The following is a 451335-nucleotide window of genomic DNA, read 5'->3' on the forward strand; positions in this document are numbered from 1 at the left end:
ATCGGCTTCATGGAAGATCGCAAAGGTACTCTCGCGTCCTCTTGGCCGAAATAGACCGCGGCGGGATGGCTGGGGTTCCTGGAAGCTTTTCGAACTTTTTGTCTCGCGCCTCCAGCCGAATTGCGAGCGCTTGTGAAAGAGATCGGGGTATCTGAACACGCTCTGGGACGGATATTATCCCGTTAGATCCTTCAGCGGTTCACGACAGCGAGGTTCACTTGGGTGCTGCGTTTGCTGGCTGTCGGGGTTCGATTCGGAAAAGCGCTGCCGTCTTTTCCCACACTTAGAGAATTGGCAATTTCGACTTCGTCGCTACAACTGAGTGTGCCTATCCACGTTACGGACCCGGTCGGAGTACCTTACCTTCGAAGGCAGAGCAGGTCCGAATCCGGCGATGCGCACCGAATCCAGTATCATCATACCATTACATCTATCAAAAATCGCTCTTCAACCATCGTCCAAGAAGGATCAAATTATGCGTTCCGTTCCCGCTGCACCAACCATGGGGTGTCTGCATCACCTTCTTCCCGGCGATGTGTTATGGGCGGAGAGAAATAGCAAGCCCGCCTCTGCTTGACCGAGGCGGGCCTCCTCAATCTGTGTGCTGGAATTGGCATCGGAAACTGTTCCGGCATCAATTCCCGCCGCCACCGGCGCGCTATTTGTTGGCGCCGCCGAGCGCCTTGAGCTTTTCGCAGAATACAGCGTAAGGCTTGCTCATCGCCGCGTCCTGGCATTCCCTCATCATGTTGTCCTGGTTGGTCTTGGGCATGCCGTCCCAAATAGCCTTCATCTCAGCATCGGACTTCATGGTCTTCAGGCTTGAGTCGGTATAGAAGGGCGCATCATAGCCGGCTCGTCGAGAGCGCCGGCAAGGGCCGCGCCTGCGAGCACGGTTGCGGCCACAGCGCCGAAGCATGCGGTCTTGAAGTTCATGGAAGTTACCTCTCCTTTTAGGCTTCCCGGCCGTCGAATGCAGTCGGGTAGAAAAATCGCGAAGCACAGGCTTCAATGTTCGGTCATGCCTTACGAAAGCGGATGTCGCGGTTTTGGGTCCTCCGGTTTGACAGGCTGGAATTTGCGGTTGAGCCGGCGTGGCAGTGCCACGCCGCGAAGTCGGCGATCCCGGCCGTGACTCGGATTCTTCAGGAATGACAATTTCCTCGAAAAACTCACTGTCGTTTGACCGTGAGCCGCGAGCCAGGGATTGCACCGGTTGGGAGTTCAGTTGGGCGCCGCGCCGACTGTAGACGACGATTTGCTAGCCAAAATCTCATCCTTTTATCTGGTTGGATTGGCCAATCGTACGTTCCCGCGGCTGGCGGTTCTTGTACATTCACATTGCTTTTTGAACGATGCATGGAACCGCTGCGGGATAAGGCGCAAGTCGCGCGCCAAAGGCTACTCTCTCGCGGGGGATGTTCACTGCACATTGCAGCGATGGCGATTTCTCAATGGTCTCGGTGGTTTAGTGTAATGTGCGGTGGCTCGGATCACGACCCCGCAAAGGGGTGAAGCGGGAGGGAGGCGCCGGTGCCTGGCTCGAGAAAGCAACCAACTTTGCCGGGGGAAGCAGCTCGCTGGGGTAGCCTTCACGCGGAGGTCCTCAAGTTTATGGATCGACAACGTTAGGCCTTATAGACACGGTCACTGTGACTGTTCGACTGCCACGGTCCGATGCTGCCCGCGTGAATTCCTCCAGCGACTTGATGAGGGCTGAGATTGCCTACGCTCGGCCGTAGGATGGCGGCCGAGCGTAGGCCGGCTGCAGCGCGCAGCGGTACTCGAACTTCACCGACCCCTGCAAAAGCACCGTTCGCGGTAAGCTGCAAAAAAATCCAAGCTTTTGCCACCGGATTGGTCGAGGGCGGTAACTTTACTCGTGACGCGGGTGCTCCGCATCACCTCAGTCACGCTGGGTGCTGGGGCGCCGTGAGGCCCATCCATCCTGACATGTATGCGCGAGCCATCGTGTTACGGTGCCGGTGATGCCCACGACCCGAAATGAAGAGGAGAGGCCACCACGTCCAGGATCAACCGCCGCGCCTTACTTTTGCACTCCGGCGGCGCTGTCTTCGCGTCGACGGTTACGGCGACGGCTGTTGCCACACAGCCACCGCGTCGAGATCGAGTGCCGGCCAACAAACTGCGAGCATTGATTGAGGCGCACATGACGGCATACGCCGCGTTCGGGAAGGTAGCCCATGAAATGGGCAGCAGCAGCCGCGACTACGACAAGGCCAGCCGAGAAGAGGAAAGGGTGCTGCTGGCTGTCTGCGCCTAATACCGAGCAACTTGACGGAATGCGGCATGGTTGAAGACGTTGGCGAAGAAGAAAAAGAAGCCGCTTCTCTCAGGGGCACTCGTCGGAGTGCGGGAGGATGGCCACGAAGCCGACCTATCGTCCAGTGCGGTCCGCATTAGCGGCAAGAACGTAGGTTTGCAATACAAGGAACTACCCGCGGTCAGTTCGACGCGAGAGCCTTACACCTGGGCCGCCCCCATTTTCAGGTATGAACTCAATGCCCGCTGCTTCTAATGCGCCGCGGATCGCCCTTCGATTCGCGGACGTGGTCGACGGAATACCGTCGTCGGATTCGGCGCGTCTAACAGTCGCCACGCCCACGCTAGCGGCGTCGGCCAACTCCTTTGCGCTCCAACGTACCAACGCGCGCGCGGCCCGCATCTGAGCTCCGGTGATATCTTTCATATCATGTGATTGCAAAATGATCTCGGATAGGTTATGTTACTGGCAGACTGTTCGTGTGAGCCGCCCGCAAAGACGGAAGACCTGCATGGCTCTGTGCAAACCTGACCGGGCGATGTGCATCTACACATAGCCCACCCAACCACAGCCAAGCTGCTGGGAGCTCGGATCATGGCTGATTCCGACAATAGCACGCCTTTGTCTTTCGTCACTGGTAGGGAGCTACCTGGCTCAACAGCCGCTTCGGCCTCGGGATCGCAGTCCGAAGCGGTTGCTACCGGTAAGTCATTTGAGCGAGACCAATCGATCGACCCAGCGATGGCGGTGTGGCGCAGATGGCAAGCTGCTCACGAAGAGACTGAACGGCTGAGCCGTGAGCAGCAGCGTTTGGAGCGAAAGCTGATCGAAACAGTCGGCTTTCCTAGTGCGATGATCCAGTTGTCCGATGGCAGGACAGCTACGCTCCACTCACTTCAGGCACTTCACGATGTCCTCGGCGTCGGTTCTGTCGACTTGGCAGTTGGTGCAAAGGCCGAGGCCGATTTAGCGGCTCATCAGGCGCGCTGGGATGCCACCGACCGGGCGATTGGCTATTCCGCCACGTTGCGCGCTGAAAGTGAGGCAGCCGATCGGGCAGAGAGGTTGCTTGAAGAATTGTCGAAAACGCCGGCTATCTCCCTTGCCGGTGTGGCAGCGAAGCTTGATGCCATACTCAGGGAAGGACAGCCGTCGAAAGGCGATGCCGAGTTTCCCTGGCCACAAATCCGTTCTGTTCTGGAAGATATTGGTCGGATCAGCGGGCAGCCAGGGCCGAGCTGACCGCACGAGGCCATTTCCAGTCAGTGTCGCCGACATCAAAATTGCCCTCAGCGACGCGAAGGAAGCGTGCCCGTTGTGTTCTGGCGGCACGTCTCTGGCCTTCTCTTACATCAGGAAATTGAATGTCCCGTAAGCTGCTGATTTCAATAGATAAAGAGACAATGGCTGGGGCGCCAGGATTCGAACCTGGGAATGTCGGTACCAAAAACCGATGCCTTACCACTTGGCGACGCCCCAATTGCCGTCAGAGTCGCTTGTGCGGCGCGTTATTAGCAGAGCAGCCGAAAAGCACAATCCTTATGAGCAATGGTCAGAACGTCCAATCGGGCAGCCAACGCAGCTGCCGCCAGAGGGCATGCGAGCGGGCTATTCGGACCACACCGCCATCTCGTTGCCGGCCGGATCGACGAAGTGGAAGCGCCGGCCGCCGGGGAACGCGAAGATCGGCTTGACGATCGTGCCGCCGGCACTTTCGACAGCGCGCAGCGTTTCCTCAGTTCCCTGCTGTAGAGCACGGGCAGTGGCTTTGATGGCGCTTCGGCGGCGTCGGCCTGAAAACCCCCGTCCAGACCTTCGGCAAAGGCCGAATAGGTCGGCCCATAATCGGTGAACGACCAGGCAAAAGCAGCGCTGTAGAAAGCCTTGAGCCGGTCCAACGTTCCACCGGTTGCCGGCATTTCCAGATAGTCGAGCTTCCGGCCAGTTTCATGGAGCACCTATTTGTTCCCTTTATGTTCTGCAGCAAATGCTCCTGCATGGCAAGTCTTTTTGACGCATCTTTGGACGTAGCTTTTTGCTTAATCGATTGTAGGGGCCGCACGGCTTTGCCGACGCCTTGCCTTTCGCACTGCAGCATCATATCGCTCGACAGTCGGACGCGGCGGAACTTTCCGTTTCGCCAATCTTTCCAATCTCCTGCAACCGGAGAGCAAAGCATGACCAAATGGGTTTTCACCTTTGGCGATGGTGCGGCGGAAGGCCGTGCCGGCGACAAGAATCTGCTGGGCGGCAAGGGCGCCAACCTGGCCGAGATGTGCAGCCTGGGCCTGCCGGTGCCGCCGGGCTTCACCATCACCACCGAGGTCTGCAACGCCTATTATGCCAATGGCCGTACCTATCCGGACGGGTTGGAAGCCGATGTCGCGGTTGCCCTCGATCATATCGGACACCTGAGCGGGCGTCGGTTCGGCGACCCGTCGAAACTGCTGCTGGTGTCGGTGCGTTCGGGCGCGCGCGCCTCGATGCCCGGCATGATGGACACCGTGCTCAATCTCGGGCTGAACGACGAGACGGTCGAGGCGCTGGCCGCCGATTCCGGCGATGCGCGCTTTGCCTATGACAGCTACCGCCGCTTCATCCAGATGTATTCCGATGTCGTCATGGGCCTCGACCATGAGGTGTTCGAGGAAATCCTGGAAGACCAGAAGGGCGGGCTTGGGTATGAGCTCGACACCGAACTGACGGCGCTCGAATGGCAGGGTGTCATCGCGCTCTACAAGGCCAAGGTCGAGGAAGAACTCGGCAAGCCGTTTCCACAGGATCCGCACGAGCAGCTGTGGGGTGCGATCGGCGCCGTGTTCTCGAGCTGGATGAACAATCGCGCCATTACCTACCGGCGCCTGCACGATATTCCCGAAAGCTGGGGCACGGCGGTCAATGTCCAGGCCATGGTGTTCGGCAATATGGGCGAAACCTCGGCCACCGGCGTTGCCTTCACCCGCAACCCGTCGACCGGCGAAAAGATGCTCTATGGCGAGTTCCTGGTGAACGCGCAGGGCGAAGACGTCGTTGCCGGTATCCGTACGCCGCAGAACATCACCGAGGCGGCGCGTGTTGCTGCGGGCTCGGACAAACCATCGCTGCAGAAGCTGATGCCGGACGCGTTCCAGTCCTTCGTCACCATCTCCGACAGCCTGGAAAAGCACTACCGCGACATGCAGGATCTCGAATTCACCATCGAGCGCGGCAAATTATGGATGCTGCAGACCCGCTCCGGCAAGCGCACCGCCAAGGCGGCGCTGAAGATTGCCGTCGAGATGGCGCGGGACGGACTGATCACGAAAGAGGAAGCCGTCGCCCGCATCGATCCGGCCTCGCTCGACCAGCTGCTGCATCCGACCATCGACCCCAAGGCCGCGCGCGATGTCATCGGCATCGGCCTGCCGGCGTCGCCCGGTGCTGCCACCGGCGAGATCGTCTTTTCCTCTGGCGATGCCGAGGAATTGAAGACGCAAGGCCGCAAGGCGATCCTGGTGCGCATCGAGACCAGCCCCGAGGATATTCACGGTATGCATGCGGCCGAAGGCATCCTGACCACGCGCGGCGGCATGACCAGCCACGCCGCGGTGGTGGCGCGCGGCATGGGCAAGCCTTGCGTGTCGGGCGCCGGCTCGCTGCGTGTAGACTACAAGGCCGGCACGCTGATGGCCATGGGATCGACTTTCCGCAAGGGCGACATCGTCACCATCGATGGCAGCAACGGTCAGATCTTGAAAGGCGCCGTATCGATGCTGCAGCCGGAACTTTCTGGCGATTTCGCCGCCATCATGGAATGGGCCGACGCGGTGCGCCGCATGAAAGTGCGAACCAATGCGGAAACGCCTCTCGACGCGCGCATGGCGCGCTCCTTCGGCGCTGAAGGCATCGGCCTTTGCCGCACCGAGCACATGTTCTTCGACGGCGAGCGCATCGTCGCCATGCGCGAGATGATCCTGGCCGACACCGAAAAGGACCGGCGTACAGCACTCGCCAAGCTTTTGCCGATGCAGCGCTCGGACTTCCTTGAACTGTTCGAGATCATGGCCGGCCTGCCAGTGACGATCCGCCTGCTCGACCCGCCGCTGCACGAATTCCTGCCCAAGACTGAAGGTGAAGTGGCAGAAGTCGCCGCCGCCATGAATGTCTCGCCCGATAAGCTCAGGCAGCGCACCGAGGCCCTGCACGAGTTCAACCCGATGCTCGGCCATCGCGGTTGCCGGTTGGCCGTCTCCTATCCCGAAATCGCCGAGATGCAGGCGCGCGCCATTTTCGAGGCGGCCGTCGAGGCCGGCAGGAAGGCCGGCGCGCTGGTGGTTCCCGAGATCATGGTGCCGCTGGTCGGCCTGGTGAAGGAACTCGACTACGTCAAGGCGCGCATCGATGCGGTTGCCAAGAGCGTCATGGAGGAATCCGGCGTCAAGATCGACTATCTGACCGGCACCATGATCGAATTGCCGCGCGCGGCGATCCGCGCCCATGTCATCGCCGAATCGGCAGAGTTCTTCTCCTTCGGCACCAACGACCTGACCCAGACGACCTTCGGCATTTCGCGCGACGATGCGGCCTCGTTCCTAGAGACCTATCGCCAGAAAGGCATTATCGATCAGGATCCGTTCGTCTCGCTCGATATCGACGGCGTCGGCGAGCTGGTGCGCATGGCTGCCGAAAAGGGCAGGGCGACGCGGCCCGACATCAAGCTCGGCATTTGTGGCGAACATGGCGGCGACCCGGCCTCGATCCGCTTTTGCGAAGAGGTTGGCCTCGACTACGTGTCCTGCTCGCCCTATCGCGTGCCGATTGCCAGGCTGGCGGCCGCGCAGGCAGCGGTGCTGGTCGCGAAGGCCGGCCGCGGCGGCTGAGCTTACCGTTTTGTAAAACAAGTCACGCGAACGTGCTGGCGGGTTTGCATAATCTCGACAATTTTTCCGCCCAATTTGCGGACACCCCGCCAATTGCTCCTGGAAACAGATGTTGCAGAGTTCACCCGCACCGTTCCACTCGATCCTGGTCATTCAAACGAAGTTCATAGGAGATCTCGTCCTCGCCTCGGCGCTTGCACAAAATTTGCGGCTCGAATTCCCCGGCGCCAGGCTGGTGTTTCTGTGCGAGGCCCGCTTCGAGAGCTTCGTGATCGCCCATGGCATTGCTTCCGAGGTGGTCACGTTCAGGCGCGCCCGCATGCGCGGCACCAACCTCGAGCGCGGGAAAGAGCTTTACGCCATGATACGGGCGTTGCGCCGCTACCGCTTTGACCTGACGATCGACATCACCGATTCAAAGACGTCGCGCATCGTCAGCGGGCTCGTCAACGCAAAGACCCGCGTCGGCTACAAACCTTCCGAACGACCCTTGCGTATGCTGGAGCGGCAGCCCGCCAACGTCTTTGCCAGGCCCTATGGCTTTGATGGCCAGCATTTTCTGTACCGCTACCTCTCGCCGCTCGAAGCGCTCGGCATCGAACTCCGCACGGTGATTCCAAGCCTTCAGCCGCTGCCGTTGGAAACGGCGAAAGCATTGGCGCTGCTGGGCAAGCACCATCTGCGGCCAAATGCCTTCATCGCCATGCATGCGGGTGCAAGCTTCGAGGGGCGACGTTGGCAGCCGGAGCGGTTTGCCGCGGCGATCGACGAAATTGCAGGCGAAACCGGATTGGACATCGTCCTGGTGGGCGGCCCGGACGAGCGGGAGATTGCCGAACATATCATTGCCAGCACAGTCGCGCCGGTCGTCAATCTCGTTGGAACGCTTTCGCTCGAAAGTCTGCTGGCGGTGCTGGAACAGGCCCGGCTGTTTCTCGGCAACGAGAGCGGCCCGATGCACATGGCCGCAGCCACTGGGACCCCGGTTGTCGGGCTGTTCGGTCTGACGCATCCATCGCGCTGGGGTCCCATCGGCGTGCCCAGCATCTCGCTCCAGCCGCCGATGCCTTGCGCCTGCGTGGCCAAGGACCTCTGCCGCGCGCCGGATCCCAGCAAGGCTTGCTGCGTCTGGGGCCTTGAGGTCAAGCCTGTCGTCGACGCGGTGCGCGAGCTTCTTTCGCGTACCGAAATGAAGCGGGAACGCGCCGTCTGAGATCATGCGCCGCTCGGGTAAGCGCTGTCGCCGTCGTGGAATGGCCTGTTCAACACGCGAACGGTCAAATTGTCACGCTGGGCGCTTTTCTGCTATGCACCATCCCGATTTCCGCCTTCATGCGGGTCTTGTGATGCCTGCTTGAAATGACCGGTCAGGAATTCGGTTTGATGCGCTTGCTGCAAAAAAATCTCTGCATGGCTGCCATGTCGTTGGCGATGATATCCGCCGGCCATGCCGCGCCGCTTGTCGAGCCGACGCTGCACATCAGGCCGGAGGCGAGCGGAGCCGGCCGCGTTGCGCTTACGCTCGATGCCTGCGGCGGACAGACCGACAACCGGATCCTTTCGGCGCTGGTGGACAACAAGATCCCCGCCACCATTTTCGTGACCGGCATCTGGCTGAAGCGAAACGCCGCCGCCGTCGAGATCATGCGGGCGCATCCCGATCTGTTCGAACTGGAAAATCACGGCGGCCGTCATATCCCGGCGGTCGATACGCCGCAGAAAATCTACGGCATCCGCAGCGCCGGCAGCCCGGACGCGGTGCTGGCCGAGGTCGAGTCGGGTGCCGCCGCTCTTGCCAGGACCGGCGAGCCGGCACCGAAATGGTTTCGTGGCGCGACCGCCGAATACAGCCCGTCGGCAATCGCCATGATCCGCAAGCTTGGCTTCAAGATCGCGGGATTCTCGATAAACGGCGACGGTGGCTCATTGCTTGGCGCCAAGGAAACCGCGCGGCGCATTGCAGCGGCCAAGGACGGTGATGTGATTATTTCGCACATCAACCAGCCGACCCATGCGGCCGGCGAAGGCGTGGTGCAGGGGCTGCTGGCGCTCAAGGCCAAGGGCTTGACCTTTGTGCGGCTCGACGATGCCGACGGGGTCGGCAATCACGGCACCACCGACTAAGGTATATCGATATTCAGGCGATGCCGGCCTGCGAATGGCGGCTTCCTGCGCTTCCGGTACTCACGGACCCAAAAGTCCGCTCCGTTCCGGTTCTCGGAACCCACCATTCTCGCCGCGGCCTGACCTGAATCTCGACATACCTCACGCCGAGTTCGCTTGGGTTCGAAAATCGCTCAGCCCGGGTTGGCTTCTATCGTGACCTTGCTGGCGTAGAATGCGCCGTGGTTGCGGATTTCAGTCATTTCATCGAAAGGCCGTTCATAGGCCCACATGGCGTTCTGGCCGGTCTCGCCGGCAGGCAGCACGCTCCAGTAGCTCGCATCGCCCTTGTAGGGGCAATGGGTCGAGTGGTCAGTGCTGCCGAGCTTGCCGAAATCGATGTCGGCGAACGGAATGTAGAAGGCCGCGGGATAGGGGGCCTCGTTCAGCACTTTGGCCTTCGCTGATGAAGCGATGACCACGTCTCCGGCGCGCACGGTGACGGTGCCGGCATAGGGCTCGATGGTGATGACCTTGTCGGGATTGCGTTGAAAACCGGGGGCGGGATTGGCGATCTGATCCATGGGGGTCTCCTTGCGTCGACTTTAGGTGTGTCGCGCAAGCGCATTGCGCAAGGCCCGCTGTGGCCGTGCAACTGACGGATCGCGCCTCCGAAGATCCTTGAACTACTTTCCGCAAGCGATCAGGCGGCGGCCTTGAACACGTCCATGAGACCGGCATAGGCAGCAGCGATACCGGCGACCGGATTGCTGCTTCTCGACACGGTCTCGACTTTCAAGGAACCACCGCCGGTCGGCAAGGTGAGCAGCAGGAACTGGCGGCTGCCGCCATTGCCGACGGATGCGGCCGCGACGTGCTGGCCTTCACCATGGTTCTGGACGCACATCTTGAACAGCAGCGTGCCGCCGACCGCTTCGAGCGCGCCGCCGACAACTTCAACAAATTCATCTTCGGAAACAGTCTTGGTATCCGGCACAAGATCGGCCAGACTTTCGGCAAGCGTACTCTCGAGAGCCTTGTCGTCGAGCTGCGCGTCCATGCGAACCTCTTTCAGTCGCCAATCGCACCCCCTTTGCCCGTTAACGAAACTTAACGCCGACGATGGCCGGATTGTGGCGGCTGCCGCTGTCATGTCGATCAATGCAGCACTCGACGGTGCTGGCGGCTGGACAATCCGCCGGTTCGCTCCACAATGGGACAAAAAGCACAACGCAAAAGCGTGAGGGAGGACCGAATGCTCGGACTGATGCAGGAATGGCCGCTGCTTTGCCACAAGCTCATCGACAATGCCGAGCGGCAGCATGGCGTGCGCGAGATCGTGTCGCGCTCGATCGAGGGGCCGATCGTGCGCACCACCTATGCGGACATCCATCGCCGCGCCCTGAAGGTCGCCCAACGGCTGGAACGTGACGGCTATGGCTTGGGCGACGGCATCGCCACGCTGGCCTGGAACACCGCGCGCCACATCGAGGCCTGGTACGGCATCATGGGCATCGGCGCCATCTACCATACGCTCAATCCGCGGCTGTTTCCCGAGCAGATCGTCTGGATCATGAACCATGCCGAGGACAAGGCCGTCTTCGTCGACCTGACCTTTCTGCCGCTGCTCGAGAAGATAGCCGGTGCCGTCAAGTCGCTGAAACAGGTCATCGTGCTGACCGACAAGGCACACATGCCGCAGACGACATTGCCCAATGTGGTCGCCTATGAAGACTGGCTTGATGAGGCGGATGGCGACTTCGCCTGGAAGACCTTCGACGAAGGGACCGCCGCCGGTATGTGCTACACGTCGGGGACCACGGGCGATCCAAAGGGCGTCGTCTACAGCCACCGTTCGAACGTGCTGCACGCCATGATCGCCGCCATGCCCGACGCCATGGGCTTGTCGTCGCGCGATACGATCTTGCCGGTCGTGCCGATGTTCCACGCCAATGCCTGGGGCCTTGGCCAGAGCGGGCCGATGATCGGCGCCAAGCTGGTCATGCCCGGCTGCAAGATGGACGGCGCTTCGATCTACGAACTGCTCGATACCGAGAAGGTGACCTTCAGCGCCGCCGTGCCGACCGTCTGGATGATGCTGCTGCAGCATCTGGAGGAGACCGGCAAGAAGCTTCCCTATCTCAACAAGGTGGTCATCGGCGGCTCGTCCTGCCCGCGCGCGATCATGACCAAGTTCCAGCAGAACTACGATGTCCAGGTCATCCATGCCTGGGGCATGACCGAAATGTCGCCGCTCGGCACGCTGTGCACCTTGAAGCCGGACTATGCCGGTCTTGAGGGGGAAGCCCGGCTCGATGTGCAGCAGAAACAGGGCTACCCGCCCTTCGGCGTCGAAATGAAGGTCACCGACGACGACAACAACGCGCAGCCCTGGGATGGCAAGACATTTGGCCGCCTGAAAGTGCGCGGACCGGCGGTTGCCCGCGCCTACTATGGCGGTGCTGGCTCGGAGCAGTTCGATGACGACGGTTGGTTCGACACCGGCGACGTCGCTCACATCGACGCCGGCGGCTATATGCAGATCACCGATCGCGCCAAGGACGTCATCAAGTCCGGCGGCGAATGGATTTCGACCATCGACCTCGAGAACCTGGCTGTCGGCCACCCCGATGTCGCCGAGGCGGCCGCCATCGGCGTCCATCATTCGAAATGGGGCGAGCGGCCGTTGCTGGTCGTCGTCCGCAAGCCGGGCAAGGAGCCAACCAAGGCTGATATTCTCGACTTCATGGATGGCAAGGTGGCCAAATGGTGGATGCCGGACGATGTCGCCTTCGTCGGCGAAATTCCGCACACCGCCACCGGCAAGATCCAGAAGATCACCTTGCGCCAGCAGTTCAGGGACTATCGCTTGCCGACGGATTGACGGGATGGTGCATGTTTCGGCTTCATGCCATCGCAAAAAGGCACTAAGTGTCCGTTCGGGTTGGGGCAGCGCAGAAAACGATGGTTAGCATTCCCGAACGGCAAACGTCGAAGGCGGCCGGATGGTCGCGGCGCACGGCCGCTTTTTCGTTGGTGTTGCTGCTGACGGTCTTCGTCGGCCACCGCTTCGATCTCGTCGAAACACCGGTCTTCCTGTGGGTGCTGGGCATTGTCGCGCTGCTGGCGGCCCTGGCGTTGTTGTTTGCCGGGTTTGCCTTTTCGCGGCTGTGGAACTTCGGCGACCGCGGCGGTCGCGACCTGACGGTCGGCGCGCTGCTGGCGCTGCTGGTGCTCGCACCCTATGGCGTCGCCGCCTACTGGGCGACCATCTATCCGCCGCTCAGGGATATCTCGACGGATTTCGACGAACCGCCGGCGCTCGACGTGAGCGACCGGACGAAGGATATGAACGTGCTTGCGCCGTCGACGCCTGGCGAACAGCGGTTGCAGACCGACAGCTATCCGCTGGTCAGCGCACGCAGCTACGACCTGCCGTTCGAGACTGTCGTCAATGCCGTCGAAACCGTACTCGACCGGCGCAACTGGGATCTGTCAGAACCCTATCCCGACCTCGCCGGGCAAAGCGACGTGACCATTACCGCCGTCGCCAAGGGCTTTGTGCTCGGCCTTCCCGCCGATGTGGCGATCCGCGTGACGGACGATGGCGATACGGTCATCGTCGATATGCGATCAGCTTCGCGATACGGCCGCTACGACCTCGGCGACAACGCCGCGCGCATCACCGATTTCCTGGCGGAGTTGGACCAGGAAGTCGCCGGTCAGGTTGGCGCGGCTCCGGCCGAGTAGGGCACTGGAACCTGGCAGTCTATTCGGGCGGCCTATCTGGCCGGCGTGAAAACGCCGTCAATGGCCGGTGCGGCGTCGGTCACAACCAGATCGCGTGCCACCAGGTCCTCGAGATGGGCAAGCACCGACAATCCGGCGGCGCCATGCAGCCGCGGGTCGGTATCCCTGTAGATCGCCTTGACCATGTCGGGAATCGTCCGGTCGCCCTCTCTGACCCGCTGCAGGATGGCGCGCTCGCGCATCTTGCGGTGCGTCTTCAACCCGCGCATGAAAGCGCGCGGTGCCGTCACCGGCCCGCCATGTCCGGGCAGCAGCAAGCGATCCCCGCGTTCGATCAACCGGTCCAGCGAGGCCATATAGTCGGCCATCGCCCCATCCGGCGGGGCGACGATGGAGGTTGCCCAGGCCATGACATGATCGGCCGGAAACAGGATGCCGGTTCCCTCCAGCGCAAATGCCGCGTGATTGGCGGTGTGACCCGGGGTTAGAACCGTCCTGATCGACCAGCCGTCGCCGTCGACCACCTCGCCGTCGGAAAGCGCAATATCGGGGACGAAAGCCATGTCGGCGCTGGCGTCGAGCGCATTGGTCTCGCCGATATGCAAAGGCCTTGCCGGCCGGTGCGGCCCCTCTGCCAGCACGGGGGCACCGGTGCGCTCTTTCAGCCGGGCCGCCAGCGGGGAGTGGTCGCGGTGCGTGTGGCTGACGAAGATATGGCTGACCGGCCGACCCGCGATCACGTCGAGCAGGGTCTGCAGATGCGCCTCGTCATCCGGCCCCGGATCGATCACCGCCAGCGTATCGCGGCCAACGATGTAGCTGTTGGTGCCGTGAAAGGTGAAGGGGCTCGGATTGCGGGCCGTGATGCGCTGGATATCGGGCGCGACGCTTACCCCCCGGCCATAAAGGGGGTCGAAGCCGGTATCGAATTTGAGTGCCATGGCGAATGCATCGGTGCCTTGTTTCAGGAAACGGCAAAACCGATTGCCGCATAACACGCAAGCCAATATAGGAGAACGTGAGGCCGCGAACATCGGATAGCGGCAATCGGATTGGGGAAATACCATGGCAATTGCAACTACGATGCGTCCGCTTGTTTCTCTGGCCCTGCCGCAAAGTGGCGCGGCGCGGCTGGCAACGCAGCTTTTCCTGGCGATCGCCGGAACACTGGTGCTGACCCTGTCGGCCAAGACCAAGGTGATGCTTGGGCCGGTCGACATTTCGATGCAGACGCTGGCCGTGCTGCTGATCGCCGCCGCCTTCGGCATGCGTCTCGGCGTCGCCACCCTGCTGCTTTACATGGCGGAGGGCGCCATGGGCTTCCCCGTCTTCCAGAGCACCCCGGAAAAGGGGCTCGGCGTTGCCTACATGCTCGGCTCGACGGGCGGTTATCTCGCGGGCTTCGTGGTCATGGCGGCAATCGTCGGCTGGGCCGCCGATCGCGGCTGGGACCGCCATCCGATCAAGCTTTTCAACGCCATGCTGGTTGCCGAAATCGTCATGATGGCGATGGGCTTTGCCTGGCTGGCGCTGCTGATCGGCCCGGAAAAGTCGTGGCAGTTCGGTGTCGTGCCGTTCATCGTCGGTGACCTGATCAAGGTTGCCCTGGCGGCAAGCCTGGTGCCGGCTGTGTGGACGTTGCTGAAGCGCGGCTGAGGCGCGAGTAGCAGCCAGCGGCTTGAGCAATCAAATGCTGGCTGGAACGGCGTGACTGGCGGATTTCGGCGTGGTGTCCGCCAAAAGCCAAATAATAAAGATGTATTTTGAATTTGCCGCAATATTTGGCCGATCTTCTGGCCGATCATCGGTCCCCTGCCGGCTTCCGCCGGCCATATGCCTCTGTCAACGCTGCCGATTTTGGCCACTAGCGATGTCGCCGATGCCGATGATGATGGCCGATGTTCGGCATGCCTAGCCCGCTGATAACCATGCACAAAGCCGCGTAGCCGGAAACATTTAGCCGAACTCCGGCGATCGGCGGGGCAACTGAACCGGTTTGCGGTAGTGCTCATGCTTCCCACTGCAACGAGGCGCTTTGCAAGAACCCAGGTGTGGTCTACGACATAAAGGGTTTGTCGTCATGGGCGCTTCGATGAAGGTTCTGGTCACCGGCGCTGCCGGCTTCATAGGCTATCACGTATCGAAGCGGCTGCTGGAGCGTGGCGACGAAGTTGTCGGCATCGACAACGTCAACGACTACTATGATCCGCAGATCAAGGAGGCGAGGCTGCGGCTGCTGGAGGAGGCGAGCCGCAAGACCAATGCCGGCTATCATTTCATCCGCGGCAATCTCGCCGACAAAAGCGTGGTCGATGGCTGCTTTGCCGACCACTCATTCGACAGGGTGATCCATCTCGCCGCCCAGGCCGGGGTTCGCTATAGCCTGGAAAACCCGCATGCCTATGTCGAAAGCAACCTCATCGCCTACGCCAATATGCTCGAGGCCTGCCGGAACAGCGCTGTTGCGCACCTGACCTATGCCAGTACCTCGAGCGTCTACGGCGCCAACACCGACATGCCGTTTTCCGAGCATCGGCCGGCCGACCACCCGCTGCAGTTCTACGCCGCGACCAAGCGCGCAAACGAGCTGATGGCGCACAGCTACAGTCATTTGTTCCGGTTGCCGACGACCGGGCTTCGTTTCTTCACCGTGTATGGCCCCTGGGGGCGCCCAGACATGGCGCTATTCCTGTTCACCAAAAACATCCTTGCCGGCGAGCCGATCAAGCTGTTCAACAACGGCAACCATACCCGCGACTTCACCTATGTCGAGGACATCGCCGAAGGCGTCGTCCGGGCCAGCGACAACCCGGCCACAAGCAATGCCGCCTGGGACTCCAGCCGTCCGGATCCGGCGACAAGCAGCGCCCCATGGCGCATCTTCAACATCGGCAACAACAACCCGGTGAAGCTGACCGCCTATGTCGAGGCGCTGGAAAACGCGCTTGGCAGGAAAGCCATCGTCGAATTGCTGCCGCTGCAGCCCGGCGACGTGCCCGATACCTTTGCCGACACGTCGGCGCTGGAGCAGGCCGTCGGCTATCGCCCGACGACGACGGTCACCGAGGGCGTTGGGCGGTTTGTGGAGTGGTATCAGGCGTATTTTGGGCGGCGGGGATAGGCAAGTCTTGGCGATTCCCCCGGTGATCCTCCATGCCGACGCGATCTTAAGAGCTCCCGTGCATTTGGGTATTTATGGGTATATTTACGGATACGATTGTTCCCGCCATGCCCTCGGACCCGGTAAGATAAACGCAGACAGGCGGAACGGTCTATGGACACGGTGCCGGACGTGGTCCGGCCGTTTGTCGACCACCGAGATTGACAAGCCATTGCATGGAACCTAAGCACGGACTGCTCGGGCCGGGGGGCTTAGGCATGTCAAGGAGAGCTTCTTGAAAGGAATTATCCTTGCTGGAGGCAGCGGAACACGTCTTTATCCGCTCACATTAGCAATCTCTAAGCAGATTCTGCCGATATACGACAAGCCGATGATCTATTATCCGCTGAGCGTTTTGATGCTCGCGGGTATCCGCGAGATTCTGGTCATTTCAACGCCGCGTGATCTGCCGGTTTTTCGCGATCTGCTTGGTGATGGATCGGAGTTCGGGCTTGACCTGTCCTATGCCGAGCAACCGCAACCCAACGGGCTTGCGGAAGCCTTCATCATCGGCCGGGATTTCATCGGCAGGGACAGTGTGTCGATGATCCTCGGCGACAACATCTATTTCGGCGATGGGCTGTCGCAGCTTTGCCGCGAGGCGGCCTCGCGCGAAAAGGGCGCTTCGGTGTTTGCCTATCATGTCGAGGATCCCCAGCGTTATGGTGTCGTATCCTTCGACAAGGCCACCGGAACGGCGCTGACGATCGAAGAAAAGCCGCAGAATCCGAAATCCAACTGGGCTGTCACTGGTCTCTATTTCTATGACAACGACGTCGTCGACATCGCCCCCTCCATCCGGCCCTCGGCGCGCGGCGAGCTCGAGATTACGGCGGTCAACAACGTCTACCTCGAGCGTGGCCAGTTGCACGTGCACCGGTTGGGGCGCGGCTATGCCTGGCTCGACACCGGCACGCATGACAGCTTGCATGAAGCCTCCTCATTCGTGCGCACCATCGAGCATCGCCAGGGCATCAAGGTAGCCTGTCCCGAAGAGATCGCCTTTGAACAGGGTTGGCTGACGGTGGACCAGGTTCTGCGTCGTGCCGACCGCCTGGGCAAGAATGAGTATGCCGCCTATCTGCGCCGGCGTGTTGTCGATCTGTCGGAGGGCTAGGTGCTGGAAGTCAGGTCCCTTGGCATCGATGGCGTGCTGGAAATCGTTCCGAAGCGACATGGCGACGCGCGCGGTTTTTTCGTGGAAACCTACAATGCCGAGCGCTTTTCGCAGGCCGGCATAGACTTGCTTTTCGTGCAGGACAATCATTCCTACTCCGCGTCGGCAGGTGTGTTGCGAGGGCTTCACTACCAGCTTGCGCCGCGAGCCCAGGACAAGCTGCTGCGCGTCATTCGTGGCAGCATTCTCGACGTTGCGGTCGATATTCGCCGCAGCTCGAAGACTTTCGGAAAATGGGTCGCTCTCGAAGTGTCGGCCGAAAAGGGCAACCAGATTCTGGTGCCGAAAGGCTTCGCGCACGGCTTCGTGACGCTCGTGCCCGACACCGAGGTCCTGTATAAGGTCACCGACACCTATTCACAGGCGCATGACCGGTCGATCCGCTTCGACGATCCCGCCATCGGTATCGAATGGCCGTCATTGGCCGGCGGGTTCCAGCTTTCCGACAAGGACCTGAAGGCGCCGCTGCTGGCCGCCGCCGAGGTGTTTGCTTGATGAGGACAGCGGCATGAATTTTCTGGTGACAGGCGGTGCTGGCTTCATCGGTTCGGCGGTGTGCCGGCATTTGTGTGCCAACCCGGCCTATCGGGTGACCAATCTCGACAAGCTCACCTATGCGGGCAATCTGGCCTCGCTGCGGCCGATCGAGAATGCGCACAATTACAGCTTTGCTCATGCCGATATCTGCGACGAGAGGGCGGTGCTCGACATCCTCCACCGGGACGATATCGACATCGTCATGAACCTTGCCGCCGAGAGCCATGTCGACCGCTCGATCGACGGTCCAGGCACGTTTATCGAGACCAACATCGTCGGCACCTACAAGATCCTCAATTCCGCGCTGGAATACTGGCGCGGCCTGCCCGAGGACAGGAAGAGCCGCTTCCGCTTCCATCATGTCTCGACCGATGAGGTGTTCGGCGATCTTCCTTTCGATGGCGGCGTGTTCGTCGAGGAAACGCCCTACGCGCCGTCTTCGCCCTATTCCGCCTCGAAAGCGGCCTCGGACCATCTGGTGCGGGCCTGGCACGAAACCTATGGCCTGCCGGTCGTGCTTTCCAACTGCTCGAACAATTACGGCCCCTATCACTTTCCCGAAAAGCTGATCCCGCTGGTCATCCTCAATGCGCTCGATGAAAAGCCGTTGCCGGTCTATGGCGCCGGCGCCAATGTGCGCGACTGGCTGTTCGTCGAGGATCACGCACGCGCGCTGGAACTTGTCGCAACCAGGGGGCAGCCGGGCGAAAGCTACAATGTCGGCGGCAATTCGGAGCGGACAAACCTGGGCGTCGTCGAGACGATCTGCGATCTGCTCGACATCAGGCGGCCGCGGGCAGGCGGGAAGAGCCATCGCGACCTGATTTCCTTCGTCACCGACCGCCCGGGTCATGATCGCCGCTATGCCATCGACGCCTCGAAGATCAGCCGTGACCTCGGCTGGGCGCCGAAGGAGAATTTCGATAGCGGTCTGGCAAGAACGGTGGACTGGTTCCTGGACAACAAATGGTGGTGGGGCCCCATCCGCGAACAGCGCTACACCGGCGAGCGGCTGGGCGAAGCCGTGGCCAAATAGAGGATCGGAACAGCAATGCGGATATTGGTGACAGGTCAGGAAGGGCAGGTTGCTCGTTCACTAGCCGCCCTAGCCAACGAAGAACTGAGCGTGACGACGCTCGGTCGTCCCGATCTCGACATTACCGAGGCCGAATCGATCGCCCGCGCCATCGAGTTGGTGCGGCCCGACATCGTCGTCAACCCAGCCGCCTATACTGCCGTGGACAAGGCCGAGAGCGAGGCGCAGGCCGCCTTTGCAGTCAATCGTGACGGCGCTCGCAACGTGGCTGCGGCTGCGGCAGCGGCCGGACTGCCGGTCATCCATGTTTCAACCGACTACGTCTTCGCCGGCAACAAGGCCGCCCCCTATATCGAAACCGACGCCACCGGCCCGACTGGCATTTACGGAAGCTCCAAACTGGAGGGAGAACAGGCAATCGCTGCCGCCAACGAGGCACATGTCATCTTGCGAACAGCCTGGGTCTACAGCCCTTATGGTCACAACTTCCTGAAAACCATGCTGCGTCTTGCGGCTGATCGAGACGTGCTGCGCGTCGTCGCCGACCAGCACGGCACGCCGACCTACGCGCCAGACATTGCTGAAGGCATTGTCGCTGCCGCGCGAAAGGTGCTGTCCGCACCAGAAAGTGAGGACTGGCGCGGCATATTCCATATGGTGGCGCAAGGCGAAACGAACTGGGCAAGCTTCGCCGAGGAGATTTTCGCGCAGTCGGCGCGCCGTGGCGGCCCGAGCGCCCGCGTCGAGCCGATCACGACAGCGGACTACCCGACGCCGGCAAGGCGCCCCGCCCATTCCCGCCTCGACACGACGAAATTCCGCGCCACTTTCGGCCACGCCCTGCCCGACTGGGAGAATGGCGTGGCACGCTGCCTTACCAAACTGACGACTGGTTGAGAAGCAAAGGCGCTCAACCCTGCAGCCCGGCGTCCCTCTCCCTCCAGGCGTCTGCGCTCAAGCGGGCCGCTACCTGCCTCAGATCACGACAGGAAGTCAACGATCTTCTTCATGGCACTCGGCTCGAAGGCATCGTCCCAGGTGGTCGGCCAGTTGATCTTCGAGCCCTTCAAGCGCCGATCGTACTGATCCACGCGCGATATGGCATCCTTGAGCCCCTGGACCACGCCTTCGAGCGTCGGTTCCACAGCGATAAGGTTGGTCGAAATGGCCTCCAGGCTTTCCGCCGTCTTGTTCTCGAACGTATTTGTCACCGTCCACATGCCTGCCGAGGCCATTTCGAGCGGCACCAAGCTCGGATGCGGCGTAAGCATCAGCGAAAGCCCGACGTCGTGGCTCGGCAGACGCTCGGCATAGGTTTGCAGGTCGGTCTTGGGCATCATTTCCATGATCACGCCGGGTGCCAGCCTGACCTTGCTGGCGCCACCGATCGAGCCCATGCCGTAGAATTTCCACTTGTCTGACTCGAAGCCCGGAGAGCGGGCCAGTTCGGCAAGCGCCATCATGCCGAGTTCAAAAAGGTTGCGCGCAGCATGCGCTTCTGGGCGGCCATAAAAAAGAATGCGTCGCTCGCGATGACGCATGTCGTCGAGCACGGGCGTGAACTTCTGGATGGCGTTGCGGAAGATCGCGTGGTTCTTCTCCGCGTGCGGCTGCGAGAACACGCCGATCTTGTTTAGCTTGAAGAAATCGCGAAGCAAGGGCGTGGAGAAAAGCTGAAATTGCGGGAAGCGGTAGGATTGCTGGAACAGCGCGGCGATCGTGTTCATGGGCAGGAAATAGGGCTCGTATTCCTGAACCATGAACATGAAACGGTCCTGCCCCAGTTCGCGGCTGGCGTGGTGCGCGACATGCGCGCCCCAGCCGTTTGTAGCAATGAAGCGATCGTCCGGACTGACGAGCAATTCCTCCGCGCGGTCGTGCCGATGCGCGATTTCAATCTCGTCAAACAATGGCTCGATGCCAGGATATCCTTTGATGCGCTCGCGAGCGAGCGTCATGTCCAACTCTGTATATTCCAACGTCACGATCCGAACGAGAAAACCTTCGCGACGCAGGCGAAGCGCCAAGCTGAACATGCCAATATAGCCGCCGAAGATGTATTTGAAATCTATCGTGGCCAGAAGGACGTTTACACGCTTTGGCTCCCGGTGCGACACCCGAAGCTTAAACGGCTGGATATTATGAAAAATCCAGTTAGCCCCCAAATCCTCGAAGCGCGGTGTTGCCTCGGAGAGCGCGGCTTTCGGCAGAGCTGCAGATTCCGTAGTGATTCTACGGATATGCTGCAGGTACCGGCTTTTTTGAGAACGATAGGCAAGGTTTCTTACTTTGACACCGAGGGCGGCGTTCATCAAGAACCCTTCGACGTTTAATGTCGAACGCCGCCGCAGCATGCCTGAAAATTTCAGAAGGACCGGTTCGATCACACTGGTAGTCAAACGCGACATTCGCTTGGTTATGTTCTCTAGCTTTCTCGGCATCCCCGGATTGCGCAGCCGAAGTGTCTCTGCGAATATCGCTTTTTCGAGCGCGCCCGAAAAATCCTCGCGTGCCTTGTGCAGCAGAGCTCGACCTGCCTCCACCAAGGCGCGTTTGTTTCTTGCGCCTTTCAGAAGAATGCCTATTGAACGGGAAACACCAGTGTAAGGCTTGACCACCTGCCCCACCACGTTTGTCCCATGCTGATGGTAGTCATATAAAGGTTCGTCGGTATAGGAAATCCCGCCTGTCACCTCGGCTGTAAGCGCGATCCACTGATCATGATAGGCGTCGACGAGCCGTTGCGGAAACGGCAGTATGTGGTCGAGAATGTCGCTGCGAAACAGGCTCGCGGCGCCGGTTACACAATTGGCCAGGAACAGCGAAAGAAAGTCGGCGTATTCATTCCTGCGATGATTCCAGTATGTCTCTGAGACAACCGCGTCGCCGGCAACGATGCGGCAGTCGCTGAAGGCAAGTTTTTTGTTTTCCGGCAAAGCCTGAATGAGCTTCGTGAGTTTGTCGGCACGCCAATGATCATCCTGATCTGCCAGCGCGACGAACTCGGCGTCGACAGGTACCAGCGAAAGGCATTCTTCGAAATTCTTGTAGAAACCCTTCCGCGCTTCGTTGCTCACATAAATAAATCGGCTGTCGTGTTCGACCAAATCGAGGATATCGTGGCGGGAGAGAGCATTGGAACTGTCATCGGAGATAATGCAAATCCAGTTCTTGTGATCCTGCTCAAGAATCGACGCGATCTGCTGCTGCAGAAGTTTCAGCGGCGGATTGTACGTTGCCATGCAAATGGCAACCTTGGGACCGTTGGCCGGCCACTCCACCTCCACGGGGCGCCGATTGTTCCCGGGCTGGAATTCGAAGGCAGCAAGGGACTGTTCGATGGTCCTTCCCGATTTCAACTCGGCACGAAGTCGCAGTTCGCGTGTCTCAAGCTTTGTAATCTCATGGATCAGCAATATCGTATTGAACTCGGAAAACAGGCTACCTCCATTCGGATCCTGCACAGGATAAAAATGCTGTAAAACGTCCTGCCTAGCCCAGGAGTGGTTCCGGATTTCATGCTGTCTGGTTCCATCCAGGATACAGAGTCGCCTGATCGAATTGCCGGGACAAAAAGCCCAGCCCTGCAAATACAGCGCAAGCCCCTTGCCAACGTGAAACGAGCGGCCGGACGGAACATCGAGCGAGCATAGAAGCTCGGGATGGTTTGCTTTTTTCACTGAATTTAGCATCTAACCCTTTAACTGCTGCCAATTTCGGCAACAGAGTGCCCTTATCTCAATTGCCGATCGAACGTCCTGAGGCGAAAACAAGTCAGGGAATTTGGATGATCCATTCGTCCTGCAAGCTCCACCATCCAGCCGGCTTGAAAGATACGATGCGCGCCTTGGTGGCACCATAGATTGCCTTGATGACATAGGGCGGCAACACGATTGTGGAACCATAGATCGAGGGATCGAGATCCTTTTGATCCGATCCATCCAGATAGCCGTATTGCTGGCCATCCTTGATGACTTCAGCGAGTTGGGGAACGACAGTCGCGGCTAATGCCCCATGCGTGGAAAACATCAGATAGCCGCCGGGGTTAAGCGCGGCGCAGACCGAAGATAGCCAGCGCTGGAACAAGCCGTCCGGCAGGTGGGACCACAGCGAAATGGCGAATATGAAATCAAATCTCTCTTCCGGCTTCCAGTCCTCGGGTACACTGGCGGAGGCAATCGACTTGACACCCAACACATCCGCACAGAAGCTAACCGCTTCAGGATGAATATCGCATGCAACGAAATTCAAATCCTTCAAATGGCGCGTAACGCGCCCGTAGCCGTTGGCGAATTCCAGCACACGCGCATCACTTGCCAGTCCCAGCGACGTCATCAGATCGCGCACCTGTTGTGCGTTGGCGGCGCCGTTCTCAAAATAATGTTTTAGCGCTTCGAAAATCTTCATTTCGTCATCGGTCGAAAGGCGGGCGACGAGATGTCCAAAAATGTGGTCATACTCATGGATCTCGGGACTGACCGAATATCTTTTCGCCCATACCTCAGCGAGCGCTCGCAGAAAATCGCTTGTCTTAAACGCCTGTGACGACCGGATCGGTGCGGCCTTGGTCAAAGTCATTATTGAATCCTTCCTTCTGCCCTCGGTCGCTCTGCGAAACGCAGAGACGTGAATCCCCTCAAGCCGGCTTTTGCACGATGTATTGATCCTGGTATTTCCACCATGGGCCGGCCTCATAGGATACCAAACGCGCACCCGGCATCCTGCCGATCTGGAAGCCGACATAGTGAGGATGTACCGTTGTATTACCGTAGTCCTGAGTATCCAGATCGATCTGTTCCGATATGGCCTCGAAGGCAACGCCGTCGGATCCGGGTACCGGTATTTGGGGGTTGATAGCCCGGGCGGATTCGCCGATTGTCGTGAAGATGAGATAGCCCCCCGGCGCCACAAGCGCATACAATGCCGACAGCCATTTTCCGAAGGTCCGATCGGGGAGATGCGAAAAAAGCGAGATGACCGCGACGATATTAAACTGTTCTGAAATTCTCAATTGCTCGGCATCCTTCGACGATACATAGGCCCGGCACCCGAAGTTTTTGCTCACGAACTCAACTGCCTCGGGGTGGATATCGCTAACAGTCAGCTCACACAATTTATGCAGATGCCGGGTAAGCCGTCCGTATCCGGCGGCAAATTCCAGTATTTTGAGGTTGTCCATATCGACATTAAGTTTTTCGATTGCTTGCATCAGTTGCTCCGCATCGGCAAAGCCACTTTTGAAATAATGGCGCAAGCCTCCATCAGGGCTCATCTTCAGGAAATGGCCCAACATATGGTCTTCCGAATGGAGCGCGGGACTTACCCGATATATTGCCGCATATCGCTTCGCCAAACAGTCAAATTCGTCAACTGAGATGGTACCCATGCCCCGCCTATATTGCTTTTGGCCGTCCAACCCGACGAGCAGGACGCCGCTTCGGTGGCATGGCCGCAGCCACCCCTATCCGCAGACAAAATCCTCGTATCGTCGTCGGATCGACCTGCTGATAATCGACACCGCTCGGGACCGGTCATTGCCACAAGTTTGCCATGCTTGTCTAGCGAGCGCGAGCCGCGCAGATTTGGAAAAAGCGTTGCTATCTGGAGGAATTTTCCCGCACTTGCGGGGCATGCGCCCGTTTTTCTTCTCCATTCATCGGCGCTTTCGGCAGGCGGCCCTCGCTGCGTCCGTAACGCACATAGTGGACAAACGGGTCGAGTTTGGAGGTCGCGACGTCCGGATTGCTGCGAAGATAATAGTCAGGATCGAAGCATGGTGATCGCTCGGGCTTTGTCCACAGACGACGCTTCATATAGGAACCGGCGAGGTTCAAGAAGCCGCCGAGCGACTGATTCTCATCGGATAACTGGTCCTTTTCCGTCATCAGTTGTTCGGTCTTGGCCTCGAGCCTGTCCTTTTCGGCCATCACCTGCCCGCACTCGGCAACAAGACGGTTCTTTTCGGCCATCACCTGGCCATTCTCCGCGGCGAGCCTGTCCTTTTCGGCCATCACCTGCCCGTACTCGGCAACAAGACGGTTCTTTTCGGCCATCACCTGGCCATTCTCCGCGGCGAGCCTGTCCTTTTCAGCCATCACCTGCCCGTACTCGGCGACCAGACGGTTCTTTTCAGCCATCACCTGGCCATTCTCCGCGGCGAGCCTGTCCTTTTCGGCCATCACCTGCCCGTACTCGGCAACAAGACGGTTCTTTTCAGCCATCACCTGGCCATTCTCCGCGGCGAGCCTGTCCTTTTCGGCCATCACCTGCCCGTACTCGGCAACAAGACGGTTGGCCCGGTCTTCCATCTGTTGATAAACGCCGCGCATTCGCCAATAGACATCATAACTCGCGCTGACCAGGAAAGAAGCAGCCATCGGCGGGAGGCAGTCCTCACGGGAGGCGGCCAGCGCCAGATAGTACATGGTCTCAGGAATTTCGCGGGCGCTCTGCTCGATGTTGCCTTCGTCGCGGAACACGCTGGCCGTCCCGCCCGCATCGCCATCGCAGGACAATATCGATGAGGCAACGGACAACCGCTGGCCGAACAGGCGCAGAGCCGGAAACCTCCCTTCGAGGAGGCCAACGAATTCTCCACGGGTCAATTCCCTAGTGTGAAACTCGTTTTTATGGTCCTGCTTGACCGAATAGACTTCAGTGTTGGGCGAAGACATGACCAGAAACCCGGTGGGCTTTAGGATGCGGCTGATTTCCGACAGCATTCCGGCCTGATCGGCAAGGTGCTCGATTGTCTCGAAGGAGACGACCACGTCGGCGCAATGATCCTCTAGGGGAAGTTCCGTCGCGTCGGCGCAGATGAAAGACAGGTTCGCGGCAGTATAGCGGGAAGCGGCATGTTGGACGGCTGCATCGGATACGTCGACGCCAATCACGGAGCGGGCGCGTTCGGCGAGAATCCGCGAGCCGAAGCCCTCACCGCAGGCGAGGTCGACCACATCTAGTCCATCGGTCATGCCCAGCGTCCAGACATAGCGGTGCATATGCTCTTGCCGGATCTCGTCGAGCAATTCCGGATGGTAACGTTCCCCCGTATAGGTCAGGCTCACTGTCTGTTCGTCCTCCAAGTTCCGAACGATCTCCGCTCGCGGATGTTCTGTCCGGCATCGTTAATATCTGCGGGCCGCCATCGCAAGCGCGGCGGGATAAGCTACCTGGAATATCGTGACCTCAGAGTAGCCTGCTTCCATCAGAAAGCACCATGCGTCCGCACCGAACTCCGTATGCACAACGTAGTCGTCGCCTGCCTCTTCAGGGCTACCGTGATGGCTTTTCGGAAGGCCCGTTCGCCCCCTGCTCATCCGCCCTACGATGATCGGGACGGTCAAGCAAAGCGCACCCCGAGGTTTGAGAACTCGGCGGCACTCCACCAGCGCGTGGATCGGGCTTGCGACGTGCTCCAGTGTATCGGAATGGACAACTATGTCGAACGTCTCATCGGGCCAAGGCAAGGCATGTAAATCGACCTGCGGATAGGCACCGAAAACATGCCCCGGCATTTTAGACAGAACCGGGTTGAGCGTGCCGGCGGCGTTCAATTCCAGAATGCGAATATGCCCAGCTTCGGCAGAGCCGACAAAATCCCGCAGCATATGCGTCGTTCCGGACACAGCGCGCAGCGCATTGGCAAGTGCTATCGATCTCAGATTTGAACCGCAGCTTACGCAACATTCGCCTTGCTGACGGTCGACATAGGCTACTTCCGCCGGCGAGAGTTGCCATTGATCGATCAGTTGTGCCCACAGGACTGGATGTGCCGTGAACTCGGTTCCGCCGCATACCGTGCACAACATGCAACATTAGTCCCTTTTTTGCTTTGCCGCCCTTCGCGTTCTACCCTCAAGCAGGCTTGCCCAATTCTCCGCCGCCGGTGATCACTATGTCATGCATCGGCAGGCCGACTAGGCCATGCGTCACATGGCTGCCATCGCAGTGAAAGATCAGAGCTTCGTCGAGCCAGTGGTGCTGGACATGTTCTGCTTGCGTGCCTTGCGCCAATGCGGTGGCAACGGCGTAGTCGCCGGCGGGGAGGTAAGGCATCTGGAAAGTGAAAGAAGCGACGAACCTTTCCCCTTCGCCGACGGAAAGCGGCGCATGCGAATAGGTCAGATAGGTGTTGTCGCCGAACAGGGTCTGGCCCAACCGGTCGCGGATGACGAAGCCGACAATCGGCGCGTCGAGCGCGCCCTTGGCCAGACAGGATATCTCGAGCGCTACATCTTCGCCGCCCTCGATCACAGTCAGCTCGTCACCGTCACTGTCTAGGAAACGAGCGGATTCGATCTTTGCGCCACCCGCACCAAACGACGGAGCGTCGGGGTCGAACTCAAAGACCTCCATGAGGTTGCGCTTGTCGGAAGCTTGGATGGCCTCGTGGCGGAAGTCGCGTTTGGCAGAGGTGGGCGTTTCCCGGCGTCGGCCGGAGATCGAGAAAGCCTCGCCGTCTGCCTCTTCGCTCAGTGACGCCCGATAGGCCAGGCTGATATCCTTGGCAGGCCCCTGTTGGCGAATCCGGCCCTTATCCATCCATATCGCCCGGTCGCAAAGCGAGGTCACGGCGCCAGCGTCGTGCGAGACGAACAGGAGAGTTCCGTTCTCCTTGAACTTCCTGATGTAGCGCATGCACTTTTGGGTAAAGGCGGCATCGCCTACCGAAAGGGTTTCGTCCACGATCAGAATATCGGCATCGACATGCGCGGCCACGGCAAAGGCGAGTCGGGCAAACATGCCGGAGGAATAGCTTTTGACAGGCTGCTTCACGAACTCGCCGATGCCAGAAAACGCCACGATGCTGTCATAGCGCTCCTCGATCTCGTGTGAATTCAGGCCGAGCACCATCGCGGAGAGCTTCACATTTTCGCGCCCGGTGAATTCCGGATTGAAGCCGGCGCCGAGTTCGAGCAACGGTGCCACCCGGCCGCTGACAGACAGGCTGCCCGCATTGGGTTGCAGGGTGCCTGCGATCATCTGCAACAGCGTCGACTTTCCTGACCCGTTGCGGCCGATGATGCCGACGGTCTCGCCCTTGCGGATCGTCAGATCGACACCCTGCACAGCCCAATATTCCTGGTAATAACGGCGCCAGCGCAGCACCATCTGCTTCAGGCGATCCTGTGGCTTGGCGTAGATCAGATAGGCCTTGCCGATGCCCGAAGCCTGAATTGCAACCTCAGACGACATCTGCAAACGCCTTCTTAGTACGGATAAACCAGAAGCCTCCCGCCGTTGCGAACAGAAAGGAGGCGAAGAAATAGGCGACCCATTCGCTCAAGGGCGGTAGCCGGCCCCAGAAAATGACGTCACGCGCCTGGATAAGGGCTGTCGTAAGCGGGTTGACATAGAGCCAAGGCCGATACTGTTCTGGCAAGGTTTCCAGCGGATAAAGCAGCGGCGACAGGAACATGATCGCCGTTGTCAGCGGTGCCGTCACGTGCACGAGGTCGCGCAGGAAGACGCCAAGCGAGGCAAGGAAATAAACGATGCCGAGCGTCATCAGCACCAGCGGCAGCAAAGTGATCGGCAGCGCCAGGATGGTGACAGGAGGAGGACCATAGACGACGATGAAGACCGCCAGGAAAACCACAAACGAAATCGCGGCCGTGATGAGAGCGTTGATCAATGCCACAAAGGGAAGAATTTCAAGAGGGAAGACGACTTTCTTGACATACGAAACATTTTCCAGGACCAGGCTGGGAGCGCGACTGATCGGTTCCGACATGATTCCGAAAATGATCAAGCCCGAGAATAGGATCATCGGGTAGCTATATTCCCCGATCTCTGTGTGGGCTCCAGGCCGCCCCCAGCGGGACCCGAAGATCGAGCCGAAAACCAGCGAGAAGACGCCCAGCATCACCAAAGGCAGGATGACGGCCCAGAACACGCCGAGGAAAGAGCCGCGAAAACGTGCTTCTACTTCACGCCGGCTCATGCGCCAGATCAGAACACGATGCGCCCAGGAATTGCGAAAAAACGAAAACATTTTTGTCCAGTGCCAGAGAATCGCAAGGCATCCTTCTGCATCCAATTTGGGGAAAAAGAAAGACGAGTGACCGCCAACGTCCTTTGTCGTACCTAGCTCCCAATTCGTCCCCCGCGACAGAACCGCATGCGCTACCCGGGCGAATCCACTTATCAGTTTTTCTTATCTCCTAGCCACCGTAGCTTACGTTTCGTGGGCAAAGGTTGACTGAGAATCGGTATTTTGATTCAAGGCTCCAATTTGGAGGTAGACTGTCGGTGTAGCCGACGCTCTCCGTCCCGTTTTTTATGGCTTCAGATTGTACACGAGCTCGAAGTCCACCAACCGCGTCTCCAAAAAAACATCTAGCTATGCCTCTCGCCCCGCAGTATGCGATACAGGACGGCGGGGGCCGGGGATGGCACTTGAGAAAGTTGATCGGCCGCGAAGTATCTTCGTGTTCGGACTTTGCTTATAGTCGCCCCCGTGAGCCTGGAGTCTAGTGCCGTCCAATGAATTCTTACCTCGAATCAGTATTCGGGCTCCGGCCACAGATGCGGCGTGCCTTCATCATGGTCCAGGACGTGGTCATGGTCCTGGTCGCCGTAGCGCTCAGCCTCGTCCTTTCGCGGTCGGATCTTTCGTTCGATGCGCTCTCCGAAGAGGGCTTGGTCACCTGGGCGAGCATCATTCTCATCAGCCATTTGCTGTTCAGATATTGTGGCCTCTACACCACGGTCTGGCGCTTTGCTTCGACGCCGGACTTTTTCAACATCCTGAAGAGCTGTGCGATTTTGACGCTCACTCTTTACCTGGCTTCGCTGCTGGTTCGTTCTTTCCAGCCTGTGGCTGGGCTCAACGAGCGTCAGTTCATCGTCTTCTTCCTCGTCTCCTTCACCGTCATATCGGCGCCGCGGCTGTTCTACCGCTTCCTGCGCGACGGCGCGAGCTGGGGCATTCTAGGCGGCAAGACCGACAAGACGCAGGCCAAGCGAGCATTGTTCGTTGGCCGGCTCGGCGAGGCCGACCTGATCATTCGCTTCACACGCACGGCGCAGCCGGCGGACTATTCCATCGCGGGCATCATGGCGACCGAGCGCGGCGCGCCGTTGGGGACGCGGATTCAAGGTGTTCCCGTGGTGGCGACCCGGCCGCGTCTGATCGATGTCCTGGAAGACTACGCTACCGGCACCAAAAGCCTGGACTTGCTGATTTTCGGCAGCGGCGCCGAACACGAGATCGAGGAGTATTCGGAACTCGTCCGCGTTGCCCGGCACGGCGACATAAATGTGGTGCAATTCTCAGGTCTTTCGGAGCTGGAACAGCACGGAAAGCTGGTTCTCGACACCGTCGAGATGGAAACGATCCTGCGGCGTCCGACAGTCGCGTCCGATATCGAGCGCATCAGCGCCTTTGTGGGCGGCAAACGCGTTCTGGTGACGGGCGGCGCGGGCTCGATCGGCCAAACCCTGGTCAAACGGTCGCTGCAGCTGGGAGCGGAAGCGGTGCTGGTCGCCGACAACTCCGAATTCGGCATTTTCCAGCTGAGCCAGTATATTGGCGAGAAGGACCACGACCGTCTCAAGGTCCGTATCGTCGATGTCGCGGACCGGCGCCAGATAACGCGTGTCGTCACGGAATTCCGGCCGGACATCATCTTTCATGCCGCCGCGCTCAAGCACGTTCCGCTGCTCGAGGAAAACTGGGATTCGGCCATCCAGACCAATATTTTCGGAACACTCGTCTGTGCCGAGGTCGCCGCCAAATGCGGGGTTGCGCAATTTGTCCTGATATCGAGCGACAAGGCGGTGGATCCGACATCGGTGCTTGGCATGACGAAGCGGGCCGCCGAACAGATCGTCAGCGCCTTGCATGGGACGCCATCAGGCGAGCCGGGCGGGCGGCGCTGCGCCACCAAATTCATAGCTGTGCGGTTCGGCAATGTTTTTGGCAGCAATGGGTCGGTGGCGACCATATTCCAGGCGCAGATCGAGGCTGGGGGACCGGTCACCATCACCGACCGGCGCATGACACGCTATTTCATGACCGTGGCCGAAGCCGTCGATCTTGTCATCATGTCGGCGACCGATGCCGCGTCCAGGCACAACGGAGACGACTATGCCGTCTATATGCTCGACATGGGCAAGCCGGTGCCGATTCTTGAAGTGGCCGAAACGATGATCCGCATGTCAGGAAAGAGCCCATACAAGGACATCGCAATCCGGTTCACCGGCATAAGGCCGGGCGAAAAACTCCACGAAACGCTGCATGGCGAAGACGAGGAACTCGTCGAACTCGGCATTTCGAAGATTTTTGGCCTTAGCACGGACGTCGTGGAATGGTCGGATGTCCAGATCGCGCTCACGGCCCTGCAGCAATCGGCGAAGAACCAGGACAAGGCTGCCGCGCTCGCCGTGTTGGCAGGTCTTGACCGCGCCAAGAAGGCCAGGGGGAGTGCACGCGCGATCCCGAAAACGGCCGGGCAGGCGAGCTAGGCCCGATTCAGAATTCAGAAAGCGATCTTGGTCGTGAGCAAAGCAGATCTGCGCGTCGCGGTCCTGATGGGCACCAAGGATGGCGCGGCCTTCATCGATGAACAGCTGCAGTCCCTGCTCGCGCAGTCGCACCCTCTGGTCGATCTGTGGATATCCGACGATGGCTCCATCGATGGCACGACGGCCATCATCGAGACATGGAAATCGCGCTGGCCCAAGGGTCGAGTGACCCTCGTGGAGGGGCCGCGGCAAGGCTTCGCCGCCAATTTCCGATCGATGATCCTCGATCGACGCATCGATGCGGACTGCTATGCCTTCTGCGACCAGGATGATATCTGGGAGTCCGACAGGCTGGAAAGCGCCATCCGCTGGATGCAGGCCCATGACGCAAAAGCCCCGCTGATGTTTTGCTCGCGAACCGCGACCATGACGGAAACGGGAAACCTCGTCGGCCATTCGCCGCTGTTTGCCCGGCCGCCATCCTTTCGCAACGCGCTTGTGCAAAGCATCGCCGGCGGCAACACCATCCTGCTCAACGCCGCGGCACGCGACCTGCTGGCCAGGGCCTCCGCGCGGACCGGGTTCGTCAGCCACGACTGGTGGGCCTATCTCATCGTGACCGCCGCCGGCGGCATCGTCCGCTACGATCCACGGCCGCTGGTGCGCTACCGGCAGCACGCGGCAAACCTCGTCGGCGCCAACGTGTCGTGGCGAGCAAGGGTTTCCCGGCTTGGCCGCCTGTTCAAGGGTGAGTTCGCCGGCTGGACGGATCTCAACCTTGACGGTCTTGCCGTCAATCGCGACCTCCTGACCGAGGACGCGGCGGCATGCCTCGAGCTGTTCACCAGCGGGCGGCAGGGCGGTCTCTTCCGCCGCTTGGCAGCCTTGCGCAAAAGCGGTGTCTATCGGCAGACTCTTTCCGGGACCCTGGGGCTCTATCTCGCTTTCATCCTGGGGCGCATTTGAGCATCGGACAGCTGCGTGGCGCGCTTGGTCAGGAGATGAGCTCATGCTACGTCGACGGGCTTGGCCTGCGGCGTTGCCTCGGGACTTTGGCAGGGAGCATTATCGGCCGTTCATGAAGGCAGCCAAGCACATCTTCGATCTTGCCGGTGCGGTTCTGCTGCTGGTGGCCACATCTCCTGTTTTGATGCTGGCCGTCCTTGCCATCAGGGCATCGTCGCCCGGTCCGGCTATTTTTTCGCAGACGCGGGTCGGCCGTGACGGCCTGCTTTTTCGCTGTCACAAGTTGCGCACGATGTATGTCGGCACGCCATCATTGCCCTCGCATGAAGCGCCGGCGAATTCCGTGACATCGGTTGGAAGGGTCTTGCGGAAGTTCAAGCTCGATGAGCTGCCGCAGTTCTGGAACGTCCTGAAGGGCGAGATGAGCCTTGTTGGGCCGCGCCCCTGCCTGCCGACCCAAACGCAATTGATCGAGTATCGCAGGCGGCTGGGCGTGTTGGCCGCACTTCCGGGCATAACCGGCCTGGCCCAGATCAAGGGCATCGACATGTCGAACCCGGAGCTTCTGGCCCAAACGGATGCCGTCTATCTCCGCACGGCGTCGTTCTGGCTCGACCTTCGGATCCTGCTTGGAACGCTCTATCGAAGCTGAACAGACCATGATCCCCAAAAGTGGAAGCCGGTTTTTGGGAAAGATCATGGTCAGACAAAAAGCCATGATTCCCAAAAAGTGGAAGCCGGTTCTGGGAACGATCAAGGTCAAACAAGACGTCAGGATTTACTGAGCCGCGCTAGCTCGGCCAACCGCTCCAGCATGGCGGTTTCAGGCGCCCAGCCTTGCGATACCAGCAGGGCAGGGTCGCATATCTGAATAGCGGTCAGGCTGTCCCAAAACGCTCGCTTGCCCAGCCCGCTTGCTGCCGGCCGTATCAGGCCGGCCGGCACAGTCATCAGGCGCCTCGGCCGCCCGAAACCTTTGCGAAAGGCGGCGATGATAGCCTCGACGGCGACCGGTGGCACATCGGCGCCAACATAGATGGGGCGAAGTGGCCCCGAATGGCTCAGCAGGTGCGACACCGCTCGCGCTGTGGCTTCGCTGGACATCAGCGAGCGGATTCCCGTCAAGGCGCCCGTTGGCAGCGGCAGCGCCGTATCGGCCAGGCGCATTAGCGTCGCGAGGTTTCCCTTCATGCCGCTTCCATAGACCGGAGGCAGGCGCAACACGGCGGCGTCGGGGCGGCCATGCGACGCATAGGCGTCCAAAACCTTAATCTCGCCCTCGCGCTTCGAGCGTCCATAGACGCATTGCGGGGCAGGGGGCGTGTTCTCGTCGATCGTCGCGCTGACGCGAGCGCCGATCACGGCCCTAATCGAAGAGAGATGGATGAAGCGTCCGCTTGCCTGTGCGGCCGCTGCATGTGCCAGCCGCGCGCTCAATTCCACATTGGCCGCCCGATAGTCGTCTTCGCTGACATCGCCCTGATCATTGTTGAGGCCGGCACAATGGACAACATGGGTCACATCCCTGGTGAGCGCCAGGAAGGCCGCGGCCGGCGCATCGAAATTGGGCATCGGCACCGCGCCATCCCCCAGCCCAAGTCTTTCCGGATGGCGGGAGGCAAGGCGAAGCTCGACACCGGCTTCGCGAAGGTGGCGCACGACAAGACGCCCGATGAAACCTGTCGCGCCCGTGACCAGAACCTTCATGGCCTTGCCCGGAACAGCTCTTGCGTGGCTGACGGAAGTGCTCGCTCTTCCATCTCTGGTGCAAGTGCCTGCTCTTCCAACAAGGGAACCTGGCGTCCGGAGGCGAGATATGTTCCGCTCACCAGGAAGACCATCAGCACCGAGTCCAGAATGTCATGGCCGACCAGGATGCCTGTCATTCCGGCCGTCAGATAGGTGATCACCACGACGACAATCATCGTCGCGCCGAAGCGCTCGATCGGATCGCTGCTGTTTCGCAAGACCCGGGCGGCATTTCCAGCCGCAACGGCAAAGATAGCGGCCAGCGTCACGGCGCCCAGAATTCCAGCTTGCACCAAGGCGGTCAGGAAGCCGTTGTGGAAATGGTTGAAGCCGGCGTCCATCGCGAACTGGTCATGAAAGCCTTGCTTTATCAGTAGCTGAGTCGCACCCACACCATGTCCGAACACTGGCATGTCATGGAATGCCTTGAGGCCGATCTGCCAAAGCGCAACACGTATTCCCACCGAGGTGTCGTAATTGCTGCTGGCTCCAAGCGCGTTCAAATCGGAGCGCAGAAAGTCCACGCGCCCGGATATCGCTTGGAAGCCGAAAGCGGCAATCACGACGCCGACCGCCGCCAGCAGCAGCAGCAGGCGAACGGCATTCCTGCCTCTGAGCCTCTGACGGTTGATCAGCAAAACAGCGATGCCGGCTATCGGCAGCGCCAGCCAGGCGATACGCGAGCCGGAATAGATGACGGCGATCGTCCCGGCCAATGTCGCGTAGAAGAGGGGGTTCCGGGCTCGCTCGATGCCGGACAAGGCGCCGGCTACACAGATCACCACGGCAAGGCAGACGACGGTTGCGAAGACGATCGGATTTCCGGCCCCACCCTCGGCCCTGACCCCAATCCAATATTGCTGGATGACGGCCATGAGCAGCGCGACAAAACAGGCGGCCATGCTGCTGAGCACGACGATGCGGGCAAGCGTGGTTTTCCGCGTGATGCTCCAGGTCGAATAGGACACGGGGAAAAACAGGAAGGTCACGAGCGGGATAAGATGTGGCGCATCCCGGACGAACGAGTTGTTGACGATGGAAGCCAGGAGATTGGCAGCGCAGTAGGCATAGATCGCGACCGTCAGCCAGATCATCGGCCGGTCGGCGTTGAAGCGCCTTTTCCGTAAAGCAATCAGCAGGACGGATGAGAGGCCGCCGCCGTTGAACACGAAGCTGACCACCGATCCCAGAACCGGTGGAAAAAAGAAACAAAGAATGGAGAAGTAGATATTGATCCGAGAAGGCGTGAATTGCTGTCTCAGGGATGAAGGCCGGCTCAATTTTCGGGCTCGCTATTTTCGGGGCGTTTCATGCGGCGGATCTTGTTTAGCGAAGTAGAATGCGCTCGCCTCGAAATTGCCCATGCCTCATGATGCACTTGCCCAGCTTCCCGAGGCTGGTATAGCGGCTGGGCTCCTTTTTCGATAGTGTGTCGGAGCCGATTGCCCCTGAAAATCGGCAGCCGGCGCTGATCGATCAGGGGAGGTCCCGGGAGCGGCCGCAGCCGGTCCGTTCAAGCAATATTTTCCTCGCGTTTTCTCAACTGTTGAGCTTGCGAGCAGGAATTTCCGGGTTTTTAGGTATCCGTGGAAAATTCATTCTCGAACGATGTGCTGCGGGGCCAGTCCAGCATTGTTCTTGACAACAGCGATCTGCTAGAACGCCGGCACGACAGAGATTGTCCAGAAGCAAAGCTTGAACCGGGCGCAAAAAGCTCGACGATTTGAGGCAAGGCCTTCTGTTAAAAGGCACGAGAGAACGCTCACAGTCCATGACAACCGCGCTTACGCATCTTCAGCGGCTTGAAGCCGAATCCATTCATGTATTCCGCGAGGTTGCGGCCGCTTTCACCAAGCCGGTCATGCTCTATTCGGTCGGCAAGGATTCATCCGTGCTGATGCATCTGGCGATGAAGGCCTTTTATCCCGCCAAGCCGCCGTTTCCCTTTCTTCATGTCGACACGACGTGGAAGTTTCGCGAGATGATCGCCTTTCGCGATCAGATGGCGCAGAAACTCGGCTTCGATCTTCTGGTTCATGTCAACGAAGATGGCGTGCGCGACAACATCAATCCGTTCGACCATGGTTCGAACACGCACACCCATGTGATGAAGACCGTGGCGCTGCGCCAGGCGCTCGACAAATACGGTTTCGACGCGGCCTTTGGCGGCGCTCGTCGCGATGAGGAGAAATCGCGCGCCAAGGAGCGCATCTTTTCCTTCCGCAACGCCCAGCATGTGTGGGATCCGAAGAACCAACGCCCCGAGATGTGGAAGATATTCAACACCCGCATTGCATCGGGTGAATCGATTCGCGTCTTTCCGCTGTCGAACTGGACCGAACTCGATATCTGGCAGTATATCCTGCAGGAAAGTATTCCGATCGTGCCGCTCTATTTCGCCAAGGAACGGCCTGTGGTGGAACGCGACGGCATGCTGATCCTCAGGGATGACGAGCGCATGAAGCTGCGCCCCGGCGAGACGGTGGAGAACCGGCTGGTGCGGTTCCGCACGCTGGGCTGCTATCCGCTGACCGGCGCCATCGAATCGGATGCTGATACGCTGGAAGCCATCGTCGGCGAAATGCTGACCGCGCGCACGTCCGAACGGCAGGGTCGCCTGATCGACCGCGATGAAGCCGGCTCGATGGAAAAGAAGAAGCGCGAGGGGTACTTTTGACCATGCGCCACATCATGGCAAAGAGCCTCGCACCCACCGACGGCGTCCGCGAGTATCTGGCAGCGCAGGAGAAGAAGTCGCTGCTGCGCTTCCTGACCTGCGGTTCCGTCGATGACGGCAAGTCGACGTTGATCGGGCGCCTGCTGTCCGACACCAAGCAGATTTTCGAGGACCAGCTCGCCGCGCTCGAACGCGATTCGCGCAAGCATGGCACGACGGGCGACGACATCGATTTTGCGCTGCTGGTCGACGGTCTCGAGGCTGAGCGTGAGCAAGGCATCACTATCGACGTTGCCTATCGCTTCTTCGCCACGCCGAAGCGCAAGTTCATCGTTGCCGATACGCCCGGCCACGAACAATACACGCGTAACATGGCGACCGGCGCCTCGACCGCCGACCTGGCGATCGTGCTGATCGATGCCCGGCAAGGGGTGTTGCGCCAGACCAGACGCCACTCGATCATCGCCTCGCTGCTCGGCATCCGCCACATCGTGCTGGCCGTCAACAAGATCGATCTCGTCGGGTTCGACCAGGCGGTCTTCGACCGGATCGTTGAAGACTACCGGCAATTCTCGCGCGATCTCGGTTTCCAAACCATCGTGCCGATCCCGATGTCGGCCCGCTACGGCGACAACGTCACCGGCCGTTCGGACAAGACGGAATGGTATTCCGGCCCCACGCTGATCGAGCAGCTCGAAACCGTGTCGGTCGATGAAGCGGTGGTTGAATTGCCGTTCCGTTTTCCGGTTCAGTATGTCAATCGCCCCAATCTCGATTTTCGCGGTTTTGCCGGCACGATCGCGTCCGGCTCGGTTGCACCCGGCGACGAGGTCGTTGTCGCCAAGTCCGGCAAATCCTCGCGCGTCAAGCGGATCGTCTCCTATGGCGGCGATCTCGCCCAGGCGGCTGCCGGCCAGGCCGTCACACTCGTTCTTGACGATGAGGTCGAGATCTCACGCGGCAACATGCTGGTTTCGCCGGCCGCACGGCCGCAGGTTGCAGACCAGTTCGCCGCCAACATCGTCTGGTTCGACGAACATGCGCTGCTGCCCGGCCGCTCCTACATTCTGCGCACTGAGACCGATCAGACCAGCGCCACCGTCACCGATCTGAAGTACCGGATCAACGTCAACGACTTTGCCCATGAAGCGGCCAAGTCGCTCGAAATGAACGAAGTCGGTATCTGCAACATCTCGACGCGGACGCCGATCGCCTTCGATCCCTTCGCCGAAAACCGCATCACCGGCGCCTTCATTCTGATCGACCGCATTTCCAACGCCACGGTCGGCGCCGGCATGATCCTGCACTCGCTGCGCCGCGCCGAAAACATCCATTGGCAGTCGCTCGATGTCGGCAAGCACGTGCGCGCAGACATGAAGAACCAGCGGCCCGCCGTGTTCTGGTTCACCGGGCTGTCGGGCTCCGGCAAGTCGACCATCGCCAACCTGTTCGAAAAGAAGCTGTTCGCCACCGGCCGCCATACCTATATCCTGGACGGCGACAATGTCCGTCACGGTCTCAACCGCGATCTTGGTTTCACCGACGCCGATCGCGTCGAGAACATCCGCCGCGTCGCCGAAGTGGCGCGTTTGATGGCCGATGCCGGGTTGATCGTCATTGTTTCGTTCATTTCGCCGTTCAGCGCCGAGCGGCGCATGGCGCGCGAATTGATGGCCGACGGAGAGTTCATCGAGGTGTTCGTCGATACGCCCTTCGAGGAATGCGCCAGGCGCGATCCGAAGGGCCTCTATGCGCGCGCACTGAATGGCGAGATCAAGAATTTCACTGGCGTCGATTCTCCTTACGAAGCGCCGGAAAACCCCGAAATCCATCTGAAGACACTCGGCAAATCGGCCGAAGAGATGGTAGATGCCCTGGAACACTGGCTGAACGAGCGCGACATTGCCGAAGACCAATACGACAGCGGCGGCGGCATCTGACGACAGGCCGATGCTCGAAATCTTCGAGCGGCTGGCCTTGGCGGCCGGGCGCGAGGTGATGCGCGTGTTCCACGCCGGCTGCGCGGTCGACCGCAAGTCCGATTCGTCGCCGGTGACCGAGGCGGACCGCGAGAGCGAGAAGATCATTCTCACCGGACTGCGCGCCGCATTTCCCGACATTCCCTGCGTGGCCGAGGAGGAAGCATCTGCCGGCATCGTGCCACCCGACCTGGACGGGGCTTTCTTCCTTATCGATCCGCTCGACGGCACCAAGGAATTCGTCAACCGCCGCACCGATTTTACCGTCAACATAGCGCTGGTTCGCGATGGCGTGCCGGAAGTCGGCGTCGTCTTTGCGCCTTGCACCGGCCGCTTCTTTTCCGGTCTGCCGGGCAGGGCGGAATCTCTCGAAATCGATGGCGACTACCAGATCGTCGGCCGCCGGCCGATTTCGGTGAGAACAGCCATGGCGCCGCTGGCCGTCGTTGCCAGTCGTTCGCACAATACGCCGGAAACCGAGGCCTATATTCGCGACCTCGGTGCCGCCGAAATCGTCTCGGTCGGCTCGTCGCTGAAATTCTGTCTTCTCGCCAGTGCCGAGGCGGATGTCTATCCGCGCTTCGGCCGCACCATGGAATGGGATACGGCGGCAGGCGACGCCGTGCTGCGCGCGGCCGGCGGCATGACGCGCACGCTCGATGGCCAGCCTCTGGTTTATGGCAAGCGCAGGCAAAGCGACGACGAGGACTTCGCCAATCCGCATTTCATTGCCAGCGGCAGGGCAGGGGTCAGCCCCGCCTGAGAAGGCCCCGCAGCCTACTCGGCTGCGGCCTGCGCTGAATTCGAGCCGATATAGTTACGGATCGTTTCGATGATGCGGTCCTGGTCGTCTTCGCTGAGGTAGGGGTGCATCGGCAGACAGAGGATCCGCTTCGGCAGGTCTTCCGACACGGCAAGGCCGGTCGGCGTGCGCGGGTAGTCGCGATAAGCGACCTGGGCATGCAGCGGCTTCACATAATAGATGACCGACGGAATGCCCTTTTCGCCGAGATGCGCCTTCAGCCCGTCGCGCTTCGGCGTCTCGATGGCGTACTGCGCCCAGGCCGAACGGCTGCCGTCCAGATTGCGGGCGGCGGTGACGACGTCGCCAAGCCCGTCGGCATAGCGCTTTGCCACCACCTGGCGGGCAACCATCTCGTCTTCGAGAATGGCCAGTTTCTCGATCAGGATCGCCGCCTGCAGCGTGTCGAGCCGCGAATTGATGCCAACGCGGACATTGTCGTATTGCGTTTCGCCCTTGCCGTGGAAAGCGAAGGATCTGAGCTGCTCGGCCAGCGCATCGTCATTGGTGAACATCGCGCCACCGTCGCCATAGCAGCCAAGCGGCTTTGCCGGGTAGAAGCTGGTCGAGCCGACCGCGCCGAACGAGCCGCACATCTTGCCGTCGAGCGAACCGCCCATCGACTGGGCGGCATCCTCGATCACCATCAGCCCTTCGCGGTTGGCGATCGCCATGATCGCCTCGTAGTCGGCGGCAAGCCCAAACAGATCGACGGGAATGATTGCCTTGGGCTTCAGCCGGCCTTCCTTCTTGATCATGGCGATGGCCGCTTCGAGGCTGGCAATGTCGATGTTGTACGTATGCGGGTCGACATCGACGAACACCGGCTCGGCCTTGGCCAGCGCCACCACTTCAGCGGTGGCGGCGAAAGTGAAGCTCGGCACGAACACCGCGTCACCCGGGCCGACGCCGGCCGCAAACAGCGGCAACAGCAGTGCATCTGTGCCGTTGGCGCAGGCCACGACATGCTTGGTGCCGATATAGGCAGCGAGCTTGTTCTCGAATTCGGTGACTTGCGGGCCGAGAATATAGCGGCCCTCGTCGACGACACGGTCGATCGCGGCCTTCAGCCGGTCGCGGATTCGTTCGCGCTGCGCGCCAAGATCGATGAACTGCATGTTGGCCTCAAAATGGTTTTAACCAGGCGGTTTAGCCAGATAACGGCCCGCTGGTACCAGAGTTGCGCTTGACGAGAAAGCCGGACACACAGAGCTGCAAATTGCCTGCGTGTTGCAGCCTGTTACCTGTATTTCCCGGCGGACCTTCGCGAGATGCCGGAAATCCGGGCTTCGTCGGGCGCGATCCCGCCTTTATAGCCCCACGCATCGGTCCTGCGAAACATAAAGTGATCGACTGGCTCAATCTATGTTGAGCGTTACTCAGGCGATCTCGTGCCGCCAGGGCGGATTGGCGCCGGCCCGTGACACGGTTACCGCCGCCGCCTTGGCGCCAAGCGCCAGCGCCTTGCCAATGGCGCTTTGCGAAAGGCTGGCGATTGCCGCCTTCGTCAGCAGGCCCTGCTCGTGCAGCGAGGCGAGGATGCCGGCGTTGAACGTGTCGCCAGCGCCGACCGTGTCGACCACCTCGACCTTTTCCGGCATCACCGTGACGGCGTGCTCCTTGCTGTAGCCGACGGCGCCTTCGCTGCCATGGGTGACGACGATCAGCTTGGGGCCGCGGTCCAGCCAGTTGCGGATGACATCCTCGTGCGAGCCGGCTTCGCCGAACCAGTTCAGGTCCTCGTCCGACAGTTTCACGATGTCGGCCATCGCCATCATGGCGCGGATGCGCCTGAGGTGCTTGGCCTTGTCAGGGATGAAGTTCGGCCGGATGTTGGGATCGAGCATCATGACGCGGCTTGCCTGCTCGCGCCGCATGAACTCTTCATAGGCACTGCCGGCGGGCTCCGAGATCAGGCTGATGGCGCCAAACAGCATGGCTTCGATCTCGCCGCCGAGCTGCGGCAGGTCGTCGATGGTCAGCAGGCGGCCGGCGGTGTTCTCGTCATAGAAGGTGTAGGTCGCCTGGCCGTTGGTGAGCTTGACGAAGGCCAGCGTCGTTGGCCGAGGCGAAGTGTGTGCATAGGTGGAACTGACCTTGCTCGCCCCAAGCGCGTCCCGGAACTGGCCGCCGAACAGATCCGACGACAGGCCCGAAAAGAAGCCGGCCGGCGCGCCGAGCCGGCCAAGCGCGATCGCCGTGTTGAACACGGCGCCGCCGACATAAGGCGCAAAGGCTGGCTCGCCCGCTGTCGTCGTGCGCGGCAGCATGTCGATCAGGGCTTCGCCGCAGCAGAGGATCATGGCTTCCTGGTCTCCGGCGGATAGATCACGCCCTTGCGGATGATGATGTTGGCGTAGAGCCGCGGCTCGCTTGTCGCGACGATGGCATGCGCCGATTTGACCCGTGCATAGAAGTCGGCGCCGGCCAGCGCAACCACCTTGCGGCCCGGCGCGCGTTTGGCGCAGATCGCCTCGATCTCATGATGGACGGGATCGGCAAGCGAGGGGTCGCCCTTGACCGAGGCGCGAAACAGCGCCTCCGGCACGGCATCATCCACCGGCAGCACGCTCAAGATCGCGTCGAGCACCGGGATGAGGTGGTGACCATCGGCTCGTACCAGTCGGGTTGCCTGTTCCTCGGCTGGATAATTTCCGTCGACAAGGGCGATTTCGTCACCATGGCCCATGCCGCGCAGGATCGCCAGAAGCTCTGGACCGAGCAGCGCCGGGATTCCGATCAGCATCAGGCGCTCCTGGAAATCGTCGTCGATCCGATCAGGAAGCGTTCGGAAAGTGGCAGGCTGGCGCCGCCGAGCGCCCGGGCATGAATGCCGACGGTCCCCTCGCGAACGGCGGGCAGCTTCAAACCTTCGCCGTCGATCGTGGCGATGGCCGCGATGATGGCGTCAACCAGCCGGCGGCGCACCGCCTTCGGCATCCAGCCGTCGATCACCGCCGCCTCGAAATCGATGACCGAGGATGCGGCGACGATGGCGTAGGCGAGCGCCCGCGAAGCGCTGGCGATCCAGTCGTCGAGCTCGGGTCCGATCTCGCCCCAATCTTCCGGCGATGTCCACAGATGCGAGGCCTCGACGCCGCGCGCATTGAGCGCCTTTTCGAGCATGGCGATGGACGCCACGTCGATCAGCTGGGTCGGTTTGCCGTCCGGCCCGGGCACGGGCATGGAGCCGAGTGCTCCGGCATTGCCTGTCGGGCCGCCGAAAAGCCGGCCATTCAGCACGATGCCGCCACCGGCAAAGGCGCCGATATAGAAATAGACGAAGTCACGCGCAGCCCCCGCCTGGCCGAAGACGAGCTCGGCGCCGCAGGCCGAAGTCGCATCGTTTTGCAAATAGACCGGAAAATCGCATTGCGCCTGGATGTCGGCCCTGATGTCGCGGTGGCGCCATTCGTCCATGACGTCGCGCGGGGCGCCGGCGGTATCGGCCCAGTTCCACAATTCGAACGGCATGGCGATGCCGAGTCCGGCGATGCGCTTGTCCTGTGCGGGCGTCAGCGCGCTGCGCATCTGCCGCATGCCGTTGCTGACGAAGTCCACCGTCTCGCGCGGCGCCGGGTAGCGGTATGAATGCTGCAGCATCGAGCGCACATTGCCGAGGAAATCGATCAGCACCAGTTCGGCGCTGCGGCGGCCGATCTTCAGGCCGATGAAGAAAGCGCCTTCGGGATTGAGCGCCATCGGGATGGAGGGCTGGCCGATCTTGCCGCGCAACGGCGCCTGGCGCAGCAGAAGGCTCTCTTCCTCCAGCTCGCGCATGATGACCGAAACCGTCTGCGCCGAAAGTCCGGTCATGCGGGCGATGTCGGATTTCGCCAGGCTGCCGTGCTGGCGCACCAGCGAGAGCACCAACCGCTCGTTGTGGTCGCGCATGCCGCTCTGGTTGGTGCCGCGGTGAATGAGGCTGTCATTCACCTCGGGCGAACCGTGCCTCGCAATGGCGGTTTCCACCCTGTTCCTCCCGTCGTTTCCCCTCAATGCTTTTGGGCCAGAATGGGTGAACGAAGCAAGGCTGTCAATAATAAATAAGAGTGATTTAATTATTGACAGAGGCTTCGGCCTAGTGTCTGTTGAGGCGGCGTCCGCGCTGGGAGAATATCGTGGATGCGCTGCAGGTGCCGGTTGGCCGGCATCGGAATGGTTCCACTGGGAGGAAAATCGTGACCAATACAAAACTATTGAAATCGACCGTGTTTGCCGCCGCGGCTCTGGGCCTGATGGCGTTTGCCTCGTCCGCATCCGCGGCCGGTGTCGGCGCCTGCCTGATCACCAAGACCGACACCAATCCCTTCTTCGTCAAGATGAAGGAAGGCGCGACCGCGAAGGCCAAGGAACTCGGCGTCGACCTCAAGACCTATGCCGGCAAGATCGACGGCGACAGCGAGAGCCAGGTCGCGGCGATCGAAAGCTGCATCGCCGACGGCGCCAAGGGTATCCTGATCACCGCGTCCGACACCAAGGGCATCGTGCCGACCGTGAAGAAGGCGCGTGATGCCGGCCTGCTGGTGATCGCGCTCGACACGCCGCTCGATCCGATCGACGCGGCCGACGCGACCTTTGCGACGGACAATCTCGAAGCCGGCAAGCTGATCGGCGCCTGGGCCGCCGCCACGCTCGGCGACAAGGCCAAGGACGCCAAGATCGGCTTCCTTGACCTGACGCCGTCGCAGCCGACCGTCGACGTGCTGCGCGATCAGGGCTTCATGATGGGCTACGGCATTGACGTGAAGGACCCCAACAAGATCGGCGACGAGACCGATCCGCGCATCGTCGGCCACGACGTCACCAACGGCAACGAAGAGGGCGGCCGCAAGGCGATGGAGAACCTTCTGCAGAAGGACAACACCATCAACGTCATCCACACCATCAACGAACCGGCCGCTGTCGGCGCCTACCAGGCGCTCAAGGCTGTCGGCCTCGAAAGCCAGGTGCTGATCGTTTCCGTCGACGGCGGCTGCCCCGGCGTGAAGTCGGTGGCCGAAGGTGTCATCGGCGCCACATCGCAGCAATATCCGCTGCAGATGGCGGCACTTGGCATCGAGGCGATCGCCGCTTTCGCCAAGGACGGAACCAAGCCGAAGCCGACCGAAGGCAAGAATTTCTTCGATACCGGCGTCAACCTGGTGACCGACAAGCCGGCCACTGGCGTGAAGTCCATCGACACCAAGGAAGGCCTCGCCAAGTGCTGGGGCTGATGCCGGTCTGACCGGCATCTACGGAACCTGAGCGGTCGGGGCTTGATCCCCGGCCGCTTCGGGTGGACGATGGGTCGCGTGACCGCGAACAATCACGGCGACAGACCGGAAAAGCGTGGACGGGTGTTGGCGCGTGGCTGGCACCCAACGGGGAGGAAACATGGCTCAAGCTCAGGAATTCGAGAAGGTTCTCTCGAGCAGCGATACAAGCGTTGCCGCTTTTGACGAGCATAAATCGGCCGTCAAGCGCATCCAGCATTTCCTGCATTCAACGCCGGCAGCGGTGCCGCTGATCGTGCTGGTTCTGGCGATCATCGTCTTCGGCATCACCATCGGAGGGCGTTTCTTTTCGTCCTACACGCTGACGTTGATCCTGCAGCAGATCGCCATCATCGGCATTCTGGGTGCTGCGCAGACATTGGTCATCCTGACCGCCGGCATCGATCTGTCGATCGGCGTGATCATGGTGATTTCAGCGGTGATCATGGGCAATTGCGCGGTCAGCTACGGCATGCCCAGCGTGCTCGCCGTGGCGATCGGACTTGCCGCTGGCGCGGCCTGCGGGCTGCTCAACGGGGTGCTGGTCGCCTACATGAAGCTGCCGCCCTTCATCGTGACGCTTGGCACCTGGAACATCGTCATGGCCACGAACTTCATCTATTCGGCCAATGAGACGATCCGCGACACCGACGTCGACACCCAGGCGCCGCTGCTGCATCTGTTTGCATTGAGCTTCAAGGTCGGCACGGCGGTGCTGACGCTCGGCGTCATTGCCACGGTCGTGCTCGTTCTGATCCTGTGGTACGTGCTCAATCACACGGCATGGGGCCGCCATGTCTACGCCGTTGGTGATGACCAGGAGGCGGCGAAGCTGTCGGGCATCCAGACCAAGAAGGTGCTGATGACGGTCTACACCCTTGCCGGGCTGATCGCCGCTTTCGCGGCCTGGGTCTCCATCGGCCGCAATGGTTCGATCTCGCCGTCAGCCGCCGTCACCGACTACAATCTGCAGGCGATCACCGCGACGGTGATCGGTGGTATTTCTCTGTTTGGCGGACGCGGCTCGATCCTGGGCACGCTGTTCGGCGCGATGATCGTCGGCGTCGTCTCCATGGGCCTCAACATGCTGGGCGCCGATCCACAATGGAAAGTGCTGCTCACCGGTGTGCTGATCATCGGCGCCGTGGCGGTCGACCAATGGATCAGAAAGGTTTCGGCATGACCATGACCCAGGAACCCATTCTCACCGCTCGTGGCCTGGTCAAGCGCTATGGCCGCGTCACCGCCCTCGACAATGCCGACTTTGACCTCTACCCGGGTGAAATCCTCGCCGTCATCGGCGACAATGGCGCCGGCAAGTCGTCGCTCATCAAGGCGATTTCCGGCGCGGCCGTGCCCGATGAAGGCGAGATCCGGCTTGAAGGCAAACCCGTCGCCTTCAAATCACCGATGGAAGCCCGCGAAGCCGGCATCGAGACCGTCTATCAGAATCTGGCGCTGTCGCCGGCGCTGTCGATCGCCGACAACATGTTCCTTGGCCGCGAAATCCGCAAACCGGGTTTTCTGGGCGACTGGCTTCGTATGCTCGACCGTCCGGCGATGGAAAAGCGCGCCCGCGACAAGCTCACCGAGCTTGGCCTGATGACCATCCAGAACATTAGCCAGGCGGTGGAGACGCTCTCTGGCGGTCAGCGCCAGGGCGTGGCTGTGGCGCGCGCCGCCGCCTTCGGCAGCCGTGTGGTGATCATGGACGAGCCGACGGCCGCCCTTGGCGTCAAGGAAAGCCGCCGCGTGCTTGAACTGATCCTCGACGTCAAGAAGCGCGGCCTGCCGATCGTGCTGATATCGCACAACATGCCGCATGTCTTCGAAGTGGCCGACCGCATTCACATCCATCGGCTCGGCCGTCGCCTCTGCGTCATCGATCCCAAGCAATATACGATGTCCGACGCCGTCGCCTTCATGACCGGAGCAAAGGTCCCGCCGGAGGCGGCGCTGGCTGCCTGATGCATGTCGCCCAAAAGTGCGTAGCGGTTTTGGGACGGCATGCACGGAACAAAAACTTGAAGCGCGTCGCGCGGAATGTCTGAGCGCGCCGCGCTTCAAATTGCCAAATTGCCGCAGGGTAAGCTAGCCTGAGCTAATCTAAATCGATTGAATATATAGCGGTATCGGCTAGCATGGGCTGGGAGGAACCATGAAAGCCGGTATGATCATGGCAACCGCACGAGAGGCAGCATGACGAGCGCGATGACATCCGAACCCCTCCCGCCACTGCTCGAAAATCCTGATCCAGAGACGCTCGCAAGGGAAGTCTTGATGGCCCTCAAATACCGGGTCGGCAAGGACACCACCGTCGCGACCCAGTACGACTGGCTGACCGCCTCGATCAAGGTCGTGCGCGACCGCATCGTCGACCACTGGATGCAAGCGACGAAAGAGGCCTACGACCAGCAGGAAAAGCGCGTCTACTATCTGTCGCTGGAGTTCCTCATCGGCCGCCTGATGCGCGATGCCTTCTCCAATCTCGGCCTGATGGACAATATGCGCGAGGCGCTGTCGTCGCTGGGCGTCGATCTCGATCTCATCGCCGCACTCGAGCCGGATGCGGCACTCGGCAATGGCGGCCTCGGCCGGCTTGCCGCCTGCTTCATGGAAAGCATGGCGACCGTCGACATTCCCGCGCATGGCTACGGCATCCGCTATGCCAACGGCATGTTCCGCCAGGAGATTCATGACGGCTGGCAGGTCGAACTGCCCGAGACCTGGCTCGATCACGGCAACCCGTGGGAATTCGAACGCCGGGAGCGCTCGTTCGAGGTCGGGTTCGGCGGTTCGGTGGAATCGATCACCTCCAAGGACGGCCGGCTCGAGCGCCATGTCTGGAAGCCGACCGAGCATGTGCTGGCCGTCGCCTATGACACGCCCGTCGTCGGTTGGCGGGCCAATCGCGTCAACACGCTGCGGCTCTGGTCGGGCATGCCTGTCGATCCGATCCTGCTCGACAAGTTCAATGCCGGCGACCACATCGGCGCGCTTGCCGAAAGCAACAAGGCCGATGCCTTGTCGCGCGTGCTCTATCCCGCCGATTCCCACAAGGCCGGGCAGGAACTGCGGCTCAGGCAGGAGTACTTCTTCTCCACCGCCTCGCTGCAGGACATCGTCCAGCGCCATCTCAGCCAGTATGGCGACCTGAAGTCGCTGCCCGACAAGGCTGCGATCCATCTCAACGACACCCATCCGGCCATCGCGGTGCCCGAGCTGATGCGCCTGTTGATGGATGTGCACGGCATGGATTTCGACCTCGCCTGGAGCATCACCAAGCGCACCTTCGGCTACACCAACCACACGCTGCTGCCCGAGGCGCTGGAAAGCTGGCCGGTGCCGCTGTTCGAGCGGCTTTTGCCGCGCCATATGCAGATCGTCTACGCCATCAACGCCGAGGTGCTTCTGGAGGCGCGTGCCTCCAACCAGTTCTCGGACGAACAGATCGGCCGCATCTCGCTGATCCAGGAAAATGGCGACCGCCGGGTGCGCATGGGCAATCTGGCCTTTGTCGGCTCGCATTCGATCAACGGTGTTTCGGCGCTTCACACCGACCTGATGAAGGAGACGGTGTTCGCCGACCTACATAAGCTCTATCCCGATCGCATCAACAACAAGACCAACGGCATCACGCCGCGGCGCTGGCTGATCCAGTGCAATCCCGGGCTGACGTCGCTCGCTCGTGAGGCGATCGGCGACCGTTTTCTCGACGACATCGATGCCATCAAGGATCTCGATGTCTTTGCTGGCGATGCCGCCTTTCGCGACAAATTCGCCGCCGTCAAGCGCGCCAACAAGGCGCGGCTGGCCAACCTCGTCGCCGACCGGCTCGGCATCAAGGTCGATCCCTCGGCGCTGTTCGATATCCAGATCAAGCGCATCCACGAATACAAGCGCCAGCTTCTGAACATCCTCGAGGCGATCGCTCTCTACGATCAGATCCGCTCGCATCCCGAGCGCGACTGGATGCCGCGCGTGAAATTCTTCGGCGGCAAGGCGGCGCCCAGCTACCATAATGCCAAGCTGATCATCAAACTCGCCAACGACGTCGCCAAGGTCATCAACCGCGATCCGGCCGTGCGCGGTTTGCTGAAGGTGGTGTTCGTGCCGAACTACAATGTCAGCCTGGCCGAGATCATGATGCCGGCCGCTGACCTGTCCGAGCAGATCTCGACCGCCGGCATGGAAGCGTCGGGCACCGGCAACATGAAGTTCGCTCTGAACGGCGCGTTGACCATCGGCACGCTCGACGGCGCCAATGTCGAGATCAAGGAATGCGTCGGCGACGACAACATCTTCATCTTCGGCTTGACCACGGCCGAGGTCGCCGAGCGGCGCAACAATGGCTACAACCCGCGCGCCGTCATCGAGGGATCGCCTGAGCTGGCGCAAGCGGTTGCCGCCGTTTCGTCAGGCGTCTTCTCGCCTGATGACCCGGAGCGTTACCGCGACCTTATCAACGGTCTCTACAACAGCGACTGGTTCATGGTTGCCGCCGATTTCGATGCCTATGCCGCCGCCCAGCGCGAGGTCGATGCGGTCTGGCGCAACAGTCCCGACTGGTACGCCAGGGCAATCCGCAACGTTGCGCGTGTCGGCTGGTTCTCCTCCGATCGCACGATCCGCCAATATGCGAAAGAAATCTGGAACGTGCCTGTCTGATGTGATTGCATGAGGCCGCGAACAATGTGGTCCCGGTGATGTGAGTTTGAATGTCGGATTCTCATCACTAGAAACTTGGTGCCCGGGGAGGGACACTGCCTGATGAAGAAGCCGCGCGCGACCGCTGCGACAAGCGGGCCGGACGGACTGGCGCCAGCCAGCGATGTTGCGGCGATTGTTGCCGGCACGCACGGAGATCCCTTCGCGGTCCTTGGTGTCCATGAGGTCGGCAAGAGCCTGTATGCCCGATGCTTCGTTCCGCATGCGGAATTCGTCACCGCTTATACGCTGACCGGCACCATAGCGGGTGAACTGTCCAGGCGCGACGATGGCGGCTTTTTCGAAGGCAAGCTCTCGATCAGGAAGCGGCAGCCCCTGCGCTATCACGCGCGCAATGCCGGCGGCGACTGGTGGCTGACCGATCCCTATTCGTTCGGTCCGGTGCTTGGCCCGATGGACGACTACTACATCGCCCAAGGCTCGCACCTAAGGTTGTTCGACAAGCTCGGCGCCCATGTCATTGACCACGAAGGCGCTTCCGGAGTGCATTTCGCCGTCTGGGCTCCCAATGCTCGGCGCGTCTCGGTGGTCGGTGACTTCAACGAATGGGACGGCCGCCGGCACACGATGCGTGATCGCCGCGACACCGGCATCTGGGAACTGTTCGTACCCGACATCGGTGCCGGACGGCCCTACAAATACGAGATCATCGGCCCCGATGGCGTAAGACTCCCGCTGAAAGCCGACCCGTTCGCCTTCAAATCCGAACTGCGTCCGGCCACCGCTTCGGTCGTGGCCGTGCCGCCGGCGCATGAGTGGGGCGACGAGGCGCACCGCAATTTCTGGCGCAATGCCGATCACCGGCGCGAAGCCATCTCGATCTACGAGGTCCATGCCGGCTCCTGGCAGCTTCACGACGACGGTACGTTCCTGTCATGGGATGAGTTGGCCGACCGGCTGATCCCCTATGTGGTCGAGACCGGTTTCACTCATATCGAATTCATGCCGATCTCTGAACACCCCTATGACCCGTCCTGGGGCTACCAGACGACCGGCCTCTACGCGCCGTCGGCCCGCTTCGGCGACCCGGACGGCTTTGCTCGTTTCGTCGATGGCGCCCACCGCGCCGGCGTCGGCGTCATCCTCGACTGGGTGCCGGCGCATTTCCCGGTCGACGCGCATGGCCTGGCCAATTTCGATGGCACCGCGCTCTATGAACATGCCGATCCGCGCAAGGGTTTTCATCCCGACTGGAACACCGCGATCTACAATTTCGGCCGCCGCGAGGTTGTGTCGTTCCTCGTCAACAACGCGTTGTTCTGGGCCGAGAAATACCATGTCGACGGACTTCGCGTCGATGCGGTCGCCTCGATGCTCTACCTCGACTATTCGCGCAAGGCCGGCGAATGGATCCCCAACGAGAAGGGCGGCCGGGAGAACCTCGAGGCGGTCAGCTTCCTGCAGAAGATGAACAAGGAGGTCTACGGCCACCATCCGGGCGTGATGACCATCGCCGAAGAATCGACCTCATGGCCGAAGGTCTCGGCACCGGTGCATGAAGGCGGCCTGGGCTTCGGCTTCAAGTGGAACATGGGCTTCATGCACGACACGCTGGAGTATTTCTCCAAGGAGCCCATCTTCCGCAAGCATCACCACAACGACCTCACCTTCGGCCTGACCTACGCCTTCTCGGAAAATTTCGTGCTGCCGCTCTCGCATGACGAGGTCGTGCACGGTAAAGGCACGCTGCTTGGCAAGATGGCCGGCGACGACTGGCAGAAATTCGCGACGCTACGCGCCTACTACGCTTTCATGTGGGGTTATCCCGGCAAGAAGCTCCTGTTCATGGGGCAGGAGTTCGCGCAGCGCCGCGAATGGAGCGAGGCGCGCGCGCTCGACTGGAACCTGCTTGAGTTCCGGCCGCATCGCGGCGTCTGGCAGACGGTGCGCGATCTCAACTATCTCTACCGTTCGCGCCCGGCGCTGCATGGCCGCGACTGCGAGCCGGAAGGGTTTTCCTGGCTAATCGTCGACGACAGCCAGAATTCGGTTTTTGCCTGGCTGCGCAGCGCACCGGGTGGCAACCCGGTGGCCGTCATTTCCAATTTTACGCCGGTGCCGCGCGACAATTATCGCGTGCCGTTGCCGACGGCCGGCAAATGGCGCGAGATCATCAACACCGACGCTTCTGAATATGGCGGTTCCGGCAAGGGCAATGGCGGCATGGTCGAGGCGCGGGCGGAGGGAGGAAGCATCTCCGCGACGATGCTTTTGCCGCCGCTGTCGACGATCATGCTCGAACTCGTCGCGGACTGAGCCCATCGAAACTGGATGCATGTCGAGATCGAGTAACTTGGGAGGGTAAAAATGGCAGACTTGAAACGGACCCAGCCGCTGGCGCGCGATGCCATGGCCTATGTATTGGCCGGCGGCCGCGGCAGCCGCCTCAAGGAACTGACCGACCGGCGTGCCAAGCCGGCTGTCTATTTCGGCGGCAAGACGCGCATCATCGACTTCGCGCTCTCCAATGCTCTGAATTCCGGCATTCGCCGCCTCGGTGTCGCCACCCAGTACAAGGCGCATTCGCTGATCCGCCATCTGCAGCGCGGCTGGAACTTCCTACGGCCCGAGCGAAACGAGAGTTTTGACATCCTGCCGGCCAGCCAGCGCGTCTCGGAAACACAATGGTATGAGGGCACCGCCGACGCCGTCTACCAGAACATCGACATCATCGAGGCCTATGGGCCTGAATACATGGTCATCCTGGCCGGCGACCACATCTACAAGATGGACTACGAGATGATGCTTCGCCAGCACGTCGACGCCAATGCCGACGTCACCGTTGGCTGCCTCGAAGTGCCGCGCATGGAAGCCACCGGCTTCGGCGTCATGCATGTCGATGCCAAGGACAACATTATCGCCTTCGTCGAAAAACCCGCCGACCCGCCCGGCATTCCCGACAAGCCGGAGTTTGCGCTGGCCTCGATGGGCATCTATGTCTTCAAGACCAAGTTCCTGATGGAGCAGTTGCGCCGCGATGCTGCCGAGCCGGGCTCGAGCCGCGACTTCGGCAAGGACATCATCCCCTATATCGTCCAGCACGGTAAGGCGATTGCGCACCGCTTCGCCAAGTCCTGCGTCCGCTCGACCGCCGAGAACGAGGCCTATTGGCGCGACGTCGGAACGGTCGACGCCTATTGGGAAGCCAACATCGACCTGACCGATATCACGCCGGAGCTCGACCTCTACGACCGCGACTGGCCGATCTGGACCTATGCCGAATTGAAGCCGCCGGCAAAGTTCGTGCATGACGAGGATGGCCGCCGCGGTTCGGCCGTGTCCTCGCTTGTCTCGGGCGATTGCATCGTCTCGGGGGCTTCGCTGAAGAGAAGCCTGATCTTCACCGGGGCGCGCATCAATTCCTATTCTACGCTGGAAGAAGTCGTCATGCTGCCCGACGTTCATGTCGGCCGGAACGCAAAGTTGAAGCGCGTGGTCATCGACCATGGTGTTAGGATACCGGAAGGGCTGGTGGTCGGCGAAGATCCCGTCCTCGACGCCAAGCGCTTCCGCGTTTCCGAAAAAGGCATCTGCCTGGTCACACAGGATATGATCGACAAGCTGGCGCTTTAGAGCAATTCCAGGAAAAGTGAGAAACGGTTTTCCGTCCGGAATTGCGTCAAGACAAAGAACTCTAGGACAGACAGGATCGGATTATAGGCGCATGCAGGTTCTGTCGGTCACGCCCGAGATTTTCCCGCTGATCAAGACCGGCGGGCTTGCCGACGTGACCGGCGCGCTGCCCATTGCGCTGGCCGCCAAGGGCGTGACCATGCGCACGCTCATTCCCGGTTTTCCAACCGTTATGGCCGCCTTCAAGAAAAAGAGGGCGGTTCTGCAATATCCCTTGCTGCAGGGCGGCAAGGGCTCTGTCCACTCCGTCCAGCTTGCCGGGCTCGAGCTGTTCGTGCTCGACGCGCCGCACCTGTTCGACCGTCCCGGCGGTCCTTATGGCAATGCGACCGGCGTCGATTGGCCCGACAACTGGCGGCGCTTCGCGGCGCTGAGCCAGGTCGGCGGCGATATCGCCGGCGGTGCCATCTCGGGCTACCAGCCCGACATCGTCCATGCCCACGACTGGCAGTCGGCGATGACACTGGCCTACATGCGCTACGGCAAGGCGGTCGGCATACCGTCGATGATGACCGTTCATAATCTCGCCTTCCAGGGCCAGTTCGGCGCCGGCATCTTCGGCGAGCTTGGCTTGCCGGCAGCGGCGATGGCGCTTGACGGCGTTGAATATTATGGCGGCGTCGGCTTCCTCAAGGCGGGCCTGCAGGCCGCCTGGGCGATCACCACGGTCAGCCCGACCTATGCGCAGGAAATCCGCTCGGCGGAATTCGGCATGGGCCTCGACGGCCTCATCAACATGCGCTCCAGCGATCTCTATGGCATCGTCAACGGCATCGACACTGGCATCTGGGATCCCGAAACCGACAAGCATCTGGTGTCCCCCTACACGGCGAGCACGCTGAAGGCGCGCGCGCCCAACAGGGCCGCCGTCGAGGAGCGCTTCAGCCTCGATCGCGACGACAGCCCGATCGTCTGTGTCGTCAGCCGCCTGACCTGGCAGAAGGGTATGGACATACTGGCGCTGGTGGTCGACGGCATCGTTGCCACAGGAGCACGCCTGGCCATCCTGGGCTCAGGCGATGCCGGCCTCGAAGGTGCGCTGCTTGCCGCCGCCGCCAGGCATCGCGGCCGTATCGGGGTCGTCGTCGGCTACGACGAGGGGCTGTCGCACATCATGCAGGGCGGTTGCGATGCCATCGTCATTCCCTCACGCTTCGAACCGTGCGGGCTGACGCAGCTTTACGGCCTGCGTTACGGCTGCGTGCCGGTGGTTGCCCGCACCGGCGGCCTGGCCGATACGGTCATCGATGCCAATGAGGCCGCCGTCTCGGCCGGCGTCGCCACCGGCTTCCAGTTCGCGCCCAACAATGGCGGCGCCTTGCTACACGCCATCCGCCGCCTCGTCGACGCGCATGCCAGTCCGGCGGTCTGGGAATCGCTGCAGCGCCAGGGCATGAAGGCCGACGTGTCGTGGGACAAGAGCGCGGACAAATATGTTGAACTCTATCGCTTGCTGCTTTCGAAAAGGGTTGCCTGAAGCATGATACGGACCGTTCCCACCAAACCCTATTCCGATCAGAAGCCTGGCACGTCGGGCCTGCGCAAGAAGGTGCCTGTCTTTCAGCAGGAGCACTATGCCGAGAATTTCATCCAGTCGATCTTCGACGCGCTCGATGGCTTCAAGGGCAAGACGCTGGTGATTGGCGGCGATGGCCGCTTCTATAACCGCGAGGTCATCCAGAAGGCCATCGCCATGGCCGCCGCCAACGGCTTCGGCAAGGTGATGGTCGGGCAGGGCGGCATCCTGTCGACGCCCGCCGCCTCGCATGTCATCCGCAAATACAAGACCTTTGGCGGCATCATCCTGTCGGCCAGCCACAATCCGGGCGGTCCGCACGAGGATTTCGGCATCAAGTACAATGCCGGCAATGGCGGCCCGGCGCCGGAAAAGCTGACCGACGCGATCTTCGAAAAGACCAAGACGATTTCGAGCTTCAAGATCGCCGACATCGATCCGATCGACATCGACACAACAGGCACGGTCAAGGCCGCCGGCATGACGGTCGAGATCATCGACCCGGTCGCCGACTATGCCGAACTGATGGAAAGCCTGTTCGATTTCGACGCACTTCGCAAATTGTTCAAATCCAGCTTCCGCATGCGCTTCGACGCCATGCATGCGGTGACCGGCCCTTACGCCAAGGAAATCCTGGAAAACCGGCTTGGCGCGCCCAACGGCACCTGCCGCAATTTCAAGCCGCTGCCGGATTTCGGCGGCCACCATCCGGACCCGAATCTTGTCCACGCCAAACACCTCTATGACGAGATGATGGGACCGGACGCGCCGGATTTCGGCGCCGCCTCGGATGGTGACGGCGATCGCAATTTGATCATCGGCAAGGGCATTTTCGTCACCCCGTCGGATTCGGTCGCCATGCTCGCCGCCAACGCCCGCCTGGCGCCCGGCTACAAGGCCGGTTTGAAAGGCATTGCCCGCTCGATGCCGACCAGCGGCGCGGCCGATCGTGTTGCTGAAAAACTCGGCATCGGCATCTATGAGACGCCGACCGGCTGGAAGTTCTTCGGCAATCTGCTGGATGCCGACATGGCGACAATCTGCGGTGAGGAAAGTGCCGGCACCGGCTCCAACCATGTCCGCGAAAAGGACGGCCTGTGGGCGGTGCTGCTGTGGCTCAACATCCTTGCCGCGCGCGGCGAAAGCTGCAAGCAGATCGTCACCGAGCACTGGGCGACCTATGGCCGCAATTACTATTCGCGGCACGACTATGAAGAGGTCGAGAGCGACCGGGCGAATGCGCTGGTCGACGAGTTGCGTGCCAAGCTCGCTTCGCTGCCCGGCACCAGCGTGCGCGGCCTGAAGATCGCCAATGCGGACGACTTTGCCTATCACGACCCGGTCGACGGTTCGGTGAGCAAGAACCAGGGAATCAGGATCTTGTTCGAAGGCGGCTCGCGCGTCGTCTTCCGGCTTTCCGGCACCGGCACGTCGGGCGCGACGTTGCGCGTCTACATCGAGCGCTACGAGCCGGACAAGTCGAGGCACGATCTCGACACGCAGGCCGCCCTTGCCGATCTGATTGCCGCGGCCGATGATATTGCCGGGATTCACAGTCATACCGGCCGCCCCAAGCCAAGCGTTATCACTTAATGAAATCTGCGATGCCGGCCGCTGATCGGCCGCGATTTGGCGGACTTGTTTCGGAGGGCGGCATCCGCTTTGCCGCGTGGTCGCAGGCCGCCCGCCGGCTCTGGGTCTCGATCTTCGACGAACAGGGCAAGCGGGAAATCGAACGGCTCGAACTGCAGCCGCAAGGCGAGGGCGTCCATGCGCTGTTCGTTGCGGGCCTTGGCCCTGGCACCCGCTACGGCTTTCGCGCCGATGGCGACTACGCGCCGGAGCGCGGGCTGTGGTTCGACCCCGCCAAGCTCCTCACCGACCCTTACGCGGTCGAGATCGACAGGTCCTACACCTATGACTGGCGGCTGGCCCAGCGCCGGGGCGAGGGGGCCGATACCGCGCAACTGATGCCGAAGGCGATTGCCGCTGCCTTGCCGAAGCCAGTGCAGGCTGCGCCGCCGCTCTTCCAGCCCGGCGGCCTGATCTACGAAGTGCCGGTGCGCGCCTTCACCATGCAGAATCCGGACGTCCCGGAAAAGTTGCGCGGCACCATTGCCGCTCTCGCTCATCCGCTGGTTGTCGAGCACCTGAAGAAACTCGGCGTTGGCGCGGTCGAACTGATGCCGGTAACCGCGTCGATCGACGAGCGGCATCTGCCGCCGCTTGGGCTGCGCAATGCCTGGGGCTACAATCCCGTCACGTTTATGGCCCTTGATCCGCGTCTGGCGCCGGGCGGCATCATGGAATTGCGAAACACGGTTGCCGTGCTGCGCCAGGCTGGCATCGGCGTCATCCTCGATCTCGTCTTCAACCACACCGGCGAGAGCGATAGGCTAGGCCCGACGCTGTCGCTGCGCGGCCTCGACAACCACGCCTATTACCGGCACACATCAGACGGCAGGCTGGTCAATGACACCGGGACCGGCAACACGGTCGCTTGTGACCATCACATCGTCGAGGAAATGGTCCTCGACACGCTTCGCCATTTTGTCCGGGATGCTGGGGTCGATGGCTTCCGCTTCGACCTGGCGCCCATCCTGGGGCGGGTTGAAGGCACATTCGATGCCGAGGCGCCGCTGCTGAGAGCGATGCGCGACGACGCGCTGCTGGCCGATCGTGTGTTGGTCGCCGAGCCGTGGGACATCGGTCCGGATGGCTATCAGCTTGGCAATTTCCCGCCGCCTTTCCTCGAATGGAACGACAAGTACCGCGACGATGTCAGGCGCTTCTGGCGTGGCGACGCCGGCATGGTCGGCGCCCTGGCGACCCGGCTTGCCGGTTCGTCCGATGTGTTTGCCGCGAACGGGCAAGGCGCCAGCCGCAGTGTCAATTTCATCGCCGCCCACGACGGCATGACGCTCGCCGACATCGTGCGCTACGAACACAAGCATAACAAAGCCAATGGCGAGCAGAACCGCGACGGCCACGATGAGAACCTGTCGTGGAACAATGGTGTCGAGGGTGATGCGGACGACCCGGCCATGGCCGCGGCTCGCCTCAACGACCAGCGTGCGCTGCTCGCCACGCTGTTTGCCTCACGCGGCACCATCATGCTGACCGCGGGCGACGAATTCGGCCGGACCCAGCAAGGCAACAACAACGCCTATGCGCAGGACAACGCGATCACCTGGCTCGACTGGGCCGGCCGCGATCAGCCGCTGGAACTCTACACGGCGCAGCTCGCGGCGCTGCGTCGCACAGTGCCCGCGTTTTCCGACACAGGTTTCCTCACTGGCCAGCCACCGGCAGGTTCGGAGATACCGGACGTCGCATGGCTGACCGAGACAGGCGCGCCGCTCGACGAACAGAGCTGGCAAGATCCGCAGCGGCACCGCCTGGTCATGATCCTGGGCGGCGCCAGCCGCCTTGCCGTCATCATCAACGGCGATCGCCGGGCCTGCATGGTCACGTTGCCCGAGCGCGAAGGATTTTTCTGGGCGCCAGCCCTGGAGACAGGCGATGCAGTGGACATCTCGCGCCCGGTATCGGGGCGGACGGTGATCTTCATGATCGAACGAGCGCAGGCCGGCACAAGGGAGAAGCGCAATGGCGGCAAGTGACAAGGCCGGATGGTGGCGCGGTTGCGTCATCTACCAGATCTATCCGCGCTCCTTCCAGGACACGACCGGCGACGGCAGCGGAGATCTCGCCGGCATTACATCGAGACTCGCCCATGTCGCCTCGCTTGGTGTCGACGCCGTCTGGCTGTCGCCTTTCTTCAAGTCGCCGATGGCCGATATGGGCTATGACGTGTCGGATTACTGCGATGTTGATCTGATGTTCGGCACGCTTGAGGATTTCGATGCGCTGGTCGCCGAAGCGCATCGTCTTGGCCTAAAGATCATCATCGACCAGGTGCTGTCCCATTCATCCGACAAGCACGACTGGTTTGTCGAAAGCCGCGCCAGCCGCGATAACCCTAAGTCCGACTGGTATATCTGGGCCGATACCAAGCCCGATGGCAGCGCGCCCAACAATTGGCTCTCCGTCTTCGGTGGCCCGGCCTGGGAATGGGATTCGACCCGCCGGCAGTATTACATGCACAATTTCCTCGCCTCGCAGCCCGATCTGAATTTCCACAATCCGGAGGTTCAGGACGCGCTTCTGGAAACGGTGCGCTTCTGGCTGGAGCGCGGCGTCGACGGTTTCCGGCTCGACACGGTCAATTACTATGTCCACGACCGCTGGCTGCGCGGCAATCCGCCTTTGGCGTCGAGTGTCGCCGGCACCAACAGCGAGACCAACACCTATCTCTACCAGGAGCATCTGTTCGACAAGACGCAGCCGGAAAACCTGGCATTCCTTCGCCGCTTCAGGGCCCTGCTCGATGAGTACGAGGATCGTGCCGCCGTCGGCGAAATCGGCGATGAAGGCCGCTCATTGCAGACGCTCGCCGCCTACACCTCAGGCCGCGACAAGCTGCATATGTGCTACACCTTCGACCTGCTCGGCCCGCAGTTCTCGGCGACACATGTGCGTGGCTGCGTCGAAGCTTTCGAGGCGACCGTTCCCGATGGCTGGGTCTGCTGGGCGTTTTCCAACCATGATGTGGTGCGCCATGTCAGCCGCTGGACAAGGCCGGGCAGCGATCCCGACGCCATCGCCAGATTCTCGATCACGCTGCTGTCCTGCCTGCGCGGCTCGATCTGCCTCTACGAGGGCGAGGAACTCGGCCTGGAAGAGGCGGAGCTTGCCTATGAGGATCTGCGCGATCCCGTCGGCATCCGCTTCTGGCCGGGCGTCAAGGGCAGGGATGGGTGTCGCACACCGATGGTCTGGGAGGCCGGCGCCGACAATGCGGGTTTCTCGACGGCCAGGCCATGGCTGCCGATACCGGCCAGCCATCGCGCCCGCGCGGTCGACGTCCAGAATGCCGACATGGCATCGGTGCTCGCGTCCTATCGGGCCGCGCTGGCGTTGCGCAGGGGGCACGAGGCGCTGGTATCAGGGTCGATCCGCTTTCTTGACGCTGAGGGCGACGTGCTCGCATTCGTCCGCGAAGGCGGCGGTGAAAGATTGCTCTGTGTCTTCAATTTCGCTGGGGAGCAGGGGACTTGGCCGTTGCCGCCTGATGTCGGAGCAATCGCAAAGCTTGACGGCGATGCGGCGGTCATCGACGAGGCCGAACTTTCGTTGCCCGCGCTCGGATACTTCCTTGGTCGCCTCGATTGATGGCTCGGCCGTCTTTACTGGACGAGTACCGAGCGTCCGCAAGTCGCGCCGGTAACCCGCACATCGGCCTCGCCGACACCCACGCCAAGGGCTGAAAGCACATTGTAGAGCAGGTCGTCGACCGGTGCCGTTATACCGTTGAGGACAGCCACCACTGCCGGCTTAACCGTTCCGAGCAGGGCGGTCAGATCGATTCCCAGACCAAGCGCATTGACCGAAAGCGACAGGTTGCTGACCAGCGACGTGGTGAGCGACTGCGTGATGTTGCGCGTCGAAACGGTCTTGATCGTCTTGTTGGTGATATCGGCTGCGTCGAAGGTCAGCGTCGTCGGGTTGTTGTTGGTGATCGCTGTGGCGGCGGAGCCCATCACCTGTATCAGCGGAATGTTGATCAGCAGCAGCTTCAGACTCACATCCGCGATTTCCGCGTCGGTGAATGTCTGCGGTTGGCTGAAGTCGCCAAAGCCTGAGCTGTTGCTGTTGGCCAGGTGTAGCGAGGCAATGCCTGGGTGCGCGGCGATGGAAACCTTGATGCTGGAAGGCCCTGTTGGACAGGTGATGTCGGTCAGTTTGGCTTCGGCATAGGCGACTTCCACATTGAGCGGCAGATTGACGGCCAGCAGGCTGATGCCGCCACCGAGACCGGGCGTGCCGACCCCGACGGTCGCCACCAGCTTGATACGCGTCTGGGCGGTGCGCACCGTGGTGCCGATTCCACCGACGGCGAGCCAAGGCGAGGATTGCGCCGGCTCGCCAATGGCAATGGTAAGCGTGGTGGACAAAAGCCCGGGTATGGTGGCTCCGAGATTGACCTGAGCCTGGTTGGTGCCGTTTGCCAGCACGGCGGCGGCGGTCAGCATTCCCATGGCGCTGGCATCGACCCCAAGGCCTGTCGGGGTTTGTCCCAGTCCAAGGCTGCCTGCGGAGCCGAGGTCGACAAGGCTGCTGAGCGGGATCTTGACCGTGCTGGTCGACTTGGAAGCAATCGTCTGCAGGGCGACCTTGGCCGTGTTGCCAAGTCCGGGCACGTTGGCCATGGCGGTAGCAATCTGACCGACGGTCGCCTTGGAGGCCAGCACATCCGAATAGGTGCCGCCGGTCACGTTCACTTGTGTGGCAAGGGCATTTATGAAGGAGAGGACACTGACGTCGGCCGAGATCAATCCGTTGTAGTCCATGACGCTGAGCGAAATGTTGCCGCCGAGAAGACTGCCGAGAAGTGCGTTGAGGATGCCGCCATTGACGCTGGCGAGCCTCGACCCGACCGAGAACGTCGCCTGCGGCGTCATGCTGGCCGTGGCCTGGGTACCGATGACGGGAGAGGGGATCAGCGAACTCGCGAAATAGCGGGCAGGGATCTTCTTCAGGGTCACACGGACGGCATTGTAGGGGGTTACGCTGGCCTGGAAGCGCTGGCTCAAATTGGCGCCGGATGCCGCGTATCGCCCTGGTGTGACCGACACCACGGTTTTGCCGACGGCCGGAGCGATCGCCTGTCCCGAGGCTTCAACGACAACATTTGGCATGCCGTTGTCTGTTAACGTGGTCACGACGGCGGTGTTGATGTTGGTTATGTTCGAGGCGGCGGTGATCGCCGCCAGATCCACCATTGCCTGCGCTTCGCGGCGTTCGGTGTAGATCGAGGCTTCGTCGATAGCTACTGCGGCCAGCGCCAGCGCGACCGGCGCCATGAGCGCCGTCATAACGGCGAAATTGGCCTTTCTGTCGCCCAACATCAACCGTGCAAGCCGGAAGATCTCCTTGCGCTCACGCAGCAACATTCAGATGCCCCCGACCCTGATCGTTGACTGGCGCGTGATCGTGGTGCCTGGCATCGCTATGCCTGGGAAAAGATTCCAGATCGGCAAGTTGCGGGCATCGTATTGGATGGACACGACGAACTGACTTCCATCGGCCACGCTGTCATTGGCCTGGTAGGTCAGCTTGCTGACATCCACGAAAGGATATCCGCCGGCATTGTTGGTGACGAAGCTCGCCACCAGTGTTTGCCGTTCGGTCTGGTTCGTCCCCGCAATGGCTGTCCGGGCGGCGTCCGCCGCGATTTGCTGGATCGAGTTCGCCGCACCGAAATATATGCCGTATGCAACCATACCGAGCAGGATCAGGATGAAGATTGGGGAGAGCAGGGCGAACTCAACCGCCGAAGTTCCCGAAGCATCTATCCGGAATTGGCGGCCTCTGGCCATGGGAGTGAGATTGCGAACCATGGGTCTGAGCATGCCAAAGTTCGCATGCAAAAAGCGAAAACTCTTGGTGCAACCTGCGGCTGTGAATGATTGAAAGCTCGCACTAATTTAGCGGACGTCTTCTTTGACTTCTGGTTCTTGACTTAAGGTCAATCAGTACTCGGTTGAAAAGAGCTTACCTCCTGTCTAGTCTCCTGCCACCAGCCATCGGAGGGAACCGGTGGCGCGCTCAAAGGGGTCAGATATCGGCTCCGGGGCGTCAACACTTAGAAGGCGCGCCGACGGCAGCGCCGACAGGGAGAACTTCATGCTGATGAAAAACATGCTGAAGGCGACGGTGTTCGCCACAACCATGACGCTGGCCGCCGGCACGTTCTACACGCAGGCTTTCGCCGAGACCGTCTATAACCGCGGCACCGCCGCTGAATCGGAATCGGTCGATCCGCACAAGACCTCGACGGTTTATGAAGCCAATGTCCTGCGCGACCTGTTCCAGGGCCTGGTCATGCAGGACGAGAAGGCCAATGTCATTCCCGGCGCCGCCGAGAGCTGGACAGTGTCGGACGATGGCACCGTCTATACGTTCAAGCTGCGCAAGGACGGCCTCTGGTCGGATGGCAGCCCGGTGACGGCGGATGACTTCGTCTACGCTTTCCACAGGCTGGAAGATCCGGCGACCGGCGCCGAATACGCCTCGATGCTGTATCCGGTGAAGGGTGCGGAAGACTTCAACACCAAGAAGGGCAATTCCGAGGATATGGGCGTCAAGGCGATTGATGCAAATACCCTGGAAGTCTCGCTCAAAGCGCCGACGCCTTACTTCCTGGAGATGCTGACCCACCAGGCGACCTACCCTGTCAGCAAGGCCTCCATCGAAAAGCTCGGTGCCGACTGGATCAAGCCCGGCAATCTCGTTTCGAACGGCGCCTATACGCTGGCGGAATGGGTTCCCAACGATCACATGAAGCTGGTCAAGAATCCGAAATTCTGGGACGCTGCGACCGTCAAGTTCGACGTCGTCAACTACATCCCGACCGAGGACCGTTCATCGGCAATGAAGCGCTTCGAGGCCGGCGAACTCGACAGCTACGACGATCTCCCGACTGAGCAGCTCGCTGACCTCAAGACCAAGTTCGGCGACCAGATCCACGTCGGCCCGTATCTCGGCACCTATTATTATGCGATCAAGACCGACAAGGCACCGTGGGACAATGTCGAGCTGCGCAACGCCATCTCGATGGCGATCGACCGCGACTTCCTCGCCGAGAAAGTCTGGCAGAACTCGATGCTGCCCGGCTATTCGATGGTGCCTCCCGGCATCGAGGGCTACACGCCCGCAATGGCCAAATACGCCGACATGCCGCAGATCGACCGCGAGGACGCAGCCAAGAAAATCCTCGAGAAACTCGGCTACACGCCCGAAAAACCACTGAAGATGGAGATCCGCTACAACACGTCGGAAAACCACAAGAACACTGCGGTCGCCATCCAGGAACAGCTGAAGCCGCTTGGCGTCGACGTCACGCTGCTCAACACCGACACCAAGACCCACTACTCCTTCCTCGAGCAGAAGGGCAACTATGATTTAGCACGTGCCGCCTGGATCGCCGACTACAAGGATCCGGAAACCTTCCTCGGCATCTCGCGCAAGGCCAGCGGCAACAACTATTCGGACTACAACAGCCCGGCCTATGAAGCGGCCATGGACAAGGCGGCCGCCGCCGGCGGCAAGCCCGAAGAGCGCATGAAGGAACTTGCCGACGCCGAGCGCATCCTCGTCGATGACGTCGGCCAGATCCCGCTTCTCTACTACAGCTACCACGATATCGTTTCCTCGAAGCTGCATGGCTTCGTCGACAACGTGATGGACGTGCATCCGTCCCGCTTCGTCAGCAAGGACTAACTCCCTGGCCAAGCCGTCGCGCCCGAAGGGCGCGACGGCGCTGGTTTGCCATCGCATCGGCCCGGGAACCGGAATCGATTTTCGGCATGTCGGTGCGAAGATTTGAAGGCTAGAGCGCAACCGTCCAGCTGGACGGGCGTTGCTCTGGATCAAGCGGGGCACCGATGTTGCGATACGTATTACGGCGGCTTCTGACCGCCATCCCGACGCTGTTCGTCATCGTGACCATGGCGTTTTTCCTGATGCGCGTCGCACCAGGCGGTCCATTCAACCAGGAGCGGGGGCTAAGTCCCGAGATCAGGGCCAACCTTGAAGCCCAGTTCGGCCTCAACGATCCGCTCTGGCTGCAATTCGTCCACTATCTCGGCAATCTGCTGCGCGGCAATTTCGGCCCGAGCTACAACATGCCGGATTTCACCGTCACCGAACTCTTCGCCAAGGGCTTGCCCATTTCAATCCAGCTTGGTGCCTCGGCATTGGTCCTGGCCCTCCTGCTCGGTTCCGTGCTCGGCACCATTGCCGCGCTCAACCAGAACAAGCTCGGCGACTATACGGTAATTGCGCTGGCAACCGCCGGCAGCACCATCCCCACCTTCGTCATCGCGCCGGTGATCCAGCTCCTGTTCGGGCTGACCTGGAGGCTGTTGCCGATCGGTGGGTGGGGCGATGGTGCTTTCATCAACAAGGTCGGCCCGGTGCTGACGCTCGCTCTGCCGCAGATCGCCATCGTCGCCCGGCTGATGCGCGGCTCGATGATCGAATCCTTGCGGTCTCACCATATTCGCACGGCACGCGCGCTTGGCCTTTCCGACTGGTCGGTGGTGGTCAAGCACGCGTTGCGCGGTGCCATCCTGCCGATCGTCTCCTTTACCGGCCCGGCAGCGGCGGCATTGCTGACCGGCTCGGTCATCGTCGAGACCATCTTCTCCATTCCGGGCGTCGGCCGCTATTTCGTCGATGCCGCGCTCAACCGCGACTACACGCTGGTGATGGGAACGGTGGTGGTGATCGCCATCTTCACCATCGTCTTCAACCTGATCGTCGACGTCATGTACGCGGTCGTCGACCCGAGGGTGCGCTATGACTGACATCGCAGCCACGGCTCCCGCCGTCATCGGCCGTTCGCTCTGGGGTGATGCCTGGGCGCGCCTCAAGGCCAATCGCGCCGCCATGTTCAGCCTGTATTACCTCGCCCTGATCGGTGTCGTCAGCGTGTTCGGGCCCTGGTTCGTGCCGCATCAATACACCACCATCTATGCCGACTATGTGCGCATGCCGCCGAGCATGTCGGCCTATCCGAAGGCCGACATGATCGAGACGGCGCTCACCGAAGCGATCAAGCGCATGCGGGTCGACATCAAGGAGTGGCGGCAGGAAGGCAACCAGGTCTTCGTTACCGTCAAGTCGACCAAGCCGATCGACGACCGCAACATCCGCTATCTCGACCGCTCCGATGCCTTTGACGACACCAAGATCGAGAGCAAGTCGCCCGACGGCCTCGAAGTGACGATGAGCGCGTCGATAGAGCAGCAATATTTCCTGTTCGGCACCGACAACACCGGCCGCGATCTTCTCTCGCGCACGCTGATGGCCGGGCGCATATCGCTGGCCATCGGCTTGCTCGCCGGTGTCGTGGCGGTGGTCATCGGGGTGGTCTATGGCGCCGCGGCTGGCTTTGCCGGCGGCAAGGTCGACGAGGTGATGATGCGCATCGTCGACGTGCTCTATTCCTTGCCCTTTATCTTCTTCGTCATCATGCTGGTGGTGTTCTTCGGCCGCAACTTCGTGCTGATGTTCCTGGCGGTCGGCGCCGTGCTGTGGCTCGACATGGCGCGCATCGTGCGCGGCCAGGCACTGTCGATCCGCCGCCAGGAATATGTCCAGGCGGCGGAAGCCATGGGTGTCGGCCAGCGCGGCATTCTCTTGCGCCATGTTATCCCCAACCTGCTTGGTCCGGTGGTGATCTACATGACGCTGCTGGTGCCGCAAGTCATCATCCTGGAGAGTTTCCTGTCGTTCCTCGGGCTCGGCGTGCAGGAGCCGATGACCAGTTGGGGCGTGCTGATCTCGGTCGGCGCCAAGAACATCGGCACCGCCAACTGGCTGCTCCTGTTTCCCGCCTTCTTCCTCGTCTCGACGCTGTTCGCACTGAACTTCGTCGGCGATGGCCTGCGCGACGCGCTCGACCCGAGAGATCGATAATGGGGATCGCTGAAATGGCTGCTTCCGAAACGATCCTCAGCGTCAAAGACCTGCGTGTTCGCTTCCGCACGCTCGATGGCGCGGTCGAGGCGGTCAAGGGCATCAACATCCACGTCAACGCGGGCGAAACCGTTGCCGTGGTCGGCGAATCCGGATCCGGCAAGAGCCAGACGATGATGGCGGCGATGAGCCTGCTGGCATCGAATGGCGAAGCGACAGGCAGTGTCGATTATCGCGGCCGCAATCTTCTGACTTTAAGCAAATCCGAGCTGAACAAGGTCCGCGGCGCCAAGATCAGCATGATCTTCCAGGAGCCGATGACCTCGCTCGATCCGCTCTATTCGATCGGCAACCAGCTGATCGAACCGATCCGCCGTCATCGGGGCCTAAATGCAGCCGAAGCGCATGAAGAGGCGCTCAAGCTGCTGCGGCTTGTGCATATCCCCGATCCCGAGCGGCGCATGAAATCCTATCCGCACGAAATGTCGGGCGGCCAGCGCCAGCGTGTCATGATCGCCATGGCGCTCGCCAACGACCCCGACATATTGATCGCCGACGAGCCGACGACGGCGCTCGACGTGACGATCCAGGCGCAGATCCTGATGCTTTTGGCCGAATTGCAGCGCAAGCTCGGCATGGCGATCGTCTTCATCACCCATGATCTTGGCATCGTCCGGCGCTTTGCCGACCGGGTCTATGTCATGCGTCAGGGCGAGGTTGTCGAGGAGGGGGAGGCCGAAGCCATCTTCGTCAACCCGCAACATGCCTATACGAAAATGCTGCTGGCGGCCGAGCCGACCGGCAGCAAGGCACCGCCGCCCGCCAATGCCCCGGTGCTGCTCGAAGGCAGGAATGTCGAGGTGACGTTCAAGATCGGCGGCGGCTTTCTTGCCGGTGAGCCGCTGATGCTACGTGCCGTCGACCACATTTCGATCAGGCTGCAACGCAACCAGACCATCGGCATCGTCGGTGAATCCGGTTCCGGCAAATCGACCCTCGGCCGCGCCCTGCTGCGGCTGTTGCCGAGCGACGGCCTCATCCGTTTTGGCGATCGCGACATCTCCCAAGCCGACCGGCAGGCGATGCGGCCGCTGCGGCGCCAGATGCAACTCGTCTTCCAGGATCCGTTCGGTTCGCTGTCGCCGCGCATGACTGTCGGCCAGGTCATCACCGAAGGGCTGCTGGTGCACGAGCCGAACCTTTCGGGCAAGCAACGCGACCTGCGTGCGGTCGAGGCCCTGCGCGAGGTCGGCCTCGATCCCAATGCCCGCAACCGCTATCCCCACGAATTCTCCGGCGGCCAGCGACAGCGCATCGCCATTGCCCGCGCCATGATCCTGAAGCCCAAGCTGGTGGTGCTGGATGAGCCGACCTCGGCGCTCGACCGCTCGGTGCAGAAACAGATCGTCGAACTGCTGCGCAAGCTGCAGGCAGATCACGAACTGTCCTACCTCTTCATTAGCCACGATCTGTCGGTCGTGCGCGCCATGGCCGACTACATCATTGTCATGAAGCAGGGCAAGATCGTTGAGGAGGGGCCGACCGAGGCGATCTTCAGCAATCCGCAGCACGTCTACACTCAGACGCTGATGGCCGCGGCGATCGACGTCACGCGGTTTCGCCTGAGCGCCTGAGCCACTGGAAGGCAGTAGCCGCAGATGGTCTGTTCACTCAGTCCGTTGACCGCGGGCACTTGTTTGCCCGTACCGCGACCATGGCATCTTGTTGCTGCTTCAGCCGGTCGATCCTGGCCGTTTCACGGCCGGCGACTGCGGTCTTCACGCGCGAGCCGCCCAGCAGCCAGCGCGGAACACTGGTGTTCACGACCTTGCCGCGGGTGATTGCGGTTTGCGAGATGTTACGGGCAATGTCTCCCAGCGCGCTGTTGAGCTCGGTGCATGTCATCGAATCGTATTTCGCCGGATCGACGGTTCTGCTGATCGATGAACAGCCAGCGACAAGAAACAGTGCAATCATCAGGGCCGGTGGCAAGGCTGTCGTCGAATTCAAATTCATGTCGCATCCGGCTCGCCGTTTCATCGACCCATAGTACCCACCGAACTATCTAGGGCCGAAGGCCATTTCGTCAAAGTTTGCGACTGCGAAGGACCCTGCCACTGCGCGCAGCCTTACCGGCTAAGGCAGGAACATTCTCGGGCACTCGAAGTTGGTACCCGTCGAGTGCTTTAATTCAATCACTGGTAAACGGAGAGAGCCCGTCTCGGCTGACGCCGGGGCGGGCTTTTCGCGCATTTTGGTGATCTCCGGCCACAACGGTTGTCGGGCTGTTTATTCAATTCCCTGGAAATTCTCACGCTGCTTCGGCGACGATTGTCGTCGGGGCGTAACCGCCGAGCACTGCCTGGGCGATGTCGGTCTCATTTTCATCGACATGAGCCGTTACCAGAACGATCCCCTCGGCACTACTGCGATCATCCGTCTTCACGGCTGTCACGGTGAATGTTCCAAGCAGGCCGCCAGCAATGCCGCCGCAGACCGCGCCTGCGACCGCTGTCGCCCATACGCTCGCAGCACTGATGCCGTCGGCTGCAACTGCGCTCAGGCAGGTCAACCCGCCAGCGGCAGCGCCAAGGATGGCCCCCAAAGCGGAAGCCCGCAGAGATCCCACTTCGTCATTGTAAGGTCCGATGACGGCAATCTGTACCCGAGGAATTCCGGCCGCCACAAGGTCGCCGGCGACCCGGGCCGCTTGGGCATGGGAATCAAAAAGTCTGCTGATTGTTGGCATGGTCACTCAAGGCTTTTGGCTGTTCGGCAGCGTGTCGGTGACGAAGGATGCGGCAATCAGGTCGTCGCTTTCAATTCGGCCCTGGCGGTCCCCCATGATGGCAGCGACCTTGTGGAAGGCCTTCATTTCGCCCTCGGTAATTTGGGCCTCCTCCATCTTGGCCTTGAGGTCAGCGACGCGCATCCCCAAGGCATGGGATCTTGCAGTCTCAATGTTCGACATGATGATGGTCATCCGTTTCATTTTTGATGGTCTTTGCGCCCAACCAACCGAACTTGGGGCAAGTGCAAAAGGTTCCCAGGTCGGGCTTCGGTCGGGCAGGGAGCCGGACCTAAGTCCGATCGCAAAACGCAATGGTCTTATCTGGGGCGTCGCTCGGAACGGCCACTGCTTGCGATCGTTGTCCGCTGCACGTTTGCGGGAGGAAGCTGATGGAGAGGAGTGTTGGCCAAGCGCGCTGGTTGCTCGCACCGGTCTTCGCCGTGGCCATCACCTTCATAGTGATGGGCATAGCTCTTGGCTGAGCATCCCGGAGGTCGCCCACGAGTTTTACACATCGGCGCTGTTATGTCCCTTCCTGCGCTGATAGGGTTCGCTCGCTGTACCTGTGTGGCGGGCGAACCCTCAACTTTCACGAGCGGCAGCTCGTAGCATTCAGGCGAGTCAGATTCTGTGAGCTTTCGGACGGCGCGTCGGCAAATGGTTTGCGGTCACGCCAGCATTCAATTTGATCCTGAGGTCCAAAATTTGTCGGCTGGGCGCGTCAAGGAAAAACGACCCGACTCCCAAGAGCCGGGCCGTGGGTCGGGGGATCAGTAGCCGTCGTTTTCGATCACCACCGGGCGGTGGTGGCGGTGAGTGGAGACGGAGCCTGTCACGACGACGGTGTCTCGACGATGATGCCGGCGCCCATGGTCATAGAACGCAACCTCGCCGTGGCGGCGATGGTGCAAGCGCTGGCCATCTTCGTTGATGATCTTGACGCTGTTTTGGTGTCGATGGTGGGTTCTGATAACCACATCGGCCTCGGCTGCCGAAGCCATAACGGGCAATCCCATGGAAAGCGCCAACGCGCACATGATCATTGTTTTCATTGCAGTTTCTCCATTTCCTTAATTAGCCCTTCGTTGGATAACTGCCTCTGATCACTTTGGTTCCGGCCTTCCAACGACCAGCCCGAACACTTGCGGCAAGTCGAAGAACGGGCGATCGCCTCGCCTCTCGCTGATGACACTTGCAAAGAACGATCTGCCTCGCCGCATCAGTCTCGCCCACGTCAGGCAGCACAACGATCTGTCCCCAAAAATCGCAATATCTGGCCACTGCCTCCGGCAGTTCCTTGCTGCGCATGCCGGAGATGGTAGCGACATCACCTTCGCGACAGTTGGTCTTTCCGGAGAACTGCGCAGCCGCCGCCACTATTTCGCTTGACCCCTCGTCGCCCGCCTGGGAGGGCGCGCGGGAGGCAGGCCAGCGCAACGGCTGTTGTGAGAACCAATTTGCGCATGATGCCTCCGAGCCTGACCGGCATTCTGTTGCTGCAATTCACCGGACCCTTCGCTCGACCTGGCCAAACGATGGAACATTAGGCGAGCCTAATGGTTCTATTTCTCACAGCCGGCACGGTTTGTCGTCTGCTGCAGATCAGCCGGCAAAGGCTGGTCGGCCCGCGTCTCCGCCAGAGGCGCGGGCTTCCCCCAGGCAACAGGAGAGAGATTATGAACAACATCATTTGGCTCGTCGGAGCGGTGGTCATCGTCCTAGCGATCTTGAGCTTTTTCGGCCTTCGCTAAGGGCGATGCGAGCGATGTTCGTCGACCCTTTGTCGGAACATGGTCAGCCGAAGCGGACACTGCGAAAGCGCCGCGGACGGTCGGCCGAAGATCGACACGATGGCAGGGATGGCATTGCCTCTGTGCCATCCGAGGAAAAGAGCTTTCGCATCTGGTTCCTATCCAGTGAAACAGGCATCACCGCGGATCAGGCTTGCGAACTTGTCGACAGGATCGAGACAGACGGCGCGGCATTGTTGAATGCCGCGCGGCTCATGAAAATTCACTCGCAGTGACCGACAAACCTGTAGCCACCGACGTCGTCGGCATCTTCGAGAGGCCCACCGGCGCGCCGTACCGACGACGAAGGACAAGACTCTCAGCCTGTCTCACCGAGGAGCGAGCCATCTCGCTCTATTTTCAGGCGGGATATCAGTTTGAGCGCCAAAGTCGGGATGCGCTAACACTTTGTTTTTTCTGGTCGGAGTGGCAGGATTTGAACCTGCGACCCCCTCGTCCCGAACGAGGTGCGCTACCAGGCTGCGCTACACTCCGTGACCAGACCGCGGGCTTATAGCCGCCACACTTCGTTCCTGCAAGCGGCAATGGCAGCGCTTCTGTCGCATTTCGTCCGCTTTCTCAGGGCATTTCCGCCAAGCCCGGATTTCGCTCCGGGATAAACGTGGCTTAAAGCCTTGTGTGCTAAGCCGCAGCCCTCGATAGATCGTATTTTCTGCCGCCTGGAGTTCTGCTGTCTTGTCCCCAAAAATCGTTGGCGACGCCCGGCCCAACAGTTTCGAATTCGAAACCGAAGCGCTGATCAAGGCGTCCGGCTTTCGCGAATATGACGCGCGCTGGTGGTTCGGCCATCCCGGCTCCGCGCAACTGCCGGAGCTCAACCTGATCGGCGTCCAGGCGCTCGGCATGGGGCTTGGCACGCTGATTCGCCGTCTCGGCGCCGGTCCGGATGTCGTCACCGGGCATGATTTCCGCTCCTATTCGCTGTCGATCAAGCTGGCGCTGGTGTCCGGACTGATGGCGGCGGGCGCTCGCGTGAGGGATATCGGCCTGGCGTTGTCGCCGATGGCCTATTTCGCTCAGTTCGCGCTCGATACCGCTTCCGTTGCCATGGTCACGGCCTCGCACAACGAGAATGGTTGGACCGGTGTCAAAATGGGCGCGGCCCGGCCGCTGACCTTCGGCCCCGAAGAGATGAGCGCGCTGAAGGCGATCGTACTGGCCGGCGATTTCGACCTCACTGGCGGCGGCTCTTATGATTTCGTCCGTGATTTTCGCGCGACCTATCTCGACGATCTGACCCGCGACAAGCGCATCACGCGAAAGCTGAAAGTGGTGGTCGCATGCGGCAACGGGACCGCCGGCGCCTTTGCCCCGCAAGCGCTGGAACGCATCGGCTGCGAGGTCATCCCGCTCGATGTCGAACTCGATCATACCTTCCCGCGTTACAATCCCAATCCTGAGGACATGCAGATGCTGCATGCCATCAGGGACAAGGTGCTGGTGTCAGGCGCCGATGTCGGGCTCGGCTTCGATGGCGACGGCGACCGCTGCGGCGTCGTCGACAATGAAGGCAACGAGATTTTTGCCGACAAGGTCGGGGTCATGCTGGCGCGGGATATTTCCAGCCAGCATCCGGGCTCGACTTTCGTTGTCGACGTCAAGTCGACCGGCCTGTTCAACACAGACAGCGTGCTGCGTGCCAACGGCGCCGCCACCGATTACTGGAAGACCGGCCACTCCTACATCAAGCGCCGCGTCGCCGAGCTTGGCGCGGTCGCCGGTTTCGAAAAGTCGGGCCATTTCTTCTTCAACCCGCCGATCGGCCGCGGTTACGACGACGGTCTGGTCACCGCCATCGCCATCTGCCAGATGCTGGATCGCAGCCCCGGCAGTTCGATGGCCGATCTCTACCGCGCGCTGCCGCTGACCTTCGGCACGCCAACCATGTCGCCGCACTGCGCGGACGATGTGAAGTATGGCGTGGTCGAGCGGGTGGTTGCCGACTTTCAGGCCATGAAGCGGGATGGAAGGGTTTTCGCCGGCCAGAAGATTGCAGATCTCATCACCGTCAATGGCGTGCGTGTCGTCGCCGAGGACGGCACCTGGGGGCTGGTGCGCGCCTCGTCGAACAAGCCGGAGCTCGTGGTGGTTGTCGAAAGCCCGGTATCGTCGCAGCGTCGCCGGCAGATGTTCGACGCCGTCGACGCCGTGCTGCGCCGCAGCCCCGAGGTGGGTGCCTACAATCAGACGTTTTGAAATGGTAATCGAATGACCGAGCGGATTGTCAGTTTTGTCATAAGCGGTGGCGTCGGCTCGCGGTTGTGGCCGCTGTCGCGCGAGGACAATCCCAAGCAGTTCCACGATCTGTCAGGCGACGGCTCGATGCTGGCCAAGACCTTGCGCCGGCTGACGGCCCGACCGGAAGGCGAAACGCCGATCTTCCTGATCGCCGCGGAGCGCCATGCCGATCGTGTCCACGCCGATCTTGCTGGTCTTGACCTCGCGGGCGGCGGTCCGCTGTTCGAGCCGACGGGGCGCAACACAGCCGCCGCCGTCGCGCTGGCGACGCTGCGCACACTGTCCGAGTTCGGCGACAGCCTGGTGCTGGTGGTGCCGTCGGACCATGAGATATCGACCCCGCGCCAATTCTGGCAGAGCGTAGAAGCCGGCACCGAGGCAGCACGCGAGGGCAGGCTGGTGGTGTTCGGCATCAAGCCGACACAGCCCGAGACCGGCTACGGCTATATCGAGGTCGCGACCGAAAGCGGCGGCACCTTCGACGTGTCGCGCTTCGTCGAAAAGCCGGATCTTGCGACCGCGCAAACTTATCTCAAGGCCGGAACTTTCTACTGGAACACCGGCATCTTCCTGTTTCGCGCCGGCGCCATGCGGGACGCCTTTATGGCGTTCCAGCCTGATATCTGGCAGGCCACCGAAGCAGCCTACAAGGCAGCGACATCGGACCTGTCCGGCCTCTACATGCCGCTTGAACTCTACGCCGCCATTCCGTCGAACTCGATCGACTACGCCATCATGGAGCGGGCAAGAGACATCGCCATGGTGCCGGCCGGCTTCCGCTGGAACGATCTCGGCTCGTGGCAGTCACTGCTCGATGTCGGCCCCGCCGACGACCAGGGCAATGTCATCATTGGCGATGTCGTCGCCATCGATTGCGAAAATTCCTACATCCGCAGTGACGGCCGCCTGCTGTCGGCGATCGGCATGAAGGACGTCGCCATCGTCTCGACATCGGACGCCACCTTCGTCGCCCCGGTCAGCCGCAGCCAGCACGTCAAGAAGATCGTCGAGCAACTCGAAAAATCAGGCCGGCTGGAAACCAGGTTCACGCCCGCGCAAGACCGCGTCATCGAAAGCGGCGCCTGGCGCCGGCGCGTGCACCACTGGCTGTTTCAGGAGACCTTGCCGCTGTGGTCGACATCAGGCGTCGACGAACGCCATGGTGGTTTTCATGAGGCGCTCGGCCTGGACGCCTCACCGCTGATGAAGCCCAAGCGCATGCGCACCATGGCAAGGCAGGTCTATGCCTTCGCCGTCGCCCGGGCGCGCGGCTGGGACGGTCCGGCCGACCGATTGATCAGCCACGGCATCGCCTTCATGGCCGGGAAGGGCCGCACCGACAGGGGTGGCTGGGTTCGCACGCTGAATGTCGACGGTTCGGTCGCCGACGCCACCGAGGATGCCTACGATCATTCCTGCGTACTCCTGGCACTGGCGCATGCGCATATGTCGGGCAATCCCGACGCCTTGCGGCTCGGCGAGGAAACCCTCGCCTTTCTTGATGCGCATCTCGAAGACAGCCGCATGACCGGCTTCCTCGAGACATCGGACGGCAAAGGCGAGCGCCGCTCCAACCCGCACATGCACCTGCTCGAAGCTTTCATGGCCTGGCATCAGGCGACAGGCGAGCGCGCCCATCTGCGCCGCGCGGCGCGCATCATCGACCTCTTCCGCAGTCATTTCTTCGATCCGGAAAGCTGGACGCTTGGCGAGTATTTCGATGCCGAATGGAAACCCTCCGCCGGCGAGAAAGGCTCATGGACCGAGCCCGGCCATCATTTCGAATGGGCCTCACTGCTGGTCGATTTCGCCGGGCGCAGCGGCCAGGCCGAGTTGAGCGGCTTTGCCAGGAAACTCTACGCCTCGGCCATCGCCAATGGCCTCAACCGCGCCACCGGCCTTGCCTATGGCGCCGTCTCGCGGCAGGGCCTGCCGCTCGACCTAATATCACGCAGCTGGCCGCAGGCTGAAGCGGTGAAGGCGGCGATCGCGCTGGACGGTTCGGGTGGCCCTGACCTCAAGCCGGAGATCGAGGCACGCGTCGGCCGGTTGTTCCGCTGGCACATCGACCCGGCGCCGCTCGGCCTGTGGATCGACCGCATCGACGAGCGCGGCCGCTCGCTGGCGACGGATGTGCCGGCCAGCATTTTTTATCATCTGGTCTGCGCGCTGACCCAGTATCTGGACAGCACGGCGGACCCGAAGGCGTAGGGCTGGGTCAATATGGGCTCGCCACGTTGCCAGTCTCGACGTAGATCGACTTCAGCTGCGAATACAGCGCCAGCGCTGCCAGCGAATTCTCACGTCCGATGCCTGACTGCTTGAAGCCGCCGAACGGGATTTCCACGGGAGTCAGATTGTAGGCGTTGATCCAGCAGGTGCCGGCCTGCAGCTCGGCAATGACGCGGTGGGCGCGCGGCAGGTCGCGCGTGAAGACGCCGGCGGCGAGACCGAATTCGGTGTCGTTGGCGCGGTCGATCACCTCGTCCTCGCCGTCGAATTTCAACACGCTCATCACTGGCCCGAAAATTTCTTCACGGGCGATGCGCATGCCATCGGTGACGCCGGTGAACACCGTCGGCTCGACGAAGAACCCGCCCTGAAAACCCTGCAGTGAAGGCACGTTGCCGCCGCAGGCGAGGACGGCGCCATCCTGCTTGCCGATCCCGATATATCCGACCACCTTGTCGTGCTGCGCCTTGGAGACCAGCGGGCCCATCTGGGTTTCGGGATCGAGCGGATCGCCGATGCGGATTTTCTTGGTCCGCTCTATCAGACGGTCGACAAAGCGGTCGTGGATGCCGCTCTGCACGAAGACCCGCGTGCCGTTGGAGCAGATCTGGCCGGTCGAATAGAAATTGCCGAGCATGGCGCCGCCGATGGCGTTCTCGATGTCGGCATCGTCGAAGACGATCAGCGGCGACTTGCCGCCGAGCTCCATCGTCGCGTGCTTCATTTTCGAGCCAGCGAGCGACAGCACCTTGCGGCCGGTCGGGACGGAGCCCGTCACCGAGACCTTGGCGACGACATCGTGGCCGACAAGCCCGGCGCCGACATCGCCATAGCCCTGCACCACATTGAACAGCCCATCGGGCAGGCCGGCCTCGCTGTAGATCTCGGCCAGCGCCAGTGCTGACAGCGGTGTGTTTTCCGACGGCTTGAACACCATGGCGTTGCCCATGGCGAGCGCGGGTGCTGATTTCCAGCCGGCGATCTGGATCGGATAGTTCCAGGCACCGATGCCGACACAGACGCCGAGCGCTTCGCGCCTTGTGTAGGCGAAGGGCCCGCCGAGATCGACCGACTCGCCATTGTAGGCGGCAACCGCACCGCCGAAGTATTCAAGGCAATCCGCCGCCGACGGGGCGTCCGCCACCAGCGTTTCCTGGATCGCCTTGCCGGTGTCCAGCGTCTCGATGCGGGCGAGGTCGGCATTGCGGGCGCGCAATATGTCGGCGGCGCGGCGCAGGATGCGCCCACGCTCTACCGGCTTCAGCCGCGCCCAGGCGGGCTGCGCAGCGCGTGCTGCCTCGACGGCGAGTTCCAGTACGTTCGGCGTCGCCGAGCGCAGCATGGCGATGGTCTCACCGGTTGCCGGATAGATGACCGGCAGCGGCGCGCCGCCGTCGTCCTCGATGTAGCGTCCATTGACATAGTGCGATGCCGTGGGCTGGGCGCGCATGGGAGGTCTCCAAATCGTCTTCGCTTTTGGCGGAACGTTCGCCGGATCATGCTCTATCTGTCCGACGCCTGCCAGCGCGGATTGATCCATGGTTCCTGGTTGGACGGCGCCAGCGGCGTGCGGCCAAGGATATGGTCGGATGCCTTCTCGCCGGTCATGATCGATGGCGCGTTGAGATTGCCGTTGGTGACGCGCGGGAAGATCGAGGAATCCGCTACCCGCAAGCCTTCGACGCCGATGACCCGGCATTCCGGATCGACGACGCTCATCATGTCGTCGGCGCGGCCCATCTTGCAGGTGCCGCAAGGATGGTAAGCGCTCTCGGCGTGGTCGCGAATGAAGATATCGAGGTCGTCGTCCGACTGCACCTGGCTGCCCGGCGAGATTTCCTTGCCCCGATAGGGATCGAACGCCGACTGGCCGAAGATCTCGCGCGTCAGCCGGATGCAGTGGCGGAACTCCGTCCAGTCGTCTGGATGCGACATGTAGTTGAAGCGGATCACCGGCTGCGATTTCGGGTCCGGCGAGCGCAGCGTCACCGAGCCGCGTGACTTCGATCGCATCGGCCCGACATGCGCCTGGAAGCCATGCGACTTGGCCGCCGCCTTGCCGTCATAGCGGACTGCGGCGGGGATGAAATGGTACTGGATGTCGGGGTAGTCGACACCTGCACGTGAGCGCACGAAGGCCGCCGCTTCGAAATGGTTGGTGGCGCCGAGGCCGGTCTTGAAGAACAGCCACTGCGCGCCGATGAGTGCTTTCGAGAACGGGTTCAGCACTGAATTGAGCGTGATCGGCAGTAGTGATTCCTGCTGGATGTAGAGCTCCATATGGTCCTGCAAATTGCGCCCGACGCCGGGTCGGTCGGCCACCACCGCAATGCCGTTTTCGCGCAAATGCTCGGCCGGGCCGATGCCGGACAGCATCAGGATCTTGGGTGAATTGATCGACGATGCGGCGACGATCACCTCACGTCGCGCCTTAACGACCTGAATCTGTTTGTGAGCTTCGATCTCGACGCCGACGGCGCGTTGATTCTCGATGATCACCCGCCGCGCAAAGCCCTTGACCAGACTCACGTTTTTGCTCTTCAGCGCCGGCTTCAGATAGGCTGATGCCGCCGACCAGCGGCGGCCGCCGCTTATGGTCTGCTCCATCGGCCCAAATCCTTCCTGCTTGGAACCGTTGTAGTCGTCGGTCAGTTCGAACCCGGCCTGCCGGCCGGCCTCGACAAAGGCGCCGTAGAGCGGATTGCGCCGCGAGCCGCGTTGTACATGCAACGGACCACTTTTGCCCCGCCAGCCATCCTCGCCACCGTCGGAGTCTTCCATGCGCTTGAAATAGGGGAGCACGTCGGCGAAGCCCCAACCAGCCGCACCCTCTTCGGCCCAATGGTCGAAGTCGCGGGCGTGGCCGCGCACATAGACCATGCCGTTGATCGAGGACGAGCCGCCGATGACCTTGCCGCGCGGCGTCGCCAGCACGCGCCCGCCGAGATGCGGTTCCGGCTCGCTGGCAAAGCCCCAGTCGTAAAGGCTCATGTTGAGCGGGATCGACAGGGCCGACGGCATCTGGATCAGCGGCCCGATATCGCTGCCGCCGAATTCGATGACGATGACCGAATGCTTGCCGTCCTCAGACAGCCGATAGGCCATGGCCGAGCCGGCCGAGCCGGAGCCGATGATGACGAAATCCGCTTCAAGCATGGTTCATATGCGCCATGAAATCGGCGAGCGAGACATTGCCGCCGGTAGCCACAACAAGGACGGTCTTGCCCTTCACATCCACCTTGCCGCCGAGGAGTGCTGCCAGCGACGCCGCCCCCGATGGTTCGAGCACCAGCTTCATGCGCTCGAAGGCGATCCGCATGGCGCTGCGCACCGATTGATCATCGACGGTGATGCCGCGAACGCCGGCGGTCTTGACCGCGGCAAACGGCGCGTCGCCCGGCCGGCGCGACATCAGCCCGTCGCAGATCGACTTCGGCCCGATCGGCATCGTCTCGATAGCGCCATGCGCCAGCGACGAGCCCATACCGTTGAAACCTTCCGGCTCGACGCCGATGATCTCAGTGGCGGGCGACAGATAGTGGAAGGCGAGCGAGACGCCACCGATCAGCCCACCGCCACCGACCGAGCAGAACAAGAGGTCGGCGCTGGCACCCTTGGCCTCAAGCTGGTCGAGCGCTTCGAGGCCGGCGCCGGCCTGGCCGGCGACGATCTCCGGATCGTCAAAAGGATGCAGCAGCGCCAGCCCCTCTGTCTCGGCGATCTCGCGTGCCTTGGCGGCGGCGACTTCTTCACGCGCCCGCTCGCCATGGTCGGTCAGCACGACGCGGGCGCCATAACCCGCCGTTGCGTCGCGCTTGGCGGCCGGTGCATCGATCGGCATGACGATGGTGACGGGAATGCCGAGCGCCTGGCCGGCGGCCGCCAGCCCTTGCGCGAAATTGCCGGAGGAATAGGCGACGACGCCTTTCTTCGCCTCTTCGGGCGAAAGCTGCTTCAGCCGCCAATAGGCGCCGCGCACCTTGAACGAGCCTGCCCATTGCAGCGATTCCGGCTTGATAAAGACGCGGGCCGCACCCGTCTCCCTGGCCAGTGCTGTCGATTCCAGCAGCGGCGTGATCTGTGTCGCCCTGGATGTGACGGCATAGGCCTGCTTGAGGTGGTCAAGGGAGGGGACGAGAAGGTCTGACATCATTCGCCTCGCGGATACCTTTTGCTCTCTTCGAGATTGTCGAGGTTCATGTGATTGCGCATGTATCGCTCGGACGCTTTTTGCAGGGGCTGGAAATCCCAGGGGTAGTAGGCGCCGTTGCGCAGCGCCGGATAGACGACCCAGCGGCGCGCCTGGCTTTCGCGCACGGCGGCGTCGAAGCCGGCCATGTCCCAGCGCGCCTGGACCTTGTCCATGAATGCCGCCACCAGGCCCGCATTGGCGGGATCGTCGGCCAGATTGTCCCGCTCGAGCGGATCGGCTTCGAGATCGAACAGTTGCGGCGGATCGAGCTCGCAATGGACGAATTTGTATCTGCCCTCGCGGATCGCCACCAAAGGCGCGTTGGAGCCTTCGGCGGCATACTCCATCAGCACCGGCGCGGCGCGCTCGGTGCCCTCGGTGAGCGGCAGCAGCGACTGGCCGTCGGTCCACGGTGCGATCGCAGCGATGTCGATGCCGGCGAGGTCGCAAAGCGTCGGCGCCACATCGAGATTGGAGACCGGCGTCTCGATCAGCCCGGCGCGAACGCCTTTGCCGGCAATCATCAGCGGCACCCGCGCCGAACCCTCGAAGAAGCTCATCTTGAACCACAGGCCGCGCTCGCCGAGCATGTCGCCATGGTCCGAGCAGAACAGGATGATTGTGTCGTCGGCCATGCGGGTGCGCTCGAGAACGTCCAGAAGCTCGCCGAGCTTGTCGTCGACATAGGAGATGTTGGCGAAATAGCCGCGCCGCGAACGACGCACCTGCTCTGGCGTGATCTCGAAAGAGGGATAGTCGCTGGCGTGGTAAAGCCGCCGGGAATGCGCATCCTGCTCGTCACGCGCGATGAACCCGGTTTCCGGGTCCAGCGCCTGGCAATGCTCGTAGAGGTCCCAATACTGCTTACGCGCGACATAGGGATCGTGCGGGTGCGACAGCGAGACGGTCAGGCACCAGGGCCGATGGTTCGCATCGTCCTGTTCGCGCGAAAGCTGATAGAGCTTCTGCGTGGCCAGGAACACGACCTCGTCGTCATACTCCATCTGGTTGGTGATCTCGGCGATGCCGGCGCCGGTCACCGAGCCCAGATTGTGATACCACCAGTCGATACGCTCGCCGGGCTTGCGGTAGTCCGGCGTCCAGCCGAAATCCGCCGGGTAGATGTCGGTGGTCAGCCGCTCCTCGAAACCGTGCAGCTGATCCGGTCCGACGAAATGCATCTTGCCCGACAGGCAGGTGTGGTAGCCGGCGGCGCGCAGATGATGGGCGAAGGTCGGGATCGATGAGGCGAATTCGGCGGCATTGTCGTAGACGCCGGTGCGCGACGGCAATTGCCCGCTCATGAACGAGGCACGGCCCGGCGCGCAGAGTGGCGACGCCGTGTAGTTGTTGGCAAAGCGCGCCGAACGCGCGGCCAACGCCTTCAGATGCGGTACGTGCAGAAATTCGGCCGGCCCATCCGGAAACAGGGTCCCGTTGAGCTGATCGACCATGACGATCAAGAAATTGGGTCGCTTCGTTGTCACTGTTTGCGCCGCTCGCCGAGTTTGGTTTCGAGATAGTCCTCGACCAGCGCGATCGCGGTCGCGGCATCAGGCACGCCGTCCTTCAGCGCCCGCCTGATGTAGAGCCCGTCGATCATTGCCGCTGTCGCTTCGGCGGCGCGGTCGGCTTCGGCTCTGGGCAGGATCCCGGTCAGGCCGCTCATCAGGTTGGAGTGCAAGCGCCGTGCGTAGACCCTGAGCAGCCTCCGCAAGGCTGGTGATTTCTGCGCCTCGACATAGAAGGCGAGCCAGGCGGCGATGGTTTCCGGTTGGAACTGGATGTCGGAAAAGTTGACGGCAACCACGGCCGAAACGCGTTGGCGCGGGGTGGCAGCCGATTGAAGGGCGCGCCGCATGTCGGTGGTCAGTTCGGCCAGGATGTGCCGCATTGTCGCCAGCAGAAGCTCGTCCTTGGCGCCGAAATAGTGATGGGCAAGCGCGGAGGATACACCAGCGCGTCCGGCGATCTCGGACATGGTCACGTTGAGCGAACCGCGCTCGCCGATCGCCGAGATCGCCGCGTCGATGAGCGCCTTGCGGCGCAATGGCTCCATTCCGACCTTCGGCATCTCACTACGTCCTTTGAAGCAGGATTATTTTTTATTGACGGGTCAATCAACAAAAAAATTGGCACTGGCTTCGTCTGTACCAAGCGATTGTCTGGTTCCAGCCCTTCACGACGCGGACAAGATTGTTTACATTTGAACAATAAATGCGACGTGCGCCGTGAGCCCACATGCTAGGCTGGCGCCAAGGATGGAGACCGCCATGACCGCATGTATCGTTGGCTGGGCGCATTCGCGCTTCGGCAAGCTCGAGGGCGAAACGCTCGAAAACCTGATCGTCAAGGTGGCAACGGACGCGCTGGACCATGCCGGCATCGGTCCCGACGAGGTCGACGAGATCGTGCTCGGCCACTTCAACGCCGGCTTTTCGGCGCAGGATTTCACCGCCAGCCTGGTGCTTCAGGCCGACGACCGGCTGCGCTTCAAGCCGGCGACGCGCGTCGAAAACGCTTGTGCCACGGGATCGGCGGCGGTCCGGCAAGGCATCCGCGCCATTGACGCCAATGCCGCCCGCATCGTGCTGGTGGTCGGCGCCGAGCAGATGACGACCACGCCGGGGCCAGAGATCGGCAAGAACCTGCTCAAGGCGTCCTATCTGCCCGAGGATGGCGACACGCCTGCGGGTTTCGCCGGCGTCTTCGGCAAGATCGCGCAGGCCTATTTCCAGCGCTATGGCGACCAGTCGGACGCGCTCGCCATGATCGCCGCCAAGAACCACAAGAATGGCGTCGACAACCCCTATGCGCAGATGCGCAAGGATTTCGGCTACGAGTTCTGCCGCCAGGAGAGCGAGAAGAACCCGTTCGTTGCCGGTCCCCTGAAGCGCACCGATTGCTCGCTGGTCTCCGACGGTGCCGCTGCCCTTATCCTCGCCGACACCGCGACGGCGCTGAGGATGCGGCGTGCCGTTGCCTTCCGCGCCAACGAACATGTGCAGGATTTCCTGCCGATGTCGAAGCGCGACATCCTGACCTTCGAAGGCTGCGAGCAGGCCTGGACCCGAGCGCTTAAGAACGCCGGCGTGACACTCGACGATCTCTCCTTCGTCGAAACGCATGACTGCTTCACCATTGCCGAACTGATCGAATATGAGGCGATGGGCCTGGCCAAGCCGGGCGAGGGCGCCAGGCTGGCGCTGGACGGTACAACGGCCAAGGATGGCCGCCTGCCGGTCAATCCGTCCGGCGGGCTCAAGGCCAAGGGCCATCCGATCGGCGCCACGGGCGTGTCGATGCATGTCTTGACCGCCATGCAACTTGTCGGCGAAGCCGGCGGCATCCAGGTGCCGGGCGCAAAACTCGGCGGTATCTTCAATATGGGCGGTGCGGCGGTCGCCAACTACGTTTCCATATTGGACCGGATCAGGTAGAAGCAGCCCGTATTTTTACGGGGTAGCTATGACAAATCCGGTTCTGATCGAAGTCTTGCGCGGCGCGATCGTCGAGAGTGCGCATCGTGGTGCGGTCGCGGTCTTCGGTGCCGATGGCAAGCCGGTCTGGGAGATCGGCGATACCGCCAAGCCGGTGTTCCCGCGCTCGGCGGTCAAGGCGATCCAGGCATTGCCGCTGGTCGAAAGCGGGGCGGCGGATGCCTATGGTTTCGGCAACCGCGAACTGGCGCTTGCCTGTGCGTCCCACTCGGGCGAGCCGGCACATGTCGAACTGGCGCGGTCCATGCTGGCCAAGGCCGGGCTGGAGGGATCAGCACTCGAATGCGGTACGCATTGGCCGTCCAATCATGACGCCGAGATTGCGCTCGCCCGCGCCGGCGGTTCGCCGAATGCATTGCACAACAATTGCTCCGGCAAGCATTCCGGCTTCCTCTGCACCTGCGTCCACGCCGGCATTGCGCACCGCGGCTATGTCAAGCCGGAGCACGGCCTGCAGGAGATGGTGCGCGACGCCATGCAGGCGGTGACGGGCGCTGTCCATGGCGCAGACGAGCGGGCCACCGATGGCTGCTCGATCCCGACCTATGCGGTGCCGCTCAGGAGCTTCGCGCTCGGCTTTGCCCGCATGGCCACGACAAATGGTTTTGGCCCCGAGAGAGCCAAGGCCGCAAAGCGGCTGCTGGCCGCCTGCATGGCCGAGCCCTTCTTCGTTGCCGGCACCGGCCGCGAAGACGTCGCGCTGATGGAGGCCGCACCAGGGCGGATTTTCACGAAAGGCGGCGCAGAAGGCGTCCACTGTGCTGCAATTCCGGAACTTGGCCTCGGCATCGCGCTGAAATGCGATGATGGCGCCGGCCGCGCCGGCGGAGCCATGGTTGCCGCCGTTCTTGCCAAATTGTTGCGCGCCGACGAGGCCCTGGCGTCAAAGCTGAGCGAACTGGCAAGCGCGCCCATCGAAAACCGGAACGGTGCCAAGGTCGGGGGGCTCAGGCCCACCGCGGCCCTCAACTGACGTGATTGCGCTCGACGGTCAGATGCGCATAGCCGGTATCGTTTGACGAGGCGAGATCGCCTGTCGCCGGCTCGGCCCAGCGCTGGCCGACAATAGCGCCGTTCAGGGCGCCGTCTATGATGTTATCGGATATGACGGCCGTGCCGGCGCCCTCGACGACGGACACGACGATGCCGGTTCCAGCCTTGCGGATGATGTTGCCGGTGGCCACGACATCGCGCAGATACGGCCCCCAGCCGATCTGCATGCCGTAGAGCGGTGCGTCCTCGATGACGTTGTTGGAAACGGTCGTGTCGGCTTCGACACCGATGCCGACGCCAAACCCCGGCGAGTCGGCAGGGTAGGGGCCGCTGGTCGACAGATTGCGCACGATGTTGCCCGAGCAGACGCCCATGCGGCCGCCTTCGTTGAAATTGACGATCGAGATGCCGTTGGCGGCGCCGTCGACAATGTTGTTGCTGATGATGGCGCCTTCGAACGAGAATTCGGAGTAGACCGCCGTTTCACCCGAACGCGAGCAGGTGTTGCCCGATATTTGCAGATTGCTGGCGCTGTTGGCGCGGATCGCCGAGAAGGCGCAGTCCGAGACGATGTTGCCCGAAATGACGACATTGCCGGCGCGAAAGGCGTTAATGCCATTGCCGTTCTGTCCCGTTCCGCCGCTGCGCGCCTGGATCCGTTCGACGCGGTTACCGGTGACCATGGTGCCGTCTTCCGCCGCCTGCCAGCGGTGCACGAGGATGCCGCCATTGGCGCAGTCGGAGACGGTGTTGCCTGTGATGGCCAGCCCGCTGGCCTCGACCGAATAGATGCCGGCATCGGCAGCCCCCGATATCTCCGAGCGCTCGACCCGGCCCGAAGCGTGTTCCAGCGCCAGTCCGTTCTTGCCGCTGCCGGTGATCTGGCAATTGTCGACGACGAGGTGCGCGACCCGGCGCAGATCGAGCAATCCTTGCGCATAATCGCCCATCGAGTGGTTTGCGCCGTCGAAGACCAGCCCGCTGAGTTCGACATGGTCGGCCTGTTCGGCCATGAACAGGTGGCTGTCGCCGCCATAGACGATCCGCGTTGCGCCCGGCACGCCGAAAAGACGCACGCGGGCGGGCAGCGAGAGGTTGGACACCACATAGGTGCCCGGAGGCAGGAACACTGCCATGTCGCGGTCGTTGGCATCGCGCAGCAGTTTGGCGAAGGCCTTGCTCTGATCGTCGAAGGTGCCGGGCTGCACGCCGAGTTCCGTGGCATTGATCGAGCCGCGCATCGAGGCTTTCTCGATGCCGGTCAGGCTCGCCGCCGCCGCCTTGCCGAGCGAGAGGCCCATGACGGCAAAGCCGGCGGTTCCGGTCAGCAGCGTTCGTCTGTTCAACATCGGCACAGTGTCCTGGCGTTCAACCTTGGCGTCGCAGGAATCGTGCCAGACGGTCTGCCTCCTCTCAAGACCGGAGACAATGGCTTGTCGAGCAGCCTTTCCGCGCCTAAGTTCACGGAATGAGCAGAGCTTTTACCCGCGAGGAAGACAGCGAAAACGCCATCGCCGGTGTCGGTGAGCGACCGGTCAGCCAGCACCGCAATCTGGTGACGGAGCACGGTCTGGCGCAGATCGAGGAAAATCTCGCCGATCTGCGCGATCTCCTGGCGAAGGCCGAGCGGAAAGCAGACCGCGAGCGCATCGCGGTCGTGTCACGCGACCTGCGCTACTGGACCGCCCGACGCGAAAGCGCCGAACTCTCCGTACCGGAGCCGGGCAGCGACCTGGTACGCTTCGGCATGGGCGTCACGCTCGAGGGCGATGACGGCAGGAAGGTGCACTGGAAAATCGTCGGCGAGGACGAGGCTGATCCGACCAAGGGTAGCATTTCGCATGTTTCGCCGATGGCCGTGGCCCTGTTCGGCAAGAAGGTCGGCGACTTGGCCAGCGTCAACGGCAAGGAATGGGAAATCGTCAAGCTCTCCGAGAGCTAATCCTCGAGCTTGACGACATGGTCGCGGAAGAAGGCTGCGGCTCCAGTTTCATCGATCTCGCCAGCGGCAACCATCAAGACCAGTTGAATCACGTCCTGCTGGTCGGCCTCGACGCTTAATCCGTTGAAATAAAGAAACAGATCGGCCGCGGCAAAGGCAGTACGCTTGTTGCCGTCAACGAAGGGGTGGTTCTTGGCGATGCCGAACAGATATGCCGCCGCCAGTTCGCACAAATCCGGATCGCCATAGATCTCTCGCTGCTGTGGACGGGAGAGCGCCGACTCCAGCATGCCCTCATCTCGTATACCTACCGCCCCGCCGTGCAGGCGCAACTGCTCGGCGTGAAGCGACTCCACGAACTCCCTCGAATGATGTTCGGTCATTTCGCGAGCGCGCGGTAGGCAACCTCGTACTTTTTCATCCGCTCGCGTGCGATCTTCATCTTGCGCTCGAACTCCTCGGCGCTGTCTTCGGTGCGACGCAAACGAAGCTCTTCGCCTTCCTGAACGATGACGATGCTGTCGCCTGCCTTCATGTTCAAACGGTCGAGCAGCTCCTTCGGTAGGATCACGCCCTCGGAATTGCCGATCTTGCGTATGGTCGTGTTCATGACGGATATCCTGTTGCAACGTCGATTATAACTCGACCAACGAGAAGTTGCAACAGATATTATAACAGGCCTAAGCCAGCAGCCGGTCCAACAAACGATCCGCTGCCTCTGGAATGACTGTGCCCGGCGGAAAGATCTCCGCCGCCCCCGCCTGCAGCACGGCGTCATAGTCCTGCGGCGGGATGACGCCACCGGCGACGATCAGCATATCGCCTCGGCCGAGCTTCTTCAGCGCGTCGCGCAGTTCGGGGATCAGCGTCAGATGTCCCGCCGCCAGTGACGAGGCGCCGACGATATGGACGTCCTGTGCGACGGCGAGCCTGGCGATCTCATCGGGTGTCTGGAACATCGCTCCAACAGTGACGTCGAAGCCGAGATCGGCGAAGGCCGTGGCGATGACCTTCTGGCCACGGTCGTGGCCGTCCTGTCCCATCTTGGCAACGAGAATGCGCGGCCTGCCGCCGGATTTCTTCTCGAAGGCTTCAAGTTTGCCCTGCAGTCCGTCGACCACGGCATTGCCGCCGAGGGCCTTGCGATAGACGCCGGAAATGGTCTGCACCGTGGCGACATGGCGGCCAAAGGCTTTCTCCAGCGCCATCGAAATCTCGCCGACCGTGGCATTGGCGCGCGCGGCGCGGATGGCGAACTCCAGCAGGTTTTCATTGCCTTGCGCGGCACGGGTCAGCGCATCGAGCGCGCTTTCGACGGCGGCGACATCGCGCGTGCCTTTCAGCCTTTGCAGCTTCGACAATTGCCGGGCCCTGACCTCGGCATTGTCGATCTTCAGCACGTCGACCTCGATGTCGGTCTCGGGACGATGCGCGTTGACGCCGACCAGCATCTGCTCGCCGGAATCGATGCGCGCCTGCGTGCGCGCGGCGGCTTCCTCGATGCGCAGCTTGGGAATGCCTTGCTCGGTCGCGGCGGCCATGCCGCCGAGCGCCTCGATCTCCTCGATGTGGGCAAGCGCTCGCGCTGCCAGGTCGTGCGTCAGCCGTTCGAGATAGGCCGAACCGCCCCACGGGTCGATGACGCGCGTCGTGCCGGATTCCATTTGTAGGATAAGCTGGGTGTTGCGGGCGATGCGTGCCGAATGGTCGGTCGGCAACGCCATCGCCTCGTCGAAGGAATTGGTGTGCAGCGACTGCGTGTGACCCTGCGTCGCCGCCATCGCCTCGATCATGGTGCGGACGATGTTGTTGTAGGGATCCTGCGCCGTCAGCGACCAGCCCGAGGTCTGGCAGTGGGTGCGCAGCGACAGCGAACGCTCGTCCTTCGGTGAAAAATTCTTCTGCATCAGGGTCGCCCACAGCAGGCGCGCGGCCCGCAGCTTGGCGACCTCCATGAAGAAGTTCATGCCGATCGCCCAGAAGAAGGACAGGCGCGGCGCAAAGCGGTCGATGTCGAGGCCCGCCGCAACGCCGGCGCGGGCATACTCGATGCCGTCGGCGATCGTATAGGCGAGCTCGAGGTCGGCCGTCGCGCCGGCCTCCTGCATGTGATAGCCGGAGATCGATATCGAGTTAAACTTCGGCATGTTCTTCGACGTGTAGGAGAAGATGTCCGACACGATCCGCATCGAGGGCTTCGGCGGATAGATGTAGGTGTTGCGGACCATGAACTCCTTCAGAATGTCGTTCTGGATGGTGCCGGCAAGATCCTTCTGCGCAACGCCCTGTTCTTCCGCCGCGACGATGTAGAGCGCCATGATCGGCAGCACCGCGCCGTTCATCGTCATCGACACCGTCATCTCGCCGAGCGGAATGCCGTCGAAGAGCTGGCGCATGTCGAGAATGGAATCGATGGCGACGCCCGCCATGCCGACGTCGCCGGCGACGCGCGGATGGTCGCTGTCATAGCCGCGATGCGTGGCAAGATCGAAGGCGACCGACAGTCCCTTCTGGCCGGCGGCGAGGTTGCGCCGGTAGAAAGCGTTGGATTCTTCGGCCGTCGAGAAGCCGGCATATTGCCGGATGGTCCAGGGCTGCTGGACATACATGGTCAGGTAGGGGCCGCGCACGAAGGGCGGCAGGCCTGGGTAGGTGTCGAGATGCGGCAATCCCTTGAGGTCGCTTTGATTGTAAAGATGCTTGGCGATAAGGCCTTCCGGTGTCGTCCGCTGGCCTTTGACCTCGACGGGTGCGCGGCGTGGCGGGACCCAGCCGATCTGACCGAAATCCGGGATCAAGAGGCGGCTCCGATCGATTGGTCGATGCGGGCCGGAAACAGCGGCTCGCAAACGGCAACGCCTTCGGTGAAGGCGGGCCGTCGCTCCGCTACCAGCGTCTCGACCGGCTGTTCGTTTTTCAGGGGATAGAGCGTGGTGCCGATGATGGCCCGCTCGCCTGCCCGGTAGGCTGCATTGCGCTGCGCTGCCGCGGAGTGAACGCGCTTCTGGATATGTCCGTCCTGAAGGCTGGACAGGACGCCGCCCTCGGCCTCGATTGTCTGCAATTCCGCCCAGGCCATCTCACAGAGTTCCGCGGTCAGCGCTTCGACCGCGCCGGAACCATAGGCGGGATCGGCGACATGATCGATATGGCTTTCATTGGCCATGATCAGCTGTGCGTTGCGGGCAACGCGACGGGCAAATCCCGCGGGCAAGCCATGCGCGATCGTGTGCGGCAGGATGGAGATGGAATCGGCGCCGCCGGACGCCGCGGCAAAGCAGGCAATGGTGGTGCGCAGGATGTTGGTCTCCGGGTCCATCGCCGTCATCATGCGAAACGACGTCTCGGCATGGATGTTGGCGGTGGATGTCGGGATCGAACAGGCCTCCTGCACCCGTGCCCAGAGTCTGCGCAGGGCCCGCACCTTGGCCATCGACAGCAATTGGTCCTGGTCGACGCTGAGCGCAAAGCCGATATGGGGCGCGGCATAGACAAGCGGCTGCCGCGCCGTCTCGAACATTCTGAGATAGGAGACCGCCGAAGCCAGCATGATGCCAAGCTCCTGCGCCTCTGTCGCACCGGCGTTGTGGAACACACGCCCGTCCGCCTCCAGCAGCACGCCTGGAACGCCCATGGAGAAGAAATGCGCCAGCGACTGCGGCATCGAGGCCTGCAGCGCCTCGATCGACATGCGCAGCCGGCCGGTTCCGGCGAAGATGGCCGCCGGATCGATGCCGAAGGAGAGGTTGAGCTTTGCCGGGTCCGAACGGCGCTTGCTCAGGAACGCGACCAGCCAGTCGGCCACGGCGCGGCTCCAGGGATGGGCGTCGATGCGAACCTGGACGCGGTTGAGCGGTACGCCGTCCAGCACCGTCTCCAGCGCCTTCGCCGTTCTCGGCAGGCCGTAACCGAACGCGTTCGGTGCCCCTTCGAAGACAAGCGACAATCCCGTAGCGCCTTGTGCTACGTCCTCCAGTGCCTGGGTTCTGGCACGGTCGATGTCCGGATCGTCGATGCGCTGGCTGACGATCCAGGGCAATTTTGGATTTGCGCGCACGATCGGTTCTGCTGCGGTGCTGCGGTCGTAGAGCGGTTCGATGCGGATGTTGTCATCGCTATGCGAGACCAGCTTCTCCTCGAAGGATGCGCCGGCCAGCGCTTTCTCAGCCAAGGCCAGCCATCGTTGGCGCTCGGCGTTCTCGGGTTCATCATCCCTAGTCAAGGCTCCGGCACCCATCCGTCTTCCTCGTTCTACGCGGCCGCACCAGCCGGGAGCAGTTCAGTCTACGGTCCCCGGTCCGATATCGCAATGCAATGCGCATTCAGAGACCGAATTCGATCCATCAGATATAGGTTAGCCTGCGTGGACGAACCATGAACGATTGCCAAACACCGGCAAAATCCGCAAGCTCCAAAAAACCGATTTTGAGGGCGGCCCCGATTTGAACGATTGGCCCGATTTGAACGACTGGCATTGTCGCTGTGCAACGGCCTCACTATACCTGCGGCAAGGCCACTGGCTTTAGACACATCAGTTTGCGGAGACCGGATATATGGCTGACGACACCAGTATTTTCATCGGCGCCAGCCGCAAGCCTGACGACAGCTATCAGCGTGCCGAGCAACTGTTGCTGCAATACGGGAATCGCCACGGCCTTGTGACTGGCGCCACCGGTACCGGCAAGACTGTCACCTTGCAGATCCTGGCGGAAGGGTTTTCCAATGCCGGCGTGCCGGTGTTCTGCGCCGACATCAAGGGCGACCTGTCCGGCATCGCGATGATGGGCACGGCACAGGATTTTCTCGTCAAGCGGGCCGAACAGGTCAAGCTTGACCCCTACGACTTCCAGGAATTTCCGGTCATCTTCTGGGATCTGTTCGGCGAACAGGGCCATCCGATCCGCACTACGGTCTCGGAAATGGGGCCGTTGTTGTTGTCGCGCCTGATGAACCTGACCGAGGCGCAGGAAGGCATCATGAACATCGCCTTCCGCCTGGCGGACGAGGAAGGCCTGCTGCTGCTCGACATGAAGGATCTGCAGGCGCTGCTGGCCAACATTGCCGAGCGCGCCGACGAGATCGGCTCGCGCTACGGCAATGTGACGAAGCCGTCGGTCGGGGCCATCCAGCGCACGTTGCTCGTCCTGGAGCAGCAGGGCGCGGCAAACTTCTTCGGCGAGCCGGCACTGCGCATCGCCGACATCATGCGCACCACGCGCGACGGACGCGGCGCCATCAGCGTGCTTGCCGCCGACAAGCTGATGATGAATCCGCGGCTGTACGCGACCTTCCTGTTGTGGCTGATGTCGGAACTGTTCGAGGTGCTGCCGGAAGTCGGCGACCCCGACAAGCCGAAGCTGGTGTTCTTCTTCGACGAGGCACATCTTCTGTTCGACGAAGCACCCAAAGTGCTGATCGATCGCGTCGAACAAGTGGTTCGCCTGATCCGCTCGAAAGGCGTCGGCGTCTATTTCGTTACGCAAAACCCTTTGGATATCCCTGAAAAGGTTCTGGCCCAGCTCGGCAATCGCGTACAGCACGCGCTGCGCGCCTATACGCCGCGTGAGCAGCAGGCGGTGAGGACAGCAGCCGAGACGTTCCGGCCAAATCCCGATTTCGACTGCATGACCGCCATTACCCAGCTCGCCACTGGCGAGGCGCTGGTTTCGACGCTGGAGGTCAAGGGTGTTCCGTCCATGGTGCAGCGGACACTGATCCGCCCGCCATCCTCGCGGCTTGGGCCTATCACGGCCGCCGAACGACAAAAGCTGATCCAGGAAAGCCCGGTCGCCGGCCAATACGATCAGGTCATCGATCGCGAATCGGCTTTCGAGATGCTGCAGAAAAAGGCCAAGGACGCGCAGGATGCCGAAGAGCAGGCCCAGCAGGCCGGCAGCGGCGGCTCGCGCTGGACCATTCCGGGTTTCGGCAATGACGATCCGGCACCGCAATCCGGCGGCAGCCGCGCGCCTGCGCCGCGCCCGTCCAACCGCCAGACCGTGGCCGAGGCAGCGATCAAGTCGGTGGTGCGCTCGGTCGGTTCGTCGGTCGGGCGGGCAATCGTGCGCGGGATCCTGGGCAGTCTTTCCCGGGGGCGGTGAGACTTGAGGCAGCGGCGTTGCCGCTGCCTCGTCGGCTCAGAAGATCGAGTTGGTGATCGCCTTGACCGGGCCGAGCAGCACCGATCCGTCCGGCACGCCGGCATCGATCGGGATAGCCTTGCCACTTGCGGTCGCCACCATCGGCTGGCTGACGTCGCTGGTCACGATGACCGGCGTCTTCGAGGGCACGCGGTCATAAAGGTCGATAATGTCCTGATTCATCAGGCGCACGCAGCCTGACGAGACCGACTTTCCGATCGACTTCCATTCCGGCGAGCCGTGCAGGCGGTAGAGCGTGTCGACGTTGCCCTGGAAAAGATAGAGCGCACGCGCACCGAGCGGGTTCTTCAAGCCGCCGGGCATGCCGCCATTGTCGGCGCTGTATGGCTTCAATTCCGGCTGCCGGGCGATCATTTCATCCGGCGGCGTCCACTTCGGCCACTTCTGCTTCCACTGGACCACGGCGTCGCCGGACCATTCGAAGCCGGCGCGGCCGAGACCGACACCGTAACGGATCGCCTGGCCGCCCGGGCGCACCAGATAGAGATGGTGTCCTGTCGTGTCGACGATGATGGTGCCGGGCTTCTGCCCCGTCGGATCGGGAACGATCTGGCGCAGAAACTGCGGATCAATCTTCTCGAACGGTATGGCCGGAAGGTCGAAGCCGCCATCGCTGACGGCCGCATACATCGTCGCATAGTCGGGCAGAGGCGGCTCGATATAGGTTGGCGGCGGCGGCTCGACCGGCCCCGGCCCGGTGGTGGCGCATGCCGAAACCGCGACCGAAGCGGCGCCAAGGGCTGCGGCGTTGAGAAAGCCGCGACGGCTCAGGCGAAAAGATTCGATTTCGGTTTTGGACATGGTTGCCTTCTTTAGGTCTCAAATCGCAACAAAGCATGAATTCGCCGACCGTTGCGCGGGTGCCTGACAACACCTGGGGCGATAGGCGGTTCCGATTCTGGCCTGAAGGTGGACAAACAAAGGCGAAGCTGTGACTGCGCCGCCACTGTGGCGCCAGGGCCACAGGTCTTAGCTACCCGGCACCAAAGCTTCGAGCGATGGCAGGATCAGGGCCGGCGGGAAGTCCCGGTATTCTTCGGGCTGGTTGGAACGGTTGATCCACACCGTGCGGAAGCCGAATTTGGTGGCGCCTGCAATGTCCCAGCGATTGGAGGACTGGAAGGATACGGCGCCGGGGTAGAGGCGCCAGCCGGTGGCGACCATGTCGTAGACCGCCGGATCGGTCTTGAAGCGCCGCACCGTATCGACCGAATAGATATCGTCCAGAACCTGGTCGAGCGCGGCGGATTTGACTGCTGCCTGCAGCATTTCGGGCGAGCCGTTGGACAGGATCGCCAGTCTCGCTCCCGAAGCCTTGAGCGCCTTGAGCACGGCCGGCACTTCCGGATAGCAATCCAGCCGCCAGTAGCCATCCAGCAATGTCGCCCTGAGGCCGGGGTCGGCCGAGGGAACCTTGCGCAAGGCGAAATCGAGCGCCTGTTCGGTCAGCTGCCAGAAATCGGCATAGGCACCCATCAGCGTGCGCACCCAGGAATATTCGAGCTGCTTGGCGCGCCAGATCTCGGACAACAATTGGCCGTCCGGCCCGATCCGGTCGGCATGGCGGCGCACGGCGGCATGCACGTCGAACAGCGTGCCATAGGCGTCGAAAACATAGGCGGAGTATTGCATGACAACAGTTTTGAGGGCAAGCGCGACAAGGTGCAAGCTTTGATTGCATCGCGCCCCGGCGCTGGCCTCAACAAAACTCCCTGATGCTGGTTGACGCCGTGCACCAAAGCATCTTCCAATGGCTCTTGACGAGACCAATCAATTGGGACGGGACAACACGATGACACTGGCTGCTGCGGCGCAATCCGCGACATGGACTTTCGTCGATGGTGATTGGCACGAGGGCAATGTCGCCATTCTGGGGCCGCGCAGCCACGCCATGTGGCTCGGCACCAGCGTGTTCGACGGCGGCCGCTGGTTCGAAGGCGTCGCCCCCGACCTCGAGCTCCACGCCGCCAGGGTGAATTCCTCGGCGATTGCGCTCGGCCTCAAGCCGTCGATGACCGCCGACAAGATCGTCGGGCTGACGTGGGATGGGTTGAAGAAGTTCGACGGCAAGACTGCTGTCTACATCAGGCCGATGTACTGGGCCGAGCATGGCGGCTATATGGGCGTGCCGGCCGATCCCGCATCGACCCGCTTCTGCCTTTGCCTCTACGAATCGCCGATGATCCCGCCGACCGGCTTTTCGGTGACCGTATCGCCGTTCCGGCGCCCGACCATCGAAACCATGCCGACCAACGCCAAGGCCGGCTGCCTCTATCCTAACAACGGCCGTGCCATTCTCGAAGCCAAGATGCGCGGCTTCGACAATGCAATGGTGCTCGACATGCTGGGCAACGTCGCCGAGACCGGAACCTCGAACATCTTCCTGGTCAAGGACGGTCATGTCTTTACACCGGCGCCGAACGGCACCTTCCTGTCCGGCATCACCCGCTCGCGCACCATAACGCTGCTTGGCGAGTACGGCTTCAAGACCACGGAAAAGACGCTGTCGGTGCGCGATTTCCTTGAGGCGGACGAAATCTTTTCGACCGGAAACCATTCCAAGGTGGTGCCGATCACCCGTATCGAAGACCGCAACCTGCAACCCGGGCCGGTGGCCAAGAAGGCGCGCGAACTCTATTGGGATTGGGCGCATTCGACTTCCGCCGCTTGAGCGGATAAAAAGGCGATCGACGCTTCATCCCGGAGTTGTCCCAACCCATTCCAGACCTATCTTAGTCCGGTATCGACACCGGATTTTTCCACGAGGGAGTACCATCCATGGCTTTTGAATTGCCCGCTCTGCCTTACGACTATGAGGCCTTGCAGCCCTACATGTCGAAAGAGACGCTGGAATATCACCACGACAAGCACCACAAGGCGTATGTCGACAACGGCAACAAGCTCGCCGCCGAAGCCGGCATGGGTGACCTGTCGGTCGAAGAGGTGGTCAAGCAGTCGTTCGGCAAGAATGCCGGCCTCTTCAACAATGCCGCCCAGCACTACAACCACATCCATTTCTGGAAGTGGATGAAGAAGGGCGGCGGCGGCAACAAGCTGCCGGGCGCCCTGCAGAAGGCGGTCGACAGCGATCTCGGTGGCTACGACAAGTTCAAGGCCGACTTCATCGCCGCCGGCACGACACAATTCGGCTCCGGCTGGGCCTGGGTTTCAGTCAAGGATGGCAAGCTGGCGATCTCGAAGACGCCGAATGGCGAAAACCCGCTCGTTCATGGCGCGTCGCCAATCCTCGGCGTCGATGTCTGGGAGCACTCCTATTATATCGACTATCGCAACGCCCGGCCGAAATATCTCGAGGCGTTCGTCGACAGCCTGATCAATTGGGATCACGTGCTGGAATTGTACGAAAAGGCGAAGTGATCGATCGTAGAAAGCCCCGGCATTCCCGGGGCTTTTCTTTTTCTGCGTCGAGGTTCCCGTAACAGCAAAAGTCTGGAAAAAATCATCCGGGGGAAGGGAATTTTCCCCCTGTAGCATCCGTTAACGTCCTGTCCCGAAATGCCTTCATCACGGAGCCAATTGAATGAGAAAGCTTGTTATCGCCATCTCTATGCTTGCACTCGCCGCCTCGGCGGCCTTTGCCGATCCTATCCTCGATCGGCAGGCACTGATGAAGGAACGTGGAAAGATCGTTGGCGGCATTTCGAAAGTGGTCAAGGATGAGGAGCCTTTTGATGCCGCTGCCGTGCTGACGCAGCTGCAGGCATTGCAGGCGAATGCCGAGAAATTCGATGCCGATGCGCTGTTCCCGGCAGGCAGCGATATAGGCGACACGACAGCGGCGCCCAAGATTTGGGAAGACATGGCCGGCTTCAAGGCCGTCGAGGACAAATATCTCGCCGACATCAAGGCAGCCACCGCCGCCGCTCCCGCCGATGTCGATACGTTGAAGACGCAGTTTGGCGCGATTGCTTCCAATTGCGGCACCTGCCACCAGACCTATCGAGTGAAAAAGGGCTGATAGCGGGCGATGCCCTGGCTGAAAAAACTCGTCGGCGCCCTTGTCATTCTGGGCGGCGTCGGCGCGGTTGCCGGGTGGGTGTTGTCGGCGCCGGTGAGGCTCGACAGTGAGACCCTGGCCAAGCTCGGCCCTGGCGACCCGGCCAGGGGCAAGCGCATCTTCTATGCCGGCGGCTGCACTTCCTGCCACGCAAAGCCGGGCTCGCAGGGCGATGCGCGGCTTCAACTCGTGGGTGGGCTCGAGCTCAAGACGCCGTTCGGCACCTTCGTCCCGCCCAACATCTCGCAAGATCCCAAGGACGGCATCGGCGCCTGGTCGACCGAGGACCTAGCCAACGCCATGCTGAAGGGCGTATCGCCCTCGGGCGAGCATCTCTATCCGGCGTTTCCCTATGCGTCCTACGCGCGCATGAAGCCGGCCGACATTGCCGATCTCTACGCATTCCTGAAGACGCTGCCGGCGGTCGCCGGCAAGGCCCCGGCCAATTCGCTCGGTTTTCCCTTCAACATTCGTCGCGGCATCGGCCTGTGGAAATTGCTCTACCTCAGCGACCAGCCGGTCGTTCCATTCCCTGATGGCACGCCTGATCCGGTGATGGCCGGCCGCTATCTGGTCGAAGGGCCGGGCCATTGCGGCGAATGCCACACGCCGCGCGACTTTGCAGGTGGTACGAAAAAGAACGCGTGGCTGGCCGGTGCGGTGGCTGCCGAAGGCAGCGGCGTCGTGTCGAACATCACATCGGGCAAGGGCGGTATAGGCGATTGGTCGGAAGCCGACATCGTCAACTACCTCGAAACCGGCTTTACGCCTGCTTTCGATTCCGTCGGCGGCGCCATGGTCGACGTGCAGCGGAACATGGCAGAACTGGCGCCGGAGGACCGTGCGGCCATCGCCGCCTATCTCAAAGCGATACCGCCGCATCCAAACGGCTATCCGCCGCGCAAAAAGCCAGCGAGCTAGTTTTCCGGCGACAGGTGGCGGTCGCCGAGGAAATCGAAGCCGGTTTCAAAGAAATGATTGTAGTCGCAGGTCAGTTCCTCGCCAGGCGCGATATCGCGCAAGGCGTATGTTTCCTCAGGTGAGGAGACGTCGCAATTCGGCTCATCCGCATGGTTCATGAAGCGCGCATCGTCGGCTTCGAAGACGATGTAGTTCGGGTCGCGTCGGTCGGGGTAGGAATAGCGGTCGAGATAGCTCTTCACCGATCCGCTTTCGCTCTCATAAGTTTCCACGTCGATGATCCGATCGAATCTCGGGTCCAGCTTCCAGATCAGCATGCCGCGCGGAATGTGGGCCCTGGCAAACACACCGATGCCCTGGATGGACGATTTGTCGAGATAGACGTCAACGAGCAGCATGGCGGACCCTTGCGAGATGGTAACTGGCAGTCGCGGCTTTGAAAAAGCTGGGCATTGGGTAGCGCGCGATGGTGGCAATTGCGAGCAGAAAATCGCGGCGCATGACCGCGAAATGAAGCCTCGGAAAAGATCATGCGCAAATCAAAAATTCATGACCTTGGAAATCCGTCGAGGAACAGCGGTGGTCGGTTCGCGACCCGTTCCGCTGACCGACGGCGAGGTTGCTTTGAATAGGGATGAAAAGGTCAGCGCTGCAGCTGCAGCGCGAGCCGAATACCCAGAGCACAGTAGATGCCGCCAACAACCTTGCCCTGCCACTTCAACACTGTCGGATTTCGGCGCAGGAACGCGCCGAGCCGACCGGCGCTCATCGCAAAGACGACCGTGCTGAAAAAGCCGAGTAGGACGAAGATGACCCCCAATGTGGTCAACTGAAGCATCACCGATCCGTTTTCAGGTCGCACGAACTGAGGCAGAAAAGCGAGGAAGAACAGCGCAGTCTTGGGGTTGAGCACTTCGGTCAGGACGGCCTGTCGAAACGCCTTGCCAGCGGAGATCGCAAGCGCACCGGCGGCCGGGTTGGCCGGTGTTTTCTCGATGATAGCGCGAATGCCGAGATAAACCAGGTAGGCCGCGCCGATGTACTTTATGATGCTGAACAGCGTCGCGGACGTGGCAATGATCGCCGAGATGCCGACCATCGCCATAACGGTGTGAAACACGTCGCCGGCAGCGATCCCGGCGCCGGTCGCGATGCCAACCTTGGTTCCGGAACTCGTTGCCCGCGCTATGGTAAGGAGCGTGGCCGGACCCGGAATAAAGACGAAGCCGAGCACAACTGCGACATAAGCGATCAATGTGGCCAGATCGATCATCGGTCGATTTCTCCCGTAGGCTCCACCTTGCCCATCACCTTCAGTGCAAAGGAACAGGTGTAGGCGATCTCCTCCAGCCGCGAAAACCGGCCGGAGGCGCCGGCATGGCCGGAATCCATGTTGATCTTGAACAGCACCGGATTGTCGCCACTCTTGCGCTCGCGCAGCCGCGCCACCCATTTGGCCGGCTCCCAATAAGTGACGCGCGGATCGGTGAGACCGGCGAGCGCCAGGATCGGCGGATAGTCGAGCGCTGCAACATTGTCATAGGGCGAGTAGGCAGCGATCGTCCGGTAGTCGTCGGCGGATGCAATTGGATTGCCCCATTCAGGCCATTCCGGCGGCGTCAGCGGCAGGGTTGCGTCGAGCATTGTGGTGAGCACGTCGACGAAAGGAACTTCGGCGACGATGCCGCCGAAGCAATCCGGCGCCATGTTGGCGATGGCGCCCATCAGCATGCCGCCGGCCGAACCGCCTTGCGCGACAATGCGGCCATGCGCCGTATAGCGTTCGGCAACAAGGTGGCGCGCACAGGCGATGAAATCGGTGAACGTGTTCATCTTGTGCGCCCGCTTGCCGTCGTCGTACCAGCCATAGCCCTTGTCCTTGCCGCCGCGGACGTGAGCGATGGCGAAGACAAAGCCGCGATCGACCAGCGAGAACCAGTTGGTGTTGAAGGCGGCCGGTACGGTGATGCCATAGGAGCCGTAGCCGTAAAGCAGGCAAGGTGCGGATCCATCCAGCGGCGTGTCGCGGTGGTGCAAAAGCGAGATCGGCACAAGTTCGCCATCGCTGGCCGGCGCCATCAGCCGCCGCGTCACGTAGTGGTCCACGTCATGGCCGGACGGCACTTCCTGGGTCTTCAGCAGCACCCGCTCACGGGTGCGCATATTGTAGTCGAACACCTGAGCCGGCGTCGTCATTGACGAGTAGGAAAAGCGCATCATCTCGGTGTCGTACTCATAGGAACCCGACAGGCCGAGCGAGAAAGCCTCCTCGTCGAGGGATAGAAGATGCTCCGCGCCGCTGCTGCGGTCGCGCACGACAATGCGCGGCAGGCCTTCCTTGCGTTCGAGCCGGACCATGTGGTCCCTGAAGCCGATTACCGACAGGATCAGCCGGCCGGGTTCATGCGGCACCAGTTCCTGCCAGTTGGCGCGGACCGGATCGCTCACTGGTGCCGTCATGATCTTGAAATCCTTGGCGCCGTCGGCATTGGTCAGGATGAAGAAGATGTCGCCGCCTTCTTCCAGGTCATACTGAAGGCCGATCTCGCGCGGCGAGACCAGTTTCGGTTCGGCAAACGGATCGCTGGCGCTCAAGAGGCGATATTCCGAAGTCTCGTGATCGTTGATACCGATCATGATCCATTCGTTGTTGCGGGTGCCGTCGACATTCATGAAGAAGCCGGGATCGGTTTCCTCATAGATCAGCCGATCGCTTTGCGGGCTGTCGCCCAGCGCATGGAACAGCACCTTGGACGGGCGGTGGTTGGGGTCGAGCCGCGTATAGAAGAAGCCGTCATTGCCGGCGTTCCAGACACCTGAACCGCCGGTGTCGGGTATCTGGTCGGCAAGCTCCTTGCCGTCGGCGAGGTCGCGCACGCGAAGCGTGTAGAATTCGGAGCCCTTGTCGTCGAATGCCCACAGCAGCTTGGCGTGGTCGGCCGAATGGTCGACGCCGCCAAGACGGAAATAGGGCTTGCCCGCGGCCTCCGCATCGCCGTCGAGCAGGATATGCTCGGCGCCGCCGTCGCGCGGCATGCGGAAATAGCGCGGCTGCTCGCCGCCAAGCTTGAAGGACGAACCATAGGCATAGGGCCCATCCTTCATAGGCACGGAAGAATCGTCTTCCTTGATACGGCCCTTCATCTCCTTGAAAAGCTGCCTTTGCAGCTCGACCGTGTCGGCCATCAGCTTTGACTGGTAGGCATTCTCTGCCTCGAGCTCGGCGCGGATCCCCGCATCGAGCAATGACGGGTTCCGGAACATCTCCTGCCAGTTGTCGGCTCGCAGCCAGGCATAGTCGTCGGTTCGCGTGATGCCGTGATGCGTGTCGGAAACCGGCCGCTTCTCGGGCGTTGGCGGGGTGACGATCGGAAATATGGATGTCTTGGTCATTGCGTCTCGCTTTGCCAATATCTTGAATGGGGAAGTATCTTGAATGGCGAATGAACACGCCGATCAGGGCGGGTTCAAGAGCCGCAGCCTATGGGTTGTGTCGGCTGCAGAAGATGAGCCGGGAGGAAAGATGATGACTATTCGGTCTCGGACCGCTGCGGCTTTCGCCGTTGCTTCGCTAACTCTGGCCTTTGCCGGTCAGTCTCATGCGACCGTATTCGCGGCTTGGCAAGTGGCCAATGTGCCGTTCGGCGACACGCTCAATGTGCGCAAATACCCGTCGGGCACGTCCCAGAATCAGGCGGCATACCCGAACGGGACCGTTCTGCAGATGACTGGACGATGCACCGGCGCGATAAACCTGCTCGACATCGCCAATCAGCCGGCATGGAAGCAGGAACAGACGGTTCGCTACCGTTGGTGCGAAGTCTGGCATGATCCGGCCCAGAACGGCAACTTCGTCACCGGATGGGCCTATGGCAAATACATCACCCCGCATTGATTGACCCTGCAGCGATGGATCCGGACCGGTCGGGTGACAGGCATGTCGCCTGCTTGCTCACGCATGACAGACATGCAGCAACCTGTGGTTTTGTAGACAGGTGTGAACAACCAAGTTTGCGCGTGCAATAGCCAAGCAAAATCAAGCATTGAAACCTGCTCTGTGAGTTGCCGCGAATGTAACGGCGAGCTGACGTTGCGTCAGCCGTTGCTGGTTGGCGCGCGAAATATCGATAAATTACACAATGCACGAAAGATTGAAGCTGATCCGGGAACAATTGACCAACATCGTTCAATATAGCGCAAGGGGCGAATTGACTTACTTGGTCTGCGGGCTCATTGATGTGCGCGCGACACGAATCGTAGAAGCTCTACCTGCACAAAGTTCGTGCAATGCCCTGCCTGTAAAAAAGGGCGCAGATCGAAGTAACTCTTGTTGGGGCCTGAAGACCATGGATATTGTCGAAACACCTTCCAGAAACAGCGATGCGCTGATCGAATTGACCGCCGATGTGGTGGCCGCCTATGTCAGCAACAATCCCGTGCCGGTCGGCGAATTGCCGAACCTGATATCCGATGTCCATGCTGCACTCGGGCGTGTGGGCGGAACCGCCGAACAACCGCCTGCCGACAAGCAAAAGCCGGCGGTCAACCCGAAGCGCTCGGTTCATGACGACTACATCGTCTGCCTCGAAGACGGCAAGAAGTTCAAGTCGCTGAAGCGCCATCTGATGACCCACTATGATCTGACGCCGGATCAGTATCGCGAAAAGTGGAACCTCGACCCGACCTATCCGATGGTTGCACCCAACTACGCCGCTGCCCGGTCCCAGCTGGCCAAGAAGATGGGCCTCGGCCGCAAGCGCAAGGCACGGTAATCGCTGCCAGCCAGATTGATCGACATTAACGGCGCCTTCGGGCGCCGTTTGATTTTGCGGGTGGCAACGCGCTGATCGAGTAGAGCAATTCCAGGGAGAGCTTTTCAGGCGGTCTGCTTGAGCGCCGCCTCGGCATCGCGCTTGATGCGCTTGACCATGGAGCGAAGGCCGTTGGCGCGCTGCGGCGACAGATGCTCGTCGAGGCCGAGCTCTTTCAATGTCGCTTCCGCATCGGTCTTCTGGATTTCGCTGGCGGTCCTGCCGGAAAACAGCGCCAGCATGATCGCGACCAGCCCACGCACGATATGAGCGTCCGAATCGCCGGTGAAGGTGATGACCGGGTCGGCCCCAGCTCCGCGTTCAGTGGTCAACCAGACCTGGCTGACGCAACCCGGCACCTTGTTGGTGGCGCTGCGCTGCTCGTCCGGAAACGGCGGCAACGCCTCGCCGAGTTCGATGACGTAACGATAGCGGTCTTCCCATTCCTCGAGGAACGAGAAGTCGTCGCGGATCGTCTGGATCGTGGTGGTCATAATGCCGGATATAGTCACGCGGCGGCTCCGCGTCACGGAAAAAACAAGGACACCGCGGGCGTCGAGAGGGCAGACAGCCCGCGGTGCGCCGTCGAAACGGCTTAATTCTGCGCCGGCAGGTTGACTGTCTCGGGCAAGACGATTTCTTCCGGCACGCTGCCGGTCATCGTCGATGTATCGGGGCCGGCGGCGGACTTGTCGTCCAGCATCGCCGCCGCGATCTTGGCGGTCTCCTTGGCGCGGGCGGTGATGGTGTGCATTGCCGACTTGCCGGTTTCACAGACATCGGGCTTGCGTTCGCAAATGCCAGCGATGTCGCCAACTGCTTCGCGTGCCGCAAACAAGGCCTGGATCGGCCCGACGCTTTCGCGGCCCGATTCATCGGGGCCGACAGTCAGCGGCAGCGCCAGCAGCACCAGCGAAAACCAGAAAGCCATTCTTATGAGGAAGACCATGCCCTTGCCCTCTCGTCGTGACCGGATCATGCATCCATATGGCATGACCTCTTTTGTAGGCAGGATGTTGGCACACAGGCGCAAAGGACGGCTTGCAGGCAAAGCGACAATTTTCCTCAAATTTTAGGCAAATTCGAAACGAGCCGTTGTGCAATCGATTTATCTCAAATCCGAATGAGTTTTCTTAACCCGAGATAACCATCTATCTCCATGCTTTTCTTGTATTTTTCCTGAAGTCCCGGAGTCCGGGCACCAAGTTCAGTCACTCGATGGGTGCGGTCGCCGAATAACCCTCCGTTTACTATGGCTGCATTTGCCCGGGCTTTCGGCTGCCGGCATCCCGATATTTGCCCCAGGCCGGGGCCTTGGTCGGCCCTGCCTTATCCATTCCTTAAACGCTGGATGCGAGTTTCAGAGCCAACCAGAACGATCTGCAAAGCAGAGCTGTCCACGACGATTACGGGTGCGTTGAGTTGAGTTCAATCAAGGCCAGATACGTTGAATTGCCTGGCGCGATTGCCGCCGGTTGCGAACGTATGGTCCATCCGTCCATCATTGAGCAGAGCGACCGCGAGCGCCAGCGCCGCTTCATCGGCGTCATGCTCGCCGCTCCTTTCTTTGCCGCGGGTGCCGCGGTCACGCTGGTCACTTCGGGCCTGGGCGCCGCCGTCACCATGGCCGTCATCTTCGCGGCCTTTGGCCTGTGCTGGTTCGTCGCCTTGCTGGTGGCGGCGACCGGCAAGATGGCGATAGCGAGCCGGATCGCCCTGGCGATGGCGGGCATTTCTCTCGGCAGTCTCATTGCCGCCGCGGGCGGGCTGAGTTCGCCTGTCGCCATGCTTGTCGTGGCGCTGCCGTTCGAAGCCTGGTGGATTGGCGCCTCACGGCGCGCAGCGCTGTGGGGAGCCGTGTCGGCCGCTGTGGCCATCCTGGCTCAGCCTCTGGCTGGAACCGTGTTCCCGTTCGCAGGAGCGCAGATCGCGGCGTGGCACTGGCTGGTGCCGTTGGCCTGGGCGCTCACCTTGATCCCGCGCGCATCGGCGTTTCGAAACACGGCCGATGCGGCTGATGTGGTCGACACTGCCGACCGGCTCGAAGACATCATCGATGCGGTGATCTTGCGCGTCGCCCGTCATGGCGAGGTTCTGGACGCTTCGCCAAAGGCGCGCACGCTTTTGAAATTGCCGCCCGAACTGCTGTCTGGAAACGGCCTCTTCGACCGCGTCCATCTGTCGGATCGCGTCTCCTATCTCAGCGCCCTGGCCGACATGCGCGACGGCGCGCTGTCGCGCCGGCTCGAATTGCGCATCAGGCTGCCCCAGAACGGCAATGGCCTGGTCGCTGACAATTATCGGCCGTTCTCGCTCGATCTGGTGCGAGCTGAGGAACAGGGCGACGTCTTCACGCTTGTCCTGCGCGAGAATGACGAGATTGCCCGGCTGCGCGAGGATCTGGCGGCGGCCAATGAAGCGGCCGCGTCCGCCGAGGTGGCGAAGGGGCGCTTCCTGGCGGTGGTCAGTCACGAACTGCGCACGCCGCTGAATGCCATTATCGGCTTCTCGGACATGCTGCTGCATGAAATGTTCGGCGCCTTCAAGGATCCGCGCCAGAAGGAATATGTCGGCCTGGTGCGGGATTCGGGCCAGCATCTGCTTGCCGTCGTGACCTCGATACTCGACGTGTCCAGGATTGAATCGGGCGTCTACGCGACCGAACCGGAGCCGTTCCGGTTCGCGGACGCGGTCGACATGTGCCAGTCGATGATGCAGCTGCAGGCGCAGGCCAAGAACATCGATCTGCAGGTGCAGATCGCGCCGGACGCCGGCGACATCAATGCCGATCAGCGTGCCGTGCAGCAGATGCTCATCAACCTCGTCTCCAATGCGATCAAGTTCACCCCCGATGGCGGCGATGTCGTCGTCGGCGCCAAGCGGATCGGTTCGCGCCTGCATTTCTGGGTCAGGGACACCGGCATCGGCATCGCCGAGGAGGATTTTGCCAATCTCGGCAAGCCCTTCATGCAGATCCAGAACGACTACACCCGCCGTTTCGAGGGGACCGGTCTCGGCCTGTCGCTGGTCAAGGGCCTGGTGGCGCTGCACGAAGGCACGATGTCCATCGAAAGCATGCCGGGCGAGGGCACCACGGTGACCATCAGCCTGCCGGTGAACGGGCCGAAGGGGCATCAGGCGGAGAAGGCCGGCGTGCTGACGATGCCTGTGGCCATGGCGAAAGGGGACAGAAATGGCTCGCTCCGCAAAACAGCCTAAGGCTGTCAAGCGCCGCAGCAATGCCTTTGAGGACGGCGCCGTCGCCGTCGGCGGCATGATCTCGCGCAATCCTGTCCTGGTGGGTGGCTCGACGGCATTCCTGGTGACGTTGTTCTACGTTTCCGCCAATGCCTTGTGGTATCAGCCTTTCCCGCATGCCGGCGCGTTTTTTGCCACCCGCAGCATCCAGGGCTTTCCGCACGTGGCGTCCGACGAACCTGAGACGACGTTCAACATCGTGCGGCCATCCGGCGCGCCGGCGCCGATCAAAGGCGATCCGGTGGTCGAGCAGGTGCAAGGCATACTGAAGGATCTCGATTTCTACCCCGGAACGGTCGACGGCATTTCCGGGCCCAACACGCGCAAGGCCATCCAGGCCTATCAGCAGAAGGTCGGGCTCAACGCGTCCGGCGAGATCGACGCGCTTCTGTTGGATCAACTGGGCGCGACGCCGAAAACCGCTTCCGTCGTACCCAGACCGCAGCCGCGTCCGGATATGCCGGCCGCTGTTCCGGTGTCTTTGCAGACAAATTCCGGGCAAGCGACTTCAGGGCAGGCGAATGCCGCCGATCCGAATGTCGCGACGCAGGCGCCCGATGCCCGCATCGTCAAGATCCAGGCCGGGCTCAAGGCGTTCGGCAATGACAACATGCAGCTGGACGGCGTCGTCGGCGCGCGCACCAAGGCGGCGATCAAGGAATTCCAGTCGCTGTTCGGGCTGCCGCAAACGGGCGAGCCCGATGAGATCGTCTACGTCAAGATGCGCGAGATCGGCCTGACCAACTGACTGGGAAATGACAGCTCGCCGAGCAGCGGAAATATCGATAGATAGCCGCACGCCTTCCGGAGTTGTCTCATGCGCGTCACCTCAGATCTGTGGGTTTCGGCCCTACTGCGCCGGGTTTTCGGCGCCGGCGGATTTGCCGCCGTGGTCAAGCGGGGCGCAACCGAAGCCGGCGCTGTTTTCGTCCTGGCGCGGGGCAGGCTGGGCGAGGTTGCCCTGTTCGGACCGGCGCCGCAGACAAGCTACGATTCGGCCAAGCCCGACGACCGGTTTTTCAGTCTGCTCGGGGCCGGTGACGATGCCGCCGTACTCGATGCCAGGCTGGAAAGGGAGAAAAAATTCGATCCCGACATCTGGGTGGTCGAGATCGAGGCCGGCACTGTGCCCGTCGAGGAACTTATTTCCGTGAAGACGCCCTGAGGCCGGAGGTCTCGGCCGCATCGTCGCTGTTCGATGCCATGCGGGTGTCGCTGTTTGCCGGTGCGGCGTCGCGAACCACCCTCGAGAGGGTTTCGGCTTTCCAGTACCGTACCTTGTCCAGGGCGACATCGCGATGTAGCAGGCGGTAGCGGTCGAGGAAGGTGCGGATGGCTTGCGGATGCGGGAATTGCGCTGGGTAGACGGCTACGGTGATCAGGAAGGCCCTGTCTTCGCTGAGGTCTAGCGAGCGCAGTGCCGCAAGCAGCGACGCGTAGTTCTGGTTGGCGGTGAGCGATCGTGCGATCGAGAAATCGATATCGAGCGCATCGGCGAGCGCGGTCTGGAAGAACGCGGCGTTTCCCGTCAGCGCTGTCTCGCGCAATTTCACATAAGTGTCGGCGCCCGTGAAAGGATCGGCGGTCGCCGCTGCCGCCTCGTCGCCCGTGCGCATCATCGAGCGCAGCCTGCGCCGTGCATTCTCGGCTGCGATGCCGAGCGCCTGTTCTCGGGCGGACTCGTCGGAGGCCGTTTCCGTGCGCACCGGCACGATCTCGTCTGCTGCGATGGCTTTCGCATCCGGTTCCCGCACGCGCACCAGGCTTGGCCTTTCCAGCGCCCTGATCAAATCGGCGATGGTCGGGTTCAGGCCCTTGCGGCGTGCAATGGCGCGGGCATGCGGCAGGCCATGTCGCCCGATCAGCGCGATGAGATCGATGTCGCTGACGGCGCGGGAGCGGATGAGCAGCGGCGCGGCAATGTCGACCGGTTCCTCGCAGAGACGGCGCACCAAAGCGGCGGGGGCGTATTCGCATTCGGAAAGGGCGGCCGCCACGTAACGGCGAGATTCGACGGACACATTGTCGAACAGCGGCAGCGTCAGGTCTTCGAGCTGGCCGATCTCACGGCGTGAAGGGCGGGTGAGCGAGCAAAACGCCGACACCGCGGCGCGGAACAGCCTTTCGGCCTTTCCCGAGTCTTTTCGTACCGCGATTTGCCTGAAGTCCGAAGATGACACGAAGGATACGCCCGTACTCGACACAAGCTTGGCCACGCTCGACCGGGACTGTGTCGGTTTCGCGAGTGCCAAGAACAAAGATCAAGTTAGCGACGATCCGTTAGCGCTCCGTTAACCTAAGCCGTTGATCTCATCCGTTTTAGAGATTTAAATAACGAGAACATTTTATTTCAAACGCCGAAAGTGTTCTCGAAATATATGTCACCCTACCGCCGCGCCAATATTGCAGCTTTCTAAGAGCAGCAAAGAAACTTTCTGTGCGGCCGCAAGGTTCTCTCGGTCATAAACTGTGGGAGTTGTAACCGATTTCGAGTGGCCGTCCATCTGGCAGCCATCCTCGCGGCTCCGCATCTGCAGATTGCAATGCCGACAGGAAAATGAGATTTGTGGTGGACGGGCAGTGGGGAAAATCATGAAATCAAAACCAATTGGCGCGGCAGTTTTGATTGCCGCAGGGCTGTCATGCTCGACCGCTTTTGCATCAATCACACTTCCAAAATGTGAGCAGATTAAAAAGATAAGCCTCCCTTTGAATGATACCGAATTCAAATCGATGTTCGGTGAATCAGGGACCAATACGTCTGCGGAGGAATTCAAGAGCATCTATAACAAGGTTATGGACTGCTTCCATGAGAGCGAAGTCCAAGGTCAAGCTTTTGGAACTTATGATCGACAGACATTTCCTATGCTGTTTTTGCAGTCGTTCGACAAGTTCACGCGAGTGAGCATGGCTAATCAGGTTGCCTCCGATGGAAGCGATGAAGGTGACGAGAACCAGACCGCTGTAAACCAGCAAGACGCACAGCTAACCAGCGCGTTAGCGCCATATTACGTCGCGTATCTCACGGCCGATTTTTGTAATAAACACGACGCCGCATTCAGCGAGGAGGATGTCAGCAAGATTTCGGCTGTTGTTAAGAAGGCGTCAGACTCTTCAGGGTTGCCACAGGAAACCAAGGACAAAATCTGGAACACGCTTCAAGCTAACCTCAATGCCCAATCAGCGACGATAACTTATGAAGGCTGTGCAGAAACAAAAACACAGATCGGTTATTTGATGCCGCAGGTTTTCGGCCCGGACGGGAGCGAACCGAAAAACCCATTTTGACGCGATAAATGAATGGGCTGGCTGACCGAATATCGCCAGCCCGAGGCGTTTTAGGTTTCCGTATTAAACGGTTTGCCCGTTTCGGCTAATTTTAGTGGCATTTCAAGGTGCTAGGTAAACGCTCCGTTAACCCTCTGCCGGCCTTAATGATATTTGGAGGCGTTGCGTTGTGCTCCGGGGAAACCGAGAGGAATGCGCGAACCATGGGCATGGTACTGTCTTTCGTGCCGCGTACGGCACCAAGCAATCGGACAAAGCAAACCGCCGAAATTCCGGCGGCGGTGATCATCTTTCCCGGCATCCGCTATGAGCGGTCTCATGCCGGCGAAGTGCGGCCGGTCGATCCCGACAAGCCGGGATCGCCAGGGACGAAGCCGGTCCCGCATCACTAGAGCATGATCCCGAAAAGTGGAATCCGGTTTTCGGAAAAGATCATGCTCAAACAATAAGATAGAGCCCATCCCGATTCCATCGGGATGGAACAGGCTCTAGAAGTCCTGCAACTCGCAGGAACTCTGCTCGAAGAAGCGCGATACGATCGGCTTCCAGCTGTCGTCGGGCACGAAGGCGCGGATGACGAAGATGCCTTCCTCGATCGGCGCTTCGACAAAGATCGCTCCCTGAAGGTCCTCGGGAAGGTCCTTGCGCACGTCGATCATCTGCGCCGGTGTCAGCACGACGGCATCCAGCACGCCGCCGGTCGCGGTGTGGTCGTTGAAGGAATAGATGTTGTGGCCGCTGCGGTCATAGACCGACACCGACCAGAACGGGACATGTCCAGGCGCCTTGATGCGGACCATGCCTTCGCCCAGGTCGAACCGGCATGCCGTTGCGTAAAACAGCGGATCGACGGATTTCACCACGGGCGCGCCACCGGCCTCGGCATCGAGCCGCGTCATCCTGTAGAGATCCGACGCCATGGACAGCCGCGACCAGGCGTCGCGTTCGGAAAACTCAGGCACCAGAAGCAGCACGGCGATGTGCACGATGCCGGCGCCGAGCAGGCCGAGCAGGACGGCATGCAGAAGTCTGCGCATCGCCGCGTAAAAATTACGCATCGCAGCCGACCTTGACGATATGCGGTAGCGAAACGTCCGAAAGGCCGGTGCTGCTGGCGATCGGCGTGTCGTAGAAGGTCAGCACGAAATACATCCTGCCGAAGCCGTCGGTCAGCAGCCAGTTGCCCGGCATCGGGTGATGGCCGGCGGAAATGACGACCGAGTTATCGGGCTGTCGTACAACACCATAGGATTGCAGCGCCGCCAGCCGGGGTTTGCCGGTTTCGACCACGCCGAGCGACTGGTCGGCGGCATAGAGCGTCCAGAACCGCGCTGTCGGAAATCCACCCTCGATGGTGTAGGTGCATTCGCGCTTGAGCTCGGCGCCGCCCGTGTCGCGCTCGGCGACGAAGGACAGCCCTTCGGCGCGGCCGAGCGCAAGCACGCCCTCGCGCGCCACGCGGGCCTTGGAATAGGGGTCGGCCGACGGCGTTCCGATATCGGGAAAGGCCGTCCACTGGCCGATCCGGATGGCGCCGACGCCATCCTGGACTTTCAGCGCATACCAGACGCTGCCGCCACCGCCGACGATGGCTATGGCAAGCGAAAGCAGCGTCAGGAAGGCATTTTTGAGCATGAAGGGCCGGGGACACCGAAGAGTTGCCGCTCGGGGATATCGCGGCGTGGGGCCTTGTGGCAAGCGGGCCGATGGATTTGCCCGCCCAGACCAGTTGGAAAGACCCATCCCAGTCCGAAAGGATCACAGCGCCGACAGCGTCTCCGGCGGTTGAGGCGTACTGAGGGCGGGCGCCGACTGGAACAGCCTGGTCATGTCCCGCAGCGTCTGGGTGGTCCGGCTGGACAGCACCGGCGGCCGTTCGGCGGCTGCGTCGGCCGCCGCCTGCGCGTCGGTCTTCTTCTGCGCTTCCTCGGCCTTGGCCGCGATCTCCTCGTCGATGAAGGGCTTGTCGATACCCGGGATCGGCTTGAGGTCGATGTTCTGGTGCGCGTAGACCATCAGTCGCTGCCACACCATCGCCGGCAGCGAGCCGCCCGTCATGTTCTTGGTCGGCGTGAAGTCGTCGTTGCCCATCCACACTGCCGCCGTGTAGTTGCCGGTGAAGCCGACAAACCAGGCGTCGCGGTAGGATTGCGTCGTGCCGGTCTTGCCGGCGACGACGATGTTGGGAAGTTGGGCCCGCCGCGCCGTGCCCATCACCGGCACCGCGGCGAGCATGGTGTTCATCGATTTGAGCGCCTGCTCCGACAGCACCCGGTGTGGCGGGGGAGCATCCTTGGCGAAATCATAAACCACCTCGCCGGTGCGGGTCACCAACTGGGTGATGCCGTGCCGGGAGCCGACGAAGCCGTTGTCGGCGAACACGCTGTAGCCCGTCGCCTGGTCCATCACCGTCATGCCCGAGGTGCCGAGCACCATGGTCTTGTGCGCTTCGAGCGGCGATTCCACGCCCATCGCCTCGGCCATGGCCTTGATCGGCGGAATACCGAGATAGTCCTTGGCCAGCCGCACCGGCACGGTGTTGATCGATTTGGCCATTGCCATGATCAGCGTGACGTTGCCCGCCGATCCGCCGCTGTAATTGTGCGGCGACCAGCTGCCCCAGCTGATCGGGCCGCCGGAAATGATGGAGTTGGGGGTGAAGCCGTGTTCCATCGCCGTTGCGTAGACATAGGGTTTGAATGACGAGCCGGTCTGGCGCAGCGCCTTGGTGGCGCGGTTGAACTGACTGGCGCCATAGTCGCGGCCCCCGACGATCGCACGCACCGCGCCGTTGGTCTCGATGACGACGACCGCGCCCTCGGTGACATTATATTCCTTGCCGAACTGGCGCAGGTGGAACTCCACCGATTCTTCCGCCGCCTTCTGGATGTTGGCGTCGAAGGTGGTGTGGGCAACGAGCGAGTGCTGGCCCGGTTTGGCGATTTTCTTGACCTCGTCGAACGCCCAGTCGAGGTAATAATCCGGGCTTTTCTGCTCGCCACGATCGACGACATCGGCCGGATGCAGCCTGGCCTGCAGGACTTGACCTTCGGTCATGAAGCCGGCGTCGACAAGGTTCGACAGCACCACATTGGCACGCGCACGCGCCGCGGGCAGGTTGATGTGGGGAGCATATTTGGTCGGCGCCTTGAACAACCCGGCCAGCATCGCCGCCTCGGCGAGGTTCAGGTCCTTGACGCTCTTGCCGAAATAGAAATCGGCGGCCGCCTCGATGCCGAACGTGCCGCCGCCCATATAGGCGCGGTCGAGATAGAGCTGCAGGATTTCCTTCTTCGACAGATTGGCCTCGAGCCACAGCGACAGGAAGGCTTCCTTGATCTTGCGCTCCAGCGTGCGCTCATTGGTGAGGAACAGGTTCTTGGCCAGCTGCTGGGTGATGCTGGAACCGCCCTGGACGACGGAGTTGGCCCGCACATTCTCGAAGATGGCACGCGACAGGCCGAGCACATCGATACCGTAGTGATCGAAGAAGCGGCGATCCTCGGTGGCGAGCACCGCCTTGATGACGTGATCGGGCATCTCGTCGACCGGCACCGAGTCGCGCTGGATGATGCCGCGCTGGCCGATCTCGTTACCGTAGCGGTCGAGGAAGGTGACGGCGAAGTCGCCCTGGGCGCGCCAGTCGCCGGCCGTGTCCTGGAAAGCCGGAATGGCCAGTGCCAGCATCACCACAATGCCGCCGGCGCCGAGCGTGAAACCCTCGCTCAACACTTCAATGATGCCGCGACGCCAGCCGTTGACGCGGAAGCGCCGCGAGAAGATCGTCGCGGCTTCCCAGAACTGGCGCGCCTTGAAACCGATCTCGTAGAGCGAGGAATCGATCCACGCGTCGAGCGCCAGCAGCCGGGCGGCGATCGGACCTCTTCTCTTGCGCGGTTCAGGACTGGCCATTCGGAAATCCGGCTAGGCGATTGCCCGACCTGAGAACCGCAAACCGGCAATTTCAGGGCGACGCGTTCCGGGAGACTATTCCTCCATTTTTTCAGCAGCCACAAGGGCGCCGAAGACACAGCGGCGGGTTTGTTGCTGAGGGGCGGGCCGGGAACATAGTCTGGGCCAGCCGCATCGAGTTTTGCTGCCTCAGGCCGGTTCGCGCTTCAATGCTTGCGCCATGCAGTGGATGCCGCCGCCGGTCTTCGAAATCTCGCTCATGTCGACGGCCGCGACCTCGAATCCGCGCGCCTTGAGCTGGCCGATCAGCGTCTGGCTGGAGGTTGGCGCGATCACCCGGTCCTTGCCCAGCGACATGAAGTTGCAGCCGAGCGCCATCGTGTCCTGGAACGGCACGTCGATGATCTCGTGGCCCTTGCCTTTCAGCCAGTCGACAATGCCGGGCTCGGTGCAGGCGAGGCAGACAGCGGTCAGCTTTTCGGCGATCGGCACCACCATCAGGTCAATATGGACATAGTACTCGTCGATGAAAGCGATGCGGGTTTCCCAGCCTTCCTTGTCGAACCAGGCCTGGACTTGGCGCGCACCTTCCTCCTGCGTACGCGCGCCGCCGCAGCCGATCAGCACCACACCGTCCTCGATGACGTTGAAGTCGCCGCCCTCGAACGTACCCGCCGTGACCATGTCGTAGATCGGGATGCCGAGCTTTTCGTAGGTGCGGATCGCGGCGTAGTTCTCGCCGCGCCGCCACCAATTGGCCATTGCGGTGATGAAGGCGCCGTAGGGCGTCATGACGCTGGAATCGCGGGAATAGACCTGCATCGGCAATTCCGGTGTCGGCTCATGCCAGTGGATGTTGACGCCGAAATGCTCGTAGGCGGCAACCAGGTCCTTGTGCTGCGCCTGCGCGATCTGCACGTTGCAGGGCGCCTCGCGCAGATGCTTCCGCGACAGCGAACTGGTCGACAGATGACGCAGGAAATTGGGCGAGCCGAGCAGGACGTCGGTCAGCACGTCGGTCTCGTTGGCGAAGCCCCAGGCGGTCAGCAGCTTGGTGCCGCCGGCCGGGTTGCGGCGCTGCAGCGAAAACGGTTCTGCAACTATGCGGTCATGGACGGTCATGGGGTTCTCCTCGTGATTAGATCAGCGGTCATTTGGCTTGGGGAATGCTCGGTATCCACCAATCGCGTCCGCGCGGGGTGGTGACATATTCAGGCCAGCGGAAATGGATCGGCGGCTCGTAGTCACAGAGCGGCGCGATCCAGTTCGAGCCGCCGATTCCGCCTCCGGTGCGGGCGACGAATTCATTCATCGCCGCATCGCGGGCGGTCTGGTCTTCCAGCAGGCGAAGGGCGGCGAGTGCGATCGTGCGGGAGGCGCAGGCCACCATCGGGTCGATGGTGGCGGGAATACCGCCCAACGCATTCATTACCCATGACGGATAGGGGTAGCCGGTTTCCGAACGCAGCGCCGGGCGGGCGACATAGAAGCGCGCCGTCGGCGTATGCCAGCTCATGTCGGTGTAATCGTCGGAGGTCGAGTTGACCTGCGAGGGCGGCAGATCGCGGCGCAGGATCGCTTCCGCCGCCTGCGGCTCGACTAGGCGCTCCAGCTCTTCGATGAACGGCTCGTCGCTTGCCATGCGCCCGGCATTGACCTGTATTTCGCGCGCGACTGCCTTGGCGTCCTCGTCCCAGCGCGGCGGCCCGACGGCCGACAGTGCTCCATAGGCGATTTCGGCCATGGCATGGTTGGCAAGTCCCGGCCGTGACTTCGACACCCAATGCCGCTCGGTGCGGCAACCACTCATCGCTGCCGCCGCTTCGGCATTGCGGTCGAGCACGGCGGTGACCTGCTCGGCCATGGCAAGCGTCGGCACGCGGATCATGTACTGGATCTCGGCCAGCCCCGCCGGCAGGTTGTCGGCGGTCGCCTGGCCGGCCGTCAGGATCGCCTCGCTGATTGACCAGCCGCCCTGGTGCGGCAGCATGGAATCGCGCAGAGCCTTGGAGGCCATGTACATCATCAACAGTGCGTCGTTGGCACCGGGCGCGCGCGCCGCCGAATGCGCTTGTGGAATGGGCGCTGCACCCGCCGCCCGCGCCCAGCGCTCCGGTTGGTCGCAGATGAAGCGATAGATCATCGCGTAAGCCGCGCCGCAATGCGTGTCCCAGCGCGCCGTGTTGCAGAGCGGCAGCATGTAGAAGGGATGGAAGGAGATCATACCGGCAAGGCCGTCATAATAGCCCTTGGCGGCATGGATCGGCTTTGACCCACGCACCTTTTCCGCCGGCTCGCCGGTGAAGCGCAGTGTGCCTGATATGCCGTGGTGCTGCATCGCCGCCTTGGTCGCCAGCAGCCCGCCGAGACTTGAAATGCCCAGCCCGGAATGCGGGTCGGTATGACCACCGGCATGTTCGGAGAGGCCTGGGCGCGGGCGCTCGACCGTAACCGCATCCTGGCAATTGCCCGGCACCGCGTCGTACTCGGCGTACATGCCGATGGTCGGGCCGGGGCCGTTGGTCCAATGCGCGCAGAAGGCGGTCGGCATGCCGCCGGACCCTTCCTCGACGGAAAAGCCTTCGCGCTTCAGCCGCTCAACATACCAGGCGGCGGATTGATACTCGCGCCACGCGGTCTCGCCGAAATCGAAGATGGTGCGTGTCCACGCGGACAGCAACGGCTGGATGCCGTCGAGACAGGCAAGGGCGGTTGCTTGCGCCGAGGTGGCCACCGGGTTCTCCATGGCATGAGAAGAAAGCAGTGAAGCGGTTCGCCAAAAAGTGATATGTTTTCCCGGCTCATGCAAATTCGGTTCACCTGAGGCTCCTTGCGCATACCATCGACACAAGCGCTGCGCGCGCTCGACAGCTTCGCCCGCCACGGCAGCGTCTGGCGCGCCGCCGACGAGTTGCACCTGACCCGCAGCGCCGTCAGCCACCAGCTTCGCCTGCTGGAGCGCGACCTCGGCTTCGATCTGCTCGAACGCATCGGCAAGGGCGTGGCGCTGACGCCGCGCGGCCAGCGCTACGCCAGCGATGTCCGCAAGGCATTGACCGTGCTGGGCGATGCGGTGACGCGCGATGCCGGCACCGGCGTCGGCGGCTCGTTCGCCGTCAGTTGCACGCCCGGCTTCGCCTCGTTGTTCCTGTGTACCCATATCGGCGAGTTCCGGCAGATGTACCCCGATGTCGCGCTGCGCATCCTGACGCCACGCCGGCTCGACGATGTCAGCAATGCCGAGGCCGATGCCTTCATTGCGTTTGGTGTCGGCAATTGGCCGAATCGGGCGGTCGAACCGCTCTGCGAAATCTCGTTCACACCGCTTTGCAGCCCGACGCTGCTGAACAAGGTCGGTGGCTTTTCGAGGCCGTCGGACGTGCTGCGCGCCAATCTGCTGCATCTCGATGACACCGAGGATTGGGCGCGCTGGCTTGCCCTGTCCAAGGTGGAAAACCCTGACACGGAGGGTGGCATCTTCTTTTCCGACATGAACCTGGTCTTTTCGGCGGCGATTGCCGGCCAGGGCATCGCCATGGGCGACGAGTTGACCAGCCGTCGGGCGCTGAGCGAAGGCCGGCTGGTTAGGCCGTTCGACATCGCGATCAAGTCGCCGCGCTCCTATTTCCTGGTCTCCGAACACGCCAAGGCTTCGCATCCGGTGCTGGAAGCGTTCGCGGGATGGCTGAGGTCGAAGCTATCGGAGAACCGCATTCTGCCGTATTGAGGGCATAGCGGGCCAGTCCGCCATAGATGAATCAAATTTGCCGATCACGCGAAAACTATTCGGTTGCGGTGAGCCGGCACCCTGCCTACGATTTCGATAAGCGTTAGGGAAAGGGCAGTATGCAGCAACCCGGCCGTGCCGCAGAGATCAAGGCAATCGGGATCGGCAAGAGCTTCGGCTCGTTCCGTGCGCTGGACAATCTGTCGCTCGACATCGGCCGTGGCGAGTTCCTGACCCTGCTCGGGCCGTCCGGTTCGGGCAAGACCACCTTCCTGATGATCCTTGCCGGTTTCGTGCAGCCGACTGAGGGCAAGCTGTTCAGCGACGGCGTCGACATTACCGACCGGCCGGCCGAGCAACGCGCCGCCGGTATGGTCTTCCAGGGCTACGCGCTGTTTCCGCATATGAGCGTCGAAGCCAACATCGCCTTCCCCCTCAAGGTGCGCAAGAAATCGGCGGCCGAGATCAAGCGCCGGGTCGGCGAGATGATCGAGCGCGTCGGCCTCAAGGGCCACGAGAAAAAACTGCCGGCGCAGCTGTCAGGCGGCCAGCAGCAGCGCGTGGCGCTGGCGCGCGCGCTGGTGTTCGAGCCGGGCGTGCTGTTGCTCGATGAGCCGTTTTCCGCGCTCGACAAGGGCCTGCGCGGCCAGATGCAGGCCGAGATGAAGCGGCTGCACCAGGAGACTGGCACCACCTTCGTCTTCGTCACCCACGACCAGAGCGAGGCGCTGGCGCTGTCGTCGCGCGTCGCCATCTTCAATCACGGCAAACTGCTGCAGGTCGGAGCGCCCGACGAGGTCTACGACCGGCCGGACAACCGCTTCGTCGCCGAGTTCCTCGGCGAGATCAACATGCTGCCGCTGAAGGGCGTGCGCCCGTCCGGCAATGGCTCGACCGGCCTCTGCGAAGACCGCACGATCAGCATGGGCTGCAAGGCCGAACTGGTGCGCGGCGATGCAATCCTGGCGATCCGGCCCGAATACATGTCGATATCGGGCGAGGCGGCAGACGGCGAGAACGGCATTGCCGCGACCGCGACAAACTCCACCTATCTCGGCGCGGCGACGCGGCTTGACCTGACGACGCGGCAAGGCGCCAAGGTCACGGTCTCGGTGCCCAACGAGGTAGCGGCCGCAGCGCTCAGCAAGGGCAATTCCGTCTGGCTCACCTGGCCGGCGGAAAAGGGTTTCCTCCTTCCGCATGGAGGACAATGACCAACGGTGCGGCGAGACACGCGCACCACCGTTTTCCAGTATTATCAACGACAAAAAAGGGGAACTGACATGACACATGATACTAAGAAACAAGCCATCGAGAGCCTGTCCGTCAGGGCAGGTCGCGGCGAGATCTCGCGCCGGCAGTTCACGCAGCTGGCGGCGCTCGTGCTGGCCGGCACGCCGATGCTGCTGCGCTCGACCGGTGCCTTTGCCGCTGCCAAGGAACTGGTGCTGGTCAACTGGGGCGGTGACGCCATCACCGCCTATGACGCGGCCTATGGCCAAGCCTTCACCAAGGACACCGGTATCACCGTCAAGATGGACGGTTCGGGCCCGACCGAAGGCGCCATCGCCGCGCAGTTCAAGAGCGGCGCGCCGACCTGGGACCTCGTCGACGTCGACCCATTCTCAGCCATCACGCTCGGCGCCCAAGGGGCGCTCGAGCCGATCGACTATGCGATCGTCGACAAGAAGAAGATGCGCGAGGGCTTTGGCTGGGAATACGCTGCCTCGACCTATTTCTTCTCCTATGTCATCGCCTATGATTCCGAGAAGTACGGCAAGGACGCGCCGACCGGTATGGCCGATTTCTTCGACGTGAAGAAATTCCCCGGCAAGCGCTCTCTCTACAAATGGGGCGTGTCGAGCTGGGAGGCCGCCCTGCTGGCCGACGGCATCGCGCCGGCTTCGCTCTACCCGCTCGATCTCAAGCGCGCGCATGACAAGATCGCCGCCTTCAAGGAAAACGTCGTTGCCTATTGGGGTGGCGGTGCCGAGAGCCAGAGCGTGCTGCTCAATGGCGAGGCCTCTATGGCGATCGTCTGGTCGACGCGCGCTTCGCTGATCGAGCAGGACTCGGGCGGCAAGATCAAGTTCATCTGGGACCAGGGTCTGATCTCGCCCGGCGCGCTCGCGGTGCTCAAGAATAACCCCGGCGGCAAGGATGCGGCGATGAAGTTCATCGCCAGCGCCCAGGATCCGCAAAAGCAGCTGGTCATGTTCGACAAGCTCGGCCAGGGTCCTGCAAACCCGGCCGCCGACGCGCTGATCCCCGCCGACAAGAAGCGCATCAACCCGGTCGACCCCGAGAACATGAAGAAGCAGATCGCGCTCGACATGGACTGGTACGCCAAGAACTACGGGCCGGCGCTCGACGAATACACCAAGATCATCTCGGCCTGACCACCAGGGGCGGGATAATCTGGTTCAAATGAGATCCTATCTCTCCGACAGGATGGGCGCGGCGCTGTTGATGGCGCCGCTGCTCCTGTTTCTCATCGTGGCCTATGCCTGGCCGTTCCTCGGCGTCGTCAAATGGAGCTTTACGCTGCCGACGCCCGGGCTCGGACAGTATGAGGCGCTGCTCACCGACGATCTGGTACAGTCGGTGTTCATCCGCACGCTGCGCATCGCGGCGGTCGTCACCGTGGTTTCGGTGGCCGCCGCCTACGCCATCACCGTCGTCTGGGTGCGCGGCACCCCGGCACAGCGCCTGATCGCCGAGTTCTGCATTCTCGTTCCCTTCTGGATTTCCGTGCTGACCCGTGCCTTCGGCTGGGTGGCGCTGTTGTCCAACCGCGGCCTGATCAACACCTGGCTGCAGGCGATCGGCTTCATTTCCGAACCGCTGGCGCTGGTGCGCAACGAATTCGGCGTCATCGTCGGCATGACGCATTTCCTCATTCCTTTCGCCGTCTTCCCGCTGGCATCGGCCATGCGCAGCCTGGACGATCGCGTGCTCTTGGCCGCGCGCGGGCTCGGCTCCAGCCGCATGCGCACCTTTTGGACCGTGTTCGTGCCGATGACGCGCTCCGGCATCATCGGCGCGGCGATGATCGTGTTCGTCTTTTCGCTCGGCTTCTTCGTCACGCCGGCGATCCTCGGCGGCGGCCGCAGCGTCATGATTGCCGAGCTGATCTATCTCAGGATATTCCAGAGCCCGGACTGGGGCCTGGGCGCGGCGATCAGCGTTGTGCTGGTGCTGTTCGTCGGCGCGCTGATGGCGTTGCTGTTCCGCTATGTCAGACCGAAGCAGTTGATCTGATGCCGACCTATCGCCCCGGTCCCGTCTCGCTGATCATCGCTGCCTTCGTAGCGCTGTTCCTGCTGATGCCGCTGCTTGCCGTCATCCCGGTATCGCTGACGCCGAGCCGCATGCTGGCGATGCCGTCGGGCGAACTGTCGCTGCGCCACTACCGGGCGCTGATCGAGGATCCACGCTGGCTCCAATCGATCCTGCTCAGCATCCGCATCGGCATCGTCAGCAGCGCCTTTTCAACCGTGCTCGCACTGTGTTTCAGCCTCGGCGTGTGGATGTTTCAACCGCGCTTCACCGCGGCCCTGGTAGGCTTCGTGCTGCTGCCGATGGTGGTGCCGCCGGTGGTCTCGGCGATCACGCTCTACTTCCTGCTGACCTCGATCTCGGGGTTTAGCTCTTTTTTCGGCTACGACACTTGGCTGGGTGTCGCCATGGCGCATGCGGTGATGACGGTGCCTTTTGCCACGGTGCTGATCCTGGTCTCGCTCAGCCAACTCGACCGGCGCATCGACCTTGCCGCGCGCGGTCTTGGCGCCACGGTGTGGGAGCGCGCCACCCGCGTCATCATGCCCAACATCAAGTTCGGCATCATCACCGCAGCACTGCTCTCCTTCGTCCTGTCCTGGGAAGAAATCGGCGTCACCCTGTTCATCACCTCGGTCAACGCCATCACGCTGCCCAGGCTGATGTGGATGGGCCTGCGCGACAACATCGACCCGGCGATCGCTGCCCTGTCGGTGATCCTGATCATCATCACCGTGCTGGTGCTGGCGGTGCGCAGTTTCGTGGCCAGGCAGCGCGGCGGGCACTAGGCGAAACCGCCCAACCGTAACGGGTCCATTCATACGGAAATCCGCGACAGTCCTAACCGCTATGTGAAGGACGTTACGGAAGGTCTGCGGCCGGCACACTATCCAGCGCCATGGAAAACCTGCCGCTGGTGACGTTTGCCTTCATATCGGCGCTCGGGATGGCGGTTCCGGGGCCGGATGTCGTGCTCGCCATCACCAACGGGTCACGCTATGGGGTCAGGCACGCCTTCTTTGGCATGGCCGGTGTGGTGCTCTCGGACATCGTCCTAATCTGCATGGTGGCGCTTGGCTTCGGAGCGCTTCTGGTGGCTTCGGAATTCTACCTTTCAGCTGTCAGGATGGTCGGCGCCTTCTATCTGCTTTTCATCGCTGTCGGCGCGCTTCGCAGCTCCACCGAATCCCGCCATGCGTTCGATCCAGGCTTTCCCGACAAGGCTCACGCGACCAAGGCACTCATAGTTCGCTGTTTCGTGGTGGCGGTTACAAACCCGGAGGCATGGCTGTTCTTTCCCGCCGTCCTGCCGCCCTTTGTCGACAGCAACGAGCCGATCGCGATGCAATACGCGGTCCTGGCAATCATCATCGCAGCGGTGGATGTTTTCGTCCTGATGCTTTATGCCACGCTTGGATCACGGGCAGCGAGGCTTCTGGCCGGCCCGAACGCAGTGTGGATCGACCGGCTCTATGGTATCGCGCTGCTCGGTCTTTCAAGCGTTCTGATCCTGCAATCTCTTGGGCATCTCTGAAGCACGTTGCGGTCAGGTAGCACCGAGCGCACTAGATAAAACGCACCGAGACGCGACCAAATCTGCCTAGATCGCCGGTGACTTCGTCGCCGGCCTCGACACTTATCGGCGTCACGCAGGTGCCGGTTATCACCACCTGTCCCGGCTGCAGTGCTACGCCCAGCCCCGACAGTTCATTGACGATCCAGGTAAGCGCAATACGAGGGTCGCCCAACACAGCTGCCCCTGTCCCGTTGTGCTGCGACTTTCCAGAAACGAAAGCGACCACCGGGTGCTCCGCGAGATCCACGTCGCGCCAATCTCCTTCTACAGCCTCGCCGATCACAAACAGATTGGCACAGGCGTTGTCCGCTATGAGCTGCGGCGCCCCGACGGCGCAGAAATCGTCATAGCGTGAGTCCGGTATTTCGATCGCCGGGTGCAAGGTCGCCACGGCCTCCATCACCTCGGCGATTTCATAGGGTACTGGGCGAGGTGGCAGCTGGCGGCCGAAACGGAAAGCGAATTCGATCTCGGCCACACGCATCTTGCTCGTCGCCAGGGACACTGTCCCGCCGACCTCGACCGCTTTTTCTGCCAGCAGACGCCCGGCCATCGGGCCGTCGACGTTGATATGCCTTTGTCCGGCCAGACTGGTTGCGGCAATCTTCCAGCCGAAAAGCGGAGCCACCGAGCGATCCAGCACATGCGACTGGATAGCGTAACCTTCGCTCCGCGTTTGTGGCCGCAACTCCGGGGGTATGGCGTCGAGACGGGTGCCCTTGTCCCAATGGCCCACCAGCAACTGCGACGCAGCCCTGGCCTGTTCTGGATCAAGCATCATCAGCCCCGGAAATCGAAAGAAGGCATTCGCAGCCCGCCGCTTCGTGGAGAACAGCCAGCAAGAAACATTCCGCCATGTGGACCCGCCCATATGCGGCAAGGTTAGGTGACCAGGAACCGAGTGTCCACATTCATGCCCCGCTCGCCAAACATAGCTAGCTGCCCTCTGTCAGCCCCTGAGTGCTTGCGCTTCGCAGCTTCATCGTTAGGCTGCGCGGCGCCCGCTGATTGGCTAAGCCGGGCAGAAGCCGGATACGCTTGAGCGGCGGTTCTGGCGCGGCAATGATCCGCAAGGCCGCGACAGGGAGGAAGAAACGATGACCGCGCCCGGTGATTTGCAGCAGGCACTGTTTCTGAGGCTGAAAAGCGATGCATCACTGTCGGCGTTGCTGGGCGGCGCCGGACTGCTCGAACGGGCAACGGATAATACCGCTTTTCCATACGTGACCTGCGGCCAGACCAGCGCCTTCGACTGGGATACCGGCGCTGAGAACACCGATGACCAGTTGATTACGCTGCATATCTGGTCGAAAGCCCATGGCGAAGCCGAAACGCTTGCCATCATGGCCGCCATCAAGGCGCGCCTTGCCGACGCAGCGCTGGTGATTGGCCCTCGTGGCCAGACTCGGTTGACGTTGGAATTCGCCGAGGCCCGCCATGACGAGGATCTGCTCGTGCATCACGGGCTTCTGCGCTTTCGCGCCATAACGCAGGAAAATGCCTGATGTGCTTTCAATATGGCCGAAACGGAGTCTAGACTGGCGTTTCCAGGATTTCGCTTGGTTGGGCGGCGAAATCCCGATCGGTTGTCTGGTGTTTCAGGGGTGTAGCGGGCATGGTCTTGGCGGCGTTCACTGTTCATTTCACGTTCAGCACCGATGCGTTACAACGCCGACCATGAAAACGCTTCGCTCCCACTTCCGAACCGCGACACTGGCGCTCTGTGCTGCCGGGCTGTTTGCGTCGCAGGCGATGGCGATGCCGGTCATCGCGCCCGACCAGGCCAGCCCGATCCTGCTGGCGGCGTCCGATTGCTACGCGATCGGCCAGCAGGTGGCCGAACAGAATGGCGGAACGCTGGCCAAGGCCTCGCAATCGACACGCGGCGGTCAGCCTGTCTGTGTCATCGTCGTGCTCGTTCCGGGTAAGGACGGACAACGTCCGCGCCGTTCCGAAATCGTCGTTCCGCTGAACTGACCCAATCTTCCATCTTACAGACCTCCGTTTCCCAGGCCGCCGGAATCGGCCTATATCTGACCCCTAGTCCTTCAACAGGTATCGAACTCCGCATGCGCGTACTCGTCGTCGAAGATGACAAGGATCTCAATCGGCAGATATCGGATGCGCTGGTCGATGCCGGCTATGTCGTCGACCGCGCCTTCGACGGCGAGGAAGGCCATTTCCTCGGTGACACCGAGCCCTACGACGCCGTGGTGCTCGATATCGGCCTGCCGCAGATGGACGGCATCAGCGTGGTCGAGCGCTGGCGGCGCGGCGGCCGCAAGATGCCGGTGTTGATCCTGACGGCGCGCGACCGCTGGAGCGACAAGGTCTCCGGCATCGATGCCGGCGCCGATGACTATGTCACCAAGCCGTTCCACATCGAGGAGGTGCTGGCGAGGCTACGAGCCTTGATCCGGCGCGCTGCCGGCCATGCATCGTCCGAACTGACCTGCGGGCCGCTGCGCCTCGACACCAAGGCCTCCAAGGCCGATGTTGACGGCGTGCCGCTGAAACTGACGTCGCACGAATTCCGCCTGCTTGCCTATCTGATGCACCATATGGGCGAGGTCGTCTCGCGGACCGAACTGGTCGAGCATCTCTACGACCAGGATTTCGACCGCGATTCCAACACCATCGAGGTCTTTGTCGGGCGGCTGCGCAAGAAGATGGGCATCGACATGATCGAAACCGTGCGCGGCATGGGCTACCGCATGCGTGAGCCGGAGGCGTAACTCGGAACCGCTCAAACCAACCGCAAGGGCGCCGCTTTCGCTGCGTTTGTGGCCGCGTTCGCTGACGTTCCGCGTCATCGCCTTTTCCACGGTCTGGGCGATTGTGACGCTTGTTGTCATCTTCACCCTGATCACCACGCTCTACCGCCAGGCCAGCGAGCGCGGCTTCGACAGCCTGCTTTCGGCGCATCTGTTCAATCTGATCGGCTCCATCGGCATTTCCGACAGCGGTGCGCTGACCGGCGCGCCCGACCTCGGCGACCTCCGGTTCTCGGAGCCGAATTCGGGCTGGTACTGGTCGGTGGAGCCCGCGTCGGAAGGCGTGCATGGCGATCTTCACTCGTCGTCGATGACCACGACGATTCCATCGCCAAGCGTCGCCGATGTGCCGTTCAACGCCAGCTTCCAGCGCAGCTATGCGGCCGAAGGCATCGATGGCGAACAACTCGAAGTGTTCGAGAGCGAATTCGTTCTCGACTCCAAGAACCGCGCCGCGCGTTTCCGCGTCATGGGCAACCAGAGCGAACTCGAGCAGGAGATCGCCACCTTCCAGCGCCGCCTGCTGACCTATCTCAGCCTGTTCGGCATCGGTATGATCGCCATCAACGCGATCGCCATCCTGCTCGGCCTGCAGCCGCTGCGCCGGGTCAGGAACGCGCTCGCCATGGTGCGCGAGGGCACCGCGCAGAGGCTCGACGGCCAGTTTCCGGCCGAGATCGAACCGCTTGCCAACGAAACCAATGCGTTGATCGAAAACAACAGGCGCATCGTCGAGCGGTCGCGAACCCAGGTCGGCAATCTCGCCCATTCGCTGAAGACGCCGCTGGCGGTGCTGCTCAACGAGGGCCGGGCGCTTGGCGGCGCCAAGGGACAGCTGATTGCCGAACAGGCCGCTTCCATGCAGAAGCAGGTCGAGCACTATCTCCAGCGCGCCCGTGTCGCGGCGCAACGCGACAGCGTCGTCTACCGCACGCCGTTGACGCCGCTGGTGCAGCGCATGGTGCGGGTTCTGCAGAAGCTCAATCCGCAGACAAACCTGTCGCTGTCGCTGCCGGCGACCGAGATCGTCTTCGCCGGCGAGCGCGAGGACCTTGAGGAATTGCTGGGCAATCTTCTCGAAAACGCGATGAAATGGGCAAAGAGTTCGGTGTTGGTCTCGGTCGTGCCTTCGACCGGCAAGGACGATCCGGCGAGCCTGTTCGAGATCAGCATCGAAGATGACGGCCCGGGCATTCCCGAGGACAAGGCGCGCGATGCGCTGAAGCGCGGACGGCGTCTGGACGAGACGAAGCCCGGAACAGGACTGGGGCTGGCCATTGTCGCCGACCTCGTCAACGAGTATGGAGGCGTCCTGGCGCTCGAACGGTCCGGCATGGGCGGATTGAAGGCGGTGGTGCGATTGCGGAGCCTTCAGTGATGTTCACCAGGGCCAATCGACATCGAGGGACGGGAGATGTTATTGGCGGCATGTCGATTGGTCCCGAAGCGGCCGGCAGCGGCCAAATTTCCGACAAATATCAATACTATGGCCACGCTGACTTCTCCGATGACGCGGCCCCCGGCGCATCCATGGCAGGCTCCAACTCAAGAAAACCGGTTGTTGGCATGAAGATTCGCGTCGCCCTTGTTTCCGCATTGCTGGCCGTTTCCGGCTGCACCACCTTGAGCGGCAAGGCCCCTACCGTAACGCCGACACCGGCCTCGACGCCTCCTTCCAGCGGCAAGGTGACCACGACGATCATTTCGGCGATGGGCGGCGGCCTCGTCAGTGGATCGATCGGCGCCGGCCTCAGCGAGGCGGAAAAGCGCAGTGCGCTGGAGGCTGAATACAAGGCGCTCGAATATACGACCAGTGGCCAGAAGGTGACGTGGAAGGGCGCCCAGGCTTCGCGCTACGGCGAGGTGGTTCCGGCACAGCCCTATCGCGTCGGTTCGCAGGACTGCCGCCAGTACACGCAGACGGTGTTCACCGGCGGGGCCGGGGTCACGGCGCGTGGAACCGCTTGCCGCAACGCCGACGGCAGCTGGACGCCGCTGACCTGACAGTCAATCGGAGCTGGTTGGTATCCGGCCGGTTGATGTCGATCAAGGACATGCGGCGCACCTGCCGTCAAAGCGTCGCAGGAAACCTGTGTTGGCACGGCAGAGCTCTGTCGTTATTGGAAGAACCATGCTGTTCTGGGTCATAGCCGCAATTCTCACGCTGGGTGCAAGCTTGGCGGTGCTGCTGCCACTGGCCGCCAGCTCGAAGGGCGCGTCGTCGAGCGGTGATCACGATCTCGAAGTTTATCGCGACCAGTTGTCCGAGCTTGACCGGGACGCCGCGCGTGGCTTGATCCAGCCGGCGGACGCCGCCGAGGCCCGCGCCGAGATCGCTCGCCGCATCCTTCGCCTTGACAATGCGGGTACGGCAGGCGGCGGATCTGTTGGGCGAGCGTCGGTCGCGGCAAGGCTGGTGGCAACCGCAGCTGTGCTGGCTGTTCCGCTGGTCAGCTGGGGCCTCTATGTCAAGCTCGGCTCTCCTGATCTGCCATCGCAACCACTCAGCGAACGGTTGGCCAAGAATCCGGCCGACAGTTCGGTCGACGAACTGGTGGCGCGGGCCGAAGCCCATCTGGCCGCCAATCCTGCCGACGGCAGGGGTTGGGATGTGCTCGCACCGGTCTATCTGCGCATGCAGCGCTTTTCCGACGCGGCGGCAGCCTATCGCAACGCCATTCGCCTCGATGGCGACAGCGCTGTTCGCCAGGCCGGTCTTGGCGAGGCAATCGCCAGCGCGGCAGGCGGCATTGTCTCGGCCGATGCACAGGATGCCTTCGAGGCGGCCTTGAAGCTCGATCCGGCCAATGCGAAGGCCAGTTTCTACTTGGCCATGGCGCTGGCGCAGGAGGGCCGAACCAAGGAAGCAGTCACTGCCTGGCAGGCGATGCTGGGCAAGCTGCCGCCGGAGTCGCCATGGCGCGGTGCATTCGAGCAGGCGCTGGCCAAATCCGGCAGCCCCGAAGTCGCTTCCGGCGGCACCACCAACGGGCCCGATGCCGGCGATATCGACGCCGCATCCTCGATGTCGCCGCAGGATCGGGAAGCCATGATCAACACCATGGTCGCCGGCCTCGACGACAAACTGCGACAAAATCCGCGTGACGCGGAAGGATGGATGCGGCTTGTTCGTTCTTACGTCGTGCTGGGCAAGGTCGATCAGGCGCGTGAGGCGCTCGGTCGTGCCATTGCCGTCTTCGGAGCCGACAGTGACGAGGCGAAAAAATTCACCGCCGTTGCCGCCTCGCTTGGCCTGACGGCGACGGAGTAGAGACAGACATGACGCGCAAACAGAAACGATTGTCGGTGATCGCGGGCGGGCTGGCTTTCCTGGGCGCGGCCACCGGGCTGACCTTCTATGCGCTTGGCCAGAAGGCGTCCTATTTCTACATGCCGGCCGACCTCACCACCGCCAGCGTCATGCCTGGCCAGCGTATCAGGCTGGGCGGATTGGTTGAAAAAGGCACGATCCAGCGCGGGCAGGGGGCGACGGTTGGCTTTTCGGTCACCGACACGCACAAATCGGTCAAGGTCACCTATACCGGCATCCTGCCCGATCTTTTCCGTGAAGAGCAGGGCGTAATCACCGAAGGCACGTTCGGCCCGGATGGCGTCTTTGTTGCCGACAGCGTGCTCGCCAAGCATGATGAGCGCTACATGCCCAAGGAAGTGGCCGATGGCCTCAAGGCCAAGGGCGTCTGGCAGGAGAGCAAGAGTGAATAGCTCTGGCAGGAGAGCAACAGTCCATGGTTGAAACCGGACATTTCGCCCTGGTGCTGGCGTTTGCGCTTTCACTGGTGCAGACGTTTGTGCCGCTGTTTGGCGCCCGCCTGAACAACCAGCGCCTGATGGCCGTCGGCGGGCCGGTCGCGGTCACCGGCTTTGCCTTGACGGCGCTGTCCTTCGCAGCACTTGCGAGTGCTTATGCAAGCTCCGACTTCTCGGTGGCGAGCGTGTGGGAAAATTCGCATTCGCTGCAGCCATTGATCTACAAGATCACCGGAACCTGGGGCAATCATGAAGGCTCGATGCTGCTCTGGGTGCTGATCCTGACCTTCTTCGGCGCGCTTGTCGCCGCCTTCGGCTCCAATCTGCCGGCGACGTTGCGCGCCAACGTGCTTGCGGTGCAGGGCGCGATCGGCGCCGCCTTTTTCCTGTTTATCCTGGCGACCTCCAATCCGTTCATCCGGCTCAATCCGGCGCCGATCGAAGGCCGCGACCTCAACCCGATCCTGCAGGACCTAGGCCTCGCCATTCACCCGCCGTTTCTCTATCTCGGCTATGTCGGCTTCTCGATCTGCTTTTCCTTCTCGGTCGCCGCCCTCATCGAAGGGCGCATCGATGCATCCTGGGCACGCTGGGTGCGGCCGTGGACGCTGGTCGCCTGGATGTTCCTGACCGGCGGCATCGCCATGGGATCGTACTGGGCCTACTACGAGCTCGGCTGGGGCGGTTTCTGGTTCTGGGATCCAGTCGAGAACGCCTCCTTCATGCCGTGGCTGGCAGGCACCGCGCTGCTCCATTCGGCCATCGTCATGGAAAAGCGTTCGGCACTGAAGATCTGGACGCTGCTGCTCGCCATCCTGACCTTTTCGCTGTCGCTGCTCGGCACCTTCCTGGTGCGCTCGGGCGTGTTGACCTCGGTGCATGCCTTCGCCACCGATCCGACGCGCGGCGTCTTCATCCTGTGCATCCTGACGTTGTTCATCGGCGGCTCGCTGGCACTGTTTGCGCTGCGGGCCTCCCGGCTGACGGCCGGCGGCCTCTTCCATCCGATTTCGCGCGAAGGCGCGCTCGTGCTCAACAATCTGTTCCTGACCACGGCGACCGCGACTGTGCTAGTCGGCACGCTCTATCCGCTGGCCGTCGAAGCCTTTTCAGCCGACAAGATCTCTGTCGGAGCGCCATTCTTCAATCTGACTTTCGGACCGCTGATGGTGCCGCTGCTGCTGGTGGTTCCGTTTGGGCCGCTGCTGGCCTGGAAGCGCGGCGATGTCTTCGCCGTCGCGCAACGCCTGATGGTGGCGTTCGCCGCGGCCCTCCTGGCGACGCTTGTCACCGCTTTGTTCATCGATGGCGCCTCGGTGTTTGCAGCCCTGGGCGTCGGCCTTGCCGTCTGGCTGATCCTCGGCGCGCTTACCGACCTCGCCGTCAAATCTGGGGTCGGCAATGTTGCCGCGAGGATCATGGTCAAGCGCTTGCTCGGCCTGCCGCGTTCGGTCTTTGGCACCGCCTTCGCCCACCTTGGGCTTGGGCTGACCACGCTCGGCATCGTCGGCACGCTTTGCTTCGGCACCGAAAAGATACTGTCGATGCATGCCGGCGAGACCGTCGAACTCTCCGGCCATACGCTGCGTTTCGTCGGGCTCTATCCGGCCCAGGGACCGAACTACGCCGAGGATCGCGGCCGCTTCGAACTGATCGGCGTCAGCGGCAGTCCTGTCGGCGAAATCAGCTCGGCCAAGCGGTTTTATCCGGTGCGGCAGATGACGACGACGGAATCCGGCATCAGGACCATCGGCTTCTCCCAGCTCTACATCTCGCTCGGCGACGAGGGCAAAGACGGTTCCGTCGTGGTGCGTCTGTGGTGGAAACCGCTGGTGACATTGATCTGGGGCGGCGGCCTGATGATGATGGCGGGCGCGGCGATGTCACTGATGGACCGGCGCCTGCGCGTCGGCGCGCCGTCGCGGCGGCGCAAGCAGGTGAGCGCGGTGACGTCCGCGGGTCTGCCATGAATGCACGGCTTTCGCTGACCTCGATTGTCCTGCTGCTGGCGCTGTCCTTTGCCGGCACGGCCCTGGCGGTGAAGCCTGACGAGATGCTGCCTGATCCGGCGCTGGAGGCGCGGGCGCGGGCGCTGTCGGAAGGCCTGCGCTGCATGGTCTGCCAGAACCAGTCGATCGACGAATCCGACGCCGACCTTGCCCGCGATCTGCGCGTCCTTGTGCGCCAGCGCCTCGTCGCCGGCGATACCGACCAGCAGGTGATGGATTACGTCGTGTCGCGCTACGGCGAGTTCGTGTTGCTGAAGCCGCGTTTCGACCTGCGCAATGCGTTGCTGTGGGGCACACCTATCCTGCTCTTGCTGGTTGGCGGCGTTTTCATCGTGCTGACCGCGCGGTCGCGCCGCACGCTGGCAACAAAATCCTTGTCCGCCGAAGAACAGGCGGCACTGGACACCATATTGCGCCGCGACTGACGCCACGGTCGCTGCCAAACATTACCAAAGTTTCATGTGTCGGAAATGGCGCTGTAATGTGCGCCTCTCTAATTCTCTTTTCCTGAGGATGCCGATCAAGCAGCGTCCGTTTGAAAGAGGATAAGAAATCCATGAATATTGCCCCCAATTCATATTCCGTCACCCGCAAGCGTCTCATGGCTGCCGTCGCGTCCATCGCCGTGGCCGGTGCTATCGGCGTTGGCGCGCTGACCAGCGGAACCAGCCCTGTTCTGGCTGACGCCGTGCGCGTCGAGGCGCCGCAGGTGCCGGGCTTCGCCGATGTCGTCGAGCGCGTTTCTCCTGCCGTCGTCAGCGTCAAGGTCAAGGCCAAGATCCAGCCCGCGGCCGATGACGGCTCGGATCAGGGCGACGATCCGGACGGCATGAACAACATGCCCGACAATCCGCAGCTGCGCCGCTTCTTCAAGGAATTCCGTGGCTTTGGCGACCAGAACGGCCAGGGTGGCGGTAACCGCCGCTTCAACCACCGCGACCACAACAACGACCAGCCGCGGCCGGTTGCTCAAGGGTCCGGCTTCTTCATCTCCGATGACGGCTATCTCGTCACCAACAATCACGTCGTTTCGGAAGGCTCGGCCTTCACCGTGGTGATGAATGACGGCAAGGAACTCGACGCCAAACTGATCGGCACCGACCCGCGCACCGATCTCGCCGTGCTCAAGGTCGACGGTGTCGGCAAGTTCACCTATGTCGACTTCGCCGACGATTCCAAGGTTCGCGTCGGTGACTGGGTGGTGGCCGTCGGCAATCCGTTCGGCCTCGGCGGCACCGTCACTGCCGGCATCGTCTCGGCCCGTGGCCGCGACATCGGCGCCGGCCCTTACGACGACTTCATCCAGATCGACGCTTCGGTCAACCGCGGCAATTCGGGTGGCCCGACCTTCAACCTCAACGGCCAGGTCGTCGGCATCAACACCGCGATCTTCTCGCCGTCCGGCGGCAGCGTCGGCATCGCCTTCGACATTCCCGCTTCGACCGCCAAGCAGGTCGTTCAGGACCTGATGAAGAGCGGTTCCGTGCAGCGCGGCTGGCTCGGTGTCGAAATCCAGCCGGTCACTTCCGACATCGCTGAGTCGCTCGGTCTGAAGTCCAACAACGGCGCGCTGGTTTCCAGCGCCCAGGACAACGGCCCAGGAAAGAAGGCCGGTATCACGGCCGGCGACGTGATCACCCAGGTCGAAGGCAAGGACGTTGCTTCGCCGAAGGAACTGGCCCGGCTGATCGGCGCCTATTCGCCTGGCAAGTCGGTCGATGTCACCGTGTGGCGCGACGGCAAGAGCCAGACGGTCAAGGTCGATCTCGGCACGTTGCCCTCAAGCGACAAGCAGGCGTCTGCCGACCAGCCGCAGCCCGCCGCTCCGGCCAAGCCAGATTCGCTCGCTGATCTCGGCCTGACCGTTACCAAGTCCGAAAACGGCAAGGGGCTGGTGGTGACCGATGTCGACCCCGACAGCGACGCCGCCGATCGCGGCATCCAGCCCGGTGACATCATCACGTCGGTCAATTCGAACGAAGTGAACGGCATCGAAGACGTCACCAAGGCGATGGCCGAAGCAGTCAAATCCGGCCGCAAGGCAGTGCTGATGCAGATCACCCACGACGACGCCAATCGTTTCGTCGCGCTGCCCGTCGCCAAGGGCTGACGCTGGCTCCGGAACCGGAGTTCGGTTTCGGAAGCTGTTCGACTTTTCCAGTGCGGCAGTTTCAAACACCCCCGAGCCGCCGCACGGGAAAGCATGGAGGAGCGCGCGTTAGTCAGTCATCGCGCTCTCCCCCGGCGGCAGCGGGCCTCCCATCGCCCGCTGCCGCACAATTCAAAAGCGCTTCTGCGGTCTAACGCAACAACATCGGGAGCGAGGACTTATCGCGCACGGCTTCGGATGATCTTGATCGCGATGCGCTTTGGCAAAGGCCACAATGCAGATGTCTGCCACTCAACCTTCCGGCGAAATCGCGTATAACAGCCCTATGAAGATTCTCGTCATAGAAGACGATCGCGAGGCTGCGGATTACTTGCAGAAAGCCTTTACCGAGGCCGGTCACACCGCGCATGTCGCCGGCGACGGCGAAACCGGCTTCGCGCTCGCCGATGCCGGCGACTATGACGTGATGGTCATCGACCGGATGATGCCGCGTCGCGACGGCCTGTCGGTCATCGCCGGTCTGAGATCCAGGGGCAACACGACGCCGGTGCTGATCCTGTCGGCGCTCGGCGAGGTCGATGACAGGGTCACCGGCCTCCGCGCCGGCGGCGACGACTATCTGACCAAGCCCTATGCCTTCTCCGAGCTTCTGGCCCGCGTCGAGGTGCTGAACCGTCGCGCCAGCGCCAAGGAAGCGGAAACCGTCTACCGCGTCGGCGATCTCGAACTCGACAGGCTGTCGCATTCGGTGCGTCGTGCGGCGCGCGAGATCACGCTGCAGCCGCGTGAATTCCGCCTGCTCGAATATCTCATGCGTCATGCCGGCCAGGTGGTGACGCGCACTATGCTGCTCGAAAATGTCTGGGACTATCATTTCGATCCGCAGACCAATGTCATCGACGTCCATGTCTCGCGACTGCGCGGCAAGATCGAGAAGGGCTTCGACAAGCCCATCCTGCACACGGTTCGCGGCGCCGGCTATATGCTGAAGAGCGGCTAGCAGCAGCATGGCTCTTTCCGTGCCAGCCATCATGAAGACGACGGCAGCGCGGCTTTCGGCGCTCTACCTCCTGCTCTTCGCACTCTGCGCTGTGGCGCTCGTCTTCTACATGACCTCGCTGTCGGCACGCATGCTGACGGCGCAGACACAGGACACCATCAATGACGAGGTGCTCGGTCTGGCTCACGCCTATCAACGCGGCGGCCTGCCGGTGTTGGTCCGTGTGGTCGAGGCGCGCTCACGTCAGCCCGGCGCCAATCTCTATCTCATCGCCGACGCCAACGGCCAGATTCTGACCGGCAATGTGCAGAGCCTCGAACCTGGCGTTCTCGAAGCCGAAGGCTGGACCAGCAGCCCTTTCTCCTATCAGCGCTTTGGCGAAGGAGAACTTGAGCGTCTGCGCAATCTGCCAGCCGAGCAGGGTAGCACCCAATCCGAACAGAGCGATGCGCAGGCGCAGGGCGAAAAGGGCCACAACGCCATTGCGCTGGTGCTGCGGCTGCCGAACCAGATGATCATGCTGGTCGGCCGCGACCTCGGCGAGCCGGAGCGGTTCCGCGCTGTCATCCGCCGTGCTTTGATGCTGGCGCTCGGCATGATGGGGCTTGGCGGACTGCTAATCTGGTTCTTTGTCGGCCGCGCCGCGCTGAAGCGCATCGACAGCGTGTCGGAAGCTAGCCGCCGCATCATGGGCGGCGATCTGTCGGGCCGGCTGCCGGTGACCGGGGCCGGTGACGAGTTCGATCGGCTCTCCGAAAACCTCAATGCCATGCTGGCCAGAATCGCCACGCTCAACGAGGGTCTGAAGCAGGTTTCCGACAACATCGCGCATGATCTGAAGACGCCGCTGACCCGGCTTCGCAACCGGGCCGAAGTGACGCTTTCGGGCAAGCACAAGACATCAGACTACCGGCAGGCGCTGGAAGGCACCATCGCCGAGTCCGACCAGCTGATAAAAACCTTCAACGCCATCCTGATGATCTCCCGGCTGGAGGCTGGCTACTCGTCTGAAAATACGAACCGCGTCGATCTTGCGGAAGCCGTGCGCGATGTCGTCGAGCTCTATGAGCCGGTGGCGGAGGAGGCGGGCGTCTCGCTCGAGGCAGATGTCCGAGAGGCGACCTTCGTCAACGGCAACCGCGAACTGATCGGCCAGGCGCTGTCGAACATCGTCGACAACGCCATCAAATATTCGACCGACGCCACCGCCCAGCCGGCCGTACGCGTGGCACTTGAGCGGGTCGGTGCGGGCGTTCGGCTGTCGGTCGCCGACAATGGCCATGGTATTCCCGACGACGGCGACCGCGCCCGTGCGACGGAACGTTTCGTGCGGCTGGAGAAGAGCCGTTCGCAGCCGGGTTCCGGTCTTGGCCTCAGTCTCGCCAAGGCCGTCATGACGTTCCACAATGGCCGGCTTGATCTCTTGCCTGGCAATCCCGGATTATCCGTGGTCATGAATTTCCCGGCACGGGAGGATCACTGATGAGCACGGCTGCAAAGCGGGCGGCGACGGATTGGCTGCTGAAGCCGGCGGCCAGGCTTGCTCCGCTGGATGAAGGCCATGCGCGGCAAGAACTGGCCGAGATCGCTTCAGCGGCGCGGGAAGAAGGGCTGACGCGGTTGGCCAAGTTCCTGGCCGGCAAAGGGGAGAGCCAGGATTTCCTCGCCGCCGTTTTCGATCTGTCTCCGTTCCTGCGCGATACGGCACGCCGCCGGCCGCGGATACTGGACGGCCTCTTCGACCAGCCCGTCGAGGCTCGGCTGAAAGCGATCGGCGCCACCATCGACCAGGCCTATCTCGCCGAGGCGGTCTCGGAATCCAGCCTGATGATGGAGCTGCGTCAATGGAAGGCCGAGGCGCATTTCCTGATCGCGCTGGCCGATCTTGCCGGCGAAGCCGAAACGGCGCTGACGGTGCGGCGGCTGAGCGACCTTGCCGATGCCTGCACCCGCGCCGCTGTCGACTTCCTGCTGCGCGACGCACATGGCCAGGGCAAGCTCAAACTGCGGGATCTCGACAATCCGTCGAAGCAATCGGGCTGGATCCTGCTCGGTATGGGCAAGCTCGGCGCGCACGAGCTGAATTTCTCGTCCGACATCGACCTTGTGGTTTTCTTCGATCCGGAAGCGCCCGCTGTCGCTGATCCCCTCGATGCCACCGAGCTGTTCTCGCGCTTGACGCGCCGCCTGGTGCGCATCCTGCAGGACCGCACCGAGCACGGTTATGTCTTCCGCACCGATCTGAGGCTCCGCCCCGATCCCGGTTCGACGCCGCTGGCGATCCCGGTTGAGGCGGCACTGCGCTACTATGAGGCACGCGGCCAGAACTGGGAGCGCGCCGCCATGATCAAGGCACGTCCGGTGGCCGGCGATTTGGCCGCGGGCGTTGCCTTCCTCAAGGAGTTGCAGCCCTACATCTGGCGCAAATACATGGACTACGCGGCGATTGCCGACGTCCATTCGATCAAGCGCCAAATCCACGCCCACAAGGGTCATGGCGAGATCGCCGTCAAGGGTCACAACGTCAAGCTCGGGCGCGGTGGAATCCGCGAGATCGAGTTCTTCGTCCAGACCCAGCAACTCATCGCCGGCGGACGCTTCCCGGAACTGCGTGGCCGCGAGACCGTGCCGATGCTCGGCCAGCTCGCCGCACGCGGCTGGATCACCGCCGATGCGTGCGACGCGTTGGCTCGTCAATACTGGTTCCTGCGCCGCGTCGAACATGCCGTGCAGATGGTTGCCGACGAGCAGACGCACACGCTGCCGGAAGACGATGAAGGACTGGAACGCATCGCCCGCATGCTCGGCTTTGCCGATGCTTCTGCCTTTGCCCTGGCGTTCCGCGCCTCGCTGCAGCAGGTGGAACGTCATTACGCGGCTCTTTTCGAAACCGCGCCGGAACTGTCGACGGGCATAGGCAATCTGGTGTTCACCGGCGATGTCGACGATCCCGATACGTTGCAGACCTTGCACGGCCTCGGCTTTCAGCGGCCAAGCGACATCTGCCGCGTCATCCGCGGCTGGCATTTCGGCCGCTATCGCGTCACCCAGTCGGCGGAGGCGCGCGAGCGGCTGACGGAACTGACGCCGGCGCTGCTGCGCTCCTTCGGCCAGACGCGCCGGGCGGACGAAGCCCTGATGCGCTTCGACGAGTTTCTCGCCGGCCTGCCGGCCGGCATCCAGCTGTTTTCCCTGCTGCAGTCCAATCCAGCCCTGCTGAAGCTTCTGGCGACGATCATGGGTGCCGCGCCCCGGCTGGCGGCGATCATCACGCGCCGGCCGCATGTTTTCGATGGTCTGCTCGACCCGGCCTTGCTGACAGAACTGCCGGACCGCGCCTATCTGTCGGCGCGGCTTTCCGCCTTTGTCGAGGGCGACCGGCTTTATGAGGACGTGCTCGACCGGTTGCGCATTTTTGCCTCCGAGCAGAAATTCCTGATCGGTGTCAGGCTGCTCGCTGGCTCGATCGATCCGGCTCGGGCCGGCCGCGCCTTTTCCGACCTGGCGGATCTCACCATCGAGGCGGCGTTGCAGGCGGTGACGGCCGAATTCGCGGCGCGCCATGGCACGATTGCCGGCGGCGTGGTTTCGCTGCTCGGCATGGGCAAGCTTGGCAGCCGCGAGCTGACCGCCGGATCGGATGTTGACCTGATCCTGCTCTACGACCACGCGCCGGACGCCGAGGAGTCCGATGGTGACAAGCCGTTGGCGCCTTCGCACTACTACACCCGCATGACGCAGCGGCTGATCGCGGCCGTGTCCGCGCCGACGGCGGAGGGGGTGCTCTACGAACTCGACCTGCGCCTGCGGCCATCCGGCAACAAGGGTCCGGTGGCCACCCACATCGATGCCTTCAAGAAATACCAGCGCCAGGAGGCCTGGACCTGGGAGCACATGGCGCTGGCCCGCGCCCGCGCCATTGGCGGCGACGCCAGCTTGTGCGGTGAGGTTGAAGCGGAAGTCGCCGCCGTGCTTGGCCAGCCGCGCGACGCGAAAAAGGTGATGGCCGAGGCCTCGGACATGCGCGCCATGATCGAAAAAGAAAAGCCACCGCGCGATCTGTGGGACATCAAGCTGATTCCCGGCGGCCTCATCGATCTCGAATTCATCGCTCAGGTGGCCGTCATCACCGGCCAGGTCGATGCCGGGCCGCGTGCCCCGACCGTGCCAATTGCACGTGCCCCGGCCGTGCCAATTGCACGTGCCCCGGCCGTGCCAATTGCACGTGCCACCGGCACGGCCGAGATCCTGTCGCGTCTTGCACCGGGCTTTGCCGATGCCGAGGTCAGGCAGGCGCTTGGCGACGCCTACGCGCTCTATCTGGCGCTGACCCAGATGACGCGGCTGTGCCTCACCGGAGCCTTTGAGCGCGACGATGTTCCGCCGGGGCTTTCGGATCTGCTTCTGGCGGTGACCGACCTGCCAGATTTCGGTGTGCTGGAAGCACACCTCAAAGAGACGTCGCAAAAGGTCAGGAAGGATTTTGATCGTTTGCTTCGTACGAGATGACCGCGACGAGCGGCTATCTCGGACCGCATCGGGGGTGACGATGCAACAGGAGAAGATCATGAGAAAGTCAACGAAACTTGCCCTTGCCTTCGTAGCCTTGGCCGGCGCCGTCGGCACCACGGCCTATGCCGAAAACAATGCCAGTGAAAAAATGCGTGAGGGCACGATGATGCGCCTCAACAAGGCGATGAGCGATTCCGGCGGCACCATCACCTTCGATCAGTTTTCCGGCGCCATGAACGCGCGGCTGAAGAAGCTCGTCGCCGACAATGGCGGCAAGCTGACCGTCGCCCAGCTTGCCGATGCGCTTGAGAAAGCGCGTTTCGAGCAGATGGCCAAACGCATTATCGCCCGCTACGACACCAAGGGCGACGGCACGCTGACCACAGACGATCTCACCAGTCGTGAGAAGAAGGTCTTCGCAATGCTCGACAAGAACAATGACGGCAAGATCGAAAAGAGCGAATTGCCGAAGGGCGGCCGCTTCGGCCGCCACCGTCAATGGAGTGACGACGGAGACAACAGCGATATGCAGTGAGGCTGTCTGGAGCAGGCTCCGGCGGTGTCAGTCAGAGCCTGCTGCTCAGGCCGCGACCCTGATGGCCGGCACGGTCTTCTTCACCGGAATGCGCACCGATACGATCGTGCCGACACCTTCGGTCGAACGGATCTTCAGCGCGCCGCCCTGGAGTTCAGCCAGCGAGCGCGAGATGGCGAGGCCAAGGCCGGACCCGGCGTGGCTCTTGGAGAACTGGTTCTGCACCTGTTCGAAGGGCCGTCCGAGCTTGCCGAGCGCATCCTTGGGGATGCCGCAGCCATTGTCCTCGATCGTCAGCACCAGCGCGCCGGATGTGTTGCGGGCCCTGACCGATATGTGGCCGCCTTGGCCGGTGAATTTCACCGCGTTGGACAAAAGGTTGATGACGATCTGCTTGATCGCCCGGCGATCGGCGACCAGCGTCAGCGCGTCGGCGATGCGGGTTTCCACGGTGATGGCCTTTTGCGCCGCTTGCAGCGAAACGACGCGAACGGTTTCGCTGATCAGCGGGCCAAGGTCGATCTCTTCCCGGTCCAGCGAGAACTGGCCGGCCTCGATCTTGGACATGTCGAGAATGTCGTTGATGACCCCCAGCAGATATTTGCCGCTGCTGTTGATGTCGGTGGCATATTCCTCGTAGCGCTCCGATCCGAGCGGGCCGAACAGCCCCTGTTCCATCAGTTCGGAGAAGCCGATGATGGCGTTCAACGGCGTGCGCAACTCATGCGACATGTTGGCCAGGAATTCGGATTTCGCCCGGTTCGCCGCTTCGGCCCGTTCGGTTTCCTTCATGTATTTGCGGTTGAGGTCGACCAGTTCGCGCGAACGCTCTTCTTCCGCCCGGCGGGCGAGGCTGAGATCATGAATCGTCGCCATCAGCCGGCGCTCGCTGTCGACCAGCTTCTCTTGGTGCAGCTTGATCTGGGTGATGTCGGAACCGACCGAGACGATGCCGCCATCCCGGGTCTTCAGTTCGTTGACCTGCAGCCAGCGGCCATCCGCCAGTTGGCGCTCGAAAGTGGCGCCGCCTTGCAGTCCGCTGGTGTTGGCAAGCCGCCGTTCGGAAGCAAAGGCCAGCATGCGTTCTTCCAGTGCCGCACGCGTGACGCCCGGCATGACGTCGCGGTCCGAAAGCCCGTTGTCCTGCTGGTATTTGGAATTGCACATGATCAGGCGCTGCGCCGAATCCCACAGCACGAAGGATTCGTTGATATTCTCGATCGCCGTTCTGAGGCGAAGGTCGGCCGCCTCGGAACGCAACGCCAGATGACGCTGTTCGGTGACATCGACGGCGATGCCGATCAATTGGATCTCCGGGGCTTCCGGATCGATGACTTGTGCCCGGGCACGCATCCAGACCCATTGGCCGTCGGAATGCCGCATCCGGAACACCTGGTCGATATGGTCGATCTCGCGTGCGACAATTCTGTTGGCGAGCTCGAACAGGTCGCCGTCTTCGGGATGGATGATCTGATCGACCTCGCCGAAGGACAGCATCGTGTCGCAGGGCTTGTAGCCGAGCATGTCGTACATCGAGCGCGACCAGTACATCTTGCCGCGCACCATGTCCCAGTCCCACAGGCCGCAGCGGCCGCGCACCAGGGCCATGTCGATGCGCTGATGCGCTTCGAGGTAGATGCGGTCAGCCGCCTGCGCACGCGCCGCCTGGCCGAAATAGGCATAGAGGATGACGATCAGCACTCCGGCCGTCAGCACGAACAGGGTGACGTTCAGCGAAACAGTCTTGCGCCAGCCATCGAAAACCGCGTCCTGCGGCACCAGGGCCGCCGACGCACCTTTCTGGCCATTCGCCAGGCTGACCGCCGCGTACCAGTCGCGTCCGTCGATGTTGACGTCCATGACGCCGGCGCGATCGCCGAACATGAACAATGGCTGGCCGCCTTCGACGAGGCCGTCGAGCGAATGGCCCTGCCATGGCACCGAGCGCGGTGTCACCGCGACGATCTTGAACGCACTGTCGGTGATGACGAGCACATGGCTGCGGCCCATCGCGCCCTGACGGCTGGTGGTCTCCAGCAGATCCTGGATGGCGCCGGGCACCGTGTCCGAGGTGGTGGCGAGCGAACTGGCCAGCTGGCCAGCCGCCAGCGTCAGGATCGCCTTGGCATTGCGCTCGACATCGTCGCGCTCGTTCATCAGCGACAGCACGCGCAGTGCCGCGATGACGATCAGGAATGTGATGATCAGGACGGGTATCGATCGGCGCAGCAGCGGCTCGGCGGCCAGAAGCCGCCGGTAGGCCGGTTCGGCGATGAGCCGCGTATTCCCAGCAAGGCCGTCGCTGCGCGTCTCACGATGCGCAAAAGCCGTCCCTCCGGGCGCGCCCCACGCGTCCGCCTTCGCCATAAATGGCACTCCCCGAATTTGCCTATGCTGCTTGTTGATCCGGCAAACGCCGCACATCCGAATCGTCAGTAAAGAATCAAAGGTGATTCGCCTTGTCCAGTGGTCCGGCGAAAAAAGATTAAAAATCGACTAAAATAACGCTGAAACGGGCCGATGCCCCTCGTCGAGCGCCCGCTTATGCCAGCGTGCGCTCGACGATGTCCCGCAGATCCGCCGACAGGTTTTCGGCGCCGGCGATCGAAAGCAGCGCTTCCCTGGCCTTGGCCTGCCGCAAAGGTTCGAGCGAACGCCACGATCTGAGCGCCGTCGCCAGCCTTGCCGCCACTTGCGGGTTGCGTTTTTCGACCTCGAGCACGGTCTGGGCAAAGAACCAGTAGCCTTCGCCGTCAGCACGATGGAAGCTGGTCTGGTTGGCGCTGGAGAAGGTGCCGATCAACGAGCGCACCCGGTTCGGATTGCCCATCGAGAAGGCCGGGTGGCTGGTCAGGGCCTTCACTGTGTCGACGGTTTGTGGCCCCGGAACGCTGGCCTGGATCTGGAACCATTTGTCCATCACCAGCGGATCGGACCCGTAAGTTGTCTCGAAAGCCGCCAGCGCCTTGATCGCCTCGGGCGAGCCGTGGTGACGATGCGCCAGCACGGCAAGTGCTGCCGCGCGGTCGGTCATGTTGGTCGCGGATTGGAAATGCCCGGCGGCAAGTGCCGCTCCGCCCGGCTGCAGCGCCAGATAATCCAGCAGGATGTTGCGCAGGGCGCGCCGTCCGGCGCTCTCCGCGTCAGGGCTGAACACTGCCTTGTCGGCGAGGCGCTCGTAGAGCCCCGAAAAAGCGTCCCGGTTCGCGGTGCCGATCGCCAGCGCCAGCGCCTCGCGAGCCGCATAGATGGCATCGGGGTCGATATTCCTGCCGATGTCGCGGGCAATGTCTGCTTCGCCGGGCAGCGCCAGCGCCAGCGCGCGGTAGGCCGGCTCCAGCGTCTCGTCGGCGGCGATACTGCCGGCGAGTTCGGTCAGACGCGCCGCGAAGACCGGCTGCTTGCCTCCGAGGATTTCTCGGAAGGCGGCAATCAGTGCGTCGGTCAGCAATGTGTTGAAGGCCTGCCAGCGCGAGAAGGCGTCGCTGTCGTGGCGGGCGAGGAAGAACTGGTCGTCGGTCTTCTGTTCGACCGCCAGGGTCACCGGCGCCGAAAAACCGCGGTTGAGCGAGACGGCCGGGCGCTCGGCGACGCCTGAAAACCGCACCATGTGGCGGCGTTTGCGGACATGGATGACGCCATCCTCGACACTGGCGCCCTCGACGCCGCTATACGCCACGGGCTTGCCGCCGGCGCCGATCAGGCCGAAGGCAAGCGGGATGTGCATCAGCCGCTTGCGGCTTTCGGAGGGTGTCGGCGGCACCGACTGCTCGATTTCGAGCGTGAACTCGCGCGCAGCCGGATTGTGCGTCGAACTGATCGTCAGGTTGGGCGTTCCCGCCTGATGATACCAGAGCGCGAACTGCGACAGGTCGCGGCCGGACGCATCCTCGAACACCTTGATGAAATCCTCGATCGTCGCCGCGTCACCGTCGTGCCGCTCGAAATAGAGGTCCATGCCGGCGCGAAAGGCGTCGACTCCGAGAATTGTGCGGATCATGCGCACCACTTCGGAGCCCTTCTCGTAGACCGTCGCCGTGTAGAAATTGTTGATCTCGCGGTAGCGGCGCGGCCGCACCGGATGCGCCAGCGGGCCTTGGTCCTCGGGAAACTGATGGGCGCGCAGCGTGCGCACTTCGGCGATGCGCTTGACCGCGCGCGAGCGCTGATCGGCGGAGAACTCGTGGTCGCGGAAAACGGTCAGGCCTTCCTTCAGGCAGAGCTGGAACCAGTCGCGGCAAGTGATTCTGTTGCCTGTCCAATTGTGGAAATACTCATGCGCGATGATCGCCTCGATATTGGCGAAATCGGCATCCGTCGCGGTCTCCTGATCGGCCAGAACATATTTGTCGTTGAAGATATTGAGACCCTTGTTCTCCATCGCGCCCATGTTGAAATCGGACACGGCGACGATGTTGAAGACGTCGAGATCGTATTCCCGGCCGAAAGCCTCCTCGTCCCATTTCATCGACCGCTTCAGGGCGTCCATCGCATAGCCGGCCAGCTTCTCCTTGCCGGGCTCGACATAGATGCCGAGCTCGACCGTGCGGCCGGACAGGGTGACGAAACTGTCGGCGAGCTGGCCGAGATTGCCGGCCACCAATGCGAACAGATAGGACGGCTTGGGGAAGGGGTCGTGCCAACTAGCATAGTGCCAGCCGTCGCCGAGGTCACCCTTGTCGACCGGGTTGCCGTTGGACAGGAGCAGTGGCGCCTCGTCGCGCATTGCCTCTATGCGCACCGTGTAGACAGACAGGATGTCGGGTCGATCGAGGAAATAGGTGATACGGCGGAAGCCCTCGGCCTCGCATTGCGTGCAGTAGACATGGCTCGAGCGGTAGAGGCCCATCAGCGCTTCATTGCCCGCCGGCGCCAACTCGGTCTCGATCAGCAGTTGGAAGCGGCGCGCGGCCGGCGGCTTGAAGATGGTCAGCTGGTCCGGGCTCGCCAGCATATCCGCCGGTTTCACCTTCTTGCCGTCGATCTCGATGCGCTTGAGCGTCAGCCCGTCGCCGTCGAGCACCAATGGTGCCGACACGGAGACGCCATCACGGCGCTCGACCGTGAGCAAGGCGGTGACGTGCGTTGCGTCTGGCGAAAGGCGGAAGGTGAGGTTGGTTTGCGGAATGAGGTAGTCGTTGGGGCGATAGTCTTCGAGCTTGAAGACTTGGCCGGTGTCCGTGCGCATTCCGTGGGTTTTCCTGTCGATGGCGTTGGCGGCGGATTGTGTCCGCTGGTCCAAGAAATTTGAAGTCCGCGCTCTTTACACGAAACGGCCCCTCGACAAAACTGAGGCAATGCCTATTTCAGGCCTTCCTTCTCCGTCATCACCGCGAGGCATCCATTGACCGTCGTCACACCGAAATTCGGCATGGGCGCATCCGTGCTGCGGCGCGAGGATGCCGCCTTCATCCAGGGACAGGGCCGCTATACCGACGACATCCAGCCGGCTGGCGTCCTGCATGGCTATGTTCTGCGCTCGCCAGTCGCCAAGGCCAGCTTCACCATCGGTTCGACCGAGGCGGCGAAGGCGGCACCCGGCGTGCATCTGGTGCTGACCGGCAAGGACCTCGCTCATCTCGGCGATCTCAAGTCCGGTGTCATGCAGGAACAGCCGGACGGCACCAAGGCGCCGACGCGTGACATCCCGATCCTGTGCCGCGACCGGGTCAACTATGTCGGCGATGCCGTTGCCTTCGTCGTCGCCGACAGCCGTGCTTTGGCGCAGGATGCCGCTGAACTGATCGACGTCGACTATGACAGCGAAGATGCGGCCTCCGGGACGGCAACGGCACTTGCCGAAGGCACGCCGCTGGTCTGGCCGGAGCTCGGTTCCAACCGCGCCTTCACCTACCACATAGGCGACAAGAAGAAGACCAAGGCGGCTTTCGCCAAAGCCGCCCATGTCACCCGCATCGAATTCGTCAACAACCGGCTGGTCTGCAACTACATGGAGCCGCGCTCGGCGATCGGCGAGTGGAACATTGACGAGAACCGCTTCGTGCTGACCACGGGGTCGCAGGGCGTGCATTCCATGCAGTACATCCTGGCCGGCCTGTTCAAGATCAAGAAAAATCAGCTGCGCGTCATCACCCCCGATGTCGGCGGCGGTTTCGGCCCCAAGAGCTTCGTCTACCGCGAATATCCGCTGGTGCTGGAGGCGGCAAAGCGGCTTGGCCGCCCGGTCAAATGGGCCGGCGACCGCACCGAGCACTTCCTGACCGACGCGCAAGGGCGCGACAATTTCGTGACTGCCGAGATGGCGCTGGACAAGGATGGCCGCTTCCTCGGCATGAAGGTGGACCTGCTCGCTAACATCGGCGCGTATATCTCGCAATACGGTCCGTTTATTCCCTATATCGGCGTCACCATGTCGACCGGTGTCTATGACATCCAGGCGCTCGACGTCTCGGTCACCGGTCTCTACACCAACACCTGCCCGGTCGATGCCTATCGCGGTGCCGGTCGGCCGGAAGCAGCGTTCCTGCTGGAAAAGCTTGTAGATGCCTGCGCCCATGATCTCAGCCTGCCTGTCGAGGAGATCCGCCGCCGCAACTTCATCCGGCCGGAGCAGTTTCCCTATCGGACGCAGACCGGCCGCCTTTACGACAATGGTGAATTCGAAGGCCATATGGAGCGCGCCATTGAACGGTCCGAATGGAAAGCGTTCCCGGCGCGGCTGGCGCAGTCGAAAGCTGGCGGAAAGATCCGCGGCCTCGGCATGGCGACCTATATCGAGGCCTGCGCCTTTCCGGGCTCGGAGCCGGCCTTTGTCGAACTCAATGGCGACGGCACGGTGACGTTGAAGATCGGCACCCAGACTAACGGGCAGGGGCACGCCACCGCCTATGCGCAGTTCCTGTCGGAGAAGCTCAATCTCGACATCGACAAGATCCATGTCCGCCAGGGCGATACCGACGAACTGAAGGCCGGCGGCGGCACCGGCGGCTCGCGCTCCATTCCGCTGGGGGGTGTATCAGCTTCCCGCGCGGGCGAGGATCTGGCCAACAAGATCAGGCGCATCGCCGCCGACGAGCTTGAAGCCTCTGCCGGCGACATCGAGCTGTCCGATGGTGTTGCCCGCATCGTCGGCACCGATCGCACGATCGATTTTTCCGCCATCGCCAAGGCCGCCAAGACGCCGGATGATCTCAAAGGCTTCGGCGAGTTCGTGCAGGACGAGTGCACCTACCCCAACGGCACTCATATCTGCGAGGTCGAGATCGACCCCGACACCGGCGCCACCGAGATTGTCCGCTACACCATCGTCGACGATTTCGGCGTCACCGTGAATCCGATCCTGCTCGCCGGCCAGGTGCATGGCGGCGTCGTGCAAGGCATCGGTCAGGCGCTGACCGAGGACACCATCTATGGCGAGGACGGGCAACTGCTGACGGCGAGCTTCATGGACTACGCCATGCCGCGCGCCGACAATTTCCCGTTCTTCCATTTCGAGACCCGCAACGTGCCATCGACCACCAATGCGCTCGGCATCAAGGGGGCAGGCGAGGCCGGCACTATCGGCTCGACGCCGGCGGCGCTCAATGCGGTGACCGACGCCCTCTGGCGCGCCTACGGCGTCAGGCACATAGACATGCCGGCAACGCCGGCGCGCATCTGGGCAACGATCCGGGAAGCCGCGGGAGCGTGACAGCAGGTCCCGGCAATTCCTCAGCCACAGCCAGCGATCATGCTGGCGGGCACAACACGCTCACCGGCATCATGCTCAAGATCGTGTCGGTGGCGGTCTTCGTCGGCATGCAGACCTGCATCAAGGCCGCCGGTACCGTTCCGGCGGGGCAGATCGTCTTCTTCCGTTCCTTCTTCGCCATCTTCCCGATCATCGCGTTCCTGGCCTTCAGGGGAAAACTTGGCACCGCGTTCACCACCAAGCGTCCGTTCAACCATATCGCGCGCGGCGTCGTCGGCGTCTGCGCCATGGGACTTGGCTTTTTCGCGTTGACCCGGCTGCCACTGCCGGAGGCTATCACGCTGAACTATGCGCAGCCTTTGCTGGTGGTGGTGTTCAGCTCGATCTTTCTCGGCGAAGCCATCCGCGTCTATCGCTGGAGCGCGGTCGCGGTCGGTCTGGTCGGCGTGCTGATCATCTCCTGGCCGGAGCTGACGCTCTTGAGTTCCGACGAGGCGCTCGACGACCAGGAGGTGCTTGGCGTCGTGGCCGCTCTGGTCGCGGCGGCGATCTCGGCCGTCGCCATGCTCTTGGTGCGCAATCTCGTGCAAAGCGAGCGCACCGCGACCATCGTCCTGTGGTTTTCGGTGACGGCGAGCATCATGTCGCTTCTGTCGCTGCCGTTCGGCTGGCAGGCGCTGACGCCACTCCAGGCGGCTCTTCTGGTTGCCGCCGGCTTCTGCGGCGGCCTCGGTCAGATCCTGATGACGGCAGCCTATCGCCATGCCGAGGCCTCGGTCGTGGCGCCGTTCGAATACACCTCGATGATCCTCGGCGTCGTCGTCGGTTATCTCGTCTTTGGCGATGTCGCCACGCTGAACATGCTCGTCGGCGGGTTGATCGTTGTTGCCGCCGGGATTTTCATCATCTGGCGCGAGCGTCAGCTTGGCCTAGAGCGCACCCGCACACGCAAGGCGTCCTTGCCTGAAGGGTGATTACGGCAGCTCGGCCCGCTCCTTTGCCAATCGCACTAGCACCGTCCTCGTCTGCTCGTCGGCCGGGAAAAACGATTCGATCGCCAGTTCCGACAGCGTCACGTCGAGCGGCGTGCCGAAGACGGTGATGGTGCTGATGAATGACAGCACCTGATCGCCATGCGCCAGCCTGAGCGGGTGCACGATGGCATTCGGCTCGACAGGCGTCGGCCGGCTGCCCTTCAAGCCGGACGGATAGGTCCGCAGTTCACGCTCCAGCTCGACCAGCACCGGGTCGCCGGAGGCGTCGTTCTGGTGTTTCAGGCGCTCAACCAGATGCGCTCGCCACTCCTGGAGATTGACGATGCGTGGTGCGATGCCGCCGGGATGCAGGCTGAGGCGAAGCACGTTGACCGGCGGCGTCAGCAGCGAAGCCTCGCTGATATCGGCAAGGAAGGGAGCGATGGCGGCGTTGGCCGAAACCAGGTTCCAGTGGCGGTCGACAGCGAGTGCCGGGAAAGGCTCGTGCCCCTTGAGCACGATCTCGACCGCCGCCATCGCCGGCGCCAGCGTCGTGTCGGTGAGCGAGCGCTCGCCGAAGCTGGGGGCAAAGCCGGCGGCGAGCAGCAACCGGTTGCGTTGCCTGAGCGGGATCGACAATTGCTCGGCCAGATGCAGCACCATGTCCCGCGAGGGCGCGGCACGGCCGCTCTCGACGAAGCTCAGATGCCGCTGCGAGATCTCGGCCTCCATCGCGAGGTCGAGTTGTGACATGCGCCGGCGCGTGCGCCATTCGCGGATGAGGCTGCCGGCGGAGGTTTGGGGTGTTGTCATGAGGCATGGTTAGGCTGAGAGGAGACGTATTTCAATTACCTCTGAGGTTATCGGTACGGCATCCATGTCGGAGATTGGCTACTTGCCAAGCCTCAGCCAACCTCCCGCAGCTTTGCCTTCACCTCGAGAAAATCCCGCCACGCCAGCTTCTTGTGCGCGGGCGTTCGTAAGAGATAGGCCGGATGCAGCGTTGGCATGGCGGGAATGGCGATGCCGGATGCCGTCGTATGGACCCGCCAGTTGCCGCGCAGCCGCAGGATGCCTTCGGAGGTATTGAGCAAGGTCTTGGCTGACGGGCCGCCAAGGTTGATCAGCACCTTCGGATTGACCAGCTCGATCTGCCGCTCGATGAACGGCCGGCAAATCTCGGTTTCGTGCGGCGTCGGTGTGCGATTGCCCGGCGGCCGCCAGGGAATGACGTTGGCGATATAGACCGAAGTGCGGTCGAGCCCGATCGCTGCCAGCATGCGGTCGAGCAGCCGGCCCGAGCGGCCGACGAAGGGCAGGCCCTCGATGTCCTCGTCGCGGCCAGGCGCTTCGCCGACCAGCATCACAGCTGCTTCCGGGTTGCCGTCGGCGAACACCAGGCTCTTGGCGGTGGTCTTGAGATTGCAGCCGTCGAACGACGCCATGTGCTGGCGAAGCTCGTCCAGTGTCGTTGCCGTCGTTGCCAACTGGCGGGCAAGTGCTGCTTGCGCTTCGTCGGGAACCGCAGTCGTCGCAGATGGCGGCCGCGCAACCGGTGGCGCATTTGCTCTGTCTCCGGCTTCGGCGCGAGAGATGTTCGTCGAACGCTGCGGTGCGGCGGTGTCGCCCGAAGACGCCACCGTCGGCGCGCGCTCCATAGGCTTTGGCGCAACCTCGGCGAATCGGTTCACCGGCCGATCTTCAAGCGCCTCGTCGACGCCCACGCTGGCATAAAAGGCCAGCAGGTCGGCGATATCGGGTCTGTTGTTTGGGAAAGCGGCAGTCATGCCGGCACATTCGTCCGCGTGGCGGCAATTTGCAAGGCTGGCCGCTTGCTCTACCCCGTCGGTATGCGCGGATCCTGCACCAGATAGAAAGTCCAGCGCGGCGTGTAGTCGGTCATCAGGAATTCGAACCTGGCGGTTTTCAGCGGGTCGACCTTGCCGTTCCTGAACAGCAGCCGGTCATAAGGTTCGAAATCACGATCGAAATCGGCAAAATTGCTCGACCAGATGTTGTCAGGTGTCTTGTTGCGCTGGTCGAACGAAAGCCCGTCGCCGAACACGCTCGGCTGGTTCAGGATCTCCTGCAGCTCGAACTGGAACTCGATCCAGGCCTGGCCGCTGTTGTTGAGCACGTCGATGCGCATATACATGATACCGTTGGCGAATTCGCCGGCCGAGCCGAAAGCCTGGATCGGCTTTGTCGTGCGGATGGTCAGCGTGACCGGCGTTGACGAATTCAGCTCTTCGGTGATCACCAGCGGATCATCCTTCGTGCCGATGCCCGAAGCGCCGGTGATGTGGAAGCCGCCAAGCTCATCGGAGAAGGAGTAGGCGCCCGTCGCCCAGACTTTCACCTCGTCCGCGGCGGCGTGACCCGGTGCCAACATCAGAAGGGCCAAAAGGAGCGCCCGGCGGGTCCGGCCGGGCGGGAAAACAAAGCGCGTCGATGAAAAGCCGGCTGGCCCAGGAATGCGCATGGCGTGAAGTATGGCCGATAAGCAAGCCGTCGAACAATTAAAAACGCAAGCGCCCAGGGCAATGCCGGACGAAAAGCACGCGCCCAGCCTCGCGATGCGCGACTTTTTGGCCAAAACCGCATTGTCACGTATGCGCCGGTTTCCTGTCGCCAATTGATGCGCTATGCAGCGCAGGAGCCAGCAAGATACCCGAATGGGATAAGCCAGTGCGGAGGGGTTGATGAGCGACATCGAACGCGAAAGCATGGAATTCGACGTGGTTATCGTCGGCGCCGGCCCGGCCGGCCTCGCCGCCGCCATCCGCCTCAAGCAGGTCAATCCCGAGCTCTCGGTTGTCGTCCTAGAAAAGGGCGGCGAAGTCGGCGCCCATATCCTCTCCGGCGCCGTCGTCGATCCGATCGGCATCGACCGGCTCTTGCCGGGCTGGCGTGATGAGGAGGGCCATCCTTTCAAGACGCCGGTTACGGCAGACCATTTTCTCGTCCTTGGCCCTGCAGGCTCGTTCCGTCTGCCCAACATCCTGATGCCGCCGCTGATGAACAATCACGGCAATTACATCGTCTCGCTCGGCAATGTCTGCCGCTGGCTGGCGACCAAGGCCGAGGCGCTCGGCGTCGAGATCTATCCAGGCTTTGCTGCGTCCGGCCTGCTTTACAATGAAGAAGGCGCCGTCACCGGCGTCGTCACCGGCGACATGGGCGTCGAGAAGGACGGCACGCACGGCCCGGGTTTCGCACCCGGCATGGCACTGATGGGCAAGTATGTGCTGATCGGCGAGGGCGCGCGGGGCTCGCTCGCCAAGCAATTGATCGCCAAATACAAGCTTTCCGATGGCCGCGAACCGGGCAAATACGGCATCGGCCTCAAGGAACTCTGGCAGGTCAAGCCGGAGAACCACCGGCCGGGCCTTGTCCAGCATTCCTTCGGCTGGCCACTCGACCTGAAGACCGGCGGCGGCTCGTTCCTCTACCACCTCGAGGACAATCAGGTGGCGGTCGGTTTCGTCCTCCATCTCAACTACAAGAATCCCTGGCTGTCGCCGTTCGAGGAATTCCAGCGCTTCAAGACCCATCCGGCAATCCGCGGTACCTTCGAAGGCGCCAAGCGGCTGGGCTACGGCGCGCGCGCCATCACCGAAGGCGGCTGGCAGTCGGTGCCGAAACTGTCCTTCCCCGGTGGCGCGCTGATGGGCTGTGCGGCCGGGTTCGTCAACGTGCCGCGCATTAAGGGGTCGCACAATGCCGTGCTGTCCGGCATGCTGGCGGCCGAGCACGTCGCCGAGGCGATCGGTGCCGGTCGTGCCAATGACGAACTTTCCTCCTATGAGGCAGCCTGGCGGGCGACCGACATCGGCAAGGATCTGAAGAGGGTGCGCAACGTCAAGCCGCTATGGTCGCGCTTCGGCACCATCATCGGTGTCGGTCTCGGCGGCCTCGACATGTGGCTGAACACGTTGTTCGGGATCTCGCCCTTCGGCACGCTGAAGCATGGCAAGGCCGACTATGCCACGCTCGAGCCTGCCGCCCAGCACAAGAAGATCGCCTATCCGAAGCCCGATGGCGTCCTGACCTTCGACCGGCTGTCCTCGGTGTTCCTGTCCAACACCAACCACGAGGAAAACGAGCCGGTCCATCTGCTTGTCGGCGACATGGAGCTGCAGAAGCGTTCCGAGCACGATGTCTTTGCCGGACCTTCGACGCGCTATTGTCCTGCCGGTGTCTACGAGTGGGTCGACAAGGACGGCAATGCGGCCGCCGATCCCGCGGCCAAGGATGTACGCTTCGTGATCAACGCGCAGAACTGCGTCCACTGCAAGACATGCGACATCAAGGACCCGAACCAGAACATCAACTGGGTGCCTCCGCAAGGCGGCGAAGGCCCGGTCTACCAGGGCATGTAAGCCACGCGCCGACCGGACAGGCTTGGCCGCCGCAAGCACAAATGCCGGCGAAGGTTCGGGTCTTCCGGGCTTGTGAAATATTAGGACTGTTGAAACTGCCGCGCGCTTATGGTTCCATATCCTGACGACAGGGAGATGGCCAATGCGTTTGGCGGTTCTGGCATGCCTTTTGGCGATGGGCGCGCTGTTCGGTTCCGCTCCGGTGGCCTCGGCCGGTACCAGGGTGGTGGTCAAGACGCGGACCTATGATATCACCGGGACCACGGGTCTCGCGCTGATGGGGGCGATGGACCGCAAAGGGCCGAAGCACGGCTTCATGACGCACGCCATCGCACAGACCGGCTACACCGTGGATTGGGACCTCGACGCCGGCCAGGACAATGGCGTCTGCCGCCTGCGGAGCGCCAACGGCACGCTTAATCTCTTCTATACGTTTCCACGTGTCGCCTCGACCACTCCGCCGGCGCTCCAGAAGCGCTGGGCGCGGTTCTTCGCCGGCGTCCGCGCTCACGAAGAAACCCATGGTCGCCTCGCCAGGGAAATGATGCGCGCCACCGAAAGATCGATCACCGGCCTCAGCATTGCCGACGACCGGTCCTGTTACAAGACGCGCCGCGAGGCGCAGCGGCGTATCCATGCCACCTATGCCGCATATGAGGCGAAGCAGATCGCTTTCGACGCCAGCGAGCATCGCGACGGTGGCCATGTCGAGCATCTCGTCACAGCTTTGGTCAGACCTTGATCTTTTAGCCTGGCGTTTTTCCAGCAGCCGGTGTCAGCGACGCGGTCGCGGTTTCATGCTCGTCCGCCGGCTTTTGCTGGTTCAGCCTGAGTGAGAATTCCACCATGACCGGCAGGTGGTCCGAGCCGGTATCCTCCAGCCGTGTCGCGGAATGGATGGTCACGCCGCCCTTGCTGAAAACCTGGTCGATCGGCAGGCCGGCGAAGCGCCGCAGGAAATCCGGCAGCTTGATATGGATCCAGGTCGGGCCGGCGGACGGCATGACGGTCAGCCCGCCGAGCGAGGCGACGCGCCGCACGGCGGCACTCCATGGCACGGCGTTGCAGTCTCCCGCCATGATAGCCGTCTCGCCGAGCGCGGAGAGCGATTCCGTCAGCTCACCGATCTGCCAGTACTGCTCGCGTGGCCACGGCCAGCTGAGATGGATCGCCGCGACATCGACGTCAATGCCGCCGAAGTCGACGGTCGCTGTCGCCATCGCGCCGCGCCGTTCGCAACGCGCCTCGGTGCCGGCGGCAAAGGGCCGCCGCGAGAGCAGTGCGACGCCGAATATGCCGTTCGGATACGGGCAGAGGATCCGGTATGGATATGCGCTGCTGATATAGCCAAGCTCGGTCGCCCACATCGCCGACACCTCGTCGAGGGTGACCACGTCGGGATTGGTCCGGCCGATCAGCGACAGCACCTTCTTTGGCGTCGGATTGTCGTAGCGCAGGTTCATCTGCAGCAGCTTGTAGGTCGCACGATTTTCGTTCTTGGCTTCATAGGCAGCTTGAACCGGCCATGGACTGGGCAAAGTGTTCAAGGTCGTGGCAAAAGCCGCCACGGCAAAAAGCAGCGCCACGGCTGCTTGCAAGCGAAATGTCGTGGCCAGCAGCGGCAGCGCGCAAAGCGCCATCAGCACGGCAAGGTGGACGCGGAAATGCGAGAAGGAATCGAAGGCCGGATGCAGCGTTCCGAAAAACCCGGCCACCAGCGCGACCGAACAGACGAGCATTGCCAAGAATGCAACCGACATCAGCAATGTCCCGAAGCTCGCTCTCTCCATACCGCCTGCTTATCGGCAAAAATGCGGCTCAATCAAGATGACGAAATGCCCATGCGATGCGTGGAACCGACCTACTGGAACGCCGTCTCCGAAAAACTTCTGAGCTTGCGCGAATGCAGCCGCTCCATCGGCATTTCCGCAAGCTTCTCCATAGCCCTGATGCCGATGGTCAGGTGCTGCGCCACCTGGCGCTTGTAGAATTCGGTCGCCATGCCAGGCAGCTTCAACTCGCCATGCAATGGTTTGTCCGAAACGCACAGGAGCGTGCCGTAGGGCACACGGAAGCGGAAGCCGTTGGCGGCAATCGTCGCCGATTCCATGTCGAGGGCGATCGCCCGCGACTGCGACAGCCGCTGCACCGGGCCGCGCTGGTCACGCAGTTCCCAGTTGCGGTTGTCGATTGTGGCGACGGTGCCGGTGCGCATGATGCGTTTCAAGTCATAGCCGGACAGGCCGGTGACTTCGGCGACAGCTTCCTGCAACGCCACCTGGATCTCGGCCAGCGGCGGGATCGGCACCCAGACCGGAAGATCGTCGTCAAGCACGTGATCCTCGCGCACATAGGCATGCGCCAGCACATAGTCGCCTAGCGCCTGGGTGTTGCGCAGGCCGGCGCAGTGACCAAGCATCACCCAGGCATGCGGTCTCAGCACCGCGATGTGGTCGGTGATCGTCTTGGCGTTGGAGGGCCCGACGCCGATATTGACCATGGTGATGCCGCCATGGTTCGGCTTCTTCAGATGATAGGCCGGCATTTGCGGCAGGCGCGGTGGTGCTACCCCTTCGCTGGGCGCGCTTTGCCCGACCCTGGTGGTGACATTGCCGGGCTCGACGAACTCGGTGTATCCGCCGCCGCCATTGGCCATCAGGTCGCGGGCCCGGGCGACGAACTCGTCTATGTAGAACTGGTAATTGGTGAACAGCACGAAGTTCTGGAAATGCTGCGGCGTGGTCGCCGTATAGTGCGAAAGACGGTGCAGCGAATAGTCGATGCGCTGCGCCGTGAAGGGCGCCAGTGGCCTCGGCTCGCCGAAGGCCACTTCGAAGGTGCCGTTGGCGATTTGGTCGTCGGTGCCGTCGAGATCCGGCACGTCGAAGAGGTCGCGGATCGGCCGCTTGATGCGCTCGGCTGCCGCGCCGTCGACATGGGTGCCTTCGAGAAAGGCGAAATGCAGCGGGATCGGCGTGGTCGATTCCGACACCGTGACCGCAACCCCATGATTGCGCATGATCAGGCGCAACTGCTCGACGAGGTAGCTTTCGAACAGGCCCGGCTGGGTGATGGTGGTGGAAAAATGCCCCGGTGTCGGCATATGGCCATAGGCTTGGCGCGAGTCGATCTGGGTGAACGAGTTGGTGGTGACGCCGATCTCCGGATAAAAGGCCCGGTAGCGCTTGCCATTGTCGCCGCCCGCTGCCGCCAGTTCTGCAAAGGAGTCGCGCAGGAATTTGGTGTTGCGGTCGTAAAGCGCCTGCAGTGCCGCGACTGCCTTTTCAGCGCTATCAAAGCTTTGCCGGCCAAAAGGCTCCGGCATGACGACAGATTCGATAGCTTGTGGGTAGATTCGCTTTTCCATGGCTCAATATAGAGACTCGGATCGGCACTTGGGAGGGGTGTCGCGACCGAAGGCCGCCAAAGCGTCATTTTTCTTCAACCGCGCTGCAGGCTGACCAGGAGCACGAAGCCGACGCCGGACTTCTTCAGAGCCGGTGCGTCGATCGTCGAGCCGGCGTCAGTGCGCATCATCGGCACGGCCAGAACCGGAGCGGCCAGAACCGTCAGGATAAGCGCCGCCCGCGGCAGAAGCCGAAGGGTCTTGAGAGCGTTGGCGGCGATGCGGTTCATGGTGTTTCAGCTTTTCTTTTCGAGGTCTTGGTTTCTTTGTTCAGTTGCGAAGATGGGTGGGGCAGGCGAGGCGGCAGGTTCTGGAACTGGCTTCGTCCCAGGCGCGGGCCGGACGACCCGCTTCGGCGACGAGGATGGCGAAGAACATTCCAAACAGGCTCACCAGCAGGCAGACGATGGTGAAGCGGCGAGCAAGCATTGGGTCGGGTCTCCTTCAACACGCCGGAGAATGCCCTGATGCAACTGAACCGGCTCTGATGCCGGCGTTCATCTGCGGTTCAAAATGATTGACGGGATTTTGACCGCGCCGGCGTCGGTTTCGACAGGTGCCGGCGGGAGGCGACGAGGCCAGGGCATTGCGCCGCGACAAAACGAAAACGGGGCCCGTCGGGGCCCCGTCCTCATGTCAGAAGGATGCGCTCGATCAGAGCTTGTGCCAGACTTAGCTTTTATTTTACGGAATGTGTTGGACGCATAGCTCGAACATAGGATTTTTGAGGCACCGGAGAGGCCTTGCAGGCATCCCTACAGGCATCCCTTACAAGGACAAACGCCCTACGTAGGCCGCGAGGTGTGCATCCCTTACATTGTGCAAATGCATAGGAAGGGGCACTTCTTGGTCTGCGATATAGGGGGAGGCACAGAGGTTGTCCGGGGGGCTACGGGGGGAATTCAGCACGGTCTTATATACGAATACCGAAACAGATTTTTCGCAATTTTTGGCCGGGAGAACTCAACCCCTATCAGCGCAGGACCTTGCTGGTCTCAGCAACGATCTTGGGGTTGGACCCAATCGATATCGTGTAGCTGAAATTCGCTACGCCCTTTGCCTGCTTGTGCCTAGGCAGGCTACGCACGATCCAGTCATAAGTGCCCGAGACCATGCACCTGTCGTTAGCGCAGGAGACCATCAAGCTGCCATCGCGAACGTTGTATCCCCGCTCGGGCCACCGCTCGAAATAGTTTCTCTTGTCTTGAATGATCGAGCCTAGGTCCGTCAGCTTCCCATAATAGTCAACTGTGGGAGCATATGAGGACTGAACTTCAGCGAGAGCCAACTCGGCGTGGTCCCCATGGTGTTCGATAAGCCCCTTGATGAAGGTTACCGCAGCGCCCTCCAACTCTTGCTTGGCGCTGGCGCTGGCGTCTGGGACAGGCACAGGCGCGGGACTGGTGCTCGTGGGCACCTGAGATGCATCTACCGGCGATTGCGTGACCGCGACGTTGGTCACCCGCAAGTCCGCCATTTCGCTGGCCGATAGGTACCTCATGTCGGACCTGTCGTAGCTCAAGGCTACTTCCATGAGCTTGGGGTCTACTCCCATTTCTGTCATGTAGGCCATGACCTGAGCAGTTCCGGCTTGGATTTGAGCCACGGCTTCATCAGCGGACATGCCGCTATTCGCGTCGAAAGATGCCCTGTGAACGCCAATGGAGCCCGCATCTGCAACTCGGCGGACACCACCCAAGAAGGCCAGTGAGCAAGCTGAGGCGCACTGCAATTGGCGAACTTGGAGTGTGTCCAAGCCCGCTGTACGGATCATACGCCCTAGCTGTATTGCGGTGCCAACACTGCCTCCGGGGGAGTTGAAGACAATCACCCTGGCCCCGCTGCTCACCACGGCGTTTGTGAATGCTGTCAGTGGTTCGCTGACGCCAAATTCTCCGGAGACCACAAGGAATGGCTGTTGGCCCGGAGAGGAAACTGGAGTGTACTCCAGCGCCCAAGCCGGAGACGCCGCTGCCGCGACAATTGATCCAACTGCTACAACGAGAGAAACTGTACGCACAACCTGACAGAGCCCCAACCTGCCTGGAGCAAGTAAGAACCTGTTAACGGGTCATTTCAAGGTCTATTTCGCCTACTGTGTTATGGCTTGCGGCTAGACCCAACCGGTTCTTCGGTTAGGGTAGTAGCCGAAGCGTCTGGCGCCACTGGTTGGATGTTGGATCGACTGGAACCACAAGGGCCAGCAGTGGGCAGGAAGCGTGACCCCATAGAGTGCGAGCTGCCTTTCGAGTATTGGGTCTTTGGCCGCCCTGTGTCGTACCGAAATGAAGAAGAGGAGAGGCCACCCGGTTACCCTCGGTGGCGTGCGAAAGTGAAGTCAGCGGCGGCGGAGGTAGCTGACGACCTTTCGAAGGGGCGTGGGTTCGTTCTAACGACGGCGCTAGTCGAAGTTCGGGTCCATTGGCTGAGCGGAGACCCTACAGACGAAACGCAGCCCGACCTAGATAATGTTTTGAAGCCACTGCTGGATGCCTTGGTTAAGCTGGTAATCGATGACGACAGACAGGTTCATCGCCTCATAGCCGAGAAAGGCTCGATCAACGCCATGCCCGAGGAACTAGCACACATCAAGGACGAAATAGTCGACGATGACAGGTTCGTCAGAGACGGCGAAGTGACCGTTGTTCGCGTTTTTGAATTGGAATGGGGAGTGATCGCGTGATCTCCGAAGCAGAATTCACGAGAGATATCTCAGCGGAATTCGAAAGGCTTGGTTGGGTCCCAGAAGACCCCAACCGATTTGCTTCTATGTTAAATTTCAAACCCGATCTGGTGCTACGCAAGGGCGACCAGCACACGGTCGTCGAAATTAGGAAGCAAGGCCAAACGACGGGGCGGCGAATTGCTGACATGCGTAGAATGGTCGAACGCCATCCAAACTTCCAGTTTGAAGTCCGGTTTTTGGCCCCCTCAGCTTCAAGTCCTCACGCTGAGATAGCATCGAGTTCTGTGCGTCGCCGGATCGACCTTGCTTCGGAGCTAGTCGAGCGAGGAGACCTCGGGGAGGGCATAGCCGTGGCATGGATTGCAATAGAAACAAGCCTACGGGTGATGCTGAACAACCAAAAAGAGGGGCCGAGCGTCTCTGATCCCAGCAGGCTCATTCGCACTGCCTTCGAGGCTGGAAAAATCAGTCAGGCTCAGCTGTTCCAACTGGTGGCGGCGCTCAATGTTCGAAGTCAAATTGTTCATGGTTTTGACGCGGCAATTCCCAGTGGCTTAGCCCGCCAAATCGTAGGCATTGCTCGCGAGATTGCAGATCAAGCTGGAGTGAACTGACCTCAGTGTGTAACCTCTACAACATCACCACTAGTCAAGATGCGGTCCGCGAGTGGACCCGCGCCCTGAGCGACATCCTGGGCAACCTAGAGCCCTCGCTTGATGTCTATCCCAATACCCCCGGCCCAGTTGTCCGCAATATGCTTGACGGTCAGCGCGAGCTTGCAAGGCTCCTATGGGGAATGCCGTCACCGCCCGAGCGAGTGAAAGGCAAGGCCGATTATGGCACCACCAACGTTCGCAAGACCAACTACTTTCATTGGCAGCCGTATCTCGGTGTCGAGCATCGTTGTGTGGTGCCGGTGACCAGCTTCGCGGAACCGAGCCCGACGCCGAACGATAAGGACCCCGAGACCGGCATTCAGCGGAACTACTGGTTTGCTTTGAACGAGGACCGTCCGCTGTTCTTCTTCGCTGGTCTATGGACCCCTTGGCATGGGGTGCGCAAGGTGAAGGATGGCCCCGGTGATCACGAGGTCTATGGGTTCCTGACGACCGAACCTAACGCCCTCATCAAGCCGATCCACGAGAAGGCGATGCCGGTGATCCTAAGGACACAAGAGGAAACCGAAACATGGCTGAGTGCCCCGTGGTCGGAAGCGAAGGGCTTGCAGCGCCCGGCACCTGACGATGCCCTTGTGATTGTCGAGAAGCCCGCCACACAGATCAAGTTTCCCCAAGGACCGGGCCAACTGTCGTTGCTTTAGAGCCAAAGCGGCAATAGAGAGGATAGTTGGATTGTGATGTTACGCTCGCGTAAGCGCATGACTCGCTCGTGCAAAAGCGGACATCTTGGGGGAAGTCATCAACGACTTTGCGTGATTTAACTGGCGAAAACTGCGGATTGCGCAGGCTCCAAGGTTTTGATGAAAGCGCTGTAGCTATTCGAGTTATTTTTTGGTTTTCTTGGGGAGGCCTTCATGGAATTGAAAACTGTCCACATACAGAACTTTCGTTCGGTTGAAGACTCCGGAGATTTCTCCGTCGAGCATCTCACATGTCTTGTTGGAAAAAACGAAGCGGGGAAAACGGCAATCCTCCAAGCATTGGCGGGACTAAACCCTCACCCCGCTACGCCTTTCCAATATGATATTGAACGCGATTACCCAAAGCGGTTCCTGGCCCGCTATAGCGAGCGGCATAAGGATAAAGAGGCGATTGTTGCCACTACAACCTGGGAGATCAACGACGCCCAGAAGGCCCTGATCGCGGCTGAATTTGGCTTGGACGCGGTTGCCGACAATAAGGTGACGATATCCCGATCCTACAATTCTGATGTCCACTGGACCGTTCCAGTGCATGTCAAAACCGCCATCGACTATTTGATCGCTCATTCGGCCTTCTCTGCTCCCGAAAAAAGCCAGTTGGGGACTCCTACAACGAGCGATGAACTCCTAGCGAAGTTGAAGGAATTGGCGGGATCTAATCCCAAGCACAAGGCCCTCCTCGACAAGCTATCGAGCTACCCCTATTCATCGGTGCCCGGCCGTGTGAAGCAAATCCTCGAGCCTTATTTTCCCCAGTTTATGTATTTTTCGGTCTACGACCGGATGAACGCCGTAGTGCATTTACCCACGCTCAATGATCGAGCGAGCGACGGCACACTCTTCACTGACGACCAGCTACGCGGGGATCGCCTCTTTTGGGAGTTCCTTGCGTACTCGGGCGTATCGCTGGAGGACATACTCGGGGCTACTACTTTCGAGAGCTTCAACGCCCGGCTGCAGGCTGCCTCTAACGTGCTCACAGAAGAAATCCTTGAGTACTGGACCCAAAACCAAGACATCGAGGTTCGGGTTAACGTGTCAGAAGGCAGGTCTGGCGACCCGGCACCGTTCAACTCGGGCGCGGTTGGTCGGGCGCGTATTTACAACCAACTCCACAAGGCGGACACGTCCTTCTCGGAACGGAGCGCAGGCTTCACATGGTTCTTCTCTTTCCTCATCAAGTTCGACCGGGTCAAGAAGGAAGCGAAGGGGAAAGTTCTGCTCTTGCTCGATGAACCGGGTCTGACATTGCATGGTCTCGCTCAGGCTGATCTGCTGCGATATTTCTCGGAGAAGCTCTCCCCGCACCATCAAATGATCTACTCCACGCACTCACCTTTTATGGTGCCTCACGAGAACCTCATGGCGTCTCGGATCGTCCAGGACCTCGTAAAGGTCGATGATCGCGGACGCCGCACACCAACTGGCACCCAGGTTCGCGAGGATGTCCTAAACGCTGACCGGGACTCGGTCTTCCCATTGCAGGGTGCTCTTGGCTACTCGCTGACGCAGACACTCTTTGTGGGCAAGCACACGATCCTTGTCGAAGGCCCGGGTGACATTCTTTATCTGCAGGCGCTTTCCGCTGAGCTTGTACGCCGGAGCAGGACTGGGCTTGATCCAAGCTGGGTTCTCTGTCCGGCGGGGGGCATCGACAAGATCCACTCCTTTGTGTCGCTCTTTGGCGGCAATAACCTCGATGTGATTGCGCTTTCGGACTACACCAAGAAAGACCGCAACAAACTTGACGCCCTGAGACGCAGTCAGATCATCAAAGATGGTGGTGTCCTAACGATGGCTGATTTCACCGCTCAAGAAGAAGCAGATGTCGAAGACCTATTCGACCCGCAACTTTTCTGCAGCATCGTCAACAAGGCCTATGGCCTTTCGGGAGCCAATGAACTCGACCCCGCGAAGCTAAAAGCGGCTGACGAAAACACCGAGCGGCAGGTAAAGAAGGCTGAGGCATACTTCCGGGTGTTACCAGAAAGCATACCGGAGTTCGACCATTTCACCCCGGCGGCTTGGCTCCTTACCAATCCTGGCACCTTGAGCGGTGATGGACCGGAGGTTTTGAGTACGCTGGGCCGAGCCGAGAAGCTTTTCAACGCGTTAAATGCGCTCCGGAAACGGTAGGCTTAGTCTTCATCCATCCAAACGATCCGCCTCACCGTCCTGATCTCCGCAAGCCGCCTCACGCGGATGCTCTGCCGTTCTCGTGCGGAAGGGTTCTGTGTCTCGGCATGCATGTACCCGTTCTTGCCGCACCTTCTGCAGCTCATTTTGCTTCCCACCAAATCGGCCTCAATGTCCCCGAAGATTTCCCTGAGGTCACCCGGCAGGTACCAGCGCTTGACGTTGCAAAGCCCGCAACGGACCAGCACGAGCTGCCCAATCTCATGGGCATTGCTGAGCTTCCATTCGCCACCGCGCTTTCGACGTCCACCAGTATCAGGCATGACCCAAAATAGGAACTCATTCCTCTCTTGGTCAATCCGCGCTTGACATTTATGTTCTCTTTTTGTTCACTTTTGCCATGCAGCGTTTGGAGTGATCGCCATGCACCACATTGTGACACTGGACAGCCGGCAAGAGGCTGCCCTTCAAGCCGTCGCCGACAAGTTCGTTGCCGTCCACAAAGGGGACGTGATGAAGGCGCTCAAGGAAATGATCGTTCTTAACGGTCGGCTTCAGGATCAGCTCGATGGTCGCTCGGCACCGCGCCGCGCGAGCCGCTAGGATGAAAGCACCATGGGTACGATGCACTTTGACGCCGAAGCCAAAGCCGAACTGCACTCCGAAGCGGAGAAGTTGATCGCCCGCTACGACAGCCCGCTCGAGACTGTGAAGGCGCTCATGGTCTACAACTGCGAGCTTGAGACCAAGATACTTGCCGTGGCCTACCGGCGTCCGGGCAGGGTTGCGATTGGCTACGACGAGACCTCGCCTGTCGTTGGTTGAGGCCAGCGACATGAGCGACGAGATCAGGCTTCCAAGGCCCGAGCACGTCACAGCCCCCGGCATCCAGCATCATTGTTGCGAACATCCTGGCTGCGGCAAGGATGCCGGATGGGGTTTCGCCAAGCCAAAGCAGACACCGCATTGGTTCTGTTTCGAGCATCGCGGCAATGGTGAGAGATGCCTGTGAGACAGAACAATGCCAGCCGAGCAACAGCAAATTGATCCTCCCGCTACTGACTGGGACCTTGCGGTCGATCAGACCATCGCGACCTACGGAGGGGATGCCCGAGAGGCGGTGAAGGCTCTTCTGGCCGCCAACGCCGCATTAGAACGCGAGGTGGCCCTGTGGGCTCCTGCGGTCAGCTATGGGTTCAGCCGGGGGTGGCATCGACGGAAGCGCTCCAGCACCGACTAACAGCCGACGAAAGGCATCAAATGTCAGACCACATTCTTCCCCAGCAGAGCGCCCCTAAGCTGATAGTTGTCACCGCCTTCGACCGCGATGAGAGTGGCGACCTTCAGCCTGTCTATGGGCCAGCCGAGCAGCAGACCGAGGACCGGGCGATAAGGACCGCAAAGGGCTTGGCGGGGAAACATGCCGGGGTCATTGCGTGGTCGCGCGATGCCAACCCGTCGCTCGGCGAATATGGGGAGCCGACAACGCTCTTTGTTGGCGGGGACGTGCCTGACATGGAGTGAGGGTCGGACGGCCAGTGTTCTCGCCTTGCCCGGCCTCACGAAAGGTTCATGAAGGTTTACTAATGTGCCCTACTAGGGGACCATTAAGTGGACGAAGATAGCCCGTATCGTGAAGCCTATCGCCTACCCATTCATCTTCCTGCCTTTGCCATCACGGCGAAACGTCGGTCTCTTCCCGCCGCGTCCTAAGATCCTCCCAGAGTTGCCCCGGTCCGAGAAGGACATCTTTGAGGCCGTCGCGGATTTTGGCCGAGTCCAGCGCCTGCTTGCTCATCGTCGTGTGTGCCTCGAAGGCGTCGATGATGGCGTCGAGGATCGCCTTGGACAGATCGGGGGAATTTGCGAACTGCTCCTTGGAGTTGTTGGCGGCTTGCTGAGCAAGCGTCTCAGACTCCATCAGTTTGCCCTTGATGACATTGTTCACATAGATGAGCTGATCATCGTCGGTTACATCGCCCTGAAACAGGTCGTTCAGCTTGGCGACGATCTCCGCCAGCAACGCTTTCTGCTTCTCCTGAACGGAGCCTGAGCCGGTTTCAGCGATCGGCTGGAGTTTCTCACCTTCGCCGCCCAGCGCCAGCGTACGCTTCCCCTTGTCGGCAAGCTTATGGTGGGTAAGCATTAGACCGGAAACGTCGATCTCCTGCCGCTCGCGCCCGAACTCCAGCAACGGGACGAGGCGGCGGTAAAAGATATGGCGGCTTTCGATGGCGGTGTTGCCGTAGTCGAATATCTGGGACAGGAACGCATAAAGGCGCACGAACGCGCCCATGTCGGCACGGAACAGCACGAGAGCATCCATCGTGTCCTGAGCGTCTTTGGCCGCCTTGGCATCATCTTTCGACCTGGCTATGCGCAACCGCTCTTGAGCATCCCTGTAGGAGCGCAAGAGCCGGTCAGTGACAGGCGTGATGGCGGCGACGAGGTCGCCCTGCTTTGATGTCGGGTCCAGCTCGACCTTGACCACCCGCTCGACCTCGAAATCGTCGTAGTACCCCAAGGCGTCCAGTTTGGCCCGCAGGTCGAAGACGAGATTGGGGTCAGTCACATTCTCCAACGAGGCAGTCTCGTAGTAGGTCTGGAAAGCCTTGAGGATGTCGTCGCTGCTGTTGATGAAGTCGAGGACATAAGTCGTGTCTTTTCCGGGATGCGCACGGTTGAGCCGCGACAGGGTCTGCACCGCCTGTATGCCTGCCAACCGCCGGTCGACATACATGCCGCACAAAAGGGGCTGATCGAACCCGGTCTGGAATTTATTGGCCACGAGCAGGATATGATACTCGGGCAACTTGAAGGCCTCGCGGATGTCGCGACCGTTCAACCCCGGGTTCATCCCCTTGCTGGTTTCGCTGAAAGGGTCCGGCCCGCTTGTCTGGTCGTTGACCTCACCCGAGAACGCCACCAACGTCCCCAGCTTGTAGCCCTTCTCCTTGATGTATTTGTTGATGGCGAGCTGCCAGCGCACGGCCTCAATGCGGCTGCCGACGACAACCATCGCCTTGGCCTTGCCGTCGAGCAGTGGCTGCACCAGCGAGCGGTAATGCTCGACTACGACCTGCACCTTCTGGCTGATGTTGTAGTCGTGCAGCCGCACCCAGCGCATCAGGGACTTGACCGCAGCACTGCGCTCGACCTCGGTGTCGTCCATCTCCTTGCCCTCATGGGCAAGCTTGAAGGCAAGGCTGTAGGGCGTGTAGTTGCGCAGCACGTCGAGGATGAAACCCTCCTCGATGGCCTGTCGCATGGAATAGACGTGGAAGGCTGCTGGCAGGTTTGTTTCGCTGGCAGACTGTTCCGGAAAGGGGCGACGGCCAAACAGCTCAAGGGTCTTCGCCTTTGGCGTGGCTGTGAAGGCGACATAGGTGATGCCCTTGTCGCTTGCCCGGGCAGCCATCTGGGCGGCGAGAATGTCCTCGGAGCTGATCTCCCCTCCGTCGCCGAGGTCGGCAAGTTCCTCAGGGGAAAGCACCGCCTTTAGCTGGGCTGCAGCCGCGCCTGTCTGGCTGCTGTGCGCTTCATCGGCAATGACCGCGAACCGCTTCCCCTGCGACGCCGCCAGTTCCTGTACGGCCTTGAGGGCAAAGGGGAAGGTCTGGATGGTGCAGACGACAATCTTTTTGCCGCCAGCCAGCGCCTCCGCCAGTTGCCCGCTTTTTGCGCCGCTGTCGCTCTTGATGGTGACGACGACGCCGGTGGTCCGCTCGAAGTTAAAGATCGCTTCCTGCAATTGCGTGTCGATGACGTTGCGGTCGGACACCACCAGCACCGTGTCGAAGACCTTCCGGTGCCTTTCGTCGTGGAGATCGGCGAGGAAGTGCGCGGTCCACGCGATGGAATTGGTCTTGCCGGAACCAGCCGAGTGCTGGATGAGGTACTTGCCGCCAGCCCCTTCGGCCAGCACCGAGGCGCGAAGCTTGCGTGTCGCGTCGAGTTGGTGGAAGCGCGGAAAGATAACACCCTTGATCTTCTTCTTGCTGTCCCGCTCGGCCACCATGTAGCGACCGAGGATTTCAAGCCACGAGTCCCGCTGCCAGATTTCTTCCCACAGGTAGGCCGTTGGATGGCCTTTGGGGTTCGGCGGGTTCCCCTTGCCCCCGCCATTGCCCTTGTTGAAGGGCAGGAAGCGCGTCTGCGGACCCTCAAGCCTTGTCGTCATCATCACTTCGGCATTGCTGACAGCGAAGTGAACCAGTGCGCCACTTGGAAAGCTCAACAGCGGCTCGGGGTTCTGGACCTTGGGGATCGGATGGCGGTCGAACCTATACTGGTCCACCGCGTCGGTGACCGATTGTGTGAAGTCCGTCTTGAGTTCGACGGTGGCAGCCGGCACCCCGTTGAGGAACAGCACGAGATCGATGGCGTTCTCGTTGGCGAGCGAATAGCGCACCTGCCGTACGACGCGTAGCCCGTTGGCCTGATACCGGGCAAGAATGTCGGAGTTCATCGCCAGTGCTGGCTTGAACTGGGCGAGTGCCAGGGGTGCCCTGAGGCCGATCATCTCGACACCGTGGCGCAATACGTCGAGCGTCCCGCGTTCATCGAGCTGCTTGCGGATGCGATCGAGAAGAAGTGGTTCAGCAGCAGCGCCATGGGATTTGCTCAGGGTGTCCCAGGCATTCGGCTGGCTCGCCTTGACCCATGCCACGACATCGGCGGGAAACAGCGCACGGGTCCGGTCGTATGCAGGAGCATCACCATCGGCGTACAGCCAGCCGTTCGCAGCAAGATGGTCGCAGATTTCGGCCTCGAAGCTGATCTCCTTGTGCAGGGTCATTTTCCCTTGCCCCCCTTGCCACTTCCGGGGGCGCCCCCTTGGACGAAATGAACTCTGGCCGATTTGCGACCGGAAACGCGCTCGCCGTCCCTGATCTTTGCCTGCCGTTCCTCGATGTATGACCTTGGCAGCGGCACTCGGGACGCCTCAGGACTCCTGTCGGGCTTCACGACAGTTAAGCCGCCCATCGTCTTCTGTAACCGGCAAAGCTCTTCTCTTAGGCGTCTACGTTGCGCGGCGTCTTTACAATCTTTCAGACTTTCCGACAGCGATTTGATCCGCTTCTCGATCCATGCTGGCGGAGCAAATTGCGCAATGATTTTTCCGGAGGGCGTTCGCCTCATGCCGCCGTCTCGACGTTCGCGTATTGCCGCACGTCGATCTTGCCGGTAACGGCGGCGGAAATCAGAGCGGCGCGTCGTTCCTGAAGCAAACTGACTGCATCCGCAGCCTTTGAGATCAGTGTGTCAAACTCAGTAGTCTTGCGGGTGAGGTAGTGACAAATTTCGACCTGCTCTTCCAGAGGAGGAAGGACCATCGGAATTTCCTTGGTCTTTTCTTGGTTCATGATGCCAATTGTCGAGGCGTTCGAGAGGTATCGCATTGCGTCTGCTTTGGATGCCAACGAGAATGCCAAAAACTGACTGTCCACGAATTTCGATGGTATAACAGCATTAATCTGCTGGTTCGCCGATGACCGTGCAACAGCAAGCCCGACTTTACCCAAGGTCGCGCCGATGCTGACAACCAACACCGAGCCTTCTGGAAAGAAACTTGCTTCACCATTTTCGATACTCTCTTTGGACACTGCTTTGGCCGCTATGTCCAAGAGAAGTTGTCCATTGAAATCGCCGGGAGTGTACCAAGGTACGCCGCCTTCGATCTCGACTGCTGGTGTTTCGGTCGTCGGTGTTCTTCCTGTTTGAACACCGGTTACAAAACGACGAAGCGGGCCGACCTGCCAATGGTCCGGCACGTTGCCCAGCCACTCGACCCCCGTGTCTTTCATCGGGACATTGGAGTTCAGACCCTTGGTGACTGCATAGGAAATGACGGTCTGGCGCTTCTCCTTAAGCAGTTCGATCAACCGTTCCTGCTGTTCCACCAAGGCATCTATCTTGCTCGTCTCGCGGTCGAGAAAGGCTGAGATGGCGGTCTGTTCGAGGAGGGGTGGCACTGGTACACGTACCGCACCGAGAAAGCTTCGACTTACCCGATCTCTGGTGCCCCCCCTACACTGCCCCTCCATGTAGCTCAGGTAGTTAGGTGAGGAGAGGAGATAAACAATGAACCGCCGGTCGTTGTCGCTGGACGGCTTCATTATACAAACGTCAACCGACGTTATCATGCGAACCCCGAGGTGAGGTGCCAAGCATGCCCTCCCGACAGGCTCTGCCAAGCGGCAGATTAGTACATCCCCAGGGCTCACCTCTGTGCATCTCAAGTCATCAAAGGTTCTCTCAGACACATATCTGAAGCCCTGCTCACGGAATTGGCCTGTTCCCACGTTGCCGGTCTGAAGTAAGCGGACTCCGTCCTCTGTAATGTACGGCGCTTCAATCCAGTCGCCGTCGATGAATGAAGCGCGACCCGCTACAGCTAACCCTCGAAGGGGAAGTGCCCGCCAATGGCTTGGCAATTCACTGATCCACTCAACCTCCGACTTGGCTTGTTGTGTCACGCTGAAAGCTCTCTGATCATTTTCAGGATATGGTCGGTGACCTGCTTCAGATCGGCATCAATCTCGGCAAGTGGACGCGGCGGCTCGAAGACGTAGAAGTGCCGGTTGAAGGGGATCTCATAGCCGACCTTGGTCTTCTCGTGGTCGATCCATGCGTCCTCAGCATGGGGCAGAACCTCGCGCCGGAAATAGGCGTCCACGTCCTCGGCCAGCGGCACGTTTTCGGTGTCCCTAAGCGCACTGTCGGCCTGAGGCTTGCCCTTGTTCTTACCGCGCTCGCCAAGGACAAGGCGTCCCTGCTCGTCCCTCAGGGGGCGCTCTACGGCGATGGTGCGGTAGCCGAAGTCCTCATTGGCAAAGATGCGCGACAGTGGCGCAAGCTTGACTTTGCCGCTCTCGGGGTCCGCCGGAGGCTGCTCGCCCTCCAGCACGACCTGCCGCGCCACTTCCTTGCCATGGGCGTCCAGCACGGTTGCAAGCTTCGCCTTGAGGAAGCCGCCGAACAATCTGGTGACAGTGGCGATGTCTTCGTCGCCCATCTCCTTGCGCTTGGAGCCGAGGCTTTTGCGCATCTTGCGCCAGAAGCTCGACGCATCGATGAGCTGCACCTTGCCCTTGCGGTGGGCTGGCTTGCGGTTGGATAGCACCCAGACATAAGTGGAAATGCCCGTGTTGTAGAACATGTCGACGGGCAGTGCGACGATGGCCTCGACCAGATCGTTCTCCAGCACATAGCGGCGGATTTCGCTCTCCCCGCTGCCCGCCCCGCCGGTGAACAATGGCGAGCCGTTCAGCACGATGCCGAAGCGGCTGCCGCCATCGACCGCCGGTCGCATCTTGGACAGAAGATGCATGAGGAACAGCAGCGACCCATCGGACACCCGAGGCAGCCCGGAGCCGAACCTGCCGTTGAACCCTTGGCTCTCATGTTCGGTGCGGACAGCCTTCTCGACCTTTTTCCACTCGACGCCGAAGGGCGGATTGGACAGCATGTAGTCGAATTTTTCGTTCGGATGGCCATCGTCGGACAGGGTGTTGCCGAAGACGATGTTGGCAACATCCTGACCCTTGATGAGCATGTCCGCCTTGCAGATGGCGTAGGACTCCGGGTTCAGCTCCTGCCCGTACATGACCAACGACGCTTTGTCGTTGTGTTCGACGAGATGCTCACCGGCCACCGAAAGCATCCCGCCGGTGCCCGCTGTTGGGTCGTAGATGGTTCGCACCACGCCTGGCTTCGACAGGATGGCGTCGTCTTCGACGAACAAAAGGTTGACCATCAGCCTGATGACTTCGCGAGGCGTGAAGTGTTCACCAGCGGTCTCGTTGGAGAGTTCCGCGAACTTGCGGATCAATTCCTCGAACACGAGGCCCATCTGGTGATTGTCGACCTTGCTGGGGTGCAGATCGATGCGAGCGAATTTTTCGGTGACCTGATAGAGCAGCCCTGCTTTGGCGAGGCGGTCCACCTGTACCGCGAACTCGAACCGCTCGAAGACGTCGCGCACATCCGGCGAGAAGGCTTGGATGTAGGCGAACAGGTTCTGGGCGATGTTATCCTGATCGCCCATCAGCTTGTGCATGTCGAGCTTTGACGTGTTGTAGAAGGTCTGCCCGGCCTTGCGCAGAACGAAGGGCTCGGGGTTCATCCCTTGGGCAGTCTTGGCCGCATGCTCGGCCAGCACGGCTTCCTTGGTCGGCTCCAGCACACAGTCGAGACGCCGCAGCACCGTGAAGGGCAGGATGACCTTGCCGTAATCAGCCTGCTTGTAGTCGCCCCGAAGCAGGTCCGCGACCGACCAGATGAATGCCGAAAGTGCCTGCTGGTTCAATTTCTTGTGTCCCCCAAATCAGTTTTGCGAGACTAAAGCCGACAGGTCAACAAATGGCAACGGCAATGCAGAGGCCTTCTAAGGGGCCAAAGGGGGAATTGAGGCAGCCCAGGTTAGTCGGGATACACCTACCGTAACGTCAATCGTTGGCTCAACATGGTATTGTTGAAAGACCAATCCGAGCTGCGCTATCTCGATTGCGCAACCATGGGGGGATAGATCGTGAAACGCAGCTGGATTATCTCGACAATTTTGCTGGCCGGGTGTGTCAGCAATACTGGACCACAGCCAACTCTTATAGGCGGCAACTACTATATGGGCGGTGACTCGGATTGTGCCTTTTACAAGATGCACCCGACCAACAGCAAAATCTTCTGCTATAACAGCGAGCGTCAACCAATCGGGGAGAGGTTCGCCCTGACGCCGGCGCAAATGGCGATGTATCAGCAGACTCAGCCTCGGCAGAACCAAAGCTCAGGGACTGACTTCATAGTCCAGCCAGCTCCGATCCAGTATCCGACCATAGCCGCTCCCCAGGTGACGCCGATTACTCCTCCTGGAGGGAACCAGGTGAGGTGCATCAAGACCGGTATCTATACGAACTGCAGGAGCTACTGACCCACTCGACAGGGCGCTCCCCCTCCAACAAAAAAAGGTGGGAGCAAGGACTCAGACTTAAAGCACTCGGAGAGATGAACTTCAGGTTGTCGTCAGGTTGGCTATCGGAGAGCCTATACCGATAGAAGAGCTGACTATCCTGAAGCCATGGCTTGGGTGAGACAAAGCGATGATCATCATTGATGACTATCAATCTTTGTCTCCCTCAGCGAAGCTGGCAATGCGGTCGGTTATCCCATGAACGGCGAAGCCGTCTCATCCATGGGTTCCTGACTGGTACCGCCAGGCTATCTCGAACCTCCAGTGATCTCCTGTCTATAGTATAGCGACGACCGATTTCTTTGACTTAGAGGTTGCTAATGGACTTTGCGTGGTACCAAACCGCCTGCTTGGACATGCCACTCAGTTGAACGATATCGGCCTGCGTTCTACCCTCGGCCAGTAATGCCCGCACGGTATCCCGAGCCTTGGGTTTCTTGACGGTTCCTGTTGGTGCCTTCAGGAGCCGCGCGAGAAACTCAAGTCCATCGGGGGTCACCAAGGTTCGGACCCAGTTCTCGTCCTTCCGTCTGTAGTGAATGGATATCAGAAGGCCGTCGCCTATCGCTGCTCTCGTGGCGATTGCGTCGTGGCGATACTCCGGTTTCCTTGCGGTCGGGTCGGTCACCATGGACACCATGCGCCAAGCAAGGCGGCGCTCGACCAGCCCCTTGCGTTCCAGCAGGGGGATCAGTTTTCGGACGGTGGTATCGATGCGGTAGCTTTCCCGAAGGACATCGAGGGCCTTGGAGAATGACAGGCAGCCGGTGACAATCTCGCCAGTGACGAGGTTGAAGATTTCTCCGCGAGCAAGGGTGGGCCGTCCGCACTTGGTTTTGTAGCGGACACTTTCTGTGATCACCTCTGCGGCGGTCAGTGACCGACCGCTTCGGGCAATAGCTGCCGACTTGTGATGCTTGATCCATCCAGTGAGGCTGGGCGTGAGCTTGGTGTGCATGGTCATGGCGATGGAATGCCTTTCTCGGGCCTTAGGCGTGTTGGGAGTCGATTGGCTTAGGTTGGCAGTATAGGGGTGGCCACGGCTTGACACGTCGCGGGTCACGTTCTGCGGTCGGGCGGCGTTGCCGTCCCGAAGGGCCTTAGTTTCATCGACCGAATAGCGGCGGGTGAACCAGTCAGGTATCAGGTCTTGCTTGTGGGGCGTGGTGCCCTTGGCGACAGGCCGTGAAGAAAACGGGGGCGAAGTGGCGAGGAGCTTCGTACGTCTATCATTATGGGTGGGTAATCGTCATGGAGGGCGTTGTATCCCTCTGTATGGGAACCTAATTAGCAACCGCTAATTCTCGTGGTCTATCACTCAACATGAGCGGGCAATATCAGCGGGTTGCGCACGGGCGTTGCCACGAAGGCAGCAAGCGCGTCGCTCCTCTATATGGATACCTATTCTATATGAGTGCGTAATCAGCCCGGCTCGCCGGTGCTGTCGAAGATAATCGCGTGGCTGTAACCGCTTCGCATGGTGACAACCGCCCTCCTGAGGGTCTTGCTGTCGCTCTCAAGGTCTATGCGAGACACAAGGTTGGAGATGAGCCCTTGGGCTCCCTTCCGGTCCTCCTTGGCCAGCCGTCTAATCTCTTCCTGATCCATCTCGAAGTCGATGACAGCCGCCGCGCTCTCGCGGTATCGGGCGTCGTTCTCTCGGATGGCTACGATCTCCCGCCGCTTTGCCTCTATATGGCGGGCCAGTTCATCGGCCTGCCCTGAGAAAGCCTTACGGACATCGGCGGTCTCTGCCTCAAGGGCACCGGCAACAGCATTGGACTTCTTGGCCTCAAGGGCACCTATGGTCTCCTCAAGTTTCGCTGCGAGATCGGGGGTCGTCTGGTCCTGCGGTACAGGAACAGCCAGGAAACCAATGCGGTCAATCAACTCTCGCTCGAACTGGTCATATCGCCAGTTGGGGGCGGTACATCCGGTGCGCTTGAAGGTCTTGCCCGTACAGGTGAAATAGCCCCACACCGCACTACCCTTCTTAGAGGACGTGAGAACCATCGGGGAGGCGCAGTGTCCGCAGTGGACCATGCGAGAAAACAGGTTCGATGTCCGCCCCACCTGTCTGCTGTGACGACGGGCCTTGGTGCGCTGGCGAGTGACCAGCCATTCGGTCTCGGTGATCAGCGCCGGGAAATAACCAGGGACCTCTTCGCCCTTGAGGACAAGGCACCCGTAGGCGGCTTGGGACCGAAGGACATCCCCGACGACAGCTTGTGCCCAAGTGTTCCCTCCGGGCGAGGGGATGCCGCGAGTGTTCAATATCTGTGTAATTGCCTGTTGTCCGTGGCCTTCCTCGGCAAGCTTGAAGACCAGCCGCGCGTCATCGGCTCGCCCATTCAGCCCGTTGGTTTCACGGTCAATCCAGAAGGGGAGCTTGGCGACCTTGACCCTTCCGCCTCCGCTTGCGACCGCTGCCCGTGCTTTCTCGGCCTTTCGTTTCCACGCTTCGCCGACCCGATGGGACAGCTTGGCGCTGTACTCATAGGCGGCTTGCATGGACATGAGGGACATCATCAGGCTGGAGAAGTTAGCGCGGTAGTCTTCATACGTGTGGACTCGCTGGTCCTGCAGGGTCACTAAAGTAAGGCCGGTCTTGAGTAGTTCGGAGAGGACTGGCTGGGCATCCATGGGATGAATGCGTGAGAAGCGGTCGAGGTTCTCCAAGAGGAGGACCGTATCGCTTGGGATGGTCCCGGCCTTCACATCTGCAATGAACTGCCCGAGGCTTGCCGCGAGATCGAGGTTGCCTCCCTTGAAGGCTGACACCCCGTTGTCAACCAATCGCCCGTCGAGGGTGAGGCCGAAGTTGGTGCAGAACGCTTCTGCATTCTTTGTCTGCCGGGCAGAGCTGTCGCCCTGGGCCTGCTTGCCTGATGACCAGCGGGCATAGGAAATCGCACTACGTCCCTTGAGTTCGCGGGGCTGTAGCATGGCTGGACGGTCTCCTTTGGTGCTTGGAGACCGTCCGATATCACCCTGCAGAATTAAAGTCTATGCCAGGTCTGGCTCTTGCAGATCAGTCCGCCGAGCACGCAGCCGCTCATCTTCAGCGAGCTGCCCGAAAGGGTCGCCTTGCCCGAATAGGTCTTGTCGTTTGCCGGATCGGTTATGTTGCCGGCATATTTGTTGTCGCCTGCCGCCTTGAGCGAGCCGATGGTCTTGCCGGCATATTTGCCGGACTTGAGCGTGATGGAAAACGTGCCGCCGCCAGCGATGGCCGCGGTGTCGCCGGCCTGCGTCTTCCAGTTGCCCTCGATCGGATCGGCCCAGGCCGCACCGGCCATGATCAATGTGGCCACAAGGGCCAGGCTCGCTTTTCGAAACATGTCTTCCTCCCTTTGGATGTCCGGCTGGGTGCTCCGCCTCGCCGGTCTGCCGCTTACGCAAACGTAAGCTAATCCAGCTCCCAGCAAAACAAAAGCGGTGCCGCAACGGAAGACTTTCGGATTTTGAAAGCCCCTGAATGCGCCTCCTGGCCAAGGAAATGAAACGATCAGCGCTTCGCCATTGTCTCCCGTGGTTAGCGAAGTCTTGACTTGGCGTCGGAAAATTTTCGTCAAATTTGACGCAAGCAGGCTGAATTGCTGGCTTTGTATCCTTAACGAATTTTCGCGTTTACCTCTTGTTTTAGCTTTGTTTTCCTCAAATTAAGCACGCCATTTAACGACGGATTCAAGCCTGCACGGCATTCTCGAAAGCATCGGAAGAGCAGCCGGCAAGCACGAACGAAGGCAGCTCTCGGGAGCCTGACAGGGGCCGGAAACAGGGGATTGAAATGGCACGTTTTGAAATGCTTGAAGCAGGTTTCGGCGCCATGGGGGCAACTGCCCAGGCCGACATTCTTTTCGAACTGGGCATGATGTATGCGACCGGCCGCGATTGCGAGACCGATGTCGTTGCCGCCCACAAATGGTTCAACATCGCCGCGATCAAGGGCTCGGCCCGCGCCGCGGAACTGCGCTCGGAACTGTCGGCGGCCATGTCGAAGGTCGAGATCGCCAAGGCGCTTCGCGAAGCCCGCGAATGGATGACCATGCACTGAGATCTGCCAATCGCAGATGGGCTTATCGAAGACAGGGAAGCTCCGGGATCAAGACTGCACAGACAGCCAGACCCGGCGGAACAGAAGGCCGCGCAAGACGGTCAACGACATAAAAGAAAGAGAACGCGGCAGGCCGCAGGGCCTAGTCGTGCGCGACACAGGGAAGGTGAGCGGGATTTTTAGGCGCGGGGGCGCCTGGAGATTGCTCGACGGGCAAAAAGCCACGACCAGCCGGAACAAGGCTGGCGTGGCTTTTTGCGTGGATGACGTCTTGCAGGCCCAATCGAGCGGCGCCAATGCGCCTAGACAGGCCCAAGGAAGGATGAAATTGTCCGGCCTCTCTGGAAGAAGCGCGGCCGGGGCGGCCGCGCGTGAGTGGAGGAGTTCTACCATCATGAAAAAATTGAGTATTTTGAACGCGGCCATATTCGGCCTGATGATGAGCACGCCGGTCGCATTCGCCGACGACATCACCTTTGCGGTGATCGGCCCGATGACCGGACAGCTCGCCACCATCGGCGATCAGTTCAAGCAGGGCGCACAGGCCGCTGCAGACGCCATCAACGCCGCTGGCGGCGTCAACGGGTCGATGATCAAGCTCGATATCGAAGACGACCAGTGCGATCCCAAACAGGCCGTGTCGGTTGCCAACCGCGTCGTCGCCGATGGCGTCAAGTTCATCGACGGCCATGCCTGCTCGGGTTCGAGCATCCCGGCCTCGGCCGTCTATGCCGAAGCCGGCGCTCTGATGATGAGCCCGGCTTCTTCCAACCCGGTGCTGACCGACGCGGCGGCCAAGGCCGGCTGGCCAACGATCATGCGGCTTTATACCCGTGACGATGCGCAGGGTGCTTTCATCGGCCCGTGGATCGCCAAGAAGTTTGCCGGCAAGAATGTCGTCGTCCTGCATGACAAGAGCGCCTACGGACAGGGCGTGGCTGACGCCGTCAGGGCAACGATGAATGCCGGCGGCCTCAAGGAGGTCTATTATGACGGCATCAACGCTGGCGAGAAGGACTATTCGGCTCTCGTCACCAAGCTCAAAGACTTGAAAGCCGACGTCGTTTATTTCGGCGGCTATCATCCTGAAGCTGGCCTGATCCTGCGTCAGTCGGCGGAACAGAACCTGAAGTTCCAGCTGATCATGCCGGACTCCATCGCCTCGCCCGAATTCTGGCAGGTCGCCGGCCCGGCCGGCGAGGGCACCATGTTCGTCTTCCCGTCGGATCCCCAGGCAAAGCCGGAAGCCAAGGCAGCCGTCGAGAAGATCAAGGCCGGCGGTTTCGTGCCGGAGGGCTTCACGCTGTTCTCTTACGCCACCATCCAGGCTTTCGCTGAAGGCATCAAGCGCGCCGGCAGCGACGATCCGGCCAAGGTTGCCGAAGCGTTGAAGAACGGCACGCCGATCAGCACTGTTGTCGGTGATGTCACCTTCGACGAGAAGGGCGACCTCAAGAATGCCAGCTACGACATCAACCAGTGGCATGACGGCAAATACGCGCCGATCGCGCAGTAGTCGCCGCCCTGGCGACTGGATAGCATAGAGAAATGGCCGGGCTCGTCCCGGCCATTTTCTTGTTTGCCCTGTGGTTTGTCTTTCCGAGCCGTCAGCTCACTGCTGCGGTCGAGGCGTTTTGGTCCTCGACGAACCGCACCAGCACCGTCCCGTCGGTGACCTGCGCGCCCTCTGTGGCGATCTCGGCGATCACGCCGTCATGCGGCGCGGCGATGGTGTGCTCCATCTTCATCGCCTCGAGGATCAGCAGCGATTGGCCCTTGGTCACGGCATCGCCTATTGCCGCGCGCACCAGCTTGACCAGCCCCGGCATCGGCGCACGCAGGCTGCCGGCGCCTGCCGCCGCATCATCGGCCCGTGCCAGCGGGTTCGGCACGGCGAAGGTATAGCCAACGGCACCCTCGAACACCGTGATGTGGCCTGGCCAGCAGGCGAGACGTGGCGCGGCGCGAAAATCATGCGAATTGGTGTCGTCATAAGGCTTGTCCAGCGCGACCTGGAATCGCCCGTCCGGCCGTACCGAGACCTTCGCCGCGATATCGTCTTCGCCGAACTTCAGCCGTGTGCGTCGCGCCACGCTGTGGAAATGCGCATAGCCGGCAATCGACGACCACGGATCGTCGGATAGCGGCGCTGCTCCGGCGCCGGAGGCCGCAACGGCCGCGGCAGCAATGGTTTCGCCGGTCGGCGGCGCGATCTCGGTCAGCGCCGTCTGGTGCCTGGAGATCAGGCTGGTGTCGACATCGCCTGCGGCAAAGTCCGGATCGGCGGCGAGAGCGGCAAGAAAGGCGGTGTTGACGGTCGAACCGGCGATCTCGGTTCGCGACAGCGCCGCACCGAGCGCGTCAAGTGCCGCCTGCCTGTCCTTTGCGTGGACGACCAGCTTGGCGATCATGGGGTCGTAATAGGGCGAGACGGCGTCACCCGCCCGCACGCCGGTCTCGATGCGCATAGTCGCGCCTTCGGGGGCTGCATCCGGAAATTTCAGATGATGCAGCGTGCCGGTCGCCGGCAGGAATCCTTTTGCCGCATCCTCGGCATAGATGCGCGCCTCGAAGGCATGGCCGGCGAGCGCAATCTCGCTTTGCATCTTCGGCAGCTTCTCGCCCGATGCGACCCGCAACTGCCACTCGACCAGATCGGTGCCGGTCACCATTTCGGTGACCGGATGTTCGACCTGCAGGCGGGTGTTCATTTCCATGAACCAGAAGCGGTCGGCCTTCAGGCCCTGCGAGGCATCGACGATGAACTCGATGGTGCCGGCGCCCGAATAATTGATCGCCTTGGCGGCTTTCACCGCTGCCTCCGTCATCGCTTTGCGCAAAGCCTCGGTCATGCCAGGGGCGGGCGCTTCCTCGATCACCTTCTGGTGGCGGCGCTGCGCCGAGCAGTCGCGCTCGTAGAGATGCACCGCATTGCCGAAATTGTCGCCGAACACCTGCACTTCGATATGGCGCGGCTTGTCGACATATTTTTCGACCAGCACGCGGTCGTCGCCGAAAGCGGCTTTCGCCTCGCGCCGTGCGCTGGACAATGCCTCGGAAAACTCATCGGGGTGTTCGACCCGGCGCATGCCCTTGCCGCCGCCGCCGGCGCGCGCCTTGATCAGCACGGGATAGCCGATCTCGCGTGCCTTGGACGCAAGCAGCACGATCTCCTGCGCCTCGCCATGATAGCCCGGCACGACCGGCACGCCGGCCTTTTCCATCAGCCGCTTGGCGGCATCTTTCAACCCCATGGCACGGATCGAGGCCGCCGACGGGCCGATGAAAATGAGCCCCGCCGTCACCACCTGGTCGACGAAATCAGGATTTTCCGACAGGAAGCCGTAGCCGGGATGAATGGCTTGCGCGCCCGTGGCCAAAGCCGCGGCGATGATCTTGTCGCCGCGCAGATAGCTTTCGCCAACGGGCGAGGCGCCGATATGCACCGCCTCGTCGGCCATCTCGACATGCAGGGATTTCGCGTCGGCATCCGAATAGACGGCAACGGTACGCACGCCCATCTTTCGAGCCGTGCGGATCACCCGACAGGCGATCTCGCCGCGATTGGCGATCAGGATCTTGGCGAACATGGAGCCTCCCTAGCCACGGTTTGCTTGGAGCGACGCAGACGTTCCTTTGCGCCCCCGTGCTTGGCAGTCCGGCCCTTGGTGTCGGCCTCTCCCTTACCAAGGGAGTGCTCTACGGATGATCCGGTCATCACATCCGGAACACGCCGAAGCGCGTCTCCTCGATTTCGGCGTTGAGCGCGGCGGACAGGCTGAGCGCCAGCACGTCGCGCGTTTTCGCCGGGTCGATGATGCCGTCGTCCCAAAGGCGTGCGGACGAGTAGAGGGGATGGCCCTCATGCTCATATTTCATCAGGATCGGCTTCTTGAATTTCGCCTCTTCCTCGGCGCTCCATTCCCCGCCTTTGCGCTCGATGCCTTCGCGCTTGACCATGGCGAGCACGGTTGCCGCCTGTTCGCCGCCCATCACCGAGATGCGGGCATTCGGCCACATCCACAGGAAGCGGGGCGAGTAGGCGCGGCCGCACATGCCGTAATTGCCGGCGCCGAACGAGCCGCCAATGATCATGGTCACCTTCGGCACCTTTGCGGTAGCGACTGCCATCACCAGCTTGGCGCCGTCCTTGGCGATGCCGCCCGCCTCGTATTTCCTGCCGACCATGAAGCCGGTGATGTTCTGCAGGAAGACCAGCGGGATCTTGCGCTGGCAGCAGAGCTCGATGAAGTGCGCGCCCTTCAGCGCGCTTTCGGAAAACAGCACGCCATTGTTGGCGATGATGCCGACCGGCATGCCGTGCAGATGGGCAAATCCGGTGATCAGCGTGGTGCCGTAGTTCTGCTTGAACTCATCGAACTCGGAACCGTCGACGATGCGCGCAATCACCTCGCGCACGTCGTAGGGCTGGCGCAGGTCGGTCGGCACGATGCCATAGAGTTCATCCGCCGGATGAAGCGGCGGAATCGCTCTCCTAGAGTTCAGGCTTACAGTCTTGTTGCGATTCAGGTTTTTGACGATGCGGCGGCAGATGGCGAGCGCATGGTCGTCGTCCAGCGCATAGTGGTCGGCAACGCCGGAGAGCCTGGTGTGCACATCGGCGCCGCCGAGGTCCTCGGCGCTGACGTCCTCGCCGGTGGCCGCCTTCACCAGCGGCGGGCCGCCGAGGAAGATGGTCGCCTGGTTGCGCACCATGATCGTTTCGTCCGACATCGCCGGCACATAGGCGCCACCCGCCGTGCACGAACCCATGACGCAGGCGATCTGCGGGATACCGGCCGCCGACATGTTGGCCTGGTTGTAGAAGATGCGGCCGAAATGTTCGCGGTCGGGAAACACCTCGTCCTGGTTGGGCAGGTTGGCGCCGCCGCTGTCGACGAGATAGATGCAGGGCAAATTGTTCTGCAGCGCAATCTCCTGCGCCCGCAGATGCTTCTTCACCGTCAGCGGATAATAGGTGCCGCCCTTCACCGTGGCGTCGTTGACGACCACCATCACCTCGGTGCCCTCGACGCGGCCGACGCCGGCGATCATGCCGGCCGATGAAATCTCCTCGCCATACATCGACCATGCGGCGAACTGGCCGATCTCAAGGAAGGGTGAGCCGACATCCAGCAATTGCGCGAGGCGCTCGCGCGGCAGGAGCTTGCCACGGGAAGCGTGGCGCTCACGCGCTTCCTCCGAACCACCGCGCTCGACGGTGGCAGCCTTCTCCGCAATGTCGGCGACCAGCGCCCGCATGCGCTCGGCATTGGCACGGAAGCTTTCGGAGGAGGGCGAGATCTGGGTTTGCAGCGTTGCCATGCTATACCCCCTCCGCCATGATCTCCCGCCCAATCAGCCAGCGGCGGATTTCGCTGGTGCCGGCGCCGATCTCGTAGAGCTTGGCGTCGCGCAAAAGGCGGCCGGTCGGATAGTCGTTGATGTAGCCATTGCCGCCAAGCAGCTGGATGGCGTCGAGCGCCATCAGCGTCGCCTTCTCGGCGGCAAACAGCACACAGCCGGCGGCATCCTTGCGCGTCGTCTGGCCGCGGTCGCAAGCGGCGGCGACAGCATAGACGTAAGCGCGCGCGGCATTCATCGTCGTGTACATGTCAGCCAGTTTGCCTTGCACCAGCTGGAACTCGCCGATCGCCTGGCCGAACTGCTTACGCTCGTGCACATAGGGGATTGCCACGTCGAGGCACGCCGCCATCAGGCCGATCGGGCCGCCGGCAAGCACCGTGCGCTCATAGTCGAGGCCTGACATCAGCACCTCGACGCCTCGTCCTTCCTCATGCAGCACGTTGTCGAAGGGCACCTCGACATCCCTAAACACCAGTTCGCCGGTGCTGGAGCCGCGCATGCCTAGCTTGTCGAGTTTTTGCGCCACGGAAAACCCGGCCATTGCCTTCTCGACGATGAAAGCGGTGATGCCGCGTGATTTCCGGTCCGGATCGGTCTTGGCATAGACGACCAGCGTCTCGGCATCCGGCCCGTTGGTGATCCACATCTTGGTGCCGTTGAGCACATAGCGGTCGTTGCGCTTTTCGGCGCGCAGCTTGAGCGAGACTACGTCCGAGCCGGCGCCGGATTCCGACATCGCCAGCGCGCCGACACGCTCGCCCGAGCACAGTGGCGGCAGGAATTTTTCCTTCTGCGCCGTCGTCGCCCAGCGGTTGATCTGGTTGACGCAGAGGTTGGAATGGGCGCCGTAGGAGAGGCCGACCGAGGCTGAAGCGCGGGAAATCTCTTCGACGGCGATCACATGCGCAAGATAACCCATGCCGCTGCCGCCGAAATCGGGGTCGGCGGTGATGCCAAGCAAGCCGAGTGCGCCGAGTTCGCCCCACAGATGCGCCGGGAATTCGTTCGAGCGATCGATGTCGGCGGCGATCGGTGCGATCCTGTCCTGGGCGAAGCGCCGCACCATGTCGCGCAGCGCCTCGATCTCCTCGTCATGCCCGAAGCTGAGCGTGTTCGTGTACATGCTATCCTCCCTGCGCATGACCCCGAAAATCGCCTTTGATTTTCGGAAAGGGATCATGCGCGAAATCAAAATGCTACAGCGTCCTTTGCGCGTCCGAAGGGACGCGCGGCGCTGTAGGCGTCGATCTTCGCGCCGACGAGCCGCATTGTCATTGAAAGATATGTCGTGGTCACTTCAGCGATCGACAGCCGTTCGCCTGGCCGAAACCAGACGATGACGCCGGTCATCATCTGGATCAGCGCCATCGCCGTCAGCCCGGTGTCGTCGATGCTGAAGACATCAGCCTCGGCGCCGTCGCGCAGGATGGCGCGCAGCTCCTTTTCGTAAGCTGTACGCATGCGCAGGATCTGCGTCAGCCGTTCGGGCGACAGGCTGCGCAATTCCATGTTCGACACATGCGTGGCGTGCCGACGCTCGATGTGAAAGGCAATGTGGTTTTCGACATAGGCCGAGAGCCGCTGCACGGGATCCGCACTGACCGGGCGGGCTGCTTCCCACGCTTCGGTCAGACCTTCCATGTGCTCGCGCATCAGCGTGAACAGAAGCTCTTCCTTGGTTGGGAAATAGCGGTAGAGCGCGGCTGCCTGCACGCCGACTTCGCTGGCCAACTGACGCATCGACATCGCTTCGTAACCAAGGCGCGCGATAAGGTTGACCGCCACCTCACGGATGGTCGCTTCGGTCTTTTCGCCATCGGATCCGGTGGTGCGTGCCATGGCAGTCCTTTTGCGAGGCATTAATAAAACAAACGTTCAATTAATTCAAGGGCGCCCGAACCAAATCCGCCTTTATGCAACGATCCTGAACCCAACAAAGGCGTTTTCGGCCGCCAATTCCTCGACGTCGACTCTGGAAACCGAAGCCCCGGACGGCCCTTCCCAGAGGCGCTCGATCATTGTCGAGACCGCTTCATCGACGCCTGCAATCTGGGTCGTTACTGACCCATCCGCTTCATTGCGAATCCAGCCCGCAAGACCAAGGCCTGTAGCCTCGCCCCGAGCCCAGATTCTGAAGCCGACGCCTTGCACATTGCCGTAGACGCGTGCCCGCACTTTCCTGCGATGGTCAGCCATGAATTTCTCCAAGCCTGTCTCGATGAATCTGGCGCATGGTGCAGGGAATGCAACCTGAGAATCGCGGGCACGCCGCGGTAGCTGGCTCCCTGGCCTTTCGAAATTTAATTGACTCAGTCCACTAATTTTGAAAAATAGAGCTGCCTTATCCGGAGTTCGACGCAGATGCTGGATGAACGAAAAGCATTGGTGGCCGATATCAGGCGCTTCAATCGCTTCTACACGCGCACCGTTGGCCTTCTCGACGAGACGCTGACGCAAAGCGCATTCACTTTGACCGAGGCGCGCGTGCTTTTCGAACTCGGCCACCTTGATCGTCCGGCGGCTTCTGAAACTGCAGGCGAGCGAGGTTTTCTTGCCAAGGCTTTTCATCTGGAGATGGGCCCGACTGCCTCCGACATCGCCAGGCAACTGCGCGTCGATGCCGCTTATCTGACACGAATTCTGCGCAAATTCGCCGGCGAGGGTCTAACCGAAACCCGGACCGATCCGGCCGACAAGCGCCGGCGGATTCTGTCGCTCACGGCAAGAGGCGAGGCAGCCCTTTCAGGGCTCCAGGCTGCGGCGAATCGGGACACGGCGCGGCTGATCGAAAGCGTGCCTGACCACAGATTGCAGGAACTGGGCAGCGCCTTGCGCAAGGCGGGGGAATTGCTCGGCGATCCCGCCCCTGAGAACAGCCAGGTGACGCTGCGGCCGCATCGCGTCGGCGACGTCGGCTGGGTCGTGCAGCGGCAGGCCCAGCTCTATGCCGAGGAATATGGCTGGACCATTGAGTTCGAGGCGATGCTCGCCGAGATCGGCGCCGATTTCATCCGCAATTTCGCGCCCGGCCGCGACTTCTGCTGGATCGCCGAACGCGGCGGTCAGCCAGTCGGCGCGGTGTTCCTGGTTCATCAGGACGACGAAGTGGCCAAGCTCAGGATGCTGCATGTCGAGGCGTCGGCGCGCGGCCTCGGCATCGGCAAGCGCCTGGTCGCGGAATGCGTGAACCAGGCTCGCGCTTGCGGCTACATCAGGCTGATGCTGTGGACAAACGACATTCTCGTCGCGGCGCGCGCGATCTATGAGCGCGCCGGCTTCAGGCTGGTCTCGGAGGAGCATCACCACAGTTTCGGCAAGGATTTGACCGGCCAGACCTGGGAGATGGATTTGTAGGCAGCTTTTGCTGCTGGTTTGCGCGCCAGCGGTATCCTAATTCCCCCGCGCTGCCGCCAAAGCCCCGGGAAGTTCCTCGGCAAAAATATCGAGCTCGTGATCGAGGCCAACGCTGACGCGGATGCAGCGGTCGAGCACCGGGACCATCGGCTTGCGGATGAACACGTCGCGTGACAGCAGGCCTTGCAGCACCTTCAGCGCGAAAGCGCCGTCGCCGCCGCAATCGACGGTGACGAAATTGGTTGCCGACTCCAGTGGCTTCAGCCCGCTCGCCTCGGCTATCCCGGCTATGCGCCGCCGGCCGGCTGCAACCCGTGCCACCACGCTCTGCAAATAATCCTGATCGGCGAGCGCCTCGACGCCGGCGATCTGCGCCATGCGGCTGACGCCGTAATGGTTGCGGATCTTCTCGAAGTCGCGGATCACCTGGGCCTCGGCCACCGCATAGCCGCAGCGTATGCCGGCCAACCCATAGGCCTTCGAGAAGGTGCGCATGCGGATGACGTTTGGCCGCGAGATATCGATCGGCGGCAGCGCCGAGGCCGGTCCGAGTTCGCCATAGGCCTCGTCGAGCACCAGCATGGTGGTTTCCGGCAACGCCTCGATGAAGCGGATGAGTTCGTTCGCCTCCCACCAACTGCCCATCGGATTGTCCGGGTTGGACAGATAAACCAGCGGCGCCTTGTCCTTGCGCACCGCCGCCAACAGGCCATCGAGGCTTTCTTTGTCGCTCTCATAGGGGACGGTGACCAGCCGCCCGCCGACACCGGCAATGTGGAAGTTGAAGGTTGGATAAGCGCCGAGCGAGGTGACCACGGCATCGCCAGGCGCCACATACATGCGTGCCACCAGGCTGAGCAGGCCGTCGATGCCTTCGCCGACAACGACGTTCTCGGCTTTCACGCCGTGATGCGCGGCAACCGCCACCTTCAGATCGTGATTGTCGGGATCGCAATACATCCACATGTCGCCGGCGATCTCGGCCATGCGCTCGATGACGCGCGGCGAAGGCCCAAAGCTGCTCTCATTGGCGCCGATGCGGGCGCGAAAAGCGCGGCCACGCTCGCGCTCCTGCGCTTCGGGGCCGACAAAAGGCACCGTCGATGGAAGCGCATCGACGAGCGGCGTGAGGGGAGGGCGCTGGCGCATGGCGAAAAGCTCAGTTGAAGGGCCTTCTTGCTAGCGCGCCGGGTGGGCCGGTGCAAGTTGCCGTGAGGCCGATCCGCGACGCTGGATTCCTCCGGCTCTTTTTGCTAGCCAGATATCATGAACAACCGTCTCCCGCCTGCTTGGTCAAAGCACATCAAGCCCGGACCCGCGCCGAAAGCGAAGGGGCCGATCCTGAAGCCGATAGTGAATCAAGGAAACGCTCGTGCGCAGGCCGACGAAGCGCTGCTGAAACAGGCCTATGCCCTTCAGCAGGCCCAGCGGCTCGACGAGGCTCAGGATCTGTGCCTTCGGGTCCTGGCGCGCACGCCAAACCATCCGCTCGCTCTGTACATCTTGGGGACCCTATACCAGCGTTACGATGACGAGATGGCCTTGCGATATTTCGCGCGGGCGGTCGGCGAGGAACCTAAAAATCCATACTACCACCTCAGCCTGGGCGAGGCCTATGTGAAGGTCAGCGAATATTCGCCAGCCATCAGGCATATGCAACATGCCTTGGAACTGCAGCCCGGCCTTATCGAGGTGCTTTGTGCACTGGGGCGCGCCTACACCAAGTTTGACAAGCCCGATATGGCTTTGCCGCTTTACGAGAAAGCGCTCAAGATCAACCGCGATCATCCCAAAGTGCGGGCGGGGCTGGCCGGTGCGCTCAGCGGCCTAGGGCGCATGGATGAGGCCGCCGCCTGTCTGAAAGAAGCAATCGGACGTCGCATCGACGTGCCGGCTGCCTACAACGACCTTGTACAGACGAAAAAATTCACCGAAGAGCCGGAGGAACTCCCATCCATTTTGCGTGAACTCGGCAATCCCAAGCTTGATCCGGACGGTGCTTACAAGCTCTATCACGCTGCCGGCAAGGTACTGAACGACCTCAAGCGCTACAGTGAGGCATTCGACCATTTCAACAGGGCGAAACGGGCCTCCGGCTACACCTTCGATATCGATCTGTATCGCCGCTGGATCGACTCCCTGATTGAAACCTTCACGCCGGACTTTCTGGCGGCCAGGGCCGGCTATGGAAACCCTTCCGAAGTGCCAGTGTTCGTGGTCGGCATGCCGCGGTCGGGCACAACGCTCACGGAACAGATCTGCGCCAGCCATCCTGATGTTCATGGGGCAGGCGAGCTTAACAAATTAAGGCGGGTCGCCAATGCAATCGGCCTTAAAACCTCATCGGCCGGAGATTTGAGCCGGCCGGTCATGTCGATCACGCAAGACCTGTCCAGAACGCTGGCGGAAGAACATCTGTCGTATTTGCGGGAGCGGGCGCCTGACGCGCTTCGCGTGGTGGACAAGATGCCGCACAATTTTGAAATGATCGGCCTTATCGGCCTTCTCTTTCCCAACGCGCGCATCATTCATTGCCGCCGTGACGCGATCGACAATTGCGTCTCTTGCTTTGTCCAGAGCTTCAACAAAGGTCACAGCTACAATACTGACTTGCGGATACTAGGCCTGTACTATCGCGAATATGACCGACTAATGCGCCATTGGAACGAGGTTTTTCCAGGCCTTATCTTCGAAAATAGCTACGAAACGCTGGTCGAGGATCAGGAAGCGCAGTCGCGCCGCCTGATAGATTATCTCGGGCTGCCTTGGGATGATGCCTGTCTGCGCTTTTTCGACAGGGATGGTTCTGTTAACACGCCCAGCCGCTGGCAGGTTCGTCAACCGATTTACAGATCGTCCGTCAAGCGCTGGAAGAATTATGAAAACGAAATTCAGCCGCTGATTGATGCATTGGGCGACCTGGCGGACAAATAATCCGTCGACCGTGAACAATCCGGACCCTAAGCGGCGACCGACTTCGGCCGGAGGTGAAGCAGGGCGATCAAGAGCGACAAAAAATCCTTCAGCCATCTGAGTAGGCGGGCGAAGTTGTAGCCGGCGGCGGCCAGGATGGCGTTGAGGGCATTGTCCTGCTGGGCGGCGAGGTAGTTGCGGCCCATTCTGTGTTCGCTCTAGATGTGGCCGATGGCGGGCTCGACCGCCGACCGCCGCCGCATCTGGCGCTTGATAGCTGGGGTGACGCGGCGCTTCTGGCTGGCGGTGAAGACCCTGAACTTGTGGCTCTGCGGTACGTTGTGGCCGCGATAGCCGGCGTCGGCGAGGATACGGCCGATCTCGTTGCCGATGGCCTTTTCCATGTCGGGGATGACGCTTGCCAGCGTGTGGCCGTCATAGGGATTGCCGGGCAGTGCTTTTGCGTGCAGGGCGAACTGGCCACACTTGGAGCGCTTCAGCGTGGTGGCCACCGGGGGCATTCGCCGTCCCCTCGATTCGCCGCCGCTGAATCGAGTGAATCACGCTCCGCAGCACCAGGGAATCGCAAAACCGATTTGCAGGAAAACAGCGCCCAAATACCGCCAATCCTGCAATTACAAAGCCGCTATCCGCATCAATCAACATGCCAGATCAATGGCTTGCGGATAGTTCACGGTCGACTAATCCAATTCCGAAATTTGCTAACGAACTTGGCGGCAATGCGTCCGCGACCTTCGCTGTTGAGGTCGAACCAAAGGTAAGACAGCGAACGGCAGCGCCACTTGCAATGGTCGCGTAAAGTCCTAAAAAAACCCGGCGGTTGCCCGCCGGGTTTTCGATCTCGCCGAAGCGATGTCTATTAGAAGGAGCGCTGGAAGCGGAGGATACCGCCGATGTTGCTCTTCTTGTCGGCGCCGAACCAACCCTTGTTGATGTCGTCACTGCCAACGTTCTGGTAGTCGACTTCGGCCGTGACCGTGAAGCCGGGAACGACGTCATAGGCAACGTTCGCCGCAATGCCGAGGTTCTTCCAGTCATCATACGATACCTGGGCGTTGAACGAGGTCTTCTCGTTGAACTTGTAGGTGCCACCGCCCCACACCGCCCAGTTGCCGCCCCACTGCTTGTACATGCCGCGACCGCCAGCCCCGACAAGGGGACCATCGCCGAGGTTGTCGTCGGAGCCGTAGCCGCCCATGACCCACAGCGACAGTGCGTCGTTGACGTTCACGTCCAGACGAACCTTGCCTGCGACTTCTTCATAGTTGCTGTCATACGAGACAACGCCGGTGATCGCGCCCCAGCCCTGCGTCCACTTCACGCCACCGACGACATGCGGAACATAGCTGTCGATCGAGTAGTCGCCGTAACCTTCTTCGAGAGAGACCACGGCCGAGAAGCCATTGCCGGCATCGAAGTAGTACTGGATCACGTTGGTGTCGAAGCCACCGTAAGGGACAATCGTATCCTGGATGACGTTGCCGGCGTAGCCGATGAACGTATCGAAGGCCGATTCATCCTTACCAACGCGCAAGCCACCGAGCTGGATCCAGGCGAAGTTCAGCGATACGTCCTTGTTGTGCCCCTGCCAGTTGGTGCCGCCGGTCAACGGTCCGGCACCATCCGGATCCGTATAGTCGCCGGTGTTGTTGCCGAAGTTGAAGCGGGTTTCGGTGTAGGTCTTCAAGGTGCCGAGTTCGGTTTCCTGGCCGGTCCAGGTCTTCAGCGTGAAGCGAGCCTGCTTGTAGTAGGTGTCGTGCTCGCCGTCGCCCATGTGATCCGGGACGTTGTTGACGCCATCGTTGGTGCCATGATCGCCGACGCCGATGTCGTAACGGACATAGCCGCCGATGCGCAGGCAGGTCTCGGTGCCGGGGATGTAGAAGTAGCCAGCGCCGTAGACGTCGCAAATCTTGACGTATTCAGCGGGTTCCGGCTCGGCGACGACGACGGCGTCGGCGGCGCGCGCACCGGAAACTGCGATCAGGGCCGCAGCGGAGCCGAGAAGAAGGCTCTTAATGTTCATTTTCTGACCTCCAGTCAAAAGTTAAAAAACGGGTCTGGGTATTCTTTGCTGAAGGACAGCGTTCCCTGCCCCATCCCCACTACCGAAAAAGATGCGCACCGCGCCGCTCCTTCGAAATCGACATTACCCATGAGGCGGCGGCGTTCAACCACGATCGTACCGGCGAAAGGGCTGTTCGGCTGCTATCCCCTGGCGTTGTTGCACAAATGACACGATTTGGCCTCACTCAGAAAGCTCTCGTTAACCATCAGGCCCGCCGCAACCCCTTGTTTGCCGCCGAATCCGGCGATCGGCCGACGGAATCATGGCAAGCTTCCGAGTCGCTAGCCAGGAAACTGCCGCAGAACCGCCGCATCCGTGGAAAGCCGCGCTTCGGTGCGTTGTTATTTTTCCATATAATGGCTTCTTTTTCCGAGATAATGGCTGGGGCTTGTTGATTGTGCCGGCGCTTTTCTTTATCCAGCGGCGCAACGGAGAGGTGGCCGAGTGGTCGAAGGCGCTCCCCTGCTAAGGGAGTAGAGGTCAAAAGCTTCTCGTGGGTTCGAATCCCATCCTCTCCGCCATCCTGCTTCGCGCTGCGCGCTTCGCAGGACAAGTCCTTCCCTTCACCAAGCAGGATGCCCTCCGAAGCCTCGGCGAAGGAGGGCCTTAAATCGTATAAAAAACAAAAGCTTCGCGCCTCGCACTTCGCAGGACAAGTCTCCCACGCAAGGAGCGCCGCAGGTACCTTAGGCTCGTTGCATGAAGGTTGGCAGTCTGCCTGTCACGAGCCAGAATACCCCCCAACATGGCGAAGGAGGGTGGTTCGTGTGGTATGTGTATCTGCTGGAAAGCAAGGCTGTGGAGGGTGAACGCTATATCGGCGTAACTTCCGACCTGAGGCGGCGGATTGCCGAACACAACGCCGGAAAATCCAGCCATACATCCAAGTTTCTGCCATGGCGGATCGTTACGTATATCGCCTTCTCGAATCGAGCCAAGGCGACTTCATTCGAGCGTTATCTCAAATCCGATTCCGGGCATGCCTTCGCCAACAAACGTCTGTGGTGATGTCAGCATTGCGCGCTTCGTGACGGCGAAAAATCCAACTGATTCCATCGAAAATACAGTAATAACAGACACTTATTTCGGAATAACACGCCGCAGAAGGTCAGTTTTCGTTCGATTCTGACTGGAGGTCAGAAAATGAACATTAAGAGCCTTCTCCTCGGCTCCGCTGCGGCCCTGATCGCAGTTTCCGGTGCGCGCGCCGCCGACGCCGTCGTCGTCGCCGAGCCGGAACCCGCTGAATACGTCAAGATTTGCGACGTCTACGGCGCTGGCTACTTCTACATCCCCGGCACCGAAACCTGCCTGCGCATCGGCGGCTACGTCCGTTACGACATCGGTGCTGGCGACGTGGAATCATTCGATGGTGCGAGGGCAATCGACCGTCAAGACGGCAGCGAAAACGATACGTGGCATAAGAATGCCCGCTTCACACTGAAGACCTGGACCGGCCAGGAAACCGAACTCGGCACCTTGAAGACCTATACCGAGACGCGCTTCAACTTCGGTAATGGTTCTGGGGTAACTACTGACGCCTTTGGCGATTCTGTGGTAAGCGCCAACGATGCGACGAACAGTGGGATTTCTCTGAACTTCGCCTGGATCCAGCTCGGTGGTCTCCGCGTCGGTAAGGACGAATCGGCATTCGACACGTTCATCGGTTACGCCGGCAACGTCATCCAGGATACGCTGGTTCCCTACGGTTCGTTCGACACCAACGTTGTTCAGTACTACTTCGACGCAGGCAATGGTTTCTCGGCCGTGGTCTCGCTCGAAGAAGGCAGCGGAACTCAGACGCACACGGCGTTTAGTGTAAATGACGAGAATGGCGATGGCGTTGTCAATGGGCTCGACCAAGTCACAGTGACTGATGCGAACTATACGATTGACAGCTATGTTCCGCATGTTGTTGTTGGCCTGAAGTATACGCAGGGCTGGGGTGCTATCACTGCAGTCGGTGCATATGACAGCAACTATGAAGATCTCGCTGGCAAGATTCGCTTGGATGTGAATGCTACCAACGAGCTCTCGCTCTTTGTTATGGGCGGTTATGGTGAAGGCGACTTCGGGGACGGTGGGCTCCGCAACGGTCATAACTTCTTCAAGCTGTGGGATGGTAATTGGGCAGTGTGGGGCGGTGGCACCTACAAGTTCAACGAGAAAACTTCCTTCAACGCGCAGCTTTCCTACGACGAAGGCAAGAAGTTCGGCCTCGCGGCGAATGTTTCTTATGACATCGTTCCTGGCTTCAACGTCACGGCCGAAGTGGACTACATCAACGCAGGCGATAGCGACTTCCACGATAGCTTCGACGGTATCGGCGGTATCCTCCGCTTCCAGCGCTCGTTCTAAGGGCTGGTTCCTTACAGGTGAAATCCAGCCCGGGCGCGCAAACGCCCGGGCTGTTTTTGTGTCGTGACTGGGTCAAGGCAAACAGAAGGAACAGGGGAATCGGTAGCTGAATGGGTCCGTTGACGATTTCGTGGGGTCCGCCGATGGGTGGATGGAATTCGATCGCGCGATTCAAAACTCTTGAAAGGACACCCCTAATCATATTAGGTGAAACTAATTCCACTCGGGGGTGTGGTTGATAATGACAAACGAAGCGATTCAAGAGGGTGAGCCCTCTGATCATTTTTCGATGTTTTCTTCTCAAAGTTCGACGATACGATACAGTTACAACAAGATCAGAGAAGTAAAGTCGTACAGGGTCGGAGAGCTTTTTTTAGCATACCGGGACATATTATGGGATGATGGGCGGCATAAATACAATGTCAGCTCTTTCATCGGCGAGATAGATGAGCTTCTCCTTGGAGAGCGATTCAGCGCATTTGACCAGAGTACCCTGGACAACCTTATCGGCGCCTTGCGCCAGCGCGGCAACAGCAACGCAACCATCAATCGGAAGATGGCTGCCCTCAGCAAACTGCTGCGCAAGGCTCACAAGATGGGAGATATCCACAGCCTGCCCGAGTTCCGCCGCCAGAAGGAGCGGGCGGGACGGATTCGTTTCCTCGAAAGGGACGAAGAGGCAAGGTTGTTCGCCGCCATCAAGAGCCGCAACGAGGACGCCTACAGGCTTTCCGTTTTTCTGGTCGATACTGGATGCCGTCTCGGTGAGGCGCTTGGGCTGATCTGGAACGACATCCGGGAGCATCGCGTCAGTTTCTGGATCACCAAATCCGGCCGCAGCCGCACCATTCCGATGACCGAGCGCGTCAAGGAGGTCATCAAGCTGCCTCCCACCGAAGGCCGCCGGCCCAAGGGGCCGTTCACCAAGCTCAGCCAGGCACAGTTCCGTGCCATCTGGAACGACGCAAAGGCCGAAGTCGGCCTCGGCGCCGACGACCAGGTGGTTCCGCACATATTGCGCCACACCTGCGCCTCACGTCTTGTCCAGGGCGGCATCGACATCAGGCGCGTGCAGATGTGGCTCGGCCATCAGACCCTGTCGATGACCATGCGCTACGCGCATCTGGCCACCAACGATCTCGACGGCTGTGTCATCGTGCTGGAAACGCCTCGATGGGCTCAACCGACCGGCAAATGCGCTGAAGGCTCCATGTTTTCTTCACCCGTGACCACGCCTTCGTCGCCGAAGGCAGGGCGGAAACAGAGGCACGAAACGGCTGCGCCAAAGGAATCGCCGAAAGCGCCTCGGAAAAATTCAAAAGCCAAGTAGGCTGACGAGCCCAGCCTATACTATTGTAATTATCCCAGGACCTTGTTTTGGTCTTGGGGTTTTACTGTGAGCTATCCTGCCGCTCGGCCCGATCAAGAAAAGCTGCAATGTCATTGGGCAGGCTGCCGGTCTCGAGAAATGGCGCGTGGCCCTGACCCGCAACGGTGATCGCTTCTATCATAAAATGGCGTTGTCTCATTTGTTGCAGCGTGTCTATGGACAGCAATCTCGAATTGGCACCACGTATGGCGAGCAGAGGAATCGCGGCCAACGCCTCGAATTGCGGCCATAGATCAGGCAGCGGCTGCGTTAGGTCGAGACTGGCAACGATGTCGACCAGCCTCGGGTCGAAATCCGGCACCAAGCCACCGTCCGCTTCACGATAGAGAGCCCATACCATTCGATCCCAATTCGCGCCGGCAAGGGCGGGGAAGTCCTTGCCATGCACGCTGCGCTGGGCGGCAGTTGCCTGCGCGCGGGTTTTCGGAGCCGGGTCGCGCTCGAGATAGGACTGGATATGGGCAAGCCCAGCCGCCTCAATCAACGGCCCGATGTCGTTGAGAACAATGGCTTTCAGGACAGCCGGCCGCATCATGCCGAGCACATGGATGATCAGCCCGCCGCGCGAGGTGCCGATGAAGGCTGCTTCCTCGATGTTCAGCGCCGCCAGCCCGGCAAGGATGTCGCCGGCCTCGACGCCGACATTGTAGTTTTTGACCTCGGGATCATAGGTTGACTGCCCGCGCCCACGGTAGTCGAAGGCGATGACCTTTCGCGGAGTTGCCGCATCCGTCGACAGATAGAGCGCCAGCTCGTGAAAATCCCTGGCGTTGCGGGTCAGGCCAGGCAGGCAGACGACCGGCCAAGATCCGGTATTGGCCTCGCCATAGACGCGCGCATGAAGTTTTAGCCCATCCGGTGCGTTGTAGAAGAAGTCGGAAAAAACTTGGTCACTCGACATCTGGGCGCGTTCCTTGCCGTTGCCGGATCGTCTCCGACAGCTACAGGCGAGGCGAGGGATGGTCAAATAGACGGCGCTCTTGCCTTCTCCCCTTGTGGGAGAAGGTGGATCGGCGCGTTAGCGCCGAGACGGATGAGGGGTGTTCCAGCGGAGTGAGGCGTTGGCGTTCCCTGGAACACCCCTCATCCGACCGCTTCGCGGCCACCTTCTCCCACAGGGGGAGAAGGGAAGAGCGCCGTCAACTCCGCCCGTTCACCAGATCGCCAACTATGTCGTATTTGCCCGAAATACGCATCTTGTAGACTTCGTAATTCTCCATCACACGCTGAACGTAACTTCTTGTTTCCGTGTAGGGAATCCGCTCGATCCAGTCGACGACAGCATCGATGTCCTTGCCGCGCGGATCGCCATATTTGGCCACCCACTGACTGGCACGGTTGGGGCCGGCATTGTAGCCGGCGAAGGTCAGCACATAGGAGCCGTTGAAGCGATCGAGCTGTTCGCCGAGGAAGGCCGAACCAAGCGTCGCGTTGTAGCCGGCGTCGGTGGTCAGTCGTGTCTGTGAAAACTGCAATCCGGCTTTCTTCGCCAATTGCTTGGCGGTTCCCGGCATCAGCTGCAGCAGGCCGCGCGCGCCGGCGCTGGACACGGCGCCGATGTTGAATTCGCTCTCCTGGCGGGCGATCGCATAGGCCAGCGCCTTGCCTGAACCGGAAATGTTGGCCGAATCGGGAATGACGCCGAGCGGATGCGACAACGCGCCGACATCGATGCCACGCGCGCCGGCGATCTTGCCGACTTTCAGCGCCATGAAATGGTTGCCTTGCTTTTCCGCAAGGACAGCGAGCAGCGCGAGTTCCCCCGGGCTGGTCAACTGCCCGGCAAGGTCGCGATAGAGCGTCTCTGCATAGCGGTCATAGCCCGCTTCCTGCAGCCGCTTGATGGCGTTGACGGCCTCGCGGCCAGCAAAATTCTGCCGGTCGGCTGCACTTGGCTGCGGATAGACAATGTTCAGCGCCTGCCGGCCGACGCGTTCGGCGGCAAGCTGGCCGTAAAATGTCGTGCCATAGGCTGCGGCGCGTGCAAAATAGTCCTTGGCGCTGCCCGGGCCACCGACTTCCGCAGCACGGCCGAGCCAGTAATAGGCACGCGACAGCGTCATCGGGCCTTGGGCAAGGTCGGCGATGCGCGCGAAATGCGTTGCGGCAAGCTTGGGGTCGTTCAGGCCACGCAACGCGTACCAACCGGCGTGGAATTCAGCATCCGCAGCATTGGTGGCACTTTCGGCGGCGTGTGTGGCGACGATCCGGTAGGCCGTTTTCATGTCGCCTTGGTCGACCAGTTCGCGCGACAACACCCGGCGCTCGACCCACCAGGCATCCGGATCGACCAGAGCGTCGCGATCGGCCGGTGCCTGCATCACAATGGCTGCGGCGCCGGCAAAATCCTCTTGCTTGCGCAGATATTCGGCCTGCGCGAAGAAATAGCCGGCCGAAAATTGTGCCGCCGGCACTGCCTTCAGCAGTTTGGCGGCATTCTTGTCGCCTTTGTCCGCCGCCGCCCAGGCATCGGCGAGCTGCTGGGCCCCGGCAAGGCCGGCGACGCGCAGCGCGGAATTCGCGCGGTCGGCATAGAACATGCGCTCCATGCGAAAACGGTGGTCGGCAGCCGGGATCAGGCCGCCGAATTCCTTGATGAGCGCCGTCTCATCCTTGGCCTCCAGGATAGCGGTGCGCCAGAATGGCGACAGCACCGAGCGCGCCGCTTTGGTATTGCCAGACGCCACATAGGCGCGGGCAAGAACCATCACGCCTTCGAATGTCTGCGGCTGGCTGCCATCGAACGCCGCAATGACGATGTTGGGGGCAGGGTTCTCGCGATAGAGCGCGCGCTCGCTGTTCTTGCGCAGTGCGACGGTGCCCGGCCAGTTGGGCAGCATCTTCGCCGCGGCGGCGATATCGCCGCTCGGAACCTTGTCGCCGCCATAAAGCGCGATCGCCCAGGCAAGGATGTGCTGGTCGAGCGATTGAGCGGGAAGGGCATCGCGCACGGCAAGGGCGCCGGGAATGTCGCCGGCCGCCAGAGCATCCAGCCCGCTCTTCAAGAGAGCGACGCTCTGCGAGGGCGCCGGTTGCGCCTTGTCCTGCAGGTTGGGGATTGGGATGACCGAGCCTGGCATCGGGATGGCCGAAGTGACCTGCACATCGACGCTGCCGCCCGTCGCCATGCCCGGCATCAGCGCGAGCGTGGCGCCAAGCAGCGCGAAAAGGTGAGGCCGACTGCCCGGCATGATCTTAAGTCTTTCCTTGTCCTGGCATTCTACCAGCAGGCGAAGATGCCTCGAAGCCTAAACTTAGGTCGTGAAGAGCCCGTAAACAAAGAGTTAGCGAGGCCGTTCGAATTGCGCTTGCTGGCACCATGGCAATGCTTGCCGCGCAACCATGTCGAGACTATGGTGCGCCGCTTCGCTTTCGGCTAGAAGGCGCGCACCGCAAATACCAGAAGTCCCAAGGAGTTGGACGATATGCTGAGAGGCTCGCTTACTGCGCTCGTGACACCGTTCGAAAAGAGCGGGCGTTTCGACGAGAAAGCCTTTCGCGCGTTCGTCGAATGGCAACTCGCGGAGGGCACGACAGGACTGGTTCCCGTGGGCACGACCGGCGAGTCGCCGACGCTGTCGCATGACGAGCACCGCCAGGTCGTCAAGGTGTGCATCGAGGTTGCCAGGGGCCGCGTTCCGGTCGTTGCCGGCGCCGGTTCCAACAACACCGAGGAAGCCGTCGGGCTCGTGCAATATGCCGAGAAGGCCGGCGCCGATGCCGCCCTGGTCGTCACGCCCTACTACAACAGGCCGACACAACGCGGCCTGTACGAGCACTTTGCGGCTGTCGCCAAGGCGACCAAGCTGCCGATCATCATCTACAACATTCCGCCGCGCTCGGTGATCGACATGATGCCGGAGACGATGGGCCGGCTCGCGCACGACTTCAAGAACATCGTCGGCGTCAAGGATGCCACCGGCAAGGTCGAACGGGTCTCCGAGCAGCGCGCCACGTGCGGCAAGGATTTCATCCAGCTTTCGGGCGAGGATGCCTCGGCGCTTGGCTTCAACGCGCATGGCGGCGTCGGCTGCATTTCGGTGACGTCGAACGTCGCGCCGCGGCTCTGCGCTGAATTTCAGGAGGCGACGCTGTCCAGCGACAGCGCCAAGGCACTGGACTTGCAGGATCGCCTGCTGCCGCTGCACAAGGCGATCTTCCTGGAGCCTGGTGTTTCCGGGGCCAAATACGCGTTGTCGAAGCTGGGCAAGGTCGAGAACGTGCTGCGTTCGCCGCTTGTCACGGTCGAGGATGTGACCGCGGCAAAGATTGATGCGGCCATGAAGCACGCCGGCTTGATTAATTAGGGATGAGGCGCCACCTCTCCACATCATGAATCAAGTCAGAAAAGCCGATCCCAACAACAAGACCGTTTCGGAAAACCGCAAGGCGCGGTTTTCCTACGAGGTGCTCGACACGGTCGAGGCCGGTCTGGTGCTGACCGGCACCGAGGTCAAATCGCTGCGCCAAGGCCAGGCCAATATCCAGGACAGCTACGCTTCGGTCGAAGGCGGTGAGATCTGGCTGATCAACTCCTATCTGCCGGAATATCTGCAGGCCAACCGCTTCAACCATGAGCCACGCCGGCGCCGCAAGCTGCTGCTCAACAAGCGCGAAATGGCGAAGCTGTCGCAGAGCGTCGACCGCGAAGGCATGACGCTGGTGCCGCTGAAGATCTATTTCAACGACCAGGGCCGCGCCAAGCTGCTGCTCGCCGTCGGCCGCGGCAAGAAACTGCACGACAAGCGCGAATCCGAGAAGCAGCGCGACTGGTCGCGAGAGAAGGGTCGGCTCTTAAAAGAGCGTGGGTGAGGAGCGGTTCGCGAAGCGGACGAAAAGCCAACGATTTGGCTTTTCGAGCGACGAACGGTGAAGGGCCGGTCCGCCTTCGGGCGGATCAAAAGGTCCGGAGGACCTTTTGAAGGGACTGAACGCCCGAAGGGCAGGGAGCCATAGCGAAGGGCCGGGAAGCCGAAGAGGATAGTCTTGAAGAACCGGATTGTCCTCTTTGGTTTGGCCAGCCTGGTCTTGCTATGTTTCGTCGCAGCAGGCGGCTATCTCTATTTCAGGGCGTTCTCACCGGACCGCGATAAATATCCGGTCAGGGGCATCGATGTCTCCCATCATCAGGGCCAGATCGACTGGCGGCGTGTTGCCGCCGACGATGTCGCCTTTGCCGTCATCAAGGCGACCGAAGGCGGCGATCATGTCGACGATGCCTTTGCGAGGAATCTGGAGGAGGCCCGCGCCGCTGGTCTCGCCGTTGGCGCCTACCACTTCTTCACCTTCTGCCGGCCTGGCGCCGACCAGGCGAAGAATTTCATCTCGGTTGTGCCGCACGATCAGCCGCTGCTGCCGCCGGTCGTCGACATCGAATTCGGCGGCAACTGCCCGCAACGGCCGACGCCCGAGCAACTGAGCGCCGAACTGGCCGCATTCCTTGCTCCAGTCGAGGCGGCGTTCGGCAAGCCCGCGATTGTCTACCTGACCGATGAGGCAGCACAGACCTATGCCGGACGCATCGCTGCCCGTCCGCTCTGGCTTCGCTCATTGCTCCTGGAGCCGGATCGCGACGACTGGATCTACTGGCAATACCACAACAGGGGGCGCGTCGACGGCATCAATGGCGACGTCGACCTGAATGTGCTGCAGGGTGGGCCGGCCGTGCTGGCTGCGCTGTCTGCGGCGGGATTGCTCACTCCCGAGGCTCCATTATCCCCCTGAACCCGGCGAAGTCATTCATGCCGCGGCTTGGGGAACCTCCGGCGCGAGCGTGACATTGGCATCGCCCCAGATTTTCAGGGCGGTGATCACTGGCTCCAGGCTTCTGCCGCGCGGTGTCAGGCTGTATTCCACCTTCGGCGGTACCTGTGCATAGACCTTGCGGGCAATCAGCCCGTCCGTCTCCAACTCGCGCAACTGGTTGGTCAGCATGCGCTGCGTGCAGTTCGGAATGCGTCGGCGGATCTCGTTGAAGCGCATCGTGCCCTCGAACAGATGGTAGAGCACGACGCCTTTCCACTTTCCGTCGATATAGCGCAGCGTTCCCTCCACGGTGCAGCCGGGGCTGCAATCAAATCGCTCATGGCGAACGCGTGGCATGACGGTATCCTTTTCGACACTATGTGCTTTATATGTGCATTCTTGCGAATGAAGATCGTAGACGGCATCTCTATCCCACACAACATGGAGAAGAAGATGCGCGCCGTCGGTTATCAAATCCCAGCCCCCATCACCGATGAGACCTCCCTTGTCGATATCGACCTGCCCAAGCCAGTGCCGAAAGGCCGTCAACTGCTGGTCGAGGTGAAGGCGATCTCGGTCAACCCGGTCGATACAAAGGTGCGACGTAGCGCCAGACCCGAAGCCGGAACGTGGCGGGTGCTCGGCTGGGACGCCGCCGGCCGGGTCGTTGCGACCGGTCCGGACGCCAGCCTGTTCAAACCGGGTGACGATGTCTTTTATTCCGGCGCGCTGGCGCCGCAAGGCACCAATGCCGAGTTCCATCTTGTCGATGAACGCCTTGTCGGCCGCAAGCCCGGCTCGCTCGACTATGCGCAGGCGGCGGCGCTGCCGCTGACGGCGGTTACAGCCTTCGAGGCGCTGTTCGACCGCCTCGATGTCAAGAAGCCTGTTGCGGGCGTCGCAAACGCCATCCTGATCATCGGCGGCGCCGGTGGCGTTGGCTCGATCGCGGTGCAGCTTGCGCGCCAACTGACCGGTCTGACGGTGATCGCCACCGCGTCAAGGCCCGAGACGCGCGACTGGGTCCTTGGGCTTGGCGCCCATCATGTCGTCGACCATTCGAGGCCGCTCGCTGCTGAAGTGGCGGCCCTCGGCATCGGCGCACCGGCCTTTGTGTTCTCGACAACCAACACCGACCGGCACCTGGCTGAGATTGCCGAATTGATCGCGCCGCAGGGCCGGTTCGGCTTGATCGACGATCCCCAGACACTCGACATCAATCCGTTCAAGCGCAAGAGCGTTTCGGTCCATTGGGAACTGATGTTCACCCGCTCACTGTTCGAGACGCAGGACATGGCCGCACAGGGTAAGCATCTGAACGAACTGTCCCGGCTTGTCGACGCAGGCACCATCCGCACGACACTGGGCGAGACCTTCGGTCCTATCAATGCCGCCAATCTGAAGCGCGCCCATGCGCTGATCGAGACCGGCAAGGCCAAGGGCAAGATCGTGCTGGAGGGTTTCTGACTGAGGTCGAATCTAGCCTTGCAGAAACGCCGCGATCTTACTGAAAACGCTTACGAACATCGCTTCGGTCAGCACGCCGGTGTTGGTGTTGTAGCGCGAGCAGTGATAGCTCGAAAACAGCGTGATGCCGCCGGCCGGTAGCTGTCCGCCATGCTTGAACGGGTAGGCAGCGACGCGCCCGCCGAGTGCCCGCACGGTCGACTGATGCGCGATCGATCCCAGCGCCAGCACGGCGCGCAAATTGGGGAACCGGGCGATCGTCGGCACCAGGAATGTCCGGCAGGTGGCAATCTCGGCGCCCACCGGTTTGTTCTCCGGCGGCACGCAGCGCACCGCATTGGTGATCGCCGTGCCGACAAGCTCCAATCCGTCATCTGGCCGCGCCTTGAATTCACCGCGCGCAAAACCGTGCGAAATCAGCGTCGAGTAGAGCAGGTCGCCGGCATAGTCCCCGGTGAAAGGACGGCCGGTGCGGTTGGCGCCGCGCAGGCCGGGCGCCAGCCCGACGATCAGAAGCCGGACGGCATCGTCGCCTTCCGGCGGAAGGAAAGTCGGCACCGGAGCGTTGAACCAGGATGGCTCGCGCTGCCGCCACTCGGCGATGAAATCGTGGAGCCGCGGGCAGAGCGGGCAGTCGCGGCTGGGTTCGGAGGCGGAAAGGGCGGTCAAGGCAACCGGCCTCAGTAGTCGTCCTCGTCGACTTCAGCTGGCTCGGGGCGGCGCGCCGGCCGCTCGGACGGATCGCGGCCGACCTCGTTCTTCAATGTCGTCAGGTCGATGAAATGGTCAGCCTGGCGGCGCAGATCGTCGGAGATCATCGGCGGCTGGGAAGCCATAGTCGAGACAACAGACACCTTGCGGCCGCGCCGCTGCAGTGCCTCGACCAGCGTGCGGAAATCGCCGTCGCCGGAAAAGATGACGTAGTGGTCGACGACATCGGCGAGTTCCAGCGCATCGACCGTGAGCTCGATGTCCATATTGCCCTTGATCTTGCGGCGGCCGGTTGAGTCGGTGAATTCCTTGGCCGGCTTGGTGACCACCTTGAAGCCGTTGTAGTCGAGCCAGTCGATCAGCGGACGGATCGAGGAGTATTCCTGATCCTCGACCAGTGCCGTGTAGTAATAGGCGCGCAGCAGATAGCCACGCTTCTGGAAGCTCGACAGAAGCTTGCGATAGTCGATGTCGAAGCCGAGCGCACGCGACGTTGCATAAAGATTGGCGCCGTCGATGAATAGGGCGATTTTTTCACGAGGGTCGAACATGGAAAATATTCCTTCTCGAAATAAACGGCCGTCTAAACGAAATGCGATAGCGACGTTCGGTCAGGCTCATAATAAACCGGCCGACCTCTACGCCATCCGAGATAGCGCCAGTTTCGCGGCAATCCAAGGGCGTGTTGCCGCACTGCAAGCAATTGTGATCGGGACACCGAACGCATAAGTAAAGGCTGGTTTTGCCGAATCGGGCGTTCGAACGAAGGATTGGGTGCCCTGCTGCCCGGCCATTGCCATGATGCTTGTATTTTGGCGGCGTTCGGGTTATGGACCGCGCCTGTTTTCCATCAAATCCATCGCATGAAAGGGGCATCCATGGCCCGCGTAACCGTTGAAGATTGCATCGACAAGGTCGACAACCGCTTCGAGCTGGTGCTTTTGGCCGGCCACCGCGCCCGGCAGATCAGCCAGGGCGCGCCGATCACCGTGCCGCGTGACAACGACAAGAACCCGGTCGTGGCGCTGCGCGAGATCGCCGACGAGACGCTGTCGCCCGACGACCTCAAGGAAGATCTGATCCATTCGCTGCAGAAGCATGTCGAGGTCGACGAGCCCGAGGCCGATGGCGAGGCGATTGCCGATCAGACCGGCGCCGCCGTTGCGGCCACCGACGCCGATGACACCGAAGAGAACATCACCTTCGACCGGATGACCGAGGAAGACCTCCTGGCCGGCATCGAGGGCCTGGTGCCGCCGGAAAAGAGCGACGACTACTAAGCGAGCGCTCTGGACCTGCCTGGAATACGTTTCCGGCACTTCCGTCCAGTCAGTTTCGTGGCTATCTATGAGATGCGCCGTACGCTAGTGCGGCGCATCAATCATTTCAGCACCGCGAGATTCCGCCCATGATGCGTCAGTATGAGCTTGTCGAGCGCGTCCAGCGCTACAAGCCTGACGTCAACGAGGCGCTGCTCAACAAGGCCTATGTCTATGCCATGCAGAAGCATGGCCACCAGAAACGCGCTTCCGGCGACCCCTATTTCTCGCACCCGCTCGAAGTCGCCGCCATCCTCACCGAAATGCACATGGACGAGGCGACGATCGCGGTCGCCCTGCTGCACGACACCATCGAGGACACCACCGCGACGCGGGCCGAGATCGACGAGCTGTTCGGACCCGAAATGGGCAAGCTAGTCGAAGGCCTGACCAAGCTGAAGAAGCTCGACCTCGTCTCCAAGAAGGCCGAGCAGGCGGAAAACCTGCGCAAGCTTCTGCTGGCGATTTCGGAAGACGTCCGCGTCCTTCTGGTCAAGCTCGCCGACCGTTTGCACAACATGCGCACCCTCGATCATATGCCGGAGGCCAAGCGCCTGCGCATCGCCGAGGAGACGATGGACATCTACGCGCCGCTGGCCGGGCGCATGGGCATGCAAGGCATGCGCGAGGAGCTGGAGGAGCTCGCCTTCCGCTACATCAATCCGGAAGCCTATCGCGCCGTCACCGCCCGGCTCGCAGAAATTTTCGAGCGCAACAAGGATGTGCTGTCCGATATCGAGAAGGCGCTATCCACGCTGTTCGAAAAGCATGAGATCAAGGCAGGTGTGAAGAGCCGCCAGAAGAAGCCGTGGTCGGTGTTCCGCAAGATGGAGGCCAAGGCGCTGTCGTTCGAGCAGCTGTCCGATATTTTCGGCTTCCGCGTCGTCGTCGACACGGTCGAGGATTGCTACCGGGCGCTTGGCGCCATCCACACCACATGGTCGATGGTGCCTGGCCGTTTCAAGGACTACATCTCGACGCCGAAGCAGAACGACTACCGGTCGATCCACACCACCATCGTCGGGCCGTCGCGCCAGCGCGTCGAACTGCAGATCCGCACCCGCGAGATGAACAAGATCGCCGAGTACGGCGTCGCCGCGCATTCGATCTACAAGGACACCGGCGGCAAGACGAATGGTGCTGCCCACGCCATCTCGAAGGAGACCAACGCCTATGCCTGGCTGCGGCGCACCATCGAGCAGCTTGCCGAGGGCGACAATCCCGAGGATTTCCTCGAGAACACCAAGCTGGAGCTGTTCCAGGACCAGGTGTTCTGCTTCACCCCGAAAGGCATGCTGATTGCGCTGCCGCGCGGTGCGACACCGATCGACTTTGCCTATGCGGTGCATACCGATGTCGGCGACACCTGCGTAGGCGCCAAGGTCAACGGCCGCATCATGCCGCTGATGACGGAACTGAAGAACGGCGACGAGGTCGAGATCATCCGCTCCAAGGCGCAGGTGCCGCCTGCGGCGTGGGAATCGGTCGTCGTCACCGGCAAGGCACGCTCGGCGATCCGCCGGGCCACCAAGAACGCCATCCGCAAGCAGTATTCGGGTCTTGGCATCCGCATCCTGGAACGCGCCTTCGAGCGCGCCGGCAAGACCTTCACCAAGGAGAGCCTGAAGCAGGTGTTGCACCGGCTGGCGCGCAAGGACATCGAGGACGTGCTAGCCTCGGTCGGGCGTGGCGAGCTTGCCTCCGCCGACGTCATGAAGGCGGTATTCCCCGACTACAAGGACGAGCGCGTCACCACGGCCGCACCCAAGCCGCGCGAGGAGGGTTGGTCGAAGATACGCAATGCGGCCGGCATGCTGTTCCAGATTCCGGGCCGGGCCGCGCGCAAGGACAAGGACCAGCCGCGCGATGGAGCCGTGCCGATCCGCGGCGTGCGCGGCGACCTGCCGGTGCGTTTCGCGCCGGAAGGGGCAGTGCCCGGTGACCGCATCGTCGGCATCGTCCAGCCGGGCACCGGCATCACCATCTATCCGATCCAGTCGCCGGCGCTGCAGGCGTTCGACGACCAGCCCGAGCGCTGGATCGACGTGCGCTGGGACATTGACGAGCGCACCAAGGAGCGCTTTCCGGCGCGCGTCTCGGTCACCGCCATCAATGCGCCGGGTTCGCTCGCCGATATCGCCCAGGTCGTTGCGTCGAACGACGCCAACATCCATACGCTGTCGATGGTGCGCACCGCGCCGGACTTCACCGAAATGCTGATCGATCTCGAAGTCTGGGATCTGAAGCACCTCAACCGGCTGCTGTCGCAGCTCAAGGACAATTCGAGCGTCAGCGATGCAAGGCGCGTGAACGGCTAGACCATGATCCCGAAAGGTGGGGACCGGTTTTCGGACAAGATCATGGTCAATCAAAAGAGGCAGACATGAACACCGATGAAGTGCTGGGCATTTTCCGCGAGGCGGGTGCTGTTCTGGAAGGGCATTTCATTTTGACCTCGGGCCTGCGCAGTCCGGTCTTCCTGCAGAAGGCACGCGTGTTCATGCATGCCGACAAGACCGAGCGGCTTTGCAAGGCGCTGGCCGAAAAGATCCGCGCCGCAGTGCCTGGCAAGATCGACTATGTCGTCGGCCCGGCGATCGGCGGGCTGATCCCGGCTTACGAGACGTCGCGCCATCTCGGCGTGCCGGCGATCTGGGTCGAGCGGGAAGGGGGCAAGTTCCGCCTGCGCCGCTTCGAGATCGCAAGGGGGGCGCGTGTCGTCATCGTCGAGGACATCGTCACCACCGGTCTGTCGATCCGCGAGACCATCGAATGCCTGCGCGAGCTTGGCGCCGAAGTGGTTGCCGCGGCCTGCATCATCGACCGTTCGGCAGGCAAGACGGATGTCGGCGTGCCGCTGATCGCGCTCGCCGAATATGAGGTTCCGGCCTATCCAGCCGATCGGCTGCCGCCGGAGCTTGCCGCCATCCCGGCGGTCAAGCCCGGCAGCCGCAACATATGACTATGCATGTCGCCCAAAAGTGTGCTGCGGTTTTGGGGCAACGACATGCATGAAAACAAATTGCATGTCGTCCAAAAGTGCGCAGCGGTTTTGGGGCAACGATATGCATGAGAACAAATCGTTTATGATCGCCGGCATCGATCATTTCGTGCTGACGGTCGCTTCGCTGGAAGTGACCTGCGCCTTTTATCAGCGAGTGCTGGGGCTTGAACGCATCGATACGCCAGGCCGGCCGACGGCGCTGGCTTTCGGCAATCAGAAGATCAACGTGCATGAGATCGGCCGGACCTTCGAACCGAAGGCGAAGGCGCCAACGCTGGGATCGGGTGATTTCTGCCTGATCACAGACCGGCCGCTGAACGAGGTCTGTGCCCGTCTCGCGGCCAACGATGTGGCGGTGGAAGTCGGGCCGGTCGAGCGGACCGGTGCCCGCGGTCCGATGTTGTCGATCTATTTCCGTGACCCCGACGGCAACCTCGTCGAGGTCAGCGAATACGAACCCGACAAGACCTGAAAGGTCTGATCTCGTATGGCGACAAGCTTCAATCCGCCCGGAATCTGGCAGCCTTTCGGTGCATTTTCGATGCTGAAAATCCAGGGGTCAGGTCAGATCGTTCATCTCAAGGGACAGGTTTCTCTCGACGGAGAGGGGCAGATCGTTGGCAAGAACGACATGCGGGCTCAGGTCCGCAAGACACTGGAGAACATTCAAGCGGTTCTCGTATCCGTGGGCGGCGCCATGGCCGACATCATCTCTTTGACCCAGTATACCACGGACATCGAGCAGTTCATGGCCGCGGGGGACATTCGCAAGCAGTTTTTCGCCGAACCGTTTCCTGTCACCACCACCGTGCAGGTGGTGCGCCTCTATCACCCTGACTTGCTGATCGAGATCACGGCGACTGCGGAAATTCCTCTCGACCGGTTCAGGCAGCCGTAGAACATTCACAATCTGCGGGATTAGGTGACCTTCCTCAAATTCGCCGTGATTGTACTATGGTCGGGCAGCCCAACGCCCGATCGCGGAATGCCGCAAGCGACCGCAGCGCCGCCGGCACGTTGGTTGTTCTTCTGCCGGCTCGTCGCTATATCAAAGTCGTTGTTGCCTTTCGGCGACCGTAAAGCGCAAGATATGGCTGTCGTACCCCGGTCTGGAATGGCTGGGGTGGTGGCGTTGGGTGAACCAGGAACGGGAACAGAGTGCTTTTTCGACGTCGCAAACCTGACGGTCTTTTCGAGCGGGTGCGTACCTATCTTTGGCCGCGCCGCTCGTTTTCGCGTTCGCTGCAGTATTTCTCAAAGCGCATCCTGCGGCTGAAGGCCACACCGCACGCGGTAGCGGCCGGTGTAGCGGCCGGCGTCTTCGCCTCCTTCTTTCCCGTCGGTTTCCATTTCGTCATTGCCTTCGTTCTGTGCTGGGTGATCGCCGGCAATTTGGTGGCGGCTGCCCTCGGCGCGGTGTTCTTCGGCAACCCGCTGACCTTCCCGTTGCTGTGGGGTGCCTCCTGGGAAACAGGCAAGCTCATCTTGCATGATCGGCTGCCGGCGCACGGCCCGCCGGCGCATCTGGGCGAGATGCTGCATAACCTCTCTTTTGCGCAATTGTGGAAGCCCATCCTTGAGCCGATGCTGATCGGCGCGGTGCCGCTCGGGCTGGTCTTCGGGCTGCTGTTCTACGCCATCACACGCTGGGGTATGAATGCCTTCCGCGAGCAGCGGCGCAAGCGCCTGGCCGAGCGTGCGCTCCGTCATGCGCAATCGTCCCATCCCAGCCCAAGCATCGGTTCCACCGCACGATGATCATCGGCATCGGCAGCGACCTGATCGATATCAGACGCATCGAAAAGTCGCTGGAGCGTCACGGCCAGCGTTTTATCCAGAGAATCTACACCGACCTCGAGCAGGCCCGCTCCGAAGGGCGCCGGGCGCGTGCGGCCTCCTATGCCAAGCGTTTCGCCGCCAAGGAGGCCTGCGCCAAGGCGTTGGGCACCGGTCTGGCACAGGGCGTGTTCTGGCGTGACATGGGTGTCGTCAACCTCCCCAGTGGCGCGCCGACCATGGCGCTGACTGGAGGGGCGCAGACCCGGCTGGGCAAAATCCTGCCAAAGGGCCACCGGGCGACAATCCACCTCACCATCACGGATGATTTCCCGCTCGCTCAAGCCTTTGTGATCATCGAGGCGTTGCCCGTCGAAGAAGCGCCACATTGATTGCATCTGACGACCGGCATGACGTTGCCCAGCGCGCGCCGAGACTCTATACCATCCAACGCACAATCGAGGACGACATGAGCGTGGCTGAAAAATCCGAGAAGAAATCCGGCGGGCTTGGCGAGACCGTCAGCGTCATCGTCCAGGCGCTTTTGCTCGCCCTGGTCATCCGTACGCTGCTGTTCCAGCCTTTTTCGATCCCGTCGGGATCAATGCGGCCGACGCTTCTGGAAGGCGACTATCTGTTCGTCACCAAATGGTCCTACGGCTATTCGCGCTACTCGCTGCCTTTCGGCCCTGACATCTTTTCAGGCCGCATCTGGGGCTCCGAGCCCAAGCGCGGCGACGTGGCGGTGTTCAAGTTCCCGCCTGATCCGTCTGTCGACTACATCAAGCGCGTTGTCGGCCTGCCGGGCGACAAGATCCAGGTCAAGGACGGCCAGCTGTTCATCAATGGCGTCGGCGTGCCGCGCGTGAAAACCGGCCAGATCGACAATCCCGACATCACCGAGGAATCGCGCCCGATTGACGTCTATCGCGAAACCCTGCCCAACGGCGTCAGCTACGACACGCTTGACTTGAATTCGAACTCGATCGGCGACAACACGCGCGAATTCGACGTGCCGCCTGGCCATTATTTCATGATGGGCGACAACAGGGACAATTCCGCCGACAGCCGTTTCACCGTCGGCTACGTTCCCGAGGAAAATCTGGTTGGCCGCGCCAACCTTGTCTTCTTCTCGATCGCCGGCAAGGCGAGCCCGCTCGAAATCTGGAAATGGCCGTCGCTGATGCGCGCTTCGCGCCTGTTCCACTTCGTCAATTGATGGCTTTGAAGCGCCCGACAGGCGAAACACTGGCCGGTTTGGTGAAGGCCAAGACCGGTCATGTCTTCCAGGACATCCGGTTGCTTGAGACCGCATTGACGCATTCCAGTGCGGTCAAGGCGGCCAGCAACAATCAGCGTCTCGAATTCCTTGGCGACCGCGTGCTTGGGCTTATCGTCGCCGATATGCTTTTCGAAAAGTTTCCCGACGCGCCGGAGGGTGAAATCGCGCCACGCTTCAATGCATTGGTCGATGCGCGGACATGCTCCGAGATCGGCATTGAAATGCAGTTGGAGGATCTGGTCCGGGCCGACGCTGCCTTGAAGATGCGGTCGCGTGGCTCGGGCGGAAACTATCTGGCGGATGCGGTCGAAGCTCTGATCGCGGCGGTTTACGTTGACGGTGGCATCGACGCCGCGCGGCGGTTTGTCCTGCGTTACTGGGAGCCGCGCTCGCGCACGGTCGTGGCAAAGCCGCTCAATCCGAAATCCGATTTGCAGGAATGGATTGCCAAGACCAGCGATGCGCGCCCCGAATATGTGATCGAAAAGCGCGAAGGCCCGGACCACCAGCCAGTCTTCACGGTGTCCTTGCAGGTCCGCGGCTTTGCGCCGATAAGCGGCACTGGCGGCTCCCGCAGGGCCGCGGAAGAAGCGGCGGCTTCGGCATTTCTTTTGCGCGAAGGCGTTTGGGTCGATACATCGACCCAAAAATCGGAGGGCGCGCGGCGCCCTAATGAAGGGAGCGCGGCATGACCGCCACCGAAGAGCCGGCAACGGAAGCTGCCCCCACGCATTCCGGCTTCGTCGCGCTGATCGGCGCGCCCAATGCGGGCAAGTCGACGCTGGTCAACCAACTGGTCGGCGCCAAGGTATCGATCGTCACCCACAAGGTGCAGACGACGCGCGCCATCGTGCGCGGCATCGCCACGCATGACAATGCGCAGATCGTTTTCGTCGACACGCCGGGCATCTTCAAGCCGAAGCGGCGGCTGGACACGGCGATGGTGACCACCGCCTGGGGCGGCGCCAAGGACGCCGATATCGTGCTGCTTCTGATCGACGCCGAGCGCGGCATCAGGGGCGATGCCGACGCCATCCTCGAACGGCTGAAGGATGTGCGCCAGCCGATGGTGCTGATCCTCAACAAGGTCGACCGGGTCAAGCACGAGGCGCTGCTGGCTTTGTCGGCGGCAGCAAACGAAAGGGTGCCGTTCAAGCGCACCTTCATGGTTTCGGCACTGACCGGCTCCGGCTGCAAGGACGTTCTCGATTATTTGGCTGAAGCCCTGCCGGCCGGCCCCTGGTACTACCCGGAAGACCAGATCTCGGACCTGCCGATGCGCCAGCTCGCCGCCGAGATCACCCGCGAGAAGCTTTATCTCAGGCTTCATCAGGAACTGCCCTATTCTTCCCATATCGAGACCGAGAAATGGGAAGAGAAGCCGGATGGCTCGGTGCGCATCGACCAGACCATCTATGTCGAACGCGATAGCCAGAAGAAGATCGTGCTCGGCCACAAGGGCGAGACCATCCGCGCCATCGGCCAGGCGGCGCGCATGGAGATAGCAGGCATCCTCGAACAGAAGGTGCACCTGTTCCTGTTCGTGAAGGTGCGCGAGAACTGGGGCGACGACCCCGAGCGCTACCGCGAAATGGGGCTTGAGTTCCCGCGCTAAGGCCTATGGACAGCAAGCCGAGCATCGACACGGCGCTTGTCAGCCGGCTGATCGCCGCGCAGTTTCCCCGCTGGAAGAATCTTGCGGTCAGGCCGGTTGAATTTGGCGGCTGGGACAACAGGACTTTTCATCTCGGCGACGAGATGACCGTGCGGTTGCCGAGCGCGGCAGCCTATTCCCTGCAAGTGGAAAAGGAGCATCGCTGGCTGCCAAGGCTGGCGCCGCTGCTGCCGCTGCCTATCCCCGTGCCACTGGCGATGGGGGTGCCGGCTGGAACCTATCCCTGGCCTTGGTCCGTCTACCGCTGGATCGAAGGCGAGACGGCAAGGCGGGAGCGTATTGCCGGCCTGTCGCAATTTGCGACCGACCTGGCCGCGTTCCTGGTCGCCTTGCAGCGGATCGATGCCACCGGCGGACCTGCGCCGGGACAACACAACTTCTTTCGCGGTGGATCACTCAGCGTCTACGATGGCGAAGCCCGGCACGCGATTGCTGCCCTCGACGGCAAGATCGATACGGACGCAGCCAGCGCGGTGTGGGAGGCAGCACTTGCTGCGCCATGGCACGGCGCGCCGGTCTGGTTCCACGGTGACGTCAGTTGGGGAAATTTGTTGGTCGGGCAAGGCCGGTTGAGCGCGGTTATCGACTTCGGAACCTCCGGCGTCGGCGATCCCGCCTGCGATCTGGCGATTGCCTGGACATTGTTTGAAGGCAAAAGCCGGGAGGCGTTTCGTGCCGACCTTCCGGCCAATGAGGCGATGTGGGCGCGCGGTCGTGGCTGGACGCTGTGGAAGGCGCTGATCACGGTCGCCGAACAGATAGACGTCAACCCGGTCGAGGTTGAAAAATCCCGGCATGTAATCGATGAAGTGCTTGCCGATCACGCGCAGCGGGTGACTTAAGCCGGCTTTTCGCCACCACCGGCGTCTTGCTGAGGAATCGTCTTCAACAGTTGGCGGCTGTCACAATCAGAAACGCGACAGCGCCTCGCTGAGTTTCGATCGCTTCGGCAAGAAGCCAAGCTGCCTAGCCGGTGTCGCCCGGCGGTTCGTCACAGCAGAGCACCATTTGCCGGATTGGCGTCATCTGATGATCGGCGGGCGGAAAACAATCGGGCAGTTTTCACAGAAAAAGGGGCATATATTTCGTATTCCTGGCGGTATCACAGAAGAATTGCGTGCCGAAAAATATAGTTAGCCAGGAAATAATCTCAATATATATTGAATATATGACGTTGTGCCGATTGTGCCATAGCGCATTGGATAAGTGTTATTTGTGCAACACAGCATTAATCTGTTCACGGAATCGGCGTTATTTCGAAAATCGTCATTGAAGGCGGAAGATCGATGGGTATGTTCGCCCTCGAAAAGGGGGAGCGGTGCGAGCCTTTTTCGTTGTGGGGGTGAGGCGGGAAAACATTGCCGCCTGCCACAAATCCGAAGCCATTTAAAACTTTGACTGGAGAGGTCAGAAAATGAACATCAAGAGCCTCCTTCTCGGCTCAGCCGCGGCACTGATCGCGGTCAGCGGCGCACGCGCGGCTGACGCTGTCGTCGTTGCCGAACCGGAACCGGCCGAATACGTCAAGATCTGCGACGTCTACGGCGCCGGTTACTTCTACATCCCGGGCACCGAGACCTGCCTGCGCATCGGCGGCTACCTCCGCTACGACATGGGCGTCGGCGATTCCGGCTCGCTGGATGGCGCCAATAACGTTGCCGATCACATGGACGGCGATAGGCACGACACCTACTACAAGAACATGCGCTTCACGCTGAGGACTTATACCGGCCAGGAAACCGAGCTCGGCACGTTGAAGACCTTTACCGAGACCCGCTTTCAGTTCGGTAACTCCTCAGGCGACTATTCAGGTGACGGCACTGGCTGGCAGGCCGGCAACAAGGCCACTACCCTCAACTTCGCCTGGATCCAGCTCGGTGGCCTGCGCGTCGGTAAGGATGAAACGGTATACGACCAGTTCATCGGTTATGCCGGCAATGTCATCCAGGACACGCTCATCCCGTATGGTGTCAAGGATACCAATCTCATCAGCTACTACTTCGACGCTGGCAGCGGCTTCACGGGCGTGGTCTCGCTCGAAGAAGGCACTGGCGTCAACACGATCGACAGCTACGTCCCGCATGTCGTCGGCGGCTTGAAGTACAAGGCCGACTGGGGTGCGATCACCGGCGTTGTCGCCTATGACAGCAACTACGAGGAAGTGTCCGGCAAGGTTCGTTTGGACGTCACCGTCACCAAGGAACTGTCGCTGTTCGTCATGGGCGGCTACGGCACCAACGACAACATCAACGACTTCGGCACAGGCCGTACCCAATACAAGCCGTGGGGCGGAAACTGGGCGATCTGGGGCGGCGGCACCTACAAGTTCAACGACAAGACCTCGTTCAACGCCCAGGTCTCCTATGACGACTGGAAGAACCTCGGCGTCGCTGCAAACGTGGCCTACACCATTGTGCCCGGCTACACGATCACGGCTGAAGTCGATTACCTCAATGCAGGAAAATTCGACGACGTCGACTTCAACAACTGGACCAAGGCCGATAAGAAGAGCAGCGTCGGCGGCATCGTCCGTTTCCAGCGCAATTTCTAACGGATCGACTGACCTTACCAGACCGCCCGCAGCACATCGCTGCGGGCGGCTTTTTGCATGCTGATACGAGGTGCCGATCTGCCGGGCACCAACCCATACCTTGATTTCGCCATCCAACCGGTGAAAAGCTCTGGGGATGGAATGGCGCGACGAGGGAATCATTCTCGGCACCCGCAAGCATGGCGAAACCAGCGCCATTCTCGAGGTGATGACGCGCGCGCATGGCCGTCATCTCGGCCTTGTTCGTGGCGGCCGTTCGCGCAAGCAGCAGCCCGTTCTCCAACCCGGCAATCGTGTCGACCTGTTATGGCGGGCGCGCCTTGACGAACATCTCGGCACGTTCCAGGCCGAGGCGATCGAGATGAACGCGGCCCGGCTGATGGACAGCGCCGTCGCCGTCTACGGATTGCAGACCATGGCCGCGCATCTGCGCCTGTTGCCCGAGCGCGACGCCCATGAAGGTCTCTACGAAACGCTTGCCGTGATGATCGTCCATCTCGACGATGCCGACGCCGCCGGCGAACTGGTCGCGCGCTTCGAGCTTCTGGTGCTGGACGAACTCGGCTTTGGCCTCGATCTCAGCCAATGCGCCGCGACCGGCACGCGGCAGGATCTTGCCTATGTCTCGCCAAAATCGGGTCGCGCGGTATCGCGCGAAGCAGGCTTGCCATGGCGCGACAAGATGCTGGCTCTGCCGGCCTTCCTGCAGCGCGGCTCCGGCCTGCGCGCCGATGCGGCAGCGGTCGACGACGCCTTCCGGCTGACCGGCTTCTTCTTCACCCGCCACGTCTATGAGCCGCGCGGCATCGAGCCGCCCGACGCTCGCGCCGGCTTCCTTGCCGCCTTGCGCAAGCACCACGCGCGCGGCAAGGCCATTGCCGGCGAGGACGCGGCCAGAGAAATCATCACATGAGCGAAGTCGAACTTTATCCCGGCCGGGTCTCGCCGCTCGGCCTCGGCACCATTCCGCATGCCGACATCCTGGAATACACCGGTCTTGAGCTGCTGCAGCGCATCGTCGACGGCAAGTATCCGGCGCCGCCGATCTCCTTCCAGCTCAGCTTCTCGCTGACCGAAGTGTCGGAAGGCCATGCCGTGTTCCGTGGTGTGCCCAACGAGCGCCACCTCAACCCGCTGGGCAGTGTGCATGGCGGCTGGGCGGCGACGCTGCTCGATTCGGCACTGGCCTGCGCCGTGCAGACGCTGCTCGAGAAGGGCGAGGCCTACACGACGGCTGAGTTCAAGGTGAATTTGACGCGGCCGATCACGCCGAAGACGGGCGAGGTGGTCTGCGAGGGCAAGGTTGTTCACAAAGGCCGCACGCTGGCGGTGTCGGAGGCGACGTTGAAGGATGCCGGCGGCAAGTTGCTGGCTTTCGGCACCGAAACATGCTCGATCTTTCCGGCCGCCAATCTGGCAGCGCGTTGAGTTTTGTGGCCGTTTGGCCACCGCATTTGAGTGTCAGTGAGACTGAACGTCAGTGAAAACTGGCCTGGTTTGGGGGAACCGCCATGTTTGAAAGCCTGATCGGCCTTGTCGCCATCATCGCCTTGTTCGTCATCATTTCGCGCCAGCAAAGCCGCATCGGCCTGATCGAGCGCGAGCTTGGCGCACTGCGCAGCCTGGTGCTTTCGGGTGCCGTGCCGCCCTTGGCCAAGCCGTCCGAACAGGTCGCGCCCGCCGATGTGATTCCAGCCGTTGCGGCAGCGGCCGACATTTCCTCGCCGGCGATGAGCGAGCCGGTCGCCGCACAGGCGCCAGCTATGGAAGTGGAAGCGCCAATCGGTGAGGTCGTGTCCGGGCCATGGGCGCCAAGCGAGGCGGCGCCGAAAGCAGCGGAACCTGCAGCGCCGGCTGCCGCGGCGAAAGCCGCTCGCCAGTCCGATGTCGAAACCGCGCTCGGCACCCGCTGGGCTGTCTGGGTTGGCGGCATCGCGCTAGCGCTGGGCGGCCTGTTCCTGATCCGCTACACCATCGAGGCCGGCATTTTCGGCCCCGGCGTGCGGCTGACCATGGCCGGCGTGCTCGGCCTTGTGCTGGTCGCCGGCGGCGAGTTCATCCGCCGCACCGGCTTCAAAGTGCCGGTGCAAGGCGTTGCCGGCGCCTATATTCCAGCGATCCTGACTGCCGCCGGTGCCTTCATCCTGTTCGGCACCGTCTATGCCGCGCATGGCATTTACGGCTTCATTGGCCCGGCGCTCGCCTTCACGCTGCTCGGCGCCATCGGCGTGGCGACGATCGCGACAGCCCTTGTCCATGGCCAGGCGCTGGCCGGCATCGGCCTCGTCGGCGCCATGGTGACCCCGGTGCTGATCGCCTCGCAGGCGCCCAATCCCTGGGCGCTGTTCGGCTACCTCGCGATCGTGCTCGCCGCCACCGGCGTTATCGCCCGCATGCGCGACTGGAAGTCGCTGATGGCGGCGGCCTTTTTCGGCACCGGTGTCTGGACCATCCTTTACATGACCGATGCACCGGGAGCGAACCTCTCTGCCATCCTGTTCATCGACGCCGTCACGCTGGCCGTGCTCACCCTTGTCTGGCTCGCTCGCCGTGGCGATGAAGCCGGGCCAGCCGGGGCTTTCGACTGGCCGTCCATCGTGCCTGGCCTGTTCGTCGCATTTTCGGCGCTGGGCCTGTCGGTCGACCCGGCCTTTGCCGCCGCCGGCTATGCCTTGCCGGGCGCCGTGGTGATTGCCGCGCTGGTGGCCGTCGCGCTCTATCGCCCGCTGGCGCTGCCGCTCCTCTATGCGGCCGGACTGGTTACGGTGCTGATCTATCTCGGCATCATCCCGCCAACCTCGATCGCTTCCGATTTTTCGGGCGGTGCCCTGGGCGTCGATGGACTGCCCTTGGCCACGTCCAATGCGCTGACATTGCGCATCGGCATCGCACTTGGCCTGGTCTTCATCGGCGCCGGCTTCTGGGCCGCGCGCAGGTTCGCCGCCGGGACGCAAATCCGCGCGGCCTCATGGGCGGCGTGGGGCGTCATCGTGCCGCTGGTCATCCTGCTGGCACTCTGGTTCACCTTCGGCAATCTCGACCGTGACCTTGTCTACGCCGCCGTCGCGGCACTGCTGGTAGTCGTTTTCGCTGCCGGCGGCGAGTGGATAGCACGGGCCGAAGAGCCACCGCTCAAGGGCGGTATCGCGGTGTCGTTTGCTCTGGGCGGCGCGGCGATCGCCGGCCTGCTGCTGATGCATATGGCTTTCGATTCCGGCTGGACCACCATCCTGCTCGGTGCGGCGGCCATCGTGCCGGCGCTGGCCACGCGCTGGCGCTCCTATCCGGTGCTCGGCTGGATTTCGGTCGGCGCGGTAATCGCGGTGCTTGGCCGCGTCGCCTTCGACCCGACTATTGTCGGCGCCGAGTTCCTGTTGACGACACCGGTGTTCAACTGGCTGCTGCCGGGCTACGGCCTGCCGGCGCTGTCCTTCGGCTTTGTCGCCTGGCAGCTCGCCCGCACCACCAATGGCCGGCCACGCCTCGCCATGGAAGCCGCGGCGGCGCTGTTTGCGCTGCTCACGCTCGCCATGCTGGTGCGCCATGCCATGCATGGCGGCGTCATCGACACGGGCGCCATGACGCTCGCTGAACAGTCGATCTACACGCTGATCGCCATCGGCGCCGGCGCCATCCTCGTCGCCATCGACATGCGCTCGCCAAGCTCGGTGCTGCGCTACGGTTCGATGGCCGCCGGCGTGGTCTCCGTCGCCTTCGTCGTCATCCGGCACTTCGTGGTGCTGAACCCGTTGTTGTCAGACGAATCGACCGGCCAGATCCCGGTGTTCAACCTGTTGTTCCTTGGTTATCTCCTGCCGGCGGTCGCCGCCGGTGGGTTGGCGCTCTATGCGAGGGACAAGCGGCCGAAATGGTATGCGCAGATGCTGGCTCTGGTGGCCGCAGTGCTTGCCTTCGCCTATGCCACGCTGTCGGTGAGGCGCCTGTTCAAGGGCGAATTCATCGGCCTGTGGAGCGGGCTTGGCCAACTGGAGACCTACACTTACTCGGCGCTCTGGCTGGTCATCGGCGTGGCGTTGCTCACAGCCGGCGTTTGGTTGAAATCGCAGGTGCTGCGCGTTGCCTCGGCCGCGCTGATCGCGATCGCCGTGCTGAAAGTCTTCATCTTCGACATGTCGGAGCTTGAAGGCGTGCTACGGGCACTATCCTTCATCGGCCTTGGCGCGGTTTTGATCGGCATCGGCCTGTTTTATCAGCGGCTGCTGACACGGGCGGCGAAGGAAAACGGATAAAGGCAAGCAAGAACAATACGATTTTAGTCTGGTCGGGAATAAATCGGTCAATGAGCTCGTTATCTCATTGCTTGGGTGACCGGAGCGGCGGACCGCTTCGCGCTGGCCGCTTGCGCCGCGCCCGGAAGGCGCGTTCAATCGGGATCAACAAGGGCGACCACAGAACCAGCGGTCATGGACGAAAAGAAGGCAGCAATCCTTGGCGAAATACCGCGCCTGCGCCGCTACGCACGCTCGCTTTTGCGCGACCGCGACGCTGCCGACGATCTCGTCCAGGATTGCCTCGAGCGGGCGCTTGTGCGGCTCGACAACTGGCAGACAGGAGAAAGCCCCCGGAGGTGGCTGTTTACGATCATGCATCATTTGTTCATCGACCAGATGCGCAAGGTGAACCGTCGCGGCGAGGCAGCGATGTTGCCGCTGGAAGCGGGCGAGGCTGTTGCCCAGCCGGCCGAGCAGGTGGAGAGCATCGCCTCGCGCGAGATCATCGACGCATTGCAGGCGATCAGCCCCGACCGTCGCGCAGCCCTTGTCATGGTTGCCATCGAAGGTTTTTCCTATGCCGAAGCAGCCAACATTCTGGGCGTGCCTGCCGGCACGCTGATGTCGCGCATTGCGCGCGGGCGTGAGGAATTGCGCGGGTTGCTGGACGACACGGCGCGTCGCCGCGCGATAAGGATCGTCGAGAAATGATCCGCCGCGACTTTTCCGAACGTGACATCCACATGGCGCTCGATGGCGAGTTGCCCAGCGACGAGCGCGCCGCTTACGATGCCTGGCTCGACGCCAATCCCGAGATGAAAGCCAAGAGCGCCCGCTTCACCGCCGACCGGACGGCCTTGCGGGCGGCCTTCGCCGGCGTGCTGGACGAAGCCGTCCCGGCGCGGCTGCGCAAGGTCGTGCTCGGCGAGGCGCCGGTCAAGGCGGCTGTGCCAAGCTCGCGCTGGTGGCTTGCCGCAGCCGCTGCCGTACTTCTGGTCGCCGGCGGGCTTGGTGGCTACCTTGCCGGCGTCGACGGCATGGGGCAGGAGGATCCCGCGGAAGATCGGCTGGCCGAGCAGGCAATCGCGGCCCATGTCATCTATGCCGCCGAAAAGCGGCATGCCGTCGAAGTGCCGGCCAGCGACAAGGATCATCTGCAGACCTGGCTGTCCAACCGGATAGGGCTGAAGCTGGTGGCGCCGGATCTGACCGCGAACGGTTTCCAGTTGGTCGGCGGTCGGTTGCTTCCGGCGGGCGAGAACAAGGCCGCGATGCTGCTCTACGAGGACGACAAGGGCGAGCGTATATCCCTGTTCGTCACGGCGGAATCGGCGGAAAATGCCAAGGGCACCTACATCGCCGCGCAGGACGGACCCGAGGCCGTCTACTGGCTGGACAAGGGCTATGGCTGCGCCGTCGTCGGCTCGCTGCCGCGCGAGCAACTGGCCGTCGTGGCAAAGAGCGCCTATGGCCAGCTTCTGGCAGGCCTGGCCAGTTGAAAGGCGCCGCTTTTGGTGGTGGCGCCAGTCTGTAAATAGCGATCCTGTTCAAAGCGTTTTGCATCGCCGGGCTGCTGCCGAATCTGTCACAATTCGGCCCTATTCAAGGTGCGATAGCGCTTTGTGGCCATCAGTATTTCGGCTGATGTCCTGAACGTTTTTCAGTAGGGCATTTCCCACCACCAAATCGAGGTTTTCTCAAGCCGCATGCCTGCCGAGATCCGCACGGCCCGCGCGTCTGACGTCGATGATCTCGCCGCCATCGAGAAAGCTGTTTTCTCGAGCGACCGTATTTCCCGCCGTTCCTTCCGCCTGTTCATCGAGCGTGAAACCGCCGAGACGCTGGTCGCCGAAGTCGATGGCCGCGTGGCCGGCTATGCGATCGTGCTGTTTCGCAAGGGCAGCGGCGTGGCGCGCCTCTACTCGATTGCGACCGGTCCGTTCTTCGGTGGGCTGGGTGTTGGCCGCATGCTGCTCGGATCCGCCGAAGACGCCGCCTTCGAGCACGGCCGCATGATGCTGCGTCTGGAGGTGCGCGAGGACAACAGCCGCGCGATCCGCATCTACGAACAGGCCGGCTATCGCAAGATCGGCCGTGAACCCGGCTATTATGAGGATGGCGGGACAGCACTTCGCTACGAAAGGACCTTGCGCGGCGACATTCCGATTGCCACCAAGGTGCCGTTCTACCAGCAGACCTGCGAATTCACCTGCGGCCCGTGCTGCCTGATGATGGCGATGGCCAATTTCGACCGTGGCTTCGTGCCGGATCCGGTCATGGAAATCCGGCTGTGGCGTGAAGCGACGACCGTCTTCATGATGTCGGGTCCTGGCGGATGCGAACCGTTCGGCCTCGCTGTCTCGGGGTACGAGAGCGGGCTTGCGGCGGAGATCTACGTGTCCTTCTACGGCGCGCTGTTTCTGCAATCGGTGCGTAGCGAGGACAAGCGTCGGGTGATGGAACTCGCTCAGGTTGACTTTCGCCGGCGCGCGGAACTTTACGGCATCCCGGTGAATTACCGTCCGTTCACCATCGATGATATCAGGGCTTCGATCGCGGAGGGAAAACTGGTGCTGGTGCTGATCAGCGGCTTCCTGATGTTCGGCAAAAAGGTGCCGCACTGGGTGCTGGCGATCGGCGATGACGGCGACCATATCCTGATCCACGACCCCTGGGTCGAGGACGAAAGGCAGGAGACCATCCTTGATGCCGCCAACATTCCAGTGCCTTACGGCATCTTCATGAACATGGCGCAGTTCGGCCGCGACGGACTGCGTGCCGCCATCACTCTGGGAAAGCGCTGATAACAATGACCTGGGTTATTCTTACAGGCAGGCAGAGCGATCTCGACCAGGTGGCGACACCACACAAGATCATCACCAATCGCGACTATCTCGCGCACCCGTCGCTGTTTCGCGGCCAGCGGCCGAAGGTCATCAACCTGTCGAACAATTACGCCTACCAGAGCCGCGGCTACTATGCCTCGCTGCTGGCAAGCTCGCGCGGCCACAAGGTGATCCCGACCGTCGAAACGATGATCGACCTGTCGGAGCGCAAGCTCTATGAGCACGCGCTGCCGGAACTGGAACTGGCGCTCAACAAATGCCGCAAGGACCTCGGCGGCACCTTTCCGCAAAAGGTCTGCATCTTCTTCGGCATCGGGCCGTCGAAAATCTGGGACCGTTTCGCCAAGCTGTTGTTCGACTGGTTCCGCGCACCGGCGCTCGAAGTCCACATCAAGGACAGCGCCGAATGGGCCTCGATCCGCAAGATCGGTTTCCATCCGTTGGCGCGCATGACCGAGGACGAGGAAAAAAGCTTTATCCAGTGCCTGGAGACCTACACCAACCGGGAATGGCGCGACACCAAGGGCCGCACGCCGGCGCGCTACACCTTCGCCACGCTGGTCGACCCGCATGAGGAATTGCCGCCCTCGGAGATCTCGTCGCTGCGCTACTGGGCCAAGATCGCCGAGAAGATGGGCGTCGAAATCGAGCCGATCACCAAGCGGGACCTGGCCAAGCTCGCCAATTACGACGCGCTGTTCATCCGCGAGACGACCTCGATCTCCAATCACACCTATCGTTTCGCCCGCCGCGCCCAGCAAGAAGGCATGCCAGTCATCGACGACCCGCTATCGATGATCCGCTGCACCAACAAGGTCTATCTCAACGAGCTGATGGCCTACAACAAGGTCCCGGTGCCGCCGACGGTGATGATCGCCGGCACCTCGGATCTCGAACTGGCGGCGCAGACGCTGGGCTTTCCGCTGGTGCTGAAGATTCCGGATTCGTCGTTCTCGCGCGGCGTCAAGAAATGCGCCAACTTCGAGGAACTGAAGACGCTCGCCACCGAATGGCTGGAGGATTCCGACCTTCTGATCGCGCAGAAATTCATTCCGACCGAATATGACTGGCGCGTCGGCGTGCTCGGCGGCCAGCCGCTGTTTGCCGTGCACTATCTGATGGCCAAGAAGCACTGGCAGATCGTCAACCACAAGGCCAACGGCAAGCCCGACCAGGGCGGCATCAAGACCTTCACGCTGAAGGAAACGCCGGCGCATGTCGTCGAGACGGCAGTGAAGGCGGCGCGCTGCATCGGTGACGGGCTCTATGGCGTCGACCTCAAGGAGACCAAGGACGGCGTCTTCGTCATCGAGGTGAATGACAATCCCAACCTCGACCATGGCTGGGAGGATTCCGGCGAGAAGGACGAGGTCTGGGTGCGGCTGACGCAATGGTTCCTGGAGCGGCTGGACCGGCCCGGGCGGTAATTTGATCGGGGGAAAAGATGCTGTTCATCGTGATCGAGGATTTTACCGGCTGCGATCGCAAGGAGATCTACCGCCGCTTTCGCGACCGGGGCCGCCTGAAGCCGGACGAGCTTCTCGTGCACCACAGCTGGATCGCGGCGGACATGAGCCGCTGTTTCCTGCTGGTGGAGGCCGATGACGTCACGCTGCTGCAGCGCTGGGTCATCGAATGGGCGGATCTGGTGGAATTCGAGATCGTTCCCGTGGCGACGAGCAAGGACATGGCAGAGGCATTGAGCGGCCACCTCTGACCATAGCCGCCTGTCAGGTCAACGCAGTGCCGGCGAGCCGACTACGCGCCGGCATTCGTCGATCAGCCACTGGCGAAATGCCGCCACGACATCGCGCCTCGCGCTGCGCTCCGGGATCGTCAGGCAATAGGGCTGGCGCAGCTCCAGCGCCGGGGCGAGGGGCCTGACAAGCCGGCCGTCTTCCAGCGCCGCGGCACAGTAGATCCCTTGCGCCAGCGCCACGCCCAATCCCGAAATGGCAAGGTCGAGTGCTGCGCGCGATGAGTTGGCCGAGAGGCCGCGCTGCGCTGCCCGGCCGGCCTCGATGCCGGCAGCCTCGAACCAGTTGTGCCAGGACGGAAAGGACGCACCAGTCGGTCCCCAGCCGGTATGGATGAGCGGCAGGCTGGCGAGGCCTTCGGGTTTGACCGTGTCCGCCAGCCCGGGCGCACACACGGGATAGACTGCGTCCTGGACGATATCCTCGGTCGGGTGCTCGCGGTAATGCGGGCCATAAGTGAGCCTGATGTCGATCAACTCACGGTCGAACGGCACCGGGTCGTCGTCACCTCTGAGCGATATGTCGACGGCGCCATGGCTTGTGACAAAACCGGCGAGACGCTGCGAAAGCCAACCCATGGCCATGGATGGCGGTACCGATACGACCAGGCGCGGGCGGAATGCATCGCCACCCAGTTCGCGCGAGACGCTGCCGATCTCCTGGAAGGCCATGGTCAGCCTGGGCAGCATCTCGACGCCGGCCTCGGTGAGGACGACGCGCCGGTTGACGCGGTGGAACAGCTTGCGGCCCATCTGCTCCTCGACGGCGCGGATGAGCTGGCTGACGGCGGCGGCCGACACCGAAAGCTCTTCTGCCGCTGCGGCAAAGCTGCCTGCACGCGCCGCGGCCTCGAAGGCCTGAAGTCCTTTGAGAGATGGAAGTGTGACCATGATCACCGGATAGATAAGATCAGCTTATCAAAATTGCAGAAATCGTCGTTTTTGGAAAGTTTTTTCATTGGCTACAGTAGGTTTCATCAATCCCAGCCAGGATCGAAACCCGTGGATCATCGTGACGTAATTTCATCGTTGACGCAGGAAGAGCGCAACCGCCTGACCGCCAAGTCGGACGTCGCGAGCCTCGTTCAGCTTGCCGTTCATTGGGGGGCGATCGTGATTATCGGATCGCTGATCGCCGCCAAGGTGCCGTTCTGGCCGCTGCTGATGCTGCCGCAAGGTATCCTCATCGTGTTCCTGTTCACGCTGCTGCACGAGACGGTTCATCGTACGGCTTTCGAAACGCAATGGCTGAACGATGCCGTGGCACGGGTGTGCAGCCTGGCGATCGCGCTGCCGGCGGACTGGTTTCGCTACTTCCACTTCGCCCATCATCGATACACGCAAGACCCGGAGAACGACCCTGAACTGGCCTTCCCCAAACCGGAGACATGGCGGCAATATCTCGTCCATGTCTCTGGTATCCCGTTGTGGTGGGGGCACCTCAAGACGCTTTATGCGAATGCGATGGACCGCGGCGGGGAAAGCTACGTTCCGCCCAAAGGCCACGACAAGGTGCGCATAGAGGCGCGCGCCATGATTGCCTTTTATGCCGTGGTCATTCTGCTGGCCGTCTATTTCCGGCTCACTGTGCTTCTCTATGTCTGGATCCTGCCGGCCTTGCTCGGCCAGCCGTTTCTGCGGCTCTACTTGCTGGCCGAGCACGGCCGTTGTCCGTTTGTCGCCAACATGCTGGAGAACACCAGGACCACGCTGACCAACTGGCTGGTCCGCAAGCTAGCGTGGAACATGCCGTTCCATGCCGAGCATCACGCCTATCCCGGCGTGCCGTTTCATCAACTTCCACAGTTTCATGCGCTGATCGAGCGGCATTTGAAGGTGGTCGAGCCGGGCTATGTCAGCTTCCACGGCAAATATATCGACACGCTGCGTTGATGATGGCCGACCTCAGCCGGTCTGGCTGTGCAACGCTCGGGATTTCAACAGACGCTGAATATCGGCCGCATTTGACGGCACGCCGATCAGATAGCCCTGCGCCTCGGTACAGCCATTGCCGCGCAGGATGTCGAGCTGCGCCTCGGTCTCGACACCCTCGGCGGTGACAGTGATGCCGAGTTCGGCACCCAGCCCGATGACGGTGCGAACGATCGCCGCGGTGTCGCGATTGCCCAAGTCGTGGATGAAAGAACGGTCGATCTTGATCTTGTCGACGGGAAAACGCCTGAGATAACCGAGCGAGGAATAGCCGGTGCCGAAATCGTCCAGTGCGATGCGAATGCCGAGCCCGCGCAACTGTCGCAGTGTCCTCAGCACGGCTTCACTCTCGTCCATCAGCACGGTTTCGGTGATTTCCAGTTCCAGCCGGCCGGCGGGTACGCCGGAAAAGGCCAGAGCCGAGATGACGTTGCGGGCAAAGCTGCCGCTTTTGAGCTGCACGGCTGAGACATTGACCGCGATGCGCAGGCCAGCAGGCCAGCTTGCCGCCGCCGTGCAAGCCTTCCTCAGCGCCCACTCGCCAAGCGGCACGATCATTCCGGTTTCTTCGGCGACCGGAATGAAGTTGTCCGGCGCCACGGTGCCGCGCGTCGGGGAATGCCAGCGCATCAAGGCTTCGGCGCCGACGATCTCGCCGGAGGCGATGTTCATGATGGGCTGGAAATCCAGATCAAATTCCTGGCGCGGCAGCGCTGTCTCGAGGTCGATCTCGAGTGCGCGCCGTGCCTGTACCATGGCGTCCATTCCGGGTTCGAAGAAGCGATACAGGTTGCGCCCTTCGCTCTTCGCCCGATAGAGCGCCGTATCGGCGTTTTTCAGCAGCGTATCGGCGTCGCCGCCATCGTCGGGGAAAACGGCGATGCCCAGGCTGATGCCGACATGTATGTCGCGGCTCTTGTCTCGAAACGGTTTTGCGATCGCCTCGATGATACGCTTCGCCAGTTTTTCGGCATCGGCAATGCCCTTGAAATTGAACTGGATGATGACGAATTCGTCGCCGCCGAAGCGAGCGACGACGTCCGTTTCACCGCGCAGGCAACGCTGCAGCCGCTCGGCCACGCCCTTCAACAGCCAGTCGCCGGCCGGATGTCCCCAGGTGTCGTTGACCACCTTGAAGCGATCGAGATCGAGCGAGAAAATCGCCAACGGCGTGGCCGCCGTGTCCTCCAGCGCAAGGTCGAGCCGTTCGCGAAACATCGAGCGGTTGGGCAGTCCGGTCAGCATATCGTGATGCGCAAGATGGGTCATGCGCTCTTCGGTACGGCGGCGCTCGGTGACATCGTCGAAGGTCGCCACCCAACCGCCGCCGCTCATCGGCTGGCGGGTGACCAGAACCGTCCTGCCGTCGGTAAGATGTCGATACGCGGAATGCATTTTTTTCGCCACCAGGCAGGCTTCGGTCTTGGCGACTTCGCTGTCGACGTCGATCTTCGTATAGATGCCGAGTTCCAGCAATCGTTCGAGCGCGTCGCGGTGCGTCGTTCCAAGCGGGAAGTCCGCCGCGGTGGCGTTGTAGAGTTCCAGAAAACGCCCGTTGCGCACGATCATCTTGCCGTCGGCGTCGTACATCAGCAAGCCTTGCGACATGTTGGCAAGTGCTGCGTCGAAGCGACGGTGCTGCTCCTTGAGATCCTGTTGGGCACGGCGCTGTTCGGTGATGTCCTCGTAGATCGAGACCCAGCCGCCCAGAGCCAATGGGCGATGCGAGATGTTGATGATGCGGCCATCCGACAGCATCTCCTCGTAGGTCGAGGGTTTCGCCTGGTCGATATAGGGCTTGCGGATGGCGTAGAGTTCATCGGCGCTTTGCGAGGCGACGCCAATGTCGACGCTGTGCCGCAGAATGTCGAGGAACCGGATGCCGGGGCGTATCACCTTGGCGTCGAGACAGAAGATATTGATGTAGTTGCCGTTGCAGATGATCATCCGCTCTTCGGCATCGAACATGCACAGCCCATGCGACATGTTCTCGACTGCGGCCGAAAAGCGTTCATTCTGTTCGCGCAGTTCATCTTCCATATGGCGCGAGCGATCCATGCCTTTGGCCTCCCGTTCCGGGACGGCCGAACCATCCTTGGCATCAGCGACGGGCATGAGGCGCCTGCGGGTCGTGATCGAACACCGCACTGTTACCCGTTCCGGTTAATTTAGCGTTTTTAGCCGATTGCGGGTGCCGAAACCTGGTGCCGCGACGTCTCGATCGCGGAAAACCGCTTCAGGAACGCATTTTGCGCCCAGGTCACCGAGCGTGGCGTGAAATCGAAGCGGTCGGCATTGAAGCCGCGCGGACGGCCGAAGAACTCGGTAGCTTCGGCGGCCGAAAAACCGGCAAGCAGCGTTGCTTCGAAATAGGCGGCGATCTGGTCGGCGCGCTTGATCTCCTTGCGCAGCGCAGCCGTTGGTTCCGGCGGCAGCGAGAAGCGCAGATGGATGGCGCGCTGCAACCGCAACTCACAGTCCTTGTAGCTGCCGCCCATCACCGATTTGAACGGCGAGATCATGTCGCCGATGACATATTCGGGGGCATCGTGCAGCAACGCCGCCAGCCGGGCGTCGGCCGAAGCCTCAGGCACCAGGTCACAGAATAGCGCCTCGACCAGCAGCGAGTGCTGGGCAACCGAAAAGGCATGCTCGCCGCTGGTCTGGCCGTTCCAGCGGGCTACGCGAGCGAGCCCGTGCGCAATATCCGAAATCTCGATATCGAGCGGCGAGGGGTCGAGCAGGTCGAGCCGGCGGCCCGACAGCATGCGCTGCCAGGCGCGTGCCGGCGCGCCGACGCGGTCGGCGGCCATCAGGCCTCCTCCGCGCTGACAGCTTCCTGCGGGAAGGCGAATTTTGCCCAGGCCGGGATGGCAAGTGAAACGGTGGCGTCCGCGGCCATGATCGGCTGGCCGGCGTCGAGCGCCGCCTTGATCCGGTCAATGCGGGCAATCGCCAGACCGGTCGTGCCGACGGTCGAGCCGAGCGTGCCAACCGGCCGTCCTGCGACGGTTAGCTCGGTGCCCGGTGCGGGCAGGGGCCTATCGGCCGAGACAATCAGCACGCGTCGTCTGGCCGTGCCGCGATGCTGCATGCGCGAGACGACCTCCTGGCCGACATAGCAGCCCTTCTTGAAGCCGACGCCGCCGGTTTCGTCCAGCAGCACATCATGGGGGAAGGCGTCTCCGAGTTGGTAGTCGCTGCCGCTTTCGGCAATGCCGCCGGCAATGCGGAAGGCTTGCCACGCGGCAAGATCGCTGCGCTCATCTGTTTCGCCATAGGAACGCGTGACGGCGCCCTTCGGAAAGCGCGTGTCGGCGGCCGTCGTTGAATCGGATTGTGAGAGTGTTGATTCATGTCCCCAGGCGACGGTGACAAACGCCTGATCTGCCTTGGCAATCTCGACCTTGGCGCGCAGTTTGTAGAGCGTCAGCCGGCGTACGAAATCGTCCGCTATGTCGGCCCGGCATTCCAGCCGGAATGCATTCTCACCGTCGCGCGAGATCAGGAGATCGAACAGGATCTTGCCTTGCGGCGTCAGCAGCGCACCGGGTTTGGCTTCGCCGGGTGCCAGGATGTCGAGATCGGTGGTCAGGATGTTCTGCAGAAAATGCTCGGCATCCGGGCCTGACACGGAAATGAGGGCGCGGTCTTTGAGCTGGGCAAAGGGCATGGGCGGAAAAGCAACCTGATCTTGCAAAACGGTCGGCCTTTACGTAAGCCGCTGGCACTCCCCCCGCAAGAGAGCATGGCCATGATCTACGACCTCATCCTGACAGGCGGCACAGTGGTCAACCATGACGGCGAAGGGGCTCGCGACATCGGCGTGAAGGACGGGCGCATCGCTGCCATCGGCGATCTCCGCCAGGCCTCGGCCGGCGAGACGATCGACTGCCGCGGCCTGCATATCCTGCCAGGTGTCATCGATAGCCAGGTGCATTTTCGCGAGCCGGGACTGGAGCACAAGGAAGACCTGGAAACGGGCTCGCGCGCGGCCGTGCTTGGCGGCGTCACCGCCGTGTTCGAGATGCCCAACACCAATCCTTTGACCACCAGCGAGGCAGCGCTTGCCGACAAGGTTCGGCGCGGCACTGATCGCATGCATTGCGATTTTGCCTTCTGGGTCGGGGGCACCCGCGAAAACGCCGGGGATGTCGGCGAGCTTGAGCGGTTGCCGGGCGCGGCCGGGATCAAGGTTTTCATGGGCTCGTCCACTGGCGATCTGCTGGTCGAGGATGACGAGGGCGTGGCATCGATCCTCCGAAACACGCGCCGCCGCGCCGCCTTTCATTCGGAAGACGAATTCCGGCTGCGCGAGCGTCTTGGCGAACGCATCGAGGGCGATCCTTCATCGCATCCGGTATGGCGCGACGAGATCGCCGCCTTGCGCTGCACCGAACGGCTTATACGCATCGCTCAGCAAGTTCGCGCCCGCATCCATGTCCTGCACATCTCGACCGCCGAGGAGATTTTGTTCCTCGAACAGCACAAGGATGTCGCGACCTGCGAGGCGACGCCGCATCATTTGACGCTGAGCGCCGACGACTATGCACGGCTTGGCACGCTGATCCAGATGAACCCACCTGTTCGGGACAAGCGCCACCGCGACGGCGTCTGGCACGGCATTGCGCAAGGCATCGTCGACGTGCTCGGCTCCGACCACGCGCCGCACACGCTGGCCGAGAAGGCAAAACCCTATCCGGCCTCGCCGTCGGGGATGACCGGCGTGCAGACGTTGGTGCCGATCATGCTCGACCACGTCAATGCCGGCCGGCTGACCTTGCAGCGCTTTGTCGACCTGTCCAGCCACGGCCCGCAACGCATCTTCGGCATGGCGAGAAAGGGCCGCATCGCCGCCGGCTACGACGCCGACTTCACCATCGTCGATATGAAGCGGCGCCAGACCATCACCAATGCGCAGGCCGGCTCGAAAGCCGGCTGGACGCCTTATGACGGGAGAGACGTGACCGGCTGGCCGGTCGGCACCGTCATTCGCGGCTGCCGCGTCATGTGGGAAGGCGAGATCGCCACGCCAGGCCAGGGTAGGGCGGTGGAGTTTGCCGAGGCCCTTGTCCTCTAGATTCCCTAAGGGGCTCAGTCGCCGGCGACGAAGAATGTCCACTGCCCAGTGGGCGTGATGCCGACACGGTAGAAGATATAGGCGCCGAATTGCTTCATGTCGTCGAAGTCGCCAGCGGTGACGATCTTGAACAATTCGACCCGCTGCTTGGCGTCCAGCTTGTCCAGCGGCAGGGCGAAGAAATACGGCCACACATAGAGTTCTTGTGGCGTGCCGGCATCGAGGTGGACGTAGCCGGCATCGAGCACCTCCTCCAGGATAGCCAGGATCTCCTGGCCGTCCGGGTCGCCGGAGAGCCCCTTGAGGAAGGCGATGGCGTCGCCGTCTATGTCGGTCAGCGATATCTGCGTGGCGCTGTCGCCCTTGCCGATCAAGGGCTCGATGTCGCCGCCCTTGCAGGCTTCGACGATCAGATCGTGCATGCGCCGCACCGGTTCCGGCAGCTTGCCGAGATCATAGACAACCTCGGGTACCGGCGTCTCCGGATCGACGCGCGGTCTGGTCACGCCGCCATCCGCCGGACTGTCCGGCTCGGCTTCATTGGGAGCAGCCGGTTCAATGGTCGGCGGCGGCGTTCCGACCGGGTTGGGCATTGGCACGGTGCTTCCCGGGGGCGACATGTCGTCGTCCGCCGGCGGCGTGACTGTTGGCGGGAGCTCTTCGCGCTTGATCTCGCTCAGCGCATAGGCGGGGCTGCTCGCGAGACACACAACCAGGGGAATCGCGGCACAGCAAGCGGCGAAGGAGATGCAGAGGACCAAGCCACGCGGCTTGCCTGACATCGAAAAACTCACTGCCCGTTTCTCCCTGCTTCCGGGCATGACGCCCGAGCGGCATTTTGCCGTCAAAGAACCGGACGTCGGTTCAGTGCCGCAGCCGTTCGGGTTCGAAGGCGCCAGCAATCACCTTTTCACGCATACGGTCGAGCAGGGCAAGGGCCGAGGTCTCGCCATTGGCACGCAACATCTCGCCGAAGGCGGTTTCGAGCGCTGCTTCGGCAATGATCTCGGGCTCTATGCCGGCGGAGAGACCTTCCGCCCAGGCCTCGCTGTGGCTTTCCACGGCGGTCAGGCGTTTTTCTTCTCTGACCAGCGCGTCGATGTCGTTGACACCATGTTCCATAAGCGAATGTCCACCCTTTCAAGCAGCGATCCGTCGATGTGGATCAGGCCTGATCTGTTCATTTCACACGTAGGGACAATTAAGTATTTGTAAATACGACATTTTTTTGATCGTCTTTTACAAAGCCCGATTGCCTTGTGCGAAGCTGCGTTCAGCTCGAGTCAAACTTAGCCGATTGGGGCGGCCTGCGGGGCGAAAACCTTCAGTTTGAGTTAATTCCGCTTTCTCGCGGTAAGGTTTCGTTAATACTGTTGCAGAAGTGCAACATGAGGATTGCACCAAGATATCGCCTCGCACAAGCCGGATATCTCAGCCGTCGCCAGCAATGGTCCTGATAGTTGTTGATGAGCAGGCCTGCCTGCCTAAACGGATCGCGTTGAAACGGATTCGGTCAACGCGTTCCAGGCTTTTGTTTTATGCGTGTCGTTGTCCCAAAATCCGCTGTTTTGGGCGATATGCATTAGTTGCCGTAACGCGAGGCGATGTCGCGGGACAGCGTCTCGCCTTCTTTCATATAGCGGCTGATGGCTTCCGCCGCCGAGGGGGTGCACCGCGTATAGGTGCCGCCGAACGAGCGGTAGCCACGATTGAAGCTGGCGATGAAGCGGGCGCGCCGCTCGGCGTCCGGATTTTCCGAATCAAGCAGCTTCTCCATCTCGGCACGCCACTGGTCGCCCTTCTCGCCGCACAAATTTCGCAGGAAATGCAGCGACCCCAGAACCTCCGCCAATCGCATCAGCCCCGGCTCGAACGGCGACTCGGCGCTGAACGCAGGCAGTGCCGAGACGGCCGCACTGACGGCAAGACACACGGCGAGGAGCAAGGATGGACGGTTCATAAGCCTTCTCTACCTAACGGCGCTAGCCGTTGTGGTCTGCCCAATGGCGTAAGCCGTTGTGGTCTGCCGAACGGCGTAAGCCGTTCTGGCTCTGCCAAACAGCATAAGTCTTTGTGGCGAAACAATTTGTCGCCTGCAAGGCGATTTTCAGGGCTGCGGCCTGGCGTCTCCGCCGGGGGCCAACAAGTCCTCCGCAACGGCGAACACCGAGCCGGCGAGCGGCAGTGCCGCCATCTCACTGAGCGTATAGAAGGCGGCGGTCTCGGCGTCGTCGCTAGCCACTGCCTCGCCGCCGGCATAGACGGCACCGAAGACCGTGAGGAGATAATCGACCGGGTGGCTGTCGTCCCTGCCGTCGATGTGGATTTCCTGCAGCGGGCGGTAATCGATGGCGCGTAATCCGGTTTCTTCCAGAAGTTCGCGCTCTGCCGCTGCCTCCAGCGTCTCGCCGGGTTCGACCTTGCCACCCGGGAAGGCATAGAGCCCTTGCGAGGGTTGCCGGGCTCGCTTGACCAGAAGCACGGTGTCTGCGCGCACGACGGCGACCGAGACTGCCGGAAGTATCTTGCGCGCTTCGTTCATGGATTCCTGATCAGGTGAAGGCAGGTCTGTTGTGGATCGCCCAGCATGGGGAAGCTTTAGCGGTTGCGCAACGCCGGTTGCATCGCCACTTTCAAAGCGAACCATTCGAAGGGCGCCAATCGACCATGTGCGGACGTTTTGCCTTGACCGCGGCGCCGGACCAGACTGCCGCCTTGCTAGGCTTGGCCGAACTGGAGGATTTCCCGGCGCGCTACAATATCGCCCCGACGCAGCCGATTCTGATGGCGATCGCCGGCCCCCCGCGGACGCCGGGCTCGAATCTGCCGGACCGGCAGCCGATGCTGGTGCGCTGGGGGCTGATCCCGACCTGGGTGAAGGACACCAGGGAATTTCCACTGCTGTTCAACGCGCGCTCGGAGGGCGCCGCCGAAAAGGCTTCGTTCAAAGCGGCCATGCGTCATCGCCGCGCTTTGGTGCCGGCGTCCGGCTTTTATGAATGGCGGCAAACCGGTGGCAAGAAGGGGCAGCCCTACTGGATACGCCCAAGGCATGGCGGGTTGGTCGCCTTCGCCGGCCTGATCGAGACCTATGCCGAGCCGGGCGGTTCGGAAATGGACACCGGCGCCATCCTGACCGTCAACGCCAATGCCGACATCGCCCATATCCACGACCGCATGCCGGTGGTGATCGATCCCAGGGATTTCGCCCGCTGGCTGGATTGCCGCACGCTCGAGCCGCGCGATGTCGCCGATCTGTTGCGGCCGGCGCAGCTGGATTTCTTCGAGGCAATTCCCATCTCCGACCTCGTCAACAAGGTCGCCAACACCGGACCAGAGATACAGGAGCGGGGCGAGATCGGGCCGGAGCCCGAGAAGGTCAAGCGCCAGAAGCCCGGCGCGGACGACAGTCAGATGACGTTGTTCTAGCTCAGCTGTTCTTCAGAGGCGCATGTCAGCGCCCTCATGCCAGGCGCCTTGAGCGCCGGCCGTACACCGCTTCAGGCGGCGCGGGGCGATACGATCTTCTGTGCCGGCTTCTTCTTCTTCGCGGTGTGGAGAAGGGCGGCGACGATCGCGGCCGGACCGATTGCGCGATAGTGGTTGGCCAGCGCCGGTTGCTTGGCGCGGTTGGATTCCTGCTTGCTTCGGGGCATGTCTCTCTTCCCTGGTAACATTTTCGTGTCTGCGTTTGATGGCCGATTCTGACCAAATCGTGACGCCTGCTGATCTAGCCGACGAATGTTTCATGACTGTGCCGACATGTTTAATAAAATGTTTCACTGGGTCATTACCTGTGATCCAGCGACGTTTTTGCCGAAACTTGCGACTTGACGGCAACACAAGCCAAGGCGATAAAGCCGCCCATGAAAACGTCTTTCGCCATTTGTGGCATTTGCATTATTGGCTAGCCTCGCGCTGGTCCGGACGTTTTCGCCTCATCTTTCCCCAGATTGGACAAACGCCCCGGCCAGCAGGCTGGAATCCGATTTGCGCCTTGGCGTGCTCGATTTCCAGCCAAAGCATGATCCCGAAAAGTGGGAACCGGTTTTCGGACCAGATCATGCTCAAATAAAGTAACGGACCGGGAAGGCACGAATGTCTGACGCATCGCAGGGCCTGCGCCTCTACAACACGCTGACGCGGACGAAAGAGGATTTCGTTCCGATCGATCCAAACAACGTGCGCATGTATGTCTGTGGTCCGACGGTCTACGACTTTGCCCATATCGGCAATGCCAGGCCGGTGATCGTCTTCGACGTGCTGTTCCGTTTGTTGCGCCAAGTCTATGGCGAGGCGCACGTCACGTATGTGCGCAACATCACAGATGTCGATGATAAGATTAACGCCCGCGCGTTGCGTGATTTCGGCCCCGAGATTTCTTCGGGAAAACTCTCGCTCAACGAGGCGATCCGGCGGGTGACCGAAAAGACCGCAGACCAGTTCCACAGGGACGTGGCGGTTCTCGGCTGCCTGGAGCCGACGGTCGAACCGCGCGCCACCGAATTCGTCGAGCCTCGCGCCGACGGCAAGGCCGACATGATCACCTTGATTCAAAGCCTGATCGAACGCGGCCATGCCTATGTTGCCGCAGGTGAAGTCCTGTTCGACACGGCGTCGATGCCCGACTACGGCCAGCTGTCGAAGCGCAATCTCGACGAGCAGCAGGCGGGCGCTCGCGTCGCTGTCGACGCGCACAAGAAAAATCCCGGCGATTTTGTCCTCTGGAAGCTGTCGTCGCCGGAGGAGCCGGGCTGGAATTCGCCATGGGGCAGGGGCCGCCCGGGCTGGCACATCGAATGCTCGGCAATGTCGGCCGCCTATCTCGGCGAGGTCTTCGACATCCATGGCGGCGGCCTCGACCTGATCTTCCCGCACCATGAGAACGAGATCGCCCAGTCGCGCTGCGCCCACGGCACGGACGTGATGGCCAACATCTGGATGCACAACGGCTTCCTGCAGGTCGAAGGGCAAAAGATGTCGAAGAGCCTCGGCAATTTCTATTCGATCAACGAGCTCTTGGAGACCGAGACCTTTGGCGGCCGCAAATGGCCTGGCGAGGTGCTGCGGCTGGCGATGCTGATGACGCACTATCGCGAACCGATCGACTTTTCCGTGCGCAAGCTGGAAGAGGCCGAGAACATGCTGCGCAAATGGAAGCGGGCGGCCGACCTCGCGCCGGCGGCGGCAGGGCAGTTGCCCGTGGAGATCATCGATGCCTTGTCCGACGATCTCGCCACCTATGCCGCCTTCCAGATACTGACCCAGTTGGCCGGTGAGGCAGCGGACGGCAACGATGCGGCGGCTGCGCTGAAGGCGTCGCTGCTGTTCCTCGGCTTCGATGTCGCGTCGGCGAAGGTGGATGAAGACCACGTCGCCAAGGCTATCGCCAATCGCCTCGCGCTCATTGCTGCCAAGAACTGGGCCGAGGCCGACCGCATCCGCGACGAACTGTTGGCACAAGGTATACAGTTGAAGGACGGCAAGGACCCCGTCACCGGCGAACGCATCACCACCTGGGAGGTAAAAAGATGATCGACCATCTCGGCATCACCGTTGCCGATTTCGACGCTTCGAAGGCTTTCTATGACAAGGCGATGGCGCCGCTTGGAGCCTCCCTGCTTTACATGGTGCCGCTGGAATACACCGGCGGTGCCAAGGTCGGTGGCTATGGCCGTGACCGGCCGGTGTTCTGGCTGAGCACCGGCAAGGACAAGCCCAGGGATCACCAGCACGTCGCCTTCACCGCGCGCAGCCGCGCCGAGGTCGAAGCCTTTTATGCCGCGGCACTCGCCGCCGGCGGTAGGGACAATGGCGGGCCGGGCCTGCGCCCGCACTATCACCCGGACTACTACGCCGCCTTCGTCTTCGATCCCGACGGCAACAATGTCGAGGCCGTCTGCCATGCCCCGGAGTGAGCGGTGATGAGCCTCGACAACCGGCCGATCTACACCGGCGGCTGCCAGTGCGGCGCGGTGCGCTTTCGCGTCGAGGGCACGCTTGGCGACGCCTCGATCTGTCATTGCCGCATGTGCCAGAAGGCGTTCGGCGCGTTCTACGCGCCGTTGGTTTCGGTGCGCGGCGCCAGGCTCGACTGGACGCGCGGCGAGCCGAAATACTTCCGCTCGTCCAACCATGTCCATCGCGGCTTCTGCCCGGATTGCGGCACACCGCTGACCTTCACCGCGCCGGACGGCGTTGGCCTCGCCATCGGTGCGTTCGACAATCCGGCTGAGATCGTGCCGCTCATCCAGTGGGGCATCGAGGCAAAGCTGCCCTATGTCGACTCGATCCCGCAACTGCCGGGCGAGGACACCATGGCCGATATGTCGTCGGCCTCCTATTTGGCCGATCTCGTCTCCTACCAGCACCCCGACCACGACACCGAACAATGGCCGCCGAAGGAAAGATCATGACCGAGACAGTACGAACCGGCGGCTGCCAGTGTGGCGCCGTACGCTTCCGCATTCATGGAGCGCTTGGCCGTCCGTCGATCTGCCATTGCCGCATGTGCCAGAAGCAGTTCGGCTCGTTCTTCGGTGCGCTGGTCACGGTACCCAGGGACGGCGTCGAATGGACCCATGAAGAGCCGAGCTATTTCCAGTCGTCGGTCAACATCGATCGTGGTTTCTGCGCCCGCTGCGGGACGCCGCTGACCTACCGGCAGCCCGGAGGACTTGAGATCGCCATCGGTGCCTTCGACGACCGCTCCGATCTCGCCCCGCAGATACAGGTCAACTACGCTGCGCGGCTACCCTGGGTGGAGACGATCTTCGATCAGCCCGTCCACCAGGATCCCGACTACTACAACAGGCAGGAATCCATCATCTCCTTCCAGCACCCCGACCATGAAACAGCGGACTGGCCGACCAAAGGTTTACAACTATGAGCAATCAATTGCGTACGCTCTATCCGGAGATCGAGGCGTTCGATTCCGGCATGCTCGATGTCGGTGACGGCCATCAGGTCTACTGGGAGCGTTCCGGCACCAAGGGCGCCAAGCCGGCGGTGTTCCTGCATGGCGGGCCGGGTGGCACCATCTCGCCAAAACACCGGCGGCTGTTCGACCCGAAGCTCTACGACGTCATCCTGTTCGACCAGCGCGGCTGCGGAAAATCGACGCCCAACGCCTCGCTCGACGCCAATACGACATGGCACCTGGTCGCCGACATCGAACGCCTGCGCGAAATGGCCGGCTTCGACAAATGGCTGGTGTTCGGCGGCTCCTGGGGCTCCACGCTGGCGCTCGCCTATGCCGAAACGCACCCTGAACGCGTCAGCGAACTGGTGGTGCGCGGCATCTACACGCTGACGCGTGCAGAACTCGAATGGTACTATCAGTTCGGCGTCTCGGAAATGTTTCCGGACAAATGGGAGCGCTTCCTGGCGCCAATCCCGGAGGCCGAGCGCGGCGACATGATGGCCGCCTACCGCAAGCGGCTGGTCGGCACGGATCGCAAGGCGCAGATCGAGGCGGCCCGCGCCTGGAGCCTGTGGGAAGGCGAAACGATCACGCTGTTGCCGGAGCCGGAGACCAGCGGACCGTTTGGGCAGGACGACTATGCCGCCGCCTTCGCCCGCATCGAGAACCACTATTTCGTCCACGCCGGCTGGCTTGAGGAAGGGCAGCTGCTGCGCGATGCGCACAAGCTCAGCGACATTCCTGGCACCATCGTCCATGGCCGCTACGACATGCCGTGCCCGGCGCACTATGCCTGGGCGCTGCACAAGGCCTGGCCGAAGGCGGATTTCCACCTGATCGAGGGCGCCGGTCATGCTTATTCGGAGCCGGGCATCCTTGATCGGCTGATCCGCGCGACGGACAAGTTTGCAGGCAAATGACCATGACCCGCGAGCGCCTCTATCTCTTCGATACCACATTGCGCGATGGCCAGCAGACGCCGGGCATCGACTTTTCCGTCGAGGACAAGATCGCCATCGCAAAACTGCTCGACGCTTTTGGCCTCGACTATGTCGAAGGTGGCTATCCCGGCGCCAACCCGACCGACACAGCCTTCTTCCAGGAGAAACGCACGTCGCGCGCCCAATTCGTCGCCTTCGGCATGACCAAGCGGGCAGGGGTGTCGGCGTCCAACGATCCCGGCCTTGCGTCACTCGTGCAGTCGAAGTCGGACGCCATCTGCTTCGTTGCCAAGAGCTGGGACTATCATGTCCGTGTCGCGCTCGGCTGCACCAATGAGGAGAATCTCGACGCCATCAAGGCCTCCGTCGAGGCGGCGGTCGCCGCCGGCAAGGAGGCATTGGTCGACTGCGAGCATTTCTTCGACGGCTTCAAGGCCAATCCCACCTATGCGCTGGCTTGCGCCAAGACCGCTTACGATGCCGGCGCGCGCTGGGTGGTGCTGTGCGACACCAATGGCGGCACGCAGCCATCGGAAGTCCGCGCCATCGTCGAGAAGGTTATCTCGTCCGGTATTTCAGGCAATCATCTCGGCATCCATGCCCATGACGACACCGGCCAGGCAGTCGCCAATTCGCTGGCCGCTGTCGAGGCCGGCGTGCGCCAGATCCAGGGCACGCTCAACGGCATCGGCGAGCGCTGCGGCAACGCCAACCTGATCTCGATCGTGCCGACCCTGGCGCTGAAGCCGGCCTTCGCCAATCGTTTCGAGACGGGAATTTCGACTGAGGCACTGACCGGCATTTCGCGCCTGTCGCGCGCTTTCGACGAACTCCTGAACCGCGCCCCGGAAGCGCAGGCGCCCTATGTCGGCGCTTCCGCCTTCGCCACCAAGGCCGGCATCCATGCCTCCGCACTTGCCAAGGAGCCGGCGACCTATGAGCATGTGCCTCCGGAAACGGTCGGCAACCGCCGCCGCGTCATGGTTTCGGACCAGGGCGGCAAGGCCAATTTCCTCGCCGAGCTGAAGCGGCACGGCATCGAGGTGCCGAAGGACGACCACCGGCTCGACGCGCTGATATCGGTGGTCAAGGAGCGCGAGGCCGAGGGCTACGCCTATGAAGGCGCCGATGCCAGCTTCGAACTCCTGGCGCGCAAGATGCTGCACGGCCTGCCGGAGTTCTTCAACGTTACCTCGTTCCGCTGCATGGTCGAGCGCCGCTTCGACGCCAATGGCCAGTTGAAGACGGTCTCCGAAGCGATCGTCAAGGTGGTGGTGGATGGGGAGGAGAAGATGTCGGTGGCCGAGGGGCATGGTCCGGTCAACGCACTCGACATCGCGCTGCGCAAGGACCTCGGCAAATTCCAGGGCGAGATCGCCGACATGGAGCTTGCCGACTTCAAGGTGCGTATCCTCAATGGCGGCACCGAGGCGATCACCCGCGTTCTGATCGAATCGCATGACGGCACCGGCGCGCGCTGGTGGACGGTGGGCGTTTCCGAAAACATCATCGACGCCTCGTTCCAGGCCCTGATGGATTCCATCGTCTACAAGCTGATGAAGAACCGCGAGATGGCCGGGCTGGTGGCCGCCGAATAGGGTTGAACCATCAGCGAAAGTCCATTGATCCATCAGAACTTTGCGATGGTCTTGCCAAGGTGACTGGGCCATAGCGTTGGCCCATGGCCACTGAAGCAATTGCCCTGGACGCGGATTCGAAGGCACGGCGCGGCTTTCTGCTGGCACTCGGCGCCTATCTGCTATGGGGGCTGCTGCCCTTCTATATGAAGGCGGTCGCTCATCTGCCGCTCGCCGAAGTCATTGCCCATCGCATCGTCTGGTCGGTGCCGATCGCCGCCGCCGTTCTGGTCTGGGCCGGCCGTACGGCGGATTTCAAGGCGGCGCTGCGTTCGCCGCGCACCATCGCCATGGCGGCGCTGACGGCGGCGCTGATCTCGGTCAATTGGGGCATCTATGTCTGGGCGATCGCCGCCGACCGCACCGTCGAGACCGCGCTCGGCTACTACATCAATCCGCTGGTCAGCGTCGTCGTCGGCGCGCTGCTGCTCGGCGAGCGGCTCGATCGGCTGCAGATCGCGGCAGTGGTGCTGGCGGCCGTCGCCGTCGCGGTGCTGACCATAGAGGGCGGCAAGCTGCCCTGGGTGTCGCTGGCGCTGGCGTTTTCCTTCGCCGCCTACGGCTTCTTCCGCAAGACGCTGCCGATCGGCCCGAGCCAGGGCTTTTTGCTCGAAGTGCTTCTGCTGTCGGTGCCGGCCCTTGGCTACATCGTCTACCTGATCGCAACCGGACAGGACCACATCGTATCCAGCAGCGGTGCCGATACGGCGCTGCTGATCGGCTGCGGTCCGGTCACGTCGATACCGCTCTTGCTGTTCGCCTTCGGCGCCAAGCTGCTGCGCCTCTCCACCATCGGCATCATGCAATATATCGCGCCGACCATGGTGTTCCTGATCGCCGTTCTGATCTTCGACGAGCCTTTCGGCACCACCCAGGCCATCGCCTTTGCGCTGATCTGGGCGGCCTTGGCAGTCTATTCCTGGTCGATGTTGACGACAGCGCGCCGGGCCGCGCCGCAGCCCGCACGGTAAGGGGTGTCGATGTACCTGCTGCATATCGCCAACAAGAATTATTCCTCATGGTCACTGCGGCCCTGGGTGTTGATGCGAGAGCTGGATATCCCATTCGAGGAGCGGCTAACGCCATTCCCGACCGGATCGAGCTGGAGCCTCTACCGGCCGTTCTCGCCGAGTGGCCGGGTGCCGTGCCTGATCGACGACGGTTGGGCGGTCTGGGATTCGCTGGCCATCGCCGAATATCTGGCCGAGCGCCACCATGGTGTGTGGCCTGTCGAAGCCAAGGCACGCGCCTGGGCGCGCTCGGCCGCCGCCGAGATGCATTCGAGCTTCACCGCACTGCGTGGCGCCTGTCCGATGAGTTGCGGCCTGCGCGTAGAGCCGTTTCCGATGTCCGACGCGCTGAAACAGGACCTCTTTCGCCTCGGCGACCTCTGGAACGATGGCCTTGCCCGTTTCGGCGGGCCGTTTCTGGCCGGCGCTCATTTCACCGCCGTCGACGCTTTCTTTGCTCCTGTGGCGTTTCGCGCACAGTCCTATGGTCTCGTTTTCGAGGGTGCGGCTGCAGCCTATCCGGCGCAGTTGCTCGCCCTGCCAGCGATGCGCGAGTGGTATGCGGCTGGCCTTGCCGAGACCTGGCGCGAGCCCGATCACGAAGCGGAAGTCGCCGCCGCCGGCACCGTCATCGAGGATCTTCGCGCCTAGAGCAATTTCAGGAAAAGTGTGAGCGGTTTTCCGTCCGGAATTGCGTCGAAACAAAGAGTTAGAGCAGTTCGCCGTTTCCGTGAAACGCTCTAGGCGTGAAAGCCGCCAGCAGGCGCTACAATCCGCGGCCCAGCCGCCTGACGAACAGATAAGTAGCCGCGGCGATGGCCATCGATACTGCGGTCACCACCCAGAACCCAATCGGCGTATCGACCAGCGGCAGCCCACCGACATTCATGCCGAACAGGCCCGAGATGATGGTCATCGGCAACAGCACCGCTGTCATGACAGAGAGAACATAGAGGAGCTGGTTCGACTGCATGGTCAGCTTGGCCATGAGCTCGTCCTGCAACAGCCTTGTGCGCGCCTGCAACTGCTCGCCGTCATGATAGAGAGTATGCGCCCGTTGCGAGAGCCTGACCGCCATGTCGTTGATCGGGTCAGGCAGTTCGTTGCGATGCGAATGATCGAGATGCCGGAACAGATTGGTGATCGTCGCCATCTGCCGATGGATCACCACCAATTGTCGCCGCGCCTCGACCAGCGCTTGTCGTTCATTGTGCCATGCATCGCGCACGACACGGTCCTCGATGCCGTCGAGCGTGTCGCCCAGCTTGCCGAGCTCGGCCGCCATGCCGTCGAGCGACTGGCCCGTGACCGCCTCGATCAGTTCCGCCGGCGAGCGGAATTTCCGCGCCCCATTCTCCACCGTCTTGCGAATGGCGTCGACCGATTCCAGCGGCTGCTTGCGCGCGCCGATCAGCACCGCGTCGTTGAAGGCGAAGCGGAAATGGACAAGCCCGCGCGCCTCCGAAAAGTCGTGTCTGAGATCAGGCAGATCGCCATAGAGCCAGCCATCCTCGAAGTCGATGTGGCAGCCATGGCTGGGGGCAAGGAAGGCGTCACGCACCGGCCTCGGCAAAGCCGTTTCGGCGCCGATCTCCTGGCGTGCATGCAGGTCGGTGATCTGATAGCTGCGCCAGGTCCAGCTCGCCTGTGCCGGGTCCTTGGTGCGCAGGCCGTCGGCCGTGAAATGGTAGATGAAGAACAGTCCGTGCTCGTCGGGCAGGTAAGGCGACAGATCGGTGCCTTCCGGGGCGAGAGCGATATCCATGGGCGCGGTGCCAGATGCAGGTTTCGAACATGGCACCGCATTGCGGCCGCCTGACCGTGATTCCTAGCACGAGCGAACCCGGTTTCGTGTGACGGTTTCTTGACAGCCGATCACAAGTCTGTCGATCACCCAATCCGGTGGTGACGCCTTCGCCAGCCCCGGATTGGGCTCTGTCAGTGCTTTGGGCCGAAGCCGGGGTAGGGCTTGAGCGGCACGATTGCGGCAATGTCCATCATGCCGGCCTTGACCAGCGGCAAGGTGGCGAGATAGCCACGGACCTCTGCATCATCGGCTGCCTCGAACATCATGCCGCTGCCCGGGATGTCGCCGCGGTTCCAGACCTGACGCACCGCGCCCTCGGCGTAAAGCGTGCGCCGCTGTTCGGCTTCGCCGGGCAGAAGCGGGGCGAAATCGGCATCGCTGAACTCAGCGGTGTTGCGAGTGAGAAGGGCAAAGAACTGCATGGCGGTCTCCTTTGGTTGGGATGGCCGAGTATCGCTTCCGCTGGTCAGACTGTCCAAGACTGATTAGGCTATAGTTGAGACTTGGCAGGACTTGAAGCTCTGGAGAAAAAATGTTCGACCTGCGCCAACTCCGCTATTTCGTCACCGTCGCCGAAACCGGCAATGTCGGGCGCGCGGCCGAAATGCTGCATATTTCGCAGTCGCCGCTCAGCCGGCAGATCATGCAGCTCGAGGAGCGGCTTGGCGTCAGTCTGTTCGAACGGGCAAAACAGCGGGTCCATCTCAACGCCGAGGGTCGCGCCTTCCTCACTGAGGCCCGCGCGCTGCTGTCCAATGCACGACGTTTGGAGGAATTCGGCCGCAACCTGGCCAGCGGCGCTGTCGGCCGGCTCGCCATCGGCTATGTCGAGGGCGCCGTGCATGCCGGGCTTGTCGCCGGTATGCTGCGTCAGTTCCGCCGCGAGCGGCCCGATTTTCACCTCCAGTTGCGAAGCCAGCGCTCGGCGGCGCAGCTGGAGGGGTTGCGGCAGCGCTCTCTGGATCTGGGCTTTATCTATTCGCCGCCAGCCGACGATGACCCTGATGTCGCCGCCATGGCGCTGCGCCACGAACCGTTGGTGCTGGCGATCCCCGAAGATGATCCGCTCGTTCACGTATCAGAGATCGGGCCGCATCACCTCGACGGTCGCACCTGGATCACCGTCGTGCGCCAGCCTGACGACACCAATCGCGGCCAGTTCCTCGTCGCTTGCGCCAAGGCCGGCTTTCTGCCCGACATCGCCTATGAGACGGCGGATCCGCTGACCTCGCTCGGCCTGGTCAGCGCCGGGCTCGGCCTGGCGACGGTGCAGGCCAGCCTGCGTGCCGCCGCACCGCCGCGGATCGTGTTTCGCGACCTGCCGTGGTTCGACCGTACGGTTTCCATCTATCTTGCCTGGCGGCGTCATGACCGCCGCGCGGTCATCGCCGGCTTGCGGCAGGCTGCTGGGGCAGTAGGGCAGTAAGGCAAGTCCCCTAAAGTCTGTCGATCACCGACTGCACGCCCTCGGTCGGCGCATCGACGGAGGACCCTGCCACCATGATGGCGGCGACGATCGCCTCGGGGTCGTCGACGACCAGCGGCTTGACCCGCTGCGCGGTGTGGATGAAGCCCTCGGCGGCCATGTGATCGAGCAACGCCAGCATCGGATCCCAGAATCCGCCGACATTGCCGAAGACGATCGGCTTACGATGATGGCCGAGTTGCCCCCAGGTCATGACCTCGACGATCTCCTCCACCGTGCCGATGCCGCCCGGCAGCGCCACAAAGGCGTCGGATTTCTCGAACATCTTGTGTTTGCGCTCGTGCATGTTGTCGGTGATCAAGAGCTCATCGAGCCGGTCCAGCGCGGTTTCCGTCGCTTCCTTGTTGATCAGGAAGCGTGGAATGATGCCTGTCACCTTGCCGCCGGCCTTGAGCGCGCCTTCGGCGACAGCGCCCATGATACCCTTGGTGCCGCCGCCATAGACCAGCCGCAGTCCCGCTTTGGCAATCGAGCGCCCGAGCAGGTGTCCGGCCTTGATATAGGTTTCATCGCGGCCCGGAGACGAGCCGCAATAGACGCAGACGGATCGAATCGTGTTCATAACGATGATTGGTGATTGGGTCTGAAAGCGCGGTCAAGCCCCAAGGGTTAACAAGGGCGGGCTTTTTCTTGTCGGCTTTGGCAAAACAGGCTAGACCGGCGTTAGGTGGCTAAGGGGTAGGGAAGTATGGCAATTAATCCATTGAAGGCGTTCCTGTTCGCGGCGGGTGGGACCGTTGCGGCCGCGGGAACCGCCTATGTATCGGGCGCACTCGACCCGTATCTCAATCACACGCCGCCGGCGAACGTGGCGGCGCTGACGCCGCCCGCGGCGCCGAAACCGGCCGATCCCGGCACGGAAGCGCGGCTGCCGCCAGCGGAGGTCCCGGCTGCTCCCGCTGCGGTGCCCCAGGCAACGGCACCGGCCGCCCCGGCAACGGATGCGGCGGCTCCAGCAGCCCCGGCTGCGGCCGGCCCGATCGCACCGTCCTTCGATGTCGTGCGCGTCGAAAGCAATGGCTCGATCGTTGTCGCCGGCAATGCGGCTCCGAATGCAAAGGTCGAGATCCTCAACGGTTCGACGGTGCTTGGATCGACCGTAGCTGGTTCCGATGGCGCCTTCGTCATCATTCTCGACGATCCGCTGAAGCCTGGCGACTATACGATTGCGCTGCGCGCGACCACGGGCGATGCCGTGACGCCTTCGGTGCAGACCGCTGTCGTCTCGGTTCCGAAGGATGCGGCCGGCCAGGTGCTGGCCATGGTCGAGGAGCCGGGCAAGCCGGCCGAACTGCTCACCGTTCCCGCGCCCGAGACAAAGCCGGCCGCACCGGCTGCCGGCGACCAGGCTGCCGCGCCGGCTGCTCCCGCAGCCGAAACGCCCGCGGCCACAGCTCCGGCACCAGCCGCCCCGGCGGCACCAGCGCCAGCCGTGGTTGAAGCAGCACCGGCTCCGGCAGCGCCGGCGACGCCGCCCGCGGCAGCCGTGGCCGAGCCTAAGATCGTCGTCGAGGCGGTCGAGATCGACGGCAACAAGATCTTTGTCGCCGGCCTCGCCGATGCCGGTCGCAAGGTTCGCGCCTATGCCAACGACATCCTGCTCGGTGACGCGCAGACGTCGCCGGACGGCCATTTCCTCGTCGAGGCGACGCGCGACATTCCGGTCGGCAGCTACACCATCCATGTCGACGGTCTCGATGCCGACGGCGTGAAGGTGGTGGCCCGCGCCGCCGTACCGTTCGAGCGCGAGCCGGGCGAAGCGATCGCCGCCGTGGCGCCTGCCGAGCCCAAGCCCGCCGAAGCAAAACCGGCCGCACCTGCTGCCGCCGAAGCGCCCCCGGCACCGGCTCCTGCCGCACCAGCTACAGAGGCGCCGGCCGTTGCCGCGGCTCCGGCCACGACGCCCGCTCCCGCCACCGATGCTCCGGCCGTCGTGGCGGCGGCGACGCCGCCAAGCGATGTGCCCGAGACCGTGGCGCCCAAGCTCGAACATGCTGATGGCGCCGTCATCATCCGCCGTCACGACACGCTGTGGCGGATTTCACGGCGCGTCTATGGCCATGGCGTGCGCTTCTCGACCATCTACCTCGCCAACCAGGACCAGATCAGCGATCCCGACCGCATCTGGCCGGGGCAGGTGTTCAAGGTCCCGGAAAAGTCGAAGGAAGGCGAAGCTGCCGACCTCAAGGCCATGGGCGAACAGGCGACGACGGCGCCTGCCAAGTCGCAGTAAGGTGCTTGAGCGCCGATCTCCCCCCTGAGGGGGGAGATCGGCAGCGTCGCCCGATCTACCCATCGGGATAGCTTGCTCCGCGCCTTTTCATCGTTTATCGCCGATGGACGATGACTGAATCCCCTTTTGAATCCGCCGGCCACTGCCGTTTGCCGGAAGATGTCGTCTCCGATAGCCGCGCTATCGCCGCCCGCATGGCGGCGCTTTCGCATCCGGCACGTATCGAAATCATAAAGCATCTGTCGGCCAACAACTCCTGCTGCTGCCGTGAGGTGGTCGACCGTTTCGATTTGGCGCAGTCCACCGTTTCCCAACACCTGAAGATACTTGTCGAGGCTGGTCTGGTCCGGTTCGAGCCCGACCGCCAGCGCTCGCGCTACGAGGTCGATCGTGCCGCGCTCGCTGATGTTTCCGCGTCGGTCGCCGCGCTCGTTAATTCCTGCTGCTCCGGCCGCTGAAAGATAAGAAGAAGGCACAAGAAATGGCCGAAAAAACCGTCTCCGACTCCTCGACCTTCAAGACGCTGCTCAATTTGTGGCCCTACATGTGGCCGGCGGATCGCGCTGATCTCAGGGCGCGGGTCACCTGGGCGACGCTGTTGCTGGTCGTCGCCAAGCTGACGCTGGTCGCCGGTCCTTATTTTTTCAAATGGGCGACCGACGCGCTGGCCGGTGACGCCAAATCGGTGCCGCCGCTGCCGACCTTTCTGCTGGCGCCCGTCATGCTGGTCGTTGCCTACAACGTCGTGCGCCTGGTGCAACTTGGCTTCAACCAGCTAAGGGATGCGCTGTTTGCGCGCGTTGGCCAGTACGCGGTGCGCCAGCTCGCGTTCCGCACCTTCGTCCACATGCACCAACTGTCGCTGCGCTTTCACTTGGAACGCCGCACCGGCGGCCTGTCTCGCATTATCGAGCGCGGCACCAAGGGCATCGAGACGATCGTGCGCTTCATCATGCTCAACACGGCGCCGACCATCCTCGAATTCGCGCTGACCACCGGCATCTTCGCCTACACCTATGGCTGGAAATATGTGGCCGTCGTCGCGGTCACCGTCTGGGTCTATGTCTGGTTCACGGTCCGCGCCAGCGACTGGCGCATCTCGATCCGCCGCGACATGAACGACAGCGACACCGACGCCAACACCAAGGCGATCGACTCGCTGCTTAATTACGAGACGGTCAAGTATTTCAACAACGAAGGCATGGAGGCCGAGCGCTTCGATCGTTCGATGGCACGCTACGAGGTCGCCGCGACGCGCATCTGGACCTCGCTCGGCTGGCTGAACTTCGGCCAGGGCATCATCTTCGGCCTCGGCACAGTCATTGTGATGTGCATGTCGGCGCTCGAGGTGCAGGCCGGCACGCAGACGGTCGGTGACTTCGTCTTCATCAATGCCATGCTGATGCAGCTGTCGGTGCCGCTCAATTTCATCGGCTTCATCTACCGCGAAATCCGCCAGGGGCTGACCGATATCGAGCAGATGTTCGACCTTTTGGATGTTCCGCAGGAGATCGTCGACAAGCCGGATGCCAGGCCGCTCGCCGTCAGCGCCGGTAAGGTCGAGTTCCGCGACGTGCATTTCTCCTATGACCCGAACCGCAAGATCCTGAAGGGTATCAGCTTCGAGGTGCCGGCCGGCAAGACCGTCGCCATTGTCGGACCCTCGGGCGCCGGCAAGTCGACCATCTCGCGGCTTCTGTTCCGCTTCTACGACGTGCAGTCCGGCCAGGTGCTGATCGACGGCCAGGATATCAGGGATGTAACGCAGGAGAGCCTGCGCGGAGCGATCGGCATGGTGCCGCAGGACACCGTGCTGTTCAACGACACCATTGCCTACAACATCCGCTACGGCCGCATCGGCGCCAGCGAGGAAGATATGCAAAAGGCTGCCGAACTCGCCCAGATCGGGCCGTTCATCGAGCGATTGCCCGATGGCTATAAGTCGATGGTCGGCGAACGCGGGCTAAAACTTTCGGGCGGCGAAAAGCAGCGCGTGGCGATCGCCCGCACCATCCTGAAAGCGCCGCCGATCCTGATGCTCGACGAAGCGACCTCGGCGCTCGACAGCCACACCGAGCAGGAGATCCAGGCCGCGCTCGATCTGGTCAGCCGTGGCCGCACCACCATCGTCATCGCCCATCGTCTATCGACGGTGATTACCGCCGATGAGATCATCGTGCTGCAGGATGGCCAGATCGCCGAGCGCGGTACCCACGCCGAACTGATGCGCAAGCATGGCCTCTATGCCTCGATGTGGGACCGCCAGCGCGAAGCGACAGAAGCCGAGGAACGGCTGCGCATCGCCCGCGAGGGCGACGAGCTTGGCGTCATCGTTCGCCGGCGGACGTCGGAGGTGTCATAGGCGACGCTGCCAATCTCCCCCCTCGTGGGGGAGATGCCCGGCAGGGCAGAGAGGGGCGCTGTCCCGCTGTCATCTCCGGTTCTTTTCGTGCAGGCGCGGCTATTCTTTTGAAGACATCCAAAAGTTGGCGACCCTTCACGCCCCCTCTGTCCTGCCGGACATCTCCCCACGAGGGGGGAGATCGGCAGCGTCGCCGTCCGAGCCCTTCTACAAATCAATCGAAATTTCCGCTTGACCTCAACTTAAGTTGAGATTGTAGGCCGTTCTTGGAGCCCGCCAACCAGCTTGAATCAAGAACGGAACAATCGAAATGAGCAAGACAAATCAGAGCGTTGACGGCGGCAGCGTGTTCAGGGTGGACAAGTTCGTCGTCCCGGCCGCGGCCCGCGAGGAGATACTCGCCAAGGTCCGGACAACGCATGAATTGCTGCGCCTGCAACAAGGCTTCGTGCAGGACTTCCTGCTCGAGCAATTCTCGGGGCCGGGCGAATTCAACCTTGTGACCATCGTCGAATGGGAAAGCCAGGCGGCGGTCGACAACGTCGTGCCGATCGTCAAGGCGGCGCACGAGCGCATCGCCTTCAACCCGCAGGAGACGATCGCCCGGCTCGGCGTGCGGGCCGACATCGCCAACTATCAGCGGGTTCCCGGGCTGTAGTAGGGCTTCTTACGGCCAGCCGATGCCAGGTGCCGCCGCTTCGACGCTGAGCACCTGGCCTGTGCGGGCGTCGCTGACCATGTGTTCGAAGCCGCGCCATTCGGCGGCGAGAATGAACAGTGTTTGCCTGTCTGCACCGCCCAGCATGCAGGCAAAGCAGCCGCGATCGACGGTGACCGTCTGCAACACCTCACCGCCTTCGCGCACCCGCACGCAGTGCTTGTTGGGTACATCCGCATACCAGACCGCCCCTTCGGCATCGAGGCAAATGCCGTCAGGATAGCCGTCGAGATCGGCCCAGATCCGTCGGTTGGCGAGGCTGCCGTCGGCGGCGATGTCGAAGGCGGTCAGCCGGTTGGCGTGGGATTCTGCGACGATTAGCGTCTGGCTGTCCGGGGTCACCGCCATGCCGTTGGCAAAGGCGATATCCTCGGCCACCTGTCGAACCGCGCCGTCGGGGCCAATCAGCACGATGGTGCCGGGGCCGAAATGCTCGCCCGGCGCCGGCGCCGGGCCGCCGCCATTGACATAGATGTTACCGCGCCCGTCGACGACGATCTCGTTCCACGGGCTTTTCGACAGGTCATGCAGATCGGCGTGGGTGACGAGCCGCCCATCGGCTTCCTGCCGCAGCAGCAAGCCTTCCCGACCGGAGATGACGAGCAGGCGGCCATCCGGCAGCCAGTCGATGGAGTAGGGCAGGACGGCTGGCACGGTGAGCTCGACCTCCTTGTTGCCGCCGGCGTCGATGGCGACAATCTCGCCGGTGCCCCAGTTGCAGAGCCAGAGCCGACCGTCATGCCAGCGTGGCGATTCCCCGAAGGCAAGGCCTTCCGTGACGAGACGCGCTGGGGTGACTAATGGTTTCTGCATGTGTGGAACTCCTGGTTGTGCGTTGCCATGCCGGAAGGGCTGTTGAGGACGCTGTCTCACCAAGGACGTGCGAGGGGGCCCGGTTCCGACACCGACAGCGTGGCCAGAACAGCACCCATGGCGGCCATCGTGCGCGTTGTGGGTCGGCGAGACACTGAATTCCGCCGGCAACGACGCCTACAGGCTAGCGCATCACCGCTGCTGCCGGTTGCGGCCAATGTGGCCTTGCCGATTGTTGCGTTGCGGCGAGGGGGGCTTTCGGCTATTGAGGCCGCAATTGAAACGGAGCCCGCCCCAGCCCGATGAGCCTTGTCGATACGGTCAAGAACGCGTTCGTACCGATCCATCGCGAAGGCTATCCCTTTATCGCGGCCTTTGGCGCGGCAACCCTTTTCCTCGGCTATTTCTCTTCGATCCTGTTCTGGATCGGCCTTATCCTGACGGCTTGGTGCGTCTATTTCTTCCGGGATCCCGAGCGCGTCACGCCGGTCGACGACCGCCTCGTGGTCAGCCCCGCCGACGGTATCATTTCGGCGGTCGGGCCGGCTGTACCGCCGCGTGAACTCGGCCTCGGCAATGTCGAAATGACCCGCATCTCGGTGTTCATGAACGTCTTCTCCTGCCACGTGAACCGCGCCCCGGTGCGCGGCCGTATTGCGAAAATCGAGCATCGGCCCGGAAAATTCCTCAATGCCGAACTCGACAAGGCAAGCACTGAGAACGAGCGCAACGGCCTGGTCATCGAGAGCCCCAACGGCACGGTCGCCGCCGTCCAGATCGCCGGCCTGGTGGCGCGGCGCATTGTCTGCTGGGCCGAGGCCGGCGGCTCGATAGGCACTGGCGAGCGTTTTGGCCTGATCCGCTTCGGCTCGCGCGTCGACGTTTTCCTGCCCCTGGCTGCCACGCCGCGTGTTGCCGTTGGCCAGACGGCCGTCGGCGGCGAAACCGTGCTGGCCGAATTCGGCGGTGTCGCCGGCACCCCCCTCGTGCGGATTTCCTGACGGTGGGCACGCAATACAAAAAGTTCGAGGCCCATGCCAGCGGCGGTCCGCGCATCCGCGAGATCCCGATGCGCATGGTGCTGCCCAATCTGGTCACCGTGCTTGCCATCTGCGCCGGCCTGTCCGGCATCCGCTTCGGCTTCGAAGGCCGCTTCGAGCCGGCGGTGGTGATGGTGCTGCTTGCTGCCTTCCTCGACGGCATTGACGGCCGCCTGGCGCGGATGCTGAAGGCGACCTCCAAATTCGGCGCTCAGATGGATTCGCTGGCCGACATCGTCAATTTCGGCGTGGCCCCGGCTCTGGTGCTCTATGCCTTCCTGCTCGACCGCGCCGGCTCGCCGGGCTGGATTGCAGCACTCCTGTTCGCCATCGCCTGTGGGCTGCGCCTCGCCCGTTTCAACGTGCTCGACGACGAGAAGGGCGATCGCCCCATATGGCAGTCCGAATATTTCGTCGGCGTGCCGGCGCCGGCGGGTGCGGTGCTGGTGATGCTGCCGCTCTATCTCTATTTCCTGCGCACCGGGCTGGAGCCCAGTCGTCCGGCGGCCTTCGTCGCCACCGGCTTCACCATCCTGGTCGCCTTCCTGCTGGTCAGCCGGCTGCCGGTCTATTCCGGCAAGAGCCTGAGAATCCCGGGTGACAGGGTGTTGCCGATCATCCTTGGTGTCGTGCTCTATGTGCTCTTGCTGATGACCTATCCCTGGTACACGCTGACCGCGTCGGTCGCCGGCTACCTGATCTTCCTGCCGTTCAGCGTGCGCGCCTATTCCAAGCGCGCCAAGCTCGAGGGCGAGAAGGTGCCGCCTTCCGATATAGGTTAGAAAATTCGCCGGAGTGCTTGATTTGACTCAGGCGGCGACGCCGAGCCCCAGCCTGTCGATCGCCAGTTTCCTCGTCGACACATAGTCCGTCTTGCCGGATCCCAGCACTGGAATTTCCTCCACCTTGACGATGTCGTTCGGCACCATCAGTTCGGCGGCGCCCGCCTGTTTGCCGAATTTGCGCAACTCGTCCGGGTTGGCGTCGTCGGCGGTGGTGACCAGCACGATGCGCTCGCCGCGCCTCTTGTCCGGCACCGCTACTGCCGCATGGCGCTCTTCCGGCCACAGCGACTGCACCAGCATCTCGACCGCACCCAGCGACACCATCTCGCCGGCGATCTTGGCGAAGCGCTTGGCGCGGCCGCGGATGGTGATGAAGCCTTCGCGGTCGACCGCAACGATGTCGCCGGTGTCGTGCCAGCCGGTCAGCGGCTGCAGCTCACCCGGACGGTCCGATGTCATGTAGCCCATCATCAGGTTCGGTCCGTCTAGCCACAATTGGCCGGCATCGCTGATGCCTTCGACCGGCTCGAGCTTCATGCGCATGGCCGGCAGCAGCCGCCCGACAGTGCCGTCGCGGCCATGGATGGCGGTGTTGACGGCAACCACCGGTGCCGCCTCGGTCAGCCCGAAACCTTCGATGATCTCGGCCTGGAAGCGCTCGCGATAGACGCGGCGGGTTTCCGGCTTCACTGCCTCGGCACCGGCGACGACGAAGCGCAGGCTGGAAAAATCGCCGTCCTTGGCGGTGCGCGCATAGTTGGCGAGGAACGTGTCGGTGCCGAACATGATGGTCGGTTTCACCTTGCGCGCCACCTCGGGGATGATCTTGTAGTGCAGCGGTGAGGGGTAGAGGAACAGTTTTACCCCGGTGACCAGCGGCAGGATCGTACCGCCCGTCAGGCCGAAGGAGTGGAACACAGGCAGCACGTTGAGCAGGATGTCGGCGGGCGAGATGGTGATGCGCGCCTCGGCCTGCATGGCGTTGGCAAGCAGGTTCTTGTGCGACAGCACGACTGCTTTCGGCGTGCCTTCCGAGCCCGAGGTGAACAGGATCACCGCCGGCTTGGCCGCATCCTGCCGTTGCAGCGGCCAGCGCCACAGCAAGGCGGCGGCAAGCTTGTCCAGCGCGGTGACGCTGGGCCGCACATCCTCCAGCCAAAGCAACTTTGCACCGCCCTTTTCGACCGCCGCGACGATATCGGCGAGATCGGCCTTCTCGACGAACGCGCGGGACGAAATCACGGTCCTTATTACCGCCGTGCGCACCGCGGCAGTCACGCTCGCCGGCCCGGCCGTGTAGTTGATCATCGCCGCCACCCGGCCGGCCGATAGAAGCCCGGTGAGCGACAGCACGACGCCATTGGCGTTGGGCAGCATCACACCGACCGCTTCGCCCGGCGCCGTCATCGCCTCGAAGCGCCTGCCCAGGATGCGGGCGCCGATGAACATCTTGCGGTAGCTCAGCGCGCCCGAGATGACGTCCTCGATGATCGGGTGCGAAGCGCCGACGCGATCGGCGGCATCGCGCATGGCCAGGAACAGGCCACGATCGAGGTCGGTGCCGAAAAGCCGGGCTTCGGCGACACGGTCGAACAGCGAATTGGTGTTCGAGGCCTGGTCGGGGTTGCGCGCCACCAGTTCGGCGATGGTCATCGGCTCCAGCACGCTGATCGACAACTGTGGAAACCAATGCCGCGGTGCCTTGTCCGCTGGCGTCAACGACACCGACAGGCTGCGTGCGCCGCCGACGAAGATCGGCACGATGCGAGCGTCGGCCTGCATGGCAATGCGGGTGACAGCACGAAACAGCCGAAACGTCTTGACGTCAGGCTCGACCGCATCCGGCAGATAGACGGCGAGCCGGCCCTTGCCTTTGAGTACGCGCACCAGCCGGCGGCTGACGAAGACATGTTCGGCATTGAAGGCGATGGTGCGGCCAAGCTCGCGCCACGGTTCGAGCCAAGGCGAGCGCGCCGAGACCTCATCGAGAATATGCAGCGTATCGTCTGGCAGCAGCGACAGCATCAGAGCCGGTTCGAAGCGCGATTGATGCGAGATGACGTAGATGACCGGGGCCTGCGCCTTGCGAGCGATCCTGATACGGTTGTCGGCGATCCGGTAAGCGAGCTTAAACGGCACATAGAGCAGCGCCTGGGTGAAGCGCAGGCCGAGGCGGAATTTTTCCACCACGCCGATCAGCAGCCAGGCCAGAACAAGACCCGCAAGCAGCGCCAGTGTCAGGACCATGCCGCGTCTCTCCCAACGTTTTTAGCATCTCGGCTCTTTTGCGGCCGCTTCGGCCAGAACCTAGACGATGTGGGAGCAAGGTCAATGCGGATGAGTACGCCTCTTGCCTTCCCCGTGGGGAAGGGAAGTCGGCGCTGCTCACGCCGCCTTCAACCGTCCGCTGATGAAACGGAACTCCTGCGTCTTGCCGCCATAGCCGTAAGCAGCGGCCGGCACTTCATGCACGAAGGCGTAGCTTTCCTCGTGCACGCCATCCAGCAGGCGGCTGAAGGCGTAGAAGATCGCCTTCAGATAGGCTTCCAACTCAAGCTTGGTGTTGGTGCCGTCGACCACCTTGATATCAAGCCAGAATGTATTGGTGCCATGCTCGGCTAGTGACTTGCCGCCGGCGAACCAGTGCTGCGGATCGATATAGGACACGGCAACGGCGGTGATCGTCGGATCCTTGCGCAACTGCGTCGCGGTGATTTCAGTGGCCTCCTTGGCGATGCGAGCGGAAAGAGCCGCGTCGGGCTTGCCAGTGACGCTGACGGTGATGATAGGCATTTCTCTTCTCCTTGGTTTGAGCGGCGTCTGATTGCCGTTGGAAGGACTATGTCATCATCATTGAGTCAAAAAAATCGAATTGTTTTCAATCAAAGATTCGATACAATCGAATTATGGAAACCCTCGATCCCGATCTGCTCAGGACCTTCCTCGCTTTCGTCGACAGTGGCTCGCTGGCTCAGGCGGCTGCAAGCGTCGGCCGTTCGCCCTCGGCGGTGACCGCCCAGATGCAGCGGCTGGAGGAAATCGTCGGCGAGCCGCTGTTGGCGCCGCAAGGGCGGGGGCGCGGCCTGACGCCGGCGGGTGAGGATCTCGTCGGCCATGCCAGGCGCATCCTTGCCGCGCATCGCGAGGCCTGGCTGGCGCTGAAGGGCGCCCGCGCTGCCGGGCGCGTCGCCATCGGCACGACACAGGATTTTGCCGACAGCGGCCTGCCGGACCTGCTGCGTGCCTTTGCCGTCAGTCATCCGCGCGTCAGGATCGAACTGCGGGTCGGCCGCTCCGCCGAACTGGCGCAGGCGCTGCAGTCTGGCGGCCTCGATCTGGCAATCCTCATGCGCCAGGCGGCAGCGTCGGACGAGGTCGGTGTGCTGCGCGAGCCGATGATATGGCTCTGCTCACAAAAGGGGCTGGCCACGCGGCAGGAGGAATTGCCGCTGGCGCTGCTCGATCCATATTGCGGTTTTCGCGAAGCAGCATTGGCCGCGCTCGACGCGGCCGGCCGCCGCTACCGCATCGCTGCCGGCAGCGCCAGTCTGGCCGGCCTGCGCACGGCGGTGAACGCCGGTGTCGCGCTGACGCTGCGGACGGCCCGCTTTGCCCATTCCGGCATTGTCGAGGCGCCGCGAGAGCTTGGCCTGCCGCCGGTTCCTGTGGCGGAGTTCGCCATCCGGCTGTGTGCCGGTGCCGATGGTTCGGCAGCCGATCTGGCAACCCTGCTCAGCGGCAACCTTGCCTTGTCGGGCTGAATGCCCAAACAAAAAGCCGACCTTGCGGTCGCCAAGTGGCAAAGAAAAAGCCGACCTTGCGGTCGGCTTGGGAGTAGGACGGGCCGAGGGGTTTGGGGGGACTTGGGGATGGCCCGTCGCACCAACAATGCCTGACCCCGATGATGGTTCCGTGACTGTGTCACTTTTTTAAGAAATATTTGACGTCATGCGTTGCGAGCGGGCCATCAGCCAGTCCCGCCCCGCATGGGCAAACACCGCACACAACACGATGGCGCCACCGATCATGCTGGCGGCCGGTGCAATCTCGCCCAGGAACAGGAAGGCAAACAGGATCGCGAATGGCACTTCCGCCGAGCCGAGCAGCCCGGATTCGGCCGGCGGGATGAGCCGCGCGCCCTCCGTCCACAGGATCGAGGAGAGTGCGAAGGACGCGCCGAAAGTGACGAGCAGAACGGCATCCCTTGGCGAAACTGCCAGTGGATCGGTGACGAACCAACCGAGCACAAACAGGAGGAATGCCGAAACCGCGCCGGCCCACACCACCGGCGTGTCGCGGAAGGCGCGCACCATGATCATGTAGAGGCCGCTGCCGATGGTCATCAGCAGTGCCAGTCCATCGCCGAACAGATTGCCGGTGCCGAAGCCGGACCAGACCATGATCGCCACGCCGCACAGCGACACGGCAGCGGCGACCATCGTCTGCAGTCGGAACGGTTCGCGCGTCAGAACCCAGGCCAGCAGTGCCGTGACGAAGGGCGCGGTGGCGTAGATGACGGCGACATTGGCAACGAAGGTGAACTTGAACGCCGAGATGAAGGCGATGCTGGCCAGCGCCCCTTCCACCGCCAGCAGCCAGCCGCGCCAGCCAAGCCGCAGCGTTTCGCGCGTGCCGGAACGGTGACGCCGCCACAGCACATACAGACTGATCAGGATCGCGCCGACAAAGCCGCGCCAGCAGATGATGGTCAATGGGTCGGCATGGATCGACTTTGTCAGAACGCCAGTCAGGCCGAAAACGGCCGCCGAGGACGACACCAGGATGATGCCGAGCGTGCGCTCCGCGGCGGTGTCGATGGCGGCTGCAATGTCAGTCATGCCGCCAGCCTACGCCGCTTGGTCCTGACATCGTAGTGTCAGCAATGATGGTGACCCACATCATAGCCGTTTGCGGAAATGCTCGGTGCCGACGATCAACAGTCCGGCGGCGACGATCAGGGCAGCACCCAGGAACACCTCGCGGCGCGGCACGTCGCCCCAGATCGCAAACCCAAGCGCGAATGCCCACAACAGCGAGGTGTATTCCAGCGGTGCGAGGACCGAGGCCGGTGTGCGCTTCATGCCTTCGAAGAGGAGGTATTGCGCCAGGCCGCCGAGCGCGCCGACGCTGGCAAGCAGCAGCAACTGAGCCCCATCCGGTGTCCGCCACCAAAGCAACGCCGGCACCGCCGAAAACAGCAGAAAATAGAAATTGTTGAGCAGGAGCTGGATCATCGAGCGCTCGGCAAGGGCGGTCCTGCGCAAGAGCACGATGGCGATGCCCCACAAAAAGGCGGCCGCCAGCACCAGCAGCACCGGCACGGACAGGCCGAGATGGGTCGGATCGCAAGCGACGAACACGCCGGCAAAGCCGATCAGCACCGCCAGCCAGCGCAGCATCGGCACCTTTTCGCCGAGCATCACCACCGAAAGCACGGTGACGATGATCGGCGCCGCATAATAGACGGTGGTCAGTTCGGCGAGTTGCAGGCTGCGCGCGGCGTTGTAGTAGCAGAGCCAGGCGGCAAGCGTGAAGGCGCTGCGCACCAGCATCGGCCGGACGATCGGCGAGCGCACCGTGTCGGCAAACAGCTGTCGCCCGCCGATCGCCGCGCAGGCGCCCAGAATGGTGATGCTGCGGAAGAACATGATCTGCCAGACGCTCATGCCAACGACCAGCAGCTTGATCGAAGCGTCCTGCGTCGAAAACAGGAGATAGGCCGCACCGGTCAGCAGGATGCCGGCAAGAACCCGCTCGCGTGTTTCGAGAATGGCGATATCGGCCATAAGGCGCGTGGGACCAAAATTGCCGGAGCGGCAGTGATGCTGCGAGGAGCGACACGAGGGACCTGGGAATTCAGCTCCCTCGGCACCAAGCTATACGGGTGAAAGTCGGTGCAGCGCTACGCCAGCCCCATGCTTGTGTTGGGGCAGGGGTTCCATGACGAGCCGCATTGTCGCAATGCTTATTGCGTCGCCGGGTAAAGCTCCGAAGCGGCCTCTTTCAGGGCGCGCCGACCGTCGGATCTGAAATACATCATGTGCCCGCCCTCGACGACATCGAGACGGATAGGCTTGGCATTGGCGAGCGACGGGATCTGGTTCACCAGGTAGCGCGAGGCGAGGTAAGGCGTGACCAGGTCGGTGTAGCCGTTGACGATCACGACGCCGAGCGAGGGGTTCAGCGAGCGTGCTCGCTGCAGATCGTCCATCACCCCGGCATAGCCTTGCCGCGAGGCGCTGGTCCCGTAATCCCAATTGTGGCTGATTTCGCCATTGAGCAGCCGATAGCTGACATCGGTGCGGAAATTCAGTTCGTCGCTGATATAGCCGACGAACGCCGACGTCAGCGCCGGTACGCTACGGTCGAGCACAGGATCCGGGCCGGCGATGCGGGCGCTCTCGGGCGCGATGTCGGCCGTGCCGATCATGGCGTCATATGGGCTGAGCACTTTGCCGCTGGCACGGGAGAACTCCCTTGCGAATAGGCCGGTCGGGATGCGGGCGGAGTTGCGCTGCACGAGGTCGAGCGGCAGGCCGGTGATGTCAGCCACGCGTTGGCTGGCCAGTTGCTTGCCTTGCTCCAGTCCGCTGGTGAGCGCCGTAAGGTAATCGCCCAATGCATAGTGTTCGACTTCGGCCAGCTTCTCCCGCAAAGCATCGCCGCTGATGCCTTCGGCGCGTAGGCGCACCGCCGCCAGGGAAGGCAGTTCGAGCGCCCAATGCAGCGGCTCGAATTCGTCGGGCTGCACCAGCGTGAACTCCAACGCCGGCGAGATCAGCACGATGCCGTTCGGACTGATGCCGATGTCTTCCTGCAATGTCCTGGCGAGCAGCGCCGCGCGGAACCCGCCATAGCTTTCGCCGGCGAGGAACAGCGGCGATCCGGTGCGGCCGTTCTGCGCCAGATAGAGCCGGATGAAGGCGCCTATCGAGCTGGCATCCTGATTGACGCCCCAGAAGTCGTGCGCGTCCTGGCCCGGTGCCTCGCGGCTATATCCGGTTCCGACCGGATCGACGAAGACGAGATCCGTCATGTCGAGCCAGCTGTCCGGATTGTCGATGAGTCTTTGCGGTGAGGGCAGGAATTCGCCGTCGGCTCCCGTTGCGATAATACGCGGACCGAGCGCGCCGATATGCAGATAGGCGGACGCTGCTCCAGGGCCGCCGTTGAACACGAAGGTGATCGGCCGCTGCGGGTCTTTGGCCACGCTTGCCGGTTGCTGCAGCGTGTAAGCGACATAGAAGATCTCCGCCGTGACGTCGCCCTTGCCGGAAAGCAGCGACAGGGTGGCGGCCTTTGCCTGATAATCCAGCTTGCGCCCGGCGAGGCTGATCGAATGGTTGGTGGTTTGCGGCGGCGGCAGCAGGGATAGCACGCCGCCCGAGGGCGCCGGCCGCTTCGCCGTTTCAGCCAGGACGGGCTGCACCAGGGCGGCAAGCATCGGCAGGATAAGGAAGATCAGTTTCAGCTTGACCGGCATGATGGCTCCGCGAGGACGACTCCCGCATAGGTATGGCCGAGATGATCGAAGTCAAAGGAAATGGCTGTATGGTCGTACAACTGCCGCTGTCGCGTTCCTTCACGTCTCCCTTCGTCCTGCCGGACAACTCCTGGCAGAGGGAAACTGGCAGCGTCTCCGGTCAAGCCACTTGGCGACGTTGGCGATGGGCGAAAGCCGGCATGACATCCGCTCTTCCCCTTCGCGGGCAGATGTCTGGCTGGACAAAGCACCGGCAGCGGCTGGCCCGTATTGCGGAACGGCATTGCCTTCCCATGGCGGTCGGCGCAAATCTCGATCGGACGGCTGATGCCGGCGGTGGAAACAGTCGATGAAAGGGACAGCGATGGATGCGACCGAATTGAAGGCCATGCAGGCGCCGCTGAAGCAGGCCTATCGTGACGATGCTTCGCAGGCCCTGATCACGCTTCGCGCTAAGGGCTCGATCGACGACCAGTCGGTTGCCTGCAAGGTGGAGACGGGCAGGGCGCTTGCCATCGCCGGACTGCATCCGGCAACAGGCGGCTCAGGCCTTGAACTTTGCTCGGGCGACATGCTGCTGGAGGCATTGGTGGCCTGCGCCGGGGTGACGCTGAAGGCGGTGGCGACGGCGCTCGAGTTCAAGCTCGGCGCCGCAACCGTTGAAGCCGAAGGTGATCTCGATTTTCGCGGCACGCTCGGTGTCGCCAAGGATGCGCCGGTCGGCTTTCGCGCCATCCGGCTCAATTTCAAGCTCGACACCGACGAGCCGCAGGAGCGGATAGACTCGCTGCTGAAGTTGACCGAGCGCTATTGCGTGGTGTTCCAGACCATCAGCCAGAAGCCGGAGCTGATGGTCAGCGCGCGGCGCTGACGCTTACTGTGCTGATGGTTCCTCGGCGTCGCCTTCGTCGGTGAAGGGCGAGGCGCTGGGCACGCATTGCACCGACCACCCGGCCGGTGTCGGCTGCTTCTGATATTCGGTGATGGCGGCCGTGCACTGTTCGCGCTTGTCGAAAGTGCTGGGCAGCACGACCATGCCGCCTTGCGGGCCGGCGATTACCAGATACCAGACCAACGCTGCTGCGGTCGTAGCCATGGGGATTTCCTCTGCCAGTTGGGCGCTTGTTGTGGGAGTCGCTGCGATCCTACCAACTCTACAGAAATGACGAAAGCATGACCGCGGCGCAGCCTTCCACCGCCACATCACAGCCGCGTGATGTGGCGGGGGGTACCAGCCCCAATTTTTGAAGCCAATCGACTCAGTTGGTGGCAAAGCAATAGAACAGGCCGTCGCCTCCGGTGCCCTTCAGCGCCTCCTGGCTGCAGCCGCCGCGCGAGGCATGCGAGGAATTCCAGGATTTGGCGGCAGCCGATTCGTCGAGGCCGGTGCGGTCGTGATGGCCCATCATCGCGGGCCCCTTCCGCCCCGCTCATCGTCCAGTCGCCGCAGGTCTGGTCGGCGATCTTGGTGCCGTCGGGCTTGGAGCCGGTCAGCATGTCGTGGCGGTTTGGCTTGTCGCCGCGGCCGTTGACCACTTCGCCTTTCTCGTTCAGTGCCGTTTGCTTGGTGATGCCGTTGGCGTCGCTGTGCAGGGAGGCGACGTCGTCGGCGATCTTGACGCCCTTGGAATTCACCCAAGGCCCCTTGCCGATGCGGTCGCGCGCATCGGTGTCACTGGTCGACAGATAGGCAGCCCAGGTCTTGCCGGTGACACCGGCGGCTTCCGCCAGCGAGGCGCAATGCGCGTCGGCACCCTTGAGGCCGCCGAGATCGGCGCCCTTGCCGGAACCGACACTGGTGACGAAGAAGCTCATCGTTGCGTCTTGCGAATAGGCGGCGCCCACAGCTGTGATCAGGACAGCGGCGGTGGCGAAAAGCAGTTTGCGCATGGTGGTTCCTCCAGTTTGGGCTTCGACTACGTCGAAGAAACGTTTCCGGAGGCCTATTTAATCCCTACGCATGTCGCCCAAAAGTGTGCAACGGTTTTGGAAAACCGGCATGCATCAAAAAAGACTCAAGTTCTATTCCGGCTGCCGATAGGCGACGAAGCGATTGTGCTTGGCCTGGAAGATCAATCCGGTCTCTTTCAGCTGCGGGCTGGCCAGCGGTACGATGCGTTTGGCGATCTCGGAGGGGTGCGGCAGCGTCTCGGGATCTTCGCCCGGCACCGCCTGGGCACGCATGGCGGTGCGGGTGGCGCCGGGATCGGCGGCGTTGACCCGCAGCGGCAGGCTTTGTGTCTCATGCGCCCATGAGCGCATCATGGTCTCCACCGCAGCCTTGGATGCCGCATAGGGCGCCCAGAAGGCGCGCGCCGAGTGCGCCGCGTTGGAAGACAGGATGATCGCGCGGCCGGCGTCCGAAAGCCGTAGCAGCGGGTCGACCGAGCGGATCAGCCGCCAGGTCGAGGTGACGTTGATGGTCATCACCTTCTCGAAGGTTTTTGCTTCGACATGGCCGATCGGCGAGATGACGCCAAGCACGCCGGCATTGGCGACGAGAATGTCGAGCTTGCCCCAGCGTTCGTGGATGGCGCCGCCCAGCCGGTCGATGCCGGCCATGTCGGTGAGGTCGAGCGGCACCAGTGTCGCTTGGCCGCCAGCTGCCTTGATCTGGTCGTCGAGCTCTTCCAGGCCGCCGACAGTGCGCGCCACCGCGATGACATGCGCCCCGGCGGCAGCCAATTCCTTGGCGATGAAATAGCCGATGCCACGCGAGGCGCCGGTGACGACCGCAACACGGCCGGTAAGGTCGAGGGTCATGCGATGGATTCCGGAAATCTGGCTAAGGCTGGAGCAATTCCAGAAAAAGTGTGAGACGGTTTTCCGTCCGGAATTGCGTCGAAACAAGGAGATAGAGCGGTTCTACGTTTCCGTGAAACGATGAACCGCTCTGGCGAAAGACCGGCAATCCTACGTCCCGCTCGTCGCCAGCAGCGACAGCGTGCGCACATTGTCGTGGCCTTCGAAGTCGAGCAGGCGGGTCGGGTACTGGCCGGTGAAGCAGGCGTCGCAGAATTGCGGCTGGTCGTTGTCGCGGCTGGCCTCGCCGACGGCGCGGTAGAGCCCGTCGATGGAAAGGAACCCAAGCGAATCGACGCGGATGAACTCGGCCATCTCCTCCACCGACATGCGCGATGCCAGAAGCTTCGATTTCTCCGGCGTGTCGACGCCGTAGAAGCAGGAGGCGCGTGTCGGCGGCGAGGCGATGCGCATATGCACTTCCTTGGCGCCGGCGTCGCGCACCATCTGCACGATCTTCTGGCTGGTGGTGCCGCGCACGATGCTGTCGTCAACCAGCACCACGCGCTTGCCTTCGATCATGCGGCGGTTGGCATTGTGCTTCAGCTTGACGCCCATGTGGCGGATCGAATCGCCGGGCTGGATGAAGGTGCGGCCGACATAATGGTTGCGGATGATGCCGAGCTCGAAGGGAATGCCCGCCGCCTGGCTGAAGCCGATCGCCGCAGGCGTGCCCGAATCCGGCACCGGCACGACGATGTCGGCCTCGACCGGGCTTTCGACCGCAAGTTCAGCGCCGATGCGCTTGCGCACCTCATAGACGTTGCGGCCTTCGACCGACGAATCCGGCCGCGCGAAATAGACATATTCGAAGATGCAGAAGCGGGTCTTCTGCGGCTCGAAGGGGAACAGGCTTTCAATGCCCTTGGACGTGACGACGACCATCTCGCCGGGTTTCAGGTCGCGCACGAAACGCGCACCGATGATGTCGAGCGCGCAGGTTTCGGAGGCCAGGATCCAGGCGCCGTCGAGATCGCCGAGCACCAACGGCCGAATGCCGAGCGGATCGCGGCAGCCGATCATCTTCTTGGCCGTCATCGCCACCAGCGAGAACGCACCCTCGACCTGTCGCACCGCATCGATGAAACGCGAGTTCAAATCGCGCTCCTTGCTGGTGGCGACGAGGTGCAAAAGCGTCTCGGTATCGGAGGTGGAGGAGAAGATCGCGCCCTGCTTCTGCAGCGCGCGCTGCACGGTCATGGCGTTGGTCAGATTGCCGTTGTGGGCGACGGCGAAGCCGCCATCGGCCAACTCGGCGAAGAAAGGCTGGATGTTGCGCATGCCGGCGCCGCCAGTGGTGGCATAGCGCGTATGGCCGATGGCGCGGTTGCCTTGCAGGCTGTCGATGACGCGCTGCTTGGTGAAGGTGTCGCCGATCAGGCCGACATGGCGTTCGACGTGGAACTGGCTGCCGTCATAGGAAACGATACCAGCCGCTTCCTGGCCGCGATGCTGCAGCGCATGCAGGCCCAATGTGACGATGGCCGCGGCATCCTGCCGGCCGAAAATGCCGAACACGCCGCATTCGTCGTGGAAATGGTCGTCGGCCTCGGCGGAAAGCACGTCGTCTGCGTCTGCCATCTTAAGCTCCGCTAAAATCGCCATATAATGCGGGTTCGCGTCGAAAGCAACGCGCGCCGTGCAGCCGTTCACACCATCGTTAGGTCCTGACGCAGTTTTCGGCGTCAGTTTGCCGGTGCAGCCGGTGCTGGATTGGCCGGCGCGTTGTCCGCCGGCGGTGTTGCGGCGTCATCGTCAGGCGCCGGCGTGTTGGCATCGTCGCCACCTGCTGGAGCGTCCGCTGCCGGGGCGTCCGGAGCTGCGGGCGTCTCGGCGGCCGGCTGATTCGGGTTGAGCTTCTTGAGGATCGCGTTTTCCGGATCCTCGGGCAGCAGGCTTTCGAGCTTGGCGCCGATCTGCTCGAGCAAAGGCCGCGACTTGGCATCCGTGACCCAGGCGGGAGCCTTGGCGCCAGCCAACCAGTTGAAGAACAGCAGTGCGACGGCAACGACCAGGATGCCGCGCGCGGCGCCGTAGAGGAAGCCCAGGGTACGGTCGAGCGCGCCGATTCGGGAATCGATGATCCAGTCGGCGAGCTTCATGGTGATGACCGAGACGACGATCAGCGCGATGATGAAGACGACGCCGGCGGAGGCCGCCATGGCGATCTTTTCGTTCTCGATGTAGGGCTTGAGGTAAGGCAGGACCGGCTTGTAGAAGAAGAACGCCGCCGCGGCTGCTGCTGCCCAGGAGACGACGGACAGGATTTCGCGCGAGAAGCCGCGAACCATGGCGAGCATCGCCGAGACCAGAGTGAAGCCGACGAGAATTCCGTCAAGCAGCGTAATCGGCATGTCTTTCGCCCCACTCCATGAGCCGCATTATAGCGCAGAGCATCGGGTTTTCCCAAAACCGGTTCCCGCCCTTGGGTCCGATGCTCTAGTCTTCTACGTCCACGCGGCTTCGGCGTGAGCCGGCTATGCGTGCCACGAGGTCGGCAAGCTCGGTCGGCTGGAAAGAACCGGCCCCGATCCCCCCGGCCAATTCCCCGCTGCCCGAGGGCAGAACCGCGCTTCCAAAACCCAGCTTTTCGGCTTCCTTGAGGCGCTGTTGCGCATGCGCAACCGGCCTCACGGCGCCCGAAAGGCTGATTTCGCCGAAATAGACGCAATCGGCGGGAAGGGCAAGACCGGTGAGCGAGGAAACCAGGGCAGCCGCTACCGCGAGATCCGCCGCGGGCTCGGAGATGCGGTAGCCGCCAGCGACGTTGAGATAGACATCGTGGCTGCCGAAGCGGACCCCGCAATGGGCTTCGAGAACCGCCAGGATCATCGACAGCCGGGCGCCGTCCCAGCCAACGACGGCGCGGCGTGGCGTGCCGAGCGAGGAGGGCGCGACCAGCGCCTGGATCTCGACCAGCACCGGCCTTGTGCCCTCCATGCCGGCGAAAACCGCAGCACCGGGCGATTTGGCATGGCGTTCGCCAAGGAAAAGCTCGGACGGGTTGGCGACCTCGCGCAGGCCCTTGTCCGACATTTCGAAGACGCCGATCTCGTCGGTCGGTCCAAAACGGTTCTTCACCGTGCGCAGGATACGGTAATGATGCCCGCCTTCACCTTCGAAGTAGAGCACGGCGTCGACCATGTGCTCGACGACACGCGGCCCTGCGATCTGGCCTTCCTTGGTGACATGGCCGACCAGCACGATCGCCGCCCCTGTGGATTTCGCGTAGCGGATCATCGCCTGCGCGGCGGCACGCACCTGGGTGACGGTGCCCGGCGCCGAATCGGCAAGGTCGGTCCACAGCGTCTGGATCGAATCCAGGATGACGAGGTCAGGCCGCTTGCCGTCGGCAATCGTGGCGAGGATGTCTTCGACATTGGTCTCGGCGGCAAGTTCCACTGGAGAGGAGGCGACGCCAAGCCGCTGCGCCCGCAGCCTGATCTGCGCGACCGCCTCTTCGCCCGAGACATAGACGATGCGGTGGCCTTTTGACGCCAGTGCGGCGGCCGCCTGGGTGAGCAGCGTTGATTTGCCGATGCCGGGATCGCCGCCGACCAGGAGCGCCGAGCCGCGCACGAAACCACCGCCGGTGGCGCGATCGAGCTCGCCGATGCCCGAGATGATGCGCGGCGCGTCCTCGATGTCGCCGGACAGCGTGGTCAGCACCACCGCGCGGCCCTTGCGGGCGTTGCGCGTGTTGGCCGGACCCGAGCCGATGCCGCCCGACGTGCCTTCCTCGACCAGCGTGTTCCACTCGCCGCAGGCATCGCATTTGCCGGCCCAGCGCTGATGCACCGATCCGCAACTCTGGCAGATGAACTGAACACGCGACTTGGCCATCAGAGGGATGCCGCTTGAAAATGGCCTGGGCGAAGTGGGCTGGGGTAGGTCAAAAAGCTACTCGAACCTTTCCGGCAGGTGATGCTCCTCGGCAAGGTCGGAGAAGCGGGTGAACTCGCCCTGGAAGGCAAGGCTGACGGTGCCGGTCGGGCCATGGCGCTGCTTGGCGATGATCACTTCGGCCTTGCCCTGGACCTCGACCATCTTCGTTTCCCAGGCGAGGTGCTCCGGCGTGCCTTTCTCCGGCTCCTTGTTCTTGATGTAATATTCCTCGCGGTACACGAACAGCACCACGTCGGCGTCCTGCTCGATCGAGCCCGATTCGCGCAAGTCGGACAGTTGCGGATGCTTGTCGTCGCGGCTTTCGACCTGACGCGAGAGCTGTGAGAGGGCGATGATCGGCACGCCAAGCTCCTTGCCCAGCGCCTTCAATCCGGTGGTGATCTCGGTGATTTCCTGGACGCGGTTCTGCGATGCCTTCGCCGACGAACCCTGCATCAGCTGGATATAGTCGATGACCATCAGATCCAGCCCGCGCTGGCGCTTGAGGCGGCGGGCGCGCGCCGCAAGCTGGGCGATAGAAATACCGCCCGTCTGGTCAATATAGAGAGGGCGCTTGTGATTCTCCTGCGTATACGCGACGAGCTTGCCGAAATCGGCTTCGGTCAGGTCGCCGCGCCTGATTTTCGATGACGGGATCTCGGTCTGCTCGGAGATGATGCGGGTGGCCAACTGCTCCGACGACATTTCGAGTGAGAAGAAGCCGACGACGCCGCCATTGGCCGCCTTGACGGAGCCGTCGGCCTGCTGGGCAGGCTCATAGGCGGCCGCGATGTTGTAGGCGATGTTGGTGGCCAGCGAGGTCTTGCCCATGCCCGGGCGGCCGGCAATGATGATCAAATCCGATGGCTGCAGGCCGCCCATGCGGTGGTCGAGATCGCGCAGGCCGGTGGCAATGCCGGACAGGTGGCCATCGCGCATATAGGCCGCGCTGGCCATGTCGACGGCGTTCTTCAACGCATCGGAAAAACTTTCGAAACCGCCATCGTAACGGCCGTTTTCGGCCAGCTCGAATAGCCGCCGCTCGGCATCCTCGATCTGCTCGCCGGGCGCCATGTCGACCGGCGCGTCATAGGCGATGTTGACCATGTCCTCGCCGACGGTGATCAGCGCCCGGCGCGTGGCGAGATCATAGATGGCGCGGCCATAATCGGTGGCGTTGACGACGGTCACGGCCTCGACCGCCAGCCGCACGACATATTGCGCCATCGTCATGTCGCCGACCTTCTCGTCGGCCGGCAGGAAGGTTTTCAGCGTGATCGGCGTCGCGACCTTGCCCATGCGGATGAACTCGGACGCCACCTCAAAGATCTTGCGGTGCAGCGGCTCATAGAAATGGCTGGCCTTGAGGAAGTCCGAGACGCGGTAGAAGGCATCGTTGTTGACGAGGATGGCGCCGAGCAGCGCCTGCTCGGCCTCGATATTGTTTGGCGCTTCACGATAAAGCGGTGTTTCCGCCACGCCGAATTTTCGCGCTGCTTCTGCCATGATGTCCCCGATTTCGATCCCGGCTTCTCGATATCAGAACGTGACAAGTCCATGCTGACTTATCTGCACCAGTGCCTGTCCAATGAGCTTTGATACCCGCGATTCACAGCCAAGATTTTTCAGTGGAAAGAATCACAATTGACTCGAATCGAAAGAACGAATGTAGCGCGTCTATAGGGAGAACAAAACAGGAAAACAAGCACTGGTTTCCTGTGCAGCCACTCCGTTCAAAGCTGATTGAGGCGCCCCTCGATGAACCGGCGTTCCGCCGGTTGCCGGGTCAGCTCAAGCGCCCGCCGGTAGGAGGTCTTTGCCGCGTCGGTCAAGCCAAGCCTGCGCTGCATGTCTGCCTGTGCGGCATAAGCCAGATGGTAGCCGTCCAGCCCGCCTTGTCCCATGACCGTCTCGATTGCCGCCAGTCCGGCCTGCGGGCCGTCGCGCATGCCTATGGCCGCGGCGCGGTTGAGTGCCACGACCGGCGAGGGGTCGACGCGGCCGAGCACATCGTAAAGCGCGACGATCTGTGCCCAGTCGGTCTCAGTCGTGCCTGCCGCCTCGGCGTGGACGGAAGCAATGGCTGCCTGCAGGATATACGGTCCGATGCGGCGCGAGGCGATCGCCCGGCCGATCAGGCCGTCGGCCTCTGCGATCAGCGCACGGTTCCACAGCGCGCGTTCCTGGTCTTCCAGCAGCACGAGGTCGCCGCTGGCATCGACTCGCGTTGCGCGCCGCGCCTCGTGCAGCAGCATCAGGGCCAGCAGCCCTTGCACTTCCGGCTGGTCGAGCAACTCGACCATCAGCCGGCCGAGCCGGATCGCCTCGGCGCACAGATCGGCCCGCGTCAGGTTTGGCCCCTCGGTTGCCGCGTACCCCTCGTTGAAGATCAGGTAGATCACCTGCAGCGCACTCTCGAGCCGCGCCGGCAGTTCGCCGCGGTCGGGCACTTCGTAGGGGATCGCATCGTCCCGGATCCTCGCCTTGGCCCGCACGATGCGCTGCGCGATGGTCGGTGCCGGCGTCAGATAGGCGCGGGCGATCTCTTCGGTGGTCAAACCACCGACTTCGCGCAGGGTCAGGGCAATGCGTGCGTCCGGCGTCAGCACTGGGTGGCAGCAGACGAAAATGAGCCGCAATTCATCGTCCTGGATGTCTTCCGGCATGGCCGGTTCCGGTGTCGGCTCGGCCAGAGCCGTGAGCTCCGGCAGAGCCCCGGTCAGCCGCGCTTCCCGGCGCCAGCGGTCGATGGTCCTGAAGCGGCCGGCCGAGACCAGCCAGGAATAGGGATTGGCCGGCACACCCTGGCGCGGCCATTGTTCAGCGGCGGCGGCGAACGCCTCATGCAAGGCCTCCTCCGCCGCGTCGAACCCGCCGAGCAGGCGGATCAACGTCGCCAGCACGCGCCGCGCCTCGGTGCGGTAGGCCGCCTCCAGGGCGTCGCGCGGGCCGGCGGTGCTCACAGGACCGGTGGCGGCTGGCTGAAGTCGACGACCGGGCGGACTTCGACGAAGCCGATCGTTGCCAGCGGATGGCCGCTCGCCACCCGCACCGCTTCGTTGAGGTCGCGGGCTTCGATGACGATGATGCCGCCCAGGATTTCTTTGGTCTCCATGAACGGGCCGTCGACAGACGACATCTTGCCGTCGCGGACCTGCACGGTCATTGCCTCTTCCGGCAACACCAGGGCCTCAGCGGTTACGAAGTGGCCGCTGGCCTTGAGCACTTCGTCATAGCCGGCGCATTCGGCAAGCACGGCATTGGCCTCCGGGCTGCCGCCGAACAGCGTCTTGGGGTGGTAGTAGATGAGACAGGCATAACGCATGGTGGGTCTCCTTTTCCAGGAATTGTCGAAACGAGGGTTCTTGGGATCAGGCGTCGAGGATCGGTGCGAAGCCGCCATGGACCCGGCGCTGGTTGTCGTAGGGCATGGCGTCGGCATACATGCGCGGATCGGCAATCACCTTTTTCCAGGCGTCGTCGCGCACCTGCTTCGACGGCCATTCGACCCAGGCATAGACGACAACCTCGTCTCCCGTCGCTTTCACGGCGCCACGGTAGTCGGTGACCTCGCCGTCGGGAACATCGTCGCCCCACGCTTCCACGACGCGGTTTGCGCCATGTTCCTTGATCACCGCGGCCTGCTTCGCCGCCACGGCAAGGTAGGCTTGCTTGTTGGCGGCCGGCACCGGTACCAGCGAGCCATCGATATAGCCGGTCTTGCCGGTCGTGTTCAGGTCGATGAACGGCGTGAAGCCGCCAATGATCATGCGCTTGCCGTCAAAGGGCATGGACGCGCCGATCTCCGCCATGCGCGGATCGCTCATCATCGTCTGATAGGCTGCGTCCGCCGCCGCCTTGTCCGCATATTCGTGCCACGAAAAGGTGATGACTTCATCCGGCTTTGCCTTCACGGCTCCCTTGAAGTCGGTGACCTTGCCGCCGGGCACGTCGTCGCCCCATCCTTCGACCATGCGGGTGGTGCCGAACTCCCTCAGCACCGATGCCGCCTTGGCGACATGGCTGCGATAGGCTTCCTTGTTGGCGGCGGGCACCGCGGCGACAAATCCTGCGATATAGCTCATTGCGTTTCTCCTGTTGGCTGATGTCGTTTGACACTCTTGGCGTCTCGAAAGGTCCGAGAACGCCAATGGTCGAACGGCACGGCCTGGATTCGACATCGCTCCGAAATTTTTCTTCGGCGCGGTTCGAAACGCCACGGCTGCCTATTCGGAAGCCAGCCTGTCGCCCCAGTCCAACCGCCGGGCCAGCTTGAAGTCGGCGCCGTCGCGCTTGGTGAACAAGCGCTCGGCGGCGGTACCGTCGTCCTGGCAAAGCTTGAGCAGAACCTTGCCGGAACCGGATTTCGGCGGCGCAAGAACCCGTGCCTGGTGCGAAGTGGGCCGCTCTCGGGACGCTGCGACATAGATGAACTTCTCGTCTTCCCACGGCACGTCGGCGTCCTTGGCCAGCCTGTGCAGGCGCGAGCGGGCGACGCGTCGGGAAAAATGGCACCAGTCGGGCGGGGCGAGCGGGCAGGGCGCGTGATGCGGGCAAGGCGCAAGCACATGTGCGCCCGCCTCGATCAGCTGCCGGCGCACGGCAAGGATGCGCTGCCAGCCGGCGGGCGTTCCCGGCTCGACGATCAGCAGCGTGTCGCCAGTGAGTTGCCAGAGCCGGCCGATGAGCTTCGGCAGTGATGCCGGAATGATCTCGTCCAGCACATAGGCGCAAGTGACCAGATCGGCCGGCTCGATGTCGGCAAGGTCGATGGTGGCATCACCCGCCAGCCATCTGGTCCGGGCGGCAATTGCGTCGCCGGCAAGTGTCTCGCCGACCTTGCGTACCGCCGCGCTCGCTTCCAGCAGCACCGCCTGTTCGAGATCGGGCCACTGATCGGTCGTGGCCCAAAGCACCGTACCGGGGCCGGCGCCGACGTCGAGCAGGCTCCTGGGTTGAAAGCCGGGCTTTGCGTCGCTCAGCGCGTCGAGGCTGGCGCGGATCGCGGCATAGGTCGCCGGCAGCCGCGTCGCCAGATAGGCCTTCACCGCCAGATCCTCGGCCATGTGCAGACGGCCGTCGCGCAGCTCGGCGCGGTAGCGGTCGGACAGCGTCTTTGCCGCTTGCTTGAGTGCCGCCAGAGGAACGTTTTCGAGCAGGCGCTCGACACCTTGGCGAAGGGATGCCGGCAACTCCATCTTACGCGCCCCGCGGGGCGAGAAGCATCAGCGAAGCGCCGGCAATGCACAGCGCGGCACCGGCAAAATCCCAGCGGTCGGGGCGCACGTCCTCCACCAGCCACAGCCAGCCAAGCGACGCCGCAATGTAGATGCCGCCATAGGCGGCGTAGGCGCGGCCGGCGGCTGACGTGCCGACCAGCGCCAGCAGAAAGCCGAACAGGGCAAGTGAGGCGAGGCCGGGAAGCAGCCACAGCGGCGACTTCCCCAGCCGCCACCAGGCCCAGAACGAGAAGCAGCCGGCGATCTCAGCCAGGGCGGCAGCGGCATAGAGGACGTAGGTCATGAAAAAGGTCCCGTGACGATCACGGGACCTTTTTCAGTGCAGGAGCCGGCAATGGCAAGCGGCAATGCCTATTCCTGGTCCGCAACCTTGCGGCGGCGCGCCGGCTTGGCGGCAGGGCTCTTTTTGACCGGTGCCGTTTCACGATGCCCCATGTCGCGCATCTCAAGCGCCTTCTCGCACTTGGCTATGTAGTCGCGCGACACCGGCAGCGTGTCGTTCTTCTTGGTGATCTGGATCTGGAAGATGACCAGGTCCTGCCAGCGGAAGGCGGCTTCCGAGGCAGCCAGGTAGAATTCCCACATGCGGCAGAAGCGCTCGTCATAGATCGCCTTGGCCTTGTCGCGGTTGGCCGCGAAGCGCTGGCCCCAGTGCTTCAGCGTATCGGCATAGTGGAGCCTGAGAATCTCGACGTCGGTGACCACCAGGCCTGACTTCTCGATAGCCGGCATGACTTCCGAGAGCGCAGGGATGTAGCCGCCCGGGAAGATGTATTTGCGGATGAAGGCGCTGGTCGCCCACGGCACGCCGGAACGGCCGATCGTGTGCAACAGCATGACGCCATCCGGCTTGAGCAGCGTCGCGCTCTTGTCGAAGAAGGTGCGGTAATGGTTGACGCCGACATGCTCGAACATGCCGACCGAGACGATGCGGTCGAAACGCTCGTTGAGTTCGCGGTAGTCCTTGAGCTCGAAATGCACGCGGCTTTCCAGCCCTTGCGCGTGCGCCCGGTCGGTGGCGACGCCATGTTGCTCGGTCGACAGCGTCACGCCCTGCACGTCGACGTCGAACGCCTTGGCGAGATAGAGGCCAAGCCCGCCCCAGCCGGAGCCGATGTCGAGCACCGTCTGGCCGGCCTTCAGCCGGAGCTTGGCGGCGATGTGGCGCTTCTTGGCGGCCTGCGCTTCGTCGAGCGTCATGTCCGGCTGCTCGAAATAGGCGCAGGAATACTGCATGTCCTCGTCGAGGAAGAGCCGGTAGAGATCCCCCGACAGGTCGTAGTGGCGCTGCACATTGCGGCGCGAGCGCGAGGCGGTGTTGATCTGCTGCAGGCGGCGGAAGGCGTGGCGCAGGCCTTCGATGGCCTTCGACCAGGTGGCGTCGATGCCGCCGCTGCCCATGTTCTGGAAGGCGATGCGCATCACGCCCAGCACGCCACCTTCGAGAATGTCGAGTTCGCCGTCCATGTAGGATTCAGGCACAGCCAGCATCGGATCGAAGGTGATGGCGCGCTCGGCATGCGCGGTCTTGATATGCATGTGCACCGGTTCGCCGCTGCCGTCGCCGAAAACCACTGTCGCGCCCTTGGGGCCGGTTACCTTGAGATTGCCGGTCCGCACCAGGCGGTCGAGAACGCGTTTCAACAGAATATTCATGACCAAATGTCCCCTCTCGGCCAGACAGGCTGTCTTGGCGCGCGACCCCGAAAATCGGAATCGATTTTCATCGGGGATCTTGCGCCGAACCAAAGTGCCACAGCGTCATTTGCGCGGCCAAAGGACGCGCGACGCTGTAGTCTGCAACAATATATAGGGGTTCGAAAAGTTCCATTTGGCATAAAAAAGCCCGGGCGCGAGGCCCGGGCGTTGGTCCAGTATTGCTGGATGTCGGCAAAGTGATCAGAGCAGCTCTAATCGTGATCGAAGCGCAGCTCCAATCGCCTTGCGACGTATGATCAGGCGTTGTCTTCGCCGCCCTCGAACTCGGTGTTCGGGTCGAAGAAGTTTTCCGGCCGGGCGTTGTCGTTGATGTCGTCGCCATAGATGGCTTCGGCGGTGGTCAGCGTCTCGCCCTTGGCCTGGCGCTCGGCTTCGTCGGCCGTGCGGGCGATGTTGAGCGTGATCGTGACTTCGACTTCCGGATGCAGCGCGATCGCCACATTGGTGACACCGATAGTCTTGATCGGCTGGTTGAGCAGGATCTGGTTGCGGTTGACCGAGAAACCTTCTGCCGTCAGCAGATCGGCGATGTCGCGGGTCGAAACGGAACCGTAAAGCTGCCCGGTTTCACCGGCGGAACGAACGGCGATGAAGCTCTTGCCGTCAAGCTTTTCGGCGACTTGGGCCGCTTCCGACTTGCGCTCGAGGTTGCGGGCTTCGAGCTGGGCGCGCTGGCCTTCGAACTTCTTCTTGTTGGCTTCGTTGGCGCGCAGCGCCTTGCCCTGCGGCAGCAGGAAGTTACGGGCAAAGCCGTCCTTGACCTTGACGGTATCGCCCATCTGGCCGAGGCGGGAAACGCGTTCGAGAAGAATGACTTCCATGGTCTTGTTCCTTTGGTTGGGCGCCAATCGATCGATGAGATCGACGCCGGATGTCTCTGGAACAGGTCAGGAAGCTTGAGCGCCTGGGGCGCTGGTGTCGCTGTCCTGCCTGTCGCGGCAGTTAGAGGTTTTGACCTCAACCCGGGATTTGAAGCTCAACCCTGCGGCGCCCGTCGCCGTGGGAGAAGAGCGGGCGGCGAACCGCCCGCTCATAAAAGATCTAGCGAACCACGTAGGGCAGCAGGCCGAGGAAGCGGGCACGCTTGATCGCCTTGGCGAGTTCGCGCTGCTTCTTCTGGCTGACGGCGGTGATGCGCGACGGCACGATCTTGCCGCGCTCTGAAATGTAGCGCTGCAGCAGACGCACGTCCTTGTAGTCGATCTTGGGCGCGTTGGCGCCGGAGAACGGGCAGGTCTTGCGGCGGCGATGGAACGGGCGCCGGGTCGGGATCTGGTTGATGTCGACCATTATTCTGCACCCCCTTCAAAGCCTTCGCGCGGACGGCGCGGACCACGATCGGCACCGGCGTCGCCAAACGAGCGCGGCGGACGATCGCCACGATCGCCGCGATCACGGTCGCCGAACGAGCGCGGGCCACGATCGCCACGGTCGCGGTCGCCGAAGCCGCCGCGTTCCGAGCGCTCTTCGCGCTTCTGCATCATGGCCGACGGGCCTTCCTCATGCGCCTCGACCTTGATGGTCAGGAAACGCAGCACGTCTTCGGACAGGCCCATCTGGCGCTCCATCTCGTTGAGCGCGGCCGCGGGGCAATTCAGGTCCATCAGCGTGTAGTAAGCCTTCCGGTTCTTGTTGACCCGGTAGGTGAGGGACTTCAGTCCCCAGTTCTCGACCCGACCGACGGACCCGCCATTTGCGGAGATGACGCCCTTGTACTGTTCGACAAGCGCATCGACCTGCTGCTGCGAGAGGTCCTGCCGGGCAAGAAACACATGTTCGTATAGAGCCATAGTGGTTCAGTGCCTTTCTTCGTTTCTCTCCCGGTTCCCGGCGGCAAAAGCCTCTGCAACTTCTCTGACCCGCTGGTCCCGAAGGGCGGGGAAGAAAGGAGCATTTCGAGACGGTCGAGAGCGGAGACACGGGAGGCGGAAGCACTTCTGGCATCACACGAAGGTTTTCGAAAAAAAACCTCCGGCCCTCCGTTCAGCCCCCAGCAAGGACCGGCAGATTGCGGGCGTCTATATAGCAATCCAGCCGCAACGCAAGGGCGGGCGGCGTCCTCTGTGTCGCATGCGGCGGAAAAATCAAGCAGCAACAACGGCCCAGGCTTTGAGGTTTCCGGCAACTGCGCCTTAACCACACTGTCAGGTTGTGCGCAGTTGAACCCCCGCCGTCAACGGTCGATTCATCATGAGAGGCGCAGAAGCCGTATAGCCCGCGCACAAAAGGCGCGGCAAGCATTTGCGGGGGTAAGGATGCTTTTCGACAAATTCTGGCGCTCAACGAGCGGCAATTTCACGCTCGTGCTGGGACTGGGCTTGCCGGTCATCCTGACGGCTGTCGGTTTCGCAACCGATGTCTCCACCCTCATGCGGGCCAAGAGCAATCTGCAGAATGCCCTCGATGGGGCAAACCTTGCCTCCTCGCATCTTGGCGATCTCGACATCACCCGCAATGATGCCTTCAACCGCTATTTCCAGGCCAATATCGTCGGGCACGGTGAACTCGGCAATGCGCAGGCGACGTTGACCGTCGACAAGGGCATCAATTTCGTCAAGACAAAGGCGACTGCCTCCGCTGACGTCAGTCTTAACTTCGCCTTTCTGTTCGGCGACAGCAAGCACATCGTGGTCGATGCCTCCGCCGTCGAATCGAACAACCAGCTCGAAGTCGTGCTGGTGCTCGACAACACCGGCTCCATGGCCGGCGCGCGCATGACGGCGCTGAGGACAGCGACCAAATCATTGCTCGACACGCTCGAATCGACAAGGTCACCGACACGCCAGATCCGCGCCTCGCTGGTTCCATTCGTTACGGCCGTCAACGTCGACGGTGACGGATTCGACCCGTCCTGGATCGACATGGACGGCAAGTCGTCCACCAACGGCATCAATTTCCCGGTCATCGACGGTAAGCGTCCCAATCACATGGCGCTTTTCAAGCAGCTCAAGCAGACCGGATGGACAGAGCCCGGATGGAACGGTACCGGATGGAAAGGTTGCGTCGAGGCGCGACCGGGCACCTACAACATTTCCGACACCCCGCCAGATCCCGCCAGGCCCGACACGTTGTTCGTTCCGTATTTCGCGCCGGACGATCCGCAAGTTGCCCAGGCCCCGTCTGCCTCCTATGGCAATTCAGATAAATACTACAACAATTCCTATCTCGACGACGGCTACGACAAGACCAAGCTCGATAAGCAGAAAGGCAACGCTCTCGGCATCGATGTCAGTGATCTCGTCGGCGATTTGGTGACGCCCGGCAAGCCTGCCAAGGAAAAGATCGCCAAATATATCGCGCCCGTCAACGAGCTCATCACCGAGACGGGTACCCGCATCACCGTCGGCCCGAACCGCGCTTGCCCCACACCCGTCGTCCCGCTGACCGACGATTTCGACAAGCTGCGCAAAGCAGCAGGCGAGATGACCGAGTGGAACGGTTCAGGCACCAATGTCTCCGAGGGCCTATCGTGGGGGATGCGGGTGCTGTCGCCCGCCGCGCCCTACACCGATGGCGCGCCTTGGAAGACGCCGGGCATCAGCAAGATCGTGCTGTTGCTCACCGATGGCGAGAACGTCGTCTATGGCGCCAGCGAACAGCCGACGAAATCCGACTACACACCTTATGGCTATCTGGCTGGTGGTCGCTTTGGATCGGACAACCAGACGACCGCGGCGCGCAATGTCGACGGCTGGACCAAAAGCGTTTGTACGCAGTTAAAGGACGAGGGGGTGCAAATCTACACCATGGTGCTGCAGTCCGACACCGCCGCCAACCGCGCGCTTTACAGCGCCTGCGCCTCAGACCCGAGCGACTATTATGCCGTCAACGATCCGACCAAACTGCCGAACGTGTTCCTGCAGATCGCCAACAAGTTCACGAAGCTGCAATTGACGAATTGAACGCTCGACCCGAGAGAGACCGGCCGGCTCCTCACGAGATCGATCGGTTCAACTCGTATGGGCGGCGACAACCTTGTCAACCGTTTCGGGGAAGAAGTCTGGCGCTGCGTGGCGTTTGCCGAACATCATGTCGTACTGCAACAGGCGGAAATCGCGGATCGCCGGGTCGATCTCTTTCTGCCGCGCCCAATCGGGCGTGGCCTCGCCAGCCGGCGTCAGCAACAGGTTGCGGTCGACGACGCGGTAACGTTCGCTCATCTTGCCCAGAAATCCGGTGTAGTAGGGATGGCTGATGCCGGCCGTCTTCAGGATATGATAGGGCAGGAAGGCCGGGCTGACGGCGCCCATGTCTTCAGCCGGCCCGGTGCGGTTCGACCAGATGACCAGCGGCGTCTCGTGGTGTTCGAGGGCGGCCTCGGGCGAGGCTTCCTTGCGCGGCGCGACATTGTCCTTCAGGAAGCCGGTTTCGACATAGACCGGCCCCAGCGGCGGCAGATGGTCGCCGAAGAAAGCGATCACCGTGGGGCGGGAGCGTTTCTTCGCCCATTCGACCAGGCGTTCGAGACCGCGATCGGCATCGGCTGAGCCCTCGGCGTAGCTGAGCAGCGATTCGCGCGCCCACTGGCTGATCGGCGCCTGCACCGTATGGGTGGGATTGTAATAGCGGTTCGGCTCGTAGGGACCGTGGTTTTGCAGGCTGACCGCAAAGAAGAACACCGGTTCGTCGCTGGCGTCGGCCTCGCTGATGATCTCGTCGGTCATCGCCGCATCCGATGCCAGCGGCCCGCGCTTCTGCATCGGCGGCAGCGTTTCTTCCGACTTGAAATCGTTGAAGCCGAAATCGGCGTAGACTGCGCCACGGTTCCAGAACCAATTGGTGCCGGGATGGATGGCGCGCGCGCGGTAACCCTGGCTCTTGAGGAAGGTTGCGAGCGAAGGCGTCGGCGTGCGCACATATTGCTGATAGGGGATGCTGCCGGCCGGCAGGAATGCGTTGGAAAAGCCGGTCAGCGCCTCGAACTCGATGTTGGCGGTCATGCCGCCGAATTCCGGCGAGAACATCGAGCCCGAGCGCAGCGCCCGCACATTGGGGATCGGATCGGGCGTGATGGTGACGCCGGGCAGCTTGGTTGGATCCCAGAAGGACTCGCTCATGACGATGATGATGTCGGGCTTCTCGGCCGGCACCGAGGCGGTCACATCAGTCCTGCTGATCGCCGCGATTGCCTTGTCGGAATAGCCTGATGGCGCCGAGACATGCGCCATCGGCACGTTGAGGGCAAAGGCCAGCGCAAAGCCGTTGGAGGCATAATTTTCCTTCTGGTCCCACATGATCGGTATGATCTGCAGCCTGTCCCTGGTCCAGGAGAAGGTGGCATAGTCCATGATCGAAACGAAGAAAGCGAGCAGCGGCACGGCCAGCGTCAGCCGGGCAAGGCGTCCCTTGCGGCTGAGCACCGGAACCTTGCGGCGCCACAGCCGCCAGCCATAGACGAGCAGCGACAGGCCGGCGACGATGCCGACGACCATGGCAAGCGCGGTCATCGGCCGGTCGCGCACCAGGAGCGGCAGCAGCGCGAAAGTCTGGCGGGCATAGAGGAAATCGGTCGGATAGAGCGGATCGCCGAGATAGTGCGACTTCTGGTGACCGACGAAGGCAAGCGACAAGGTCAGCGGCGCGACGATCATCAGGCTCTGGTGGCTGCGGCCGAGCACCGCATCGAGGCCGATCAGGATTAGCGCAAACACGACAATGGTGGTCCAGCCAGGCTTGAGCGGCTGCAGGAAGAAGGAGACGGTGCCAGCAAAGTCGCCGCGCACGATCAGTTCGATGGCAAACACCAGCATGGCAGCGATCGCCAGGCTGATCAGCCCATAGCGCACGACCGGCCATCTCCTGCCCGGCAGATAGCCGGTGGAAGGGTCGTCTTCCAAGAACTGTGGCGCGGCCTTGCCTGCGCGTTTGTAACTCTTTGCCACCTTAACTTCCCCACCCAGCGACAAACACGTCACTCGATTGTCATAGAATTGTCACGCAAAGCTAGCGCCTGTAGCGAAAATAAGAAGAGCCAGCAAACGAATCGTGAGCGGTTTTCATCAGGAGTGATCGCCAAAAAGCCTTTCGGAACAGGCACTCGGCAGACGAAGCCGCCGCCGGGCGGGGTCGAACTGGGCTTGACTTGGCGACCTGCCTTGCGTCACAGGCAAGAAAAACTCGTCTATCAGATAAGCAAAACCAGCCCTTGGGAGTCCTCGCATGGCCGTTGCATTCACCTTTCCTGGACAAGGCAGCCAGGCAGTCGGCATGGGCAAAGATCTCGCCGACGCCTTTCCCGAGGCGCGCAGGATCTTCCAGGAAGTCGACGACGCGCTCGGCGAAAACCTGTCGAAGCTGATCTGGGAAGGGCCGGAAGAGACGTTGATGCTGACCGCCAACGCGCAGCCGGCGCTGATGGCGGTGTCGCTGGCCGCGATCCGGGCGCTGGAATCGCGCGGCTTCTCGCTGAAAGGCAAGGTCGCCTATGTCGCCGGCCATTCGCTGGGCGAGTATTCGGCGCTCGCGGCCGCAGGGTTCGTTTCGGTTGCCGATGCCGCCAGGCTGCTGCGCATCCGCGGCAATGCCATGCAGGCGGCGGTGCCGGCCGGCGAGGGTGCGATGGCGGCGATCATCGGACTGGAGCAGGCCGATGTCGAGGCTGCCTGCACAGAAGCCGCCAAAAGCTCGGCCAACGGGGCGGTTTGCCAGATCGCCAACGATAATGGCGGCGGCCAGCTGGTCATTTCCGGCGCCAAGGCCGCGGTCGAACTGGCGGCAAAATTGTGCACGGAAAAGGGCGCCAAGCGCGCGCTGATGCTGCAGGTATCCGCGCCCTTCCATTCGGCGCTGATGGCGCCGGCCGCGAACGTCATGCGCGACGCACTCGCCGGTGTGACAAAGAACGCGCCGGCCGTCCCGGTCGTCTCCAACGTGTCTGTGGCGCCGTCGAGCGATCCGGACGAGATCGCCCGCCGCCTGGTCGAACAGATAACCGGCCGCGTGCGCTGGCGCGAGACGGTGGAATGGTTCGGCGCAAATGGCGTCACCACGCTTTACGAAATTGGCGCGGGCAAGGTGCTTTCGGGATTGGCGCGGCGCATCAACCGCGACATCGCCACCGCGTCGGTCGGCTCTGCGGCTGAGGTCGAGGCGGCATTGGCAGCGCTTGCATAAAGCGTCATTTGATCCCATCCCTGTAAAACAGGGTGTTCTCTTCTCAATCAGGAGACAAAAATGTTCGAATTGACTAGCCGCAAGGCTCTCGTCACCGGCGCATCCGGGGGCATCGGCGAGGCGATCGCCAGAGTGCTGCATGCGCAAGGCGCGATCGTCGGCCTGCATGGCACCCGCATCGAGAAACTGGAAGCGCTTGCCAACGAGCTTGGCGACCGGGTCAAGCTGTTTCCGGCCAATCTGTCCAACCGTGACGACGTCAAGGCGCTCGGCCAGAAGGCGGAGGCCGATCTCGAAGGCGTCGACATCCTGGTCAACAATGCCGGCATCACCAAGGACGGATTGTTTGTGCGCATGTCGGATGCCGACTGGGACACCGTGCTCGAGGTCAACCTGACCGCCGTGTTCAGGCTGACCCGCGAACTCACCCACCCGATGATGCGCCGCCGCCACGGCCGCATCATCAACATCACTTCGGTGGTCGGCGTCACCGGCAATCCCGGCCAGACCAATTACTGCGCCTCCAAGGCCGGCATGATCGGCTTTTCCAAGTCGCTGGCGCAGGAGATCGCCACCCGCAACATCACCGTCAACTGCGTCGCTCCGGGCTTCATCGAATCGGCGATGACCGACAAGCTCAACGACAAGCAGAAAGAGGCGATCATGGCGGCGATCCCGACGCGCCGCATGGGCACCAGCGCTGAAGTCGCGTCCGCCGTTGCCTATCTCGCCTCCAACGAAGCCGCCTACGTCACCGGCCAGACCATCCATGTAAATGGCGGCATGGCGATGATCTGACGGGCCTTGTTGATAATTCCACCTTGCTGGCCATCTGCTACGGTTGTCTGCGCTTCCGGTGCTCGCGTACTCCAAGTATGCTCCGCTCCGGTTCTCGAAAACCGCACCATATGATCCGGCAGGGCGAATTCTGAACAAGGTCCGGCGGGCTGTGAAAAGAGACCATTTCGGCTTGGACCTCAGCTATTTTTCGTGTAATGCGGCCCGCAACCCGGCGGTTCGGGCAAAAACCGGTCTGTAGCCGTTGCGTTTCCGGCAGGACCATCTTTCAGCTTGATTAGCGGCATTCTGCCCGCTAACGAAGACAGACAAACAAAAGACGAGGATGCCCAAATGAGTGACACCGCAGAGCGCGTCAAGAAGATCGTCATCGAGCACCTTGGCGTCGATGCCGACAAAGTGACGGAGCAGGCGAGCTTCATCGACGATCTGGGCGCCGACAGCCTCGACACGGTCGAACTCGTCATGGCGTTCGAAGAAGAATTCGGCGTCGAGATCCCCGATGATGCCGCCGAGACCATCCTGACTGTCGGCGATGCCGTGAAGTACATCGACAAGGCTTCGGCCTGACGCTTTCTGCAGTCATCACCGGGGAGGACCTGCGATGAGGCGTGTCGTCGTCACGGGCCTTGGGTTGCTGTCGCCGTTCGGCATGGGCTTTGAGCACAGCTGGAAGGAACTTCTGACCGGCCGCAGCGCTGCCAAGCGTATCACCGAGTTCGAGGTGGAGGATCTTGCTTGCAAGATCGCCCACGTCATTCCGCGTGGCGATGGCAGCAATGCCACCTTCAATCCCGAGGCCGTGCTCGAGCCGAAGGAATTGCGCAAGATCGGCGACTTTATCCTGTACGGGATTGCCGCCGCAGACGAGGCGCTGAAGGATTCCGGCTGGGAACCCAAGACGCATGAAGAGCAGTGCGCCACCGGCGTCCTGATCGGCTCCGGCATTGGCGGCATCGAAGGCATCGCCGAGAACGCGATGATCCTCAAGGAACGCGGCCCGCGCCGCATCAGCCCTTTCTTCATCCCGGGCCAGATCATCAATCTCGTCTCCGGGCAGGTTTCGATCCGGCACAGGCTGAAAGGTCCGAACCATGCCGTCGTCACGGCCTGTTCGACTGGCGCGCACGCCATTGGCGATGCTGCCCGGTTGATCATGTGGGGCGATGCCGACGTGATGGTCGCCGGTGGCGCCGAAGCGCCGGTGACGCGGCTTTCGATCGCCGGCTTCGCCGCGTGCCGGGCGCTGTCGACGGAGCGCAATGATTCGCCGCAAACGGCGTCGCGCCCCTATGATCGCGACCGTGACGGCTTCGTCATGGGCGAGGGCGCTGGCGTTGTCGTGCTCGAGGAACTCGAGCATGCCAAGGCGCGCGGCGCCAAGATCTATGCCGAGGTGACGGGTTATGGTCTCACCGGCGACGCGCATCACATCACGGCGCCCGCCGAGGATGGCGATGGTGCCTTCCGTTGCATGACGGCCGCACTGAATCGGGCCAAGCTGACACCTGCCGATGTTGACTACATCAACGCCCACGGCACCTCGACCATGGCCGACACGATTGAGCTCGGCGCTGTCGAGCGGCTTGTCGGCAATGCCGCGTCGAAGATTTCGATGTCGTCGACCAAGTCGTCGATCGGCCATCTGCTCGGGGCGGCCGGTGCCGCCGAAGCGATCTTTTCGATCCTTGCCATCAGAGACAATGTCGCGCCGCCGACCATCAACCTCGACAACCCGGAGCGCGAAACCGCGATCGACCTGGTGCCGAACAAGCCGCGTGCCCGCCAGATCGACGTGGCGCTGTCCAATTCCTTCGGCTTTGGTGGTACCAACGCGTCGCTGGTCTTCCAGCGCTACAATGGCTGATCGTCAGGCTATCGGGCGACGCTTTGGCGTGCCGTCAATTTTGCCATATTCGCCCCTACTCTGCCGCTGGGGATTCGTTGGGCGATCAAACGGTAGGGCGAAATGAACACAAATCCGGCAGGCAACGGAGAATTCGGGCAACGGCCGGCGACATCCGGCCCGATCGTGCCGAAAACGGCCAGCGAGGCGTTGCGGCCGGAGGCCGGCACGCCGCCGCCGAAGCGCTCGCGTGCATCACGCAGCCAGGTCGTCGTGTTCATGAACTTCGTCATCTCTTCGGTGATGCTGATGGTTCTGGCGGCTGGCGTCGCGGTCTATTTCGGCAAGCAGGAATTCACCGAGCCCGGCCCCTCGGCCAATGGCGACACCTTTCTGGTCAAGCCGAACACCGGCGTCCAGGATATCGCCGACCAGCTCGAACGCCGCGGACTGATCAGCGATGCCCGGGTATTCCGCCTTGGCGTGCGGGCCTTCGGCAATGATTCCGCACTGAAGGCCGGTGAGTACGAGGTCAAGCCCAGGGCTTCCATGCGCGACATCATGGAGCTTTTGAAGAGCGGCAAGTCGGTGATGTATTCGCTGACCATTCCAGAGGGGCTGACGGTCGAGCAGGCGCTGCAGCGCATCGCTGACGAGACTGCCTTGAGCGGCGATATGCCGGCGACCACGCCTCCAGAGGGCAGTCTCGCCACCGACACCCTGCGCTTCACGCGCGGCGCGACGCGCCAGCAGATGGTCGACAAGCTGCTGGCGGATCAAAAGAAGCTGGTTGATGATGTCTGGCAGCGGCGCGCGCCGGACCTGCCGCTGGCCAACATCGAAGAGTTCGTTACGCTGGCCTCGATCGTCGAGAAGGAAACGGGAAAGGGTGACGAGCGTTCACGGGTTGCCGCCGTCTTCCTGAACCGGCTTGCCAAGGGCATGCGCCTGCAATCCGATCCAACCATCATCTACGGGCTGTTCGGCGGCAAGGGCAAGCCGGCGGACCGGCCGATCTACCAGTCGGACATCCAGAAGCAGACGCCTTACAACACCTATGTGATCAACGGCTTGCCACCGACGCCGATCGCCAATCCGGGTCGTGCAGCGCTGGAGGCGGTGGCCAACCCGTCGAAGACCGACGACCTCTACTTCGTCGCCGATGGCACCGGCGGGCACGTCTTTGCCGCGACGCTTGACGAGCACAACGAGAATGTCGCCCGCTATCGCGCCTTGCAGAAGAAGCAGGCAGATGAGGCCGCCAAGGCCGCCAACACAACTGGCGCCGGCGACAGCAATGCCGATAAGCCGGCTGACAGTGTGCCGGTTGACGGTGGCGACGACAGCGGCGGTGACGCGGGCGCTGCCCAGTAGAATGTAGAATAAGGAAGGGCATTGCTCACCAGGCGATGCCCTGACATTTGGAAGAGCGCCGCGCGTCCGATTTCGACGCGCCTGCGGCGCAGTCATTTTCAAGCCGCACTTGCTCCTCTCCGGAAAGCCGGTTTCGGGGTGGTGCACCAGGGACGTGTGGGCGATATGAATTTGCAGAGCATGACCGGTTTTGCACGTGCCGTCGCCGAGCATGAGGGCACCTCGATCGCCTGGGAGGTCAAGTCCGTCAACGGCAAGAGCGTCGAGGTCCGGCTGCGACTGCCGCAAGGCTTCGAGCGGCTGGAACCAGCCGTCCGGCAGCTACTTCAGAAGCGTTTTGCGCGCGGCAACTTCCAGGCGACGCTGACCATCGGCCGTGCCGCCGGCGCGCAGGCGCAGCCGGTCGTCAACGAAGCCTTCCTGAAGGACTTGGCTGGGCTCGCCAAGCGGCTGCAGGAGCAATTCGGCGCTGCACCCGCGACATCAGACGGGTTGCTGTCGCTGCGCGGCGTACTCGACATTCCCGAAACTGTCGAAACCGAAGAGGCGAGGGCCGCGCTCGATGCCGCGATCATGGCCGCGCTCGATGTGGCCCTGAAAGGGCTTGAACAGGCACGACAAAGCGAGGGTGCCGCGCTGGCTTTGCTGTTGTCGGGTCATATCGACACAATCGAGGCGCTGACGCTGCGGGCCGAGGCGGATCCGTCACGCGAGACGGTGGCGATCCGCGAGCGCATCGCCGAGCAGGTCAGGCTTTTGATGGACGCTTCCGCCAATCTGGACGCGACCCGGCTGCACATGGAGGCGGCGTTCCTGGCCACCAAAGCCGATATTCGCGAAGAGATCGACCGGCTGAAAACGCATGTCGCATCCGGTCGGGCATTGCTGGAGGGCGGCGGCGCGGTCGGCCGCAAGCTCGATTTTCTGGCACAGGAATTTAACCGCGAATCGAATACGCTGTGTTCGAAGTCGAATGCCGCCGCCGTCACCGCGATCGGGCTGGAACTGAAGGCGGTGGTCGACCAGTTTCGTGAACAGATCCAGAATCTGGAGTAGCCGATGGTTGCCAAGGATTTGGGGTCCCGCATTCGCCGCCGGGGCCTGATGCTCGTCCTGTCGTCGCCATCTGGCGCCGGCAAGTCGACGATCGCGCGCAATCTTCTGGAAAGCGATTCCAGCCTCGAACTGTCGGTCTCGGTCACCACCAGACCGCGCCGCGGCAGCGAGATCGAGGGCGTCCACTACCATTTTAGGACGATGCGCGAGTTCGAGCGGCTGCGCGATTCCGACGCGCTGCTGGAATGGGCCGAGGTGCACGGCAATTTCTATGCGACCCCGCGCGAACCGGCCGAACTGGCGCTGTCTGAAGGGCGCGACATGCTGTTCGACATCGACTGGCAAGGTGCCCAGCAGCTCAAGGAGAAGATGCGCGCCGACATCGTCTCGATCTTCATCCTGCCGCCGTCGATGAAGGAATTGAAGGCGCGGCTGAAGCGCCGCGCCGAAGACCAGGAAGCGGTGATCGAAACGCGGTTGAAAAACGCCCGCAACGAGATCGAGCACTGGAAGGAATATGATTTCGTCATCGTCAATGACGACCTCGACCGCGCCTTCGCCGAAGTGCGCGGCATCGTCGTCGCCGAGCGGCTAAGACGTGATCGTCGGCCAGGCCTGTTCGATTTCGTCTCGGGACTGTTGGACGAGAAGACTGGCTGAACCGGCTACGGTGTGGCAGCCGGGTAGTTGGATAGAGGCATGCTATCGGCCGGTGTCAGATGTTCGACGATCTGCACGATGTCGGTCCATTCGATCTCAGGATAGTGCTCTCGCATTCCGGACAGCATGACATCCTTTGGCCACTCGCTTTGCCGCCCGACAAAGGCGGCAGCTTTCGACAACGGCATCTCCGTACAGCGCGTAACCCACACAATGGCTGTCGACGTGGCGTCACCATCGCAGACATAGCGCATGTAACCCGGCACGATCGTCGTTTCGCGCCAGCGTATGGTGGACGTCTTTTGCCCCGCCACAACAAGCGGGAAAAGTCGAGGCACCACCCCAAGTTCCTGCATGTCAGCCCTCATGCCGCATTGGTCAGCCGCACGAATTCCTCGACGCTGAGCGTCTCGGCGCGGCGCGTCGGATCGATGCCGGCGCGTTCGAGCAGGGCCTCGCCGCCGAGGCTCTTCACGCTTTGCCGCAGCATCTTGCGACGTTGGCCGAAGGCGGCTTCGGTGACGCGGCCGAGTTTTTTCACCTCGGCGGGCAGAGGGGTCAGGCGCGGCACCAGATGCACCACCGAGGAGGTGACCTTTGGCGGCGGCGTGAATGCCTGTGGCGGTACGTCGAAGGCGATCCTCGCCTCCGTCCGCCAGCCGGCAAGAACCCCCAGCCGGCCATAGCTGTCGCTGCCGGCGGGCGCGACGATGCGCTCGGCTACCTCGCGCTGGAACATCAAAGTCATCGAGGTGTAGAAGGGCGGCCAATCGCTGACCGTCAACCAGCGCACCAGCAACTCCGTGCCGATGTTGTAGGGCAGGTTGGCCACGATCTTTACCGGGCCGCCGTCCCCGGCCGCTCGACTGGCAAGTGCCGCGAAATCCGTCTTCAGCGCATCGCCGGACACAACCTCCAGTCGGCCGGGATAATGATCGGACACTTCGGCAAGGGCAGCCAGGCAGCGTTCGTCACGCTCGATGGCGATGACGTGACGCGCCCCGTTGGAGAGCAAGGCGCGGGTCAGCCCGCCGGGACCGGGACCGACCTCGATCACGGTTGCATCGGACAAGTCGCCGGCGGTGCGGGCGATCTTGCCGGTGAGGTTCAGGTCGAGCAGGAAATTCTGGCCGAGCGCCTTCTTTGCCTGCAGGCCATGACGCTCGATCACTTCGCGCAGCGGCGGCAGCCCGTCGATGCTCATGCCTGCGGTCTCATGCGGCAACTGCCTTCGTGTTTGTGTCGGCCAGCCGTCGGGCAAGCTTCAATGCTGCGATCAGGCTGTCGGGCCGCGCCACGCCCTTGCCGGCGATATCGAAGGCGGTGCCGTGGTCGGGCGAGGTGCGGATGAAGGGCAGGCCGAGCGTGACATTGACCGCCTCGTCGAAGGCCAGCGCCTTGGCCGGGATCAGTGCCTGGTCGTGATACATGCAAAGGGCTGCGTCGTAGCCCGCCCGTGCCCGGGCGTGGAACAACGTGTCGGCCGGCAGCGGACCGAAAGCGTCGATCCCTTCGGCACGCAGGATGTCGACCGCCGGGCGCACGATCCGCTCGTCCTCGAGGCCCATGGCGCCGCCTTCACCGGCATGCGGATTGAGCCCGGCAACGGCGAGCCTCGGCCGGGCGATGCCGAAGCGGCCGATGAGGTCGGCGGCGGTGATGCGCGCAGTGGCGACGATCAGTTCGGTGGTCAGTGCCTTCGGCACCTCGGCCAGCGCGATGTGGATGGTGACGGGAACGGTGCGCAGGTCGGGGCCTGCCAGCATCATCACCGGCATCGCTTGGACGCCGCTGTGCCGGGCCGCCAGATGTGCCAGATACTCTGTGTGGCCGGGAAAGCGAAAGCCGGCATCGTAGAGCGGCTTCTTGGCGATAGGGCAGGTGACGACGGCCGAGGCTTCGCCGGTGAGGCAGTCGGCGACGGCGCGGTCGATGGCTTCGATGGTGGCGGCCGCATTGGCCGGGTCGGGTCGGCCAGGGCTGTCGATGCAGCGGGTGGTCAGTGGAACGATCGGCAAGGCGCGGGCAAAGACTTGCGCCGCTTGCGCCGATGTCGTTTCGACGACCGGCAGCGAAATGCCGAGGAGACGCGCCCGGGAGGCGATCAGCGCCGGATCGGCGAGCAGATAGAAGGGAGGCAGGGCGGCAGCCTCGCGCGCCATGAAGGCAGCGATGGCGATCTCCGGCCCGATGCCGGACGGATCGCCGGCGCTCAGCGCGAGCACAGCCACGGTGCTGCCCACGTCAGCGCTTGACGATGCGGGCTTTCGCCTTCAGCTCGTCGACATATTTCTTGCTGAGTTCGTCGGCGTTCTTGTCACCGGAGCTTTCGCCCTGGAACACCATCTGCGCGACCTTGTCGTCGGACACTTCGCGCGACGAGCAGATGCCGATGAATTCGACGCCGCGTTCGGTTTCGCGCGTGACGGTGGCGCCGCCGACCTTGGTAGCCTTGATCTGCTCAGCCCAGTCCGGCGGCAGTTGCGGCGCCAGCACCCGGCCCAGATCGCGAACGGTGACGTCGATCAGGCCCTTGGCGAATTCGCGCGTCGTGTTGCAGCCGCTGAAGCGGGCGCGCATGGCGTCGGCCTCGCGCTTGCGTTTGCCCAGCGTCGCGCTGCGTTCTGCCGCCGGCACCACGAAGATGACCTGCTGCAGCATGTACTCGGTGGCGCTCGGCTTGGATCCGCCTTTTTCGAGCATCTTCCTGACAAGATCCTGTTCGCTGACGGCACCGGTACCGTCGCCGGAACGGTAGCGCGCGCTCAAGGCCTGGTTCCAGGCCATCTGGGCGCGGATGAATTCCTTGAAGTGGCCCTTGGTGACGCCCGACTTCTCCATGACGCCGTCGAGCTGGCTGAGCTGCATCTTGTTGCTTGACGCAAAGCGCTGATACGCCGCTTCGACCTGAGCGTCGCTGATGCGGATGCCAAGCCGCTTGGCCTCGGCCATGCGCAGCGTCTGGTCGATCATTTCCTGGCCGGCGTCACCCTTCTTGCGCTGCAGCTTCAGGAAGGCGGCGCGATGGGCGATGTCGCCGGTGGTGACCGGAATGTCGTTGACGACGTATTTGATCTCGCTGGCGAAAGCCGGTGGCGTCATCACGGTGATCGACACGCACGTCGCCGCCACAAGCAACGCGAAACCTGCTGAAAAGAGGTATTTCCTCATCGTTGGCATCCCAATTCTATCCCGGCTCCGCCCAATTTTTATCTTTTCAGGTGCGCGAAACCCGTGCCAGCCCTATGCGGCGAAACGATGTCGCCGATTGTTACTGGATCGTGTCGACGCCACTGCTCGACGAGCCGAAATCGCCGAGGGTGCGGAACGACAGATTGAAGCCGATGGTCTGCGACACCTCCCTGGTGTTCAGGTCACGCGACTGCGAGTAGGTCATCAAATAGGTGAAGCAGGAATCATTGTAGGCGAAGCCGACGCCGTCCCTGACCAACAGGCTTTCCTGCAGGTCGTAGGTTCCGGTGCCGAAGACGCGCCAGTTCTCAGCGAGATGCGTCGATGCACCGAGCGTGACTTCGTGGCGGTCGGTCGTGAAACCGTAGAGCGGCTGGGCCTGGATGAAGGCGTATTTGGCGCTCAGCGACACCGGCAGGCCGGAATAGGCGGCCTTCACCTCGGCGCGGCGGATCTCAAAGCTCTGTTCGTCAAAACGGCCGCTGACCGAGGCCGCGAAGCCGTTGGGGCTGTTGATGCCGAACAGGCCGACATAGTCGGACTTGGTCGTGTCGAGACCTGAATAGGCGCCAACATTGACCAGATCCGGAGCCGCGAAGGAATTCTCGCCGCCGATCTGATAGGATTGGCCGAAAATGGCATTGGTGCCCCAGCCATTGTTGTACGAGCCGGAATAGCGGAAGCCGACATTGGCGCGCGAACCGCCTTCGACGCGGTCGTAGCCGGAGAACTTGTCGCGTTCGAACAAGGTGGTCGCGTCGAACACCATGCTTTGGGCGTCTTCGTTGGGAACGGCCAGACCGCCGACATACTGCTCGTTCGGGCGCATGAAGACCTGCGCCATCGGCTCGATCACATGGCTGGACCCGCTCGCCATGGAAAACAGCACCGGCCAACGCATCTCGAGGCCTGCGGTCGCCATGTAGCGGGCAAATGACGAGCGCATATCGTCCTGCTCGCCCAAATTCGTTGCCATCTGGTTGATGGCGGCGAGCGAAGCCGACGATGCGTTCAGGTAGTCCACATCGCCCTGCAGTGCCAGCAACGGCGTCAGCACCAGCCCGCCATCGGTGACGAAGCTCCGCTTCCACTCGGCCTCGGCGGTGAGGCGGCCCGATTCGCCTTCGATGCCACGGACACGCTGCGTGCCTGAACCAGGTACGTAAGGGGTGAAGTAGGTCTGGTCGAGATCGTCGCGGCTGATAACCCGCGAGTTGACATTGAGCGACAGCTGGCCGCCAGCCACCGATACGTCGGGAATATAGGCGTAGTCGAGCGACGGCAGCACCCAGGGCTGCTGTCCGCTTCGCGCAGAAATGTTGTCGTTGGGTGTATCTTCCTGCACTTCGAAGTGCATGGCGCGCAGGTCGAAATAGTTGCGGCCGTTGAGACCTGTCAAATAGACCGACGACTGGTGGACGCTGCCATTGTACTTGTCGATGTTATAGGTGTTCGAGAAGTTCTTGTCGGTCTGCAGCAGCACATCCCAGCCGAAATTCCAGCGCGGATTGATGGCGAACTGGCCCTGCGTGCCCATCATGCCACGGAATTTGTTGGGATCGCCCGCTGCGCCCGAATCGACATTGTGGCCAGCGGTGCTGGGGAAGGCAGTCGTGTCGAGGAAGGCATCGGGATCCTGCTGATGGATTCCGGCGATCTTCAAACTGTACTGGCCATTGTTGAAGCGCTGGCGCCATTCGGCCTCACCGAGGAAGCCCTGCTTGGTGTAGCCGGAGCCGGTGACGGTCAGGTCGTAGGTCGGTGACAATGCGAAATAATAGGGAATTTTTACGCCGACACCGAGATCGCTCTTGTAGACGATGCTGGGGATCAGGAAGCCGCTCTTGCGCTTCACCGTCGGGTCGGCAATCTCGAATGCAGGCAGATAGGCGAGCGGGAAACCGAAGAACTCGAAATTCGCATTCTCGAAGCGAACCGTCTTCTTCTCGCCGTTCCAGATGATCTTCCTGGCCTTGACGCGCCAGGTCGGCGCTTTGTCGGGCTTGTCCTCGCACGGTTCGCAGGCGGTGTAGACGCCATTGTGGAACGTGGTCAGGACGCCGCCCATGCGCTCGGCGCTTTCGGCGGCGAAATAGGCCTTGTCGATGGTTTCGACACGCAATGCGTTGACGAAGCCGTCGGCGAAGTCATCGGTGATGTCGATATGTTCCGAATTGATCTTGGTGCCGTCGCTGTTGACGACTTCGACATTGCCGCTCGCAACCATCCGCTTGGTGTTGCGGTTGTATTCGACCCGCTGGGCGACAAGGCGATTGCCACCATAGTCGATCTGCACGCCACCGACGGCGGTCACCGTCTGATTGTCGTTGTTGTAGACCAGCGTATCGGCCGCCAGCAGCATCTGCGAGCCTGACGGAACCGATGTCGCCATGTCACCGACATCCTGCGCGAACGCCGGCATCGGGACGACGCATGCAAGCACGCACGCCAAGGCGGTCGCCGCATAGAGGCGCGCCAAACGGGCCTGCCTGTTGCTGGGCAAAAACGCCTCCCTCACTAGCCGTCTTCCTTGTATAGCAGGAAAGTCACCCCGAAGAACATAGCCACTACGACCGGCACCCATGCGGCTACGACAGTCGGCACGAATCCCGCCACGCCGAATGCCTTCACCAGCACCGAAACGACATAAAGCAGAAAGCCGGCGATGATGCCACCCAGAATCATCGTTGCCGACTGCCCCATCCTAGCAAATCGCATTGAAACCGTTGCCGCAATCAGCGTCATGGCGACGAGAAGGAACGGCAACGCCACCAGCGAATCAAACTGCATGGCAAAGGCATTTGCCTTGAGGCCGAAGGAGCGGGCAACCTCGATCTTTCCCGGCAGATCATAGAAAGGGATGGTTTCGGGGCGCGCCAGCCGCTCTTGCACGAATTCAGGCTTCAGATTGGTCGGCACGCGATCGGTTGTCGATGCCTGGATCGTGCCGTTCTGGAATGTCTTGACGTTCTGCAATTCCCAATAGCCGTCGCGCAGGAAGGCGCGCGCGGCGTCCTTGCGCTCGACGATGTTGCCTTGCGGGTCGAGAATGAAAAAGACGACATCGGCCATCTCCAGGCCCTGATTCAGGATGGCCCGCGCACCGATGATGGTGTCCCCCGAACTGGTTTTCTGCCGAATCCAGGGCGCGGCATCGGCTGAAACCGTGTTCGATTTGCCGGAACGCAGCTGGGTTTCGATCTGCTCGGACCAGGAGAATGCGTGCGCGGCGAGCGGATTGATGACGCCAACCGACAAGACGCCGAACAGCAAGGCTCCGATGCAGCATGGCAACAGGAACTGCCAGGCGGAAACGCCCGCGGAACGCGCGATGACCAGTTCGTAGCGCCGGTTGAGCGACACCAGCGTCGCCATCGCCGAGAACAGACCGACAAACGGCACCGTCTGCAGCATGATCATCGGCATTCGGAGCCCCGAAATGGCCACTGCCGTTCCGTAGGTGAAGCCGGGCAGGCCGGTGGTGCGGCCGGAGAGTTCGGTGAAATCGATCAGGAACACCAGCGCCAGGAGGCCGATGAAGAACCAGATGGTGATCGTCACATAGCGGAAGAAGAAATAGCGGCCCAGCGTCCAGCCCATCAGCTGACCCCTTGCCCTGAAGTGCCGCGTCTGGACAAACGCAGTTTGAGAGCGTTCCAGCTGTCACCGGTGCGCGTGGCGAAATTTGTCATCCAGTCGGCCCAGGCCACCGGCAGTTCCATGGTCCGGTTGGAGACGATGAACCAGATCGCCACCGCGGAAGCCACGATCGGCACGCCATAGACCATATAGGCATATTGCGGGATCTCATCGGCTTTGCTGGCGGCAAAAAAGCCCAGCCAACGCACGAACAGCGATATCCCGATGGCCGTGATCAGCGGATTGACGCGTGCCTCGCGGTGCGAGCGCGCGTCTCCGGCGACCGCCAGCGCGATGAGCGCGAAGACCATGGAATACGTCCATTCCGAAAACCGCTGGTTGACCTCGGCTTGATATTCGGAGGGGTTCTGCTGATAATTCTTGTCGTTGGCGCTCGGGTTGAGCAGGTACTGGGTCGTCTGGTCTTTCGGCAGGAGCGTCACCGCCGAAGCAGCCGCCATGAAGGCCGACATGTCGAAGGCATAGGAGGTGAAGCGTATGACGGAGAGATCGCCAGTCAGCGTTTTGCGATGGATGACGCCGTCATTCATCATCAGCACCTTTTCGCCGCCGCGTTCGACGATGCTGCCGGTCTTGGCGTAGTAGACGAGGTTGACGCCTTCTTCGCGCGAATCGGCGACGAAAATGCCGCCCAGCCGATTGTCGGGAAGCCGCTCGCCGATCTGCAGGAACAGCCCGTCCTCGATCTTGCGGAAGGTTCCTTCCTGGATGATCAGCGACAACAGATCCGCGCGTGACGACGCCACCAGGGCCCGGTTCTTCTGCCGGGCATAGGGATCGATGCCGTTGTCGACGGCAAAGGAGAAGACCGCGGCCGCCAGCGCCAAAAGCATGATCGGCCGCACGATGGTCCAGCGCGAGGCGCCCGCCGCGTTGACGACGGCGAGTTCGGAATCCGAATTCATGGCACTGAGCGTCTGCGCGACCGCCACCACCAGCGCAAAAGGGACGACGATCGGGATGATGGACGGAAGAATGAGGGCGGCGACCTCGAAGAAGGTCAGCGCCGACTGGCCGCTGTCAGTGACCAGGTCGATCTTTGCCAGCACCTGCGTCGTCCACACGATGGCCAGCGTCCAGACAAGCGCGGCCATGAAGACCACGAAAGCGCGGCGCATGATGTAGCGTTCAACGACCTTCATGAAGGCTTTTCTCGATTTTCTCGAACGGCATCATGCCACCGCACAAGGGTAGCTGTCCGGCAGCGCCTGCACAACTGGCTCCAACAGATGGTCGATCCGGTTCCCGTTCCAAGTCACCCGCCCCGGCGGGCCGGAGTGTCGGCGGGAATGGATAAGAAAGGGAGAACATCGATGGTTAACAACAGGTTGCGGCAAGAAGCGGGGCCGTGCCGCGAAGAATCACCATCGATTCCATCGGTGATATGGGGTGCGAATTTGGCAATGTCTTGCCAAATGGAGCAAAACGACCAAATGTCGCGCATCGTTTCGAACCACTTCCCCAAAAGCCGCGCATTCCCCGAAAGCAGGACATGATGAGCCAAAGACCGTCGATCGCATTCGCTAAATTTTCCGCACCCCAGGCCGCGGCGAACAAGAAGGGCACAGCCTTCGTGCTGTTGGCGGATGAGGGTGGCCTGAGCGACGCCGCCAAGGCTTGCGATCCCGGCAAGACACTGGAGCGGGCCTTTCCGGTGGCCGAGTTCACCGGCAAGTTCGCTAGCGTGGTGGAGGTTCTGGCGCCGCAGGAAGCGTCGCTTGACAGGCTGGTGGCGATAGGCGCCGGCAAGGTGTCGGGGCTCGACGACTATGCGTGGCTGAAGCTTGGCGGCACCATTGCCGCGTCGCTGCGCAAGGCGACCGATGTGGCGGTGGTGCTCGATCTCGCCGGCGCGTCGCCAAGTGGCAAGGATGCGGCGAGCCTTGCAGCGGGAATTCTTCTGCGCAGCTATTCCTTCGACAAGTACAAGACCAGGAAGGACAAGGACGACGGCAAGGCAGAGCCGAAAAAGCCGGTCAAGGTGACCATTCACACGGCAGATCCAGCCGCGGCGAAAAAAGCCTTCACCGACGCCGAGGCGGTGATCGACGGCGTCCTTCTGGCGCGTGACCTCGTCAACGAACCGGCAAACGTGCTCGGGCCGGTCGAGTTCGCCGCCCGCGCCAAGGAACTCGAGGCGCTCGGCGTCAAGGTCGAGATCCTGGCCGAAAAGGAGATGAAGAAGCTCGGCATGGGCTCGCTGCTTGGTGTCGCGCAAGGCTCGCCGCGCGGCGCCCGCATGGCGATCATGCAGTGGAACGGCGGCAAGCCAAAGGACAGCCCGGTTGCCTTCGTCGGCAAGGGCGTCACCTTTGACACCGGCGGCAATTCGATAAAGCCGGCCTCGGGCATGGAGGACATGAAGGGCGACATGGGTGGTGCCGCCGCGGTCACCGGCCTGATGCATGCGCTGGCTGCGCGCAAGGCGAAAGCCAATGTCGTCGGCGTCATCGGCCTGGTCGAAAACGCCGTCGACGGCCATGCTCAGCGCCCCGGCGACATCGTCACCTCGATGTCGGGCCAGACCATCGAGGTGCTCAACACCGATGCGGAAGGCCGCCTCGTGCTGGCCGATGCGCTGTGGTACTGCAACGACCGCTTCCAGCCGAAATTCATGGTCAATCTGGCAACGCTGACCGGCGCCGTCATGGTCGCGCTCGGCCAGCACTATGCCGGCCTGTTTTCCAACAATGACGAACTGTCCGAAAAGCTGACGGCGGCGGGGCAGGCAACGCAGGAGCGGCTGTGGCGCATGCCACTCGGCGCCGAATACGACAAGCTGATCGATTCCAAGAATGCCGACATGAAGAACATCGGCGGCCGTTATGGCGGCGCCATTATCGCCGCGCAATTCCTGCAGCGCTTCGTCAAGGACACGCCTTGGGCGCATCTCGACATTGCCGGCACCGCGATGGGCTCGCCGTCGAACGAGATCAACCAATCCTGGGGTTCGGGTTTCGGCGTCAGGCTGCTCGACCGGCTGGTGCGCGACAATTATGAGCAGTGAGCGGATTCAATCACTATAGACTGAAGCGATGGCCGACGTCCTGTTCTACCACCTGACCGAATCGACGCTGGAGGATGCGCTGCCAGGCCTCCTGGAGCGCAGCGTCGACCGTGGCTGGCGCGCCGTGGTGCAGACCGGCACCGAGGAACGCCGCGATGCGCTCGACCAGCATCTTTGGACCTTCCGCGACGATTCGTTCCTCGCGCACGCCACCGACCGTGAGGCTTATCCCGGTGAACAGCCGATCCTGTTAACCACCGGCGACGGCAATCCCAACCAGGCCAAGATAAGGTTCCTCGTTGACGGCGCCGTGCCGCCTGATCTTGGTGGCTACGAGCGTGCCGTCTTCCTGTTCGACGGCCACGACGCCGCGCAGGTCGAGGCGGCGCGGGGGCACTGGAAGGTGATGAAGGACGCCGGCCATGCCGTCACCTACTGGCAGCAGACGCCAGACCGCCGCTGGGAGCGCAAGGCCTAGTGCATGTCGCCCAAAAGTGACTTCGTTTTGGGAGAACGAGATGCGCAAAAACAAAACCTAAAGCGGGTCGCCTGAAACCGCTCAGACGCGACACGCTTTAGGCCAGCCGCCTGTCGCAGACACAGTCTACAGCTTTGCCTTGACCCGGTTCTGTTTCCGGGTGACGTAGTCGCCGTATTTCAATCTCTCGAAAACGTACCAGTCGCCATCCGGAGCCTTGCGCTGGTAGATCACCTTGCCAGCCTGGCGATGCTCGAAGCAGGTCATCGAGCCCTTCACGCCCCAGGAACCGTGCCATTGTGCGCGCCAGCACAACTTGCCGCCGCCGGGGATGAACCACAACCCGTCGCCATAGCCCGGCTTGCCTTTGTCGTTGGTCCAGGAGTCGAACTGCCGCTGCTTGACGGCAAAGAACCCGGCGCCCTTCTTGCCCCACAGCCAGGAATGGTTTTGATAGATCTGGTAGACGCCTTCGTCAGGAACCACGGCCGCCTTTTGCGCCTGCTCGGCGATTTTCGTCGCCGTTTTGGCTGTCGCAGGAACCTGGAAGGCAAGAACAAGAACGGAGCAGGCGAATGCCGCTCCGAGACAATTTTCCACCACTCGTTTCACGAAACTTCTCCACAGACTGATTTACGCCACGCCTCAACCATCATCCCGAACCGCCGGTTCGGGATGGGTCACCGTCAAACAAGGAAATTGGAGATCCATCCCGATCGCGTCGGGATGGCACGATGCGCCTAAGGCAGGACGTGCTGGGTCACCCTCCAGTCGGGCAGACCATAGCCACCCAGCCACGGCCACACTTCCTTCTGGTTGAAGTAGACGACCGAAGTCAGCGCCGGAAACTCCGCATAGGACTTGCGCGAATCCTCTTGCCACTTCGAGACATAGTCCTGTTTTCCGACATAGCCGAGTTCCGCCACCACGATCGGCTTGTTGAAACCCGCGACGCGATCATAGCCGGGCTTGAGCGTCTCTGCGAAGTTACGGTCCCGACCGGTCTCATCATTGTCCTTCTTCTGGAGGCCGAACACCGACAATCCGATCACATCGACGTAATTGTCTCCGGGATAGTACTTTTCCAAGCCTTCCGCGCCCTTTGGCGACCACATGTATTTGGCTGCGGGAGCGACCTTGCGGCAGACATCGACTTCGCGCTGGTAGGCGGCGATCCAGTCCTTGGGGGCCCAGTTGGCCCAGGTGAAGCGGCCGTTGGTGTCTTCCATTTCCTGCGCCCAGCGAATGGTCACCGGGCTCTTCATCTGTCCCACCAAGCCGCAGATTGCCTGCATGTTGGCGTCATATTTGCCGCTCAAAATGCCGTCGCGCAATTCGGGCGGGGTGATGCGCCAATCCTTCGACCAGGTCCATGGCTCTATGGTGATCAAAAGCGAACGGCCACGCTGCTGCGCATAGGCGTCGGCCAGCGGAAGCGTCGAGAGGTCAACGTCCTCCCAAGGCAAGAACAGCTCCTCAATGGAGGCAGTCTTGTCGGCGCTGAAATCACCATAGGGGTCATAGGAGCCGAACACCGAAGCGGCGGAGCTCGTCTTCACGGGGTCCGTCCCCGCGGGAGAGCCTGCTGCCGCCGGAAAAGCAATACTTGCGCCCAGGATGAGTGCTGACGCGGCTGTAGTTGCTGTGAAGTATTTCATAGTCGACCTCCCATCGCCTCAATCTCCAGCGGAGCTTGAAACTTCGCCATGTCGTTTCGACAGCGATCGATACGACAAACCCAAATTCATCGAGCCTATCGAGGCGATCTGTGGGGTTTCAGAGCGACTGTGGACTGGCGTGCTTGCGCAAGGCCATCCATCAAGTGGTCTCCCGAGGCGCCGGTACGATGGAAGCCTACGGGAGAAAGTTCGCCGCGATACTCACAAATTCGCGCCAACATTCCCGATGCATTATCCAGTTCTAATATAAGAGCTTATGCATGCCGCGAGTCAAGCGCAATTAACGGATACTTAACCTAGTTGTTGCCAGCATGGTTAACGAGTGGGGTCGATCGGGTCCAGGTTGTCTGTTGGCTTGCTGCTGAGGATAGAGATCCAGCAACCCGTGTCCCAGGTGAAGGTCTGACCGCACGCATTCAAAACGCCGTCGATTCAAAGTGTTAGGTTAACCAGTTCTCAAGAGTCTTGGTTAACGAACGCTTAATTCTGTTGACTCTGTTTGAGCGCGAGCTGATTCTGGCCGGTGGTTGAAGGCTGTGTGCCATCGTTCGGCCACAGCCCGAACAGGCGGCGGGTAGTAGTATGAGTGATTCTGCGCAAGCCGGCGTCGTCGGCAATATGACGTCATCGCGCCGGTCGAAGACTGCCGGACCCATGCCGGCGGGCGAGGCGCCTTTTCTGGTGCCGGCCTTGTCGCCAGCTCAACAACGGATTTGGGCGCTGGGCTTGGTTCCATGGCTCTTCACCCTCATAATTTTCTGGGTCTGGTGGTTGCAGCCCGACCACATCGAGCACGTGGTCCCTTATATTTTCGTGACGCTTACTTTCGTGTGGCTGACGCTGATGCCACTCTTTTTCTTCCCCAATGTGCATGCGTCGAAAAAACCGTCCAAGCTGCGCACGGTCCCACAGGGATCGCGAGTCGCCATGGTGGTAACCAAGGCACCGTCCGAGCCGTTCGTCGTGATCGAGCGCACGCTGGAGGCGATGCTCGCGCAGGACTATCCGCATGACACCTGGCTGGCCGACGAAGATCCTTCCGAGGAGACTGTTCACTGGTGCGAAGCCCACAATGTGCTGATTTCTACGCGCCGCGGGCGCGACGACTATCATCGCAAGACATGGCCGCGCAGGACCCGCTGCAAGGAAGGCAATTTAGCCTTTTTCTATGACCACTACGGTTATGAGCGCTACGACTTCGTCGCCCAGCTGGACGCCGACCATGTGCCGACGCCGAGCTATCTCAGGGAAATCCTCTATCCCTTCGCCGACCCTGCGGTGGGCTATGTTTCGGCGCCGAGCATTTGCGACATGAACGCCGACGAAAGCTGGGCCGCGCGGGGCCGGCTGTTTCCTGAGGGAATGCTCCACGGGCCGCTGCAGTCCTGCTATACCAACAATGGGACGCCGCTCTGCATCGGTTCGCACTATGCGGTGCGAACTCAAGCGCTGATGCAGGCGGGCGGTCTTGGCCCGGAACTGGCCGAGGATCACTCGACAACCATGCTGTTGATCGCAGCCGGATGGCGCGGCGTGCACGCAATTGATGCCATCGCGCATGGCGACGGACCTCAGAGTTTTGCCGATTTTGTCACACAGGAATTCCAGTGGTCGCGCAGCCTGGTGACCATCATGCTCGAATACTCGCCGACCTACCTGCCGAGGATGACGGCGCAGGCGAAATTCCAGTTCCTGTTCCGCCAGCTCTGGTATCCGCTGTTGGCTGGGTTTTCCCTCCTGATGTATGCCATGCCGATATACGCGCTTCTTTCTGGCGAGACGTTCGCCAATGTGACGTATGTCGACTTCCTCATCCACTATGGGCCGAATGCGGCATCTCTGATCGTGCTGGTGATGTTGCTGAAGGCCTTTGGTCTGTCGCGCCCGCTCACCGCCAAGACGATCAGCTGGGAAGGAACGCTGGTCGCTTTCCTGGCGCGCTGGCCGTGGGTCCTGGCAGGCACGCTCTCGGCGGTCCGCGACCATATTACGAAGTCGTTCATCGATTTCCGAGTTACACCAAAGGGCAGCGGTCCGAAAAACCTTCTGCCCACCCGCGTCGTTGCTCCCTATGTGGTGCTTGCGGTCGGTGCATCATTGCCGGTTCTTCTTGTCGACCACCCTGCGAACGCCGCCGGCTTCTACTGGTTCGCCGCTTTCAATGCGTTCTTTTATGGATTGCTCGTCGCCGTAATTGTCGCAAGGCACGTCATCGAGAACAAGATCCCGCTGCGCGCCAATGTCGCCAAATATGCCCTGCACACCTCACTCGCCGTGCTCGCGCTGTCGGCTCCGGCCGCCGCATTCTATGACCGCGGATTGCAAGGCATTTATGGGCTGCAGCAGGGCGCGGGCCATCTGCGCATTGTCAGGGTAATCTTTCCGGTTTCCGGCGCCGGCCAGGGCGGGCTCGGAAACTATACGGTGCATTTCGACCCCAGTTGGGATGCAAGCCGCTGACGCCTCGAGAATCGGCCTCGGGACAGCTACGAGGCAGTTTCCCGCCCACGGCTCTCTTCTTCCACAACGACGACTATTGAGGCTCCAAAGCGCGTCGCGCCAAAACCCGTCGCGCGTCCTCGTGCGACATCCGTGAGATCGATCGCAATTTAATAAAATCCAGCGCAAGGCGGAAAGACGGTGCTCACTACGCCGTTTGCCTGAATTTTAATAAGCTTAGTCTAATATTGCGCAATGGAAAAGGAAGTTCACACGGCGTGGAAAACGCTCAGCACAAAATATGCCGCGGTGTGCCTTTGCCTATAGTCCGCAACAGGGGATTGGTGATGAACAAGTTCATTGAATGCCCAGTTAATATCGGCAGGAAGTGCATCTACACTATTGCCGCAGCCGCGTTGATCTCCATGGTCGCGGGTGCCCAGGGCGCTAATGCGGCCGAGACCGGACAGATTCGCGGCGAACCTGCGGTCCACAAGCTCGGCCACAAGATTCACTATCTCAAAAACAAGCGAGACCTTCACCGCAAGCCGGTCGTGCGCATGACCAGCGTGACCCGCACCAATGCGCTGGCCTATGCGGCCTTTATCCAGCCGCCGCGCCTCGGCAAGCCGGCGCTTCTGAAGGTTTCCTACACCCTTGGCGACGCCGGTCCGCTGCTGGGCCGCTCGCCATGGCTCTGCAGCCCGAGTGGCTTTGGCCAACGCTCGAGCTGCCGTTCGCGATACTGATCTTCGGCGGGGGCGAGTCGAGGGCGAGAGGTTGGCGCAGGCTCTGCCCGCTACCTCTTGCCCTCCGGAGGCCCTGTTCGGCAATATCCAGTCGTGGAAGGAAGTCCCGTCCTGCGGAAAGTCGGGCGAGCCTCGCCACCTTCAGCCGACGACCTTGTCGTCACGGTCCAGAAGCAGCTTTGTGAGGTCACCGGCCGGTGCGCCGCCAGCCGTCGCCATCATTTTCACCGGGTGCCGGTTGCGGCCGCGCGACATAGGCCGACGACCCGTTCGCTTCGTGATAGACGCGCGCCAGCATTTCTGCCAGCACACCCGACGTCACCATCTGCACGCCGGCGATGAGCAGGAAGAAGCCGGTGAACAGCATTGGGCGCGTTCCGATGTCTTGACCGAAAAACAGCTTCAGACCAAACAGATAGGCAAGGATCAGGGATCCCAACGCGCCCAAAACGATGCCGATGCCACCGAAGAAATGACCGGGCCGCGTGCGGTAGCGCATGAAGAAATACATGAAGACCAGGTCGAGCACGACCCTGAAGGTGCGCGAAATGCCGTATTTCGACTGGCCGTGGATGCGAGCATGATGCGTCACAACCTCCTGCGCAATGCGTCTCGGGGTCGTCACCGTGGCCAGCCATGCCGGGATGAAGCGGTGCATCTCACCATAAAGCTTGACGCTGCGGATGACGTTGCCACGATAGACCTTGAGGCTGCAGCCATAATCCTTGAGGCGCACGCCGGTGACGCGCGCGATCAGCGCATTGGCGATGCGCGAGGGCAGCCTGCGCATGAAAAAACCTTCCTGGCGGTCCTTGCGCCAGCCGACCACCAGGTCGAGATCTTCGCTCAGCAGGCGGTAGACCATGCGCGGGATGTCGTAGGGATCATTTTGCAGATCGCCGTCGATCGTGGCGATGACGTCGCCGCGCGCTGCGTCGATGCCGGCCTGCATCGCGGCGGTCTGCTTGTAGTTGCGCACAAGCTCGACCGCATGCACATGCGGACCGTAATGCGCTCCCAGGCGCCGGATCTCGCTCACCGTCGCGTCGGTGCTGCCGTCATCGACCAGCACGACTTCCCACGGTTGGTCGTAGCGTTCCATTGCCTGGTGAATCCGTGCCAGCAGCGGCTCGACGTTTTCGGCCTCGTTGTACATGGGCACGACGATCGACAGCGTATGGTCCGGCATCACCGCGCCGTCAGGCAGTCCAGAAGCGGGGATAGGCAATACGTTCATAGCGATGACTTCCTTGCAGAGCCGACGGCCGGGTTCCCCGGCAGCGTCGATTTCGAGGGAAACAGCCAGGCGATCGCGCCCGTGGCGATAGCCGAGCAAAAGATGAACAGGTGCAGCGCCAGCGCCGCCTGCAGGCCTGCCTTCATGTCGATGCCGGAGGTGAGCAGCGCGGCCGCCGCTCCCGCTTCATAGGTGCCGAAGCCGGCGACGCCTTGCACCGGCAGGATTGCGGCGCCTTCGGCCCCGACGACGCCCGGAAAGGCGGTCGAAAAGGATGTTCCCAGCAGCATTGCCAACAACCATCCTTGTACAGCGAGCTTCAGCGACCAGTTGGCGATCGTCCACCACCAGCCGTAGCGCGAGCGCCCGGTCGCTTCGGTGAAGACATCGCGCAGCGTGCCGAGCTTCGCCACGATCTTGCCGCGGCCGGCCCAGTCATGCGGCGCGCGCGCCCAGCGCGGCAGATACCAGGCGGCGGCGATCAAGGCGGCCACGCCCGCGATCCTTATCGCCGGATGCAAGCCCGGCCACACCGCCAGGGCCAGCACGCCAACGACGAAGGCATCCTGCAGCCTGAACCACAGCAGCGAGGCGCTGGCGCGCATGATCGGTATGCCGAAGACCTGGCGCAGGAGCAGGGGAAAGGCCGTCTCGCCGCCACGGAAGGGGACGACGTTGATCATCGCATTGTGGATCAGAATGACGCGCAGGCAAGCGCCGAAACGGCCGTGCACCTCGTCGCGGAACTCGTCGCAGACACGCAGCGCACGCAAGACATAGGTGACGAAAAACGCGATCGTCGCCACCGCGAATACGCCGGGCGTTATGCGGGCGAAGGCGTCGCCGACCATCCGCCAGCGCGAGTCGCTGGCGAGCCAAGCCAGCAGGGCCAGCGTCACGATTATCGAGACTGCTCTTTTCAACCAATTCTCCGCTGGCTTCCACAGCCGCGTTCCGGCGGCGGCATCGCGTGGTGCCCGATTATCCATGGCGTCCATCCGGTTCGCCTGGCCCACTGCCTTGCCGGCCTTCCGCAGGCGAATGTGGGCCTGGACCGTCGGACCATATCTTGTCCAGGCCCACAGCTCCGGACTGTCGCGGCTCTCATGGGCGGGTGATCCTATAGACCAGCAGATCGTCCGAATCCACAAGCTTGGTCCCGGTCTTGTCGAGGTAGTCGATCACCCCCTTATGATGTTGCACGAACAGCCGCCCCTTGTTGTCGGTGGCGTTCTTGGCGGCCCCGAAATAGTCTGCGCCTTCGGCTCGCAGCTCCTCGATCTGCGCGATCGCCGTGGCGTCGTCTTCGACGAATTGCGACCATTGGACCTCGCCGCCGCCGGGCGGGAACACCCAGCCGCGCACCCGGCTGTAGTAGATTGCGATGGGATCGCCGACATCCGGCGCGACGGTCACCACGAGATCGCCCGGCCGGACACGGCGCGACAGTTCGTCACCGAGCAGGTTGCCGTTCATGGCGATCGGCGTCTTCATCGTCCTGACTAGGGGGAAGGTCGACCAGACGAGCGTGACGACCGCGATGCAGATCGAACGCAGCACGACCACCGGCGACAGAACGGTTCTCGATGCAAGCGTTGCCAGGAGAAGCGCGCCGCGGCCGCAGAACATCGCGAGCGATATGTGGAAGATGTGGTAGTTCCATGGATTGTTGGTGATCTCACGCGCCGCCATGACATAGACGATGGCGGCAGCCGCCAGCCACACATAGGGAATGGCCGAAAGGATGCGCTGCTTCGCGTCTTCGGTGGGTTTGGGCGGTATCCAGAATCCGATCACGATGAGCGCCATCATCGGGTAGCCGTAGAACCACCAGACAGATGTGCTCCACACGGTATCGAGATAGAAGCCGTCCTCGACGAATGTCCAGAAGCCCGAATCCCAGATGTAGCCGCTGCCCGCGATATGGTAGGGCGGATAAGTCTGGCCAAGATAGACCGCCCAGCGGAAGTAGGCGGCGATGACGATCAGGCTGAGCAACCCGCTTGCGAGCACCCGCGCTGCCAGTTTGTATCGCCGCTGCAGGAGCCAACACACCATCAGATAGAAGATCACGGCGCCGGCGGCGATGCCCGGCGGCTTCGCCAGTACGCCGAGCGTGAAGGCGAAGGTTGCCAGCAGTAACACCCCCTGTCGATTGCCGCCGTCGGCCCAGTATTTCGCGAAGAGCCAAACGCCGAGCGTTACCAATGCCAGCATCGAGGGGTCGGGCAGGAACGAACTGTCGATCATGATCGTCGCCGGCATCAGCGCATAGGCAAGCGCCGCCACATGGGCGTGCGTTTCGCCCCAGCAAAGCGCTGTCAGCCTGTGCAGCGAAAACACCGTCACCAGGCCGAAGAGGGCCGCAACCATGCGGCCGAACCAGTCGTGCCAGCCGAAGAGTTGGTAGAGCAGGGCGGTCAGATAACTGACGATCTGGAACTCGCGGCCCTGATAGCTTGGCCCGGGTCCGGTCCAGCTGACCTCCGGGAAGAAGATGTTCCAGCTGCGCTGCTGGAAATTGTCGGCCATCATTGCCGTGCTTGTCTCGCGCCAGCTGAAGGCATCGACCAGCGGCAAGGTGATGTCGTGGAACCGGAACATGCCTGCGATGAACAGGATCCCCAGCAAGATCGCCGTGTTGGGACTCAGGTAGTTGCGCGCAGCCGTGTCCCGGTCGGTCGACTGCTGCAGGTATTGCCGACCTTCGGCCTGATTCAATTCCGGGTCGTCCGTCATTTGAAACCGCGTCCCGCCTGATGTCTGCGCATGCTGCTTTTGCGCGCGATTGTCAGGGTTGGAGGAATATACGACGCAATTCTTAATTTTGACGACTGCAGGCTGCGCGCGTGTCTCGAATAGTTGTCGTCTGTCTGCTTCGCAAAGGTTGACATCATCGTTCTCGCGACTGTTAAATAGTTCGCATGGCTGTCAAAGCGCTGATAGCGCTGCCTTGAGCCAAACAGACATGCGAACGCCAATTGTGCCGACAGCTCTAACCAGATTGCCCCCGCCCAGATTGCCACCCCTTGGTGTCGACCGTCGGCGATGCAAGGAACGTCGTCGGTTCGCAAGTTGCACGCAACTTCTGTTTATCCTGGCCCTTTGCGGCCAGATGGCTCTTCCAGGAACGGCGCACGCGGCTGCCGCCAAAGACAGCGCACATGCGGAAGCAAACACCGCCAATGTTCCAACTGCCTATGAGCTGCAGCTTCTTTATGCCGACCGAACATGGGTATGGAAAAATGGAGCAGCCTATTTCGCGCAGGGCAATCGACGCCTCGAGGCCTGGACGTCCGGACAGGACACGGCATCCGTCGCGGAGGGCAGATGGCTGGTGACCAAAGAAGGCAAGATGTGCATGGAACTCGCCTGGCGATCGAAGGGTTACACTGGCAAGCAGAATCGCACCTGCTATAGCCACCGGATCCAGGGCGGGAGCATCGAGCAACGCAAGGATCCGGATGGGGAATGGTACAGTTTCAAGCGATCTCCCGAGGAGCCGTCCGACGAATACCGGAAATTCGAAGCAGGCGACACCAAGGGCGCGCAGTTCGAAGAGGCCCGCAAGCTGATCGATTCCAAGAATTAGTTCGTGTTTCAGCCGCGCTGAGACACGAATTGGCGAATCGCTTATAGTGAGGCATCAAGCGGTTCGGCTGGAGCGGTCGGCGCGCCGATCGCTGACCGATCGCATTCAATTCTATCTGGCAGAACGACGAGACGATGGGCCCACCATACGGTTTTCATGAAATTTAATAATTAGTGATGTCTAATGTTCCTGCGTGATGTGCGAGTGGTTGCTCATGCGGCGTGGAAGCGACGACGGCATAGTATGTCGCAACGCGCCTTTGGCTTATACTTGATGACAAGGGACACATGATGAATAATTACGCAATGGGCGCGTTTCGCCCAAGCAAAAACATAGGATCTATTGTTGCAGCTGTAGCGATGAGCTTTATGGTTGCAGGTTGTCAGGGTATGGATGCGACCGAAACCAATTCGGTCCTCATCAAGCCTGTGGTCCACGCGGTCCGCAGTCAGCCCGTGGTCCAGCCGGTCCAAGCTGGATTCTTCGTGCATTCGCTCAGAGCCGAGCCGACAATCCAGATGACCAGCACAGTGCGGGCACCTGAACAAGATTACGCTTTTGCATCGCCGCAGCGGATCAAAGTCCGCGCGCCGGCGCCGGTGAAAGTCTCTTTCAATCCGGGAGATGGTGGCCCATTCCTAGGCGGATCGCCCTTTATCTGCAGCCCTAGCGGGTTTGGCCAGCGCGCGAGCTGCCGGCCCCGTTCTCTCTGATCTGTCTAGCGGCGATGGATGCTACCGCCTCGGTTGGCGGCAGTTTCATTGGTTTCGTCTTCAGCCCAAAAAACGGGGCAGCCGTCCTGACGATCGTGTCGATGTCGGAAAGCTCCGGCACGAAGCCAAGCTGTTCGCGTGCGCTTCCGGGATCGGCGTATAGCTCTGCTGGATCTCCCGGGCGCCGGCTCCTGAAGACGGCCGGAACCGATCTTGACGTCATTCGGCTGACCGCCTGGACAATCTCCTTGATGGACACCCCCCGCCCGGTACCGAGGTTGACAGCCAGGCTTTGTCCGCCGCGCTCGAGATGCATGAGGGCTTTCAGATGGGCGCGGGCCAGATCGCTGACATGGATATAGTCGCGTACGCAGGTGCCGTCCGACGTGTCGTAGTCCGTGCCGAAAACCTCGATCTCGTCTATGATGCCTGATGCGGCCATGAGCACCCTGGGGACCAGATGCGTTTCCGGCGAATGCCACTCACCGAGCTCACCGTCGGGATCGGCGCCACAAGCGTTGAAATAGCGCAGGATCGCGAATTTCATTCCGTATGCGGATGCATAGTCGCCGATGATCTGTTCGCCCATCAGCTTGGTGCGCCCGTAAGGGCTGATCGGATTCTGCGAGGAGGTTTCGCGAACGGGCAACGCTTCCGGCACGCCGTAGGTTGCGCAGCTGCTGGAGAAGATGATGTTCTCGATGGAACAAGCGCGCGCCGCATCGAGCACCGCGATGGTGCCTGTTACATTGGTCGAATAGTATTCGGCCGGTTCGCGAACGGACTCGCCGACATAGGCCAGCGCCGCAAAGTGGATCACTGCCGTCGGCCGGTACGTTTCCATCGCCCCCCGCAGTGCATCCCGATCCCGGATATCGCCGACGACAAGCGGACCCCAGGCAACGGACTTCGTGTTGCCGCGGCTCAGATTGTCGAAAACCACGGGCATATAACCGGCCGCGGCCAGCAGCTTGCAGGTGTGGCTGCCGATGAAGCCGGCCCCACCCGTCACCAGGATTGCCGCACGGGTCATGAAGCCGCGGCTCCTTTGGCCATGTGACTTCCGTAGAGCAGGGTGTCAAAATACTCGACGGTACGCGCGAGCCCCTGGCTCAAGCTGATTTTCGGCTCCCAACCGAGATTGGCCCTGGCAAAGGAGATGTCCGGCTTGCGCTGTCTGGGATCGTCGATCGGCAGCGGCCGATGCACGATCTTCGATCGGGCGTTGGTGTAATTGATGACCAGCGTCGCCAGTTCCATGATGGTGAATTCGCCGGGGTTGCCGAGATTGACCGGGTGCGCGGGCGCATTCGGCGCATTCATCAGCCGGACAAAGCCCTCGATCAGGTCGTCGGCATAGCAGAAGGAACGCGTCTGCAGGCCGTGGCCATAGACAGTCAGGTCTTTGCCGCGCAACGCCTGGACGATGAAGTTCGAAACCACGCGCCCGTCATCGGGCTGCATGCGGCGGCCGTAGGTGTTGAAAATGCGGGCAACGCGGATATCGAGGCCATAGGTTCTCGAATAATCGAAGAACAGGGTTTCGGCCGAACGCTTGCCCTCGTCGTAGCAGGACCGCGGTCCGTGCGTATTGACGTTGCCGAAGTAGCTCTCGGGCTGTGGGTGAACGAAGGGGTCGCCATAGACTTCGGACGTCGAGGCCTGGAATATCTTGGCGTTGTTCTGTCGCGCGAGCTCCAGAAGGTTGAGCGAACCAAGCACGCTTGTCTTGAAGGTATGGATCGGGTCTGCCTGGTAGTGCGGCGGAGAGGCTGGGCAAGCGAGATTGTAGATCTCATCGCACTGAAGGCCCGAAGGCAGTGCATTGACGATATCGTGCTCGATGCACGTGAATCTCGGATTACGCAGAAGGGCACCGAGATTGTATCTCTTGCCGGTGTGGAAATTGTCGAGCGCGACAACGTCGTATCCGTCCCGCAAAAGACGTTCGCACAAATGCGATCCTAGAAATCCCGCGCCTCCGGCGACCAGGGCGCGGCTTCGGCTTTGGTTGGCGCCCCTTTGACTGCCGGATTCCAGCTTCAGAACCTTGACAAGCTTACCCATACTGACCTCGCACGCACCGCACACGCTACCGCCGAGCCGGGACAAAGCATTGCCCGGCCACGTCCTTGAGAACGTGGCAAACCTCCGCATCTGCGGATTCGCCATCACCGATGTGCGTTAATTGTTCTCTGGGTTCGAGGAACTGGTGCTACGACACGACTTAAGTGTTGCCGTTCAGCATTTCCTGCGCCCCGAAGCCGCGATCACACGCCTGGTGCCATCATCGTCGATTGCTCGCCCAAATTGCACATCCCAACGCATCGAAAATATACCTGTGGAAATCACAGTCAACTAAATTAGCAATTCCTTAATCATATCTGTTTGCGAATGGTTAATCATGAGGCCGGCCGAGGCCCACGAGGCTGAACCACGGGCGTCCAAGGGCAGATCATCATTGTGGATCAGTGTATTGAGGCGGCCGCTGAAAAATATGCAATCGGACGCAGCAAGCTGTTGCAAGGCAGAATCAAAGCTTGGCAGCGAGGAGCGCCAAGAATGAGCCGCGTGGCGCAATTCAGGGGCGCGCGTTCATTTCACAGTGGAATACCGGTCATTTTAGCAACGGCTTTTGAGCGCATAGGTGGAACCTTGTCTGCATCTTTGCACAGCCACGCTGCCAATCGGCTGGCTCCCGTACCCTGATCCACCTCCTGAATGGCTGCACCACTGGCCATCGCCTTTTGACCGTCGGGGCGCTATTGGCAAGGTCACGATATCCTGTGGTGATGTGAATGCGCTTTCTGTTTGTCCTGATCCTGCTTGCCGGCACCGGCATCGGTGTCATCTATCCCTGGGCGATGAGCAATTTCTCGGGCCATGGGATCGGCACCTGGCGGGTCTATGAGCAGGGCCGCTTCAAGCCGCTGACAGTGCCGCTCGCCGCCCGCGACGCACCGGTGCGGGTGCTGGTCGACCTGACCGCAAGAGCCGAGCGCATCGTTTCGCAGCAACGCACCGTGCTGACGCTGACCGCCGCCAGCAATGGCCGCACGGTGCTCGCCTCGACGCTGCAATTCAACCATTCCGACAACCCGCGCCAGGCCAGCCCGCAGCTGCCCGACAAGATCTTTCGCGACGACGCCGGCGTGATCGCGACCGTCAGCCCGGGCCCCTATATCTTCACCGTCGGACCGGGCGATGCCGACGATATCCCGATGCGAGCTGTCGATCTCATCTTGCGCTCCGGTGTCGGCGAGATCGACAGTCGTGCACGGCCGGTCGGCTTCTCGCTGGTGGCGATCGGCTTGGTCGGGTTTTTGCTGAGCCTGCGCTCCGGCGGCGGCCGGCCGGAAAATCCGAACGCGCAGCCACCGCCGCCGCGCTGGGGCAGGGGCGCCACGTGAACTACCGCCACGCCTATCATGCCGGGAATTTCGCCGACGTCGTCAAGCACGTCGTGCTGACGCGCTTGCTCGAGTATCTGAAGCAGAAGGACAAGGCGTTTCGCGTCATCGACACCCATGCCGGCGTTGGCCGCTACGATCTGTCGTCGGTCGAAGCGCAGAAGACCGGTGAGTGGCAAGGCGGCATCGGCAGGCTGATCGATGCCCCGTTTGCCGCACCGGTGGCGGCACTGCTTGCGCCTTATCTGGAGACGGTGCGGTCGCTCAACCCCGAGGGTGGCATCCAGAAATATCCGGGATCGCCACTGATCGCGCGTCACCTCATGCGCAAGCAGGACCGGCTGACGGCAATCGAGCTGCACCCCAAGGATGTCGCGAAGCTGAGGACGCTCTTTGCCGGTGATTTCCAGGCCCGGATCATCGACCTCGATGGCTGGCTGGCGCTCGGCGCGCATCTGCCGCCGAAGGAAAAGCGCGGCCTGGTTCTCATCGATCCGCCATTCGAAGAGGCGGGTGAGTTCGAGCGCCTCGTCGACGGGCTCATGAGGGCGCACAAGCGGTGGCCTGGCGGCATCTATGCGCTGTGGTATCCGATCAAGGACCGCAAGGCGATCATCGCCTTCCGCAAGGCGCTGAAGCAATCCGGCATCCCGAAGCTGCTCGACATAGAATTCGAGATCAGGCCGGCCTCTTCGGAACCCAGCCTCGACGGCAGCGGCCTGCTGGTGGTCAACCCGCCATTCACGCTGGAGGGCGAGCTGCGTGCATTGCTGCCGGCTTTGCACAGACTGCTTGCGGTGGGGAGGCCGGCGCACTGGTCGTTGGAATGGCTGGCAGGCGAGCAGGCTTGACGGGGGAGGGCTTCGGATCTCGCGACGCCAGGCGCGAAAAGGCCCGCGTTCCGGAAGGGTGAGGAAGGCGTGCTCTTCAACGACCCGGGCTCGCGCAAGACCGGCTTTGGCCAACGCAGTTCCCAACTGGGAAACCATTGTTTCCGCAACCGCTTGACCGCCGCCAAGCGAATCCGCACAGTGCGCGCAATCGACCTTGAGAGGCTGCCATGACTCGCTTTGCCAAATCCGCACTTGCCGCCCTGATTTCGCTCTGCACTCCGCTTGCCGCGCCTCTCGGCGTCACCCAGGCAGTGCAGGCGGCCGATCTTACAGTCTATTCCGATGAGGACAGCGGTGTCTGTGGCGAGGCCTGGGTGCTGAACAAGATCACCAGCCGCTTCTCCTACCAGGTGCATCACGTGCCGCATCTGCCGGACGTGCAGATCACCGATTTCCAGCGCATCCACCAGCACCGCTACCTGCCGGCCAACGACAGCTGGCCGATCGGCCGCCGCTACTGCGGCGCCACCGTCAGTCTCTCCGACGGCCGCGATCGCACCATCTGGTACCTGATCGAGGAAGGCCAGGGTTTCGCCTCGATCGGCGACAATGTCGAATTCTGCGTCTCGGGCTTCGACCGCTGGATGGTGTACAACGGCCGCTGCCGCGTCCTGCGCTAACCCGGCTTTCCGTTCCTATCTCTTTTCGCGCCCGCGGCTTGGTCGGCTGCGGGCGCTTTTCTGTACCGCGTTGACAGAAGGCTCGATCTGCCGCATAGCTCTGAGACAGACCTGTCTCACTACTTGGTAAGCGCCATGACATCATCGCCTGGTTCCGACAAGCGTCAGCACGTCGTCGAAACGGCCTACGCGCTGTTCAAGCGCGCAGGCTTCCATGCCACTGGAATCGACCGGATCATCGCCGAGGCCGAGGTGGCCAAGATGACGATGTATCGCCACTTCCCCAGCAAAGACGAGCTGATCGTCGAGGTGCTCGACTATCGTGCCAGGCGTTTTGAGAGCCAGCTCGACCGCCTCGCGCAGGAGGGCATCACGCCAGAGCAAAAAATCGGAAAAATCCTCGACTGGCATGAACGTTGGTTCCGCAGCCCGGATTTCCATGGCTGCCTGTTCGCGCATGCGCTGGCCGAGTTCGGTGATCCCCGGCATCCGGCATTCAAGGCAGCCGCCAGGCAGAAGAACGGCCTCAAGCGGCGCATGCAGTCGATCCTCGAAGAGGTGATGCCGCGTGGCCGCGCCGAGAGTGTGGCGGCGGTGCTGCTGATGCTGATCGAAGGCGCGACCCTGGTTGCGCAGATGGGGCAGGCTGACACCGCTATTCGCGACGCCCGCAAGGCGGCCCTTAGCATCATCGCTGCTTCGCGCAGGCCGCAATGAGCCCGTTGGTCATCGGGCTGGCGCTGTTTGCGGCGGTCCTGCACGCAACCTGGAACGCCTTCCTGCGGACCGGGGCCGACAGGTTGTGGACCGTCACCGTCATGAGCTTTTCCAGCACGGCGCTCGCAATTCCCTTCGCCGTCTTCCACACCCTTCCGGCCGCACCGGCCTGGTTCTATATCGTTCTCTCGGCCTGCCTGCAGGTCGGCTACAGCGTGTTTCTGGTGGCCGCCTACAGATATGGCGAACTGGGACAGGTCTATCCGATCGTTCGCGGCAGCGTGCCGCTGCTTGTCGCGCTCGGTGGATTTTTCCTCGCCAACCAGCAGCTCACCCTGCCGCAGACCGTCGGCGTCGCGCTGGTCGCCTGCGGCATCATGGGTCTCTCGCTCGGAAGAGACAGGGCTGCCACGACATCGATACTCTATGCGCTGGCAACGGGAGCGATCATCGCCGCCTATGCGACCGTCGATGCGATCGGTGTTGGCGCGGCGGGCAATGCCGGCGCCTACACCGCCTGGGTCCTGCTGATCTACGGCGCCTTGCTGCCAGCGACCTTCGTCGCCTGCCGTGGCCGGCTCATCGTCGACCTGCGGGTGCCGGAAACCTGGAAGGCGCTGGGCGGCGGCCTGTTCGCACTTCTGGCCTACGGCGTCGTGATCGCGGCCTTCGCGCTTGGACCGGCCGGCCCGATCACCGCGATCCGCGAAACCAGCGTCGTCTTCGCGGCCTTCATCGGGCGCCTGTTCCTGGGCGAGATGCTGACGCCGCGGCGGATCGGCGCCTGCGCCATCGTCGCGCTCGGCGCCATCTGCCTCGGCTATCAGACGTGACGAAAATGCGCATCCCGAAGATCCTGAATTTTCGTGATGGCGCCGACAGGCAAACTGGCTAATCTGAACGCCCGAGAGCAACAGATCACTTTCGGGAGTCTTCATGGACCTTGCCACCATCCTTGCCTTCGCGGCTGCCTTCTTCGTATTCGCTGCCAGCCCCGGACCGGACAACATGACGATCGTAGCGCGCACTATCTCCAGCGGTGCCGCCTCGGGTATCGCCTATGGCGCAGGCACGGTGGTTGGTATTCTCATCTTCCTGATCCTCGCCGCCTTCGGCCTGTCGATCATCGCCGCCAAGATGACGCTCGTCATGACGGTGCTTCGTTATGGCGGAGCGGCCTATCTGATCTGGATGGGCATCAGGCTGTGGACCGCCATGCCCGTCGTGCCGGAACTGCAACCCGTCTCCGGACGGCACGGGCTGCTGACGATTTTTGCCACCGGCATCGCGCTCAATCTCGGCAATCCGAAAATGCCGTTGTTCTACGTTGCGCTGCTGCCGAACGTCGTCGGCGCATCACTCAACGCTGGTCATCTCGGTGTGCTGATGATTGTGATCCTGGCCGTCGAGGTCGTGGTGATCGGCGGCCATGTCATCCTTGCTGGTCGCGCCCGCAGTCTGTTGCGCACGCCGAAGATCGTGCGTCGCGTGAACCGCGCGGCGGGCAGTGTGATGATCGGCGCTGGTGTCGCCGTGGTCGCCACGCGCTGAGAAGATTGCCCGGTCGCCGCGCTATTTTCTGCGCGGCGTCGCCTCGGCCTGATCGAGGATTTTGCGCAGGAACGCGGCGTGGCCGCGGAACGCGCGCCGTCCGCTCGTCGTCGCCCTGACGCGCGTCAGCGGCCGCCGTCCGACGAACAGCTTTTCGATATCGACATAGCCGGCCCTGGCCAGCGTATCGAGATGCGCGCCGAGATTGCCGTCGGTGACATCCATGATGGCCTTCAACTGGCTGAAGTCCAGCGTTTGCCGCCTTTCCAGCATGTTCAGGGCGGCCATGATCCTGAGCCGCGTGCTCTGGTGGATGATTTCGTCGGCGCTCATCGGTCAGCTCCGATACGGCCGAGGTCGCTGCCGTGGGGCTCTGCAATCCCGAACGGCGACAGCGCCGCTTGATCCTTTGCGATCGACATTGAAGCACTCCAATATCCTACGCAGAATACTCTGCGATGTAGAGTTGTCTGTCAATTCGCGCGCAAGCGGGTGGTGCGATCGTGCTTGACAAGGTGATACAGCGATCGGCCATCAGCTTGCAGTATAGATCGTCTGCTTGCACGAGATGATCGCACCGATGAGGCAGCGGGTCATGATGTCAGCGACCGAAGATCGATGCGCAATCTGCTGACTCATCTTCAGAGCTTTACGAGAGGAACGGTCCCGCAGCGTCTAGAGAATGTCTGTGGCACACTCTAGGCAATGGTCGAAGATCAGCAGCGGATTTTTGCGAGGATCAGCACGATCACGTGCGATCCGTAACCAAAATTTAAGCTGCAGAAATCAGTCTGTTGCTTCGCTGGCTAGCAAGCCGCGAGTCAGATATGCATGAGCGCGCCGGGTCATTACGGCCATCGGCACAACGGAAGGGGCATCGCATGGCTAAGCAGTCATCCAAAGCGCCGGCGTCCAAGGCACCGGCAAAGAAAGCACCCGTAAAGGCAGCGACGGCGAAGGTCGCAGCTGCAGTGAAGAAAGCAGCACCTGCTGCCAAGCCGAAGGCGGCCGCGCCCAAGGCAAAAGCAGCACCGGCCAAGAAGCCGGCAGCAAAGGCCGCTGCAAAACCTGCAGTGAAGAAGGCGGCACCTGCCAAGGCAGCGGCAAAGCCGGCTGCGAAGGCGGCACCTGCCAAGAAACCGGCTGCAAAGGCTGCGGCAAAACCCGCGGTGAAGAAGGCGGCACCTGCCAAGAAGCCGGCTGCGAAAGCTGCGCCTGCCAAGAAGCCGGCAGCGAAGGCTGCACCGGCAAAGAAGGCGGCGGCAGCGAAGTCTTCGGCACCGGTGAAGAAAGCGGCGCCTGCGGCCAAGAAGGCAGCACCCGCGAAAGCCGGCAAGAAGTAATCGCGTCTTCCCTCGCTGGGGGCGGTGCCGAGACACAAGGGGCGGGTGCCTGACAGGCGCCCCGCTCGCTGCTTGGTCACTCGGAAGGCGAGAACAGAGGCGGACGGAGGATATCTTTTCGCAGCTCCCAGGACTTCGCCATAGGGCGAAGTCCGGTGGGGCTTTGTCCGCGTCAACGATGGCGGATCAAATCTCGGCGCGAAACTTTTTCAGCCTTGTTGTCGACCGGCTGATCCGCATGCCGCCAATGTCTGCGCCATAGAGAATCCGGGTCGGCTGCCTGGTGGTGAAGTGACTTCGGAACTCACGATTCGCAGGGCAAACGAGGGCGATGCGGAAGCCGTGCGCCGCGTGATCCTGGCAGCTCTGCGACAGACCAATGCGAAAGACTATTCGCAAGACATCATCGCTCGTGTGGAGCAGAGCTTCAGCCCATCCGCTGTCTTGACGCTTTTCAGGAAGCGGAGGGTTTCTGTCGCAGTTGTGCGTGGCAGGATCGTTGGAACAGCCAGCCTCGATGGAAGCATTGTCCGATCCGTCTTTGTGGATCCTGAACTGCAAGGCCGTGGTATCGGCAAACGACTTATGGCGGAGGTCGAGGAAGCGGCGCACGCGGGCGGTGTCGCCGTGCTGACCGTGCCGTCCTCGGTTACGGCAGAGCCTTTTACGCCGGGCTTGGGTTCGAGGCAGTTCGAGACAGTTACTACGGTGATGAACGCACCATCATCATGGAGCGTTCGCTAAACGGCGTCGGTCAACGACGCTGATGCATGTCGCTCGCTGGCGGCTGGGTTTTCCGCTTGTGGCCATTGCTCGAGCGCGCCTGATCGGTCAACACTGCCCGTCTGCAAAACAGGAACCCTATCATGCTCAGGCTGCTCTATGCGTCGTCTTCTCCCTACAGTTCCAAGGTACGAATGGCAGCAACCTATGCCGGCGTCGCCGTCGATCTGGTGCCGATCAAGACCGAGGAGAAGCCGGCCGACTTGATGATCGCCAACCCGCTCGGCAAGATCCCGGTTCTGGTGCTCGACGACGGCCGCTCGATCCATGACAGCCGCGCCATCACCCAGCACCTCAACCGCGTTTCGAAGAGCGCGCTTTTCCCGCGCAATCCCGACAAGCGGCTCGGGGCGGAAGTGCTGGAGGCGTTGGCGGACGGCATTTGTGATTGTGCGCTGTCGATGGTCTATGAGCGGCGCGCACGGCCTGAGGAGATGGTCTACCAGCCCTGGCTCGATCGCCAATGGGCAAAGATCACGGCGGCACTCGATCTGCTCAACGCCAACCCGCCGAAGCTGCCGAAGAAGATCACCGCCGGCCAAATGGCGCTGCGCGCCTGCCTCGGCTATCTCTCGCTGCGCTTTGCCGGAAAATGGGAGAAGGGTCGCGCCCGGCTGACACGATGGGCAGCGCGCTTCGCCGAGAAGTTTCCAGAGTTGAGGCCGTGCATCCCCGGTTGATCGGCCCGATCCAACCCGGTTGATCGACTTGATTAGCCCAGGGTGATCGCTTCGATCTCCTGTGCGGCCACTCAGGCTCAAAAAAAAGCCGGGCGCGAGGCCCGGCTTTTTCGTGTCGTGGCTTGAACGACTTAGAACTTCATACCAACGCCGAAGGTGACGCGGTTGTCGGTGGCCTTGACCTTGCCGATACCATCGAAGCTCTTGCTGCCGAAGTCGGTGTAGCGGTACTCGACACGGCCGAACACATTGTCGGTCAGCTTGATGTCGGTGCCGAGACCAGCGGTCCAGCCGAGCATCGTTGCGCGGTCCGTACCGAATGCCGGATCTTCCACCTTCAGGCTCCTGCCGGCGAGACCGCCGGTGCCATAGAGCAGGATTTCCGGGGTCACGGCGTAACCAAGACGGGCACGCAGCGAACCTTCGAACCCTGCCTTGGAATTGACGCCAGAATCGTCGCCCTTGACGCCATTGTAGCCGAGTTCGGCTTCAGCGCCGTAGACGAAGTTCTCCTGCTGCCACTGATAGCCGCCGAAGACGCTGCCGACGAAACCCTTCGTGCCGACATCAACATTGTCAACACCCAGATCCTTTTCCTTGGTATGGCCGCTGAAGCCATAGCCGACGTTGAGACCGGCATAGGGGCCGGCCCACGAAGCGACCGGAAGTTCAGCGATCGGCGCGGGTGCCGGCGGCTCTTCCTGGACGACGTCTGCGGCATAGGCAGTTCCGCTGAGGGCGAAGAGCCCGAGCGCCACGGCCAGCGGCCGTGCGAATTTGAGATTGGCTTGCATTGTTCTTTACTCCTTAAGCCACAGGACACAGGCTTGTTTCTCACGATCGCCATCTACCCGTCCGGGGGGTGAAACGGATCTGGCGTTCGTCGGTTCCAAATGTCGTGTCAAAATGCGGCTGAAGCGAACCTGAACTTGGGTCATTCCCCGGCGCGAATGAGGCGGAACCTTGACGTTGCATCTTCGCAACAGCGAAATGGCAGGAGCCGTTCCATGCTGCACTGCACACCGCTTGGTGCAAGGAGTCCAGCGTCCTATATTCCGCTCGGACGGTTTGGAGTCAAAGGCGAGTCGGGACGCCGAAAAGGCTGTTTCGCCACAATGCTGCCCAAGGTGCGAACGCCATTTAACGCCTGCCCGGCCATATTTCGCCGGCATCGTGTTTTCGGGCTGAAATCGAGGATTGACACCATATGAGCATAGCCACGGCGCTGGTGACGGGCGGGGCCAAACGGATCGGTCGGGCAATCGTTGACGATCTCGCCGCTCACGGTTTTGCCGTCGCCATCCATTGCAACCGCTCGCGTGTGGAGGCCGACGCGTTGGCTGCCGCAATCAACGCCGGCGGCGGCCGCGCCGCCGTGATCGCCGCCGACCTGACCGATATGGATGCCGTCGGCGACCTCGTCGGCCAGGCGCAAGCAGCGCTCGGACCGCTCTCGCTGCTGGTCAACAATGCGTCGCTGTTCGAGGACGATTCGGTTCTGGATTTCGACTGGCGGGCCTGGGATCGGCACTTTGCCGTTCATGTGAAGGCGCCGGCGCTGCTGGCGCAGAATTTCGCCCGCGCGTTGCCGGAAGGGCAGGTGGGCCTGATCGTCAATATGATCGATCAGCGCGTCTGGCGGCCGACGCCGCGCTACTTCTCCTACGCGCTGTCCAAGTCGACTTTGTGGACGGCCACCCAGATGATGGCGCAATCGCTCGGCCCCCGCATACGCGTCAATGCCATCGGCCCGGGACCTACCCTGAAGAACGCGCGCCAGGACGACAGCGATTTTGCCGCGCAGGTTGATGGCTTGATCCTCAAGCGTGGCCCGGAATTGTCGGAATTCGGCGCCACGATCCGCTATCTCTGGGAAGCACGCTCGGTCACCGGCCAGATGATTGCGCTTGATGGTGGCCAGCATCTTGCGTGGCAGACGCCCGATGTGACAGGCATGACGGAATGAGTCCTGTAGACCACAAAAACAAGCCGCGCGGCGGCGCCGACGATCTGCCCCCCGATATCGACCTCGAGGACGAGGCGGTCGAGGAGATCGTCGAACCAGCCGGTCCCGATGTCGCCTTCACCGCTATCGACTGGACGCCGCATGCGGGCGATGCCGAAGGGATGGTCGGCGCCGAGGTGATCCAGACGCTGGTCAAGCGGCTGCCCAACGCGCCCGGCGTCTACCGCATGATGAACGCCGCCGGCGATGTGCTCTATGTCGGCAAGGCGCGCAGCCTGAAGAAGCGCGTCACCAACTATGCGCAAGGCCGCTTCCACACCACCCGCATCGGCCGCATGGTGCGCGAGACGTCGACGATGGAGTTCGTCGTCACCCGCACCGAGATCGAAGCGCTGCTGCTCGAAGCCAATCTTATCAAGCGCTTGCGGCCGCGATTCAATGTGCTGATGCGCGACGACAAGTCGTTTCCCTATATTCTTTTGACCGGCGACCATGTCTCGCCCGGCATCTACAAGCATCGCGGCGCACGCTCGCGCAAAGGCGACTATTTCGGCCCCTTCGCTTCGGCCGGCGCTGTCGGCCGCACCATCAATTCGCTGCAGCGCGCCTTCCTGCTGCGCAGCTGCACCAACTCTTTCTACGAGAACCGCACGCGGCCGTGCCTGCTTTATCAGATCAAGCGCTGCGCCGGCCCTTGTACAGGCGAGGTCTCGCACCAGGACTATGCCGAGCTGGTCGGCGAGGCGAAGGACTTTTTGTCCGGTCGCAGCCAGAAGGTGAAGACGGAAATCTCGGCCGCCATGCAGCAGGCGTCGGAAGCGCTCGATTTCGAGCGCGCCGCGATCTATCGCGATCGACTTGCGGCCCTGTCGCATGTGCAGAGCCACCAGGGCATCAATCCGGCGACCGTCGACGAGGCCGATGTTTTTGCCATCCATCAGGAAGGCGGCCAGGTCTGTATCCAGGTGTTCTTCTTCCGCACCGGCCAGAACTGGGGCAACCGCGCGTATTTCCCCAAGGCCGATCCGGCGTTGGAAGCAGCCGAGGTGTTGGGTTCGTTCCTGGCGCAGTTCTATGACGACAAGCCGACGCCGCGGACCGTTCTTCTGTCGCATGGCGTCGAGGATCAGGAACTGCTGGCCGAGGCGCTCTCCACCCGCGCCGGCCGCAAGGTCGCGATCTCTGTGCCGCAGCGTGGCGAGAAGAAGGACCTGACCGACAACGCCCTGCAGAATGCCCGCGAGGCGCTCGGACGCCGGTTGGCCGAGACCTCCACCCAAGGACGCCTGCTTGCCGGCTTTGCCGAGACCTTCGGCCTGGCGAAGCCGCCGGTGCGCATAGAGGTCTATGATAACTCGCACATCATGGGCACCAATGCGGTCGGCGCGATGGTCGTCGCCGGGCCGGAAGGCTTTGTCAAAAACCAGTACAGAAAATTCAACATCCGCTCGACCGAGATCACGCCTGGCGACGATTTCGGCATGATGCGCGAGGTGATGGAGCGGCGGTTTTCGCGGCTGCTCAAGGAGCATGGCGATGTTGCCGTTGCCGGCGATGCGGCGGCAGGCGAGGCGATGGCAGCCGAAGCGATGGCAGCCGAAGCGGGCGATGATATCGAAGACGATATCTCCGGCAGCTTCCCGGCCTGGCCCGACGTCATCCTGATCGACGGTGGCCAGGGTCAGATGACGGCGGTGCGCAAGATCCTCTCGGATCTCGGTATCGAGGACCGGGTGGTGGCGATCGGCATCGCCAAGGGCCAGGACCGCGATGCCGGCCGCGAGCGCTTCTTCGTTAGGGGCAGGGACTCATTTTCTCTGCCGGTCCGCGATCCCGTGCTCTATTTCGTCCAGCGTCTGCGCGACGAGGTCCACCGTTTCGCCATTGGCTCGCACCGTGCGCGGCGCAAGAAGGAGATGGTCAAGAGCCCGCTCGACGAGATCAGCGGTATCGGTCCCGGCCGCAAGCGCGCACTGCTGCTTGCATTCGGAACCGCCAAGGCGGTCAGCCGCGCGGCCATCGAGGATCTGAGGAAGGTCGACGGCATTTCCGAACAGGTCGCCAAACTGGTCTACAATCATTTTCATGAGAGCTGACGGATTCGGGTATTTTCGGCTGGCCAATCGATTCTAGCCTGTTGACCCCCCACATTCGCTTCTGATTTGAGTAGGCAGGCAGAAAGAGTTCCCTAGATATGGCCAAGCGCGCGTTCAACCTGCCCAATATGCTCACCTACGCTCGCATCGTCGCGGTGCCGCTGGTCGTGCTGTGCTTTTTTCTCGAAGGACATCTCAAGTCGAGCGACTTCGCTCGCTGGTCGGCGCTGATCATCTTCCTGCTCGCCTCGATCACCGATTATCTGGATGGCTACCTCGCGCGCGCCTGGCAGCAGACCTCCAACATCGGCAAGATGCTTGACCCGATCGCCGACAAGCTGCTGGTCGCCACCTGCCTGCTGCTGCTGGCCGCAGACACCGACCGTCATGCCGGCATCGCCGGCTGGTCGCTGTGGGCGGCGATCATCATCCTGTGCCGCGAAATCCTCGTCTCGGGCCTGCGTGAATATCTGGCGGCGCTCAAGGTCTCGGTGCCGGTGACGCAACTGGCAAAATGGAAGACAGCGATCCAGATGGTCGCCATCGCCTTCCTGCTGGCCGGACCTGCCGGCGACAAGATCTTCCCGCTGACCACCCAGACCGGGCTGGTGCTGCTGTGGATCGCGGCCCTGGTCACGCTCTACACCGGCTACGATTATTTCCGCGCCGGCCTCAAGCACATCATGGACGAATGAGATGACGACCCGGCTCATCTATTTTGCCTGGGTGCGCGAACGCATCGGCATGCCTGAGGAAGACGTCGACCTGCCTGCTGGCGTCGAGACGGTCGCCGATCTCCTGCGCTGGCTGAAATCGCGCGGCGAGGAATACGAGCATGCGCTGCAATATCCCGACGTGATCCGCGTCGCCATCAACCAGGAGCATGTCGAGCACGGCGAGAAGATCGCAGGCGCACGCGAGATTGCGCTGTTCCCGCCGATGACCGGGGGCTGACATGACCGGCGCGGTCGTACCTGTCGTGCGCATCCAGGCGCAGGATTTCGACGTCGCCGCCGAGATCGCCAGACTGACCCAAGGTCGCGCCGATATCGGCGCCGTGGTTTCTTTCTCCGGCCTTTGCCGGGATGAGCAGGGCACCTTGTCGGCGCTTGAGCTCGAGCACTATCCCGGCATGGCCGAAGCAGAGATCGCCCGCATCGCTGCCGAGGCGGTCGAGCGCTGGCCGCTGCAGGGCCTCACCGCCATTCACCGCCATGGCAAGATCGCGCCCGGCGAGAACATCGTGCTGGTGGTGACCGCCTCGGCGCATCGCCAGGCGGCGTTCGAGGCAGCGAACTTTCTCATGGACTATTTGAAATCGCGCGCGCCCTTCTGGAAGAAGGAGCATCGCGCTGACGGCTCCGAGGGCGGTTGGGTCGAGGCCAAGGAGGCCGACGACGAGGCGGCCGGCCGCTGGAAATCGTCGGACTAAAATACCGCCGCAGCCATGCATTGACCGCAATCCTTTGGCCAATTGAGCGCGGTTGGTCAGCTTGGGCTTGACAGCCCGGGGCATTGGCCAACCTGGGCACTGGCGGCCCGGGGCAAGGGAGATGGTCATGCTGGACAGGATCGCGGAGTTCTTCGTCTTCGGTTTCGTGCCTCTGGTCGTCGGCATATTGGCCGTGCCGGAACTGTCTGTTGCCGCCGAAAATTCCGTGAGAGGCGAGGTGATCTATCGCGAGCGCATCGCCTTGCCGCCCAGTGCCGTGCTCTCTGTCCTGCTTGCCGATGTGTCGCTGGCCGATGCGCCGGCCACCATTATCGGCGAACAGAAAGTGAAGCCGGCCGGCCAGGTGCCGATCAGCTTCGAGATCAAATTCGACCCTTCCGTCATCCGGTCGCAGATGACTTATGCGTTGCAAGCCCGCATCACCGTCGACGACAAGCTCCTGTTCATCTCCGATATGCGCCATCAGGTCGATCCGCTGACCGACGTGCCGCAGACCATCATGCTGAAGATGGTGACGCCGAGCGCCGAGCCGGCGGTTTCCGTCTTTGACCAGCTCTGGCTGGTCGACTATGTCGACGGCATCGGTGCCATCACCGCCCCTAAAGCGACGTTCAGGGTCAGCGAGGCCGGCAAGGCAGGCGGCAGCGGCCCCTGCAACACCTATTTCGCCACCGCCAAGGTCGATGGCCAAACGATCGCGATCAGCGACATCGGCTCTACCTACAAGGCCTGCGCGCCAGAGGTGATGGCTGAGGAAAAGGCGCTGTTCGATGCATTGGCCAAGGCAGCATCATACAGTGTCGATGCCGGCAAGCTCACCATCGCCGACAAGGATGGCCGCGAAATCCTGCGCCTTAGCGCCGCGAGCTGAGGCATCTTGATGGTCGGGCGCATGGCCTGACCACGGATTTCAGCACGCTGGTGCCGGACCGAAACAGAAGCTCTCACTCAGCCTGTTCGAACACGGCGCCGTAGTGATAGGGCGGCACCTCGACCAGGTCGGCAAGCTTGAGGCCACCCGCCTCGGCGGCCGCTATGGTCTGTTCTGGCGACAGCCTCAATTCGGTCCTAGGTCCGCGAGGCTCGCCCTGGACGATCGTTGTTTCGCGCGGGCGCTGGTGCCAGTTGACGATGGCGAAACGGCCGCCTGGGCTGAGTGTCGCCCGCACCGCGCGCGCCAGACGCGGCCGGTCCGGAACGCCGTGAAAGGCGTTGGCCATGAAGATGAAGTCGGCGGGTCGAGACACCAGGCTTGCAAGCTCATAGGCGTCTCCCGCGACAAAGTCGCAATTCGTCGCGCCGCTTTCGGCCAACCTGCGTCTGGCGGCTTCGAGCAGATCGGCATCGATATCGATGGCCACGACATGACGAACCACCCTGGCGATCGGCAGCGTGAACCAGCCGTCGCCGCAACAGAGATCGATCACCTCCATGCCTGGCTTGATCCCCGTTGCCGAAAGCACGGCGGCGGGGTCGGGCCACAGCGCCTCCCACCAGCCGCTGTTCGGCATCTCTGTGCCTTGGAAGAAGCCCGGAATGGCACTGGTCATGCTGTGGTCCGCTCCATTGTCGGCAATATACGCTCCATGTCTTACCTTGGTACATGCAGTTCGTGCGCGAGACCTGATCCGTTTCAAGTCAATGAAAAAGGCCGGCGAAACGCCGGCCTTTTTTACGAGATCCAAGGTGTGGACTGTCGGCTTAGCCGACGATCTCGGTGTCCGAGAACCAGTACTTGATCTCTTCTGCCGCGGTCTCCGGCGCGTCGGAGCCGTGCACCGAGTTTTCGCCGATCGACAGCGCATGCACCTTGCGGATGGTGCCTTCGGCGGCGTTGGCCGGGTTGGTGGCGCCCATCACTTCGCGGTTGCGCGCAATGGCATTCTCGCCTTCCAGCACCTGCACGATTGTCGGTGCCGACGACATGAACTCCACCAGCTCGCCGAAGAACGGGCGATCCTTGTGGACGGCATAGAAGCCTTCAGCTTCGCGGCGGCTCATCCAGACCCGGCGCGAGGCGATGACGCGCAGGCCAGCCTCTTCCAGCATCCTGGTAATGGCGCCGGTGAGGTTGCGCCGGGTTGCGTCCGGCTTGATCATGGAAAATGTGCGTTCGAGCGCCATGGGTCGTCCTTGTCTGAGAATGGAATTGAGAGTGGCGGGCTCTATACAAGCCGCCCGGCCCATTGCCAAGGGGTGAGGAACGGTCCGCGAAGCGGACGGAAAGCCAATTGCTTGGCTTTCCGAGCGACGAACGCCCGGAGCGATAGCGAAGGGCAGGCCGCTGCGCTTCCGAAGCTGACATCGGATGGCTGCCATATGAGACTTTGCTTGCTATACTCGCGCGTCGGCGCCGCGCTGAAGTCGGCCCGCATGGAGCAACATGACCATGACAGACGATCGTCAGGAACGCATTCGCAACCGCGCGCATCAGATCTGGCTGCAAGAGGGACAGCCGGCCGGACACCATGAGCGCCATTGGCATCAGGCGGCGGCCGATGTCGACCAGGAGGATGCCGCGGGGAAGGCAGCCAAAAAGCCAACCAAGAAGGCAGCTGGCGCCGGCAAGGCAAAAGCCGCCCCCAAGGAAACAAAGGCTGCCACGAAGGCCAGCAAGCCAAAGAAGGCGGCGGCCAAGTAAGGCCCCAGCTATCTCCTCGCTGCTGACCTTTTCCGCAGGACATTGACGGCCCTCGTGCTGCCTTGCGGCAAGGGCAGGCGTTGCGACGTCACGCCGCTGCGGCCACCTTTCGTCCCAGCCCGCCATGCAGGTCGAGGCAGCGGGTGAACCACTGTGCCACCACGTCGCCGTCGTCGAGCAGTTGGTAAGGCGAGGCTATGCGCGCCCATTGCAGCGCGCCGAAGACGATATAGTCGGCAAATAGCGGCGAACCGCCACCGATGAATGGCTGATAGAAGAGCATTGAACGCAAGGGTTCCAGCGAGGCCCTGAAAGTGCCGAGCCCGGCGTCTCGGGCTGCCATCACGTCTTCCAGCCGCTTGCCGAGACGCTGCTCCCGGTTCTGGCGGAAATAGACGGCGTTTTCCGCGTCCTGCATGGCATGAAGGTCCATGATCGCCGCGGTGGTCACATAGGGATGGATGGTCAGTTGCGACCAGCGTTCGATGAAGCGCGCCATCGCCTTGCCGCCTTCACCGCCAAACAGCGTCGGCCGATCCGGATAGGCTTCATCGAGATAAAGCGCGATGGCGAAGGAATCCGCGACGACCGTCTCGCCGTCGCGGATCACCGGAATGGTTTTCGAAACGCCGCCCTCGACAGTGGGCACCTCAAGAAAGCGCGTCGGCGCGGTTGATGTGTCGAGCCCCTTGTGGGCAAGCGCCATCGCCACCTTCCAGCAATGCGGGCTGAACGGACGTGCGGTGTCGCGTCCGACGAGGTCATAGAGCAGAATGGTCATTGGCGGCGGCGTTCCTGCGGGTTAGGTAGGCTCCGCATCGACGCGAGCCGAGGGGAAGCCATGAGACAGCATTTCATGATGTTTGCGGCCTATAATCAATGGGCCAATGGCCGCATCTACGATGCGGCCGCCGAGCTCGACGACGAGGAATTCAATCGCAATGTAGGTGCCTTCTTCGGCTCGATGATGGGCACGCTCAACCACCTGCTAACGGCCGACCGCATCTGGATGAAGCGCTTCACCGGCGAGGGCGACGCGCCGACGACGCTGGACGCTATCCTGCATCGCGGGCTGACCGGTCTGCGGATGGCGCGTGAAGCCGAGGACCGGAGGATCATCGATTGGGTCGGCGGCCTCAGCGAGAAGTCGTTGACGGGCCGCTTCACCTACATGACCGTCTCGGACATGCGCACGGTCTCGCAAAGGCTGGCGCCGGCGCTGGATCATGTCTTCAACCACCAGACCCACCATCGCGGCCAGGCGCATACGATTCTGACCATCCTGGGACGGCCAAGCCTGGGGTTGGACCTGATGCTCTTCCAGCGCACCGAAGAGGGCAGGGCTTTCGCCTGATCCCTGCGACGTTCGGCGGTTGTGAGTCCGAAAGTTTGAAGGCCCCGCGCGGACTATCGCTACATTTTGTGCTGCAGCATCGTCTCTACATCAGGCCACCAATCTGCAGGCCTCAACTTGCTTCTTGCCGGTCTAATCTCGGCAGACAACCAAATGCTTGCCCGAGATTCAGGCGGCCGTCGAAGCCTCGCCGCTGATTTCGCTGTCCAGCTGGCACTGCGTCAGAGCCGCTTCCGCCATCACCCACTGCTTGAACAACTGGACCTTGCGAGCGGCAAGGCTCTTTGGGGGAGAGACAAAATACCAACCCGCCGTATTCGGGTGGTGCACGTCGAAGGGAGCTACCAGCCTTTCTGCGCGGATATCGCTGGCCATATAGGCACGATTGGCCACAGCAAACCCCAACCCGGCACTGGCCGCCTCATAGGACATCATGCACGAATCGAAATAGATGCTTTTGGTCTCGCTGAGCACGAAGCTGGCGCCGGCGAAACCAAGCCAGGATTGCCAGTTCTGCGTGCAGGTATCGGAATGCAGCAGCGTGAAGTGCCTGAGGTCGTCCGGTGTCACCTTCGACGGCGGTGTGTCGCCGAGAACCTCACGGAACAGCTTACGGCTACACACCGGCGTCAGGTCTTCCCGAAACAGCAGATCGGATTGCAGCCCGTTAAAGTGACCGTCGCCATAGCGGATTTCAAGATCGAACTCGGAGGTTGTGAACTCATGCGTCGCGTAGGAGGTCGAAACGCGCATCTCGATGTCCGGGTATTGCCGCTGGAACAGCGGTAGGCGCGGAAACAGCCAGCGTGCCGCAAAGGTCGGCAGCACCGATATCTTCAACACATGTTCCTGCGATTGCCCGGTCGCTTCCATGCTGGCGGCGACGATTCGCTCCAGCGCCTCGCGAACGCGCGAGACATAGGTCTCGCCCTCCGGCGTCAGCGACACCGCATTGCCGCCACGCTGGAAGATCTTGAAGCGCAGCTGATCCTCAAGACTTTTCACGCGCTGACTGACCGCTGAAGCGGTGATAAACTGTTCTTCGCCGGCACGCGTGAAATTCCCGTGCCTCGCAGCACTCTCCACGATTTTAAGCGAATTGAGGTTGACCTGACTGAGCAGACGCACGGTTTCGACCTTAAGCTTGGCTTACACTAGCACCAGCATTCCTAATTTTACAGGGGTGGGTGAATTAATCGACTGTTCACCAAGTGTTGCCCCCCTCCTGGAGAAGTACAATGAACGCCCATACAATCCCCGAACTGCGCTATGCGATGAGCCGTGAAGCCATTATCGGCCATGAGACAGCCTGGAAAGTGTCGAGTTTCGGCGTCGCGCAATATCTGCACGGCTATGACCCGGCACTGCTTGCCGCGATCGAGGAGGCTGCTCTGAAACTCAAGGCCAGCCACGCCGTGCACAAGCACCTCGATCTGACCTTCATCACCGGGGCCGACCGTTTCATCCCCGAGATCAAGGAATTGCTGCATGACAAGCTGCGCCTGGAGCGGCTGTCCGACATGATGGGCACCAAGCTGGAGCCTTATCCGCTGTCGATCGTTGGCTCGACGGTCACCTTCATGAATCCGAAGGACGGCGCCGTCGAATGGCATTGCGATGGCGTTCCGGTCACCGAACTCATTCCGCTGTCGATCAGCAACCCGCTGGTCGGCGGCCACCTCGAAATCTTGTGCGATGACTCGGAAACCGGCCGCGCCATCCTCGAATCCGGCCGCGAGATCCCGCGCAACCGTGTCATGCGCATTGATCACAAGATGAACTACGCGACGCTCGGGCAGTTCCTGGGCGTCCTGCATCGCACCGCCCCGATCCGGTTCGGCGAGCGCGTCACACTGGTGCTCAACCAGCGCTCGGTGGCCAAACCCTATGTCGACGATAATAGAATGTTCTATCTCGCCGCCGACAACGACCACGACCGTGAGTGGGTCAACGAGCTGGCCGAAGATGTCTGGACCAACCAGCTGCCAGCCTATCGCCGGTTCGAGGCAGAGCATCCGGTACCCGCCCCCGTCGATGCGTCGGTTCCGGGCGGAGCCAGGGAATCATGGTAATGAACCATGATCCCGAAAAGTGGGAACCGGTTTCCGGACAGGATCATGGTCGAACAGCAAAATAGAGTCCCATGCCGGTTGTTTCGGCATGGATCAGGCTCGATATCCGCGCTGGTCTTCGCTGCCGGCGCGGTTGCATTGTGGTCGACCAATGCGCTGGTCGGCAAATCCCTGCTGGCCAGCCACCCGGTGTCGCAGGTGCAGTTCCTGCAATTTGCGGGCGCTGCACTCGTCTTCGCCGCCATCCGGCTGATGAGCCGGGAAAGAGCCGCGCCGGTCACGGCCGGGGCCGCGCTCATCTCTCTCGCGGTCGGCTTCATTGGTCTGGTCGGCACCATGGTGCTGCAATACATCGCCTTCGCTTCGATGCCGGTGATCGAGGCCAATCTGATGGCCTATACCTGGCCGTTGATGGTCGCGGCGGCGGTCATCGCCTTGGAGAATCCACGGCGCCCGGCAGTGCTGGGCCTTGCCGCGGTGGTGGGCTTCATTGGCGTTGCACTGGTGATTTCGGGAGGGCGTAACCAGTCTTGGCTCCAGGGCGATCTCGTCGGCTATCTCACCGCATTCGGATCCGCACTGTGCATGGCCTTCTATTCGATCATGGTGGGACGGATTGCCACCTCGCCGGATCGTCTGTTGCTGCCATCGGCGCTGATCGGCGTCGCCTTGACGTTTCTGTGGTGCGTTCGCGACGGCTTCGCCTGGCCCGTCGGTACGGACCTGGCTCTCGGCCTCTATCTGGGCGCCGGTCCGATGGGGTTGGGCTACTATTTCTGGTCACGCGCCTTGAAGCTTGAAGGCAGTGGCAGGGTCGCGGTCGTCGCCTATCTCACGCCGATCGCTTCGACCCTGCTTTTGACCCTGTCCGGTGAACGGCTGACGATGACGGCCATTGTCGGAGCCGTCCTCGTCATCGGCAGTTGCGTCGCGGTCGGTGTGGAACGTTCGGAGGCCGAAAGCCATGTTTGACGAAAATGAACGTCTGGCCATTCAGGAAGCGCATTGGCTGATCAAGGAGTTTGGCGCTGAGGCGCCACTTTACGCCGCGATGAAGGCCGAAAAGGCGATAGAACAAAAGGATTTCGGGCGTTGCGCCCGCTGGAAGCGTATTCTGGAGATATTGGCCGACAGCCCTGCTGCGAAGTCTGCAAGTTCCAAGTATTAGATTTTCTAATTTGCATAGCGCCGATTTCGCATGAAAGCTACTTTTGCCGATTCTTAATTCCTTTTGAGACTTGGCGGTCCGTTGGGGGACGCGGTTAAAGAGATACATCGACACAAGTCTTCGCTGGGGTGGATGATTTTGTCGCAAATAAGGTGAAAGAATTGTCAAATATCGATGATAAGACCGTTATCGAGCTGACGGCCGATATTGTCTCGGCCTATGTAGGCAACAATCCTCTTCCGGCTTCCGGTCTGCCTGAGTTGATTGCCAGCGTCAGTGCTTCGGTCCGCAAGCTCGCTGGTGCAGTTGTCGCGGAAACCCCAAACCTGGTTCCGGCAGTCAATCCGAAGAAGTCGGTGTTTCCCGACTACATCATCTGCCTTGAGGACGGAAAGAAGTTCAAGTCGCTCAAGCGGCATCTGCGGACCGACTACGGCCTGAGCCCGGACGACTATCGGGCCAAATGGGGCTTGCCGCCAGACTATCCGATGGTTGCGCCGAACTACTCGGCGACACGATCGGCGCTGGCAAAGTCGACAGGACTTGGCCGCAAACCGGCAGCAGCGCCGGCGACTGTCGCCAAGGCGACGAAGCGCAAGGCGACTGCCTGAGCGCTGCCTGCCCGGTAGGCGAGCCACTGTTCGACTGCTTTGACGGCGCCCTCGCGGGCGTCGTTTCAAGACCTTGTGCGGCCAACTGGCCCACAAGGTCTTGCGAAGCGTTGATGTCCGGTGCAAAAGCGCGGCCATGCTGATCATCAATGACCTATCGCTCCGCATGGCCGGACGTTTGCTTCTCGACCATGCCTCGCTGACCTTGCCGGCCGGCACCAAGGCCGGCCTTGTCGGCCGCAACGGCACCGGCAAGACGACACTGTTCAAGGCCATCACCGGCGATTTCCCGTCCGAGACGGGCTCGATCAGCCTGCCGAAGAGTACCCGCATCGGCCAGGTGGCGCAGGAAGCGCCAGGCACCGAGGACCCGCTGATCGAGATCGTGCTCAAGGCCGATCTCGAACGCACGGCGCTGCTCGAAGAGGAAAAGACGGCGACCGATCCGCACCGCATCGCCGACATCCATATGCGGCTGGCCGATATCGATGCGCACTCGGCCGAGTCTCGCGCCGCTACCATTCTCGCCGGCCTCGGCTTCGACGACGCGGCGCAGCGCCGTCCGGCCTCGTCCTTCTCCGGCGGCTGGCGCATGCGCGTGGCACTCGCCGCGGTGCTGTTTGCCGAGCCCGACCTTCTGCTGCTCGACGAGCCGACCAACTATCTCGATCTCGAAGGCACGCTGTGGCTGGAAAACTACGTGTCGAAATACCCGCACACGGTGCTTTTGATCTCGCATGATCGCGACCTGCTCAACCGCGCCGTCAATTCGATCGTCCATCTCGACCAGAAGAAGCTGACCTTCTGGCGCGGCGGCTACGACCAGTTCGAGCGTCAATACACCGAGCAGAAGGAATTGCAGGAAAAGGGCCGGGTCAAGCAGGAAGCCGCCCGCAAGCACATGGAATCCTTCGTCGAACGCTTCCGCGCCAAGGCCTCCAAGGCGAGACAGGCACAGTCGCGCATCAAGGCACTGGAAAAGATGAAGCCGATCGCGGCCATCGTGAACGATTCGGTGCGGCCGTTCTCGTTCCCCGAACCGGTCAAGACGGTGGCCTCGCCGATCGTGGCGCTGAACAACGTCAATGTCGGCTACACCGACGGACAACCGATCCTCAAGAAGATGACGCTACGCATCGACGCCGACGACCGCATCGCGCTGCTCGGCGCCAATGGCAATGGCAAGTCGACCTTCGCCAAATTGCTGTCCGGCCGGCTCAAGCAGGAGAGTGGCACCATGACGGTGGCGCCCGGGCTGAAGGTGGCGATCTTCGCCCAGCATCAACTCGATGATCTCCGCCCTGACGAAAACGCCTATGAGCATGTCCGCCGGTTGATGCCGGAGGCGCCGGAATCGAAGGTGCGCGGCCGCGTCGCCCAGTTCGGCCTCACCACTGAGAAGATGAACACCGCCGCCAAGGATCTGTCGGGCGGTGAGAAGGCGCGGCTGCTGATGGGCCTGTCGGCCTTCGAAGGCCCGAACCTGTTCATCCTCGACGAACCGACCAACCATCTCGACATCGACAGCCGCGAATCGCTGATCCATGCGTTGAACGAATTTCCCGGCGCCGTCATCCTGATCTCGCACGATCGCCATCTGCTCGAGGCGACGGCCGACCGGCTGTGGCTGGTCAAGGACGGCGCGGTCAACCCGTATGACGGCGACCTCGAGGACTACAAGACGCTGGTCACCGGCGTGTCCGGCGACCGCCGCGGCAAGCGCGAGGCCGACAAGGCGTCAAAAGCCGATCGCCGCCGGGATGCGGCCGCACGCCGCGCCGCCTTCGAGCCGCTGGCCAAGGAGATCCGCGCCACCGAAGCGCTGATGGACCGCATCCGCAAGCGCATCGACGGCATTGAGGACGAGCTGTCCAATCCGGCGGTCTATGAAAAGGATCCCTCGACCGCGACCCGGCTGGCCAAGGAGCGCTCGCAACTGGCCCAGACGCTGGCCGGCCACGAGGAAAAGTGGCTGACCATGTCGGCGGAATATGAGGAAGGCACGGCGGAGTGAGTGTGTCGAAGGAATCTTGGCTTGGGGCTGCGAAGGTTTTGGCGATCAATCCCGGGGCTGTCGTAAAATGTCCTGAATGCGGAGAAGGCAATCTGGTTACCGTCGACGCCGGCGCAGGGGCCGCGCATGTAGAACGCCATATGCATTGCCCAAAATGCGGTGCCTACAATGCGCTCTTCAAGCGAACTGACGGCGTGTAACTGGCCCTACACGTCACGCCCGAAAGCCGTTAGACAAGTGCCATGAACCAGCACGCCAAGCTCAGGATCGGCCATTCGGCCTGCCCGCATGATTGCCCTTCGACCTGCGCTCTCGAGGTCGAACTGCTCGATGGCAACCGCATCGGCCGCGTCCACGGCGCCAAGGCCAACAGCTACACGGCCGGCGTCATCTGCGCCAAGGTCGCGCGCTATGCCGACCGCGTCCATCATCCGGACCGTTTGTTGAAGCCGCTGGTGCGGGCGGGCGCCAAGGGCGACGGCGCCTGGAAAGAAGCGAGCTGGGAAGCCGCGCTCGACCTCGTCGCCGAAAAGTTCATCGCGGCCGAGGAAAAATACGGCTCGGAGACGGTCTGGCCCTACTACTATGCCGGCACGATGGGGCTGGTGCAGCGTGACGGCATCGACCGGCTGCGCCACGCGAAAAAGTATTCCGGCTTTTTCGGCTCGATCTGCACCAATCTCGCCTGGACCGGCTGGATGATGGGGGCCGGCGCGCTGCGCGGGCCGGACCCGCGCGAGATGGCGAAATCCGATTGCGTGGTGATCTGGGGCACCAATGCGGTGGTCACACAGGTCAACGTCATGACCCACGCCATCAAGGCGCGCAAGGAGCGCGGCGCCAAGATCCTCGTCATCGACGTCTACGAAAACGCGACGATGAAGCAGGCCGATCTCGGCCTGGTGCTGAGGCCGGGTACCGACGGCGCGCTGGCCTGCGCGGTCATGCACGTGCTGTTCCGGGAAGGCATGGCCGACCGCGCCTATCTCGAAAAATACACCGACGACCCGAAAGGGCTTGAAGCGCATCTCAAGACGCGCACGCCGGAATGGGCGGCCGAGATCACCGGCTTGACGGTCGCCGAGATCGAGGCCTTCGCCCGGCTCGTCGGTACGACGAAAAGGACCTATTTCCGGCTCGGCTATGGCTTCGCGCGCCAGCGCAATGGCGCCGTCAACATGCATGCCGCATCTTGCATCGCCGCGGTCACCGGCTGCTGGCAATATGAGGGCGGCGGCGCCTTCCACTCCAATTCCGGCATCTTCAAGCTCAACCAGGATGTGCTGGAAGGCACGAAGATGCGCGATCCCTCGATCCGCTATCTCGACCATTCGCGCATCGGCCCGGTGCTGACCGGTGCCAGCGACGCGCTTTATGGCGGCCCGCCTGTAACGGCGATGCTGATCCAGAACACCAACCCGGTGAATGTCGCACCGGAGCAGCGGCTGGTGACGCAGGGCTTCCTGCGCCAGGATCTGTTCACTTGCGTGCACGAGCAGTTCATGACCGACACGGCCAAGCTCGCCGATGTCGTGCTGCCGGCGACGATGTTCCTCGAACATGACGACGTCTACAAGGGCGGCGGCAACCAGCACATCACGCTTGGCCCCAAGCTGATCGAGCCGCCGGAAGGGCCGCGCACCAACCATTTCGTCATCGAGCAATTGGCTGAGCGGCTCGGCGTCGCCGACCGTCCGGGCTTCGGCCTGACCGAGCAGCAGCATATCGACATCATCCTGGGCAAGCGCGGGCTGGGCAGCTTCGACAGCTTGAAGGAAGACAAGTGGATCGACCTGCAGCCGGATTTCGACACCGCGCATTTCACTAGGGGATTTGGCCACGCGGATGGGAAATTCCGCTTCCGCGCCGACTGGACCGGGCAGGCGGCGCCCAACCGGCCGCCGAAAAGCATGGGCCTGTTCGGGCCGGTGGCGCGGCTGCCGGAATTCCCCGACCATGTCGACCTGATCGAGGTCGCCGACGAGGCGCATCCGTTCCGGCTGACAACATCGCCGGCACGCAATTTTCTCAATTCGACATTCTCGGAAACACCGGTGTCCAAGGCCAAGGAAGGCCGGCCGGAACTCTTGCTGCACCCCGATGATGCCGCAGCACTTGGGCTGGCCGACGGCGATCGTGTCGAGGTCGGCAACACGCGCGGCGAAGTCGTGCTGCATGCAAAACTCTTCGAAGGCATCAAGCGCGGCGTCGTCATCGCCGAAGGCATCTGGCCAAACAGCGCGCATGAGCGCGGCGAAGGCATCAACGTGCTGACCGGAGCCGACGCGCCGGCGCCCTACGGGGGTGCTGCCTTCCACGACAACAAGGTCTGGCTGCGCGCGGCAGGGTGAATCATACCGGCAGGATTTCTGCTGCCTTCTTTCGGTTTCGCCGGAGGCGGATGTCGTCGGCGATCTGCTCTGCCTCGATCGAGATTTCGCGCAGCAATCCGGTGACCGGATTGTGAAAGCCGATGAGATAAAGACCGAGATCCGAAGCGCTCGCATTGACGCCGCTGCGGCCTGGCTGGACGCCGGGCTCCAGCAATCTGGCATAGCCGGGCCGGAAGCCGGTGGCGAAGATGATCGCATCGAACTCGCCATGCTTGCCATCGGTGAAACGGACGCCTTGTTCGGTGATCTCGGCAATATCGGGTGCGATCTTGATCGCACCTTCGCGGATCTTGCCGACCGTGCCGACATCGATCGTCGGAATGCGCGACGAGAGCGCGATTTGCTGCAGCATTCCTTGCTGCGGCCGCCTGAGCCCATATTTCCCCAGCCTGCCCAGCGCCAGATCGAGGATGATAGGAAACAAGGCATCGTTGATGCGTTGCGGCATCAGGCGCGCCGCCATGCCGATCATCTGGATGGGCACGCCAAGCAGTTCGCGCGGTACGATATGAACGCCGCCGCGCACCGAAATCGTCGGCCGCGCACCGCCTTCCACCAGATCGAGGGCAATCTCGGCGCCGGTGTTGCCCATGCCGACGATCAGCACCGACTGGCCGGCAAAAGGCATGGCGTTGCGATAGTCGGCGCTATGCAGTTTTGTGCCCTTGAAGGCATCGGCGCCGGCAAATCCGGGCATCAGCGGCTCCGCGTTGTTGCCCGACGCGATCACCACCTGTGAAGCGTGCAAGGGGCCTGTTGTCGTGTCCACGAGCCAGCTTCGGCCTCGCCGGTTGATCGCCCGCACCGTTTCCCCAAATCTGGGCCGAAGATCGAAGCGCCGCGCATAGGCATCGAGATAGTCGACGAAAAGATCGCGCGGCACATAGCGCGGATAGTCCCTGGGAAAGGGCACGAAGGGCAGCGAGGAATAGCGTTTGGTCGTGTGCAAATGGACGCGCTCATAGTGGCGTCGCCATGCAGGGGCGGATTGCTGCTCTTTTTCGAGGAGGACGAAGTCGACCCCGGCCTGCCGCAGGCACGCGGCAATGGCCAGGCCTGCCGGTCCGGCACCGATGATCGCAACTGGTGTAGTGTCGTCCAAGCGCGCCTCCGCCGACAAATTCGCTTCTGGAGAATGGCAAAAACATGGCAGCCGGAGCCTGCCATGCCAGCAGCGCTCAGCCGGGCAAGGGCACCGTCAGTCCGACCTTGACCCGGTCCATGGCAACAAAAGTGCGGAACTTCCGCACATTGTTGCTGTCGAAGAACAATTTTCGCGTCAGCGCCTCATAGGCGCCCATGTCGGCCACGGTGATGACGAGGATGAAATCGGCCTCGCCGGTGACATAGTAGCATTGCTGGACTTCAGGGGTTGCCGAGAATTGCCGCTTGGCCGCGTCGATCAGTTCGGCGCGTTCGCTCTCGAGTTCCACCTCGACGAAGATGGTGATGGGCTGGCCGACAGCCGCGGGCTCGATCACCGCGACATTGCCGGCAATGACGCCGGTCTGCTCCATGCGCTTGATGCGGCGCTGCACCGCCGGCGCCGACAGGTTCACCGCCTCGCCGATCAGCCGCTGCGGCGTCGTGTTGTCGCGCTGCAGGATGGCAAGGATGGCGAGATCGAAACTGTCGAGCGAGGGTGGCGATACAGGCAATGGAGATATCCCTAGCGAAACAAACTTGCATTTGGGAGGCCATATTACAGCGCCCTTTGCGTCGATCCTGCAATATATTCTCGCTGAACGTCAGAGCATGATGCCGAAAAGTGCGAAGCGGTTTTCTCGGACAAACGGGTACCGTTTGTCCAGACATCATGCTCTCTATCTCTTTGATTTAGAGACGGATTCAGATTTCGGGTCGATTCGACCCGAAATCATCCGGCTCTAAGGAGGCCGCCAGTGTTCCTGCTCAACCGCAATACTCTGCATCGCCTGCCACTCGATCCGGCCGATGCCGATACCCTTGGCGTGGCCGGCGCCGACACAGTCGAGCGTTTTCTTGCCCATCGCGACAATCACCTGATAACGCCGCTGCATGCGCTGCCGGCGCTCGCCACCGAACTCGGACTTGGCGCCATCCATATCAAGGATGAGGGCTTTCGCCTCGGCCTCGGCAGCTTCAAGGCGCTTGGCGGTGCCTATGCCGTCTTCCGCCTGGTGCTGGAGGAGGCAGGCAGCCGGCTTGGCCGACCCATCGATGTGGCCGATCTCGATCGGCCTGACGTGCGGGCCGTCGCCGCTGCGATGACATTTGCCTGTGCGACCGACGGCAATCATGGCCGCTCCGTCGCGCAAGGCGCTCAACTCGTCGGCGCGCGAGCGGCGATCTTCGTCCACGCCGGCGTCAGCGAGGAGCGCATCGCGGCGATCGCCCGCTATGGCGCCGAGATGATCCGCGTCGACGGCAATTATGATGATTCGGTCAGGCAAGCCGCCCAGGTTTCCGCCGACAAGGGCTGGACCGTGGTGTCCGACACCTCGTGGCCGGGCTATGAACGGATTCCCGGCCTGGTCATGCAGGGCTATACGGCGATCGTGCGCGAAGCCTTGCGCCAGCTTCCCCGGACGCCAACCCACGTCTTCGTGCAGGCCGGGGTCGGGGGCATTGCCGCCGCGCTGGCCGGCCATCTGGCCATCGTGCTCGGTGATGCCAGGCCGACCTTCATCGTGGTCGAGCCGGCGCGTGCCGCTTGTGTTTTTGCAGCCGCCCAGGTCGGGCGCCCGGTCAAGGTCGCGCACGGCCAGCCCACGGTGATGGCCATGCTTGAATGCTACGAGGCCTCTCCGATCGCCTGGCGGGTGCTGGCACGCGCCGCCGATGCCTTCATGACGGTGGATGAGGCCGACGCCGTCGCGGTGATGCGGCGCCTGGCGCGGCCGAGCGCCGGCGATCCGGTAATCGTTGCCGGCGAAAGCGGCGGCGTCGGCCTTGCCGGGTTGATCCGGGCGGTGGCCGACAACCGAGCCGAGCTTCAACTCGACGGCAAATCCCGTGTGCTGGTGATCAACACGGAAGGCGCCACCGACCCGCATCGTTATGCCGAACTGGTTGGCATGAGCCCGGCCGATGTGCTGGCCGGCAAGTTGACTGCAGAGGCAACGGCATGATCGAGATCGATGCACAGCGCCTGCTTGGCCGTATCCGCGAACTCGGTGCTGTTGGCCGGGATGGCGAGGGCAGGCTTATCCGGCTGGCCGCCTCCGACACCGACAGGCAGGGCCGCGACCTCTTCGTCGGCTGGCTGCGGCAGGCCGGGATCGATGTCGCCATCGACCGGGTCGGCAACATCTTCGGCATCTGGCAAAGCCCGGAAAATGCCCGGCAGGCGCCGCTGCTTATCGGCTCGCACATCGACACCGTCATCGATGCCGGCATCTATGACGGTTGCTACGGCGTGCTTGCCGGGCTGGAAGTGATCGAAACGCTCAAGGCATCAGGCTTCTTGCCGTCGCGCCCCGTCGCGGTCGCCGCTTTCACCAATGAAGAGGGCGTGCGCTATACCCCGGACATGATGGGCTCGCTGGTCCATGCCGGCGGCATCGATGCCGAAACGGTGCTGGCGGCTGTCGGCACCGACGGCAGCGTGCTGGGGCAGGAACTTGCCCGCATCGGCTATGCCGGCGACCGGGAGCCCGGCTTCCTCAAGCCGCATGCCTATCTCGAACTGCATATCGAACAGGGGCCGGTGCTGGAGCTAGAAAGCGTGCCGATCGGCGCGGTGGAGAATCTGCAAGGCATCTCGTGGCAACGCGTCACCATCGACGGCGTCGCCAACCATGCCGGCACCACGCCGATGTCGATGCGCAGCGATGCCGGCCACGCCGCCGCCCGGGTCATTACCTTCCTGCTCGACCGGGCCAAAGCCTCGAACGCGCCGACCGTCGCCACCGTCGGCACGATCCGCTTCGAGCCGAATGCCATCAACGTCATTCCCTCGCGCGCCGTCTTCACCATCGATCTGCGCGATCCCGACGAACAGCGCCTGCAAGCGGAGGAGGCGGCACTTGCCGCCTATCTCGAGCAGCTTGCCGCCACCGAGACCGTGACGATCTCGGTCGAGCAGCTGGCCCGCTTCGAGCCGGTGATCTTCGACATTCGCATCGTCGAGCGGATCGAGGCCGCCGCGAAAGACCGCGGCCTTGGCGTCAGGCGCATGACATCAGGCGCCGGCCATGATGCGCAGATGATGGCGCGCATTGCGCCGGCGGCGATGATCTTCGTGCCGAGCGCCGGCGGCATCAGCCACAATCCGCGCGAACACACTGAAGATGGCGAGCTTGTTGCCGGCGCCAACATCCTGCTTGATGTGGCCGCGCAACTGGCAAAGTAGGTCAGAAGGGGCAGAAGAATGTCTGAACTCGATCGCGATGCGCTGAAGCAGGAGATGATTTTCTGGCGGCGCGATCTGCACGCGCATCCCGAATTCGGTTTCGAGGAGGAGCGCACCGCCGCCTTCGTCGCCGCCAAACTGCGCGAATTTGGGTTGGACGATGTCACCGAAGGGGTTGGCGGCACCGGCGTCGTCGGCACGCTGAAGCGCGGCAGCGGCAACCGGGCGATTGCGCTCAGGGCCGACATGGATGCATTGCGCATCACCGAGCAGTCGGACGCGCCCTACCGCTCCGGCAATCCCGGCATCATGCATGCCTGCGGCCATGACGGCCACACCACGATGCTGCTCGGCGCGGCAAAGCTGCTGGCAGAGCAGGGCGGTTTCGACGGCACTGTGCGCTTCATTTTCCAACCGGCCGAGGAATGGGGCAGGGGGGCGCTAGCCATGCTCGACGATGGGCTGATGCGGCGCTTTCCCTTCGACGAGATCTTTGGCCTGCACAACATGCCCGGCCTGCCGATCGGGCATTTCGAGACCCGCGCCGGCCCGGTCATGTCGGCCGAGGATAATTTCGAGATCGTGCTCAAAGGGCTCGGTGGCCATGCCGCGCGGCCGCATGCGGGAAACGAAACACTGGTCGCCGCCTGCGCGCTGGTCACCAATCTGCAGACCATCGTCTCGCGCCGGCTGAGCCCGGCCGACATATCGGTGGTTTCGGTGACCGAGCTGATCACCGACGGCACCCGCAACGCTCTGCCCGGCCTTGCCCGCATCCTCGGCGATGCGCGCAGCTTCCGTCCCGAGGTCAGCGCCGAGATCGAGCGGCAGATGCGCATCATCGCCGAGGGTACCGCCGCCGCCTACAATGTCACCGCCGAGGTCAAGTACAGCAGGGAGTTCGTGCCGCTGCGCAACGATGCCGAACTGGTCGATGCCGCGTTCGCGGCCGCAAGAGGCGTCTTCGAGCCCGGCAACATCGCTGTCGCCCGCGAGCCGATGACCGCCTCCGAGGATTTCGCCCGTTTCCTCGACCACGTCCCGGGCTGTTTCGTCTTCCTCGGCAATGGCGAGGCTTCCGCGCCGCTGCACAATTCCAGCTACGACTTCAACGATGACGGGCTGTTGTTCGGCACGAATTTCCACGTCGCCGTGGTCAGGCAAAGGCTGTGTGGCGAGGCGGGAAGATGATCGCATTTTGATCGCCAGACCGCGCTCGCCGCTGGCCCAAGCACCGCTGCTATTGCCAGCCAGCTCCGGGGTTTATTGAACTCCCCCAGTTTTGTGAACTCCCATTGACGGAGCTCGGATGCCGATGACCAGGATTTCGCTTCTGGGAATTCCCCACGACGACAATTCGTCCTTCGCCAAGGGCGCAGCGCTTGCGCCCGCCCATATCCGTCCCGAATTGTTCTGTGATGCCTACAGCATGTGGAGCGAAACCGGTTTCGACCTGACCGACAGGCTGGTCGATCATGGCGACATCCGTTTCGACGCCGCCACCGATCCATGGGATTTGATCGAAGGCGAGGTTGGACGCGTGCTGGAACTGGGCGATCCGCTGATCTGCCTCGGCGGCGACCATGCCATCTCCTGGCCGGTGCTGCGCGCGGTGCGCCGCCGACACCCCAGCCTGACCATTCTGCACATCGACGCGCACCCCGACATGTATGAAGCCTATCAGGGCAATCCGCGCTCCCACACCTCGCCCTTTGCCCGCATCATGGAAGAGCGGCTTGCCGACCGCCTCATCCAGGTCGGATTGCGCACCGTCAACGACCATCATCGCGACCAGTTCGATCGGTTTGGTGTCGAGGTCATCGAGGCCGCGCGGTTCAGCGATGATCTGCGGCTCGACCTCACGACGCCGGTCTATATCTCGATGGATCTCGACGGGCTCGACCCGGCTTTTGCGCCGGGTGTCTCGCATCGCGAACCCGGCGGCCTGACTACTCGTCAGGTCATCAACCTGATTCAGTCGATCAACCAGCCGATCGTGGCGGCTGATATCGTTGAGTTAAATCCCGCTCGCGACATCGCCGGCCTGACCGCCGGCGTGGCGGCAAAACTCCTCAAGGAGATTGCCGGGATGATGGTCAAGACACGCGGGTGACGGGCCGGCGAGGGTACGTTTTTAACGAAAACAATCGCCCGATGACGCCAGGGAAAGACTCAGCTACCTTCTGCTGTGCGGCGGACCTAATTATCCGCTTGGCCGGCGCTTCATTCCTCCTCCCAAGCGGCGCCGGCCTTCTTCCCCCAAAGAGCCCCTTTTGTTGATGCTAAATTAGCGGAAGTTAAATTTAGAGCGTTTGGGCTTGCCTGAAATTAGGGTCTTTCCGACATAAATCCGGCATGCCTTTCGAAGGTGCTGGCAGGAAAACCGATGCGCGGGCGTGGATGGATCAAGGCGTTGCGTCAGGACGAGGCCCGGCAGGTGCGTGCGCGCATTGCCGAACTGGAGCGCGACCTGATGGCGACCTCTCCGCAGGGCCGCCATAGGCGGCACGAGGCAGGACACGAACTTCGCAATGCCAAGTTCCGCCTGGAGCGTCTCGAGGAATGCATCGCCGAAATACCGGAACGGGCTGAGTTTTAGCGGAAGCGATCGCGGCTCTCGATCACATACCCTGATAATCGGGAGGGAACCAAATGCCGTCCCCTCGGGTTGGTTCTGTTCCAATGGAGTACGCAACCATGTTCCGTCTGCTTATCGCCGGCGCTTTGGCTTATGTCACATACCGCCTCACCAGGCAGATGATCGATGACGTGCCCGATACAGTCGACCCGCTGTTGCTGCCGCCGTCGCAACATGATCGCGAAGCCTTGCGTCGGCAGTCAGCCGCGATGGGTGTCGATCCGCAACGCTAGGCGTGATCCCCCTCGGTCTGCGGGGGCTAAGTCTGCCTCGCATCGACGTTGCGAACAAAGCGGAAACGATGCTTGATGGGCGATGAACCTCGCCACCGCTGATTCGACCTTTCGGGATCCGACCGTCCAGCCTGCCTATCTCGCCCGGCTGAACGATGCCCAGCGCCAGGCCGTCGAGCATGGCGACGGCAAGATAGCCGGTCCGCTGCTGGTCATTGCCGGCGCCGGTTCGGGCAAGACCAACACCCTGGCGCATCGCGTCGCTCATCTGATCGTCAAAGGGGCCGATCCGCGCCGCATCCTGCTGATGACTTTTTCGCGCCGCGCCGCGGCCGAAATGGCCAGGCGCGTCGAGCGCATCGCCGGCGAAGTACTCGGCCGCGATGCCGCGGTGATCACCGATGCGCTGACCTGGGCCGGCACCTTTCACGGCATCGGCGCGCGGCTGTTGCGCGACTATGCGCTGGAGATCGGCCTCGACCCTGCCTTCACCATCCATGACCGCGAGGATTCCGCCGACCTGATGAATCTGGTCCGCCACGAGCTCGGCTTCTCGAAGACGGAGGCGCGTTTCCCCACCAAGGGCAGCTGCCTTGCCATCTATTCGCGTGCCGTCAACGCCCAGGCGCCGCTTAACGAGGTGTTGGGGTCTGCCTTTCCCTGGTGCGCCGGTTGGGCGGAGCAGCTGAAGCAATTGTTCGCCGGTTATGTCGAGGCCAAGCAGGCGCAGAACGTGCTCGATTACGACGATTTGCTGCTCTACTGGGCGCAGATGGCGGCCGAGCCTGAAATAGCGATGCATCTCGGCGGGCGCTTCGACCATGTGCTGGTCGATGAATACCAGGACACCAACCGTTTGCAGGCCTCGATCCTCATGGCGCTGAAACCCGACGGCGCCGGGCTGACGGTGGTGGGAGACGATGCACAGTCGATCTATTCGTTCCGTGCCGCCGAAGTACGCAACATCCTCGACTTTCCAAACCAGTTTGCGCAAGCCGCCGATGTGGTGATGCTGGAGCGCAATTACCGCTCGACCGAAACCATTCTTGCCGCCGCCAATGCCGTGATCGGCGAGGCCTCGGAGCGCTTCACCAAGAACCTGTGGTCGGAGCGCAAATCCAGCGACAGACCGAGGCTGGTGACCGTGCGCGACGAGGTCGAGCAAGCCAATTTCGTCTGCGACACCATCCTCGCCGAGCGCGAGGCCGGCACGGCGTTGAAATCCCAGGCGGTGCTGTTTCGCGCCTCGCATCATAGCGGGCCGCTGGAGATCGAGCTGACACGGCGCAACATTCCCTTCGTCAAGTTCGGCGGCCTGAAGTTCCTCGATGCCGCCCATGTCAAGGATGTTCTGGCGGTGCTGCGCTTTGCCGAAAACCCGCGCGACCGGGTCGCAGGCTTCCGCGTGCTGCAGCTGATGCCGGGCATCGGCCCTTCGGCCGCGGCGCAGATCGTCGAGACGATGACGACGGCGCTCGACGAGGCCATGGGGCTGGCCGGCTGGCGCCCGCCGCAACGCGCGGCGGATGACTGGCCGGGCTTCGTCTCGCTCTACTCCGGCCTGCGGGCCGGCGCCAAATGGCCTGCCGACCTCGAACGGATCAGGCTGTGGTACGAGCCGCATCTGGAGCGCATCCACGAGGATGCAACGACGCGCCGGGCCGACCTGTTGCAGCTCGAGCAGATCGGCTCGGGCTATGCCTCGCGCGAACGGTTCCTCACCGAACTGACGCTCGACCCGCCGGACGCCACCAGCGACCAGGCCGGGCCGCCGCATCGTGACGAGGACTATCTGATCCTGTCGACCATCCATTCGGCCAAGGGTCAGGAATGGAAGAATGTCTTCGTGCTCAACACGGTCGACGGCTGCATCCCGGCCGATCTCGGCGTCGGCACCAAGGAGGACATCGAGGAGGAGCGCCGGCTGCTCTACGTGGCGATGACGCGGGCCAAGGACAATCTCAACCTGGTCATGCCGCAGCGCTTCTTTCCGCACGGCCAGGCGGCGCGCGGCGACCGCCATCTCTATGCCTCGCGCACCCGCTTCATCCCGGCTTCGATCCTGTCAGCATTCCAGCAGGTATCATGGCCGAGCGCGCAGGCGGCACAGGGCAGGGCGGCCCGGCCAGAGGTGCGCGTCGACATCGGCGCGCGCATGCGCGGCATGTGGAAATAGCCGCGGGGATAGCGCCATGTCGCAACCACCGGTCAGGGTCGCCATCGCGGGTGCGCTAGGCCGCATGGGCCGCCAGATGGCCGACGCTGTGCAGGACGATGCGCGGCTGGCGCTCGCCGCCCGCTTCCACCGGCCGGGCATCGTCGGCGAAGGTCTGGTGAGCCGCGCCGAGGCGCTTGCCATGGCCGAAATCGTGATTGATTTCACCACGCCGGCTGCCTCGGCCGACTTGGCCAGGGTTTGCGCTGGGCGCGGCGGGCCAGCCCTGGTCATAGGCTCGACGGGCTTCGATGCGGCGGAATTGGCTGATATTGCCGATGCCGCGAAGACCATCGCGATCGTCCGCTCAGGCAGCTTTTCGCTTGGCCTCAACATGCTGGTCGGGCTGGTCGAGCGGGCGGCGAAAGCGCTCGATCCCGACGACTGGGATGTCGAGATTGTCGAGGCGCATCATCGCCACAAGATCGATGCGCCATCAGGGACGGCGCTGATGCTGGGGCAAGCCGCAGCCGGCGGGCGCGGCATCGAGCTGGAGACGGTCGCAAGGCGTGTACGCGACGGCGTCATCGGCGCGCGTCCGGCCGGCGAAATCGGCTTTGCGGTGATGCGTGGCGGCAGCATCATCGGCGAACACAGCGTCAGCTTCTGCGCCGAGGGCGAGCTTGTTACCTTGTCGCATGCGGCCGGCGACCGCATCATGTTCGCCCGCGGCGCCATCGCCGCCGCACTCTGGGTGGCGGGACGCCCGCCCGGCGAATACGACATGCGCGACGTGCTGGGGCTGAACAATTGAAACAGGCGGATGGCTCGTGTGTTCGCGGCATGACCGCCTCGCAGCGGCCGGCTAATACCCACAGCTTACCAATCTGTATGGTTTCATTTTCAGCTTTTCCTTGAAAGCTGGATGAAAGGTTGGTGCCCTTAGTGTTCATGGGCGCCCCATATTTGTCGCGGAAAGCGATGGGAGAGAGAGGGGCGCGGGAAACGAACAAAAGGGAAGAGGCCATGTCGCTCGCGCGAATACTGCTTGATTCAGCTGCCACAACCGCACTTGTCGCCACCATGGCCTTGTCGGCGCCGTCCGCACGCGCCGACGATAAAGTTTCCATCATGGTCGGTGGCTATGAAAAACAGATCTATCTGCCCGCCAAGCTGACCGAAGCGCTCGGCTACTTCAAGGACGAGGGTCTCGACGTCGAGCTGCTGAATGAACCGGCCGGCGTCGATGCCGAAAACGAGATGCTGGCCGGTGCCGTGCAAGGCGTTGTCGGTTTCTACGACCACTGCATCGATCTGCAGGCAAAGGGCAAATTCGTCGAATCCATCGTCCAGTTCAGCCAGGCGCCAGGCGAGGTCGAGCTTGTTTCAACGAAACACCCCGAGATCAAATCACCTGCCGACTTCAAGGGCATGAGCCTGGGCGTGACCGGTCTGGGCTCATCGACGAATTTTCTTACGGAATATCTCGCCGTCAAGAACGGTTTGAAGCTCGGTGACTTCACCTCGGTTCCGGTCGGCGCCGGCACCACCTTCATCGCCGCCATGCAGCAGGACAAGATCCAGGCAGGCATGACGACCGAGCCGACGATCACCCGGCTGCTGAAGACCGGCGAAGCGTCGGTTCTCATCGACATGCGAACGATGGAAGGCACCAAGGCTGCGCTGGGCGGCACTTACCCGGCCGCATCGCTCTATATGCAGACCGATTGGGTCGAAGCGCACAAGGACATCGTGCAGAAGCTGGCCAACGCCTTCGTCAAGACGCAGAAATTCATCAACACGCATAGCGGCGCCGAGATCGCCGACAAGATGCCGCAAGACTATTATGTCGGCGACAAGGAAGGCTACGTGAAGGCCCTCGATGCCGGCAAGGCAATGTTCACCCCCGACGGGATCATGCCCGAAGGCGGCCCCGAGACTGTGCTGACGGTTCTTTCAGCCTTCAAGAAGGAACTGCAGGGCAAGCAGATCGACCTCTCCAAGACCTACACCTCGGAATTCGTCAAGAACGCCAAGTAGCAGACCATGCCGGCGCGATGCGCGTCGTCGCGCCGGCAACCGTCGGTTTTCACGTCCGGCGGCTCTGGCCGACGGCGGGCGTCCGCTCGAACCCGGAGTTCCATCATGACCCATGAAAAGACCACACCAGCGATTGAACTGATCAATGTCAGTCGGCGGTTCCTCACACCCACCGGCAAATCACTGACGGCGCTGCGCGATTTCACCATGACCGTCGAGCGCGGCGAATTCGTCGCCGTTGTCGGTCCGACCGGTTGTGGAAAGTCCACCACCCTCAACCTCGTCACCGGGTTGGCCAGTCCAAGCGCCGGCGAGGTTCGTGTCATGGGCGCGCCCGTCAAGGGAATAGACCCGCGCATCGGTTTTGTTTTCCAAAGCGATGCCTTGTTTCCCTGGCGAAATGTGATCGAGAATGTGATGGCTGGCCCGCTCTTTCGTGGCAGGACGAAGTCGGATGCCACGGCCGCGGCACGCGACTGGCTGGCGCGCGTCGGCCTGTCGCGTTTCGAGCAGCACTATCCGCACCAGCTTTCCGGCGGCATGCGCAAACGCGTGGCGCTGGCCCAAACCTTCATAAACGGCCCTGAGATCCTGCTGATGGACGAACCGTTTTCGGCGCTGGACGTGCAGACACGCGTCCTGATGCATGAGGAATTGCTGCGCCTGTGGTCTGAGGCAAAGGCGTCCGTGGTCTTCGTAACGCATGATCTCGAAGAGGCGATCGCGCTCGCCGACAAGGTCTATGTCCTGACCGCCGGACCGGCCACGGTAAAGTCGGTCTACACGATCGATCTGCCGCGGCCGCGCGTGGTCGCCGATATCCGTTACGAGCAGAGCTTCATCGATTACTCGCGCACGATCTGGGCTGATCTCAAGGAAGAGGTCGAGACCAGCTATGCACGTGCCGCGGCCTGAGGAGGAACGCCATGACCGATGCTACCATCGATATCAGCGCAGGAGCTTTCAGGCCGGGCACTTCCGATGCGGAAATCGAGGCCGCCGCCGCCAAGGCGGCACGGAATCGCCGCCACACGGTGATGTTCTGGCGGGTCGCCATTCTGGTCGCCTTTCTAGGCTTGTGGGAAATTGCCGCGCGCCAAGCGTGGATCGACCCGTTCTTCTACGCAATGCCGAGTACGATCGCGCAGCGGCTCTATGAATGGACGACGGAAGGAACGTCCGAGGGTCCCCTCTGGTATCATCTCTATGTCACCATGGAGGAGGCGGTCATCGGCTTCGTCACCGGCTCGGTTGCCGGTATCATCATCGGCGTCGCGCTCGGGCGCAACCGCATGGCTGCCGACATTTTCTCGATCTACATCAAGGTGATCAATTCCATTCCGCGCGTCGTCCTGGCGCCGATCTTCATCATGATCCTCGGCCTTGGCCTCGCTTCGAAAGTGGCGCTTGCGTTCGTGATGGTTTTCTTCGTTGTCTTTCACAATGCCTTTCAGGGCGTGCGGGAAGCCGACAGGGCAATGATTGCGAACGCCCGCATCCTGGGCGCGTCCAACTGGCAGCTGACCCGTTCGGTGATTGTCCCTTCGGCGATGAGCTGGATCTTCGCCAGCCTGCATGTCAGCTTCGGCTTTGCCATCATCGGCGCGATCGTTGGCGAGTTCGTCGGCTCGCGTTACGGTATCGGCCTGCTGATCAACATCGCCAAGGGATCCTTCGACGCCGCCGGCATGTACGCCGCGATCGTCATCGTGATGGTGGTGGCGCTGGGTGCTGAATATCTGATGACCATGGTCGAGGATCGCCTGGCGAAATGGCGTCCCCAGCCCCTGCATGAGACGCAGTGAGCGGCGACAGACCTTAGCTGCTTGCCAGCGGCAGCCTTACCTCGACCACCAGACCGCCGGCCGCGCCATCCCCAAGGGTGACGCGGCCGCCGGCATTGTCGACGACCTCGCGCACAATGGCCAGGCCAAGCCCGCTGCCTTCCTCGGTCGATCCGGCAATGCGGTAGAAGCGTTCGAACACATGGTCTCGCTCATCCAACGGGATGCCGGGCCCATCGTCGGCGACCGTCAGCACGGCTTCGCCGTCGATGGTCGCCAATTTCACCGTGACGCTGCCGTCGGCCCGGGAGTAACGCAGCGCATTGTCGACGAGGTTGACGATCATCTCTCGCAACATGGTGCCGTCGCCGATGACCGGCACCGGACCGGTCTCCTCGAGGCCGAGATCGATATTGCGGCCGATCGCTGTCGGCGCCTGCGTTTCCAGCACGTGGCGGGCGGCTTCGGTAAGGTCGATATGGTCGGCGCGCGGCCGCCGGCTGCCCGGCTCCGCCCGTGACAGGGTCAGGAGCTGTTCGGCCAACCGCGCCAGCCGGCCGGAACTGGCCTGCAGCGCCATCAGCGCTTCCTGGCGCGCGTCGGAGGCACTTTCGCGCAGCGCGTAGCTTGCCTGTGTCGACAGCAGCGCCAGCGGTGTCCGCAACTGGTGCGCCGCATTGGCGATGAAGCGGCGTTGCGCCGCCATCTGCGCCCGCACGCGCTCCATATAGGCGTTCAGCGCATCGATCAGCGGGCGGATTTCGCTTTGCGCCCCTGGCACTTCGACCGGATCCAACTCGCTGCGGCTTGGCGAGCGCACCGCGTCGCGCAACCGGATCAAGGGCGCAAGGCCGCGATGCAAGCCCAGCAGAACGAACAAACCGGCAATCGCCACCAGCGCCAGTTGTTGGGCAAAGGCGCCAAACCAGAGACGCTGCACCATGGCGTCGTGTCCGGCAAGCGTGACGCCGACCGTAACGGTGATCGGCGAATCGTCTCCGGCGCCGACCACCGTGTGGCTGAAGGTCAGCAACCGCAGCCGATGGTCGCGATAGGTTGCCTCTGTGTCCGGGGACTTCGGTGCTTCCGGCAGATCCGGATAGCCGGTCAGCAGCCGCCCTCCGGCGGTCTTGACATGGTAGTAGACGCTGTCGTGATCGCCGGTGTCGAACATCTCGATCGCCGCCGGCGGTATCGTGGCGTCGAGCATGCCGTCAGTCACGGCGACGCGTTCGGCGATAGCACGCGCCGAGCCCATCAGCATGCGATCGGTGACGAGGTCCGCGGTTGCCAGCGCGTTGCGGTGGCTGGTCCACAGATTGATGGTGGCGAGGCCGACGAGCGGCAACACCACCCAAGCAAGAAGCTGCAAGCGGAGACTGTTAATCCTCATGGCGCCTAGTCTTCAAGGCGCAGGAGATAGCCGAGGCCGCGCAGCGTGACGATACGGACCCGCGCCCCTTCGAGCTTCTTGCGCACGCGGTGCACATAGATCTCGATGGCGCTGGGGTCGGCGTCGGTCTCGAAATCATAGATAGCGGCCGACAATGCCGCCTTGCTCACCGTGCGCCCGGCCTTGACTACAAGCTGTTCGAGCACCGCGTGCTCGCGCGGCGTCAGCGCCAGCGTCTCGCCGGCGAGCGAAAACAGCCGCGTGTTGGTGTCGAAGACGAGATCGCCGCAGGCAACGACCGGCGCGGTGCGGTCATTGGCTCGGCGCAATTGCGCACGGATGCGCGCTTCGAGCTCTTCGATCTGGAAAGGCTTCGCCAGATAGTCGTCGGCGCCTTCATTGAGGCCCTTGACCCGACCGTCGAGACTGGCATTGGCGGTCAGCACGATCACCGGCACCCGGTTGCCACGGGCCCGCAACATGCGCAGCACCTCCAGCCCGCTCATGCGCGGCAGCGCCAGGTCGAGGATGACAAGCGCGTGGTCGCCGGCTGCGAGCGCGTGTTCGACATCCTCGCCATCATGGACGATGTCGACGACGTAGTTCGCCTGACGCAGGGTCTTGCCCAGCCAATCCGCCAGTTCGCGATTGTCTTCTACAAGCAGCAACCGCATTTCTATCGCTGTCCTGGGGTGCAGGTCACCCGGATTTCCACCCGCTTCTTCAACTGGCACCGCCAAGTCGCGCCCGATTGATGATCGTGCACAAGCGATAATCTCGATCCATCCGCAAGGCAAATGCAGGAGATCCAGAAGTTCAGATGGTGGCGAGGTCGCACAAATCGAACCGGTCGGTTCGTTTTCTGTTGACGGACCGTGCAGCACGTAGTGAACACCGGCGGCCCGAATGCCCTGGTGTGGGAAACGATATTTTCAATAAGTGTCTGATATTGTTTATAAAAATTATTCCCGCTGAGCCCCCTTGCTGAATTTCAAGGGGCGGATTCACACGGCTTATGGAACATCTTCGTGATTGGAATCCGCGGCGAGGCAAACCCATCTCGGGGTGGTCCGAGCGACGCGAAATTCCTCCCAAGGGCACGCCACTAGACGGACGGAACAAACACTGGAGTAAATAAAATGACCAAGATCGCTCTTACCGCCGCCGCCATCCTCGTTGCCACGGGCACTGCTTTTGCCGGCAGTGACAATTATGGCTCGGCCAACGCCAATCAGCCTGCCGTCACTGTCGACCAGTCGGTCACTGCTTCGATCTCGAAGTCGACGCAGACCGTCCAGGCCCCCGCTTCGCAGGGCGCTGACCGCAATCTCTTCGGCCGCTAATCGCGACTGCCGATATCAATCCAATCTTGAATTCAGGAGTAAATAAAATGACCAAGATCGCTCTTACCGCCGCCGCTATCCTCGTTGCCACGGGCACTGCTTTTGCCGGCAGCGACAACTATGGCTCTTACAATGCCAACCAGCCGGTTGCCAACCAGTCGGCTTCGAGCCAGTCGCTTTCCAACATCGACACCTCGCACACCGGCTCGATCGTGAAGTCCGAAAAGGCACAGGGCGACGCTAATGCCAAGGTGCCGGCTCAGTCTGGCCAGGGCATCTGGGGCCACTGAACAACGCAGGCCTTGATTACTTGACTACAAAGAGCGGTGGGCTTGGCCCACCGCTCTTGTTTTTTGCGCGGAGGAATAGGCACCGGCCAGCGGCTTCGGCTCAAGGCGCCAATCCTGCAGTCGGCAAAAAAACATTCCACATCCAGGAATAAAACCGGACTGCCCAGGGTCTTGTCCTTAGCGGAACCGTCCTCCCAAGACGCCGCCTGACGGAAAGAACCAGGAGACTTGAAAATGAACAGGATTTCTCTTATCGCCGCCGCCATTCTCGTTGCCACGGGCAGCGCTTTTGCCGGCAGCGACCACTACAACTCCACCAGTACCAACCAGCCGGCTGCCCCGGTTGCCGGCGTCGATCATGCCGTCACCGGGGCGGTCAAGAACACGACTATGGCTGAGCACAAGGCTGCCGGTACCAAGACGAAGACCACCACCGATTGGCCGGAACCCGGCCAGGGCATCTGGGGCAACTGATGTCTCGGGCGCCGCGGGTCTGACCCGCCGCGCCCGCTCGACACCAGATTTCTAGCCCAGATCCTTTGGCCGCAGACAATGTGTCAGCCGGGCGGAGGACAGGCCGGACCAGTCGCCCTCGAAGACGAAGCGCGCAAGGGCAGCAGTCGGGAATTTTTCATCGAGCTTCTTGCGCGCCTTGGCCTCCGACTCTGGTCCGGCAAGCTGTCTGGCCAAATCCTCCAGGCCCGGATTGTGGCCGATCACGACCAGGCATCCGCTCGACCCGTCTGTTTTACGAATCTGGCTCAGAATATCCGCCGCTGAAGCATCGTAGAGCGCTTTGGCGAGTTCGACCCGAGGGCGGACGGACAGTTCCGCTGCCACCAGCCGCCAGGTGTCGCGGGTGCGCAGCGCCGGCGACACCAGCGCTAGCTCCGGCAGCCAGTTGCGCGCCGCAAGCTCACGGCCCATCAATTGGGCTGCTTTCAGTCCGCGCTCGGCCAGCGGGCGGTCGAAATCATCGAGATCAGGGTCGTCCCAGCTCGATTTGGCGTGGCGAAGCAGGAGAAGCTGTTTCATCGTCACGCTCTCGACTCACGGCGTGATGCGCGCCAGATGCTCGAGGTCGGCTTCCTCACGCAGTGGGTCGGGGGCCATCACCACCGAGGTGCTGTTGTCGGCATCGTCGGCAAAGTGGGCAAGCACGGTGCGGCCGGCCTCCATGCGCGCCTTGCCTTCGGCGACCAGGCCCAGCGCCAGCGGATAGAGCCGGTGTTCGGTCTTCAGCACGCGGGCCGCCAATGTATCCGCATTGTCGCCGACCATCACCGGCACCGCCGCCTGGGCGATGATTGGCCCGTCATCCATCTCGGAAGTGACGAAATGCACGGTGCAGCCATGGATGCGCATGCCGGCGGCCAGTGCGCGCGCATGGGTGTCGAGCCCCTTGAAAGCCGGCAGCAGGGCAGGATGGATGTTGATCATGCGGCCCTGCCATTTCTGGACAAAGCCGGGGGTGAGGATACGCATGTAGCCGGCCAGCGCCACGATCTCGGCATTGAAGGCCGCGAGCGCTGCGTCGATGGCGGCGTCATGCGCCTGCTTGCTGCCATGGTCGGCACGCGAGATAACCTGTGTGGCGATGCCGCGCGCCCTGGCGATACCGAGGCCGGCGGCATCGGCCTTGTCGGAAATGACGCCGACGATCTCGGCCGGGAAGGCCGGGTCGCTGGCCGCCGCGATCAGCGCTGTCATGTTGGAGCCGCGCCCCGAGATCAGGACAACGGTGCGTTTCCTCTGCGCGCTCATAGGCCGATCGAGCCCCGATAGATGACGCCGGCATCACGGCGCGGCACGATGCGGCCGATCGGCGTCACCGTCTCGCCGGCCTCCTGCAGCACGGCCGCGACCTGCGCTGCCTGGCCGGACGCGACCGCCAAAATCATGCCGATGCCGCAATTGAAGGTGCGCATCATCTCTTCCGGCGCCACGCCGCCGGTCTTGGCCAGCCACGAGAACACGGGAGGGACGTCGATCGCCTCGAGGTCGAGTTCGGCCGAAAAATCCTTGGGCAGCACGCGCGGAATGTTTTCCGGGAAGCCGCCGCCGGTGATGTGGGCAAGCGCCTTGATGCCATGCGTGTTGCGGATAGCCTTGAGGATCGACTTGACGTAGATGCGGGTCGGCTCGAGCAGCGCCTCGGCAAGCGTGGCCTCGTCGTTGAACGGCGCCGGATCGCTCCACGCCAGGCCGCTGACGGCGACGATGCGGCGCACCAGCGAATATCCGTTCGAATGCAGGCCCGAGGAAGCCAGGCCCAGCAGCACATCGCCTTCGACAATGTCGTCGGTGGGCAGCAATTGGCCGCGTTCGGCAGCGCCCACGGCAAAGCCGGCAAGGTCATAGTCGTTGCCGTGATACATGCCGGGCATCTCGGCCGTCTCGCCGCCGATCAGCGCGCAGCCGGCTTGCCGGCAGCCTTCGGCAATGCCGCCGACGATCGCGGCACCTTGGTCTGGATCGAGCTTGCCGGTGGCGAAATAGTCGAGGAAGAACAGTGGTTCAGCACCTTGCACGACGATGTCGTTGACGCACATGGCGACGAGATCGATGCCGATCGTATCGTGCTTGCCGGCATCGATGGCGATCTTCAGCTTGGTGCCGACGCCGTCATTGGCCGCGACCAGCACCGGATCGGTGAAGCCGGCCGCCTTGAGGTCGAACAGGCCCCCGAACCCGCCGATTTCGCCATCGGCGCCCGGCCGGCGCGTCGCGCGCACCAGCGGCTTGATCTTCTCGACCATGAGATTGCCCGCATCGATATCGACGCCGGCCTCGGCATAGGTGAGCCCGTTCTTGCGCTTGCCGGTTTTGGGTTGGCCGGTTTTGGGCTGGCCCGTTTTGGGCTGGCTTGTGTCGCGCTTGCTCATCGCAATTTTCCTGCTCGTTTGCGGGCTCTTCGCATGAACGGTTTCGGTCCGCAAGGATAACGGCGGCCCAGCGGCGTTTCGGCATGACAAAATCGTGGACAGCAAATGCGCAACGGCCAGGTTCCGATTGTCAGTCTGTCCCTTGCACCCACCCGCCATCTCCATCATCTATGAACAAAACAAAGCGACGGGACATCGCCTTGACCATCCCCAATCTGATCACCATCCTGCGCCTTCTTCTGGTGCCGGCGGTGGTGCTGGCAATGCTGCAGGCGCGCTGGGACTGGGCCTTTGCCGGCTTCCTCATCGCCGGTATCTCCGATGGCGTCGACGGGTTCATCGCCCGCCGTTTCAACCAGCAGTCCAGGCTCGGCGCCTATCTCGACCCGATGGCCGACAAGCTGCTGCTGGTTTCGGTGTTCGTGGTCATGGGTTTCATCGGGCAATTGCCGCTCTGGCTGGTCGTCACCATGGTGTCGCGCGACGCGTTGATCGTCTGCGCTGTTGTGCTGTCCACCGTCATGGCCCATCCGGTCGAGATGAAACCGCTGTTCGTGTCGAAGGCCAACACCGCGATCCAGATCGTGCTGGCCGCGGTTGTGCTGGGCGAACTCGCCCTTGTCGTTCACCTCGACCCGCTGAGGCCAGCCCTCATATTGCTGTCCGGGGTCTTGACCGTGGCTTCGGCCGCGGCCTATCTCGTGGCTTGGCTGAGGCATATGAGCGGCTATGGCGAAGGCTCCACTCCGGACATCTGAGACAGAAGCGGCAGCGATCGAGGCTGCGGCCGTCGACATTGCCGCGTCCGCCGCCTTCCGCCGCCAGATCTTCTTCTGGCTGGCCAGCGCGGTCATCCTGGCGCTTTTTCTCTATGTCTTCAGCGCCATCCTGTTGCCCTTCGTCGCCGGCATGGTGCTCGCCTATTTCCTCGATCCCGTCGCCGACCGGCTGCAGCGGCTCGGCCTGTCCCGTTTCATGGCGACGGTCGTCATCCTCATCACCTTCCTCATCGTGCTGGTGCTGGCCTTCGTTATCCTCATTCCGGTTCTGGCCACGCAAATGGCCGATTTCGCCGGAAAATTGCCGGAATATCTGACCCGGTTGCAGAGCCTGATCACGTCGTTCGACCCGAAATGGCTGGAGCAGAAATTCGGCGTCAACGCCAATGGCCTGCGCGACGGCCTGAATTCGCTGCTGACCTCCGGTTTCGGCCTCGTCACCACCGTCTTCACCTCGCTGTGGAGCTCCGGCGTGGCACTGGTCTCGGTGGTCAGCCTGTTCGTGGTGACGCCGGTGGTTGCCTTCTACATGCTGCTCGACTGGGACCGCATGGTGGCGGTCATCGACAGCTGGGTGCCGCGTGACAACGTCGCGACGGTGCGCGGCATCGCCAAGGACATCAACACAGCCACAGCCGGCTTCGTGCGCGGCCAGGGCACGCTGTGCCTGGTGCTGGGCGCAATTTATGCCACCGGGCTGACGCTGACCGGGCTGAATTTCGGCATCCTCATCGGCCTGTTCGCCGGGCTGATTTCCTTCATTCCCTATGTCGGCTCGCTGACCGGGCTGGTGCTGGCCGTCGGCGTCGCCTTCGTCCAGTTCTGGCCGGACTGGACCATGATCGTTGCCGTCGCCGTCGTGTTCTTCATCGGTCAGTTCATCGAGGGCAACATCCTGCAGCCGCGGCTGGTCGGCAAGAGCGTCGGCCTGCACCCAGTATGGCTGATGTTTTCGCTGTTTGCCTTCGGTGCGCTGTTCGGCTTCGTCGGCTTGTTGATCGCAGTGCCGGCTTCCGCCGCCGTTGCCGTGCTGGTGCGGTTTGCCATAGCCCGCTATCTCGAATCGCCGCTCTACAAGGGCCACGGCGCGGCACCTGCGTCGCAGCTTCCGGCCGATCGCGGCGGCGGCCACCGCACGCAACCGCGTCGCTGAAGTGACTGCCCAGCCAACCGACCCGCCGCGCCAGTTGCCGCTCGATCTCGGCCATGGCACCGGCTATTCGCGCGACGACCTCGTCGTCTCGGGCACCAACAATCAGGCTGTGGCCTTGGTCGACCGCTGGCCGGACTGGCCTTCACCGGTGGTGGTGCTGGCCGGTCCCGCCGGCTCCGGCAAGACACATCTGGCCTCCATCTGGCGCGCGCGCGCCAGCGCGGTGGCGGTCGATGCCAGGCACATTGGCGACAGCATCGCCAATCTCGGCGCCCGGCCGGCGCTGATCGACGATGTCGATACCGGGACGGTTGACGAACAAGGCCTGTTCCATCTGATCAATGCGGTGCGGGGTGCCGGCTCCACACTGCTCCTGACGGCGCGCCGCTTCCCATCGGCCTGGGGCGTCAGGCTGCCTGATCTAGCCTCGCGGCTGAAGGCGGCGGCGACAGTCGAGATCCATGAGCCCGACGATCTCCTGCTCGCCGGCGTCATCACCAAGCTGTTTGCCGACCGACAGGTCGAGGTCGAGCCGCATGTCGTGCAGTATCTCGTGCGCCGCATCGAGCGCTCGCTGGCGACGGCCATGCGCGTGGTGGAAAGGCTGGACCGCACCGCGCTCGAGCGCAAGACGCCGATCACGCGCACGCTCGCCGCCGAAACCGTCAACGCCATGGATGAAGGGCAGGGCGAATTCGAGATTTAGCCTGGGTCCTGAGAGCTGATCTCACAGCCACATTCTGGCAAAATGGCGGACCACCAGGTAGACGGCTGAGTGGGCGGCGATATAGCCGGCGGCGACCTCGGCAAGGCCGACGAGCGGAAACGGCGCAAGGTGACCATGCGACCGTGCCAATGGCTATCGATACCGTGTTTCCGGGAGAGGATGGTCGGAGTGGAGAGATTCGAACTCCCGACCCTCTGGTCCCAAACCAGATGCGCTACCAGGCTGCGCTACACTCCGAACGGTCTGTTGCCTATTCATTTCGGCGTTGCATGGCAAGTGCAAAAACCTTGCCGCCGCGTGCATTGCGCAGTAATGACGGGCGAAGGGTGGCGATGCTGCCTTGCACAATAACGAGGTGGCCATGTCCGCGCGCATTTTCAGCCCAGCCAAAACCGCTATGCAGTCCGGCAAGGCCAAGACCGGCCACTGGGTGCTGGAATTCGACCCCGAGATGCGCAAGAAGATCGACCCGCTGATGGGCTACACCACGTCGGGCGACATGAGAAGCCAGATCAGGCTCACCTTCGACACCAGGGAAGAGGCGGTGGCCTACGCCGAAAAGGAAGCGCTCGCCTACCGCGTCGAGGAGCCGAAAGAGACCAAGCGCCGCCAGATTTCCTATGCGGAGAATTTCCGCTATGACCGCAGGACGCCCTGGACGCATTGAACGGCGGCCAGCGCAAAAATATCCAGCCGGCCCAACGGCCGGCCAGCGGTCCCGTAGCTCAGCTGGATAGAGCACCGGCCTTCTAAGCCGATGGTCACAGGTTCGAATCCTGTCGGGATCGCCAATAATTTCATGTGGTTAGTGTGTGATGAGAGTCGGATTGACGTGGATCGCGCAGCCGCCGGCGCTGTCGTATTATTTCGTGACTCAGCCTTTTCGGAACCTTTCCCGCGCACGGCGCGTTTCGGCGCCTGTATTCGCAAAGCCTCATACAAAAAGCGGATCGGTGGGAGGCAAACATGGGTGGGGAGGAGTGTTGCAATGTCGAACCGAGAAATAGGAATATCTTCGGCCCTGGATCGGCGCATCGCCGATCTCAAGGCCAGGATGCTGGACGCCCGGATCACCGAATACGAAATGAAGGCCTTTCAGAAAGTGGCTTCCATCATGGGAGGCGGCGAAGGCTCGCTGCGCCTTGATGCCGACGACCTGATCGCTGCATCCTTTGTCGTCGACGCGCTGGGTAAACCAACACTCAACTGACGGCGGGCGGTCTGGCTTCGAGCGCCGCTTGCTCTGCCAGCAGCTTGGTCCAAACCCTCAAGCCGGGAATCAGGATGGCCGCCTTTCTCGGCGGCCGTCCTGCGGCGTCCGCGCGCGCAAGCATCTGTCGCGGGCGGCCAACAGCGGCTTGCCCTGCCGCAAAGCCACTGAACTCCGGTGCCCCGCGCTCGGCGCTATGCCGCCCGATATCGACCCGATATTGAATTGGAGGGAAAGTCTTATCAATTTGTTTGCGTTGGTTCGTCATAGTAGCGGCGGCTAACGGAGTTGAACGCGATGAAGCTCGATCTGTCGCCGACGAGCTGGGGCAGGGTGATCGCTGTCACGGTAGCCGGTACGGCATTCTTCATTGCCGTGGCATTCTTCGTCGATTCCTTCAATTTCCCCTATCTTTCGCCCGAGGCCGTGTGGCGGGCGCAGATGACCGATCTGATGCTGCCTTTGGGGCTGGGCGGCTCGTTCCTGTTTTTCCTCATGTGGAAGATTCGCCAGCTGGCCATCGCCCAGCGCGACCTCAGCGTCATTGCCGCGACCGACAGCCTGACGGCGGTGCTGAACCGTGGTGCCTTCTCGATGCTGGTCGAAGCCTATCTCGAAGAGACCCGCAAGCAGGAGCAGCCCCGTTCGGGGGCACTGTTGATCATCGACGCCGACCACTTCAAGTTGATCAACGACCGCCTGGGCCATGACTGCGGCGATCAGGCGCTCAAGCTGATCGCGCAGGCGATCAAAGGGCAACTGCGTGGCGGCGATATTGTCGGCCGCATCGGCGGCGAAGAATTCGGCGTGTTTCTGCCCGGCGTGGATCCCTCGCAATCCTGGGTGGTTGCCGAAAGCATCCGCCGGCGCATCAGGGAGATGGACTTTTCGCCCGGCGGCAGACCTTGCCCGCTTTCCGTCAGCATCGGTGGCACGAGCTTTACCGGCCCGACCACCTATGAGGAAATCTTCTCCGCCGCCGACAGAAGGCTCTACACGGCCAAGTCGAACGGACGCGATCAAGTCAGCTTCGATCCGGCGGGCGCTGCTCCGGTGCCTCCGCCCAGCGTCGCCACGGTGCATTGACGACAGAACTTGCCGATGACAGGTCGAGAAGCTCTCGAACCCGAGGCAGATCGCTCCCTCGACGCTTTCAAATACTCACAACTACATGCAGGGAATCTATCTTTACGGATGGCATGCCGGTTCCATAGGTCATGGACTGTAACCTCTTACCGGTATACTCCCCCTGTGTCGGCGATGTATCGTCGTCGTTAGAAACGTTCTTGGTTCCAGAGTTTTTGAGCGTTCCGGCCGACGGTGCGGTCATGATTTCTTGATGCTGGCGAACATATGGCGGGGCGGTCAGGCAAGCGCAGCAATTATGATCCATTTGTTCAACGGCTTTCAGAATCCCTTCGGTGGCAGCGACCTTGAAACTCTCGAACTGCACCGGCTGTTAAGTGCCGATTCCGAGGTGCGTCTTTGGGCAACCTCCTCCAGGGTATCCGGCGAATTGATGCGGCATTTCCCGATACGCCGCATCTCACTGCCAAAGTGGGATGTGCCGGATGGCGGTACCTACGTCTTTCTCGGCGCGCATTGGCGCAACAAAATGTGGCCTTACCTGATCCCGCGGCCGCGCCGGCTGATCTACGTCTTCAATACCTTCCACCCGAAAGTCATGGCGCTGACGGCGCGCATGCCCCGCATGCTGAACTGGCCGGAACCCGAACTGGTGCTGATTTCCGATTTTCAAAAACGCATGCTGCGGGTTGATGGCGTCGTGCATCCGTCGCCGATCGATATCGGACGCTTTTTACCACAACCGGCCAAGTCGGGTCGTCCCTTCACGCTGGGACGGTTGAGCCGCGACACCACGGACAAACATCATGCGGACGATGTGCCGCTCTACGAAACATTGCTGGCGGGTGGCGTCGCGCTACGGATTCAGGGCGGCACGGTGCTCAAAGGCAGGGTCAAGCCGCATTCGCAACTCGAACTACTGCCACAGGGTCAATTGGTGGCCGAACAGTTCCTGCCGACGCTCGATGTGTTCTACTATCGCACCGGTTCGCATGTGGAGACGTTCGGCCGGGTGGTGTTCGAAGCGATGGCCTGTGGTTTGCCTGTGGTCTGTCATTCGCATGGCGGCTACGCCGACCATATCAGGCATGGCGAAAACGGTTTTCTGTTCGAGACGACACAACAGGCGGCGCGGATCCTGGCCGATCTCAAAGCCGACCCGGCGTTGCGAGCGACGGTCGGCCTCAAGGCACGGCAAACCGTCGAGCAGCTGTTTTCGCCGCAGGCACTGCGGCAGCGGCTGGATTTTTATCTGAAATAGCTGCATCTCACGCTCGATCGTTTCCGAATACCGGGAACCGCGCCGGTGTCGATTGTGGGAGCGTACTTCCGACAGACGTTCGGCTCAGGCGGAGCGACGATGTCATCACTTGGAAATGTTGGCGTCAAAGCTGGCGGCGAAATCCTCGCCGCTCATTGTCAAAAGCTTGATCTGGTCGCGAATTCTTTCATCGCTCCAAGTCCACCACTCGGAGGCTTGAATGCGATCAACGACATCGGGAGAGAAACGATACCTGATGATTCTGGCGGGGCTTCCGGCGACGATAGCGTAGGGCGGTACATCCTTGGTCACGACGCTTCCGGCTCCGATAACGGCACCGTTTCCGACGGTCACACCGGACATGATTATTGCTCGCGCCCCTATCCATACGTCATGGCCGACCACAATCGGCCCCCTGGTGCCGAGGCCGTCAATGCCTTCGATCTTGGCGATGGCCAAGGCGATCTGACGCGTCGACACCAGATCCATCCGATGGGTCGCCCTGCAAAGGAACAGAACACCTTGAGCGACGGAACAGAAGGAGCCAACCGTCAGCGGGTTGTCCTCCGCACGGTATCCATCAATAGAGTTCTCATTTATTCCGTACGAATGGCGCCCAATCGAAATTCCGGGCCAAGGCCATATCGGCTTTCGCAGCCCCAGTTTCACACGCAGTCCTCGAAAAAGTCCCACAGTCTTTTCCATATGGATTTGGTGCAACGAGTCTTTCGCACGCTCAACAAGCACTCACCTAACTCGAATCCCCCACGGTGGGAGAAATGCTGCTGGGCCAGAAGGCGATTTCATCTACCTCGTGACAGTCCTCGGTGGGCAGGGATGGACATCAGATACCAGGTATCGACCGGATAAAGGAGATAGTCTTCTCACGCCTGAGGCGGCAGATATCGAAAATCTGCCGAGCTATGCGCCTCGTTTCGACCACGAGCTTTTCGACCGGGCTCCTCTTTGGAGCATGATTTGAAGCGGATTTCACCAGCCGCTCCTCACTAAGGAGGCTGGTCAACCCGGAGGCCTTCTCGCGTACAAGATCATTTTGCACACACAGCGCGGGCAAGAGTTGGTACACGGTTTTGCTTGACGACGTCGGAAGCGACGGATCGAAGATAACGTGATCAGCGGGCGCATCGAGATTTCGGGTGATCAGATCGCGCGCCGCTCGCTTCGAAACGATGTAACCGGCCGATCCGATGTGGAATCCATATAGCCTAGCCAGCGAAAACCCACGGCTGACGGAAGTGCGCTTCATCGCGATGACGGTCTTCCTTAGGTACGTCTCCAGCTTGACGACATCGGCATCGGCCGGAACCCATCCATCATCGGAAAGCATTGGGCCAGCCGCTTCACACAGCAGGACGTCATCTTCGAAGATCGCGCCAAAGGCATCATCACCATCCGCGATGATTTTCCAGCAAACCTTGTGGCTCATAAGGCAGGCCACTTCCGTGGCGGTTAAACTCGGTGAAGTTTCGGCAAAATCCCTTCGGTGCAACGCATCAACGGCAGGAACCCGATCGAACGAAACACCAATCTTCGCGAATTCAGCTGTGACATGGGCAAGTCGGTCCGGAGACCGATCGAGGTTGATGACCATGCATTTCATGATGCCTCCCCCCAAAGGCTATGTACCGATTATAGTTACTTCTTTGGAACACTTGCTTCAGGGTTATCCTGGCAGTTCCAACTTCCTCTGTCCATTCGACGAAGAATTTTTTGCTGTAGATAGTGTCCTCAAACTGACCTGTAGCGTTGCCAGATTCCATTGGCAAGTGGAGCCATAGACACCTTTTCCGCAGACGCTTGACGTACTATCGCACCGGCTCGCACGTTGAGACGTTCGGCCGGGTGGTGTTCGAAGCGATGGCCTGTGGTTTGCCTGTGGTCTGTCATTCGCATGGCGGCTACGCCGACCATATCAGGCATGGCGAAAACGGTTTTCTGTTTGAGACGACACAACAAGCGGCGCGGATACTCACCGACCTTAAAGCCGATCCGGGGCTGCGGGCGACGGTCGGCCGCGAGGCGCGGCGGACCGTTGAGCAGCTGTTTTCCTCGTAGGCGTTTCGACAGCGCCTGGATTTCTATCTGCGTTAGCGGCACATCATCCCCTGGGCCGAGCGAACACTCTCGGCGCAACAAGCCGGCCTGTTTGTTATCGATCCCGACATCGCGCTAAAGCTGGTATGCAAACGAACCATTGGGGCGGACGGGCAACGGCGCGCCACAGACCGAGCAGGACTCTTTTACCGATGACATTGATGGGCGCGGCGGCACTGCTGATCCTGGTCCTGACTTACGCCGGTGTCGCCATTGGCCGCATCCCGGGCCTGCGCCTCGACCGGGCAGGGATCGCACTGCTCGGCGGCGCCGCGATGATCGCCATCGGCGCGCTCAGCATGGAGGATGCCTACCGGGCGATCAATTTCGACACCATCACGCTTCTGCTCGGCATGATGATCGTGGTGGCGCATCTGAAAGTGTCAGGCGCCTTTCGCGGCCTTGGCGCCATCGCCATCGAGCACGCGCACGCGCCCTTCATGCTTCTGGTGATGGTGACGCTGCTGACCGGCGTGCTGTCGGCCTTCCTGGTCAACGACGCCATCTGCCTTGTCATGGCGCCGATCGTGGTCCACGTCACCCGTGTCATCAAGCGCAACCCGATCCCCTATCTGATCGCCACCGCCACCGCGTCGAATTGCGGCAGCGTCGCCACCATCACCGGCAATCCGCAAAACATGGTCATCGGCGCGCTGTCGGGCATTTCCTATCCGGCCTTTTCGGCAGCGCTCGCTCCGGTCGCCTTGTTCGGCCTCGTCGCGGTCGTTGTCATCATCCGCGTCGTCTACCGGGCCGAATTCGCCCGCACGGTCCAACTGACGCCTGAGGTCTCGCGTGGCCGCATGCATAAGGGGCAGGTGCTGAAGGCGGTGGTGGTCTGCATCGGACTGGCAATCGCCTTCTTCGCCGGCGTGCCCGTCGCCAAGGCCGCGCTCATCGGCGGTGCCATCCTCTTGCTCACCCGCGCCATCAAGCCGGAACGCATCTACCGCGAGATCGACGGTCCGCTGCTGTTCATGTTCGCCGGTCTGTTCGTGGTCGTCGCCGGCGCTGAAAAGACACTTCTCACGCCCGACATGATCGCCTCGGCAAAGAACCTCGGGCTGGACGATGTCTGGCGGCTGTCCGGCTTCACCGCGGTGCTCTCCAACATCATGAGCAATGTCCCGGCCGTGCTGGCGCTCCGGCCTTTCATACCCGGCCTCGAAAACCCCGAGCGGGCCTGGCTGGTCGTCGCCATGAGTTCGACGCTGGCCGGCAATTTCACGCTGCTGGGTTCGGTCGCCAATCTGATCGTCGCCGAACAGGCACGGGCCGCCGGTACGCAGCTGTCATTCGGCGCTTTCTTCAAGGTCGGCTTGCCGCTGACGCTGATAACGCTGGCGGCCGGCACCGCATGGCTGGCCTTCGGGTTCTAGAGGGAGCGGCAAAGCAATGGTGAACACCAATCAAGGCGAAAGCGCCGATCTGATCCGCCGGGCGGTGGTCGCTTTCAATTCCGGCAATCACGGCCAGGCAATGCGGCTGTGCGAGTTGGGCTTAACGCAACACCCGGACGATCCGGCGTTTTGCCATCTTCTGGCGGCGATCCTGTTCGCCAGGGGGGACTGGTCGGGGGCTCGCACGCGCATCGAGACGAGTCTGGCAGCTCGTCCGGACAACGTGCCCGCCTTGATTCTCGCGTGCAGGATTGCCCGGGCCGACGGCCGGTTCGAAGCAGCATTGCAACCGCTGGATCGTGCGGCAAAGCTGTCGTCACAGGCGGAAATACTGATCGAGCGGGCACGTACCCTCGATCAGGCAGGCAATGCTTTGGCCGCGCGCGAATGTTGGACACTTGTCTTGCAGCGGGATCCGAAATCCGAGGAAGCTGCGGCGCGCCTCGGGCGCCTTGCCTGGCAACGCGGTGCGTCTGTTGAGGCAGAGGGCTTGCTCGAACGCGCCGTCGCCGGCGGCGGGCATCCGGCTGCCTGGTTTGATCTCGGGTTGGTGCGTCAGGACATGCGCAAGTTCGGCGACGCCGCCCAGGCCTATCGACGCGTGCTGGAGATGAGCCCGGATTCCCCGGAGGCTGCCGTCAATCTGGGCGTCGTCTTGCAGGAAACTGGTGATCTCGATGAAGCAATGCTGGCGTATTCAACGGCCTACCGTCTGCGCCCATCCACGTTCGGCGTCATCGCCATGGCACTTACATCGGCACCGAGTGGTCGGCTGTGGCTTGATGAGGAAGCGCTGCGTCGCTCACTCGCTGGTGGAGCGCGCCCGCCGGGCGCGAAACCGTTTGCGGTAGACACCCGGCGTTGACAGGACATCCGCGACCGTCTGCGCATAGGCGGCCTGCCGCGTCTCGTCGAACACCTCATATTCCAGCTGCGGCGCGGCCCGCGGAACCGCAAAGCACTGCGCGACCGGGGTTCCTTTCCCGAGCACGCCGGAGAACCCAGGCTCCGTCCAGATCGCCGGGAAATTGATGCCGCCATCGCTGAACCGGTCGGAATCCACCAGGCCCGTCACCAGCCTGAAGGGAAGATCCTCGCGATTGACCGGATGCATCGCGAACAGCGACCAGCCGTCCTCGACCTCGATGGTCCAGAAGCTGTTGAATTTGAGGGCGGCTTGACCGGGCGTAGCAAACGGGCTGCCGGCGAGCTGCCCCGGCGTGTGGAAGCTCAATGGCGCTCTGGGGTGGTTCTGTGTAACCGGGTCTGGAATCTGCCAGTCCCAGGAAAAGGTGCCTTTGTCGACGACGACGTCGCACGGCAGCAGGACCATGAAACCGTAGGTCATCGCATCGACAACGGGTGGGCACTGCTTGAGCGTGCGAATGTCGCGGCCGTGGATCGCCGAATAGGCGGTGGCGGGCATGGCGCGCAGCCAATCCGGCAGAGCGCCACGCGCCGGGATCGGGCGGGGCAAATGCTCGACCAACATTGGATCACATCGGAAGATGATACGCATCACCGCCTCCTGGCATTGCGATACCACGCTTGCCGGCTGCGTTCCAAGCCACGGCAAGTCAGTCCTTGTTCTGCGATCGCGCCCGCACAAGCGTCGCCGCGGCGTGCCCTGCCGCCCCGATATAGTCGGGGTTGTGGTGGATCAGCATGCTCGAGAAGGCGCCGTCCATGAGCAGCACGATCTCGCGCGCCAGCATATGCGGCGCGGTGACGCCGCGGGCAGACAGTTCGGCGGCGAGCCATTTTTCGAAATTTGTCTTGTGCCGCGATCCGGCCTTGACAGCCGGGTGTCCAGGCATCGAGGCAAGCTCCGCGGCCGTGCGCAGAAACCCGCATCCCTTCCATTTGGGATGGCGGGCGACACGCGCCAGATTGGTGAAAATCGCTTCGACCTTGCGGTCGGCACCACCTTCAGCGGCATCGAACCAGCCGGCCATCTGCTTCAGATTGGGCTGGTCGCGGGCATCGAGATAGGCAGCGATCAGATCGTCCTTGCTCTTGAAGTGATAGTACAGCGTCCGCTTGGTCAGCCCGGCTTTTTCGGCGATGGCATCGACGCTGACGCGGCCAATCCCTTCGGCATAGAAGAGCTTCGTCGCGGCATCGACGATGCGTTTGCGGGTAGGGCTGGATGCTTCAGGCATGTCGTCTAGTATACCGACTAGTGAATATACAAGCAATCGAAAACCTGATCCTTTCCGGTCAACGCATGCTGGAAAGGAAACCAAATGACCGATCTTGTCCTAGGCGAGACCAGGGATGGGATTGCCATCCTCACCCTCAATCGGCCGGAGAAACTCAACGCACTGAACTATGCCCTGATCGATCGCCTGCTTGCGATCCTCGACGACATTGAAGTCGACGACGGTGTTCGGGCGGTCATTCTTACCGGAGCAGGGGAGCGGGCGTTTTCGGCGGGCGGCGACATCCCCGAGTTCGCGGCCAGTGTGGCGCTTGGCGTCGATGTCGCGATGCGGGACTTCGTCATGCGCGGGCAGCGGCTGACGGCAAGGCTGGAGGCCTTCCGCAAACCCGTCATCGCCGCCGTCAACGGCATTGCTTTTGGCGGCGGCTGCGAAATCACCGAGGCCGTGCCGCTGGCCATTGCCAGCGAACGCGCTTTGTTCGCCAAGCCGGAAATCAACCTTGCGATGCCGCCGACCTTTGGCGGAACGCAGCGCTTGCCCAGGCTGGCCGGGCGCAAGCGGGCGCTCGAACTGCTTTTGACCGGCGACTGGTTTCCGCCGCAGCGCGCCCTTGACCTTGGCCTCGTCAACCAGGTGGTGCCGCATGGCGATTTGATGCCGGCCGCAATCGGCCTGGCCAGGCGTATCCTGCGGCACTCCGATCTGGCGATCGCCAGCATCCTCACGGCGGTGGCGCGCGGCCTCAACCAGAGCATCGCCGAAGGCCTGCTGGTCGAGGCCGAACAGTTCGCCCGCATGGCCCCGACCGGCGATCTGCGCGAAGGGCTGGATGCCTGGATCGCACGCCGCGAGCCCCGCTATGACGGGTCGTGGACGCATATCGCGCGCCCTGATGAGGCCAGGCGGGCCTCGTTGGCGCTGGATCAGGGCGCCACCACCAAACGGCCTTTCATGTTGGGGTGGAAGCGGCAGAAATAGTCGACCGGTCCCGCGGTCTTCAATGTCAAGCTTGCGGATTTCTTCGGCGGGATCATCACCTCCCAGCTACCTTTCACGGTGGCCGTGTGGGCGAACACATCCTTGTTCACCCACTCGATCGTGTCGCCGACCTTCGCCTCGACGGTGGCTGGCGAGAACACCAGCCTGTCGATGGTGACCTGGATGGTCTCAGCTCGCGCCGGAACGAGACCGGCGGCCAGCGTCAACGCAATCCACAGATGGCGTTTCTGCATGCTCCCGGTCCTTACTTCAGCATGCCGGCGACATGTTCGGCGTGCTGCTCATGGCCCTGGAAAATCTTCAGGCCGGTTTCCAGCAGGCTCTTCAGCTCGGCATTCTGCGCCGACGGGATCAAAAGGGTTTCGAGCGCGCCGTTGACCTGCTTGTGATAGGCGACCTCGTTGTCGACATAGGCCTTGTCGAAGGCAGCACCGTCGAGCTTGGCGAGCTTGGCCCTCTCCTCGGCGGCCGCCTTGCTCAACGCCTGGCTGGTGGCGTTGTCTTCCGGCGTGACCTTGAGTTTCTTCACCAGGTCGAGCGCCTGCACATTCACGGCTTCATGATCGCGAATCATGTCTTTGGCGAAATCCACGACTTCCTTGGTCTTCGATTTCTCGATCGCCAGCTTGGCCGCTTCAACATCGATGACTCCGGCCGTGTAGGCAATGTGGGCGATCTGCGGATCGGTCGGCTTGTCGGCGGCTTGTGCGAACGGGGCAGTGCCGAGCAGCAGCAGGGCGGCAAGGGCAGCAGTGTGTCGGATAGACATGGCATCTCCTTCGTCCGGACGCTGAAATCGCCCCGGACAGTGTTTCTCGGTTGACGGTCATTGGATGCTGGTCAGCGGCAAACGTTCCCGCCAAAATCAACTGAATCCGGTGAGGGTCAGCTTTCCAGCCCGAGCCGCCGCAAGACGGTGCTGGTCAGCCTTTCGCAACGTCGGCCGGCGAAGGGGAAGGCATCGAGCAGCACCGGTCCGATCTGGTCGTCCAGTGCCTTGCGCACCAAAACGCGGGCACGGTGCAGCCTTGTCTTGACGGTTTGTGGCCGCACGCCGAGAAGATCGGCGGTCTCTTCGATGCTCAGCCCCTCGATCACCCGCGCCACGAACACCGTCCGGTAGACATCGGGAAGGCTGTCGGTGGCCCGTTCGACCAGTTGGAGGATCTGCCGTTGCGCCATCGTCCGCTCCGGATCGTCGCTGGGGTTGAGAGGGAACTGGATGATCTCGGCTTGCGGATTTTCCGGCAGTGCCACCGTTCTGCGCCTTTTGCGCAGGCGGCCGAGCGCCTCGTTGATGACGATGCGCGACAGCCATGTGGCGAGCGAGGAGTCGCCGCGAAACGCATCGAGATGGGCGAAGGCCCTGACATAAGCCTCCTGGACGATGTCCTCGGCTTCGCTGTCATTGCGCACGACGCCGCGCGCGATCCGGTAGAGCCGCTGATTGTGTGTCTTGATGATGGTGCGGAAGGCATCGCCGTCGCGCGCCAGCGCCCGCCGCACGAGATGCATGTCGCCTGACTCACCAGAAGGCACGGCCGTCAAGACAGCAGGCATGGCCAGTTTCCTCAACCCAATCTCCGAACCGGAACCCCGACTGAGAGATTGGACGCCGTTGCCGGCAAAAGGTTCCCGAAGATTTTTCGCCGGGTCCGGCGGCAGCTACCCTACCGCGCCCGGTGAGGGTCTGTCAGCAGCCTGCAGGCGCGCGGTGGCCGCCAGGAGATCGGTCTGGGTAATCAGCCCGAGAATCCGCTTGTCGTCGTCGACGATGATCACCGCATGGCTGCGGCCGTCGGTGAGCACGGGCAGCAGACCCATGGCGGTGAAACCGGCGGCGGCTGTCGCTGCGGGCGTTATCACGGATCCAACCGTGCCGGAGGCCAGGGTCAGTTCCCGCAATCCCACGGTGCCTGCCAGCCTTGCCTCGGCGTTGACGACCGGCAAGGTGCGGATGTTGTGGTCAAGCAGCAATTGGCGCGCCGCGTCGGCCGAGGTGTGCGCGTCGACCGAGATCACATCACGCGACATGATGTCCTCGCACAGAAGGGTCTTGTGCGAGCGCACCATCGCCTGCAATTCGACTTGCCGCAGCAGTCGGTCGAGATCGTTGCGATCGATATCGAACGTCTCGTCGAGTGCGCCAAGTGCTGCATCGATGTCTTCGGACCGAAAGCCGACGCGCGACTGTGCCGGCGGATCGACGGTGCCGTGGCTGTTCGCCGGTGCTGCGACCGGCACATGCGGATAATTGCGCCGGGCCAGTCTGTGGAAGCCATAGCCGAGCGCCACCAGCAGGATCGAGTTCAGCGCCACCGGCACGAATGGAAACAGGAAGCCGGCGCTGATGACGGCAGGCCCTCCCAGCACCGCGGTCAGGGCGGCCGCCCCGCCCGGCGGGTGCAGGCAGCGCGTGAACGACATGGCGGCGATGGCCAGCGCCACCGCGATGCCGGTGGCAAGGGCGGTTTCGTGGATGAAATGCGCCACGATCACGCCGACCAGTGCCGACATCGTGTTGCCACCGATGATCGACCATGGCTGCGCCAGCGGACTGGCCGGCACCGCGAACAGCAGCACCGCCGATGCTCCCATCGGCGCCACCAGCAGCGGCACGTGCGGGCCGTTGCCGAGCACCAGACCGCCGATCACGCCGGTCAATGCAATGCCGATCGTCGCGCCGATGCAGGCGATGATGCGCTCGCGCAGCGTCGCGCCGGCAAGAATAGGAACAAAAAGGCGGAAAGCCATGACGTCGAAAACTCTGCCGGTATTCCAGGGGGAAATCGAAACCGAGATGATCGCACCGCAATGGCGCGACCTCGTGGAATTTGAAAGCCAAATTGATCCGCCAAGCCACGGTTTCTGGGAATAGAATTCCGCTATGTTATGGCTGCATCCATCGCGACGGCATCAAGGGTTGCGTATCGCGGTGCGCGTATTTCACCAGTCTTTCGAGGTGCTTGCGATGGTCTGTTGAATCAGTTTGGCGAGTGCCTAATCGTTCAGGCAGCCGCCGCGGCGGTCAGGCCGCGCGAAATGTCGGCTTTCAGGTCGTCGACATCCTCGAGGCCGATCTGCAGGCGGATCAACGGGCCCTCATAGGGCGCTTTTGCAACAACGCGGTCGCCGAGCCAGACCGGCACGGCAAGGCTCTCATAGCCGCCCCAGGAGTAGCCGAGACCGAAGATCCGCAGCGCGTCGAGGAAGGCGTGCTGCTGCTTCTGGCCGCCGCCGGCAAGCACGATGGAAAAGATGCCGCTCGAGCCGGAGAAGTCGCGCTTCCACAGATCGTGGTCCGGATGGCTGGGAAGGGCAGGGTGGAGCACGCGCGCCACGCCCTTCTGGCCCTCGAGCCAGGAGGCGATGGCAAGCGTGCTGCGCTGATGGTGCTCCAGGCGCACGCCCATGGTGCGCAGGCCGCGCAGCACCTGGTAGACGTCGTCAGGCCCGGCGCAGCAGCCAAGCGTGCAGAAGCTTTCGTAAAGATGCTTCCAGCAGCTGTCATTGGCCGACACCGTGCCAAGCAGCACGTCGGAATGGCCGGCTGGGTACTTCGTCGCCGCATGGATGGAGATGTCGACACCATGGTCGAGCGGACGGAAATAAAGCGGCGTCGCCCAGGTATTGTCCATCATGACGATGGCGCCTGCGGCGTGCGCCACCTTGACGATAGCCGGGATGTCCTGCACCTCGAACGTGTTGGAGGCTGGCGATTCCGTGAACACCACCTTGGTGTTGGGCTTGATCAACGCGGCGATGCCGGCGCCGACATCGGGGGCGTAGTACTCGACCTCGATGCCCAGCCGCTTCAGCATCGTGTCGGCGAAGTTGCGGGTCGGATGATAGACGGTATCGACGATCAGCAGATGGTCGCCCGCCGACACGAAGGCGAGCAGCGGCACGGTCACCGCTGCAAGACCCGACGGCACCAGGATCGTGCCGGCCGAGCCTTCCAGCGCGTCTATGGCGTGGGCAAGCGCATCGGTCGTAGGTGTGCCGCGCGTGCCGTAGGTGTATTTTTGGCTGCGTGCCGCCATCGAAGCCGCGTCACGAAAAAGCACGGTCGAGGCATGCACCACCGGCGGATTGACGAAGCCGAAATAGTCATGCGGATTGTTGCCCGAATGGGCGAGCCGCGTGTTGATACCGATCCCGCCGCTAAAGTGCTCGCTGCCGTCTTTCGCCATTCTGCATCGCCTTGTTTGACAAGCCGCTAGCCATAGTGCGGCGTCATGGACCGTGCAACAGCCACCGTCCGCCAGGAGATGGACTTCGAATATGCCAATTCGTCGCGGCAAAAGCCGGCGATGCGGGGTGCGGCATGACCCCCGCGGCGCATTGTCGGCGCTGCGCCAGTCTCCGCCGATCGGCCTATTGTGGGCGGCGGTGAAAGGTATATGGTATATTGCTAATATTAATCGCCGGATTGCTTCGATCAGATGCTGCCGGATGGTTGTTGCCGGTTCACCTTCTGGTCCTCTACGATCCGGATCGCGCTCACAGAGCGTGAGTGCGGCAAGGGAGGAATGCCATGCCGGACGTCAAATGGACAATGAAGGCGCGCGAATTCATCAACTGCAACTGCGCCTATGGCTGCCCGTGCCAGTTCAACGCCATGCCGACATACGGATTCTGCCAGGCGGTCGCTGGCATGGAAATCGAGAGCGGCCATCATGGCGACACCAAGCTCGACGGACTGCGGTTCGTCGGGATTTTCAGCTGGCCCGGCGCCATACACCAGGGCAGGGGCGAAGCCGCGGTGGTTATCGACGAGCGGGCGACCGAAGCCCAGCGTGCAGCGCTGCTCCGCATATTGGGCGGTCTCGACACCGAACCAGGTGCAACGATATTCCAGGTCTTTTCGACCACGCTGGAGAAATTCCACGATCCGATCTTTGCCCCGATCGAATTCAAGGTCGACGTCGACGCGCGAACCGGGCGGCTGCACGTCAAGGGCGTAACCGACGGCCATGGCGAGCCGATCAAGAATCCGATCACCGGCGCCGAGCATCAGGCGCGCATCGACCTCCCGCACGGCTTTGAATACGCGATCGCCGAGGTCGGGCGTGGCTGGACCAAGGCGACGGGCCCGATCAAGTTCGAGCTGGCCGATACGCACAGCCATTTCGCCAATCTGCATCTCACGCAGAGCGGCATCGTGCATTGACCTGATCCAATGGGCGACACGGCCCTCGAGGCGGTGCTGCGGCGCGATCGCGCGGTCGTGACGGCCGCGCTCCTCGTGATTGCCTTGCTCGCCTGGGCCTATGTGCTGTGGCTCACCGCCGACATGGTCATGCCCGGTTCCCCCGTACCGGGCAGCACAGGCGGCGACATGGCTGGAATGGACATGTCGACCATGGACACGGGCGGCATGGACATGGGCGCCACCGTGGCGCCAGGGTTCCGGACCTGGTCATCGGCCGATTTCGCTTTCATCTTCACAATGTGGGCGGTGATGATGGTCGGCATGATGACGCCTTCGGTCGCACCGATGTTGCTGCTCTATGCCGGCGTCGGCCGCAAGGCGCACGCGGATGGCCGGCCCATCGCTTCGACGGGATGGTTTTTTGCCGGCTATCTTGCCGTCTGGGTCGTCTTCAGCGCCCTGGCAACCGGTGCGCAATGGCTGCTCGCCCGTCTCGCCTTGCTCGATCCCTCGATGGCGACCGACAGCGCGATCCTCGGTGGCCTCGTCCTGATCGCCGCTGGTCTCTATCAATGGACGCCGATGAAGGGCGTCTGCCTGCGCCAATGTCAGGCGCCGATCGCGTTCCTGGCCAGCCATGGCGGGTTCCGTTCCGCTCCGCTCGGCGCGCTTCGGCTCGGCATCGATCACGGCGCCTATTGTCTGGGTTGCTGCTGGGCCCTGATGGCTCTGCTGTTCGTCGGTGGCGTCATGAACGTGCTGTGGATCGCCGGCATCGCCATCCTTGTTCTCCTGGAGAAGACGGTCCCGACCGGGCAGTTGATCCCGCGCGTCTCCGGCGCGTTGATGGCTGCGATCGGCGCCTGGCTCGTCTTACGAGCCCTTTGAGAACAGCCCTTGTCTCCGGCCAGTATTGGCCCGCAACTGACAGATGACAGTCTTTGGATATGGCAATTCATTGCGCATTGAGGTCAATAACGCCGAGATGTTGCCTGGGAAGGATTTCGCTACCGCGGTCCGCATTGGCCTCGCATTGGCATTGAATGAGCTTTGCCGCCTTTATTTGCGCTACTGACCAAATCGCGGGCGCGTTTGTCTGTAAATCAGGCATTTGCGGCAATCGGTTTTCAAACTCTTTCGGTTTCGGTCATTTCCCTTGACCTCACAGGAATTATCGCCTTCGATGACATTTGTGAATGGGAGGCGGCGCGTCGGTTACGATGCGGGGTTCCGGGAATGGGCCGGAATGGGAACTGCGTTCACACGGGAAAAAAATCAGGGTTTGCCCTGAAAAACAGAAGAAGGGTCTGTGGGTCATGAAACATATTGCTATCGGCATTCTTGGCGCCGCCACGCTTGGGTTGGTGGCGTCGGCCGCGTCGGCAACCACGCTCGACACCGTCAAGGCGAAGGGCTTCATCCAGTGTGGCGTCTCGACCGGCCTCGCCGGTTTCTCGGCGCCAGACGACAAGGGTGACTGGCAAGGCATCGACGCGGATTTCTGCCGCGCTGTCGCGGCCGCCGTCTTTGGTGACGGCACCAAGGTCAAGTTCACGCCGCTCAGCGCCAAGGAGCGGTTCACCGCGCTGCAGTCCGGCGAGATCGACATCCTGTCGCGCAACACCACCTGGACGATCAACCGCGACACGGCACTTGGCCTGAATTTCATCGGCGTCACCTACTATGACGGCCAGGGTTTCATGATCAATGCCAAGAAGCTGCCGGGCGTCAATTCCGCGTTGCAGCTTTCCGGCGCCGCCGTCTGCGTGCAGAGCGGCACGACCACCGAGCTCAACCTCGCCGACTACTTCAAGGCCAACAAGATGGAGTACAATCCGGTCGTCTTCGAAAAGCTGGAAGAGGTCAACGCTGCCTATGACGCCGGCCGCTGCGACGTCTACACCACCGATCAGTCGGGCCTCTATGGCATTCGCCTGACGCTGGGATCGCCGGCCGATCACGTCGTGCTGCCCGAGATCATCTCGAAGGAGCCCCTCGGGCCGGCCGTTCGCCAGGGCGACGACCAGTGGTACCACATCGTCAAGTGGACCTATTTCGCGCTGTTGCAGGCTGAAGAGCTCGGCATCACCAAGGCCAATGTCGATGAAATGAAGAATTCGGCCAGCCCTGAGATCAAGCGCGTGCTCGGCCAGGAAGCCGATACCAAGATCGGCACCGATCTCGGCGTCTCCAATGACTGGGTCGTCAACATCGTCAAGGCCGTCGGCAATTATGGCGAAATGTTCGAACGCAATGTCGGTTCGGGCAGCCCGCTGAAGATCGCGCGCGGCATCAACGCGCTGTGGACCAAGGGCGGCCTGCAATACGCTCCGCCGATCCGCTGATCGAAATGTGATCCGGGAGGCAGGTCGTCTGCCTTCCGGTTTCTCTTTCCAGGGGACGGTCGAATGGCATCGCAGGAAGTTCTTCGCGAGGAGCCCAGCCGCGGTTCCTTTATCAACGATCCGAAAGTCCGGGGCATATTCTTCCAGGCGCTGGTCGTCGTTCTGCTGGTGGCGGGCGTCTGGTGGATTGCCCACAACGTCATTGCCAACCTGACGCGCCTTCACATCGCTTCGGGCTTCGGCTTCCTCAAGGGCCGCGCCGGCTTCGACATCAGCGAGAGCGCTATCGCTTATTCATCGGATTCGACCTATGGCCGCGCCATCCTGGTCGGCTTCCTCAATACTGTCATCGTCGCCATCGTCGGCATCATCACCGCGACAATCATCGGCTTCATTGTCGGCATCGGCCGGCTTTCGCAGAACTGGCTGATCAGGAAGATCTGCACGGTCTATGTCGAGGTGTTCCGCAACATCCCGCCGCTGCTGGTCATCTTCTTCTGGTATTCCGGCGTGCTGGCCGTGCTGCCGGCACCACGCGACAGCATCAATCTGCCGTTCGGCTCCTTCCTCAACCAGCGCGGCTTCTATTTTCCACGCGCCGTGTGGGGCGACGGCTCCTGGCTGATCTTCGTCGCTCTGGTTGTCGGCATCGGCATGGCGTGGTTCGTGGCGCGCAAGGCGCGGCAACGGCAGATGGCGACCGGCCAGCAATTCCCGGTGTTGTGGACAGCCTTGGCGCTGATCGTCGGGCTGCCGCTGCTCGCCTATGCGCTGAGCGGCTTTCCCCTGACTTTCGACTACCCGAAGCAATCGACTTTCAACCTGACCGGCGGCTTCCAGGTCAGGCCGGAGTTCCTGTCGCTGTATCTGGCGCTGTCCTGCTATACCGCCGCCTTCATTGCCGAGATCGTACGCGCCGGCATCAGGGGCGTCAGCAAGGGCCAGACGGAAGCTGCCGGTGCGTTGGGGTTGCGGCCCGGATCGATCCTGCGGCTGGTCGTCGTGCCGCAGGCCATGCGCATCGTCATTCCGCCGCTGACCAGCCAGTATCTCAACCTGACCAAGAACTCGTCGCTCGCCATCGCCATCGGCTATCCGGACCTGACAGCGACCGCCGGTACGGTGCTGAACCAGACCGGCCAGGCTGTCGAGGGCGTGGTGATCATGATGGTGATCTATCTGGCCATCAGCCTCCTGACCTCGCTTGTGATGAACTGGTTCAACGCCAAGATGGCGCTGGTGGAGAGGTAAGGACATGCAAGAACATGATATGTCCTGGGTGCGCACCGAAATGGTGCTGGCGCAGCCGGCGCCAGCCGGGGTCACGGGTCTTGGCGCGTGGGTGCGCAAGAACCTGATCGCTTCCGCCGGCGACACCATTTTGACCATCGCCGGCATCGCGCTGGTGGCGCTGATCCTGCCGCAAATCATCAACTGGGCGTTCATCAACGCTGTGTGGACGGGACCGGACCGGACCGTATGCGCCACCGTGGCGCAAGGCGGCGTCCAGCCGGATGGCTGGACCGGCGCCTGCTGGGCTTTCGTCAATGCCAAGTTCGGCCAGTTCATGGTCGGGCGCTATCCGATCGAGGAGCGCTGGCGGCCGATCCTGGTCGCCATCTTCTTCGTGGCGCTGCTGGTGCCGATGCTCATCCCGAAAGTGCCGCGTAAAGGGCTGAATGCCATTCTGCTGTTCTTTGTGCTGCCGATCGTCGCCTTCATCCTGCTGGTCGGCGGCATGTTTGGCCTGCCGCATGTCGAGACCTCGCTGTGGGGCGGGCTGCTGGTAACGCTCAGCCTGTCCTTCGTCGGTATTGCCGTGTCGTTGCCGCTGGGCATCGTGCTGGCACTCGGCCGTCGCTCCAAGATGCCGATCATCAAGACGCTATGCGTCGTCTTCATCGAGACGGTGCGCGGCATCCCGCTGATCACCGTGTTGTTCTTTGCCAGCGTCATGCTGCCGCTGTTCCTGCCGGAGGGCGTCAGCTTCGACAAGTTCCTGCGCGCGCTGATCGGCGTGTCGCTGTTTGCCGCCGCCTATATGGCTGAAGTGGTGCGCGGCGGCCTGCAGGCGATCCCCAAGGGGCAGTATGAAGGTGCCGATTCGCTCGGTCTCGGCTACTGGCAGAAGATGTATTTCATCGTCATGCCGCAGGCACTGAAATTGGTCATCCCGGGCATCGTCAACACCTTCATAGGCATGTTCAAGGACACCAGCCTGGTCATCATCATCTCGATGTTCGACCTGCTCGGCATCGTGAAGCAGAACTTCTCCGACCCAAACTGGGCAACGGCGCAGACCGCCAGGTCCGGTCTTATCTTCGCGGCCTTCGTCTTCTGGCTGTTCTGCTTCGGCATGTCGCGCTATTCAATGTTCACCGAACGCCGGCTCGACACCGGCCACAAACGCTAAACAAAAGAACAAGGGGATCCCGTCATGGCCACCGAAAATGCCGTCAGCGCGGAAGAGATCAAGGTCAACGCCGCCAAGATGCAGATTTCCACCACCGATGTCGCCATCGACATCATCGCCATGCACAAATGGTATGGTGAATTCCACGTGCTCAAGGACATCAATCTGAAAGTGATGCGCGGCGAGCGCATCGTCATCTGTGGCCCTTCGGGCTCCGGCAAATCGACGATGATCCGCTGCATCAACCGCCTGGAAGAGCATCAGAAGGGCAAGATCATCGTCGACGGCAAGGAACTGACCAACGATCTCAAGAAGATCGACGAGGTGCGCCGCGAGGTCGGCATGGTGTTCCAGCACTTCAACCTGTTCCCGCATCTGACCATCCTGGAGAACTGCACGCTGGCGCCGATCTGGGTGCGCAAGACGCCAAAGAAGCAGGCCGAGGAAATCGCCATGCATTTCCTCAAGCGCGTCAAGATCCCGGAACAGGCGCACAAATATCCCGGCCAGTTGTCCGGCGGCCAGCAGCAGCGCGTGGCGATCGCCCGCTCGCTGTGCATGAACCCGCGCATCATGCTGTTCGACGAGCCGACCTCGGCGCTCGATCCGGAAATGATCAAGGAAGTGCTGGAGACGATGGTCGGTCTGGCCGAAGAAGGCATGACCATGCTGTGCGTCACCCACGAGATGGGCTTTGCCCGCAAGGTCGCCAACCGCGTCATCTTCATGGATCAGGGCCAGATCGTCGAACAGAACACGCCGGCCGAGTTCTTCGACCACCCGCGCCACGAGCGCACGAAGCTGTTCCTGTCGCAGATCCTGCACTAGGCCTTCGACGGCCACGGGGAGCCCGGCTGAAACACTGCCGGGCTCTTTTGCGTATGGATGAGCAGGAGGCGGGCGATTTGTGTCGCGCCGGAGCGCGTCTGCAGGGCCGCCATTCATGAAAAGACTGGGACGTTTTCTTGGCCTTGTTTTGATTGGGGCTATGCTCGCCGTCGTGCTGGGTACTTTCGTACCGCGACCGCTCTGGCAAGCAATCGCCGACAGGCCCGCCACGGCGCGCCACATCCTGGTGCTGAAGAACGCCATCCACACGGACATCGCCATTCCGGTCGATGGTAGCGTGCGCCAGCGCTTCCGCTTCTTGGTCGACGCCGGCATACCGGCCGACAGTCCGGAGGTCCGCTACATCGTCTTTGGCTGGGGCGGCCGCGCTTTCTACCTGGAGACGCCGACATGGTCTGAGTTGAAGGCGGTGCCGGTGATGAAGGCGCTGACCATCGATGCTTCGGTCATGCATGTCGATGTCGCCGGTGACATCGTCGAATCGCGCCCGGACGTCGCGGGGTTCGACATCGGTGAGGATCGGTTCGCGGCGCTGCTCGATTTCATCGATGCGAGTTTCCAGCGGGGGCCGAAGGGTCCGATCCTTGTTCCGGATGCGGCCTATTCCAGGTTCGACGGCTTCTACGAAGCCAATGGCCATTTCAACGCACTGGTCGGCTGCAACACCTGGACGGCGGCCGCCTTGCGCACCGCCGGCCTGCGCACTGGCTGGTGGAACCCGCTGCCTGTATCGCTTGGCCTGTCGATGCGGCTGTATAATTAGGCGGGGTGCGCGCCGACTTCAGTCTGCTGTGTGCCGACGGATCGCCCTCCGCCAGAACTTTTCGGTCAGCTCAGGAATATCGCTTGTATCGACATCGCTCTCGGGTCGCGCCTTCAAGGCTGCGATTTCCGCTTTCTGGGGCTCTGTTAGTGGAAGCGGATTTGCCGGGTTGAACTTGTACCGGATGAGTTTGGCCATAGTGCTATTTCTACTCGGCGCAGGCGCTGCTGTCGAACGCCAACGTCGCGATCCTTCGCGCCCCCCTCTGTCCTGCCGGACAGAGGGGGGCGCTGTCCCGCCAGCCTGTCAACGCCTAACAACAGCCTCCGGTGCCTGCCAGCCATAGAGCCAGTCCAAATCCGCCGCGAGTTTGTCCGACGAGCGCATTTTCAGGAACAGATTGCGGGCGACCGCCACTGGCCCCGTGGCATGCCAGGCGACGCGGTTGATGGCGCCGCGACGAGCGACCCTGGCGACGCGCGGCCGCCGCAGGTTCTCCCAGATTTGAAGACTTTGTGCCGGATTGCCAGGGAAATCGGCAATAATATCGGCAAGCATCGCCGCATCCTCGATCGCCATGGCAGCACCTTGCGCGGCGAACGGCGTCATCGCATGCGCCGCATCGCCGATCAGCGCGATGCCGTCCGGCATTGTCCAGGGCTGGTTCTGTTCGACAGTATGGAGCGGCCAAGTCAGCCACGCCCCAACCATTTCCACCAGTTCTGTAAGACCAGGCGCGGTGCCGCGCATTGCGCTGGCGAGGATGCCGGGATCGGTATGGCCGGACCAGCCCTCGGCAATACGCTCGCCTCTGGTGAAGGCGACGAGGTTGAAGGCGTCCCCCTTGCTGACGGGGTAGGCCACCATATGGAAGCCCGGGTGCAGGAAGGTGGTGACGCAGTCCGGAGTGCCGATCGCCGCGAAAGCCTGCCCTGCGGCACTCTGCGCTGCAATGGTCGCGCGCCAAGCCAGTTCGCCGGAAAACCGGCTTCTTGGCGAGGTCGCCCTTTTGGCCGAATCGACAAGTGCGCGCACCGACGACCAGACACCATCTGCGCCGACCAGCAGGAAGCCCTCAGCCTTGATGGTTTTGCCGTCGATCTCGGCCGTCGCCGTGATGCCATCGGGGCCGGTGGCAACGCTGCCGATACGGGCGCCGGTGGTGAGACGGATATCCGGCATCTCGGCAACGCGCGCGGTCAGTGCGCTCTGCAGATCGGCCCTGTGAGCGACGAGATAGGGCGCTTGCCAGCGCGTTTCAGCGGCTTGTCCCAGTGGCACCCGCGCCAGTTCGCGCAGCGTTGCGGCATCCTTCAAGACCACCGCTTCCGGCCGCACCGCTTCCGGCAGCAGACGGTCGAGTACGCCAAGCTGGCGAAGGATGCGTGTCGCGTTGGGAGAAAGCTGGAGGCCGGCGCCGGCTGCTTCCAGGCGCTGCGCCTGTTCGAACACCCGTACCGGGTAGCCGCGTTCGGCGAATGCAAGGGCTGCGGTCAGCCCGGCGACACCTGCCCCGGCGATGACAACTTGCCGGGATCGCGTGTCATTCATCGGGCTTGTCGCGAAGACTCAGGCGGCCTGGTCGATATAGATGCAGCCGGCCGGCAGCGTTTCCGTCGCCTTCAGCTTTGGCGAATAGCGGTAGAGCGTCGAACAATAGGGGCAGACTTTTTCATTGTCGCCACCCATGTCGAGAAACACATGCGGGTGGTCGAAAGGCGGATTGGCGCCCGTGCACATGAATTCCTTGACGCCGATGTCGATTGCCGGGTGGCCCGCATCGTTCTGAAAATGGGGAATGGAACCGCCTGCCATCGTCGTCTCCTTAACGCAGTCTCTTCTGCATCTGGATCATAACAGGCCTCTTTGCAAGATCGATGAAATGAAACTGTCGCAAAAGCCTGTCAGAGGATAAGTTAAGCCGGTTAACCGGCTGAGCGGTGGGAAGAGCAGGAACCATGAACGAACTGAAGCCGGTGCAGAGCGAATTCGTGAACGTCGAGGTGGCTCGTCCGGAGGGCGGCAACCCCGATCGCTTCGTCAACCGGGAGTTTTCCTGGCTGCAGTTCAACCGGCGCGTTCTCGAGGAATCGCTGAACCTCAATCATCCGCTGCTGGAGCGCGTTCGCTTCCTGTCGATCTCGGCCGCCAATCTCGACGAATTCTTCATGGTCCGTGTCGCCGGCCTTGCCGGCCAGGTGCGCGAGGGCATCACGCTGAAGAGCCCTGACGGCCGCACCCCCGAACAGCAGCTCGAACAGCTGCTGCGTGAGGTCGAGCGGCTGCAGGAAGACCAGCAGAAGAGCCTTTCGGCGCTCACCGTGCTGCTCAACAAGGAAGGCATCGAGAGCATCACTCGCGATGCGCTCACCAAGGAGGAGAAGGTCTGGCTGGAAGACCATTTCCAGGAGCAGGTGTTCCCGGTGCTGACCCCGCTGTCGATCGACCCGGCGCATCCGTTCCCGTTCATTCCAAATCTCGGCTTCTCGATGGCGCTGCAATTGCGCCACCGCAAGAACGGCGAAGAGATGAGCGCGCTGCTGCGTCTGCCGGTGGCGCTGAAGCGTTTCATCCGCCTCCCGGACCGCAAGCACCATGTTCGCTTCATCCCGCTGGAAGAAGCTGTCGGCCTGTACATCGGCAAGCTCTTCCCCGGCTACGAGGTCAAGGGCTCCGGCACGTTCCGCATCATTCGTGACAGCGATATCGAGGTCGAGGAGGAGTCCGAGGATCTGGTGCGCCTGTTCGAAACGGCGCTGAAGCGGCGTCGCCGCGGTTCGGTGATCCGCATCGAATTCGACAAGCTGATGCCTTCCGAATTGCGCGACTTCGTCGCCGGTGAGCTTGGCGTGTCGTCGAGCCGCATCAGCGTGCTCACCGGACCGCTGGCGCTCAGCCAGATCTCCGAGATCGTCGCCGTCCCCCGCGACGATCTGAAATTTACGCCCTACAATCCGCGCTTTCCCGAGCGTATCCGCGAGCATGGCGGCGACTGTTTTGCCGCCATCCGCGAGAAGGACATCGTCGTCCACCACCCCTACGAATCCTTCGATGTGGTGGTGCAGTTCCTGCGCCAGGCGATGGCCGATCCGGAAGTGGTGGCGATCAAGCAGACACTTTACCGCACCTCCAATGACAGCCCGATCGTGCGCGCGCTGGTCGACGCGGCCGAGGCCGGCAAGTCTGTCACCGCGCTGGTCGAGCTCAAGGCGCGCTTCGACGAGGAAGCCAACATCCGCTGGGCGCGCGACCTTGAGCGTGCCGGCGTGCAGGTCGTGTTCGGCTTCCTCGAGCTGAAAACACATGCGAAAATGTCACTGGTGGTGCGGCGTGAGGACGGCAAGCTGCGCAACTACGTGCATCTGGGCACCGGCAACTACCATCCGGTGACCGCGCGCATCTACACCGACCTGTCCTTCTTCACCACCGATCCGACGATTGCCCGAGACGTCGCCCAGCTCTTCAATTTCATCACCGGCTATGCCGAGCCGACCGATGAAATGCGGTTGGCGATCTCGCCGTTCACGCTGAGAAGCCGCATCCTGAAGCACATTGCCGACGAGATTGCCCATGCGGTGGAGGGTCGGCCTGCGCGCATCTGGATGAAGATGAACGCGCTCGTCGATCCGATCATCATCGACGCGCTCTATGATGCCAGCCGCGCCGGCGTCGAGATCGACCTTGTCGTGCGCGGCATCTGCTGCCTGCGGCCGCAGGTTCCGGGCCTGTCGGAAAACATCCGTGTAAAATCGATCGTCGGCCGTTTTCTCGAGCACAGCCGCATTTACTGTTTCGGCAATGGTCACGGCCTGCCGTCGGACGAGGCCATCGTCTACATCTCTTCGGCCGATCTCATGCCGCGCAATCTCGACCGCCGCGTCGAGACCATGGTGCCGATCACCAATCCAACTGTGCATGAACAGATCCTTGGCCAGATCATGCTGGGCAACATCATGGACAATCAGCAAAGTTTCGACGTATTGGCTGATGGAACCTCCCGGCGCGTGGTGCTGGAGGAGGGCGAGGAACCGTTCAACGCGCAGGAATATTTCATGACCAATCCGAGCCTGTCGGGACGGGGTGACGCGCTGAAGTCGCATGCGCCCAAGCGCATTGCGCAGTTCAAGCGCCGCAAGAAGAACGCCGCAGCGTCCGGCTGATGCTGTCTGATTCCCAGGGCCGGTTGCAGGACCGCCGACCGCTATCCATCATCGACATCGGGTCGAACTCGATCCGTCTCGTCGTCTATGAGGGACTGGCGCGCTCGCCAACCATGCTGTTCAACGAAAAGATGCTGGCTGGTCTCGGCCGTGGCATCGTTTCGACCGGCAAGCTCGATCCCGAGGCGGTGACCCGCTCGATGGAAGAGTTCCGCCGCTTTCGCGCGCTTTCCGACCAGGCCGGCGCCGAACATATGTATGTGCTGGCGACCGCCGCCGCCCGCGAGGCGATCAACGGTCCCGATTTCATCCACCGGGCCGAGGACGTGCTCAAGACCGAAATCCGTGTGATCAGCGGCCGGCAGGAAGCCTATTATTCGGCGCTCGGCGTCATTTCCGGCTTCCATCCGGCCGATGGCATCGCCGGCGATCTGGGCGGCGGCAGTCTCGAACTGGTCGACGTCAATGGCGAAGCGATCGGTGACGGCATAACGTTGCCGCTGGGTGGCCTGCGCCTACAGGACATGGCGAAGAACTCGCTGACCCAGGCGGCGAAGATCGCGCGTGACGAACTGGCGAAGGCGAAGCTGTTGAAGGGTGGGCAAGGCAGGCCCTTCTACGCAGTGGGCGGCACCTGGCGAAATCTCGCCCGGCTGCACATGGAAATGACCAACTATCCGCTCGGCGTCATGCACCATTACGAGATATCGGCCGAAAGCGCGACGAACTTCCTCAAGCAGGTGGCCAAAGCCGAGATCGAGAAGGTCAAGGGGATCGAAGGCGTTTCCAAGAACCGCCGCTCGCTGCTGCCTTATGGCGCCATCGTGCTGCAGGAGATCATGGCGGCGATGCAGCCGTCGAAGATCATCGTTTCGGCGCTCGGCGTGCGCGAAGGCTTTCTCTATTCGCTGCTCCACGAGGCCGAGCAAAAGGCCGATCCGCTGATTTCGGCTTCGGAGGAACTCGCCCGCCTGCGCTCACGCTCCGTCACCCATGCGCATGAACTTGTCGAATGGACAGCCAGGACCTTTGCCGCCTTCGGTATTGACGAGACCGAGGACGAGGCGCGCTATCGCCATGCAGCCGCATTGCTGGCCGACATCGGCTGGCGCGCGCATCCGGAATATCGCGGCAAGCAATCGCTCAACATCATCGCGCATGCGTCTTTCTTCGGCGTCGACCATCCCGGCCGCGCCTTCCTGGCGCTGGCCAACGCCTATCGTCACGACGGCATCTTCAACGAAGCCATCGCCCCCGAGATCAAGGCGCTGGCGACGCCACGCTATCTGGAGCGGGCACGGGTGCTGGCGGCGATGATGCGCGTCGTTTATCTGCTGACGGCGTCGATGCCCGGCATCATGCCCAGGCTGAAATGGGAACAGCGCGGCAACGGCGTGCTGGCGCTGGTCTTGCCGGCGTCGCTGGCCGATCTCTATGGCGAACGGCCGGCCGGGCGACTGGCGCAACTGGCAAGGATAACCAACCGCCGGCTGGTGTTGGCCGTCGAGGGCGGTCCCAGCATATCGGTCAAATAAATAGAGCGTCTCGGTGAAGTCGGCGTTACGCCAAACCACGCCCGTCGACCGACCAGGCGCCGGCGCCGGCCATCGCCAATGCCAGGAAACCGCCCGATATGGCGATGTCCTTCATCAGCATCTGCTGGTGCAGGAAGGCGAGAATCGGGTCGCCGCCACCCTGGCCGTAATGGCCGATGAAACCGGCGGCGATGCAGAAGGCGGCAAGCAGCAGCGCTATGACCCGGGTCTGGAAACCGACCAGGATGAGCAGCCCGGCGATGAGTTCGAACAGTCCCGTGCCCCAGGCGGCAAGCGTCGGCAGCGGCAAGCCCAGGCCGGCGAAATAGCCTGTCGTGCCGGCAATATCGCTCAACGCTTGGAAACCGGAGGGCACGAACAGGGCGGCGAGCAGCAGCCGGGAAAGCAGGAGCAGCGCGTTGCGGGGCATGCGTTCACCTCCGTTGTCGGGTCGGGTCGGGCGGTTGTGCCAATTCCGACGCAGCGACCCTAGCAGGAATCGGCTGCCTGGGAGGCCTGCACAGACAACGAAAGAGGGGCGCGGAAAATTCCGCGCCCCTCTTTTTGATTTGTTGGTGGTAGTTGATCAGCCGCGCTTGGCGTCGATCGAATAGGCGCCGGCGCCCGAGGAAGCCAGCAGGAGGAAGCCGCCCGCGATGGCGAGGTTCTTGAGAAACTGGATCATCTGCATCTGGTCGGCCCAACCGGTGTGGGCGACCAAGCCGGTGGCGACAGTGAAGATCGCGAGCACCCAGGCGACAATCCGGGTCTGGAAGCCGACGAGGATGGCGAGGCCGCCGAGAAGCTCGATCAGGCCGACGACAATGGCCGTTACGGTCGGCAAGGGCAGGCCGAGGCTGCCGAAATAGCCGGCCGTGCCGGCGATGGCGGTGAGCTTGCCGAAGCCTGACAGCAGGAAGATGACCGCAAGCAGGACGCGGCCGAGGAGGATGGTGGTCGAGGCATTGGACGTGCCGGAAGCGGCGACTGAAGTGTTGATGGACATGGGGTTCTCTCCGGGAGGGGTTGATACCGGTGAGATAGAGCAAGCGGACTGTTCACCAAAGCCGCCAGACTGGCGACACATTGTTCACAGCGCTTACATTTCCGTGATCGGGCGGCCCGCGCAAAATTCGCGTCGGGTCAGGTCGCGACGGGAGTAAATTCTCCCGTCGCGAAATGTCGGGTTTTCTGGTTGACGCAATTCCGGACGGAAAACCGCAAGACACTTTTCCTGGAATTGCTTACCCCGGATGCGTCATGTCCTCCGGCCGCACTAGGCGGTCATAATCGGCTTCGCTGACCAGCCCGGTGGCGAGCGCTTCCTCGCGCAGCGTGGTGCCCTTCTTGTGCGCGGTCTTGGCGATCTTGGCGGCATTGTCGTAGCCGATGGTCGGCGCCAGCGCCGTCACCAGCATCAGCGAGCGGTCGAGTGCCGCCTTGATGTTGTCTTCCCGCGCTTCGATGCCGACGACGCAATTGTCGGTGAAGGAGACCGAGGCATCGGAGAGCAGCTGCACCGACTGCAGGAAGTTGTAAGCCATCAGCGGGTTGTAGACGTTGAGCTCGAAATGACCCTGGCTGCCGGCGAAGGTGAGGGCAGCATTGTTGCCGAACACCTGCACGCAGACCTGCGTCATCGCTTCGCATTGGGTCGGGTTGACCTTGCCCGGCATGATCGACGAGCCCGGTTCGTTTTCCGGCAGCGACAGTTCGCCAAGACCCGAACGCGGGCCGGAACCGAGGAAGCGGATGTCGTTGGCGATCTTGAACAGCGCCGCGGCCGCCGCGTTGATGGCGCCGTGCGAAAACACCATGGAATCATGGGCTGCCAGCGCCTCGAACTTGTTCGGCGCGGTAACGAAGGCGATGCCGGTGATGGCGGCGATGCGATCCGCCACTCGTTCGGCGAAGCCGACCGGCGCGTTGAGGCCGGTGCCGACGGCGGTGCCGCCCTGCGCCAGTTCCTGCAGGCCCGGCAGCGTCAGCTCGATACGCTTGATCGACGAGGCGACCTGCGCGGCATAGCCCGAAAATTCCTGGCCAAGCGTGAGGGGAGTGGCATCCTGCGTGTGCGTGCGGCCGATCTTGATGATGTGCGCGAAGGCCTTGGTCTTGGCTTCAAGTGCCTTGTGCAGATGTTTCAGGGCCGGCAGCAAATCGTGCACGATGCGCTCGGCGCAGGCGATGTGCATGGCCGTCGGATAGGTGTCGTTCGACGACTGGCTCATATTGACGTGGTCGTTGGGATGCACCGGCTTCTTGGAGCCCATGACACCGCCCAGCATCTCGATCGCCCGGTTGGAGATCACCTCGTTGGCATTCATGTTGGACTGCGTGCCCGAGCCGGTCTGCCAGACCACCAGCGGGAAATGGTCGTTGAGCTTGCCGTCGATGACCTCTTGCGCCGCCTCGACAATCGTCTTGCCGATCGCCGGGTCGAGCCGCTGAAGGTCCATATTGGCTTCGGCCGCCGCGCGCTTGACGATGCCCAGCGCGCGCACGATCGACGCCGGCTGCTTTTCCCAGCCGATCTTGAAATTGCCAAGGGAACGCTGCGCCTGTGCGCCCCAATAGCGATCGGCGGCGACTTCGATCGGGCCGAACGTGTCGGTTTCGGTTCTGGTCTTTGCAGCGGTCACGGGTCTCTCCTTGTCGAAGTCGGCAACGGCGTATCGCGTTGCACAAACGGCTTCAAGCGGAGAATGCGGGCGGCAAGGATGCAAATCGGTTGAAGGTGATCTGCCCCCTCGAGGGGGAGATGTCGCCGAAGGCGACAGAGCGGGTCGGTACGTCCTGGCGCAACTCCCCTAGCTGCCGCAACAGGCTGGCGCTTCACGCGAGGCGACCCCCTCTGGCCTGCCGGACCGGCCCTTCGCTATCGCTCCGGGCGTTCGTCGTTCGGAAAGCCAAGCAATTGGCTTCCCGTCCGCTACGCGGACCGCTTCTCACCCCCTCAACGGGGGAGAAAAGCTCCTCACCCCGCGGTATAGCCACCGTCGACGGAGAAGATGCCACCACTGGTCCAGGCGGCCTCTTCGCTGGCCAGATAGACCGCGATGCCGGCCAGATCGTCGGGGCGGCCAATTCTGCCAAGCGGATAGCTGCGCTCGACATAGGCCTTCAGCTCCGCCTTTGCCTCGGTCGGCAAATTGTCGACGGTCTTGCGCCGCATGGCGGTGTCGACCGTGCCCGGCGCGATGGCGTTGACGCGGATGCGGCGCGGGCCAAGTTCGAAGGCCAGCGATTTGGTCAGCGAGTTCAACGCGCCCTTCGACAGCGAATAGAGGCTCGACGGCCGCTTCGGGATCATCTTGTTGGCGAAATAGGACGAGATGTTGATCACCGATGCGCCGGTTGCCAGATGCGGCAGCAGGCCCTGGGTGAGGAAGAACACCGCCGTCACATTGAGCGCGAAGGATTGCTGGAACTGCGCCTCGCTGACGGTCTCGAACGGCACCAGGAAAGCCACCCCGGCATTGTTGACAAGAATATCGAGAGGCCGCCCGGATCTTTTCACCTGCTCGACGACGGCCGCGATGCCGGCCGATGTGGCAAGATCGGCCGACAGCGTCTCGATGTTGCCGTCGAGGCGCTCGCGGGCGGTGTCGAGCTTCTTGGTGTCGCGGCTGACGATCAGGACGTCCGCCCCCTCACGCAAATAGGCTTCGGCGATCGCCAGGCCGATACCGTCCGACCCGCCGGTGACCAGCGCGCGCTTGTTGTGGAGTCTCATTCGACGCTCCGAGATTTCTGCCTCGTCGAGAGCACCGTATAGTGGCGGCCGCGGTCAAGCCGTCGGCCTATCCCCGGGTATGAACTTCGACCGTTGCCATCCGGCAGGTCAGGCGAGGCCGGTTTACGCGCCGGCGGTCGCAAGCTCCCGCAGGGCCAGCCGGCCCGCGACATAATTCTTGACCTGACGGACCGCCTGTTCGCGCGAGACACTGCCCGGCTGCAGGCCAAGCCGCAGCCAAAGCCCGTCGATCAGCGCGGTGACGCCAAGCGCGATGTCGTCGGCATCCGCCGGCGAGGCGAGGCCGCGCAGGCCCGACAACAGGTTCGAGCGCATGCGCGCATGGATCACCCTCTGGATACGGGCCATCTTCTCGTCGCGCGGCACCTCGGCGCAGAGCGACAGCCAGGCATGGCACAGGGGAGGCTGAAACAGATGCTCCTCGAAATTGCCCTCGATCACCGCATCCATGCGCTCCATCGGGGTATGCGCCCGGCGAAGCCGCGCGATCACCGCTTGGCACAGGACGGCGTTGGCCTCGCGCATCGCGTGTTCGAACAATTCCTGCTTGTTGCGGAAATAGTGCAGCACGATGCCCTTGGAGGCGCCGGCCTGGGCCGCCACCTTTTCCAGTGTCGCTCCGGCAATGCCTTCGCGCTCCAGCACCGCGAAGGCCGCCTGCCGCAATTCCTTGCGGCGTATCTCACTGAGACGCTTGAGTTTCACGGGATCGGTCCATGCATTTCGAATCCACGTTGACATTTTCGCCCGCTCAGATCAAGAATTGACCCATGGGACAATAAAAAGACCAATTGGTCAATTTGATGACAATGAGGAGAACCGAAATGTTCCGCATCCTTGCAAATGGCGTCTGTCTTGCCGCCCTCATGTTGGCCTCTCATGGGGCCCAGGCCGCCGAGGCCGAGCAGTGCAGCACTGTGCGGATGGCTGAACCCGGCTGGAACGACCTTGCCTTCACCACGGGGGTCGCCAATGTCCTTTTGCAGGCGCTCGGCTATCAGCCGCAAAGCCAGGTTCTTGGCATCAACGTCATCTACGAGGGCATGAAGAACAGGGATCTCGACCTGTTCCTGGGCTACTGGGATCCGGCCATGGTCACCTATTACGAGCCTTACAAGAAGGACGGCTCGATCGAGAATGTGCGCGTCAATCTCGTAGGCGCCAAATACACATTCGCCGTGCCGACCTATGTCTGGGATGCCGGCGTTAAGGACATCTCCGACCTGCACAAGTTCGCCGACAAGTTCGGCAAGAAAATGTACGGCATCGAGCCCGGCTCTAACCAATTGATGATGGACGCCATCGCCGATCCCACCTTTGGCCTGGACGGCTGGCAGGTGGTCGAGTCCAGCGAAGCTGGCATGCTTTCGGAGGTCGGCTACGAGATCAAGGAAAAGCAGTTCATCGTCTTCCAGGGCTGGGCGCCGCATCCGATGAACACGATGTACGACTTCAAGTACCTGACCGGTGGCGACAAGTTCTTCGGCCCGAACTTCGGCGCCGCGACGGTGACGACGCAGGTGCGCAAGGGCTATCTGCAGCAATGCCCGAACGTCGCGCAGTTCTTGAAGAACCTCGCCTTCGACATCGATTTCGAGAATGTCGGCATGGGCTATCTGATCAATGATGGCATGAAGCCGGAAGACGGGGCGCTGAAGGCAATCACGCTCAACAAAAACCGCCTCGACGCCTGGCTCGCCGGCGTCACCACCTTCGACGGCAAGCCGGGCCTTGCCGCGGTCAAGGAAAAGCTCGGCCTGTGAGACCGGCGGTGCTGGATGCTTTGCCGGACCAGGACGCCTGGGCCGACCGCAAGCAGTTCGTCACTGTCGGCGATCTCGACATCGCCTATGTCGAGGTATCGGGCGCCGAGCCGACGCTGCTGTTGGTGCACGGCTTCACCGACACCAGCCGTAGTTTTTCGCTTCTGGCGCCGCATCTGGCCGGCCGCCGGCTGATCATGCCGGATCTGCGCGGCCACGGCGCCTCTCAAGCGGGCATGGGCTGTGGCATCGCCGATTTCGCCGACGATATTGCCGGGCTGATTCTGCGCTTGCGGCTCGACCGGCCGGTCGTCGTCGGCCATTCGCTGGGCGCCATGGTGGCTATCGCATTGGCCGGGCGACACAAGGAGCTGATCGGCGGCTTGGTGGTCCTGGCCGGCACGTTGAAGCCCGACTTCGCGCCGGACCACCCGCTGGTCGCCGGCGTTCAGGCCTTGCGCGACCCGATATCGCCGGCCGATCCGTTCTATGCCTGGTGGCATGCCTGCCGGCCCGGCGTGCCCCCAGCCTTTCTCGCCGGCCTGGCGAAAGATGCCTCGGCGATGCCGGCGCCGCGCTGGCGCGCGATCCTGAAGGAAATCCGCCGCGCCGATCTGGCCGACGCGGCGCGAGCGGTGCGGGCTCGGACGCTGATCATCGCCGGTGCGTGCGACCCGCTGTTCGGCGAGGCGCACCAGCAAGCGTTGCAGTCCGCTCTTCCCGAAGCTGTCTTTGTCCGCGCCGAGAGCTGTGGCCACAACCCGCATTGGGAAGATCCGGCCCTTGTCGCGAAGGCCATCATCGAGGCATTTGAAGTCTAACGCCCGACCAGCGATTGCGACGTGGGCGACAGCCGCAAAGTCTCCGTTGGTTTGGTCAGGCCGAGCTGCGCGGCCTCCCAAAAGCCCTGCCATGCCGGTGAGGCAGCGAGAGCGGCTTTGTGGCGGGCATGCGTCTCTGCGCTGTCGAAGCCGGTGACGGACATGAAGACGTTTTCATCAGCCCGTATCGGCAGGCGCGGAAAACTGTTTTCGGCATGCTCCGTAACCAAAGTGGCGAGCAGGCGTGCGCCTTGTGCCGTCATCAGCGGCGCTATTTCGGCTTCGAAGCGATGGGCGAAGTCAGCCTCCGTGCCGCGCTGCAAATGATGAATCTCGATGACAACGATGCCAGTCAGCGGCTTGTTTTGAAAGGGCTTTTCGTCGGTGGCCAGACTTGGCCGTTGCGCGCCCGCGAGGTCGAAGCCGGCACCCGGCCACGCCGGCTTCAGCAGCAGCACGTCGTCGGAATCGATCATTGTTGCGTTGGCCGCATCGCGGTGCGCCGCCCAGACCGGCCCGCCATAGAAATCGGTGAGAGCATTTTTCCGCGCATCCATGCCATCGAAGCCGCGCATCCAGACGAACATGTCCGGCCGATCGAGATCCCGGAACTGGCCGATGATGGTCATGCCGGCGTCCTCCTGGCCCTCGATCAGTCCGCCGTCGAAGATGTCGATGAGCGTGTCGCGCTGGCCGGGATTCAGCGTGTATTGCCGCAACTCGACGGCAGGCGAGGCGAGTGCCGCGGGTTTCGGCGCGACGTTCTGGGGCAGGTTCATCCGGCACTCTCCTTAAAACAGGGTGATCGTCCTGTTTTAAAAACAGACCGGTTGTCCTGTTTTGTCAATATGCTAAAGTTCGATGATGTCAGCAGAGATGACCGTCCAGCCAAAACCGAGCCCACGAAAACGCATCAACGATCCTGAAGGCATGCGCAAGAAAGTGCTCGATGTCGCCGAGGACGCGTTCCAGGCGCGCGGCTATCACGCCTCCAGCATCGGCGACCTGATGGCGGCGGCGGGCGTCAGCGGCGGCGCGCTGCACCACCATTTCCCGACCAAGAAGGCGCTGGCGCTGGCGGTGATCGACGAGCGTGTGGCGGCAGCGGTCGAAGAGACATGGATCGCGCCGGTGCTGGTGGCCAACACAGCACGTGAAGGCGTGCGCGCGGTGTTCGAGGCCGTGGCGGCGGAACTGGAGCAGCAGGGTTTCGTGCGCGGCTGCCCGCTCAACAATCTGGCGCATGAACTGTCGCTTGCCGATCCGGATTTCCGCCTTGCCCTTGCCGGTATTTTTGCCGGGTGGCGGCGCGCGATTTCCGACAAGCTGCGAGCCGACCAGCAGGCGGGCAGGGAGGAGGGCACGGATCCCGAGCGCTTCGCCGCGCTGGCGGTCGCCGCCTATTCCGGGGCGATGTCGATGGCCAAGACGGCGCAGGATGCGAGCGTGCTGCGGGATTGCCTGGCAGGACTGGAGCGGAGCGCGCTGTCGCCTTCGCAGGGCGGATTGGCAGCCAGGCGCCGCCGCAGGGTGCTGCTACGACCAAGAACCCTTTGATACCGCAGCGACGAGGGATTTCGACGCGGCCGCTTTGACGTTGCGGCGCTACCGAGCGAGCGGCGGCGGTGTCGATGCGCGGTGACGGCAACTGGACGGCAGGGGGCCGCCTGTGCTGAATTTCGCGCATGATGACTCGCTTGCCGATCCACTCGATTTCCCGGCGCAGCCTGCTGAAGCAGATGGCAGGATTTGCCGCGGCCGGCGCATTTTCGCGTCCGGCATTCAGCCAGACCGGCCAGCGCGTCCAGTCCATCGACGCTACCTTCCTGTTCATCGCCGATGTCCATGCCTGCCGCATGGCGAGCGGGTTGAGCCCCAACTGCCTGCAGGAAGGCAAGACCGACGCCGCGCTGCTGCGCAACGTGGCAGCGCTCAACGGTCTTGGCGACAAGGACTGGCCGGTCGAGATCAACGGCGTCGCCACCGGCCTGCGCTCGGCCGGCAGCCGCATCGGCACGCCGCTCGGCCTCGTCGTCGGCGGTGACATGACCGATGACGGCGGCGGCCAGATTACGCAGCCGAGCGAGGGCACCCAACTGCTCCAGTTCAGTCAGCGCTACCAGCAGGGCGTCGGCCCGGATCGCGTGCACATGCCGGTCTATGTCGGGCTCGGCAACCATGATCTCGACCAGAACGGGCCGCCGCACCATGTCGACTGGTACCGACGCGAACTGCGCGACTATGTCGAGGTCAACCATCGCGCCGGCGTGTTCTTCAAGCCGCCAGTGCCGGCCACCGACTATGATGTCGACACCGACTGCTATTCCTGGGACTGGGACGGCCTGCATCTGATCCAGACGCATCGTTTCGCCGGCGACACTGGCCATGGCGCCGAGAGCAGCCTGCCATGGCTGAAGCAGGATCTGGCGACCTATGCGGCGGACGGCCGTCCGGTCATTCTGTTCCAGCACTATGGTTGGGACATTTTCTCGATAGAACGCTGGGATGCCGCCAAAAGGCACTTCGACGATGACGGCGCTGGCGCGCCGCATTGGTGGAGCGAGGCCGACCGGCAGGCGCTTCTGGCGGCGCTCAAGGGCTACAATGTCGTCGGCATCTTCCATGGCCACCAGCACGAAACGCCGCTGATCTATCGCCGTGACGGGCTCGATCTGTTCAAACCGAAGGCCGCCTATATGGGCGGTTTCGCACTGGCCAGGGTGACTAGCGACGGCATGGATGTGGTGCTGGGCGAGGCGACCGGTGATCATGGCGAGGTCGCCTTCACCTATGCTTTCAGCAAAGGCTGGAGCACATGAAAAAGGCGGCCCTCGCGACCGCCTTTCCCCAATAAAAGAGCGTTCTCGATGTCGGATCAGAGCGCCTTCTTGACCTTGTCCTTCACGTCGCCATAGGCCTTCTGCACCTTGCCGGCGATCTTGTCGGCGGTGCCTTCAGCCTGGGTCTGCCTGTTGCCGGTTGCCTTGCCGGCGGCTTGCTTGACCGAGCCCTTGACCTGCTTGGCCACGCCCGCGACCTGATCCTTGTTCACCATTTTTCGCATCTCCTGGGAGTTCATTCGCCGACAGGAACGGGCCCGAACCTGTTAGGTTCCGAATACCCGCAATTCGCCGCCGCGCGGCTGGTTGCCTAAGGCAGAGCAATGCAGGTAGGTTCTGGCGGGCCGGATTTGAGGGCTGCCGGGGTATTCGATGCGTTTTCGTCTTGCCTTTGCGGTCGTGCTCTCTCTGCTGGCGGCCGGCTGCGTCGCCGACGATGTCGGGCCGATCAACGTTTTGACATCTGAAGCAGGTCCCCCTTCGCCGACCTTCATTCCCGATCCCGGCGACGATGGCTCGACAGTTGTTGGCCTCGCCTTCTCCGGCGGCGGCACAAGGGCCGCTGCCTTTTCCTATGGCGTGTTGCGAGCGCTGGACGACATCGTTATCGACGAGCAGCCTCATCGGCGCACACTGGTTGACGACGTCAGGATGATCTCCGGCGCCTCCGGCGGCGCCGTCACCGCCGCCTATTTCGGCTACAGGGGCAAGGACGGCTACCGGGATTTTCGCGAACGCTTCCTGATCCAGGATGCGGAAGCCAATCTCAGGAAATCACTGTCGCCGCTCAACCTCGTGCGCGCCTACAATGGCGGCGTCAATGACCGCAGCGGCTTTGCCAAATGGCTGAACGATCATCTCTTCGATGGCGCGACATTCCTGGCTTTCCGCAAGCCGGACCGGCCCATTGTCTGGATCAACGCATCCGACATCTACAACCGCACACCGTTCCTGTTCAGCTACGACACCTTCGCGGCGCTGTGCAGCGACCTCGAGAAGGTCCGGCTCGCCGACGCCGTTGCGGCTTCCGCCGCGGTTCCTGTCGTCTTCGCGCCGATCGTCGTCTCAGCCACCAGCCCGCATTGCGGCTACCACAGGCCGCCTTGGCTGGAGCGCGCATTGGCCGACCGCAACGCCTCGATCAGGCTCCGGGCCTATGCCAGCGCGCTCGATTCTTATCAGAATGCCGACCCGCTTGACTATGTGAAGCTGCTCGACGGTGGCCTGACGGATAATATCGGCGTCACCGGCTTTACCATCGAGCGCTCCGCCGCCGGCACGCCCTACGGCCCGCTGTCGCCGGTCGCCGCGGTCCGGCTCCGGACGTTGCTGTTCATCATCGCCGACGCCGGCAGCGACAGCGATGTGTCGTGGGGCAAATCCCTGCATGGGCCCAAGATTGGTGAGTTGCTCGACGCGGTGACCAGCACCACGCTGGCCTCGTCGGTGCGCGACGAAGTCGATGCGCTGACGCTTGCCGTCTCACAGTGGCAAGACGAACTGGTGCGCTACCGCTGCGGGCTGCCGGCCTCGACGGTCGCCGCCTATCGCGGTTCGGCTGGTGGCTGGAATTGCCGCGATGTCCAGCTGGTGGTCCAGCATCTCTCCTTCGCCGACCTTGATCCGGCGATGCAGGTCAAGCTCAATGTCATTCCGACCCGGCTAAGGCTGCCGGTCGAACAGGTCGACCTCACCATCGCCGCCGGCCAACAGGCGCTGCTCGTCAATGCCGCAATCGGCAAGGCGGTTGCCGCCATCCGCGCCCATGCCGGTGTTTCGACAGAGATGGCCGCAGCGCAGGCAAACTGAGTACCGGCTGGATCAGCGCATCGCCGCCGAAAACGCTTTGCCGCCGCAAGGCGCTGTGGCTAGTGTGGCGAAATTCCAGGGAGGCCTTCTTGGCTGAATTCACACTCTTCATCGGCAACAAGTGCTTCTCGTCATGGTCGCTCCGGCCATGGGTGGCGATGAGACATCTGGAGATCCCGTTCGAGGAGGGTTTCGTGCGGCTGCGCACGCCTGAGACCTTTGCCAATCTGGCGAAAGTGTCGCCGACCGGCCAGGTGCCCGTCTTGAATCACAATGGCAAGATCATCTGGGAAACCCTTGCCATCCTTGAATATCTGGCTGACCTGTTTCCGGAAAAAAATCTCTGGCCGGCCGATATCGACGCCCGCGCACTGGCGCGCTCTGCCGCGACCGAGATGCATTCCGGTTTCCGTGAAGTTCGCTACGGCTGGCCGATGAATTTGCGTAGGCCGAAGGGCCATAAGCCGCTCGATGCCGAAGGCGAGGCGCAACGCGAGCGCATCGAGGCGTTGTGGCGCGAGTGCCGGGAAAAATACGGCAAGGGCGGTCCGTTCCTGTTTGGCCATTTCACCGCGGCCGACGCCATGTATGCACCGGTCGTGACCCGCTTCGACACCTATGGCGGCACGCTTGCGCCGGATACGCGAGCCTATGTCGATGCCGTGCTGGCAACGCCGGCGATGCGGCACTGGTATGCCGAGGCGGCCAAGGAGACGTGGCCGGAACCCGGCCCGGACGAATAGGTGATCCAAACGAAAACGCCCCTCGCACCTTTTATCGTGCGGGGGGCGTCTTTGCCATCAACCTTTCTTCGATTGCTCTCATGAATTGCTGATGACACGGAATAAATGCGCGTTTGCGCAGATGGTTCCCGGATGCCGCGAAATTTTTTTGAGTTGGCGCAAGCGCGCCGTTTGGCGTCCGATTTGCCGTCATGCCAGGTGTTTTGGCCAGGTGTTTTGGGAGAATTGCGCAGGTGTGGCGGATGCAGATTTGACAGCGCGCCAAAAGAAGCCTAAAAGCATTTCGTCGATATTTGTTTGACTGACTTTTGTTATCCGCGCTTTCGAGCGCGCCTTTGACGAACTTCCCACATCAAAAATCGGGACAAACGACGTTGTGCATCCGCATGGCGTCGAACGAATATTTGCCATGGAAAGGGTTCGTCATGAGCACCGGCACAGTTAAATGGTTCAACGCCACCAAAGGTTTTGGTTTTATTCAGCCTGACGACGGCTCCGCCGACGTTTTTGTCCACATCTCGGCCGTAGAGCGCGCCGGTATGCGCGACATCGTCGAGGGCCAGAAGCTCGGCTACGAGATGGTCCGCGACAACAAGTCAGGCAAGATGTCCGCCGACCAGTTGAAGGCGGCCTGAAAAAAGAATTCAGCTCTCCCGGTGACCACGGATGTACTGGCACCGGTGAGTGGCGAATTCGGGCGCATGGCCGCGGAGACCTGAGTTTCCACGGCATCTCATGCGCATGAGAGGAGCGTGCCTTGTGCATCCGTCTGGATGCACGGCGTTCTCTTACGGAAGGTCAGGCGGTGCCTGGCCTTTTTCATTTTGCGCGTCTTGCCGCCGAAATTGCGCTGCGCGCTGGCCTGGACGTGCTAAGGGACGCTCCAGCAATTTGAATTCGCTGCCGTATTTGCTTTGTGCGTCGTCTTGACCGAAGACCCGGTCTCGCTCCATCGGCACAGGCTCCTGACAGGAGAAAGATTTTGACCGCTCATTCGAAGACAGTCGAACAGGCCGTGTCCTTGTTCAGCAAGACGCAGACCCAGTCGATGTCACTCAACCGCATCAATTCCGAACGCGATGCCGTCAGCGAGGCGCGGGAAGCCAAGACCGCGCGCCTGCGTGAACAGCGCCTGGAGAAGGAGGCCGACGAGTTGGCCGCCGCCGCGGCGCTGGCCGCTTTGCCGAAGCGAGCCGGAAGACGCTGATGGCTACCAAGCGCGTGCCTCCGAAACTGATCGCCGCCGACTCGACCATCGCCGACGTGGTCGAAGGCCTCAACAAGCCGGTCGAATATGTGCGCCGGGTGCTGGAGAAGCTGGAGCGCTGCAAGCGCGCCCATGGCGATGCCCAGGTGCGGCTCGGTGTGCGTGGTCGCGCCGAATGCCCGAACTACTTGATTGAATATGTCCGCGAAGACGCCAAGACCCATGAGCGCGTGACGCATCAGGACGCCGCCTACAGCGGCAGCACGCATCGCGAGCTGGCAGTGCACCACATCGCGGAAGTCAGAAACTGGTCGCCCGAGGAAATGAACATCACGGCGGTTTCGGCGCTGATCGGCCGCCTGCGCAATCCGCGCGCACCATCATCGCGCTTCGTCGACGAGGACTGACATGGCCATAAAATTCTCCGCCAAGGACCAGCCGGCAGCCCCGGCTGCCGCCGCAAAACCGACCAAGCCGGTTGCCGCGCCGAAAGGCGACGGGGCCGCCGAGACTGCGACCGATTTGTTCAAGTCGCCGGCCGAAGCGTCGTCGCGCAAGGCGGGCAAGAAGAAATGACAGGCAAGAAGAAATAGCGCCTTGCCGCAAGACACCGATCGCAATCCTGCCGCGCCGGGGCTGTCTGCCCTGGTGACCGCTGCAAGCCTTTTGTCGCAACGCAGCACCGCTGCTCTGTTCGACTGCCAGAGCTGCGGCGCCTGCTGCTCTTATTCGGCCGAGTGGCCACGCTTTTCCACCGAGGATGACGCGCAGCTCGACCGTATCCCGGAGAAATATGTAGCGGCCAATCTGTCCGGCATGCGCTGCGAGGGCGTGCGTTGCTCGGCGTTGTCCGGCGAAATCGGCAAGTCGACCGCTTGCGGCATCTATGATGTCCGCCCGGATGTCTGCCGCGCCTGCATGCCTGGTGACGACGATTGCCTGATGGCACGCCGGGCGCACGGATTGCCGACAGCTTAGCAAGGTTTCCGGCGCTTGTGCGCATCCTCCTTGCTGGCTACGCTGCGACAGGGCAGGGCGTCGGAGGAAACCATCGTGAGCATCGAATTTCTGTTGACGTCGCTGATCGTCGTGGCTTCGCCCGGCACCGGCGTTCTTTACACGCTGAGCGCCGGCCTCTCGCGCGGCGCGCGTGCCTCTATCATCGCCGCTTTCGGCTGCACCCTCGGCATCATCCCGCATATGGCCGCCGCCATCACCGGCCTGGCGGCGCTGCTGCACACCAGTGCGGTCGCCTTCGAGACGCTGAAATATCTCGGCGTCGCCTATCTGCTCTACATGGCCTGGAACACGCTGAAGGAAAAGGGCGGCCTCAGCGTCGAGCAGGATGTGACGCCACGCTCGGCTGGCAAGGTGATTGCCACCGGCATCCTCGTCAACGTGCTCAATCCGAAACTGTCGATCTTCTTCTTCGCCTTCCTGCCGCAATTCGTCAGCACCACCGAGCCCAATGCGCTGTCGAAGATGCTGGAGCTCAGCTCCGTCTTCATGCTTTTGACCTTCGTTGTTTTCGTCGGCTACGGCATCTTCGCCGCTTCGATCCGCAGCCATGTCGTGTCGCGGCCGATGGTGCTGACCTGGATGCGCCGGACCTTCGCCGGTGCCTTCGTCATGCTCGGTGCAAAACTGGCGCTGGCGGATCGGTAGAAACCGGTTCGCGGATCCTGTCGTCTCTGCGCAAAATCCCTGCCCAGATAGTCAGAAGGCGAGCCTAATGCATGTCGCCCAAAAGTGACCTCGGTTTGGAGTGCGCCCCTAGGGGTGGACAGATCGTCCTGAGGAATTGACCATGGCTGTCGGGTTTTCGGAGAGAGAACCATGGCAAGACATCGTAGTTACAGCATCACGTTCAAGCGTCAGGTGGTGCAGGAATATCTGTCGGGCGAGACGCTGCACAGTTTGGCGAAACGGCATGACGTCACCCGCACCCTGATCCGTGTCTGGATTGGCAAGTATGAGGCAGGCGGCTTCGATGAAGATACGGCTTCTGCCACTCTGATCACGGAATATGAGGCGCGGATCGCCGCGCTTGAGCGGCTGGTCGGCAAGCAGGCTCTGGAGCTGGAGTTTCTAAAGGGGGCTCTGAAGAATGCTCCGCGGCCGAAAAGCGGGATTACATCCGCCATCATCGGCCCCCCGGCCTCTCTATCGCCGAAGGATGCCGGCTGATGGATCTGGCGCGTTCGACCTTTTATGACCGTCCGCAATGGCCGGCCGATGACACCGCTATCGTCGAGACGATGTTCGCGATCTGCGACGAATTCGAGTTTTATGGCTATCGCCGCGTGGGCGCGGCCTTGCGCCAGCAAGGCTTTGTGGTGAACCACAAGAAGATCCGCCGCCTGATGCGCGATCACGGCCTGCAACCGAAGGTCAGACGCCGGTTCGTCGCCACGACCGACAGCAATCACAACAGTCCGATCTTCCCCAATCTGGCAAAGGACATCGTCCCGACCGGTCCGAACCAACTCTGGGTCGGCGACATCACCTATGTCGCGCTGCCGGTCCGCTTCGTCTACGTCGCCATCATTCTCGATGTCTGGTCGCGCATGATCGTCGGCTACGCCATCAGCCGCGCCATCGATGCCCGCCTGACGGGCGCCGCCTTGCGCGCCGCAATCGAGCGCAGAAAGCCACCGCCAGGCTGCGTTCACCATTCCGATCGCGGCTCCCAATATGCCGCCGAGACTTACCGGCAGCTTCTCACCGGCCACGGTCTGGCCGGCTCGATGGGCCGCAAGGGCAATCCTTATGACAATGCCAAAGCGGAGAGCTTCATGAAGACCCTGAAGCTCGAGGCGGTTTATCCGATGGCGCTTGAAACCTTCGAGGAGGTTGCCGAGCACCTTCCCCACTTCATCGACCAAGTCTACAACAAACGCAGGCTCCATTCGGCGCTGGGATATCTCAGCCCGCAACAGTTCGAGGATCAACACATCCGGCAGACGGGCAAAACTGCAGCCTGATCAGTGTCCATCCCAAGGGGCGCACTCCAGTTTTGGGAAAACGACATGCATAAAAACAAAGACCTAAAGCGCGTCGCCTGAATCCGTTCAAACGCGACGCGCTTTAGCGCCCGCCTTCATCTGCTCTTCAGCTCCGGGTGAGGGCAGTCATTTGTTTGCGCCGCCGAGGGCCTTCAATTTTTCGCAGAACGGTGCGTATGGTTTGCTCATCGCAGCGTCTTGGCATTCCTTCATCATCATGGCCTGATCGTCCTTGGACATCGCTGCCCAGGCCGCCTTCATTTCATCGTCGGATTTCATCGTCTTCATGCCCGAATCGGTGAAAAACGGTTCCATCATTTTGGGCGAGTCGAGCGCCCCGGCAAACGCCGTGCCGCTGAAGACAGCCAATGCGAGTGCTCCAAAGCAGGTGGTTCTGATGTTCATCACACGAGTCCTCCCTAATGGTCTTTCTCGATCGTCGAATGGCGGTCGCGCTCGATTTTAGCACAGATTGAGATACCTTAGGAGTAACTCATATGGCTGCGATCGGGCGTCCTCGTACGTCAATATGGATTAGAGGAAGGCCTGCCGGCTCATCGCGCTGACTTGGTTCGCTGCACCTTCGGCGCCAGGCTGGCACCGGCGGATCGGTAGCGCCGGCCGGCGCTACCCCTTGACGTAGCCCATTGCTTCGACGATCCGCCCGTTGGCGACACGCATGAGGTTGACGCCGCGCAGCGAATTGCCGTCGGCCATGAAATAGCGCCAGCGGATCGTCGCCCGCTCGCCGGCGATGAAGGTTTCCTCGATATCGAAGCGCGTGCCGGCCTGGGTCGCGATTGCCGTCCAAAGCCCGACGCACGCCGCCTTGCCGGCATGACGGGCGCCGTCCGGCGCTGGCACGGTGTTTTCGATCACGCAGTCCTCAGCCACCAGCTCGGCGAGTGCCGAGGGATCATGGCGTTGGAATACGTCGTTGTAGCGCCGCATGATCTCGGCCGTTTGCCGTGACAGATCGTACGCGGTTGCATCCATGACAAGCTCCTGTGTCATCTTCTTTCTCCTGGCTTCATGGCCTTTGATGGCTTCGACGAGCGTCGCCTTGAGGATGATCTGAGACACGCCGGCAAGGGCCCGTGAGACGAGGCAGCCTGCCTTGGCGGACTGTGCAAGGCGCTCGAATTCATCTTCGGCGAGTCCCGCGACCTCTGCCTCGGTTTCGAGCTCGATGCGGGTGATTGTCGGTCCCGCAGCGGTTGCGCCAAGATGCACTTTGGCGGCCGTGCGGATGTTGCGGGCAATGTGGCCATCGCGGCCGAGGATGGCGGTCAGCGCCATCGAGAAGCAGCCGGCGTGCGCTGCGGCGATCAACTCCTCCGGATTTGTGCCCGGACCGTTTTCGAAACGCGACGGGAAGGAATAGGCGCCTTCGAAGGCGCCGCTGCCGAGCCGCAATCGGCCCGAACCTTCCTTCAGCGTGCCTTGCCACTCGGCTGAGGCTTCACGAATTGTCATTGTCGTTCTCCCTTGGTTTGAGGACTTGATGGGTCAGGCGCCGTCGATGATCACTTTCCCGAAGACGTCGCCCTGCTGGAAATAGCGGTAGGCATCGCCGGCCTCGGTGAAGGCGAAGACCCTGTCGATGACGGGCCGCAGGCGGTGCTGCGAGACGGCGCGCAGCATGGCTTCGAGATTGGTCCGGTTGCCGACGAAGAGGCGGCTGATGGTGGCGAGGCTGCGCTGGTAGAGTGCCGCCGGCAGCTGGATCGATCCGCCTTTCGCATCCTGCAGGGTCAGCAGCACGATGTGCCCGTAAAGCGTGCTGGCAATCAGCGACTGTGCGAAGGTCGCCGGGCCGCCGGTCTCGACGACGAGATCGATGCCGCCGGTCTGATCGCGAACGGTCGCACCCCATTGCGGCATATCCGATGTCGAGATCACCAGATCGGCGCCCAGCGCCCGCAGCCTGTCGGCTTTCTCGCCGCGCGAGGTGACGGCGACGACACGGCAGCCGAGCAGCTTGGCGAACTGCAGTGCAAAGAGCGAGACACCGCCCGAACCGATGACCAGAACCCATTGCCCAGGCTTCGGAATTCCGGCGCCCGTCACCGCATTCCAGGCAGTCAAGCCAGCGCAGGTCAGCGTTGCCGCCTCATGCCAGTCGAGATGATCGGGCAGCCGCACCGCCCATTGTTCGTCGAGGATCGCGTATTCGGCCAGCATGCCGTCCAGCGTGCAGCCGAGTTGGTCGATGAGTCCGGCATGGATGCCGCCGTCGATCCAGCGGGCAAAATAGCTGCCGGTGACACGGTTGCCGACGGCAAAGCGAGTGACGGCATCGCCGATGGCGACAATGTCACCGGCCCCATCGCTCAGCGGAACGACGCCTTGGCGCGGCGGCAGCGGATAGGTGCCGTTGAGGATCATCGTGTCGCGCCGGTTGAGCGAGGTGGCGCGAACGCGCACCACGATCTCATGCGGTTTCGGCTCCGGCTGCCCCTCGTCGCGCATCACCAGGCATTCGGTCCCGCCGAGCCCTTCGAGACGGTAGCTGCGCATGTCGATTCTCCTCAGAAATATGTAGACTGATCTATATATTATGTAGACCGATTGTCATATTCGATGCAAGGCCTATAGTGATTCCTGCTGACAGAGGTTGACATGGCCAACGACACCCGCACCCGCATACTCGAGACGACTGGGCTGCTGCTTAGGCAGCGCGGCTATCACGGCACTTCGCTCAACGACATATTGAGCGCCAGCGGCGCACCGCGGGGCTCGCTCTATTTCCATTTCCCCGGCGGCAAGGACCAGCTGGTCATCGAGGTGACGCGCGGCAGCGTTGCCGACGTGACGGAGAGGCTGGGCGAAGCGCTGGCTGCCGAAAAGGATCCGGCGGTGGCCGTCCATCATATCTACCAGTCGGTCGGGCGCATGCTGGAGGACAACCAGTTTTCGCTCGGCTGTCCGATCGCGCCTGTCGTGCTGGATTCGCCGACCGACGTGCCGGAACTGGCGGAGTTGTGCCGCTCGGCCTTCGAACAGTGGATAGGCCTGCTGCGGGACGCCTTCGTCAGGGCAGGGGTGCCCGAGCGCCGCGCGCATGCATTGGCGCTGCTGGTCGAATCGTCGCTGGAAGGGCTGATGGTGATCGCCCGCGCCACCCGCGACCGCGCCCCGCTACAGGCCGTGGCCGACGAGGTGGCGGCGCTGATCGAAGCGGCCGTGCTTGCCGGCGAGGTAAAGCAACGCGCGGATGCCGCCGTCTGAGAGACGTCCACAACGACCGCTGCGCAAAATAAAAAGGGCGGCATCGCTGCCGCCCTTTCAGTAAGCTTAGCCAGATTGGCTGGATTAGAAATCCATGCCGCCCATGCCGCCCATGCCGCCGCCGCCCATGCCGCCAGGCATGCCGCCGCCAGCCGACTCCTTCTTCGGAGCCTCCGCGATCATGGCTTCGGTGGTGACGAGCAGGCCGGCGACCGAGGCCGCGTCCTGGAGAGCCGTGCGAACGACCTTGACCGGATCGACGATACCCATGGCGATCATGTCGCCATATTCGCCGGTCTGGGCGTTGTAGCCGAAGGTCGCGCCCTTGTTCTCAAGGATCTTGCCGGCAACGATCGATGCTTCCGCACCGGCGTTGGCCGCAATCTGGCGGGCCGGAGCCTGCAGCGCACGACGAACGATGTTGATGCCAGCGGCCTGGTCGGCATTGGCGCCGGTGGCCTTGATGTTGGCCGAAGCGCGCAGCAGCGCGACGCCGCCGCCTGCAACGATGCCTTCTTCGACGGCCGCGCGGGTCGCGTTGAGGGCGTCATCGACGCGGTCCTTCTTTTCCTTGACTTCGACTTCCGTCGCACCGCCGACGCGGATCACCGCAACGCCGCCCGCGAGCTTCGCGAGACGTTCCTGCAGCTTCTCCTTGTCGTAGTCCGAGGTGGTCTCTTCGATCTGCTGCTTGATCTGGGCAACGCGGCCCTGGATCTCGGCCTTCTTGCCGGCGCCGTCGACGATGGTGGTGTTCTCCTTGGAGATCGACACCTTCTTGGCGCGGCCGAGCATGTTGAGGCCGACGTTCTCGAGCTTGATGCCGAGGTCTTCCGAGATGACCTGGCCACCGGTGAGGATGGCGATGTCTTCCAGCATGGCCTTGCGGCGATCACCGAAGCCCGGCGCCTTGACGGCGGCGATCTTCAGGCCACCACGCAGCTTGTTGACGACCAGCGTGGCCAGAGCCTCGCCTTCGACGTCTTCCGAGATGATGAGCAGCGGCTTCGAGGTCTGCACGACGGCTTCGAGAACCGGCAGCATGGCCTGGAGGTTGGAGAGCTTCTTCTCGTGCAGGAGGATGTAGACGTCCTCGAGCTCGGCAACCATCTTGTCGGCGTTGGTGACGAAGTAGGGCGACAGGTAGCCGCGGTCGAACTGCATGCCTTCGACGACTTCGAGTTCGGTCTCGGCGGTCTTGGCTTCTTCAACCGTGATGACGCCTTCGTTGCCGACCTTCTGCATCGCTTCCGCGATCATCTTGCCGACCGACTCGTCGCCATTGGCCGAGATCGTGCCGACCTGGGCAACTTCCTCGGAGGTCTTGATCTTCTTGGCAGCCTTGCCGAGCGCCGCGACGACTTCGGTCACGGCCAGATCGATGCCGCGCTTCAGGTCCATCGGGTTCATGCCGGCGGCAACGGCCTTGTGGCCTTCCTGGACGATCGACTGTGCCAGAACGGTTGCGGTCGTGGTGCCGTCGCCGGCGATGTCGTTGGTCTTCGAAGCAACTTCGCGGACCATCTGCGCGCCCATGTTCTCGAACTTGTCCTCAAGCTCGATTTCCTTGGCGACGGTGACGCCGTCCTTGGTGATGCGCGGGGCGCCGAACGACTTGTCGATGACGACGTTGCGGCCCTTGGGGCCGAGCGTGACCTTCACCGCGTCGGCGAGGATGTTGACGCCGCGCAGCATGCGCTCGCGGGCATCACGGGAGAATTTTACGTCTTTGGCAGCCATTTTTAGCTCCTGGCAAGGGCTTGGGGTAAGCCCGGGATTCAGTTGACGGTGAGGCCGATAATCAGCCGATGATGCCCATGATGTCGGATTCCTTCATGATCAGAAGGTCTTCGCCATTGAGCTTGACTTCGGTGCCCGACCACTTGCCGAACAGGATGCGGTCGCCAGCCTTGACGTCCAGCGGGACCAGCTTGCCAGCTTCGTCGCGAGCGCCGGAGCCGACAGCGATGATCTCGCCTTCCTGCGGCTTTTCCTTTGCCGTATCCGGGATGATGATCCCGCCGGCGGTCTTGGATTCGGATTCGACCCGGCGAACGACCACGCGGTCATGAAGCGGGCGGAACTTCGACTTTGCCATTTTTTCTTCCTCGATGAGAACGGTGAGAACAGTTCCTCCGTCCGGCGGCGCCGGACCTATGGTTAGCACTCACCAATGGAGAGTGCTAACGTGGCGCTGAAATAGGCCGCCGACCTTTGAGAGTCAAGGTGCGCGAAGACCGTGATGCGCGCGAAATTTTTCTCATGCTGCCGCACGATTTCAGAAAGCCTGGGTTGCGCGCGCCCCGGCTTGAAACGCCGTCCTGCTGTCTTCAGTGTCTTGGCGCCCGCAGCACCAACAGCGGGCATCGCTCGGCAAGCCCATAGCTCCCGGTTAAAGCGATGCGGACATCGCCAAAGAACGCTTTCGCCTCGCTCACCAGTGTCGTCGCCGGCGCGAAGCTGTAGATGGCCGGCGAGTTCCGATAGACATCGATGGTGCCGATGGTGGGCAGGTCCCAGCCCGTGCGAGCCGAAAGCTCTTCGCGGTCAGGAAACAACGCATCGAAACTTTCCGCGATCGTCCTGACCGGAATGGCATGGTCGGGCGCATCGCCCGTCGCGGTCATGGCGACGCGCCATTTGAGTTCATGGAAGGTCGAGACACCGCCCGACAGTGCAAACGCCGGCAGCGCCGCCGGGTCTTCCGGTGTTTCCGGACCGGCAAAGAGACGCAGTCCCGCGCGGCCGTCGGTGCGCAGTACGCCAGCGATTGCCGCAAACAGCGCCCGGCGCCCGGTTGAAAGGCCGAGCGCCGACAGGCAGCCGTCGCCGATCACCGCATCGACGCTTGCGTTCGACACCGGCAAGTCGAGCCAGTCGCCGTTGATTGCCTTTCGCAACGCGGTGTCGCCTGGCCAGATACCGGCGATCATGTCGGAAGATTCGTCAACGGCCGTCATCGTCGTCCCGAGCCCGGCGAGTTCCGGCGTCACGCCAAGCAGAACGACGTGCGCCTTCGAAAGGTTGAGCTCGCGCTCATAGGCCTCAACCGCTTCAGCCGGCGGCCGCAACGGTGGTCCGAGCAACTGCCAGTGCCCTCGAATGGCATTCCAATGGTCGGTCATCCACAGCCCCAAGCCGGCATTGTATTTGCAGCTATAATCGAGGACGCTAATGAGACCAAGCGGGGGACGCATGACACGCATCGCGGTTATTACGCATGAGTTCGACAGGTTCGAACGCTGGCGCGGCCCGCTGTTTCGCCGCGGCAGTTCCTATATGCTTTTCGATCTGCTGAAGGAACTGAAGCGACGCGGTCATTCCGTCCGCATAATCGCCGGAACGTCGGCAAAGCCGGAGGCCGACATCGCGGTGCTGCACGTCGATGCGACCGTGACGCCACCCGAATATGTCGAATACGCACGCGCTTTTCCCTTCTGCCTGAACATCGGGGCTGCCGACATCTCCAAACGACGCGTCAGTGGCGCCTTGATCGGCAAGGATGACGACTGGCAAGGGCCAGTCATCGTCAAGAGTAATCTCAACAATCTCGGGGTGCGGGAGCAGGCGCTCAACCGGCGATCGCTGCGTGCCGGAAAGCCGAGGCCGTTTCCCGGCGTCAAGCTTATCGAGGGTTATCGCGTCTATGCATCCCTTTCGGATGTTGCGCCGGCGGTCTTCGACCGCAGCGATCTCGTCGTCGAAAAATTCATTCCTGAGCCGGAGTCGGACGGCTTTGGAGCCCGCTTCTGGATATTCTGCGGCGAGCGCGAGCGCTGCACCCGCCATGTCTCGCCGCAGAGCCTCGTCAAGGGCGACGATACGATCCGTCATGAGCCGGTTCCGGTTCCCGAGGAGCTTCGCGCGCTGAGGCGCCAGCTTGGCTTTGACTACGGAAAGTTCGATTTCGTCATGCATGAGGGCAGGGCGGTGCTGCTTGATGCCAACAAGACACCCGGTGGCGCCCGCAATCTTTCTGCGTTTCTCGCTGCCGGCAATGCCAATCTCGCCGACGGCTTCGAAAGCCTTATCCGCCAGGTTGCATAGCGGGCGTTCTGGTGCTCACGCCGCCCGGGCAGCTTGACGATGATCACCAAGGCTACAAAAACAGCCGCAGCTGCGTGTGGATGATCGAACGGTAATCTTCGATCGTGCGGCGGCTTTCTGCTTCGCCCTCGGCAAGCGCCAGGCGCACCACGCCGCCGGCGAGCTGGAAGGTCAGAAGGACAATGCGTTCGAACTGCTCGCGCTTCTCGGGCTCCAGCAGGGCGATGACATGGTCGCAGAACATCTTGGCCTGATGTCGGGTTTCGGCGATGTCGAGGTTCTTGAGCGCCTTGTCGGCCTGGATGGCGTTCTGCAGATCCTGGATGGCCGGATCGCCGGCGACACGGCTGAGATAGTCGTCAAGCAACCGGTCTGCGGCCACGATCACGTCCTTCGCTTCGCGGACATCGGCGATGATCGCCGTCAACCGTGCGCGGCTGACCTCGGAGAACCGCTCATAGAGCATCGCCAGGATCGCCGATTTGTTGGGAAAATAGTGATAGACGGTGGCGATCGGCCCGCCCGCCAGCATGCCGACCTCCTTCATGGTCACGGCGTCGATACCCTTCTCGCCGATCAGCCGCATGGTCGTCGACAGGATCGCGTCGATGCGCTCGCGGCTGCGTTCCTGCTTGGGCCTGCGCCTGGGCTCGGTCGCCATTCTCTTCACTTCGGTCATGCACCGATCTTTCGCACGGTTTCCAAATTCCGGTTGACAAAAAATATGATCAAGTATCAGTTTCTGAAATGCTGACAGGTTGTCAGCTTTTTTGCCACACGGCAAGGACGTTGGGAGGCGCCTTTGACTTCGACAACTACCGGCCACGCAGGCAATGGCGACTGGCTGGTCGGCAATCCGACCGGCGCACAACTTGCCTCGGCCCTGTGGATCGGTTCGGTTGGCCTGCTCATTCTAGGCCTGCAGCCGGTGCTGCTCGGGGCCCTTTACACCGAGGGCCATGTCAGCGGCGATGAACTGGCGCTGGTCGCCACCGCCGAGATGATCGCCATCGCCATCGGTTCGGCTGTCGTGGCGATGTTGCTCTCGGCGCGCAACATGCGCTGGAAAAGTGCCATCCTTCTGCTGCTGCTGGCGCTGGCCAATGTGTGGACGGCCTATGCTGCAAGCGCCAACACGCTGATTGCGGCCCGCGCCCTGGCCGGGCTCGCCGAAGGCGGTCTGGTCGCGGTCGCCACCGAACTGATCGCCCGTTCGCGGCGCGCCGAGCGCATCGGCGGCTTTTTCGTCACCATGCAGACGCTGGCGCAATGCGCGCTTGCCCTGTTGCTGGCGCTTTATGTCATTCCGGCCGCCGGGTCGGCGGGTGGGTTCATTGTTCTTGCCGTCGTCTGCGTCATGTCGCTGGCGGTCGCCTTCACCGTACCCGGCGGCTATGCCGACCTGCCCAAGGAGGAGAATCTGGCCAATGTGCTGACGGTTCCTTCGCTCACCGCGCTGCTGTCGGTCTTCTGCTACTTCATGTTCTTTGGCGCGGTCTGGGCCTTTCTGGAGCCGCTTGGCGCCCAATACGGCATCGATGGCCGCACCGTCGGCCTGATCGTCTCGGCCAGCCTGGCGGTGCAGGTCCTGGGTGCGATGACGGCCACCGCGTTCGAGGCGCGCATCGATTATCGCGCCGCCATCGCCACGATCGGTGTCGTGGCGCTTGTCTGCTCCCTGGTTCTGGCCAGCGGACCTGGGCTCACGATATTCTGGATCGCAGCCCTGATCATGGGCTTCATCCTCTTGTTCATCGTGCCCTACCAGATCCGGCTGGCGATCACCGCCGACGAGACGCGCACCGCCGTGCTGCTGGTGCCGGCAGCCCAGCTGTTCGGCCTGGCGATCGGCCCGATCGCGGCGTCGCTGCTCATCGACGGCAAGGATTTCCGGCCGGTGCCGGAATTCGCCGCCGCCAGTGCCGTTGCCAGCGTCGCGCTGCTTGGTCTGTTCGTCCTGGTGTCGCGGCGTCGCCGCGCCGTTGCCTGAGCGGGGGAGCGCCATGTCGAACCGTTGGAGCAACTGGTCGGGCTTGGTCACTGCTGAACCGAAGCTGATCGCCAGCCCCACTGACGCCGGCGAGCTTGGCGATCTCATTCGTACCACACCCGGCCCGGTCCGCGTCGCCGGCGCCGGTCATTCCTTCACCCCGCTGGTAGAATCCGAGGGCACGATCCTGTCCCTGGAGAGACTGGAAGGGCTGGTCTCGCATGACGCGCAAAAACATCAGGCGCGGGTGCGGGCAGGGACCCGGCTTGGCCCGCTCATGCACATCCTGCAAGGCATTGGCCAGGGCCTGCCCAACATGGGCGACATCGACCGTCAGGCGATCGGCGGCGCGCTGGGCACCGCCACGCATGGCTCGGGACCGAGGCTCGGCGCCTATCACACGCAGCTGGAGACGGTGCAGATCGTCGACGGGCTTGGCAAGGTCCGCGATTTCAAGCGGGCAGGGGATCAGGACATGATCCATGCCATCGGCGTCGCACTCGGCGCCTTCGGCGTGCTCAGCGAAGTGACGCTGAACAACATTGCGACCTACCGGCTGCGCCGCCGCAAATGGGTGCTGCCGATCGCCGACATGCTGCGCGATTTCGAGGCGATGATGGCCGCGCATCGCTCCGCCGAATTCTACTACATTCCGTTTTCCGGTTATGCGCAGTTCATCGCCAGCGATCTCAGCGACGCAGCACCGACCCCGCGACCTCCGGAAGCGGATGAGGCCGGGTTGAGGACGCTGCGCCGGCTGCGCACAGGGCTTGTCTGGCTGCCATCGCTGCGCCGCCGATTGATCCTGGGCGCCATCGCCAAATTGCCGGCCGAGGACTACGTGCAGGACTGGCTCAATGTCTATGCCAGCGACAGGCAGACCAAGTTCAACGAGATGGAATATCATCTGCCGTTCGAGGAGGGGCCGAAGGCGCTGGCCGAGATCATCGAACTGACCGAGCAGCGCTTTCCCGAGGTTTATTTCCCGATGGAGGTGCGCACCGTCGCGCCTGACCAGTTCTGGCTCTCGCCCTTTTACAACAGGCTGACCTGCTCGATCGCCATCCACCATGACGCCGCGAACGACCCGTTGCCTTTCATGCAGGCGGCGGAGCCGATCTTCCGCAAATATGGCGGCAGGCCGCATTGGGGCAAGATGCACAGCCTCAAAGCGGCGGATTTGAAAAAGCTCTACCCGCGCTGGGACGATGCCATGGCGGTGCGCCGCGACATCGATCCGGAAAACCGCTTCGTCTCGCCCTACATTGCCGGCTTGTTCGGCATCGAGAAATGAGCGCCTATTTTTCCACCCTGTCGGATGCGCTGAAGCAAGCTGGCATCTTCCAGCCCTGCCTGGTGCTCGATCGCGATCGGCTGGACGGCAACATTGCCCTGGTCAAGGAGAGACTGGGTCCTGGCCTTGCCGTGCGGCTGGTCGACAAGTCGCTCGCCTGCCTGCCGCTGCTTGCGCATATCGGCAAGGCGCTTGGCACCAATCACGTCATGACCTTCCATCCGCCGATCAGCGAGGCGGTGCTGAGGACGTTTCCGGATGCCGATCTGCTGTATGGCAAGCCGATGCCAGTCGATGCGGCAAGGGCGGCACTGGCGAAAGGTGGCGCCGATTGGTCGCGTGTCTGCTGGCTGATCGACAGCGAGGAGCGGCTGGCGGAATATGGCGCGCTCGCTGCCGAACTCGACATCGAACTGCGCATTGCCTTCGAGATCGATGTTGGGCTGCATCGCGGCGGCTTTGCCAGCCCGCAGGCCTTGTCGCAGGTTTTGAAGTTGCTCCCGGCTCACAAACGGCTGCATTGCGAAGGCGTCATGGCCTATGAGGCACATGCGCCGCTTATTCCGGGTCTGTTCGGCGGGCCGGCGAAAGCCTTGGCAAAGGCGTCGGCGCAGGCCAAGGCGTTCGTCGCTTGTCTCGGCGCCGACCAGCGCCGCATCCTGAACATCGGCGGCAGCAAGACCGCGCTGCTTCATCGTGGCGGCGTCGCCAATGAAGTGTCGATGGGCTCGGCCTTCGTGCTGCCCAGCGACTTCGATACATCAGGTCTCGACGGCTTCCAGCCGGCGGCCTTCATCGCGACGCCGATGCTGAAAGTGGTCGAGCCGATGCTGCCCGGCCCGCCGGTCGTCACTCGCCTGCTGCAGGCGCTCGGCCGGTTTCCAGCCAAGGGCTGCTATCTCTATGGCGGCAAGTGGATGGCCGAGCCGGTGTTCCCCAAAGGCATGATGACGAACGGCCTGCTTGGCCTGTCCTCGAACCAGCAATTCATGGGCCTGCCGGCCGATGCTACCGCAAGGCCAGGCGACTACGCCTTCCTGCGCCCGACGCAGAGCGAGGCCGTGCTGCAGCAGTTCGGATCGATCGCGGTGTTTTCCGGCGGCAGGATAGTCGATCGCTGGCCGGCGCTGCCAATGGCGTGATCGCCTACGCCTTGACCGGCACCCAGATCTCCAACCCGCCATTGCCGCTGTGGGCATCGAATTCGGGGCCGTAGCGTTCGAATTCCGGTGCATCTGCGATGTCGTGACCGGAAGCGGGTAGCCAGCTGTTCCAGATCGTGTTGATCGTGCGGCGGATGGTCGAGATGTGCTCCCGATGCGAGAACACCGCGTATTTCTGCGCCGGCACCCGCACCCGGTAAAAATCCTTCGGCAAGTCCGCAAAATCGGACACTTCGACGCCGACCACATAGTCGAAATTGCCCGCGTCGTCGCCGTTGAGGCAGACGCCGTAGAAAACGCCGGCGATCTCGCCGGGGATGTTGCCGATATAGGGACTGAAGCGCTGCCACTGCATCGGAATGCCGGCGCTGCTCTCGCAACTGTAGCGTTCGCCAAAGCCGGCGATAAGGAAGGGCCGGCTGGTCTCGAAGCGCGGCGGTTCGAGTGTGCTGAGCAGGGAATGGTCCATCAGGATTGGCTCCACAAGGTCGAGGGTCTTGGTCGTGCCTTGCGCGCGCACCAGTTCAGGCGTGGTGCCGAACTGGTCGCGGAAGGCACGGGTGAACGCCTCATGCGAGTTGTAGCCGGCGTCGAGCGCGACAGAGAGAATGCCGGGCGCCCCGCTGGCCAGCTTGCGGGCCGCCTCGGTCAGCCGGCGTGAGCGCATGTAGCCCATCACCGAGCGGCCGGTGGCAGCGCCGAAAGCCCGTGTCACATGAAAACGCGACACGCCGCTGCTTTGGGCGACATCGTCGAGCGAGATCGCTTCCGGCAGATGGCTCTCGACGAACCACAGCGCTTTCTCGGTCGGGTTCATTTTTCTGCTCGCATTGGCCAGATCATGATGCCGTTCCCTGGCGCGGCCAGTTTGATCGAAATTGCGCATCCGGCGCAATCCGCGCCGATCCCGTCGCAGTTCGCGCACCGATATGGCCCAGCACGTCAAGCGCTTCGCTTGACAGCGCCAGGTGACACTTTATAGAACGTTATATTATTACAGATCGCGAGCGTGCAATGTCTGCCTCCCTCACATGGCCCATCACTCCGTCCGAGAAATCCGTTGCGATGCCATCGGCGCAAAACTACGCTGGCGGGTCCCTTGCATCTGCGCCTGGTTGCCAGTTGCGCCGTCTTCGGCGCGGTGCTGCTGCTGGCCAGCGATCTTCTGGCCCGAACGCTGCTGCCGCCGCAGGAACTGCCGATCGGCATCATCACCAGCTCGGTCGGCGCGTTCTTCGTCGTCACCATGCTCATCCGCAACCGGCTGTGACGGGCAAGAGTTCGCCAGCTCCGAGCTCTCAGACGGTCCAGAAATAGCGCACGATATGAAAGAACACCGGGGCGGCGAAGACAAGGCTATCGGTGCGGTCCATCATGCCGCCATGGCCTTCGATCAGGTGGCCCCAGTCCTTGACGCCCTGGTCGCGCTTGATGGCCGAGGCGACCAGCCCGCCGAGAAATCCCATCGAGCAGGCGACGAAAGCCACGGCCGCCGCCTGCAGCGGCGAGAAGGGCGTCACGAACGACAACAGCGCGCCGAGCAGGCTCGCCGACACCAGTCCGCCGATAAGGCCTTCCCAGGTTTTCGACGGCGAGACGTTCGGCGAAAACCGGTGTTTTCCAAACAGCTTGCCGAAAATGTACTGCAGCACGTCGCTGCCTTGCACGACGATGATCAGGAAGGCGATCAGCAACAGGGTGCGGCCTTCGAAGCCCGGCACGTTGAGTGTCAGCAGGGCAGGGACATGGCTGACACAATAGACCGAGATCATCACCGCCCATTGCTGCGCGGCGATCCGCTCGAGGAAGCGTTCCGTGTCGCCATGCAGCGCCGTGATGGCCGGCATCAGCAGGAAGCAGTAGACCGGAATGAAGATGACGAAGAGCCCGTACCAGGCGGTCCACACCAGCCAGTATTGAAACGGTATGATGATGCCGAACATGCCAAGCAGCACCCAATGGTCGCTGCGGCGGGTGTGCGTGAGCGTCACGAATTCGCGCAGCGCGGCGAAGGAGATCAGCGCGAACAGGATGGTCATGCCGTAGCGGCCGAAGAAGAAGGCGACCGTCATCAGCGCCACCATCACCCACCAGGCGTTGATGCGCTGGGTGAGATTGACCAGCGTCGAGCTGAGCGGCTTCGGCGCCCGCGCCGAAAGGATAGCGGCGACAATGCTTGCGGTGGTCAAAACCGCCAGCAGGCCGATGATCAGGATGGAGATCTCGTGGCGCATCAATCGTCTCGCTCGGGACGCGGGTTGAGCGCCAGAAGCGTGGCGTGAGCGCGCTCGAGAAAGGCGCGGCGTTCCTCGCCCGGGCCAACCGCGACCGGCGCGCCGAAGACGACGCGGCACAGCAGCGGTACCGGCAGGAACTGGCCCTTGGGCAGCACGCGCGACATGTTCTCGATCCAGCACGGGATCAGTTCGACCTCAGGCCGCGCCATCGATAGATTGTAGAGGCCGGAGCGGAAGGCCAGCAGCGGCTCCTCGGTCATGTTGCGGGTGCCCTCGGGAAACAGGATCAGCGAATGGCCCTGGTCGAGAACCGAGAGCATGATCTCGATCGGGTTTTCCTCAGGCTTCGTCCATTGCCGGTTGATGAGCACGGACGACAGCATGTCCTGCGCGATGAAGCGGCGCAGCCGCGACTTTCCCCAGTATTCGCCGGCAGCCACCGCATGGGTGATCGCGCGCTCCTTTTCGCTGAGGCAGGCCGACAGCAAGATGAAGTCGCCATGGCTGGTGTGATTGGCGAAATAGATGCGCTGCTGGTCGGACGGCAGGCTGCCGTTCCAGATCGGACGCACCCCGGTCACCATCCAGGCCAGCGCCGAGAGGCCGACGGAGGTTACCGTCTGCAGCAAGGTGAAGGTCTTGAGCGAAAGCTTGTTCATCGCGGCGCCCAAAACCCCGCCGCCAGAAGCGCTGCGGCAAACAGGGCCAAGGCGGCGCGCTGCTTGAACAGCAGGCGGCTTGTGCCGGCCATGCGGTCGTCGAGCGAGCGTGTCGTGGACGGGGAGGGTTTTAGCCGCATGCGCGCCAATATGTCATCCACCGCCGCACCGCCGGAAGCCTCGTCCTTGTGGCTGGCCATCAGCCGGAACAGCAGCGCATCGAACACCAGCAACGCCGACAACACGAGCACGACAACCGCGATCGCGGCTGAGACCGACAATGGGACGGCCGCGCGTAGGCTCCCGAAGGCGCCGCGCGGCGAAGCAGTCAAGGGCGTAAGGATATTGGCGGCCACCACAATTGCCACCGGCCATGCGGCCTGCCGCATCAGCATGCGGGCGAAACGACCGGCGCGTTCCTGGTAGGCATTGCCGGTCATGACGCTGCCCGCTCCGCAGCCTCGGCAAGATGAACCGGCCGGCCGGTCGTCATCAGCATCTCGCGGGCAAGCGCCGGCGTCCTGGCTCTGCCGGTCGCCACCAGCCATTCGGCAACAACGCCAGCGCTGCGCTGGAAGCCGAGCGCGCAGCACACCAATACGGGGCCGTCGCGGCGCGCACTCTCCAGCGCGCTGGCTGCCTGTTGCCGCATCGCCACTGGCGGCGGCAACAGGTCGATCATCGGAAAGCTGATCCAGCGGCAATCGGCTCGCGCCGGCTTTTCAAGTTCGGCGGCGAGGTCGATGACCGTGCCGAAGCTGTTGGCTTCGCGTGCTGTGGGAAAGCGCCCGAGAAAGATGCCGTCGGCAATCGCCACCTGAGGAGCAAGACTGCGCGTCCAGGCCCATATGTTTGCCCGAGCGCCGAGGCGGTAAGGCAAGAGCAGGATACGGCTTGCAAGCGTGATGCTGCCATCGGCGGATTTCTGGAACACCTTTGCGCCGGCCCCGGCATAGGCGAAGGCGACGATTGCCAGCGCCAGCGCCGGCCAAAGCAGGAACAGCGCGACGGCACAAAACAAGGCGCCGAGCGCGGCACCCGCCAGCGCAAGGGCGGCGCCCAGCGCATAGAACAGCGCCAGACGCCGCGCTTTCGCGTCGCTGGTCAGCCGGAAGCCTGAAAACGGCAACGCACCGCTGCGCGGAAACAGCCCCAGCGCAAAGAACCCGAGCAGCGCGCCGGTCGGGATATCGATGAAGTGATGCTGCCAGGTCGTCAGCACCGAGGCGCCGATCAGAAAGCACCAGCCATGCCAGAGCGGCAGGAGTAATCCGCTGAGCCGGTGGCGCCAATGATCCCAGATGATCACCAGCAGGGCGATGTGCAGCGAGGGCGCCTGGTTGAACGGCTTGTCGAAACCGCCGAGCACGGCAAACAGGAAGCCGGGCAGGCCGGTCGTCGCGGGCCGCACGAATGTCGCGATCAGCGGGAACAGGATGAAGCAAGCAACGGCGACGACCTGCGCGGTGAGATAGCGCCCGGCCAGGCGGTCGACCCCTTGCCTGTTGCCGTTGAGCAGCAGCGACAGGCCGTAGAACAGGTTGATCGACCAGTAGGGCACGATGGTCCAGGCCATGAAGGGGATGCCGTGTTCCCAGGAGAACAGAATGCTGCCGACGTCGTCGCGCCGCGACGCTAGCCAGTTGGCGAAGCCGTAGCTGAGGTAGAAGAACGGCGCCAGGAAGGCCAGCCAAAGAGCTGCCCTGACGACCACCCGTCCATAAGGCTCAGTGCGCGCGGTGGATGCAAGCGATGACACCATGCTGCTCAGCGGCGCCGCGCGACCGAGACGGTGAAGATGCCCCATTGGTCGATGCGCTGCTCGAGCTTGTCGAAGCCGGCGGCTTCGACAAGCTGGTCCATCTCGCCCTGCGTGCGCCGGCGCATCACCCAGGCTTCGCCGCCGCGATGCGAGGTCAGGCTGCGGGCGATCATTTCGAGCTGCGGGTGCCAGGGCTGGTTGGTGTAGAGCAGCAGGCTGCCCGGCTGCATGGCGCTGGCCAATCCACCGAGCGAGCGGGCAATCATCGCATTGTCGGAGAACAGTTCGTAGAAGCCGGAAACGATGGCGAGATCGGGCGCCGGATCGATCGAGGCGAGCATATCGGCATCGAAGGCGTCCGCACGCTGGAACGAGACATCAGCCGGCAATTGCCGCTCAGCGATCAGCTTGCGGCCAAGCTCGACATTGAGGTCGGAATAATCCTGCAGGCGCACGCTCGTCGGCTGGTCGGGGCTCTTCACGATGGCATCGAGAACATAGCGGCCGTGGCCGGCAGCGATGTCGAGAATGTGCGCCGGCCGGCCAGCGGCCTTGAGCGTCGCCAGGCAAGAGCCGATCAGTTCTTCCAGATGCAGCTTGCGCTGGCGGATGCCGCGCCAGCCGATGGCTTCCAGGAAGATGCGGTCGACGACGCGGCCAACAGGTGTCAGACCGCGCGCGTCGTTCTCGTAGACGTAATCCAGAGTCGAGCCGGAATCGAAGCCGGTGGCGATGCCGGTCTTCATACCCTGGGAGACCCAGGCGCCCATGCGGATGGAGGCGCGGCTGAATGCCCAATAGAGGCCCTTGGGCGACAACAGATCGAGCGGCGAGGCAAGCCTGTCGGCCTCGTCGCGGGTGTAGCCGGCGATGTCCGCCTGCTTCAGGTCGACCGGCGCGTCCGGTGCCGCGAACTGCTTCGCCAGAAATGGCCGGATCAGGTCGAGGGCCTTTGCCCGGTCGCGTTCGCCCAGCGTGTCGTGGAAGAAACCCGGCAACACATGGCGTTCCTTGGTGCGGCTGCCGAGATTGACGAAGAACGCGTGCTGCGGGCCGTGGCGCACCACCCAGTCGCTGCCCGAGAGCAGAAGCTGCGTCGGCACGGTGATGGCGCGGGCGTCGGCGACGATGCGTGCCGCATGCTGGTAGAGTTCGACCAGGATGTTGGAGGCGATCGGCCGCGTGATCAGCGGATCGCTCTCGAAAGAGGCGATGCGTACGGGATCGTGGGTGAGGAACTTCGCCTTGACGTAGGAATTGACGAAGAAGCGGCCCTTGATCTTCTGCCAGAACGCGATGCCTTCCTTGGCGAAGGGCACGTAGAGTTTTACCGAAAAGGCGGGTGAGGCCAGCACCATGGCGCGCAGTCTCGGCGCATAGTCATGAACCCAGGCCGTGGCAAGCACGGCGCCGAAGGATTGCGCGATCAGCGCGATATCCTGCGTGGCGAAGCCATCCCTGGCGGCGATCTCGCGCATGAAGCAGTCGATGTCGCGCACCAGCGCCGAGAAGGAAGGGGCATAGCCGCGCTCGCCGGACGAACGGCCATTGCCGCGGGCATCCCAGGCATAGAAGGCGTGATCCGGCATCTGCAATTCATCGACGAGATGGGCCATGCGGCCGCCATGCTCATGGCCGCGATGGAACAGCACCACCGCGCCCTTGGCACCGGCGGAAGCTGCCGGCCAAAAGCGGTAGAAGATCTCCGTCCCGTCATGGCTGCTGAATACCCGCTCCTGCGCTTGCCGCTCAAGGTTTTCCGTGGCCGCGGCGGCGATCGGTTCGTGCATCATGGTCTTTCCCTTTGGCGGCATGGCGAGCCTCGATGCTCAGCTGGCGCTGCCAATAAGGCCGGCGCGTATCCGGTTTATGGCGGTCAGCAGCGAAAGCGTTGCCATGGCCGGAAACACAAATGGCGCGATGGATGCCGGCCAGAGCCCGGTGGCGCACAGCACGGCGACAACACCGAGCGCCAGCGCCCTGTCGCTCTTGCCGAACGGCCCGGCATAGTTACGTCCGATCTTGGCGGCGATGCCGAGCACGCCGGCGAACTCGGTCAGCACGGCTGATATCGCGAAGGCAACGACGCCCCATGGGGCAAACTGCGGAAAGACGGCAAAGGGGAGAATGAGCGCGAGGTCCGAAACGACGTCGCACAACTCGTTCAGATACATGCCGAGCGTCGAGGCCTGCCCGTGTTCCCGCGCCAGCATGCCATCCACGGCATTCAGCGCCATGCGCACGAACATCACTGCGGGAATGAGCAACAGCAGCCAGCGCCATTCATGCAGGATCGCGATGGCCGTCCCGGCCGCGACCGACATCAGCGCCGCCAGCATGGTTACGCTGTTTGCGGTTACCCCGATTGCCGCCAGCCGGTTGACCAGCGGCCGCAGTCGTCCCTGGAAAGCCGGCTTGAGAGCGTAAAGCGTCGGCATTTTCGTGATCCCCCGATCCTGATCAGCGGCTGTACATCAATATGTCAAACGCGACCAGAGCAGAGGACGCTACGGTTCGACTGCCACGGCCGCGCGCCGGCCGTTGCCAAATCGCTAACCATGATTGGCCCGGCATGGCTCTCATGCACATTTGCCGGCTTCTTGTGCAGCGCGGCATCTTGAATAGTAAGCACGCTTATTATATATACCGCTCATGGTTTCCGATGGCATCGACAGATTGGGGTTCTTGATCCACGACGTGCAGCGCTTGATGCGCAAGCGCTTCGAGGCGAGGGCCAGCGGCTTGGGGCTTTCTTCGGCCCAATGGCGGCTTCTGGTCCGTGTTGCCAAGGAAGACGGTGTCGCGCAGGCGCGGCTGGCCGAACTTCTCGAAATCGAGCCGATCAGCGTTTCGCGCCTGGTCGATCGCATGGAGGAGGGCGGCTGGATCGAGCGTCGACCCGACGCCACCGATCGCCGCGTCCGCATGATTTTCCTGACGCCCAAGGCGAGCGATGCCTACGCCGTGATCAAGAGCATTGCCGGGGAAGTCTATGAGGAATCACTGGTCGGCGTGAAGCCGGAAGCCCGCCGTGTCCTTGTCGAGGGGCTCGAGGCGATGGTCCGGAACCTGACTGACGACGAGACGCCGTCCATTGAAAAAGTAAAGAATACAGAAGGCACAGCAGCATGAACGCGGTAGCCAAGATAGACGAGAAAGTGACAGAGCTGGAGATGGAAGCACCGGAAAAGCCGGCCGCGCCCCCGGTGGCGGTTGCTCCTCCGGTCCAGCCAGCCCTGGCGCCGGTGAAGAAAAAGCGCCGGCTGGGCCGTCTCCTGCTGATGGTCGCGCTGCCCGCCGCGCTGGCTGTCGGCGGCGGTTACGTCTGGGTCACCGGCGGCCGCTACCAGGAGACGGAGAACGCCAATCTGCAGCAGGCCAAGGTGTCGATCGCTTCCGACACGGCTGGCCGCATCGTTAAAGTCGACATCTTCGATAACCAGCTGGTCAAACAGGGTGACGAGCTGTTTGCCATAGATCCCGAGCCCTACCGGATCGCTTTGGCGCAGGCCGACGCGGCGGTGGCGGGCGCGCGTCTCAATGTCGAGCAGCTGCGCGCGGCTTACGGCCAGTCGATGGCTCAGCAGAAATCCGACACCAGTCAGGTCGCCTTCGCCCAGTCGCAGTTCGACCGCGCCGCCGACCTTGCCCAGAAGGGCATCAACGCCAAGTCGTCGCTGGACGAAGCCAAGAACGACCTCGACAAGGCCAAGCAGCAGCTCGCCGTTGCCGAGCAAGGCATCATCAGCGCCAAGGCAGCCCTTGGCGGCAATCCCGACATCGAGACCGACAAGCACCCGACTGTGATGGCCGCGCTCGCCGCACGCGACAAGGCGGCCTACGATCTGGCGCAGACCACGGTCAAGGCGCCGGCTGACGGCGTCATCAGCCAGGCCTCGTCGTTCAAGGTCGGCCAGTATGTCGGTTCCGGCACGCCGCTGTTTTCACTGGTCGAGACCGGCGACACCTGGATCGCCGCCAATTTCAAGGAAACGCAGCTCACCCACATGAAGCCCGGGCAGAAGGCCGATATCGTGGTCGATACCTATCCGGGACGCACCTTCGAGGCGACGGTCAAGGCGATTGGCGCCGGCACCGGTGCCGAATTCTCGCTGCTGCCGGCCCAGAACGCCACCGGCAACTGGGTCAAGGTCACGCAGCGCATTCCGGTGCGTCTCGAACTGACCGATGCCGACGCCAAGATGGCGTTGCGCACCGGCATGAGCGCCACCGTCACCGTCGACACCGGCGTGGCGCGTGGCCTGCCGTCGATCTTCGGTCACGCCACGGCCGGCGAGGCCGCGCAGTAAAAGTCAACAGAATCCCGCAGGGATCAGCGGGTGGAGGTGAATTGCAGGATTGGCCTGATGGGAGGAGCTGGAAGGATCAGAATTTGGGCGAAGCCGCGTCGCGGCTCGACCGAAATCTGAAATCTTCGACGCAGACCCGTCGGTCCTCATGTTTCCGGGCGGCAGGCATCCGCTCATCAGAGACTCTCAGTCGATGTAACCCCCACATCGATAATCGCGTCCCACCGCGATGAGGGTCTCTCAACGGAAGGCGTTGCCGCCCGGAAACCCGTTGTACACGTTTTTGTTACCTGCTGGAAGTTCCCTGTCATGAGCACGCCTGAACCCTTCAAAGAAGTGCCGCATCGCGGCCTGATTACGGTCGCGCTCATGCTGGCGACGATCATGCAGGCGCTCGACACGACGATCGCCAACGTCGCGCTGCCGACCATGACGGGCGATCTCGGCGCCTCGCCGGACAACATCAACTGGGTGCTGACCTCCTATATCGTTGCCGCCGCCATCATGACGCCGGTCACCGGCTGGCTGGCCGACCGCTTCGGCCGCAAGGAACTGTTCCTGACGGCAGTGGTCGGCTTCACCGTGTTCTCGATGCTGTGCGGCATCGCCTGGAGCCTGGAGACCATGGTGTTCTTCCGGCTGATGCAAGGCGTGTTCGGCGCCGCGATCGTGCCTCTGTCGCAAACCTTCCTGCTCGACATTAATCCCAGGGAACGCCATGGCCAGGCGATGGCCATCTGGGGCGCAGGCATCATGCTGGGGCCGATTCTGGGCCCGACGCTTGGTGGCTGGCTGACCGAGAATTTCAACTGGCGCTGGGTGTTCTTCATCAACCTGCCGGTCGGCATCGTCGCCTTTCTCGGCATGGCCGCCTATTTGCCGGCCGTTGCCCGGCGCGTGCGCGGCTTCGATTTCTTCGGCTTCGCCATGATATCGCTCGGCGTCGGCGCGCTTCAGCTGCTGCTCGACCGCGGCGGTGAGGTCGACTGGTTTTCATCGGTCGAGATCTGGATCGAGCTTGGTCTCTCCCTCACCGGCTTCTGGGTGTTCATCATTCACACGATGACGGCGGAACACCCCTTCATCGATCCCAAGATCTTCCTCGACCGCAATTTCGTGACCGGGCTGGCGTTCATCTTCGTCATGGGCGTGCTCATCCTGGCGAGCATGTCGCTGCTGCCGCCGATGCTGGCGACCATCTTCGGCTATCCGACCGTCACCATCGGCGTCGTCATGGGGCCACGCGGCGTCGGCACCATGATTTCGATGCTCGTCGTCGGGCGGCTCATGAGCAAGATCGACGCCAGGATCCTCGTCGTCATCGGCTTCCTGCTGACCGCGCAGTCGCTCTACACCATGTCCAGCTTCACCCCGCAGATGGACAACTGGCTGATCATCAGCTCCGGCGTCATCCAGGGCCTGGGTATGGGAATGGTGTTCGTGCCGCTGTCGACCGTCGCCTTCGCCACGCTTGACGTGCGCTTCCGCACCGATGCTACGGCTCTGTTCAGCCTGGTGCGCAATCTTGGCTCGTCCATTGGCGTGTCGGTCGTGACGGTCCTGATGGTGCGCAACACGCAGATCAATCACACCGAGCTTTCGGCCTTCATCAACCCGTTCAACCCAAATCTGTGGGCGGTTTCTCCGGCAGCCGCAAGCGGCGATCCGATGGCGCTTTCGCAGGTCGATCGCATGGTCAATCTCCAGGCGATGATGATCTCCTACGTCAATGATTTCAAAATACTCATGGTAATGACGCTGGTTGCCATCCCGTTTGTTTTCCTGCTGCGCAAGCCAAAGCAGGCGCCTGCCGGTGGCGCACCAGCCGCGCACATGGACTAGCTTCGCCCTAGAATGGGCGCAGGCCTGATGGTGTCACGCGCCGGTTGAAGTGCGAATCATGTTGCGGCGGTGGCCGACCGAATTCATCCTGGTGTCGAAGAATACCGAGCCCGAAAGTTCAAAATCGGCTCGATAACAGCGCTTGAGTCTCAGGTATCCAGGTTGCGCCGAATCGATCTCGGACCGGTTCATCTGTCGTTAGTACATCTGTAACACTATCGATCGACTTTCATTTTACAAAACAATCGTCTTTTTCTAGGCGCCAAACCGGAGGAGGCCTGTTGGTTACGAAATCATCCAGGAGACCCGCCGAAGCGCCCGAGTCGATCGGTCTGGCCGCCCTGACAAAATTGGCGGCCGTCTCGCATGAAATCCTCGAACGCGAGCTTCGGGCTACAATCGCCGCACTCGAGGGGCAGGCGTTTCGATTCGAGATGGTGATCGACAACATCTCGCAAGGCATCTGCTTTTTCGGCGCCGATGAACGGCTGATCCTGTCCAACCGTCGCTATGCGGAGATTTACCGCATTGTGCCCGAACAATTGCAGCCGGGCCTGACATTGGGCGAAATAGTCGAACGCCGCGTCGCTGCCGGGACATCCGCTATGGCTGCCGACGCCTATCTCGCATTGGCCCGGTCGGTCAATTCGAGTACCACTTCGAGAATCTGGACCGCCAATCTCGCCGACGGCCGGACGATTCAGGTCTGCCATCAGCCAATGCCCGACGGCGGTTGGGTTTCCACGCATGAGGACATTACGGAGTTCACTGCGAATCGTCTGATTGCGGACGAGCGCATCTCGCTGCAAACGCTGATCGACTGGGTACCCGGCTATCTGTGGGTCAAGGACACCGAAAGCCGCTTCGTCGTGGTCAACAAGGCCCTTGCGTCCGACAGTGGCCGAGAGAAGACGAGCGACATGATCGGCTTGACCGATTTTGATCTTCATGCCCCCGAACTTGCGCAGAAATTTCGTCTCATCGAGCAGAACGTGCTGAACAGTGGACAACCGATGATCGACGAGGAGGAGTTTATTGTCGATGCGTCAGGCGCCGGCAAGTGGCTCTCGTCGACGAAGGTTCCGTTGCGCAATCTTGAGAACGAGATTTTCGGTCTGGTTGGCATCGCCCATGACATCACTGCCCGCAAGCAAGCGGACGTCCTTCGTGACGGGCAGGCGCATATCCTGGAAATGATCGCGATGAGCGCTCCGCTCGAGGACGTGCTCGACCGCCTCATGCGCTTGGTGGAATCCCAGCTGACAGGTATATTCGGTTCCGTCTTGCTGCTCGACAAGGACGGCAGCCATTTGCGGCACGGTGCGGCACCGAGCTTGGCGAAAGACTATACGAACGCCATCGACGGGATCGCCATCGGTCCCAAGGTGGGATCGTGCGGAACCGCGGTCTACAGGCGAGAGCCTGTCATTGTCACCGACGTCATGCAGGATCCGCTGTGGGAGGATTACCGCGAACTGGTGGCGGTCTACGGCTATCGTTCGTGCTGGTCGACCCCGATCCTGTCGCATCAGGGCGCCGTGTTGGGCGTATTTGCGATGTATTCGATGACGGTGCGCGGACCGGCCGAGGCCGAGACCCGGCTGATTGATTTCACAACCCGCATCGCCGGAATCGCGATCGAGCGCAAACTGGCTGAAGACCAGATCCATTTCATGGCCAACCATGATGTGCTTACCGGGCTTCCCAATCGCGCCTTGCTGGAGGACCGGCTGTCGCAAGCGGTCCTGTATGCGCAGCGATACGATCGCTGGGTGACGGTGGTGTTCATCGATCTGGACAACTTCAAGCTCGTCAACGACACGCTCGGCCACAATGCCGGAGACGAACTCCTGAAGACTGTCGCCAGCCGTATGGTTGAATGCGTAAGGGCGACCGATACGGTTGTGCGACTTGGCGGCGACGAATTTGTCATCGTTCTGTTCGACCAGCCTACGAATGTCGATCGCATCTCGGAGACCTTGCAAACGATCCGGGCAGCGATTGCAGCGCCGGTTCATATCGAAGAGCATCACCTGAGGACGACGGCCAGCATCGGTATCGCGAACTACCCCAAGGATGGAGCGAGCCCGAAAACGCTCCTGGCCAATGCCGATGCGGCCATGTATCGCGCAAAAGAGCTCGGCCGCGACAATTTCCAGTTTTACGCTCCTGAATTCAACTCGAGGGCTCATGAAAAATTCGTGCTTCAGGAGGAATTGCGAAACGCCTTGGCCCGTTCGGAATTCGCGCTGCTCTATCAGCCCCAGGTCGATCTTCGCTCGGGGCGCGTCTTTGCGGTCGAAGCGTTGATACGCTGGAACCATCCGACACTGGGCGTGGTTTCGCCGATGACGTTCATTCCGACGGCCGAGGAGACAGGTCTGATCGTGCCGATCGGCGACTGGGTTCTGCATGAGGCCTGTCGACAGAACAAGGCCTGGCAGGATGCGGGTCTGCCGCCGATGACTGTTTGCGTGAATGTGTCTGCACGGCAATTCAGGGAAAGGAACCTGGTCGGCCGTGTCGTCAACGCGCTTAAGGATAGCGGTCTGGAGGCCAGATATCTCGAGTTGGAGGTGACAGAAAGCCTCATCATGCAGGATATCGAATTGGCGGTCGCCACGATGAACGAACTGCAAGCCCTGGGCGTTCAGATATCGATCGATGATTTCGGAACGGGCTATTCCAGCCTCAGTGCACTCAAGACCTTTCCAGTCGCACGGCTGAAGATCGACAAGTCCTTCATCAACGATCTCGCTGCCGATGAGAATGATCAGGCTGTCACCAGCGCCGTGATTTCGCTGGGTCAAAAGCTGAATATGAGAGTCATTGCCGAGGGCGTCGAAACAGACGATCAGGTGGCCTTCCTGCTCAAAAACAATTGCGACGAAATGCAGGGCTTCCATTTCAGCAGACCGGTCTCTGCCCAAGACATCGAGAAATTGCTCAACCGCAAGAATTGACGGACTGGTCAGCCGGCGGTCTCCCGTGCGGCTCGACGAAGATCGCGGCCGGCAGCGACAAGCCTGCTCTTATTTCCCGAGCACGAGGCTCCAGTAACGGAGGTTGCCGTCGCTGCCGTCGCGCACATAGGCGAGACCGAAGCGGGTGAAGCGCGGGTCGAGCATGTTGCGGCGATGGCCAGGCGAATGCACCCAGATGTCGAACAGCTTCTGCAGATCGAAACGGCCCTCGGCGATGTTCTCGGCGGCCGCACCCGCAATGCCATTGCCCTTGACGCGCGAGGCGAAATCCTTGCCCCAGCCGGTGGTGTGGCTCATGCGGCGACGCTGCGCCATATAGCCGGCCTGCTGCAGGGCGGCCTGTTCGAGCTGCCGGTCGGGGACCAGCGGCGCCAGCCCGGCCGAGGCGCGGATGCTGGCCAGCGTGCCGGTCGCGGAGGAGGAGACGCCGGCGCCTTCGCCGGTTGGCAGCGAAACGGTGCTGCAGGCGGCGAGGCCGGCCAGCGCGACGAGGCCGGTCAGCACCATGCGCCTGCTCGGCATTGGGCGCGGTTCGATGGAATGGGAATGATCAATGGCCATTCTTGTCTGAATAGTCGCGATCATGGCTTTTGACGGGCAAGCGGTGAAAATTGCGCGAGAACCCATGCGTTGGTTTTCGCGAAATGCATCGCGTAGTGTTGAAGTGTCGAAGCACACCCGTTCGGCCAGCATAGTCCAGACGGCCAATGTGACGTGAGAATCCGATGCCAAAACCTGCCCGTGCCTTTCCGACGCTCTCCACCTCCCGCCTGCTGCTGCGCGCCCCGACCGCCGAAGATGCCGCCGCCTTCCGGGGTATCCTGTCGATCCCCGACGTCACCCGATTCTCGAACTGGCCGGATGCGCCGGCCAAGGTGGTGGCTGAACGGGCGATGAGATGGATGTGCAAGGCCTTTCCCACTGGCAAAGGGTGCGCCTGGATAATCGAGGATCGCGCTTCGAAGACCATGGCCGGTGCGATTCGGTACAACTGGTTCGTCAACAGATCGAAGTGCGGCGAGATCGGCTACGAACTGCATCCGGATTTTTGGGGCAAAGGTCTGATGACCGAAGCGGCTGCTGCCGTCGCTCTTTGCGGCCATCGGTTTTTCGGGCTCAATCGCATCGAGGCGTGGACGCTGCCGGGCAATACCGGATCGGACCGTGTGCTGGAGAAAGCCGGGTTCCGCTACGAGGGAACGCTGCGGCAGAAAGCCCGGTTCAAAGGCGCCTACCACGACTTCAGGATGTTTGGACGACTGGCCGGCGATCACGCGGGCCAGAACTGAACAGCATGCTGGCTGTTCGAAGTCGTTCGACCATGCCTCTCAAAAAGGGATTTTTTGCCAAGATGCTCCATCACGTTTCTTTCGGCGTTTCGAATATCGAACGCGCGGCTGCCTTCTACGACGCCGTGCTGGGGCCGCTCGGTTATATCAGAGTCTGGGACGATCTCCGACCCGGCGAGCCCGATCAGGCGGTGGGCTACGGGCCTGCCGGTGGCGGCGACAAGCTGGCGATAAAACTTTGCCCGAAAGGGCAGCGTCCGCCCGGTCCGGGTTTTCATCTGGCTTTTGCCGCCCCGGATCGCCAGAGCATCGCACAATTTCATGCGGCCGCGCTTGCACATGGCGGCCGTGACAACGGTGCGCCCGGCCTGCGCCCCGACTACGGTCCGCATTATTATGCCGCCTTCGTCGTCGATCCGGATGGACATCACATCGAGGCGGTTTTCAACTTGCCGAAGTGATTGTCTCCACTGTCGCCGTGCCGGAATAGGTTTCCAGCATTGGTGAGACTTGGCCGGTCCGGTCGTCTTCGGTCCGTTCCCACCACGAGCCCAGCGCGTCGATGAGCGGTACAAGCCTGCGACCCGGCGCAGTCAGGTCGTAGTCGACATGCAGCGGATAGCCCGGGCGCGCCGTTCGCCGCACGATACCGGCGTCCTCCAGCTTGCGCAGTTCCAGCGCCAGAATGCGGTGCGACACAGTCGGGTTGTCGCGCCTCAGCTCGCTGAATCGCTTGGTTCCGTCCTTCAGATAATAGAGCAGCAGTGTGGGCCAGCGGCCACTGAGCACGCGCATGGTCTCTTCGATCGGGCAGCGCGAGACGACGTCTTTCATGGGCGGGTCCTGGTTACAGAATTGTGCGTAATTTACATGGGGCGACCAGTGTTTAGGGTCAAGTTTCGCTGCGCGGCGTGATCCCTTCAATCATGGAAGAAAACAAATGGAACCTATCCTCCTTTATGGCTTCCCGGCGGGAAGCTCGATGGGGCTCGTCGCTGCCTTTGAACGCGTCGGACAGCCCTATCGCCTGTGCCGCGTCGACATGCTCACCGAGATGAAGAACGATGCTTATGCCAGCATCAACGGCCGTCAGGAAACGCCGGTTTTGATCACCGACGAAGGCACGGTGGTCACCGAGACCATGGCCATCGCCGCGTGGCTCGAGGCGCGTGACACGCAACGTCGCATCAGCTTCGACCCGCGCACGCCGCAAGCCGACCGCATGCATCAGTTGATGGCCTTCGTGAACACCGGTTTCACCGCCGCTTTCAGCCCGCTCTGGGTGGCATTGGAAATGGCCGCGGATGAACCGGCGCTGAAGGCGATCTTGCGCGACTTCGGCCGCAAGGCCGTTGCCGAACGCCACGATCGCCTCGAAGAGATGATCGTCGACACGGACTTCCTGGTCGGCGATCGGCTGACGCTGGCCGATACCACGCTGATTGGCGTGGCACGTTGGGCGGAGTTCCACCAGGCGGTCGACGGCGCTGCCTATCCCAGGTTGGCCGGGCTGCGCCGCCGCATCGAAGCCGATCCGGTCGTGCGATATGCCCTGGCTGTCGAGGATGGCGAACAGCCCGCCGGTTCGGGCGCCTGCCTTGGCCACGTCCCTCTGGCCGATGTGATCGATCGCTTCGCTGCACCGGCGCAACCGTAACGATGCTCATTTTCAACTGGATGTGCTTTTGTGAAAAGGCACTTATCTGCTGGAGTGCGGTTGCCGCACTCCAGCGTTGTTGAACGCGACCGCCATCTTCTCAACGCTACCGCCGGCGCCTGCGGATGTCAGGTCAACCGTTGGGAGCCGTCTCTCATTTCACGAGAGTGATCATCCGGTCAGCATACATTGCGCGATTTCCAAGCGCAGCCGTGCAGTCCGACGCGACGGACGAGTTTCCGGTCATCTGTACCGTATTGCCGACAAGCCTGAGACAGTCGCCCTGGGCGCTCATATCAGAATTTCCGGCGTAGGAAATGGGCGCGTTCGGCGCGTAGATGAAGCCGCTGAGCACGGAATTTGCGCCGCCATTCAACGTCAGGGCAGACGTATTGCCGCGATCCTGGAAAATGGTGATACCAGCATAAGGGCCGCTGCTGGGTGGGGAAAGGTTCACGGTCTCATTGGCATTTATGTAGATCTGAGCGTTTTCCACGAGGAATATGGTCACGCCCTGGCCAGTCAGGCTGCCGTTTCCCCCTGGCTTTATGGTGGTGCCGCGCATGATGTAGACGCCCGGATTAAGCGTGATGTTCCCCGACAATGTCTTGTCGCAATAAGTGCCGGGCGACAGGGTGTAGGTTTTGCCGTTCGGGACCGGCAAACACAATGTGTAAGGGGGAGGAAGGACGTCGGCCAGTGGATCAAAAGACGCGTACCGATGTTCGTGCGGCGTTCCGCAGGCGAGACTGGCGCTGGGTGGCAACAGCCCGCTGGTGCCGCCGACGGTTGAGACACAGCCCGCCGAAACCAGTGCGGAGCCGCCTCTATTGACAGAATCGGACGCGTCCGAGTTCGCCGCGATCACGCAATTGGCCATCGAGACGTTGGTCGAGCCCTGTAGGTTCACGGCGGCGGACGCATGCGGATCGAGCGCCAGCACGCAGGCCTGCGCGCCAGGCTTTATCTTGACCGACGCCGAACGGTAGGCCTGCCAGGAAGCCGAGTCGCCGATGAAGCTTGGGTGGCTTATGCTGGACGACAGCGAGACAAAGTAAGCGCTTGGGCTGCCGCTGGCCGTTGCCGCGAAAGTGGAGAGGCCGCCCGAATATTCCTGCGGGTCGGCCGCGCTCAAATTTGCCGCGAAGAATTGCAGCCCAAGTTGCTGAACATCGCCAGCCGCCATCTCGGGAGAGAACTTCGTGCCGACGGCGAGCCCTGCCGCGTCCAGCGAGTTCTGTAGTTGCGAGGCGTCATGGCTCGTGCCGACCACATCAATGGCACCAGCCAAACCAATCATTATCGGCAGCATCGCTATGGCGGTCGTTATGGCAAAGTTGCCACGCTCCGAAGACCAGAAGCCTCTCAATGCGAACATCGCCCCTCGCCAAGACTTATAAAGCTGAGGTGATACGCCATGGGTCTCTACGAGCTATTTAAGGAAATGCTAAAATACGTAAATGGTAAAATGCAGTATAATGATTGGCCAAAACGAAGCATGCCAAGGCACGGCCATATGAGAGGCGATACTGAGAAATCTGCACAACGAGCTGCTCCCCAGGCCATTGACGCGGCGACAATCGCCGCCAACTCTGCTATCGTGCCTTTCGTTCTTGAAGTGGCAGCTCTGGCGGCCATCCTGGCGGTGACCGCCCCGACACACGGGAGGAAGGTTATGGCCGGCTTTCATGTCATGGCGGACGCACGTGGAATGCATGTGCAGCCAGCGGTACGCCGCATCACCACGTCGGACCTTTGGGATGCGCTGCGCCTCGGTGCCGAGGATTTCTGGGCAAAACCCTCGCACTATGTGTTCCTGTGCCTGATCTATCCCATCGTCGGCCTGATCTTGACGCGGTGGACGTCTGGCGCCAATGCCATCCAGCTCATCTACCCCCTGATGTCCGGTTTCGCGCTGGTTGGGCCGTTTGCCGCGATCGGCCTCTACGAGATCAGCCGCCGGCGCGAACTCGGCATGAACACCTCCTGGCGGCATGCACTCGATGTGCGCCGCTCGCCGGCGGTTCCATCGATCGTGGTGATCGGCATCATGCTGGTCGCGCTGTTCCTGTTGTGGCTCTACACCGCACAGTCGATCTACACCGGCCTGTTCGGCGATCAGCCGCCGGCATCGATCGGCAGCTTCGTCCGCGAGGTGCTGACGACCGGCAAGGGCTGGACGTTGATCCTTGCCGGCAATGCCGCGGGTTTTGTCTTCGCCGTGGTCGTGCTGGCCACCACCGTGATTGCCTTCCCGCTGCTGCTCGACCGTGATGTCGGCGCCGTTTCGGCCATCGAGACTTCGGCCCGGGCGGTGATGGCCAACCCGCTGCAGATGGCGCTGTGGGGCTTGTTGGTCGCTGTGCTTCTGGTGATCGGCTCGATCCCGCTTTTTGCCGGGCTCGCCGTGGTCATGCCGGTGCTCGGCCATGCCACCTGGCATCTCTACCGCAAGGTGGTCGAACCGGAGCGGGCGCAGCAGATAAGGCGGCCGATGTAACGAAGCGCTCTCAGCGTTGCGCGTCGGTCGCCATCTTCAGCGCGAGTGCTGCCAGCACGGTCCCCATCATCCAGCGCTGGATGACCAGCCACAATGGCCGCCCGGCGAGGAAGGTGGCGATCGAACCGGCCGTCACCGCGATGATGGCATTGACGCTGAGGCTGATCGTGATCTGCGTCGCGCCCAGCACCAGAAGCTGCGACAGGACATGGCCCTTGCCCAGGCTGATGAACTGCGGCAGCAGCGACAGATAGAGCACGGCCACCTTCGGATTGAGCAGATTGGTCATCAGGCCCATTGCGAACAGCTTGCGCGGCCGGTCCCTCGGCAGTTCGCGCACCTGGAATGGCGAACGCCCGCCCGGCTTCACCGCTTGCCAGGCCAGCCACAGGAGATAGAGCACACCGGCAAAGCGTAGTGCGTCATAGGCATAGGGCACGGCGAGCAGCAGCGCGGTGATGCCGAAGGCCGCAGCCAGCACATAGAAGAGAAAGCCCAGCGCCACGCCGCCAAGCGAGATCAGGCCCGCCTTCGGTCCTTGCGACAGGGAACGCGAGATCAGATAGATCATGTTAGGGCCAGGCGTCAGCACCATGCCGAGGCAGACCAGCGCGAAGGCGAGATGATTGGTGGTTTCGGGCATCGGTTCGTTCCCCAGCGCGCGCTGCCGTGGATGCATAATGCCGCGAGCCGCCTACAGGTGCCTGTCCCTGCAGGCGCGCGCAAGGGCATGGCGGCGCCAGCCGTTGCGCCAGTTTAGTGCCTTCGGATCAGCCGACGACGCGCAGGTTCGACAATTCGTTGCCGATTTCCTTGAAATCGTTCGACAAGGTGGCGCCGGTCGCATTCCAGAACAGCTTGGCCGGCTTGCTGGCGTCCGTCGGATCCTTGCGGAAGCGTGAGTCCGACGAGCACGATTTCAGCGCATCGATCGCCTGCTTGTCGGACGTATTGGTTGTGGACAGGTCGAGCGCCACCGTCATCACCATGATGTTGGCTGCCTTGGCGTTGTTGCAAAGCGTCGCCATCTGCTGGTTCAGCGCATTGGTATAATTGCCGTTCGAATAGTCGAACTGGCCGATGGCACTCGACGTGCCCAAGAACAGGCGGCCGACCGAAGTGCCGTTGTAGCCGGGGTTAAGATAGCCGTAGGACGCATAGGTCGACTTCGAGCTGGCGGGGTCGGAATAACCCAGCGAGGACGGCGTGTAGTAGGTGTTGGCGCCGTCGGTCAGCACGATCACGACTTTGTCGTTGCCTCTCTCGGTTTCCGGGCGCCCTTGCGTGAACGGCTCGCCGCTCGAAACCACCCGCCAGCCCCAGGCCATGCCCTCGGGAACATTGGTGCCGCCATCCGGCTGCATCAGGTCGATCGCGGCCTTGATAGCGGTAAGCCCATCGGTGACGCTGACGTCGGTCAGTGGCGTGATCGGGTTGGTGGAGCAGCTGTAGCTCGGGCCGTTGCCGGCCGGCAGCGCCGGCGCATCGATCGGCCGCGGCTGGAAATATTTGGCCATGTTGCGCAGCCGGGATTGGCCGGTGCTGCTCGTCGGGTCGTCATTCCACCAGCTGTTCACCGCGCCATAGGCCGTCGGCGCGGCCTCGTCGGGATCCTGGGTGAGCTTCCAATGATTGCCGGGTTCGTCCGGGGCGAACATCGGCACGAACATCGTTGCCGGATCGCCAACCCCTATGCCGGTGTTCGCCGAGCCGCCGGACGGCGCGGCATCGTTGACATTGTAGGGATAGGGCCGGGCCTCGACGCAACCCTGCCAACTGGCGAATGGGCCGTAGGAATCGATGTAGTCATATTCGTCGTGGTTTCGTTTGCAGGTGTTGTTCGAGTTGTATTCGTCGCAAACCACACGCTTGCTGTTGGTGACACGCTCATGGTTGGTGACGACCTTCATATCGCGGTAGAGCGAGAACCGGGTCAGCATCTGGCCCTCGTCGGCACCCCATCCCGAACCGCGCTTGTACCAGATGCCATTGGTCTGCTGGGCGTATTTGGTGGCCGTGTTCAGCGTCGACCAGTCGAAATTCTCGTTCGATACCGGCGACAGGCCTTCGGTATCCATCCAGGACGCATTGCCGTTGCCGGGACCGACATTGACCGATGCGGCAAACGGCACGAGGCCGAACTGCACCGGCCTGTCGACCTGCTTGATCATAGCCGCCTGCAGGGCCAGCGTGTCGACCAGCTGTTTGGCCGCGGTCTTGAGAAGGTCGATGCGCTTTTGCCCAGAGCCCGTTCCGGTCTTGGTCATCGATCCGGAATTGTCGAGCACCAGGGCGACTTCCAGGGTGTTCTTAAGCCGCACTTCCGAAGTGACGTTGAAGCTGATCTTCTGGTTTGCGTCAGTTTCGGATTTGCCGACGAGTTGGCCGAAGACAGGATAGAAATAGGGCTTGTAGTCAAGCCGCGCGCTCATCTTGAGCAGACCCCCGCCGACGGTATTGCTTGGCAAGGTGACGCTGAGCGTCGTGTTGGCGGGATCGACCTTGTTGAGGTTGGCATTGAAGAAGTCGAGCGCATAGGCTCTCAACTGGTCGTCGGTAGCACCTTCCGTCAGCCGGCGCGCCGTGGCGAAGTTGGCGGCATCGAGCGCATTCAACACCGTCTGTTTTTCACGACTCATCTCGGTGAAATCGACCGCGATCGCCAGGCTGCCCATCAGCGGAACCATCGCAACGACCGTCATAAGAGCATAGTTGCCGCGTTTGTCGCGGCAGAACTGACGCCAAAGTTCATGCATGTCTTGCAGCGGCCCCCGCCGACGGATTCTCGGTCGACGCCAGCTTTCCCACAAAACGCTGAAGGCCGTGTTTGGGAAATCGCTCGATTGCAGGGTCGGCACTTCACCAACCGCTAACCAATGGGCACCCTCGCTGACGCTGCGCAGATGCCCGGCGAAAGCTGGTGACAGGCCGGAGCGGTTCGGCTAATCCGAACCGGCTGCGGCGAACCGTCGGTCGCGGCGGTCGCAATGATCATGACTGAAGGAAACGGCATGGCGGATTCGCCTGAAATCATCGGCTCGCTCGAAGACGTGTCGAAAGCCTATTCGGCAATCCTGTGCGATGTCTGGGGCGTGGTGCACAATGGCGAAACGCATTTCCCTGTCGCGGCCTCAGCGCTTGCCAGGGCTCGAGAGGCGGAAATCCCCGTCGTCCTAATCACCAATTCGCCGCGCCGAAGTGCCGATGTCGTAGCGCAGATGAACGCGATCGGTGTTCCATCATCAGCCTACGACCGGGTGGTCACCTCAGGCGACGTGACCCGGGATCTGATCGCCGAAGGTCCGCGCAAGATTTTCCATATCGGCGCCGACCGCGATTTCACGCTCTATGACGGTCTCGACGTCGAGCTTGTCGAGGAGTTCGAGGCGTCCGGCGTCGTCTGCACCGGCCTGTTCGATGACGAGGTCGAGAAGCCCGAGGATTATACCGAGCTTCTGCGGCGGCTGCGCGCCAGGAACCTGCCTTTCATTTGCGCAAATCCCGACATTGTGGTCGAGCGTGGCGAACGCATCATCTGGTGTGCCGGCGCATTGGCACGCGATTATGCCCAGCTCGGTGGCCGCACATTGATCGCCGGAAAACCTTACGCGCCGATCTATAACCTCGCGATGAAGGAGGTTTCGGAGATTCTTGGCCGACCGGTCGAGCGCGGCCAGGTGCTGGCCATCGGCGACGGCGTGATGACCGATGTGAAGGGCGCCGCCGACAATGGCTTCGATGTCCTCTATGTCTCCGGCGGTATCCATGCCCGCGACTATGGCGATGCACTGCAACCGGATCCGGCAAGATTGGCGACCTTCCTGGAAAAGCATGGGTATCGTCCGGTGGCCGTCATTCCCAGACTGCGGTAGGTGACGATGGCAGCCTTCCAGCGCATTCTGGCGACCGCACCGCTGTCCGCAGACCTGCGCGGCGGCGTGGTGGCGATCGGCAATTTCGATGGTGTCCATCGCGGCCATCAGGCGGTGCTCGAGCGGGCCTCGACTGAAGCCCGGCGGCGCGGAGTGCCGGCCTTGGTGCTGACATTCGAACCGCATCCGCGCAAGATCTTCCGGCCTGATATCCCGTTGTTCGTGCTGACGCCGCCGCCGATGAAGGCGCGGCTCCTGTCGCTGCTGGGCTTTGCCGCGCTCGTCGAGCAGCCGTTCACGCGCGACTTCGCCTCGCTGTCGGCGGAAGCATTCGTGACGGATGTGCTGGAAAGGAATCTTGGCATTACCCATGCCGTGACCGGGTTCGATTTCCATTTCGGCAAGGATCGTCAAGGCGGCCCGGCCTACCTGATGGCGGCCGGCGAGCGTCACGGCTTCGGCGTCACGCTCGTCGACGCTTTCCGTGATGAGGGTGCCGAGGTTGTCTCGTCCAGCCGCATCCGCGGGTTGCTGAGCGAGGGCGAGGTGGCCGAGGCGGCCGGACTGCTCGGCTATCGCTTCACCGTCGAAAGCGAAGTGGTCGGCGGACAGCAGCTCGGCCGCACGCTTGGCTTTCCAACCGCGAATATGAGGCTGTCGGCCGAAGCCGCACTCAAGGAGGGCATCTATGCCGTCCGCTTTCGCCGCGCCGACGGCACGCTTCACGACGGTGTCGCCAGCTTTGGCCGTCGCCCGACCGTTGACGACAATGGTGCGCCGCTGCTGGAAACCTTCGTCTTTGATTTCTCCGGTGACCTCTATGGCGAGGTCTGCCAGGTTTCCTTCTTCGGTTTCCTGCGCCCGGAGGTGAAGTTCGAAGGGCTCGATGCGCTGGTCGCGCAGATGAAGCGCGATGAAGCCGAGGCACGCGCGCTGCTTGCCGGCGTCAAGCCGCTATCGGACCTGGATCGCGCCATCGCCTTCTGACGGAATCGCCGAAACTGCGGCGAACTGTGAAGAAGTTCATCGAAGGTGGCCGCCAAAACGCCCAACACTCCTCGATGAAAATCGACCTGTTTGTCTGGAGCGTGGTGCTGGTTTGCGCCGGACTGTTTATCCTCTGCGATGGGCTGAGCGCGCATTGGGGCAAGACCGGCAACGGCCGCAGCCTGGCATATGTCATGCTGCTGTCGCCGCTCTCCTACTCAGTATTCGCTTTTATCAACACAAAGCTGAACCTCGCCGTGACCGGGGCGCTGGTCAACACCATCGTCGTGGCCGGCGCCGCGGTGGTCGGCACCTTTGTCTTTGGCGAAGAACTGTCCTCGACGCAATATCTTGGAATTGCGCTGGCGCTGGTTTCGGTGACGCTGCTCAATCTGACATGACTATTTCTTCAGCGCCAGGCCGACGGCGATGAAGGTCCAGCCCTGGAAGATCAGGTCGATCGCCAGGAAGAGACCCAGCACCCACAGGCTGTTGACCGGCCAGCCCATGGCGATGATCAGGCCGGCAAGCGCGCTGATGACACCGGCCGCGACGACCCAGCCCCAGCCGCGTTCCGGCCGGTGGCTGTAGCCGACCCAGGCCCGGAGCACCCCTGACGCGACCAGGGCGATCGCCAGCAGGAACGTCAGGACCGCTGAAGCAAGTAGCGGATTGTCGAAAGCGAAGAAGCCGGCAACGGCGTAGAGCAGTCCGCTGAGCAGCCAGTAGAAGAAGCGGCTCCAGGTCTTGACGCCGAACGCATGCACGATCTCGATGACACCGGCCATCAGCATCAGCCATCCCACGACATAGACAGAAGCCACCGTGGCGATGAACAGATTGGCGAAGGCAATGCCGCCGAAGATGAGCAGCAGCACGCCGAGCGCGACAAACCACCCCCATTTTGTCCGTGTCTGTTCGATCGCGATTTTCAAGGCGTCGCCGTGCAGGGTCATTGTCGCGGTCTCCATCAAGGGCTACGGGATACTGCCGGATGGAAGCTAGTCCCGGCGCCGGCCAACGTCCAGTCGATGACCAGCAGCGGGATCGCGGCAAACCGTGAGCGGATGTCTCCGGGTTAAATCAAATTTTACCAAACGGCCGTCAAAGCTGTCATCGGTAACCGTGTGTGTTGTGTTAGTGGAGTGGCCATGAGTCCGGTCGGAAGAATCTCTCTGGTGTTGGCCGCTGTGGTGCTGAGCGGCGCGGGTACTGCCAATGCGGGCGAGGGCAGTTGGCTGTCCGGCGATTGGTATCTGACCGTTGGTGCCACCGGCATGGTGGCGCCGAATTTCGAGGGCGGCCAGGAGTACCTGCTCAGCGCCTCGCCGATCATTTCGTTGGGCAAGGCCGGACCGGCGGCACGCTTCACTTCGCGCAACGACAACATCTCGCTGGCGCTGGTCGACGATGGCGGTGTCCGCGCTGGCCTGACCGGCAAGTTCCTGTTTTCCCGTGACGATGACAACGCCGATGAGCTGAAGGGTCTCGATCCGGTGCGCTGGGGCGGCGAGGTCGGCGGTTTCTTCGAATTCTATCCGACCGATTGGCTGCGTGCCCGCGCCGAGCTGCGCCATGGTATTCGCGCTCATAACGGCTTTGTCGCCGACATTGCTGCCGACGCCTTCTACGACGTGACGCCAACCGTGCGGATTTCGGGTGGACCGCGTGTTTCATTCGCCTCGGGCAACTATTTCGACGCCTATTATGGCGTCAATGCGCAGGAAGCCGTGGCCTCGGGCTTGAGCGAATATCATCCCGGTGGCGGCCTGAAATCGACCGGCCTCGGCGGCGCCATAACCTGGAAGGTGACCGAGCCGATGACCGCCAGCCTGTTTGGTGAATATTCGCGCCTGATGGGACCGGCGGCCGATTCCAGCCTGGTCAAGGAACGAGGCGACCGCAATCAGTTCATGATCGGCGTGTCGACCACCTATCGCTTCGATTTCACGATGTAAGTGAATCGAACGAGAGACGCTTTATTCCTGCGCCTATCTCCGCTAAAAGCCGGGGCATGACGAGCTTTTCGCGCCTTTGCCGGCCGACCATACGAATTATAAGCCCGGTGTTCCGGGCGGCCTGAGCGCCGCCGGAGCCGCCGGGAATCTTGGCGTGCGCCCTCGCGCTTTTTCCAAATCATCAGGCATGTCGCCCAAAAGTGGCCCCGGTTTTGGGAAAACGACATGCTCAAAAAGTATAGTTCAACGCCCGAGCTCCTTTGCCGCCGGGCAATGCACATGGCAGACCAATGACCGATACCGCTGAAACGATCGATTATTCCAAGACGCTTTACCTGCCGCAGACGGATTTTCCGATGCGCGCCGGCTTGCCCGAGAAGGAGCCGCTGCTGGTCAAGCGCTGGCAGGACATGGACCTCTACCGCAAGCTGCGCGAGGATGCTGCCGGCCGCACGAAATACGTGCTGCATGACGGCCCGCCCTACGCCAACGGCAACATCCATATCGGCCATGCGCTGAACAAGATCCTCAAGGACGTCATCACCCGCTCGTTCCAGATGCGCGGCTATGACTCGAACTATGTGCCGGGCTGGGACTGCCATGGCCTGCCGATCGAATGGAAGATCGAGGAGCAGTACCGCGCCAAGGGCAAGAACAAGGACGAGGTGCCGGTCAACGAATTCCGCAAGGAATGCCGTGAGTTCGCCGCGCATTGGATCACGGTGCAGGGCGATGAGTTCCAGCGGCTCGGCGTCATCGGCGACTTCAAGAATCCCTATACGACGATGGCTTTCCATGCCGAATCGCGCATTGCCGGCGAACTTTTGAAATTCGCCATGTCGGGCCAGCTCTACCGCGGTTCCAAGCCGGTCATGTGGAGCGTGGTCGAGCGCACGGCACTGGCCGAGGCCGAGGTCGAGTACCAGGATTATGAGTCCGACACGATCTGGGCGAAGTTTCCGGTCGCCAGCCTGGTCCGTCCCATCGATGATGGTGAGACCAAACTGACGGAGGGAGCCCTCGACCTGCTCCAGGGCCACGTCGTCATCTGGACGACGACGCCCTGGACCATCCCCGGCAACCGCGCCGTCAACTATTCGCCGCGCATCAGCTACGGCCTCTACGAGGTGACGGCGGCCGAGAACGCGTTTGGCCCGCAGCCGGGCGAAAAGCTGATCTTTGCCGACGCACTGGCCGAGGACGCCTCGGCCAAGGCCAAGGTCACCTTGAATCGTCTCCGCACCGTTTCGGCGCAAGAGCTTGGAAGCCTTACGCTTTCGCATCCGTTCAAGGGCTTTGGCGGCGGCTACGAATTTGCCGTTCCGATGCTCGCCGGCGACCATGTCACCGACGATGCCGGCACCGGCTTCGTCCACACCGCGCCCGGCCACGGCCGCGAGGATTTTGACGCCTGGATGGATGCGGCGGCGGATCTGCGCGCACGCGACATCGACAGCGCCATCCCGTTCACCGTCGACGATGGCGGTTTCTTCACCAAGGACGCGCCGGGTTTTGGCCCGGATCGCGAGGGTGGGCCGGCGCGTGTCATCGACGACAACGGCAAGAAGGGCAACGCCAACCAGGCGGTCATCGACGAGCTGATCAAGCGCAACGCGCTGTTCGCGCGGGGTCGGCTGAAACACTCCTATCCGCATTCCTGGCGGTCGAAGAAGCCGATCATCTTCCGCAACACGCCGCAATGGTTTGTCTACATGGACAAGGACCTCGGCGACGGCTCGACGTTGCGCAGCCGCGCGCTGAAGGCGATCGACGACACCCGTTTCGTGCCCGCGGCCGGCCAGAACCGCATCCGCGCCATGATCGAGGAGCGCCCGGACTGGGTGCTGTCGCGCCAGCGCGCCTGGGGCGTGCCGATCGTCGTCTTCGCCGATGCCGATGGCAATGTGCTGAAGGACGAGGCGGTCAACCAGCGCATCATGGGCGCCTTCGAACAGGAGGGCGCCGACGCCTGGTTCGCCGCCGGCGCCAAGGAGCGTTTCCTCGGCAATCACGATGCGTCGAAATGGAAGCAGGTGATGGACATCCTCGACGTCTGGTTCGATTCGGGCTCGACGCACGCCTTCACGCTGGAAGATCGTCCTGACCTGAAATGGCCGGCCGACGTCTATCTCGAAGGCTCCGACCAGCATCGCGGCTGGTTCCACTCCTCGCTGCTGGAAAGCTGCGGCACCAGGGGCAGGGCGCCTTACGACACCGTCGTCACCCATGGTTTCACCATGGATGAGGATGGCCGCAAGATGTCGAAGTCGCTCGGCAACACCGTCGTGCCGCAGGATGTCATCAAGCAGTCGGGGGCCGACATCCTGCGTCTGTGGGTGGTGACGACTGATTACTGGGAGGACCAGCGGCTCGGCAAGAACGTGCTGCAGACCAACATCGACGCCTATCGCAAGCTGCGCAACACTATCCGCTGGATGCTGGGCACGCTCGCCCATGACGATGGCGAGGAGGTGCCGCCGGGGAAGATGCCGGAGCTGGAGCGGCTGATGCTGCACCGGCTGGCCGAACTCGATGAGGTCGTGCGCGCGGGCTACGACGCTTTCGAATTCAAGCGCGTCACTCGCATGCTGCTCGATTTCATGGTGGTCGAACTATCGGCGTTCTATTTCGACATCCGCAAGGACGCGCTCTACTGTGACGCGCCGTCGAGCCTAAAACGCAAGGCTTCGGTGCAAGTGGTGCGCCATCTCTTCGATTGCCTGGTGAAATGGCTGGCGCCAATGCTGCCCTTCACCATGGAAGAGGCCTGGCTCGATCGTCATCCCGACGCCGTCTCGGTGCATCTCGACCAGTTCCCGCAAATCCCGGCGGACTGGAAGAATGAGGCGCTGGCGGAAAAGTGGCGCAAGGTGCGGCAGGTGCGGCGTGTCGTCACCGGCGCGCTGGAGATCGCGCGCGCCCAGAAGGTGATAGGGTCGTCGCTGGAAGCAGTGCCGGTCGTCACCATCAACGATGCAGCGCTCGAAGCGGCGATATCCGATGTCGACATGGCCGAGATGGCGATCACCAGCGATCTGGTGATCGCTCATGGCGAAGCGCCTGTGGGTGCCTTCACGCTTGACGACGTCAGGGGTGTCGCCGTGGTGGTCGAAAAGGCCGAGGATCGCGGCCTCGTGAAATGCGCACGGTCCTGGCGCTACACCGCCGATGTCGGCCAGGATCCGGAATTTCCGGATGTTTCGGCGCGCGATGCGGCGGTACTGCACGAATTGAAGGCGCTTGGCCGGCTTTAACAGGCCGGCCGGCCAGCTTGATCGGTGCACAAATGCCACGCCGGGCGGGCGAAAACCGCCCGCGCGTTGCCCTTAACGAGTGGTTGAGGTAAACACGCGAAACTCCGGAAGACAAATTGTCGCCGGATTTCCGTCGCAAGTGCTTGGACGATGGGGACCGGTCATAAGGCCGGTGGCAATCGAGAGGCTGTCTACAGTGGGACTTTTTGGCATGACCGAGAGATATAACGTGCGCCTGGCGCTGCTGGCGCCGCTTGTCGCATCGGGCCTCGCTTTGTCCGGCTGCATGGGGTCTCCGACCTATGGCACCGACAAGACCGCCGGCGAACAGCTGGCCGGCGATATTTCGGGCGCCTTTTCGTTCGCGCCGAAGCGCAAGGAACAGATCGACTACAAGCCGCGCCCGACGCTGGTGAAGCCGGCGCCAGGCCAGAAGGAAGCGCTGCCGGCGCCGCAGGACAGCATCGAGACGGCAAGCGCCGAATGGCCCGAATCGCCCGAGCAGCGCCGCGCCCGCTTGCGCGCCGACGCCACCGCCCATCAGAACGATCCGGCCTATCAGTCGGAGATCGTCGACGACGTGCAGACCGATCCGGCCTCGGTGAAGAAGGCGATGGCGGATTCAGGTTCGAGCCACCCGCCGGCGTGGACACCCGCTGATTCCGACAAGGGTCGTGCCGCCGAGATCCAGCGCCGCCTCGCCGATAGCAAGCAGGGTGACCCGAACACCCGCAAATATCTCAGCGAACCGCCGGTGCAGTATCGTGTAGCAGCTGGCACAGCGCCGCAGAATGAGCTTGGTGAGGACGAGTACAAGAAGGAACGTCGTCTCAAGAAAGAGGCGGAAGGCAAGAAGGGCAGCGGCTGGTTCGACTGGATGCCGTCCTTGTAAAAACTGCCCCTTTGTTGTTTCTTGCCGAAGGGCGCCCGGTTCAGCCGCGCCGTTCCCGGAAAAATCCTTTGAGTAGCACGGCCGCTTCGGTCTCGCCGATGCCCGGATAGATGTCGGGCGTGTGGTGGCAGGTCGGCGAGGCGAAGAAGCGCAGGCCATTGACCACCGCACCGCCCTTGTCGTCGGCGGCGCCGAAATAGAGCCGCCGCAGCCGGGCGAAGGAAATGGCGCCGGCGCACATGGCGCAAGGCTCAAGCGTCACATAGAGATCATGGCCGGTGAGCCGCTCGGCCGACAGCTTGCGGCAGGCTTCGCGGATGACCAGCATCTCGGCATGCGCCGTCGGGTCGGCAAGTTCGCGTGTGCGGTTGCCGGCACTGGCGACAACGCCATCGGCGTTGGCGATGACGGCGCCGACCGGCACTTCGCCACGCAAGGCGGCAGCTTCGGCCTCCTTCAGCGCCAGCGCCATGAAATCGGGCCGCTTCACGCGATTTCCATTCCGATTATCTCCTCGCCACTCGCTGGAGCAAGTCCGTTTCAGAATGAACCGCACTTGCTCCAGGCTTTTGGTTTTCGTTTGTCCTTTCGGAAAAACCGGTCACCACTTTTCCCTGACAAACTCTGGTGATCCTGTTATTGAGCGCATGACCTCGAAAATCGGACTCGGTTTTCGGAAATGATCATGCGCCACATCAAAAATGCTACAGCGTTCGTTGCGCGCCCAAAAGGATGCGCCACGCTGTAGCAGCGCAAACGGACAAAGGCCACATGGACGACAACGACAAGAAATTCCGACCCAAGAAGGGTCCGGTCAGAAGCGGCTCGAAAGCCGCGGCACCGCGCAGCCGTGATGGCGCCGCCGGCAAAGGCGGCAAGCCGTCCTTTGGCGCCAAGAAACCTTACGCACCGCGTGGCGATCGGCCGATGGCTGCCGATAGCGAGCGGCCGAAGCGCGACTTCAAGGGCGGTGACAAGCCATTCAGCAAAGGTCCGCGCCCCGAAGGCAAGCCTTTTGAGAAGCGTGAGGGGCCACGCAAGCCCTACGCACCGCGCGGCGACCGCCCGGTGGCCGCTGAAGGCGAGCGCAAGCCGTATGAGAAGCGTGAGGGGCCACGCAAGCCCTACGCACCGCGCGGCGACCGCCCGGTGGCCGCTGAAGGCGAGCGCAAGCCGTATGAGAAGCGTGAGGGGCCACGCAAGCCTTATGCGCCACGTGGCGACCGTCCGGTGGCCGCTGAAGGTGAGCGCAAGCCCTATGAGAAGCGCGAAGGCCCACGCAAGCCCTACGCACCGCGCGGCGACCGCCCGGTGGCCGCTGAGGGCGAGCGCAAGCCCTATGAAAAGCGCGAAGGGCCGCACAAACCTTATGCACCGCGCGGCGACCGGCCAATGGCGGCCGAAGGCGAGCGCAAGCCCTATGAAAAGCGCGAAGGGCCGCGCAAACCCTATGCACCGCGTGGCGACCGGCCGGCTGCGGCGGCAGAGGGCGGCGAAAAGCGCTTCGACCGTCCCAAGCGTGATTTTAGCGACCGCGCGCCGCGCGACGCCGGCGATCGACCGAAGCGTGACTTCGCTGACCGTCCCAAGCGCGACTTTGGCGATCGGCCGCAAGGCGCATCAGGCGGTAGCTTCAAGCCGCGCCCGCGTCCCGCGGATGCGACGGAAGAGGCAGGCGAACGCATCGCCAAGCGGCTGGCCCGCGCCGGCCTGGCCTCGCGCCGCGACGCCGAGGAACTGATCGCCGCCGGCCGCGTCAAGGTCAATGGCCGCGCCCTGACCTCGCCGGCCTTCAACGTCATGCCTGATGACATCATCCATCTCGACGGTATGGAAATCCCGCCAATCGAGCGCACCCGCCTGTTCCTGTTCCACAAGCCGGCCGGTGTCGTCACCACCAACCGCGATCCCGAGGGCCGCAAGACCGTCTTCGACGTGCTGCCGGCTGAATTGCCGCGGCTGATGACCATCGGCCGGCTGGATATCAACACCGAAGGCCTGCTTCTGCTCACCAACGATGGCGGCCTGTCGCGCGTGCTCGAACTGCCGGCCACTGGCTGGCTGCGCCGCTACCGCGTGCGCGTCCACGGCAAGGTCGAGGAGAGCGCGCTTGCCGGCCTGCGTGAAGGCATTGCCGTCGACGGCGTGTTTTACGGCGCCATCGAAGCGACGCTCGACCGTGAGCAAGGCACCAATGCCTGGCTGACGATCGGCCTGCGCGAGGGCAAGAACCGCGAAGTCAGGAACATCCTCGGCTCGCTTGGCCTCGACGTGACGCGGCTGATCCGCATTTCCTACGGCCCGTTCCAGCTTGATGACCTCGCCGAGGGCCATGTGCTGGAGATCAAGGGCAGGGTGCTGCGCGACCAGCTTGGCGAGCGCCTGGTCGAGGAATCAGGCGCCAATTTCGACGCCGATGTCACCAAACCGTTTTCCAACAAGCCGGTGCGGCGCACCGAAATCCGCGAGCCGGAGCCGGAACGGCCGAAATTCACCCGTGACGGCGAGCGCCGTCCGATCGGCGAGGGCGGGTTGATCAAGAACCGCAAACGCCGCGAAGGCAGTCGCGACGAAGCGCTGGGCAAGCTGTCGACAAGCCCCGACAGAAGCGCGGGATCCGAGAAGAGCTTTGGCGAGCGCGGTCCGCGGCCCGAACGCAGCTTTGGCGACAAACCCCGCGGCAATTTTGGCGACAAGCCGCGCGGCGGCTTCGGCGACAAGCCTCGTGGTGCTTTTGGCGGTAAGCCGGGCGGCGGCATGAAATCCGAGCGCGAGCAACGGCCGATCGAGCCACCTGGCCAGCGCAAGGCCAATGTCTGGATGGCACCGGGCGCGCGGCCGATCGGCAAGGGCAGGGCAGAAGCCGACGCCGCCAAGGCGGCTGACGCCAAGGCGCGCAAGGCGTCGTTCAAGCCGTCCTATGGCAAACCCGCCGGTGCAAAGCCGTTCGGAAAGCCGCGCGGCGAGCGTCCGGGCGGTGCTGGCGGCGAGCGGCCGCGCAGTGGTCCCAAAGGTCCCAGAACGAGATGAGGCCTAAAGCGAGATGAGAATCGTCGGCGGTGAGTTTCGCGGGCGTCCCTTGGCGACGCCTCGCTCAAGCGCCATCCGTCCGACGACCGATCGCACCCGCGAGGCGGTCTTCAACGTGCTGGCGCATCGCTTTGCCGAGCAATTGGATGGCGCGCGCGTGCTCGACCTGTTCGCCGGCACCGGCGCCCTTGGGCTCGAAGCACTGTCGCGCGGCGCGTCCTACGGCGTCTTCATCGAGGAATCGGCCGAAGGCCGTGGCCTGATCCGCGACAATGTCGAGGCCTTCGGCCTGACCGGTCGCACCAAGATCTTTCGCCGCGACGCCACCGGCCTTGGCGAGGCCGGCACGTTGGCGCCGTTCGGCCTTGTCTTCGCCGACCCGCCCTATGGCAAGGGCCTTGGCGAGCGCGCCCTGCAGTCGGCGAAGGCCGGCGGCTGGCTCCGCCCTGGCGCGCTGTGTGTGGTCGAGGAGGCCGCGGCGGCGCCCTTCGAGCCAGGCCCAGGCTTTTCCGTGCTGGACGAACGCAACTATGGCGAGACTGTCATCCGCTTCATCGAGGCAGCCTGATACGACTTGCATCCATAGCCGGTATCCACGGCCGGCCTCTTTGCCGCCGCCTTTGCCGGCGCATGATCAACAATTCACTTTGCTTGTCGTCCAGACCCTGCCTATCGTCCTGCCAAGAAAACCGGAGCCATTGATGACATCCAAGGCTGAATGGCTGCGCGCAACGCTGCTGGCGACGTCGCTGGCTTTCACTGTCACCAGCCCGGCGCTGGCCGAGAGCGCGCCGGACGCGTTCAAGGTCACGGATTTCCTGCTCGACAACGGCATGGAGGTCGTCGTCATTCCCGACCATCGTGCACCGATCGTCACCCATATGGTGTGGTACAAGATCGGCAGCGCCGACGAGCCGCCGGGCAAATCGGGCATCGCGCATTTCTTCGAGCATCTGATGTTCAAGGCGACGACCCACCATGCGGCGGGCGAGTTCGACCGCGCCATCTCCGATATCGGCGGCTCCAACAACGCCTTCACCTCTTACGACTACACGGCCTTCCACGAGACGGTGGCGCCGTCCGCGCTCGAGCTGATGATGAGCTTCGAGGCCGACCGCATGCGCAACCTCATCCTCACCGACGATGTCATCAAGACCGAGCGCGATGTCATCCTCGAGGAGCGCCGCTCGCGCATCGACAACAATCCCGAGGCCGTGCTGGACGAGGAGGTCGATGCCACGCTGTGGCAGAACCAGCCCTATCGCATTCCGGTTATCGGCTGGATGCAGGAGATGCAGCAGCTGAACCGCACCGACGCGACCGCCTTCTATGACAAATACTACCGGCCCAACAACGCCGTGCTGATCGTGGCCGGCGATGTCGAGCCGGACACGGTACGGGCGCTGGCCGAAAAGACCTATGGCAAGGTGGCGCGCGGCCCCGATCTGCCGCCCCGCATCCGCCCGGTCGAACCGGAGCAGAACACCAAGCGCACGGTGACGCTCTCCGATGCCCGCGTCAGCGTGCCGAGTTTTTCCACGCAGTGGGTGGTGCCATCCTATCATTCCGGCAAACCGGGTGAGGCCGAAGCGCTTGACCTGCTGGCGGAAATCCTCGGCGGCGGCAATCGCAGCCGGCTCTACCAGGCGCTCGTTGTCCAGCAAGGCATCGCTTCCAGCGCCGGCGCCTATTTCCAGGGCACCATGCTCGACGACACCAATTTCACCGTCTATGGCGCGCCGCGCGGCGATGCCAAAATCTCAGACGTCGAAGCGGCGGTCGATGCGGAAGTGGCACGCATCGTCAGGGATGGCGTCACCGCAGACGAGTTGGACAAGGCCAAGGACCGCTATGTCAGGTCGATGATCTTTGCCCGCGACAAGCAGGATTCGATGGCCAACATCTATGGCTCGACGCTTGCCACCGGCGGCAATGTGCAGGACGTCCAGCAATGGCCGGACCGCATCCGCAAGGTCACATCAGACGAGGTCAAGGCCGTCGCCGCGCGCTATCTGGTGCTCGCCCGGTCGACGACCGGCTATCTCTTGCCGCAGCAACAGGCGGGGAATTGATGATGAAGAGCACGAACGCGATGCGCGCACGCGCCCCTCTCGCTACCCTTTTCCTCTCCGTCCTCTTCCTGGTCCTGCCGGTACTCACAGCGCGTGCCATGGACATCCAGCAGGTCACCTCGCCAAAAGGCATCACCGCCTGGCTGGTGGAGGACTATTCCGTGCCGATCGTCGCCATCCGCTTCGTCTTCGGCGGCGGCTCGACGCAGGACCCAGTCGGCAAGGAGGGCTTGGCCAATCTGATGACCGGTCTGTTCGATGAAGGCGCCGGCCCGCTCGACAGTGAAGGCTTCCAGATCAAGCTCGACGATGCCGGCGCCGAGATGAGTTTCGACGAAAGCCGTGACGGCATCTACGGCTCCATGCGCATGCTGGCCGAGCAGCGCGACGAGGCGTTCGAGCTGTTGCGGCTCGCGGTCAACCAGCCGCGCTTCGACCAAGCGCCGATCGACCGCATCCGCGCCCAGATCCTGTCCGGCATCATCGCCGGCGAGAACGATCCCGACACGGTCGCGCAGAGCAAATGGGCGCGCGCCCTCTATGGCGACCATCCCTATTCCCGCTCCGATCAGGGCACCAAGGAGAGCATAGCCACCATCACGCCGGATGATCTGAAAGCCTTTCACAAAGCGGTGTTCGCGCGTGGTGGGCTGCATGTCGCCGTCGTCGGCGCCATCGACCCTGAGACGCTCAAGAAGAAGCTCGACATGGTGTTCGGCGACCTGCCGCAAAACCAGGCGCTCGCCCCCGTGGCCGATATCGACCCAAAGCTGGCGCAGCATGTCGAGGTCGACTACGACCTGCCGCAGACCTCCCTGCAGCTCGCTTTTCCCGGCGTGAAGCGCAAGGCGCCGGATTTCTTTCCCGCCGTGCTGATGAACGAGATTCTCGGCGGCGGCACCTTCACCTCGCGCCTGTTCCAGGAGGTGCGCGAAAAGCGCGGGCTGGCCTACAGCGTCAACTCCTCGCTGATCAACCAGGACCACGCCAGCGCGCTGATCGTCAGCACCGGGACGCGGTCGGACCGGGCGGCCGAGACGCTGGGCATCGTCCGCGACGTGGTCAAGCAACTGGCCGAGCAAGGCCCGACCGAAGCGGAGCTGGCGGCAACCAAGAAATATTTGACCGGCGCCTATGCCATCAACAATCTGGACTCGTCGAGTTCCATTGCCTCGACTTTGGTCGAGCTGCAGCTCGACGATCTCGGCATCGACTACATGCAGCGCCGCGCCGGCTACATCAACGCGGTGACGCTCGATCAGGTCAAGGCGGCGGCGAAGAAGCTGCTGTCGGCCGAGCCGACCATCATGGTCATAGGACCGAAACTGGTCGGAGCCGGCAAGGGATGAGCCCGACGTTTGGCATTGCCTTCGGCGGCGGCGGCGCGCGAGGGTTGGCGCATATCCATGTCATCGAGGCGCTTGACGAACTGGGCATAAGGCCGGTGGCCATTGCCGGCTCGTCGATCGGCGCCATCATGGGTGCCGGCATGGCCGCCGGCATGACCGGCAAGGACATCCACGACTATGCCCGCTCGATTCTCGGCCGCCGCGCCGAAGTGGCGAGCCGCATGTGGCGGGCACGGCCTGGCACGATCGCCGAAGCCATGCAGGGCGGCATCCGCGTCAGCCAGTTCAATGTCGAGCGCATCCTGAAGGCCTTTCTGCCCGAGGCCATCCCCGAAACCTTTGCCGAACTCAAGATCCCGCTCAAGGTAACGGCGACAGACTATTTCGGCCACAAGCTCGCCGTGTTCGACGACGGCGATTTGCACTCCGCACTTGCAGCGTCAGCGGCCATACCCGCCGTGTTCCGTCCCGTGACGCGCGACGGCAGGCTGCTGATCGACGGCGGCATCTACAACCCCGTGCCGTTCGACCTGATCGAAAACGATGCCGACATCATCATCGGCGTCGACGTGGTCGGCGCGCCGGAAGAGGTCGACCGCAAACAGCCGACCTCCGTCGATCTGATGTTCGGCGCGACACAGCTGATGATGCAGTCGATCATCGCCAACAAGCTGAAGCAATCCCGACCCGACATCCTGGTCCGCCCGGCTGTATCAAAGTTCCGCGTGCTCGATTTCCTGAAGATCGACGCCTTGATGAACGAGACGGTCGATATCAAGGACGAGCTGAAGCGGCAGGTGGAGAAGGTGCTGGAGGCGAGGAGCAGCAAACGCAAAAGCGGCAAGCGGATCGCCAGCTGAGCTGTCGTTCGATCCCTGCAGATCACTTGAGATGACTTGGAAGATCAGTTCGGAAGACGATCCGGTATCGTCTCCCGACCCATCGCATGATCTTCGTTCAGGCGCTTTCGTCCAACCAGACATTCTCGAAATTCTGTTCGAAGGTCGGGTGGATGCCGTAGTTCTTCACCGACTTCGTCGAGTGGTTGTAAATCTTGCGCCAATAGGGCTGGATGATGATACCCGAGCTCTGCAGGATCTTCTCGATGTCGACCATCAGTTCGCGCCGCTTGTCGACGTCGGCGACGGTCAGCGCCTTGGCGATCTTCTCGTCCAGTTCCTTGTTGGAATAGGCGGACTCATTCCACGATTCGCCGGTGCGATAGGCGAGCGCGATGACCTGCACGCCGAGCGGACGCATGTTCCAGTTGGTCATCGAGAACGGGTATTTCGTCCAGTCGTTCCAGAAGGTGGAACCCGGCAGGACCGTGCGCTTGACCTTGAAGCCGGCCTCGCGGAGCTGGGCTGCGATCGAATCGGCAGTGTTCTTGTGCCAGTCTTGGTCGAGCCCGATCAGTTCGTGCTCGAACTCCATCTGGCCGGCCTCGGTCATCAAGGCCTTGGCCTTGGCGATGTCTCGCGACACTTTTGGCAGCTCGGCATATTCGGGATGGATGGCGCAGACGTGATGGTTTTCGCCGAGCGTGCCGGCATCGCCATAGCCAAGCTTCAGCACGGTCGCATTGTCGACGGCAAGCTGGATCGCCTGGCGCACCTTCTGGTCGTCGTAAGGCTTGTTGTTGACGTTGGTGCGCGCCACGATGGTGTTGGCCGTCACCACCTCATGCTTGACCAAGCCCATCTTGTCGAGGATGGAGACATAGTCCGCTGTCGTCTCGTAGTTGGTGTTGACCTCGCCGGATTCGAAGGCGCTGATCATCGCGTTGGCCTCGGTGCCGTAGTCGATGAACTCGATGCCATCGAGATGCGCCTCGCCGCCCCACCATTTGCCGTTGACGCGGCGCTTCAGCACGACTTTCGAGCCGACATCGTAGGACACCAGTTCGAACGGTCCGGTGCCGATCGGATTCTTCACGAAATTGCTGCCCATCTTCTCATAGTCGCGGTGCACGACCAGCGCCGGATAATCGGAGAAGCCGGCAATGATCGAGATGTCGGAGTCCGGCAGCTTCAGCTTGATCGTGTAGTCGTCGACCTTGACGATGGCGCCGGCAAGCAGCTTGCCGGTCTTGGCATCGATGAGCGCGCCCATGCGTGCCGCCATCGAATTGCCCTCGGCCGACTTGTCGCACCAGCGCGTCAGGTTGAAGACCACGTCGTCGGCGTTGAAATCGTCGCCATTGTTCCATGTGACGCCCTGGCGAACCTTGAGCGTGTATTCGGTGGCGTCGTCGTTGATTTCCCAGCTCTCGAGCAGGATCGGCTTGAAGGTGAATTCGTTGGTGTATTTGACCAGCGGTTCCAGCGTTTGCCGAGTGACGTTGGCCATTTCCGACCAGTCATAGGTCCGCGGATCCTTCTGTTCCTTGACGCTGGTCGCGACTTTCAGCACGCCGCCCTTTTTCGGCTCCTCGGCCCGCGCAACCGTCGGCGCGGCGAGGCCAAGCATTGCGTAGGCGGCTGCGGTCGTTGCGCCGAATGCGCTGGCAATCGCCAGGAACTCGCGACGGTCGACCGCGCCTGCCTTGGCGCTCTCGGCCATCGCCGTGACGAAATCAGGAATGCGGCCGCCATTGCTCTTGGACATTGTCATTGCGTTCTCCCCTTGGTTTCAATCCCTGATGCGCTGTTGATTGCAGCGGCCTTGTTGGTTCATCGTAGACATTGGCCGGCGCGATGGGATCGAAAAGGATTCAGCGCCGGCTGAGAATAATTCCGTCCGGCGCCGCGATAGCGATTGTCCGTGCCCTGGCAGGCTTCAGCGGTCGAGAGGCGCGACGGTCAGATCGATCAGCCGGCCAAGCCCTTTGCTGTCCAGGGCGTCGAAGGACAGCGCCATCGCTTCCATTTCGTCGGCCCGGTCCTTGCCGATCAGCCCGTCGGTGAAAGTCGCATATTTCTGGTGAAACTCGCCGTCGCTCATCGGGTTGTCGCGATCACCTTTCGGCGTGCGCGGCTCCGACATGATTTCGCGTCCGTCCTTCAGGTAGAGCGTCACGTCGGCCCAGCGCTTGCCGACGCTGATGCGGGTGTAGTGCTCGGTCTCGACCAATTCGGTGGCGTTGGAAATACGGCGGATCTCTTCGTCCTGCAGAACTTGCGGCAGCAGCTCCTGCGGTCCGATCTTGCCACGCACGATCATCGTCGCGACGGGGAATGCGATCGAATAGCTCATCTCGTCCAGCGTCTTCGGGTTGTGGCCGGCAAGCCGCACCGCATAGTGGAAGGTCTGGATGCGCACCCGCGCGACATCCCCGCTGGCAAGCCTGTTGTCACGCATCAGGTCGCGTGCGGCATCGATCGATGGATGGGCCCAACGGCAGACCGGATAGGGTTTGTACGAGGTATCCTCGACGACGCGCCAGGCTTGGCCGAGATCGCTCCACCAGGGTGCGGCGGCTTTGCCTTCGGCTGTGATCGCCGGTGCCCCGGTGAAGCCGAGTTCCGCCATATAGGCCGCCATGACGCCGGACGGCGCGCCCCAGCCGACACCGTCGCGCAGCATGGTCGGGAAATCGATGCAGCGCATCATCTGGCTGCGCGGACCGTGGTATTCGGCAATGCCCGCGGCATGGCGCGTCTGCTCCTGGCTTAAGCCCAGCAGCCGGGAGACACCGGCCGCCACGCCGATCGCGGTCCACGCCCCTGACGTGTGATAGTCGGACACGGTGCCGTGCAGGGTCAGCCCGGCGCGGTAGGAAACCTCATAGGCGACGGCCAGCGCAACCATCAACTCTTCGCCGGAGAGTGCGGCGCCCGAGGCCCTGAGCGAATCCGCAACGGCGAGCAGGGCCGGAAACACCGCCGAGCCGGCATGGCCCTTGCACGGGCTGGTGGTGTCATGTCCGTCGATGGAATCGATGGTGAAGGCGCCGGCAAAGGCAGCACCCGCCGGGCTGACCGGGCGCCCGTCGAAGATCATCCTGGCCGCAATTTCGGGCGACGAACGCCACAGCCGATCGGCGATTGTCTTGGTGATCGACGATATCTCCGTCGTCGAGCCCACCGCTGCCACGCCAAGTGTGTCGGCAAAACTGCGCCTCAGCACGGCGCGCATCGCTTCGGGAATGGCGTCGTATGTCAGGCTGCCGGCAAACTCGGAAAAGCTGGTCACGTTAAAACCTCCCACATTCAATTCGACAGACGCTGCCTGACGGTGCGCCGGCTGTTCAAGGCGGACACCGTCATATTCGGGCCAAGGTGATCGGCGCCGACCTTGACGTGGATGACCGCCGCCTTGCCGCTGGCCAGCGCGCGTTCGAACGCCGGCTCGAAATCGTCGGTCGCTTCCACCGTTTCACCATGGCCGCCATAGCCGATCGCCACGGTTGCGAACTCCGGATTGGTGAGGCCGGTGCCGGAATTGCGGCCGGGAAAGGCGCGTTCCTGGTGCATGCGGATGGTGCCGTAGGAACGGTTGTCGACGACGATGAAGATCGGATCGAGACCGTACTGGATCGCGGTGGCGAACTCCTGGCCGTTCATCAGGAAGTCGCCGTCACCCCCGATATAGATGGCCGGCGCATCTGGATCGGCGATCTTGGCGGCAACCGCTGCCGGCACGCCAAAGCCCATGGCGCCGCACACCGGCGCCAGCGCGCCGCGAAACCGGCGATAGCGGAAATGGATGTTGGGCCAGTCGGAGGCATTGCCGGCCCCTGTGGTCACGAAGGCATCGGCCGGCAGCCGCTGGCTTAGGAACCGCATGACCGCGCCCATGTCGACGGGGCCGGGCTGCACTGCAAGATCGAGCATGGCCAGGTAGCGCTGCCTTGCCGAGGCACGGATCGCGGCGCGCCCTGGAGTGCCGCCGGGTGCCGCGATGGCCGCCAGGGCAACAGCAAAGGCATTGGGGTCGGCCTGTACCAGAAGATCGGCCTGATAGAGCCGGCCAAGCTCCTCGGCGCCGGGATGCACGTGCACCAGCCGGCAGTGCGCAACGGGCGATGGTATCAGCGAGAATTTCAGCGTCGTGCCGTCACCCAGCCGGGATCCGACGGCAAGGATGAGGTCAGCTTGCCGGCAATAGTCGTTGGGCATCGGTGCGCCACCGAAGCCAAGGTTGCCTATGTAGTTTGGATGATCATGGGGAAACAGGCCCTGGCGGCGGAAGCCGACGGCGACGGGAAGGCCGAAGTTTTCAGCTGCCTGGATGATGGCGTCATGGCCGGCTTGCGTCCAGTTGGCGCCGCCAAGCAACAGCAGTGGCCGCTTGGCGCGTGCCAGCATGGTTTCGATCGCGGCCATGTCGGCGGCCAGCGGCGCGACAGGCGTCGCCATCGCCGGTTTCAGGTCCGGCGTGTCGCATTCGGCCTTGAGCATGTCTTCCGGCAGGACCAGAACGACAGGGCCGGGGCGACCGGAAATCGCGGTTCGCCAGGCCCGGTTGACGTATTCGGGGATGCGCGACGGGTGATCGATTTCCGCCACCCATTTGCACATCGGACCAAAGACGCGGCGATAGTCGAGTTCCTGGAAGGCTTCGCGGTCGCGGTGCGCGGTCGAAATCTGTCCGACCAGGAGGATGAGCGGCGTCGATCCCTGATAGGCCGCATGCAGGCCGATCGCGGCATTCATCGCGCCCGGACCACGGGTGACGAAACAGACGCCCGGCTCGCCGGTGGCGTCGGCATAGGCAGCCGCCATGAAGCAGGCGCCGCCCTCGTGGCGACAGGTGATGTAGCGGATCAGATTGGCACGCTGCCACAGCGCATCGAGCGCCGTCAGATAGCTTTCGCCCGGCACGCCGAAGACGGCTTTGCAACTGTTTTGCAACAGAGCGCTGATGAGTATCTGACCGCCGTTTCGCAAGATCGCCCCGCTTTTCATGGCGACCCTAGGGGCGCGTCCAAAGCGTCTCAATCGAATAAAATTTCGCTGCCGATGAATTGATTTCGGACCGGTGGCGAAAGCCCGTCAGTCGCTGCGAAGGCTGGTGCTGAGCGACAGCAGCCAGGCCTTGAAATGCTTGACGCGGGCGAGACCGGCCGAGCGCTTCGGTGCGATGAAATAATAGGCGCCGCCGGTTGGTACGTCCTCGGCAAAGGGGGCGATCAGCGAGCCACGCTTCAGCAGCAGATCGCCATAAGGGCGGCGGTTCATCGCCACGCCCATGCCTTCGCTTGCGGCAAGCAAGGCGTGGGAGCGGGAATCGAACATCAGTTTCGGCACCTGGTTCGAGCCCGCAACGCCCATTTTCTCGAACCAGAAATCCCATTCATGCGGCACGTATTCGCAGCCGATCAGCCGCCGCCCAATCAGGTCCTCCGGCGTCTCTATCGGCCCGTTGTGGCGCAGATAGTCCGGCGAGACGACGGGCGCGATGACCTCGTCGATCAGCTTCTCGCACATGTGTTCCGCCGGCGCCGTCATGGCATAGCGAATGTCGATGTCGATGCTGGAGCCGGAGAATTCGATGTCGTCCGGCTTGGTGATCAGCTTGACGGTGATCTCGGGGTTGGACGACAGGAAATCGTCCAGCTGCGGGATCAGCCACATCTGCGCCAGCGACTGGAACAGATGGATGGTCAACCCGCCATTCTTGGTGTCCTGCATCACCGACAGTGTGCTCGCCTCGATGCGGTCCAGCGCGTCGCCCAGCCCTTCCAGATATTTTTCACCGATCTCGGTGAGCTTCAGGCCGGTCTGCTCGCGCAGGAAAAGCCTGGCGCTGACAAAGGTCTCCAGCGACTTGATCTGATGGCTGACGGCGGAACTCGAAATCAGCAGTTCTTCGGCGGCGTCGGCCAGGCTGCCGGCCCGTGCCGCCGCCTCGAAGGCCCGCAACGCGGCAAAGGGAGGTAACCGCCTTGCCATCTTCGCTAACTCCTCCGCGCGCCGGAACCCACTGCTCCAGCGCGGCACCTATAGGGGTTTTCAAGAGGCGGTGGAAGATTGGAGGCCAAACCGCAGCGTCACGCCCGCATGCGCAGCCCTTGCGGATCATAGCGCGGGCCGTCCGAAACCGACGCGGCACGGCGTTTGCCGTTGATCTCGACCTCGAAGCCGGCGCCGCTATCGACAATATGCGATTTGAGATAGCCGAGTGCCAGGCTTTCATTTGATGTGTAGCCATAGGCGCCCGACGTGACGTAGCCGACATAGACATCGCCGCGGAACACCGGTTCGCCGCCGCTGCAATCGGCGTCGCCGGCATCGACGGACAGGGTGACGAAGCGCTCGGCAGCGCCCTGCGAACGATGTTTGCGTGCCGCTTCCTCGCCGATGAAGCCGGAGCGTTTCCAGTCGACGAAACGGTCCATGCCGGTCTCCATGACCGAGTAATCCGGCGCCAGATCGAGGCCCCAGCTCTTGAAGGCTTTTTCGATGCGCAGGCTGGTCAGTGCCCGGCTGCCGGCCGGCACCAGCCCAAGGCCGACGCCGGCGCGCAACAGCGCATCATAGAGGCCGGCCTGGTACATTGCGGGCGTGTAGATCTCGTAGCCGAGCTCGCCTGAAAACGAGAC

Annotated in this window: 427 protein-coding genes, 5 tRNA genes and 5 pseudogenes (1 of these 437 running past the window's edge); 247 read left to right on the top strand and 190 right to left on the bottom strand. The window is 62.2% G+C overall.

Going from position 1 to position 451335, the window contains the following annotated elements; all coding sequences use genetic code 11:
* Positions 1-658: 658 nt before the first annotated feature.
* Positions 659-793, bottom strand: coding sequence for a hypothetical protein (locus EJ076_RS36150; RefSeq protein ID WP_348639820.1), 135 nt, complete (start codon positions 791-793; stop codon positions 659-661).
* 1338 nt (positions 794-2131) lie between these two features.
* Between EJ076_RS36150 and EJ076_RS35215 the strand changes: the two genes are divergently transcribed.
* Positions 2132-2284: a hypothetical protein gene (locus tag EJ076_RS35215; protein WP_164548644.1), complete on the top strand. Its 153-nt coding sequence runs from the start codon at positions 2132-2134 to the stop codon at positions 2282-2284.
* A gap of 171 nt (positions 2285-2455) precedes the next feature.
* Here the strand turns inward: EJ076_RS35215 and EJ076_RS35785 are convergent, their stop codons facing one another.
* Entirely contained in the window at positions 2456-2710 is a 255-nt protein-coding gene (locus EJ076_RS35785) for a helix-turn-helix domain-containing protein (RefSeq protein ID WP_126068418.1), read from the bottom strand.
* A gap of 168 nt (positions 2711-2878) precedes the next feature.
* Between EJ076_RS35785 and EJ076_RS15130 the strand changes: the two genes are divergently transcribed.
* On the top strand, positions 2879-3526 hold the full coding sequence (locus tag EJ076_RS15130; protein ID WP_126068419.1) for a hypothetical protein: 648 nt from the start codon (positions 2879-2881) through the stop codon (positions 3524-3526).
* Between the two features lie 162 nt (positions 3527-3688).
* Here EJ076_RS15130 and EJ076_RS15135 read toward each other — a convergent pair.
* Positions 3689-3763 (bottom strand) — tRNA-Gln (locus EJ076_RS15135).
* A gap of 129 nt (positions 3764-3892) precedes the next feature.
* A pseudogene (locus tag EJ076_RS35790) lies at positions 3893-4203 on the bottom strand (VOC family protein).
* A 258-nt stretch (positions 4204-4461) separates the two neighbouring features.
* Between EJ076_RS35790 and ppdK the strand changes: the two are divergent.
* The 3 genes from ppdK (at position 4462) to EJ076_RS15155 (ending at position 9267) form a co-directional block, all read left to right on the top strand.
* Positions 4462-7143: a pyruvate, phosphate dikinase gene (gene ppdK / locus EJ076_RS15145; protein WP_126068420.1), complete on the top strand. Its 2682-nt coding sequence runs from the start codon at positions 4462-4464 to the stop codon at positions 7141-7143.
* 109 nt (positions 7144-7252) lie between these two features.
* On the top strand, positions 7253-8356 hold the full coding sequence (locus EJ076_RS15150) for a glycosyltransferase family 9 protein (RefSeq protein WP_126068421.1): 1104 nt from the start codon (positions 7253-7255) through the stop codon (positions 8354-8356).
* Between the two features lie 170 nt (positions 8357-8526).
* Positions 8527-9267: a polysaccharide deacetylase family protein gene (locus tag EJ076_RS15155; protein WP_126068422.1), complete on the top strand. Its 741-nt coding sequence runs from the start codon at positions 8527-8529 to the stop codon at positions 9265-9267.
* A gap of 173 nt (positions 9268-9440) precedes the next feature.
* On the opposite strand, the gene EJ076_RS15160 is transcribed toward EJ076_RS15155, so the two are convergent.
* Together EJ076_RS15160 and EJ076_RS15165 are read right to left on the bottom strand one after the other, a co-directional pair.
* Positions 9441-9830 (bottom strand): DUF427 domain-containing protein, encoded by a 390-nt coding sequence (locus EJ076_RS15160; RefSeq protein WP_126068423.1) that lies wholly within the window; start codon positions 9828-9830, stop codon positions 9441-9443.
* Between the two features lie 119 nt (positions 9831-9949).
* Positions 9950-10306: a hypothetical protein gene (locus tag EJ076_RS15165; protein WP_126068424.1), complete on the bottom strand. Its 357-nt coding sequence runs from the start codon at positions 10304-10306 to the stop codon at positions 9950-9952.
* A 195-nt stretch (positions 10307-10501) separates the two neighbouring features.
* On the opposite strand from EJ076_RS15165, the gene EJ076_RS15170 reads away from it, so the two are divergent.
* Positions 10502-12130, top strand: coding sequence for a fatty-acid--CoA ligase (locus tag EJ076_RS15170; RefSeq protein ID WP_126068425.1), 1629 nt, complete (start codon positions 10502-10504; stop codon positions 12128-12130).
* A gap of 80 nt (positions 12131-12210) precedes the next feature.
* Complete coding sequence (locus EJ076_RS15175; RefSeq protein WP_126068426.1) at positions 12211-12996, top strand: DUF1499 domain-containing protein; 786 nt, start codon at positions 12211-12213, stop codon at positions 12994-12996.
* A gap of 32 nt (positions 12997-13028) precedes the next feature.
* On the opposite strand, the gene EJ076_RS15180 is transcribed toward EJ076_RS15175, so the two are convergent.
* Positions 13029-13937: an MBL fold metallo-hydrolase gene (locus EJ076_RS15180; RefSeq protein WP_126068427.1), complete on the bottom strand. Its 909-nt coding sequence runs from the start codon at positions 13935-13937 to the stop codon at positions 13029-13031.
* Positions 13938-14061: 124 nt separating this feature from the next.
* On the opposite strand from EJ076_RS15180, the gene EJ076_RS15185 reads away from it, so the two are divergent.
* The 6 genes from EJ076_RS15185 to rfbD all read left to right on the top strand — a co-directional run bounded on the left by EJ076_RS15185 (position 14062) and on the right by rfbD (position 19803).
* On the top strand, positions 14062-14652 hold the full coding sequence (locus tag EJ076_RS15185) for a biotin transporter BioY (protein ID WP_126068428.1): 591 nt from the start codon (positions 14062-14064) through the stop codon (positions 14650-14652).
* 436 nt (positions 14653-15088) lie between these two features.
* On the top strand, positions 15089-16117 hold the full coding sequence (locus tag EJ076_RS15190) for an NAD-dependent epimerase (protein ID WP_126071063.1): 1029 nt from the start codon (positions 15089-15091) through the stop codon (positions 16115-16117).
* Between the two features lie 274 nt (positions 16118-16391).
* Positions 16392-17273: a glucose-1-phosphate thymidylyltransferase RfbA gene (gene rfbA, locus EJ076_RS15195; RefSeq protein ID WP_126068429.1), complete on the top strand. Its 882-nt coding sequence runs from the start codon at positions 16392-16394 to the stop codon at positions 17271-17273.
* Positions 17274-17828, top strand: coding sequence for a dTDP-4-dehydrorhamnose 3,5-epimerase (rfbC, locus tag EJ076_RS15200; protein ID WP_126068430.1), 555 nt, complete (start codon positions 17274-17276; stop codon positions 17826-17828).
* A 13-nt stretch (positions 17829-17841) separates the two neighbouring features.
* Positions 17842-18906: a dTDP-glucose 4,6-dehydratase gene (gene rfbB, locus EJ076_RS15205; RefSeq protein WP_126068431.1), complete on the top strand. Its 1065-nt coding sequence runs from the start codon at positions 17842-17844 to the stop codon at positions 18904-18906.
* A 15-nt stretch (positions 18907-18921) separates the two neighbouring features.
* The gene (gene rfbD, locus EJ076_RS15210) at positions 18922-19803 is read left to right on the top strand and encodes a dTDP-4-dehydrorhamnose reductase (protein WP_126068432.1); all 882 of its coding nucleotides are present in this window, start codon (positions 18922-18924) and stop codon (positions 19801-19803) included.
* Between the two features lie 83 nt (positions 19804-19886).
* On the opposite strand, the gene EJ076_RS15215 is transcribed toward rfbD, so the two are convergent.
* The 7 genes from EJ076_RS15215 to EJ076_RS15245 all read right to left on the bottom strand — a co-directional run bounded on the left by EJ076_RS15215 (position 19887) and on the right by EJ076_RS15245 (position 28852).
* Positions 19887-22586 carry a glycosyltransferase gene (locus tag EJ076_RS15215; RefSeq protein WP_164548645.1) on the bottom strand — a complete coding sequence of 900 codons (2700 nt, stop codon included), beginning with the start codon at positions 22584-22586 and terminating at the stop codon, positions 19887-19889.
* A 94-nt stretch (positions 22587-22680) separates the two neighbouring features.
* Positions 22681-23484 (bottom strand): methyltransferase domain-containing protein, encoded by an 804-nt coding sequence (locus EJ076_RS15220; protein ID WP_164548646.1) that lies wholly within the window; start codon positions 23482-23484, stop codon positions 22681-22683.
* 58 nt (positions 23485-23542) lie between these two features.
* Positions 23543-24199: a class I SAM-dependent methyltransferase gene (locus EJ076_RS15225; protein WP_164548647.1), complete on the bottom strand. Its 657-nt coding sequence runs from the start codon at positions 24197-24199 to the stop codon at positions 23543-23545.
* Positions 24200-24503: 304 nt separating this feature from the next.
* Positions 24504-25973 carry a class I SAM-dependent methyltransferase gene (locus tag EJ076_RS15230; RefSeq protein ID WP_126068436.1) on the bottom strand — a complete coding sequence of 490 codons (1470 nt, stop codon included), beginning with the start codon at positions 25971-25973 and terminating at the stop codon, positions 24504-24506.
* Between the two features lie 60 nt (positions 25974-26033).
* Entirely contained in the window at positions 26034-26717 is a 684-nt protein-coding gene (locus EJ076_RS15235) for a methyltransferase domain-containing protein (RefSeq protein WP_126068437.1), read from the bottom strand.
* Positions 26718-26763: 46 nt separating this feature from the next.
* Positions 26764-28020 carry an ABC transporter ATP-binding protein gene (locus tag EJ076_RS15240; protein ID WP_245463052.1) on the bottom strand — a complete coding sequence of 419 codons (1257 nt, stop codon included), beginning with the start codon at positions 28018-28020 and terminating at the stop codon, positions 26764-26766.
* A 73-nt stretch (positions 28021-28093) separates the two neighbouring features.
* Positions 28094-28852, bottom strand: coding sequence for an ABC transporter permease (locus EJ076_RS15245; protein ID WP_245463053.1), 759 nt, complete (start codon positions 28850-28852; stop codon positions 28094-28096).
* Between the two features lie 542 nt (positions 28853-29394).
* Here EJ076_RS15245 and EJ076_RS15250 point away from each other — a divergent pair.
* The 3 genes from EJ076_RS15250 to EJ076_RS15260 all read left to right on the top strand — a co-directional run bounded on the left by EJ076_RS15250 (position 29395) and on the right by EJ076_RS15260 (position 32995).
* On the top strand, positions 29395-31377 hold the full coding sequence (locus EJ076_RS15250) for a nucleoside-diphosphate sugar epimerase/dehydratase (protein ID WP_164548648.1): 1983 nt from the start codon (positions 29395-29397) through the stop codon (positions 31375-31377).
* Between the two features lie 33 nt (positions 31378-31410).
* Complete coding sequence (locus EJ076_RS15255) at positions 31411-32343, top strand: glycosyltransferase family 2 protein (protein ID WP_126068440.1); 933 nt, start codon at positions 31411-31413, stop codon at positions 32341-32343.
* A gap of 112 nt (positions 32344-32455) precedes the next feature.
* On the top strand, positions 32456-32995 hold the full coding sequence (locus EJ076_RS15260) for a sugar transferase (protein ID WP_126068441.1): 540 nt from the start codon (positions 32456-32458) through the stop codon (positions 32993-32995).
* Between the two features lie 119 nt (positions 32996-33114).
* Here EJ076_RS15260 and EJ076_RS15265 read toward each other — a convergent pair whose 3' ends face one another.
* Positions 33115-34050: an NAD-dependent epimerase/dehydratase family protein gene (locus EJ076_RS15265; protein ID WP_126068442.1), complete on the bottom strand. Its 936-nt coding sequence runs from the start codon at positions 34048-34050 to the stop codon at positions 33115-33117.
* On the bottom strand, positions 34047-35372 hold the full coding sequence (locus EJ076_RS15270) for an O-antigen ligase (protein ID WP_126068443.1): 1326 nt from the start codon (positions 35370-35372) through the stop codon (positions 34047-34049). Before EJ076_RS15270 ends, EJ076_RS15265 begins: the two co-directional genes overlap by 4 nt.
* A gap of 491 nt (positions 35373-35863) precedes the next feature.
* On the opposite strand from EJ076_RS15270, the gene cysD reads away from it, so the two are divergent.
* The 3 genes from cysD to cysQ are packed head-to-tail and all read left to right on the top strand — an operon-like array spanning position 35864 to position 39511.
* A complete protein-coding gene (cysD, locus tag EJ076_RS15275; protein ID WP_109662399.1) occupies positions 35864-36769 on the top strand; it encodes a sulfate adenylyltransferase subunit CysD in 906 nt (301 codons plus the stop codon).
* A gap of 2 nt (positions 36770-36771) precedes the next feature.
* Entirely contained in the window at positions 36772-38709 is a 1938-nt protein-coding gene (gene cysN, locus EJ076_RS15280; protein WP_164548850.1) for a sulfate adenylyltransferase subunit CysN, read from the top strand.
* A gap of 10 nt (positions 38710-38719) precedes the next feature.
* The gene (gene cysQ, locus EJ076_RS15285; protein ID WP_164548851.1) at positions 38720-39511 is read left to right on the top strand and encodes a 3'(2'),5'-bisphosphate nucleotidase CysQ; all 792 of its coding nucleotides are present in this window, start codon (positions 38720-38722) and stop codon (positions 39509-39511) included.
* A gap of 14 nt (positions 39512-39525) precedes the next feature.
* On the opposite strand, the gene EJ076_RS15290 is transcribed toward cysQ, so the two are convergent.
* From EJ076_RS15290 to EJ076_RS15305, 4 genes are all read right to left on the bottom strand, one after another.
* Positions 39526-40668, bottom strand: a complete 1143-nt coding sequence (locus EJ076_RS15290) for a DegT/DnrJ/EryC1/StrS aminotransferase family protein (protein ID WP_126068445.1) — start codon at positions 40666-40668, stop codon at positions 39526-39528.
* A 261-nt stretch (positions 40669-40929) separates the two neighbouring features.
* On the bottom strand, positions 40930-41853 hold the full coding sequence (locus tag EJ076_RS15295) for a carbohydrate kinase (protein ID WP_126068446.1): 924 nt from the start codon (positions 41851-41853) through the stop codon (positions 40930-40932).
* On the bottom strand, positions 41850-42296 hold the full coding sequence (locus EJ076_RS15300; RefSeq protein WP_126068447.1) for an RbsD/FucU domain-containing protein: 447 nt from the start codon (positions 42294-42296) through the stop codon (positions 41850-41852). Before EJ076_RS15300 ends, EJ076_RS15295 begins: the two co-directional genes overlap by 4 nt.
* Positions 42296-43522: an ROK family transcriptional regulator gene (locus tag EJ076_RS15305; RefSeq protein WP_109662414.1), complete on the bottom strand. Its 1227-nt coding sequence runs from the start codon at positions 43520-43522 to the stop codon at positions 42296-42298. The genes EJ076_RS15300 and EJ076_RS15305 overlap by 1 nt, the downstream gene beginning before the upstream one ends.
* 227 nt (positions 43523-43749) lie before the next feature.
* Between EJ076_RS15305 and EJ076_RS15310 the strand changes: the two genes are divergently transcribed.
* The 10 genes from EJ076_RS15310 (at position 43750) to EJ076_RS15355 (ending at position 59917) form a co-directional block, all read left to right on the top strand.
* On the top strand, positions 43750-44766 hold the full coding sequence (locus EJ076_RS15310) for a sugar ABC transporter substrate-binding protein (protein WP_024503693.1): 1017 nt from the start codon (positions 43750-43752) through the stop codon (positions 44764-44766).
* Between the two features lie 160 nt (positions 44767-44926).
* Positions 44927-45988, top strand: a complete 1062-nt coding sequence (locus EJ076_RS15315; RefSeq protein ID WP_109662417.1) for an ABC transporter permease — start codon at positions 44927-44929, stop codon at positions 45986-45988.
* Positions 45989-45990: 2 nt separating this feature from the next.
* A complete protein-coding gene (locus tag EJ076_RS15320; protein WP_027035860.1) occupies positions 45991-46773 on the top strand; it encodes an ATP-binding cassette domain-containing protein in 783 nt (260 codons plus the stop codon).
* A gap of 231 nt (positions 46774-47004) precedes the next feature.
* Positions 47005-49473 carry a glycogen/starch/alpha-glucan phosphorylase gene (locus EJ076_RS15325; RefSeq protein WP_126068448.1) on the top strand — a complete coding sequence of 823 codons (2469 nt, stop codon included), beginning with the start codon at positions 47005-47007 and terminating at the stop codon, positions 49471-49473.
* Positions 49474-49575: 102 nt separating this feature from the next.
* On the top strand, positions 49576-51789 hold the full coding sequence (glgB, locus tag EJ076_RS15330) for a 1,4-alpha-glucan branching protein GlgB (protein WP_109662422.1): 2214 nt from the start codon (positions 49576-49578) through the stop codon (positions 51787-51789).
* Between the two features lie 51 nt (positions 51790-51840).
* Positions 51841-53106: a glucose-1-phosphate adenylyltransferase gene (gene glgC / locus EJ076_RS15335; RefSeq protein WP_109662424.1), complete on the top strand. Its 1266-nt coding sequence runs from the start codon at positions 51841-51843 to the stop codon at positions 53104-53106.
* 91 nt (positions 53107-53197) lie between these two features.
* The gene (gene glgA / locus EJ076_RS15340) at positions 53198-54643 is read left to right on the top strand and encodes a glycogen synthase GlgA (protein ID WP_126068449.1); all 1446 of its coding nucleotides are present in this window, start codon (positions 53198-53200) and stop codon (positions 54641-54643) included.
* Positions 54644-54646: 3 nt separating this feature from the next.
* Positions 54647-56275 carry an alpha-D-glucose phosphate-specific phosphoglucomutase gene (locus tag EJ076_RS15345; protein ID WP_126068450.1) on the top strand — a complete coding sequence of 543 codons (1629 nt, stop codon included), beginning with the start codon at positions 54647-54649 and terminating at the stop codon, positions 56273-56275.
* 11 nt (positions 56276-56286) lie between these two features.
* A complete protein-coding gene (gene glgX / locus EJ076_RS15350) occupies positions 56287-58305 on the top strand; it encodes a glycogen debranching protein GlgX (RefSeq protein ID WP_126068451.1) in 2019 nt (672 codons plus the stop codon).
* Positions 58292-59917, top strand: a complete 1626-nt coding sequence (locus EJ076_RS15355) for an alpha-glucosidase family protein (RefSeq protein ID WP_126068452.1) — start codon at positions 58292-58294, stop codon at positions 59915-59917. Before glgX ends, EJ076_RS15355 begins: the two co-directional genes overlap by 14 nt.
* Positions 59918-59931: 14 nt before the next feature.
* Here the strand turns inward: EJ076_RS15355 and EJ076_RS15360 are convergent, their stop codons facing one another.
* Both EJ076_RS15360 and EJ076_RS15365 read right to left on the bottom strand, forming a co-directional pair.
* Complete coding sequence (locus tag EJ076_RS15360; protein WP_126068453.1) at positions 59932-61698, bottom strand: TadG family pilus assembly protein; 1767 nt, start codon at positions 61696-61698, stop codon at positions 59932-59934.
* Entirely contained in the window at positions 61699-62124 is a 426-nt protein-coding gene (locus EJ076_RS15365) for a TadE/TadG family type IV pilus assembly protein (RefSeq protein WP_109662438.1), read from the bottom strand. It abuts the gene before it with no gap.
* Between the two features lie 310 nt (positions 62125-62434).
* Between EJ076_RS15365 and EJ076_RS15370 the strand changes: the two genes are divergently transcribed.
* The 4 genes from EJ076_RS15370 to EJ076_RS15385 all read left to right on the top strand — a co-directional run bounded on the left by EJ076_RS15370 (position 62435) and on the right by EJ076_RS15385 (position 67863).
* A complete protein-coding gene (locus EJ076_RS15370; RefSeq protein ID WP_126071065.1) occupies positions 62435-64027 on the top strand; it encodes a peptide ABC transporter substrate-binding protein in 1593 nt (530 codons plus the stop codon).
* Between the two features lie 164 nt (positions 64028-64191).
* The gene (locus tag EJ076_RS15375) at positions 64192-65115 is read left to right on the top strand and encodes an ABC transporter permease subunit (RefSeq protein WP_126068454.1); all 924 of its coding nucleotides are present in this window, start codon (positions 64192-64194) and stop codon (positions 65113-65115) included.
* The gene (locus tag EJ076_RS15380) at positions 65108-66229 is read left to right on the top strand and encodes an ABC transporter permease subunit (RefSeq protein ID WP_126068455.1); all 1122 of its coding nucleotides are present in this window, start codon (positions 65108-65110) and stop codon (positions 66227-66229) included. Before EJ076_RS15375 ends, EJ076_RS15380 begins: the two co-directional genes overlap by 8 nt.
* Before the next feature lie 14 nt (positions 66230-66243).
* A complete protein-coding gene (locus EJ076_RS15385) occupies positions 66244-67863 on the top strand; it encodes an ABC transporter ATP-binding protein (protein WP_109662446.1) in 1620 nt (539 codons plus the stop codon).
* A 37-nt stretch (positions 67864-67900) separates the two neighbouring features.
* Here the strand turns inward: EJ076_RS15385 and EJ076_RS15390 are convergent, their stop codons facing one another.
* The 4 genes from EJ076_RS15390 to EJ076_RS15405 all read right to left on the bottom strand — a co-directional run bounded on the left by EJ076_RS15390 (position 67901) and on the right by EJ076_RS15405 (position 70072).
* Positions 67901-68245, bottom strand: a complete 345-nt coding sequence (locus EJ076_RS15390; RefSeq protein WP_109662448.1) for a hypothetical protein — start codon at positions 68243-68245, stop codon at positions 67901-67903.
* A gap of 295 nt (positions 68246-68540) precedes the next feature.
* Positions 68541-68978: a hypothetical protein gene (locus EJ076_RS35220; protein WP_164548649.1), complete on the bottom strand. Its 438-nt coding sequence runs from the start codon at positions 68976-68978 to the stop codon at positions 68541-68543.
* A 6-nt stretch (positions 68979-68984) separates the two neighbouring features.
* Positions 68985-69200: a hypothetical protein gene (locus EJ076_RS15400; protein WP_109663311.1), complete on the bottom strand. Its 216-nt coding sequence runs from the start codon at positions 69198-69200 to the stop codon at positions 68985-68987.
* A 590-nt stretch (positions 69201-69790) separates the two neighbouring features.
* On the bottom strand, positions 69791-70072 hold the full coding sequence (locus tag EJ076_RS15405) for a hypothetical protein (protein WP_109662451.1): 282 nt from the start codon (positions 70070-70072) through the stop codon (positions 69791-69793).
* 713 nt (positions 70073-70785) lie between these two features.
* On the opposite strand from EJ076_RS15405, the gene EJ076_RS15415 reads away from it, so the two are divergent.
* Positions 70786-71046, top strand: a complete 261-nt coding sequence (locus EJ076_RS15415) for a hypothetical protein (protein ID WP_126068457.1) — start codon at positions 70786-70788, stop codon at positions 71044-71046.
* Between the two features lie 182 nt (positions 71047-71228).
* Here EJ076_RS15415 and EJ076_RS15420 read toward each other — a convergent pair.
* Positions 71229-71305, bottom strand: a tRNA-Pro gene (locus EJ076_RS15420).
* 201 nt (positions 71306-71506) lie between these two features.
* On the opposite strand from EJ076_RS15420, the gene EJ076_RS15425 reads away from it, so the two are divergent.
* Both EJ076_RS15425 and EJ076_RS15430 read left to right on the top strand, forming a co-directional pair.
* A complete protein-coding gene (locus tag EJ076_RS15425; protein ID WP_126068458.1) occupies positions 71507-73027 on the top strand; it encodes a phosphomannomutase/phosphoglucomutase in 1521 nt (506 codons plus the stop codon).
* Between the two features lie 12 nt (positions 73028-73039).
* Positions 73040-75280, top strand: coding sequence for a mannose-1-phosphate guanylyltransferase/mannose-6-phosphate isomerase (locus tag EJ076_RS15430; protein WP_126068459.1), 2241 nt, complete (start codon positions 73040-73042; stop codon positions 75278-75280).
* A gap of 7 nt (positions 75281-75287) precedes the next feature.
* Here EJ076_RS15430 and betB read toward each other — a convergent pair whose 3' ends face one another.
* The 5 genes from betB to betI (EJ076_RS15455) are packed head-to-tail and all read right to left on the bottom strand — an operon-like array spanning position 75288 to position 81567.
* The gene (gene betB, locus EJ076_RS15435; protein ID WP_126068460.1) at positions 75288-76751 is read right to left on the bottom strand and encodes a betaine-aldehyde dehydrogenase; all 1464 of its coding nucleotides are present in this window, start codon (positions 76749-76751) and stop codon (positions 75288-75290) included.
* Between the two features lie 53 nt (positions 76752-76804).
* Positions 76805-78457: a choline dehydrogenase gene (betA, locus tag EJ076_RS15440; protein ID WP_126068461.1), complete on the bottom strand. Its 1653-nt coding sequence runs from the start codon at positions 78455-78457 to the stop codon at positions 76805-76807.
* Positions 78450-79451: a threonine/serine dehydratase gene (locus EJ076_RS15445; protein WP_126068462.1), complete on the bottom strand. Its 1002-nt coding sequence runs from the start codon at positions 79449-79451 to the stop codon at positions 78450-78452. The genes betA and EJ076_RS15445 overlap by 8 nt, the downstream gene beginning before the upstream one ends.
* Positions 79451-80980 carry a choline-sulfatase gene (betC, locus tag EJ076_RS15450; RefSeq protein ID WP_126068463.1) on the bottom strand — a complete coding sequence of 510 codons (1530 nt, stop codon included), beginning with the start codon at positions 80978-80980 and terminating at the stop codon, positions 79451-79453. Before betC ends, EJ076_RS15445 begins: the two co-directional genes overlap by 1 nt.
* The gene (gene betI, locus EJ076_RS15455; RefSeq protein ID WP_126068464.1) at positions 80977-81567 is read right to left on the bottom strand and encodes a transcriptional regulator BetI; all 591 of its coding nucleotides are present in this window, start codon (positions 81565-81567) and stop codon (positions 80977-80979) included. The genes betC and betI (EJ076_RS15455) overlap by 4 nt, the downstream gene beginning before the upstream one ends.
* 199 nt (positions 81568-81766) lie before the next feature.
* Between betI (EJ076_RS15455) and EJ076_RS15460 the strand changes: the two genes are divergently transcribed.
* Positions 81767-82933 (top strand): acetyl-CoA acetyltransferase, encoded by a 1167-nt coding sequence (locus EJ076_RS15460; RefSeq protein ID WP_126068465.1) that lies wholly within the window; start codon positions 81767-81769, stop codon positions 82931-82933.
* A 28-nt stretch (positions 82934-82961) separates the two neighbouring features.
* Positions 82962-83966: an asparaginase gene (locus EJ076_RS15465; RefSeq protein WP_126068466.1), complete on the top strand. Its 1005-nt coding sequence runs from the start codon at positions 82962-82964 to the stop codon at positions 83964-83966.
* Here the strand turns inward: EJ076_RS15465 and EJ076_RS15470 are convergent.
* Positions 83959-85335: a TIGR03808 family TAT-translocated repetitive protein gene (locus EJ076_RS15470; protein WP_126068467.1), complete on the bottom strand. Its 1377-nt coding sequence runs from the start codon at positions 85333-85335 to the stop codon at positions 83959-83961. The two genes, EJ076_RS15465 and EJ076_RS15470, sit on opposite strands and share 8 nt — an antisense overlap.
* 119 nt (positions 85336-85454) lie before the next feature.
* On the opposite strand from EJ076_RS15470, the gene greA reads away from it, so the two are divergent.
* The gene (greA, locus tag EJ076_RS15475; protein WP_109662476.1) at positions 85455-85928 is read left to right on the top strand and encodes a transcription elongation factor GreA; all 474 of its coding nucleotides are present in this window, start codon (positions 85455-85457) and stop codon (positions 85926-85928) included.
* Here greA and EJ076_RS15480 read toward each other — a convergent pair.
* The 4 genes from EJ076_RS15480 to EJ076_RS15495 form a co-directional block, all read right to left on the bottom strand.
* Complete coding sequence (locus EJ076_RS15480; RefSeq protein WP_126068468.1) at positions 85925-86311, bottom strand: type II toxin-antitoxin system death-on-curing family toxin; 387 nt, start codon at positions 86309-86311, stop codon at positions 85925-85927. The genes greA and EJ076_RS15480 overlap by 4 nt on opposite strands.
* Positions 86308-86538, bottom strand: coding sequence for an AbrB/MazE/SpoVT family DNA-binding domain-containing protein (locus EJ076_RS15485; protein WP_023760503.1), 231 nt, complete (start codon positions 86536-86538; stop codon positions 86308-86310). The genes EJ076_RS15480 and EJ076_RS15485 overlap by 4 nt, the downstream gene beginning before the upstream one ends.
* Before the next feature lie 70 nt (positions 86539-86608).
* Positions 86609-88726, bottom strand: a complete 2118-nt coding sequence (gene scpA, locus EJ076_RS15490; RefSeq protein ID WP_126068469.1) for a methylmalonyl-CoA mutase — start codon at positions 88724-88726, stop codon at positions 86609-86611.
* Positions 88723-90165, bottom strand: coding sequence for a methylmalonyl-CoA mutase subunit beta (locus EJ076_RS15495; protein ID WP_126068470.1), 1443 nt, complete (start codon positions 90163-90165; stop codon positions 88723-88725). Before EJ076_RS15495 ends, scpA begins: the two co-directional genes overlap by 4 nt.
* Positions 90166-90481: 316 nt before the next feature.
* On the opposite strand from EJ076_RS15495, the gene EJ076_RS15500 reads away from it, so the two are divergent.
* A complete protein-coding gene (locus tag EJ076_RS15500) occupies positions 90482-92029 on the top strand; it encodes a helicase HerA-like C-terminal domain-containing protein (RefSeq protein WP_126068471.1) in 1548 nt (515 codons plus the stop codon).
* A gap of 36 nt (positions 92030-92065) precedes the next feature.
* Here the strand turns inward: EJ076_RS15500 and EJ076_RS15505 are convergent, their stop codons facing one another.
* Together EJ076_RS15505 and EJ076_RS15510 are read right to left on the bottom strand one after the other, a co-directional pair.
* The gene (locus EJ076_RS15505) at positions 92066-92890 is read right to left on the bottom strand and encodes a L,D-transpeptidase (protein WP_126068472.1); all 825 of its coding nucleotides are present in this window, start codon (positions 92888-92890) and stop codon (positions 92066-92068) included.
* Positions 92891-93058: 168 nt separating this feature from the next.
* Complete coding sequence (locus tag EJ076_RS15510; protein ID WP_126068473.1) at positions 93059-93721, bottom strand: haloacid dehalogenase type II; 663 nt, start codon at positions 93719-93721, stop codon at positions 93059-93061.
* Positions 93722-93881: 160 nt separating this feature from the next.
* Here EJ076_RS15510 and EJ076_RS15515 point away from each other — a divergent pair, with 160 nt between their 5' ends.
* The 4 genes from EJ076_RS15515 to EJ076_RS15530 all read left to right on the top strand — a co-directional run bounded on the left by EJ076_RS15515 (position 93882) and on the right by EJ076_RS15530 (position 97028).
* Positions 93882-94760: a branched-chain amino acid aminotransferase gene (locus tag EJ076_RS15515; protein ID WP_056580708.1), complete on the top strand. Its 879-nt coding sequence runs from the start codon at positions 93882-93884 to the stop codon at positions 94758-94760.
* A 107-nt stretch (positions 94761-94867) separates the two neighbouring features.
* On the top strand, positions 94868-95467 hold the full coding sequence (locus EJ076_RS15520; protein WP_027053553.1) for a superoxide dismutase: 600 nt from the start codon (positions 94868-94870) through the stop codon (positions 95465-95467).
* Between the two features lie 163 nt (positions 95468-95630).
* Complete coding sequence (locus tag EJ076_RS15525; RefSeq protein WP_126068474.1) at positions 95631-96068, top strand: cytochrome c; 438 nt, start codon at positions 95631-95633, stop codon at positions 96066-96068.
* Positions 96069-96077: 9 nt separating this feature from the next.
* Complete coding sequence (locus EJ076_RS15530; RefSeq protein WP_126068475.1) at positions 96078-97028, top strand: cytochrome c; 951 nt, start codon at positions 96078-96080, stop codon at positions 97026-97028.
* Here the strand turns inward: EJ076_RS15530 and EJ076_RS15535 are convergent.
* The 3 genes from EJ076_RS15535 to EJ076_RS15545 all read right to left on the bottom strand — a co-directional run bounded on the left by EJ076_RS15535 (position 97025) and on the right by EJ076_RS15545 (position 100421).
* A complete protein-coding gene (locus EJ076_RS15535; protein ID WP_109662498.1) occupies positions 97025-97426 on the bottom strand; it encodes an SET domain-containing protein-lysine N-methyltransferase in 402 nt (133 codons plus the stop codon). The two genes, EJ076_RS15530 and EJ076_RS15535, sit on opposite strands and share 4 nt — an antisense overlap.
* Before the next feature lie 245 nt (positions 97427-97671).
* Positions 97672-98301 (bottom strand): LysE family translocator, encoded by a 630-nt coding sequence (locus EJ076_RS15540; RefSeq protein WP_126068476.1) that lies wholly within the window; start codon positions 98299-98301, stop codon positions 97672-97674.
* Positions 98298-100421, bottom strand: coding sequence for a S9 family peptidase (locus EJ076_RS15545; protein WP_126068477.1), 2124 nt, complete (start codon positions 100419-100421; stop codon positions 98298-98300). The genes EJ076_RS15540 and EJ076_RS15545 overlap by 4 nt, the downstream gene beginning before the upstream one ends.
* 133 nt (positions 100422-100554) lie before the next feature.
* Between EJ076_RS15545 and EJ076_RS15550 the strand changes: the two genes are divergently transcribed.
* Both EJ076_RS15550 and EJ076_RS15555 read left to right on the top strand, forming a co-directional pair.
* Positions 100555-100923 carry an SH3 domain-containing protein gene (locus EJ076_RS15550; RefSeq protein WP_126071066.1) on the top strand — a complete coding sequence of 123 codons (369 nt, stop codon included), beginning with the start codon at positions 100555-100557 and terminating at the stop codon, positions 100921-100923.
* Between the two features lie 451 nt (positions 100924-101374).
* Positions 101375-101800 (top strand): MucR family transcriptional regulator, encoded by a 426-nt coding sequence (locus tag EJ076_RS15555; protein WP_013532660.1) that lies wholly within the window; start codon positions 101375-101377, stop codon positions 101798-101800.
* 104 nt (positions 101801-101904) lie between these two features.
* On the opposite strand, the gene EJ076_RS15560 is transcribed toward EJ076_RS15555, so the two are convergent.
* Together EJ076_RS15560 and EJ076_RS15565 are read right to left on the bottom strand one after the other, a co-directional pair.
* The gene (locus tag EJ076_RS15560; protein WP_109662506.1) at positions 101905-102333 is read right to left on the bottom strand and encodes a SufE family protein; all 429 of its coding nucleotides are present in this window, start codon (positions 102331-102333) and stop codon (positions 101905-101907) included.
* Between the two features lie 101 nt (positions 102334-102434).
* Entirely contained in the window at positions 102435-102788 is a 354-nt protein-coding gene (locus EJ076_RS15565) for a DUF5330 domain-containing protein (protein WP_126068478.1), read from the bottom strand.
* 536 nt (positions 102789-103324) lie between these two features.
* Here EJ076_RS15565 and EJ076_RS15570 point away from each other — a divergent pair.
* The 3 genes from EJ076_RS15570 (at position 103325) to EJ076_RS15580 (ending at position 106262) form a co-directional block, all read left to right on the top strand.
* The gene (locus EJ076_RS15570; protein ID WP_126068479.1) at positions 103325-105058 is read left to right on the top strand and encodes a PAS domain-containing sensor histidine kinase; all 1734 of its coding nucleotides are present in this window, start codon (positions 103325-103327) and stop codon (positions 105056-105058) included.
* Positions 105033-105845 carry a peptidoglycan-binding protein gene (locus tag EJ076_RS15575; RefSeq protein WP_126068480.1) on the top strand — a complete coding sequence of 271 codons (813 nt, stop codon included), beginning with the start codon at positions 105033-105035 and terminating at the stop codon, positions 105843-105845. The genes EJ076_RS15570 and EJ076_RS15575 overlap by 26 nt, the downstream gene beginning before the upstream one ends.
* 69 nt (positions 105846-105914) lie before the next feature.
* Complete coding sequence (locus EJ076_RS15580; protein WP_056580674.1) at positions 105915-106262, top strand: DUF1491 family protein; 348 nt, start codon at positions 105915-105917, stop codon at positions 106260-106262.
* Here EJ076_RS15580 and EJ076_RS15585 read toward each other — a convergent pair.
* On the bottom strand, positions 106240-107277 hold the full coding sequence (locus EJ076_RS15585) for a hypothetical protein (protein WP_109662514.1): 1038 nt from the start codon (positions 107275-107277) through the stop codon (positions 106240-106242). The two genes, EJ076_RS15580 and EJ076_RS15585, sit on opposite strands and share 23 nt — an antisense overlap.
* Before the next feature lie 412 nt (positions 107278-107689).
* Here EJ076_RS15585 and EJ076_RS15590 point away from each other — a divergent pair, with 412 nt between their 5' ends.
* The gene (locus EJ076_RS15590) at positions 107690-108385 is read left to right on the top strand and encodes a hypothetical protein (RefSeq protein ID WP_126068481.1); all 696 of its coding nucleotides are present in this window, start codon (positions 107690-107692) and stop codon (positions 108383-108385) included.
* 203 nt (positions 108386-108588) lie between these two features.
* Positions 108589-108777 (top strand): hypothetical protein, encoded by a 189-nt coding sequence (locus EJ076_RS15595; protein WP_109662516.1) that lies wholly within the window; start codon positions 108589-108591, stop codon positions 108775-108777.
* A gap of 96 nt (positions 108778-108873) precedes the next feature.
* Here the strand turns inward: EJ076_RS15595 and EJ076_RS15600 are convergent, their stop codons facing one another.
* From EJ076_RS15600 to EJ076_RS15620, 5 genes are all read right to left on the bottom strand, one after another.
* On the bottom strand, positions 108874-109443 hold the full coding sequence (locus EJ076_RS15600) for a DUF1254 domain-containing protein (RefSeq protein ID WP_126068482.1): 570 nt from the start codon (positions 109441-109443) through the stop codon (positions 108874-108876).
* Entirely contained in the window at positions 109436-110020 is a 585-nt protein-coding gene (locus EJ076_RS15605; protein ID WP_126068483.1) for a DUF1214 domain-containing protein, read from the bottom strand. The genes EJ076_RS15600 and EJ076_RS15605 overlap by 8 nt, the downstream gene beginning before the upstream one ends.
* 123 nt (positions 110021-110143) lie before the next feature.
* Positions 110144-112297: a penicillin-binding protein 1A gene (locus EJ076_RS15610; RefSeq protein ID WP_126068484.1), complete on the bottom strand. Its 2154-nt coding sequence runs from the start codon at positions 112295-112297 to the stop codon at positions 110144-110146.
* Positions 112298-112486: 189 nt separating this feature from the next.
* On the bottom strand, positions 112487-113419 hold the full coding sequence (locus tag EJ076_RS15615) for a dimethylarginine dimethylaminohydrolase family protein (RefSeq protein ID WP_126068485.1): 933 nt from the start codon (positions 113417-113419) through the stop codon (positions 112487-112489).
* 28 nt (positions 113420-113447) lie between these two features.
* Entirely contained in the window at positions 113448-115043 is a 1596-nt protein-coding gene (locus EJ076_RS15620) for an amidohydrolase (protein WP_164548652.1), read from the bottom strand.
* Positions 115044-115127: 84 nt separating this feature from the next.
* Between EJ076_RS15620 and EJ076_RS15625 the strand changes: the two genes are divergently transcribed.
* From EJ076_RS15625 to EJ076_RS15650, 6 genes are all read left to right on the top strand, one after another.
* Complete coding sequence (locus tag EJ076_RS15625; protein ID WP_109662545.1) at positions 115128-116024, top strand: LysR substrate-binding domain-containing protein; 897 nt, start codon at positions 115128-115130, stop codon at positions 116022-116024.
* A 119-nt stretch (positions 116025-116143) separates the two neighbouring features.
* Positions 116144-117238 (top strand): ABC transporter ATP-binding protein, encoded by a 1095-nt coding sequence (locus tag EJ076_RS15630; protein WP_126068487.1) that lies wholly within the window; start codon positions 116144-116146, stop codon positions 117236-117238.
* A gap of 69 nt (positions 117239-117307) precedes the next feature.
* Positions 117308-118423, top strand: coding sequence for an ABC transporter substrate-binding protein (locus EJ076_RS15635; protein ID WP_126068488.1), 1116 nt, complete (start codon positions 117308-117310; stop codon positions 118421-118423).
* A gap of 28 nt (positions 118424-118451) precedes the next feature.
* Positions 118452-119285 carry an ABC transporter permease gene (locus EJ076_RS15640; RefSeq protein ID WP_126068489.1) on the top strand — a complete coding sequence of 278 codons (834 nt, stop codon included), beginning with the start codon at positions 118452-118454 and terminating at the stop codon, positions 119283-119285.
* Positions 119285-120091, top strand: a complete 807-nt coding sequence (locus tag EJ076_RS15645) for an ABC transporter permease (protein ID WP_109662555.1) — start codon at positions 119285-119287, stop codon at positions 120089-120091. Before EJ076_RS15640 ends, EJ076_RS15645 begins: the two co-directional genes overlap by 1 nt.
* Positions 120092-120219: 128 nt before the next feature.
* Positions 120220-120837, top strand: a complete 618-nt coding sequence (locus tag EJ076_RS15650; protein ID WP_245463054.1) for a LysE family translocator — start codon at positions 120220-120222, stop codon at positions 120835-120837.
* A 31-nt stretch (positions 120838-120868) separates the two neighbouring features.
* On the opposite strand, the gene EJ076_RS15655 is transcribed toward EJ076_RS15650, so the two are convergent.
* Entirely contained in the window at positions 120869-121657 is a 789-nt protein-coding gene (locus EJ076_RS15655) for a fumarylacetoacetate hydrolase family protein (RefSeq protein ID WP_126068491.1), read from the bottom strand.
* A gap of 319 nt (positions 121658-121976) precedes the next feature.
* Here EJ076_RS15655 and EJ076_RS15660 point away from each other — a divergent pair, with 319 nt between their 5' ends.
* From EJ076_RS15660 to EJ076_RS15725, 14 genes are all read left to right on the top strand, one after another.
* The gene (locus tag EJ076_RS15660; protein WP_109662561.1) at positions 121977-122384 is read left to right on the top strand and encodes a DUF3168 domain-containing protein; all 408 of its coding nucleotides are present in this window, start codon (positions 121977-121979) and stop codon (positions 122382-122384) included.
* 172 nt (positions 122385-122556) lie between these two features.
* Positions 122557-122856: a hypothetical protein gene (locus EJ076_RS15665; protein ID WP_126068492.1), complete on the top strand. Its 300-nt coding sequence runs from the start codon at positions 122557-122559 to the stop codon at positions 122854-122856.
* 92 nt (positions 122857-122948) lie between these two features.
* Positions 122949-123614, top strand: coding sequence for a response regulator transcription factor (locus tag EJ076_RS15670; protein WP_023812809.1), 666 nt, complete (start codon positions 122949-122951; stop codon positions 123612-123614).
* The gene (locus tag EJ076_RS15675) at positions 123598-125031 is read left to right on the top strand and encodes a HAMP domain-containing sensor histidine kinase (RefSeq protein ID WP_126068493.1); all 1434 of its coding nucleotides are present in this window, start codon (positions 123598-123600) and stop codon (positions 125029-125031) included. The genes EJ076_RS15670 and EJ076_RS15675 overlap by 17 nt, the downstream gene beginning before the upstream one ends.
* Before the next feature lie 188 nt (positions 125032-125219).
* The gene (locus tag EJ076_RS15680) at positions 125220-125657 is read left to right on the top strand and encodes a hypothetical protein (protein ID WP_109663332.1); all 438 of its coding nucleotides are present in this window, start codon (positions 125220-125222) and stop codon (positions 125655-125657) included.
* A gap of 127 nt (positions 125658-125784) precedes the next feature.
* A complete protein-coding gene (gene ccmI / locus EJ076_RS15685; RefSeq protein ID WP_126068494.1) occupies positions 125785-126924 on the top strand; it encodes a c-type cytochrome biogenesis protein CcmI in 1140 nt (379 codons plus the stop codon).
* An 8-nt stretch (positions 126925-126932) separates the two neighbouring features.
* Positions 126933-127376 (top strand): cytochrome c maturation protein CcmE, encoded by a 444-nt coding sequence (ccmE, locus tag EJ076_RS15690; protein WP_126068495.1) that lies wholly within the window; start codon positions 126933-126935, stop codon positions 127374-127376.
* A gap of 23 nt (positions 127377-127399) precedes the next feature.
* Positions 127400-129391 (top strand): heme lyase CcmF/NrfE family subunit, encoded by a 1992-nt coding sequence (locus EJ076_RS15695; protein ID WP_126068496.1) that lies wholly within the window; start codon positions 127400-127402, stop codon positions 129389-129391.
* Positions 129388-129855, top strand: a complete 468-nt coding sequence (locus tag EJ076_RS15700; RefSeq protein ID WP_126068497.1) for a cytochrome c-type biogenesis protein — start codon at positions 129388-129390, stop codon at positions 129853-129855. The genes EJ076_RS15695 and EJ076_RS15700 overlap by 4 nt, the downstream gene beginning before the upstream one ends.
* Before the next feature lie 131 nt (positions 129856-129986).
* A complete protein-coding gene (locus EJ076_RS15705) occupies positions 129987-131540 on the top strand; it encodes a Do family serine endopeptidase (protein ID WP_109663335.1) in 1554 nt (517 codons plus the stop codon).
* A 325-nt stretch (positions 131541-131865) separates the two neighbouring features.
* The gene (locus tag EJ076_RS15710) at positions 131866-132540 is read left to right on the top strand and encodes a response regulator transcription factor (RefSeq protein WP_164548653.1); all 675 of its coding nucleotides are present in this window, start codon (positions 131866-131868) and stop codon (positions 132538-132540) included.
* Positions 132541-132547: 7 nt separating this feature from the next.
* Positions 132548-134023, top strand: a complete 1476-nt coding sequence (locus tag EJ076_RS15715; protein WP_126068498.1) for a HAMP domain-containing sensor histidine kinase — start codon at positions 132548-132550, stop codon at positions 134021-134023.
* Complete coding sequence (locus tag EJ076_RS15720; RefSeq protein ID WP_126068499.1) at positions 134023-137049, top strand: bifunctional [glutamine synthetase] adenylyltransferase/[glutamine synthetase]-adenylyl-L-tyrosine phosphorylase; 3027 nt, start codon at positions 134023-134025, stop codon at positions 137047-137049. Before EJ076_RS15715 ends, EJ076_RS15720 begins: the two co-directional genes overlap by 1 nt.
* 58 nt (positions 137050-137107) lie before the next feature.
* Entirely contained in the window at positions 137108-137587 is a 480-nt protein-coding gene (locus EJ076_RS15725) for a hypothetical protein (protein ID WP_109663338.1), read from the top strand.
* A gap of 45 nt (positions 137588-137632) precedes the next feature.
* Here the strand turns inward: EJ076_RS15725 and EJ076_RS15730 are convergent, their stop codons facing one another.
* Both EJ076_RS15730 and pepN read right to left on the bottom strand, forming a co-directional pair.
* Positions 137633-139954: a PAS domain-containing sensor histidine kinase gene (locus EJ076_RS15730; protein ID WP_126068500.1), complete on the bottom strand. Its 2322-nt coding sequence runs from the start codon at positions 139952-139954 to the stop codon at positions 137633-137635.
* A 175-nt stretch (positions 139955-140129) separates the two neighbouring features.
* On the bottom strand, positions 140130-142775 hold the full coding sequence (pepN, locus tag EJ076_RS15735; protein WP_126068501.1) for an aminopeptidase N: 2646 nt from the start codon (positions 142773-142775) through the stop codon (positions 140130-140132).
* Between the two features lie 156 nt (positions 142776-142931).
* On the opposite strand from pepN, the gene EJ076_RS15740 reads away from it, so the two are divergent.
* Positions 142932-145238, top strand: coding sequence for a xanthine dehydrogenase family protein molybdopterin-binding subunit (locus EJ076_RS15740; RefSeq protein WP_126068502.1), 2307 nt, complete (start codon positions 142932-142934; stop codon positions 145236-145238).
* A gap of 71 nt (positions 145239-145309) precedes the next feature.
* Entirely contained in the window at positions 145310-146212 is a 903-nt protein-coding gene (locus EJ076_RS15745) for a DMT family transporter (RefSeq protein WP_245463088.1), read from the top strand.
* Here the strand turns inward: EJ076_RS15745 and EJ076_RS15750 are convergent, their stop codons facing one another.
* The 3 genes from EJ076_RS15750 to EJ076_RS15760 all read right to left on the bottom strand — a co-directional run bounded on the left by EJ076_RS15750 (position 146213) and on the right by EJ076_RS15760 (position 148694).
* Complete coding sequence (locus tag EJ076_RS15750) at positions 146213-147025, bottom strand: helix-turn-helix transcriptional regulator (protein WP_126068503.1); 813 nt, start codon at positions 147023-147025, stop codon at positions 146213-146215. It abuts the gene before it with no gap.
* Between the two features lie 92 nt (positions 147026-147117).
* Positions 147118-147999 carry a uracil-DNA glycosylase gene (locus tag EJ076_RS15755; protein ID WP_126068504.1) on the bottom strand — a complete coding sequence of 294 codons (882 nt, stop codon included), beginning with the start codon at positions 147997-147999 and terminating at the stop codon, positions 147118-147120.
* 50 nt (positions 148000-148049) lie between these two features.
* Positions 148050-148694, bottom strand: a complete 645-nt coding sequence (locus EJ076_RS15760) for a hypothetical protein (RefSeq protein ID WP_109662611.1) — start codon at positions 148692-148694, stop codon at positions 148050-148052.
* Between the two features lie 10 nt (positions 148695-148704).
* On the opposite strand from EJ076_RS15760, the gene EJ076_RS35225 reads away from it, so the two are divergent.
* The 3 genes from EJ076_RS35225 (at position 148705) to EJ076_RS15770 (ending at position 151336) form a co-directional block, all read left to right on the top strand.
* Positions 148705-148851, top strand: coding sequence for a hypothetical protein (locus tag EJ076_RS35225; RefSeq protein ID WP_164548655.1), 147 nt, complete (start codon positions 148705-148707; stop codon positions 148849-148851).
* Positions 148852-148914: 63 nt separating this feature from the next.
* Positions 148915-150594: an electron transfer flavoprotein-ubiquinone oxidoreductase gene (locus EJ076_RS15765; RefSeq protein WP_126068505.1), complete on the top strand. Its 1680-nt coding sequence runs from the start codon at positions 148915-148917 to the stop codon at positions 150592-150594.
* A 142-nt stretch (positions 150595-150736) separates the two neighbouring features.
* The gene (locus EJ076_RS15770) at positions 150737-151336 is read left to right on the top strand and encodes a DUF922 domain-containing protein (protein ID WP_126068506.1); all 600 of its coding nucleotides are present in this window, start codon (positions 150737-150739) and stop codon (positions 151334-151336) included.
* 4 nt (positions 151337-151340) lie between these two features.
* Here EJ076_RS15770 and EJ076_RS15775 read toward each other — a convergent pair whose 3' ends face one another.
* The 5 genes from EJ076_RS15775 to EJ076_RS15790 all read right to left on the bottom strand — a co-directional run bounded on the left by EJ076_RS15775 (position 151341) and on the right by EJ076_RS15790 (position 155624).
* On the bottom strand, positions 151341-152354 hold the full coding sequence (locus EJ076_RS15775; RefSeq protein WP_348639821.1) for an endonuclease/exonuclease/phosphatase family protein: 1014 nt from the start codon (positions 152352-152354) through the stop codon (positions 151341-151343).
* Between the two features lie 101 nt (positions 152355-152455).
* Positions 152456-153919: an AMP nucleosidase gene (locus tag EJ076_RS15780; protein WP_244497920.1), complete on the bottom strand. Its 1464-nt coding sequence runs from the start codon at positions 153917-153919 to the stop codon at positions 152456-152458.
* A gap of 116 nt (positions 153920-154035) precedes the next feature.
* Positions 154036-154230, bottom strand: a complete 195-nt coding sequence (locus EJ076_RS15785) for a hypothetical protein (RefSeq protein WP_056580548.1) — start codon at positions 154228-154230, stop codon at positions 154036-154038.
* Between the two features lie 40 nt (positions 154231-154270).
* Positions 154271-154429 carry a hypothetical protein gene (locus EJ076_RS35230; protein ID WP_023812838.1) on the bottom strand — a complete coding sequence of 53 codons (159 nt, stop codon included), beginning with the start codon at positions 154427-154429 and terminating at the stop codon, positions 154271-154273.
* Positions 154430-154973: 544 nt separating this feature from the next.
* Entirely contained in the window at positions 154974-155624 is a 651-nt protein-coding gene (locus EJ076_RS15790) for a hypothetical protein (RefSeq protein ID WP_126068508.1), read from the bottom strand.
* A 549-nt stretch (positions 155625-156173) separates the two neighbouring features.
* Between EJ076_RS15790 and EJ076_RS15795 the strand changes: the two genes are divergently transcribed.
* The 7 genes from EJ076_RS15795 to EJ076_RS15835 all read left to right on the top strand — a co-directional run bounded on the left by EJ076_RS15795 (position 156174) and on the right by EJ076_RS15835 (position 161727).
* The gene (locus EJ076_RS15795) at positions 156174-156683 is read left to right on the top strand and encodes a RusA family crossover junction endodeoxyribonuclease (protein ID WP_126068509.1); all 510 of its coding nucleotides are present in this window, start codon (positions 156174-156176) and stop codon (positions 156681-156683) included.
* The gene (locus EJ076_RS15800) at positions 156680-157300 is read left to right on the top strand and encodes a hypothetical protein (RefSeq protein ID WP_126068510.1); all 621 of its coding nucleotides are present in this window, start codon (positions 156680-156682) and stop codon (positions 157298-157300) included. The genes EJ076_RS15795 and EJ076_RS15800 overlap by 4 nt, the downstream gene beginning before the upstream one ends.
* A gap of 5 nt (positions 157301-157305) precedes the next feature.
* Positions 157306-158007: an SOS response-associated peptidase gene (locus EJ076_RS15805; protein WP_126068511.1), complete on the top strand. Its 702-nt coding sequence runs from the start codon at positions 157306-157308 to the stop codon at positions 158005-158007.
* 213 nt (positions 158008-158220) lie between these two features.
* Positions 158221-160203, top strand: coding sequence for an AAA family ATPase (locus EJ076_RS15810; RefSeq protein WP_126068512.1), 1983 nt, complete (start codon positions 158221-158223; stop codon positions 160201-160203).
* 423 nt (positions 160204-160626) lie between these two features.
* Positions 160627-160806, top strand: a complete 180-nt coding sequence (locus EJ076_RS35235) for a hypothetical protein (protein WP_164548509.1) — start codon at positions 160627-160629, stop codon at positions 160804-160806.
* Between the two features lie 12 nt (positions 160807-160818).
* On the top strand, positions 160819-161028 hold the full coding sequence (locus EJ076_RS15825; protein WP_126068514.1) for a hypothetical protein: 210 nt from the start codon (positions 160819-160821) through the stop codon (positions 161026-161028).
* A gap of 435 nt (positions 161029-161463) precedes the next feature.
* Positions 161464-161727, top strand: a complete 264-nt coding sequence (locus tag EJ076_RS15835) for a hypothetical protein (RefSeq protein WP_126068516.1) — start codon at positions 161464-161466, stop codon at positions 161725-161727.
* A gap of 151 nt (positions 161728-161878) precedes the next feature.
* On the opposite strand, the gene EJ076_RS15840 is transcribed toward EJ076_RS15835, so the two are convergent.
* From EJ076_RS15840 to EJ076_RS15870, 6 genes are all read right to left on the bottom strand, one after another.
* Positions 161879-165001, bottom strand: a complete 3123-nt coding sequence (locus EJ076_RS15840) for a DEAD/DEAH box helicase family protein (RefSeq protein ID WP_126068517.1) — start codon at positions 164999-165001, stop codon at positions 161879-161881.
* A gap of 340 nt (positions 165002-165341) precedes the next feature.
* Positions 165342-166682: a restriction endonuclease subunit S gene (locus EJ076_RS15845; protein WP_348639822.1), complete on the bottom strand. Its 1341-nt coding sequence runs from the start codon at positions 166680-166682 to the stop codon at positions 165342-165344.
* Complete coding sequence (locus EJ076_RS15850; protein WP_126068519.1) at positions 166679-168514, bottom strand: class I SAM-dependent DNA methyltransferase; 1836 nt, start codon at positions 168512-168514, stop codon at positions 166679-166681. Before EJ076_RS15850 ends, EJ076_RS15845 begins: the two co-directional genes overlap by 4 nt.
* Positions 168515-169478: 964 nt before the next feature.
* Positions 169479-170135, bottom strand: a complete 657-nt coding sequence (locus tag EJ076_RS15860; protein ID WP_126068520.1) for a hypothetical protein — start codon at positions 170133-170135, stop codon at positions 169479-169481.
* 458 nt (positions 170136-170593) lie between these two features.
* On the bottom strand, positions 170594-172117 hold the full coding sequence (locus EJ076_RS15865; protein WP_126068521.1) for a recombinase family protein: 1524 nt from the start codon (positions 172115-172117) through the stop codon (positions 170594-170596).
* A gap of 53 nt (positions 172118-172170) precedes the next feature.
* Positions 172171-172512 carry a DUF2147 domain-containing protein gene (locus EJ076_RS15870; protein ID WP_126068522.1) on the bottom strand — a complete coding sequence of 114 codons (342 nt, stop codon included), beginning with the start codon at positions 172510-172512 and terminating at the stop codon, positions 172171-172173.
* 449 nt (positions 172513-172961) lie between these two features.
* Between EJ076_RS15870 and EJ076_RS15875 the strand changes: the two genes are divergently transcribed.
* Positions 172962-173228: a sel1 repeat family protein gene (locus tag EJ076_RS15875; protein ID WP_010915070.1), complete on the top strand. Its 267-nt coding sequence runs from the start codon at positions 172962-172964 to the stop codon at positions 173226-173228.
* 394 nt (positions 173229-173622) lie between these two features.
* Complete coding sequence (locus EJ076_RS15880; protein WP_109662624.1) at positions 173623-174744, top strand: ABC transporter substrate-binding protein; 1122 nt, start codon at positions 173623-173625, stop codon at positions 174742-174744.
* Positions 174745-174835: 91 nt separating this feature from the next.
* Here EJ076_RS15880 and EJ076_RS15885 read toward each other — a convergent pair whose 3' ends face one another.
* The 5 genes from EJ076_RS15885 to EJ076_RS15905 form a co-directional block, all read right to left on the bottom strand.
* Complete coding sequence (locus tag EJ076_RS15885; protein ID WP_126068523.1) at positions 174836-176818, bottom strand: acetyl/propionyl/methylcrotonyl-CoA carboxylase subunit alpha; 1983 nt, start codon at positions 176816-176818, stop codon at positions 174836-174838.
* Positions 176819-176945: 127 nt separating this feature from the next.
* Positions 176946-178553, bottom strand: coding sequence for a carboxyl transferase domain-containing protein (locus EJ076_RS15890; RefSeq protein ID WP_109662635.1), 1608 nt, complete (start codon positions 178551-178553; stop codon positions 176946-176948).
* Between the two features lies 1 nt (position 178554).
* Positions 178555-179718 (bottom strand): isovaleryl-CoA dehydrogenase, encoded by a 1164-nt coding sequence (locus EJ076_RS15895; RefSeq protein ID WP_109662637.1) that lies wholly within the window; start codon positions 179716-179718, stop codon positions 178555-178557.
* Between the two features lie 65 nt (positions 179719-179783).
* Positions 179784-180434, bottom strand: a complete 651-nt coding sequence (locus EJ076_RS15900) for a TetR/AcrR family transcriptional regulator (RefSeq protein ID WP_126068524.1) — start codon at positions 180432-180434, stop codon at positions 179784-179786.
* A 72-nt stretch (positions 180435-180506) separates the two neighbouring features.
* Positions 180507-180791 (bottom strand): acylphosphatase, encoded by a 285-nt coding sequence (locus EJ076_RS15905; protein WP_126068525.1) that lies wholly within the window; start codon positions 180789-180791, stop codon positions 180507-180509.
* Positions 180792-180956: 165 nt separating this feature from the next.
* Here EJ076_RS15905 and EJ076_RS15910 point away from each other — a divergent pair, with 165 nt between their 5' ends.
* Positions 180957-181949: a GNAT family N-acetyltransferase gene (locus tag EJ076_RS15910; protein ID WP_126068526.1), complete on the top strand. Its 993-nt coding sequence runs from the start codon at positions 180957-180959 to the stop codon at positions 181947-181949.
* Between the two features lie 36 nt (positions 181950-181985).
* Here the strand turns inward: EJ076_RS15910 and EJ076_RS15915 are convergent, their stop codons facing one another.
* Entirely contained in the window at positions 181986-183098 is a 1113-nt protein-coding gene (locus tag EJ076_RS15915; RefSeq protein ID WP_126068527.1) for a pyridoxal phosphate-dependent aminotransferase, read from the bottom strand.
* A 117-nt stretch (positions 183099-183215) separates the two neighbouring features.
* Here EJ076_RS15915 and EJ076_RS15920 point away from each other — a divergent pair, with 117 nt between their 5' ends.
* Positions 183216-184883, top strand: a complete 1668-nt coding sequence (locus EJ076_RS15920; protein WP_126068528.1) for a sulfotransferase — start codon at positions 183216-183218, stop codon at positions 184881-184883.
* Between the two features lie 26 nt (positions 184884-184909).
* On the opposite strand, the pseudogene EJ076_RS15925 reads toward EJ076_RS15920, so the two are convergent.
* Positions 184910-185374 (bottom strand): annotated as a pseudogene (locus EJ076_RS15925) (transposase); the annotation flags it as partial.
* A 368-nt stretch (positions 185375-185742) separates the two neighbouring features.
* Complete coding sequence (locus tag EJ076_RS15930; RefSeq protein ID WP_126068529.1) at positions 185743-186909, bottom strand: porin; 1167 nt, start codon at positions 186907-186909, stop codon at positions 185743-185745.
* Between the two features lie 472 nt (positions 186910-187381).
* Between EJ076_RS15930 and EJ076_RS15935 the strand changes: the two genes are divergently transcribed.
* The 4 genes from EJ076_RS15935 to EJ076_RS15950 all read left to right on the top strand — a co-directional run bounded on the left by EJ076_RS15935 (position 187382) and on the right by EJ076_RS15950 (position 190639).
* Positions 187382-187472 (top strand) — tRNA-Ser (locus tag EJ076_RS15935).
* Between the two features lie 244 nt (positions 187473-187716).
* Positions 187717-187959 carry a GIY-YIG nuclease family protein gene (locus EJ076_RS15940; protein WP_126068530.1) on the top strand — a complete coding sequence of 81 codons (243 nt, stop codon included), beginning with the start codon at positions 187717-187719 and terminating at the stop codon, positions 187957-187959.
* Between the two features lie 135 nt (positions 187960-188094).
* Complete coding sequence (locus EJ076_RS15945) at positions 188095-189309, top strand: porin (protein WP_126068531.1); 1215 nt, start codon at positions 188095-188097, stop codon at positions 189307-189309.
* A gap of 241 nt (positions 189310-189550) precedes the next feature.
* Positions 189551-190639 (top strand): site-specific integrase, encoded by a 1089-nt coding sequence (locus EJ076_RS15950; RefSeq protein ID WP_206438798.1) that lies wholly within the window; start codon positions 189551-189553, stop codon positions 190637-190639.
* Between the two features lie 61 nt (positions 190640-190700).
* On the opposite strand, the gene EJ076_RS15955 is transcribed toward EJ076_RS15950, so the two are convergent.
* Together EJ076_RS15955 and EJ076_RS15960 are read right to left on the bottom strand one after the other, a co-directional pair.
* Positions 190701-191600, bottom strand: a complete 900-nt coding sequence (locus EJ076_RS15955; protein ID WP_126068532.1) for an alpha/beta hydrolase — start codon at positions 191598-191600, stop codon at positions 190701-190703.
* Positions 191601-191838: 238 nt separating this feature from the next.
* Complete coding sequence (locus EJ076_RS15960) at positions 191839-193890, bottom strand: lytic transglycosylase domain-containing protein (RefSeq protein WP_126068533.1); 2052 nt, start codon at positions 193888-193890, stop codon at positions 191839-191841.
* A 234-nt stretch (positions 193891-194124) separates the two neighbouring features.
* On the opposite strand from EJ076_RS15960, the gene dapA reads away from it, so the two are divergent.
* The 3 genes from dapA to EJ076_RS15975 all read left to right on the top strand — a co-directional run bounded on the left by dapA (position 194125) and on the right by EJ076_RS15975 (position 196423).
* The gene (dapA, locus tag EJ076_RS15965) at positions 194125-195006 is read left to right on the top strand and encodes a 4-hydroxy-tetrahydrodipicolinate synthase (RefSeq protein ID WP_126068534.1); all 882 of its coding nucleotides are present in this window, start codon (positions 194125-194127) and stop codon (positions 195004-195006) included.
* Positions 195007-195031: 25 nt separating this feature from the next.
* Positions 195032-195511: an SsrA-binding protein SmpB gene (smpB, locus tag EJ076_RS15970; RefSeq protein ID WP_013532594.1), complete on the top strand. Its 480-nt coding sequence runs from the start codon at positions 195032-195034 to the stop codon at positions 195509-195511.
* A gap of 174 nt (positions 195512-195685) precedes the next feature.
* Entirely contained in the window at positions 195686-196423 is a 738-nt protein-coding gene (locus tag EJ076_RS15975; RefSeq protein WP_109662671.1) for a GH25 family lysozyme, read from the top strand.
* 15 nt (positions 196424-196438) lie between these two features.
* On the opposite strand, the gene EJ076_RS15980 is transcribed toward EJ076_RS15975, so the two are convergent.
* Positions 196439-196801, bottom strand: coding sequence for a helix-turn-helix domain-containing protein (locus EJ076_RS15980; RefSeq protein WP_127264628.1), 363 nt, complete (start codon positions 196799-196801; stop codon positions 196439-196441).
* Between the two features lie 96 nt (positions 196802-196897).
* On the opposite strand from EJ076_RS15980, the gene EJ076_RS15985 reads away from it, so the two are divergent.
* A complete protein-coding gene (locus EJ076_RS15985; RefSeq protein ID WP_126068535.1) occupies positions 196898-197911 on the top strand; it encodes a zinc-binding alcohol dehydrogenase family protein in 1014 nt (337 codons plus the stop codon).
* 12 nt (positions 197912-197923) lie between these two features.
* On the opposite strand, the gene EJ076_RS15990 is transcribed toward EJ076_RS15985, so the two are convergent.
* Together EJ076_RS15990 and EJ076_RS15995 are read right to left on the bottom strand one after the other, a co-directional pair.
* Positions 197924-198580 carry a uracil-DNA glycosylase gene (locus EJ076_RS15990; protein WP_126068536.1) on the bottom strand — a complete coding sequence of 219 codons (657 nt, stop codon included), beginning with the start codon at positions 198578-198580 and terminating at the stop codon, positions 197924-197926.
* Positions 198581-198591: 11 nt separating this feature from the next.
* Positions 198592-199173, bottom strand: a complete 582-nt coding sequence (locus tag EJ076_RS15995; protein WP_126068537.1) for an NYN domain-containing protein — start codon at positions 199171-199173, stop codon at positions 198592-198594.
* 327 nt (positions 199174-199500) lie between these two features.
* Here EJ076_RS15995 and rpoZ point away from each other — a divergent pair, with 327 nt between their 5' ends.
* The 20 genes from rpoZ to EJ076_RS16095 all read left to right on the top strand — a co-directional run bounded on the left by rpoZ (position 199501) and on the right by EJ076_RS16095 (position 219024).
* Positions 199501-199902, top strand: a complete 402-nt coding sequence (gene rpoZ, locus EJ076_RS16000) for a DNA-directed RNA polymerase subunit omega (RefSeq protein ID WP_023762094.1) — start codon at positions 199501-199503, stop codon at positions 199900-199902.
* 128 nt (positions 199903-200030) lie between these two features.
* Positions 200031-202259, top strand: coding sequence for a bifunctional (p)ppGpp synthetase/guanosine-3',5'-bis(diphosphate) 3'-pyrophosphohydrolase (locus EJ076_RS16005; RefSeq protein ID WP_109662679.1), 2229 nt, complete (start codon positions 200031-200033; stop codon positions 202257-202259).
* A gap of 65 nt (positions 202260-202324) precedes the next feature.
* Complete coding sequence (pyrE, locus tag EJ076_RS16010; RefSeq protein WP_126068538.1) at positions 202325-202903, top strand: orotate phosphoribosyltransferase; 579 nt, start codon at positions 202325-202327, stop codon at positions 202901-202903.
* A 103-nt stretch (positions 202904-203006) separates the two neighbouring features.
* On the top strand, positions 203007-203417 hold the full coding sequence (locus tag EJ076_RS16015) for a VOC family protein (protein WP_126068539.1): 411 nt from the start codon (positions 203007-203009) through the stop codon (positions 203415-203417).
* A 15-nt stretch (positions 203418-203432) separates the two neighbouring features.
* Positions 203433-203843 carry a RidA family protein gene (locus EJ076_RS16020; RefSeq protein ID WP_126068540.1) on the top strand — a complete coding sequence of 137 codons (411 nt, stop codon included), beginning with the start codon at positions 203433-203435 and terminating at the stop codon, positions 203841-203843.
* A 260-nt stretch (positions 203844-204103) separates the two neighbouring features.
* Positions 204104-204703, top strand: coding sequence for a DUF2062 domain-containing protein (locus EJ076_RS16025; RefSeq protein ID WP_126068541.1), 600 nt, complete (start codon positions 204104-204106; stop codon positions 204701-204703).
* On the top strand, positions 204700-205113 hold the full coding sequence (acpS, locus tag EJ076_RS16030; protein WP_126068542.1) for a holo-ACP synthase: 414 nt from the start codon (positions 204700-204702) through the stop codon (positions 205111-205113). Before EJ076_RS16025 ends, acpS begins: the two co-directional genes overlap by 4 nt.
* A 77-nt stretch (positions 205114-205190) precedes the next feature.
* The gene (lepB, locus tag EJ076_RS16035; protein ID WP_109663347.1) at positions 205191-205940 is read left to right on the top strand and encodes a signal peptidase I; all 750 of its coding nucleotides are present in this window, start codon (positions 205191-205193) and stop codon (positions 205938-205940) included.
* Positions 205940-206695: a ribonuclease III gene (rnc, locus tag EJ076_RS16040; RefSeq protein WP_126068543.1), complete on the top strand. Its 756-nt coding sequence runs from the start codon at positions 205940-205942 to the stop codon at positions 206693-206695. The genes lepB and rnc overlap by 1 nt, the downstream gene beginning before the upstream one ends.
* Complete coding sequence (gene era, locus EJ076_RS16045) at positions 206692-207618, top strand: GTPase Era (protein ID WP_126068544.1); 927 nt, start codon at positions 206692-206694, stop codon at positions 207616-207618. Before rnc ends, era begins: the two co-directional genes overlap by 4 nt.
* A 5-nt stretch (positions 207619-207623) precedes the next feature.
* Positions 207624-208520, top strand: a complete 897-nt coding sequence (locus EJ076_RS16050; RefSeq protein ID WP_126068545.1) for an aminoglycoside phosphotransferase family protein — start codon at positions 207624-207626, stop codon at positions 208518-208520.
* Positions 208521-209092: 572 nt separating this feature from the next.
* The gene (locus tag EJ076_RS16055; RefSeq protein WP_126068546.1) at positions 209093-210229 is read left to right on the top strand and encodes a porin; all 1137 of its coding nucleotides are present in this window, start codon (positions 209093-209095) and stop codon (positions 210227-210229) included.
* A 136-nt stretch (positions 210230-210365) separates the two neighbouring features.
* Complete coding sequence (gene recO / locus EJ076_RS16060) at positions 210366-211142, top strand: DNA repair protein RecO (RefSeq protein WP_109662695.1); 777 nt, start codon at positions 210366-210368, stop codon at positions 211140-211142.
* Positions 211139-211657, top strand: coding sequence for a PaaI family thioesterase (locus tag EJ076_RS16065; RefSeq protein WP_126068547.1), 519 nt, complete (start codon positions 211139-211141; stop codon positions 211655-211657). The genes recO and EJ076_RS16065 overlap by 4 nt, the downstream gene beginning before the upstream one ends.
* An 83-nt stretch (positions 211658-211740) precedes the next feature.
* Positions 211741-214479, top strand: coding sequence for a DUF2339 domain-containing protein (locus EJ076_RS16070; RefSeq protein ID WP_126068548.1), 2739 nt, complete (start codon positions 211741-211743; stop codon positions 214477-214479).
* A 174-nt stretch (positions 214480-214653) separates the two neighbouring features.
* A complete protein-coding gene (locus EJ076_RS16075; RefSeq protein WP_013532577.1) occupies positions 214654-215172 on the top strand; it encodes an RNA polymerase sigma factor in 519 nt (172 codons plus the stop codon).
* Positions 215169-215960: an anti-sigma factor gene (locus EJ076_RS16080; RefSeq protein ID WP_109662703.1), complete on the top strand. Its 792-nt coding sequence runs from the start codon at positions 215169-215171 to the stop codon at positions 215958-215960. The genes EJ076_RS16075 and EJ076_RS16080 overlap by 4 nt, the downstream gene beginning before the upstream one ends.
* Positions 215961-216167: 207 nt before the next feature.
* The gene (locus EJ076_RS16085; RefSeq protein WP_126068549.1) at positions 216168-217265 is read left to right on the top strand and encodes a peptidase C39 family protein; all 1098 of its coding nucleotides are present in this window, start codon (positions 216168-216170) and stop codon (positions 217263-217265) included.
* Between the two features lie 5 nt (positions 217266-217270).
* Entirely contained in the window at positions 217271-218734 is a 1464-nt protein-coding gene (locus EJ076_RS16090; protein WP_126068550.1) for a RimK family protein, read from the top strand.
* A gap of 17 nt (positions 218735-218751) precedes the next feature.
* Complete coding sequence (locus EJ076_RS16095) at positions 218752-219024, top strand: DUF3303 family protein (protein ID WP_126068551.1); 273 nt, start codon at positions 218752-218754, stop codon at positions 219022-219024.
* A gap of 18 nt (positions 219025-219042) precedes the next feature.
* On the opposite strand, the gene EJ076_RS16100 is transcribed toward EJ076_RS16095, so the two are convergent.
* Entirely contained in the window at positions 219043-219954 is a 912-nt protein-coding gene (locus EJ076_RS16100; RefSeq protein ID WP_126068552.1) for a LysR substrate-binding domain-containing protein, read from the bottom strand.
* A gap of 111 nt (positions 219955-220065) precedes the next feature.
* Here EJ076_RS16100 and EJ076_RS16105 point away from each other — a divergent pair, with 111 nt between their 5' ends.
* Entirely contained in the window at positions 220066-220956 is an 891-nt protein-coding gene (locus tag EJ076_RS16105) for a fatty acid desaturase family protein (RefSeq protein WP_126071070.1), read from the top strand.
* Between the two features lie 12 nt (positions 220957-220968).
* Here EJ076_RS16105 and EJ076_RS16110 read toward each other — a convergent pair whose 3' ends face one another.
* The 3 genes from EJ076_RS16110 to EJ076_RS16120 form a co-directional block, all read right to left on the bottom strand.
* Complete coding sequence (locus tag EJ076_RS16110; protein ID WP_126068553.1) at positions 220969-223110, bottom strand: EAL domain-containing protein; 2142 nt, start codon at positions 223108-223110, stop codon at positions 220969-220971.
* Between the two features lie 62 nt (positions 223111-223172).
* Positions 223173-223808, bottom strand: a complete 636-nt coding sequence (locus EJ076_RS16115; protein WP_126068554.1) for an HD family hydrolase — start codon at positions 223806-223808, stop codon at positions 223173-223175.
* The gene (locus tag EJ076_RS16120) at positions 223808-224668 is read right to left on the bottom strand and encodes a folate-binding protein YgfZ (RefSeq protein WP_126068555.1); all 861 of its coding nucleotides are present in this window, start codon (positions 224666-224668) and stop codon (positions 223808-223810) included. The genes EJ076_RS16115 and EJ076_RS16120 overlap by 1 nt, the downstream gene beginning before the upstream one ends.
* 75 nt (positions 224669-224743) lie before the next feature.
* Here EJ076_RS16120 and EJ076_RS16125 point away from each other — a divergent pair, with 75 nt between their 5' ends.
* Positions 224744-226075, top strand: coding sequence for a dihydroorotase (locus EJ076_RS16125; protein WP_245463055.1), 1332 nt, complete (start codon positions 224744-224746; stop codon positions 226073-226075).
* A 14-nt stretch (positions 226076-226089) separates the two neighbouring features.
* Here the strand turns inward: EJ076_RS16125 and EJ076_RS16130 are convergent, their stop codons facing one another.
* The 4 genes from EJ076_RS16130 to EJ076_RS16145 form a co-directional block, all read right to left on the bottom strand.
* On the bottom strand, positions 226090-226869 hold the full coding sequence (locus EJ076_RS16130; RefSeq protein ID WP_164548658.1) for a hypothetical protein: 780 nt from the start codon (positions 226867-226869) through the stop codon (positions 226090-226092).
* 70 nt (positions 226870-226939) lie between these two features.
* Positions 226940-227197 (bottom strand): hypothetical protein, encoded by a 258-nt coding sequence (locus EJ076_RS16135; RefSeq protein WP_008874920.1) that lies wholly within the window; start codon positions 227195-227197, stop codon positions 226940-226942.
* 460 nt (positions 227198-227657) lie between these two features.
* The gene (locus EJ076_RS16140; protein ID WP_126068557.1) at positions 227658-228035 is read right to left on the bottom strand and encodes a TIGR02301 family protein; all 378 of its coding nucleotides are present in this window, start codon (positions 228033-228035) and stop codon (positions 227658-227660) included.
* Positions 228036-228182: 147 nt separating this feature from the next.
* Positions 228183-228617, bottom strand: coding sequence for an NUDIX hydrolase (locus tag EJ076_RS16145; protein ID WP_126068558.1), 435 nt, complete (start codon positions 228615-228617; stop codon positions 228183-228185).
* Positions 228618-228742: 125 nt separating this feature from the next.
* Between EJ076_RS16145 and EJ076_RS16150 the strand changes: the two genes are divergently transcribed.
* Entirely contained in the window at positions 228743-229504 is a 762-nt protein-coding gene (locus EJ076_RS16150; protein ID WP_126068559.1) for an SOS response-associated peptidase, read from the top strand.
* Positions 229505-229575: 71 nt separating this feature from the next.
* Here EJ076_RS16150 and EJ076_RS16155 read toward each other — a convergent pair whose 3' ends face one another.
* Positions 229576-229731 (bottom strand): hypothetical protein, encoded by a 156-nt coding sequence (locus EJ076_RS16155; protein ID WP_109662740.1) that lies wholly within the window; start codon positions 229729-229731, stop codon positions 229576-229578.
* A 442-nt stretch (positions 229732-230173) separates the two neighbouring features.
* Between EJ076_RS16155 and cysS the strand changes: the two genes are divergently transcribed.
* The 8 genes from cysS (at position 230174) to EJ076_RS16195 (ending at position 237236) form a co-directional block, all read left to right on the top strand.
* Positions 230174-231610, top strand: coding sequence for a cysteine--tRNA ligase (gene cysS, locus EJ076_RS16160; protein ID WP_126068560.1), 1437 nt, complete (start codon positions 230174-230176; stop codon positions 231608-231610).
* Positions 231607-231993, top strand: a complete 387-nt coding sequence (locus EJ076_RS16165; RefSeq protein WP_126068561.1) for a VOC family protein — start codon at positions 231607-231609, stop codon at positions 231991-231993. Before cysS ends, EJ076_RS16165 begins: the two co-directional genes overlap by 4 nt.
* A 6-nt stretch (positions 231994-231999) precedes the next feature.
* Positions 232000-232491, top strand: coding sequence for a GFA family protein (locus EJ076_RS16170; protein WP_126068562.1), 492 nt, complete (start codon positions 232000-232002; stop codon positions 232489-232491).
* Entirely contained in the window at positions 232488-232964 is a 477-nt protein-coding gene (locus EJ076_RS16175; RefSeq protein WP_109662751.1) for a GFA family protein, read from the top strand. Before EJ076_RS16170 ends, EJ076_RS16175 begins: the two co-directional genes overlap by 4 nt.
* Positions 232961-233917: a prolyl aminopeptidase gene (gene pip, locus EJ076_RS16180; RefSeq protein ID WP_126068563.1), complete on the top strand. Its 957-nt coding sequence runs from the start codon at positions 232961-232963 to the stop codon at positions 233915-233917. Before EJ076_RS16175 ends, pip begins: the two co-directional genes overlap by 4 nt.
* Positions 233914-235536, top strand: a complete 1623-nt coding sequence (cimA, locus tag EJ076_RS16185; protein WP_206438799.1) for a citramalate synthase — start codon at positions 233914-233916, stop codon at positions 235534-235536. The genes pip and cimA overlap by 4 nt, the downstream gene beginning before the upstream one ends.
* An 83-nt stretch (positions 235537-235619) precedes the next feature.
* Positions 235620-236546, top strand: a complete 927-nt coding sequence (gene rarD / locus EJ076_RS16190) for an EamA family transporter RarD (RefSeq protein ID WP_109662756.1) — start codon at positions 235620-235622, stop codon at positions 236544-236546.
* Positions 236547-236555: 9 nt separating this feature from the next.
* The gene (locus EJ076_RS16195) at positions 236556-237236 is read left to right on the top strand and encodes a glutathione S-transferase family protein (RefSeq protein ID WP_126068565.1); all 681 of its coding nucleotides are present in this window, start codon (positions 236556-236558) and stop codon (positions 237234-237236) included.
* 115 nt (positions 237237-237351) lie between these two features.
* Here the strand turns inward: EJ076_RS16195 and EJ076_RS16200 are convergent, their stop codons facing one another.
* Both EJ076_RS16200 and EJ076_RS16205 read right to left on the bottom strand, forming a co-directional pair.
* On the bottom strand, positions 237352-238350 hold the full coding sequence (locus EJ076_RS16200; protein ID WP_126068566.1) for a transporter: 999 nt from the start codon (positions 238348-238350) through the stop codon (positions 237352-237354).
* 173 nt (positions 238351-238523) lie between these two features.
* Positions 238524-238814: a muconolactone Delta-isomerase family protein gene (locus EJ076_RS16205; RefSeq protein WP_126068567.1), complete on the bottom strand. Its 291-nt coding sequence runs from the start codon at positions 238812-238814 to the stop codon at positions 238524-238526.
* A 110-nt stretch (positions 238815-238924) separates the two neighbouring features.
* Between EJ076_RS16205 and EJ076_RS16210 the strand changes: the two genes are divergently transcribed.
* Positions 238925-239818, top strand: a complete 894-nt coding sequence (locus EJ076_RS16210) for a LysR substrate-binding domain-containing protein (RefSeq protein ID WP_126068568.1) — start codon at positions 238925-238927, stop codon at positions 239816-239818.
* A gap of 10 nt (positions 239819-239828) precedes the next feature.
* On the opposite strand, the gene EJ076_RS16215 is transcribed toward EJ076_RS16210, so the two are convergent.
* Positions 239829-240440, bottom strand: a complete 612-nt coding sequence (locus tag EJ076_RS16215) for a TIGR00730 family Rossman fold protein (protein WP_126068569.1) — start codon at positions 240438-240440, stop codon at positions 239829-239831.
* Positions 240441-240566: 126 nt separating this feature from the next.
* Here EJ076_RS16215 and EJ076_RS16220 point away from each other — a divergent pair, with 126 nt between their 5' ends.
* The 4 genes from EJ076_RS16220 to EJ076_RS16235 all read left to right on the top strand — a co-directional run bounded on the left by EJ076_RS16220 (position 240567) and on the right by EJ076_RS16235 (position 245131).
* Positions 240567-242111 (top strand): LysM peptidoglycan-binding domain-containing protein, encoded by a 1545-nt coding sequence (locus EJ076_RS16220; protein ID WP_126068570.1) that lies wholly within the window; start codon positions 240567-240569, stop codon positions 242109-242111.
* 110 nt (positions 242112-242221) lie between these two features.
* Positions 242222-242569: a metalloregulator ArsR/SmtB family transcription factor gene (locus EJ076_RS16225; protein WP_109662769.1), complete on the top strand. Its 348-nt coding sequence runs from the start codon at positions 242222-242224 to the stop codon at positions 242567-242569.
* Between the two features lie 23 nt (positions 242570-242592).
* Positions 242593-244473, top strand: coding sequence for an ABC transporter ATP-binding protein/permease (locus EJ076_RS16230; RefSeq protein WP_109662771.1), 1881 nt, complete (start codon positions 242593-242595; stop codon positions 244471-244473).
* Between the two features lie 310 nt (positions 244474-244783).
* Entirely contained in the window at positions 244784-245131 is a 348-nt protein-coding gene (locus EJ076_RS16235; RefSeq protein WP_126068571.1) for an antibiotic biosynthesis monooxygenase, read from the top strand.
* A gap of 9 nt (positions 245132-245140) precedes the next feature.
* Here EJ076_RS16235 and EJ076_RS16240 read toward each other — a convergent pair whose 3' ends face one another.
* On the bottom strand, positions 245141-246004 hold the full coding sequence (locus tag EJ076_RS16240) for an SMP-30/gluconolactonase/LRE family protein (protein WP_126068572.1): 864 nt from the start codon (positions 246002-246004) through the stop codon (positions 245141-245143).
* Positions 246005-246306: 302 nt separating this feature from the next.
* Here EJ076_RS16240 and EJ076_RS16245 point away from each other — a divergent pair, with 302 nt between their 5' ends.
* Complete coding sequence (locus tag EJ076_RS16245; protein ID WP_126068573.1) at positions 246307-247005, top strand: phosphatidylserine decarboxylase; 699 nt, start codon at positions 246307-246309, stop codon at positions 247003-247005.
* 74 nt (positions 247006-247079) lie between these two features.
* A complete protein-coding gene (locus tag EJ076_RS16250) occupies positions 247080-247826 on the top strand; it encodes a phosphatidylcholine/phosphatidylserine synthase (RefSeq protein WP_245463090.1) in 747 nt (248 codons plus the stop codon).
* A gap of 27 nt (positions 247827-247853) precedes the next feature.
* Here the strand turns inward: EJ076_RS16250 and EJ076_RS16255 are convergent, their stop codons facing one another.
* Positions 247854-250076 (bottom strand): AMP-binding protein, encoded by a 2223-nt coding sequence (locus EJ076_RS16255; RefSeq protein ID WP_126068574.1) that lies wholly within the window; start codon positions 250074-250076, stop codon positions 247854-247856.
* A gap of 138 nt (positions 250077-250214) precedes the next feature.
* The gene (locus tag EJ076_RS16260) at positions 250215-250622 is read right to left on the bottom strand and encodes a 4-oxalocrotonate tautomerase family protein (protein ID WP_126068575.1); all 408 of its coding nucleotides are present in this window, start codon (positions 250620-250622) and stop codon (positions 250215-250217) included.
* Positions 250623-250735: 113 nt separating this feature from the next.
* Here EJ076_RS16260 and EJ076_RS16265 point away from each other — a divergent pair, with 113 nt between their 5' ends.
* Complete coding sequence (locus EJ076_RS16265; RefSeq protein WP_126068576.1) at positions 250736-251590, top strand: LysR substrate-binding domain-containing protein; 855 nt, start codon at positions 250736-250738, stop codon at positions 251588-251590.
* Between the two features lie 168 nt (positions 251591-251758).
* Here the strand turns inward: EJ076_RS16265 and EJ076_RS16270 are convergent, their stop codons facing one another.
* The 3 genes from EJ076_RS16270 to EJ076_RS16280 all read right to left on the bottom strand — a co-directional run bounded on the left by EJ076_RS16270 (position 251759) and on the right by EJ076_RS16280 (position 255312).
* A complete protein-coding gene (locus EJ076_RS16270; protein WP_109662789.1) occupies positions 251759-252667 on the bottom strand; it encodes a DMT family transporter in 909 nt (302 codons plus the stop codon).
* Between the two features lie 60 nt (positions 252668-252727).
* Positions 252728-253615, bottom strand: a complete 888-nt coding sequence (locus EJ076_RS16275; protein WP_126068577.1) for a DMT family transporter — start codon at positions 253613-253615, stop codon at positions 252728-252730.
* Positions 253616-253794: 179 nt separating this feature from the next.
* Positions 253795-255312: an alpha/beta hydrolase gene (locus EJ076_RS16280; RefSeq protein WP_126068578.1), complete on the bottom strand. Its 1518-nt coding sequence runs from the start codon at positions 255310-255312 to the stop codon at positions 253795-253797.
* 32 nt (positions 255313-255344) lie between these two features.
* Between EJ076_RS16280 and EJ076_RS16285 the strand changes: the two genes are divergently transcribed.
* Together EJ076_RS16285 and EJ076_RS16290 are read left to right on the top strand one after the other, a co-directional pair.
* A complete protein-coding gene (locus tag EJ076_RS16285; protein ID WP_126068579.1) occupies positions 255345-255665 on the top strand; it encodes a hypothetical protein in 321 nt (106 codons plus the stop codon).
* Positions 255666-255676: 11 nt separating this feature from the next.
* Positions 255677-256183 carry an OsmC family protein gene (locus EJ076_RS16290; RefSeq protein ID WP_109662795.1) on the top strand — a complete coding sequence of 169 codons (507 nt, stop codon included), beginning with the start codon at positions 255677-255679 and terminating at the stop codon, positions 256181-256183.
* Between the two features lie 3 nt (positions 256184-256186).
* Here the strand turns inward: EJ076_RS16290 and EJ076_RS16295 are convergent, their stop codons facing one another.
* The 16 genes and pseudogenes from EJ076_RS16295 to rpsF all read right to left on the bottom strand — a co-directional run bounded on the left by EJ076_RS16295 (position 256187) and on the right by rpsF (position 270748).
* The gene (locus EJ076_RS16295; protein ID WP_013532531.1) at positions 256187-256408 is read right to left on the bottom strand and encodes a hypothetical protein; all 222 of its coding nucleotides are present in this window, start codon (positions 256406-256408) and stop codon (positions 256187-256189) included.
* A gap of 163 nt (positions 256409-256571) precedes the next feature.
* Positions 256572-257202 (bottom strand): annotated as a pseudogene (locus EJ076_RS16300) (hypothetical protein).
* A gap of 132 nt (positions 257203-257334) precedes the next feature.
* A complete protein-coding gene (locus tag EJ076_RS16305; RefSeq protein WP_109662799.1) occupies positions 257335-258075 on the bottom strand; it encodes an SDR family NAD(P)-dependent oxidoreductase in 741 nt (246 codons plus the stop codon).
* A 150-nt stretch (positions 258076-258225) separates the two neighbouring features.
* Entirely contained in the window at positions 258226-259695 is a 1470-nt protein-coding gene (gene purF, locus EJ076_RS16310; protein WP_109662803.1) for an amidophosphoribosyltransferase, read from the bottom strand.
* A gap of 104 nt (positions 259696-259799) precedes the next feature.
* The gene (locus EJ076_RS16315) at positions 259800-260468 is read right to left on the bottom strand and encodes a CvpA family protein (protein ID WP_109662805.1); all 669 of its coding nucleotides are present in this window, start codon (positions 260466-260468) and stop codon (positions 259800-259802) included.
* Positions 260469-260553: 85 nt separating this feature from the next.
* The gene (gene radA / locus EJ076_RS16320; protein ID WP_109662807.1) at positions 260554-261957 is read right to left on the bottom strand and encodes a DNA repair protein RadA; all 1404 of its coding nucleotides are present in this window, start codon (positions 261955-261957) and stop codon (positions 260554-260556) included.
* Positions 261958-262014: 57 nt separating this feature from the next.
* The gene (locus EJ076_RS16325) at positions 262015-263505 is read right to left on the bottom strand and encodes a replicative DNA helicase (RefSeq protein WP_126068580.1); all 1491 of its coding nucleotides are present in this window, start codon (positions 263503-263505) and stop codon (positions 262015-262017) included.
* 227 nt (positions 263506-263732) lie between these two features.
* On the bottom strand, positions 263733-264962 hold the full coding sequence (locus EJ076_RS16330) for an RNA polymerase sigma factor (RefSeq protein WP_126068581.1): 1230 nt from the start codon (positions 264960-264962) through the stop codon (positions 263733-263735).
* Positions 264959-265324 (bottom strand): YciI family protein, encoded by a 366-nt coding sequence (locus EJ076_RS16335; RefSeq protein WP_109662813.1) that lies wholly within the window; start codon positions 265322-265324, stop codon positions 264959-264961. The genes EJ076_RS16330 and EJ076_RS16335 overlap by 4 nt, the downstream gene beginning before the upstream one ends.
* 46 nt (positions 265325-265370) lie before the next feature.
* A complete protein-coding gene (locus tag EJ076_RS16340) occupies positions 265371-266084 on the bottom strand; it encodes a DUF1428 domain-containing protein (RefSeq protein WP_126068582.1) in 714 nt (237 codons plus the stop codon).
* A 141-nt stretch (positions 266085-266225) separates the two neighbouring features.
* Positions 266226-267197 (bottom strand): small ribosomal subunit Rsm22 family protein, encoded by a 972-nt coding sequence (locus EJ076_RS16345; RefSeq protein ID WP_126068583.1) that lies wholly within the window; start codon positions 267195-267197, stop codon positions 266226-266228.
* A 1-nt stretch (position 267198) separates the two neighbouring features.
* A complete protein-coding gene (locus EJ076_RS16350; RefSeq protein ID WP_126068584.1) occupies positions 267199-267522 on the bottom strand; it encodes a YnfA family protein in 324 nt (107 codons plus the stop codon).
* Positions 267523-267590: 68 nt separating this feature from the next.
* Positions 267591-268895 carry a cyclopropane-fatty-acyl-phospholipid synthase family protein gene (locus tag EJ076_RS16355; protein ID WP_126068585.1) on the bottom strand — a complete coding sequence of 435 codons (1305 nt, stop codon included), beginning with the start codon at positions 268893-268895 and terminating at the stop codon, positions 267591-267593.
* 299 nt (positions 268896-269194) lie between these two features.
* On the bottom strand, positions 269195-269779 hold the full coding sequence (gene rplI / locus EJ076_RS16360; RefSeq protein WP_109663351.1) for a 50S ribosomal protein L9: 585 nt from the start codon (positions 269777-269779) through the stop codon (positions 269195-269197).
* 220 nt (positions 269780-269999) lie between these two features.
* The gene (gene rpsR / locus EJ076_RS16365) at positions 270000-270248 is read right to left on the bottom strand and encodes a 30S ribosomal protein S18 (RefSeq protein ID WP_006203718.1); all 249 of its coding nucleotides are present in this window, start codon (positions 270246-270248) and stop codon (positions 270000-270002) included.
* Entirely contained in the window at positions 270248-270748 is a 501-nt protein-coding gene (rpsF, locus tag EJ076_RS16370; protein ID WP_013532520.1) for a 30S ribosomal protein S6, read from the bottom strand. Before rpsF ends, rpsR begins: the two co-directional genes overlap by 1 nt.
* Before the next feature lie 465 nt (positions 270749-271213).
* Between rpsF and EJ076_RS16375 the strand changes: the two genes are divergently transcribed.
* Positions 271214-272860: a pilus assembly protein gene (locus EJ076_RS16375; RefSeq protein WP_126068586.1), complete on the top strand. Its 1647-nt coding sequence runs from the start codon at positions 271214-271216 to the stop codon at positions 272858-272860.
* Between the two features lie 48 nt (positions 272861-272908).
* Here EJ076_RS16375 and EJ076_RS16380 read toward each other — a convergent pair whose 3' ends face one another.
* The gene (locus tag EJ076_RS16380) at positions 272909-274873 is read right to left on the bottom strand and encodes an LTA synthase family protein (RefSeq protein WP_206438800.1); all 1965 of its coding nucleotides are present in this window, start codon (positions 274871-274873) and stop codon (positions 272909-272911) included.
* A 244-nt stretch (positions 274874-275117) separates the two neighbouring features.
* Between EJ076_RS16380 and fabD the strand changes: the two genes are divergently transcribed.
* The 7 genes from fabD (at position 275118) to gmk (ending at position 281805) form a co-directional block, all read left to right on the top strand.
* Positions 275118-276071: an ACP S-malonyltransferase gene (gene fabD, locus EJ076_RS16385; protein WP_109662828.1), complete on the top strand. Its 954-nt coding sequence runs from the start codon at positions 275118-275120 to the stop codon at positions 276069-276071.
* A gap of 60 nt (positions 276072-276131) precedes the next feature.
* The gene (fabG, locus tag EJ076_RS16390) at positions 276132-276869 is read left to right on the top strand and encodes a 3-oxoacyl-[acyl-carrier-protein] reductase (protein ID WP_126068587.1); all 738 of its coding nucleotides are present in this window, start codon (positions 276132-276134) and stop codon (positions 276867-276869) included.
* Between the two features lie 333 nt (positions 276870-277202).
* The gene (locus EJ076_RS16395; protein WP_006203723.1) at positions 277203-277439 is read left to right on the top strand and encodes an acyl carrier protein; all 237 of its coding nucleotides are present in this window, start codon (positions 277203-277205) and stop codon (positions 277437-277439) included.
* Between the two features lie 34 nt (positions 277440-277473).
* Positions 277474-278736: a beta-ketoacyl-ACP synthase II gene (gene fabF, locus EJ076_RS16400; protein ID WP_126068588.1), complete on the top strand. Its 1263-nt coding sequence runs from the start codon at positions 277474-277476 to the stop codon at positions 278734-278736.
* Positions 278737-278838: 102 nt separating this feature from the next.
* Positions 278839-280089, top strand: coding sequence for an endolytic transglycosylase MltG (gene mltG, locus EJ076_RS16405; RefSeq protein ID WP_126068589.1), 1251 nt, complete (start codon positions 278839-278841; stop codon positions 280087-280089).
* Between the two features lie 165 nt (positions 280090-280254).
* The gene (locus EJ076_RS16410) at positions 280255-281145 is read left to right on the top strand and encodes a YicC/YloC family endoribonuclease (RefSeq protein ID WP_126068590.1); all 891 of its coding nucleotides are present in this window, start codon (positions 280255-280257) and stop codon (positions 281143-281145) included.
* A gap of 3 nt (positions 281146-281148) precedes the next feature.
* A complete protein-coding gene (gene gmk, locus EJ076_RS16415; RefSeq protein WP_126068591.1) occupies positions 281149-281805 on the top strand; it encodes a guanylate kinase in 657 nt (218 codons plus the stop codon).
* A gap of 5 nt (positions 281806-281810) precedes the next feature.
* On the opposite strand, the gene EJ076_RS16420 is transcribed toward gmk, so the two are convergent.
* From EJ076_RS16420 to lptF, 7 genes are all read right to left on the bottom strand, one after another.
* Positions 281811-282143 (bottom strand): ASCH domain-containing protein, encoded by a 333-nt coding sequence (locus tag EJ076_RS16420; RefSeq protein ID WP_245463056.1) that lies wholly within the window; start codon positions 282141-282143, stop codon positions 281811-281813.
* 26 nt (positions 282144-282169) lie between these two features.
* The gene (gene rsmA, locus EJ076_RS16425) at positions 282170-283009 is read right to left on the bottom strand and encodes a 16S rRNA (adenine(1518)-N(6)/adenine(1519)-N(6))-dimethyltransferase RsmA (protein ID WP_109662838.1); all 840 of its coding nucleotides are present in this window, start codon (positions 283007-283009) and stop codon (positions 282170-282172) included.
* 10 nt (positions 283010-283019) lie between these two features.
* Positions 283020-284048 carry a 4-hydroxythreonine-4-phosphate dehydrogenase PdxA gene (pdxA, locus tag EJ076_RS16430; protein WP_126068593.1) on the bottom strand — a complete coding sequence of 343 codons (1029 nt, stop codon included), beginning with the start codon at positions 284046-284048 and terminating at the stop codon, positions 283020-283022.
* A gap of 1 nt (position 284049) precedes the next feature.
* Entirely contained in the window at positions 284050-284985 is a 936-nt protein-coding gene (locus EJ076_RS16435; RefSeq protein ID WP_164548661.1) for a peptidylprolyl isomerase, read from the bottom strand.
* Between the two features lie 91 nt (positions 284986-285076).
* Entirely contained in the window at positions 285077-287515 is a 2439-nt protein-coding gene (locus EJ076_RS16440) for an LPS-assembly protein LptD (protein WP_164548662.1), read from the bottom strand.
* Entirely contained in the window at positions 287515-288600 is a 1086-nt protein-coding gene (lptG, locus tag EJ076_RS16445) for an LPS export ABC transporter permease LptG (RefSeq protein WP_206438822.1), read from the bottom strand. The genes EJ076_RS16440 and lptG overlap by 1 nt, the downstream gene beginning before the upstream one ends.
* Positions 288597-289799 (bottom strand): LPS export ABC transporter permease LptF, encoded by a 1203-nt coding sequence (gene lptF, locus EJ076_RS16450; RefSeq protein ID WP_109662846.1) that lies wholly within the window; start codon positions 289797-289799, stop codon positions 288597-288599. Before lptF ends, lptG begins: the two co-directional genes overlap by 4 nt.
* Before the next feature lie 353 nt (positions 289800-290152).
* On the opposite strand from lptF, the gene EJ076_RS16455 reads away from it, so the two are divergent.
* Entirely contained in the window at positions 290153-291664 is a 1512-nt protein-coding gene (locus tag EJ076_RS16455) for a leucyl aminopeptidase (RefSeq protein ID WP_126068594.1), read from the top strand.
* 28 nt (positions 291665-291692) lie between these two features.
* Complete coding sequence (locus tag EJ076_RS16460; protein WP_109662848.1) at positions 291693-292142, top strand: DNA polymerase III subunit chi; 450 nt, start codon at positions 291693-291695, stop codon at positions 292140-292142.
* A 126-nt stretch (positions 292143-292268) separates the two neighbouring features.
* On the opposite strand, the gene EJ076_RS16465 is transcribed toward EJ076_RS16460, so the two are convergent.
* Positions 292269-292754: a DUF995 domain-containing protein gene (locus EJ076_RS16465; protein ID WP_126068595.1), complete on the bottom strand. Its 486-nt coding sequence runs from the start codon at positions 292752-292754 to the stop codon at positions 292269-292271.
* Between the two features lie 128 nt (positions 292755-292882).
* The gene (locus EJ076_RS16470) at positions 292883-293800 is read right to left on the bottom strand and encodes a glycoside hydrolase family 26 protein (protein ID WP_126068596.1); all 918 of its coding nucleotides are present in this window, start codon (positions 293798-293800) and stop codon (positions 292883-292885) included.
* 603 nt (positions 293801-294403) lie between these two features.
* On the opposite strand from EJ076_RS16470, the gene EJ076_RS16475 reads away from it, so the two are divergent.
* Positions 294404-296281: a cellulose synthase catalytic subunit gene (locus EJ076_RS16475; RefSeq protein ID WP_126068597.1), complete on the top strand. Its 1878-nt coding sequence runs from the start codon at positions 294404-294406 to the stop codon at positions 296279-296281.
* A gap of 326 nt (positions 296282-296607) precedes the next feature.
* Entirely contained in the window at positions 296608-297009 is a 402-nt protein-coding gene (locus EJ076_RS16480) for a hypothetical protein (RefSeq protein ID WP_126068598.1), read from the top strand.
* A gap of 187 nt (positions 297010-297196) precedes the next feature.
* Here EJ076_RS16480 and EJ076_RS16485 read toward each other — a convergent pair whose 3' ends face one another.
* From EJ076_RS16485 to EJ076_RS16495, 3 genes are all read right to left on the bottom strand, one after another.
* Positions 297197-298198, bottom strand: a complete 1002-nt coding sequence (locus tag EJ076_RS16485; RefSeq protein ID WP_245463091.1) for a glycosyltransferase family 2 protein — start codon at positions 298196-298198, stop codon at positions 297197-297199.
* 44 nt (positions 298199-298242) lie between these two features.
* A complete protein-coding gene (locus tag EJ076_RS16490; protein WP_126068600.1) occupies positions 298243-299169 on the bottom strand; it encodes a lysylphosphatidylglycerol synthase domain-containing protein in 927 nt (308 codons plus the stop codon).
* A gap of 181 nt (positions 299170-299350) precedes the next feature.
* Positions 299351-300985, bottom strand: a complete 1635-nt coding sequence (locus EJ076_RS16495) for a glycosyltransferase family 39 protein (protein WP_126068601.1) — start codon at positions 300983-300985, stop codon at positions 299351-299353.
* 214 nt (positions 300986-301199) lie between these two features.
* Between EJ076_RS16495 and EJ076_RS16500 the strand changes: the two genes are divergently transcribed.
* The gene (locus tag EJ076_RS16500) at positions 301200-301838 is read left to right on the top strand and encodes a DUF995 domain-containing protein (RefSeq protein ID WP_245463057.1); all 639 of its coding nucleotides are present in this window, start codon (positions 301200-301202) and stop codon (positions 301836-301838) included.
* A 666-nt stretch (positions 301839-302504) separates the two neighbouring features.
* Here EJ076_RS16500 and galE read toward each other — a convergent pair.
* The gene (galE, locus tag EJ076_RS16510; RefSeq protein WP_126068602.1) at positions 302505-303584 is read right to left on the bottom strand and encodes a UDP-glucose 4-epimerase GalE; all 1080 of its coding nucleotides are present in this window, start codon (positions 303582-303584) and stop codon (positions 302505-302507) included.
* Positions 303581-304618 (bottom strand): UDP-glucuronic acid decarboxylase family protein, encoded by a 1038-nt coding sequence (locus EJ076_RS16515; protein WP_109662867.1) that lies wholly within the window; start codon positions 304616-304618, stop codon positions 303581-303583. The genes galE and EJ076_RS16515 overlap by 4 nt, the downstream gene beginning before the upstream one ends.
* A gap of 731 nt (positions 304619-305349) precedes the next feature.
* Here EJ076_RS16515 and EJ076_RS16520 point away from each other — a divergent pair.
* The 6 genes from EJ076_RS16520 (at position 305350) to EJ076_RS16545 (ending at position 309742) form a co-directional block, all read left to right on the top strand.
* On the top strand, positions 305350-305961 hold the full coding sequence (locus tag EJ076_RS16520) for a hypothetical protein (protein WP_126068603.1): 612 nt from the start codon (positions 305350-305352) through the stop codon (positions 305959-305961).
* Positions 305958-306812: a 23S rRNA (adenine(2030)-N(6))-methyltransferase RlmJ gene (locus EJ076_RS16525; RefSeq protein WP_126068604.1), complete on the top strand. Its 855-nt coding sequence runs from the start codon at positions 305958-305960 to the stop codon at positions 306810-306812. The genes EJ076_RS16520 and EJ076_RS16525 overlap by 4 nt, the downstream gene beginning before the upstream one ends.
* A 209-nt stretch (positions 306813-307021) precedes the next feature.
* On the top strand, positions 307022-307474 hold the full coding sequence (locus EJ076_RS16530; protein WP_126068605.1) for a hypothetical protein: 453 nt from the start codon (positions 307022-307024) through the stop codon (positions 307472-307474).
* A 135-nt stretch (positions 307475-307609) separates the two neighbouring features.
* Positions 307610-308191: a TetR/AcrR family transcriptional regulator gene (locus tag EJ076_RS16535; RefSeq protein ID WP_126068606.1), complete on the top strand. Its 582-nt coding sequence runs from the start codon at positions 307610-307612 to the stop codon at positions 308189-308191.
* On the top strand, positions 308188-309024 hold the full coding sequence (locus tag EJ076_RS16540) for a DMT family transporter (protein ID WP_126068607.1): 837 nt from the start codon (positions 308188-308190) through the stop codon (positions 309022-309024). Before EJ076_RS16535 ends, EJ076_RS16540 begins: the two co-directional genes overlap by 4 nt.
* Before the next feature lie 103 nt (positions 309025-309127).
* Positions 309128-309742, top strand: coding sequence for a LysE family translocator (locus tag EJ076_RS16545; protein WP_126068608.1), 615 nt, complete (start codon positions 309128-309130; stop codon positions 309740-309742).
* Positions 309743-309763: 21 nt separating this feature from the next.
* Here the strand turns inward: EJ076_RS16545 and EJ076_RS16550 are convergent, their stop codons facing one another.
* Complete coding sequence (locus EJ076_RS16550; protein ID WP_126068609.1) at positions 309764-310075, bottom strand: transcriptional regulator; 312 nt, start codon at positions 310073-310075, stop codon at positions 309764-309766.
* Between the two features lie 548 nt (positions 310076-310623).
* Here EJ076_RS16550 and EJ076_RS16555 point away from each other — a divergent pair.
* The 3 genes from EJ076_RS16555 (at position 310624) to EJ076_RS16565 (ending at position 312548) form a co-directional block, all read left to right on the top strand.
* Positions 310624-311085, top strand: coding sequence for a histone (locus EJ076_RS16555; RefSeq protein ID WP_126068610.1), 462 nt, complete (start codon positions 310624-310626; stop codon positions 311083-311085).
* 291 nt (positions 311086-311376) lie between these two features.
* On the top strand, positions 311377-311829 hold the full coding sequence (locus EJ076_RS16560; RefSeq protein WP_245463059.1) for a GNAT family N-acetyltransferase: 453 nt from the start codon (positions 311377-311379) through the stop codon (positions 311827-311829).
* 122 nt (positions 311830-311951) lie between these two features.
* Positions 311952-312548 carry a glutathione S-transferase family protein gene (locus EJ076_RS16565; protein ID WP_126068611.1) on the top strand — a complete coding sequence of 199 codons (597 nt, stop codon included), beginning with the start codon at positions 311952-311954 and terminating at the stop codon, positions 312546-312548.
* A gap of 131 nt (positions 312549-312679) precedes the next feature.
* On the opposite strand, the gene EJ076_RS16570 is transcribed toward EJ076_RS16565, so the two are convergent.
* Positions 312680-313342: an outer membrane protein gene (locus tag EJ076_RS16570; RefSeq protein ID WP_109662889.1), complete on the bottom strand. Its 663-nt coding sequence runs from the start codon at positions 313340-313342 to the stop codon at positions 312680-312682.
* 413 nt (positions 313343-313755) lie between these two features.
* On the opposite strand from EJ076_RS16570, the gene EJ076_RS16575 reads away from it, so the two are divergent.
* From EJ076_RS16575 to EJ076_RS16600, 6 genes are all read left to right on the top strand, one after another.
* Positions 313756-314514 (top strand): SDR family oxidoreductase, encoded by a 759-nt coding sequence (locus tag EJ076_RS16575; protein WP_109662891.1) that lies wholly within the window; start codon positions 313756-313758, stop codon positions 314512-314514.
* Positions 314511-316610: an excinuclease ABC subunit UvrC gene (uvrC, locus tag EJ076_RS16580; protein WP_126068612.1), complete on the top strand. Its 2100-nt coding sequence runs from the start codon at positions 314511-314513 to the stop codon at positions 316608-316610. Before EJ076_RS16575 ends, uvrC begins: the two co-directional genes overlap by 4 nt.
* A gap of 98 nt (positions 316611-316708) precedes the next feature.
* Positions 316709-317305, top strand: a complete 597-nt coding sequence (pgsA, locus tag EJ076_RS16585) for a CDP-diacylglycerol--glycerol-3-phosphate 3-phosphatidyltransferase (protein ID WP_023673449.1) — start codon at positions 316709-316711, stop codon at positions 317303-317305.
* 1 nt (position 317306) lies between these two features.
* On the top strand, positions 317307-317564 hold the full coding sequence (gene moaD / locus EJ076_RS16590; protein WP_109662895.1) for a molybdopterin converting factor subunit 1: 258 nt from the start codon (positions 317307-317309) through the stop codon (positions 317562-317564).
* A 1-nt stretch (position 317565) separates the two neighbouring features.
* Positions 317566-318042 (top strand): molybdenum cofactor biosynthesis protein MoaE, encoded by a 477-nt coding sequence (locus tag EJ076_RS16595; RefSeq protein ID WP_126068613.1) that lies wholly within the window; start codon positions 317566-317568, stop codon positions 318040-318042.
* 127 nt (positions 318043-318169) lie between these two features.
* The gene (locus EJ076_RS16600) at positions 318170-318934 is read left to right on the top strand and encodes a YbaY family lipoprotein (RefSeq protein ID WP_126068614.1); all 765 of its coding nucleotides are present in this window, start codon (positions 318170-318172) and stop codon (positions 318932-318934) included.
* A 73-nt stretch (positions 318935-319007) separates the two neighbouring features.
* On the opposite strand, the gene EJ076_RS16605 is transcribed toward EJ076_RS16600, so the two are convergent.
* Together EJ076_RS16605 and ndk are read right to left on the bottom strand one after the other, a co-directional pair.
* Positions 319008-319613 (bottom strand): class I SAM-dependent methyltransferase, encoded by a 606-nt coding sequence (locus tag EJ076_RS16605; RefSeq protein ID WP_126068615.1) that lies wholly within the window; start codon positions 319611-319613, stop codon positions 319008-319010.
* Positions 319614-319764: 151 nt separating this feature from the next.
* Positions 319765-320187 (bottom strand): nucleoside-diphosphate kinase, encoded by a 423-nt coding sequence (gene ndk, locus EJ076_RS16610; protein WP_027048827.1) that lies wholly within the window; start codon positions 320185-320187, stop codon positions 319765-319767.
* Positions 320188-320446: 259 nt separating this feature from the next.
* Here ndk and EJ076_RS16615 point away from each other — a divergent pair, with 259 nt between their 5' ends.
* The gene (locus EJ076_RS16615; protein WP_126068616.1) at positions 320447-320704 is read left to right on the top strand and encodes a DUF2934 domain-containing protein; all 258 of its coding nucleotides are present in this window, start codon (positions 320447-320449) and stop codon (positions 320702-320704) included.
* Between the two features lie 88 nt (positions 320705-320792).
* Here the strand turns inward: EJ076_RS16615 and EJ076_RS16620 are convergent, their stop codons facing one another.
* Positions 320793-321485 (bottom strand): glutathione S-transferase family protein, encoded by a 693-nt coding sequence (locus EJ076_RS16620; protein ID WP_126068617.1) that lies wholly within the window; start codon positions 321483-321485, stop codon positions 320793-320795.
* Between the two features lie 60 nt (positions 321486-321545).
* On the opposite strand from EJ076_RS16620, the gene EJ076_RS16625 reads away from it, so the two are divergent.
* Positions 321546-322058, top strand: coding sequence for a DinB family protein (locus tag EJ076_RS16625; protein WP_126068618.1), 513 nt, complete (start codon positions 321546-321548; stop codon positions 322056-322058).
* 168 nt (positions 322059-322226) lie between these two features.
* On the opposite strand, the gene EJ076_RS16630 is transcribed toward EJ076_RS16625, so the two are convergent.
* Entirely contained in the window at positions 322227-323186 is a 960-nt protein-coding gene (locus tag EJ076_RS16630) for a LysR substrate-binding domain-containing protein (RefSeq protein ID WP_109662910.1), read from the bottom strand.
* Between the two features lie 110 nt (positions 323187-323296).
* Between EJ076_RS16630 and EJ076_RS35240 the strand changes: the two genes are divergently transcribed.
* The 6 genes from EJ076_RS35240 to EJ076_RS16665 all read left to right on the top strand — a co-directional run bounded on the left by EJ076_RS35240 (position 323297) and on the right by EJ076_RS16665 (position 330274).
* Positions 323297-324130, top strand: a complete 834-nt coding sequence (locus EJ076_RS35240) for a hypothetical protein (protein WP_164548663.1) — start codon at positions 323297-323299, stop codon at positions 324128-324130.
* Between the two features lie 45 nt (positions 324131-324175).
* A complete protein-coding gene (locus EJ076_RS16645; protein WP_126068619.1) occupies positions 324176-325102 on the top strand; it encodes a DMT family transporter in 927 nt (308 codons plus the stop codon).
* Positions 325095-325298 carry a hypothetical protein gene (locus EJ076_RS16650; RefSeq protein WP_109662914.1) on the top strand — a complete coding sequence of 68 codons (204 nt, stop codon included), beginning with the start codon at positions 325095-325097 and terminating at the stop codon, positions 325296-325298. Before EJ076_RS16645 ends, EJ076_RS16650 begins: the two co-directional genes overlap by 8 nt.
* 161 nt (positions 325299-325459) lie before the next feature.
* Positions 325460-325909 (top strand): MucR family transcriptional regulator, encoded by a 450-nt coding sequence (locus EJ076_RS16655; protein ID WP_109663370.1) that lies wholly within the window; start codon positions 325460-325462, stop codon positions 325907-325909.
* A gap of 136 nt (positions 325910-326045) precedes the next feature.
* The gene (locus tag EJ076_RS16660; protein WP_109662916.1) at positions 326046-327923 is read left to right on the top strand and encodes an ABC-F family ATP-binding cassette domain-containing protein; all 1878 of its coding nucleotides are present in this window, start codon (positions 326046-326048) and stop codon (positions 327921-327923) included.
* Positions 327924-328165: 242 nt separating this feature from the next.
* Entirely contained in the window at positions 328166-330274 is a 2109-nt protein-coding gene (locus EJ076_RS16665; RefSeq protein WP_126068620.1) for a molybdopterin oxidoreductase family protein, read from the top strand.
* A 1-nt stretch (position 330275) separates the two neighbouring features.
* On the opposite strand, the gene EJ076_RS16670 is transcribed toward EJ076_RS16665, so the two are convergent.
* Both EJ076_RS16670 and EJ076_RS16675 read right to left on the bottom strand, forming a co-directional pair.
* Positions 330276-331418 (bottom strand): NAD(P)/FAD-dependent oxidoreductase, encoded by a 1143-nt coding sequence (locus EJ076_RS16670; protein ID WP_126068621.1) that lies wholly within the window; start codon positions 331416-331418, stop codon positions 330276-330278.
* Between the two features lie 76 nt (positions 331419-331494).
* Positions 331495-331974, bottom strand: a complete 480-nt coding sequence (locus EJ076_RS16675) for an Lrp/AsnC family transcriptional regulator (protein WP_126068622.1) — start codon at positions 331972-331974, stop codon at positions 331495-331497.
* Between the two features lie 243 nt (positions 331975-332217).
* On the opposite strand from EJ076_RS16675, the gene EJ076_RS16685 reads away from it, so the two are divergent.
* The 11 genes from EJ076_RS16685 (at position 332218) to EJ076_RS16735 (ending at position 343520) form a co-directional block, all read left to right on the top strand.
* A complete protein-coding gene (locus EJ076_RS16685; RefSeq protein ID WP_126068624.1) occupies positions 332218-333426 on the top strand; it encodes a diaminopropionate ammonia-lyase in 1209 nt (402 codons plus the stop codon).
* Complete coding sequence (locus EJ076_RS16690; protein WP_126068625.1) at positions 333423-334649, top strand: Zn-dependent hydrolase; 1227 nt, start codon at positions 333423-333425, stop codon at positions 334647-334649. Before EJ076_RS16685 ends, EJ076_RS16690 begins: the two co-directional genes overlap by 4 nt.
* A gap of 18 nt (positions 334650-334667) precedes the next feature.
* Positions 334668-335840, top strand: a complete 1173-nt coding sequence (locus tag EJ076_RS16695) for a M20 aminoacylase family protein (RefSeq protein WP_109662929.1) — start codon at positions 334668-334670, stop codon at positions 335838-335840.
* 124 nt (positions 335841-335964) lie between these two features.
* Positions 335965-336762: an agmatinase family protein gene (locus EJ076_RS16700; RefSeq protein ID WP_109663375.1), complete on the top strand. Its 798-nt coding sequence runs from the start codon at positions 335965-335967 to the stop codon at positions 336760-336762.
* Between the two features lie 273 nt (positions 336763-337035).
* Positions 337036-337248 (top strand): hypothetical protein, encoded by a 213-nt coding sequence (locus EJ076_RS16705; protein ID WP_126068626.1) that lies wholly within the window; start codon positions 337036-337038, stop codon positions 337246-337248.
* A 98-nt stretch (positions 337249-337346) separates the two neighbouring features.
* Positions 337347-337520: a hypothetical protein gene (locus tag EJ076_RS16710; RefSeq protein WP_126068627.1), complete on the top strand. Its 174-nt coding sequence runs from the start codon at positions 337347-337349 to the stop codon at positions 337518-337520.
* Between the two features lie 82 nt (positions 337521-337602).
* Positions 337603-339696: an ATP-dependent helicase gene (locus EJ076_RS16715; protein WP_126068628.1), complete on the top strand. Its 2094-nt coding sequence runs from the start codon at positions 337603-337605 to the stop codon at positions 339694-339696.
* A gap of 16 nt (positions 339697-339712) precedes the next feature.
* Positions 339713-340489: a 4-hydroxy-tetrahydrodipicolinate reductase gene (gene dapB / locus EJ076_RS16720; RefSeq protein ID WP_126068629.1), complete on the top strand. Its 777-nt coding sequence runs from the start codon at positions 339713-339715 to the stop codon at positions 340487-340489.
* A gap of 212 nt (positions 340490-340701) precedes the next feature.
* Entirely contained in the window at positions 340702-341715 is a 1014-nt protein-coding gene (locus tag EJ076_RS16725) for an ABC transporter substrate-binding protein (RefSeq protein WP_126068630.1), read from the top strand.
* 105 nt (positions 341716-341820) lie between these two features.
* Positions 341821-342630 (top strand): ABC transporter ATP-binding protein, encoded by an 810-nt coding sequence (locus tag EJ076_RS16730; protein WP_109662941.1) that lies wholly within the window; start codon positions 341821-341823, stop codon positions 342628-342630.
* 11 nt (positions 342631-342641) lie between these two features.
* Positions 342642-343520, top strand: coding sequence for an ABC transporter permease (locus tag EJ076_RS16735; protein ID WP_126068631.1), 879 nt, complete (start codon positions 342642-342644; stop codon positions 343518-343520).
* 13 nt (positions 343521-343533) lie between these two features.
* On the opposite strand, the gene EJ076_RS16740 is transcribed toward EJ076_RS16735, so the two are convergent.
* On the bottom strand, positions 343534-344892 hold the full coding sequence (locus EJ076_RS16740) for a sensor histidine kinase (protein WP_109662945.1): 1359 nt from the start codon (positions 344890-344892) through the stop codon (positions 343534-343536).
* A 5-nt stretch (positions 344893-344897) separates the two neighbouring features.
* Positions 344898-345566 (bottom strand): response regulator, encoded by a 669-nt coding sequence (locus tag EJ076_RS16745; protein WP_109662947.1) that lies wholly within the window; start codon positions 345564-345566, stop codon positions 344898-344900.
* Between the two features lie 465 nt (positions 345567-346031).
* On the opposite strand from EJ076_RS16745, the gene EJ076_RS16750 reads away from it, so the two are divergent.
* The 3 genes from EJ076_RS16750 (at position 346032) to EJ076_RS16760 (ending at position 346999) form a co-directional block, all read left to right on the top strand.
* Positions 346032-346235 (top strand): DUF680 domain-containing protein, encoded by a 204-nt coding sequence (locus EJ076_RS16750; RefSeq protein WP_109662949.1) that lies wholly within the window; start codon positions 346032-346034, stop codon positions 346233-346235.
* Positions 346236-346282: 47 nt separating this feature from the next.
* Positions 346283-346525 (top strand): DUF680 domain-containing protein, encoded by a 243-nt coding sequence (locus tag EJ076_RS16755; RefSeq protein WP_109662951.1) that lies wholly within the window; start codon positions 346283-346285, stop codon positions 346523-346525.
* Between the two features lie 234 nt (positions 346526-346759).
* Entirely contained in the window at positions 346760-346999 is a 240-nt protein-coding gene (locus EJ076_RS16760) for a DUF680 domain-containing protein (protein WP_126068632.1), read from the top strand.
* A gap of 51 nt (positions 347000-347050) precedes the next feature.
* Here EJ076_RS16760 and EJ076_RS16765 read toward each other — a convergent pair whose 3' ends face one another.
* The 3 genes from EJ076_RS16765 to purM are packed head-to-tail and all read right to left on the bottom strand — an operon-like array spanning position 347051 to position 349410.
* Positions 347051-347560, bottom strand: coding sequence for a histidine phosphatase family protein (locus tag EJ076_RS16765; RefSeq protein ID WP_109662956.1), 510 nt, complete (start codon positions 347558-347560; stop codon positions 347051-347053).
* A 15-nt stretch (positions 347561-347575) separates the two neighbouring features.
* Positions 347576-348289: a phosphoribosylglycinamide formyltransferase gene (gene purN, locus EJ076_RS16770; protein ID WP_126068633.1), complete on the bottom strand. Its 714-nt coding sequence runs from the start codon at positions 348287-348289 to the stop codon at positions 347576-347578.
* On the bottom strand, positions 348286-349410 hold the full coding sequence (gene purM, locus EJ076_RS16775; RefSeq protein WP_126068634.1) for a phosphoribosylformylglycinamidine cyclo-ligase: 1125 nt from the start codon (positions 349408-349410) through the stop codon (positions 348286-348288). The genes purN and purM overlap by 4 nt, the downstream gene beginning before the upstream one ends.
* Positions 349411-349610: 200 nt before the next feature.
* Between purM and EJ076_RS16780 the strand changes: the two genes are divergently transcribed.
* The 3 genes from EJ076_RS16780 to hdaA are packed head-to-tail and all read left to right on the top strand — an operon-like array spanning position 349611 to position 352048.
* Positions 349611-350168 (top strand): CDP-alcohol phosphatidyltransferase family protein, encoded by a 558-nt coding sequence (locus tag EJ076_RS16780; RefSeq protein ID WP_126068635.1) that lies wholly within the window; start codon positions 349611-349613, stop codon positions 350166-350168.
* Positions 350140-351342, top strand: coding sequence for an AI-2E family transporter (locus tag EJ076_RS16785; protein WP_109662963.1), 1203 nt, complete (start codon positions 350140-350142; stop codon positions 351340-351342). The genes EJ076_RS16780 and EJ076_RS16785 overlap by 29 nt, the downstream gene beginning before the upstream one ends.
* 1 nt (position 351343) lies before the next feature.
* On the top strand, positions 351344-352048 hold the full coding sequence (gene hdaA, locus EJ076_RS16790; protein WP_109662965.1) for a DnaA regulatory inactivator HdaA: 705 nt from the start codon (positions 351344-351346) through the stop codon (positions 352046-352048).
* A 21-nt stretch (positions 352049-352069) separates the two neighbouring features.
* Here the strand turns inward: hdaA and EJ076_RS36030 are convergent, their stop codons facing one another.
* Together EJ076_RS36030 and EJ076_RS16795 are read right to left on the bottom strand one after the other, a co-directional pair.
* Positions 352070-352198: a hypothetical protein gene (locus EJ076_RS36030; RefSeq protein WP_281039003.1), complete on the bottom strand. Its 129-nt coding sequence runs from the start codon at positions 352196-352198 to the stop codon at positions 352070-352072.
* Positions 352199-352229: 31 nt separating this feature from the next.
* A tRNA-Pro gene (locus EJ076_RS16795) sits at positions 352230-352306 on the bottom strand.
* 124 nt (positions 352307-352430) lie between these two features.
* On the opposite strand from EJ076_RS16795, the gene EJ076_RS16800 reads away from it, so the two are divergent.
* From EJ076_RS16800 to EJ076_RS16820, 5 genes are all read left to right on the top strand, one after another.
* The gene (locus EJ076_RS16800; RefSeq protein ID WP_109662967.1) at positions 352431-352736 is read left to right on the top strand and encodes an ETC complex I subunit; all 306 of its coding nucleotides are present in this window, start codon (positions 352431-352433) and stop codon (positions 352734-352736) included.
* A gap of 47 nt (positions 352737-352783) precedes the next feature.
* Positions 352784-352860: transfer RNA gene (locus EJ076_RS16805), tRNA-Arg, on the top strand.
* Positions 352861-353057: 197 nt separating this feature from the next.
* Entirely contained in the window at positions 353058-353279 is a 222-nt protein-coding gene (locus EJ076_RS16810; RefSeq protein WP_109662969.1) for a hypothetical protein, read from the top strand.
* Between the two features lie 297 nt (positions 353280-353576).
* Positions 353577-354365, top strand: a complete 789-nt coding sequence (locus tag EJ076_RS16815) for a GGDEF domain-containing protein (RefSeq protein WP_126068636.1) — start codon at positions 353577-353579, stop codon at positions 354363-354365.
* A gap of 253 nt (positions 354366-354618) precedes the next feature.
* Positions 354619-355626, top strand: coding sequence for a glycosyltransferase (locus tag EJ076_RS16820; protein WP_245463061.1), 1008 nt, complete (start codon positions 354619-354621; stop codon positions 355624-355626).
* Positions 355627-355731: 105 nt separating this feature from the next.
* Here the strand turns inward: EJ076_RS16820 and EJ076_RS36035 are convergent, their stop codons facing one another.
* Positions 355732-356115, bottom strand: coding sequence for a CatB-related O-acetyltransferase (locus EJ076_RS36035; protein ID WP_126068637.1), 384 nt, complete (start codon positions 356113-356115; stop codon positions 355732-355734).
* Positions 356116-356470: 355 nt separating this feature from the next.
* Entirely contained in the window at positions 356471-357247 is a 777-nt protein-coding gene (locus EJ076_RS16830) for a glycosyltransferase family 25 protein (RefSeq protein WP_126068638.1), read from the bottom strand.
* A gap of 197 nt (positions 357248-357444) precedes the next feature.
* Between EJ076_RS16830 and EJ076_RS16835 the strand changes: the two genes are divergently transcribed.
* The 3 genes from EJ076_RS16835 (at position 357445) to EJ076_RS16845 (ending at position 360006) form a co-directional block, all read left to right on the top strand.
* Positions 357445-357702: a glycosyltransferase gene (locus EJ076_RS16835; protein ID WP_245463062.1), complete on the top strand. Its 258-nt coding sequence runs from the start codon at positions 357445-357447 to the stop codon at positions 357700-357702.
* A gap of 191 nt (positions 357703-357893) precedes the next feature.
* Positions 357894-359120, top strand: coding sequence for an anion transporter (locus tag EJ076_RS16840; RefSeq protein ID WP_126068639.1), 1227 nt, complete (start codon positions 357894-357896; stop codon positions 359118-359120).
* A gap of 16 nt (positions 359121-359136) precedes the next feature.
* Positions 359137-360006: a tetratricopeptide repeat protein gene (locus EJ076_RS16845; RefSeq protein WP_126068640.1), complete on the top strand. Its 870-nt coding sequence runs from the start codon at positions 359137-359139 to the stop codon at positions 360004-360006.
* Here EJ076_RS16845 and EJ076_RS16850 read toward each other — a convergent pair.
* Both EJ076_RS16850 and EJ076_RS16855 read right to left on the bottom strand, forming a co-directional pair.
* On the bottom strand, positions 359944-360660 hold the full coding sequence (locus EJ076_RS16850; RefSeq protein WP_126068641.1) for a hypothetical protein: 717 nt from the start codon (positions 360658-360660) through the stop codon (positions 359944-359946). The two genes, EJ076_RS16845 and EJ076_RS16850, sit on opposite strands and share 63 nt — an antisense overlap.
* Before the next feature lie 58 nt (positions 360661-360718).
* Complete coding sequence (locus EJ076_RS16855) at positions 360719-361303, bottom strand: TetR/AcrR family transcriptional regulator (RefSeq protein ID WP_109662983.1); 585 nt, start codon at positions 361301-361303, stop codon at positions 360719-360721.
* Between the two features lie 84 nt (positions 361304-361387).
* Here EJ076_RS16855 and EJ076_RS16860 point away from each other — a divergent pair, with 84 nt between their 5' ends.
* Positions 361388-362284, top strand: a complete 897-nt coding sequence (locus tag EJ076_RS16860; protein WP_126068642.1) for a crotonase/enoyl-CoA hydratase family protein — start codon at positions 361388-361390, stop codon at positions 362282-362284.
* Here EJ076_RS16860 and EJ076_RS16865 read toward each other — a convergent pair.
* From EJ076_RS16865 to EJ076_RS16880, 4 genes are all read right to left on the bottom strand, one after another.
* Positions 362230-362538 (bottom strand): cupredoxin family copper-binding protein, encoded by a 309-nt coding sequence (locus tag EJ076_RS16865; protein WP_126068643.1) that lies wholly within the window; start codon positions 362536-362538, stop codon positions 362230-362232. The two genes, EJ076_RS16860 and EJ076_RS16865, sit on opposite strands and share 55 nt — an antisense overlap.
* 11 nt (positions 362539-362549) lie before the next feature.
* Positions 362550-363074 carry a DUF4142 domain-containing protein gene (locus tag EJ076_RS16870; protein ID WP_126068644.1) on the bottom strand — a complete coding sequence of 175 codons (525 nt, stop codon included), beginning with the start codon at positions 363072-363074 and terminating at the stop codon, positions 362550-362552.
* 116 nt (positions 363075-363190) lie between these two features.
* A complete protein-coding gene (locus EJ076_RS16875) occupies positions 363191-363865 on the bottom strand; it encodes an RNA polymerase sigma factor (protein WP_126068645.1) in 675 nt (224 codons plus the stop codon).
* 105 nt (positions 363866-363970) lie between these two features.
* A complete protein-coding gene (locus EJ076_RS16880) occupies positions 363971-365059 on the bottom strand; it encodes an HPP family protein (protein ID WP_109662994.1) in 1089 nt (362 codons plus the stop codon).
* Between EJ076_RS16880 and EJ076_RS36040 the strand changes: the two genes are divergently transcribed.
* Positions 365058-365183: a hypothetical protein gene (locus tag EJ076_RS36040; protein ID WP_281039015.1), complete on the top strand. Its 126-nt coding sequence runs from the start codon at positions 365058-365060 to the stop codon at positions 365181-365183. The two genes, EJ076_RS16880 and EJ076_RS36040, sit on opposite strands and share 2 nt — an antisense overlap.
* Positions 365184-365313: 130 nt before the next feature.
* Here EJ076_RS36040 and EJ076_RS16885 read toward each other — a convergent pair whose 3' ends face one another.
* The gene (locus tag EJ076_RS16885) at positions 365314-366498 is read right to left on the bottom strand and encodes a cystathionine beta-lyase (RefSeq protein ID WP_126068646.1); all 1185 of its coding nucleotides are present in this window, start codon (positions 366496-366498) and stop codon (positions 365314-365316) included.
* A 344-nt stretch (positions 366499-366842) separates the two neighbouring features.
* Between EJ076_RS16885 and EJ076_RS16890 the strand changes: the two genes are divergently transcribed.
* The 7 genes from EJ076_RS16890 (at position 366843) to EJ076_RS16920 (ending at position 373830) form a co-directional block, all read left to right on the top strand.
* A complete protein-coding gene (locus tag EJ076_RS16890; RefSeq protein ID WP_126068647.1) occupies positions 366843-367478 on the top strand; it encodes a DUF1326 domain-containing protein in 636 nt (211 codons plus the stop codon).
* A gap of 9 nt (positions 367479-367487) precedes the next feature.
* Positions 367488-368348 carry a DUF2182 domain-containing protein gene (locus EJ076_RS16895; RefSeq protein WP_126068648.1) on the top strand — a complete coding sequence of 287 codons (861 nt, stop codon included), beginning with the start codon at positions 367488-367490 and terminating at the stop codon, positions 368346-368348.
* 428 nt (positions 368349-368776) lie between these two features.
* Positions 368777-369805 carry an amino acid ABC transporter substrate-binding protein gene (locus EJ076_RS16900; protein WP_109663002.1) on the top strand — a complete coding sequence of 343 codons (1029 nt, stop codon included), beginning with the start codon at positions 368777-368779 and terminating at the stop codon, positions 369803-369805.
* Between the two features lie 63 nt (positions 369806-369868).
* A complete protein-coding gene (locus EJ076_RS16905) occupies positions 369869-371056 on the top strand; it encodes an amino acid ABC transporter permease (RefSeq protein WP_126068649.1) in 1188 nt (395 codons plus the stop codon).
* Between the two features lie 4 nt (positions 371057-371060).
* A complete protein-coding gene (locus EJ076_RS16910) occupies positions 371061-372218 on the top strand; it encodes an amino acid ABC transporter permease (RefSeq protein WP_126068650.1) in 1158 nt (385 codons plus the stop codon).
* 24 nt (positions 372219-372242) lie between these two features.
* On the top strand, positions 372243-373046 hold the full coding sequence (locus EJ076_RS16915; RefSeq protein ID WP_023761950.1) for an amino acid ABC transporter ATP-binding protein: 804 nt from the start codon (positions 372243-372245) through the stop codon (positions 373044-373046).
* Positions 373047-373161: 115 nt separating this feature from the next.
* Positions 373162-373830: a TIGR02117 family protein gene (locus EJ076_RS16920; protein ID WP_126068651.1), complete on the top strand. Its 669-nt coding sequence runs from the start codon at positions 373162-373164 to the stop codon at positions 373828-373830.
* An 18-nt stretch (positions 373831-373848) separates the two neighbouring features.
* Here the strand turns inward: EJ076_RS16920 and EJ076_RS16925 are convergent, their stop codons facing one another.
* From EJ076_RS16925 to EJ076_RS16935, 3 genes are all read right to left on the bottom strand, one after another.
* Complete coding sequence (locus tag EJ076_RS16925) at positions 373849-374028, bottom strand: hypothetical protein (RefSeq protein ID WP_126068652.1); 180 nt, start codon at positions 374026-374028, stop codon at positions 373849-373851.
* 108 nt (positions 374029-374136) lie between these two features.
* On the bottom strand, positions 374137-375381 hold the full coding sequence (locus EJ076_RS16930; RefSeq protein WP_126068653.1) for an FAD-dependent monooxygenase: 1245 nt from the start codon (positions 375379-375381) through the stop codon (positions 374137-374139).
* Between the two features lie 18 nt (positions 375382-375399).
* Complete coding sequence (locus EJ076_RS16935) at positions 375400-375645, bottom strand: zinc-finger domain-containing protein (protein ID WP_109663012.1); 246 nt, start codon at positions 375643-375645, stop codon at positions 375400-375402.
* 143 nt (positions 375646-375788) lie between these two features.
* Here EJ076_RS16935 and EJ076_RS16940 point away from each other — a divergent pair, with 143 nt between their 5' ends.
* Together EJ076_RS16940 and ppx are read left to right on the top strand one after the other, a co-directional pair.
* Complete coding sequence (locus tag EJ076_RS16940) at positions 375789-377990, top strand: RNA degradosome polyphosphate kinase (RefSeq protein ID WP_126068654.1); 2202 nt, start codon at positions 375789-375791, stop codon at positions 377988-377990.
* A complete protein-coding gene (gene ppx / locus EJ076_RS16945; RefSeq protein ID WP_126068655.1) occupies positions 377990-379525 on the top strand; it encodes an exopolyphosphatase in 1536 nt (511 codons plus the stop codon). The genes EJ076_RS16940 and ppx overlap by 1 nt, the downstream gene beginning before the upstream one ends.
* Positions 379526-379550: 25 nt before the next feature.
* Here the strand turns inward: ppx and EJ076_RS16950 are convergent, their stop codons facing one another.
* The 5 genes from EJ076_RS16950 to betI (EJ076_RS16970) form a co-directional block, all read right to left on the bottom strand.
* Positions 379551-379955: a DoxX family protein gene (locus EJ076_RS16950; protein WP_109663018.1), complete on the bottom strand. Its 405-nt coding sequence runs from the start codon at positions 379953-379955 to the stop codon at positions 379551-379553.
* Between the two features lie 156 nt (positions 379956-380111).
* Positions 380112-380531, bottom strand: a complete 420-nt coding sequence (locus tag EJ076_RS16955; RefSeq protein ID WP_109663020.1) for a DoxX family protein — start codon at positions 380529-380531, stop codon at positions 380112-380114.
* A gap of 238 nt (positions 380532-380769) precedes the next feature.
* Complete coding sequence (gene fumC / locus EJ076_RS16960; protein WP_109663023.1) at positions 380770-382167, bottom strand: class II fumarate hydratase; 1398 nt, start codon at positions 382165-382167, stop codon at positions 380770-380772.
* 335 nt (positions 382168-382502) lie between these two features.
* On the bottom strand, positions 382503-383261 hold the full coding sequence (locus tag EJ076_RS16965) for an SDR family oxidoreductase (RefSeq protein ID WP_126068656.1): 759 nt from the start codon (positions 383259-383261) through the stop codon (positions 382503-382505).
* Between the two features lie 123 nt (positions 383262-383384).
* A complete protein-coding gene (betI, locus tag EJ076_RS16970) occupies positions 383385-384023 on the bottom strand; it encodes a transcriptional regulator BetI (protein WP_126068657.1) in 639 nt (212 codons plus the stop codon).
* Positions 384024-384106: 83 nt separating this feature from the next.
* On the opposite strand from betI (EJ076_RS16970), the gene choX reads away from it, so the two are divergent.
* Together choX and EJ076_RS16980 are read left to right on the top strand one after the other, a co-directional pair.
* Positions 384107-385045, top strand: coding sequence for a choline ABC transporter substrate-binding protein (gene choX, locus EJ076_RS16975; RefSeq protein WP_126068658.1), 939 nt, complete (start codon positions 384107-384109; stop codon positions 385043-385045).
* A gap of 8 nt (positions 385046-385053) precedes the next feature.
* Entirely contained in the window at positions 385054-385866 is an 813-nt protein-coding gene (locus EJ076_RS16980; RefSeq protein WP_126068659.1) for an alpha/beta hydrolase, read from the top strand.
* On the opposite strand, the gene EJ076_RS16985 is transcribed toward EJ076_RS16980, so the two are convergent.
* The gene (locus EJ076_RS16985) at positions 385863-386645 is read right to left on the bottom strand and encodes an NIPSNAP family protein (protein WP_126068660.1); all 783 of its coding nucleotides are present in this window, start codon (positions 386643-386645) and stop codon (positions 385863-385865) included. The genes EJ076_RS16980 and EJ076_RS16985 overlap by 4 nt on opposite strands.
* Positions 386646-386796: 151 nt before the next feature.
* Here EJ076_RS16985 and EJ076_RS16990 point away from each other — a divergent pair, with 151 nt between their 5' ends.
* Together EJ076_RS16990 and EJ076_RS16995 are read left to right on the top strand one after the other, a co-directional pair.
* On the top strand, positions 386797-387423 hold the full coding sequence (locus EJ076_RS16990; RefSeq protein ID WP_245463063.1) for a TetR/AcrR family transcriptional regulator: 627 nt from the start codon (positions 386797-386799) through the stop codon (positions 387421-387423).
* Positions 387424-387551: 128 nt separating this feature from the next.
* Positions 387552-388685: a metallophosphoesterase gene (locus tag EJ076_RS16995; protein WP_126068662.1), complete on the top strand. Its 1134-nt coding sequence runs from the start codon at positions 387552-387554 to the stop codon at positions 388683-388685.
* A 56-nt stretch (positions 388686-388741) separates the two neighbouring features.
* Here EJ076_RS16995 and EJ076_RS17000 read toward each other — a convergent pair whose 3' ends face one another.
* The gene (locus EJ076_RS17000; RefSeq protein ID WP_164548665.1) at positions 388742-388930 is read right to left on the bottom strand and encodes a CsbD family protein; all 189 of its coding nucleotides are present in this window, start codon (positions 388928-388930) and stop codon (positions 388742-388744) included.
* A gap of 148 nt (positions 388931-389078) precedes the next feature.
* Here EJ076_RS17000 and EJ076_RS17005 point away from each other — a divergent pair, with 148 nt between their 5' ends.
* From EJ076_RS17005 to EJ076_RS17050, 10 genes are all read left to right on the top strand, one after another.
* Positions 389079-390515: a patatin-like phospholipase family protein gene (locus EJ076_RS17005; RefSeq protein WP_126068664.1), complete on the top strand. Its 1437-nt coding sequence runs from the start codon at positions 389079-389081 to the stop codon at positions 390513-390515.
* An 89-nt stretch (positions 390516-390604) separates the two neighbouring features.
* Positions 390605-391258, top strand: coding sequence for a glutathione S-transferase family protein (locus EJ076_RS17010; RefSeq protein WP_126068665.1), 654 nt, complete (start codon positions 390605-390607; stop codon positions 391256-391258).
* A gap of 425 nt (positions 391259-391683) precedes the next feature.
* Positions 391684-391893 carry a cold-shock protein gene (locus EJ076_RS17015; RefSeq protein ID WP_010915421.1) on the top strand — a complete coding sequence of 70 codons (210 nt, stop codon included), beginning with the start codon at positions 391684-391686 and terminating at the stop codon, positions 391891-391893.
* A 347-nt stretch (positions 391894-392240) separates the two neighbouring features.
* On the top strand, positions 392241-392465 hold the full coding sequence (locus EJ076_RS17020; RefSeq protein ID WP_109663043.1) for a hypothetical protein: 225 nt from the start codon (positions 392241-392243) through the stop codon (positions 392463-392465).
* Complete coding sequence (locus tag EJ076_RS17025; protein WP_056593642.1) at positions 392465-392872, top strand: hypothetical protein; 408 nt, start codon at positions 392465-392467, stop codon at positions 392870-392872. The genes EJ076_RS17020 and EJ076_RS17025 overlap by 1 nt, the downstream gene beginning before the upstream one ends.
* A gap of 1 nt (position 392873) precedes the next feature.
* Positions 392874-393041 (top strand): hypothetical protein, encoded by a 168-nt coding sequence (locus tag EJ076_RS17030; RefSeq protein ID WP_126068666.1) that lies wholly within the window; start codon positions 392874-392876, stop codon positions 393039-393041.
* Between the two features lie 21 nt (positions 393042-393062).
* Positions 393063-393443 carry a YkgJ family cysteine cluster protein gene (locus tag EJ076_RS17035; RefSeq protein ID WP_109663045.1) on the top strand — a complete coding sequence of 127 codons (381 nt, stop codon included), beginning with the start codon at positions 393063-393065 and terminating at the stop codon, positions 393441-393443.
* Between the two features lie 75 nt (positions 393444-393518).
* Complete coding sequence (locus EJ076_RS17040; RefSeq protein ID WP_109663387.1) at positions 393519-394130, top strand: LysE family translocator; 612 nt, start codon at positions 393519-393521, stop codon at positions 394128-394130.
* Positions 394131-394301: 171 nt separating this feature from the next.
* A complete protein-coding gene (locus EJ076_RS17045; protein ID WP_126068667.1) occupies positions 394302-394652 on the top strand; it encodes a transposase in 351 nt (116 codons plus the stop codon).
* Positions 394631-395449 carry an IS3 family transposase gene (locus EJ076_RS17050; RefSeq protein ID WP_245463093.1) on the top strand — a complete coding sequence of 273 codons (819 nt, stop codon included), beginning with the start codon at positions 394631-394633 and terminating at the stop codon, positions 395447-395449. Before EJ076_RS17045 ends, EJ076_RS17050 begins: the two co-directional genes overlap by 22 nt.
* A 147-nt stretch (positions 395450-395596) precedes the next feature.
* Here the strand turns inward: EJ076_RS17050 and EJ076_RS17055 are convergent, their stop codons facing one another.
* The 4 genes and pseudogenes from EJ076_RS17055 to EJ076_RS17070 form a co-directional block, all read right to left on the bottom strand.
* Positions 395597-395875: a hypothetical protein gene (locus tag EJ076_RS17055; RefSeq protein WP_109663047.1), complete on the bottom strand. Its 279-nt coding sequence runs from the start codon at positions 395873-395875 to the stop codon at positions 395597-395599.
* A gap of 222 nt (positions 395876-396097) precedes the next feature.
* Positions 396098-396484: a nuclear transport factor 2 family protein gene (locus tag EJ076_RS17060; RefSeq protein ID WP_126071076.1), complete on the bottom strand. Its 387-nt coding sequence runs from the start codon at positions 396482-396484 to the stop codon at positions 396098-396100.
* A 36-nt stretch (positions 396485-396520) separates the two neighbouring features.
* Positions 396521-396946: pseudogene (locus EJ076_RS17065) on the bottom strand (OsmC family protein); the annotation flags it as partial.
* A gap of 33 nt (positions 396947-396979) precedes the next feature.
* Positions 396980-397990 carry an NAD(P)-dependent alcohol dehydrogenase gene (locus EJ076_RS17070; protein WP_126068669.1) on the bottom strand — a complete coding sequence of 337 codons (1011 nt, stop codon included), beginning with the start codon at positions 397988-397990 and terminating at the stop codon, positions 396980-396982.
* 102 nt (positions 397991-398092) lie between these two features.
* Here EJ076_RS17070 and EJ076_RS17075 point away from each other — a divergent pair, with 102 nt between their 5' ends.
* Complete coding sequence (locus tag EJ076_RS17075) at positions 398093-398701, top strand: TetR/AcrR family transcriptional regulator (protein ID WP_126068670.1); 609 nt, start codon at positions 398093-398095, stop codon at positions 398699-398701.
* Positions 398702-398785: 84 nt separating this feature from the next.
* On the opposite strand, the gene groL is transcribed toward EJ076_RS17075, so the two are convergent.
* The 3 genes from groL to EJ076_RS17090 all read right to left on the bottom strand — a co-directional run bounded on the left by groL (position 398786) and on the right by EJ076_RS17090 (position 401826).
* Complete coding sequence (groL, locus tag EJ076_RS17080) at positions 398786-400441, bottom strand: chaperonin GroEL (protein ID WP_027042159.1); 1656 nt, start codon at positions 400439-400441, stop codon at positions 398786-398788.
* A 61-nt stretch (positions 400442-400502) separates the two neighbouring features.
* Positions 400503-400799: a co-chaperone GroES gene (gene groES / locus EJ076_RS17085; protein WP_006203049.1), complete on the bottom strand. Its 297-nt coding sequence runs from the start codon at positions 400797-400799 to the stop codon at positions 400503-400505.
* 232 nt (positions 400800-401031) lie between these two features.
* Complete coding sequence (locus EJ076_RS17090) at positions 401032-401826, bottom strand: class I SAM-dependent methyltransferase (protein WP_109663056.1); 795 nt, start codon at positions 401824-401826, stop codon at positions 401032-401034.
* 70 nt (positions 401827-401896) lie between these two features.
* On the opposite strand from EJ076_RS17090, the gene EJ076_RS17095 reads away from it, so the two are divergent.
* Positions 401897-402748, top strand: coding sequence for a hypothetical protein (locus EJ076_RS17095; RefSeq protein ID WP_109663058.1), 852 nt, complete (start codon positions 401897-401899; stop codon positions 402746-402748).
* A gap of 52 nt (positions 402749-402800) precedes the next feature.
* Here the strand turns inward: EJ076_RS17095 and EJ076_RS17100 are convergent, their stop codons facing one another.
* Complete coding sequence (locus tag EJ076_RS17100) at positions 402801-403427, bottom strand: TetR/AcrR family transcriptional regulator (RefSeq protein WP_164548666.1); 627 nt, start codon at positions 403425-403427, stop codon at positions 402801-402803.
* Between the two features lie 123 nt (positions 403428-403550).
* Between EJ076_RS17100 and EJ076_RS17105 the strand changes: the two genes are divergently transcribed.
* The 3 genes from EJ076_RS17105 to EJ076_RS17115 are packed head-to-tail and all read left to right on the top strand — an operon-like array spanning position 403551 to position 407174.
* Positions 403551-404738: an MFS transporter gene (locus tag EJ076_RS17105; protein ID WP_126068671.1), complete on the top strand. Its 1188-nt coding sequence runs from the start codon at positions 403551-403553 to the stop codon at positions 404736-404738.
* Positions 404739-404751: 13 nt separating this feature from the next.
* A complete protein-coding gene (locus tag EJ076_RS17110; RefSeq protein WP_126068672.1) occupies positions 404752-406032 on the top strand; it encodes a D-arabinono-1,4-lactone oxidase in 1281 nt (426 codons plus the stop codon).
* Positions 406029-407174 (top strand): DSD1 family PLP-dependent enzyme, encoded by a 1146-nt coding sequence (locus EJ076_RS17115; RefSeq protein WP_126068673.1) that lies wholly within the window; start codon positions 406029-406031, stop codon positions 407172-407174. The genes EJ076_RS17110 and EJ076_RS17115 overlap by 4 nt, the downstream gene beginning before the upstream one ends.
* A 4-nt stretch (positions 407175-407178) precedes the next feature.
* On the opposite strand, the gene EJ076_RS17120 is transcribed toward EJ076_RS17115, so the two are convergent.
* The gene (locus tag EJ076_RS17120; RefSeq protein ID WP_126071078.1) at positions 407179-408012 is read right to left on the bottom strand and encodes an AraC family transcriptional regulator; all 834 of its coding nucleotides are present in this window, start codon (positions 408010-408012) and stop codon (positions 407179-407181) included.
* 270 nt (positions 408013-408282) lie between these two features.
* Here EJ076_RS17120 and EJ076_RS17125 point away from each other — a divergent pair.
* Positions 408283-408465 (top strand): annotated as a pseudogene (locus EJ076_RS17125) (iron chelate uptake ABC transporter family permease subunit); the annotation flags it as partial.
* A 28-nt stretch (positions 408466-408493) separates the two neighbouring features.
* Here the strand turns inward: EJ076_RS17125 and EJ076_RS17130 are convergent.
* From EJ076_RS17130 to EJ076_RS17155, 6 genes are read right to left on the bottom strand one after another with little or no spacing between them, the layout of a single operon-like run.
* Positions 408494-409429 carry a phosphatidate cytidylyltransferase gene (locus EJ076_RS17130; RefSeq protein ID WP_126068674.1) on the bottom strand — a complete coding sequence of 312 codons (936 nt, stop codon included), beginning with the start codon at positions 409427-409429 and terminating at the stop codon, positions 408494-408496.
* Entirely contained in the window at positions 409429-410091 is a 663-nt protein-coding gene (locus tag EJ076_RS17135) for a lysophospholipid acyltransferase family protein (RefSeq protein WP_126068675.1), read from the bottom strand. Before EJ076_RS17135 ends, EJ076_RS17130 begins: the two co-directional genes overlap by 1 nt.
* The gene (locus EJ076_RS17140; RefSeq protein ID WP_126068676.1) at positions 410088-410531 is read right to left on the bottom strand and encodes a hypothetical protein; all 444 of its coding nucleotides are present in this window, start codon (positions 410529-410531) and stop codon (positions 410088-410090) included. Before EJ076_RS17140 ends, EJ076_RS17135 begins: the two co-directional genes overlap by 4 nt.
* Complete coding sequence (locus tag EJ076_RS17145; RefSeq protein WP_126068677.1) at positions 410528-411853, bottom strand: phosphatase PAP2/dual specificity phosphatase family protein; 1326 nt, start codon at positions 411851-411853, stop codon at positions 410528-410530. Before EJ076_RS17145 ends, EJ076_RS17140 begins: the two co-directional genes overlap by 4 nt.
* Positions 411854-411858: 5 nt before the next feature.
* Entirely contained in the window at positions 411859-413646 is a 1788-nt protein-coding gene (locus EJ076_RS17150) for a bifunctional alpha/beta hydrolase/class I SAM-dependent methyltransferase (protein WP_206438801.1), read from the bottom strand.
* A gap of 36 nt (positions 413647-413682) precedes the next feature.
* Entirely contained in the window at positions 413683-414291 is a 609-nt protein-coding gene (locus tag EJ076_RS17155) for a CDP-alcohol phosphatidyltransferase family protein (RefSeq protein ID WP_109663085.1), read from the bottom strand.
* Between the two features lie 214 nt (positions 414292-414505).
* On the opposite strand from EJ076_RS17155, the gene EJ076_RS17160 reads away from it, so the two are divergent.
* The 4 genes from EJ076_RS17160 to EJ076_RS17175 all read left to right on the top strand — a co-directional run bounded on the left by EJ076_RS17160 (position 414506) and on the right by EJ076_RS17175 (position 420968).
* Positions 414506-414985 (top strand): MarR family transcriptional regulator, encoded by a 480-nt coding sequence (locus EJ076_RS17160; RefSeq protein WP_109663087.1) that lies wholly within the window; start codon positions 414506-414508, stop codon positions 414983-414985.
* Complete coding sequence (locus tag EJ076_RS17165) at positions 414982-416163, top strand: HlyD family secretion protein (RefSeq protein ID WP_126068679.1); 1182 nt, start codon at positions 414982-414984, stop codon at positions 416161-416163. The genes EJ076_RS17160 and EJ076_RS17165 overlap by 4 nt, the downstream gene beginning before the upstream one ends.
* 309 nt (positions 416164-416472) lie before the next feature.
* Positions 416473-418005: a DHA2 family efflux MFS transporter permease subunit gene (locus EJ076_RS17170; RefSeq protein ID WP_126068680.1), complete on the top strand. Its 1533-nt coding sequence runs from the start codon at positions 416473-416475 to the stop codon at positions 418003-418005.
* 281 nt (positions 418006-418286) lie between these two features.
* A complete protein-coding gene (locus EJ076_RS17175; protein WP_126068681.1) occupies positions 418287-420968 on the top strand; it encodes an EAL domain-containing protein in 2682 nt (893 codons plus the stop codon).
* 69 nt (positions 420969-421037) lie between these two features.
* Here EJ076_RS17175 and EJ076_RS17180 read toward each other — a convergent pair whose 3' ends face one another.
* Positions 421038-421550 (bottom strand): CAP domain-containing protein, encoded by a 513-nt coding sequence (locus EJ076_RS17180; protein ID WP_126068682.1) that lies wholly within the window; start codon positions 421548-421550, stop codon positions 421038-421040.
* 164 nt (positions 421551-421714) lie between these two features.
* Between EJ076_RS17180 and EJ076_RS17185 the strand changes: the two genes are divergently transcribed.
* On the top strand, positions 421715-422278 hold the full coding sequence (locus EJ076_RS17185; RefSeq protein WP_109663099.1) for a GNAT family protein: 564 nt from the start codon (positions 421715-421717) through the stop codon (positions 422276-422278).
* A gap of 62 nt (positions 422279-422340) precedes the next feature.
* Positions 422341-422739, top strand: coding sequence for a VOC family protein (locus EJ076_RS17190; protein ID WP_126071079.1), 399 nt, complete (start codon positions 422341-422343; stop codon positions 422737-422739).
* Here the strand turns inward: EJ076_RS17190 and EJ076_RS17195 are convergent.
* Entirely contained in the window at positions 422723-423112 is a 390-nt protein-coding gene (locus tag EJ076_RS17195; RefSeq protein ID WP_109663102.1) for a helix-turn-helix domain-containing protein, read from the bottom strand. The genes EJ076_RS17190 and EJ076_RS17195 overlap by 17 nt on opposite strands.
* 106 nt (positions 423113-423218) lie before the next feature.
* Here EJ076_RS17195 and EJ076_RS17200 point away from each other — a divergent pair, with 106 nt between their 5' ends.
* Positions 423219-423935: a glutathione S-transferase family protein gene (locus EJ076_RS17200; protein ID WP_126068683.1), complete on the top strand. Its 717-nt coding sequence runs from the start codon at positions 423219-423221 to the stop codon at positions 423933-423935.
* Between the two features lie 154 nt (positions 423936-424089).
* Here EJ076_RS17200 and EJ076_RS17205 read toward each other — a convergent pair whose 3' ends face one another.
* Positions 424090-425313, bottom strand: a complete 1224-nt coding sequence (locus EJ076_RS17205; protein ID WP_109663107.1) for a TadE/TadG family type IV pilus assembly protein — start codon at positions 425311-425313, stop codon at positions 424090-424092.
* Positions 425314-425610: 297 nt separating this feature from the next.
* Here EJ076_RS17205 and EJ076_RS17210 point away from each other — a divergent pair, with 297 nt between their 5' ends.
* Complete coding sequence (locus tag EJ076_RS17210) at positions 425611-426435, top strand: DUF2189 domain-containing protein (RefSeq protein WP_126068684.1); 825 nt, start codon at positions 425611-425613, stop codon at positions 426433-426435.
* 10 nt (positions 426436-426445) lie between these two features.
* Here EJ076_RS17210 and EJ076_RS17215 read toward each other — a convergent pair whose 3' ends face one another.
* Both EJ076_RS17215 and EJ076_RS17220 read right to left on the bottom strand, forming a co-directional pair.
* Positions 426446-427078: a LysE family translocator gene (locus tag EJ076_RS17215; RefSeq protein WP_126068685.1), complete on the bottom strand. Its 633-nt coding sequence runs from the start codon at positions 427076-427078 to the stop codon at positions 426446-426448.
* A 127-nt stretch (positions 427079-427205) separates the two neighbouring features.
* On the bottom strand, positions 427206-429191 hold the full coding sequence (locus EJ076_RS17220) for a TadE/TadG family type IV pilus assembly protein (RefSeq protein ID WP_164548667.1): 1986 nt from the start codon (positions 429189-429191) through the stop codon (positions 427206-427208).
* 255 nt (positions 429192-429446) lie between these two features.
* Here EJ076_RS17220 and EJ076_RS17225 point away from each other — a divergent pair, with 255 nt between their 5' ends.
* The 3 genes from EJ076_RS17225 (at position 429447) to EJ076_RS17235 (ending at position 431695) form a co-directional block, all read left to right on the top strand.
* A complete protein-coding gene (locus EJ076_RS17225) occupies positions 429447-430307 on the top strand; it encodes a TIGR01459 family HAD-type hydrolase (protein ID WP_164548668.1) in 861 nt (286 codons plus the stop codon).
* A gap of 6 nt (positions 430308-430313) precedes the next feature.
* Positions 430314-431294 carry a bifunctional riboflavin kinase/FAD synthetase gene (locus tag EJ076_RS17230; RefSeq protein WP_126068687.1) on the top strand — a complete coding sequence of 327 codons (981 nt, stop codon included), beginning with the start codon at positions 430314-430316 and terminating at the stop codon, positions 431292-431294.
* Positions 431295-431368: 74 nt separating this feature from the next.
* Positions 431369-431695 carry a hypothetical protein gene (locus EJ076_RS17235; RefSeq protein ID WP_126068688.1) on the top strand — a complete coding sequence of 109 codons (327 nt, stop codon included), beginning with the start codon at positions 431369-431371 and terminating at the stop codon, positions 431693-431695.
* On the opposite strand, the gene EJ076_RS17240 is transcribed toward EJ076_RS17235, so the two are convergent.
* A complete protein-coding gene (locus EJ076_RS17240) occupies positions 431696-432250 on the bottom strand; it encodes an HdeD family acid-resistance protein (protein ID WP_126068689.1) in 555 nt (184 codons plus the stop codon).
* 195 nt (positions 432251-432445) lie between these two features.
* On the opposite strand from EJ076_RS17240, the gene EJ076_RS17245 reads away from it, so the two are divergent.
* The 3 genes from EJ076_RS17245 (at position 432446) to EJ076_RS17255 (ending at position 437398) form a co-directional block, all read left to right on the top strand.
* A complete protein-coding gene (locus EJ076_RS17245) occupies positions 432446-433252 on the top strand; it encodes a MipA/OmpV family protein (RefSeq protein ID WP_126068690.1) in 807 nt (268 codons plus the stop codon).
* A gap of 290 nt (positions 433253-433542) precedes the next feature.
* Positions 433543-436506, top strand: coding sequence for an isoleucine--tRNA ligase (gene ileS, locus EJ076_RS17250; RefSeq protein WP_126068691.1), 2964 nt, complete (start codon positions 433543-433545; stop codon positions 436504-436506).
* A gap of 211 nt (positions 436507-436717) precedes the next feature.
* Positions 436718-437398 (top strand): hypothetical protein, encoded by a 681-nt coding sequence (locus tag EJ076_RS17255; protein ID WP_109663115.1) that lies wholly within the window; start codon positions 436718-436720, stop codon positions 437396-437398.
* A 40-nt stretch (positions 437399-437438) separates the two neighbouring features.
* Here the strand turns inward: EJ076_RS17255 and EJ076_RS17260 are convergent, their stop codons facing one another.
* The gene (locus EJ076_RS17260) at positions 437439-437888 is read right to left on the bottom strand and encodes a nucleoside deaminase (RefSeq protein ID WP_126068692.1); all 450 of its coding nucleotides are present in this window, start codon (positions 437886-437888) and stop codon (positions 437439-437441) included.
* Positions 437889-438169: 281 nt separating this feature from the next.
* Here EJ076_RS17260 and EJ076_RS17265 point away from each other — a divergent pair, with 281 nt between their 5' ends.
* The 5 genes from EJ076_RS17265 (at position 438170) to EJ076_RS17285 (ending at position 444709) form a co-directional block, all read left to right on the top strand.
* The gene (locus tag EJ076_RS17265; RefSeq protein WP_126068693.1) at positions 438170-440428 is read left to right on the top strand and encodes a pseudouridine synthase; all 2259 of its coding nucleotides are present in this window, start codon (positions 438170-438172) and stop codon (positions 440426-440428) included.
* 13 nt (positions 440429-440441) lie between these two features.
* Positions 440442-440996 (top strand): 16S rRNA (guanine(966)-N(2))-methyltransferase RsmD, encoded by a 555-nt coding sequence (rsmD, locus tag EJ076_RS17270; protein WP_126068694.1) that lies wholly within the window; start codon positions 440442-440444, stop codon positions 440994-440996.
* A gap of 133 nt (positions 440997-441129) precedes the next feature.
* On the top strand, positions 441130-442500 hold the full coding sequence (locus EJ076_RS17275; protein WP_126068695.1) for a pitrilysin family protein: 1371 nt from the start codon (positions 441130-441132) through the stop codon (positions 442498-442500).
* Complete coding sequence (locus EJ076_RS17280) at positions 442500-443849, top strand: pitrilysin family protein (RefSeq protein WP_126068696.1); 1350 nt, start codon at positions 442500-442502, stop codon at positions 443847-443849. The genes EJ076_RS17275 and EJ076_RS17280 overlap by 1 nt, the downstream gene beginning before the upstream one ends.
* Complete coding sequence (locus EJ076_RS17285) at positions 443846-444709, top strand: patatin-like phospholipase family protein (protein WP_109663126.1); 864 nt, start codon at positions 443846-443848, stop codon at positions 444707-444709. Before EJ076_RS17280 ends, EJ076_RS17285 begins: the two co-directional genes overlap by 4 nt.
* A 97-nt stretch (positions 444710-444806) precedes the next feature.
* Here EJ076_RS17285 and EJ076_RS17290 read toward each other — a convergent pair whose 3' ends face one another.
* The 5 genes from EJ076_RS17290 to EJ076_RS17310 form a co-directional block, all read right to left on the bottom strand.
* On the bottom strand, positions 444807-446462 hold the full coding sequence (locus EJ076_RS17290; RefSeq protein ID WP_126068697.1) for an ABC transporter substrate-binding protein: 1656 nt from the start codon (positions 446460-446462) through the stop codon (positions 444807-444809).
* Positions 446463-446627: 165 nt separating this feature from the next.
* Entirely contained in the window at positions 446628-447983 is a 1356-nt protein-coding gene (locus EJ076_RS17295) for an MmgE/PrpD family protein (RefSeq protein ID WP_126068698.1), read from the bottom strand.
* Between the two features lie 17 nt (positions 447984-448000).
* A complete protein-coding gene (locus EJ076_RS17300) occupies positions 448001-449698 on the bottom strand; it encodes a thiamine pyrophosphate-dependent enzyme (RefSeq protein ID WP_126068699.1) in 1698 nt (565 codons plus the stop codon).
* A gap of 87 nt (positions 449699-449785) precedes the next feature.
* A complete protein-coding gene (locus EJ076_RS17305; RefSeq protein ID WP_126068700.1) occupies positions 449786-450685 on the bottom strand; it encodes a LysR substrate-binding domain-containing protein in 900 nt (299 codons plus the stop codon).
* Positions 450686-450783: 98 nt separating this feature from the next.
* Positions 450784-451335: the 3' end of an FAD-dependent oxidoreductase gene (locus EJ076_RS17310; protein ID WP_126068701.1), read on the bottom strand. The gene runs 1866 nt beyond the window's last position; 552 of the gene's 2418 nt are visible here — the last part of the coding sequence; its start codon lies beyond the right edge, outside the window — the gene reads right to left on this strand; the stop codon is at positions 450784-450786.

It is taken from the genome of Mesorhizobium sp. M7D.F.Ca.US.005.01.1.1, from assembly GCF_003952545.1.
Classification (GTDB): Bacteria; Pseudomonadota; Alphaproteobacteria; order Rhizobiales; family Rhizobiaceae; genus Mesorhizobium; species Mesorhizobium loti.

Excerpts from the sequence above, each read along its gene's own strand:
- EJ076_RS17110 (WP_126068672.1), top strand. The coding sequence starts at position 404,752 with ATGTCGAACCGTTGGAGCAACTGGTCGGGCTTGGTCACTGCTGAACCG.
- EJ076_RS15860 (WP_126068520.1), bottom strand. The coding sequence starts at position 170,135 with ATGACCATGCACACCAAGCTCACGCCCAGCCTCACTGGATGGATCAAG.
- EJ076_RS15615 (WP_126068485.1), bottom strand. The coding sequence starts at position 113,419 with ATGACCGTCCATGACCGCATAGTTGCAGAACCGTTTTCGCTGCAGCGC.
- EJ076_RS15580 (WP_056580674.1), top strand. The coding sequence starts at position 105,915 with ATGCGCGTCACCTCAGATCTGTGGGTTTCGGCCCTACTGCGCCGGGTT.
- EJ076_RS16235 (WP_126068571.1), top strand. The coding sequence starts at position 244,784 with ATGAGCAAGACAAATCAGAGCGTTGACGGCGGCAGCGTGTTCAGGGTG.
- EJ076_RS16280 (WP_126068578.1), bottom strand. The coding sequence starts at position 255,312 with ATGCCGGTCAAGCTGAAACTGATCTTCCTTATCCTGCCGATGCTTGCC.
- EJ076_RS15985 (WP_126068535.1), top strand. The coding sequence starts at position 196,898 with ATGCGCGCCGTCGGTTATCAAATCCCAGCCCCCATCACCGATGAGACC.
- EJ076_RS15765 (WP_126068505.1), top strand. The coding sequence starts at position 148,915 with ATGAGCGACATCGAACGCGAAAGCATGGAATTCGACGTGGTTATCGTC.
- EJ076_RS16150 (WP_126068559.1), top strand. The coding sequence starts at position 228,743 with ATGTGCGGACGTTTTGCCTTGACCGCGGCGCCGGACCAGACTGCCGCC.
- EJ076_RS16315 (WP_109662805.1), bottom strand. The coding sequence starts at position 260,468 with ATGCCGATTACGCTGCTTGACGGAATTCTCGTCGGCTTCACTCTGGTC.
- EJ076_RS15725 (WP_109663338.1), top strand. The coding sequence starts at position 137,108 with ATGAGAAAGTCAACGAAACTTGCCCTTGCCTTCGTAGCCTTGGCCGGC.
- EJ076_RS15895 (WP_109662637.1), bottom strand. The coding sequence starts at position 179,718 with ATGTACACGAACACGCTCAGCTTCGGGCATGACGAGGAGATCGAGGCG.
- EJ076_RS16145 (WP_126068558.1), bottom strand. The coding sequence starts at position 228,617 with ATGAACGAAGCGCGCAAGATACTTCCGGCAGTCTCGGTCGCCGTCGTG.
- rplI (WP_109663351.1), bottom strand. The coding sequence starts at position 269,779 with ATGGAAGTCATTCTTCTCGAACGCGTTTCCCGCCTCGGCCAGATGGGC.
- EJ076_RS35785 (WP_126068418.1), bottom strand. The coding sequence starts at position 2,710 with ATGAAAGATATCACCGGAGCTCAGATGCGGGCCGCGCGCGCGTTGGTA.
- rfbB (WP_126068431.1), top strand. The coding sequence starts at position 17,842 with ATGAATTTTCTGGTGACAGGCGGTGCTGGCTTCATCGGTTCGGCGGTG.
- EJ076_RS15750 (WP_126068503.1), bottom strand. The coding sequence starts at position 147,025 with ATGACAACACCCCAAACCTCCGCCGGCAGCCTCATCCGCGAATGGCGC.
- EJ076_RS15810 (WP_126068512.1), top strand. The coding sequence starts at position 158,221 with ATGGAATTGAAAACTGTCCACATACAGAACTTTCGTTCGGTTGAAGAC.
- EJ076_RS17090 (WP_109663056.1), bottom strand. The coding sequence starts at position 401,826 with ATGACCGACCATTGGAATGCCATTCGAGGGCACTGGCAGTTGCTCGGA.
- EJ076_RS16570 (WP_109662889.1), bottom strand. The coding sequence starts at position 313,342 with ATGCAAGCCAATCTCAAATTCGCACGGCCGCTGGCCGTGGCGCTCGGG.
- EJ076_RS15645 (WP_109662555.1), top strand. The coding sequence starts at position 119,285 with ATGCCGACCTATCGCCCCGGTCCCGTCTCGCTGATCATCGCTGCCTTC.
- EJ076_RS16215 (WP_126068569.1), bottom strand. The coding sequence starts at position 240,440 with ATGAACACGATTCGATCCGTCTGCGTCTATTGCGGCTCGTCTCCGGGC.
- EJ076_RS17000 (WP_164548665.1), bottom strand. The coding sequence starts at position 388,930 with ATGCGAAAAATGGTGAACAAGGATCAGGTCGCGGGCGTGGCCAAGCAG.
- groL (WP_027042159.1), bottom strand. The coding sequence starts at position 400,441 with ATGGCTGCCAAAGACGTAAAATTCTCCCGTGATGCCCGCGAGCGCATG.
- EJ076_RS15550 (WP_126071066.1), top strand. The coding sequence starts at position 100,555 with ATGACTATTCGGTCTCGGACCGCTGCGGCTTTCGCCGTTGCTTCGCTA.
- EJ076_RS17145 (WP_126068677.1), bottom strand. The coding sequence starts at position 411,853 with ATGGTGTCATCGCTTGCATCCACCGCGCGCACTGAGCCTTATGGACGG.
- EJ076_RS17015 (WP_010915421.1), top strand. The coding sequence starts at position 391,684 with ATGAGCACCGGCACAGTTAAATGGTTCAACGCCACCAAAGGTTTTGGT.
- EJ076_RS17220 (WP_164548667.1), bottom strand. The coding sequence starts at position 429,191 with ATGCATGAACTTTGGCGTCAGTTCTGCCGCGACAAACGCGGCAACTAT.
- EJ076_RS16765 (WP_109662956.1), bottom strand. The coding sequence starts at position 347,560 with ATGAAACAGCTTCTCCTGCTTCGCCACGCCAAATCGAGCTGGGACGAC.
- EJ076_RS16095 (WP_126068551.1), top strand. The coding sequence starts at position 218,752 with ATGCTGTTCATCGTGATCGAGGATTTTACCGGCTGCGATCGCAAGGAG.
- EJ076_RS16880 (WP_109662994.1), bottom strand. The coding sequence starts at position 365,059 with ATGGCTTTCCGCCTTTTTGTTCCTATTCTTGCCGGCGCGACGCTGCGC.
- cysN (WP_164548850.1), top strand. The coding sequence starts at position 36,772 with ATGCGCCACATCATGGCAAAGAGCCTCGCACCCACCGACGGCGTCCGC.
- EJ076_RS15890 (WP_109662635.1), bottom strand. The coding sequence starts at position 178,553 with ATGGCAACGCTGCAAACCCAGATCTCGCCCTCCTCCGAAAGCTTCCGT.
- EJ076_RS16545 (WP_126068608.1), top strand. The coding sequence starts at position 309,128 with ATGGACCTTGCCACCATCCTTGCCTTCGCGGCTGCCTTCTTCGTATTC.
- EJ076_RS16195 (WP_126068565.1), top strand. The coding sequence starts at position 236,556 with ATGTACCTGCTGCATATCGCCAACAAGAATTATTCCTCATGGTCACTG.
- greA (WP_109662476.1), top strand. The coding sequence starts at position 85,455 with ATGAGCAGAGCTTTTACCCGCGAGGAAGACAGCGAAAACGCCATCGCC.
- EJ076_RS16065 (WP_126068547.1), top strand. The coding sequence starts at position 211,139 with ATGAGCGAAGTCGAACTTTATCCCGGCCGGGTCTCGCCGCTCGGCCTC.
- recO (WP_109662695.1), top strand. The coding sequence starts at position 210,366 with ATGGAATGGCGCGACGAGGGAATCATTCTCGGCACCCGCAAGCATGGC.
- rpsR (WP_006203718.1), bottom strand. The coding sequence starts at position 270,248 with ATGGTCGACATCAACCAGATCCCGACCCGGCGCCCGTTCCATCGCCGC.
- EJ076_RS17075 (WP_126068670.1), top strand. The coding sequence starts at position 398,093 with ATGGCCAACGACACCCGCACCCGCATACTCGAGACGACTGGGCTGCTG.
- glgA (WP_126068449.1), top strand. The coding sequence starts at position 53,198 with ATGCAGGTTCTGTCGGTCACGCCCGAGATTTTCCCGCTGATCAAGACC.
- EJ076_RS15240 (WP_245463052.1), bottom strand. The coding sequence starts at position 28,020 with ATGGTGCTGCGCTGGCGCCGTTATTACCAGGAATATTGGGCTGTGCAG.
- EJ076_RS15920 (WP_126068528.1), top strand. The coding sequence starts at position 183,216 with ATGAACAACCGTCTCCCGCCTGCTTGGTCAAAGCACATCAAGCCCGGA.
- EJ076_RS16070 (WP_126068548.1), top strand. The coding sequence starts at position 211,741 with ATGTTTGAAAGCCTGATCGGCCTTGTCGCCATCATCGCCTTGTTCGTC.
- EJ076_RS16480 (WP_126068598.1), top strand. The coding sequence starts at position 296,608 with ATGAACAAGTTCATTGAATGCCCAGTTAATATCGGCAGGAAGTGCATC.
- ndk (WP_027048827.1), bottom strand. The coding sequence starts at position 320,187 with ATGGCGCTCGAACGCACATTTTCCATGATCAAGCCGGACGCAACCCGG.
- EJ076_RS16815 (WP_126068636.1), top strand. The coding sequence starts at position 353,577 with ATGAAGCTCGATCTGTCGCCGACGAGCTGGGGCAGGGTGATCGCTGTC.
- EJ076_RS15655 (WP_126068491.1), bottom strand. The coding sequence starts at position 121,657 with ATGCTTGATCCAGAACAGGCCAGGGCTGCGTCGCAGTTGCTGGTGGGC.
- acpS (WP_126068542.1), top strand. The coding sequence starts at position 204,700 with ATGATCATCGGCATCGGCAGCGACCTGATCGATATCAGACGCATCGAA.
- purF (WP_109662803.1), bottom strand. The coding sequence starts at position 259,695 with ATGGCAGACGCAGACGACGTGCTTTCCGCCGAGGCCGACGACCATTTC.
- EJ076_RS17005 (WP_126068664.1), top strand. The coding sequence starts at position 389,079 with ATGCGTTTTCGTCTTGCCTTTGCGGTCGTGCTCTCTCTGCTGGCGGCC.
- gmk (WP_126068591.1), top strand. The coding sequence starts at position 281,149 with ATGGTTGCCAAGGATTTGGGGTCCCGCATTCGCCGCCGGGGCCTGATG.
- EJ076_RS16690 (WP_126068625.1), top strand. The coding sequence starts at position 333,423 with ATGATCGAGATCGATGCACAGCGCCTGCTTGGCCGTATCCGCGAACTC.
- EJ076_RS15220 (WP_164548646.1), bottom strand. The coding sequence starts at position 23,484 with ATGACTTTGACCAAGGCCGCACCGATCCGGTCGTCACAGGCGTTTAAG.
- EJ076_RS15510 (WP_126068473.1), bottom strand. The coding sequence starts at position 93,721 with ATGCAATACTCCGCCTATGTTTTCGACGCCTATGGCACGCTGTTCGAC.
- EJ076_RS16250 (WP_245463090.1), top strand. The coding sequence starts at position 247,080 with ATGGTGCTGCCCAATCTGGTCACCGTGCTTGCCATCTGCGCCGGCCTG.
- EJ076_RS16350 (WP_126068584.1), bottom strand. The coding sequence starts at position 267,522 with ATGACCTACGTCCTCTATGCCGCTGCCGCCCTGGCTGAGATCGCCGGC.
- EJ076_RS16285 (WP_126068579.1), top strand. The coding sequence starts at position 255,345 with ATGGCCGAGATGATCGAAGTCAAAGGAAATGGCTGTATGGTCGTACAA.
- EJ076_RS17170 (WP_126068680.1), top strand. The coding sequence starts at position 416,473 with ATGAGCACGCCTGAACCCTTCAAAGAAGTGCCGCATCGCGGCCTGATT.
- EJ076_RS15795 (WP_126068509.1), top strand. The coding sequence starts at position 156,174 with ATGTTGGATCGACTGGAACCACAAGGGCCAGCAGTGGGCAGGAAGCGT.
- betA (WP_126068461.1), bottom strand. The coding sequence starts at position 78,457 with ATGCTTGAAGCGGATTTCGTCATCATCGGCTCCGGCTCGGCCGGCTCG.
- EJ076_RS15160 (WP_126068423.1), bottom strand. The coding sequence starts at position 9,830 with ATGGATCAGATCGCCAATCCCGCCCCCGGTTTTCAACGCAATCCCGAC.
- EJ076_RS16845 (WP_126068640.1), top strand. The coding sequence starts at position 359,137 with ATGGTGAACACCAATCAAGGCGAAAGCGCCGATCTGATCCGCCGGGCG.
- EJ076_RS16955 (WP_109663020.1), bottom strand. The coding sequence starts at position 380,531 with ATGTCCATCAACACTTCAGTCGCCGCTTCCGGCACGTCCAATGCCTCG.
- galE (WP_126068602.1), bottom strand. The coding sequence starts at position 303,584 with ATGACCCGTGCGGCAATCCTGGTGACGGGTGGGGCCGGCTTCATCGGC.
- EJ076_RS16620 (WP_126068617.1), bottom strand. The coding sequence starts at position 321,485 with ATGACCATTCTGCTCTATGACCTCGTCGGACGCGACACCGCACGTCCG.
- rarD (WP_109662756.1), top strand. The coding sequence starts at position 235,620 with ATGGCCACTGAAGCAATTGCCCTGGACGCGGATTCGAAGGCACGGCGC.
- EJ076_RS16740 (WP_109662945.1), bottom strand. The coding sequence starts at position 344,892 with ATGAGGATTAACAGTCTCCGCTTGCAGCTTCTTGCTTGGGTGGTGTTG.
- EJ076_RS15595 (WP_109662516.1), top strand. The coding sequence starts at position 108,589 with ATGGGCATGGTACTGTCTTTCGTGCCGCGTACGGCACCAAGCAATCGG.
- EJ076_RS16540 (WP_126068607.1), top strand. The coding sequence starts at position 308,188 with ATGAGCCCGTTGGTCATCGGGCTGGCGCTGTTTGCGGCGGTCCTGCAC.
- EJ076_RS15545 (WP_126068477.1), bottom strand. The coding sequence starts at position 100,421 with ATGACCAAGACATCCATATTTCCGATCGTCACCCCGCCAACGCCCGAG.
- EJ076_RS15680 (WP_109663332.1), top strand. The coding sequence starts at position 125,220 with ATGAAGATTCGCGTCGCCCTTGTTTCCGCATTGCTGGCCGTTTCCGGC.
- EJ076_RS15535 (WP_109662498.1), bottom strand. The coding sequence starts at position 97,426 with ATGCTGCTCGTTGACGTCTATCTCGACAAATCGTCCATCCAGGGCATC.
- EJ076_RS16785 (WP_109662963.1), top strand. The coding sequence starts at position 350,140 with ATGGCGAAGGCTCCACTCCGGACATCTGAGACAGAAGCGGCAGCGATC.
- EJ076_RS16760 (WP_126068632.1), top strand. The coding sequence starts at position 346,760 with ATGAACAGGATTTCTCTTATCGCCGCCGCCATTCTCGTTGCCACGGGC.
- EJ076_RS16155 (WP_109662740.1), bottom strand. The coding sequence starts at position 229,731 with ATGCCCCGAAGCAAGCAGGAATCCAACCGCGCCAAGCAACCGGCGCTG.
- EJ076_RS15235 (WP_126068437.1), bottom strand. The coding sequence starts at position 26,717 with ATGTTGTGCACGGTATGCGGCGGAACCGAGTTCACGGCACATCCAGTC.
- EJ076_RS16005 (WP_109662679.1), top strand. The coding sequence starts at position 200,031 with ATGATGCGTCAGTATGAGCTTGTCGAGCGCGTCCAGCGCTACAAGCCT.
- EJ076_RS17165 (WP_126068679.1), top strand. The coding sequence starts at position 414,982 with ATGAACGCGGTAGCCAAGATAGACGAGAAAGTGACAGAGCTGGAGATG.
- EJ076_RS17095 (WP_109663058.1), top strand. The coding sequence starts at position 401,897 with ATGACACGCATCGCGGTTATTACGCATGAGTTCGACAGGTTCGAACGC.
- EJ076_RS15695 (WP_126068496.1), top strand. The coding sequence starts at position 127,400 with ATGGTTGAAACCGGACATTTCGCCCTGGTGCTGGCGTTTGCGCTTTCA.
- EJ076_RS16245 (WP_126068573.1), top strand. The coding sequence starts at position 246,307 with ATGAGCCTTGTCGATACGGTCAAGAACGCGTTCGTACCGATCCATCGC.
- EJ076_RS16575 (WP_109662891.1), top strand. The coding sequence starts at position 313,756 with ATGAGCATAGCCACGGCGCTGGTGACGGGCGGGGCCAAACGGATCGGT.
- EJ076_RS17240 (WP_126068689.1), bottom strand. The coding sequence starts at position 432,250 with ATGACCCTGCACGGCGACGCCTTGAAAATCGCGATCGAACAGACACGG.
- EJ076_RS17205 (WP_109663107.1), bottom strand. The coding sequence starts at position 425,313 with ATGTTCGCATTGAGAGGCTTCTGGTCTTCGGAGCGTGGCAACTTTGCC.
- fabD (WP_109662828.1), top strand. The coding sequence starts at position 275,118 with ATGGCCGTTGCATTCACCTTTCCTGGACAAGGCAGCCAGGCAGTCGGC.
- EJ076_RS17245 (WP_126068690.1), top strand. The coding sequence starts at position 432,446 with ATGAGTCCGGTCGGAAGAATCTCTCTGGTGTTGGCCGCTGTGGTGCTG.
- EJ076_RS15665 (WP_126068492.1), top strand. The coding sequence starts at position 122,557 with ATGAAAACGCTTCGCTCCCACTTCCGAACCGCGACACTGGCGCTCTGT.
- EJ076_RS15930 (WP_126068529.1), bottom strand. The coding sequence starts at position 186,909 with ATGAACATTAAGAGCCTTCTTCTCGGCTCCGCTGCGGCCCTGATCGCA.
- EJ076_RS15300 (WP_126068447.1), bottom strand. The coding sequence starts at position 42,296 with ATGCTGATCGGAATCCCGGCGCTGCTCGGTCCAGAGCTTCTGGCGATC.
- EJ076_RS16920 (WP_126068651.1), top strand. The coding sequence starts at position 373,162 with ATGAAAAGACTGGGACGTTTTCTTGGCCTTGTTTTGATTGGGGCTATG.
- EJ076_RS16555 (WP_126068610.1), top strand. The coding sequence starts at position 310,624 with ATGGCTAAGCAGTCATCCAAAGCGCCGGCGTCCAAGGCACCGGCAAAG.
- EJ076_RS16750 (WP_109662949.1), top strand. The coding sequence starts at position 346,032 with ATGACCAAGATCGCTCTTACCGCCGCCGCCATCCTCGTTGCCACGGGC.
- EJ076_RS16100 (WP_126068552.1), bottom strand. The coding sequence starts at position 219,954 with ATGGTCACACTTCCATCTCTCAAAGGACTTCAGGCCTTCGAGGCCGCG.
- EJ076_RS15365 (WP_109662438.1), bottom strand. The coding sequence starts at position 62,124 with ATGGCCAGAGGCCGCCAATTCCGGATAGATGCTTCGGGAACTTCGGCG.
- EJ076_RS16625 (WP_126068618.1), top strand. The coding sequence starts at position 321,546 with ATGAGACAGCATTTCATGATGTTTGCGGCCTATAATCAATGGGCCAAT.
- EJ076_RS15955 (WP_126068532.1), bottom strand. The coding sequence starts at position 191,600 with ATGTCGAGTGACCAAGTTTTTTCCGACTTCTTCTACAACGCACCGGAT.
- EJ076_RS15355 (WP_126068452.1), top strand. The coding sequence starts at position 58,292 with ATGGCGGCAAGTGACAAGGCCGGATGGTGGCGCGGTTGCGTCATCTAC.
- ccmI (WP_126068494.1), top strand. The coding sequence starts at position 125,785 with ATGCTGTTCTGGGTCATAGCCGCAATTCTCACGCTGGGTGCAAGCTTG.
- EJ076_RS16340 (WP_126068582.1), bottom strand. The coding sequence starts at position 266,084 with ATGAGCTATATCGCAGGATTTGTCGCCGCGGTGCCCGCCGCCAACAAG.
- EJ076_RS15320 (WP_027035860.1), top strand. The coding sequence starts at position 45,991 with ATGACCCAGGAACCCATTCTCACCGCTCGTGGCCTGGTCAAGCGCTAT.
- cysQ (WP_164548851.1), top strand. The coding sequence starts at position 38,720 with ATGCTCGAAATCTTCGAGCGGCTGGCCTTGGCGGCCGGGCGCGAGGTG.
- EJ076_RS16995 (WP_126068662.1), top strand. The coding sequence starts at position 387,552 with ATGATGACTCGCTTGCCGATCCACTCGATTTCCCGGCGCAGCCTGCTG.
- EJ076_RS15405 (WP_109662451.1), bottom strand. The coding sequence starts at position 70,072 with ATGAAAACAATGATCATGTGCGCGTTGGCGCTTTCCATGGGATTGCCC.
- EJ076_RS16305 (WP_109662799.1), bottom strand. The coding sequence starts at position 258,075 with ATGACCCTCGACCTTACCGGCCGTGTTGCGGTCGTCACCGGCGCCTCG.
- EJ076_RS15870 (WP_126068522.1), bottom strand. The coding sequence starts at position 172,512 with ATGTTTCGAAAAGCGAGCCTGGCCCTTGTGGCCACATTGATCATGGCC.
- pgsA (WP_023673449.1), top strand. The coding sequence starts at position 316,709 with ATGGCCAAGCGCGCGTTCAACCTGCCCAATATGCTCACCTACGCTCGC.
- EJ076_RS35240 (WP_164548663.1), top strand. The coding sequence starts at position 323,297 with ATGAACGCCCATACAATCCCCGAACTGCGCTATGCGATGAGCCGTGAA.
- EJ076_RS16810 (WP_109662969.1), top strand. The coding sequence starts at position 353,058 with ATGTCGAACCGAGAAATAGGAATATCTTCGGCCCTGGATCGGCGCATC.
- rfbD (WP_126068432.1), top strand. The coding sequence starts at position 18,922 with ATGCGGATATTGGTGACAGGTCAGGAAGGGCAGGTTGCTCGTTCACTA.
- glgC (WP_109662424.1), top strand. The coding sequence starts at position 51,841 with ATGGCAGACTTGAAACGGACCCAGCCGCTGGCGCGCGATGCCATGGCC.
- EJ076_RS15715 (WP_126068498.1), top strand. The coding sequence starts at position 132,548 with ATGGCTCTTTCCGTGCCAGCCATCATGAAGACGACGGCAGCGCGGCTT.
- EJ076_RS15700 (WP_126068497.1), top strand. The coding sequence starts at position 129,388 with ATGAATGCACGGCTTTCGCTGACCTCGATTGTCCTGCTGCTGGCGCTG.
- EJ076_RS16550 (WP_126068609.1), bottom strand. The coding sequence starts at position 310,075 with ATGAGCGCCGACGAAATCATCCACCAGAGCACGCGGCTCAGGATCATG.
- cysD (WP_109662399.1), top strand. The coding sequence starts at position 35,864 with ATGACAACCGCGCTTACGCATCTTCAGCGGCTTGAAGCCGAATCCATT.
- EJ076_RS16210 (WP_126068568.1), top strand. The coding sequence starts at position 238,925 with ATGTTCGACCTGCGCCAACTCCGCTATTTCGTCACCGTCGCCGAAACC.
- EJ076_RS15175 (WP_126068426.1), top strand. The coding sequence starts at position 12,211 with ATGGTTAGCATTCCCGAACGGCAAACGTCGAAGGCGGCCGGATGGTCG.
- EJ076_RS15400 (WP_109663311.1), bottom strand. The coding sequence starts at position 69,200 with ATGTCGAACATTGAGACTGCAAGATCCCATGCCTTGGGGATGCGCGTC.
- EJ076_RS16115 (WP_126068554.1), bottom strand. The coding sequence starts at position 223,808 with ATGGCCGCCGACCGCGTCGGCGCGCCGGCACGCGCCTGGCAGCGCATG.
- EJ076_RS15905 (WP_126068525.1), bottom strand. The coding sequence starts at position 180,791 with ATGGCTGACCATCGCAGGAAAGTGCGGGCACGCGTCTACGGCAATGTG.
- EJ076_RS15465 (WP_126068466.1), top strand. The coding sequence starts at position 82,962 with ATGACAAATCCGGTTCTGATCGAAGTCTTGCGCGGCGCGATCGTCGAG.
- glgB (WP_109662422.1), top strand. The coding sequence starts at position 49,576 with ATGAAGAAGCCGCGCGCGACCGCTGCGACAAGCGGGCCGGACGGACTG.
- EJ076_RS16950 (WP_109663018.1), bottom strand. The coding sequence starts at position 379,955 with ATGCCCCGCAACGCGCTGCTCCTGCTTTCCCGGCTGCTGCTCGCCGCC.
- EJ076_RS16265 (WP_126068576.1), top strand. The coding sequence starts at position 250,736 with ATGGAAACCCTCGATCCCGATCTGCTCAGGACCTTCCTCGCTTTCGTC.
- choX (WP_126068658.1), top strand. The coding sequence starts at position 384,107 with ATGTTCCGCATCCTTGCAAATGGCGTCTGTCTTGCCGCCCTCATGTTG.
- EJ076_RS16595 (WP_126068613.1), top strand. The coding sequence starts at position 317,566 with ATGACCGGCGCGGTCGTACCTGTCGTGCGCATCCAGGCGCAGGATTTC.
- EJ076_RS16665 (WP_126068620.1), top strand. The coding sequence starts at position 328,166 with ATGAACCAGCACGCCAAGCTCAGGATCGGCCATTCGGCCTGCCCGCAT.
- EJ076_RS16895 (WP_126068648.1), top strand. The coding sequence starts at position 367,488 with ATGGGCGACACGGCCCTCGAGGCGGTGCTGCGGCGCGATCGCGCGGTC.
- EJ076_RS15880 (WP_109662624.1), top strand. The coding sequence starts at position 173,623 with ATGAAAAAATTGAGTATTTTGAACGCGGCCATATTCGGCCTGATGATG.
- EJ076_RS15560 (WP_109662506.1), bottom strand. The coding sequence starts at position 102,333 with ATGACCACCACGATCCAGACGATCCGCGACGACTTCTCGTTCCTCGAG.
- EJ076_RS16755 (WP_109662951.1), top strand. The coding sequence starts at position 346,283 with ATGACCAAGATCGCTCTTACCGCCGCCGCTATCCTCGTTGCCACGGGC.
- EJ076_RS15180 (WP_126068427.1), bottom strand. The coding sequence starts at position 13,937 with ATGGCACTCAAATTCGATACCGGCTTCGACCCCCTTTATGGCCGGGGG.
- EJ076_RS16730 (WP_109662941.1), top strand. The coding sequence starts at position 341,821 with ATGACCCATGAAAAGACCACACCAGCGATTGAACTGATCAATGTCAGT.
- EJ076_RS17185 (WP_109663099.1), top strand. The coding sequence starts at position 421,715 with ATGCCAAAACCTGCCCGTGCCTTTCCGACGCTCTCCACCTCCCGCCTG.
- EJ076_RS15470 (WP_126068467.1), bottom strand. The coding sequence starts at position 85,335 with ATGTTGAACAGACGAACGCTGCTGACCGGAACCGCCGGCTTTGCCGTC.
- EJ076_RS15980 (WP_127264628.1), bottom strand. The coding sequence starts at position 196,801 with ATGCCACGCGTTCGCCATGAGCGATTTGATTGCAGCCCCGGCTGCACC.
- EJ076_RS17195 (WP_109663102.1), bottom strand. The coding sequence starts at position 423,112 with ATGAAAGACGTCGTCTCGCGCTGCCCGATCGAAGAGACCATGCGCGTG.
- EJ076_RS17300 (WP_126068699.1), bottom strand. The coding sequence starts at position 449,698 with ATGAAAAGCGGGGCGATCTTGCGAAACGGCGGTCAGATACTCATCAGC.
- EJ076_RS16455 (WP_126068594.1), top strand. The coding sequence starts at position 290,153 with ATGAGCCAAAGACCGTCGATCGCATTCGCTAAATTTTCCGCACCCCAG.
- EJ076_RS15730 (WP_126068500.1), bottom strand. The coding sequence starts at position 139,954 with ATGGCGAAGGCGGACGCGTGGGGCGCGCCCGGAGGGACGGCTTTTGCG.
- EJ076_RS35220 (WP_164548649.1), bottom strand. The coding sequence starts at position 68,978 with ATGCCAACAATCAGCAGACTTTTTGATTCCCATGCCCAAGCGGCCCGG.
- EJ076_RS17030 (WP_126068666.1), top strand. The coding sequence starts at position 392,874 with ATGGCCATAAAATTCTCCGCCAAGGACCAGCCGGCAGCCCCGGCTGCC.
- EJ076_RS17115 (WP_126068673.1), top strand. The coding sequence starts at position 406,029 with ATGAGCGCCTATTTTTCCACCCTGTCGGATGCGCTGAAGCAAGCTGGC.
- EJ076_RS17275 (WP_126068695.1), top strand. The coding sequence starts at position 441,130 with ATGACATCCAAGGCTGAATGGCTGCGCGCAACGCTGCTGGCGACGTCG.
- cimA (WP_206438799.1), top strand. The coding sequence starts at position 233,914 with ATGACCATGACCCGCGAGCGCCTCTATCTCTTCGATACCACATTGCGC.
- EJ076_RS17135 (WP_126068675.1), bottom strand. The coding sequence starts at position 410,091 with ATGAACAAGCTTTCGCTCAAGACCTTCACCTTGCTGCAGACGGTAACC.
- betI (WP_126068464.1), bottom strand. The coding sequence starts at position 81,567 with ATGCCGAAGGTCGGAATGGAGCCATTGCGCCGCAAGGCGCTCATCGAC.
- EJ076_RS15995 (WP_126068537.1), bottom strand. The coding sequence starts at position 199,173 with ATGTTCGACCCTCGTGAAAAAATCGCCCTATTCATCGACGGCGCCAAT.
- EJ076_RS15225 (WP_164548647.1), bottom strand. The coding sequence starts at position 24,199 with ATGTTGGGCCATTTCCTGAAGATGAGCCCTGATGGAGGCTTGCGCCAT.
- EJ076_RS17140 (WP_126068676.1), bottom strand. The coding sequence starts at position 410,531 with ATGACCGGCAATGCCTACCAGGAACGCGCCGGTCGTTTCGCCCGCATG.
- EJ076_RS16290 (WP_109662795.1), top strand. The coding sequence starts at position 255,677 with ATGGATGCGACCGAATTGAAGGCCATGCAGGCGCCGCTGAAGCAGGCC.
- EJ076_RS16050 (WP_126068545.1), top strand. The coding sequence starts at position 207,624 with ATGGACAGCAAGCCGAGCATCGACACGGCGCTTGTCAGCCGGCTGATC.
- EJ076_RS17130 (WP_126068674.1), bottom strand. The coding sequence starts at position 409,429 with ATGCGCCACGAGATCTCCATCCTGATCATCGGCCTGCTGGCGGTTTTG.
- EJ076_RS17180 (WP_126068682.1), bottom strand. The coding sequence starts at position 421,550 with ATGGCCATTGATCATTCCCATTCCATCGAACCGCGCCCAATGCCGAGC.
- EJ076_RS15380 (WP_126068455.1), top strand. The coding sequence starts at position 65,108 with ATGACTGACATCGCAGCCACGGCTCCCGCCGTCATCGGCCGTTCGCTC.
- EJ076_RS15575 (WP_126068480.1), top strand. The coding sequence starts at position 105,033 with ATGGCTCGCTCCGCAAAACAGCCTAAGGCTGTCAAGCGCCGCAGCAAT.
- EJ076_RS15315 (WP_109662417.1), top strand. The coding sequence starts at position 44,927 with ATGGCTCAAGCTCAGGAATTCGAGAAGGTTCTCTCGAGCAGCGATACA.
- EJ076_RS15185 (WP_126068428.1), top strand. The coding sequence starts at position 14,062 with ATGGCAATTGCAACTACGATGCGTCCGCTTGTTTCTCTGGCCCTGCCG.
- EJ076_RS16475 (WP_126068597.1), top strand. The coding sequence starts at position 294,404 with ATGAGTGATTCTGCGCAAGCCGGCGTCGTCGGCAATATGACGTCATCG.
- groES (WP_006203049.1), bottom strand. The coding sequence starts at position 400,799 with ATGGCAAAGTCGAAGTTCCGCCCGCTTCATGACCGCGTGGTCGTTCGC.
- cysS (WP_126068560.1), top strand. The coding sequence starts at position 230,174 with ATGTCTGACGCATCGCAGGGCCTGCGCCTCTACAACACGCTGACGCGG.
- EJ076_RS16260 (WP_126068575.1), bottom strand. The coding sequence starts at position 250,622 with ATGCCTATCATCACCGTCAGCGTCACTGGCAAGCCCGACGCGGCTCTT.
- EJ076_RS15505 (WP_126068472.1), bottom strand. The coding sequence starts at position 92,890 with ATGTCCAAAACCGAAATCGAATCTTTTCGCCTGAGCCGTCGCGGCTTT.
- EJ076_RS17190 (WP_126071079.1), top strand. The coding sequence starts at position 422,341 with ATGCTCCATCACGTTTCTTTCGGCGTTTCGAATATCGAACGCGCGGCT.
- EJ076_RS15170 (WP_126068425.1), top strand. The coding sequence starts at position 10,502 with ATGCTCGGACTGATGCAGGAATGGCCGCTGCTTTGCCACAAGCTCATC.
- EJ076_RS16460 (WP_109662848.1), top strand. The coding sequence starts at position 291,693 with ATGGCCGACGTCCTGTTCTACCACCTGACCGAATCGACGCTGGAGGAT.
- fabG (WP_126068587.1), top strand. The coding sequence starts at position 276,132 with ATGTTCGAATTGACTAGCCGCAAGGCTCTCGTCACCGGCGCATCCGGG.
- EJ076_RS16865 (WP_126068643.1), bottom strand. The coding sequence starts at position 362,538 with ATGCAGAAACGCCATCTGTGGATTGCGTTGACGCTGGCCGCCGGTCTC.
- EJ076_RS16965 (WP_126068656.1), bottom strand. The coding sequence starts at position 383,261 with ATGAGACTCCACAACAAGCGCGCGCTGGTCACCGGCGGGTCGGACGGT.
- EJ076_RS35225 (WP_164548655.1), top strand. The coding sequence starts at position 148,705 with ATGGCCGATAAGCAAGCCGTCGAACAATTAAAAACGCAAGCGCCCAGG.
- EJ076_RS17265 (WP_126068693.1), top strand. The coding sequence starts at position 438,170 with ATGGACGACAACGACAAGAAATTCCGACCCAAGAAGGGTCCGGTCAGA.
- EJ076_RS17155 (WP_109663085.1), bottom strand. The coding sequence starts at position 414,291 with ATGCCGACGCTTTACGCTCTCAAGCCGGCTTTCCAGGGACGACTGCGG.
- EJ076_RS16355 (WP_126068585.1), bottom strand. The coding sequence starts at position 268,895 with ATGAATATTCTGTTGAAACGCGTTCTCGACCGCCTGGTGCGGACCGGC.
- EJ076_RS17055 (WP_109663047.1), bottom strand. The coding sequence starts at position 395,875 with ATGAACATCAGAACCACCTGCTTTGGAGCACTCGCATTGGCTGTCTTC.
- EJ076_RS15445 (WP_126068462.1), bottom strand. The coding sequence starts at position 79,451 with ATGTCAGACCTTCTCGTCCCCTCCCTTGACCACCTCAAGCAGGCCTAT.
- ppdK (WP_126068420.1), top strand. The coding sequence starts at position 4,462 with ATGACCAAATGGGTTTTCACCTTTGGCGATGGTGCGGCGGAAGGCCGT.
- purN (WP_126068633.1), bottom strand. The coding sequence starts at position 348,289 with ATGAGCGCGCAGAGGAAACGCACCGTTGTCCTGATCTCGGGGCGCGGC.
- EJ076_RS16935 (WP_109663012.1), bottom strand. The coding sequence starts at position 375,645 with ATGGCAGGCGGTTCCATTCCCCATTTTCAGAACGATGCGGGCCACCCG.
- EJ076_RS15605 (WP_126068483.1), bottom strand. The coding sequence starts at position 110,020 with ATGCTCAAAAATGCCTTCCTGACGCTGCTTTCGCTTGCCATAGCCATC.
- EJ076_RS16900 (WP_109663002.1), top strand. The coding sequence starts at position 368,777 with ATGAAACATATTGCTATCGGCATTCTTGGCGCCGCCACGCTTGGGTTG.
- EJ076_RS15790 (WP_126068508.1), bottom strand. The coding sequence starts at position 155,624 with ATGTCCGCTGATGAAGCCGTGGCTCAAATCCAAGCCGGAACTGCTCAG.
- EJ076_RS16485 (WP_245463091.1), bottom strand. The coding sequence starts at position 298,198 with ATGCCGGACCATACGCTGTCGATCGTCGTGCCCATGTACAACGAGGCC.
- EJ076_RS16615 (WP_126068616.1), top strand. The coding sequence starts at position 320,447 with ATGACCATGACAGACGATCGTCAGGAACGCATTCGCAACCGCGCGCAT.
- EJ076_RS16905 (WP_126068649.1), top strand. The coding sequence starts at position 369,869 with ATGGCATCGCAGGAAGTTCTTCGCGAGGAGCCCAGCCGCGGTTCCTTT.
- EJ076_RS16110 (WP_126068553.1), bottom strand. The coding sequence starts at position 223,110 with ATGCCCGTCGCTGATGCCAAGGATGGTTCGGCCGTCCCGGAACGGGAG.
- EJ076_RS16820 (WP_245463061.1), top strand. The coding sequence starts at position 354,619 with ATGCTGGCGAACATATGGCGGGGCGGTCAGGCAAGCGCAGCAATTATG.
- EJ076_RS16495 (WP_126068601.1), bottom strand. The coding sequence starts at position 300,985 with ATGACGGACGACCCGGAATTGAATCAGGCCGAAGGTCGGCAATACCTG.
- EJ076_RS16230 (WP_109662771.1), top strand. The coding sequence starts at position 242,593 with ATGGCCGAAAAAACCGTCTCCGACTCCTCGACCTTCAAGACGCTGCTC.
- EJ076_RS15835 (WP_126068516.1), top strand. The coding sequence starts at position 161,464 with ATGTCAGACCACATTCTTCCCCAGCAGAGCGCCCCTAAGCTGATAGTT.
- EJ076_RS17255 (WP_109663115.1), top strand. The coding sequence starts at position 436,718 with ATGACCGAGAGATATAACGTGCGCCTGGCGCTGCTGGCGCCGCTTGTC.
- glgX (WP_126068451.1), top strand. The coding sequence starts at position 56,287 with ATGCCGGCCGCTGATCGGCCGCGATTTGGCGGACTTGTTTCGGAGGGC.
- EJ076_RS16165 (WP_126068561.1), top strand. The coding sequence starts at position 231,607 with ATGATCGACCATCTCGGCATCACCGTTGCCGATTTCGACGCTTCGAAG.
- EJ076_RS16090 (WP_126068550.1), top strand. The coding sequence starts at position 217,271 with ATGACCTGGGTTATTCTTACAGGCAGGCAGAGCGATCTCGACCAGGTG.
- EJ076_RS15840 (WP_126068517.1), bottom strand. The coding sequence starts at position 165,001 with ATGACCCTGCACAAGGAGATCAGCTTCGAGGCCGAAATCTGCGACCAT.
- era (WP_126068544.1), top strand. The coding sequence starts at position 206,692 with ATGACCGCCACCGAAGAGCCGGCAACGGAAGCTGCCCCCACGCATTCC.
- EJ076_RS15610 (WP_126068484.1), bottom strand. The coding sequence starts at position 112,297 with ATGGCCAGTCCTGAACCGCGCAAGAGAAGAGGTCCGATCGCCGCCCGG.
- EJ076_RS17280 (WP_126068696.1), top strand. The coding sequence starts at position 442,500 with ATGATGAAGAGCACGAACGCGATGCGCGCACGCGCCCCTCTCGCTACC.
- EJ076_RS17215 (WP_126068685.1), bottom strand. The coding sequence starts at position 427,078 with ATGCCCGAAACCACCAATCATCTCGCCTTCGCGCTGGTCTGCCTCGGC.
- EJ076_RS15745 (WP_245463088.1), top strand. The coding sequence starts at position 145,310 with ATGCTCAAGATCGTGTCGGTGGCGGTCTTCGTCGGCATGCAGACCTGC.
- EJ076_RS16645 (WP_126068619.1), top strand. The coding sequence starts at position 324,176 with ATGGTCGAACAGCAAAATAGAGTCCCATGCCGGTTGTTTCGGCATGGA.
- EJ076_RS17285 (WP_109663126.1), top strand. The coding sequence starts at position 443,846 with ATGAGCCCGACGTTTGGCATTGCCTTCGGCGGCGGCGGCGCGCGAGGG.
- EJ076_RS15720 (WP_126068499.1), top strand. The coding sequence starts at position 134,023 with ATGAGCACGGCTGCAAAGCGGGCGGCGACGGATTGGCTGCTGAAGCCG.
- EJ076_RS15250 (WP_164548648.1), top strand. The coding sequence starts at position 29,395 with ATGAATTCTTACCTCGAATCAGTATTCGGGCTCCGGCCACAGATGCGG.
- EJ076_RS36035 (WP_126068637.1), bottom strand. The coding sequence starts at position 356,115 with ATGGATCTGGTGTCGACGCGTCAGATCGCCTTGGCCATCGCCAAGATC.
- EJ076_RS15520 (WP_027053553.1), top strand. The coding sequence starts at position 94,868 with ATGGCTTTTGAATTGCCCGCTCTGCCTTACGACTATGAGGCCTTGCAG.
- EJ076_RS16170 (WP_126068562.1), top strand. The coding sequence starts at position 232,000 with ATGAGCCTCGACAACCGGCCGATCTACACCGGCGGCTGCCAGTGCGGC.
- EJ076_RS16990 (WP_245463063.1), top strand. The coding sequence starts at position 386,797 with ATGCGCAAGAAAGTGCTCGATGTCGCCGAGGACGCGTTCCAGGCGCGC.
- EJ076_RS16850 (WP_126068641.1), bottom strand. The coding sequence starts at position 360,660 with ATGCGTATCATCTTCCGATGTGATCCAATGTTGGTCGAGCATTTGCCC.
- EJ076_RS15150 (WP_126068421.1), top strand. The coding sequence starts at position 7,253 with ATGTTGCAGAGTTCACCCGCACCGTTCCACTCGATCCTGGTCATTCAA.
- EJ076_RS15525 (WP_126068474.1), top strand. The coding sequence starts at position 95,631 with ATGAGAAAGCTTGTTATCGCCATCTCTATGCTTGCACTCGCCGCCTCG.
- EJ076_RS15480 (WP_126068468.1), bottom strand. The coding sequence starts at position 86,311 with ATGACCGAACATCATTCGAGGGAGTTCGTGGAGTCGCTTCACGCCGAG.
- lptF (WP_109662846.1), bottom strand. The coding sequence starts at position 289,799 with ATGAAGGTCGTTGAACGCTACATCATGCGCCGCGCTTTCGTGGTCTTC.
- EJ076_RS17230 (WP_126068687.1), top strand. The coding sequence starts at position 430,314 with ATGGCAGCCTTCCAGCGCATTCTGGCGACCGCACCGCTGTCCGCAGAC.
- EJ076_RS15710 (WP_164548653.1), top strand. The coding sequence starts at position 131,866 with ATGAAGATTCTCGTCATAGAAGACGATCGCGAGGCTGCGGATTACTTG.
- EJ076_RS15960 (WP_126068533.1), bottom strand. The coding sequence starts at position 193,890 with ATGCCGGGCAGTCGGCCTCACCTTTTCGCGCTGCTTGGCGCCACGCTC.
- fabF (WP_126068588.1), top strand. The coding sequence starts at position 277,474 with ATGAGGCGTGTCGTCGTCACGGGCCTTGGGTTGCTGTCGCCGTTCGGC.
- EJ076_RS15390 (WP_109662448.1), bottom strand. The coding sequence starts at position 68,245 with ATGAATTTGAATTCGACGACAGCCTTGCCACCGGCCCTGATGATTGCA.
- moaD (WP_109662895.1), top strand. The coding sequence starts at position 317,307 with ATGACGACCCGGCTCATCTATTTTGCCTGGGTGCGCGAACGCATCGGC.
- EJ076_RS16890 (WP_126068647.1), top strand. The coding sequence starts at position 366,843 with ATGCCGGACGTCAAATGGACAATGAAGGCGCGCGAATTCATCAACTGC.
- EJ076_RS15635 (WP_126068488.1), top strand. The coding sequence starts at position 117,308 with ATGACACATGATACTAAGAAACAAGCCATCGAGAGCCTGTCCGTCAGG.
- EJ076_RS17290 (WP_126068697.1), bottom strand. The coding sequence starts at position 446,462 with ATGACAATGTCCAAGAGCAATGGCGGCCGCATTCCTGATTTCGTCACG.
- EJ076_RS16140 (WP_126068557.1), bottom strand. The coding sequence starts at position 228,035 with ATGAACCGTCCATCCTTGCTCCTCGCCGTGTGTCTTGCCGTCAGTGCG.
- EJ076_RS15500 (WP_126068471.1), top strand. The coding sequence starts at position 90,482 with ATGGCTGACGACACCAGTATTTTCATCGGCGCCAGCCGCAAGCCTGAC.
- EJ076_RS15660 (WP_109662561.1), top strand. The coding sequence starts at position 121,977 with ATGACCGCGCCCGGTGATTTGCAGCAGGCACTGTTTCTGAGGCTGAAA.
- EJ076_RS16940 (WP_126068654.1), top strand. The coding sequence starts at position 375,789 with ATGAACGAACTGAAGCCGGTGCAGAGCGAATTCGTGAACGTCGAGGTG.
- EJ076_RS17025 (WP_056593642.1), top strand. The coding sequence starts at position 392,465 with ATGGCTACCAAGCGCGTGCCTCCGAAACTGATCGCCGCCGACTCGACC.
- EJ076_RS16925 (WP_126068652.1), bottom strand. The coding sequence starts at position 374,028 with ATGGCCAAACTCATCCGGTACAAGTTCAACCCGGCAAATCCGCTTCCA.
- lepB (WP_109663347.1), top strand. The coding sequence starts at position 205,191 with ATGAGCGTGGCTGAAAAATCCGAGAAGAAATCCGGCGGGCTTGGCGAG.
- EJ076_RS16745 (WP_109662947.1), bottom strand. The coding sequence starts at position 345,566 with ATGCGGTTGCTGCTTGTAGAAGACAATCGCGAACTGGCGGATTGGCTG.
- EJ076_RS15155 (WP_126068422.1), top strand. The coding sequence starts at position 8,527 with ATGCGCTTGCTGCAAAAAAATCTCTGCATGGCTGCCATGTCGTTGGCG.
- EJ076_RS16530 (WP_126068605.1), top strand. The coding sequence starts at position 307,022 with ATGACTCGCTTTGCCAAATCCGCACTTGCCGCCCTGATTTCGCTCTGC.
- EJ076_RS15360 (WP_126068453.1), bottom strand. The coding sequence starts at position 61,698 with ATGTTGCTGCGTGAGCGCAAGGAGATCTTCCGGCTTGCACGGTTGATG.
- pyrE (WP_126068538.1), top strand. The coding sequence starts at position 202,325 with ATGAACACCGATGAAGTGCTGGGCATTTTCCGCGAGGCGGGTGCTGTT.
- EJ076_RS16075 (WP_013532577.1), top strand. The coding sequence starts at position 214,654 with ATGGACGAAAAGAAGGCAGCAATCCTTGGCGAAATACCGCGCCTGCGC.
- smpB (WP_013532594.1), top strand. The coding sequence starts at position 195,032 with ATGAATCAAGTCAGAAAAGCCGATCCCAACAACAAGACCGTTTCGGAA.
- EJ076_RS16435 (WP_164548661.1), bottom strand. The coding sequence starts at position 284,985 with ATGCCAACGATGAGGAAATACCTCTTTTCAGCAGGTTTCGCGTTGCTT.
- EJ076_RS16345 (WP_126068583.1), bottom strand. The coding sequence starts at position 267,197 with ATGGAGTTGCCGGCATCCCTTCGCCAAGGTGTCGAGCGCCTGCTCGAA.
- EJ076_RS17100 (WP_164548666.1), bottom strand. The coding sequence starts at position 403,427 with ATGACCGAAGTGAAGAGAATGGCGACCGAGCCCAGGCGCAGGCCCAAG.
- EJ076_RS16535 (WP_126068606.1), top strand. The coding sequence starts at position 307,610 with ATGACATCATCGCCTGGTTCCGACAAGCGTCAGCACGTCGTCGAAACG.
- EJ076_RS17305 (WP_126068700.1), bottom strand. The coding sequence starts at position 450,685 with ATGGCAAGGCGGTTACCTCCCTTTGCCGCGTTGCGGGCCTTCGAGGCG.
- EJ076_RS17150 (WP_206438801.1), bottom strand. The coding sequence starts at position 413,646 with ATGATGCACGAACCGATCGCCGCCGCGGCCACGGAAAACCTTGAGCGG.
- EJ076_RS15825 (WP_126068514.1), top strand. The coding sequence starts at position 160,819 with ATGGGTACGATGCACTTTGACGCCGAAGCCAAAGCCGAACTGCACTCC.
- EJ076_RS16515 (WP_109662867.1), bottom strand. The coding sequence starts at position 304,618 with ATGGGTAAGCTTGTCAAGGTTCTGAAGCTGGAATCCGGCAGTCAAAGG.
- EJ076_RS36150 (WP_348639820.1), bottom strand. The coding sequence starts at position 793 with ATGAAGGCTATTTGGGACGGCATGCCCAAGACCAACCAGGACAACATG.
- betI (WP_126068657.1), bottom strand. The coding sequence starts at position 384,023 with ATGTCAACGTGGATTCGAAATGCATGGACCGATCCCGTGAAACTCAAG.
- EJ076_RS16705 (WP_126068626.1), top strand. The coding sequence starts at position 337,036 with ATGCGCGGGCGTGGATGGATCAAGGCGTTGCGTCAGGACGAGGCCCGG.
- EJ076_RS17225 (WP_164548668.1), top strand. The coding sequence starts at position 429,447 with ATGGCGGATTCGCCTGAAATCATCGGCTCGCTCGAAGACGTGTCGAAA.
- ppx (WP_126068655.1), top strand. The coding sequence starts at position 377,990 with ATGCTGTCTGATTCCCAGGGCCGGTTGCAGGACCGCCGACCGCTATCC.
- dapB (WP_126068629.1), top strand. The coding sequence starts at position 339,713 with ATGTCGCAACCACCGGTCAGGGTCGCCATCGCGGGTGCGCTAGGCCGC.
- EJ076_RS17160 (WP_109663087.1), top strand. The coding sequence starts at position 414,506 with ATGGTTTCCGATGGCATCGACAGATTGGGGTTCTTGATCCACGACGTG.
- EJ076_RS16800 (WP_109662967.1), top strand. The coding sequence starts at position 352,431 with ATGTCCGCGCGCATTTTCAGCCCAGCCAAAACCGCTATGCAGTCCGGC.
- EJ076_RS16840 (WP_126068639.1), top strand. The coding sequence starts at position 357,894 with ATGACATTGATGGGCGCGGCGGCACTGCTGATCCTGGTCCTGACTTAC.
- EJ076_RS16135 (WP_008874920.1), bottom strand. The coding sequence starts at position 227,197 with ATGGAACATGGTGTCAACGACATCGACGCGCTGGTCAGAGAAGAAAAA.
- EJ076_RS16715 (WP_126068628.1), top strand. The coding sequence starts at position 337,603 with ATGAACCTCGCCACCGCTGATTCGACCTTTCGGGATCCGACCGTCCAG.
- EJ076_RS16080 (WP_109662703.1), top strand. The coding sequence starts at position 215,169 with ATGATCCGCCGCGACTTTTCCGAACGTGACATCCACATGGCGCTCGAT.
- EJ076_RS16600 (WP_126068614.1), top strand. The coding sequence starts at position 318,170 with ATGCTGGACAGGATCGCGGAGTTCTTCGTCTTCGGTTTCGTGCCTCTG.
- EJ076_RS15245 (WP_245463053.1), bottom strand. The coding sequence starts at position 28,852 with ATGAGCCGGCGTGAAGTAGAAGCACGTTTTCGCGGCTCTTTCCTCGGC.
- EJ076_RS15515 (WP_056580708.1), top strand. The coding sequence starts at position 93,882 with ATGACACTGGCTGCTGCGGCGCAATCCGCGACATGGACTTTCGTCGAT.
- EJ076_RS17210 (WP_126068684.1), top strand. The coding sequence starts at position 425,611 with ATGGCCGGCTTTCATGTCATGGCGGACGCACGTGGAATGCATGTGCAG.
- EJ076_RS16375 (WP_126068586.1), top strand. The coding sequence starts at position 271,214 with ATGCTTTTCGACAAATTCTGGCGCTCAACGAGCGGCAATTTCACGCTC.
- EJ076_RS16085 (WP_126068549.1), top strand. The coding sequence starts at position 216,168 with ATGCCTGCCGAGATCCGCACGGCCCGCGCGTCTGACGTCGATGATCTC.
- ccmE (WP_126068495.1), top strand. The coding sequence starts at position 126,933 with ATGACGCGCAAACAGAAACGATTGTCGGTGATCGCGGGCGGGCTGGCT.
- EJ076_RS16205 (WP_126068567.1), bottom strand. The coding sequence starts at position 238,814 with ATGCAGTTCTTTGCCCTTCTCACTCGCAACACCGCTGAGTTCAGCGAT.
- pip (WP_126068563.1), top strand. The coding sequence starts at position 232,961 with ATGAGCAATCAATTGCGTACGCTCTATCCGGAGATCGAGGCGTTCGAT.
- EJ076_RS16275 (WP_126068577.1), bottom strand. The coding sequence starts at position 253,615 with ATGGCCGATATCGCCATTCTCGAAACACGCGAGCGGGTTCTTGCCGGC.
- EJ076_RS15265 (WP_126068442.1), bottom strand. The coding sequence starts at position 34,050 with ATGAAGGTTCTGGTCACGGGCGCGACAGGTTTCATCGGGCGTCTTGTC.
- EJ076_RS16020 (WP_126068540.1), top strand. The coding sequence starts at position 203,433 with ATGGCGACAAGCTTCAATCCGCCCGGAATCTGGCAGCCTTTCGGTGCA.
- rnc (WP_126068543.1), top strand. The coding sequence starts at position 205,940 with ATGGCTTTGAAGCGCCCGACAGGCGAAACACTGGCCGGTTTGGTGAAG.
- EJ076_RS15630 (WP_126068487.1), top strand. The coding sequence starts at position 116,144 with ATGCAGCAACCCGGCCGTGCCGCAGAGATCAAGGCAATCGGGATCGGC.
- ileS (WP_126068691.1), top strand. The coding sequence starts at position 433,543 with ATGACCGATACCGCTGAAACGATCGATTATTCCAAGACGCTTTACCTG.
- rpsF (WP_013532520.1), bottom strand. The coding sequence starts at position 270,748 with ATGGCTCTATACGAACATGTGTTTCTTGCCCGGCAGGACCTCTCGCAG.
- rpoZ (WP_023762094.1), top strand. The coding sequence starts at position 199,501 with ATGGCCCGCGTAACCGTTGAAGATTGCATCGACAAGGTCGACAACCGC.
- EJ076_RS16735 (WP_126068631.1), top strand. The coding sequence starts at position 342,642 with ATGACCGATGCTACCATCGATATCAGCGCAGGAGCTTTCAGGCCGGGC.
- EJ076_RS15900 (WP_126068524.1), bottom strand. The coding sequence starts at position 180,434 with ATGGCACGCACCACCGGATCCGATGGCGAAAAGACCGAAGCGACCATC.
- EJ076_RS16605 (WP_126068615.1), bottom strand. The coding sequence starts at position 319,613 with ATGACCAGTGCCATTCCGGGCTTCTTCCAAGGCACAGAGATGCCGAAC.
- rsmA (WP_109662838.1), bottom strand. The coding sequence starts at position 283,009 with ATGAGCATCGACGGGCTGCCGCCGCTGCGCGAAGTGATCGAGCGTCAT.
- EJ076_RS15345 (WP_126068450.1), top strand. The coding sequence starts at position 54,647 with ATGATACGGACCGTTCCCACCAAACCCTATTCCGATCAGAAGCCTGGC.
- EJ076_RS15865 (WP_126068521.1), bottom strand. The coding sequence starts at position 172,117 with ATGCTACAGCCCCGCGAACTCAAGGGACGTAGTGCGATTTCCTATGCC.
- EJ076_RS15540 (WP_126068476.1), bottom strand. The coding sequence starts at position 98,301 with ATGATCGATCTGGCCACATTGATCGCTTATGTCGCAGTTGTGCTCGGC.
- EJ076_RS16175 (WP_109662751.1), top strand. The coding sequence starts at position 232,488 with ATGACCGAGACAGTACGAACCGGCGGCTGCCAGTGTGGCGCCGTACGC.
- EJ076_RS15875 (WP_010915070.1), top strand. The coding sequence starts at position 172,962 with ATGGCACGTTTTGAAATGCTTGAAGCAGGTTTCGGCGCCATGGGGGCA.
- EJ076_RS16015 (WP_126068539.1), top strand. The coding sequence starts at position 203,007 with ATGCATGAGAACAAATCGTTTATGATCGCCGGCATCGATCATTTCGTG.
- EJ076_RS16335 (WP_109662813.1), bottom strand. The coding sequence starts at position 265,324 with ATGCGTTATGCCTGTCTCATCTACTACCACCCCAAGACGCTGTTCGGC.
- EJ076_RS17060 (WP_126071076.1), bottom strand. The coding sequence starts at position 396,484 with ATGACACAGGAGCTTGTCATGGATGCAACCGCGTACGATCTGTCACGG.
- EJ076_RS15785 (WP_056580548.1), bottom strand. The coding sequence starts at position 154,230 with ATGAACCGCATCGCCGCCAACGCTCTCAAGACCCTTCGGCTTCTGCCG.
- EJ076_RS17120 (WP_126071078.1), bottom strand. The coding sequence starts at position 408,012 with ATGAACCCGACCGAGAAAGCGCTGTGGTTCGTCGAGAGCCATCTGCCG.
- EJ076_RS15415 (WP_126068457.1), top strand. The coding sequence starts at position 70,786 with ATGTTCGTCGACCCTTTGTCGGAACATGGTCAGCCGAAGCGGACACTG.
- EJ076_RS15565 (WP_126068478.1), bottom strand. The coding sequence starts at position 102,788 with ATGGTCTTCCTCATAAGAATGGCTTTCTGGTTTTCGCTGGTGCTGCTG.
- uvrC (WP_126068612.1), top strand. The coding sequence starts at position 314,511 with ATGAGTCCTGTAGACCACAAAAACAAGCCGCGCGGCGGCGCCGACGAT.
- EJ076_RS15600 (WP_126068482.1), bottom strand. The coding sequence starts at position 109,443 with ATGCGTAATTTTTACGCGGCGATGCGCAGACTTCTGCATGCCGTCCTG.
- EJ076_RS15375 (WP_126068454.1), top strand. The coding sequence starts at position 64,192 with ATGTTGCGATACGTATTACGGCGGCTTCTGACCGCCATCCCGACGCTG.
- EJ076_RS16055 (WP_126068546.1), top strand. The coding sequence starts at position 209,093 with ATGAACATCAAGAGCCTCCTTCTCGGCTCAGCCGCGGCACTGATCGCG.
- EJ076_RS15530 (WP_126068475.1), top strand. The coding sequence starts at position 96,078 with ATGCCCTGGCTGAAAAAACTCGTCGGCGCCCTTGTCATTCTGGGCGGC.
- EJ076_RS16200 (WP_126068566.1), bottom strand. The coding sequence starts at position 238,350 with ATGGATATCGCTCTCGCCCCGGAAGGCACCGATCTGTCGCCTTACCTG.
- EJ076_RS15945 (WP_126068531.1), top strand. The coding sequence starts at position 188,095 with ATGAACATTAAGAGCCTTCTCCTCGGCTCCGCTGCGGCCCTGATCGCA.
- EJ076_RS15295 (WP_126068446.1), bottom strand. The coding sequence starts at position 41,853 with ATGATCCTCTGCTGCGGCGAAGCCCTGATCGACATGCTGCCGCGCACG.
- EJ076_RS16860 (WP_126068642.1), top strand. The coding sequence starts at position 361,388 with ATGACCGATCTTGTCCTAGGCGAGACCAGGGATGGGATTGCCATCCTC.
- EJ076_RS36040 (WP_281039015.1), top strand. The coding sequence starts at position 365,058 with ATGACGTCGAAAACTCTGCCGGTATTCCAGGGGGAAATCGAAACCGAG.
- radA (WP_109662807.1), bottom strand. The coding sequence starts at position 261,957 with ATGGCCAAGTCGCGTGTTCAGTTCATCTGCCAGAGTTGCGGATCGGTG.
- EJ076_RS15485 (WP_023760503.1), bottom strand. The coding sequence starts at position 86,538 with ATGAACACGACCATACGCAAGATCGGCAATTCCGAGGGCGTGATCCTA.
- EJ076_RS16695 (WP_109662929.1), top strand. The coding sequence starts at position 334,668 with ATGTCTGAACTCGATCGCGATGCGCTGAAGCAGGAGATGATTTTCTGG.
- EJ076_RS16875 (WP_126068645.1), bottom strand. The coding sequence starts at position 363,865 with ATGCCTGCTGTCTTGACGGCCGTGCCTTCTGGTGAGTCAGGCGACATG.
- EJ076_RS16240 (WP_126068572.1), bottom strand. The coding sequence starts at position 246,004 with ATGCAGAAACCATTAGTCACCCCAGCGCGTCTCGTCACGGAAGGCCTT.
- EJ076_RS16220 (WP_126068570.1), top strand. The coding sequence starts at position 240,567 with ATGGCAATTAATCCATTGAAGGCGTTCCTGTTCGCGGCGGGTGGGACC.
- EJ076_RS15495 (WP_126068470.1), bottom strand. The coding sequence starts at position 90,165 with ATGGGTGCCGGAGCCTTGACTAGGGATGATGAACCCGAGAACGCCGAG.
- EJ076_RS35235 (WP_164548509.1), top strand. The coding sequence starts at position 160,627 with ATGCACCACATTGTGACACTGGACAGCCGGCAAGAGGCTGCCCTTCAA.
- EJ076_RS16700 (WP_109663375.1), top strand. The coding sequence starts at position 335,965 with ATGACCAGGATTTCGCTTCTGGGAATTCCCCACGACGACAATTCGTCC.
- EJ076_RS17200 (WP_126068683.1), top strand. The coding sequence starts at position 423,219 with ATGGAACCTATCCTCCTTTATGGCTTCCCGGCGGGAAGCTCGATGGGG.
- EJ076_RS16255 (WP_126068574.1), bottom strand. The coding sequence starts at position 250,076 with ATGGTCCTGACACTGGCGCTGCTTGCGGGTCTTGTTCTGGCCTGGCTG.
- EJ076_RS16915 (WP_023761950.1), top strand. The coding sequence starts at position 372,243 with ATGGCCACCGAAAATGCCGTCAGCGCGGAAGAGATCAAGGTCAACGCC.
- EJ076_RS15570 (WP_126068479.1), top strand. The coding sequence starts at position 103,325 with ATGGTCCATCCGTCCATCATTGAGCAGAGCGACCGCGAGCGCCAGCGC.
- EJ076_RS15885 (WP_126068523.1), bottom strand. The coding sequence starts at position 176,818 with ATGTTCGCCAAGATCCTGATCGCCAATCGCGGCGAGATCGCCTGTCGG.
- EJ076_RS16930 (WP_126068653.1), bottom strand. The coding sequence starts at position 375,381 with ATGAATGACACGCGATCCCGGCAAGTTGTCATCGCCGGGGCAGGTGTC.
- mltG (WP_126068589.1), top strand. The coding sequence starts at position 278,839 with ATGAACACAAATCCGGCAGGCAACGGAGAATTCGGGCAACGGCCGGCG.
- EJ076_RS16120 (WP_126068555.1), bottom strand. The coding sequence starts at position 224,668 with ATGCCCTTTGCCCAGCTCAAAGACCGCGCCCTCATTTCCGTGTCAGGC.
- EJ076_RS15130 (WP_126068419.1), top strand. The coding sequence starts at position 2,879 with ATGGCTGATTCCGACAATAGCACGCCTTTGTCTTTCGTCACTGGTAGG.
- EJ076_RS16395 (WP_006203723.1), top strand. The coding sequence starts at position 277,203 with ATGAGTGACACCGCAGAGCGCGTCAAGAAGATCGTCATCGAGCACCTT.
- EJ076_RS15910 (WP_126068526.1), top strand. The coding sequence starts at position 180,957 with ATGCTGGATGAACGAAAAGCATTGGTGGCCGATATCAGGCGCTTCAAT.
- EJ076_RS17070 (WP_126068669.1), bottom strand. The coding sequence starts at position 397,990 with ATGCGCAGCTACCGTCTCGAAGGGCTCGGCGGGACCGAATGCCTGGTG.
- EJ076_RS16855 (WP_109662983.1), bottom strand. The coding sequence starts at position 361,303 with ATGCCTGAAGCATCCAGCCCTACCCGCAAACGCATCGTCGATGCCGCG.
- EJ076_RS15590 (WP_126068481.1), top strand. The coding sequence starts at position 107,690 with ATGAAATCAAAACCAATTGGCGCGGCAGTTTTGATTGCCGCAGGGCTG.
- EJ076_RS16410 (WP_126068590.1), top strand. The coding sequence starts at position 280,255 with ATGAATTTGCAGAGCATGACCGGTTTTGCACGTGCCGTCGCCGAGCAT.
- dapA (WP_126068534.1), top strand. The coding sequence starts at position 194,125 with ATGCTGAGAGGCTCGCTTACTGCGCTCGTGACACCGTTCGAAAAGAGC.
- EJ076_RS15780 (WP_244497920.1), bottom strand. The coding sequence starts at position 153,919 with ATGCCGGAGCCTTTTGGCCGGCAAAGCTTTGATAGCGCTGAAAAGGCA.
- EJ076_RS15760 (WP_109662611.1), bottom strand. The coding sequence starts at position 148,694 with ATGCGCATTCCTGGGCCAGCCGGCTTTTCATCGACGCGCTTTGTTTTC.
- EJ076_RS16125 (WP_245463055.1), top strand. The coding sequence starts at position 224,744 with ATGGCCATGATCTACGACCTCATCCTGACAGGCGGCACAGTGGTCAAC.
- rsmD (WP_126068694.1), top strand. The coding sequence starts at position 440,442 with ATGAGAATCGTCGGCGGTGAGTTTCGCGGGCGTCCCTTGGCGACGCCT.
- EJ076_RS15770 (WP_126068506.1), top strand. The coding sequence starts at position 150,737 with ATGCGTTTGGCGGTTCTGGCATGCCTTTTGGCGATGGGCGCGCTGTTC.
- EJ076_RS15290 (WP_126068445.1), bottom strand. The coding sequence starts at position 40,668 with ATGCAGTTCATCGATCTTGGCGCGCAGCGCGAACGAATCCGCGACCGG.
- EJ076_RS17235 (WP_126068688.1), top strand. The coding sequence starts at position 431,369 with ATGAAAATCGACCTGTTTGTCTGGAGCGTGGTGCTGGTTTGCGCCGGA.
- EJ076_RS16520 (WP_126068603.1), top strand. The coding sequence starts at position 305,350 with ATGCGCTTTCTGTTTGTCCTGATCCTGCTTGCCGGCACCGGCATCGGT.
- EJ076_RS15705 (WP_109663335.1), top strand. The coding sequence starts at position 129,987 with ATGAATATTGCCCCCAATTCATATTCCGTCACCCGCAAGCGTCTCATG.
- EJ076_RS16985 (WP_126068660.1), bottom strand. The coding sequence starts at position 386,645 with ATGAACCTGCCCCAGAACGTCGCGCCGAAACCCGCGGCACTCGCCTCG.
- pepN (WP_126068501.1), bottom strand. The coding sequence starts at position 142,775 with ATGCGCACGGACACCGGCCAAGTCTTCAAGCTCGAAGACTATCGCCCC.
- EJ076_RS16885 (WP_126068646.1), bottom strand. The coding sequence starts at position 366,498 with ATGGCGAAAGACGGCAGCGAGCACTTTAGCGGCGGGATCGGTATCAAC.
- EJ076_RS16910 (WP_126068650.1), top strand. The coding sequence starts at position 371,061 with ATGCAAGAACATGATATGTCCTGGGTGCGCACCGAAATGGTGCTGGCG.
- EJ076_RS15430 (WP_126068459.1), top strand. The coding sequence starts at position 73,040 with ATGACCGAGCGGATTGTCAGTTTTGTCATAAGCGGTGGCGTCGGCTCG.
- EJ076_RS16270 (WP_109662789.1), bottom strand. The coding sequence starts at position 252,667 with ATGACTGACATTGCAGCCGCCATCGACACCGCCGCGGAGCGCACGCTC.
- EJ076_RS35230 (WP_023812838.1), bottom strand. The coding sequence starts at position 154,429 with ATGCTTGCTCGCCGCTTCACCATCGTCTGCCTGCTGGTGAGCCTGTTT.
- EJ076_RS15385 (WP_109662446.1), top strand. The coding sequence starts at position 66,244 with ATGGCTGCTTCCGAAACGATCCTCAGCGTCAAAGACCTGCGTGTTCGC.
- EJ076_RS15670 (WP_023812809.1), top strand. The coding sequence starts at position 122,949 with ATGCGCGTACTCGTCGTCGAAGATGACAAGGATCTCAATCGGCAGATA.
- EJ076_RS15460 (WP_126068465.1), top strand. The coding sequence starts at position 81,767 with ATGACCGCATGTATCGTTGGCTGGGCGCATTCGCGCTTCGGCAAGCTC.
- EJ076_RS16470 (WP_126068596.1), bottom strand. The coding sequence starts at position 293,800 with ATGAAATACTTCACAGCAACTACAGCCGCGTCAGCACTCATCCTGGGC.
- EJ076_RS15555 (WP_013532660.1), top strand. The coding sequence starts at position 101,375 with ATGGATATTGTCGAAACACCTTCCAGAAACAGCGATGCGCTGATCGAA.
- EJ076_RS17045 (WP_126068667.1), top strand. The coding sequence starts at position 394,302 with ATGGCAAGACATCGTAGTTACAGCATCACGTTCAAGCGTCAGGTGGTG.
- EJ076_RS16870 (WP_126068644.1), bottom strand. The coding sequence starts at position 363,074 with ATGTCTATCCGACACACTGCTGCCCTTGCCGCCCTGCTGCTGCTCGGC.
- EJ076_RS15640 (WP_126068489.1), top strand. The coding sequence starts at position 118,452 with ATGAGATCCTATCTCTCCGACAGGATGGGCGCGGCGCTGTTGATGGCG.
- EJ076_RS16725 (WP_126068630.1), top strand. The coding sequence starts at position 340,702 with ATGTCGCTCGCGCGAATACTGCTTGATTCAGCTGCCACAACCGCACTT.
- EJ076_RS16225 (WP_109662769.1), top strand. The coding sequence starts at position 242,222 with ATGACTGAATCCCCTTTTGAATCCGCCGGCCACTGCCGTTTGCCGGAA.
- EJ076_RS15775 (WP_348639821.1), bottom strand. The coding sequence starts at position 152,354 with ATGTCGGTTGCATTCTTGGCAATGCTCGTCTGTTCGGTCGCGCTGGTG.
- EJ076_RS15755 (WP_126068504.1), bottom strand. The coding sequence starts at position 147,999 with ATGACTGCCGCTTTCCCAAACAACAGACCCGATATCGCCGACCTGCTG.
- EJ076_RS15165 (WP_126068424.1), bottom strand. The coding sequence starts at position 10,306 with ATGGACGCGCAGCTCGACGACAAGGCTCTCGAGAGTACGCTTGCCGAA.
- EJ076_RS15190 (WP_126071063.1), top strand. The coding sequence starts at position 15,089 with ATGAAGGTTCTGGTCACCGGCGCTGCCGGCTTCATAGGCTATCACGTA.
- EJ076_RS15260 (WP_126068441.1), top strand. The coding sequence starts at position 32,456 with ATGAAGGCAGCCAAGCACATCTTCGATCTTGCCGGTGCGGTTCTGCTG.
- purM (WP_126068634.1), bottom strand. The coding sequence starts at position 349,410 with ATGAGCAAGCGCGACACAAGCCAGCCCAAAACGGGCCAGCCCAAAACC.
- EJ076_RS16565 (WP_126068611.1), top strand. The coding sequence starts at position 311,952 with ATGCTCAGGCTGCTCTATGCGTCGTCTTCTCCCTACAGTTCCAAGGTA.
- EJ076_RS16660 (WP_109662916.1), top strand. The coding sequence starts at position 326,046 with ATGCTGATCATCAATGACCTATCGCTCCGCATGGCCGGACGTTTGCTT.
- betB (WP_126068460.1), bottom strand. The coding sequence starts at position 76,751 with ATGCGCGCCCAGCCCACGGCATCGCACTATGTCAATGGACGCTACATC.
- EJ076_RS16650 (WP_109662914.1), top strand. The coding sequence starts at position 325,095 with ATGTTTGACGAAAATGAACGTCTGGCCATTCAGGAAGCGCATTGGCTG.
- EJ076_RS16710 (WP_126068627.1), top strand. The coding sequence starts at position 337,347 with ATGTTCCGTCTGCTTATCGCCGGCGCTTTGGCTTATGTCACATACCGC.
- EJ076_RS16325 (WP_126068580.1), bottom strand. The coding sequence starts at position 263,505 with ATGGCAGAAGCAGCGCGAAAATTCGGCGTGGCGGAAACACCGCTTTAT.
- EJ076_RS16830 (WP_126068638.1), bottom strand. The coding sequence starts at position 357,247 with ATGAAATGCATGGTCATCAACCTCGATCGGTCTCCGGACCGACTTGCC.
- EJ076_RS15950 (WP_206438798.1), top strand. The coding sequence starts at position 189,551 with ATGACAAACGAAGCGATTCAAGAGGGTGAGCCCTCTGATCATTTTTCG.
- EJ076_RS15620 (WP_164548652.1), bottom strand. The coding sequence starts at position 115,043 with ATGGAGAACCCGGTGGCCACCTCGGCGCAAGCAACCGCCCTTGCCTGT.
- EJ076_RS15325 (WP_126068448.1), top strand. The coding sequence starts at position 47,005 with ATGACGAGCGCGATGACATCCGAACCCCTCCCGCCACTGCTCGAAAAT.
- EJ076_RS15915 (WP_126068527.1), bottom strand. The coding sequence starts at position 183,098 with ATGCGCCAGCGCCCTCCCCTCACGCCGCTCGTCGATGCGCTTCCATCG.
- EJ076_RS16295 (WP_013532531.1), bottom strand. The coding sequence starts at position 256,408 with ATGGCTACGACCGCAGCAGCGTTGGTCTGGTATCTGGTAATCGCCGGC.